Below are 401,377 nucleotides of genomic sequence, written 5' to 3' on the forward strand. Positions count from 1 at the left end.
AACTATAAATATTAAAGAGTTATTTATAGTTATTTACACATTTATCTTAACAGCTAGAACCCTCCTTGATCCAATAAATAGATATACCCTTTTTAGGTTTGCTCAAACACTTTTGTTCACAGGTGGAGATACATCCGTTATACTGAATACATACAACATAATTGCTAGAGGAGTGGTGTTCATGCCATCTGTAGAAAGCTTTGAGCTTGACCATACGATTGTGAAGGCCCCTTACGTTCGTCACTGCGGTACGCACAAAATTGGCTCGGACGGAGAAGTGAACAAATTCGACATTCGCTTCTGCCAGCCGAACAAAGACGCGCTCCAGCCCGCGGTTATTCATACAATGGAACACTTGCTTGCGATTAACATCCGACGTTTTGCCGAAGCCTACAGCCATTTTGACGTGATTGATATCTCTCCAATGGGCTGTCAAACTGGCTACTACCTCATTATGAGTGGCACGCCGCAAGTTTCAGAAATAATTGATGTTCTAGAGAAGACTATGGACTATTCGCTGAATACAGAAGAAGTTCCTGCGGCGACGGAAAAAGAATGTGGGCAAGCCGTCCTTCATGACCTTGAAGGTACGAAGGAGCGCATGCGAGCCTGGCTACGTGCAGACAAAGAATCGTTAAAAAAAGTTTTCGAATAACACAACGAAAAGTCGGCCACCTGTAGCCGGCTTTTTCTATTGAACCCTCGCTATGCCAGTGATAACGTGACGCATACACGCAATCATGTCTCGGGGGCTCGCGTTTTCGTTATTTTTTTAAGAACATTCACTCGCCTGATATGGTACGATTATTATATTGTAAATAGGGGCATCTACACTGATTTTTTAATACTCTCCACTAGTGGTATCATTGACGACACGAACAGTTCTATACGAAAGACAAGAGACAGGGGGAAGGCAAGATGCTAGATGACAAAGCGATTGAGATCCTTCAGATCATAGAGGCACAGGGACGAATGGAAGCAGAAAAGTTGGCAAAGCTCGTTAACATAGCGGTGGTTGATGCGCAGAAGTATGTAAAGGAATTGGAAGACAAGAACGTCATTCTCAGCTATTCAGCTGTTGTCGACTGGTCGAAATTACCTGTAGAGGAAACAGTGACTGCTTCGATCGATGTAAAGGTCACTCCCCAGCGCGGCGTTGGCTTTGATGAAGTAGCCGAGCGGATCTACCGCTTCCCGGAAGTCAAGGCGCTTTACCTCATGTCAGGTGCGTATGATCTATCCGTCGTCGTTGAAGGGAAAACGATGCAGGAAACGGCACGCTTTGTCTCTGAAAAACTTTCAACCATTGATTCTGTCCTCTCAACGACGACACATTTCCAGTTAAAAACCTATAAACATGATGGTGTGATCTTCAAAGAGTCAGATGACGATAAACGAATGGTGGTGACACCGTAATGGCGGATACAACGTCTGTACAACAAGAAAGGTTGTCAAAGCGAGTCAACGAGATTCAGCCTTCGGGCATCCGCCGCTTTTTTGATCTGGCTTCAAAGATGGAGAACATTATATCCCTAGGCGTGGGGGAACCTGACTTTGTGACGCCTTGGAATGTACGCGAGGCGAGCATTTCTTCACTGGAACGAGGCTTCACCGCTTATTCTGCCAATGCTGGACTTCCGGAACTGCGTCAAGCGATTGCCGACTACATGAGCGAGCGTTTCTCGGTCTCATATCATCCTGAAAGTGAAGTGCTCGTTACGGTTGGAGCAAGCGAAGCGATTGACATTGGAATGCGAGCGATCTTGGATGAAGGCGATGAGGTCATTATCGTCGAGCCGACGTTTGTGTCCTATGCCCCGCTCGTGACGATGGCTGGAGGGGTGCCGGTTCCGGTTGGCACAAGCGCGAAGACCAATTTCGCGGTTCGTCCTGAGGATATTCAAGCGGCCATTACTCCTAGAACAAAGGCGCTAATGATTTGTTTTCCAAACAACCCGACCGGAGCAACGATGCCACGAGAAGGATTAGAAGAAATTTCAAGATTGGTGCGTGAACATGAGCTGATTGTTTTTTCTGATGAAATCTACGCAGAGCTTTCGTATGATGAGGAGCATGTTTGCTTTACGTCGCTTCCAGGGATGAAGGAGCAAACGGTGCTGATCAACGGTTTTTCGAAAGCCTTCGCGATGACCGGATGGCGGCTCGGCTTTGTGCTTGCCCCGTCGGATCTGCTTGGTGCGATGCTGAAAATTCACCAGTACAGCTTAATGTGCGCCCCAACAATGGCTCAGTACGGTGCTCTTGAAGCGTTGCAGCATGGAATGGAAGATGTCGATAAGATGAAGCGATCTTACCAGCAGCGACGCAATTACTTTGTGAAAACATGTGCTGAGATTGGGTTGCCGTGTCACTCCCCTGGGGGAGCTTTCTATGCGTTTCCTTCCATCAAAGAGACAGGCTTCACGTCCGAAGAGTTTGCAGAGAAATTGCTGCTGGAAGAACGAGTGGCCGTGGTGCCGGGCTCGGTATTTGGTGAGGGAGGAGAGGGGTATATTCGTTGTTCGTACGCCACCTCGCTCACGAATCTGGAAGAGGCGCTCGAGAGAATGGGACGTTTTCTCAACAGGCATGGATAGAGCCAACAAAAAAAGCAGAAGCTCAAAATAGCTTCTGCTCATGGGGGATAAGACTATACCTCCATTGTGGCCAGGGCTAAAATCATTTATACATGAAAATGTCGATTTTCTGAAATCTGGATGTACTCAACCAACAAGGCATCCAGGCAAAAAAGGAGGAAGGATAAGATGGGAGAGATGATCAGAAAGGCCAATCCACTAATTCATTGCATGACGAATGTCGTGGTTACAAATTTTACAGCGAATGGCATGCTTGCCGTAGGCGCTTCCCCAGTGATGGCCTACGATCAGGAAGAATCAGCGGATATGGCCGGCGCAGCAAAGGCGCTACTGCTCAATATCGGCACGCCTTCTGTGGAACTTGGGAAAGCGATGGTCAGCGCCGGACAAGCAGCAAATAAGGCGGGCATTCCCGTTGTGTTAGACCCTGTGGGGATCGGAGCCACATCTTTTCGCTCAGAGCTCTGTAAACTTCTTCTGGAGGAGGTAGATATATCGATCATCCGGGGAAATGCAGGGGAAGTCGCAGCTTTACTAGGGAAGTCTGGAACCGTCAAAGGCGTAGATGGTCAAATCCAGGGCGATAGCAAGGAGCTTGCACGAAAGGCGGCCGAGACGTTTCATTGTGTGACGATTGTGACCGGGGAGATCGATTGCATTAGCGATGGCCACCAAGTAAAGACGGTGGCTAACGGCCATCCGTGGCTCTCAGACGTTGTCGGGACGGGCTGCTTGCTTGGTGGCGTGGTTGCCGCCTATGCATCGCAGAACAAAGATGACCTTGTAACAGCCTCCACAGAAGCAGTCGTGTTTTACGGGGTAGCAGCAGAGCGGGCCTATGAAAAGACAGCAGGTGATGGCCTTGGCTCTTTCCGAACGGAATTTATCAATCAGCTCGGCAAGCTAACCGATGCCGAAGCGAAAGAATCAAGACGTACTGAATGATGGACGCAGACAAAAGGAGAAGCGCATAATATGATTGAACAATTTACAGCGGGGATGTGGCCCGAGCGAGTGGCTACTGTGCTCGCGCAGCAAGGCATTACTGAACCCACTCCCATTCAAACAAAGATGATTCCGGAAGCGCTCGACGGGCAAAACATCCTCGCCCGTTCGCAGACGGGTACGGGGAAAACGCTTGCATATTTGATGCCGATTCTAGCGAAGATAAATCCAAATAAAAGTGGCATTCAGTCGGTGATCCTAGCCCCCTCCCAGGAGCTCGCGATGCAAATCGCCGATTTAACAAAAGCGCTAACCGAGGGGACAGGCATTCTTTCCGCTCCTTTTATTGGCGGAGCAAATGTTAATCGTCAAGTGGAAAAACTAAAGAAGCAAAAGCCTCACATTGCCATCGGCACACCGGGACGAGTGCTGGAACTTGTCATGATGAAGAAGCTTAAGCTCAGCGAGGTCGAGGTGTTAGCCGTGGATGAAGTCGACCGTTTGGTTTCAGAGGAGAAGGCATGGGAGGCCATGCTTGAGCTTGGCAAGCGCACCGGTCGAAAGGCGCAGTTTTTCTTTGTCTCAGCGACGGTGCCGAACGGGTTGGAGGAGCAACTCGGGATGTTTGCACCGTTTCTGACGCGAATTGAAGCTGAGGGCGGGATGCTTCCGGAAGCGGTTCGTCATCTTGTTCTCTGGGTAGAAGGCCGAGAACGGATGGACGTGACACGGAAACTGATTCACGCCGAAGAGATCGAAAAAGGGATCGTCTTTGTTAATCAGCTGGAGAAGGTGACAGAAACGGTCGAGAAGTTGAATTACCGCAAAATCGAGACCGCTAGCCTTTCCTCCGAAAACAATAAGCACGAACGAGAAAAGGCACTGCAAGCCTTTCGAACGGGAGCCGTGCGCATTCTCGTGGCTACGGATGTGGCTTCAAGGGGACTAGATATTGAAGGGGTGACGCATATCATTCAGCTCGATGCCCCGAACGTCTCCGATAGTTACTTGCACCGTGCGGGACGAACCGGACGAATGAACAAAGAGGGGAAAGTAATCACGCTGCTGGAGGAGCGCGAATCCTATAAGAAGAAAAAGTACGAAACGATGCTAGGTATTGAACTGGAAAATGCCTATATCCAAGGCGGGGGGCTTCACTTAGGATTGGCTAAGGGGAGAGGCAAGCGCTAGTGGTGCTTGGCTTTCGAGCGGTGATGTTTCGTTCTCATTCCTACTTTTTACCGGAAAAACTCCTTTGCGTAAATCGGCAACCTATGGTAAAATTAAAAGGTTAAAACATGTTTAGGAGTTGTGATTATGTCCAATTACGAAGTAGGAAGCATCATTGAGGGAAAGGTTACCGGCATTAAGCCGTTCGGCGCGTTCGTTGCCATTGATGAAAAAAAGCAAGGGCTCGTGCATATCTCAGAAGTGGCACATGGTTATGTGAAAGACATTCAAGACGTCCTTACGGTAGGAGACGAAGTGAAAGTTAAAATCATGTCCATTGATGAAGAATCTGGTAAAATTTCTCTCTCTATCCGTGCAACGCAGGAAGCTCCTGCCCGTCCAGCGACCAAGCCACGTTCTGGTGGCTACGCGGGTGGCCGTAAGCCTCAGGCAGCGCAAAAACAGCAACAAGGCTTTAACACGCTTGAAGATAAGCTGAAAGACTGGTTGAAGCAGTCCAATGAAATTCAAGCTGATCTTAACAAGCGCGCGAAAAAATAAGTGAAAAAACGACCGAGGGACGAATCCCCCTGGTCGTTTTTGCATTCGTCCTCAGTTAGCTCTGTGGTTCGGTTGGGTGCTCTCTTTCAACCTCCGCGGCTGGCTTAAACAGAATTGAAATTGCGTATAAGCCGGCCAAACCGACGAGCGCATAAACCCAGCGAGACAATACGGCTGCTTGGCCACCAAAAAGCGCAGCGACAAGGTCAAAACGGAAGAACCCAATTAGTCCCCAGTTAATCGCACCAATGATCGTTAACACGAGTGCAGTCTTTTGAATACCGCTCATACGAATCACCTCCGTTGCTTAAATACACACATTCAGTCTGTGTGCTAGTTCTAGGTTGGTGCTTTCAGCGCTTAATTATGCAAGAGCACTGCTGGCAATAAAAGTGAACCACGAGGTGCATATGAGTTGCATTCAGGAATTGGAACGACTACGATAAGGTCTTGTCGGGTATATATAAAATGAAGATAGAGGAGGACTTTAAGAATGGATGCATTTTCATTTTACAACCCAACCAAATTAATTTTTGGACAAGGAAAAACAGATACACTTTCAGATGAATTGGTGATTTATGATCGCAATGTCCTTGTCGTTTATGGGGGCGGCAGCATTAAGAAAAACGGACTTTATGATAGCGTCATGCTTCAGCTGGAGGCCGCTGGATGCAATGTCTACGAGCTCAGTGGCGTCGAGCCGAACCCTCGCCTCGATACGGTGAGAAAAGGGATTGACATCTGTAAGGAAAGTGGAATCGGGTTTATTCTTGCCGTCGGCGGGGGAAGCGTGATTGATGCCACCAAAGCGATAGCCGTTGGTGCCCGCTATAATGGCGATATTTGGGACATCATTACAAAACAAGAGATTGCAACAGACGCTGTACCATTTGGGACCATTCTAACACTTGCGGCCACTGGTTCTGAAATGAATTCTGGATCTGTCATCACGAACTGGGAGACGCACCAGAAACTCGGCTGGGGGAGCGTTTTAAGCTTTCCTCATTTTTCTATATTGGACCCGGTGAATACGGTAAGTGTCCCGAAAGATCAGACGGTTTACGGCATTGTTGATATGATGACGCATGTGCTGGAGGCGTATTTCCACCCTGCGGAGAACACGCCGCTACAAGACCGTATGTGTGAATCAATTTTACAAACTGTAATGGAAACCGGGCCGGAGCTTCTTGATGACCTAAAAAATTTAGATCACCGTGAAACCATCATGTACTGCGGAACCATGGCTTTAAACGGTATCACGCAAATGGGAGCACGGGGGGACTGGGGCACACATAACTTGGAGCACGCTGTGTCGGCCGTATCCGATATTCCTCATGCGGGCGGACTGGCGATTCTCTTCCCTCACTGGATGCAGTACAGCATTGATGTCAACGTGAAACGTGGCGCTCAGCTTGCCGAAAGGGTGTTCGGTGTTGAAAGAGAAGGGCGTGAAGATAAAGACGTCGCGCTGGAAGGCATCGATCGACTAGCCGAATTCTGGCGAGGGATCGGCGCACCGACACGCTTAGCCGATTATGAAATCGGCGAAGATCAGATCGAGGAAATCGCCGATATTGCCTGCGAGCGTGGAATCTTTGGCAACTATCAGAAGCTTGATAAAGACGATGTGATGTATATTCTGCAAGAATCGCTTTAAAGAGACGGGTGTTTCCCCGTCTTTTTTTATTCTGTAACAAGCCAATTCCGTGTATAATGGAACAGGAAGGGGCGTGATCCTAGTGTCAAAAAAACGAGTTGGCGTGATTTTCGGTGGAAAATCTGCTGAACATGAAGTGTCATTGCAATCAGCCAAGAATATTGTTGATGCCATTGACAAAAAGAAATTTGATGTCACCTTAATCGGCATTGATAAAGAAGGACAATGGCATATTAATGAAGCTTCAAACTTCTTACTTAACGCAGAAAATCCAGCATTAATTGAACTAAATAAATCAGGGCGGGGGGTTGCTTTAATCCCTGGCAAGGAAGAACATCAGTTAGTAGAAGCTTCAGGAACTGGTGTTTTAGACACGCTTGATGTTATTTTTCCAATTGTTCATGGAACGCTTGGAGAGGACGGAAGCCTTCAGGGGATGTTGCGGCTCGCCAATATTCCGTATGTTGGGTCCAATGTACTTAGCTCAGCGATAAGCATGGACAAGGATATAGCCAAGCGGCTGTTAAAGGACGCTAATCTTAATGTCGCCGCAGGTGTAGCTTTCACTCGTGCAAAGAAATCAACGATCGACTTTGAGGAGGTAACGGAGCAACTTGGGCTTCCGCTCTTTATCAAACCAGCGAATCAGGGCTCTTCCGTAGGCGTCAGCAAAGTCTCAAACGAAGCTGAGTTTTGGGGAGCGGTTGATAATGCCTTCTCCTTCGATCATAAGATTCTTATTGAGGCTGCGGTTGTCGGTCGTGAAATTGAATGCGCTGTTCTTGGCAATGACGACCCCAAGGCAAGTGTGTGTGGGGAAATCCTGCCCCAGGACGGCTTCTACTCCTACGATGCAAAATACATTGATGAGGATGGAGCGAAGCTGGCGATTCCAGCTGATGTTCCTGAAGCCGTCCATGCGAAGATTCAAGCGGTTGCCGTGCGAGCCTATGAAGCGCTGAATTGTGAAGGCCTTGCCCGCGTCGATGTTTTTCTGACCAAGCAAGAAGAAGTCATCGTTAATGAAATCAACACGCTCCCAGGCTTCACGAAAATCAGTATGTACCCGAAGCTTTGGGAGGAGAGCGGGCTTTCGTATGAAGACTTGATTACGGAGCTTCTTGAGCTTGCCATGAAACGACATGAGCAAGACAGAGAGTTAAAAAGCTCAGTCTTCCAGCGTGATTAGATTAACTTGTGTTTTTAGCCTCCTTTCGGTACATTGGATATGTACCGTAAATAAGGAGGCTTTTTTCATGGGAAAAATTCAGTTTAACTACAGCAAAGCGCTCTCCTTTTTTGGAGAACATGAGCTTGAAAACTTACAAGATGCCGTAACCGCTGCGCATCAAGCGCTTCACGAAGGCACAGGCGCGGGTAGCGAATTTCTAGGCTGGATTGATTTGCCTGTTAATTATGACAAAGACGAATTTGCCCGCATTCAGCAAGCCGCGGACAAAATTCGCAAAGACACCGATGTCTTGCTTGTCGCTGGCATTGGTGGCTCCTACTTAGGCGCGCGTGCTGCGATAGAAGCGTTGAACCATTCTTTCTTCAACAACCTCTCAAAAGAAGAGCGTAATGCTCCGCAAGTGCTGTTCGTTGGTCAAAATATTAGCTCCACGTACCTCAAAGATTTAATGGACTTGCTTGAAGGCAAGGACGTTTCCATTAACGTCATCTCCAAATCAGGAACAACGACCGAGCCAGCCATTGCTTTCCGCATTTTTCGCGAATTCCTTGAGAAAAAATACGGGAAAGAAGAAGCGCGATCGCGTATTTATGCCACGACCGATAAAGCACGCGGCGCTTTGAAGACGTTGGCGAATGAAGAAGGCTATGAAACGTTTGTCATCCCCGATGACGTTGGGGGGCGTTTCTCCGTCTTGACAGCGGTTGGACTTTTGCCAATTGCCGTCAGCGGCCTTGACATTGAGGCGATGATGCAAGGCGCAGCCGATGCGCGCGAAGCCTTTAGCACACCAGATCTTGCGAAAAACGACGCCTATCAATACGCAGCCGTTCGCAACGTGCTCTACGCGAAAGGCAAAACGATCGAGCTCATGGTCAACTACGAGCCGCAGTTGCACTACGTCTCTGAATGGTGGAAGCAGCTCTTTGGCGAAAGCGAAGGCAAGGACCAAAAAGGCGTCTATCCGGCTTCCGTAGATTTCTCCACAGACCTCCATTCCATGGGACAATACGTACAGGATGGTCGCCGCGACTTATATGAGACGGTTCTCCATGTGGAAAACGTTCGTGAAGAAATGAACATTGAAAAAGCGGACAGCGATCTCGACGGCTTGAACTACCTTGCTGGCGAAACCATGGACGTTGTCAACAAGAAAGCCTTCCAGGGAACAATGCTCGCTCATACCGATGGAGGCGTACCCAACTTGATCGTGAACATCCCTAAGCTGGACGAGTATCATTTCGGCTATCTTGTCTACTTCTTTGAAAAAGCGGTCGGCATTAGTGGCTACCTGCTTGGCGTCAACCCATTTGACCAGCCTGGAGTGGAAGCGTACAAGAGAAATATGTTTGCATTGCTTGGCAAACCTGGGTTTGAAGATGAAAAGGAGAAGCTCGAGAAACGTTTATAGAGTGATGATGCACCGTGCGGAGTTCGCACGGTGTATTTTTGATTTAACTCCTGACCAATCCGCCTGTGCATTCGGTTTTGATGCCTATGGAAGTGTTCAAACAAAAGACACACCTAAAAGAAAATATACAGCGAAATGAATCTTCTTTTTTCTTCACCTCGTATATCATGGTAAGCTTATAACAGTAAAAGGGTTAATGGAGGTGGAACGATGGGAAAGCGGTTGTTGCTATTTTTGGGAACCAATATTCTTGTTATGACCACGATTATTATCGTCTGGTCGCTGATTGTTTCGTTTACAAGCTTTGACGGTTCGTTTCAGACAGGGGGGCCAGGGCTAGGGATTGATTTCTTTGCTCTAGCGATCTTTAGTTTACTCGTCGGGTTCACAGGATCTTTCATTTCACTGGCGATGTCTCGCTGGATGGCCAAGAAGATGATGAAAGTGAAGGTGCTAGACCCTGAAGAATCACTAAGCCCACAGGAGCGTGCGATCGTAGAGAAGGTGCATCGCTCTTCTCGTGCAGCTGGACTGATGTATATGCCCGAGGTGGGGATCTACCAATCGGCGGAGGTTAATGCTTTTGCGACAGGGCCTTCGAAAAAACGTTCACTCGTAGCGGTTTCTTCAGGACTTGTGGACACGATGGACGAGGATGCTGTAGAAGGGGTCATTGCCCATGAGGTGGCTCACGTTGCGAACGGTGATATGGTGACCATGACGCTGTTGCAAGGAGTGGTCAATACCTTTGTCGTCTTTTTCTCACGCGTGATTGCGATAGTCGTTTCGCGTTTCGTGCGGCAGGAATTACAGTTTGTCGTCCAATTTGCAGCGATTATTGTCTTGCAAATTCTTTTCTCCATCCTTGGAAGCCTTGTGGTAAGTGCTTATTCGCGCCACCGGGAGTATCATGCCGACCGAGGCGGGGCAGATATTGCAGGAAAAGACAAAATGAAGCATGCGCTTCAATCGTTACAACAGTATGTCAACCGGGCGAAAGTCGATGATCGTACGGATGATTCTGCGGTTCAAACAATGAAAATCAGTGGTCGTGGGGGAGTCTTAAAACTTTTTTCGACCCATCCTGATTTAGAAGATCGTATCGCCCGGTTAGAGGAGCGGTAACGAGGGAATCCTCGTAGTTGAGCTAAAAACCATGATCACCGGCCTTTCTCGATTGGAGGAGGGAATGGAAAGAAAAGAAGCTGTTCTAGGCAGCTTCTTTTTTGGGTGTGTCTCCTGTATGGTAACCGACAGGGAATGCTCGGCCCGAGAGGAAGCCGGACGGAAGAGGAACATTTTAAACTGCTTGAACCATCCCCTTTCAGCAAAGGGGATAGGCGTATAACTTTCTCCCTGCGTTACACACTAGAAATATTGAAAAAACGGGAGGGTGATCTTTTTGATTGAGCTATCATCAGCGGTGGAAGGAAAGACGTTTAAATGCCAGGAAGTCGAGAAAACGTTGCGTCAGCTTGGGTATACCATGGGCGGAAACTGGGATTACGATCACGGGTGCTTTGACTACAAAATTTCAGAAGAAGATGGCTACACCTTTCTACGCCTGCCATTCTCAGCGATCGATGGAGAAATTGGGACAAGGGGGGCAACGGTGCAGCTCGGCGCCCCCTACCTCTTGCATCATGTATACCAAAAAGGCACAGGACAGGACCCTGATATTGGCCTGATTCCCGAAGTCGCTGACGGACTCATTAATCAATTTCAAAGTCCGGTCGAAAAAGACGGTGAGGTTGATGAAAAGTATATGACCGTGGCTCGGAATTTGGTGCAGGAACTAGAGGAGACGTTGTTGCATTGAAAACCTTGAAAACCGTGCTTCATAAACTCCTGGGATGGAGATCCCAGGAGTCTTTTTTTGTCTAGCTCCGGCGGGTAGAAGCGTCGAGATTTTTCGCCCTGATAACGAAATCCAAGTTCGGGATTTCTTTTATAGGGTCTCCAAAATCCGCACTTCTGGGCGAACCGCCTGCGCATTTCGGTTGAGGTTTGCTTAAAACCTCGCCCAATTCATTCTATAAATGATAAAATGGTGATAACGTACGTTCTCAGTTTTACGATTGTTCACACACCCGTCCAAGAATTCGGCCCCAAAACTCTCAATCAACTAAATGTATGTCCTTAGATAGAAGGAGGCACAAGATGTTTAAGATTAATACAAATGACATTCATCCCAATGCCATTCGCGAAATGGTATCCAGTCCAATGGTATATGCGCGTGGGGAGGATTATTTTTTCGCGGATAACGTTGGCGATATGTATTACGATCTTCATAACCGGATGATTCGGGCAGAAGTACAAGGTTCAAAGGTCTATCAATGCAAGGTTTTTTTTAAACCTAATGGAAATTTGTACCATACAAGTTGTGGATGTGAAGCGTATGCTTCCTATCCAGGAGTATGCAAGCATCTTGTCGCCCTGCTCTTCGAAATTGATGAATACATGTCCAACCGGGATTATAACCAGAAAAAAAACAGTGTCAGCCAGGGCCACTATATGATTAATGCCTTTAAAAAGACGTTCAAGCCGGGCACGGTCGCTGTTACGGAAAAAGACACAATCCAGCTCCAGTATGAGCTGCAGTTCAGGATGAGTACGTATTCAAAGGTCGTAGAAAACATCTATTTACGTCTCCGTGCCGGCGTGAAACGCCCATATCTCGTAAAAAATATAGAAGAATTTATATCAGCTGTGCAACAGAAAGAGAGCTATACATTTACGGACAATTTCAGATATAACCCAGAGCAACATCGTATAGAAGAGGAAGACTTGGCTCTACTTCAGCTTATTCGCAAAATCGATGAAGGTCGGAATTTTGGCCGTCCCTATCATTTAGGTAAACGTGATAAAGCCCTCCTGGTTCCAGATTTAATGGTGCCTGACCTTTTTGAGTTGCTAGAAGGCAGGCAGGTTGTTCAAAAATCGGGAAACACAAAGCCGGCGACTTTAAACGTGGAGCCCTTTCATACTGAGGGAAAGCTTGAACTTCTGTTGCAAAAATACGATTCCATCGAGTTGGTAGTAAACGAGAACGAGTACGTGTTTTTTCATGTAAATCATCGGGTCTTGAAAAAAGCCGGTACTCTTTTCCGTTTAAATGAGCAACAGGCAACAGTGATTGATACACTTCTTGGCAGTATAAGAGGGGAGAGCACCCGCTTTGACGACAAAGATATGGAAGCATTTTCTTCCTATGTTCTTCCAAAGCTAAAAGAAGTTGCGACGATTCATATGGACGAAACATTAACAAACGTCATTCAGCATTATCCCTTGAAGGCGAAACTGAAGCTTGACTCTCGTGAGAATGCCCTTCACGCTCTCGTTACGTTTCAATACGGGGAAACAGAAGTGAATCCCTACGCCGAAAAAAAGAGTGAAAAGGACGCCCCAGTTCTGGTACGTGATGTTGAGAAGGAGGCAGTCATCCACTCGTTATTAAAGAGAACTCCGTTTAGTCAAGCGGGGGAGGAGCTTGTCTTAGGAAATGAAAACGAGATGGCTTTGTTTCTCTTTGAGGAACTGCCGTCACTGCAGGAATATGTAGATATTTATACGACATCGTCCGTTAGGCAGATGATCTCACCGCTTGAAAAACAGCCAAGCGTGTCACTTTCTGCCAATGAAGAAACGAACTGGCTAGATGTTTCGTTTTCTATGGGCGGAATTCCAGATGGTGAGGTGGACGAGGTGCTAGCTGCGCTTCGCAGGAATCACACGTATTACCGTTTGCCAAATGGGGCCTTTCTCCATCTTCAAGGGGAGTCCTTTGAAGACGTGAAAAAAGCCATCGATCATTTTGCTCCTGCAAAAGGCAAGGTCGGCAAAGAGATGTCTGTCCCTCTTTATCACGCGCTTTCCTTGGAGGAGGACAAAGCGCAACCGTTTAAGTTCTCCTCTTCTTTAAGACAATTAATGAATGATATTAAACGACCTGACTTTATGGAAGCTGAGGCGCCAGATGCGATTAACGCTTCGCTCCGGGAGTACCAATTAACCGGATTTCGCTGGCTCAAAACGCTGGCACACTTTGGTCTCGGTGGAATTTTGGCAGATGATATGGGGCTCGGGAAGACGCTGCAGACAATTACTTTTCTGCAAGCATTGGCTGATGAAAAAACAGGTCTGCGTACACTCATTGTTACGCCAGCAAGCTTAAGCTACAACTGGGAAAAAGAGTTTCAGCGTTTTGCGCCTGAATTAACGGTTGCAGTGATTGCTGGAAACAAAGAGGAAAGACATCGCAAGCTTGAAGCCAACTCGGACACTCAAGTGCTGATTACCTCCTATCCACTCATTCAACGGGAGGCGGATTTATATCAAAATGAGCCGTTTGATGTGCTCATTCTCGATGAGGCACAAGCGATTAAAAATGACTTTTCGAAAACGGCAAAAGCGGTTCGTTCGCTGCAAGCCTCCAGCACGTTTGCCTTAACAGGAACACCGATTGAAAACCGATTGGAGGAACTCTACTCGATTTTTCATACGCTAGTCCCAGGAATTCTAGGAACAAAAAAAGCGTTCAATGAAATGGAAAGCGAGACGGTTTCCAAGCGCGTTCGCCCTTTTATTCTGCGTCGTCTAAAAAAGGATGTACTCACTGAGCTGCCGGATAAGGTTGAGCAAGTTCAGTATATCAATCTGACCGAGGATCAAAAGAAGCTCTACGTGGCCCAGGTTAAGCGCTTGGCCAAGGACGTTGATTCGGCGATTGGAAACGATCAATTCCAGGAGCAGCGGATGCAGATTCTTGCCGGCTTGACGAAGCTGCGGCAAATTTGCTGTCATCCCGAGCTTGTGCTTCCAGGGGAAACCTACAAATCAGGCAAGTTCGAGCGACTCCTTGAATACGTGGAGGAGGGGTTGGCTTCAAGCCAGCGAATGGTGATTTTTTCACAGTTCACCTCAATGCTTTCGTTGATCCGCTCCGCCTTTGAGGAGAGAGGCTGGCTTTACCATTATCTCGACGGGCAGACCCCCGCACAGGAGCGGCTGGCCTTGACAGAACGATTCAATGAGGGTGAACACTCGCTCTTTTTAATTTCGATGAAGGCGGGAGGAACGGGTTTGAACTTAACGGGAGGGGACACGGTCATTCTCTTTGATACGTGGTGGAATCCAGCGGTTGAACAACAGGCAGCGGACCGGGTCTACCGTTTTGGGCAAAAGAAAAATGTGCAAGTCGTCAAACTGATTACATCAGGAACGATTGAAGAAAAGATGATGGAGATGCAGGAGAGAAAAAAAGCGTTGGTCGAGGAAGTGATTACCCCAGGGGAGCAACTGTTGACGGGCTTAAGAGCGGAGGATATTAAGGATCTGCTCTCCGTTCAGTGATAGACCCTGTGAGTTGGAAAAAAACTGATTTCGCGTAGCGGAAATCAGCTTTTTTTCGTTTTTCTTTATGAAGTCCGCTTCTTAAACAATAGAGGTGGTGAAGGCGGGTGATCTGATTTTGATCTCCCGTATCCTCTTTTGTCGTACTGTCGATCAAGTTCTGTAAGCATCGTGTGATACTGTTTTTCATCAAGGCGGCCATCGGCGTATAAATAACAAGCAAAAGCATAGGAAAGAGCGGTAGTGTCAATCGTGACGGTCACATCCACATCCGAGTTTCCGCTCTCACTGACCAATGCTTTTGTCTCTTTGTAATCTGGTAACAATTCATTCCCCTCCTTTAAGCTTAGTTTTAGACTATGCATGGGTAGAGAAGATGGTTGGACCTCAACCCCAGTCAAGCAAATTTGTGCTTATTTCCTAGTGAGGAGGCCTAGCCGATGACTCGATTTGTGATATATTTACTGTGAACCTACGCGAGAGGGTGTGAAAGATATTGAAGAGCTTAACAGGAAAACATATAGCCCTAACGGCTTCACGCAAGACAGAAGAAATGAAAATGCTGTTACATAAACAAGGGGCCACAAGCGATGTACGCTCAATGCAAGGAACGGTCGCTCAAGACCCAGAGACGGTGACCCGGTTAATGCGGGAAGGGTTGGCTGAACCAGTGGACTGGTTTGTATTTACCACGGGGATCGGCGTCACAACACTGATGGGATTTGCAAGTGAAGCGGGAGTAGAAGAAGAATTCCTAAAACAAATCAAATCTGCACGCGTGGCTGTACGAGGGTACAAGGCGGTCGCTGCTTTAAAGTCGTTAGGGATTACGAGTGATATCGCCTCTCAAGACGGAACGACAGAGGGGTTAATTGAGCAGTTAAAGGAGACAACTTTTGCTGGCAAGCGTTTGATTGTTCAGCAATACGGTCTCTCATCGCCTCGTCTTGAAGGGTTTTTAAACGAGCAGGGGGCTTGTGTTACCACTTGGTTGCCTTACGTCCATCGTGCTCCTGAAAAGGAAGAGGTCGATCGTTTTATGCAGGAACTCTTGGAGGAAGGAAAGTACCATGCGGTTTGTTTTACAACAGCTCTACAAGTGAAGTCGCTATTTGCACGGGCGAACGCGGTAGAGAAGCATCGGCGGCTTATCCGGCTTTTTGAAACCCATACAATTGCAACAGCCGTAGGACGGGTCACCGCAGAGGCGTTAAAAGAAGAAGGAGTGACTCGAATCATCACCCCAGAGAAAGAGCGGATGGGGGCAATGATTGTCGAGCTTGGGCGCCATATGAGCAACAACTAGCAAAAAGTTGAACCTTTATCAGCTCTATTCAGAGTGGTAAAGGTTTTTTGTTGGCGCTCCATGTTGGAATGACCAGTGCATATTTTGTCGAAAAAAACCCATGTCACATTATGTTACATGCTACAACACAACGCCGCCGTGATTCGTTATAATGTGAATAGTTAAATAAAAAACTTATCAAAAGGGGTCGGACGATGGTCAAGCAAGGAACGGTTTATTTAGTTGGGGCAGGACCAGGAGACAAAGAGCTATTAACCGTCAAGGGCCAGCGCCTCTTGAGGGAAGCGGATGTGGTCATCTTTGATAGGCTGGTCAACCCGTATTTATTAACTGAACTCAAAGGTGACGCGAAAATCATTTATTGTGGCAAACAGCCTTGTAAACATCTATTTCGCCAAGAAGATATCCAGACAGAAATGTTGATACATGCAAAAAAAGGAAAAGTGGTGGTGCGCTTAAAAGGCGGCGATCCTGCTGTCTTTGGGCGGGTAGGCGAAGAAGCTGCTGTCTTAAAAGCAAATGGTGTTGACTATGAGATCGTGCCCGGTGTCACCTCTGGGACCGCAGCTTCGATGTATGCAGGGGTGCCGGTCACTCATCGCGACTATTCAGGTTCGTTTGCGGTTGTTACCGCACATCGGAAAACGCAGGATGGGAAACCAGATGTTCAATGGAAATCCCTGGCTGAGTCTGTAGATTCCATCTTGTTCTACATGGGCGTGAAGCAAATCGACACCATTGCCTCTGAGCTAATAAAGTACGGGAAGAAAAAAGAAACGCCTGTGCTTGTGATTCAGTGGGGCACGTACAGCAGACAGCGATCGGTCAAAGGGACGCTCTCAACGATTACGGAGAAAGTAGCTACCCACAAGATAACGAACCCCGCAATGATTCTTGTGGGAGAGGTGATTCGTGTTCGAGAGAAGGTGGCGTGGTTTGAGAGCAAACCGTTGTCTGGAATGGGAATGTTGATCCCTTCTGTGTCTGAAAACACCGAAAAAGAGACAACCTTGCTTAAGCGTCATGGCGCAGATGTGTATACCCACAATCTGCGGGAGGAGAAAAAAGGTCAGGCGAGTGATTCAGAGATTGAGTTAGCGTTAGCAGCCGGCAAAGATCAGGCGCTCGTTTTTACAAATCCTAAGTCGATCAATTCTTTCTTGCAAACAATGGGCGAGAGAGGGCTTGATATTCGTGGGCTACATGGGGTGCTTACTGCAAGCAATGAATGTGTACAAGAAGCCTTTGAGCGGCTTGGTTTCCAGGTTCCTCTTTTTCAAGAAAGAACATGGCTCGCGCCGCTTTATATTGGAAATGCAAAGGCAGGGCCGCAGCCATTTGCGGCCAAGACACTTGTGGCGATGACTCGTTTAATCGAAGAAGGCCATATAAATGCCGTGTTATGTCGAAGCAGACAGGACGTGACCGATGTGGAGGATTTTTTGAAAGAAACACATCTGTATACGTTGTGCTCGGACTTGCATGTTTTTACGACGAGTTTGGATGTACAGTCGCATGCACGATTGCTTCCAGTTAAGAAAATCACGACCGTTTGTTTTGAGGGGGACGAAGCGAAGTTACTAGCTGGATTCGCTGGAAGACAACTAGAGGTAACTCAAGAGCGATAAAAGTAGAAAAGGAGCTGTCCGTAGTGAAAGAGAAAGTCGTTTTAATTGGGAATGGAATGGCTGGCATTCGTACGCTTGAAGAGATGATTAAGAAAGAACCAAACCGCTTTCAGTTTACGGTATTCGGGGAAGAGGCGCATCCAAACTATAACCGGATTCTTCTTTCCTCTGTGTTGCAAGGGGACGCAAGTGTCGATGACATTGTTCTCAATGATTATGGTTGGTACGAAAACAATAAAATTGAACTCTTTGTGGGAGATGCCATAGAACGCGTAAATACCGAAAAACAAGTCGTTTACAGCACAAACGGTGTAGAGCGTTCGTACGATCGCTTGATTTTCGCTACAGGGTCGAAACCGTTCATGTTGCCACTGCCGGGAGCAGACAAAGAAGGAGTCATTGCCTTTCGCAATATCCACGACTGCGAAACGATGATCGAAACCGCAAAATCGCACAAAAAAGCAGTGGTGATTGGCGGTGGGTTGTTAGGGCTTGAAGCCGCTCGTGGCTTGCTGAACTTGAACATGGACGTAGACGTTATCCACATTGCAGACTATTTGATGGAGCGACAGCTCGATGCGGAAGCCGGAAAGATGTTAAAGGAAGAACTGGAAGCGCAGGGAATGCGGTTTCACTTAAACAAACATACGGAAAGAATCACGGGGCGAAAGCGTGTCACGGGAATGACGTTTAAGGATGGAACGACGCTTGATACCGATCTTGTTGTTATGGCTGTTGGAATTAGGCCGAATGTCAAGCTAGCTGAGGAAACGGGACTTGAGATTGGGCGAGCGATACTTGTGAATGACCACATGGAAACCAGCCATAAAAATGTTTACGCTGTTGGCGAGTGCGCCGAGCACCGCGGAATTGTTTATGGGCTCGTCGCTCCGCTTTATGAACAAGGAAAAGTGCTCGCCTCCCACGTTTGTGCTCAGGATCAAGAGAGTCTTCCCGGCTATCAAGGTTCCATTGTCTACACGCAGTTAAAAGTGTCTGGCGTCGACGTTTTTTCAGCCGGTGAATTTATGGATAGCGATGAGACCAAGTCGATTCGTGTGCATGATGAGTTTGAAGGCATCTTCAAGAAAGTTGTTGTCAGAGACAATCACGTCGTGGGCGCTGTTCTGTTTGGGGATACGGGGGATTCTCCTCGACTGCTATCCATGATGCGATCGGGGCAGGATATTTCCGCGATGAGCAAAGTCGCCATTCTCCCTTCCGAGTCAGGAGAAGAAAATAAGGAATCGGCGATCGCGAGCATGCATGCCGATGAAACGGTTTGTGGCTGTAATGGGGTAACCAAGGGTGACATCGTTGCGGCTATTCAGGATCAAGGACTAACAACGGTCAACGAAGTCAAACAGTGTACCAATGCCTCTCGCTCCTGTGGCGGGTGCAAACCGCAAGTGGCGGAACTGTTGGCACTTACAACGGGTGAAGACGCCTCAAAGTCGAAAGAACCCATGTGCGAATGCACCGAGTATGCACATGAAGAAGTGGTCGCCTCTATTCGAGAAATGGGCCTCACGTACGTGCGCGAAGTCATGAATGTACTCGATTGGAAGAGCGAGGAAGGCTGCTCCAAATGCCGGCCGGCGCTGAACTATTATCTAGGACTTGTAAATCCTTTACAGTATGAAGATGATGCCAATTCAAGATTTATCAATGAACGTGTACATGCCAATATTCAAAACGACGGCACGTTTTCTGTGGTCCCAAGAATGTATGGGGGCGTCACAAATTCGGAGCAGCTTCGCAAAATTGCCGATGTCGCCGATGAATATAAGGTGCCGTTGTTAAAAGTCACAGGTGGGCAGCGGATTGATCTACTCGGGATCGAAAAAGAGGATTTACCGAATGTGTGGAAAAAACTTGGGATGCGCTCTGGCTACGCCTACGGCAAAACGCTACGAACAGTGAAAACGTGCGTCGGCAAAGACTTTTGCCGTTTTGGAACCCAAGATTCCATTGGGCTCGGAATTCAAATGGAGAAGAAGTATGAAGGCCTAAACACCCCTCATAAAGTCAAAATGGCCGTCTCTGCCTGTCCTAGAAACTGCGCCGAATCCGGAATTAAAGATGTGGGTATCGTCGGTGTCGAAGGGGCATGGGAAATTTATGTCGGTGGGAATGGGGGCGTGGACCTGAAGAGTGCCGAACTGCTCTGTAAAGTGAAAACGTCTGAAGAAGTCCTTGAGAACATTAGTGCATTCTTGCAGCACTACCGCGAGCAAGCGAGATACTTAGAGCGTACTTCTCACTGGATCAATCGCGTCGGGCTTGAGTCGATCAAGAAAGTGGTGCTCGGAGACGAGGAAGAACGAATGGCACTTATCGAACGTATGGAAATTGCCTTACAAGACCATGAGGACCCGTGGACAGACATTGCCCAGAGCAACGAGAAGCAAAAAGAGCTATTTGAAAAGAAAAACGTCACTGTGATGAGCTAAGGAGGCAAACAACATGGCACAAGTGCAAACAGGCAAGAAGGTGTTCGTGGCCGATCGAAGGGAACTATCTGCTGGCCTTGGTAAAAAAGTCGTCGTTGATGGGAAGGAACTGGCTCTCTTTTTACAAGAAGACGGCGGCGTTCACGCGATCGAAAACAGCTGCCCTCATAAAGGAGGGCCCCTATCAGAAGGGATTGTCAGCGGTGACCACGTCTATTGCCCGCTACACGACTGGAAGATTAGCACAAAAACAGGGGAAGCAGGAGGGGCAGATGAAGGATGTGTCGAGTGCTTTGAGGTAGAGATTAAGGATGAGCAGGTGTTTGTGTTTTTAAAAGGGTAGAAGAGTAAAAACCAGGTCCTTTTGGGCCTGGTTTTTTGTTGTGTGGTTAGGGGAGAAATTTTGAAAAAGGCGAGTGGTGAAGGCAGGTAAGATAAGAAAAAAGACAACGGAGCTCAGGGGCCGTTGTCTAAATCTTTTCTTTAAAAGTTTCTGCAAACCTCACTGAGCTTTCTTTAAGTTTGCCATCTTTCCTTTTTTGTTCGATTCCTTGTTTCTATGCGTCAAGTAAAGGGCCATTCCTGTTAGTAGGAAGCCAGCAATGAGGTTTCCAATCAGCACAGGAATTTGGTTCCACAACCACCAGTCCATCATTGTAACATCAGCACCAAGCATCATGCCGGCTGGGACGACGAACATGTTCACGACAGCATGTTCAAATCCTTGCGCAAAAAAGATTAAAATGGGAAGCCACATAGCAAAGATCTTGCCAATCGTGGAATTAGAGGTCATGGCCATTACAGCTCCAAAAGCAACCATCCAGTTACATAAGATCGCTTTAACGAATACGGTTCCCAGTCCAGCCCATCCAAGTGCGGCATACCCAATGGTCTTGGCTTCCGCGATCGAAACCATTTGGTCTGTCACAGCGCTTGAGTCTACGCCTCCAAATTGTGTGGTCGCTAGGACAAATAAAAAGGCATAAAGGATACTGCCGATCAGATGACCAGCAATGACCCACACCCAATTAGCGATCATTTGCGATAAGGAAACGTCTCCACTCATCCAAGCGGTGGGGATCAAGGCAAAGTTTCCGGTAACCAGTTCTAACCCTAGCAGAACGATCATCACAAAGCCAACGGGAAAAAGTAACGCTCCTACAATCTCAGTGCCCGTTTGAAGGTTTGCGGTGAAGGCCAATGTAGCAGAGTAGCCTAGAAATACTCCTGCTAGTCCTCCTCTTATCAATAAATCTTTAATTGAAAGGTTGGCTTTCGTCTTCCCTGCTTGCACCATGGTTTCAACGACTTTACTAGGATTTACATTATCCACATCACTCATCTCCTAACAACGTTTTAAACAGGTGATGCCTTCCCCATTTAGTTTGTAGTATGAAGTCTTTATGTGTTGTTGTCTTAATTTTCGTCATGTTATCTGACGCCCTTTGTAAGGTTCCGAAAAGAAGAAGTATAAATCAGTATCTTCCACAAACACTAAGCGCGAAGGGAGTGAGCAGAAATGCCACAGAATCTAAGCGACTTAATGTCAACGAATGTGTTCTCCGTAACTCCAGATCAGTCCATCCAAGAGGCGGCTACACTTATGAAAGAGCATGATGTTGGTTCCATCCCCGTCGTTGAAAATGGACAACTTACAGGAATCATTACGGACCGTGATATCACCTTGCGCTCAACAGCAGCAGGCTCTTCTTCTGATGTTCCTGTGAGCGAGTGTATGTCAAGCCATATTACGTCGGCTACTTCCTCAATGGATGTGCACGAAGCGGCTGCTTTAATGGCAGAGCATCAAATCCACCGTTTGCCTGTCGTGGATAACGGACAATTAGTTGGTATGCTGGCCATTGGAGATTTAGCGACCCAAGACATTTACGAAAATGAAGCTGGGCAAGCTCTTCATGATATCTCAAAAAAAGAGGGGCTTTCCTAGCATAGAAGGAGGATGTCGACATGGCGTCCTCCTTTTGGCATTGTGGTGCAGACCATCAATCAAAATAAGGCATGGGAAAACTCTCCCATGCCTCTTTTAAAAAGTTTTTTGTTTAAAGGATGGTTATTGGTCACGGTCACTCACTTCATCTTTGATTTCTTCACGCATGGCTTCAATGCTTTCTTCACGACGCTTGTTTTTTGCTGCAATTTGTTGCTTTTCCTCTTCGCTCATTTCGTCTGCATGGGCTTTGACGTAGTCTCTGTCCTCATTCATGTTTTGCAAGGTGTGGCCGATGTTATTCTCAATTCTTTCTGGGTTGTTGGAACGGTCATCAGGTTTTGCCATTTTTTCATTCCTCCTTTGCCATGTAGGGGTAGTATGCCACCGGAATAGCATAAACTATGTGCAGGTTTGTCTCTGTAAACAAAAGCAAGCACTTAGGCATACGATGGGTAGGAAATTAACTCTCTGGGAGAGGAGGAGGCTACTTGTACTACCCCCATTATCATTGCCCTGCATTTTATAACCGATTTCTGCCCTTGCGTCAATACCCACCAGTGGATACAACGAAACTTTCTCAATCTGTTAAAGAATTTCGGGAGTTGATGCAGCAAAGTGAACGATTATTAGATCGTTTGGGAGACACAGAATTTGCTTACACCCTTATGGAAGAGGCGCAGCAAGGGAATCAGTCCGAAGTGAACCGCTTAATTCGTTCTATTGCGGGTCTAACCGTGCCAACGGAAGTTCGCTATACCCCATCTGGGATTATTTTTGATCTTCAGTCTTCTGCTTTTAGCGAAGGCTCTGATTGCTGTACGTTGCGAATGACCCTCAAATGGGGACAGTGAAAACCGTTTCTTCCGAAAGGATAAGTCTTTCGCTCGAGTGCGATGGAGTGGAAGGCTTTTTGTGTTGCTGGCCTCTTTTAGCGTGAATGCTTCACCCGTAACATTGTGAAGCATAGAATAGGAGGAGAAAGGAGGAACAAAACTCATGGAAGAAAAAGAGGCTTTAACACACGAACTTACCATAAATGGTTTATTTTTAATCGGATCTTCCTTATTTTTCATTGGTGCCATTTATGCTTTTGTCATTTCCTATCAAATGTATACTACGTTACGGTAGTTGTTGTTACTAATATATAGCTATGTGTATAGTACATAGGGGATGGGGACCGCCTTTAAAGGCGCCATCTTCTTATGGGTGAATAAGTATGCCGCAAGTACAGGGGAAACTTAAGACGTAGAGACAACCAGGTCAAAGGTTGCCTCTTTTGGTCAGCTCCGGCGGGGAGCAGCTGTCTACATGTTTCGGTATTTTGCAAAAGTAGCTGTTCACAATAGAATCTTTTCAACTTCGCCTATAAATGCCCAATGATTAAGGTTTATCGCAATACGGGTGTTCTCTTTATGGCTCTTTGGGCGTGGATGATTATAGCACATCCCTTTGGCCTCCCCTGTATACTCTATAACGCTTGCCTCATAATAAATGTAATTGGCAATTTGGGGATTAGCGATTGCCATTAACGTAACCAGATCATGAATAGGTGCCCCGGGGAGCCCTGGTGTCCTCCTTTGGTAAGCCTTAAAATAATAGTCATAAATTGGTTTTATCAGAAACGCCAGTGGGTTATGTGCATTTTGAGCGAGGGCATCAACGAGTTCGGGCGTGAAGTAGGCGTGGTTGCTCGCATCCAATGGGATAATGGTCAGGTTATGGGCGGTTGTAAGAACAAAATTGGAAGACGATGGGTCTCCAAAGAAGTTCGCTTCCGCCACAGGAGTGACGTTGCCGGGAATAAAAAGCGCTCCCCCCATGATATAAAAGGAGCCGACCCGTTTCATCTGTTCTTCATACAAGATGAAGGCGATGGCGAGGGCTGTTGACCGGCCTATGTCTACGATGATCAGGTTTTCTTTGTGGCATTCAGTTAGGACGCGGATGGTATCAAAAGGATAGATCGGAAACGTCATTGTGCTTGGAGGGCGAATGGGTCCAATACCACCATACCCGTGAATGTCTGGAGAATAGGTCGGCTCTTTGCATTGGACGGGCTTTGCAGCTCCTGGAATCACAGGAATATGAGACTTTCCTGATAGCTGTAACAAATAGGCGGCATTGGCGGTTGCCTGTGCTCTTGAGACATTGCCGTAGCTTGTGACAATGCCTACAAGCTCAAGTTCAGGGTGCAAGAGTACATACATAATGGCAAACGTGTCATCAATCCCCGGGTCACAAAACAAAAGAACTTTTTTCGTCATAGGCAGCTCCTTTTCCGTAATTCCTCCCTATTTTATATGATCCATACCAAAGAATGATGAAAGGCTTCCCTCACTTTCCTGTTCAAATTCCTATGAAAAACTGGCGCTCATTGGCTTGCTTCACATAATTTTGTCCAAAAAGGGCATGATTTAAGGGGTAATACCACCTTTTTTGCTGGGGCAGGATAAAAAAGTAACAGTAAAAAAAGGGGGGTGAGGGGATGCGGTACATTAGCGCATTGATTATAAAAGTTATTTTGATGACCGCAATTTTATGGATTGTTTTGGGAGGAGTTTTTAATGTCTCCATGGCGGGGGTTTTGACGATAACGGTCGTGCTAACCGCTCTGTCGTTTATACTGGGAGATTTATATGTTTTGCCGAAATACGGAAATATGGCAGCGATCACCGTAGATTTTGGTCTAGCATTGGCAGGGATCTGGGTATTGGGAGCCTTACTGTTTGGGTCAACAGAGCTGTTTGGAGAAGCTGCGTTGACGGCAGCAGCGATGATCTCGGTTGGAGAATGGTTTCTTCACCGGTATATGAAAACCCATGTTTTCAAAAATGAACCTTCAAGCACTGAGAAGGAAAGGTTTCCAAGATACCAGTTGCAAACGGAATTTGGCTCCGAAATGGGAATGAATGGTTCTTATTTTGAGGAACACGGCGCGCATAAAACAACAGGGGAGAGCAAATGTTATAAAGGTGGCGGTCATCATAGAAGATGCGGCGAACCACATCGAATGCACAAAATCGAGGAGGATGTATCCATGAGCGAAATCATTAAATCGAAAGTCACCAAAGAGGTAGCGGACACGGAGGTTGCCCAAGAGTTGACGGCATTAAAACAGCAATTAAAACAAGTACAGCAACAGCAAGCAGGCAGCCAACAGTCAACAGCACAACAGTCATCAGGCCAGCAATCATCCAGCCAACAACAGCCATCCAACCAACAGTTGAATTCGTTGCTTCAACAACTTCAGCAATTCAGTGGACAAACCACTCAACAAAGTCAACAAGCGGATCAGCAACTTCAACAGTCGATTCAACAAGCGGTTGACACGCTCAACCAAGGGTTGCAAACGGTCCAGTCTAATCAAGCCTTGAACCAAGTAAATTCAGCGTTAAAACAAGCGGAAAACCAATTAAATCAGATCGGTCAGCAATCGCAACAAAAACAGGCTCAACAACAACAAGGACAACAAGGCCAGCAAGCACAGATGGGTCAGCAAGGTCAACAAGGCCAAATGGGTCAGCAAGGAACTCAGGCTACGCAAAGCTTCCAGTAAGGTTCGCGCATTTTTACGAAACAAGAACCATCCCCAGTCGGTCAGCTGGGGATGGTTTAATTTTTTTCTTTAAGATTTCGTTGAACTTGTAACCTGCGGCGGCGCCGTAGATGAATGTATTGAAAAAAGTCACGCCTGTAAGCAAACGAAAAAAGGCAATGGTCAACGGTGGCAAGTTAGTAATCGCTTTTCCTGTAAGGTATTTCCCGCAAATCACAACAAACATCAATAAAAGAGAAGCGTACACGAACCCCTTTTACGAACCGATCGTTCAACTTGGACGATGGGGGTATCAACCCTTGAACGCTCGGTTAACTAATCCACGATTCCAGAGCTAATCACTTCCAAATGAGCCTCAACTTCAATATTCAGACCTGGGTATTGCTCATACCATGTGTCCATATCTAGATGGCTAATTTTACTTCTTGCCCGATCGCCAATGCCTAAAGGGTCAATTTCTTGCTCTTGGAAGGTGTGAATTAAGGCGTTCATCCTCTCTTCAAACTCCTCCGTACCGGCCTTCTTAATTTTTTCGATGTTGATTTCCTTTGATACATCAATTTCTTCTTTTTCATTGATAAGACCCGTCACATTTACGTCTAATGTCACGTGAATGCCATTCTGGTCCTCAGAGATCGTGTAGCTTGGCGCTGCGTTGACACTTTCCAAACTGACAAAGATGTTGTCCTCCATTTCAACTTGGTAATAGCCTCCTGCAAACGACTCATACATCAATTTAAAAAAGGAAGCATCTCTGGCGTCGAGCTGCTGGACGAACACATCGTCTTTGAATAAAGCAAGTCCAACCACGCCCACTCGATCTCCTTGTTTTTCCATTACAGGTAAGAAAATATCCATTCCCTCGCCATAATATTGGTAGAGGGCTTTATGCAGATCGCCATCAGGAAAGATCTCTTTGGTACTTTGTTCAATCAAGTCATTCAAGTATTGATACACGGAGATATCAAGACTGTAATCGCCTGAGAGGAGGTCGACTGTTGTTCCCTCTACAATGGCCATACGCATATTTCGTCCGATCATGGGATCTCTTTGAAGATTATCAAGAAAATTAAAAATGCCTTGCGCTGCAAGTTCCTTATTGATCATGGTTAGCCCTATTCTGCCTTGAACCATTTGTTTGGACGACTGCGTTTGCATCTGTTTGCGTATGAGGCGACTCGTTTCTCCAGTTGCCGTAAAAATAACACTTTTCGGCAAGACCTCCTCCCCAGGTAGAATGACCGAGGACCCAGCCACCCCGCGGAACTTATACTCATCTACATAATCAAAGCCATATGCTTGGACCAGTTGAAGCTCCTCCACTACGTTTGTACGAGGAACGCACCCGGTCAGAAGCAGGAGGCAAGCGCCAAATACCATCCATCTTTTCATTCTTTATCTCCTCCTCACCCTATAAACAATCGCCTGTGTTAGAAACAGAAACGGAATGTAGCCATACACCGTGTAAAACCCGATGCTTGATGCGACGTCATTCAAACGGTCAATGGTTTCTCGACTCATAAATAGAAAGGAGCTTGCGAAAATAAGCAGACAGACCCCCCGCAACGCATTTCTTTGAGAGATGGGCAACGTTTGTTTGACTGCACGACTGGCTGCCCATAATCCTAAACAGAGGTTGGGCAGAACCACAAAGAGCCAGATCGAAATGCCGATGTATTCTGCACGCTCTGCAATGGCAAGATTCACGATTTTCCATGTAGTCAAAGTCGCCCAGATCGTATTTGCCAGCTGAATTTGATTAAAGTAGAGAAGGCTGACGATAATGGAAATAAGGTATATGAAGGTCGTGAAAGCGACGCCAAGCTGTGCCCACTTCTGTGATTTTGGTGCTTGTTTAAAAAAAGGATAGATCATGAAAATCACCTCAAATCCCAAATAGTTCAAGGTCATGGCTCTGGTCGCACTCATCAGATCCGTAAAGGAATGTTCCAACACTGGCAGCAAATTCGACGGAGTTGCGTCCATAATGGCTGCATATTTCATAAGAAAGATCGGAAGTCCGAGAAAAAAACCAATGACGGCTATTCCTGTGACCACGCGCAGTCCTGCCGTAACATAGGTGTAGGCAAGGAGCAGGAGCAACAGGGAGGGAACCCATGCCATCAATTCTGGAAACATCCAGACTTGAATGATTTCTACATACGTGCGAAGGACCGTAAGCACAAAGAAGGCGTAATACAAAACAAAGTAGAAACTGAGGAAACTACCAAACCATTTCCCAAATACGTTTTTTTGGATCGTAACCAAATCGTCTCTCCCTTTATTCAAAATCAGGTAGCTGACCGACAAGATGATATGGATCGTGAAGCCAGAGAGGAGAACGGCGATCCAGGAATCTTGGCCGGCGTACTCGGCTATGATTCGTTCAAACCCAAGAACGCCCACGCCGATCTGCATGCCAACCACAAGATAGAAGGCGAAAAAGGGGGAGAGCTGCTTATCTTCTTTCGGTTGCTGTTGCTGCATCATGGGTACGCTCCTTAATCCTCAATATCCCCGCGTTTTTGATGAGGCCTGTTTGGTTTAAAGCGCTGCTTCTTTTGGGTGCGCAAAGAAAGGGGGCGATTCTTAAGCGCATTAACAGGCAGCAGAATAAACGCATCTTTAAAATCACGGAATCGCAACGGGTAAATGGGACTCAAATAAGGCCTGCCCAAAGAAGTGAGCGTAAGCAAATGAGCCAAAAAGAAGGCAGAACACATGGCAACACCAAACAGACCTAGCCATTGAGCAAAGAGAATAAAAGGAAAACGAATCAAACGGATGGTATTGCTCATCTGATACACCGGGGTCGTAAAAGAAGCTAGTGCTGTGAGCGCGACGATAATCAGCAAGATGCTGCTCGTCAACCCTGCGTCCACAGCTGCGGTCCCTATTACAATTCCGCCGACGATCCCAATTGTCTGTCCGATTTTGGTTGGAAGCCTAGCACCGGCCTCTCGAAGCAACTCAATCACAAGTTCTAATAGGATCGCTTCAACGATGGGAGGAAACGGAATTCCGCTTCTTGACGTCACCAGCGTATCTAAAAGCCTGGTCGGAATCATTTCATAATGGTAGGTAACCACAGCGACATAAACCGCAGTTGAAAGCACGGAAAAAATGACAGCCCCCAAGCGAATGAGCCGAAAGATAGAGGCAAGCGGCCAGCCGATGAAATAATCCTCAAACGCCGAGAAAAATTCGACAAATGTTGTTGGAGCTGTCAAGACGTGAGGAGACCCGTCGACGACAATCGCAACCTTTCCCTCAGCAAGCAAACTGCTCACGCGATCGGGTCTTTCGGTATCAATCATTTGTGGAAACGGCGAGTTGGAGTTGTCCGCAATCATTTGCATCAAAAAAGAACTGTCGACCATTTGATCATAATGAATGTCTTTAATTCTCTGCGTCACCGTATGAACATTTTCTTTGCTCGTAATCCCTTCGACATGGAGAATAGCGACACGCGTTTTGCTTAAGTCTCCAAGGACGACCTCATCGACAATTAGGTTCGGAGTCGCCATCCGACCTCGAATCAGGTTCAAATTAACATCAATTGTTTCGACGAAGGCCTCTTTAGGACCGACGACGCTGAATTCTATTTCAGGAGCCGCAATCGATCTCGCTTCAACGGTAGCAGCAGGTATCAGAAGGACTTCTAAATGATTTCCTTCCACTTGAACAAGGACATGTCCTGTCATCAAAGCCTCTTCGATCTTGGCCACGTCACTCGTAACTTCCGTTTCCTCCACCGGCATGACTTGCTTAAGGTCAAATAGGGTCCTTATTTCAGGCTTCTTAGTATGCGGTAGAATTTCATCATGAAGAATCTCTTGCTTAATCATGGTTCCTAAGTAATGAATGATAAATCTATGGTTCTCAGTAAGTGTAAAGGATTTAAAGTCAGAAGATTTTTTACATGTCTGGAGTAAGTCTTCAAAGCTTTTTACTTTCTTTCGGTTTTGGTTCATCTTAGTTATTCGCTGTTGTTTCTTCTGCTTAAACATCGTAGCTCTCCCACTTTAGAATGCTTGGATAAAGCTTTGCTAAAAATATGTCTGGTACCTTACTGTGTGTAAAAAGGGCCTTCTTTATTCGGGAGGAAGCCCATTGACTGAAGAAATTGTGGATTACCGAAAAGCCCAATCACGAATTAGCCTCCTGGCATAGTGTAATACGGACAGAGGACGGAAGGAGGGGGCACAGAATGTCTGGAGGAACAGTTGCAGGAGCAGGAGCAGGCGGAGGCTTTGCTTTCATTGTTGTTTTGTTTATCTTGCTTATCATCGTAGGCGCTTCTTTTGTTGGAGGCGGTGGCTACGGCGGTTATGGCGGAAAATATTAAGGTTTGTGCTTTGATAAAGTGAAGGAGAGCTTGTAGACCATCAAGTCTGCAAGCTCTATTTTTGTCCTGCGAGTAAAAGCGTCGAGTTTTTTCAGTCCTGGCAAGCGTTGTCTGAAGTCGGATTTATTTTTCCAGTAATTCCAAAATTCGCTTCTAGGGCGACCCGCCTGCGCATTTCATATAGGCAATTGACAAAAGTTAGCCGTGCTAACAGAAGGGATAAGGGAAACCCTAATGGTGAGCGACCCTTATAAAAAGCGGTGCTCGAATGGAAAGGAGCAGGTTAATGGATACGTATGCCGACCTGAAAGCGGAACTAGAAAAGCGACAAAACACGTTGCATCACCGCTTAAAGGAATTTGATGATCTTGGTCTTGCTCACGGTTTTGCATCGAGTGTAGCGTCTGGTGAGTTATCCCAATACGACAACCATCCGGCAGACAGTGGAAGTGCTCTTTATGAACGGGAGAAGGACGTTGCCCTTCATGAACAAATCGTTCTGGAACTAGAGGATGTGAAGCATTCCTTAGATAAGTTCGAGAAAGGCACGTATGGGATCTGTGAAGCAACCGGGGGGGAAATCCCAAGGGAACGATTAGAAGCGAATCCGACAGCACGGACAAACGTTCAATATGCGAAGATGAATAACCATTACTCGAGACCGGCAGAAGAGGATGTTCTTCGTAACTTTGACCAATTTAACTTCGACAGCAGGGATGATGAAACCGAGTTTGACGCAGAAGACGCCTATCAATCCGTGGCAAGATTTAACGAACTTCCAATGGTGTATGAAGACTCCTCTCTAGATGATAATGAGGAGTTAGTTGGCTATGTAGAAGAAATTGAAGGGTTTTTGTCGACAGGGATTGAAGGCTATTCAGGGGATGAGAATGTTCAGTATCAAAAGAATGTCCATTATGATCAGTATTTGAATGAGAAATAGGGGGATTTTCCCCCTATTATTTTGGTGTTTAGATACTCTTGAGCATAGGAAGTGTATCTCGGTTGACTTGAACAACAATGCGGTTCAAAGCGATTCTTTCTGGAGAACGTTGGGATTCATACCAACCACTTATTCAGGAATACTAAAAAGAGGCTTGCTCCAATTGAACAAGCCTCACATGTTGACGGTTTTGCCGCAGATACAGATATTAATTTACCTTCTTCGACCCTTTCCAATGCACTCCTCTTAAGCGATATTTTTGCAGTTTGCCCGTCGCTGTTTTTGGTAGAGATTCTACAAATTCAACGGCTTTAGGTGCTTTGAAATGAGCCATCTTTGACCGGCAGTAAGTCATGACCTCTTCTTCTGTTACTTTTGCATCAGGCCGCAGTACAAGGATTGCTTTAGGCACTTCCCCCCATTTTTCGTCAGGGATCGAAATTACCGCTGCCTCCAGTACATCTGGATGCTTATATAGCACTCCTTCTACCTCTGTAGAAGAAATATTTTCTCCCCCAGAAATGATTAAATCCTTGGCACGGTCTCGTATCTCAATGAACCCATCAGGATAGGTGACGGCCAAATCACCGGTATAGAACCATCCGTCCTTGATGGCGGCTGCTGTTCTTTCCGAATCCTTGTAATATCCCTCCATCACCACGTTGCCACGAGTAACGATTTCTCCCAATTCCTCTCCGTTCCAGGAGACTTCTTTTCCGTCTGGATGAACGACCTTTGTTTCCCCGTTAAAAGCCAGTTCAATTCCTTGTCTTGCTTTAATTGTTGCCACCTCGTCCTCCGATTTAGAGTCGAATTCTTTTTTCCACTCGCAATAGAGAATAAACGGAGAGGTTTCCGTCAGCCCGTAGACGTGGATGATATCCAGTCCTAGGATTTTCTGTGCTTTATGAATGAGAACCGCGGCTGGAGGAGCGCCGGCCGTCGCCATACGTGGGCGTGTCTTGATAGCCGTCTCCGTTGCTTTTGGATGATTGACTAGCATATTAATGACGGTCGGAGCCCCGCATAAAAGGCTAATGTGTTTGCTTTCAAACAAGTCGAGGATATGAGCGGGGTCCACCTTTCTCAAACACACATGGGTGCCACCCGCCGCCGTAATGGCCCATACGCCACCCCAGCCATTTGCATGAAACATTGGCAACGTATGGAGGTAAACATCATCGTGCTTGACGCCAAGATGGTACATAAAATTGGCTGCGTTTAAATAATTGCTGCGATGGGTTAACATCACGCCTTTCGGTTTCGATGTCGTTCCGCTTGTATAATTCAAAGTGAGGAGCTGATTTTCATCGATGTCTACCTCTGGCAATGCAGCATTCTCAGGAGCCTGTAGAAGAAATGCTTCATAATCCACTCCATGTAAAGAAGTCTCCTGTCCCGCTACAGAGACGGTAACGACCGCATCCAAGGAAAGGTTATTCCGGATAGCCTCAATCGGCCCGCTAAACTCCTCATCAACAATGAGCAGTTTTGCATCACTATGTTGGATGATGTATTCCAAGTCTTCCGCTGATAACCGGTAATTCAGTGGGACCATTGCAGCCCCAAGTTGACAAATCCCATAAAAGCACTCCAACATATAATGGGTGTTGGGCAACATGACGGCAACATGATCGCCCTTTTGAATGCCTGCTTGATGTAGGGCGACAGAAAGCCGGTCTGTCCGTTCGCCAAATTCCTTATACGTGAACTGCTTCTCTCCATCAATGACAGCTGTTTTTTGCGGGTAGTATTTTACTGCTCGTCGTTTCCAATCCAGTGGGGTTAATGCAGAAAACATGGATCACAGCTCCTTTAAGAATTTTTGACCATAAGGTATTACATGGGATAGCGCTTACAATTAATACTAATCTATACACTTATGCATGACAAGGGGGGATGAGGTGCTGGCCTTGAGGGATGCGTTGTTTCTTTTCGTTCTACAAACAGAGGTCTGCTCAATGTGAGCAGACCCTGAAGACCCTTTTAATTCTCTTCTTGGGGATTATGGTGATGAAGCGGCGGTGGAATCAGCCAGCCTTTCTCTTTGTTTAGCTTTAAAAGTTTTCCGGCTAACGTTGCTTTGTTTGTGTGGAATTGCCCGAACATCATTGCAATATCTTCACGAATCGACTGACCCATAATTTGACTACAGGTGACAAGACCAGCCGCAACTTCTGCTGAGGTAGCTGCTGCTACTGCAGGATCTTGGAAGCGGGCGCCTGCCGGAATGTCGTTTAGGTCTGCTGTTGGAGGTTCAGGCGAAGAAGGGGGAAGAGTGACACCGTTCTCTTTCAGCAAGGTTTCAACTTGCTTCACTTCTTCTTCTCCTTTTTCGATCGTCTCTTTTAGAAGCTTTTTTAAATCTTCATCGCCTACATGATTCAACATCATCTGATGCTCAGCGATCGCGCTGTTGCTTGCCATTACATAGCTCCATGTACTGAATACTTCCCCGTAGTGCATTGGTTCATCTTGCGAATTTCCGCTTAAAATGCCCATCGTCATCCTCCTAAATACATTCAAAATTGTGCCACCTTCCTTTCGCACCTTTATAACATGCTCTTAATGGGAAGGGAATATTCGCGGGATGATACCTTAAGAATGGTAATGGATTGAAGTAGTGGATTTGCCTTTTACCGGGTTTTCAACCGATATATAAAGGGTAAATGGAAACAGTACCATTTGTTGAGGAGGCGTCCATGTTTGACTTGTTTGACTTATTTCGCTTGTTCGTCTCGGCACTGTTTATCTTGCCAGTAGTGACGATTATTCGCGAGTCCGGGTATTATCTGGTAGTTACCCTTCTAGGAGCGAAGGAGAAAAAACTAACCATTGGCAGCGGGCCTATTTTGTTCACCATGCCAACTGTAGAGGTCCGGCGGTATTTTTTTATGTACAGTTGGCTTGAATATGAAGACATCCGCACGGAAAGTCGTTTTTGGCATGGGTTGATTTACGCCTCACCGATGCTCAGCAATTTAATTGCTGGGGTGATTGTGAATTCGCTCCTCGCTGGGGACATGCTCCCAGGGCAGATTTTTTGGGAGACGTTCGTGTTTTACGTCTTTTATTTTGTCCTCTTTGACGCGTTGCCCGTCTATTTACCCGATGGACAGCCTACAAATGGACGAGCCATTTTTGATTTACTCTGGCATGGTAAACGCTCGGACTTTATGAAGAAGGAAGCGGAGGAAGATGGAGATGAAAAGGCAAATACAGATGCGCAGGAAGAGACGATGGAAAATCGAAATCGAGACCAAGGGAGAAGAGAAGCCGAAGACAAAAACGGAGAAAATGAAGACGGCGATCAGGGAAGGACAGAGGCTCAAGAAGAGACGATCGAAAACCGAGACCGAGACCAACGGGAGCGTGACGATCACACGGACCCTGCTTAAGCTTCTTGCGCGCTGGCACCCTGAAGCTAATGATGAGCGTTTGTTCGGACGGATAACGTTAAAAACGCTACAGAGCCCGGAAAAGGCGGGTTCGTTAGCTCTCAGCACAGGTAGAAGGAATTTTCTTTTTTCAACAGCCCTGCGAATCTCTAAGTTTAAGGCCTAAACCCCTTTACGGAGCTTCTGAGTAGGGTTATTCTTTCCTTGCTCCTACGTAGGAGAAGAAAGGGGGAGGAGAGAAATTGAAGTATGATTTACAGCGGTACGTTGAATTGGTAGAGGAGTTTGAAGAGAAACTTAACCGACCGTTGACCACCAAAGAAAAAGAGCTGGTTCAGTGGTTGGTGAAGCGGGAATAAGAAAAATTCTGGTACTACAGGAAATAGAAGGGTGACTGCTGTTGGTGTGCTATCATTACTTCTATATGTGGAAGAGCCTTGACATTCACTGTCGAGGCTCTTATAAAATGCTGTCATAAAAGACCAGGCTTTATCGGCAGCAATACGTCTACGGTCGTCCCGACATTTTCTTCACTTGAAACATGTAAGTCTCCATCATGGGTATCAATGATTTTTTTACAAACCATCAAGCCTAGACCTGTTCCTTTTTCTTTTGTGCTATAAAACGGTTCTCCTAATTTTGACATTCTGTTTTTTGGGATGCCGCTCCCTTCATCCACAAATCGAATAAGAATATGGACCTGTCCCTGCATTTCTGCCTTTATATAAACGGTTTTACCTCCCGGAGTCGCTTCGATGGCATTTTTCAACAGATTCATAAACACCTGCTTCATTTTGTTTGTTGCGCATTCAATTGGCTTTAGCCCTGGCTCAATATCCAAAACGATTTCGATATTATGAAGCAAGGCCTCAGAATGGAGCAACGTCGTCGCTTGCTCGAGGAGGAAGGCCAAATCCGCCTCCTCAAATGGAGTCGCTTCAGATTGCGAAAGTAGCAACAAATCGCTAATAATGGCTTCTACGTAACCCAGTTCATTAAGCATAATGTCCAAGTATTTTCGTTCATTTTCGCCTTCCATTTTAGGGAGGAGCAATTGAACAAAACCCTTAATGGACGTTAAAGGATTGCGGATTTCATGGGCCACACTCGCCGCTAATTGACCGGCTAGCGCTAGTTTTTCCGTTTGTTGTAGCATTTCCTCGGTTTCTTTTTGTTTTGTGAGATCTCGTATCACCACTTGCTGCGCAGGGGTTTCCTTATACATTATAGGAGTCCATCTCATTTGGACAGAACGCTCTTCCCCATCCTCACGCAATAATTTAAGTTCAAACGGATCAGGAGGTGGGTCTGTTTCTTGAAACTTCATCTGTTGAAAGAAAAATGTTTGGTCATTGGGATGGACAATTTCATGGACAGACTGACCAATCATTTCTTCTATTTGCACAGCTCCCAAAAGCTCTAGGCCGGCATCATTAAGGTAAACCCATTTCCCCTCCTGACAAATACCGATGGTTTCCTGAGATTGTTCTACTAACAACCGGAAGCGCTCTTCCCTTTCTTTCAAGATTTCATATTCACGTTTGCGATCAGTAACGTCTCTTGATGAGCCGACGATCCCCACAAATTCGCGGGAATCGCTTATGTTCTGAAAGTTTGTTTCTATCCATATGTAGCGACCTTCTTTTCGGCGGACACGGTACGTAACGTTTTGCCCGGAGTGATCAACCGTTTTTTTAAAAATCGCCTGTACGTTTGAGCGGTCTTTAGGGTGGCAAAGGTCAACGAATGGATAGCCGTCTAGTTCTTCTGGTGTGTACCCAAGCAAAGAAGAAACAGCAGGTGAAATCAATTGTATGGTACCGTCTTGTGTATGGTAGGTTATCATATCCGCTAACGAATCAGTCAACATTGGATAAATTTTTAACTCCTCGTAAAATGCTTTCATTTCATTAAAAATAGACTCAAATTTATGTTCCATGATTATTCATTCCTCACTTCCTTTTGCTACAATACACCATACCGGTCAAATTTAAAATACCACCATTGAATCCCTTGGTTACGACAAACGTTAGGGCTCTTTCACAGACTCTAAAAGAGGAAGTCCATGAGTGGACAACTCCCACGCCTAAAGGCGCAAGCATGTGATCCTTCACAAGGATTCTTGAATGATAAAAAGAGACGTCCATTTCTGGCATCTGAGTGCCTCTTTGAGTTCAGGGCCGTGTCACTGCTCAAAAAGAGGCGGCTACTTAGTATAACAAACATACGTTCATAAGAACAAATGTTTTACTCACCATGAAACAGTGGAACTTACAAGAGGAGCTAGGATGCGTTTTCAACCTCTCTTCATCGAACCGAAGTACTGTTATAGTAACGGCTGCAATTGGAGTATAATCATAAAAAAAGATTCTTCGTTAAAGGATGTAGGACATGCTATTATTTGAAGAAAGAGTGAAGCAGTTTGAGTATAAGTTGAATGAGACGGATGAGGCCGTGGTGGAGTACGTGAGAGAGCACAAGGTTGCTGTAGTAAAAAAGTCGATTCAAGCACTTGCCACAGAGCTTTTCACGGTCCCTAATACGATTACAAGAGTTAGCAAGAAACTCGGCTATGACGGCTATTCCCAATTGAAGAATAGTTTAAAGGTAGAGCTGGATGAAGCGGAATCTGAAAGAAAAACGGGGCTTGCGCTGCATATTGCAAAAACGTTTGACTTGCTTGACGATGCCAAGGTAGAGCTTGTCACAAAAAAACTGTGTGAAGCGCGACGGGTTTTGTGTTATGGGGTGGGGGATACCGCCCCTTTTTGTGAAATGTTTGCCAGTAATCTAAAGAAGGTCGGGCTGGACGCCCGTTTTCATATGCATCGTCATGAAATGATTGCAGAAATCGAGGCGATGAAAAAAACGGATATCCTGTTTATCCTAAGCTTTTCCGGAGAAACAAGCCAAATTCTTGAGATCGCTTCTCTAGCGAAACAAAAGGGGCTCCCTTTGATTTCACTAACACACTTCTCACAAAATGCCCTTCAAAGAGTGGCGGATGTGAATCTGTATTGTTACGCCCCAGAAATGAGGCTCAATGGGTACAACGTAACGGATCGGACCACGGCGATGGTGGTTTTGCGAACTGTATCGGAATCATGCTGGACTTATACAGGATATGTGTATAAATACACATGAAAGCGGTATAGTGTGATCGCTTCTGTGTAAAAGTAAGAAGATCCCATCTTCTTGCTTTTTTTGCGTTAGGATAAACCCATAAGCCAAAAGGGGTGAGCCTTATGTTGTTAACTGAAGCAACGTCGCCAGACTTAATTTCTATTAAAGAACCCCTGCGTACAAAGCAGGAAGTGATTGACTTTATGGTTGCGAAGCTTGCCAAGGAGGGGAAGATTCATTCGGAGAACGACTTCAAGCAAGCAATCCTTGAGCGAGAAGCCCTATCTGCAACTGGGTTCGAGGGCGGTCTTGCGATTCCGCACGGAAAGTCAACGGCTGTAAAAGAAGCCGCATTTGCGGTCGTGACACTTGCTGAGCCACTTTCCGATTGGGAAAGCATCGATCCAAACAATAAAGTGGAACTTGTGTTCATGCTTGCGATTCCTGAAACTGAAGGCGGTTCTACCCATCTTAAATTGTTATCTGAACTGACCACGCGTCTCACAGACGAATCGTATAAAAACAGCTTGCTCGACGCTTCTTCAGCCAATGCTCTATATACAGCTCTGGATCCTGAAAAAGAAAGCGCTACAGCTGAAGACTTCCCAGATGACACTCCGTTACGAAACGAAACGATCCTAGCTGTAACTGGGTGTGCCGCAGGGATTGCTCATACGTACATGGCTGCCGAAGCGCTAACGAAAGCAGGAAAAAAAGCCGGTGTTCAGGTGCTGGTTGAAAAGCAAGGGGCAAACGGCATTGAAGGACGCCATACGAAAAGTCAACTGAGGAATGCCTCAGCGGTCATCTTCGCAAGCGATGTGGCTGTGAAAGAAGAGGAGCGGTATGCTCATCTTCCAAAAGTGAAAACGAGTGTGGCTGCGCCATTACGAGACGCAGATACGTTTATAGCCCAAGCGTTAAAGAAAGCCGAATCATACGAACGCAACGAACCGGTGGAAGAAACAATGGGTGAGGAGGACGAAAATCGATACTCCTTTAAAACAGAAGTCAAGGATTCTCTGTTAACCGGAATATCCTACATCATCCCCATTATCGTTGCAGGGGGAATGACGCTTGCAGCGGCCGTTTTCATTGCTCAGACCTTTGATTTACAAGCACTCTACGACACGGAAGGATCATGGTTATGGATGCTCCGTCAACTAGGCGGCAGCCTCATCAATACACTGATGATTCCACTTCTTGCAGGCTACATGGCGTATTCAATTGCCGATAAGCCAGCCCTTGGACCAGGTCTTGCAGCGGGTGTAGCCGCGAACTTGATTGAAAGTGGGTTTCTCGGCGGGATGCTTGGTGGTTTATTAGCGGGTTACTTGCTGAAACTCATGAAGCACTACATTAAGCCTAAAGGAACATTTGCGGGTTTTATTAGCTTCTGGGTGTATCCCGTTATTGGGACCCTTGTCACCGGTTCAATTATGCTGTTTGTGGTCGGGTCCCCTCTCGCATCACTGAATAACGGTCTTGTTAACTGGCTTGGAACGTTATCTGGTACGAATGCACTCATTTTAGGTGCAGTGATTGGCGCCATGGTTTCCTTTGATTTGGGCGGGCCAGTTAACAAAGCGGCGTACACATTTTGTATTGGCGCGATGGCGAGTGGGAATTTTATTCCCTACGCAGCCTTTGCTTCCGTGAAAATGGTCTCGGCCTTCGCCGTTACCGGAGCTACGGTCGTAGGGAAGGCGCTGTACTCGAAGCAAGAACGTGAGGTTGGGAAACAAACGTGGCTGCTGGGCCTTGCTGGAATTACGGAAGGAGCGATTCCATTCATGATTAAGGATCCAATTCGCGTGATCCCTTCATTAGTGGCTGGTTCAGCTGTCACAGGAGCAATCGTTGCTTATTTTGGAATTGGACTCTCTGTACCTGGCGCGGGCATCTTCTCTCTCGCTCTGCTAGACGGCGGAAATGCCTTTACAGCTGCGGCTATCTGGTTGGGTGCAGCGGTCGTTGGTGCCGTGATTTCCATGTTCTTGTTGCTAGCTGCGAAAAAAAGAAAAGTGCGCCAAGAAGCGCACGCACGATAAAGGAGTGGACCATCGTAGATGAAAAACGTTCATGTTGTACCCCATATGCACTGGGACCGGGAATGGTATTTTTCGACGGAGGAATCCCGTATCCTGCTCGTTAATAACATGGAAGAAATCATGGAAATGCTGGAGACTAATCCAAATTATCCGTACTATGTCTTAGATGGACAAACGTCCATCCTCGAAGATTATTTTGCTGTGAAACCGGAAAACAAAGAGCGTGTGAAGAAGCTTGTACAGGAAGGACGCTTGATCATTGGACCCTGGTACACGCAAACCGATGAAATGGTTGTCGCTGGAGAGTCTATTGCGCGCAACTTGCTCTATGGAATCAAAGATACAAAGGCATTCGGAGACTATATGCCAATTGGGTACTTGCCTGATTCGTTTGGTCAGTCCGCGCAGATGCCGCAAATTCTCCAGGGCTTTGAGATTGATTACGCGATGTTCTGGCGGGGGACGTCCGAGCGCATGGGCACAGACAAAACGGAGTTTCACTGGGAAAGCGATGATGGCTCACGTGTGTTAACGCAGCTATTGCCGCTCGGCTATGCGATTGGAAAATACTTGCCGGAAGAAGTAGAGGCGCTAAAAAAGCGGATGAGCAAGTACATGCCTGTGCTTGATCGCGGCGCGACAAGTGAGCATATCTTGCTCCCGAACGGGCATGATCAAATGCCGATTCAAAAGAACATCTTTACGATTTTAGAGCAGCTAAAGAAAATCTATCCGAATCGTCATTTCTTTTTAAGTCGCTATGAGCATTTATTTGCTGAAATTGAGAAAAACAAAGAGCTGCCGACGCTAAAAGGAGAGTTTCTCGACGGAAAGTACATGCGCGTTCACCGCAGCATTTATTCCACCCGTATGGACATTAAGGCGGCAAATGCGCGGATTGAAAACAAGTTAACGAATATACTCGAGCCGCTTGCCTCGATGGCGTACAAGCTTGGCTTTGAATACCATCATGGCTTAATTGAGCTCATCTGGAAAGAGATGATGAAAAACCATGCCCACGACTCGATCGGCTGCTGCTGCTCCGACAAGGTTCATCGAGAGATATGTGGCCGCTTCTTCCTGGCCGAAGAAAAAACCGATCAGTTGATCGAGTTCTACAAACGGAAGATTGTGGATGCTATTGAAACAGAGAAGACGGAAGACCGTTTCACACTGTTCAACCTGCTTCCATACGAGAGGGAAGAGGTCGTGACCACAACGATTATCTCGAAGCTCCCGAGCTTTACACTTGTCGATGAAACCGAGAATGAACTGGATTTTGAGCTAATGAAAGCCGAAGAAATCGACCCGGGTCTGATTGACCGTCAAATTGTTCACTACGGGAACTATGATCCGTTCATCAAGTACACGATTCAACTTAAAGACCGTCTACCGGCTCTTGGGTATAAAACGTACTTCGTGACAGAAAGCGATGAGGAGCTGAATAATGAGACAACTTCGGTTGATCAGGTCGATACCGACTTCTTCACGCTTAATGTGGCAGAAAACGGAACCTTAACCATCCATGATAAAAAGAACAACCGAACGTACAACGATGTACTTGTACTTGAAGACGGTGGAGACGATGGGGATGAATACGATTTTTCGCCACTTGCCGATGAGACATTGATCTTTAGCGATACAGTACAGACGAACACAACCATAACAGAGAACCGCCACGCCGCTCACGTTCACATTCAGTACAAGCTAGCACTGCCAGAAGATTTAAAAGAGCGGCAGGCAGAGGGGACGAATGGTTTCGTAGATGTAACGATTGAATTGACGGTGCCGAAGCATAAACCGGTGATTGACGTTCGGTTCACGTTGAATAACCAGGCGAAAGACCATCGTCTTCGCGCCTACATCCCAACGGATATCGCTTCCTCCTTTTCCATAAGCGATAATCAGTTCGGAACGATTAAGCGCGGTGTTTACGACGAAGCGATGGATATCTGGGAGGAAGAAGGCTGGAGCGAGCGTCCTGATTCGATCTATCCGATGATGAGTTTCGTTGGCCTCTCTAATAACGAGCACGGGGTCGCTGTCCTTTCAAACAGCACAAGGGAGTACGAAATTGTTGGAGACGAGTACGATACGATTGCTGTTACCTTGTTTAGAAGTGTAGGTGTGCTTGGAAAAGAGGAGATGCTCCGACGTCCTGGGCGCCCATCTGGTATTAAACTGCCAACGCCTGATTCGCAGCTGCTTGGAGAAATCCACATCGACCTTGCAATTGCTACGCATAGCGGCGACACACGAAGTGCCAACGTCGCAAGAGTGGCTAAGGAATACCTCACGCCGGTGGTGTCTTACAATAAAATTCCGCACAATGCGATGAAGCTAAATCCTGAAGCCGTCCACACGCCAGCCACCTTCAGTCTTCTGCATGAGAGAAGCCCTGAAGCGGTGTTAAGTACGCTAAAAAAAGCAGAGAACGAAGAGAAACTTGTCCTCCGCTTTTATAACGCCATGGAAGCTGACAAAGACATGAAGTTTCAGCTAGGAGAGGTAGAAGGGGCGCAAATAGCCAACTTAAATGAAAAGCCTCTAGAAACAGCGGCAGTAGAAAATGGAAGTGTGAAGCTTCATGTAAAGATGAATCAAGTGAAAAGCCTAATGTTTTAAAAGAAATGAACGGCCCCCGTTCTCTTAGATACAGGAGGATGGGGGCTCTTCTAATGCACTCGACGGCACAATTTGAAATGTTGGATAAAACGAAAAGCTGTTCCTTAAAAAAGGAGCCAGCTTCCTTATTGTTGCTCAATGGGAGGTGAACTCCTCAACCTTGGGTGGATTCCTTCGCCCCATTTTTCCGAAACAACAGAGCTACAATCACAATCACGATAACAAACCCGAGACTTGCATAAAACCCCGGCCGGATCGCTTTCTCAAGGAGGGTCCCACTGACAGCAGCGACAATTAAAAACAAGCCGATTATGCTCATCACTTTGTCAAAGGCTTTGAACTTAAGAAGGCGCATGGCGGAAATGATGATAAAAAACCAGTTATACAAGATCAAAATACCGGCAGCCGTGGTGATGTATTCGTAAATTTTCCCAGGCAAAAGCAAAGCGGTGACGATCGAAATGATTAGGCCGAGAGTCGCCAGTCCAAGGGAAGGAAGAGGCAACTCCTTGAATTTCAACTTCTTTTTGAAAAACTTAGGCGCGTCCCCATCTTTCGCGAGTGTTACGAGTAGCGTGGTCACACCGAAGAGGGCCGCGGTTAAAGCTGAAAAACCGGCAATGATAATGGCCCCGTTAAAGACATGCGGGAAAAAAGGAAGGTCGTACTCACTCAAAGCTGTTACAAAGGGGCTTTCCTTATCCGTAAAGGCATCTACGGAGATCATGGAAACAGCGAGAACTAAGGAAGCAACATAAATCAACGTCAGTAGTCCGAGCAGTACCTTCCCGGCTTTTGGTGCATCTTCTTTCTTTTTAAGCTGCATGGCCATGAGCCCAATCACTTCAATGCCGCCAAAAGCGTAGAAGCCATAGATCAGGGAGGACCAGAAACCTACGAAGCCTTCTGGAAAAATGTCATTCGCGGACCTGGGAAGCGCTGGACTTGCGCCGCTGCCGTCAATCCAGCCAAAAACGGCAGAGAGTCCAAGAATAATGAACATAACGATGGCACTTGTTTTTACCACGGCAAGGATGTTTTCGACTTTATCAAAGCCTTTAGAACCGAGTAGGACAACTACGATGGATAGAGCGGCATAGATGGTGGCGAATATCCATAAAGGCACGTCCTCAAACCAAAAACGAGAAAGAATGGACAGAGCGGTGAGCTGACTTCCCATGATTAAGATGTTCGAGGCCCAGAAGTTCCAGCCGCAGCCAAATCCTACACGTTTGCCGAAAGCCTTTCTGGCATAATAGCAAAAAGAGCCTTCTTGCGGGTCATCTGCGGTCATTTTTGCTAAAACGTTGAAGACGATGTATGTTCCAAGCGCTGCGAGCAGAAAGGAAAAAACAATCGAAGGACCAGTAATTTTGATACCGATGGCTGACCCGAGAAAGTAGCCGGTCCCAATCGTACAGCCTACACCAAGCAAGGACAGCTGCCACCATTTCAAGTTTCCTTCTTTTTCGTTTTTCGCTTTATTTGCACTTGGACTGTTGCCGCTCATGTGAATTCTCCTCTTCTTTGTTCTCTTGCATAGAGTTTGTGTCCCGAACTCTTTTATTCAACGTAAAAAAAACCAGCTCGCTGGCGGCTGGTTTCAAGCGACGCTCACCTTCCTTTTAGAAGAATTTCCACTCCGTGAAAGCCAAAGTACACGCCAAAGCCAACAAGCGATAAGCCGGACAGAACGGCAATGGCCTTTAATAATCGAGCGCTTAAAAATCGACGTGATCCACTGCTGATCCCCGCAATAAAAAGGTCCCATATGGTGAGTCCGACAAAGATCATGCAGCTGTAAATAAGCAGGTCTCCAGTTTCGGTTGTCGTAGCGGTTTTGGCAAGGACAGAACCGTATATGCCGAGCCAGAACAACATGGATAAGGGATTGGAAATGGACATGATGAAGCCTGTGAATAAACAGCTAAAGAGAGAATCCTTTTTACGTGAGTGGTTGAGGGTGACCTGGTTCGCCTTCATCATCGCCTCTACGCCTGAGTAACAGAGGATGAATGCGCCAAACAACCAGAGAAAGGTTTGGACGATGGGGGCATCGAGAAATTGACCGACTCCAAAATAGACGAGAAGCATGAAAATAGCATCAGCAAGCATGCTCCCAACACCGACCACCCAGGAGTGCGTGAAGCCGTTTTTGATCCCTTTATCAATACGAGCAGCGTTGACAGGTCCAATCGGAGCTGCCAACGTTAAACCGAGCAAAATGTAGCTAAAGAGGACGCTTACGCTCAGAAGACCACCTCCCAAAAAAGAATGTACCTATTCCTATGTACAACCCCTCTCCTTTAAAACAGCTTGACCAAAAAAGTAGGCGTACAAGTCCCTTTGTATGAATAAGGTGGAAGAGAGACTCGTGTAAAGAGGGGATTTGGATGGTCTTTTTAAGCTACATCTTGCTTGGTTTGTCACTGGCAGCACCGATTGGACCGGTGAACGCCGCTCAGCTTGATCGAGGCATTAAAAATGGGTTTCTTCACGCCTGGCTTGTCGGGATTGGGGCAACGACAGCCGATGTGATGTACATGCTTGCGGTCTATTTAGGGGTCGTGTCGTTTCTCGAGTTTCCCATTGTAAAGACATTTTTGTGGCTGTTTGGTTTTTTTGTGCTTGTCTATACAGGGATTGAAAGTATCGTAAAAGCTGGTGCGGTAGAGAGGAAGGAGCGAGGGGACGAGGAGACGCTCACGAAGTCCTTTTTCTCAGGCTTCTTGATGTCGATTTCCAATCCACTGACCATTCTTTTTTGGCTGGGCATTTATGGCTCAATCTTGGCAAAGACGATTTCCACGTATAACGACGCGCAAGTTTGGATTTACAGCGGCGCGATTTTAGTCGGGGTAATCGTTTGGGATGTGACCATGGCCGCGATTGCCAGCGGTGTACGCGTAATGTTTGATGGAAAAGTGCTTCGATGGATCTCCATTTTCTCCGGGCTCTCCCTCATTGGGTTCGGTTGTTATTTTGGCTATGAAGCGGTGGTGTTGCTGCTGGACTCGTAGTGGATGCCAAAGTCTTTCCCTGCCTTGGTGAAAAGTGCGCGGAACTTGGTTAATGACGTTTAAATAGCAAGGATCTGAACCGCTCTGTCTAGTTGATAGAGTGGCTCTTATTTTTCACTCCTAATAAATACGTCGGCGTACCAAAGCTAGTCCTTCCAATCAGTCGCACGGCTTGGTGTATAAACTAGATGTGTATATGCGGGATGGTGTTAAGGAATGTTGCATTGTCAACCCTCTCCTAAGACGATTCAATTATATGCGTTAAACGAGCAACGTCATTATGACCAAGTCGCTACAGCTCTTGAAAAAGGGCATGGTTTCCTGGAGGGTGATTGAAGGATTTGAAATTCAGTTAGCAGATACATCTTAGGGTGAGCAGATTTGGCATGTCCCAAAGGGGCGAGGTCCATCAGCCCACCTAAATAGCGCCGCATCACGTTCGTTGTGATACGGCATCTATTCAATCGCCCGTTTGTTTCTCTACAAGTTTGGCGTTCTTTATGGCTAAAGACACATCTCTACGAATGGGTCGACTCCCCTGCATCCACATGCAGCACTTGCGCTGTCACTAGCCGCGCATCATCCGAAGCAAGATAGACATAGGTCGGCGCAAGTTCAAACGGATGACCGATTCGATCAAATAGGTTAGCGCCATGTAGCGCTGATTGATCCGAGGAAAAGCTTGCAGGAATTAAAGGTGTCCAGATCCGCCCAGGGGCCACGGCATTAACGCGAATGCGTTTGTCAGCAAGATTCTTAGCAAGGGCTCGGGTCCAGCCAACAATTGCTCCTTTTGTCGCCGTGTAATCCACCAGTTGCGGCTCCCCTGCATAGGTAACCACAGACGTCGTTCCGATAATCGAGCTTCCCGGTCCTAAATGAGGCAGGGCGGCTCGAGTGGTGTAAAAATGAGAGTAAATATTGACTTTGAATGTGTCGTCAAACTGTTCATCAGTGATCTCCGTCAGGTCGTGTTGTTGAAACTGTATTCCGACATTATTACAGAGGATATCAAGGCAACCGAATGTTTGCACTGTTTGTTCAACGATCTCTACGCATTGCTGTTTCTTTTTAAGGTCACCAGGCAGCAGAAGACAGTGCTGTCCAAATGCCTCTACTCTTGCTTTCGTGCGGTGGGCATCCTCGTGCTCATCGAGGTAAGCGATTGCTACATCCGCTCCCTCTTTAGCAAAGGCAATCGCGACGGCTGCTCCAATTCCACTATCTCCACCGGTAATAAGCGCTACTTTGCCTTTCAATTTGCCGCTACCCTTGTAGTTTGGATTCTCTAGTATGGGTGTCGGTACCATAAGCCGGTCAACCCCCGGCTGGCGGAGCTGACGCTGCTCCGGGAAGCTAAGTGGAATGTCTTCATATTGTGTGATGGTTCCATAATTTGGGTATATCGGATAAGGATGATCGAGTTTATTCGCTTGAAACCATTCCTGTAACTGCTTCATCTCCTCGGTAGGCTCGGGATGTTTTTTACCTGGCTGATTCATCTGATTGGGCTGATGCCACTTGCCTTCATTCCTGGAATCGTTTTGACTCATGTGTACCTCCTTGAAATAGCACTCTTTTGTAAAAGTATGTGTCATAGAATCCACCTATGCCTAGTGGACGTGCATGATTGGAAATGTTTGAGAATAGGATAGCTGGAGGAAAACGAAGGAGGAGATTTGGTTGCATTACGAATTCAGTGCCGAGGTAAATCGATTGCTTGAAAATGATTCGAATGAAACAGTCTCGATGCGCTATCTCTCGCATTCTTGGCAGATGCCGGCAATAGGACCTAGACCCCCGTACTATGCGCATCCACGGTATGAACCGTATTATCCGGTTGTTTAACATTCGCAGGCCCTTTCGCCGAACCGAGCGAGAGGGTTTTTCTAGGTTGAGTGCCAATGTATCAATTCCAATCCCTGAATGGTTTTTGAAAGAGCCATTGGGACAAAACCCCAAACCGCCTTTTAAAACGAAGGTTCTACATTTCTGCACCATTTCCTCCTCTATCTTTGTAACGGAATTACTCGTGCAAGATTTCCAAAACCTGCGCTTCTGGAAACCCACCTGCGCTTTTCGGTATTATCTAGCTCTGGCGAGAGAAGCTAAAAATTTAAATGTTCGCGATTCCGAATCAAAAATTTTCCGGAATTACATACATAAACCGAAGTAGAATGGGTCACTCTATAAATAATGACTGAGAAGGAGTGATCAAATTGAAACAAGCAAAGTGGTTCACATTGGTGTGTGTGACGGTTTTAACATTAGTTGGGTGTGGAACGAACAACCAGGATACACCGGATGACAATATGGACGCACAGAACAATAGGCAGATGGAGCAGCAGCAAGGCAATGTATACGGCGGACAGGGTGGTGGCACTCAGAATGACGGTCAGATGCAAAGGGATGGCAGTGAGAACGATGGACAGATGCAAGACCGAAATCAAAATGGGGATCAACAAGGCAATCAGAACGGGGATGGCCGGATGGACGTCGCTGATGAGGCTTCGAATCAGATCTCCGAGATGGATGAAGTACAGCGAGCAAATGTCATTGTCACAAACCAAAATGCCTATGTTGCTGTAATGCTGAGCGGCGATGAAGAAGGAGAAGAAGTCACCGACGAGTTAGAAGAACAAATTTCCAATAAAGTCCAGGAGTCGGATGACAATATTGACAATGTTTTTGTATCATCCAACCCTGATTTTGTCGAACGTATGAATGGGTTTGCTGATCGCATTCAGAATGGGGAACCGGTACAGGGGCTCTTTGATGAAGTGAATGAATCCATTCAACGCGTTTTTCCTAACGCTAATTAAGAACGTGGTCATAAGGAGTCTTTCTCCAGTCGCAGCTTTACCGACTGTTGAGGGAAGACTCTTTTTTGCGTGAAAAGCCCTAACACATGCGCGTTATTTGACCTTTAGTTAGTCTCTATCGGCTGTTGATCCAAGATTTCTTTGAGCACTTGAGCATGGTTATACGTCTTTTCTTTTGCGGCAAACACAAGTGTTACATTTTTCTGGTGCTCTTTTACTAGCGCTTTTAAACGCTGCATCGCTTCCTGTTGCTCTTCATTTTGCTCAAGTTCTTCTTTGTATCTTTTTTTAAAGTCATTAAACTTGTTCGGATCGTGGTGAAACCATTGCCGAAGCTCCTTAGAAGGTCCTACTTGCTTTAACCACTCGTCAATATTCGCTTGCTCTTTTGAAACCCCTCGTGGCCACACCCTATCGATAAGGATACGTTCTCCATCTTCTTTTTTGGCAGCCTCATAGATTCGTTTCACTGCAATCGGCATGAAAAAACCTCCTCTCTGTTCTCTTTCTTTTATACCCCACTTTCGTCTGGACTAAAAGGGGTTAGGACCACGCATGCGCTCGAGTACTTTGCATAAAGCTACCAGTCTTTAGAAAAACTAACACGAGAATTGGAACCCAACAATGGAGAGAGACCACCAGCTGCTTCGTTTTTGGTGGACCAGAGGGGTTGTTTTAAGTAAAAGGGAGTGATACGGATGGATATAGGCTGGGAATGGGTGTGGAAATCAGCGTTGATCGTGGTTGCTGGCACGGTCTTATTAAGAGCGGCGGGGAGGAAATCGATTTCACAAATGTCGCTTGCCCAGGTTGTTATTATGGTTGGGATTGGGTCGCTGCTCATTCAACCGCTTAGTGGTAAAAATATATGGTCGACGCTTTTTGTAGGAGCTTTATTAGTGCTCACCTTGATCATTATTGAATACAGTCAACTGAAGTTTGATTTTATAGAGAAACTGGTGAGCGGTTCATCAAAGGTTCTGATTGAAGACGGGGAGCTTCGTTTAAAAAATTTGCGAATGGTCCGTTTAACGATTGACCAATTGGAAACGCAATTGAGACAAAGAAACGTTGCGAAAATAAGCGATGTGAAATGGGCGACCATCGAACCAAATGGGCAGATTGGATTTGTTTTAAAAGAAGAAGCGAAGAATTCGACCAAACAAGATATTCAAACTATACAAGAAGAGCTTCACCAGCTTAAACAGACAGTCGAAAATGCTACACAAGCAGGAGCACCTCCCCAACAAGTAGCAAACGTGCAAACCACGCCCCAGAACCAATTGGAAGAAATTATTCAACAGATAACGGAGCTCGCAACGGAATTAAAATCTTCGGCAAATCAAGAGGACGAAGATTTATTTTCCGAAGTTAAACGAAAATCCCATGTTGTGTCCCCGCCCAACGATTTAAAGTAAGTAGGGGTAGGTTCTTAGCTTCGGTTCGGGCCCCTTCTTGTGAGCTCTTAACTTTACCTAAATTCCGGGAGCCACACTTTTTGAAGATCGCCTATTCCTGCTGTGGGCCCCAATTCTTTTTTTGTTTGGTACTGCTCTCAAAATTTCAATTTTTCCCACAGCTGCTCCGTGCAATCGAGGCGGCTACAAAAGGAAAACCCCTTCTTTCGTGCTATGATCGTTGTAGAAATCAAACGTTCTTGAGGGGGGCTCAAATCACACAGTGAAACAACCGCTATCACTCAGAGAAGCGTCGCCATCAGATGAAAGGAGGCTATCCGACCTTAGGATGGCCGTGATGGCAGAGGACTTTAAACGTCATGGACTTGAGGACTCGCGTGCACGGGAATACTTTCATAAAAACTTTATTTCTTCTCTGACCTACGTTATTGAATGGGAGCATACTTTCGTGGGCTGTGTTGCTGTAAAGCCAGCCGAGGGAGGCGACCTTCTTGAAACCTTCTATATAAAACCAGAGTTTCAGGGCAAGGGAATAGGTTCAGAAGTGCTTAGGTTTCTCATCCAAAAAAGCTATGTGAAGGGAAAGAAATTGTCATTGGCTGTTTTTCAAGGCAGCCCAGCACGACAGTTTTACGAAAAATTTGGCTTTCAAATAGAGCAGGAAGACTCGTTTATTGCTCATTTGAGTCTAGAATATGATGAAAGCTGTGATCGCTATTAACAATGGTTCCGTCTAGCCATAGAGCAAAAGAAGAACGCAACGCTTAAAAAGGCTACTATTACATGGATGAAGCGGTGATGGGGATGTGCAGAAGATTGACGTTGTTTACTCGAAAGGAGGAAATTGAAGAACAGTTAGGCGTTGAGATTCCTGATTTCAAAGCGAGTTATAACATTGCTCCTTCTCAGCAGGTACTTACGATTGCGGCCAATAAGGCTGAGACGAAGGCTGGTTTCTTGCAGTGGGGCTTAATCCCTTCGTGGGCCGAGAACCAGAACATTGGCTTTGAACTAATTCATGCGCGTGCTGAAACGATTGACACCAAACCAACGTTTCAACGTTTGCTTTCTCGTAGACGTTGCCTAATTGTTGTCGATGGGTATTATGAGTGGAATGGGGAGGGAACTCCGTACCGAGTGATCCTAAACGAAGAGGAAGTCCTCACCTTGGCGGGCTTGTGGGATACGTGGATCGGAGCTAGTGGCGAAGAGATTGCTTCCTGTACAATGATTATGACCAATACGAACCAGTTACTTAAGGGATTGAACGAGCGGATGCCTGTGATTTTAGATGAAGGCAATCGAGAAGCATGGCTCGATTGGACCATCAGTGATGGGGAGTTGCTTAAACGTATGCTAACGCCATACGAGAGTGGAAAGATGCGGGTGTATCAAGTGAGTGAGCGCGTGAATAACCCATGCAATGATTCAAAGGAGCTGGTGGATAGAGTGTAGTGTTCGCAGCCATAGAATGGTTGTAGAAAATCGACGCTCCTCAGTTAGTGATTACGAAGAGAGAATAGAGGTGACCTGGAAATGATGAAGTTGATCGTCACAAACTACGACCGATCGGACAAACCAAAGACGGTTTTGTTGGATTACGCGGGGGAGGCGAATGTAAATCTTGCTCTTTTCAACAATTTAAAGGAAACGTTCAAAGAGGAAATCATTACGGAGCTTCCAGAGGAGCATGACGTCATCAGTATAAACATTATAGAGAGTTCAGCCGACTCCTCGCTTCCACGTCTGCAGACATTCATGCTCAGAGGCGACAAAAAGGAACAGCTGCTTGATTTGGTGGATGAACAGCTGGAGAGTCTTTAAAAACAATACCGAAAAGCGCAGGCGGGTCGCCTAGAAACGAGAATTTTGGAAGGCGTGCGCGAGAAATCCCGTTCTTGGATTTCCGGGCAGGCCTGAAAAATCTCGGCGCTTCTACCCGCCGGAGCTAGACAATCCGAAAAGCGCAGGCGGGTCGCCTAGAAGAACGGATGTTGGAGACCTGACATAAGAAATCCCGGGTTTGGGTTTCGTTGTCAGGGCGAAAAATCCCGAGCTTCTACCCACCGGCGCTAGACAAAAAGCACCTGGGATTAAGACCTCAGGTGCTTTACTCTGTTATCGATGGAGCCAGGGGGATTCGAACCCCCGACCTCTACACTGCCAGTGTAGCGTTCTCCCACTGAACTATGGCCCCACTTTACTCTGAATTTTCGCGTGCGAACTAAGGTTCAGCTCGTTCAGTACTCTGTGAGTATAGTATATAGATGCGCAGTCCGTCAATAGCCATGAACATTTTTCTGTGAATGAAAGAGAAAGTTGTCCCATACAAGGAGACAGCTTTCCCTTTTCGAGCCACTCTATTGATGCATTAAAACCTCAGTCAATGGCGGAACAATTTGTTTCTTGCGAGAAACGACACCTTCAAGCATGGCCGTGTTGGTCGATAGCGACGTGTTAAACGCTTTTTCAACAGCTGCTACTTCTTTTCCGAGAGCGAGAATCACAGAGTTGCTCTCAAGAATATCGGTTACAACAAAAACAAAAAGGTCGAGGTCTTTTGCCGCGATCGTTTCTTTGATCGTCGTTTCAAGCTCGCTTTGTCGCGTGAGCACGTCATTCGTGTCGACCGTGTTGACTTGAGCGACCTCCGCTTTATAGGAGCCCATCGAGAATTCCTTTGCGTCCAATGTTAGCAATTCGTTTGTGGTCTTCGATTGTACATCGGCTCCTGCTTTGAGCATATCCAGCCCGTACGTTTCGATATCGACTTCTGCAATTGCACTAAGTTCCTTGGCTGCTTGAATATCCTGGTCGGTGCATGTCGGTGATTTAAATAGAAGCGAATCCGAGACAATCGACGAAAGCATGAGCCCGGCGATGTTCTTTGGAATCTCCACATGATTTTCTTTATAAAGTTTGTTCAAAATGGTGGCTGTGCAACCCACTGGCTCCGCTCGGTAGTAAACAGGGTCGGTCGTTTCAAAGTTGGCAATCCGATGATGGTCGATTACCTCGGTCACTTGAACGTCCTCAATGTCAGAGACGCTTTGTTGGCGCTCGTTGTGGTCAATGAGAATGACCTGACTGACTTCGTTTGCTGCGGTTTCGATAATGCGAGGGGCTTTTGTGTCAAAGGCTTCTAGCGCGAACGATGTTTCAGCACCGATTTCTCCAAGACGAACAGCCTCTACGTTTTCGCCGAGCTCACTTTTTAAGTGAGCGTAAGCGAGGGCGGAGCAAATTGTATCGGTGTCAGGATTTTTGTGACCGAAAATGAGTGTTTTGGACATGATTCTAACTCCTTTTTTCTAAAGCTTGATAGATTCGTTTCTATAGTATCATGTTTCCTGACAATTTTCGAAGAATCGAAGAAGTCACGAAAGCGAACTCCCCCTTTCTTTTACCTTCTGTTACGCGTATAATAGACAAGGTGCTTGCCATAATTCGTTCAAAACTTCTTGACAGGATCCCGAATTCTCCGTGTAAGAGGACGCACCTTCTTTTGCGGATATGGTAAAATGCGTCTAGAATTGATGAGAATCGAAAGAAGGAAAAGAGGGGAACAATGAGAAGTAGCGTAAAGGTAGATAAAAATGTTCAAAAAGCCTCTCTCGCTATACCTAAACAGGCTTACTCACATGTCTTAGCTGAAACCATTAAGACAGGTATTATTAAATCAAATTTAATTGCTATGTTTGCAGGTCTTACGCTTGCTTTGTATACCATGGGCATGAGTCCACTTGAAAAGCTTACTGAAATCATTTTTGCGCTTCTAGGCTCCACGCTTGTGATTGGTGCGGCTGGCGCGTTTAATAATTTGTATGATCGCGACATTGATGCGATTATGGAACGGACCAAAAATCGCCCAACTGTGACAGGAACGATGCAGACAAAACCAACACTCATTCTCGCCGTTTCTATGGCACTCATTGGACTTGTCGCTTTAGCCTTAGCGACACCGCTAGCTGCACTCTTTGGCTTGATCGGCTTGTTTTTATATGTGGTGCCCTACACGATGTGGTCGAAACGAAGAACAATTTACAATACAGAGATTGGAAGCATCGGAGGAGCAATTCCGCCGCTGATTGGCTGGGCAGCGATTACTTCGGACATGCTTCATCCCGGCGTACTTGGGTTATTTGTGGTTATGGTTCTTTGGCAAATGCCACATTTTTATGCGATCGCGATTCGTCGACACGATGAATATAAGGCAGCGAACGTGCCCATGCTTCCTGTCGTAAAAGGCTTTAAGCGCACCTACATTCAAACAAACGTCTATCTGGTTGCTCTGATTGCCGCTAGTTTTTTGTTTGCACCACTTTCCACAGGCATCGTAACGGTCGCCTTGCTGCTAAGTGTCGCTTGGCTCGTGCTAAGCATTGTGGGATATAGAAAAATGGCTCCTGTAAAGTGGGCAAAAACGATGTTTATCTTCTCGCTTAACCATATGACGATTTTATTCGCTACCATTATTCTATACTCGTTCATTGGTTCATTCTTCTAGTCGGACACGGCGTCTTGCTTCGCGAGGCGCCGTTTTGTTTAGCTCCAGCGGGTAGAAGCGCCGTGATTTTTCAGTCCTGGACCGAAATCCAAGACCGGGATTTCGAGTGCAGGCCTTCCAAAATTCGCGCTTTTGTGCGACCCACATGCGCTTTTCGGATTGTTTTCATATAAATCAGGGTTATACTAGAGATACAGGCTACAAAGGGGCCGATTTAGGGGGTGCCGTCTTTTGGAAACAAACGGGTTGCTGCTTGCAGCGACGACAGTTTTGGCTGTTCTTATGGGAGGACTGGCCTTATTTATAAGAATGAAAGCAGCCAAAAAACCAACGTCTGCGAAGAAAATTATCCTGCCGCCGCTGTTTATGTCGACAGGGTTCCTAATGTTTCTTTACGAACCTGTGAGACCATCGCTTTTTCATGTATTGGAGGCCCTAGTGGTCGGAGCGCTGTTTTCTCTCGTTCTCATTTATACATCTAGGTTTGAAATTCGGAACGGCTTTATTTATTTAAAGCGTTCAAAAGCGTTTGCTTTTATTCTTATTGCATTGCTTTTCATCCGCATCATTCTGCGGATGGTTCTAGGACAAAGTGTAAATCCAGAAGAGCTCTCCGGGATGTTCTTTCTCCTCGCGTACGGCATGCTTGTTCCTTGGCGGGGGGCGATGTTGATGCAATATTTGAAGTTAAAGCGCAGGCAAGAACTAGATGGGACACTTTCCCGATCCTCCGCAGAGCCAGCTCCCTTAAAATAGTGAAGGGTTTTAGACAATGTTGTGTAAAGAATGAAAGCTGGCTTAGAAATCGTTATACTGATGGAGGGAGATTATTTTAGGAAGGAGGGAAATCGATGTCGCCTAGAGTGCTCGAAATTTTTCAGGCGTCGCATGAAGGTTCGTGGGCGTTTCTCGCTATCTTATTTGTCGTCTCTTATTTTCTATACCGTGCAAATAAGAATCGGGCTGGGACGATCATTCAAATGATTCTGCGATTGTTTTATTTGATTATGATCGTTACCGGAGCTGGGATGTTGTATGGATATGGCTTCCCGACCATGTTTGTTGTGAAAGGAATCCTGGCGCTTGTATTGATTGGTTTTATGGAAATGACGCTTGCAAAGACCAAGCGTGGCGAGAGCGCGTTGGTTGGTTGGATTCTGGTTGTAGTGACGCTTCTGCTCGTGGTTCTTATGGGGTATCAAGTCATTTCTTTCTAAAAGCTTGACCAACGAAAGCAGTTTCTAAGTTAAAGCTTCAAGCTAGAGATCCAAATTGAGTGGCATAGTGGAACGATCAAAACCGGCAACAGAAAATTAAAAAGACCATGAGATCTAAAATCGTCTCATGGCTTTTCTCTTTGCTCCTTCTCACTGCAAGCGGTTGTGATAAAGCTGAACCGTGCGGTAGTGCATGCCTTCATGGAAAGCGACGAAGCTCAGTAGTTCACCAACCGTTTCAAATCGCTGGTCGAACAAAGTAAAGACCTCGGTAGCATCCGATTCCTTATTTCTCTCGAGCAAGGATTGAATTGCTTTCTTTTGGCTTGAGGAGACTTCCTTCAATTGTTCCAGTGTTGGTACATCTCCGCTCCAGTCCGTTGGGCTCGTCCCTTTATGGAAGTATTGTTGATAGGAAGCGGGGACGACGGGATCATAGTTCTTGGCATGGGAGAGTAAATGATCGGCAATCACTAGGATATGCCCGTAGTTCCAGTGGATGGAGTTACTGAAGCCTTCTGGGATGACGTCTACATTCTCCTGAGTGGTTCGCGTAATGACTTCTTCATTAGCTTTACGCGCAAACTGAAACGCGTGTAGTGACATGAGAATCCCTCCTTACTCTTCAGTATAACGCACATCAAATGGAAGCGCATTCTATTTGCCTGGGGGGATTTTTGTGTCAGGTGCTCATGGGATACAGTACACTGAGATACTGAGAGAGGCGGGGAAGGGATGGAACCGGAGTTAATGACTGCTTAGATTGGTGTTTTTAGCTAGCGCGATTCCCTTTATTAAGTATGTCCCCTCCTTCCTTAAATTCCATATTTACCTTTTAAACCAGAAAAAGGGACCCGTTGTTGCACTGGAAGTTCCTTTAGGATATAACTAGATGGGGGCAACTATGATAATAAAGGAAGAGGAATGTATGAAAAAACCATCCTATCTTTTGCTATGTAGTATGATCTGTTTGCTGGCTTTTATCGCAATGGCATTAACCTATGGCTCCCCTTTTCTTACAACGCTTGATTATACAGTGCTAGAAACGCTCGCTGAGAATAGACTGCCATGGGTAACCACGGTGATGCACGGTTTTGCCTTTATTGGTGGAACACGAATGGTTGTCGTGCTCTCGGTAATGCTCATCATTTTCTTTTACTGGCGCCTTCGCTACAAGCGTGAACTCTTTTTGTTTGCCTTTGTTATGCTTTCGACGGCTGCTGCTAATACGCTATTGAAACAGCTCTTTCAACGATCTCGCCCGGAAATCTTCTTTCTTGTCGAAGAGCCAAGCTATAGTTTTCCAAGTGGTCACTCCATGGCGGCGATGTCACTGTATGGCATTCTCATCTATTTGCTATGGCGACATATGAAGGCGAGGGGCTCAAAAGCGGCTCTTCTTTTTGCCGGGGTAGGAATGATCCTCACCATGGGTTTTTCGCGAATGTATTTAGGCGTCCATTATTTTAGCGATGTGACTGCTGGCTTTTTATGCAGTCTTTCGATTTTGACGTTCTCGATTTGGGCGTTTTGGAAAACGGCGCCAAGAAAGAGGAAGGATGAACTAATCGGTAATTGAGAAAGGAGAGGTCCTTGCTATGGATCGTCTTCTTTTTTTTCTATCTTAAAGTTTCTGATTCTCATTATCAATCTTGGATAAATCCTTATATTTTCAAAGGAAAATATGGAAACACGGTTGACCTTTCTCATTAAGGTCGGTAGAATGTAAATACAATTGATAATCAGTATCATCATGTAACTCGTTCTAATTGTTCACGGGAATAAGCTAGAATCAGAGGGCGTTTTGAGACGAGAGCGATTCAAACGGTCAGCCAAAGTAATAAAAAAAGACTTCATCAACCTATATGATGATAATAATCTTATTACGTTCGTATGCGCGAATTTGACCTGAAAAAGGAGGAGCGAACAAAGTGCAGCTGTCATTTTGATCTGTTATGAAAATTAAATACTTACTGCCGTTACTCATCCTTTTATCGATTATATCGGTATTTGTGGGAGTACAAGAAATATCACCCTTGGATCTTTTTAAATTAAATGATGACCAGGTGCAAACGATTCTTATCAGTCGGATTCCGAGATTGGTGAGCATTATCATTGTAGGCGTGAGCTTGAGTGTGTGTGGCTTGATTATGCAGCAGCTTACACAGAATAAGTTTGTCTCTCCGACAACCGCGGGTACGATGGACTGGGCAAGACTCGGGATTCTCGTTGCGATTGTGGTATTTTCGCAGGCGAGTACGCTGGAGCGTATGTTTGTTGCTTTCTTGTTTGCGCTTGGCGGGACGTTTTTATTTATGAAGATTCTTGAGCGTATTCGCTTTAAGAACGTCATCTTTGTCCCGCTTGTTGGGATGATGCTCGGTAGCGTTGTGAACTCAGTCACAACATTTCTTGCGTACCGCTATGATCTGATTCAAAGCTTGTCCGCTTGGATGCAAGGGAGTTTCTCCCTTGTTCTTCGGGGCCGCTATGAGATTTTGTATGTTGGAATACCGCTTGTGATTGTCGCTTTCTTATTTGCGAATCGCTTTACAGTCGCCGGGATGGGGAGAGACTTTTCAACGAATCTCGGCCTTAATTATAAGCAGATCATGAATACGGGGCTGTTCATTGTCGCGCTTATCACTGCGACGATCGTGGTAACGATTGGATCGATCCCGTTTCTAGGACTGATCATCCCAAATATCGTCTCAATTATGAGAGGCGATAATTTGAAAAATAGCCTTCCACACACCGCTTTGTTTGGAGCTATCTTCCTACTTGCGTGTGACATACTGGGGCGTATTTTGATCTATCCTTACGAGATACCGATCGGACTGATGGTAGGAGTCATTGGAAGTGCGATCTTTCTTTACCTTCTCTTAAGGAGAAATTCTCATGCAGCCTAGATGGATTTACACCATACTTATAGTAGCCTCAGTAGGTCTTATCGCAACGTTTATGTTCATTGGGCTTAGCCCAGAAGGGTATGATTATGCTCTGCCGAGAAGGGCAAGAAGTATAAGTGCCATTATTGTTGTCGGTGCTGCGATTGCGTTTTCGACAATGATTTTTCAAACAATCACAAATAACCGCATTCTAACTCCGAGCATTATTGGGCTTGACTCGCTTTACATGCTGATTCAAACGACGTTGATTTTCGTTTTCGGCACGGCTGGTCTTGTCGCCTTCAGCCAAGAAGCGAATTTCTTATTATCGATTGTGTTCATGATGTTATTCGCCCTGCTGCTATATGCTCTCCTTTTCAAGCGGGAGCAGCAAAATCTATATTTCCTCTTGCTTGTCGGGATTGTCTTTGGAACGTTGTTTTCCAGCCTATCTACGTTTATGCAAGTGCTGATTGATCCGAATGAGTTTCAATCGATTCAAAACCGGATGTTTGCAAGTTTTAGCAACATTAATGAGGATTTATTATGGCTGTCGATCGCCATGATTATAGCAACGATGATCTATGTATGGCCGTATCTCAAATATCTTGATACGTTGTCGCTTGGTAGGGACCAAGCAATTAACCTTGGGGTTCCTTATGATAAGGCAATCCGAAAATTTTTGATTGTGATTGCCATACTCGTCTCCGTTTCAACGGCACTGGTAGGACCGATTTTATTCCTTGGTTTGCTCGTCGTGAACGTTGCACGTGAAATGATTCAATCGTTCAAACACACACAGTTGATTGCGGCTTCTATTCTAGTCAGCATTGTTGCACTTGTCGGTGGAACACTGATCGTGGAACGGGTATTTACGTATTCAACACCACTCAGCGTCATCATTAACTTTGTTGGAGGCACTTACTTTATCTATCTACTGCTTAGGGGGACAAAAAGCGAATGACAATTGCACTTAGAAAAGAGTTGGAACTAGAAGCGCCCGTCGCGCAAACAGACACTGGCTTAGAAGTGAAAAATGTCACGAAACGATACGATGGAAAAAAGGTTGTTGACAATGTTTCGGTTTCCGTTCAAAAGGGGACGATTACCTCTTTTATTGGACCAAATGGAGCTGGAAAAAGTACGCTCATTTCCATGATTAGTCGCCTGACAAAGAAAGACGAAGGAGAAGTGTATTTTGAAGGCAAGGAAATTGATGACTGCAAAAGCAACGAACTTGCCAAGAAGATTTCTATTTTAAAGCAAGCGAACAACATCAATATTCGCCTCACGATTCGCGAGTTGGTGAGCTTCGGTCGTTTTCCTTACTCACAGAACCGCTTGACAAAAGAGGACTGGGGCTTTGTTGAAAACGCGATTGATTACATGTCTTTGCGCGATATTCAGGATAAATACTTGGATCAACTCAGCGGTGGTCAACGGCAGAGAGCGTACATTGCGATGGTGCTCGCGCAAGATACCGATTATATTGTCCTTGATGAACCGCTCAACAACTTAGATATGAAACACTCCGTCTCGATTATGAAAACGCTAAGGAACCTTGTTGATGAGTTGGGCAAAACGATCCTTATCGTCGTTCATGACATTAACTTTGCCTCTTGCTATTCTGACAACATTGTGGCGATGAGGGATGGGCGCGTTGTGGAAGATGGGCGCTGCCACGATATCATCAACCCGGTGTCACTGCGAAATATATACGACATGGATATTAACATTGAAGAAGTAAACTGCAACAAAATTTGTGTCTACTTCACGTAAAGGAGGTGGTTCGCCCGGTAGTGGTGACTGTTAAATAGAAATACGAAAGTGTTCATTCATAGAGGGGTCTAAATGGGAAAATTACACATACAAGGAGATAGGGAAATGAAGAAACATATGCTTTGGATGATGACTGCGCTCTCCGTTACGGGACTTGCGGCTTGTGGCGGTGATACAAATACAGGGGCGGCGGAAGAGGACACTTCTTCAAACGAGGATGCCTCCCAAGAGACCATGACGGTAGAGCATGAGTTAGGGGAAACGGAAGTCCCAGTTAATCCAGACTCGGTTGTTTCCTTTGACAATGGGCTTACAGACTCTGTACGTGCACTTGATGGGAACATCACAGGGATTCCAAAAGCAAACAATGTGCCGGAATACTTGTCTGATTTTGAAAGCGATGAGTATGAGGATGTCGGTAGCCTTTTCGAACCAAACTTCGAACTCATCAATGAAATGCAGCCGGATGTGATTTTCATCTCTGGAAGAGCGTCTGATAGTTATGAGGAATTAAGTGAAATTGCACCGACCGTTTACATGGCCGTTGACAATGAAAATTACATGGAATCCTTTGAAGAAAACATGCACACACTTGGTGAAATTTTTGGAGCCGAAGATGAAGTGGAGGCGCAGCTTAGCGAGATTCACGCAGTAATCGATGATGTCAGAGAGCGTGCGGAAAACTCGGATGAGAACGGATTAATTATTTCTGCGGATGAAGGGGCTGTAAGTGCCTATGGGGCAGGCTCGCGCTTTGGATTGATTCATGATGTCCTCGGAATCACACCAGCAGATGATATTGATAGTCAGACCCATGGAGAAACAGTCTCATTTGAGTACATAGCCGAAACAAACCCTGGTTATTTGTTCGTGCTCGATCGAGGGGCTACGATAGGGGATGAAGCTTCCTCCGATCAGATTCTAGATAATGAACTCGTAGATCGGACAGATGCTGCGCAAAATGAAAACATTGTCCATATGAATGGGGATTACTGGTATCTGAGTGGTGGCGGACTTGAATCAGTGCGCTACATGGTGGAAGAAATCGATGAAGGCTTTGAAGGATAAGGGTTACGAACAAAAAAGCAGCTGCTCGGGCGAGTGAGTAGCTGCTTTTTTTGTCTAGCTTCTAGGCAACCTGCCTGCGCCTCACGGATTGTCGAGCTCGATTGTCCACTCGCTCGGGGTTTCTTCTCGCCGCCAGATCTAGCCAAAACGGGGCTTGATACGCCGCCGCTCCAGAACTTGTCGCTCGTGAGCAGGGCACCTCAACTTTTCTTGTCCCGACACCGAGACGACGTTCTGGTATCCCCAAATTTCGCCTCTGTTCTCTGCTTTCGAATCACTTAGCGTTTCGGGATGACGTCAAAAATCTTATCGCTTTCAAGAAATTCAATGAAATGCTCAAGCCAGACATAGTAATTCTCGGCATGGTCAAGCTTTGCCAAATCTACCTCAATCTCCTCTATGAACGCAGACTCATGTTCGCGCGTGCGAGAGAGCTGAAGGAGGTCACCACGCATTTCCTCTAGCGCTCGAGTGTTGCTCTCAAGGGAGGCTCTCCACTGGCGGGTGAAAATGGCAATAAACGATTGATACCAATCGTCCTCCCCTTCGTACAAATCTTTGCGCACCCCCTTTTGCCAAACTTTCTTTGCCATCCGAGCCTCAACAAGCGTCCGTATCCCGGTTGACATGCTTGTTTTGCTCATGCTTAATCGCTCGCTCATTTCATCAAGTGTTAAAGGCTCTTCCTCGAATAAAAGCGTCCCGTATAATCGTCCCACCGATTCGGTAATGCCATATAAATGTAAATTGGTAGAGAGCTCGTGAATAAACGTTTCGCGTATTTCCTGAAGCTGTTTACAATTATATTGCACGTGCTTGGCATCCTGCGACATCTTATTTTCCTCCAGTTATGAAGCGTGAAACCTACTAATGAAAGTGTACCAAAGGAATTTAGAGCGTAAAACTAGACAACGAGACATCATGTAGCAGGATAAGCGAGCAAATAAGAGAACTTTGACTGTTTGGTCTGTACAGTTTGAACTGTACAAATAATATCAGCTATAAATCTCTTAAATGAAAATTGCTAAGACCTATGAAGGCAAGGTATAGTAAGAAGGTCGTAGGAAGCAGGATTTTAATAAAGAGGTGGAAGATTTGTCAAAAATTAAAGTAGAGGACTTAACGAAAGTATTTGGGAAAAAACCAAAACGGGCGTTAGACATGCTTGAGCAAGGCAAAACAAAGCCCGAGATACTGCGGGAAACAGGCTTAACGGTCGGCGTTAATAAAGCGAGTTTTGATGTTGAAAATGGGGAAGTCTTTGTGATCATGGGACTTTCCGGTAGTGGGAAATCAACCATTGTTCGTCTCCTAAATCGACTAATTGAACCGACGTCAGGGAGCATTTTGCTTGATGGGGATGACCTTGCGAAAATGGATGAAAAGAATTTACGTACGGCCAGACGGAAAAAAATGAGCATGGTTTTTCAGAACTTTGGTCTTTTCCCAAATCGGACGATTGTTCAAAACGTTGAATACGGACTTGAAGTCCAGGGGGTTGCGTCGCGAACTCGTAAAGAAAAAGCCATGACGTCTTTGGAATTAGTTGGTCTAAAAGGGTATGAGAACAGCTATCCAAACGAATTATCAGGCGGTATGCAGCAGCGTGTCGGACTTGCCCGTGCGCTTGCCAACGATCCTGATATTCTTTTAATGGATGAAGCTTTTTCCGCGCTTGACCCTCTCATTCGCAAAGATATGCAGGATGAACTCTTAGATTTGCAGGAAACGATGCAAAAAACCATTATCTTTATTACGCATGACTTGGACGAAGCGCTTAGAATTGGCGATCGCATTATGATTATGAAAGACGGGGCGGTTGTGCAAATCGGCACGCCGGAAGAAATCTTAACGCAGCCGGAAAATGAGTATGTCGAGCGTTTTGTCGAAGACGTGGACCGCTCAAAAGTTTTTACAGCCGAACATGTGATGATTCGGCCGGAAACGATTAATTTTGAAAAAGACGGCCCACGCGTAGCACTTCAACGCATGCGGGACGCAGGTCTTTCAAGCATTTACGTAACAAAACGAAACAGAGAGCTAGTCGGTATTATCCATGCAAATGATACATCCGAGCTCATTAAAGAAAACAAAAATAGCGTGCAGGGCATTATTCAAACCGATGTTCCACGTACGGGTCCGGAAACCGCGATCAATGAACTGCTGGATCAGCTTTCTGTAAGCTCCTATCCACTAGCGGTCGTAAAGGACAACAAACTGCAAGGTATTATAGTAAGAAGCGCTGTGCTCGGTGCTCTATCTGGAAGTGAGGTTGATTTTGATGGATATTCTACCCCGTCTGGAACTCGGTGAGTGGGTTGAGACGTTTGTCGATTGGCTACAGAATGCTGGATTTATTTTTGAAGCGGCTCGTAACGGCATTGATGCTTTACTGACGTTTTTAGGGGGAGTGCTGTCTTTCCCACCTGCATGGCTCTTTATCCTTATTGTCGCGGGGCTGGCGTTCTTTTTAAATCGAAAGAAATGGGGCCTTTTGGCTTTTATTGTCCTTGGTCTGTTGCTTATTGATAACCTCGGGTTTTGGGAGGACATGATCGATACGCTTGCTCTTGTTCTCGCAGCAGGACTCATATCGGTTATTATTGGCGTGCCTGTGGGCATTTGGATGGCGAAAAGCAGCGTTGTTGAAGGAATCATTAAGCCCATCTTAGATTTCATGCAAACCATGCCTGCCTTTGTTTATTTGATTCCCGCCGTTGCTTTCTTCGGCATTGGGATGATTCCTGGAGTGTTTGCCTCCGTTATCTTTGCGATGCCGCCGACGGTGCGGATGACGAATCTTGGCATTCGCCAGGTGTCCACTGAGCTCATAGAGGCCGCGGATGCTTTTGGGTCAACGGGGACACAGAAGTTGTTCAAAGTCCAACTGCCAATGGCAAAGGGAACGATCATGGCCGGTATAAACCAGAGCATTATGCTTGCATTGTCGATGGTTGTTATTGCTTCAATGATTGGGGCTACAGGTCTTGGACAACTAGTCTACCGTGCGGTTGGACGAAATGATATAGGTGGCGGATTTGAAGCCGGCATTGCAATTGTTGTGGTCGCGATTATTCTTGACCGTCTAACGCAAAGCTTCAATCAAAAGAACGATTAAGGCGTATTGATGGAAACCCTGAAATTGTACAACCTTGATGAAGTGGCTGTACTTTCGAGTAAGAAAATCTTACCTTTATAGATTTTTACGCGTTTAAGGGGATCACTTTTACAAACTTGGTGACCAGAAGGAAGGTTCTAAACCGTCCTTCTTCACATATCTACAAAAACATTAGGGGGAATTACGAATGAAGTGGAAACATGTTGGAATGACCGCGAGTCTTACGTTAGCTGTTACGCTTGCGGCGTGCGGAGATGACAATGGCGACACAGGCGAAAATGGGGACACAGGCAACGGCGGAGACGATAACGGATCTTCCGCTTCCGCTGAAGATCTTGAAGTGATCACTGGTATCGACGCGGGTGCCGGCGTTGTAGAAGCTGCCGAAGATGCCGTGGAAGAGTATAATTTGGCCATTGATGTGCAAACAAGCTCGGGGGCTGTCATGACTCAACAACTTGGTGACGCCATTGAAAATGAAGAGCCTATCGTTGTTACAGGTTGGACGCCTCACTGGAAATTTACCACGTACGACTTGAAGTACTTGGAGGATCCTGAAGGAGTTTTTGGAGGGGAAGAGTCCATCCATACGATGACCCGTCTTGGCCTTGAAGAAGATATGCCTGAAGCTCATCAAGTACTAGACAACTTCTTCTGGCACGAAGACGACATGGGTGAAATCATGGTTGAAATTGCTGAAGGTGAAGAGGAAGAGGTCGCTGCCCAAAACTGGGTCGATGCAAATGAGGACACTGTAGCGGAGTGGACGGACGGCGTTGATGAAGTAGATGGCGAGTCCATTGAACTTGTATATGTCCAGTGGGATTCTGAAGTGGCCTCTACAAACGTTGTGGCGATTGTACTTGAGAGCATTGGCTATGATGTAACAATGACGAGTGTGGAGAATGGTCCAATGTGGGAAGCATTGTCCAGTGGTGAAGCTGACGCATCAACGGCTGCTTGGTTGCCACTCACACATGGATCGTTTTATGAAGATCATCAAGATGATGTCGTTGATCTAGGAGAAAATCTTGAAGGGTCAGTGGCGATCGGTCTTGTTGTCCCTGAATATATGGACATTGATTCGATTGAAGAGCTGCCAACAAACTAAGGGAAGAAGGAAATCAAGGAAGGCTCTGGCCTTCCTTTTTTCTTTCGCGAGTGGCAGCACATACGCTATAGGGTGCAAGTCCCGAATGCGCCCGAACAGCCGGGAAGCATTAGCTAACAGATAGTGCGTTGGCCGTGAGGGAACGTGCGGAGGATCTGAAGGCAAACCCCTGAACAGAGCTGAATATCCCATGTTGGCACGAGAGCTGGATGACTGTGCAAGAAAACAGGAAGTCCGAATAACTGATAGCTCGAAGTGTGAGGAGGGCTGGCTTAGGGAGAAAGTGTATGATGTGACCCATTGAGGTCTCCCTGCTTCCCAGAGGGGTATTGATATCGCAAGGCTAGGCCAAGGGTATCGAGATGAGAGGGAGAAGTCAGAGATCGCCATAGTAGTGAAGAAGCTCATGCCGAAGACCTTCTGGCAACAGAAGTGAGGACAGCACATGAGTGAAACGGTACGAGGATACCGTTAGGATTTCTGACCCAAAAGGCAGAAAAAATTCGTGTGAAGGGCGTGACCCATAAAGATCAACGTGAGTAGACTTTCGGATGTCTGTGGAAATGGGCAGAAACTGGACAAGAGTCAAAGAGGACTGATGCCGGGGTCGAACAGAAGGGTACACCGTCCATCGCCGATGACAGGAGAGCAAGGACTGCGGATGAGCTAACCGACTTGTGGAATCTGTCGTCCCAAAGGAGAAACAGAAACAGAGAAGAAACGAAAGCACTGACGTAAGAGGAGAGAAGACCGATGAAAGGACGCGTGTGGTACAGTCTGTACGACAAAGTGTTTGCCAAAGCAAACTTGAGAGATGCTTTTAGTCAAGTCAAGACCAACAAAGGGGCGCCCGGGGTGGACAAGGTCACGATCAAAGGGTATGAAGCGAAGTTGGAGGACCATCTAGAAGTGCTCCAACAAAAGCTGAAAGAAAAGAGCTACCGCCCAAAACCTGTACGCCGGAAGATGATTGAGAAAGAGAATGGGAAAATGCGTCCGTTAGGCATTCCAACGGTTGAAGACCGAGTCGTGCAAGCGGCGATTCGAAACATTCTTGAGCCAATCTTTGAAGAAGACTTCCTACCGTGCAGTTATGGATTCCGCCCAAATATCAGCGCACATATGGCGCTCGACCAGGTGAGTAAACACCTTCGAGAAGGATATGAGTACGTCATTGACGCGGACTTGCAAAGTTATTTTGACACGATCCCGCATGATCTACTGGAAACTCAAATCCGACGACGAGTCACGGATGGCTCCGTCATTCAACTCATCAAGCAATTTCTGAAAGCCGGTGTGATGGAAGGGGACTTGTATGAGGAAACGCCTTTAGGCGCGCCCCAAGGCGGGGTCCTTAGTCCATTAATTTCAAATATCTACCTGCATCAGCTGGATCAACGAATGACAGAGCGAGGACATCGCATCGTTCGGTTTGCGGATGACTTTGTGATTTTGTGTCGAAGTCAGAAAGGCGCGGAACGAGTAATGAAAAACGTGACCCGCTACCTTGAAAATGACTTGGGACTAACCTTGCATCCGACGAAAACAAAAGTCGTTGATGTAAAAGAAGAATCCTTTACGTTCCTAGGATTTGAATTCTACAAGCACATCCGAAGAATCGACCCGAAGAAGGAAGCGAAATTCAAGAAAAGAGTGAAGGAACTCCCCAGGCGGAATCAAACGGTTGATCTTAAAACCCTCATCAAAGACCGATTGAATCCCTATATTCGAGGATGGGCGAACTACTTTCGACATGGTCATGTCAAAAGTAAATTTAAGGGCTGGGATGCATGGATACGTCGAAGATTGCGCATGGTGCAGTTGCGAAGCTGGCGCCACGTCAAAAGCCTCCATCGTGCATTAAGAAGCAAAGGATGGAAAGAAGACGAACTGCGAGGGATTCGCATGTTCGCCTGGCGAAGCTCCAAGAGTCCGATGGTACATGTCTCCCTTGATAATGACTATTTTAAAGAATTACATCTTGTCAGTTTAACATCAGTCTATCAAGATCTTATCTCTAAAAGGGATACATGGGAGGAGCCACATGCGTAGACCCGCACGTGTGGATCTGTGAGAGGCGTAGTCAGTAATGGCTACGCCTACTCGGTTGCTCATTTTTCGTGCCTCGTGCGTTGAAAGAGTGGTATGCTAAGGACAAGAATGAGAAAGAAGGCGTGGTATTGAGACGATTGGAAAAATAGGGGGTGTTTCTCTTTTTGGTGGTTGTCCATACAAAATAATGCGGCGGAGGTGAACGAGTCTACTACCTTCTCTGAAAATAGACCGGAATCTTGTGCGGCTTTCAAAGGGGGATGAACGAGGATGAATGTGTTAGCCACACTGAAGGAAATTTCCAAGACACTGAATGAGGGGACGGACACGGAGTCGATGCTGTCAACGGTGCTTGCCCGCCTGCTGGAAATCACCGGTTTCACATGCGGCTGGATTTTTCTGGTCAGCCCTACAGGGGAGCATCAGCTTGCCGCTGAATACGGGGTGCCCCCCGCTCTTTCTCGTGACTCCTGCAAGCCGCTAAAGGAAGGTGGTTGCTGGTGCAAAAGTCAATTCTTGCATGGGAGGCTGGATAGGGCTGTGAATATGATCGAGTGCCAGCGTCTGGAACGGGCGGTTGAGAGGGTCTGGGGAGATACGCAAGGGGTTACTCACCATGCGACAGTCCCGATTCTTGCCGGGGATGAACCCCTCGGCATCCTCAATGTGGCCCTGCCTGGAAAACTATACTTCGGCGACAGTGAGCTCGAGCTTCTTGAGGCGAGTGCCTATCAAATTGGCACAGCGCTTAAGAGGCTTCACCTTTTCGAAAAAGAAGCGAAACGAGCATTCGCTTTTGAGAGATTGGGGGAGTTTTTACATACGCTGCATACAAGAGCTGAGGGGTGGGAGCTAGGAAAGCTGGCGACTTCTATAAAAGCCTATTTTCACTATTCTCGCCTTCAGCTGCAGGTGAATGAAACGAGCGTTGGCGACGTCTTTGAACGTAAAGTCGGCAGAGTTGTAGAAAAAAAGGCGGCGGTTGGCAAGACTCAGATTGTCCTGGCCATTGAGGAAGAAGGCACAAAACTAACCGAAGAAGTCGCTCGTTATTTGGTCGAACACATAGCCCTTCACGTAGAGCGAAAACGAATTGCTGAAGCAAGCGAAGAGCTTGCCAAGCGCGAAGAGCGCCACCGTCTGGCGAGAGAACTGCATGACTCGGTCAATCAATTACTTTTTTCCGTTCAACTTACAGTCAGGGGTCTGGTGATACGTACAGAGGAAAGAGAGACGAAGCAGAGGCTTCAGGAAGTAACGGATACGGTACAAGAAGCACTAAAGGAATTGAGAGCCGTCGTACAAGAGTTACGGGGCGAAGGGCTTGAAGCGGGGTTTGCTGAGTCCGTCGTCCGCTACGGGCAACTGATCGGTGTTGAGGTTTCTCTAGAGAGAACCAACAAGCCACCGCTCTCAAAGGCGCAAGAAGAAAACCTCTACCGTATTGTTCAAGAAGCGCTCAACAATAGCAAAAAGCATGCCGGTGTTGCCGGGGCAATTCTCTCGATCTCGGAAAACGCTGGTCGTATTCAAGTGAAGATCAAAGATCAGGGGAAAGGATTTGAGGAGCGAACCGCACTTCATCCTCAGGCATTCGGGCTGCAGACGATTCGTGAGAGGGCGAAGGGTCTGGGCGGTTCTGCCTTGCTTTATAGTAGGAAAGGAAGAGGAACAACATGGATCGTAGAATTTCCGATGGAAAGAGGTGAGTAACATGAAGCTTCTGCTGGCGGATGATCATCACGTTGTCCGGAAAGGTCTTGTCTATTTTTTGGAGTCCTCCCCTGAGATTAAGGTGGTTGCTGAAGCGGGCAATGGGGAGGAAGCGATTCGACTGTATGTTGAGCATCAGCCTGATGTCCTCCTTATGGATATCGACATGCCCGTCTTAAGCGGGATTGACGCAACAAAAGAAATTCTCCGCCTCGACCCAAAGGCACGAATTTTAATCTTAACGAGTTTCTCTGATCAGGAGACGGTAATTCCAGCCTTGCAGGCTGGGGCCCAGGGCTACCAGTTGAAGGACGTTGCACCTGATATGTTATTGCAGACCATCCATGCAGTTCATGACGGGGAAAACGCTGTTCATCCAAGCATCATGAAACATGTGCTCACACACGTAGCAAAGCCAGGGAACAAGATACAGCAAAAGCTGAGACGGTTAACGGAAAGAGAGCGAGAGGTGCTTAGTGAAATCAGTACAGGGCGAAGCAACAAAGAAATTGCCGACGTACTCGTCATCTCCGAAAAAACGGTCAAGACCCATGTGTCGAATGTGCTTGGTAAGCTCGAGCTTCATGACCGCACACAGGCGGCACTCTTTGCGATTCAAGCTGGGGTGGCACGGCCGAGTGTATTTTGAATTCAAGGGAAAGTTAGAAAATCGTTGAGGTGGTACGGGGAGGCCGCGGCAAAAAGTTACGTGCCCCCACCGATTTTTTAACGTATCCCCTATCTCCGTTCATATGGTGGTGGAGCCTCGACGCACTCCTTGTTCCCGTCAACATAGAAGTAGGTCCACTCGCCGTTTATAAAGGAAATGGATCGATTATGGCGCAAGTCCCACCGCTGGTAGCGGTCGATCGTCATAAATGTAGCGTCCTTAGCAAAGGAGTCAGCGACGATTTCATCAAAATCAGAAAGGCTATAGAACTCATCGGTTTGAAACGTCCATTGTGGTGTCTGCTTCTTCCCACTTCGAAAGCGCGTATAGAGAAAGGAGGGTGGGCCTGTTGGCGTGATTTCGAGACGGTCACTCCCAAAACTCGTAAATACAGATTCAGAGTTATTGAGGAAGAGCCCGTCAAACAGTGGTGCGGTTGAGCCGCAGTCGATATAGAGAGGCTCATCATCTAAACCTTCAACGAGAATCGCTAGGTGAATATGAGAGAGCATGAGCGGGCGTGCGCGAAAGCCGAGCGCTTGAAGTAACTGCAGAAAGCTGGCATTCAGCACATAGCATGTTCCGCCATAGCCGAATTGTTCGTAGTCATTTAAAAAATTTTCAACAGAAGGAATCTCCGTTTTGCCGTTACGTGCAGCCAGTTTTTTGCTCGTATTTTCAAAAGGAAACACCTGCAGATGTGCTCTACATAATTTCCGTATGAAACCAAAGGTAGGCGGCTCTTTTTCAATGCCTAGTATTGATAAATATTGGTCTTTGGTACTCGGATGCATTCAAACTCCTCCTAAACTTTTGTTGTATCCCCTGTCACGGATTATCATTTCAAACCCACATCCATTCGCCTGTTCGAAGTAGAACGAGATAAGGCCGTTCGAGAGATCAAATGGTTCGCTGTTCTGAACAAAACCGCAGCTAGTTAACATCTGTCGAACGATTTCTATCTCGCTTTCTTTCTTGTTTAGCTCTATTGCTACGTGTGGCATACTCTCCTCCTTGCCCCAAAGAGCTTCCACCAGCTCAATTCGTACCGCTCCCTTTTGCACAAACGCAAACCGTTCCCCCGCCGCTTCATAAACGCCTTCCAGTTGAAAGCCCCATGTTCGCTGGAAAGTCAACACTTCATGATGCAGGTCTGTGACGGGAAATCCTATATGGTGAAACTTCATGGACTTCCGGGCAGCAACAGGTTCATGTCGCCAAATTCATGCCAGAGATACTGCCTCTGCATCGCTTCCTGATACAGGAGCGGCAAATCGGACTCTCGAATAAACGCCTGCAGCAAATCGATATGGCTTGCTTCGGCTTCGTGAAAACCGGTAAGCAGGCCATCGGCAACTGAGAGAGGGTAGTCTTTATGAATATAGAGAGAGGTGAGACCGGTATGGCCCTCGATTCTCCCATTTGTACGGACAGCGCTCTCGAGTGCTCGCACGACGGTTGTGCCAACAGCCACAACTCGTCTGCCTGCTTTTTTTGCCCTCTGAATCAGCTGTGCCGTTTCAGGGGGTACATGGAAAGCCTCAGGGTGTAATGCTGGCGTTGGCCATTGATCATCTTCATAATAACTCAGTCCGGCATGCAATGTAATGAACGCCAGCTGAATGCCTTTTTCCTCGAGCTTACGAAGCAAACGCCATGTGAACGCCCGGCCCGCAGAGGGCATCTCAACGGAACCTGGGGCGCTGGCAAAGACGGTTTGATAGCTTTCAAGAGGCCAGGGCTTTGCGACGTGCTCATAGCGGATGGTATCTGCATAGGAATAGAGGTAATGCAGGAAGCGCGTGCCACTCCGACTGAAACGAACACGGGAAAGCGGTGGTTCGCTTCCGGCGCCTAGGCGCCGGGCCGAGAGTCCGCCAGCGAATTGGAGAATGGCATCACTCGGTGGGCCTGCTGGGAACAATACATCCCAGCAGTCTTCGGCCACTTGACGCGAGAGTCTGATTTCAACTCCATCCAACGATTTGAGTACAGCGGGGATCGTGCGGCTATTGTTTAACACGAGCACGTCCCCACACTCTAGCTGCTCCCCAATTTGGGGGAAGCGTCCATGACTTATCGTGTAACTTTCGGTGTCGTAGGTGAGCAGACGCACATCTTCCCTTGTGTGTCCCCGTTCTTCAGGCGGGGCGCTCGCATCAAGAGGGGCCGCTGTAAAAAGGGGCTCAGTCATCCATAACACCTTCTTCTTTTGTAGCAAAAAGCATCGCTTCTTCCCTACTTCCGTTTTTGGCGGGAGATGCGTTTTGTAGCAAATAATCAAAAACGGCTAAGCGCTCCTCCGGCCTTGCAAGCTCATAGTCGCAGTCAGGGACTGCGACGGCGTGCATCTCGGTGTCCATTTCTCCAGGATCCACCATGTGCATGCGCACGCCTGTGCCATCCAGTTCATCTGCCCATGTTTCCGTTAGTCCTTCGACAGCGAACTTGGAGATTCCGTAAGCTCCCCACTCGCCAAATCCGGTATGCCCTGCCTCAGACGTTAGCGAAATGATAACGCCGGTGTTTGCCTGAAACATTATTGGGAGCACTTGTCTAGTTACGAGAAAAGGAATCAGCGTATTGGTCAGCAGCACCTCCTTGAAGGGCTCGAGCGGATAATCGAGCAGCAGGGTCGGTCCGGGACCAAATATTGAAGCGTTGTTGATGAGTACGTCGATTCTGCCATAGCGCTCGACGGTAAGGGAGACGAAACGCTCGACGTCTGCCTGCTGGGACATATCTCCGGCCACGGCCAGGACGGAGATGCCCTTTGCACGCAAAGCCTCCTCGCACGATTGTAATTCGGCAGCACCGCGGGCACTAAGTGCGAGCGCGTAGCCCCTTTTTCCGTAATAGGTGGCGAGGGCGAGGCCCAGCCCCTTTGAAGCGCCAGTAATCATTAGAACCGGTTGATTTTTCTGATCCATTGCGTATTCCTCCTTAGGTGCGGGATTACAACTAGTGTAAGCAATAGAAGGAGCCGGTGCGTCCAACTAGGGGTGCGAAGTAGTGTAGACATTTAGCGTGAAAGTGCCTACATCTTTTAGTGTACGAAAGTACGTTCGATCTGGTACACTTAAGCAAAAGGAAGAAAGTGGTGAGGCTATGGAGGGTTGGACAATAGAGGGATGGATAGTTGCCTTCATCCTCCTCGTCTTTGCGCTCGTTGCCGTCCTCTTTATACGCCACCTCAACCGGCGTAAGCGCTACGACGTATCGAAAATTTCCCTGCGCGATATCGATCGGATGGACGGGCATGAGTTTGAGGACTATTTGGTCGTGCTGCTTACGGCGATTGGATTTGATACATACCCAACAAAGAAAAGCCGTGATTTTGGTGCGGACCTATTGTTTCTGAACGACAACGGCGAGCGAGTCGTTGTGCAGGCAAAGCGCTACCAGGCCAAGCTCGGCCTCGGACCCGTGCAGGAAGTGTATAGCGCTAAGTCGTTCTATGAAGCGGACCAGGGGCTGGTGATCACTTCCGCTGAGGCGGTCACAGAGTCATGCTGGAAGCTGGCCTCAAAAACGGGTGTAGGATTTCTGTTACGGGAGGACATGGAGGAACTAATTTCGCACATCAGAAGAGGAAGGTTGGATGAGGCCGCTGCGCTCATTGAAACACCAGTATATCCAGAGAAAGCGGCCGCGGTACCGAAGCTTGAAGCGGTTGAAAGTGAACGAGGCCGGGTGCGCGTGGGCGAGTATTTTTTTAAAGGAGGATGAAAATTGGAAAAGTTATTTTTATATAATTGGCACGTCCGTAATCACTGGCTGAAGTGGTGTGAATCACTCACAGAAAAACAACTAAGGCAGGAGAGAACAGGGGGCGTGGGCAGCATTTTTCAAACCCTTTTCCATGTTATTGACGCCGAGTACAGCTGGCTTCGGTGTGTGCGGGAGCTCGCGGATGATGCTGTATCATTTGAGCAGATACGCACGGTCGGTGACCTACGCGAGCTCTCTGAAAAATACATGGAGGAGAATCATGCTTTTTTGCGAGCGTGGACGGGGGAGGCTGAATTGGAGCAAGTCTATGTGCCTTGGTCAGGCGAAACTTTCTACAAAGGAGAAATCATCCGCCATGTCATCGCCCACGAGATTCACCATGTTGGGCAGCTATCGATCTGGTCCCGAGACCTTGGGATGGCGCCGCCTGTTAGTGCAAACTTGATTGGAAAGGGTCTATATCAGTAAGCAAAAAGCACTTGAGGCGCCTCAAGTGCTTTTCCCTCCCCTTAACGCTGAATCTTCTCTCCAAGAAAGCCAACAATCTCGCTAATGCAGTTCTGATCACTTAGGAGATCATAATCGCTAATATTGAGTCTTAGCACGGGACATGCGTCAAATTCGGAAATCCATTTTTGATAGCGTCCGTACATTTCCTCCCAGTAGGAAGTCGGTGTCTGTTTCTCCATTTCTCTCCCGCGCGAATGAATACGGGAGAGAATCGCATCAAGATCCCCGTCTAAAAAGACGAGCACGTCAGGACGAGGAAAGAATGGCGTCATGACCATCGCGTCAAACAAATTGGTGTAGGTGTCAAAGTCGGTTTGTGTCATCGTCCCTTTGTCGGCGTGCATTTTTGCAAAAATGCCTGTGTCTTCGTAAATCGAACGGTCCTGCACGTAGCCGCCCCCTTCTTCCACCATGCGCTTTTGTTCTTTAAAGCGCTCGGCGAGAAAATAAATTTGCAAATGAAAACTCCAGCGCTCAAAGTCAGCGTAGAACTTATCTAAGTAAGGGTTGTTATCAACTTTCTCGAAAGACGTCTTAAACTGCAGTTCGTGGGCAAGCGCTTGAGTCATTGTGGTCTTGCCGACGCCAACCGTGCCAGCGACTGTGATAATGGCATTAGATGGAATGATGGTGGACATTGCAATACTCCTTATGTACGTAATAAATACGGGTTCATTTGATCGAACACTTTCTGCAAATCTTCGCTATTCTCCGCGAGGTTCAGATGATCCGTTTCAACAATAATCACCTTTGTGGTGCCTTCGTTTTGAAGAAAGTTCATCGCCTCATCGTAGTCATGAGAGAGCTGTTCTAAATACTCAGGATCGATCTCCTGTTCGAAGGCTCGTCCACGACGTTTGATACGATCCAAAAGCGTAGGAAGACTTGCGCGCAAATAGATCAGGATGGATGGTTTTGGCAAATCCTCTGTTAAAATTGAATAAATGCGCTCGTATTTTTGAAACTTCTTCCGAGGAAGTGTGCGGTGAGCGAAGATGAGATTCTTAATGATATGGTAGTCGGCGATAACCGGCTGTGCCTTGCGTAAATACACGGTCTCCATATCTTCCAATTGCTTAAATCGATTGCAAAGAAAAAACATTTCTGTCTGAAAGCTCCACTCGTTCATATTGTCGTAGAATTTTTCGAGAAACGGGTTCTCTTCGACGATTTCATGTAGGCATGTAGCATTGTAATGATGGGCCAGCGCAGTGGCAAGTGTGGTTTTTCCGACGCCAATTGCACCTTCAACGGAAACAAAAGGGGTGTGCATAATGAGGACTCCTTTCACAGCTAGCATATATCGTTTATTAGTGTACCACGGAGGCTGTGTTTTTGTTTAGATCGGTTTAAGCGGAAAGTGTTTCAATCCTGTGTTATGATTTAAGTATAGAAAAACCATAAGCAATGAGAAGAATGAGCGTAAGGGAGGTAGGCTGCAAGACTCTTGACGGACGCTGTACAAGAAGCCTGATGCAGTATGAGAAAATGAAACGTTTTGATGAAGTAATTGAGCGAAGAGGAACAAACTCAATGAAATGGGACGCGACAAAGGAGCGTTTTGGTGAGGAGGATCTGCTTCCACTGTGGGTGGCGGATATGGATTTCCGCGCTCCAGAACCAGTCATTGAGGCATTAAAAGAAAAAGTGGAGCACGGCATTTATGGGTATCCAAGCCACGCCACTGGGGTAGACGAAGCGATTGTAGACTGGGCGTGGGACCGCTACAGCTGGGAAGTTTCCGAAAAGGCGATTGTTCATACTACCGGGGTTGTGCCTGCACTTAGCAATATCATCAAAGCGTTTACGGAACCGGGAGATGAAGTGATCATCCAGACGCCAGTGTACTACCCGTTTTATGACGTGATTCAAAAAAGCAATCGCACTGTGATCAAGAACCCGCTTCATTTTACGGGCGAGCAGTATGAAATGGATCTAGAACAGCTAGAAGAAGCGATTACGGAAGATACAAAGATGCTGATTCTCTGCCACCCCCACAATCCTGGTGGTCGGGTCTGGAGCAAAGAGGAGCTTGCTGCACTCGCTGCTGTTTGCGAAAAGCATCAGTTGTATGTAATTTCCGACGAGATCCATGCCGACTTGTTGTATGACGGCTATTCGCATACGTCTTTTGCTTCTGTTAATGAGCAGATGGCTAAACGGACGTTCACGACGCTTGCTCCGACCAAAACATTTAATCTTGCGGGCATTCAAGCAGCCTATATTATCGTTGAAAACCCGGAACTGCGGCTAAAGCTCCGGCGTGATTTAGCGGGAACGTTCATGAACGGCCCCAATATGTTTTCTGAAGTCGCGACCGAGGCTGCTTATCGCCATGGGGGGGAGTGGTTGAAGCAGCTGATGAGCTACATCCAGACCAACTATGAAGTTACTCGTGACTTTTTAGAAGATCATATGCCGAAAATCAAAGTTGTAAAGCCCCAGGGCACGTACTTGCTATGGCTTAATTGTGAGGAGCTTGGGTTAAGCGCGAACGAGCGAAAAGAGTGGCTAATTAAAGAAGCGAAAGTGGCGCTAAACCATGGCCCAATTTTCGGCGAGGAAGCCGAGCATTTTGAACGATTGAATCTGGCTTCTCCTCGCAAGACCTTGATGGAAGGGCTCAACCGCATTAAGGCTGCTTACGAGAAGCGAGGGTTTTAACGAGGAACAACCATCTGTTTGACTTGTCATATGTCTAGTGCATCGTCGCGAACACGTAAAAAAGGAGTCGTTCATCATATGCCAATGCCTTCAGATGGCCTTTGCCTTGAACTTGCCGCAGAGATCAGTGTCAAACTTGGAAGACAGCTAACTGCCAGGGAAAAGGCACTCTTAGCCTGGGTCGGACAACGCCAGCACGAACTTCCGTTGAAAATAGGAAAAGTGCACGAGGGGAGAGGGTCAACATGAAGACATTTAAGCTGTATACACTTCACGTACTTGACGGAAAAGAGGGATCGGTGCAGCAACACCATATTCCGTTAAATGACGGGTTGATTATTAATATGGAAAATGAAGAAGCGACATGGTTTATTGATGCCGTTGTCCCGAAGGAACATGCTCCTTTTTTTGAAAAGGAACTAGAAGAACAGCGACATCTTTTGGTTAGTGTCGTTATTACAAGTAAGAACAACCACCCTGCGGTAATGATTACAACGATTGAAACGACGACAGATTTAGAGAAAGACATGAGCATTGTTTTAAAAGGGAAAATCGTCCTTGGCAGAGATGATATCCTAGAAGATATCTTTGAAGATTTGCTTGAAGAGGAATACGAGCAAAAAGAAGAGATGCTTATTGAGTTCAGGAAACGTGTGGAACAGCTTGAAGCGTACTCTGACCGAACGATTGAAGAGGTATACAATGCATTCAAACAAAATAATAAATACCAGCTACTCTAAAGACTGCTAGCAGACCTGAGAATGAGTTCTCGGGTCTTTTTTCTCTAGCAGTCCCGTCCGCCGCGCTTTTCGTTTTACGTTTCAAACGAGGAGAGCCGGGTACTGCTCAAGTAAGAAGTGGTCCTCCCTTCTGCTGTCCACCTCCAACAAATTTGAATAGGACCCCCTTTTTTTCTAGATACTAAAGAAAAAACGAACCGAAAAAAGGAGCGCACGCGCTGTGGAAGAGAAAAATACATGGGGACTGATTTCGCTTGCCTCTGTACCGCTTGTCATGACGCTCGGCAATTCCATGCTGATCCCCGTTTTACCAACAATCGGCAAGGAACTGGAGCTTAGTTCTTTCATGGTGAGTTTATTGATTACGGTTTATTCAGTGGTGGCGATTTTCTGTATTCCTATTGCCGGGTATCTCTCGGACCATATTGGGCGTAAGCAGGTGATTATCCCCAGTCTCATCGTTGCTGGGATTGGCGGACTTATTGCGGGACTTGCGGCCTGGAAGATGGAAGAGCCGTACTGGGTCCTCATCATCGGTCGCTTAATGCAGGGAATCGGGGCCGCGGGGGCAGCCCCGATTGTTATGCCGTTTGTTGGAGATTTGTTCAAAAATAAGCAGCAAGTGAGTGAGGGGCTTGGTTTAATTGAAACGGCGAATACGTTTGGGAAAGTGCTTAGCCCCATTTTTGGAGCTGCGCTTGCTGCCATGCTTTGGTATATGCCGTTTTTTGCTTTCCCGATTTTTTGTTTGATCTCCATTGTACTTCTGCTCTTTTTAGTCCAAACACCTCCACTGAAAACAAAGCCAGAACCGTTGCCGCAGTTTCTTTCCTCTATAAAAAAGCTGTTCAAACGGGAAGGGCGCTGGCTCTACGCCGTCTTTTTTATTGGCGGTGTGTGCATGTACATTTTATTTGGGGTGCTGTTTTATTTATCAACGTATTTGGAGGAGACGTACAATATTCACGGCGTCCAAAAAGGCGTGATTCTTGCTTTCCCTCTGATGGCTCTCTGTCTTGCCTCTTTTGCTACGGGAAGAATCATTGGTCAGGATCAGCTAAAAATGAAGTGGATGACTGTTGCTGGGCTAAGTTTGCTCACGGTATCGATTTTTGTAGTCTCTTTCAACAAAGATCTTTACATTATGCTGACAGCGCTGTTTGCCAGTGGAATTGGCATCGGTGCTGCGTTGCCCTGTCTTGACGCGTTTGTAACAGAGGGAATTCCGTCAGAACAACGGGGGTCGGTTTCCTCTTATTACAACAGCATGCGGTTCGTCGGGGTAGCCGGGGGGCCGCCGCTGTTTGCGATTTTCATGAAAGGCAGTCACTTCTGGACGTTCGCGGGCCACGCGTTGCTTGTGGTTTTAACGATCGGCATTGTTTTCTGGGGCATTCGTCCACAGCAGGCATTCAAGCAAACGTGGCAATAATGGACGAATCAGAACGAATCACGCTATACTTGAGGGACAAGTTTGGATAAGGCGGGATACGATGAGAACCTTTCAAGACGTCCATGGTAGTGACATATGGCTAGTCCTTGGGGGGGAGGAGCGGTTCACAGACGAACCGGGACATGTGCTCGTGATTTGCAGGTATAAACAGAGCTGGCTGCTCACGAAGCATAATAACCGAGGTCTTGAGTTTCCCGGGGGAAAAGTAGAGCCGGGGGAGAGTCCAGAGGAAGCGGCAAGACGCGAGGTGATGGAAGAGACGGGAGCGCGGATAGAGAAGATTCATGATGTCGGTCAGTACCAGGTCTCTCCTCCTAAAGGGGATCCTTTTTGTAAGACGATTTATGCGGCGGTTATTGCGGATATTGATCCGTCAGCTCCACGACTTGAAACAGCTGGTCCCAGACTTGTGGAGGAGTTTCCGATCAATCTAAAAACAAATCCAAACTACAGCTTTATTATGAAAGATGAGGTTGTACCACTTGCCATTCAAGCGGCGATTAAGAGCGGAATTTTTACATGAGAATCGTCCACAAGCACTCCCCAGATCCAAGTTTGTCTCTGAGGAGTGAGTGGGGAGCCCACTCATGTATGGTGCTTCGTCAGCCGACGTTCAATGATTTCAACAACTTTGTACATAATCGTTGCGAGAATAGCAATCACAAGCAGGCTCATGAAGACAAGGTTGAAGTTAAAGACCTGGAAGCCGTAAATTATCAAGTAGCCAAGCCCTTGTTCAGAGACGAGGAATTCACCAACAATGACGCCGACCCAGGCGAGACCGACATTCATTTTCAGGGCGGAGACGATGACTGGAATGGAAGATGGGTAAACCACATGACGAAACATTTGCTTTTTACCGGCACCGAACGTTTTCATCACGGTTAAGTAATTTGAATCCACTTCTCGAAAAGAAGTGTAGACGACCATTGTCGTGATAATGACAGAAACGAGCATCCCCATAGCGATAATGGAGGTCATATTAGGACCAAGACCAACGATTAAGATTGGACCAATGGCTACTTTTGGCATCGAGTTCAGGATCACGAGATAGGGATCAAGGACCTTTGATAGAAAATTCGACCACCATAGGGCCGCGGCGAGCAGCGTACCGATCGTTGTCCCAAGCAGGAAACCAAGCACGGTTTCAAACATTGTTACTGACGCGTGAATCCAGAGCGTTCCAGCACTTATATGCTCCCATAAAAGCTGAATGATGCGGGAGGGCATACTAAAGAGCAGAGGGTCAATCCACATTTGCCTTGAGGCGACCTCCCAAATAGCGATAAAGGCAATCAATATGCTGAGCTGGACGGTCCCGACGCGGCGTTTTTCTTTTGCTAATTGACGTAGGTAGACAGCATGCAGTTCTTTAGGATTCGTGCTCAAGGCGTTCCAGCTCCTTCCATATTAATTGAAATTGCTCAGAAAACATCGGGTGCTGCCTCGCTTCAAAGGGAGAGAGCTTCTTTAGTTCGTTTGGGATGCTAAATATTTGTGCGACACGACCCGGCCGAGGCGAAAGCAGCACGATTCGGTCCGACATCGCGATCGCCTCACTGATGTCGTGGGTAACAAGGATCGCTGTTTTTTTCTCCGCCTTTAGCGTTTCGGCGACCAGGTCCTCCAGCTTAAGTTTGGTTTGCTGATCAAGGGCGGAAAACGGTTCATCAAGCAGCATGAGCGCCGGGTTGGTTGCAAGCATCCGAACGAGGGCGACGCGTTGGCGCATTCCACCCGACAAAGCAGCGGGCACTTCATGAAGCTTATCCCCGAGCCCCATTTTTTCCAACCAGGCGAACGCCATTTTCTCGGATTTCTTGCTATACGTACCGAGAATCTTTTGCCCGAGAATAATGTTTTTCTCTATGGAGAGCCACGGAAAAAGGTAATCGTGTTGTAGCATATACCCGATGTTGCTTAGACAGTGGTCCGCACCAGCGTTCACAGAGACACTTCCCTCCGTTGGCTGTATAATACCAGCAATCAAGGACAGCAGCGTCGTCTTGCCGCAGCCGCTCGGTCCAATCAGGGCAAGGAATTCACCTTCCCTGACGTCAATCGTTATATCGGTGAGTGCAGGAAAGGCCCCTTCCTTTGTGACATAGGTGTGCGATACATGATCAAGTCGTAAGGTTGCCACTAGACATGCCCCCTAATTTAGGCTTTCCGTTGCAATTCTTTCATCGACGAGTTCTTCAAAAGGAATTTCATTCGGAAGTTCTCCTGCGGCATCCATAATGTCTTGTAAGTGATTCCACGCTTCCTCATTTAACTCGGGTGTCTCGGCATAAGAACCTTGATCCCGGTAGCGTTCAACGGCTTCAGCGATAACCTCTTCAGGCGTATCTTCAAAATAATCGACAATGGCCGCTGCGGTCACGCTTGGGTCTTGCTCATTCACAAGCTCCTGGCCTTTGTGCAAGGCTTTTGCAAAGCGAATGTAGAGATCTCTGTCTTCGTCAAGCATGCTTTGTTTAGCCATAAACGTCGTATAGGGAACTTGACCGGACGCTTCCCCAAAAGAAGCGACAACCGTTCCGAGTCCTTCCTGTTCAAACATCGTCGCCTGAGGCTCAAACAGCTGCACATAATCGCCAGTTCCGGAAGCAAAAGCGCTAGCGATGTTGCCGAAATCAATCGATTGAATCAGTTCCAGGTCACTGTGAGGATCAATGTCATGTTGGTTGAGGACATATTCGCCGACCATTTGCGGCATCCCTCCTGCGCGCTGGCCGAGAAAGACGCTATCCTTTAAATCCTCCCAGACAAAGTCCTCCGTGGTTTCCCGAGAGACGAGGAATGTTCCGTCGGTTTGTGTGAGGGCTGCAAAATTGATCGCTGGGTCACTTGCCTCCTGGGCATGGACGTAGATTGATGTTTCTGCCCCGACGAGTGCCGCATCTGCCCCGTCAGAGAGCAGGGCCGTCATCGTTTTATCGCCACCCCATGTCGTCGTTAAGTCAATATCGATCCCCTCTTCTTCAAAATAACCTTCGGCGATTGCTGCATAAAAAGGTGCATAGAAGACCGAGCGTGTGACTTCAGCCACGCGAACCGTGTCCTGGTTGCCACCGTTTGTGCATGCAGCAAGAAAAAAGAGGACGGTCAAAAAGAGTACCGTTAATGTATGTCTCCTCATTGAGATAGTTCCCCCTTTTATTCGAGACATTAGCCTAGAAAAAGCTGTCGCAAGAAGTAGGCTAAGCGTAGTTACACCACTGTATGCTGCTACGCCTGTCTGGGTGAGGGCCTGTAGACTGATTTTGCTTGAAAGGGGGATCTTGATGATTTAGGGAGTGTGGCATGAAAATGAAGTCGAGACTAGGAAAAGCCCTTAAGACCGTGAATGAATGGTCTCAAGGGCTTTTTGTCTAACTGCGACGGGTAGAAGCGCTGGATTGTTCAGTCCTGCCCCGAAATCCAAGGTCGGAATTGCGAGCAGCACGCTCTCCAAAATCCGTGCTTCTGCTCGCCTGCGCTTTTCGGGTTGTCTAGCTCCGGCGGGTAGAAGCGCGGGATTTTTCAGTCCTGACAACGAAATCTAAAGTCGGATTTCTTTTGTCAGGCCTTCCAAAATCCTCGCTTCTGAGCCACCCGCCTGCGCTTTTCAGGTTGTCTAGCTCCGGCGGGTAGAAGCGCGGGATTTTTCAGTCCTGACAACGAAATCTAAAGTCGGATTTCTTTTGTCAGGCCTTCCAAAATCCTCGCTTCTGAGCCACCCGCCTGCGCTTTTCAGGTTGTCTAGCTCCGGCGGGTAGAAGCGCCGAGATTTTTTCAGTCCTGACAACGAAATCTAAGTTCGGATTCCTTTTGTCAGGTCTTCCAAAATTCTCGGTTCTGTTCGACCCGCCTGCGCTTTTCGGTATTCAACTTCAAACCCCCGGTTCACTTTTACCGTGGTCCAGCATCTCGAATCACGGGTTCTACATAATCAAATCGTGTAAAGTTGGCTCGGAACTTCTCAGCGAGTTCCTTCGCTTTCCTGTCATAGGCAGCCGCATCGTTCCATGTGTGGCGCGGATTCAAGACTTCATCCGGTACTCCTGGACATTGTGTTGGAAAATGTAGTCCAAAGGTAGCGTCAGTTTCCGTTGGAATGCGGCTTAGCTCGCCTTGCAAGGCAGCACGTACCATGGCGCGTGTATGAGTCAATTTCATGCGTTCCCCAACTCCATACGGGCCGCCAGACCAGCCGGTATTCACAAGAAAAACATCCACGTCTTGCTGGTCAATCTTCTCACCGAGCATGACCGCGTAGCGATTTGCTTCAAGCGGAAGGAACGGGGCGCCAAAGCATGTGGAGAAGGTCGCTTCTGGATCCGTGACGCCGCGCTCCGTCCCTGCAAGTTTACTGGTATATCCAGAAAGAAAGTGATACATCGCCTGTTCTTTTGTGAGTTTGCTAATTGGAGGCAGCACTCCAAACGCGTCCGCGGTAAGGAAGATGATCGCGTTAGGGTGTCCGGCAATGCTTGGTTCAAGCGCATTTGGTATCGCTTCAAGCGGATAGGCTGCCCGCGTGTTTTCCGTGAGAGAGGTGTCGTCGTAATTTGGCGTACTCGTTTCGTTGTCGAGGGGAACATTCTCAAGTACCGCCCCAAAACGAATCGCGTTCCATATCTGCGGCTCCTTCTCACGAGAGAGGTTGATGCATTTCGCATAGCACCCGCCCTCGATGTTAAAAATCCCTTTTTCGGACCAGCCGTGCTCGTCATCGCCGATCAAATAGCGATCAGGAGCCGCAGATAGCGTTGTTTTTCCTGTGCCTGAAAGGCCGAAGAATAACGCAACATCGCCGTCAGGGCTCGTATTGGCGGAGCAATGCATTGGCAGGACGTTTCGGTCAGGCAAAAGCGCATTCATGACAGAAAAAATCGATTTCTTCATTTCCCCTGCGTACTCGGTGCCTCCAATGAGCACAACCCGTTCCTCAAAGGAGATTAGCACAAACGCTTCTGAGGCGGTACCGTCAATCACCGGATCTGCCTTGAAGGTTGGGGCGCTAACAATGGTGAATGGCTGCAAGGCAGGAGTGGTATTCTCTTCCGTTGTACGTATAAAAAGCTGACGGGCAAATAAGTGGTGCCAGGCAAACTCATTAATAATGGTAAGGGGGAGCTGGTGCTCATGATCGGCCCCTGCATAACCAGCTGAAGAGAAACGCTCCTCTTTTTCTGCTAAATGATGTAACACTTTTTCGTAGAGGCGCTTGAACGTTTGCCTCTCAATCGGTTTGTTCACGGGACCCCAGTCGATGACATCATGGATGTTGGGGTCATCGACAATGAATTTATCGCGCGGAGAGCGCCCGGTGTAAGCACCTGTATGAACGGCGAGCGCACCAGATGGGGTGAGTCGGCCTTCCTGATTATGAAGCGCCCGTTCAACAAGTGTAGAAACAGGGGCATTGTGGTGGGTCTTTGGACTCGCTACCAATTGTTCAAGCTGAGCAGGCAGGATCATTGTTTTCATAGGGCACCTTCCTTTCAATTAAGGCAAACATGAGTGAAGTTTTGTTGTGATTTAGTATAACACATTATATTTAATAGTCCATACTAAAGTGAGGATAAATTGGATTTCATGTTAAATTGGGCTGTACATTTCATTAGCTACACCTTTTTTGAAGCAGAGTTTTTTATTGAGAAACGAACTCCGAACCTATGAGCCTCTAGAAAAATGTAGGATTTAGGCGAATTCCTGCTTTTTTTCCTGCAATGGTTGTGTTACAATTAATCGGTACGCTAGAAAATCATGCTATACGTTATCTGTGTAAAGCATGCACTTTTATCCAGAGACGGCGGAGGGACAGGCCCGAAGAAGCCCAGCAACCAACACTCGGGAACGTTGAGTGAAAAGGTGCTAACCTGCAAGGCAGATAGCCTTGAACGATAAGAGGCGAAAGGTAAAATGATTCAGCCCTTTTCCTCGTGTGGAAAAGGGCTTTTTGTCTAGCTCAGGCGGGAAGAAGCGTCGAGATTTTTCAGTCCTGACAAGCGTTGTCCAAGGGTGGGGTTTCTTTTGTGAGCAACCCGCCTGCGCATTCGATAGATGTTTCTTTTTCTCGGCGGCAGCCGGTGAATGGAAGCCATCCCTCGTCAATCGTTGTATTTAATCAAGGTTGCAAAGTGCGCAACCGATGTTTTAAGGAGGATACTTAGGCATGGCAAAGAAGAGAAGCCGACATTTGTTTACATCGGAATCAGTAACGGAAGGGCACCCGGATAAAATTTGTGATCAGATTTCGGACGCCATTTTAGATCAAATTTTAACGAAGGATCCGAATGCAAGGGTCGCTTGTGAGACGTCTGTAACGACCGGGCTAGTTCTTGTTGCTGGAGAAATTACGACGAGCACCTATGTTGACATCCCTCAGGTCGTCCGTGACACGATCAAGGGGATTGGCTATACGCGAGCAAAATATGGTTTCGACGCTGAAACCTGCGCGGTCCTTACATCGATTGATGAACAGTCCGCTGACATCGCCGCAGGGGTAGACCAGGCGCTTGAGGCGCGGGAAGGGCAGATGACGGATGCGGAAATTGAAGCCATTGGTGCTGGGGACCAAGGGTTAATGTTCGGCTTTGCGACGAATGAAACCGAAGAGCTCATGCCCCTTCCAATTTCACTTAGTCATAAAATTGCTCGTCGTCTAGCAGAAGTGCGTAAGAACGATACCCTTGATTATTTGCGCCCGGATGGGAAGACGCAAGTGACGGTTGATTATGATGAGGACGGGCTACCGATCCGCGTCGATACGATTGTCATCTCCACTCAGCACCATCCAGATATTACGCTTGAGCGGATTCAAGATGATCTGAGAACTCATGTCATTGAAGCTGTTGTTCCAAACGAGCTGATCGATGAAAACACGAAGTACTTCATCAACCCGACTGGCCGTTTTGTCATTGGAGGGCCTCAAGGCGATGCGGGTCTTACTGGCCGCAAAATCATCGTTGATACGTACGGTGGCTATGCACGCCACGGGGGTGGGGCCTTCTCTGGAAAAGACGCAACAAAAGTTGACCGCTCGGGCGCCTACGCTGCGCGCTACGTGGCGAAGAATCTCGTTGCTGCAGGGCTTGCGGATAAATGCGAAGTCCAGCTGGCTTATGCGATTGGCGTGGCTCAGCCAGTCTCGATTGCTATTGATACATTCGGTACGGGGACTGCCTCAGAAGAGATGCTTGTCGCCCTCGTGCGCAAGCATTTTGACCTTCGTCCGGCAGGTATCATCAAAATGCTTGACCTGCGCCGTCCAATCTATAAGCAAACGGCCGCCTACGGCCATTTCGGTCGGACCGACATTGAGCTTCCATGGGAAGCAACGGATAAAGCTGAAATGTTAAAAGCAGAGGCCGGAGTTTAATAAGAGGAGAAGAAAGAAGGGAGCGGATGCGCTCTCTTTTTTTGTTTAGCTCCGGAGGCTGGGCGACCCGCCGGAGCTTTCCGATTTAGCTGGATGACCCCGTTCACTGTGGGAGGCGCCTTTAGAGAAAATAGATCTCCACACTAATTACAAGGAAAATAACCGCTTTGCCGAGGTGAATGGCTCGCTGTGTTCCTAGGCGGTTTAGCCACTTTTGGCCAGCGTAACCGCCAACAAGCGCTAGCCCTGAAAAGAGCACAAGCGCCTGAGCCATAAAAATAAAGCCAAGCGTTGCCATTTGAACGGCCGTAGCCCACCCCTCCATCGTTACAAACTGTGGAAGGAGGGCGACGAATAGAACAGTGACCTTTGGGTTGACGATGTTCATGAAAATGCCGCGCTTGTAAAGCGCCGTAAGTGGGAGGGGATCAGCCTTCTCTGTCTTGGAATGGTTGGTTGAAAAGGCATCTTTCTTTTATTGAATCGAAAGCCAGATAGAGAAGATAGACAATGCCAACGATCTTGATGATCCAGAAAAGCTCTTCCGATTGACGAACGAGCACTGCGAGACCAAACACGGCCATGGCAATGTGAAACAAGATACCAGAGCAGAGCCCAAACGCCGTGGCAAGTCCTTGCTTCGGGCCGTATGTAGCGCTTTGGGCAAGCACGTAAAGGTTGTCAGGGCCCGGGGCGATTGTAAGAGCAAGAGCCGCGGCTAGGAATGAAGCGATGAGCCAACCGTCCATCTAAGAATGGGCGTCCTTTTTTTGTTGGAGCGATTTGTAGTATTGGCCTTTCTCTACATATTCCCGGCGAATGCGCTCCATGTCTTCCACATCTTCCTGTGTTAAGTCACGCACAACTCTGGCTGGTCGACCGAACGCCATCGTGTTTGGAGGGATAACTTTTCCAGGGGGTACAAGACTGCCTGCACCAATAAAGGCGCCCTCGCCCACTTCGGCACCATCAAGCACGATAGAGCCCATTCCAATGAGTGCTTTTTTCCGAACGACGGCGCTGTGGAGGATGCACTGATGCCCTACGGTGACATCATCCTCAATAATTAGCGGTTTTTTTGGGCTTTGATGAAGCATCGATTGATCCTGAATGTTCACCCGGGAACCAATGCGCGTTGGAGCCACATCGCCGCGAATCACCGTGTGAAACCAAACACTCGAATTTTCTTCGATGGTCACATCGCCGGTTATGATCGCCCCGTCTGCAACAAAGACGGTAGTATGGAGAGCTGGAGACTGCTGATGGTAAGGGTACATGGTCATCATTATCACATCCTTTTCTTTTTAAGCCGAAAAACGCTATACTTATTTTAGCGTAAGTGCAAAGATGCAAACAAGAAGATTGCTGTGTAAAGGAGGAGAGGCCTGTGCGCTATTTGGATGTGGAGGAGCCCCGGGGAATCGTGGTCATCGTGCATGGGGCAGGGGAACATAGCGGGCGGTATGACTGGCTCGCAGGAAAGTGGAACGATCATGGATTTGATTGTTTGCTTGATGACCTACCCGGACAAGGAAAGTCTCGAGGCCGAAGGGGACATATCGATGCCTTTGGGCAGTACATTGATGCTGTGGATGGATGGTTAAAGTTCGCTAGAGAAAAGCAGCTGCCGATCATTCTTTTTGGCCACAGTATGGGAGGGCTTATTTCGATTCGAACACTGATGGAACGTGATAACTCTTTCGTTCAGGCACTTGTTCTCTCTTCTCCTTGTCTTGATTTAACCCACGATGTTTCCGTCGCAAAAAAGGCAGCAGCAAAAGTGTTGCAGCATGTGATGCCAACGTTTAGTGTCAACTCTGGAATTAAGTCAGAGCTGGCTACTCGTGATGAGCTTGTACGAGAAGCGTATGTGAAAGATCATCTACGCGTTACGAAAGTTTCCGCGCGCTGGTATCAAGAGCTGGAGAAAGCGATGCGCCTTACAAGACGCTACCCTGAAAAATTTCCGAACATCCCTGTGCTCACCCTCCAAGCAGGAGAAGATTACCTTGTTGACAAGGAAGCGACACGTGCATGGTTTAATCATCTGTTGATCACGCACAAAATGTACAAGGAATGGGGCGGCATGTATCATGAACTATTTAATGAGCCAGAAAAAGAAGACGTCTTTCGCCATACAATTGGCTTTATTAACCAGCTGTTTCCTTGATAAGAATGTTCAGGAAGCTAAGAGGCAGCGCTCCTTTTAATTGAGAGCCGAGATCGTTATTTTCTGTGGATGTTTGGCTCCGTCTTGAATGTGGAACTTATTAGAACGATAGAGGAGGAAGTTTTTTTGCCAGCACCAACAAAACCTGTACCGCTTATGTATACGATCTACCGTGACGTCATTCCCACGGTCAATGTCCATTACAATCAATGGATCGAGCGGGCAAAAACCATTCCGAACGAAGAGTTACGCTCACAGGCTCTTGACGCCCTTGCTCGTAAAAAATTTCACTGTGAAGGCGGTGGGGTTTACGGAATCATTGCCGGGGATCGCTTTGAGGAGCTGATTCAGTTCATCATTGCCTACCAGCTGATTTGTGATTATCTTGACAATCTCTGTGACCAAAGCGACTCACTCAATCCAAACGACTTCAGAGCTTTGCATCGTGCGCTTCTTATCGCGCTTCAACCGGATGCCCCTCATGAAGATTATTATGCTTACCGCGATGAAAAGGAAGACGGCGGCTATTTGCGTGCTCTCGTGGAGACATGCCAGGGTCGATTGAGGACGTTTCCTTCCTTTGCTGTACTACAGCCCCATATGCTGAAAATGAGCGGGCTTTACGCGGATCTTCAAGTATACAAACATGTGAAAAAGGAAGATCGGCAGCCAATGCTGGAAGCGTTCTTTGCTGAGCACAAACACGAGATGCCAGAGGGAATGACGTGGTTTGAATTTTCGGCCTGTGTGGCTTCTACTCTCGCCATTTACACGATGGCGACGTACGCGACAAAAGAAGGCGTGACGGAAGGGTTAGCGAAGACGATCTGCGATGGCTACTTCCCCTACGTTCAAGGGATGCATATCCTCCTAGATTACTTTATCGATCAAAAAGAAGACCTTGAAGACGATGAGATGAACTTTCTTTTTTATTACGACAGCAAAGAACAGATGGAAGAACGCTTTCGCTATTTTGTCGCCCAGTCAGAGGGAACGATCTCCAAGTTGCCAGACCCTAAGTTTCACCGGATGCTCATTCGTGGCGTGATCGCGATTTACCTTGCGGACGAAAAAGTACAAAAGGACCCTGAAATGAAAGCACAGTCAAAGGAGATTTTTAAAACAGGCGGCCTGCATACGCTATTTTTCTTTGTGTTGAACAGCCGCGTGTTTAGAAAGAAATCAAAGGGAGAGTCATGACTTGAGGAAGGCTCTTTTGCGGTCAAAATAAAGGACTCCTCGCGCCTACAATGGAAGGAGCGAGGAGTCTTTTTACTGCTTATCGCTTGCTAGTTACTTAGACCGAAACTGATCGCGCGCAAGCAAATCCAGTTTGCCGGTTTCGGGACTAATCACAAGCCCGTGCACGGGAACATCCGCTGGAAGCAGGGGGTGAGTTGTGATGACGTCAACGCTGCTACGAACGCTATCTTCAACGCGATCAAAACCGGAGAGAAACGTTTCCACGTCGACGCCTGACATTTGCTCTATGTCAACGCCTCGTTCTTTCGCCTTGTCCAACACAGGGTGGTGCGTGAGTCCAGTCATGCCACAGTCGTAATGACCGATCACGTAAACCTCCTCGGCGCCAAGCTCATAGATCGCGACCAGAATGCTACGCATGACACTGTCGTAAGGGTGAGAGACGATAGCGCCTGCGTTGCGGATAATTTTTGCATCGCCGTTTTTCAAATCCATGGAGGAATGAAGTAGCTCGACAAGGCGAGTATCCATGCATGTTACGATCGCCATTTTCTTATGCGGAAGCTTGTCCGTCGCGTAACGCTCGTAATCTTTGTTTTCTACAAACCGTTCATTAAACGTAAGAATCTCATCCAATTTTGCCATTTTTATCAACCTTTCTGATCTAGCTACGGCGAGTAGAAGCGTCTCCAAAATCCTCGCTTCTGGGCGACCCGTCTTCGCTTTTCTTTATCGTGTTTCAATTGCCAAGATAATAGGTGGATCGTTTTTTTGATTCATAAAACTGTATTGTAGCACATGATAGTCTTGCTGTGGCAAAGATGTAGCAAAGCGGAGAAGCTCGTCTTTTTCCATTGTGCCTTCTGGATGCCCATGGTAGATGACAAGAACAACGATCCCACCTGGCTGCATGTACGCAAGCAGGCCATTGATCGCTTCAATCGTCGTATGTGGTTGTGTGACAATGGATTTATCTCCCCTGGGTAAATAACCAAGGTTAAAAATCACTCCGCTCAGTCGGTGGCTCGTTCTAATCGCCTCCACTTCGCGGACACGCTCATGTCCGAAGGGATGAAGCTGCACCTGTTTATCGACACCTGCTTCAACCACGCGTTGTTTGGTTCGCTTGATCGCCTCCTGTTGAATGTCAAAGCTACAGACAAGCCCCTCTTCGCCCACAAGCTCTGCCAAAAAAACAGTGTCATGCCCATTGCCTGCGGTTCCGTCTATAACGGTATCGCCTTTTTGGACGGCTTGCTCTAATAAAGAACGTGCAAACGGGAGAATGCCTAGCAACTTCATAATTTAGCAGTGCCCCACATTGGATTTTCTGGGTCGGACACTGCAATGTTCCTCATTTTGGAACGCTTCTCTTTAACTGGCTCGTTCACATGTATCACCTACACTTTGTAATAAAAACAGTTTATCATAAAGTGTTGAAATTAAATAATAGAGACTTTGCCTTTGGTTGCCTTTTGGGAGGAAATCTCCTACACTTGTTGAGGTATGTTAAAGTAGCGACCTTAATTAGAGTGGCTCCGGTGCTGCGCGTGATGTCGGGGTGATGAGTGAAGGAGGGTGCTTATGCCTCGGGTGTTATGGCTTTTAATTATTGCGACGACAATCAATATTACGGGGGCATCATTCCTATGGCCCTTGAATGCGATTATCATGAATCAGGAACTTGGAGAATCTCTGACGGCAGCTGGATTTGTGCTTATGCTAAATGCAGGGGCCGGTGTGATTGGTAGCTTGGTAGGCGGTAGGCTCTTTGACGGCTTTGGTGCCTACCGAACCATTGTCTTCGGAGCGAGCTTATCCGCGCTCTCCTCTATTCTTCTCGCAATGTTTTTTCAAACGTATCAGCTTTATGCGCTGTTTCTGATGGGCATGGGCTTCGGGTCCGGGATGATGGCCCCGTCGGTGTACGCCCTTGCTGGAAGTGTTTGGCCGGATGGGGGAAGGAAACCGTTCAATGCCATTTATGTTGCGCAAAACATCGGCGTCTCCCTCGGAACTGCGCTCATTGGCGTCGTGACAGCCGTACGGCTTACCGATGTGTTTATTGCCAATGCGGGTGTACATATCGGCTTGCTTCTTTTTATTGTGGTTTCCTTTCGCGGGATGCGCGGATCGAATGGACGAACGGCGGAAGTTGGGATCGGCGGGGTGCGGATCCCGCTCCGCCAGCATTACCGAATGCAAGCGCTTCTCCTCGTCAGCATTGTCTTTTTAATTTCCTGGATTGGCTACACGCAGTGGCAAGCGAATGTCTCGGTGTATAGTCAATCGCTCGGGATCTCTCTTCAGCAGTACAGCCTTTTATGGACCATGAACGGATTAATGATTGTTTTTGCCCAGCCAGCCATCTATTGGGTAATCAAGAAATGGTCACTGACGTTAAAAGGGCAGATGACGGTGGGGGTTATTATTTTTGCACTTTCTTTCGGGGTGCTCATGCAGGCAGAAGTCTTTGCCATGTTCTTCGCTGCCATGTTGATCTTGACCGTCGGTGAAATGTTTGTTTGGCCAGCTGTACCGACCATCGCAAGCTCGCTTGCCCCCTCTGGAAAGGAAGGTGCTTATCAGGGGATTGTCAACAGTGTGGCTACTGGAGGCAGAATGGTCGGCCCGCTGCTTGGGGGATTTCTCGTTGATACATTTTCTATGCAGATACTTCTCACGGTCGTCATTGGAATGCTCGTGCTCTCCTTGCCAATTGTGCGGCTGTACGATCGGCCGCTTGCCAAAATACAGGAGGAGAACAAAGCCAAACAAGCATGATATAACCTAAAAGTGCAGGCGGGGTGCTCAGAAGCGAGAATTTTGGAGACCTGACAAAAAGAAATCCTGACCTTGGATTCCGTTGTCAGGGCGAAAAATCTCGAAGCTTCTCCCCGCCGGAGCTAGACAATACCGAAAAGTGCAGGCGGGGTGCTCAGAAGTGAGAATTTTGGAGACCTGACAAAAAGAAATCCTGACCTTGGATTCCGTTGTCAGGGCGAAAAATCTCGAAGCTTCTCCCCGCCGGAACTAGACAATAAAGGCTGTTGGAGCTTTCGCCAACAGCCTTTGCTTTATCGGTGGTCGGTGATATGTTGTTTGATGGCTTCAGTTACTTCTTTTGTTGAGGCTTTTCCACCAAGGTCACCGGTGACAATGCTTTCTTTAATTACAAACTCGATTGCGCTTAGGATGCGAGCGGCTGCCGTGGTTTCGCCCAGATGATCAAGCATCAACTTGGCTGTCCAAATCTGTCCGATCGGATTGGCGATACCCTTTCCGGCGATATCGGGTGCTGATCCGTGAACCGGCTCAAACATGGAAGGGTAGCGACCATCGATATTGATATTAGCTGCGGGTGCAATTCCGATGCTGCCCATCAGTGCGGCACCGACATCGGTTAAAATGTCGCCGAAGAGGTTGCTTGCGACAAGGACATCAAAGGATTCGGGTCTAGTGATAAAGGAAGCAGCAAGAGCGTCTATGTGCTGGCTATCGGTGGAAATGCTTGGATACTGGTCGCTCATCTCCTGAAAGACTTCATCCCAGAACGGCATCGAATAGACCATTCCATTTGACTTGGTGGCGCTCATCAGGTGAGAGCGCCTCTCGCTCGCGAGGGAAAAAGCGTAGCGCATAGCTGCCTTTGTTGCCCGCTTGGAGAAGAGATTGTTTTGAATCGCAATTTCATCCTCGCCATCGTACATGCGTCCGCCGACTTCGCTGTATTCGCCCTCGCTGTTTTCGCGCACGACGACAAAATCAAAATCCTTTGGTGCAATGAGGGGCGAGTGGAGCCCTTCAAAATAGCGGGCCGGGCGCATATTAATTTGCTGATGAAAGCCGCGACGAATCTTAATGAGCAGCCCCCAAAGTGAGATATGATCGGGGACGCGGGCCGGATCACCGACAGCTCCTAAGAAAATCGCATCGTAATGTTTGAGCTGGCGAAGCCCGTCTTCAGGCATCATGCTGTTGTGTTCGAGATAGTAATCACATCCCCACGGAAATGTATCGATTTCAATCTTGAAATCATCCCCAAGTGTTGCGATAACGTCTAAGGCGGCAGGGACGACTTCTTTGCCAATTCCGTCCCCAGGAATGGATGCGATTGTGTACGTTTTCATTTTGAATCCTCCAGTTTTTTCTTTTAACAGTATCATAAGAACTTGTCTTAGAATAGACTTTTGTAAGAAAGCGGGGTATACGCTGGCTTGACTTTGGGTGATACTTTTCATACAATGCTAGCATACAACGGTGATATGCGATGACGAAAACGAGGAATAGTAGCGACAGTTTGGAAAGAAGAGAACTGACGGTTGGTGCAAGTCAGTCTGATAGCTGCAGTGAACTCACCTCCGAGTCTTAAGAGTGAACCATTCTAGTAGCTCTTGACGGTACACACCGTTATGTGGAAGCGAACAGGCAATTCGTCTGTTAATGTGGGTGGTACCGCGGGAATATGGCAAACTCTCGTCCCTTTTGTGGGGGAGGGTTTTTTTGCGTGGATTTAGACCGCTTATACAATTTAAAACATGGAGGGGCAGCGATGTCATTTTCACACCAAACGATTGAACAAAAGTGGCAGGCGTTTTGGGAAGAAAACAAAACGTTTAAAACCAAAGACGAACAGAAAAAAGCAAAGTATTATGTACTGGATATGTTTCCGTATCCGTCCGGTGCGGGGCTCCACGTCGGCCATCCGGAAGGCTATACAGCGACCGATATCATCGCCCGCATGAAGCGGATGCAAGGCTACAATGTGCTTCACCCAATGGGGTGGGATGCTTTTGGCTTACCGGCCGAACAGTACGCACTTGATACCGGAAACACACCAGCAGCGTTTACAAAGAAGAACATCGATACCTTTAAACGACAAATTAAAGAACTTGGCTTTTCCTATGATTGGGACCGTGAAATTAGTACAACTGATCCACACTACTACAAATGGACGCAGTGGATTTTCATTAAGCTTTACGAAAAAGGACTCGCCTACATTGACGAGGTCGCGGTAAACTGGTGTCCGGCGCTTGGAACCGTGCTTGCCAATGAGGAAGTGGTTGACGGTGTCAGCGAACGCGGGGGCCATCCCGTCGAGCGCCGTCCGATGAAACAGTGGGTCTTAAAAATTACCGAATACGCTGATCGCTTGCTCGAAGATTTAGACGACCTTGATTGGAACGAAAGCTTAAAGGACATGCAGCGCAACTGGATTGGCAAATCTGAAGGCGCTGAAGTGACGTTTACTATCGGCCAGAGCTCTATTGATGTGTTTACCACGCGGCCGGATACGTTGTTCGGGGCGACCTATATGGTGCTTGCGCCTGAGCATGCGCTCGTCCATGAAATCACAACTGATGAGCAAAGGAATGAGGTGGAAGCATATAAAAAGCAAGTCGCAACGAAAAGTGACCTGGACCGCACGGATTTGGCAAAAGAAAAGAGCGGTGTATTTACAGGAGCCTATGCGGTGAATCCGGTGAATGGCGAAAAAATTCCGGTCTGGATCGCTGACTATGTGCTAGCAAGCTATGGAACCGGCGCGGTGATGGCTGTTCCCGCGCACGATGAGCGAGACTATGAGTTTGCGAAAAAGTTTGATTTGCCAATTCGTGAAGTTGTCACCGGAGGCAACATCGCAAAAGAAGCGTATATCGGGGACGGTGAACACGTCAACTCTACCTTTTTAAACGGTCTAAACAAAGAAGAAGCGATCACCAAGGTCATCGACTGGCTGGTCGAACACGGCTATGGGCGTAAGAAGATTACGTATCGCCTGCGTGACTGGCTTTTTAGTCGCCAACGTTATTGGGGCGAGCCCATTCCAATGATCCACTGGGAGGACGGGACGATGTCGCCCGTGGACGAAAGTGAACTTCCGGTCATGCTTCCGGAGCTTGATGAATTTAAACCGTCTGGGACCGGAGAGTCTCCGCTGGCCAATGCGAGCGAATGGCTAGAAGTCACTGACCCGAAAACGGGCATGAAAGGACGTCGAGAAACGAACACAATGCCGCAGTGGGCCGGAAGTTGCTGGTACTACTTGCGATTTATCGACCCAGACAATGACGAAGTGCTTGCTGATCCAGAAAAGCTGCGCCGCTGGCTGCCGGTGGATACGTACATTGGAGGAGCCGAGCACGCGGTACTTCACTTACTCTACGCCCGTTTCTGGCATAAAGTGCTTTATGATCTCGATGTTGTTCCCACGAAAGAACCATTCCAGAAGCTTTTCAACCAGGGAATGATTCTCGGCGCCAACAACGAGAAAATGAGCAAATCCAAAGGCAACGTTGTCAACCCGGACGACATCATCGCAAGCCACGGAGCCGACACGCTTCGCCTCTACGAAATGTTCATGGGACCGCTTGATGCCTCTGTTGCTTGGTCCACCAACGGCCTTGATGGTGCGCGCCGCTTTTTAGAGCGTGTCTGGCGCTTGATTGTGGATGAAGAAACCGGCAAGCTTCAAGAAAAAATTGGCTCCGTCGCCGGTGACGAAGGGTTCACTCGTACCTACCATCAAACGGTGAAAAAGGTTACCGAGGATTTTGCCGAGCTTCGTTTCAATACAGGCATCTCCCAGCTGATGGTTTTGGTCAACGAAGGCAACAAGCAAGAGACCTTGCCTGTTGAGTTGATAGAAGGATTCGTCAAATTGCTTTCACCAGTTGCTCCGCATATTGCTGAAGAGCTATGGGAAAAGCTCGGTTACAGTGAAACCATTACGTACGCCGAGTGGCCAACGTTCGACGAGAACCTACTTGTTGAAAATGAAGTCGAAGTGGTTGTCCAGATCAACGGCAAAGTCAAAGCCAAGCTTGTCGTTGCTAAAGATGCTACGCGAGAAGAAATGGAAGAAGCTGCAAGAGCTGATGCGAAGGTACAGGCGGCTCTTGCAGAAAAAACGGTGCGCAAAGTGGTTGCTGTACCAGGGAAGTTAGTGAATATTGTTGTTGGGTAAGGAGGAACTGTCCGCACGTGGGTGCGGGCAGTTTTTTAATACAAAAAAAGGAAAGAAAGGTTTTCAAGCAAAAAGCAGAGGCCACAAGAGGGAGTCAAAAACTCATGAGAAGGACGGAAAGAATCTACACCCCCTCCAAGAGCCACCGTCTATTAGGCTCTACCTATTCTCCACTCCTTCCCTCGCCCTCAACGCCGCGGAACTTCCCGCCGTGTATCCCGTCGAAAAGGCGCATGTGATATTATACCCGCCCGTATAGCCGTGGATATCAAGCACTTCCCCACAGAAATAAAGGCCGTTCATCTTGCGGGAATGCATCGATTTCGGCTCGATTTCCTTAACGGAGACACCGCCTCCAGTAACGAACGCCTTCTCGATCGAGAGGGTGCCGTTCGCATGGAAGCTAAAACGGGTGAAGGCATCTGCAAGCCGGCGGAGGGTGTCATGAGAAACGTTGGCGCAGACCTCTTCAGCGTTTATCCGCAAATGCTCATACAAATAGCTAAGCAGTCTCTCTGGGACAACGCCTTTCAACACCGTTTTCAGCGCTTTTTTTGGCTCGGCTTTAACCCGGGCATGGAGCTGTTGAAAAAGGTCTTCGCCCGATTGTCCGGGAAATAAGTTGATCTGCATTTCGACTGCTTCTGTTTTAGACGTTTTCAGCGCTTTTACCACGTACTGGCTACAGCGCAGGGCGGCTGGCCCGGAGACGCCGAAGTGGGTGAAGATCATGTCGCCTTCGTGTGTTTTCATCGCTTTCCCTTTTGGGTTGATGACGCTAAGTGCAATTGAACGAAGCGACAGGCCTTGCAAGGATTGATCGCGAATAAATGAATCACCGGATGTTATGGGAACTTCCGTAGGGTAGAGCTCTGTGATTGTGTGCCCAGCTTTCTTCGCCCACGGGTAGCCGTCTCCAGTGCTTCCAGTATGGGGGACGGACTTTCCTCCAGTTGCGACAATCAATGTTCTTGTTGAAAGAATCTCTCCGTTCTCGAGCTCCACTGCAGAAACGGTTTCATCCCTAAAATGAACCGTCTTAACGCCCGTATTGGTCCGAATCGTTACATGTAAAGAGCGAATGCGCTTGAGCAGTGTTTCCACAACCGTTTGTGCCTTGTCTGTGACTGGAAACATTCTGCCATGGTCTTCTTCCTTTAGCTGAATGCCTAAGTCTTCAAAGAAAGTAATGATGTTCTCATTATCAAATACAGAGAACGGGCTATGCATAAAACGCCCGTTACCGGGGATATGCTCAATCAATTGCTTTCGCTCCATGCGGTTGGTTACATTGCAGCGGCCGCCTCCAGATATAGCAAGCTTCCGGCCAAGTTTGTTCCCCTTATCTAGCAAAAGCACGTTGGCTCCATGTTCAGCGGCGGCTGCGGATGCCATTAAACCTGAAGGGCCTCCACCTATCACTATGCAATCATACATCTTTGAAAAATCTCCTTCGTGTTCAAATGCTGTTTCCTTCATTTTAGCATCAGGAAGAAGGGAAAACCATGGTGCTCAATTGACAGACTTCTCTTCTATACCTTACTCTTAAAACATCCATTCAGTTTTGATACGAGAGGGGATTATATCATATCATGAGCGTTACGCATGAAACGAAATTAGAATCGATGTTTTGGAAGATCGTTGAATGGAGACGTCATTTACACACGTACCCGGAACTTTCCTTTCATGAGGTGGAGACTCCAGCCTTTATTGCACAGAAACTAGAAGAGTTGGGTCTTGAAGTGAAGAAAGGCGTTGGGGGACGTGGAGTCGTCGCTTACCTGCGGGGAGAGAACGCTGGCCCGACGATCGCCTTGCGGGCAGACTTCGACGCTTTGCCCATTGAAGAAGAAAATAACATAGACTTTAAATCCAAAAATCCTGGCGTCATGCACGCCTGCGGCCATGACGGTCATGCGGCCGCACTCCTTGGGGTAGCTACGGTTCTTGCTGAGACTAAAGAAACGTTAAATGGCACGATTGTCTTTCTCTTTCAGCACGCCGAGGAAAAACCTCCAGGTGGGGCGAGAGAGATGATTGCAGATGGCTGTCTTGAGGGTGTGGATTATGTGTTTGGTGCTCACGTCGCCTCCGACATTCCCCTTGGTCAAGTAAGTGTGACAAGCGGATCAATCATGGCAGCGGTTGATGCGTTCACCATTCAGATTCAAGGGAAGGGAGGTCATGGGGCCAGGCCGCATAACACGATTGATTCGATCGTTGCCGGCAGCCAACTGGTTTCAAATTTACAGCAAATTGTTTCCAGGCGAGTGAACCCAGTGGATACGGCAGTGGTGACGGTGGGTGTGTTTCAAGCTGGCACGGCCTTTAATGTGATTGCCGATACCGCAACCATTGAAGGAACCGTGCGCACATTTAACAAACAAACGCGGACAGATATTGAGGAAGAAATTCGCTCCATTGTTCGAGGTGTTGAACAGTCAACCCACGCGACTTGTAGCGTAGATTATTTGAACGGCTACCCGCCACTTGTTAATTATGAGCATGAAACGGACGTGCTACGAGAGGTTGCAGAGAAGACGCTTGGCCATGATGCGGTCATTTCAATGCCTGCTTCCCTTGGGGGAGAGGATTTCGCCTTCTACTTGGAAGAACGCCCAGGAAACTTCTTTCATGTCGGCGGGCGCACGGACGATGAAAACACGCAGTACCCGCACCATCATCCTCGCTTTAATTTTGATGAGCAAGCTCTCCTAAATATCGGCAAGCTGTTTTTAGCGATTGTAGATAAATACCTATAACAACCAAATACTCCGGTGGCGCATCTTCCGCTGGAGTTTCCATAAGCGGTAGCCTCGGACGGTGCCAAGGCGGAAAGAGAAAATCAGAAAAAAAGGAAGGGAGCCATCCAAAATGCTTCAAAAACAAACAATTCAAACGAGTCAGCGAGACGAGATGCTCGATGTGACAAGTGACATACAAGCTTTCGTTAAGGAAACGCTAATTCAAAATGGCTTGGTGCTCATTTACTCACCGCATACAACCGCTGGTATTACGATTAACGAAAATGCAGACCCGGATGTGAAGCATGACATGCTCATGCGACTAGATGAAGTCTACCCATGGGAACATAGCAACTATCGACATATGGAAGGGAATTCGGCCTCTCACCTAAAAACATCGACCGTCGGCCCCTCACAGCACGTGATCATTGAAGACGGGCACCTCGTGCTAGGTACATGGCAAGGCATTTACTTCTGTGAATTCGATGGACCGAGACAGAGGACATATTACCTAAAAGTGGTGGAAGGATGAAGATTTTGATAGCAGAGGGGAAAAGGAGGATGGGACGAGCGTACATATGGAAATTAATCGACTATGGTCCTGAGAACAGGTATCATAGAATCAATGGAGATCTTAGAATCATTGATACGAACTGCTGGAGAAAAGTCACGCAAGACGGATAGGATGAAAAAAATCATCAGCCAAAGGAAACATTGAAGGCGTACACAGAGAGATGGCTGTTACATGCATAGGAGGGAAACCAATGGCTGTTATCAAAAAACAACCGTTTATTCCTGTTATTTTGGGAGGCAACTTAGGCGCTTATAGCCTGGCTCGCGCGTTTCATGAGGCCTACGGGGTCAAGTCATTAACAATTAGCACTGCCCTGACAGGACCAATCCGAGACTCGGTCATTATTGAGTCTGTAGTAGAAGGGAAGATGGGCCAAGCTCATCAGTTACTCGCAGTCCTCGATAGAGTAAACGAGCGTTTTTCAGAAGTACCGAAGCTGTTAATAGGCAGTGATGACTGGCATGTGAAGATGATTGTGGACATTAAGGGCCAGCTCAATCCAGGCTGGACGGTCCCTTATATTTCAAGTGATCTCTTTCACAAAGTGACGAACAAAACACGGTTCTACCAATGGTGTGAAGAACTTGGAATTTCTTATCCAAAAACTTGGATTTTAAAAAACTCAATAACAACTAACGTCTTGGACTCGCTAAAATTTCCAGTTGTTTTAAAACCAGCGAATAGCGTTTCCTATCAGGCCGTATCATTTCCAGGCAAGAATAAAGTTTTTATAGCGGAAACGACGGAGGAGTTGGAGAGGGTTTTTGACCGAATTCGCGGCGCTGGTTATAGCGATGATCTCATTTTACAAGAGTTCATTCCGGGGGATGATTCGGCGATGCACGTTCTAACCCTTTATACGAGTAGGGGCGGGGAGACGAAGCTTGCTTCCTTTGGGCAAACCTTGCTTGAAGATCACACCCCAGGGGCAATTGGCAACCCGTTAGCAATTCGAACCACCTACAAAGAGGAAGTGGTGGAACAGGCGAAGCGTTTCATTGATCATGTCGGTTATGTCGGTTTTTCTAACTTTGACATCAAGTATGACCACCGGGATGAGTCCTATAACTTTTTTGAGCTTAATGCCCGTCTCGGTCGCAGCAATTATTATGTCACTGCACAAGGCGAGAACATCGCTCCCTATTATGTGAAAGACTTTCTTGAAGGCCAGCCGCTAGAAGAGACGTTTCCAAAAAATGAAACGTTGTTCACGGTTTTACCAAGGCGCTTGCTTTTGAACCACATTCGCGATAATGACTTACAACAAAAGGTAAAGGGTCTTTATGCGAAAGGCGCAGTGTATCATCCTTTAAAGTATTTTCCGACAGAGACGAAGGTGAGGCGACGTTTCTATGAAAAGGCTGCCACCGTCAATTACTACCGGAAGTTTAAGAGATATCCTCCGTTCACGCGCAGCTAAACAGGAGGCGACCTGATAAATGAATGAAACCGCGGTTTTAGCGGCGGAAAGGTGAGGAGGTATCGTAACAGATGGATGATTTCGTGGGAGTTATTGGTGGACTAGGAGCTAAAGCGACAGCCATCTATTTTTCTCAAATCGTGGAGAGGACAGCAGCAGCAACCGATCAAGAACATATCAATCTGATGCTCTTAAATCATGCCACGATCCCGGATCGGACGGCTTTTATTATGGATGAAACAAAGCCAAGCCCACTCCCTGAGTTAATTCAGAACGTTCATTTGTTGACGAAGGCGGGCTGCTCCTTTATTTCTATTCCCTGTAACACCGCGCATCACTTTTACAGGGAACTTCAAGAACACACAACCGTTCCGATTATCAATATGGTGGAGGAAACGGTGCGTTCTATTTCCAGGCGCTACCCTGGGATGAAACGAGTGGGTGTGCTCGCAACGGAGGGGACCATTCACTGCGGGATCTATCAATATGAGTTAGAAAAAGCAGGGTTTGAAGTGGTGCCGGTGACAGAGATTGTTCAGGCTGGTGTCACGCAGCTAATTTATGAACAAGTGAAGCAAGGAAAGATAGCGGAGGTTGGCCACTATTATGAGCTCCTTAAGCAAATGACTGAGCTAGGATGTGAGACGGTGATTCTTGGCTGCACAGAATTATCGGTGATTCATGAACAGGTAGAAACGGACGAGCTGCAAGTGGTTGACGCTCAGCTTGTCCTTGTTGACAGGACGATTGAAATGGCAGGGAAGTCAGTGAAGCCTGCCTACGTTGATAGGCTGACAAACACGATCGTCTAAAGAGTAAGAGAGAAGCGAGAGAGCCCCTGTGGTTATCGCTTCTTTTTTAATTGTATAATCCGTCTGTAGGTCCTGTAGGTATTCTCTGTTCAATTATGCTAAAATGCTTGAGAGACTTTTTTTAGTTAGCTAGCAAGAGTGCTGGGAGGAAGACAGGGTGGATTCAAAGCTCATGCAAGGGGCGAAAGCCTTAACGATTGCAACATTGCTATCAAAAATACTTGGTTTTATATATGTTGTCCCGTTTACCGCATTGGTGGGCCAGGCAGGGAACGGGCTATATCAGGTTGGTTATGTGCCCTATACGATATTCATTAGCTTAGCCACGCTCGGTGTGCCTATTGCGATGTCAAAATTCGTCTCAAAGTACCACGCGGTCGGCGACTATAAAACCGCTCACCGACTTTTTCAGTCTAGTTTCTTTTTTATGATGATCACCGGGATTATTGCTTTTTTACTGCTTTTTTCGATTGCTCCGCTGATTGCGCCTCTCATTTTTGAAGAGAACGAGCACGCGATGTTTACAGTGGACGATGCGACCTTTGTGATTCGTATGGTAAGCATTGCCCTTATTGTTGTACCGGTTATGGGTATCATTCGCGGCTATTTTCAAGGCTTTCATTCCATGGTCCCAACGGCCGTCTCTCAAGTCATTGAGCAAATTGTACGGATCGCCTTTATTTTACTGGCCGTTTATTTGATTCTCAATGTAGCAGGAGGAAATCTTACGCTCGCGATCGGTTTCGCGACGATTGGTGCCTTTGTTGGGGGAATTGGCGGCTTAGCCGTGCTTGGCTGGTATTACTTCAAACAGCGGCCCTCCATCTTGGCAAAGGTCGAGTCGAGTGAAGTGCATCATAAGCCCTCCTTGCCGAAAATGTATAAGGAACTGATTTCTTATGCCTTGCCACTTTCGTTTGTCGGGCTTTCCATTCCACTTTTTCAAATGATCGATGTATCAACGATCGATCGGGCGCTTACCCAAATTGGAATGGGCGACCAGTCAGAAGATTATTTAGGGATATTGACCTCGACCGTTCACAAGATTGTCTTGATTCCAATGGCGCTGGCGACGGCGCTATCGATTACACTCGTTCCGACGATTACAAAAGCGTATACGGCAGGAAACATGAAGCTTCTCCAAGGCTATATTACGCAAACGTATCAAGTCATTCTTTTTATTGGCATCCCGTCGTCTGTCGGGCTTTCAGTGCTTTCGGAGCCGATTTTTGCTGCGCTCTACGGCTTTGAAAACTTACCGCTTGGCGCACAGACGCTCGCTTACTACGGCCCGGTGACGTTGTTTTTCTCACTCTATGCGGTAACAGGTTCGATTCTTCAGGGAATGAGTCGGCAGAAGTATGCGATCGCCTCACTTCTCGTTGGGCTTGCAATTAAATTAGCGCTCAATCATGTATTTATGGTCACATTCGGGCCACCAGGGGCGATCTGGGCCACCTACCTCGGTTTTGGTGTTGGGATTGCCATGAATGTATGGGCAATTGGGAAGTTCGCTCAGTTTAACTACAGTCTTGTATTTAGGCGAATGCTGCTGATTGTGATGATTACTACGGTTATGGGACTGGCTGTGTGGGTCACGGGCGAAGGCTTGGAGGTAGTGGTTGGATCGCTTACCAGACCGACGAGCTTCTTTATCACACTTGTAGGTGTTCTAGTCGGAGGGGTTGTTTTCTTTTATTTAACGATCCGTTCACATCTCGCTGGGAAAGTGTTAGGTGAAAAGTTTAAGCTTTAGTGGTCGTACCTTGTTGCTTTCAACAGGAAGGTGGGAAACTAGATAATTTTCGACAATTGTTCTGGCTAAAACCCTCTTTTGCTTGCTATGAAGCTTTGATATAATGAATCAAGTTATACGCTCACATATTATTCGGGGGCTCATGCGGTGTACCCGCTGGAGGGCAAAAATGAGGTATTCCTTACGAAGGGACAACGATTGGATTCTCATAGGAACAACGTTTGCGCTTGCGTTATTTGGCCTCTTAATGGTTTTTAGCGCAAGCTATGTGGAAGGGTACACGACTCAGGATGGGAATCTGTACTACTTCATCATCAGACAAGTCGTCTGGTTCTTGCTTGCAACTGGTGTATTTATTGTTGTGATGCATTTTCCATTTCGTTTTTATAGAAAGCTAACCCCATTCATTATTTTAGGATCGGTTGTTTTACTAGCTCTTGTCTTACTGGTTGGTACGGATGTGGCCGGGGCAACACGCTGGCTTCAGATTGGCCCGTTCAGAATGCAACCATCTGAATTTGTGAAGCTCGGGGTTGTCATTTATTTAGCGCAAGTCTACTCGAAAAAGCAAGCGTATATTGATAATTTCGTGAACGGCGTTATGCCTCCGCTTATTGTCGTCGGTGTTATCTTTGCTATGATTATGTTTCAACCCGACCTTGGAACAGGAACGGCGATTTTACTTTCAGCGATCTTGCTCGTCTTTTTTTCGGGAGCGCGTTGGCGTCATTTAATTGGACTCGGTGCGGTTGGGGGCGTGGTGTTTGGTTTGCTTGCCATACTGGAACCTTATCGGCTAAGCCGAATTGTCTCATTCTCTGATCCGTTTGCAGATATGAGCGGATCAGGCTGGCAGCTGATTAGCGGGTATATGGCCATGGCAAATGGCGGCTTAACTGGGACAGGCCTTGGGCAGAGCTTGCAGAAGCTCCGCCATCTTCCTGAAGGACATACGGACTTCATTCTTGTCATTATAGCCGAGGAGTTAGGTCTACTCGGCGTGCTTTTTGTTTTCGTCTCCTATGCGGTCATTCTTTTTCGAGGCGTGCGTATTGGAACGAAATGCAGAAGTCCATTCGGGAGCTTGCTTGCCTTCGGAATTGTGTTTCAGCTAGCAATTCAAGTGATTTTTAATATTGGGGCCGTCTCGGGAATGTTGCCGATCACGGGGATCACACTGCCACTTGTTTCAAACGGAGGTTCGTCTTTACTTATTACGCTAACGTCGATCGCGATACTGGCAAACATTGCGAGATACAACAAACGCTTTGAGCTTACACAAACAAAGGATGATTCACGATCCGCCTAGTTTTAGATGAAAAAAGCTCTTAGAGGAAGCGGTGGCTACACCCATGCTTCCTCTATTTTCTTGGTAGGACCTTCACAAGAGACGTTTATACCAAAACGTTTAGTAGAAGCATCTGTCCAAGAACGCTCGTGGAAAGGTAAGGTAGAACAGCAGTGCTTGCTGGTACTCGATCCAGGCATAAACAGAAGATAAATTTAACGTGAGCTCAGTGGCGAGAGCCCTTAGACAATGTCATGAAGGGAGTAAAAATGCCCATCGTGGAAGAGCTAGTTTTGTCGTATAATAAGGGGATAAGAGAGTGGGTGCTACACAATTGAAACCAAAAATAGATTACAATATATTGTTTTTGCTCTTCTTGTTCATGTGCATAAGCGTTTTTTATATTTACGAGGCGCAGCAGCTCGAGCAGTACGGAACGAATTTCGCGATACGTCAATTTATCTTTTATATTGGTGTTTTTCTACTCGTCATTGGTATTACATATATCGACTTAGATTATGTGAAGAAGTTACATTGGTTTACGTACGCGTTTGGCGTTCTGCTTCTTGTGGTCTTAGCACTGTTACCTGCGAGTGCGGAAGGCCCGGCGATTACTCGTAACGGAGCGACCCGGTGGTTGGCCATCCCTGTTATAGGAGCTTTCCAACCTGCGGAGATTACCCGTCTGCTTTTGCTAATTTCGCTCGCTGTCGTAGTATCGAAGCACCGAGAAGGTCCTTCAAAAATGCGAAGTGATCTTTGGCTTATCGGCAAGATGGCTCTTTTGGCCTTGCCAGTTGTGGTGCTCTTATCCGACCAACCGGATATGGGCTCAATCATGATGCTGGCTGCCATGATTGTGGCGGTGATGCTCGTTTCAAAAATCAGCTTGAAAGTGATCATTCCCATGATCGCATTGCCTGCTGCAGGCATTTTATCGTTTGTGTATATGTACCATAACCATTTGGAATTCGTGGAGCGCTATGTTTTCCGTTTTATGCAACCCTATCAGGAGAATCGCTTTCATGGTTGGCTCAATCCAACGGAATTTGCGCAGGAAGGGTACGGATTCCAAGCAGAGCTTGCCATTCGTGCAGTAGGATCAGGGAGATTGTCCGGAATCGAGGGCACCAACGATTTCTACATCCCGGAAGCCCATTCTGATTTTATTTTCACGATCATTGGGCATACGCACGGTTTTATCGGCGCCTGTGTTGTCATCAGTCTCTATTTCATTTTGCTCTATGCGATTGTGATGGTTGGTTTTAAGTCAACAAGCCAGTTTGATTTAACGGTCTGTGCTGGGATCGGCGGGTTATTCGCCTTTCAAGTCTTTCAAAATATTGGAATGAACGTTGGGCTATTACCAATCACTGGTTTCTCGTTGCCATTTATCAGCTATGGAGGAACCTCTTTAATAACATCTGCGCTTGCTGTTGGACTTGTTCTAAGCATCAAAGCCCATACAAAGACGTATATGTTTGCTAAAAATTATGAGGAGGGGTAATAGACGAATGAGGGTGGATAAGTTGCTGGCATCGACCAGTGAAGCCTCACGCAAAGACGTCAAGCAATGGCTAAAACAGGGATTCGTCACAGTGGATGGAGTAGTTGTTAAGGAAGGAAAAAGACATGTGGACCCAAGCGCTCAAGTGGTTGAACTAAGAGGGCAGCACATCAACTACCAGAAATTTGTTTACCTTATGCTGAACAAACCTAAAGGGGTTGTCTCTGCCACAGAGGACAATCTTCATCAAACTGTGATCGATCTTGTTAAAGATAATTGGGGACATAAACAGCTTTTCCCTGTCGGCCGGCTTGATAAAGACACAGAAGGGTTGCTACTTCTCACCAACGATGGGAGCTATTCACACCGGCTCATGGCACCGAAAAAACACGTACCCAAACGTTATGCTGCAGTAATTGAGGGGAGAGTGACAGACGAGGATGTCGCTCGTTTTAAAGAAGGAGTTGTTCTAGAAGATGGGTATGTCACAAAGCCCGGTCACCTTGAGATCGTCTCGCAAGGGGAGACATCCTTTGTCTATGTCATCATCTCAGAAGGGAAGTTTCACCAAGTAAAGCGGATGTTTGCCACTGTGGATAAACGAGTGGTGCAACTCAAGCGTGAATCAATTGGAGATCTTCAGCTAGACGCAGCGCTTGGCTCAGGAGAGTATCGCGAGCTTAGCGAAGAGGAGCGTGCGGCCTCGCTTAACGAGCAAACGTCTCCATGAGTCAAGGACTCATGGAGACGTTTGGTCTAGCTCCAGCGTGTAGAAGCTCAGAAATTCTAATGCAGGCCTTCCAACATTTTCGAACGCCTGCGCTTTTCGGATTTTTTGCTATTTAAGAGACACTCGTTTTTTTGGCTGTTGCCCTCCATTTGCCTCGGGCAGAGCTTGTGACAAGGTTGTTGTATTCCAGTACATGTAAATCCCTTTGTACCGTACGTTGCGTGATGCCGAACTCTTCAACTAATTCATTCGTCGTGACGGTTCCCTCCTGTTTAATATACAAGTAGATGGACTTAATTCGAGTCAGCATACGATCAGTTGAAGCTTTCAAAAAACCACTCCTTCTTCATCTTCGTCACTATACCTATACCCTATTCTACGCGTTTAGAACCTCCATAATGTACCGGTTCAAAAGCCATATCGTCTTAGGTGAGGTGGTGGCTGTATGGGAAGTTCGTGCATCCTCATGATCTACACATTAGCAATTGCAACCTTAGACACTTATAGTGTACACGAATCTGCTAAAAGAAGCAAAAAAGAAATTATGTGAAACAGTGAATAACTCTTAAAATAGAAGCAAAATCCGAACGATACTGATTACAGGGTGAAAAATGTTGTGATTGATGGCATAAACCATGGTGCGTTTTCTGTTTAAAATCTAGAGAGAACTATTTGTTTACAGAGCACTTGAGACGTAAAGAATCTCAAGTGCTTTCTTTGCTTACTCGAATTGAAACAGGTCGGTGGAGAGGTAACGCTCTCCAGTATCACAGGCAATCGCGACAACCACTTGATCCGGAGAAAGGCGTTTGGCTACTTCCAGTGCGGCGTAACAGGCGGCTCCGGATGACGGACCAACAAGAATTCCTTCCATTCTAGCAAGTGCTCTGGCGATGCGGTAAGCATCTTCATCTTCAATACGAAAAATTTCGTCATAGACGCTCTCGTTCAAGATAGGAGGAATAAACCCTGGGCTTGTCCCTACAAGTTTATGGGGGCCTGGCTCGCCTCCGGATAGAACTGGCGATCCTGCTGGCTCAACCACGTGTACGGTCGCCTCTGGGTACATTTTTTTCAACTCTTCGCCCGTACCGGTAATCGTTCCCCCTGTTCCAGAGGCTGCGACAAAGGCGGTGAGCGACTGGTCGATAGAATCAAGGTCGCTTTTAATTTCACGAGCCGTTGCCTTTCGATGCGCATCCGGGTTCGCGCTGTTTTCAAACTGCATCGGCATAAAGCTATCTAGGACCTGCGTGGCAAGCTCCTTTGCTTTTTCAATAGCTCCAGGCATTTTCTTGTCGCCCTTTGTAAGGACAACCTCAGCTCCGTAAGCTTTTAAAAGGTTAATTCGCTCCTGACTCATGGTATCAGGCATGACGATGATGGCTTTGTAGCCTCGAGCTGTGGCGCTCATTGCAAGACCAATGCCTGTATTGCCACTGGTGGGTTCAATAATTGTCGATCCTGCTTTTAGGAGTCCTTGAGCTTCCGCTTGAAGAATCATTTCATAGGCAGCTCGGTCTTTCACGCTGCCACTTGGGTTTTTCATTTCCATTTTAAAGTAAACGTCTGCACCATTGGCAGGCGAGATTTTATTCAGACGGACGAGTGGAGTATCCCCAATCAATTCCCCCATATTGTTAACCACTTTCAACATAAGTCACCTCTTTCAAGAAACATGGTTTTAGTTTATCATAAACACATTAAAGAATCTTAATCCCGATACTAGGAACATTTAAGAAAGAAGGCTATGCTATGAATCAGCCAAGTTATTTTTTAGCGATTGCCCTTTCCAAGGAAGCAAAGCAAGCAATCGCTGAGGAGCTGAAACGTCTTGATCAATCGCTCTTTAAAAAATGGGTCCATCCCGCTGATTTTCATATGACGCTTCATTTTTTAGGAAGTGCCACAGAAGAGAAACTGGAAACCTATATAAAGATGTGTCGTGGTTTGACTGAGACATTTGAACCGTTCACGCTTACTCTTGGAGACGAAGGCATTTTCGGGCCAGCTGAGAAGCCACGCATCCTGTGGATCGGTACCAAACCATCCGATACACTAGAGACACAGCAAAGACAGCTCACGGCTAGCCTGAAAAACGCGGGCTTTTCTGTTGATAAGAGGACGTTTTCACCCCATATAACGGTCGCTCGAAGCTGGCAAAGAGAGTACAGGTACCAGCCAACGAAGCTCCAGCCATCCGTGAACTTCCGTGTAGGGAACTATACGCTCTATCGCTCGCACATGAATGCGACTCCTAAATACGAGTCTGTGCTTTCTTTTCCTTTGAGGGGAAGAGCGTGATGAAAGCCGTTCAGGTTCTCGGTCAGCTTGCTGGCCTTTATTTGCTTTACCTGTTAGGGGAGTGGCTGGCGGCATTTCTACACCTCCCTGTCTCCGGGAGCATAATTGGAATGCTGCTTTTATTTGTACTGCTTGTTTCTAACATTATGCCTGCCAGGCTGCTTGAGAGAGGCGCCAATTTTTTGCTTGCGTTCCTGCCGCTCTTGTTTCTACCGGTCACGGTTGGTGTCATGAATTATCCGGAGCTACTCTCATTTGAAGGGGCCTGGCTCATTGTGAGTGCGGTGGTTAGCACAGGCATTGTCATGACTGTAAGCGGGCGAATGGCAGAGAAGATGGCTCTCCAGCAGGAGAGGGGGGAACAGCGAGCGAATGAAAACACTCACCATAGTGCTAGCTAGTATCGGAACGATTGCGGTTTACTTGGTTGCTCGTTCCCTCCAGAAACGTATTCCGCATCCTCTCCTTCTGCCGCTGCTTGTTGCTACGGCTTTTATCTCAGTGATGCTTGTTATTTTTCAAATTCCATATGAAACCTACCGCTTTGGATCGGACTGGATGACACAGTTGCTTGGCCCGGCGGTTGTGGCGCTAGCCTATCCGCTGTACCGGCAGCTCCCGTTACTAAAAACCTACCTTCGTCCACTCTTACTAAGCATCACCGTTGGAGCGGTGGTGGGGATGGGCAGTGGATGGATTCTTGCTCGAATCGCAGGCTTGGGTCGTGAATGGCTGGATTCCATCCTTCCAAAATCTGTGACCATGCCTGTGGCGATGGACATTTCTGTCAGTTTGCAGGGAGAAGCGGCTCTTACGGCGATCTTAGTAACAGCGGCAGGTTTAACAGGGGCAACGTTTGGGCCGTACCTTTTTAAGTGGGTGAAAATCACTCATTTTCTCGGGAAGGGAATCGGCTACGGCGCTGGCTCTCACGCAATTGGCACGGCCAAAGCACTCGAGGATAACGAGAAAGAAGGGGCCGTTTCTTCGGTTTCCATGACGATTTGCGCAATTATCGTTTCTCTTCTGGCCCCCGTCTTTACTTACCTCGTTTATTAGTATTGAAACGGGCTGCTCGATCCCTTATAATAAAAATGTGCAGACTTGAAACGAATGAAAAGTTACGACATCCTTCAACGGAGAAGCGTTGGAGGGTTATTTTTGTCTAGCTTTGACACCCACTCGCTCGAGGTTTCTTTAGACCGTCAGATCAAGCCAAAAGGCGGGCTTGATCCTACCGTTCTTCCAGAACTGGTCGCTCGTGAGTAGGGCGCCTACGCTTTTCGGCATTGTCTAGCTCCGGCGGGTACGTCCTGCACCGAGCTGCGAGCAACTAAATGGAAAGGAGTTGTCCAATGAAAACAGGACTGCAGCTTACAGATGCCAAAGCGGCTGATTACGACTGGCTTGTCAGAAGAGTGCCTAACTGGCTTGGCGGCTTTGAATATATGATAGAACTGCTTCAAGTAGATGGATGCGTCGGCTTTGGAGACACACTTAGCGAAGCGAAGCTTAATCTTGATGAGGCCCTGTTCCTTTGGGCGAAACATCATGGGGTGAGTCATTTACCCGAGGTGAATATGGCAGCTCAACTCATTGTTCTTGAGGCACCCATGGAGGAAGTGGAAGCTGCACAAGTCGATGGTCGTTTACGGGCCATCGCAGAAATATAACAGACAAATATGCGCTACGCTTCCGAATGGGAAGTGTAGCGTTTTTTTGCTTAGAGGTGGGCTAATTGGGTATAGCATTGAATAGGAAGATGGAGGTGCTTGAATTGGATTTTCGTGAACAGGTTGTGGTGGTCACAGGTGGAGCGAACGGCATCGGCAAAGGCATTGCCCGTACATATGCACAAGCTGGGGCAAAGGTCGTTATTGCTGACATTGATCGTGAACAAGCAGAAGTGTTGGCAGGCTCGGAAAACATAGAGTTTATTGAAACAGATGTCAAACAAGAGGAGGCGACTACTCGGTTATTTGCGGAGGTGAAAAAGCGGCACGGAACCTTGGATATCCTTATTAATAATGCGGGCATGTCTGACTTCACTCCGTTGTTTCAACTCACAGTCAAAGCGTGGGAAGAGACAATGCAAACCAATTTGCGTAGTGTTTTTCTCTGCTCAAGAGAGGCCGCTAAGCTGATGAAGACAAATACGCATGGCGGGCGCATCGTCAACATCGCCTCAACTCGAGCCACCATGTCTGAGCCGGATTCAGAAGCTTATGCGGCGACAAAGGGAGGCGTTGTTGCCTTGACCCATGCTTTAGCCGCCACGCTCTCAGAGGAGAACATTACGGTGAATGCCATTTCACCCGGATGGATTCACACCGGCGATGAAGAACTTCGCGATGTTGATCATCGCCAGCACCTTTCCGGAAGGGTGGGTAAGCCAAGCGATGTAGCAAGAGCCTGCCTGTATTTAACAGAAAGGGAGAACAATTTCGTTACAGGTGTTGAACACATCATCGATGGAGGCATGACACGAAAAATGATCTATGAACATTAGGCAAGAGTCATAAAGTGCTTTTTAATAAAACCTATTAAAAGGCATTTTTTGTTGCGTCATGAGAAAAGCTATGATAAAGTGTCCCACTTGTGCTTTTATTTGAGGGGGGAAATCTTGAAGAATCTAAAACTTGACTGGCCCGTTTTTATTCTAAGCGGTGGCGCACTGCTTGTGTTTGTCATAGCTTCACTCATTAATGCGGGAGCTGTTGGGGACTTCGTTGATCAAACGTTCACGTGGTCTTCCAGCTATTTTGGTGCATTTTGGCAAGTGTTAATGTTGCTTACGTTTTTCGTTGCCATTGCGATGATCTTTACTGATTCTGGTTCTGTGCGTCTCGGAGAACTCAAAAAACCGGAAACATCCACCTTTAAGTGGTTAGCGATGGTCATGACGACGTTGCTTGCTGGAGGGGGCGTATTTTGGGCAGCGGCAGAGCCGTTGTATCATTATTTGGAAACACCGCCGCTTTTCGAGGAAGGCGGAGCAGTGGGGACACAACTACATGCAGGGCTCTCACAAGGCTTTCTGCACTGGGGCTTTCTTGCTTGGAGTATCATCGGAACGCTTGGTGTAGTCGTGTTAATGTACGCGAAAAAGAAGGGACAACCTCTTAAACCGAGAACGCTGCTCTACCCAATTTTTGGGAATCGTATTATGAAAAGGAGTGTGCTTGGAACACTGGTGGATGTGTTTTCAATTTTGGCGGCTTGTGCAGGTACCATTGGGCCAATTGGTTTTCTTGGCCTTCAGGCAGGCTATGGACTTGAGTCAGTCTTTGGGTTGCCGAACACTTTTCCGACACAGCTAGCCATGATTTTTATCTTAGTCGGAATTTCAGCCTTGTCAGCGGCCACAGGTATTCACAAAGGCATACAGTGGCTGAGTCGTTTTAACATTATTTTTACGCTCGTCTTAGCTGTAGCGATCCTCTTGCTTGGCCCAGCGCGTTTTATTCTTGATCAGTTCGTTAGTGGCTTTGGCTCGTACCTGCAAAATTTCTTCCCGATGAGCTTGTATCGGGGTGATGAGGGCTGGCTTTCAGGCTGGACGATCTTCTTCTGGGGCTGGTTTATTGGCTACGCTCCAATTATGGCAATCTTTCTAAGCCGTATATCTGAGGGCCGAACGATTCGAGAGCTATTTCTATCAGTCGCGATTCTCGCGCCGGTTGTAACGAACTTTTGGTTCACGGTTGTCGGCGGTACTGGCCTGTTCTTCGAAATCGATAGTCCAGGCGCTGTCAGTGGCCTCCTTAATGAGGGTGGACTTCCTGCCTCGATCTTTGCCATTGTGATGAACCTTCCTGCTGGAACGTGGTTTGCGGTCTCCTTTATTATTGTTACCTGCGTTTTTGTGGCGACAACCTCGGATTCGATTGCCTATACCATTTCAATGACAATTACTGGTGAACATACCCCAGCTGGAAGCATACGTATGTTTTGGACGTTGATTTTTGGGGCAGTGGCAGCGGTTCTTCTGTACTTAGGGGAAGGGAGCATTGATGCGCTACAATCCTTTATTGTTGTGACTGCCGTGCCAGTGTCACTGCTTATGCTGCCAACCCTGTGGCTTGCCCCAAAAACGGCAAAGCTTCTGCTAAAAGAGCAGCAAGAAGAGAACCGTTCATAAAGCAAAACTCGCCATCTTTTTTGAGATGGCGAGTTTTTGGATCACATTAGAAAACAATCGTTTTATTATTATGGACAATGATTTGATCGTGTAAGTGCCAGTGAACGGCACGGGCAAGGGCGATCCGCTCTACGTTTCGACCGGCTACACGCAAATCTCGGGCCGTGAAACGATGATTCACACGCAACACATCCTGTTCAATAATCGGACCTTCGTCTAAATCATCCGTAACATAATGAGCCGTAGCGCCGATCAGTTTAACCCCTCGATCGAAAGCTCTTGCATAAGGGTTCGCCCCAACAAAGGCTGGCAGAAAGGAATGATGGATGTTAATAATGCGCTGCGGAAAAGTTTGAACAAAGGTAGGGGAAAGAACTTGCATATAGCGTGCGAGCACAATGACGTCAATCTCGTGGTCGTGAAGGAGTCGGATTGCTTTTTCTTCCGCCTCCGTTTTGTTCCCTTTTTCAACTCCAATTTTGTGAAACGGGATGCCATACGATTCCACCTCTGCTCGGGTTTCGTTATGGTTGCTAATAACAAGTGGGATTTCGCAATGAAATTCGCCAGCACGCCACTTCCAGAGTAGTTCAGAAAGACAGTGACTCTCCTTGGAGACAAAAATCGCCATCCGTTTTTTTCGCGACGCTTTCTCGATACGCCACTCAAAGTTTCTCTTTTCAGCTAAAGGTGCTAAGTCTCGCCTGATTTCCTGAAAGGACGTCCGTGAGTCGTTCCAGTAAAACTCAATTCTCATAAAAAACATGCCAGCCTCTGGGTCGGTAGAGTACTGATCAGATTGGATAATATTGGCATAATGGCTATAAAGAAAAGTTGAAATTTCAGAGACGATGCCAGGCTGATCATGACAAGCAACTAGAAGACGCGCTCGGTTTTTCGTGTGTGAATCAATCAAGGGTTTTCCTCCGTTCAAAAAACGTTGTACAAGGTGTGGCTTACCATATTGAATCAAAAGAATGAAGCGTTTGTCAAATTTTTTAAATTGGATGGAAGTATGATAAAAGATTTGACGAGTGTTAAGTTTTGATATAGTCGTTGACGACCTCTTCGCTTCTTTGGTACCATTGTATTCATGAATTGGGAAAGAGTCTATACAAAGAAGGATAAGGCAGAGCCACAGGCATTGTTGTGCTCTGCCTCTTTTGTTTTAGTTTTTCGTACGGTTTTAAAGGGAAGTGCGCTATACTAGGTCTAACTGTAAAGAAGCGCAAGAAAAGCGAAAGAAATTGAGGGTGAATCGGGTGGAATTGTTTTTGGGAGAGGGATGGCACGTCTTGCCCGCAGGGGGCGCGACGGGAGAAGCGTATCTTGCAAGGCATGGCGACTATCAATTATTCATAAAACGAAATTCATCACCTTTTCTTGCGGTTCTTTCTGCAGAGGGGATTGTTCCAAAGCTTCTTTGGACAAAGCGACTAGGGAACGGTGATGTGATTACAGCACAGCACTGGGTCCAAGGAAGAGAATTAAAAGCGATCGAAATGAACGCGGAAAGCACCGCGTTGATGCTTTCAAAAATTCATAACTCAAGTGAATTGCTCGACATGTTTATGCGCATCGGCAACGAACCGCTCGTCCCTAGCATGATGCTTGGAAATATGCACTTGCAGCTACAGCTGTATGAAATTAAAGATGAATTAATTGAAAAAGGAATGGATTACTTAATCAAGCAAGTGGAGCAGCTTGGAACGTACCCCTATGTTGTGTGTCACTGTGACATTAACCACAACAATTGGTTGGTGGATGAAAGGGACGACCTTTACTTGATTGACTGGGATGGAGCAACAGTCGCTGACCCGGCCTTGGATTTGGGGCTATTGCTTTATACCTATGTCCCAGAAAAAGAGTGGGAAGACTGGCTCCATCAGTACGGAGTAGAACTTAATGGCTCACTTAGAAAACGAATGCACTGGTATGTGGTCGCGCAAACGATCTCAGAGATCCTTTGGCATGCCAGCCGTGGACACGAGGAGCAAGTCGACGATTTTCGGACATATTTATCAACTCTTATTTCATAATACAGCCCATCTTCCTTGAAGATGAGCTGTGATCGGAACAATTTCCCGGGAAATTTGTCAGTTTGCCCCGTTTTAATACTCGTAAGGGATTTTTATAAAAGGTTGATGTCAGAGATCCATTTCTCCACATTTGTAGTCGAAAGTGGTTTTTCTATGCTTTGTGAGGTCGGTTGATCAAACGATTGGTAAATCGCTCCAACAGTTTCGCATAGGGCGGGGTCAAGCGATGGATCGGCGGAAAGCACATTTGCTAGTTGTTTAATTTGCTCCATCTCCCTTAAGCTTAAATGTTGTTCGTTTACGTGATTTTGCAAGAGGTCCCGTAAAAGGCCTAATTTATGATCGATTGAGATGGGCACGTTAGATTCCTCCTAAATAAGTCTTCTTGAATAATCTTAGCGTCTGTAGAAAAACAATGAATTATACAATGGAAAGAGGAGTCATTATGCGTTTGAGACATAAGCCGTGGGCAAGGGAAGAAATTCAGAAGCGACCTCATATCGTTGTTCAAGAGCCCGGAGAAAACCGCGGCAAGTGGAAGGGGATATTTGGTGACGGGCGACCGTTACATGTCGAAGTTGGCACTGGGAAGGGACAGTTTTTAACAGAAATGGCAAAGTTGCATCCTGCGACCTCTTTTATAGGCGTTGAGCGGTATGAAAGCGTACTCTTGACCGCGATGGAGCGAGTCGAGCAGGAAGATCTAGAAAACGTAAAGCTTTTGAGCGAAGATGTAGCCAATCTGAGAGACTTTTTTGCTCCTAGAGAGGTTGACCGTTTCTACATTAATTTCACAGACCCGTGGCCAAAGAAACGACATGAAAAACGTCGTCTGACCCATGAAGGATTTTTGAAGCTCTATGAAGAAGTCCTCACTCCGGGCGGGGACATTCATGTTAAAACCGACAATCAGACGCTTTTTGAGTATTCGCTGCATAGTTTTTCGAAGTACGGACTTATCCTAAACAATGTAAGTTTAGATCTTCACAACAGCGAGATGGAAGGCAATGTGTTGACCGAGTATGAGGAGCGCTTTGTCGCTAAGGGCCTGCCAATTTACCGACTGGAAGCTGTTCTTCGTTCCTCTTCCAACGCGTAGGGAGAAGTGGCAAAACTTTAGCGGACGGTTTCTAAAAAGGGAATAACACAAAGGGATGCTCATCGCATGAGCATCCCTTTGTGTCTAGCTTCTAGGCAATCCGCCTACGCTTTTCGGTTCAATGTCGCTTGGTGATCTCGAGGTATTCCAACAACGAGGCATGCACCGCTGGTTTTCGATGTTACATCTGCTCCAAACTGAGGAGTACTCCCGTTTTCGTATCAGCAAGAAATTCATATTGAACAACTCCATCATTTGTCGGGCTTGTCAGGCCTCCGCGGTAAGCGCTGTATTTGAGGCCGAAGCGTTCAATGGTTTCTGGCTTCATGTGGATCCAAGACCCACTGACGTTGTGTTCTTCTTTGACGGCAATTTTTACTTTCTTCAACGCATTTTCAGGAGAAAGGGCATCGCTTTTGATTTTTTTGCTAACTAGAAAACCAACGACGACCCCAATCCCAAGTCCAAGAGAGACACGTTTCATTAATCAACATCCTTTCAATTTCCGTTCTTTTTTAGATGACTCATGTTATGATTGTTTTCCATTATGGAGAGGCTGTGCAATTGAAAGTCATTTGCTATTAGTAGTATAGCGAAAGGTTTGAGAAATTTCCATGCTTAAGGACGAGTTTGGCTGGCTACGATCTTTTTTTTTCGGTAAGATAGGAGAGGAGTTAGAAACATCGAAGAATCAGAATTAGTGAAGGATTTTTTTGAGGAGGCCATTATGAACGGGAAAACAAAGCAGCTATTTAAAACGTTAACCGAACTACCGGGTCCGCCGGGTTTTGAGCATGATGTTCGCACTTTTTTACGCAAAGAACTGTCCAAACATACCGAAGAGATTATCCAAGACAAGCTGGGAAGTACGTTTGGGGTGCTTCGGGGGGAAGGAGGTGGTCCTAAAGTAATGGTCGCTGGACATATGGATGAGGTTGGCTTCATGGTCACAACGATTAATGAAAAAGGACTCATTAGTTTTCAAACACTTGGTGGCTGGTGGTCTCAAGTACTCCTTGCTCAGAGAGTGGAGATTGTTACAGACAATGGACCAGTGATTGGCGTCATTGGTTCGACTCCTCCGCACTTGCTTGAAAAGTCGCAGAAGTCAAAGCCAATGCCACTTTCGAAAATGTACATTGACATTGGTGCCGATGATAAGGAGGACGCCGTCGCTCTCGGTATTAAGCCTGGTCAGTCAATTGTGCCCGTGTGCTCCTTCACACCAATGGCGAATAATAAAAAAATTCTTGCCAAAGCGTGGGATAACCGCTATGGCGTTGGGCTTGCGATTGAGCTTTTAGAAGAGTTAAAAGAGGAAAATCTCTTAAATACGGTTTACTCGGGAGCAACTGTGCAGGAAGAGGTTGGCTTGCGCGGAGCTACAACCGCCGCACAGATGATTGAGCCTGATTTGAGTTATGTTCTTGATGCCAGTCCCGCTAATGATGCCACAGGCGGAAAAGAGGCCTTTGGCCACCTGGGTAAAGGGGCGCTTGTTCGCATTTTTGATCGAACCATGATTACGCACACAGGCATGCGTGACTTTGTGCTCGATACAGCCGAGTCGCACAACATTCCTTATCAATATTTCATGTCTCCAGGTGGAGGTACAGATGCTGGAAAAATTCATATAGCTGGAGACGGAGTCCCTTCCGCAGTCATTGGCGTCTGTGCTCGTTACATCCATACATCTTCTTCCATTCTTCACGTGGATGATTACGATGCAGCGAAGGAACTACTAACGAAGCTTGTGAAAGCCTCTGACCAAACCATGTATGATTCGCTCGTCTCGTTTAAATGAGCTGTATGCAAAGGGATCGGATTCTTGCTGTCGGTACAAAAAACCGCGCTAAAGTTCATGCCGTTGCTGAGACATTGATTCGAGAGCCATTGATTGTAGTTTCGAGGGAAGCGCCATCCTCTGTTAGTGCTCAGCCTTTCTCCGACGAAGAAACAAAACAAGGGGCCGTTAACCGAGCTAAAGCGGTACTTGGGCTAGTTGAAGCGGAGGTCGGTTTAGGTCTCGAGGGCGGCGTATTTGAAGCGGAAGGCGACGGGTTGATGATTTGCAACTGGGGAGCACTGGCGACTGAAGAAGGACTGCTATTCACGGCTGCTGGACTGCGAATGCACTTGCCTGATGCCGCCGCGGTGGGTGTGAAACAAGGCAAGGAACTCGGAGAAGTCATGAAAGAGCTTGCGAAAGAAAGAGGGGACAACCATGCAACTGGGGCTGTCGGTTTTTTTACAAGCGAATGGCTGGACCGTAAGCAGGTCTTCGCACATATTGTACAATCGCTGTATGGACAGTATATGTTTGCGACCAAGCGATATCATCACTAAAAGCAGAAAACCCGCCTCACGCTGTGATGTGCGGGTTTTCCGTGTCCAACTCCGGCAGGTAAAAGCTCGAGATTTTTCAGTCCTGCACCAAAATCCAACCCCGGGATTTCTAGCGCAGGCCTTCCAAAATTCTCGCTTTTGGGCAACCCGCCTACGCTTTTCGGTTTGTCCAGCTCCGGCGGGTAAAAGCTCGAGATTTTTCAGTCCTGCACCGAAATCCAACCCCGGGATTTCTAGTGCAGGCCTTCCAAAATTCTTGCTTTTGGGCAACCCGCCTACGCTTTTCTTTTCAGTCCTCTTCAAAGATATAAGATAGTGCCTGGATGGCTTGCTCAGGCGTTTCGACAACAATCTGCGCTTTGTTAGAAAGCTCCTTCAGCGCATGATGAAGCTTTTCTGGGCGAATGAGAATTAGCGGTTTTCCAATGGTGACGGCATTTGCCGCATCTGTTGCGGTATTCCACTGCTTGTACTCTTCACCGAATAAAGCAATGACCACATCGGATTTCTTGAGCCAAATCTGTGTTCTAAAATTGTTGAAACTAGAAGCGGCTTCATCTTTTAAAACAGCGCTTTGTTGTTTCCCAAGAATTTCTTCGCCGATGTTATCTGAGCGCTCGTGATTCTCCATTGGTCCCTGAAATCGGACCGGTAAGTCCCGTTTATGGGCCTCATTTTTGATTGTTGTTCGCCAGTCGGAGTGGATCTCTCCAGCTAAATAGACAAGCAATTCCATCGTGATCCTTCCTTTCATTGTAACGAATTATGGCAATTATATAAACATCCCTACTAAATGTAAAGGTGTCTTGTCAGAAGAGTATACAATGAAGTATGATAAGGAAAAAGTATTGGAGAGGGAAAACGTGAAATCATTCATGGCACGAAAAGGCGTCAAACCTTCCTTTCATACGTACATTATTCAGGCGATGAGTCAAATGACGCTCGGTCTATTTTCAACCCTTATTATTGGCATTATTATACGTACTGTGGGGGAGCAAATAGAGGTTCAGGCAATCATTGACACTGGACAATTTGCAATGGATATGATGGGGGCGGCCATCGGCGCGGCTGTAGCCCTTGCACTTTCCGCCCCAAGACTTGTGGTATTATCGACCATTGCCTGTGGAGCTTTTGGGGCGGTTCTTGGTGGTCCTGCCGGCAGCTTCATTGCCTCAATTGTAGCGGCGGAAGTGGGCAAGCTTATAGCAGGAGAAACGAAAATCGACATTATCGTCACTCCGCTTCTGACCATATTTTCTGGTTTTGCTGTGGCTGCAAGTGTCGGCCCACTGATTGGCTATGGCATGCAGCAGTTAGGGGCAACGATCATGTGGGCGTCTGCGCAGCAGCCGCTGTTGATGAGTGTCGTTGTAGCGATTCTTATGGGACTGGCACTTACAGCCCCGATATCCAGCGCTGCGCTTGGGATTATGTTAGGGTTGGACGGAGCTGTCGCTGGGGCGGCAGCGATTGGCTGTGCCGGGCAAATGGTTGGCTTCGCTGTTTCTAGCTTTCGTGAAAATCGCTGGTCGGGGGTTGTTGCGCTTGGCATTGGTACATCGATGTTACAAGTGGCTAATATCGCCAGAAAGCCCACGATTCTTATTCCACCGACGCTTGCGGGAGCGGTGGCGGCCCCAGTGGGAACAATGGCGTTTAATTTGGTCTCCAACGCTGCTGGCTCTGGCATGGGGACAAGCGGCATGGTTGGCCCGATTATGACGTTTTCGGAGATGGGGTTTTCAACAGAGGTGGTTCTTGCTGCCCTCGTTGCCTATATTCTCCTCCCTGCGGTCGTAAGTCTAGCTGCTTCAGAGTGGATGCGAAAGGCAGGATATATTAAACTAAATGATATGAAAATAGAAGCTGCATAAAGGAGATTGAATATGGAACACGTACAAAGTGTCGAGCAATTTGAGGAAATAAAACAGACAGAGACGGCGGTCTTCTTGTTTTCCGCTGATTGGTGCCCGGATTGCCGGGTAATTGAGCCGTTTCTTCCGCGACTAGAAGTGGATTTTCCAACGTTTACGTTTTATTACGTTGACCGTGACAAGCTGATGGATGTTTGTGTAGAGAACGATATTTTCGGCATCCCGAGCTTTCTTGTTTATTCAGGAGGGAAAGAAATCGATCGCTTTGTCTCCAAGGAGCGAAAGTCAGAAGAAGAGATCGAGTCTTTTCTAACGAGGGCTGAAGCAAAAATAGACTAAAAGTCAGGAGCTGGTTGATGATCACGCATGTGAAATCAAGCAGCTCTTTTTAGTCTAGCTGCGGAGGGTAGGAGCTTCGAGATTTTTCGCCCTGACAACAAAATCCGAGATCGGGATTTTTTGTGTCAGGTCTCCAAAATTCTCGCCCCTGACCAACCCGCCTCCGCTTTTCGATGTCTAGCTGCGGCGCCCACTCGCTCGAGGTTTCTTCAGACCGGCGCTTTCGGTAGTAATTCTTTGGTTCAGATAAGAATCATGGTAGAATGTAAGGGATGATAAAGGAGGCAATTTTTGTGGAGCTTCAAGCATTTCGAAAAAAAATAGAGAAAAAGCTAGAACGAGATGGTTGGACCATTCGTTATGACTATAAAGAAGGCACGTTACGCATTGAAGATGAAGCTATAAATAAAGGGGTCACGCTGGCGCTTAAGCCTCTATTAGCCAAATGGGAGCGCAAAGAATATGCGGCTGTGGAGGAGGCTATTCGTCATGTGGAAATTGGCCTAGCATCAATGGCGAAATCCGTTACACTTTCTGGCAACGAGAAGCGGATCTTTCCGGTTATTCGTGCGGCGTCTTTCCCAGCGGAAACGAAGGATGGAAAACAGCTTGTGTTTGATGAGCACACGGCCGAGACGCGCATTTATTACGCGGTGGATTTAGGGGAGACGTACACCTTGATTGATCAGAACCTAGTAGAAGAGAGTGGGATGACCGTCTCACGCTTGAAAGAGATGGCTCAGTTCAATGTACGTTCCCTTCCTCAGCCAATCAAGCAGGACAAAGTAGCCGGGAATGACTTTTACTTCCTGTCCGCAAAGGATGGATACGATGCAAGCCGAATTCTTGATCAATCGTTGCTTGAAAAAATGGCGGCAAAGGTGAACGGAGAGCTTGCGGTTGCCATTCCTCACCAGGACGCCCTCATCTTTGCAGATTTAAAAAACGACACGGGATACGATGTGCTCGCTCAAATGGCTTTGCAGTTCTTTGGTCAGGGACGGGTTCCGGTGACGGCGCTCCCTTTCATGGTCGAGGAGGGCGCGCTTGAGCCCGTCTTTATTCTGGCACAAAAGAAACCAAAAGGCCCATCTCAGTAGCGGAGGGCATATGCTATACTAGGAAAAGTCTACTCAAACGAAGGAGACGTATGGAATGAATGCTTTCTATAATCTAAAAGGCGTTGGGGATACGCTTTTGCTGACATTTGAACAAATTGAACGTGAAGAGCAAGTCGTCGAACAATCAGGCGATGTGGCGATCATTCGTGATAAAAAAGACGGAGAAACGGTAGGTGTTAACATTTTTAATGCCTCGACGTACGGTGAAATTAATAGAGACGGTCCCTGCGATGTAAACGCAGCGCTAAAGACGCTCATTGTAAAGGCATTCTCAGAGAATCAAGTGGAGCTTGACGTTGAGTTAAGCGGGAACCAACATTTTGTGATCGGTGAAGTTCTCTCCAAGGAGAAGCATCCGAATGCGGACAAGCTCTCCCTTTGTCGTGTTGATGTAGGCGATGAGACGTTGCAAATTGTATGCGGTGCGCCGAATGTTGAAGCGAAGCAAAAGGTGGTTATTGCCCGCATTGGAGCTGTGATGCCCAGTGGACTCGTCATCAAAGAGTCCGTTCTGCGCGGTGTCGAATCCAATGGGATGATCTGTTCAGCAAAAGAATTAGGTCTTAAGGATGCATCAGAGGAAAAAAGTATTCTCGTATTAGAAGACGACGCAGAGGTCGGTCAGTCGTTTAAGGAGTAGAGAATTAGCAGCTTTTGAAATTTCCTTTGTGGTTGGCTCATGGACGGCATGAAGCCAGCCTTTTTCTCTCTTTAAACTAAAACTATGCAAGAAAAGTGGGTGATAAAAGGTGAACGTATGGAACAGATGCAGAGACTGGCTTCAGAGATCGTTATTTAAACAGGGGGAAGAGGAAGAGGTGGAACAGAAAGTTGCGCCCTCCCGAAATCTACCAATAAAAAACAGGCAAGGTCAGGAGCTTGAAGAAGCACGAATGACCTACGAGTATCCGAAAGCCGGTTCTTTTCGTTTTCCTCTCGATATGGAGAGAAGCCAGCGTCCTTCAAGGCATGAAAGCCGCAGAAAAGAGAGTGAACGACATGAAAAAGTAGAAACGGAAGGCGTTAAAAGCGGCGAACAGCAGCTTTTTCAGGGAACGTTCGAGCCAACACAAATCCCTTCCCCTGTACATGGGTTTCAAAAAGGCTACTCAGGGAAGGACAAGAATAGCGAACATGACTGGCTCATTTTTCAGACAAGGGATACCCAGGCTGACTTTGCACGTCGCCTACATAACGACAACGCACAACCACTTAAAAAGAAAGACAACCAGCCTGCCTTTATGCGGAAACATCAGGACTTGCTCGAATTTGAGGAGGATGTTTTACGAAAACTGAGAATGAAAGAACCACTGCCCGAATCAAGCTCCCTAACCGAGCAAGGTTCATCAAGCGCTGTCAAGGAAGAAGGTGAAGAGAACAAGGTTGTCCCTTTCACTCAACCGGAAGTGCAGCCAGAAGCAGTTTCTGCTATTCATGAAAAAGCCGTGCAAGAAGATGTTGAAAAAGAGGAAGAAGAAAAAAACGAGATAGGGATGCCACTAGCGATCGAGAAACAAGGAGATGACATTCAAAAAGAGCAAGAGCAGGTAGAGGCGCGACCGGAGCCCGAGTTGAACGAACCGGGGCGAGCAAAGACAAATCAGCACGTTAATCATCAGCTTGAAGCAGATAGTGTAGGGGTCCTTGAGGAGCCTCAGAAGCAAAAAGAAGGGAATCAACAACCTCCCGTTTCAGACAGAGGTACTACAAAAACAGAATCAAGGAATACGAATACGAGCAAAAGTAGCATTCCCTACAATGTACTCATGCTGCCGAAGGACAAGAAGCCTCTGTCTGACAAGTCCCAAGCCTCTTCCATGCCTAGACGAAAAAAAACGGTTGCAGATGGGTACGTGCATCCAGCGATCGGACTGCTTCGCATGCCCGACAGACGAATAGACGACGATTCCTCTTGGCTTGATGATCAAGCTCATACGCTGGAGGAAACTCTCACTAGCTTTCATGTAGATGCTCGAGTGGTTGCTCGTACAAGGGGGCCAGCTGTTACGCGCTTCGAGGTCCAGCCTGCCCGCGGTGTGAAGGTTAACAAGATAACCAATCTCAGCGATGACATTAAGCTCTCTTTAGCCGCGAAAGACATTCGCATGGAAGCGCCGATCCCTGGAAAAAATGCGATTGGCATCGAGGTACCGAATCGGAAGTCCGCACCTGTACTGCTGCGTGAAATATTGCGGCGCGATGTTTTTATTGAACCGAAATCGCCCATGACCGTCGCGTTGGGCCTTGATATTTCCGGCCAACCAATCGTGACAGACTTACGAAAAATGCCGCACGGACTTGTCGCAGGAGCAACTGGCTCCGGGAAGAGTGTTTGCATTAACTCGATTTTGGTTAGTCTGCTTTATAAAGCGACGCCTGATGAAGTCAAGCTTTTGTTAGTGGACCCCAAAATGGTAGAGCTTGCTCCTTATCATGAGGCCCCTCACCTAATAGCCCCGGTAATTACGGACGCAAAGCAAGCCACTGCTGCTTTGAAATGGGTGGTGGCAGAAATGGAGCGACGCTATGAGCTATTTAGTCAACACGGGGTGCGGGATGTGGATCGTTATAATGAAAAATTCTCACAGGCGAAAAATAATCCAGCGCTTCCCTACATGCTCGTGGTGATTGACGAGCTAGCTGACCTAATGATGGTTTCCCCTCAGGATGTGGAGGATGCGATTTGCCGAATTGCCCAAAAAGCACGAGCATGCGGGATTCATTTGCTCGTGGCTACACAGCGCCCATCAGTGGACGTGATTACAGGGCTCATCAAAGCGAATATTCCGACAAGAATTTCCTTTGCTGTAAGTTCACAAACCGATTCGCGCACAATACTTGATATGGGAGGCGCTGAGCGTTTACTTGGGCGTGGAGACATGCTGTTTCACGAAAACGGCACGCCAAAGCCTATTCGGGTCCAAGGGACGTTTGTCTCAGATGAGGAAATCGAGGACGTAGTGGCTCACGTTAAAACACAAGCAAAGCCCGTCTATGCTTTTGATACAGAACAGATTCAGGGAGCTTTTGAACAAGGCGACAATGAAGATGAGCTGCTTGAAGAAGTGTGCTATTTTGTCGTAGAGCATGGCTCTGCTTCAGCCTCCAGTATTCAGCGAAAGTTTCGGGTTGGCTACAATCGAGCAGCGCGACTGGTGGAGATGATGGAGGAACGAGGAGTCGTTTCAGGGGCAATGGGAAGCAAGCCAAGACAGGTGCTTGTTGGAGCAAGCGCAATAGAAGAGCTTTTTTAAGCATATAGACCTCTTGTGGATTAGGCAAAGATTCTATATGATAGGGAAGGACTTAGGCAGTTGACGCAGGAGGAGTGTAAGGGCTACTTACGGAAAAAGAGCTTTTAACTTTCTCATGCAACAAGCGCCCATCCACACGATGCTTATTTGCTTCGGACGTGTTCAAGCTCCCTCACATATACTGATGAGAGACTGGTGATCCCAATATCCGACATACAGAAGTGGATGTAGGCAATACAAAAGAAAGCAGGGAGATGGTTCAGGGTGAATGTGTCCCCGAATCGTGAAGACTGGAGGTTTCACCGATGACAACCTATCATTTTACGGGTATAAAAGGGTCGGGCATGAGTGCTCTTGCACAAATTCTCGATGATATGCAAGAAGACGTGCAGGGCTCTGACATTAGCGATGAGATTTTTACACAAAAGCCTTTAGAAAGAAAAGGGATTACGGTTTTGCCATTTAGTAAGAATAATATTAAAGAAGGACAGCATATCATTGTGTCGGCTGCGTACGAAAGCGGCCATGAAGAGCTCGTCCGTGCAAAGGAACTTGGGCTTCAAGTGGATGTTTATCCAACATTTCTTGGTTCATTTATTGAGAATTTTACAAGCATCGCCGTTACCGGGTCCCACGGAAAAACCTCAACAACCGGTTTGTTGTCACATGTTCTTGGCTCGGCTCGGCCTACCTCGTATTTAATTGGAGATGGCACAGGGAAAGGGGTGAAGAACGCCGATTATTTCGTGTTTGAGGCGTGTGAATATCGTCGTCACTTCTTAAATTACTCTCCAGATTATTGTGTGATGACCAATATCGATTTTGATCACCCCGATTATTTTGCGAATGTGGATGATGTGTTTGATGCTTTTCAAGAAATGGCAAAGCAAGTCAAAAAAGGCATTATTGCGTGCGGAGATGATGAATATCTTCAAAAACTTCATGCCAATGTGCCAATCTTATACTACGGGCTCGGGGAAGACAATGATTTCCAAGCAAAAAATATTGAAAGCACTAAGGAAGGCACAATGTTTGATGTCTACGTTCGAGGAGACTTGTACGGCTCCTTCCAAGTGCCTGGGTATGGGGACCACAGTGTGTTAAATGCGCTCTCTGTTGTGGCGCTCTGCCATTATGAAGCGATCCCTAAAGAAGCGTTAACGAGCTACTTAAATACCTTTACCGGCGTAAAAAGAAGGTTTACAGAGAAGCCTTTAGGCAGGCAAATTCTTATTGATGACTACGCTCATCACCCTACGGAAATTGCCGCAACCATTGAGGCCACTCAGAAGAAATATAGAGACCGCCCGCTTGTAGCGATTTTTCAGCCTCACACGTATTCGCGCACAAAAACGTTCTTAAATGATTTTGCCACTGCCTTAGGCGGGGCGGATCACGTATATTTATGTGACATTTTTGGGTCTGCAAGAGAGAATGCTGGTTCACTCTCAATCGGGCATCTACAGGATCTTGTCAAGGGCTCTCTGCTTCTTCCTGAAGAGGAGATTGAGCAATTGCAGAAACATGAAGACGCTGTTCTATTATTCATGGGCGCAGGTGACATTCAAAAATACCAGGAAGCTTATGAAAACCTATAAGAAGAAAGAGAGACCATCTCATTTATTCCCCCATGAGATGGTTTCGGGGCCTTACTCAATTTTATTGAAAACGGAGCAGGAATTCTTGTGATTGTGTCGAATTAAAGATAATCCCCTTTAAATCAATCACAAATGGAAGGTTTGATTTCTTTCATCTGGGGTAAAGTAGATGATGAGGGGGTGAAGACATGGAACTATTTCTTTACATAAGCGGATCCATTGCGTTACTGGCGTTTGCTATTCTTTGCATTTATTTGATACAGACACTTAAATCAGCAAAAAAAACGCTGGAGCATACGGCGACGACTGTCGAGGCACTAGAAAAGCAGCTCCAGGGGATCAGCTCTGAGTCTGAGCAGCTGCTTCAAAAAACCAATCGTTTAGCAGAGGACATTCAAAGAAAATCTGACACGATTCACGTCGTATTTGATTCTGTAAAGGACCTTGGAGATTCGGTGAAAAATGTCAATCAATCGATTCGTCGCGTTTCTACCAAAGTAAACGATACTACAGGACGAAATGCTGAAACAGTGGCCCAAGCTGTTCAATGGGGCCAAGCTGTTTTGGATTTCTATACAAAGTTTAAACAAAGGAAGCAACAAATTGAGAGCAAATCAACGAAGGAGGCAGGTCATAATGAGTGACATGAATACGAAAGATTTTTTGATTGGGACCTTAATTGGAGGAATCGTAGGGGCAACAACGGCGTTATTCCTTGCCCCTAAGTCAGGAAAAGAGCTAAGAGGGGATCTTAGTGAACAAGCCCATATGGCGAAGGAAAAAACCTCACAGCTTACATCCGATGCCTACGAAAAAGGAAATCAGTGGGTCGATGTGGCCAAAGACAAGTCCACCAACATCGCCAAAACTGTTTCCGATCAATCTCAGCAGGTGGTTGATAAAGTAAAAGACTTGACGGCATCTGCTAAGTCTGAGGCTGAAACTGTGGCTAATGATGCAGGTAGCCTTGCACAAGATTTAAAAGAAACAGTCAAAGAATCAGGCGAGACCATCGCAGAAGATGTAAAAAAAGAAGTGGACGATGCAGAGGCAAGGGTAAAGCAGGAAATGCAAGAAACCAAAAAGTAAGCATAAAAGAGGAGCTCTAAAGTGAAGCTCCTCTTTTTTATCGCTTATCACTTTAGTGCTTAAAAGCGTTCAACTAATAAAGAAAAAAGTCGTGACATTTCGCTCGATATTAGATATACTTAATACAACTTTCAAGTAGACACAAAAAAACAGGGAGTGGGAGTATGAGTAACGAACAGTTAGATCAACTTCGAAATCAGCTGGATGAGGTGAACCTATCTCTTCTAGAGACGATCAATGAACGAGCTCGTCTTGTTAAGAAAATTGGCGACTTAAAAAGAGAACAAGGTGTAACCCGATTCGATCCCGTCCGCGAGAGAAAAATGCTTGATCATATTGCTGAGAACAATGAAGGACCGTTCGAGACAGCTACACTTCAGCATCTTTTCAAACAAATTTTTAAAGCAGGTTTAGAGCTACAAGAAGAAGACAACAGCAAAGCGTTGCTTGTTTCTAGGAAGAAACAACCTGAAAATACGACCGTGAATGTAAAGGGCGAACTTATCGGAGACGGGAAGCAGCGCTTAGTGTTAGGCCCTTGTTCTGTTGAAAGCTACGAGCAAGTGGTAACGGTCGCAAAAGCGATGAAAGCACGGGGGGAGAATCTCCTCCGTGGCGGCGCTTTTAAGCCAAGAACCTCGCCGTATGACTTCCAGGGGCTTGGGGTCGAAGGGCTGAAAATCTTAAAGCGCGTTGCAGATGAACTTGATATGGCCGTAATTAGTGAGATTGTTACTCCGGCTGACATTGAGACAGCTCTCGATTACGTTGATGTCATCCAAATTGGGGCTCGCAACATGCAAAACTTTGAACTGTTAAAAGCGGCTGGTTCCGTCCATAAACCTGTCCTTTTGAAACGAGGCCTCTCAGCCACGATTGAAGAATTTATTCATGCAGCTGAATATGTGGTCTCTAAAGGCAATACGCAGCTAATGCTGTGTGAGCGTGGCATTCGCACGTATGAAAAGGCAACACGCAATACGCTTGATATCTCAGCGGTCCCAATTCTAAAGCAAGAGACTCACTTGCCTGTCCTTGTCGATGTGACTCATTCAACAGGGCGGAGGGACCTCCTTCTTCCGACAGCGAAAGCAGCTCTCGCGATTGGTGCTGACGCAGTGATGGCAGAAGTCCATCCAGATCCTGCAGTTGCTCTTTCAGATTCTGCTCAGCAGATGAATATTGAACAGTTTAACTCATTTCTTGATGAGCTTGAAGCCTCTGGTTTGTACAAACAGTCGGCCAAAGCATGAGGAAGAATTGAAAGGCAGCTCCCTACGACTCGGGAAGCTGTCTTTTTTACATGAATAGGCATAAATTTTGCTGAAAAGGGAATGCTTGAAGTACACGCGTTTTCATTGAACTCTTTTAACTGTTATAGTAAAATATAGCTGTCTGTTTTTCATGATTGCAGAAGACAGTTCATGCAAGTGTTTGTTTTATGACGATCAAGGAAAATTTAAGTACAAGTCATTGCACCAGCGGGGTTGCTGTCGTAAGATGGAAATGAAAGGATTGTATTGTTGAAAAACAGCAACGTTTTGCAATAGAAATGATTGGGATATACTGAACAACACACATCCTAGTGTAAAAAGGAGGAGAAGGCTGCTATTTGTAAGTAGGGTCCTCATTTCTAATGAGGCTGAAGATAGCAGAATGGAATGAACACAACCATTTATGATGTAGCAAGAGAAGCAGGCGTGTCGATGGCAACTGTCTCCCGGGTAGTGAACGGCAATCCAAATGTAAAGCCGACGACACGAAAAAAAGTTTTGGAGGCCATCGAGCGCCTTGGTTACCGGCCGAACGCCGTGGCCAGGGGGCTTGCGAGCAAACGGACAACAACGGTAGGGGTGATCATCCCTGACATTTCGAGCATTTTCTTTTCAGAGCTGGCCCGCGGAATCGAAGACATTGCTACGATGTACAAGTACAATATTATTCTTTGTAACTCGGATCAAAACAAGGACAAAGAAATTCACCTGATCAACACTTTGCTTGAAAAACAAGTAGACGGCATTGTTTTCATGGGCGGGGAGATTACAGAGGAACATCAAGAACAGTTTAAGCGTTCGCCTGTGCCGATCGTGCTTGCGGCAACCTTAGGCGATGACCGTGAAGTGCCTTCTGTAAATATAGATTATACGCAAGCTGCAGAAGACGCTATTATGGCATTGATTGAAAAGGGACATAAGCGAATTGGAATGCTTAGCGGCTCACTTGAAGATCCCGTGAACGGCTATCAAAAATTCGCCGGCTACCGTCAAGCATTGGAGAAAGCCAACATTGAATTCGACGAAAACCTCATTGTTATCGGTGATTACACGTACGACTCCGGGATGGAGGCTATGGACACATTTACAGCGCTTGAAGATAAACCGACTGCGCTGTTTGCTTCTAATGATGAAATGGCCCTAGGCATTATTCACGGGGCGCAGGACCGTGGATTTGAAGTCCCGAACGATTATGAAGTGATTGGCTTTGACAATACGAGGCTGGCTACGATGGTCCGCCCTACGCTTTCGACGGTTGTTCAGCCACTCTATGACATTGGGGCAGTCTCTATGCGCTTGTTAACCAAGCTCATGAATAAAGAAGAAGTCGAAGAGCAAACCATTCAATTGCCTCACCGTATCGAGCACCGTGGTTCAACGAAATAACTTCGAAAAACGCAGGCGGGTTGTTAAGAAGCGAGAATCTTGGAGACTTGACAAAAAGAAATCCCGACCTTGGATTTCGTTGTCAGGGAGAAAAATCTCGAGCTTCTACCCGCCGAAGCGAGAATCTTGTTCGCAAGCACCACGTCCTGTGGCTTGGTGAGCTAGGCGCAAAAAACCAGCTCCTTTTCATGAAAAGGAGCTGGTTTTTTTATCGTTGTTTTTCAGTTCGAATATGATAGAGTGCCTTCTCAAGCGTTTGCGCGTTTTTAGCTGTAATCTCTGTGCGGCGTGGAATGGGCGTGACGTCCGGGTCTGGCCAGTTCATGGGAAGAGGCTCCTCTGCCTGCTCCTCCCACATGTTTCTCCACTCTTTTGGGAGTGCTCCAAATGCAAGCTCGGTTTGATTCGTCATTTCCAGCCAAATCAAGGCCCAGGCGCGGGGAACGACGCGCCATTTGTCATAGCCACCCCCACCAATCGCTACCCAGCGACCATCACAGTGTTGGTGTGCAAGCTCATGAGCAAGCGTAGGAATCGCTTGATAACTTTTCAAGGAAAAGTGTAAATGCGAAAGTGGATCAAGATGATGAGCGTCCACGCCGTTTTGTGTAACAATAATGTCTGGCTTAAAAAAATCAGCCACCTCGCGAAATGCTTTCTCATAGACGCTAATGAACGAGTCATCTTCCGTAAACGCATCAAGGGGGATATTGATCGACGTTCCATACCCTTTTCCAGTTCCTTTTTCTGTCACATGCCCAGTTCCCGGGAACAAGTATCGTCCGGTCTCATGAAGACTGAGTGTGCAAACGTCGGGATCATCGTAAAATGCCCACTGGACGCCGTCTCCATGATGCGCGTCTGTGTCGATATAGAGGACACGCGCATTGTAGCGCTGTTTTAAATATTCTATAGCGATCGAGGAGTCATTATAGACACAAAAGCCGGAAGCACGTCCACGGAATCCATGATGAAGCCCTCCACCTAAATGAAAGGCATGCTGATAGTTTCCACTCATCACGGCATCGACGGCGTTCAGTGTACCGCCAACGAGATACGCAGCTGCTTCATGCATTTGATGAAACATCGGCGTATCTTCGGTGTTCAGACCGTGCGCAGCGGCCATTGAATCGGAAAGTTCTCCTTTGCTCGCTAGCTTAACAGCTTCAATGAAATCTGGGTCATGGATGAATGACAGCTCTTCATCGGTTGCCAATCTGGGGCTAATGAGTGGAGTCTCGTCATTTAGGGCACCAATCTCTACAAGCAAGCTATACGTTAGCTCGAGCCGCAGTGGATGGAAGGGATGAGAGTCATGAAATTTATAGGGGTGCGCGCTAGTCCCGTAAATAAGTGCCGCCTCTTTTTTCATTCCTCTACTCCTGGAAGGCGGGGACCGTGGACTTCATACCCCTCTTTTTTTATTTCTTCAATCGCTCTTCTAGGATCAATCGTCTCGACCCTAAAAGAAAGAACAACGTGACCGTTGAGCTGGCTTGTATACATTAGCGCACTGGTAATATTCATGTTGAGCCGCTTAAAAATGCCCGCTATCTCTGCTAACTTCCCCGGTTGATCGACAACCCGAACTTCTATAAGGGAGCTAGGCTGGGTGCAGCCTATGATTTCAGTCAGCCGTTGCAATAGGTCAGACTCCGTACAAATGCCCACAAGCTTCTCCCTATTGACCACAGGAAGGCAGCCGATTTTATTTTGATAAAACATTTTTGCTACTTCCTGAATATCATCTTCTGGATGAGCAGTTAAAACTGGCGTCTTCATTAAGTTTGAAATCGGTTCCAGTAATGCTTTTCTGTCCTTCTCCTTCATGAGGGTGGAAGGACGGATATCACGAATATCACGGTCGGATAGCATTCCTATGACGCTTTCGAATTCATCGACAATTGGAATGTGACGTATGGCTTTCGTTTCCATTAAAGAAATCGCTTCTGCAAGAGTGCTACTCTGATACAATGTATAAACGTTGGTGTGCATGAGCGTGCTTAGTTTCATAAAATTGCTGGTATACAAAGGCGCTCTGCGCTCCTCTTTTTGTACCCAGCTTGCCTCCTTGTCATTATGAGAATGAGGTGTAGTAGCAATTAATAGTTCTTTCAATCGCTTCTGAGCGATCCTCCTCCGCTTTTCTTAATACATAAAGCGGTTGATGAAGCGAAGTTGGTCGAATTGCTCTTGTGAAGCCTGGTTGACGCGGCTCCCGATTCGTACCATTAGACAATTAGCTGGATGTGAGCTAATTTCGGGGTCATCCGTGGCGAACCATGTCAATCCACCTGCGTTCATCATCTTCTCCATCATTTTGCGGTACTCCCATACGCTTAGACCGCTCCCTTTTAAGTCCCAGTGCCAATAATATTCAGTTGTGATAATAATATAGTCTTCCATCGCATCGTCCTTCATTGACATGCGCAAAAGTTGCTTCCCGACACCATGACTTCGGTAATCAGGAGCAATCTCAATGGCGCCAAGTTCAATTAGGTTGTCCATGTTTCCTTCAGACCAGCGTTCTAAAGGGTCTGGATGGACAAAAGTCACATAGCCAACGACTTGTTTCCCTAGGCGGACGACATTGATTCTGCCCTCGGGCAAGTCCGCAATTCCAACAAGCGCTTTTTTTTGTTCTTCAGATGGGCGAAAGGAGGTTAAGTCTTCATGGAAATCATATCGTTCTAGCTCAGCTCCTGTTAAGGGTCCTTCTAAAAGAAGAACATCTTTTGCGGTGGGGTGTTCTTCTTTGATAACCGTCTTTTTATGCTGCACCATGTACAACCACCTTTTATATAGTAAGCTTCTAATCTTATTATACACACTAGTAGCGTGCTAAAAAACTTTTAGGGGGAATGTTGGAGTAATTATCAGAATAGGCTCAAGGGTATGTCTAAATTTGAATAGCCAGTGTTTAACATTTGAAACTCTTAAAATCATATACTATAATGAAGTAAATTAGAGAGTGAGAGGTGTGAATGCCATATGAAAGCGCTACCTAAAAGCAACGCAACGCATAACTTAAACAACTATGAAGAAGCAGTTAAAAAATTTGATTGGAAAGAGGTAGAGAAAGCCTTTTGCTGGCATGAGACAGGGAAAGTGAACCTCGCTTATGAGGCGATCGATCGTTTTGCAGAAGGAGATAAAGCTGACCAAGTGGCTCTTTATTATAGCGACGCAAACAGAGATGAGTCGTATACATTTAAAGAAATGAAAGCGCACTCCAATAAAGCAGCAAATGTCTTAAAAGAACAAGGTGTGAAGAAAGGCGATCGCGTCTTTATCTTTATGCCACGTTCCCCTGAGCTATATTTTGGGCTGCTTGGTGCCATTAAGTTAGGCGCGATCGTTGGCCCATTATTTGAGGCTTTCATGGAAGGGGCTGTTCGCGATCGTTTGGAAAATAGCGAAGCGAAAGCACTTATAACAACACCAAATTTACTTGAACGAGTCCCTTTTGATGATTTGCCTGCGCTTGAAACCGTCCTTGTTTCAAGTGAAAATTATGAGGATAACGGGGCATTTTTGAATTTTAATACCCGCCTAGAAAATGCGAGCACAGAATTGGAGCTTGAATGGGTGGACCGAGAAGATGGGCTCATTCTTCACTACACGTCAGGATCTACTGGCAAGCCAAAAGGCGTTCTCCATGTACACGATGCAATGGTTCAGCACTACCAAACTGCTAAGACGGTTCTAGATCTTCAGGATGGAGATGTTTACTGGTGCACGGCCGATCCAGGCTGGGTCACAGGAACGTCATACGGAATCTTTGGTCCGTGGCTTGCGGGTGTCACAAATGTTGTACGCGGTGGTCGTTTTTCACCTGATGATTGGTACCAAACACTCGAGCGTTACGGCGTAACCGTCTGGTACAGTGCACCCACCGCTTTCCGCATGCTTATGAGCGCGGGGGATGAAATTGTAAAGAAATATGACCTTTCGAAGCTGCGCCATGTTTTAAGTGTCGGTGAACCGTTGAATCCCGAAGTGGTGCGCTGGGGAGCGGAAGTCTTTGATCTGCGTATCCATGACACTTGGTGGATGACCGAAACCGGTGCGCAGATGATCTGCAACTATCCGGCGATGGACATTCGGCCGGGATCGATGGGGAAGCCAATTCCAGGTGTTCATGCCGCAATCATCGATGATAAAGGAAACGAGCTTCCGCCGAATCGTATGGGGAACTTGGCGATTCAAAAAGGCTGGCCAGCGATGATGCGCGCGATCTGGAACAACGAAGAGAAATACAAAAGCTATTTTGAGATTGATGGCTGGTATGTGTCTGGTGATTCGGCCTATATGGATGAGGACGGCTACTTCTGGTTCCAAGGTCGAATTGACGATGTGATTATGACAGCTGGGGAACGAGTCGGACCGTTTGAGGTGGAGAGCAAGCTTGTCGAGCACCCAGCGGTGGCAGAAGCAGGTGTCATTGGAAAGCCAGACCCCATCCGAGGGGAAATCATTAAAGCCTTTATTGCCTTGAGAGATGGCTACGAGGTTACCGAAGACTTACAAGAAGAGATTCGTCAATTTGTTAAAAAAGGCTTGTCCGCCCATGCTGCTCCGAGAGAGATGGAATTCCGGGAAAAGCTGCCAAAAACACGCAGTGGAAAAATTATGCGCCGAGTGCTTAAGGCATGGGAGCTTGACTTGCCAACAGGCGATTTGTCGACAATGGAAGATTAATAAAAGAAAAAGCAGCTGTGCCCTAGAGTTCAGCTGCTTTTCTATGTCTAGCTCCGGCGCCCACTCGCTCGAGGTTTCTTCAGACCGCCAGATCAAGCCAACAAGCGGCTTGATACTGCCGTTCTTCCAGAACTTGTCGCTCGTGAGCAGGGCGCCTACGCTTTTCTATGTCTAGCTCCGGCAGGTAGAAGCGTCGAGATTTTTCGCCCCAATAACGAAACCCAAGACCGGGATTCTTTTATTGAGTCTCCAAAATTCTCGCTTCTGGCAACCACCTACGCTTTTCGGTAATCTGAGGATTAGTCACTTTCTTCCTCCTCTTCCTCTTCCTCTTGTTCTTCCTCTATTTCCTCGGAAAAACGGGAGGCTATTTCTTCCAACGAGTCCAGTGCACTTGTTGCAAACAAATCTGTATTGACCATGTCTGCCTCTTCACACGCCTCATCTGGGGAATCGCCTGTTAAGCTGCAAATCGTTTCCTCTACGATGCCGTCGGGTTGAGAAAAGCGGTCCCCGTCTGCCGTCAACAAGTTGGGGTTTACTGTGTAAGCAGCGTTGGCGATGTTGGCCCAAATTCGTTGCGTGCGCTGGCCATGGCTTAATCCATTCACACCGTTCTCTATGCCAATCTGAGACTCTCCCGAATAGCCAATCCACGTGCTCAAGGTGACGTCCGGGTTTGTAGCCATAAACCACGAATCAACGACTTCGTTGGTCGTTCCCGTTTTGCTTGCCCAGTCTGCGGAAAAGTCCAGTTGACTAGGCACTCCTCGTGCCGTTCCGTAGTCACTATACATAACATCGCGAAGCATGTCGACGAGTAAGTAGTTGGTTTGTGGAGAAAAAACCGTATGCTCTGTTTGTTCGTGCTCGTAGATGATGTCGCCGTTCGGTGCTTCAATACGGTCAATTAAATAGGGATCAACACGGGTGCCGTTGTTGCCCATGGCGCTGTAGGCGCTGGTGTTTTGTTCAATTGTAATGGCATGTGGGCCAAGCGGAGTCGATTCAACGACATATTCAAAATTAGTAAAGCCTAACGACTGGCGCGTTTCTTCTTTTACCTCCTGTGGGACTTCGCGGGCGGCTCGGATTGCTGGGATGTTTCTGGAACGTGCTAAAGATTCACGTACAGTCAGGTTCCCTAAGTGGCTAAAGTCAACGTTAGTAATTTCATCGTCATTTTCGTACCATTCAGGTGTGTCCGGGATTACTAATCCAGGCTGAGTCACGCCTGCCTCAATCGCAGGTCCGTAAGCGAGAAGGGGCTTCATTGTCGAGCCACTTTGCCTATTGGCCTGAGTCGCGTGGTTAAATAAATGGTCCAAGTCTCCTTCGCTTCTCCCACCAACAAAGCCTAAAATCGCGCCACTACTGTTTTCAATGAGCATTGAACCGACTTCCTCACGTTGCTCGCTTTTATTAGGGCCGAACAGCTCATCCGTATTCACAGCATCGTTCATCGCCTCATACATGTCTTTGTCAATTGTCGTGTAGACGCGGTATCCGTTGGTGGCCAGATCGTTTTGGGCATCCTCGTAATTATAGTCATCATCATCTTCTTGCGTTTCCTGCACGAGAAGCTGGGTCGCACGACGCATAATTTCCTCTGTAAGAATCGGATACTCTTCCATTGGGTAAGGAGAGCTCTCAATAAAATCTTCCGTTAAATCGTAGTCGAGAGCTTCCTCGTATTCTGTTTCGGATATGAAGCCGCCGGTGAACATGCGAGAAAGAACAGTGGCTTGGCGATTAAATCCCTGACTTAAGTCTTCTTTCACGTCACCCCCTGTTGTATAAGGCGTATAACCGTACGGACTTTGGGGCATGCCTGCTATGTAGGCGGATTGTGCCAGATTAAGCTCGCTCGCAGGGATTCCGAAGATGCCCTGGGCTGCGGCTTCTCCTCCAGCAATGTTACGTCCAGAAGCATTTCGCCCAAACGAGGCAACGTTCAAGTAGGCTTCAAGAATTTGGTCCTTGCTCATAAACGTTTCAAGACGCATAGCCAGTGTCATTTCGGTTGCTTTTCGTTCAAAAGAAACTTCGCTCGACAAAATTTGCTGTTTTACAAGCTGTTGCGTGAGGGTGCTTCCGCCCGTTTGAACGGTAGAGTTGGCAAACTCTTGCATCGTTGCCCGTAAGATGGCTTTAGGGACGATGCCTTCGTGTTCGTAGAAGTGCTCATCCTCTGTGGCGATAAGCGCCGTTTTTAAATGATCGCTGATCTCATCCAACGAAACCTCCTCGCGCTCAAGGTCGGTCCTTATTTTTCCGAGATAGACCTCATCATTAAAATAAAGCTCACTCGTTTGTTGGAGACTGCCAATCTGATTTTTCATATCTTCCTCACTATGCTCAAGTTCATCGTTCACAAGTGAGGCGAAATATCCAGCGGCCGTACCACCAATAAAAAACAGTGACAAGAAGCCGATAATCACTATTAATAAGAATAAGTTCCATGCAACTTGATAGACAATGCCTATCTTATGAAAGAGTCGAATGTCTTCTAGCTTTGCCGTGAAGGCCTTCCAAACGCTTTTTACACGGTTAAGAACTTGCTTCATCTTCTCCCCCCTCGTATAGTATGTTTAGTATAGCATAATTGGAGATCGTAACCTATGAACCGAAACATGAATTGAAGGACGTTGACACACTTTAGAATTATATGGTACAACTAAAACATTATTATAGGCAAAAGCGACGAAGGGTCGAAGTATGAGGAGTGACAGTAGCTTACAGAGAGCTGGTGGTCGGTGGAAACCAGCGCACGCACACCTCAGAATTACAGCCTGGAGCTTTTTTTGTTGGGTGTGTATCATTTAACAAAACGGGAGACCGTTATCAACCGAGTGGGAGACAGTAGACCTGTTTCAATGAGGATGGTACCGCGACAAGTTCGTTCCTTAGTGGGAGCGGGCTTTTTTTGTATTTGAAAAGGGAGGAAGTAGGAAATGGATGAAGGATTTACATTGTCGGAAAAACAGGAACAGCAAGTGAATGCTCAAGTGGAGGCGCTAATGCGTGGCGTGGTAGAGGTAGTGCCCAAGGAAGCGTTTCGTAAAAAAATTGAAAAGGCGGTTGTGACGGGGAAGCCGCTTAACATCAAGCTAGGCATGGACCCGTCGGCCCCGGATGTTCATGTAGGGCACACGGTGCCGTTGCAGAAGCTGCGACAGTTTCAAGATTTTGGGCATCAGGTTCAGCTGCTTATTGGCGACTTTACCGGACGTATTGGCGATCCATCCGGAAAATCGGAAACGAGGAAAGTGCTAACAAGCGATCAAGTGGAAGAAAATGCTAGAACCTACGTAAAGCAATACGGTAAAATCTTAGATATGAGCAAAACAACACTTTACTACAACTCTGAGTGGCTGAGTGAGCTCATGTTTGAAGACGTTCTTAACCTGGCCGGGAACATGACAGTGGCGAGGATGCTAGAACGTGAAGATTTCAACAAACGGTATAAATCCGGTCAGCCCATTTCTGTTCATGAATTTTTTTATCCGCTTATGCAGGGCTATGACTCTGTTGCGATGGGGACGGATATTGAAATTGGCGGCACGGATCAAACGTTTAATGTTTTAATGGGACGGCAGCTACAGGAGGCATACGGAAAAGAAAAGCAAGTGGCTATGACACTTCCGCTCATTGAAGGACTTGACGGTATACGTAAAATGTCGAAGTCGCTTAATAACTACATTGGCATTGATGAATCACCAAATGAGATCTTTGGGAAGTCGATGTCGATCCCTGACGAGCTAATGGTAAAATACTACAAGCTGGCGACTGATGTGCCGATGAGCGAGGTCGAGGCGCTTGAAAAAGGTCTTGCGGACGGTTCCGTGCACCCGCGTGATGCAAAGCAGGCGCTTGGGCGCACGTTTGTCTCTATGTACCATGGGGAAGAGGCAGCGAAAGAGGCGCAGTCTTACTTTGAGACGGTCTTTCAAAAACGTACATTGCCGGATGACATCCCTGTGGTTGAGTGGACTGGCGCCGACCAAGTATCTATTATCGACCTTCTCGTTCAACTTAAGATGCAGTCTTCCAAGGGTGAAGCACGTCGCATGATTCAAGGCGGCGGTGTAAAAGTGAACGAGGAAAAAGTGACGGATATTCAACTAGTGCTCACGATTGAGGACGGGATGATTGTACAGGTTGGGAAGCGTAAGTTTGTAAAACTGACGAAGTAAAAAGATAGCGGTGACTCTTAAGGGGCACCGCTTTTTCTACAGGATGAAAAAATCCCCACCTGCTCCTGAGAGCAGGTGGGGGTTTTTGATCGATCGATTAACGAGAGTACCACTCAACGATAAGCGCTTCTGTAATTTCCGCAGGAAGTTCAGAACGCTCTGGGAAACGAGAGTATGTGCCTTCAAGTTTCTCTTCGTCCAAAGTAACGAATGCTGGTGTAAAGTCGTTCACTTCAAGTGATTCTTTTACAGCACTCAAGTTTTTTGAACGCTCGCGCAAAGAGATGCTTTGTCCTGGCTTCACGCGGTAAGACGGGATGTCTACGCGCCCACCATCGACAAGAATGTGGCCGTGATTCACAAGCTGACGAGCGGCACGACGTGTACGTGCAAGCCCCATACGGTACACGAGATTATCCAAGCGAGACTCAAGAAGAATCATGAAGTTTTCACCGTGGATGCCGTCCATTTTGCCAGCTGTTTCAAACATACGAACGAATTGGCGTTCGTTAACTCCGTACATGTGACGAAGCTTTTGCTTCTCTTGAAGCTGAAGTGCGTATTCGGAAAGCTTCTTACGCTGGTTCGGGCCGTGTTGACCTGGGGCATAAGGACGCTTTGCTAATTCTTTTCCAGTGCCGCTTAGTGATACACCAAGACGACGAGACAGTTTCCAAGATGGACCTGTGTAACGAGACATCGTTGTCTCCTCCTTGTTATTTTGAAGTTGCAAAATAACAACCTACCTGACAATCTCCGAACATAGCCATTTTGTTTTCATGTATCTTCGCTTCGACAGCTAGAAGTTACAGGATACACCTCAGGTTACTCAGCCGCTTGAGGAACAAAATGAACTTACCTTCAGTTTGCCGTGGCTGTCACTCACACGAAGGCTATTATACGTTTTGTTGGCACGCTTGTCAATGGGGCGCGTACACGGCGTTTTCCAGAACCCGCACAAAAGCTTCTAGCTCCGTTTGCTCCTCTTCCGAAAAGCGGTTTTTGAGCGGGCTGTCGATATCAAGTACGGCAACGACCTCTCCGTTTGCACGCACAGGAACGACAATTTCTGAGTTTGAGGCAGCGTCGCAGGCAATATGACCTGGGAACGTATGGACATCGGCTACGCGCATTGTTGCATTGTTTTTAACGGTGGTACCACAGACGCCTTTTCCAATAGGAATACGAGTACAAGCGGGCAAGCCTTGGAACGGGCCGAGAACGAGCTCCTCTTCCTTTAAAAAATAGAACCCGACCCAGTTTACGTCCCGTAGAAACTGCGCTAAGAGTGCACTCGCATTCGCAAAGTTGGCTAGAACGTCCGGTTCATCCTCAAGAAGAGCTGTAAGCTGCTTCTTGAGGAGATCGTAATCAGCTGAACGTTCATTGTTGTACGCTTTTTTTTCAAACATTTGTAACCCCCACATTCTCAAGTTGTGTATTAGTTTACATGAGTCTTTTCGATTCGGCAAAATAAGCGAATTTCTGCACTTTTTGTCTAAAAGTATTGCAGGAAAAACGGCTTTATACTAAAGGGAATGTGGAGGAGGGAGGCGAATAAAGTCTAATAAGGAACTTTCATTGAGCCGCGGTTTTTTGAAAGTGACAAGCTAGGAGGGATTGCTCTTGAGTGAAACGACGCGTTTGATGATCCGTGACGCAGCGACCTATCTCTTTTACGCAAAAGGGTACCACGGAACCTCAGTAAGGGACATCGCGAAAGAAGCTTCAGTCAATGCAGCACTTGTTTCCTATTATTTTGGGGGAAAGCAGGGACTGTTTGAATCGTTAATGACGGATTTTTTTGAAGGGTATGTTAAGACGATAGAGACCTTTCGTCATTTGGATCTACCGATTGACAAGCTATTCGAGGAACTTCTCTTTCAATTGCTTAAGTATCAGCAATCCCACCACTGGCTCGCACGAATGGCGCACCGGGAAATGACTCTTGATTCCACGCTTGTGCGTGAACTTATGACAACATACTTACGCAAAGAAAAATATGTATTCGAGCACCTTCTAAAGCGAGGAATGAACGAGGGAATATTCACGCGGCAACCAGTCGATTTGCTTGTAATACAACTGCGAAATACGATCACGCTTCCCTTTAGCTCTCCACAGTACATGCGTGAGCTTTATCAATTGACGCCAGCGGAACCAAGCTTCACCACGCGCTATATGAAGCATGTCCGCCGCTTGCTTCAGGCGATCCTCTTTGAGCAAGAGAAACCAGGGAAACGTGTATATGTGAAACTTGCTAAATCGAAATAAGGAAATCTCTTCCTGAAAGCAGTCCTTTCGCTGTATGAGCGTCCGACCCATAGACGAGTGGGATGTTCATACGAGCAGCCTGGACGGCTATCTCCCTCGGAGGGTAGGTTTCCTTGCAAAACGCCTTCTGTATCCCAGCCCCGTTATAATCGAGTTCAAGGCCTTGGTTTCTCACAAGTTGCAAAATGAGGTCTGTTTCGTTATGAAAACTAGCAGTTGTAGGGAATTTCTGAATAAATTTTCGGACAAGCGTCATATGACCGATCCGCTTTGGCTTGTGCGGCCCGAGATTGGCAGAAATGGACGCTTGAACGGTTTGATAATAACGCTTATGTACTGCCTCCACACTTCCGAGTCTCTTTACGAGTAGCTCAAACATCTCCGGGCTGTAGTCCAAACAAAGAAATCCTTCCTCTGTCTCTAGAAAATGAACGGAAAGCAAGCTGTCATCAAGCAGCGGTCCGACTTCATTCAAGAATGCCCTCGTTTCGTTTTCAATCCCTATAAGATAATCAACTTCTAGTCCAAGCTTGACGGTTAAATGCTCTGCGTATTCTTTTTTGACCTTTGCCACATCTTCAAGATAACAAACAAGATCATTGGGCTTCATCGCACTGTCGGCGTCTGGAACAGGGTCAGAAAAAGAAGGGGGGAGGGGTGCATGCTCTGTAAACGAGAGCGTATGAATCCCTTGTTTAATGGCTTGCTCACAATAATCAGCAAGTCGATCCGGGGAGCCGTGAGGGCAGTAAGGTGTATGGACATGGGAATCTATTGTTATGAGCATTGGTATACCTCCTGCAGAAAAATGAGAGGAGTGCCTCTCTGCGTTGAAATTTGTCGAACGGGAGTGTAGCGAAAGTGAACACAAACCCTCGCTTTCATGGTATCATATGACGTATGAAAAGACTTATGATATGGTTGTTGAAAGTTTGTGCATTATTATACATACATATCAGGAAAAAGAAAGGATTGCTTTTTCCTATGATGAACCTCTCAAAGAGGAACGAGCTCTAGCATCTTTGTTTGAGGCAAAGCAACCGTAGAGGGGAGTTTTACGTGGATTATTTCATAACTATTGTTATTTCCATTATCGTTATCGTTTGCGCGTTCACGCTTGGCAGTATGTACGTGAGAAGAAACATTCATAAAGAAGTCGACCAGCTGGATGGAAGAAAAATTAGCATACTTAACCGTAATATTTCTGAGGAAATTGCAAGAGTGAAGAAGCTCCGAATGTCTGGGGAAACCGAAGAGAAGTTTGAGGCCTGGCGTCGAGATTGGAATGAAATTGTCGACACGATTCTCCCCGACATCGAAAAGCAGTTGATTGAGATTGAAGATCTAGCGGGGAAGTACCGTGTTAATAAAGCGAAACAGTTAATTACATGGACGGCGAACCGGGTGGAGACCGTTGAGAACCAACTCGATGTGATAGTGGAGGACATTGAGCATCTTGTCTCCTCAGAGCAGAAGAACCGAGCCGAAATTGGCGAGGTCAAACAACAGTACCAGTCCTTAGCGAGCGATCTTCTAAAAAAACGCGGATCGTTTGGCGAGAGTTTGCCGGCCATTGATCAGCAAATGAGTGAACTGAAAGCGGAGCTTGTCTCTTTCGATCAGGCGATGGATGGTGGAAGCTACTTACAGGCGCGCAAGCAGCTACTAGGGATGAAGAACCAATTGCATGAACTTCGCGAGAAAACCAAGGCGATTCCAAAGCTCCTAGTACAGGCGAGAACGACGATCCCGGCTGATCTGCGTAACTTGCAGCAAGGAATAGCGCAAATGAAAGAGAGTGGGTACCAACTTGAACCATTTTCCTTTGAGCCTCGTCTGCAGGAATTTCAATCTGATCTGGATCTTGCGCTCGAAGATTTAGAAAAGTTAAGGGCTGACGAGGCTTCAGAACGATTGACTCTTGTTCAGGAGCAAATGGAGAGCATCTACTCCACCTTAGAAGAAGAAGTGTTATTCAAGCAAAAGCTAACGGAGCAAATTCCTGGATTAAAAGAGCAAATCCAACACGCGGACGCGCAGCTTCAGCAACTGCTTCGGGAAACTGCGCATGTACAGAAAAGCTACTTGCTCGCTGAAGAGGAAACGTATATTCAAGAGGCGGTTCAAAAGCAGATCGCGGACTTGAAAAAGCAGCTGTATGTTATTGTGGATGTCACGGAAAATCAAAAGCAAACGTTCGCTTCCATTTCCGACATGGTTGAAGAGTGGCACACGGAGATCAAGAAGGTTCAGGCGGAGATTGAGGCGGGCATTGATAAGCTCCATGACCTGAGAAAAGAGGAGCTTAAAGCAAAAGAGACCATCGAACGTTTACGTGCCATTATGCTTGAATCGAAACGGACGCTCCAGAAAAGCAATATTCCTGGTGTACCCGTCTCTTCCATTGAAGCTCTTAATGAAGGGGAGGAGCATATTCGCCAGGCCACGACACAACTGGATCAAGTGCCGCTGGAAATGGAAAAGGTGCGAGAACTTGTGGAAAAAGCGATCAAGTCGGTTGAAGAAAATACGATTCTGGTCAGCGAAATCGTAGAGAGTGCGCATGTCGCCGAGCTTCTCCTTCAGTATAGCAATCGCCACCGAAACAAAAGCGAAAAAACGCGGCGTTCCTTGCACGATGCAGAGAAACATTTCCGCCGCTTTGAATACGAAGAGGCGATTCATTGTGCAGCAGATGCTGTCGAAGCCTATGAGCCAGATATTGTAGAAAAAGCGACCAAACACGCACGTGAGAGTGCTTAAGAAAGAGCTCCCTAGTGGTTACTAGGAAGCTCTTTTCACTTGGAATGAAAACAATTGTGCTACCATGACGTTAGCAAATAAAAAGGGGAGAAGCCGTGATTTATCTAGATAATAGCGCGACAACGCGACCGTACAAGGAGGTTCTTGAGACGTATAATAAGGTTTCGACTTCTTACTTCGGAAACCCATCTTCGTTGCACACACTAGGGGTGGAAGCTGAACGAGTCCTTACAAAGTCAAGAGAAACCATAGCAAAAGAGCTCGAATGCCCTCCGCAAGGGATTATTTTTACTTCGGGCGGAACAGAGTCCAATTCTCTTGTCATTCAAGGGATGGTGAGAGGAAGGAAGGCAAAGCGCAGACATATTGTCACAACAACAGTGGAGCATGCGTCGACATACGAAAACGTCAGGGCTCTAGAAAAGGAAGGGGTGGAGGTCACTTATGTCGAGGTGGATGGTGAAGGGAGCGTAAGCGTAGAGGCAATCGAGAAGGCCATCAAGCCGCATACGGTTCTTGTCACGATCGCTCATGTCCAAAGTGAGCTTGGGACGATTCAGCCGATTGAGGAGATTGGTCACTTGCTAAAGGGACATCCTACAATCAAGTTTCACGTGGACGCTGTGCAGAGCATTGGCAAAGTTTTCTTCTCGATCAGCGAAGCGCATATTGACTTTTTAACGCTTTCAAGCCATAAGATTCACGGTTTAAAAGGAACCGGGCTGCTTTATGTACGCGATAAACGGTTGCTCACCTCTTTGCTACGAGGGGGGGAGCAGGAGCAACAACTCAGGCCGGGAACACAAAACGTTGCTGGAGCTGCGGCAATGGCAAAGGCCTTACAGCTTACAATGAAGCAGTCTAGAGAAGGAATAAAACAGCTCGAAGCGAACCGTTCTCTTCTTATAAATGAGCTTAAGCGAGTGCCATCGTGTGAAATCAATTCACCGAGTACTCAGGGCGCCCCACATATCGTTAATTTCTCCGTGCGAGGAATGAAGGCGGAGGTGCTTGTCCAAGCGCTTGCAGCCAAAAGCATTTACGTCTCCTCGCAGTCTGCATGCTCTTCCAAGACAATGAAACCCAGTCGAATTCTCATTGGAGCGGGACATACGGAAGATGGTGCAAGCAGCGCAATTCGCATTAGTTTCTCTTTTGAAACAACGAACGAGGAGGTCATCGAATGTGCCCGTGCCTTGAATACGACAATACCAGAACTAATGGAGGTGATGACATGAAGATGGACCATATTCTTATACGTTATGGCGAGATTGGGGTAAAAGGAAAAAATCGTGTAGAGTTCGAAAAGCTCCTCGTTCGGAATATACGACAAGCACTGTCGATTTTTGAAGATGTAAAGGTGAAACGCACATTCGGACGAATTGTCGTAGAACTTCATGGGCAGCAGCATGAATCGGTGACAAAGGCACTAGCCAACGTTTTTGGCATTCATTCGTATAGCCTTGCGCTTCGTGTTGAAAACAAGGTCGAGGCAATGCAAAAAGGCGCAGCGTTCATGCTCAGAGAGGGAAACAAGGCGCAAACTTTCAAAGTCACAACACGCAGAGCTTATAAGCCGTTTCCGATCGATTCACAGACGTTGAACCGCGAAATCGGCGGCTATGTTCTGCGAAGGAGCAGCAACGCCGTTCGTGTCGATGTGCACACTCCAGATGTTGAGATCAACGTAGAAGTGCGGGAGTCGGGGACGTATATAACGGCCGGGGCTTATGAGGGAGCGAGGGGGCTGCCTGTAGGAGCAAGTGGCAAAGTGTTGCTTATGCTGTCCGGCGGAATTGATTCTCCTGTTGCTGGACATATGATCATGAAACGGGGAGCGGAAATCGAAGCGATTCACTTTCACAGTCCCCCTTATACAAACGAGCGGGCAAAGCAGAAAGTCATGGACTTAGCACGAGCACTTACAAGCTATGGCACAAATATCAATCTTCATCTCGTTCCATTTACAGAAATTCAAACGCATATTCATAAGGAGATTCCTAGTAATTATGAAATGACGATTATGCGCCGCATGATGATGCGCATCGCCCAGCGGATTGCAAGTGACCGTGGAATCCTTGCTATCGCGACAGGGGAGAGTCTCGGTCAAGTGGCTTCACAGACGCTTGCGAGCATGAACACGATTAACGAAGTGACGACACTGCCCGTTCTTCGCCCACTTGTAACGATGGACAAACTAGACGTGATTAACTATGCCAAGCGCATCGGCACCTATGAAATCTCCATTTTGCCATATGAGGATTGTTGCACCATCTTCTTGCCGCCCGACTCCAAGACAAAGCCAAAGCGAGAAGGTGCGGCGAAGTTTGAGCAATTCATTCAAATTGAAGAAACCTGCGCTGCCGCTGTCACCAACACAGAAACGGTTACAATTAAGAGTGTGCAAGAGGCAGAAGCGGCCATCGATGACCTTTTTAATTAAAAATATTTACCAATGAAGAAGCATGTATGTTTTCACCCCTCTCGAGTCATTCTATAAGTACCGAAGGAGGTGAGACACATGGCTAACAACAACAACTCAAACCAACTTGTTGTGCCTGGTGTACAACAAGCTCTTGACCAAATGAAATATGAAATCGCATCTGAATTCGGAGTAAACCTTGGTGCTGACTCTACATCTCGCGCAAACGGGTCTGTAGGTGGCGAAATCACCAAGCGTCTAGTTCAAACTGCTCAGCAGCAAATGAACGGCTCTCAACGATAATTTTATAACATGACTAAAGAGGCGGGGTGTTCCCCGCCCCTTTTTGGTTTGCAAAAAGGATGCTTTTGGAAAAGTTTGGTATCAAGTTTCACACCAACGATAGTGAATGAAAATTGTAAATGACGACCTTCAACGGCTAAATTGTTTCTGAGGACAAGTTGTTTATGATAAGCTAACTAAGGTAACTGGCAAGCAGAATTATAAGCAGGGAGTGAGCTGATGAAAGCAAGGCGGTGGATAGCTCTTGGCGTTTCGGCGCTAGTGCTACTAGTTTCAGGAGTCATTTCGCTTATTGTGGCAATTGTAAGTTTCAATCCCCAAGAGACGTTTAACCTTTCAGAAAGTGGAGGGGAGGTTGTTGTTCAAGAGGGAAGTGGCAATGGTCAAATTGCCTTACTTGATGTGAATGGGCTGATCATTAACAGTGGCGAAGAAAACTCTTTATTTACATCAGGGGGCTATAACCATCAAGTGTTTTTAAATCAACTAACGCAGGCGATGGAATCGAATCCTGTGGAAGGGATTGTCCTTAACGTAGATAGTCCCGGAGGTGGTGTTCTTGAAAGTGCACAAATTCATGACCTTGTGGTCGAGGCTCAGGAGGAGTATGACAAACCAGTCTACATATCGATGGGCGGCACAGCTGCCTCCGGGGGCTATTATCTAGCAGCGCCTGCGGAGCGAATCTTTGCCAACGCACAGACCTTGACAGGATCGATTGGCGTCATTATGAGCTCTTACAACATTTCTGAACTACTTGATAATATTGGTGTTGAGGAGATTGTCTATAAGAGCGGCCCATTTAAAGACATCCTGTCACCGACCAGAGACGCAACGGAAGAAGAGGAAAACATCCTTCAAGGCATCGTGGATGAGTATTATGACGATTTCGTCAACGTCATTGCAGACGGGCGTGGCATGTCCGATGAACGTGTACGAGAGCTTGGGGACGGACGGGTGTATACGGGAGAGCAGGCCTTGGAAGAAGGTCTTGTTGACGAAATCGGAACATTGGATGACACCATTAAGGCTTTGCGTACGGAACTAGGAGGCGATTATGAGGTGATTTCCTATACACGGCCTTCGGGCATGCCAAGCTGGATGAATTTCCTCAGTGATCGATTGCCAAACGTTCATTCAGAGTCCGATGTACTTCATCAGCTGGTGGAATACAATCAGCCACGGGCGTTGTACTTACAAACGTTTGAATAAGGAGGAATGAATGATGGATCAAAGTGTGAAACCACGTTCATTCCCAAAAGAACCGTGGCGAAATGGACGTTTGCGCAGCCGAAATCGTCTGAAGGGGCAGGAGACAAAAGAAGAGCAGCAGGAGCGAAAGGGACTTCAGTCTTCTGTTCGGTACGCTGGGTTTTGGATGAGGGTTTGGGCGTTTTTGCTTGATTTGCTCCTGCTCACATCCTTAACGGGAGCTCTGCTTTGGACATGGGTGGATGCGTTTGAATCAGTGTCCTCTGTGGTTGCTTTTTTTGTAAGTTCGTTTTTGCTTCCTAGCATGTTGTACGCCCTGTTTTTCTTTTTATACTTTGGACTGATGACCAAGTGTTTCGGGCAGACGTTGGGCAAGATGCTTTTCGGAATTAAAGTTGTTCGGGTGGACGGAGGGAAGCTTACATGGATGGATGTGGTGATAAGAGAGGGAGCAGGGCGCGCCCTGCATCAAGCTCCTATCTTTGGTCAATACATCCTCATGCTTGTTTATCTTGTCGTTACCTTCCATCCGAAGAAACAGGGAGTTCACGATCTTTTTGCCGAAACCTATGTTGTGCATATTGATGAATGACGAGTTTAAACCTGTCAGCGCTGCTGACAGGTTTATTTTGGTAGAGATAAGGGGAGCCTAGAAGTAACTTACTCGTAAAGGAAGCCGAGGGATGAATGAAGGAAACGGACTACTCATTATACTGTTTATCATTGGGGCTGGGCTAATCCTATTCTTTATCCTATTGATGTTGGCCAAAATCACTGTACAAATCACATACTCGCATCAGTATAAAGAAGATCTTTTAACGGCACGCATTACGGCATGGAGAATTCCTATTTATACACTGGAAACATCGGTGATGGAGTGGAACGAAGAGGATGGCTCGCTCATGATGAAAGAAGAGACGGATACAATGGGCGCCAAAGAGGAAAAGACGAAAAAGTGGACGTTGAAAAAGGTGCTCAACATTTGGCATGATGCTCAAGCGTTATTGAGGCATGTCGTTCATCTTAAAAAGAAAGCGGATCGTTTCTTGGCTCAAGTGCACGTACACCATTTTTGCTGGAAAACAGAACTGGGCGTGGGCGACGCTGCAGCCACCGCTCAGCTTGCTGGGGCATTGTGGGCCATAAAGGGGCTAGTGTCCAGCTGGCTAACGCGAAAGATGTTGTGGAGAACCGACCCGAAGCTTCAGGTCACCCCGCATTTTCAAACCTCTGGATTTGCGCTCTATTTTTCATGCATGCTTTCCTTCCGACTCGGGCACGCTATACGCGCAGGTCTCGCTTTAGCATTAGGCTGGAAGAGACGTCCGAAAACAAAGGCCGCCCCTAACAAGGAAACAGGCGTTTCAAGTTAGAGGAGGCTAACCAAGGAGGTAGCTATGTCAGAGCATCCAATTCAAGGATTAATGAAAACGGCCATGGAAAATTTGAAAGAGATGGTCGATGTGAATACGATTGTAGGAGATCCCGTTGAAACCCCTGATGGTAGCGTGATTATGCCCGTATCGAAAGTGGGATTCGGATTTGCCGCTGGAGGCAGTGAGTTTCACACAGAAGCGTCCTTACATCATGCAAGGGAGCTGGAAGAACAGGCGCATCCGTTTGGAGGAGGAAGTGGTGGCGGCGTATCAATCACACCCATTGCTTTTCTTGTTGTTAATAGTCGCGGCATCAAAATGGTGCATCTCGATAGCACCACTCACTTGTACGAAAAGCTGTTAGACCTTGCTCCTCAAGCCGTAGAAAAAATTCAGCAAATGTTAGGTGGGGAAAACGGGAGCAATACGCAGCCTCGTGAATTCCAGCAGAAAGAGGATCCGCTCGCTTAACGAAAGAGACCTTTCAACTGTCAAATCCTTGGGATTGAGTAAATCCCAAGGGTTTCTTTTTAAACTGTAAGCAGGTGTAATCAAGCAGGGAAGCACAGAAGACGAAGCCGTGAGCAGTTTTGTTGATCAGAGGCAGCTCCTTTTTGTAAAATGAACATTATCTGATTTTTACATAACTAAGGAGGAAAAACGTTGTCTCAAATCACGTTTAAACAAAACCCTGTAACCCTTATTGGAACACCCGTTCAAGTTGGTGACACCGCTCCTGACTTTACCGTTCTTGCCAATGATCTCAGTGAAGTCTCGCTTGCTGATTCGAAAGGACGTGTCCGCCTGATCAGCGTCGTTCCGTCAATTGACACAGGCGTGTGTGATCAGCAAACGCGTAAATTTAATGAGGAAGCCGCAACCCTTGGTGATGCCAAGGTGCTCACGATTAGCGTTGACTTGCCTTTTGCTCAAAAACGCTGGTGCGGAGCTGTGGGCATTGAAAATGTTCAAACCCTTTCGGATCACCGTGACCTTTCATTTGGCGAAGCGTACGGTGTAGCGATCAAGGAATTGCGTCTTTTGGCCCGTTCTGTATTCGTGGTGGATGCCAAGAATAAGATTGTCCACGCCGAGTACGTGAGTGAAGTCACTAATCATCCAGACTACGAGGCAGCATTAGAAGCCGCTAGGAAGGCATAAGAGCCCTTTACAAGAGTCCACCATTCTCAAGTGATGGTGGACTTGTCTAGCTCCGGCGGGTAGAAGCTCGGGATTTTTCAGTCCTGCCAACGAAATCCGAAAACGGGATTTCTAGTGTCAGGCCTTCCAAAATCCTTGCTTCTGGTCAACCCGCCTGCGCTTTTCGGTACAATACGTGAGCAATTATCGTTAGGAAAGCTGGTGAGAACCAATGACAGATAAACAAGTAAGCGTGCTCTATGAATGTTTAGATACAGGAGCACTGCAGCTGGAGAAAGCATTAAACATGACTTATTTAGAAGCTGTGGCGAAAATGGGGGAGAATCTTTTTGAAGGTCGTGTTCTTCAAGAGGCGGGTCGGGAGGAGCAACACAGTCTTGAGGAGATCTTGGGACAAGTGAAAACCAAAGATTGTGAAGCCGAGGATGTGCGAAAGGCTTTTCAACTCGCTGTCTTAAAAGGAATGAAGGGTGCGGTCCAACCGAACCATTCCATGACTCCGGATGCCGTCTGCCTCTACATGAGCTATTTAGCGAATAAACTTACAAGCGACGAAAAAGAAGGCTATCGCTTGGTTGATTTAGCCGTTGGTTCCGGAAATTTACTCACCGCGCTCCATAACCATTCTACACATCCCGTACAAGCAAGTGGTTTTGAAGTGGATGAGACGCTCCTTGCCACTACCTTTGCCAGCGCGAACCTACAGAAGCTAGAGCTCGCTCTCTTTCACCAGGACAGCCTTACGGTCAAAGTGCCGGAGGCCGACCTTGTGGCGACCGATTTGCCTGTAGGTTATTACCCAAAGGATGAAGTAGCAGCAAGCTACGAATTGAACGTAGACGATGGACATGCCTATATCCACCATCTGATGATTGAGCAAAGTCTACGGACGCTTAAGGCGGGTGGATTTGCGCTCTTGCTGATCCCAAACTTTCTGTTTGAAAGCACTCAGACTCTTGCGTTAAATAACTACCTTAAAAAGGAAGCGACTATCCTCGGGTTGCTTCAGCTGCCGAACTCGATGTTCACGGCGAAGCAGCACCAGAAGTGCATTCTTCTTTTGCAAAAGAAAGCACCAGGAATTCGTGTTCCGAGTCAGGCATTGCTTGCTGAGCTGCCTTCATTTACGAGTAAAGAAGCGACGGCGGACATGATGAAGCGAATCAACAACTGGTTTGCGGAACAACTCGGACGCTAGGTCGAATGAGTTTAGCGTTTTCATTCCTTTTTTGACTTTTATTTCTTTTTTAGACGTTCGTGATTAACTTGAAATCCACCTCTTGCAGTGCTTAAATGGAAAAGGAGAGTTACCTTGTACATTGGTTCCTATAGACAGAAGGAGTGCGAAGAAAACCATGGCTAAAATTATAGCAATAAATGCCGGCAGCTCGTCCCTCAAGTTCCAGCTGCTTGCGATGCCGGAGGAGACGGTCATTACTAAGGGCCTTGTTGAGCGAATCGGGTTGGAGGAAGGTGTTTTCTCCATAGAGGTAAACGGAGAAGAGCTCAAGGTTACAGAGGACATTCCTGACCATGCCGCAGCAGTAAAAACATTGCTTGAGAAGTTAACAGGACTATCCATCATTTCTTCCTACGAGGAAATCGAAGGGGTGGGGCATCGTGTGGTTCACGGTGGAGAGAAATTTAATGACTCGGTTCTCATTACCGATGAAGTTCTTGCAGGGATTGAACAGGTGTCCGAGCTTGCGCCGCTTCATAATCCGGCGAATATTACGGGCATCCGCGCATTCAAAGAAATATTGCCAAATGTTCCGTCTGTAGCAGTATTTGATACAGCTTTTCATCAAACAATGCCGGAAAGTGCTTACCTTTACAGTCTTCCCTACGACTACTATAAGGAGTATGGAATTCGTAAATACGGCTTCCACGGTACTTCACACAAGTACGTTTCGCAGCGGGCGGCAGAAATGCTTGATCGACCGCTTGAAGATCTGCGCATCCTCTCCTGTCACCTTGGGAATGGAGCGAGCATCGCGGCCATCAAAGGGGGGGAGTCGATTGACACATCAATGGGCTTTACCCCTCTTGCCGGAGTAACGATGGGCACGCGTTCGGGGAATATTGATCCCGCGCTGATTCCATTTATTATGGAGAAGACGGGGCAGGATGTGGATGAAGTCGTGAGCATGCTGAATAAGCGAAGCGGTCTCCTTGGTATCACTGGATTCTCGAGTGATTTGCGCGACATCGAAGCTACTGCCAATGAGGGCAACGAGCGCTCACAAGTCGCGCTTGATGTCTTCACTTCTCGTATCCATAAATACATTGGGTCCTATGCTGCACGAATGGGCGGTATTGACGCGATTGTGTTTACAGCCGGGATTGGTGAGAATAGCATTAGCATTCGTGAACGAGTCTTAAAGGGACTTGAGTTTATGGGCGTCTACACCGATTCATCGTTAAACCAGACACGTGGCAAGGAAGCATTCATTAACTCCAGCCATTCCCCTGTTAAAGTCATGGTTGTCCCAACAAATGAAGAAGTGATGATTGCCAGAGACACGGTACGTATTGCCAATTAACGAATGAGGAGCACGCCGCACTTGATGCGGGCGTGCTTTTTAGTCTTTCTTTTTGTTAAGATAAAGGCGGGGGTGGGAGTGTGACGACCATAAGGGATTTTTTTATGATTCGAGAACGCGAAATTAAGCAAGCAGCGAATGGCTCTCTGTATGCGAACTTTACGTTACAAAAACAGCTAAAGCAGATGCCGGCGAGACTATGGGACATTACGGAGGAGCAGCAGGAAACGCTTGTAAAAAAAGCAATGGTTAAAGTGGAAGCCATCCCGCGTACTTATCGGCAAAAGCAAGAACTAACGATTCAGCGCATTCGCCTCGCCACCGAGGAAGACGGCATCAGTCGCACGGAACTGATCTCAAAAAAAGGCTTGTCGCGGGAGGATTTGTGGCATGAGTTGCGAATGCTAATGGATGAGATTCATTCTAACCCTCTACAGACGGTGATTCGCCATCTCTATAGCGAACGCCTAAACCGAGAGCGATTAACGACCTACCCTGCGGCTAAAAGTTTACACCATTCTTACTATGCCGGATTGCTAGAGCAGATGGTAGAGCTGGCGCTTTCTTCGTGGCACCTCCTTCCGATGTATCCTGACGTGGATAAGGACAAGGTGCTGGCCGCCTGCTTGCTTGGAGACATAGGCAAAATAAAAGCACTCACAGAAGCGATCGCCCCCGAATATACGGATGCGGGAGAACTCATTGGCCAGCTTGTTCTTAGCGTTGAGATGATCAATGATGCTGCCATGCAAACAGGGATATCGATGGATCACCCTGAACTAGTCACTATTAAACATATCATCCTCTCCCAGTATGGCGAAGAAGGGAACGGTATCAGAAGCACTGTTCAAGCAAAGTCTGCGGAAGCGCTGTTTTATTACCATATGAAGCGAATGAATACAGATTTGAGGGCTTTTCAAATGGCTAGAGAACAAGGAAGTGGGGGGTGGGCCTACGTTGACTTGTTTAAGCGGCGCATGAATATTCGGGGCACTACCAATTGGGAGGAGGGGAAGCGAGATGAGTGAGTTTGCAAAACTAGTGGAGGGTGTTGAACATTTTGAAGCTACGCTCATGCAGGACAGTCCTTCAGATGTTGAGGGAGCGTTCTTTCAAAGGGTGGAATCCATCTATAAACGGCTAGCCAATGAAAAGAGCGAGGCGTGGTTAAGCCACGCGGACGCCCTTATGGTACAGCTGCAAAATGCCATGCTTGAGTTTGATGCGTTCTCCGATCACTTTTCTCACCGATGCCTCGGTCCTAAGGCGACAGATCAAGAGATTGCAAAGCACGAAGCCTATATTGATAAGCAGCTGGCAAAGCAGCGACTGGCCTCACTCGTTCAAGGGGGTCTAAGTGGACATGGTGGAGCCGCTCTTGCCGTGGACATGCCGGCCCAGTTGTGGCTTCACGCTCGAACGGTCGCTTCGCTTGCCCAGGCGTACGGCTTTACGTTGGAAAACCCATTGGAAACTGTTTATGCGGTGAGAATTCTCTACCTTGCGAACTTGCCTGCTGTCCTCAAGGGAAATGAATGGCGACGTTTATTCGCTGAAATTGAAGCACATGAGGAAGGGCAGCCCCTCTATAGCACGCGGGAGGAAATTCTAACCACTGATATTCTCATCCCTTTGCTCTTGGAACTTTTAAAAGTGAGGATGATGTCTTCCATTAGTAAGCGTCCGAAAGCGGGAGGAGTGTTTGTTGCAGCAAGTGTAGGCGGCGTTTGTAATTACAGAAGAGCGAAGCAAGTCACACAATGCGCGAGATGTTTTTACCAGAAACGCTGGATCAGGAATGCTTGGACTCAAAAAGGGTAATACATAAGGGAGACTAATACTAGGAGGACGAAATCTATGGGAAGACTAATTCGACAGCTACTTCGATGGGGCCCGTTGCTCTACCCGGTCATCATGAAAATTGTTCGCAGGAGAAAAAAAAGAACAGAAGAGGTCAAACGGCATAGGTAGGGGATTTTTTAAAGCGGCTTGCGCAAGTGTTTGAATATGCAAGTCGCTTTTTTGTCTCGTTCCGTTCGAGTGCCCGTGCTATTCCGGTTGTCTAGCTCCGGTGGGAAGAAGTTCGAGATTTTTTGCCCTGACAACTAATTACAAAATATAGATTTTTCACAAATTAAAAATTATAACTTCTGAGCGACCCGCCTACGCTTTTGGGGGAAGGACAAGGTTAAAAGAATTCCTTCAAACCTCTTGCCAAACCCTCTAATCGCTGTTAAAGTTATGTATATTAATAAGGTTATATTAGTTTTTATGCAAAAATGAGGCGATAAATGTTGCCCGTTCCCTTTTTGCACACTAATGCATAATGATAATAATGAAGGCATTAATATTCACATCGGAGGGAAATAAACATGGCTAAAGAAAAAGTAGTTCTCGCATATTCCGGAGGTCTTGACACTTCCGTTGCAGTAAAGTGGCTAACCGATAAAGGCTATGATGTTGTAGCTGTGGGGCTTGATGTAGGGGAAGGCAAGGATTTAGAATTTGTGAAGCAAAAGGCGCTTCAAGTAGGCGCGACTCAGTCCTATTCCATTGACGCAAAGAAAGAGTTTGCTGAGGATTTTGTTCTACCCGCGCTTCAGTCTCACGCACTGTATGAGCAAAAGTATCCGCTTGTCTCGGCTCTTTCTCGTCCGCTGATTTCCAAGAAGCTTGTGGAAATCGCTGAACAAACGGGGGCGACAGCTGTAGCTCACGGCTGTACGGGGAAAGGGAATGACCAGGTTCGTTTTGAAGTGTCAATTCAATCGCTAAACCCTGATTTAAAAGTTCTCGCGCCTGTTCGTGAATGGGCCTGGTCCAGAGACGAAGAAATTGAGTACGCCAAGACGCATAACATTCCGATTCCAATTGACCTCGATAACCCGTATTCCGTCGATCAGAATTTGTGGGGAAGAAGCAACGAGTGTGGCATCTTAGAAGACCCGTGGGCCACGCCCCCAGAAGGAGCGTACGAATTAACGGCACCACTTGAGAAAACGCCGGATGAGGCCGATATTCTAGAGATTACGTTCGAACAAGGTGTGCCAGTTACACTCAATGGGCAAAGTTATCCGCTTGATGAATTGATTCTAACTTTGAATGAGATTGCCGGAAAGCACGGCGTCGGGCGCATTGACCATGTCGAGAACCGTCTTGTAGGCATTAAGTCACGTGAAGTGTATGAATGTCCGGGCGCAATGACGCTGATTAAAGCACACAAGGAGCTCGAAGATTTAACACTCCCAAAAGAAGTGGCCCATTTTAAACCCGTGATTGAGAAAAAACTAACCGAAGTGATTTACGAAGGTCTATGGTTCTCTTCCTTGCAGCCTGCACTGCTTGCTTTTCTGAAAGAGACGCAGAAGCATGTGACAGGTGCTGTACGTGTGAAACTATTTAAAGGGCATTCCATCGTTGAAGGACGTAAATCACCGTACTCCCTTTATAATGAGAAGCTGGCGACGTATACACCAGATGATGAATTTGATCATAACGCAGCGGTTGGCTTTATCTCCCTATGGGGGCTGCCAACGAAAGTTCACAGCATGGTGACAAAGGAGAAAAAGGAGGTCACATCGTGAGTAAGCTGTGGGGAGGGCGTTTTACAAAATCAGCCGAGGAGTGGGTCGATGAATTCGGCGCCTCCATCGGCTTTGATCAAGAGCTCGTCCAGGAGGACATTGAGGGGAGCCTTGCTCATGTGGCGATGCTCGCTAAATGTGGCATCATTTCAGACGAAGAAGCAACGAAAATTAAAGAAGGGTTACAGGTGCTAAAGCAAAAAGCAGAGAACGGGGAGCTTGAATTCTCTGTTGCCCAAGAGGACATTCACTTGAATCTCGAGAAACAGCTGATCGATGAAATTGGCCCCGTCGGAGGGAAACTGCATACTGGCAGAAGTCGGAATGATCAGGTTGCTACGGATATGCACTTGTATTTGCGCAACGAGGCGAGGGAAATTATGGTCGCAGTTCGCGCCCTACAAGAGGCGCTTACGAAGCAGGCAGCCGATCATGTAGAGACGCTTATCCCAGGGTACACCCACATGCAACGGGCGCAACCGGTGTCGTTTGCGCATCACTTGCTTGCGTATTTCTGGATGCTTGAACGTGACTACGGTCGCCTTCATGATGCAGGGAAGCGTAGTAACCTCTCTCCCCTTGGAGCCGGCGCGCTTGCGGGGACGACGTTTCCCATTGACCGTACGTACTCCGCGGAGCTGCTTGGGTTTGACGGCATTTATGAAAATAGCCTTGACGCGGTGAGTGATCGAGATTTTATTGTCGAGTTTCTAAGCAATGCCTCCATGTTGATGATGCACCTTTCCCGTCTCTGTGAAGAGCTGATTCTCTGGTCGTCGCAAGAGTTTCAGTTTATTGAAATGGATGATTCGTTTGCTACAGGTTCAAGCATTATGCCGCAAAAAAAGAATCCAGACATGGCCGAACTTATTCGTGGCAAAACCGGACGTGTGTACGGAAATTTGTTCTCGCTACTTACGACGTTGAAAGGTTTACCCCTTGCCTATAATAAGGACATGCAGGAAGACAAAGAGGGTATGTTCGACACCGTGAAGACGGTGAAAGGCTCGTTGCGCATCTTTGCAGGAATGATTGAGACGATGACGGTCAACGAAGGTACGATGGCCAAAGCGGTTCACGAGGATTTCTCCAATGCGACCGAACTAGCGGATTATTTAGCGACAAAAGGAATGCCTTTCCGTGAAGCCCATGAGGTGGTTGGCAAGCTCGTTTTAACGGCGATTGAAAGAGGAGTCTATTTGCTCGATTTAAAAATGGAGGATTATCAGGGGGCTAGTGAGCTTTTTGCCGAGGACATCTATGAAGTCCTTCAGCCACACACCGTTGTTGCTCGTCGAAACAGTGCCGGTGGAACGGGGTTCGATCAGGTCCAATCCGCTCTTGAAAAAGCCAATCATATCCTTTCTACAAACAAATAGCTAGCTGAGAAACGTCCTTTGGGGCGTTTTTTTGTATAGCACATAGCCTCTCGGAGATACTAACAGCAAATGAGACAAGGAGGGAGACCAATGAAACGAAAGGAAGAACATTCGGAAGACATGGAGAAAGGGGAACAGCAAACACACGAACAACTCATCCATTCTTACGAGCAAGGAACGGTTGACGAGAGACAAGAACAAAAGAAAATGTAGAACGATTCGTTAGCTGCAGCGGGAAGGAACTCGGGATTTTTCAGTCCTGAATTGAAATCCAAAACCGGAATTTCTATGTGTTCCAAATCCTCGTTTCTGCTCGACCCGCCTGCGCTTTTCGATTAGGTTTTGCGCAAACGCCTTTCATAGTGTATCTTTGAAAAAGAACACTAAGCGGGGGGATACGATGAGACATGCGCTACTGACAGCTGGAACAAAAGGGTTGGGTTTGCAAGTGGCCCACGCACTTCTTCAAAATGGCTACAGCGTAACCGTTACTTATTTTAGCGACGAGGCAGCTGCAAAGGCATTGGAACGCGCCTGGAGAGATCAGAGTGAACGATTACAAGTGGTCCAGGCTGATGTGACGAAGAAAGAGGACGTTCAGCGAGTCGTGGAGGAAGCATATTCCTTTGCCCATCGCATTGATCTGTTAATACATAATGCTGGACCTTATGTGGTAGAAAAGAAAAAACTTGTGGATTATGAGGAAGAGGAATGGACAAATATGCTAGATGGAAATTTAAGTTCTGCCTTCCATCTGCTTAAAAACGTCGTTCCAATTATGCGAAACCAGCGTTATGGACGCATTGTTACCTATGGATTTCAAGGGGCGGATAGTGCACCTGGCTGGGTATATCGATCGGCTTACGCAGCGGCGAAGGTGGGGCTTGTTTCCCTGATGAAGACGGTTTCGATCGAGGAAGCCTCTTATGGGATCACAGCGAACATGGTCGCACCAGGAAATATTACGGGAGGCATGAAGGAAGCGACGATTGAGGAGGCGCGCTCTAAAAAGGACAACGAAACCCCTATTGGTCGCTCTGGCACCGGGGAAGACATCGCACGTACGGTTTTATTTTTATGTGAGGAAGATGCCGATATGGTGACTGGAACAGTCGTAGAAGTTACTGGCGGAGTAGACGTGATTCATCGCTATCGTTAGAGGCGTATAAGTGGTAAATTTTTGTACACCTTAATAGTAAATTGAGGTGATAAAATGAAGCCATTGTTTGCCTTGCTGTTCATTTTCATGGGCCTAAGCGTACCGACGACGTTCGCACAAGCGGGTGGTTTTGAATTAATGGAAGCCCAGTCGGTCCGTGTGACGGTTGTCTCAGAGGGTGAAGAGTTTGAATGGGAGTACGATAGCCCGCGCCACTATGAATTCCAATACGGTGACCGGGTGATGAAGGGGAAGAGGGCGCAGCGAGAAGTTGAGAGCATGACCGACACGCTTCAAATCGGTGAACATGTCACAAAGGACGTGTATAAGGAGCGACTCGAGACGCTGTATCCGAACTTAGAGCGCTTCGAAATTCGTTGGAAAAACGATGAAGGCAAACTACATGTATGGAGCTGGGAGCAGGAGTAGTCGGGACGTTCAATCGAATTCAGAGGCACAAGCAAGGTTCTAGGAAGCGCAGACTGCGCTCTTCCTAGGACCTTTTTGCTGATTTAAGGAGACGCGGGGACGATGGTTAGTTCTTTCGGATAGTGGGTTAAGCATTCGTGACTCTCTTCTGTAACCAGCACATCATCCTCAATACGAACGCCGCCAAGGGCCGGGACATAGATCCCCGGTTCAATCGTGTACGTCATTCCTGCTTGTAGCCTATCTGTATTGGTTTCATTTAGCGACGGAAACTCATGGACATCAACACCAAGGCCATGGCCAACCCGGTGAGGGAAATAGTCTCCGTATCCTGCCTCTTTAATCACGCTTCGCGCAGCAGCATCGATCTGTCCGAGCACAGTTCCCGGCTTTGAGATGGCGAGCGCTGCACGTTGGGCACCTAGGACAGTTTCGTAGATTGTTCTCATCTTTGTACTCGGTTCTCCATAAAAGACGGTTCTTGTAATATCGGAGCAATAGCCAGCAAAGACAACACCAAGGTCGAACAAAACCGCCTCTCCTGGGGCAAGTGTTCGTTCTCCGGGAACACCGTGTGGGCTTGCGGCATTCTCACCGAATAGAACAAGGGTGTTAAAAGACATTTCGCGCACGCCTTGCTTTCTCAAATCATACTCGATTTTGGCAATCACCTCTAATTCGGTAACGCCGTTTTTGAGAGCGTTGACGCCAGCCCGAACGCCTTCATCTGCTAGTGTGGCTGCACGACGCATACTCGAACGCTCATCCGCTGATTTAAGAAGACGCTGGTTCATCAGCATAGATTCACAGTCATTAATGTGGGCAGACGGCTGAAGCTTTTGCAGCTCGAGAACTCGTGCATACGGGACCGTTCTTTCTTCGAGAAATACGGTGTCGCCGACCAAGGTCTTCTTGTTAACAACATGGGCAATCTTTTGCCAGGGATTCTCCGCATCACTGTATGTGACCACTTTTTCATTAAAACCAACGGCTCTCACCAGTTCTTCCTCCATCTTAGGGGCGATGAGGAAAACATCCTCTGGAAAAACGAATAATCCAATAAGCCTCTCGTGGGGATCGGTGCGAAAGCCTGTTAAATAGAATAGATTCTCTTTGCTTTGTACAAAGGCAAATGTACCGTTTTCATTTGCGATTTTTTGTTGAAAGACATGCAATCTCTCTGCATTCATAAAAAGGCCTCCTTCATCTATTGGATCTAGCTGCGGCGGAGTAGAAGCTCGAGATCTTTCGCCCTGATACCGAAATCCAAAATCGGGATTTCTTTTATCGGGTCTCCAAAATTCTCTCTCCTAATTAACCCGCCTCCGCCTTTCTAATAGTATAGAGGAAATGGGACACAGATTCATCGAATTGGAATTTGGAAGTTTAATCGCTTGAAAATCGGTTATAAAATAAGGAGAGTAATTCTAACCAAAGGAGAGGAACGGAATGAAAGTCAGCTACCACGGACATTCAATTGTGCAGGTTGAAGCAAACGGGAAGAAGATGATCATTGACCCATTCATTACAGGCAATGAGTTGACAGACTTGAATGCAGACGAAGTAGACGTAGATGTGATTCTTCTCACGCATGGGCATAACGATCATGTTGGGGATACGATAGACATCGCGAAGCGCACTGGAGCACAGGTTGTGGCCATTGCTGAGCTGGCTACTTATCTAGAATTCCGAGGTGTTGAGAACGTACACCCGATGTCGATTGGAGGGGCGCACGAGTTTGATTTTGGCACAGTCAAGTTAACTCAGGCTTTTCATGGCTCTTCGTATACAGAGGAGGACAATCAACGTATCGTGTATACAGGCATGCCAGCTGGAATTTTATTCACGGCAGAAGGAAAGACGTTTTATCATGCTGGGGATACGGCGCTATTCAGTGATTTGAAGTTAATTGGGGAGCGCAATGATATCGAGCTTGCCTTTCTTCCGATCGGGGATAATTTTACGATGGGGCCAGAAGATGCTCAAGCGGCCGCTGAATGGGTTCAGGCTAAGAAGGTGGTGCCTATCCATTACAATACGTTCCCAGTGATCAAACAGGACCCTAAGGCGTTTGCGAATTCGCTACCAGGTGGGAGAGGCATTGCACTCGCGCCTGGGGAAGTTATCAATTTATAAATTCGGACAGCTCTTGCTTTCATCAAGAGCTGTTCTTTTTTTCGTCCCACTGCGTATGCTAGTAAAAAACGGACAAGGGTGGGATTGGATGAAACAACGAGCGATTATATGTATGTTGCTTACCGGAATCATGATTGCCTACGCCTATGAGCAGTTACCGCTACAGGAAGAAGGCATTAGTCAAGTTTTTGCGATTAGCTGGCTCGTGTTCGCCGGGGTCGTCTTAAGTGGAAATGTAATCGGCTGGATCCAGGCGACGAAAAAGCAAAATCGTGTTCGCATGCAAGAAGCAGCGCAGCAAGAAAAGAAGGAAAGAAGCAGTCAATACGGAGCATAAGTTGCTGACCACACCTTTCGGTCGTATAATAGCTATAGCGATTACGTGAAAGTGTGGTGCGATGCGTGACAACAAAGCACGAGCAAATACTCGATTATATTTCTCAGCTGCAAATAGGTGAAAAGATCTCTGTACGGCAAATTGCAAAGGCACTGAATGTAAGTGAAGGAACGGCGTACCGTGCTATTAAAGAAGCCGAGACGCAAGGCCTTGTGTCGACCATTGAGCGGGTGGGCACAATTCGAATCGAAAAAAAGAAAAAAGATAATATTGAAAAGCTCACGTATGCAGAAGTGGTGAACATCGTCGACGGACAAGTTCTGGGAGGACGACAAGGTCTTTACAAGACGTTGAATCGGTTTGTGATCGGGGCCATGAAAATGGAAGCGATGATGCGCTACGTGACTGCAGGCAATCTTCTTATTGTTGGGAACCGCTATCAAGGTCATAAGCTTGCCTTAGAAGCAGGGGCCGCTGTTTTAATCACAGGTGGATTTGATACGAGCCCGGAGGTCGTTCGCTTAGCTGATGATCTGGATTTGCCAATTATTTCAACGACCTACGATACGTTCACCGTGGCAGCGATGATCAATCGTGCGATTTATGATCAGTTAATCAAAAAAGAAATTGTGCTTGTCGATGATATTTTAATTCCCCTCCAAGATACATATTACATGATGACAAGCAACACGGTGGAGAAATGGCATGAACTAAACGCAAGAACGGGCCATAGCCGCTACCCCGTGGTGGACGGACAGATGAAAATACAAGGGATGGTCGCCGCCAAGGATGTGCTTGACAAAGCCAAGCATGATTCCATCGAAAAAGTAATGACGCCGAATCCAATTACGGTGAATGAACGAACGTCAGTTGCCTCTAGTGCGCATGTTATGGTCTGGCAGGGGATTGAGCTTTTGCCGGTAACTGACAATCAGCGTCGCTTAATCGGGGTGGTAAGCAGGCAGGATGTTTTGAAGGCGATGCAAACCACACAGCGACAGCCCCATGTCGGGGAAACGATTGACGATATTGTTACAAGCCGGATTGAAGAAGTGAGTGTCTCCGTGGGTGAAGAGGCAATCTACACTTGCGAAATTACGCCACAGATGACGAATCAAGTGGGGACCGTTTCCTACGGGGTGGTCACGACAATGATGGTTGAAGCAGCAAAGCGCGTCATGCGTAAACACAAGCGTGGCGACCTTGTCGTGGAGAATACGACGATGTATTATCTCAAACCTGTTCAAATCGACAGTATCCTAACCATTGTTCCTTGCGTCCTAGAAATCGGGCGAAAACACGGGAAATTTGACGTCGAACTCTTCCACGAAGGAGCCATCGTCGGCAAAGGGCTATTAACCGCCCAACTAATAGAGTAGAGGAAAGGGAGACGGATAGCTTAGCAGCGATGGGTTTTTAGGATCCGTTCTCCTGTGGCATGATTGGTTCATATCTAGACAGAAAAAACCCGTCCAATTGGACGGGCGTTTATTCCGGTAACTGAGCCACATAGTGCTTATGTGACTTAAATCCGAAGTGGGCATTGGCTATGCCGAAAATGAGAAAAACAACCCCAACAATGATTTGTACAGCCGTTTCCTGCATGACAAAAAGCAAGTTGACGCTAAAGGCAAGGAGAAAAATACCGATCGCGAACCGTGCGCGTGAATCGTTAATCTTTTTCTCCAGTGAATCCGGCAAGCGCCAGGCTCGGACGCGATGATATACGTAAAAAACAACAGCGATCACTGCGATAATAATAAGCAGTCGTCCCATTTCCAAACCTCCTTGATCTTGCTGCAAACGTTTCTCTTATTGTAGCGTGAACAAGTCGGTTTGACTAGTAATCAAAGAAGGAGGGGGGAAATGTTTACATCTATTCTTAAACAAATAGAAACATTTGATACGATCATTATTCACCGACATGTGCGACCAGACCCCGATGCTCTTGGTTCTCAGCTCGGGTTGAAGACATTGATTAAAACACGGTACCCAGAGAAACGCGTGTTTGCCGTTGGGGAAGAAGAACCCTCTCTATCGTTTCTTGGGAGCATGGACCTCATTGACGATGCCGTTTATGAAGAGGCGCTGGTCATTGTGTGCGATACAGCGAATACAGGACGGATTAGTGACCAGCGTTTCCACCTAGGAAAAATGCTCATCAAATTTGACCATCACCCAAATGAGGAGCCTTACGGGGACATCGTCTGTGTCGATACAACGGTGAGCTCAACTAGCGAGCTCGTGGTCGCTCTTGTCGAGGAAGTGGGTGACTTTGTCATGACTCCGGAAGCAGCTCTTCTTTTGTACGGAGGAATTGTCGGGGATACGGGGCGCTTCCGTTTTCGCAATACAACAGGAGTAACGATGCGACGTACTGGGCTTTTGCTGGATACCAATTTTGACAACCATGTTTTCTACTCCAACCTTTACAAACGCTCCGTAAAAATGGTGAGGCTTGAAGGGTACGTTCTCTCAAACTTTGAGGTGGTGAACGGAACCATCGGTGTAATGCGCTTGCCCCAGGAATTGCTTAAAAAATTTGAGGTCACGGCCAATGAGTCCTCTCTGCTTGTCAATAGCTTTTCAGATGTAGAAGGCTTAAAGGCGTGGGTCTTTTTTGTGGAAGAAGAAGCGAGTGATAAGATTCGCGTGCGGTTGCGCTCAAAAGGCGTGGTTGTGAATGAGATAGCGAAAGAGCATGATGGCGGTGGCCACCCAGTTGCAGCGGGAGCCACGGCCTATTCATGGGAGGAAACGAAAACGGTTGTTCAAAAACTTGTACAAGCTGCTAGTGAATAAAAGCCGAGGCTCATGAGTGGAAGTTTCTCATGAGCTTTTCTGGCTCCGGCGGGTAAAAGCTCGAGATTTTTCAATCCTGACATCGAAATCCAAGTTCAGAATTTTTTTATGTCAGACCTTCCGAAATTCTCGCTTTTGAGCGACCCGCCTGCGCTTTTCGAATTAAGAAGGGGGTTCCTCCGTAATCTCCAGCTCTAATTTCAGCGTGGTTGTCATATAGACCTTTTCCACTTTTAAGCGAAAGGATTTATCGTCGAGCTCATATCGTTTGTTTTCAATAGCCCGGTCTAGAAGGGTTTCTACATTAGCGGCCGTGTCAATATCAACTCCCTCTAAATCTGCAACCTCTTTTAGCGCAAGTTGTCGAAGTTCATAGACGTTAAGCTGACTAAGGTTCAGTTCTTCTGCGTTCGTGAACATCACTTCGATTTTTTGGATCGTTAGTTTTTTCTCGTTCTCGGCATCTTCAGCGTTCTGTTCGTTAACGAGTCTGTCAATCCTGTCTTGCTGATCTTCAATCGTTAGGCGCTGTTTGGTAATTTCAGTTAGCAATCGATCGTGCGCTTGCCCGTACTCCCCCAAAAAAAAGGTCCAGCCGACAAAAGCTCCAACAGCAAGTCCGGCGAAAAAACGCAGCCACCCATAGTGTTTTTTATACTGTGGAATTTTCATTAAAACGAGGATTCCCCGGTGATCCATTGCAAGAGTACGGTACCGGCATGGGCGCCGCAAAAGGCGACGAGAAGCATCATAAGTGTTTTGTAAATGTCTTCATGCACGCCGCTAAACAACCCTCTTTCAATGCTCGTAATCGCGTCAAAAGAGCCACCAATGGCAGCCACAATCGCCCATATCTTCAAGCTTGCTGACAGACTTTGAATCTCTGCTAAAATCGGTTTGCCGACTAAAAACGCCCCAATGCCCCCAATCAGTGCTCCGCCGATCATCACACCAAAAGCAACAAAGAAATTCATGACAAGGATAGCAAGCATCTCTCTTGTTAACATAGCGCTCACCTCTTTTATACTCTCTTACTATGTATAGGGACGACCCTTTAGAAATATGATAAAAAGCTTTATGAAAGGATGGAGTCTCGAAAGATTGTTTCCTCGCAGGTTTCATACTAAACTAGACGATAACTGAAAGTGGTCAAAAGAGGGAAGTGGTCGGATGAATGTGCTCGTGACGAACATTTACAGCGAGTATAGTTTGCTTCAGTCAACAAATCGAATGGATGCACTCGTGGCTAGGGCTGCTGAGCTTGGATATGAGGCGATTGCGCTAACGGATCCGTTTGTTATGTACGGAACCGTTCCTTTTTATAAAGCTTGTCTCTCGCATGGAATGAAGCCGTTAATCGGCTTAGAAGTTCGGATCGTGAGGGAGGAAGAGAGTTTTCCCGCTCGTGTTATTGCCAAGAATCAAGCAGGCTACCGTCGTTTAATTCAGCTTGCAACCAAAATGGGTTTCTCTAAGGAGCCGCAGCTTTCGATTGGGGATCTGCAGAAGGCGACAGCGGATTGCGCCATCACCCTTCCTGAAGAGGCTTTAGGAGCTGGCAGCGAGCACGAGAAAAAAAAGCGTTTTTTTGAGCTAGCAGGTGATGGAGACGCTTATCTTGAGCTCCCTGGGAGAAAGGAAGACGCGCGACTTGCTGCTTTTGCTCAAAGAACGGAGATTCCTCTGATTGCAGCCTCACCGGTTCGGTTTCTCGTTGAAGAAGAGGCCGAGGCTTATAAGATGATTCGGGCCATTGCAGCAGGGGAGTCGACTGCGAACATAAGGCTTCCAGAAGAATGGCGAACATGGTTCCTTCCATCCACCCAGACCTTTGAAGAAAGGTTCGCTGAATACCCAGAGGCTTTAGCGAACGCTACAGCGCTTGCTTCTTGTTCAAAGGTAAGCCTAGAGCTTGGGAATGCGCGTATTCCTGCATTTGATGGGTTGGATGGAGAACAAGCAACGAAGGAACTCCGCGAGCGCTGTGAGAAAGGCATCCAGCAGCGTTTTGGGTCGACGACCGAGCAGATAGTGGAGCGAATTCGCCATGAGTTAACTGTCATCGCGAAGATGGGCTACGCCTCCTATTTTCTAATTGTCGCCGATTTTATGGATTTTGCCCGCAGAAATAATATTTTAACAGGGCCGGGGAGGGGGTCATCGGCTGGTTCTCTCGTTGCCTATGTGCTCTACATTACAGACGTCGATCCACTGAGCTACAATCTGTTGTTTGAGCGTTTTCTAAATCCGGAGCGAGCCTCGCTGCCTGACATAGACATTGATTTTCCCGACTACCGCCGTGACGAAGTGATTAACTATGTTCGCAGACGCTACGGGGAGGATCGAGTGGCCCAAATCGTCACGTTTGGTACGTTCGCGGCGCGGGCGGCCGTGAGGGATGCAGGAAAAGCACTAGGCTATCCTCAAACGTTTGTCGATAAGGTCGCCAAGGCTGTTCCCCAAACCGCTGGGGTTAAGCTTCGGGAGGCGAGAGAGAAAGGCCGTTTTGCGTCCATACGCGAAGAGCGGGAGCTAGCGGATCTTCTTGCAAGAGCGGAGCAGATTGAAGGACTTCCTCGCCATGCTTCCACTCATGCGGCAGGGGTAATCATTAGTGATCAGCCCTTAACCAATGTTGTGGCCTTAGAACGTGGTCAGGAAAGTCAGACGATGGTTCAGGCGGAAATGGGTAGCTTGGAAGAGCTCGGTCTTTTAAAATTTGACCTTCTCGGCTTGCGGAATCTAACACTGCTTGAGCGGATCTTTGCCCATATCCAAGCGTCTACAGGAGAAGTGTTGCAAGCCACTGCTATTCCCATGGAGGACATGAAAACCTTTGAAATGCTCCGTTTGGGGAAGACGAGCGGAGTGTTTCAGTTAGAATCTGCGGGAATGAGAGATGTGCTAAGCCGTCTTGAGCCAAGCCGATTTGAAGACATCGTTGCTGCAAGCGCCCTATATCGGCCAGGTCCGATGGATTTTATCCCTGATTATGTTGCGAAAAAGCACGGAAAAGAGCAAGTTCATTACGTTCACCCAGACATCGAACCGATTCTGGGGCCGACGTACGGGGTCATTGTTTATCAGGAACAAATCATGCAGCTGGCACAGGTGATGGCAGGGTATACGCTTGCGGAGGCCGATATTCTTAGGCGAGCCATTAGCAAAAAAAAGCAGGAACTGATGAGCGAACAACGGCAGCAATTTGTCGCTCGGAGCTTGGAGAAGGGCTACGCGTCTGAAGTCGCAACCGAGGTTTTCGACTTAATCGCTCGCTTTGCTAGCTATGGCTTTCCACGAAGTCATGCCGTTGCTTACAGCATGATTAGCTACTGGCTCGCGTATTTAAAGGTACACTACCCCAAGGCCTTCTATGCTGCTCTCTTTTCTTCGGTTTGGCAACATCAGGAGAAGCTCTCTACCTATATAGCGGAAGCCAAAAAAGAGGGCATTGTCATGCTTAAGCCCTCAATGGAAAGGAGCAGTGCGCTCTTTACACTCGAGACAAAAGGCATCCGTACAGGACTGTTGCCTATTGTAAATGTAGGCCTGCAGACGGTCCGTGAGCTCATGAATGAACGGCAGCGCAGTTCCTATAAAGATTTGTTTGATGTATGCTCAAGGCTGCCAACAAGAGTCATTCCGAAGCGCACGCTTGAAGGGCTCATCAAGGCAGGGGCCATGGATGAGTTCCACGTTTCAAGGTCGGTTCTGCTTCACAGTTTGGATAAGGCTATCGACTTCGCTACAAAGGTGCGTCGCTTTCAGGAATCGGCGGGGGAGCTTTTTACGATTGAGCGAACAACGCCAAATTACGTGGAGGCCGATCCTTCGACACGCATAGAAGAGCTTGAGTATGAACGAGAGGCTTTAGGGTTTTATCTAACCGGACACCCAGTAGAAGAGCAGGCCAAGACGCTAAAAAAATACGGACGGGCGCCGATTGCCGAGGCGATGCAGACAAACGGTGAGGTACGGGTGGCCGGTCTTGTTCAGAGCGTACGAAAGATCACGACGAAAAAAGGAGACCCAATGGGGTTTCTTATGATTAGCGACGAAAGTGGACAGTGTGAGGTGGTTGTTTTTCCGCGGCTCTGGAAGCAGACCGAAGCGTTGTACAAAGAACAACATCTGCTTTTTCTTGAAGGGTCGTTTGAGGAGCGCAATGAGCAAAAACAGTTGCTCGTTAACAAAGTCGTTTCGATGGAGCAGATCCTTACGAGAGAAAAACCACTGGAGACCCTGTACCTTCGCGTTACTGAACAAGAAGACACACCTACGAGGTTAAGCGATATTAAATATGTGCTCAATCGCTCCCCTGGACATACGCCGGTCGTGCTTTTTAGAGAGAAAGAAGAATCCTCCAGGTTACTCCAAAATGAATTTTCGGTCACAACCGATAGGAAAACCGTAAGCATTCTCAAACACTTACTCGGGGAAGAAAATGTCGTGATTAGACCCCGAGGCAAAACTCGCGACGAAGAGGCTTGATTTGGGTTCGAGAAATCGTTTTTTTGGATCTTTTTGTTTAAGACCTTGGCGGGCGTTGTGGATTTGTTTATAATAGAATCAGACATTTTAAGTGGTCAGACCAGTGACTAGAAACATAAAGGAGAGAAAATCGTGCCAACGACAAGAGAGGAAGCTCTTCACATTCACCGTTTAAATCAAGGAAAGCTGGAATCAAAAGCAAAAGTCCCCGTCAAAGATGCACGCGATTTAAGCTTAGCGTATTCTCCTGGAGTTGCAGAACCTTGTAAGGAAATTTTTGAAAACGTAGAATCGGTCTATGAGTACACCATGAAAGGGAACATGGTTGCTGTTGTCAGTAACGGGACAGCGGTACTTGGTCTTGGGAATATTGGACCTGAGGCTTCTCTCCCAGTAATGGAAGGAAAGGCTGTGTTGTTTAAGTCCTTTGCGGGCGTGGATGCGTTTCCAATTTGCCTACGCTCGAATGATGTGGATGAAATTGTAAACACCGTAAAGCTACTTGAACCAACGTTTGGTGGAGTCAACCTTGAGGACATTGCTGCTCCAGATTGTTTCGAAATCGAAGAGCGCCTCAAAAAGGAAACGAATATCCCTGTTTTTCATGATGACCAGCACGGAACGGCGATTGTGACGCTTGCTGGATTAATGAATGCTTTGAAGCTGAGCGGGAAAAAACTTTCAGAGATTAAAGTAGTAGCCAACGGTGCAGGAGCGGCTGGGATTGCCATCATTAAGCTTATGCTTCGAATGGGTGTGCGTGACGTAATTATGTGCGATACAAAAGGAGCGATTTTCGAAGGACGTAATTACGGCATGAACGCGGTAAAAGAAAAAGTCGCGAAGAACACGAACCGTGATCGCATGGAAGGAAAGCTTGTAGATGTCATTAAAGGGGCCGACGTCTTCATAGGTGTGTCTGTCGCAGGCGCGGTTTCAAAAGAAATGGTAGAGAGCATGAATGAGGACCCAATTATTTTTGCAATGGCAAACCCAGTGCCAGAAATAATGCCAGAAGATGCCAAGACAGCTGGAGCATCTGTGATTGGGACTGGGCGTTCGGACTTTCCGAATCAGGTAAACAATGTCCTTGCTTTCCCGGGTATCTTCAGAGGGGCATTAGACGTGCGTGCAACGCATATCAATGAAGAAATGAAGGTCGCAGCAGTATACGCGATTGCTGATCTTGTGGCGGGTCAGGAGTTGAATGCAGACTACGTCATTCCAGCACCTTTTGACCCTCGAGTTGCCCCAGCAGTTGCCGCGGCGGTGGCGAAAACGGCGATGGAAACGGGAGTGGCTCGAGTAAACGTGGACCCAGAGCAAGTCTCCGAGAAAACAAGCAAACTAACCATGATTGATTGATCAGCTAGGTGGAGGAAACTATGTCAGCTGAACAGCCAAAGCGATATGTAGAAATTATTCGCAAGTTGAGCGAGCTCATCCAAAAGGGTGGCCTCACTAGTGGAGACAGGCTTCCTTCAGAGCGTCATATAAGCGACCGACTGGATGTCGGTCGCTCCTTTAATCTAGCTCTGGCGGGTAGAAGCTCGAGATTTTTCAGCCCTGCCCGGAAATCCAAAACCGGGATTTCTCGTGCAGGGCTTCCAAAATCCTCACTTCTTGGCGACCCGCCTACGCTTTTTGGATTTAGTCTAGCTCCGGCGGGTAGAAGCTCGAGATTTTTCAGTCCTGCCCGGAAATCCAAAACCGGGATTCCCGAGCAGGGCTCCAAAATTTTCACTTCTTGATGAGCAAGCTAGGGAGGATCTGACGGAAACAAGGCGAATAGTAGAACTGGAAGCATTGAAATTAGCATGTGAGCGCATCGACGATAAGAATGGTTTAAGCTTGAATGAGCTTATGGTGATTTTCCTGTTGAAGAAGACTATTTGTGGCACGAGACATTGTGAAAGCTTGTCAAAACACATTGCTCCAAAACTTATGGAGATCTCTCGTTTCTGTTTAATAAAAAAAAGCAATGAGAGAGTCTCTGGAGTGGGGAGCCCGTCCACGATCTCCACCTGGGAGCATGAGCAAATTCCGCGAGCGCTCCACAAGCGAGATAAGAAGAGGCACAGAAGGCGATACGTCTGCACTTAGAAAACAGTCGCTTTTAAAAGGACAAACTTAAAGGCATGTGCGTTATGAATGGAGTGTACAATCGTGTTAAAGGATATTTTTTCGAAAAAAAGACGCTATGCGACGATCCCCTCGGAGCGAGCAAAAAGAGAAGTTCCTGAGGGGTTAATGACAAAGTGTCCATCGTGTCGGACCATTATGTACACGAAGGAATTCAAAAATAATTTAAACGTCTGTCGTACATGCGGCTATCATCACCGTATGTCGGCTCGGGAACGGATTGCGTCCCTGATGGATGATGGGACTTTCTATGAGTATGACAAGGAGTTAGAAGGCAGAAATCCACTAGCATTTCCAGGCTATGAGGAAAAGGTGGCGAAGGATCAAAGGAAGACAGGCATGAATGAGGCCGTCATAACGGGTGAAGGCCGAATCAATGATTACCCGGTGGTGATTGCGGTGATGGACGCGAATTTCCGCATGGGAAGCATGGGGTCAGTCGTAGGTGAGAAGATTACACGTGCGATTGAAAGGGCTGTGGATACCGGCTTTCCACTTATTATTTTCTCGGCTTCTGGTGGTGCGCGTATGCAAGAAGGGGTGCTTAGTCTCATGCAAATGGCGAAGACAAGTGCTGCGCTTGAACGTCTTGACCGTGCGAAAGGTTTGTTTATCTCCGTCATGACACACCCAACGACGGGTGGCGTTTCTGCAAGCTTTGCTTCCTTGGGAGATTATAATTTTGCAGAACCAAAAGCACTCATCGGGTTTGCCGGGCGCAGAATCATTGAACAGACGATCAGGCAAGAACTTCCTGAAGATTTTCAAACGGCAGAGTTTCTTTTGGAACATGGGCAGCTCGATCAGGTGATCTCCCGTCATGATTTGAAGGATACGCTGACAAAAGTCTTGGCCATGCATCAAATGGGCTAAAGAAGGTGGACACATGACTTCAGAATTAGAGTTTGAGAAACCAGTCATTGAACTAAAACAAAAAATTGCTGACCTTAAAGCATTTGCAGAAGAGAGAGATCTTGATTTGAGTACGGAAATTGAAAAAATGGAAGCGCGGCTCGAAAAACTTTCAAAAGACGTGTATGCCCATTTGCAGCCATGGGAGCGGGTGCAAATTGCCAGGGAACATTGCAGGCCGACGACGCTTGATTACATCGATCAGTTATTTGAGGACTTTCTGGAGATGCACGGAGATCGCCTGTATGGGGACGATGCGGCGATTGTTGGTGGAATCGCCCTCTTCAACGGCAAGCCTGTGACCGTTATTGGTCATCAAAGGGGCAAGGATACGAAGGAAAACATTCGGCGCTATTTCGGGTCTCCACATCCTGAAGGGTACCGCAAAGCGTTGCGCCTGATGAAACAAGCAGAAAAGTTCGGTCGCCCCATCGTCTGTTTTATTGATACCAAAGGGGCGTATCCTGGAAAGAGTGCAGAAGAGCGGGGGATTAGCGAGGCTATCGCTCGCAACTTACGGGAGATGGCAGGCCTAAGGGTGCCGATTATCAGCATTGTCATTGGCGAAGGTGGCAGCGGTGGAGCACTTGCTCTTGGTGTAGCCGATCGAATTTATATGCTTGAGAACTCTACGTATTCAGTGATCTCGCCAGAAGGGGCGGCCACTATTCTTTGGAAAGATTCGACTCAAGCAAAACGCGCAGCGGAAACGATGAGAATTACGGCCCCGGATTTGTCTGAGCTAGGGATCATAGATGACATTATTCCTGAACCAAACGGCGGCGCACAAAGAGAAGTTGAACAACAGGCGATGGAAATTGGACGGGTGGTAACAGAGGCTTTGGCAAGTTTGCAAGGAAAATCGGTCGAGACGCTTCTCAATGACCGTTATGAAAAATTCAAGACAATCGGTCAATTTTCAAATGCTAGTACTCAGAGTACAACCGAATAACTGCAAGTGCTTTCACATGGCTGGAAGCACTTTTCGTCGTTGGCCCGAACTTGTCTTCATAAAAACAAAGTGGTATGTTAACTAGCAGAGACATTTCGCACTAAGACATTGTGACTTAATTAAGCCTGCTTGCGATGCGCGGAGGCTTACGTAGTGTGATAGGAGGATGGAAACAGTGAAACGTATAGGAGTGCTGACAAGTGGTGGCGATTCACCGGGAATGAATGCAGCCATACGCGCAGTGGTAAGAAAAGCAATCTATCATGAGGTTGAAGTATATGGAATCTTCTATGGGTACCAGGGGTTGATCACTGGTGATTTTCACAAAATGGAGCTCGGTTCCGTCGGCGACATCATTCATAGAGGGGGGACGAAGCTTTATACGGCCCGCTGTGAGGAATTCAAGACGCCCGAAGGACAAAAAAAGGGCATCAAACAGCTTGAGAAATTTGGCATTGAAGGTCTTGTTGTTATAGGGGGAGATGGTTCTTATCGCGGGGCGCAAAAGCTCACAGAACACGGATTTCCGACAATCGGAGTGCCGGGCACGATTGATAATGACATCCCTGGAACGGATTTCACCATCGGCTTTGATACAGCCCTAAACACGGTTATTGAAGCCATTGATAAGATTCGCGACACGGCTACGTCTCATGAGCGTACATATGTCATTGAGGTTATGGGGCGAGAGGCAGGAGATTTAGCTCTCTGGTCGGGCCTTGCTGATGGAGCGGAGACGATTGTCATTCCGGAAGCAGGGGATGACATGAACCAAATCGTTTCCAGGTTAAAACGCGGCCAGGAACGTGGCAAGAAACACAGCATTATTATCGTTGCTGAAGGCGCCGGTAGCGGTTTTGAGTTCGGAAGGCGACTTCAAGAAGAGACAAATATGGAGACGCGGGTAACGGTTCTAGGGCATATTCAGCGCGGAGGCTCTCCGACGGGTTCTGACCGAGTGCTTGCCAGTCGTCTTGGCGCCTATGCTGTGGACCTTTTGTTGCAGGGGGAGGCAGGCGTGACGGTCGGAATTCAGAGAAATGAGCTTGTATTCCATGACATTAACGAAATTTTAACGGAGCCCCACAGCGTTGATTTAAACATGTACAAGCTTTCCCAAGAGCTGTCCATTTAATCTGCTCGTAAATTGAAGATGTGAGGGTTGAACTAGGAGGATAAACATGCGCAAAACAAAAATCGTTTGTACGATTGGTCCCGCAAGTGAGAGTGTAGAGAATTTGGTGTCTCTCATTGAGGCAGGAATGAATGTAGCAAGATTAAACTTTTCCCACGGTGATTTTGAGGAGCACGGCGCTAGAATAAAAAACATCCGCGAAGCCTCAAAGCAAACAGGGGAAACGGTGGCCATTTTACTTGATACAAAAGGGCCTGAAATTCGCACGCAGGAATGCGAGGGAGGAGCCATTGAACTAACCAAGGGGCAGGAGCTCATTGTTTCGATGAAAGAGGTGCTCGGCACACCGGAGAAAATCTCCATTACGTATTCAGGTCTTGTGGATGACATTTCTGTTGGTGGGACGATTTTGCTTGATGATGGCTTGATTGGCCTTGAAGTCTTGGAAGTGAAGACGGATGAAATTGTAACACGTGTCATGAATTCTGGTGTTCTAAAGAATAAAAAAGGCGTCAATGTCCCCAATGTGAGCGTGAATCTTCCCGGCATGACGGAGAAAGATGCGGATGATATTCACTTTGGTGTCGAGCAAGGTGTTGATTTTATCGCCGCTTCCTTTGTGCGCCGTGCTTCCGATGTGCTTGAGATTCGTGAGCTTCTTGAACAAAAAGAGGCCACTGATACGGGAATTATCCCCAAGATCGAGAACCAAGAAGGCGTCGATAACATTGAGGAGATTCTTGAAGTCTCCGATGGCCTGATGGTGGCCAGAGGGGATCTAGGGGTAGAGATTCCGGCAGAAGAAGTACCTCTTGTCCAAAAGGAACTTATCAAAAAATGCAACGAACAAGCAAAACCAGTAATCACAGCGACGCAAATGCTTGATTCGATGCAGCGGAACCCCCGCCCCACCCGCGCTGAAGCGAGTGATGTAGCCAACGCAATTTTTGACGGCACGGATGCGATCATGCTCTCCGGTGAAACGGCTGCCGGGGAATATCCGGTAGAAGCCGTACAAACGATGGCGAATATCGCAAGCCGTACAGAGCAGGCGCTTAACTATGATTCGCTGCTCCGAAAAAAAACGAAGGAAGCGAAAATTACGATTACGAGTGCGATTGGGCAATCCGTGGCTCACACAGCTAGCAACCTCAACGCTGCGGCGATTCTCTCAGCGACTGAAAGTGGCTACACAGCACGCATTACTTCAAAATTCCGTCCGAAATCGCCAATTGTGGCGGTGACAAGCAATGAGCGCGCGTACCGCAAATTAACCCTTGTCTGGGGGGTTCTTCCTCTTCTTGGTCAAACGGCGGAAACCACAGATGAAATGCTTGAAAAGACGGTGGAGGCAGCCGTTGATTCTGGCGCAGTCAAGCAAGGAGATCTCGTGGTTATCACAGCAGGCGTCCCTGTAGGCGAAACAGGGACAACCAACTTAATTAAGGTCCACGTCCTTGGTGAAGTGGTCGCGAAAGGACAAGGGATCGGTCGTCGTTCGGCCGCAGGAAAAGTCGTTGTGGCTAAAGATGCTAAGGAAGCTAGAGAAAAAGTGAAAGAGGGTTCCATTCTCGTTACGTATGCTACCGACAAGGATATGGTGGAAGCCTTTGAAAAAGCGGGCGCTGTAATCACAGAAGAGGGCGGGCTTACCTCTCACGCGGCCGTTGTCGGATTAAACTTGAGCACGCCGGTGGTCGTTGGTGTTGAACATGCACTCGAGCGCTTCAAAGACGGCGAAGAAGTGACGGTGGACGCGATCAGCGGCAATATTTACAGCGGTCACGCGAGTGTATTATAATAAGCGTATTGGAGAGGACTTTCCTCTCCAATTTATTTTTTACTCAGGGGCTCTGCCCAGTCCCTAAGAATACACGGAGTCATCAATGCATTTGGTGATCACTCATTAAAGAAAAGAGGAGCCGTTATGAGAAAAATAATGTTGGCTGCAGCTATTTTGATCCCTCTTCTCGAGCTTTTTATTTTTGCGGTCGTTGTAAATGGGATCGGTGTTTGGTGGACGATCCTTTTCATGATTGCGACAAGCGTTCTTGGCTTTGCTTTAGCAAAGCGCCAAGGCTTACAGATCTTAAGACTCGCGCAATTACAAGTGCAAAAAGGGCAAGTACCCAGCGGAGTGATGCTTGACGGACTTTGTATTTTTATCGGAGGCGCCTTTCTAATCCTCCCTGGGTTTTTGACGGATATCGTTGGTCTTGTCTTTCTGGTACCGTGGACGCGTACAATTTTTAAGGCACTGTTATTAAAGCTCATTCATAACGCGATTTCAAAGGGACAATTTATGGTGATTAAACGGCGCTAGTGCATTTTTTATAGTCGAAATCGGTGATTTATAGCCGGAATTTTAGAATTGTGGTATCATGAAAGAGCAACTGCTGATAGGAGGGGTAAGACTACAATGGTATCCCAGGCTACATTATTTATGCTTATTTTACTCGCGGTGGCCATTGTAGCCAAAAATCAATCGCTACTCTTAGCAATAGCAGTATTACTACTGATCAAATGGGTCGGGCTTGGAGATCGGCTGTTTCCATTACTACAAACCAAAGGAATTAATATTGGTGTAACGGTGATTACGATCGCCGTGCTTACACCGATTGTCACTGGCGAAATTGGGTTTAAGCATTTGGGGGAAGCAATGAAATCAGCCTATGCCTGGGTCGCACTTGGCAGTGGAATAGCGGTAGCGCTTATCGCCGCAAGTGGCATTGATCTATTGAAGAATGACCCTCATATTACGGCGGCCCTTGTTTTTGGTACCATTATTGCGGTAGCTTTATTTAACGGCGTTGCCGTCGGTCCTCTAATTGGCGCGGGAATTGCCTATTTAACGATGAGAGTGGTGCAATTCATCTCGCAAATAGGGGGTTAATTATACAGGCTTACCGGCGCTCCCATGCGTTTTACGTAACCGCTTCAAATGCCGGGGACTATACGCGGACGGATGAAAAAAATGTGGAGAAAAAGGAGAGATAAAGGTGACTACAACGCGGGGTTTAGAAGGTATTGTAGCTACACAGTCAAGTGTTAGTTCCATTATTGATGATGAACTAACTTATCAAGGGTACGGCATTGATGACTTGGCTGATAATGCTAGCTTTGAAGAAGTCATTTATCTGTTGTGGAATGGCCAATTGCCAACCCAAGAGGAACTGAAAACATTCTCAGAAAAATTGGCGAGTGAGTTCAGTGTGCCCGATGAAATTTTTGCGCAAATGAAAGCCTATCCAATCGACGATGTACATCCGATGGCCGCTTTACGGACAGCGATTTCTGCTCTGGGCTTGTTTGATGAGGAAGCCGAGGAGGCATCTGAAGAAGCGAACTATCGTAAGGCGATTAAGCTTCAAGCAAAGATCTCTACCATTGTCACAGGCTTTGAACGCATTCGCTCTGGCAAAGAACCAGTGAGTCCTAAAAGCGAACTCTCCTTTGCCGCCAATTTTCTATACATGCTAAACGGGACGGAACCAGATGATCTGTCAGTAAAGGCGTTTAATAAGGCGCTTGTGCTTCACGCCGACCATGAGTTGAATGCGTCGACGTTTACCGCTCGTGTTTGCGTGGCGACACTTTCCGATATTTATTCCGGTCTTACAGCCGCGATTGGTGCTCTTAAAGGACCTTTGCATGGTGGTGCAAACGAAGCGGTTATGAATATGCTTCTTGAAATTGGCGACACCGATCAAGTGGAGCCTTACATCCGCAAAGCGCTTGATAACAAAACAAAAATCATGGGTTTCGGACATCGTGTTTATAAGAACGGCGACCCACGTGCAAAGCATCTTCGAGAAATGTCAAAGCAGCTGACCGATGTCATCAACGAGACCAAGTGGTACGACATGTCGATGAAAGTGGAAGAGATGGTCACAAAAGAAAAAGGGTTACTACCAAATGTTGATTTTTATTCAGCAACTGTATACCATAGTTTAGGGATCAAGCATGACCTCTTTACACCGATTTTTGCAATAAGTCGTACATCCGGCTGGCTCGCACATATTCTTGAACAATATGAAAACAACCGCCTTATTCGCCCACGCGCTGAGTACGTAGGACCGGATAAGCGCGAATATGTAGCAGTCAAAAAACGCTAAAGTCTTGTGTAGGAGGGCTTTCCTTGCTCTCCGCTTTACATAGTGGGGAGGGCCCAACTCTTCCCATGTGCGCGAACGTAGAGCAAATTTCATAGAATAGTTCAGGAGGTTTTACAAATGGCAGACGGACAAAAGATTCAAACAAACAATGGCGTACTAGACGTACCTAATGAGCCAATTGTTCCTTACATTGAGGGTGACGGGACAGGTGCTGATATTTGGGCAGCAGCCTCGCGCGTATTAGATGCAGCCGTTGAAAAAGCGTACAACGGAGAGAAGAAAATTCACTGGACAGAAATTCTTGCTGGAGAGAAAGCGTACAAGCAAACCGGGGAATGGCTTCCAGCAGAGACGCTTGATACGATTCGTGAGTACTTGATAGCGATTAAAGGACCATTAACAACGCCAATCGGTGGAGGCATTCGTTCCCTTAATGTGGCTCTTCGTCAAGAACTTGATCTGTACACTTGCCTTCGTCCTGTGCGTTACTTCACAGGCGTGCCATCTCCTGTAAAGCGTCCTGAAGACACGAATATGGCCATCTTTCGGGAGAACACAGAGGACATTTATGCCGGCATTGAGTTTCAAGAAGGAACGGACGAAGCGAAAAAATTGATCGATTTCTTGCAAAACGAAATGGGATCTAAAAACATTCGCTTCCCAGAAACGTCTGGAATTGGTGTGAAACCAGTATCCAAAGAAGGAACGGAGCGCCTCGTTCGTTCGGCCATTCAGTATGCACTAGATGAAGACCGCAAGAGTGTAACGCTTGTTCACAAAGGAAACATTATGAAGTTTACAGAAGGCGCGTTTAAAAACTGGGGCTATGACCTTGCTGAGCGTGAATTCGGTGATAAAGTCTTCACTTGGAAAGAGTACGACCAAATTGTGGAAGAAAGAGGACGCGAAGAGGCGGACAAAGTCCAAGGTGAAGCTGAAGCAGCAGGCAAAATCATTGTTAAAGATGCAATCGCTGACATTTTCTTACAGCAGATTTTAACACGGCCAAAAGAATTTGATGTTGTGGCCACCATGAACTTAAACGGTGACTATATTTCCGATGCTCTTGCTGCGCAAGTGGGTGGAATTGGTATTGCCCCTGGTGCGAACATTAACTACGACACGGGTCATGCCATTTTTGAAGCGACTCACGGAACAGCTCCGAAATATGCGGGTCTCGATAAAGTAAACCCTTCATCTGTGCTTCTTTCTGGCGATCTATTGCTTCGTCACCTAGGCTGGCATGAAGCGGCTGATCTCATCATGGCTTCCATGGACAAGACCATTGAAAGCAAGGTAGTCACGTATGATTTTGCCCGTCTTATGGACGGAGCGACGGAAGTATCGTGCTCTGGTTTTGCGGACGAGCTCATTAAAAACCTATAAGCGATAACAAATAGGCCCAGTGGTGTTGCCGAGTAAGGCACACCACGGCCTTTTTAGAGAATACGAGGAGGAGTGTAGAGACATGGCCATCAAACGCAGAAAAGTGTCTGTGGTTGGCGCTGGGTTTACCGGCGCAACGACAGCATTAATGGTAGCGCAAAAGGAACTTGCGGATGTTGTCTTAGTTGATGTTCCGCAAATGGAAGGACCGACAAAAGGAAAGGCGCTTGATATGCTTGAATCCACACCGGTTCAAGGCTTGGACGCAAATATCATCGGTACCTCAAGCTATGAGGATACGAAGGATTCTGACGTCGTCGTGATTACAGCCGGAATTGCACGCAAACCTGGAATGAGTCGCGATGACCTCGTAAGCACAAATGCCAATATCATGAAAGCAGTTACAAAGGAAGTCGTCAAGCATTCGCCGGATTGCTACATCATCGTGCTAACCAATCCAGCCGATGCGATGACATATACCGTCTACAAGGAGTCGGGACTTCCAAAGAACCGTGTCATTGGTCAGTCTGGTGTTCTCGACACAGCGAGATTTCGTACATTTGTCGCTCAGGAGCTCAACTTGTCCGTTGAGGACATCACAGGCTTTGTACTTGGTGGGCACGGCGACGATATGGTTCCTCTTATTCGCTACTCAGCAGCTGGCGGCGTTCCGCTATCCACGCTTATTTCCGAAGAGCGTCTTGAGGAAATTGTCGAACGCACACGCAAAGGCGGAGGGGAAATTGTCGGATTGCTTGGAAATGGCAGTGCTTACTACGCACCGGCGGCCTCACTCACGCAAATGGTTGAAGCCATTGTGAAAGACAAAAAGCGCGTCATCCCAACCATCGCTTATCTGGAAGGCGAGTACGGCTACAACGACTTGTACCTCGGCGTTCCAACCATTCTTGGAGGCGACGGGATTGAAAAAATCATCGAGCTTGAGCTTACAGAAGACGAAGCAAGTCAGCTAAGCAAGTCTGTGGATTCAGTGAAAAATGTGATGAGTGCGTTGCCAAAAGAATAGTGATGACTGCCCCTCCAGATGGAATGGAGGGGTTTGTTTGGCTTGGACAGGTAAAAAGTTAGAGATTTTTCGTTTTGGCCAGTGTTAGCCAAGGTCTGGATTTCTTATGTCAGCTCTCCAAAACCCTCGCTCCTGTTTGATCCAGCTTTGTTCTTTGGGTTGAACAAACAGTGATATCATTTCAGGCTATCGGTGTGAAGACGTTCTTCTCAAGAAATGCCCCGTCAATCTAAAAAGCTTAATAGGGAATAATTATAAAAAAATACTACTCACTCTTTCCGTAGATTTATCAAAACAGAGGCGAACTCAATAACATTTTCTAAATCTAAATCAATCTTACCTTGCTCCCAAACTCTGCTATACTACATGTATAGATAGAGAGACCGTTCAAATCCCAAGATAAGGAGTGTGGCAGCACACAATTATGGCAAAGCGCATATTGGTTGTAGACGATGAGCCATCGATCTCAACGCTACTTACGTATAACCTGCAGCAGGCGGGATTTGATGTTGTAACCGAAATGGACGGACAGGCAGGTTTTGAGAGAGCAAAAAATGAACCGTTCGATTTAATCGTTCTTGATTTAATGCTTCCGCTTTTAGATGGAATGGATGTTTGTAGGCACTTACGGCAGGAGCAAATTTTTGTTCCCATATTAATGCTCACCGCAAAAGACGATGAGTTTGACAAAGTTCTCGGTCTGGAGCTTGGCGCGGACGATTATATGACAAAGCCATTTTCTCCTCGTGAAGTGGTGGCGCGCGTTCGGGCAATTTTGCGACGCGTTGAACAGCTGTCTTCCAAGAAAAGCGAGACGACAGAGAACGCTGATGGCAAGTCTCTGCTTATTGCAGATTTAGAAATTTACCCAGAAAAATATGAAGTGTATATAAAAAAAGAGCTGCTCACACTCACACCAAAAGAGTTTGAACTCCTCGTCTACTTAGCGGATCATAAGGGGCGTGTTCTGACACGGGATCAGCTGTTAAACGCCGTGTGGAACTATGAGTTTATTGGCGATACCCGTATTGTTGATGTACATATCAGTCATCTTCGGGATAAAATTGAGCCAAACAGCAAGAAACCGGTTTATATTAAAACGATCCGAGGGCTTGGCTATAAGTTCGAGGAACCAAGCACGCATGAGTAAGCTTCGCAATCGCTTCATCGTTAGCGTCATCTCTGTGATCGCCCTTGTACTTATAGGGCTTGGCATCGTTCTTGGCTACTGGTATAACGAACGCTATATGGATGTGATTGGGGACCGTCTTGAGCAAGAAGCCGGTCTTGCTTCTTGGACTGTTCTAGAGAACGGCTTTCCTGATGAAGCGGAGGCACGAGAGCTGGCGGTTGAAATTGGGGACCGCATCAATGCTCGGGTGACGATTTTAGAAGCAGGCGGAGAAGTGATTGGCGATACATGGGGCAATGAAGCGACCATGGATAATCACGGAACGCGCCCAGAAATACGGCGAGCAGAAACTGGAGAAGGGTTCGAGGTCCGCTATAGTGAGACGATTGGTGCCGATTTGATGTACTATGCCAATCCACTTTATATTGAAAATGAGCTCGTCGGGTATTTGCGTGTAGGATTAACGCTCGGTTCGCTATATGAAATGAGCCAAACCGTTTGGGCTGTCATTGGCGTAAGTTTCTTGCTTGCGTTTGTGATCATATTAGCGCTTATTGCTCGTATCTCTAGACAGATCTTGCGGCCGATTGATGAAGCGACAAAAGCAGCCATTAAGCTGGCGGAAGGCGATTATAAGACAAGAACGTATGAGGATCAGCACAAAGAGCTCGGACAGCTTGGTCGTTCCATAAATGTGCTCGCTTATAATTTAGAACAGATTACCCGGCGCCACCAATCGCAGCAGGATCAAATGTCAACGCTGATTGACCATATGGGGAGCGGCCTGCTTTTTATGAATGTTCGGGGAGACATTGTTTTAATGAACAAAACATGTGAGCACATCTTTCAAGTGAAAGAGGAGGACTGGCTGACTCAGCCCTATTATCATGTTCTAAAAGATTCGGCCCTGATCGCGTTTATTCAGGCGGTGTATATGAGTGAGGCCAAACAGCGAGATCAAATTGAGGTCCGAGAAGGCTACACAAGTAAAATCTATGACGTCTTCGGGGCGCCTGTTCTCGGAAAAAAAGCCCGGCTCAGAGGCGTAACCATTGTCATGCATGACATTACAGAACAGAAAAAGCTGGAGCAGGTACGCAAAGACTTTGTCGCCAACGTTTCTCATGAGTTAAAGACGCCTGTCACTTCGATTAAAGGCTTTACGGAAACGCTTCTGGATGGCGCGCTTAAAGAACCAGAGCTGGCTGAGCAATTCACCGGCATCATTTGGAAGGAAAGCGATCGTCTGCAATCGTTGATTTCCGATTTGCTTGATCTATCAAAAATTGAGGATGCTCACTTCATGCTCGACTTTGAGGAGGTACAGTTAGCTGAAGTTGCGAGGGAAGCCGTTGCATTGCTTGAGTCTAAAGCAGCGGAAAAAGAGATGGAGTTAGCCTTATCAACAGAAGGCTCTTCGTTTATGGAAGGCGACTCACAGCGTTTAAAGCAAATCGTTCTTAACTTAGTAACCAATGCCATTGCCTACTCGCCTAAAGGGGGAAAGGTTGATGTAAGGATCACTGAGGAAAATGAGACAGTAAGGCTTCATGTTGCCGACACGGGTATTGGCATCGGCGAAGAAGAGGTGCAGCGAATTTTCGAACGCTTTTACCGCGTGGACCGAGCGAGAAGCCGTAATTCTGGTGGTACGGGGCTAGGCCTTGCGATTGTGAAACATTTGGCGGAAGCTCATCATGCCACGATTCAGGTGGAAAGCGAGGTCGGGGAGGGAACCGAATTTATCCTGACGTTTTCAAAAAGGCAATCAAATAAAGAACATAATTAACGCATTCTTTACAAAGCGTCCATGTTTCCTTTACGTCCTTGTCTTACAATGAAATAGAACGGTCAGGAACAAGAGGATCGGCGACCCCCTCTGTCGATCTACCCTACTTGAAGGCGGGAGCATACATGCTCTCGTCTCTTTTTGTTGTTAAAAACTTCGTTTCTAAGGCGGAAACGCACGTTCTTGTCTGACTTTTTTCTTTTCCCCTTTCTATGGTACAATAAAGGCACATGAATCGACTTGAGAGGGGCTTGCTTTTTGAATAAATTAGTGTTGATCGACGGAAACAGCATTGCGTATCGCGCCTTTTTTGCGCTTCCGCTTTTAAATAACGAGCGAGGCGTATACACGAACGCCGTTTACGGGTTCACGACGATGCTTTTGAAAGTGTTAGAAGAGGAACAGCCAACGCACCTCCTTGTGGCCTTTGACGCTGGCAAGTCAACGTTTCGACACAAAACATATGCCGAATACAAGGGAACGCGTCAAAAGACGCCTTCAGAACTTTCGGGACAAATCCCATTGATTCACGAGGTGCTCGATGCGTTTTCCATCAAGCGCTATGAAGCCACGGATTACGAGGCGGACGATATCATTGGTACGGCGGCGAATCAGGCTGCGACTGATGGGTGGGACGTGGTGGTGATTACCGGGGATAAGGACTTACTTCAACTTGTCACTTCCAAGATCAACGTGGTATTAACAAAAAAAGGAATTACGGATGTTGATCGCTATGATGAAGCGGCGATTGATGAGCGGTACGGCTTAAAGCCAGAGCAGATTATTGATTTAAAAGGACTGATGGGCGATTCTTCAGATAACATCCCTGGTGTCCCTGGTGTTGGAGAAAAGACGGCTCTCAAGCTTTTAAAGGAGTTCGGCGATGTTGAGACCGTCCTTGATTCGATTGATGAAATATCCGGAAAGAAACTGAAGGAGCGTCTTGAAGAACACCGCGAGCAGGCGCTTATGAGCAAAAAGCTAGCGACCATCTACACGGAAGTGCCGCTAAAAGAATCGCTGGATGCGCTCAAATATGAGCATTTTGACAGAAAGAACGTGAGAGAGGTGTTCAAAGAGCTTTCTTTCCAGTCTTTGCTTGACCGCTTGCCTGGGGAAGACGGGCTGCCGGTGACTGAGGAACTAAAGGAACTTTCATTTGAGGTTGTTCAAGAGGTTAAAGATGAACATCTGGTAAGCCCAAGTGCGCTCGTTGTAGAAGCGCTAGGAGAAAATTATCATCAAGCTGAGATTAGCGGGATTGGGCTAGCAAATGAGAACGGTCGGTTTTTTGTGCCTACAGAAGTCGCACTGTCTTCGGATCGATTTGCCAATTGGGCCAAAGAGGAGTCCATGAAAAAGTGGCTTTTTGATGCAAAACGTGCGGTCGTCGCTCTCGCCTGGCAGGAGATCGAGCTGGAAGGCGTCGATTTTGATTTGCAGATGGCCTCCTATTTGCTTGATCCGTCTTTGTCTTCTCATGAAATCAGTGACATTGCAAACCGCAAAGGAAAAGGCAGTGTACAAGAAGACGAAGCCGTATACGGGAAAGGGGCAAAGCGGAAGATCCCGGGTCAAGAGTTGCTCGGGGAACACCTCGCACGGAAGGCCGATGCGATGTATCAGCTGAAGGACGTTCTTGAAGAAGAGCTTAAGAACAATGAGCAGTATGAGCTCTTCAATGGCTTGGAGATGCCTCTCTCAGTTGTTCTCGGGCGAATGGAGAGAGACGGCGTAAAGGTGGACACTTCTCAGCTGGAAGCGATGGGGGAGGATTTAGCCGGCCGCTTGAGTGAACTGGAGGGGCAGATTCATGAGGAAGCAGGTGTGGCCTTTAACATTAATTCACCAAAGCAGTTGGGCAAGGTACTCTTTGAGGATCTAGGGCTGCCCCCTGTAAAGAAAACAAAGACGGGCTACTCCACGAGTGCAGATGTACTTGAAAAGCTCTCTGGTTCCCACCCAGTTATTGAGCACATCCTTCTGTATCGTCAGCTTGGCAAACTCCATTCGACGTATATCGAAGGCCTGCTTAAAGTAGCGGATTCCGAGACTCACAAAGTGCATACCCGCTTTAACCAGGCACTGACACAAACAGGACGGCTATCCTCAACGGAGCCAAATTTACAGAACATCCCGATTCGGCTGGAAGAAGGACGGAAAATACGAAAGGCCTTTGTGGCCTCTAAAAAGGACTGGAAAATACTCGCCGCGGACTATTCACAAATTGAGCTCCGTGTGCTTGCCCATATTTCAGGGGACGATCGTCTTAAAGAGGCGTTTATCCATGACTTAGACATTCATACGAAAACGGCGATGGATGTTTTCCATGTGGCGCAGAAGGAGGTCACAGCGAATATGCGTAGAAGTGCCAAAGCGGTTAACTTTGGCATAGTCTACGGGATTAGTGACTACGGTTTGTCCCAAAGCTTGGGAATCACTCGGAAAGAGGCGAAAGAATTCATCGACCGTTACTTAGAAAGCTATCCAAAAGTGAAGGCCTATATGGAAAATGTCGTAATGGAGGCAAAAGAAAAAGGGTATGTGCAGACACTGCTTGCTCGTCGTCGCTACTTGCCTGAGCTGAACAGTCGCAACTTTAACCAGCGTAGCTTTGCGGAGCGGACGGCAATGAATACGCCGATACAGGGAACGGCGGCAGACATTATCAAACAGGCGATGGTGCGGATGGATGAGCGCTTGGAAGAGGCGGGGATTGAAGCAACTATGCTTCTGCAAGTGCATGACGAATTGATCTTTGAAGTCGCAGAAAAAGACAAAGACCAGCTAGAGACTATCGTCCAGGATGTGATGGAGGACGCCGTTCAATTAGAGGTCCCGCTTAAAGTGGACGTGTCTTCTGGGGACTCCTGGTACGACGCGAAATAGAGAAAGGGAGAGAAAATGCCGGAATTACCTGAAGTGGAAACGGTGCGCCGAACGCTTTCAGCGCTCGTCATTGGAAAACAAATTGCGGCGGTCGACGTCGGTTGGTCGAATATGATTAAGGAACCCGATGATGTAGAGATTTTTAAAACCATGCTCGTCGGCCAAACGATACGCAGGATTGAGAGAAGAGGGAAGTTCCTCCTGTTTAAGTTGGATGGTCTCGTCCTTGTTTCACATTTAAGAATGGAAGGACGCTACGGGCTTTTTTCGAAAGGGGAAGAGCGCACGAAGCACACGCATGTGGTGTTTACCTTTGAGGACCATACAGAATTACGCTATGCGGATGTCCGTAAATTTGGCACGATGCATCTCTTTCACGAAGGAAGGGAAGAGTCAGTGATGCCGCTGGCACAGCTTGGCGTGGAACCTTTCTCCGAAGCGTTCACAGCCGTGCTTATGCAAGAAGCATTTCAAAAAACCTCCCGCGCGATCAAAACGGCTCTTCTTGATCAGAAGACGGTGGTTGGACTCGGGAACATTTACGTGGATGAAGCATTGTATCGCGCGCGCATTCATCCAGAACGCCAGGCGTCTTTACTTGATCAAGACGAGTTTGAGCGGTTGCATCATTCGATTGTCTCCACTCTAGGGGAGGCGGTTGAACTTGGTGGAAGTTCCATCAAATCCTATGTTAACGGGCAGGGAGAGATGGGAATGTTCCAGCAGAGGCTGGATGTCTACGGTCGCAAAGGCGAGCCCTGCAAAAGCTGCGGAAAACCGATCACGCGCACCGTTGTCGGAGGAAGAGGAACGCACTTCTGTGCAAATTGCCAGCATTAATGTACCTTGGATGGGCTAATGCCATATACTGTCGTAACGAACGTGTAGGAGGGCGTAAAAATGGTTGCGACGGTATCTCTGGCAATGCTTGCATTTGCTCTTAGCCTCGACAGCTTTGGTGTCGGGCTCACATATGGACTCAGAAAAATTCGCATTCCTCTTGTATCGCTAGTATTTATCGGATGTTGTTCAGGAATCTCGATTCTTATAGCGATGGGATTTGGAACGATTCTACAAACGTACTTATCCGTGAATGTAGCAGAGACACTTGGAGCGCTTATACTTATTGGAATTGGCGCCTGGGCGTTATTTGAAACGTATCGTCCCAAAAAGTCAGCCGATCCTCGCGTAGAAGTGGAGCGTTCAAAGGTAGATTTGGAATTTAAGCTGTTTGGTTTTGTTATCCACATCTTACGTGAGCCGGAAACCGCCGATCTGGACCGGTCAGGAACAGTGACGGGTAAAGAAGCCTTTCTTCTCGGTTTGGCGCTTTCCCTTGACGCCTTTGGGGCGGGGATTGGTGCTGCACTAATGGGATTCTCACCGATCTGGCTTGCTCTTTGTGTCGGCGGGTTGAGTGCTTTTTTGGTCTTGCTTGGGATGAAATTTGGGTACATTTTTTCAAACTCGAGAGTGATACGTAGGTTATCATTTATCCCAGGACTTTTGCTGATCATTCTCGGGGTTATGAGGCTCTAGACGGGAGAGAAAGGATGTTGGTGGCATGAAAATTGGGTTGACGGGAGGCATTGCAAGTGGAAAAACGACCGTTGCTAAGCTGTTCATCGAACGGGGGATTCCTGTCATCGATGCTGATCAAATTTCTCGTCGTGTTGTTGAACCAGGGAAAGCCGCTTATGTAGCGATTGTCGATTATTTTGGGAAGGACGTTTTGCTTCAGGATGGCACCATTGACCGAAAAAAGCTTGGTTCCATTATTTTTGCCGATGAACACAAGCGGAAGGCCCTTAATGGAATGGTTCATCCAGCGGTACGGACGGAAATGGTCGGAGAGGCTGAGGCCTCTTTAAAGGAAGGTCACACGTTTGTCGTATTAGACATTCCTCTCTTGTATGAGAATGCTCTCTTTCATCTTGTTGACCAAGTGTTGCTTGTCTATGTGAGCAAGGAAATCCAGCTATCGCGTTTAATGACGCGTGATGAGTCGGAGGAGGAAGAAGCGCAGCAGCGAATAAACGCACAGCTTCCTCTTGAAAGCAAAAGAGATCGTGCCGATGCGATCGTTGTCAATGAAGGGTCTGTTCAGGAAACAGCAAAGCAATTGGACGAATATCTGGCAAACTGGCGTAAGGAAATCGCGAGATCACGAAGGTCAAGGGCAGAACCAGGGGAATGATTCCTCTGGTTTTTTGCTGTATTCACATGCAGCCAGCGCCCAAATGCTCGAAAACGAAAAATAATCATCCTAAATCGTCTATTTATGTTATACTAATTCATATAATGAGTTATCAGGGATAACATTAAGCTGCAAAGGGGTCGTGAAATGAGAGCTAAGGTTGCAATCAATGGGTTTGGGAGAATTGGAAGAATGGTCTTTAGAAAAGCGTTCTTGGATAATAAAGCAGACGTGGTCGCCATTAATGCCTCTTATCCAGCCGAAACGCTAGCACACCTTATTAAATATGATACGGTTCATGGACCGTTTTTAGCAGACGTGTATGCGAAAGATGGAAACCTCATGGTCAACGGCGAAAAAGTCGTGCTTCTCAAAGAGCGAGATCCAAAGATGTTGCCGTGGCAAGAACTTGGTGTAGACATTGTTATTGAAGCAACAGGGAAGTTTAAGACAAGAGAAACGGCCGGGTGCCACCTTGAAGCTGGAGCGAAAAAGGTCATTATTACGGCGCCGGCCAAAGACGAAGATGTCACCGTTGTCATGGGCGTAAACGAAACCGATTACAACCCGGACACCGATCACATTATCTCGAATGCTTCCTGCACGACCAACTGCCTTGCTCCAGTTGTTAAAGTGCTCGATGAAAGGTTTGGGATTGAAAGTGGGATGATGACAACCGTTCATTCTTATACGAATGACCAGAAGAACATTGATAACCCGCATAAAGACTTGCGTCGAGCACGTGCTTGCGGGCAGTCCATCATTCCAACGTCGACGGGCGCGGCCAAGGCGATTTCAAAAGTGTTGCCGGGGTTAGACGGAAGGCTCACAGGGATGGCCCTGCGTGTCCCGACGCCGAATGTGTCTCTTGTCGATCTCGTCGTGACACTAGCGACGGATGTGACGGTAAAAGAGGTCAATGAGGTCTTTATCCGTGCGTCCAACCAATCAATGAAAGGAATTTTAGGCTATACGGATGAGCCTCTCGTTTCCGTGGATTTCAATGGGGAAGAGCAGTCGGCGGTGATTGACGGAGAATCAACCGCTGTGCTGAATCAAAGGCAAGTCAAGGTGCTCGCTTGGTATGACAATGAGTGGGGCTACTCATGCAGAGTGGTTGATTTGATGCACTATGTCGGAGAACGACTTCTCACGGAGGAACGCGTTCATTCCGCTTCATAAATGCGTAGACCACGTTTTGGCTAAGGGGGAGCCTGACGTGGTTTTTTGGTGCCTAAGCCCCCTTTTCACTGTCTTGACAGAAGCACGTTTGCTGGCTAAACCTGTTATTGCAATCCCCTCACAAACCAAGTATACTGGATGCTGTGAGCTCGCCTAAAAACGGGATGTATCATTTTGCAGTATGGGTTAGGACCTCTTTGGACTAACTTTCCCCCCTGTGGGAAGATTCATCCTAATGCTAGGTATGCAAGGCGAACTACGCAAAAAAGGGGGAAGAATGATGGATACAATGGGTCGTCACGTCATTTCAGAGCTGTGGGGTTGTGACACGGACAAACTCAACAACATGAATTTTATTGAACAGGTATTTGTCAATGCGGCTTTGAAAGCTGGAGCGGAAGTACGTGAGGTGGCCTTTCATAAGTTTGCCCCTCATGGTGTGAGTGGAGTGGTCATTATTTCAGAGTCCCACTTAACGATTCATAGCTTTCCGGAGCATGGGTATGCAAGCATTGATGTCTACACATGTGGAGATATTATTGATCCTCATGTGGCCGCAACGTTTATTGCCGAGGAACTAAAAGCGGAGTCAAGTGAAGTGCTGGAAGTACCACGAGGAATGGGTCCTGTTCAAGTAAAGGAAAAAGTAGAAGCCAACTAACGACCAAATAGATGAATAGGTGCAAAGAGACGACTCGAGAGGCGGGTCGTTTTTTTGTCTAGCTCCTCGTCTTTAAGCAACCCACCTCCGCATTTCGGTATTGGTTTCAACGCCTGGACTTCTTTGTGTGATATGATAGAAAAAAGATCACTGCAGGGAGAGATGAAGTAAATGGGGATTCGTGAGAAGTGGCAGGCGATGGTGAGCACTCGAACAGAAACTGGCGAAGCGCATGTTAATAAGGATTTACAAACACGATACTACAAGACGTCAAAGGATAAAGCGATGGCCGCTGTTGAAGACGTCCTAATAAGGAAGAACTTTCAAATAAAACGAAGTGAATCGGACAGGGGAGAAATTGTCGCTGTGGCGCAAAAAGGAAAAAAGGTCTTGATTGTTGCCTCGGTGATCATGGTTCGACCGTTCCGAACGGCCGTGGATTTCTCCTGTGCAACGGAAACATCGCTGCCAAGTGACTTTGGGCACAGTAAAAAGCTAACGCTCGAGCTTTACGCTGCTCTTGATCAATCCTTAACGTATATTGGCTCGGCGCTCGGCAACGAACTTTTGTAAGAGTTCTTGTCACATGCACGCATTTTTTATATGATTAGAGAATAAAAGGCGTTCGTTTTGGAGGTTAACGATATAGCTCCAGTGCCAAGGCGGTTGCGCTTTTCTTACAAATGGAGATGATGAAATGCGCTGTCCGACATGTCAGCATAATGGTACGAGAGTGCTTGATTCAAGGCCGAGCGATGAGGGGCGTTCCATTCGCCGTAGGCGTGAGTGTGAGAAGTGCAACGAGCGCTTCACGACGTTTGAGATCGTCGAAGAGGCGCCGCTTGTTGTGGTAAAAAAAGATGGGATGCGCGAAGAGTTCAGTCGCGAGAAGCTGCTAAGAGGGCTTGTACGTGCATGCGAGAAGCGTCCCGTACCGCTTGAGACGCTTGAAAACTTGGTCGCTTATGTGGAACGGGCGCTCAGGAGTGAAGGGAAGAATGAAGTGAGAAGCCATGATGTCGGTGAGCTTGTTATGGAACGCTTGGCGAAAGTCGACGATGTCGCTTATGTGCGCTTTGCCTCGGTGTATCGTCAATTTAAAGACATCAATGTATTTATAAAGGAATTAACCGAGCTGGTCAATACCCACGACAGGAACAAAAGCTAGAGAGAGCTTAAGCGCGTGACGTGCTTGGAGCTCTTTTTTGACGAAAGGAGGAAAAGGCGTGAGCTGGCATTGGAGAGAGTTATTGCCTGTCGATCGTTTTGCGGTGCGCGCCGCCGATTATTTAACGGATAGAGATCAAACCGTGCTGATGTTTTTGTATCAACCGCTAATCGGTGCCAAAGCGACGAATTTGTTCACGACGCTGCGCGCTCAGCTTGACCCTGGCGTTTGGTGGAGCAGTGAACATACGCATCATCAGCTAATGCTTTTAATGAACGCTTCACTTGCGGACATTTTCGAGGAACGCAAAAAGCTAGAAGCGATCGATCTCCTGAAGACATATCGCAAGAAAGAGGAGGAGGGGACAAGCTACATATACGAGCTTCAACCGCCTATGAACCCTAGAGCGTTTTTTGAGGATGATGTCTTAAGCGTTTTTTTATACAACCGACTTGGAAAAACGCGTTATCGAGCGATCCGAGAGCGGTTCGCTGTGCCAAGAGTGGACACCGAAGAGTACGAGGAATTAACGTATGCTTTCTCGGAAGTATTTACTTCTCTAAAACATTCAGAAATGGTTCCGTATCTCCAGTCCCAAACCGATGAGGGGGAGGAAGAAGGGCAGACAACAGAGCTCTTGGGAAGAGAGAAAGGGCAGCTTCAGTTTGATTCCTTTGATATTGATTTAATGAAACAATCTCTCTCCAGTTTTATTCTGCCTCAAGAAGCGATGAATAAAGAAAGTGAGCAACTGATCGCCCGGCTTGCATTTGTGTATCGCATCGAGCCTGTAGAGATGGGGCATCTCGTCGGACGAGCCGTGCGAGCGAATAAGGTCGATCCTCAAGAGTTGCGCAAAACGGTGCAAGAATGGTACAAAGTGGAGCATGGGGCGCAGCCGCCAGCACTTGGGTTGAAGGCGGAGAACGCACATCCTGCGAATAGGCGTACGATTCATACTGCCGAACCTCAGACAGAGGAAGAGAAAGCGATTGTTTTTTATGAACAGACCCCGCCGTTAACGCTACTGGAGTTAAGGCAGGACGGGGCCCATGTTGCGCCCGCTGACAGTAAGCTGATAGAGGAACTCATCGTCGACTATAAGCTCTATCCAGGAGTGGTCAATGTCTTGCTTGATTATCTCCTCTTCCAACATGACATGAAGCTGATTGAGGCCGTTACATTGAAAATCGCTGCGCATTGGTCGAGAAAGAAACTTCAAACCGTCCCTGAAGCCATGCAGCTTTTAAAAGAAGAAACGCAGAAACGACGGAACGCCAAAGAGAAACAGGCGAGCAGACAGGCAAGAGGCTACGGGCAGAACACGAGAAAAGATGCGTTGCCGAAGTGGCTGATAGAAGAAAGGGAAAAAGAGAAGGAGCAAAACGGTTCTGCTTCTAAAGAAAACCATACGAAGGAAACGACGAGTGACGCGGACGATGCGTTATATGCAGAACTGGAAAAAGAATTGAAGCGCCAGACTCAGGCGAGAGGGGGGAGCTAGTTGGATTCGATACAATCCGCATTAGAGGGTTGGGACAAGTCAGGAAAGCTAGAAGAACGGTTAGAGAAGCAGCGTCAAAAACTGCTCGCAGACCCTTACATTAAGGATTTTTTAGAGGGTCGGGCCGATGTGACGCGCTCCATGATTGATCTAGGCATGATGAAGCTATATGAATTTAAAAAGGAACGAACTCATTGTGACCACTGCCCAGGCCTTGAGAACTGTCCGAATATGATGCAGGGATTTCGTCCAGTCCTTCATGTCGAACGCCAGCAGTTGGAGATTGCTTACTCGAAATGCCCATTAAAGCTTAAACAAGAAGAAGACGACAGGCAGAAGATGCTGATTCAATCTCTTCACATGCCGAAAGATATCTTAAATGCTTCCTTTGATGATATTGACCGTGAGAAACAACGTCAGCCCGCCATTATGGCGGCGATGCAATTTGCTGCCCAAGCAAACCCGGGTGAAAGCGGTCAGGGCCTGTATCTTTGCGGAAAGTTTGGCGTCGGCAAGACGTATTTAATCGGAGCGATTGCCAATCACTTGAAAGGCAAGGGCATTCAAACGTACCTCGTGTACACGCCTGATTTCTTTAGAGAAATGAAGCAGTCGATTGCTGACAATTCGTATCAGGAAAAAATTGAGGTGCTCCGAGTCGCAGAGGTTTTAATTTTAGACGATATAGGCGCTGAAACGACGACCGCCTGGACAAGGGATGAGATCCTAGGCCCAATCCTTCAGTACCGAATGCAGGAAAAGCTTCCTACGCTTTTTACATCGAACTACGATTACGAAACGCTCGAAAAGCATTTAATGTACTCTACCAAAGGTGGGGAAGAAGAGCTCAAAGCGATGCGCATTATGGAGCGGATTAAGCATTTTACAACCTTTGTTGAAGTAAATGGACGAAACCGGCGTGTTTGATGCTGGTTTCGTTTTGTCTAGCTCCGGCGCCCACTCGCTCGAGGTTTCTTCACGCCCCAGTTCAAGTCAAATTCGGACTTGATCTGTCGTCGTTCCAGAACTGGTCGCTCGTGAGCAGGGCGCCTGCGCTTTTCGGATTGTCTAGTTCTGGTTTTCGCTCTGCATTTTTCTTGCTGGCCCAGTATTGGAAGAGGGCGAACAACTATGATACCATGAAGCTAGAAGTCTTCTTTCTTAGGAACGAGTGCTTCACTTGTTTCTAATCATAGTACGACATCATTTTGTAAACATATCTGGGGGTACGAATAATGAGCATAGACGCGATTCTTGAACGAGCGGTGAACGGGGAACGCATTTCGATGGCTGATGCCGTGAAGCTGTATGAAAGCGAAGACCTTGAGGCGCTTGGAAAAGCTGCGGATAAAATTATGAAGAAGTGGCACCCAGAACCAATCACCTCGTTTGTGATTGGGCGAAACGTAAATTACACGAACTTTTGTGATACGTACTGTTCTTTTTGTGCGTTCTATCGTCCTCCAAATCACGAGGATGGTTATGTTCTGGACAATGAAGTCATTTATCAAAAGATCCAAGAAACCGCGGATGTAGGCGGAACAGAAATTCTCATGCAAGGCGGAACCAACCCAAATTTAAAACTTGATTACTATACCAACTTGTTGCGTGGCATTAAAGAGCGCTTTCCAGACATTTGGATGCATTCGTTCTCGCCGGCAGAAATCGTAAAAATCGCCGAGGTTATGGATATGTCTGTGGAGGACGTTCTCCGTGAGCTTCATAAGGCAGGCCTCGACAGCATGCCTGGCGGTGGCGCGGAAATTCTGACTGAAGAGACGCGCCTACGCGTGAGTCGTTTGAAAGTGACTTGGGATCAATGGATAGACGCAATGAAGGCCACGAAAAAAGTGGGGATGTTCGGCTCGGCCACGATGGTGATTGGGTTCGGGGAATCCTTCGAAGAGCGAGCGCTTCACTTGCAGCGTGTCCGCGACGCCCAGGATGAGACTGAATGCTTTACAGCTTTTATTTCCTGGCTGCTACAACCGGAAAATACAGGGTTAAAGAGATTGAAAAAGCTCTCTCCAGAAGACTACTTGAAGAACGTCGCCATTTCGCGCATCTTCCTCGATAACATCCCAAACTTCCAGTCTTCTTGGGTGACGATGGGACCAGAGGTTGGGAAAAAATCTCTACATTTTGGTTGCAATGATTTTGGCAGCACGATGATGGAGGAAAATGTGGTATCGGCGGCAAACACCACTCACAAGGTCAATTCCAACTTAACTTTGCGTCTAATTCGCGAGGCAGGCAAAATTCCGGCGCAGCGCAATACGGCTTATGAAATTCTTCGCACCTTCGAAGGAGATTCAAAAGTAGAAAAAGATTTTGTGATGCAAAATTAAAAAGACCCCTTGAGTTTGTATGCTCAAGGGGTCTTTTTTATTAAACGACACCGAGAGAGAAGACCCCTTGGGCTGGAATTGAGCACGAATGCAAGAAAAGAGAGAGCAGAGTTGGCCTTTTTACAGGATAAGAAAGCGAGACCTCCCCCTTCCTTTGAAAAAACCACACATGATTCTCAGAACCGAACATAGGATAAAAGTAAGCCTGTCTAGATCATGAGGATGCTTTGCTAGATGAAGGTTTTGATATGTAAGGGGGAGTCACGCTTGATTGCCATCCATTTTGAAGAGCGCAAAGACTGTGTGAACTTATTTGAGCAGCTTGCCATGTATATGAATGAATTTGCCGTCTACGGGTTTGGTGGCAAAGTGCAAAAAAACGGGGAGGAAATGATCCTTCTCAACTATGAAAATGAAGATGTAGATTTTTACGAATCGTTTCATCCATTTGTTGCATCCGTCCTCGCCGATTACGTGATGCACACAAAAGAAGATGAATGGCTTCAAGACATTGTAGGGTCTCTTTTTCATGTAACGGATGAAGAGGAGAAAAAGCAGATCGTCGAGATCGCCCATTCCATTTTAGCAGGAGAACGGAACGACATTCCTTCCATGAAGCCCCATCTTGACCGGAAGTCCTTCCTTTATGAAGCATTTGCCAATCATCTGGACCCAGAAACCTCCTTTTACTATGAACCGTTTCTAGCCTTTCGTTTGCAGGATTACGGGGAGATTCTCATTGACTGTGTGGAGCTTGCATTGGATGAATACTTAATGGAGCAGGACTTTCAAAATATGATTGAATCTTACCGGCAGTATATTCGCAAGACGCCTGCTGGAATGCCTCTTCTTCATATCGTTCATGAGGAAATGTTTACCTTCTACGATCAGCATCACAGAAAATTAACCCCTGAAGAAATTCTGTTTTATTTAAAGCAGGAGCTCGTTTTTGAAGAGGACGCGGCTCTCGATGAAATGGTGATTAGTCCGCTCGTAAGCATGGCGCCAGGACATGTGTACGTTTACTCAGATGACCCTGATCACGGTGTTGTCCTTTCCATCCAAGCGATTTTTCAAGAGAGGCTGACCATTTCCCCTCTAAGGGACGGAAAGCGGCCCACTTGAAGTAAGGCTTGATTTTTGGAAGAACGTTTTCGTATAATAAAGAAACGAATCAATCTCCAACAGTGTTGATAAGGACAGCCCACGCGCAGGCAGTTGTAAAGAGAATGGAGCAGAGGCTGAGAGCTTCAGAACATGCGGCGCGCTGTGACCCCCTTTGAACTGCGGCAGGGAAACGTGAGAAATCGCGGACTAACTGTGGCCGGTACGCAGCCGTTATCTGTAAGTAGAGGCGCATGGATGTTTGCGCAAATTTAGGGTGGAACCACGACCACACTCGTCCCTTGTACAAGGGACGAGTGTTTTTTGTCTAGCTCCGGCGGGTAGAAGCTTCCAAAATTTTAGCTCCTGACCAACCCGCCTGCGCTTTTCGGTTTATTTTTAAAGGAGAAAGGAAGATTGCAGTGGAAGAAAAACGTACGCTCACGTTTCCGGATGGTTCCAAGAAGGAATTTTCATTTGGGGCGACAACGGAGGAGGTAGCCGCCTCCATTAGCCCGGGGTTAAAGAAAAAAGCGCTTGCCGGTAAATTGAACGGTACGCTGGTTGACTTGCGCACACCGCTGGCAGAAGACGGGGAAATAGCCATTGTTACACCGGAGGCGGATGAGGCGCTGGAAATTATGCGTCACAGTGCGGCTCATTTAATGGCACAAGCTGTAAAGCGACTGTTTTCAAACGTTAAGCTTGGGGTCGGTCCTGTGATCGAGGGAGGCTTTTATTACGATATTGACTCGGACGACTCGATTACGGCAGAGGATCTCCCTCGTATCGAAAAAGAAATGAAAAAGATCATTGGGGAGAATCTTGAGATCGTGCGGGAGAAAGTCAGTCGCGAGAAAGCGATTGAAACATTTGAGGAAATTAATGACCCATACAAGCTAGAATTGATCGAAGCGATCCCAGAAGGTGAGCAGGTAACGATTTATAGGCAGGGCGATTTTTTTGACCTTTGTCGCGGCATCCATGTGCCTTCGACGAGCAAAATCAAGGAGTTCAAGCTACTTTCCACAGCCGGTGCCTACTGGCGTGGAGATGCGAAAAATAAAATGCTGCAACGCATTTACGGTACAGCGTTCTTTAAAAAAGAAGATTTGAATGAACATCTTCGCCTTCTTGAGGAAGCGAAAGAACGGGACCACCGCAAATTAGGAAAAGAGCTCGGCATCTTTGCTCTTTCTCAAAAGGTCGGACAAGGCTTGCCGCTATGGCTGCCAAAGGGAGCGACCATTCGCCGCATCATCGAGCGCTACATCGTTGACAAAGAGGAGCGTCTCGGCTATCAGCATGTTTATACGCCAATTCTCGGTTCTTCAGAGCTATACAAAACTTCGGGCCACTGGGATCACTACAAGGATGACATGTTCCCACCAATGGAGATGGACAATGAGACGCTCGTCTTGCGTCCGATGAACTGTCCGCATCATATGATGGTGTACAAGCAGGACATGCGCAGCTACCGCCAGCTGCCGCTTCGTATTGCGGAGCTTGGTACGATGCATCGGTACGAAATGTCAGGTGCTGTCTCTGGCTTGCAGCGTGTGCGTGGAATGACGTTAAATGATGCGCATATTTTCTGTCGTCCCGAGCAGATCAAGGACGAATTTATCCGCGTGGTCCGACTCGTTCAAGAAGTGTACAAAGACTTCGGCCTTGAAAACTACTCCTTCCGCTTGTCGTACCGAGATCCTAGTGACAAGGAAAAATATTTTGATGATGATGCCATGTGGGACAAAGCTCAGGTGATGTTGAAGGAAGCGATGGATACGCTTGATGCGCCATACGTTGAAGCTGTTGGCGAAGCGGCATTCTATGGGCCGAAGCTCGACGTTCAAGTGAAAACGGCTCTTGGGAAGGAAGAGACGCTCTCGACGGTTCAACTGGACTTTCTCTTGCCAGAGCGATTTGATCTTACGTATGTTGGTGAAGACGGCAAACCGCATCGCCCGGTTGTTGTGCATCGTGGTGTCGTTTCGACAATGGAGCGCTTTGTCGCCTTCCTTCTCGAAGAATACAAGGGAGCGCTTCCTACATGGCTGGCGCCGGTGCAAGTGCAGCTGATTCCGGTTTCTGTAGACGTGCACTTAGAATACCTAAAGAGTGTACAGGATTGTTTGCAAGAGGCTGGCGTGCGGGTAGAAATCGATGAGCGCGATGAGAAACTTGGCTATAAAATTCGAGAAGCGCAAATGCAGAAGATCCCTTATATGCTCGTACTTGGGGATAAAGAGGTCGAGGCCAATACCGTTAATATTCGCAAATACGGGGAGCAGAACTCGGAGTCCAAAGCTCTGGCTGAATTTGCGGAAGAAGTAGCGAAGGAAGCAAGGAAGTAAAGAGGAGTAATTGCCTAGGGAGATGATATCTATTGTTCAGCTTCGGCGTATAAAAGCTCGAGATTTTTCAGTCCTGCACCGAGACCCAAGATCGGGGTTTCTAGCGCAGGTTTTCACGCTTTTAGGCAATCCGCTGCGCTTTTCAAACCAACCTCACCTCCCTTTTTGGACGAACTACGTATAGAAGGAGTGATCAATGTGATTCGTTATAAAATGAAGGATACAGGCTATTATACAGAGCTGGCGTACGGGAGGCTCGATGTAAGTGGAGATGAAACCGCGGGCTTTCGTCCCTTCCAACTGCTCGTCTCCTCTGTTGCCGTATGCTCAGCAGGGGTTTTCCGCAAAATTTTGGAGAAGAAGCGTATTTCCTACGGTGAGGTAGATGTTGCAGCGGAAGTGACGCGCAATGAAGCGAACGTCAACGAAGTTACAGCTATTGCGCTGCATTTTACAATCTCAGGTGCATCTGCCTCTCAAGAGACTGTCGAGAAAGCATTGGCGCTTTCGACAAAAAATTGTCCGATCGTCCAGTCCGTCAATGGCAGTATTGATATAACGGAGACCATAGAATTCATTTGACAACCATGCACTGGCTCTTTCATAGGCCAGTGCATGGTTTTTTCTGGGGTAGAAAATCAAGGAGCAACGACTCATGAAAGGGAAATCAAGTAAGCGAGTGCAGGAGAGCACAAGTTGGCTCTTATTATAGATTCATAATGTAGGAGGGCGTCAGTTAATCTAGCAAATTTGCTGAAATCTATGATTTTGTTGGGAAAAGCAGTATAATGAAGGGAGAGGAATTATATATGAACAAAGGGTGGGAAAGACATGGAACAACAAATGGCCGGAAAAGAAGTGGACCTTGCGAAGGAAGCAAACCCGTTCTTGTTTTTGCTAACTCCAGTGACTCAGCTTGAACGTATTCGGTTGCATCCGAAAATCCTGTTGCCTGCACTGCTGGTAAGTATTGTTCTCCTACTTGGGCTTTTATTTCCAACGTTTACAGGGGCTGGGGGAGTCGTGGAACCGGTAGCGCTGGATGGGACGGGACCAGTGTTAACGGTGGAGGAAAGGTATTACTTAGAAGAACGGCCAGTGGAGCAATGGAGGATGGATCATCCACTCATTGTCGGTGCCTTGATCTTTGGCGCAACCGCTTTTTTTACGGCTATGCTTCCTTTGATTTATTTTCTTATAGCCAAGGTGAAAGTTGTGGAAGTTAGCTATCGACAGCTGTACAGCATGACGATGTTCGCCTCAATTATCCCGGCTCTCGGGTTTTTATATAACATGATTTTGAATGCGATAAGAGATACATATGGATATACCTATACAAGTGCTTCTGTATTTGTAGAAATCGCCCACGGGCTATACCCGTTGCTTGCATCATTGGATGTATTTGTCATTTATTTTATTGTAGTGATGGTGCTTGGCGGTATAAAAGTCGCTGGTTTTGGCCCTAGGTTTGCAGGGGGCTTAGGCGCTGTTCTCTTCGTTTGCGTCTTTTTATTTCACCAGCTTGGAGGGATGCTTTCATGAACGGGAAAAAAGTGCTGGTTGTTCTAATGCTGGGGAGTGCTCTTGCGACGTTTACAACGTTTGGTATCCAGCAGACCTCTGAGATGTCTGTCCAGGCAGAGGTTGTCTCTGTAGAGGTTGCTAATCCGCAGCTGGGGCCTGTATCCGAAACGGTTTCCTTTTCAGGGTCACTTAATCTTAGTGACCGGCAAATGGTTTACGAGGTGGAGGAGAGTGGGAGCTACGAGTGGCTTGTAGACGTGGGGCAAGCGGTCGGTGAAGGAGAGCCATTGCTTTCATACGATACAGATGAATTGGATATGGAGCTTGCGTCAATAGAGGCTCAATTGGCAGGCTTAAACGAAGCGCTTGAGTTAGTGGACAGGCAGGAAGCTCAAGTAGAAGTAGAACAACAGACCCAACAGGCGTCGGGTTTGCGTTCCAACGCCGGCCAAGCGGCAGACGATCATAGCGGGGAGAGAGAAGGAACAGAAAGCGAAGTACTCTCAGAGGTCATACAGGCGTCGGAACGAAACGCAGAACTCAGGGAATTAAGCAGGGAGCGACGTGAGCTAAGCCACGAGATCGTCCGACTAACAGCGGAACAAGAGGTGCTCGTGCAAAAGCGGGAGAAGCTGACGGTAACAAGTGAAATGGACGGCATTGTCCTTTCAGTAGCAAAGGATAAAGGGGAGAGGAGCGATGGTCCGCTAGTTGAGGTGGCAGACCCGGAAACGTTCACGTTAACAGGCGATGTTTCCGAACTTGATTCCTATAGAATTGAGGAGGGACAGCAGGTGCGTTTGACTTCTGCGGCAGCTGTAGATCAAAGGTGGGCAGGGGAAATCATTGAGATTGGCGATGTTCCATCTGGCTATGTGGATGAAGCATCTACGCAGCCTCAATACGCGGTATCCGTAGCTTTGCTGGAAGGGGATACGGAGAGGCTAAAGGCAGGGTATCGAATGCAAGGGGAAATTATTCTTAAGGAAGTGGAAGGACTGTCCGTACCTGCTGAGCTTGTGGAGGAGTCGGACGACTCTTCTTATGTGTTTGTTCATGAAAATGGCCGGGCGTGGGCACGGGAAGTGGAACTTGGGTTTCAAGCAGATGGAAAGGTGGAAGTCACCGACGGACTTTCGGAGGAAGATCAAATAATTATAGAGCACGGCAGCGTCCCCCTTGAGGAGGGAATGAAAGTCAGTTATTGAATCAGCGATTAATGTTTTTTGAGATACTCTAAGGAACGTGAAAGCATTGCGAGAGGAAAGAACGAGGGTTGACACTCTCCTTCCCCCATGATAAACTAGTGCTTGTGTGTAAGACGTATAAAGCAAGAAGAAGCGCCCGCTTCTCACCTGTTCGACAGTGGTTGCCAGGTTAGATACTCGTCATTTTAAAATGAATGAGGAAAGTGTGGGTGCATTGTGCCCGCACTTTTTTGTTTAGCTCCGGCGGGGAGAAGCTCGGGGTCTCCAAAACTCGCACTTCTGACCAATCCCGCTGTGCTTTTCGATTTTCAGGCGTATAATCATTTGCTTTACTCGCACCACAAATTCCACTGGAGGTGGCTCATTATTAGCAAGGATAACATGTTAGTCAATGAAGGGATTCGAGCTCGTGAGGTACGTCTTGTTGGCGCCAATGGCGATCAGATTGGCGTAAAGCCTAAGCGTGAAGCACTGGAAATGGCACAGAATGTAAACCTTGACCTTGTTTGCGTCGCACCGAAGGCAAAGCCGCCGGTCTGCCGGATCATGGACTATGGGAAATATCGCTATGAGCAGCAAAAGAAGGAGAAGGAAGCGCGTAAGAATCAAAAAGTCATCACAATCAAAGAAGTTCGACTAAGTCCGACGATTGAAGATCATGACTTTAATACGAAGCTTCGTAATGCTCGTAAATTCCTTGAAAAGGGAGATAAGGTCAAAGCCTCTATTCGTTTCCGGGGACGTGCGATTACTCACTCTGAAATTGGACGTGACGTTCTGCAGCGTCTTGCTAAGGAATGTGAAGATATCGCAGTCATTGAATCTCGTCCGAAAATGGAAGGACGAAGCATGTTTCTCGTTATGGCCCCTAAGGCTGAGAAATAAGTGATTTTGAACTAGTTAAAGGAGGACTTCGATATGCCGAAAATGAAAACTCACCGAGGCGCCGCAAAGCGTTTTAAAAAGACAGGAACTGGCAAACTCAAGCGTTCACACGCATTCACAAGCCACATGTTCCGCCACAAGTCTCAAAAACAAAAGCGCAAGCTTCGCAAAGCTGCCATTGTACATTCTGGAGACCACAAACGCATTCAGCAATTGCTTACGTATAAGAAAAAATAAACTGCTCGTACAGATAGAAGGAGGGATTTGCGATGCCAAGAGTAAAAGGCGGATATGTCGCTCGTCGTCGTCGTAAAAAGGTTCTAAAACTAGCGAAAGGGTATTTCGGTTCCAAGCATACGCTCTTCAAGTCAGCACAAGGGCAAGTCATGAAGTCCTTGCAATATGCATACCGTGACCGTCGCCAAAAGAAACGTGATTTCCGTAAACTTTGGATCACACGTATTAACGCTGCAGCCCGTATGAATGGTCTTTCATACAGCCGCTTAATGCATGGACTCAAGCTTGCAGGAATTAACGTCAACCGTAAAATGCTTGCGGATCTTGCTGTTAACGATGAGCAAGCATTTGCTCAGCTTGCCGATCAAGCGAAATCTAACTTAACCAATTAATGGATGAGAGGTGTAGTCGATTGCGACTGCGCCTTTTTCACTGGGGTTTTAAAGGGTACAAATTTGAAAAGGTCATGGAGGGTGCATGGCAATTGCTAGAAGCAGCTAGCATGTGCCCACATGAAGGCTACGAAGAAAGGCGGCGATGGTCGTTGCTCTTGTATTTGCTTTTGTTGAATCTCCTCGGCTTTCTAGTGATGGGTCTAGACAAAAAGCGGGCGCGGGCAGGAGCCTACCGCTTCCCGGAAACACTTTTATTGGCAATAGCGTTCACAGGAGGTACGGTTGGAGTATATATGGGGATGTACACGTTTCGTCATAAGACGAGAAAACGGCTGTTTAGCGTTGGGATCCCGTGCTTAGTGCTTGCCCAAATTGGTGGAGGCCTGTTCATCTTCTTCTAAACAAAGCATACATATAATGAGGAAGGAGGATAGTTATGGAAAATGTAGATCAGGTCCTTAACGTCATCGAAACTGCGGGTTGGTTTGCCCCAGTCTTATTTGTTCTTTTTCATTTAATACGACCCTTTGTATTCGTTCCTGTTCTTGCTGTCTGCCTCCTCGGCGGTTACATTTTTGGGCCGGTATACGGCGCCGCCTACTCATACGTCGGTTTAATGAGCGTGAGCATCAGTTTTTATATACTTATCGGCGCTTTTCCGAAAATTCGTGCGAATCTCTCTCGTTTGAAAAACAAAGTGTTAAAAGGAAGAGAGGATGTGAATGTGATGCAGCTTCTTATTTTACGCGTGATGCCGTTCATGCATTTTCACGTTCTTTCTTTTTATGTGATGGAGTCCTCCGTGTCGTTTAAAGAGTATGTGGAGAAATCTGCGATCATAAACCTTTCACCAGCCATTATTTATACAGCTTTTGGCGGACTGATTCATGAGCTTCATTTTGTTGGAGTGCTGGTGTTAGCTTCCTTTCTTCTTTTACTCTTCTTCTTCGCTCGATCAAAAAATGGAAGCATACCCCTTCAAGACTTTATGGACGGGCGGCATGGTCCATAGTGAGCTGAGGGTTCTTCTTTTACAGCGCAATGCTTTCCAATGCGCTCTAGGTCATTAACGGCTCTCATACTCGTTATTATGAGCCCTAAGTCTTCTCTCCTAGTGGAAGCCCGTTTTTATTGGGGAGCTCCTCATTACTCTCACCAACCCGGCCATTATTTCTGTGCCGGCAGGGTTTCTCGGTGGGATTTTAGGAATGTATCTGTCCTCAAGCCGAGATGATAAAAAATGCCGAGGTAAAGCATGGGCGAAGACTGGAATGAAAGACGTGAATTAACGAAAAAACCCAGAGCCTAAGCGTGTGCTAGGCTCTGGGTTCTTTGATTGTTACTCTTTTAAAGGGGCAGGAGCAGTTTCCTCTTGCCGGGTTTGGCGCATAAAGGCTCTGATGGGCGCTTTCCATTCAATGTTGGCATCTGGGTAACGAAGACGTACTTCCTCTTCCAGGAAACGGAAATCTTCGTGTTTAAAGCCTTGCAAATCTTCGGGGTTGACGCCGATATAAATTCGTACAATTTCAAAGGCTTCTGAAGTCGCTTCCAAATATTTCTCGCCTTCAAAGAGTACGCCTTTATACGTAAGCTGAAAGTTTTTTCGAACATTCTTTGCGTCATCTAAAAAATAAAACTGCTTTTTTTCCTGTGCTTTCGCTAATTTCCGCTTGGGATGGACCATGTATTTAAATAAACTGTAAACAAGCACGATCATTGCCCCAAGGAGTAGGACGCGAAAAATGAAGACCAATGGACGTCACGCTCCCTTCCTTATAAAAGACCAAAGAACTTCTTTCTTATTGCTTTATGGTTTTATTGTATACGAATTTTGCTACTATCGGGTTTCGTTTTCGTAAAAACTTTCTTAAATAGAAGTTCCCTACTCTGGACTATCGTAAACGTTTGTGGACAGGCAGCCATTTCGATATACTAAATGAGGAAACGTCAAAAAGGAGTGAAAACAATGGCAGATGAAAAGTTGCAAATGCTAAAAGATTTAACAAACGCGAACGCGATTTCTGGGTTTGAGAAAGAGGCAAGGGAGGTTATGACGAAGTATATTAGCCCGTACGCAGATCATGTATCCACGGATCATTTAGGAAGTCTGATTGCAACGAAAACAGGAGACGCCAATGGACCGAAGATTATGGTTGCTGGTCATCTTGATGAAATTGGCTTCCTGGTAACGAGCGTTGATGAAAAAGGCTTTCTTCGCTTTCAAACTATTGGTGGCTGGTGGGGCCAGGTCATGCTTGCACAGCGTGTGACCGTAATGACTCGCTCCGGCACTATTGACGGAGTGATTGGTTCAAAGCCCCCTCATGTCCTTACGCCAGAAGCAAGGAAAAAGCCAGTAGAGATTAAGGAAATGTTCATCGACATTGGGGCGTCAAGCAGAGAAGAAGCGGAGTCGTTCGGTGTGCGTCCTGGGGACGCCATTGTTCCAGTCTGTGAATTTACCGTCATGAAGAATGAAAAGCTGCTTATGGCTAAAGCGTGGGACAACCGAATTGGCTGTGCGATTGCGATTGATGTTTTACGAGGCTTAGAGAACGTTGACCATCCGAACACCGTCTACGGGGTTGGAACCGTTCAAGAAGAGGTGGGCCTACGTGGAGCAAAAACGAGTGGGCATGCAATTAAGCCAGACATAGGATTTGGAATTGACGTGGGCATTGGTGCTGATACGCCTGGGGTGTCAGATAAAGAGGCTCAAGGAACACTTGGGAATGGGCCACAAATTATTCTGTATGACGCTTCAATGATTGCCCATAAAGAGCTCCGTGATTTTGTTGTTCAGACCGCAGATGACCATGAGATTCCTTACCAGTACGCTGCTATTCCTGGGGGAGGAACCGATTCTGGGGCGATTCATTTAACGGCAGATGGCGTCCCGGCTTTATCGATTACCGTTGCCACTCGTTATATTCATACGCATGCCGGAATCCTGCACCGCGATGATTATGAAAACACAGTGAAGCTTCTTGTTGAAGTGATTAAGAGGCTTGATGCGGATACGGTCAAACGGTTGACGTTTCAATAAGGGGGACATTTGACCTTCTGGTAAAAAGAATGCGAAGGAATAACTGAAAAGAGCCGGACCAGCGTGCAAGGAGAAAATGTAGGAGAAGAAGGTGCCCAGCTGCGGCATCTTTTTTTGTCTAGCTCCGGCGAGTAGAAGCTCGAGATTTTTCGCAAACGGGTATCCGAATTTAGGGAGAAAACAAATTTCTGTGGAATGGTGGCAGGAGGTCACGCTGGTTCGACAAGATATGATAGAATGCAGGGGATGGCAAGGAGGGGTGCTGGTAATGAGAACACGCAAACGCAATGTAGTGATCGGAGTATCTGCGCTCGCCCTTCTTGTAGGTGGATTCTTTCTTTTACAATTCCAGCTAAACTCTTCCCAAGATGAAGAGGATCCGGAACCAGTCTCTATTTTGCCTGGAGAGAGCTATGTCGATTATTTGCAGCGTTTGATTCAGGTCAAGCCACGTGTGGAAGTGGCCGTCATTGGTTCCAGTGTCACGGCAGGAATGGGTGCCTCAGACCAATCTCACAGTTGGGCAGGAAGAACGATCACCAATTTACAGTTAATGGACCCGAATTTCTATAAGCTTCAGCTAACCAATTATGGAGTGAACGGAGCTACCATCCAGGACTTAATTAATAACGGCAAGATGGAGGCGATGGTTGCTTCCGATCCGGATTTCATTATTATGGAAACTTCGCTACTTAATAGCCATCGCAAAGATGAACCGCTGGAAAGAACTAATGCAGCGCTGGATACGGCTGTCTCGATGATTCAAGGCGCCCACCCGGCAACCATCATTGTACTCACGTCACCAAACCCGGCAACAACGAAAACGCCTGAAGACCTAAATGGTCTCGGCTTAAATTACCAGGCCTACATACAAAGCACCAATACCTTTATTGCACAGCAAGGCTGGAGTTATGTAGACACGTATTCTGCTATGCGCCTCCAGTTTGAAGATGAAGGAATTCAGCTTGAGGCCACCCTGGATGATGGTCTTCATCCCAACGATGTTGGCTATAAGGTCTGGGCAGATGTACTGTGGGCTTATTTAACGGGAGAGGCACCGGTAGAAAAAGAACAAAAAGAAGAGTGACCCATGCGCTAAAGAAATGAACCCTAGAGTTGCTCAGTCCAGACTCTTTATAAACTGGGTAGAGAATGTAAAGCGCGGGGCCTTCCTAGCTAGGAAGGCCCCGTTTACTTTATTGCAACCCTTGGCTTATTTGCTGACAAAGCTCTTCTCGTTGCGATTCGTTCGCTTCCTTCCAGTAGACTTCGAACAAGATGCCTAGCCCCGGCAACATTTTTTCTTCACCTTTTTCTAAAGCGTCGACAATCGTCGCTTCCACTTCTTGCTCGCTGCTGCCTTGAATGTTTGCCATAATGGCCCCACGTAGATTAATGCTCATAACCTGCCTCCTCCTTTAAAATGATGAATCTAAAGCTAGTATGGCAAGAACGAGGCTGGATTATGAGCGGAAAAACAGCTATCATGAGAAGAATAAGGTGCGCTCAAGGGAGTTATGAGTAATGAAGCGGATTGATTCAGCGAAAAATGAACAAGTGAAAAACTGGAAGAAACTACATACCAAAAAAGGACGCCAGAAGCTGGAGCGTTTTTTAATTGAAGGCGATCATTTGGTTAAAGAGGCTCTTGCTTCAAATGTGCGGGTGGAGACATTGCTGTTCACCGAAAAGCATAAGAGCGTTGCCCGCAATGACGTACAGGGGGTGCTTGTTAGTGACTCTGTGATGAAGGAACTCACAGTAACGGAAAACCCGCAAGGCGTTGTAGCCATTTGCGAGCCCCCTCCCAGCCCTCCGGTTGAAACACTTGCCGGGGGTTATGTCCTGCTCGATCGACTGCAAGATCCGGGCAATGTTGGCACGATTATTCGAACAGCGCTCGCGGCAGGCATGAGTGGCGTCGTTCTCGGTTCGGGTTCGGTGGATCTTTTCAATGGCAAAGTGGTACGTGCCACACAGGGAGCCCTTTTTCATTTGCCCGTTTTTCAAGGCAATTTAAAAGAATGGATTCTGCGTTTCCAGGAGCAAGACATCCCGTTATACGGAACAGCGCTACATGATGCGGAGCCCTATACAATTGTGAGCAGACAGAATTCTTTTGCCCTAGTGCTCGGCAACGAAGGAGAAGGCGTAGATCCTGTCTTGCTTAGACAGACGAATCAAAACATCTGCATTCCACAAAACTATAAGACGGAATCCTTAAACGTGGCTGTTGCTGCAGGAATTCTAATGTATGCCTTGAAGAAGTGAGCAGAAAAGGACTTGCAGGCGGTTGTGCTTTTCACTATAATAGAAATGCATATACTTGGATAAATGCAAGGATAGAGAGTAGTAAGCTTCATACCACCATGAAGAGGGGATCTGTAAGGGAGGGGGTGCCGTGACTGAAAGCATCCCTATGGGAGGCGTTGCTGAATTCACTCTGGAGCAGGCACTGGACCGTTTGATTTTTTAGACGAAGGTGTACACCGGCGAGAGTCGTTAGGATCTATTGAAGGAAGCAGCTACAAGTGGGCTGTGGAAAACTAAGGGTGGTACCACGAGCTTTCGTCCCTTTCCGGGGGGCGGGAGCTCTTTTTTTGTTAGAAAAGCGAAGGTGGGTTGCAAAGCGGAGGCGCCCTGCTCACGAGCGACCAGTTCTGGAACGACGACAGATCAAGTCCGAACTTGACTTGAACTGGCGGCGTGAAGAAACCTCGAGCGAGTGGGTGCCGGAGCTAGACAATTGGAAAAGCGGAGGCGGGTCGGTCAGAAGTTAAATCAAAAGGAGATGACGTGGGGAATATTCAGGCGTCTACATCGAAAAGGAGGTAGTTAGCGATGCGCGAACAGTTAGAGGCGCTGCAGGTGGAAGCGCTGGAGAAAGCGAGTGCAGCGACAAGCGAGAAGGAAATTCAAGAGGTGCGAGTGGCGTACCTTGGAAAAAAGGGGCCAATCACAGAAGTCCTGCGCGGGATGGGCAAGCTCTCAGCAGAGGAGCGCCCAGTTATAGGAGCACTTGCCAATGAGGTCCGCGACGTCATCAAGCAAGCGCTCGAAGCAAAAGAACAAGCACTTGCAAAGGAAGCGGTTGCCGCAAAGCTTACCAGTGAGACCATTGATGTCACATTACCAGGACGGCCGGTGCAAAACGGGACGGTTCATCCATTAAGCGCGGTCGTTGAAGAAGTGGAGGATATTTTCCTTGGCCTTGGGTTCTCTATTGAGGAAGGGCCTGAGATTGAGACCGACTATTACAATTTTGAAGCGATGAACTTGCCGAAGGATCACCCGGCGCGTGACATGCAGGATTCCTTTTACTTCTCAGAGGAGTTGCTCCTGCGTACACAAACTTCACCAGTGCAGGCACGATCGATGGAAAAGCATGAAGGGAGAGGGCCGGTCAAAGTTATTTGCCCGGGAAAAGTCTTTCGCCGTGATGATGACGATGCGACTCACTCGCACCAGTTCATGCAGATTGAAGGGCTGTTTGTTGATCAAAACGTGCGTATGAGTGATTTAAAGGGCGTACTCGAATCGTTTGCCAAGCAGTTCTTTGGCGAGGAACGAAAGATTCGCCTTCGCCCTAGCTTCTTTCCTTTCACAGAGCCTTCGGTTGAGGTCGATGTGTCTTGCGGGCTTTGCGGGGGCAAAGGGTGTCGTGTTTGTAAGCACACGGGATGGATTGAAATTCTTGGCTCAGGAATGGTGCATCCACGCGTGCTTGAAATGAGTGGATTTGACCCGCACACGTATAGTGGGTTTGCCTTTGGAATGGGCGTTGAACGCTTAGCAATGCTTAAGTATGACATTGATGATATTCGTCATTTTTATACAAACGATACGCGCTTTTTAGCACAGTTTAAACAAGTGTAGGGAGGGGAAGCGAAATGTTCGTTTCTTATCATTGGTTACAAGAATATGTGGACATTGCCGACAAGAGGCCTGAGGAGATTGCAGAGAAAATGACCCGGGGCGGTATTGAAATTGATTTTGTGCATGAAATGAATAAAGGCGTCTCTAAGGTCGTTGTTGGTTATGTACAAGATGTAAGCCCACACCCAGATGCGGATAAGCTAGGCGTATGTCAGGTCGATATTGGCGGGGACGAGCCTGTGCAAATCGTCTGTGGAGCGGCAAATGTCGCTAAAGGGCAAAAGGTAGCAGTTGCCAAAGTAGGAGCACGCTTGCCGGGTGGAATGAAAATTAAAAAAGCGAAGCTGCGTGGACAAGTGTCTCAGGGGATGATTTGCTCGTTGCAGGAGCTTGGCATCGAAGGAAAGCTTGTGCCGAGAGCTTATGCAGAAGGCATTTATGTATTCCCAGAGTCAGAGGCCGTGAACGTTGGTGATGACGCTCTAGCCTTGCTTAACTTGAATGATCAAGTGCTTGAACTTGATTTAACACCGAACCGCTCGGACTGTATGCACATGCTTGGTGTCGCCTACGAAATTGCCGCACTGTACGATCGGCTTGTAGCACTGCCGAACATCCGCTTGGATGAATTGAAACAGGAACCTCCTAGCGATGTGCAGATCAACATCGAGGATGTGAGCGATACACCTTATTACAGTGCAACCTTAATTAAAAATGTCAAGGTCGGGCCATCCCCACTATGGTTACAAACTCGCTTGATCGCTGCCGGAATCCGCCCGATCAGCAATGTTGTGGACATTACCAACTATGTTCTCCTTGAGTACGGTCAGCCTTTACACGCATTCGATTATGACCAGCTTGATTCAAAAAAAATACTTGTTAGGCGAGCAAAGCAAGGGGAGTTATTCACAACGCTTGATGGAGTGGAGCGCACACTGGGTAAAGAGCAGCTTGTCGTAACAAATGGAAAGGATCCGGTCGCCCTTGCAGGTGTGATGGGTGGTGCCAACTCGGAAGTGAGCGAGCAGACCACGACGATCCTGCTTGAAGCGGCTGTCTTTCAATCAAGCGTTGTGCGCAAATCTGCGCGTCACGCTGGGCTGCGCAGTGACTCCAGCGCCCGTTTTGAGAGAGGCGTGAATGAAGCGCTTGTAGCAGAAGCCGCACGCCGTGCAGCAATGCTGATTCAAGAGCTTTGCGGTGGGGAGGTGCTCGCAGCTGTTAATGGAGAGGACGTGCGTAGGACAGATCATACCGTCGTTACACTTGACTTAGAGGCGATGAACACACGTCTAGGGACGAAGCTACAGCTCTCGGATGTCGCAAGTGTCATGGCAAGGCTCCACTTTCCATATGAGAAAGCAGAGAGCGGCGTGCTCGTGACGATTCCTCATCGCCGCCCAGACATTACGATCCCAGAAGACTTGTATGAAGAAGTCGCACGGCTATATGGCTACGACAATATCCCTTCCACATTGCCGGAAGGGGCGACCGCCCAAGGCCGTTTGACTACGTATCAGTCCAAGCGCCGTAAAGCAAAACGCTACTTGCAGGCCGCTGGACTTTCAGAAGTGATGTCCTATTCTCTCACGAGCGCGAAGAAGGCGGACTGGTTTAAAGCGGAGGCTATCAAGCCAATACGCGTGGCGATGCCAATGAGCGAAGAACGCAGCACCATGCGCACAAGCCTGATTCCGCATCTATACGATATTTGCGCTCACAACCTCAACCGAAAAAATCGGGACGTTTTTGTTTATGAATTAGGTTCCGTTTTCCTTAGCGAACAAGAGACACTCGCAGAGTTGCCGAAAGAGCATGAACGTCTTGCCGGTCTTGTAAGCGGCCAGTGGATCGAGCACTTATGGCAAGGGGAAAAAAAGCCTGTGGATTTCTTCGTGCTAAAAGGCATTCTCGAAGGATTGTTTGAGGTACTGGGACTCTCGAAAGAAGTTGCTTTCCAGAGTGCTGAACGAGCCGGCTTTCATCCTGGGCGAACGGCAGAAGTGATGCTAAGTAGAGAATCCATCGGTTTTGTCGCCCAAGTGCATCCGACTGTAGAGAAGGACTACAATCTAAGCGAAACGTACGTGTTCGAGCTTGACTTTGAGGCGCTGCTCTCCAAGCAGCTGCCACCCTTACAATTTAGTGGAATTCCTCGTTATCCTTCCGTCGCGCGGGATATTGCCCTCGTGGTGGGCAGAGAAATCCCTGCTGGAACGCTTAAATCCATTATCTGGGAAACAGGTAGTTCTCTTCTTACTGAAGTAGCTCTCTTTGATGTCTACGAAGGGGAGCATATAGAGAAGGGAAAGAAATCAGCTGCATTTTCATTGACCTATCGCGACCCGGAGCGTACGCTTACGGATGACGAAGTAGCAAATGTTCATGAGACCGTGCTTACAGCTCTTACGAAGAAAGCAGGGGCGGAGCTAAGGTCCTAACGGCAAAATGGTTACCAGAGTCAAAAGCATTTTAGCTTTTTGGCTCTGGTTTTTTGTTACAAGAAGGGGTGGAAAAGTCACAAAATAGAAACGGTAAGTTACATGATGGAGCCGGAAGGAACAAGCGGAGGCTGAGAAGTCACAAGATGGGCCAATCTTTTGGGTTTCCAATTCCGAACCATCGTGATATGATGAAGCTTAGAATTTTGTTGGTTCAGCACGCATCACGATTTAATACGTGCTAGGGGGTTCTCTCGTGGAGAAGAACGAAGATAAACAACGAACAACAGTGACTATTAATGGTCAACATTATACGATTGTCAGTGCCGAAAATCGCGACCATGTAAAAGAAGTGGCTCGTGTTGTTGATGATCAAATGCAAGAAGTAAGAAAACGAAATCCCTATTTAGATACCACAAAACTTGCCGTACTTGCCGCCTTAAACACAGCAGATGAGTACGTCAAGCTTAAGCGCAAGTACGAAGGAGACACCAATGGTTAGTTTAATAATTATGCTGCTCTTGTTGTTGGGTTTCTTTGTTGGAAGACGACGGGGCTTTATTTTACAGCTTATCCATTTAATTGGTTTTATCGTGTCGATTTATGTAGCGGTTCGGTATTATCAGCCATTCGCAGAGACTATCCGGCTCTATATCCCATACCCTACTTTTTCTTCGGATAGCCCAGTAGGAATGATGATTAATTCATTCAATACGGAATCAGTTTACTATTCAGCGATTGCCTTTGCGATTTTATTTTTCGGTACAAAAATTGTCCTTCATATTGTAGGATCAATGCTTGATTTTGTCGCCAACTTTCCCGTCTTAAGAAGCGTCAATCGTCTATTGGGAGGGGTTCTCGGTTTTGTTGAAACGTACCTGCTGATTTTTATTCTTGTGTTTGTCCTCTCGGTTTTGCAAGTAGAGGTTGTGCAGGAAAGAATTCAATCCTCGATCGTCGCTCAGTTCATGATCAATGATACCCCGTTTTTATCAGAATGGATTCGTGATCTATGGTTGCGGACCACATTCTAATTTCGTGAGAGTTCGCTTAGATTAGGCGAGCTTTTTTGTTTGGGGGCAGTGGTTAATGGTGGAGAAAGATACCCTTAAGGTGTTCTTGCTTCAGCACTTAAGCTTTCGCTATTTCTAGTGCAGGCCTTCCAAAGTTATCGCTTTTGTTCTGCGCATATTGTCTAAGCGCAAGAGATTGATTTTCGGGTGCAAAACTCGGTATCATATGAGGAAGTAGATTCAAGAGGAGCAGGTGCAGAGTGAATAAAAAAGATGTGGTTGCAACGCTTGAGAAAATTGCGACTTATTTAGAGATAAAAGCTGTTAACCCCTTTAAAATAGCCGCGTATCGTAAGGCCGCTCAAGCCCTTGAAGGAGACGAGCGGACGATAGCTGAAATCGAGAAGCCGCAGGATCTTAACGGGATTGGCAAGGCGACGGCGGAAGTGATTGTGGAATTAAAGGAAACAGGACGTTCAAACGTATTAGATGAATTACAGGCGTCGATTCCTGGCGAATTGCTGTCGTTGTTAACGATCCCCGGTCTTGGAGGAAAGAAAATTGGAAAACTTTACAATGAACTGGGCGTCAAGGATGCGTCTTCTTTGTTGGAAGCGTGTCGACAGAAGAAGGTCCGGCAGCTCGCTGGTTTTGGGGAGAAATCCGAGAACAAACTATTAGAAGCCTTCGAGACTTGGAACACGCGACCGGAACGGCTTCCACTCGCGACAGTCCTTCCCATTGCAGAGCAAATCGAAGCTCAGCTAGAAGAGTTGCAAGAGGTCAGTCGCTTTTCGCGAGCGGGCAGTCTCAGACGAATGAAGGAAACAGTGAAAGATCTAGATTTTATCATTGCCACCGACCAAATGGCAGAAGTCAGAGAAAAACTGCTGGCTTTAAAAGGTGTGTCTTCGGTCATCGCGAAGGGGGACACGAAAATTTCTGTGGACCTCACCGCAGATAACGTGAGCATATCCGCAGATTTTAGGCTCGTTGCAAATGATGAGTTTGCAACAGCTTTGCACCATTTTACTGGTTCAAAAGACCACAATGTGCTGATGCGACAGCTTGCTAAAGCTCAAGGAGAAAAAATAAGCGAATACGGCGTGGAGGCAAGTGAAACAGGGGACGTTCAAACATTTAAAACAGAAAAGGACTTCTTTTTCCATTTTGGACTTGCCTACATCCCACCAGAAGCAAGGTCAGCCAACGGTGAAATCGAACGGTATGAAACGCAGCCTGAAGATGTCTACCTAGATCACGCGAAAGCCGACTTGCATATGCACACAACGTGGAGTGACGGGGCCCACTCGATTGAAGAAATGGTGGAAGCCGCAAGGGGGAAAGGTTACACACATACGGCGATCACCGACCACTCTCGCTATTTAAAGGTCGCAAACGGACTCTCCATCGAAAAACTGCAAAAACAGCATGCCCATATTCGTAAGCTAAATGAACAGTATGAGGACTTTACGATTCTAACAGGCGTTGAAATGGACATATTGCCAGATGGGCAACTAGATTACCCTGACGATGTTTTAAAAGAGGTCGATTTTGTGATCGCCTCGATTCATTCAGCATTTTCGCAAAGCCGTGAGAGGATCATGGAACGACTGCGCGCTGCTGTTTTCAACCCGTATGTCCATTTAATCGCTCACCCCATGGGTCGATTAATTGGTCGACGCGATGGCTATGATGTGGATGTGGCTACGCTTATTAAGTGGGCGAAAGAGACGGGAACGGCCTTAGAGTTAAATGCGAGTCCGAAGAGGCTTGATCTGGCCGCTTACTGGTTAAAACAAGCCCGGGAAGCAGGGGTAGCGATCTCAATTAATTCAGACGCCCATCGTCTTGAAATGCTTGATTATGTTCAGTACGGCTACGCCCATGCACGGGGGGCAATGCTTGAGCCAAGCGATGTGATCAATACATGGTCACTGGAAGATTTGCGCGCTTTTACAAAAAAGAAACGCCGCATTTTGGAATGAGAAGGAGGGTTGCACATTGGATAGAGTGCAGCGAGTACTGGAATATAAAAAAATGAAAGCACAGCTACTTGAACATGTAGCGTCCTCTTTAGGCCGGCAAAAAGTGAATGAACTCGTCCCATCGACTGTGCTTGCGGACGTTAAGCTCCAGCAGGATGAGACGGCAGAAGCGGCCAACATTCTCCGTTTGAAGGGTCATATGCCTCTTGGGGGAATATCGGATATTAGCGCCCATATCAGGCGTGCTGTGATTGGAGGAGCGCTTTCGGCGACAGAGCTGATGGAAATCGCCTCAACCATTTACGGCGGCAAGAATCTCAAGAACTTCCTGTCGGATGTGATCGAAGACGGGGCGGTCAGTATTCCGTTGCTCGGTGTCTACGCAGAGAAGATTGAGCCACTCTCGCCGCTTGAGAAAGCCATTAAGCAGTGTATTGATGACCACGGCAACGTGCTGGATAGCGCCAGTTCGACGTTGCGTACCTTCCGTCACCAAATTCGCAGCTATGAATCAGGCATTCGCTCAAAGCTTGAAAGCATTACAAAATCAACAAGCTCAAGAAAAATGCTGTCTGATTCAATCGTAACGATTCGTGGCGACCGTTACGTCATCCCTGTGAAACAAGAATATCGTGGCTCGTTTGGAGGCATTGTCCACGACCAATCCTCTTCCGGAGCGACGCTCTTTATCGAACCTCAGGCCATTGTGACGTTGAACAATCAATTGACCGAAGCGAAAGCAAAGGAAAGGCGCGAGATTGAACGTATTCTCGGTGAGCTTTCTGCACTTGTCACAGAGTCAAGTGATGAGCTGCTTGTTAATTTGGGCGTGTTGGCACAGCTCGACTTTATCGTCGCCAAAGCGCATTACGCCAAGCGACTGAAGGCTGTAAAACCCGTCCTAAATGAACGAGGCTACATCCATTTCAAAAAAGCACGGCACCCTCTGCTCCCAGCGGATGATGTTGTCCCCATTGATGTAGCTCTTGGTGACGATGTTCGATCTTTGGTTATTACTGGACCAAACACCGGTGGGAAAACCGTCACGTTAAAAACGGTAGGCCTGCTGACGCTGATGGCTCAGTCCGGTCTCCATGTTCCAGCCGATGAAGAAACAGAGCTTGCTGTCTACGAGCATATTTTTGCTGATATTGGCGATGAGCAATCGATTGAACAGAGTTTAAGTACATTTTCCTCTCACATGAGAAACATTGTCTCAATTCTTGAACAGCTGAACGCAAACAGCCTCGTCCTCTTTGATGAGCTCGGTGCTGGTACGGATCCGACAGAGGGGGCGGCGCTTGCGATTTCCATTCTTGACTACGCCTACCAACGGGGGGCTGTGGCTGTGGCAACCACGCACTATAGTGAGCTCAAGGGCTATGCCTACAATCGCGAAGGGGCGCTCAATGCAAGCGTTGAGTTTGATGTGGAGACCCTTGAGCCAACCTATCGCTTACTCGTGGGAGTTCCCGGAAGAAGCAACGCCTTTGCGATTTCCAGACGGCTAGGCCTTGGCGAAGCCATTATTGATCAGGCGAAACAGCATATTGATAGCGACTCTACGCAGGTAGAAAAAATGATCGCTGCGCTTGAAGACAATCAGAAAGCGGCACGCCTTGAATGGGAGCAGTCTGAGACGGTTCGTCGTGAAGCCGAATCGCTTAAGCGCGACCTTGAAGAGAAGATGGGTCAGCTTGAGCAAGAAAAGGCAGGCATTTTGCAGGAGGCTGAGGAGCGGGCCGCTCAAGCCGTCGCTAGCGCAAAAGAAGAGGCTGAAGTGATTATTTCAGAGCTGCGTGACTTACAGAAGCAAGGGTTCTCTGTGAAGGAGCACGAGCTCATTGAGGCAAGGAAGAACCTAGAAAATGCCGCGCCTACTTTTAACAAAAAGCAAAAACAAGTCAAGAAAAAAGCGGAAAAAGCGAGACGTCTTCCTGAACCAGGAGATGAAGTGAAGGTTCTCAGCTTCGGGCAAAAAGGCTCCGTTGTGAAAAAAGTGAGTGAGTCTGAGTATCAAGTGCAGATGGGGATTATGAAAATGAACGTGGAAACAGAAGACATTCAACTTATTGAGCCCACCAAGCAGCAGGTACCAAGACCGATGACTACCGTTCGCACAGGGGAGTCCCATGTGAAACCTGAACTGGACTTGCGCGGTGTACGCTATGAGGATGCGATGCAGCGTGTGGAAAAATACATTGATGATGCGCTTCTAGCAGGCTATCACCAGGTTTCGATTATTCACGGGAAAGGCACGGGGGCGCTTCGTAAAGGCGTGAAAACACTTGTCTCTAAGCATTCACGGGTGAAGTCAGCGAGAGACGGTGGGATGAATGAAGGCGGGCTTGGCAATACCGTCGTTGAATTACGGTAGGGGGCGTTTTTCTATGGGGTTGTTGCTTGAGAATGAGTGGATCCTAACCATTGCCAATTACAGCGTAACCATCCTTGCGCTTGTTGTCTTTCTTGCGATCTTTGAGTTGGCCACCAAGTACAATAACTGGGAAGAAGTCAAACGCGGCAATGTCGCGGTCGCGATGGCGACAGGCGGGAAGGTTTTTGGCGTGGCCAATATCTTTAGTGCATCGATTGCCCACGCAAGTTCACTGCTTACGATGTTGGCATGGGGAACTTTTGGTTTTGTTCTGCTCTTATTCAGCTACTATGTCTTTGAGTTTTTAACACCAAGTTTTACGGTGGATGAGGAAATCAAGAACGACAACCGGGCAGTGGGACTCTTATCCCTTCTTCTTTCCATTGGCCTCTCGTTTGTCATTAGCGCTGGAATCTCAAGTACGTAGGGAATGAGGATGAACAGACGTGGAACTCTTAATTAAAATCTTATATATATGCTGTGGGTTATTTGTAGTGGCGGGGGTTGTATTCCTTCTTTTTTTTGGGTGAAAGGGAAGAGTATCTGTGAGAGGTGCTCTTCTTTTTTCTAGCTGCGGCGGGTAGAAGCATCGAGATTTTTCAGCCTTGCATCGACATCCTAAGGTCGCAATTTCGAGTGCAGGCCTTCCAAAGACCTCCCTCCTCGGCAACTCGCCTGCGCTTTTCGAAACTTTTTCAACTTTTTTCGAAAAAGGGGAAAAAAACTATTCAAATGTGTAAGCGATTACAATACAATAGACGTAGAGGAGATCGTTTGCGAGAGGAGCATGATATTCGAGGAGGAGCATCATGGAGCATGTAGAAAAAAAGTGGTTAACCCATTATCCGGAACAGGTACCCCCGTCACTTGAATACGAAGAGAAGCCATTGCATTATTTCTTGAAAGCTGCCGCAGAGAATTACCCCGAGCAAGAAGCCATACACTTCTTGGGCAAAAGAATGACGTACAGCGAACTTTACCGGGAGGCATTAAAGTTCGCAAACCAGTTAGAGACGCTCAATGTAAAAAAAGGGGATCGTGTGGCCATCATGCTTGCCAACTGTCCACAGGCAATCATCAGTTACTACGGGGCGTTAATGACAGGGGCAGTGGTTGTGCAAACGAATCCCCTATACGTAGAAAGGGAGCTAGAGCATCAGCTCAATGATTCAGGTGCAAAGGTTCTTATTTGCCTTGATCTCGTGATGCCGCGTGTGCTGAACGTTCGGGGGAGGACGTCGCTTGAGACGGTGATTGTAACGAGCATTAAAGATTACCTGCCGTTTCCGAAGAATGTTCTGTATCCCCTCGTTCAGAAGAAACAGGGAACGCCGAAAGTGGAAGTCCTTTACGACGAGCGTACGATCGCCTTTTTGCCATTCCTTAAGGAAGGAAATGAGTCAGAGGTTGAACAAACCATGGATGTCAGAGGTGATCTAGCCCTCCTTCAGTATACCGGGGGGACAACAGGGCCAGCGAAAGGGGTTATGCTGACGCATAGAAACTTAGTCGTCAACACGTACCAATGCATGAGATGGGCTTATCAAACAAAACCCGCTGAGGAAAGGATATTAGCTGCGTTGCCATTCTTTCATGTGTATGGAATGACAACGGTGATGAATCAAGCAGTCATGAATGCCTCTACCATGGTGCTTGTGCCGAAGTTTGACCCTGAGGAGGTACTGAAGACGATCCAGAAACAGCGAATTACGCTCTTCCCGGGAGCACCGACCATGTATATCGCTCTTATCAATCACCCGAACATTGAGAAATACGATCTCACAACTATTAAGGCGTGCCTTAGTGGCTCCGCGGCTCTCCCGCTCGAGGTCCAGCAAACGTTTGAACGCTTAACAAAGGGACGAATTGTGGAAGGGTACGGCTTAACGGAGACGTCCCCGGTGGCGATCTCGAACCCAATTTGGGATCGTCGGAAAAATGGAAGCATTGGCTTGCCATGGCCGGATACCGAAGCGATGATTTATTCAATAGAACGGGATGGAGAAGCAGAGGTTGGTGAAGTGGGCGAAGTCGCTGTCCGTGGACCACAAGTAATGAAAGGCTACTGGAATCGTCCAGAAGCGACGGCCCAAGTCTTCAAAGGAGATTGGTTCATGACAGGAGATATGGGCCGAATGGATGAAGAAGGCTATTTTTACATCGTAGACAGGAAGAAAGACATGATCATCGCCGGCGGATTTAATATCTATCCTCGTGAAGTGGAAGAAGTGCTTTATGAGCATGAGGCTGTGATGGAGGCGGCAGTCATTGGTGTACCTGATGAATACCGCGGGGAGACGGTGAAAGCATTCGTGGTTTTGAAGAGCGGAGCACAGACGACCGAGGCGGACCTAGAAGCCTACTGTCGCAAAAGCCTAGCGGCCTATAAAATCCCCCGCATTTATGAATTTCGGGAAGAACTACCAAAAACGCTTGTCGGCAAAGTCTTAAAACGGGCCCTTATTGAAGAACTGGACAATAGAAAGGAATCCGAAAAAAAGGAAGCATGACCTAGACCTCCTTTGCATGTACCCCGATACCTGCAAAGGAGGTTTTGTTGGGTGAAAGAAAAAATGCGGCACGTGTTGTGAATGGACGTGATTGACAAACGAGAGGAAAAGGGGTACACTTTAACTATATGAATGATCATTCATTCATAGTTCGAGAAGGAGAGATACTAGTGAGCAAGAAAAAAGGGCAGAAGTACGAGCAAATTATTGATGCGGCTGTGATTGTTATCGCAAAACACGGGTTTCATCAAGCTCAAGTTTCGAAGATCGCCAAGGAAGCAGGAGTGGCGGATGGAACCATCTACTTATATTTTAAAAACAAAGAAGACATATTGACCTCTCTTTTTGAGAAAAAGATGGGGGTTTTTGTGGAGAAGATACGTTCACATCTTGCCGAAGAGGGAGCGATAAATAAAAAGATCAAGCTGCTGGTTGCCGCCCATTTTAATCAGCTTGAAGAAGATTATCATATGGCCGTTGTCACGCAGCTTGAGTTGCGCCAGTCCAAAACAGAGCTACGTATAAAAATAAATCAAATCTTAAAAGGGTATTTGTCGTTGCTAGACGAATTGATAACAGAAGGGAAAGAAAGCGGATACTTTTCCGCGGAGATTGACGTTCGGCTAGCAAGGCAAATGATTTTTGGCACGCTGGATGAAGTGGTCACAAACTGGGTGATGGCTGAAGGGAAATTTCCGCTAAAGGAGCAAGCCGAACCGGTACAGAAAATGCTGTTAAACGGTTTGGTGGGCTCCGTTAAAGATTAAAATTAGGAGGGAAAACATGAGTTACACGCTTTGGTCCTTAGAAAAAGGAGTGGCACGAATTACGTTGAATCGACCTCCTGCAAACGCACTGGCACGCGATGTGCTTCAGGAGCTTGACGAACATTTTGACAGGGTTTATGAAGATGAGACGATCCGCTCTGTGCTTATTCGCGGAGAAGGCAGGTTTTTTGCCGCCGGGGCCGATATTAAGGAATTTACTCAGGTGGAAAACACAGAGGAATTCAAATCGCTTGCTACCGGTGGACAGAAAACGTTTAGCAATATTGAGAACTGCCCAAAACCTGTGATAGCCGCTATCCATGGAGCAGCGCTTGGTGGAGGGCTTGAACTTGCAATGGCTTGCCATATTCGTCTTGCAACGGAAGACACAAAGCTCGGTCTTCCGGAACTGAATCTAGGGTTAATCCCGGGATTTGGCGGCACGCAGCGCTTACCGAAGCTTGTTGGTAAAGCGAAAGCACTAGAGCTAATGTTAACAAGTGAACCGATGACGGGAGCAGAAGGTCACGCATTAGGGCTCATCAACAGTCTTCATCCTGAACAGTCTCTCCAAGATGAGGCTGAAAAACTTGCACGCAAGATTGCCCAAAAGAGTCCGCTTACAACCAAATGCGTTCTTGATTTGCTTCGTTACAGTGACGGGCCACTTGAAGAGGGGTTGAAGCAGGAAGCGAATAAGTTTGGTGAGGTCTTTGACACGGAAGATCGTAAAGAGGGAGTACAGGCATTCATCGATAAACGAAAGCCTACATTTCAGGGAAAGTAAATGAATTCAATTAGGAGGGGCATGCATGAACATTTTTGTCATTTTAAAACGAACGTTTGACACAGAGGAGAAAATCACGATTTCAAACGGACGTATTCAGGAAGATGGAGCCGAATTCATTATCAATCCTTATGATGAGTACGCAGTAGAAGAAGCGCTTGTATTGCGCGACGAACATGGCGGCGAAGTTACCGTTGTCACCGTTGGCGAAGAAGATGCGGAAAAGCAGCTGCGCACAGCACTTGCAATGGGGGCCGATAAAGCTGTTCTCATAGATCGTGAAGAAGTGGAAGAAAGCGATCCCTTTACAACGGCTTCGCTACTCCATGCTTATTTCAAGGACCAAGAAGTCGACATCATTCTCGCAGGAAACGTGGCTGTTGACGGGGGAAGTGGTCAAGTCGGACCTCGACTGGCCGAGCTTCTTGATATCGCTCAAGTGACAACGATTACAAACATCGACGTTGCTGGAACAACAGCAACCATTGTACGCGATGTCGAAGGGGATGAAGAAACGGTTGAAGTCTCGCTTCCGCTTCTCGTTACTGCTCAGCAGGGCTTAAATGACCCGCGTTACCCATCCCTGCCCGGCATCATGAAGGCGAAAAAGAAGCCTCTTGAAACGCTGGACTTGGATGATCTCGAAGTGGAAGAAGAGGATGTGGAAGCAAAAACAACAACTGTTGAAGTCTTCCTGCCACCAGAAAAACAAGCAGGCAAAAAGCTTGAAGGCGAGACGGCGGATCAAGTGAGAGAGCTTGTGTCATTGCTAAAATCTGAAGCAAAAGTGATATAAGGAGGAGAGACACTTATGGCGAAAAAAACAGTTGTTCTTGCGGAAGCACGAAACGGGGAATTACGAAATGTATCCTTTGAAGCCATTGCAGCTGCTGGGCAGCTCACAAATGGCGGAGAAATCGTAGGAGTGGTTGCAGGAGACGGAGCAGAGGGGTTGGCAAGCGACCTGATTAGCTATGGTGCCGACCGTGTGATTGCTATTGAACACGCAGATTTAACGCAGTATACGACGGATGCCTACAAGCAAGCGTATTTGCAAGTGTTTGATAAAGAAAACCCGGACATTGTCGTCCTAGGTCATACATCGATCGGGAAAGATGTCTCTCCGCGCCTAGCGGTAAAAATGGACGCGGCCCTTATCTCAGACGTGGTTGGAATAGAGGGCGGCGAGCAGCCAGCCTTTACACGACCGATATATTCTGGAAAGGCTTTCGAAAAGAAAAAGCCTGTTGGTGATGGCCCGCTCATTGTCACCATTCGCCCGAATAACATCCCGGCCAATGAGCCTGATTCAGCTAGGGCGGGGGATACAGAAGCACTATCCGTAGATATCCAGGACTTGCGTTCTGTTGTAAAAGATGTTGTGAAAAAAGCGACAGGTGGCGTCGATTTATCCGAAGCCAATATCATCATTGCTGGTGGACGTGGCGTGAAAAGCGAAGAAGGGTTTAAGCCACTTGAAGAACTTGCAGAACTTTTAGGAGGAGCTGTTGGCGCTTCACGGGGAGCGTGTGACGCTGAATACTGTGATTATTCCTTGCAAATTGGTCAAACGGGCAAAGTCGTCACCCCCGATCTTTATTTCGCAATTGGATTATCAGGAGCGATTCAACATTTAGCGGGGATGTCCAACTCGAAAGTGATCGTAGCGATTAACAAAGATCCGGAAGCGCCTATTTTTGAGGTAGCAGACTACGGTATCGTTGGGGATTTATTTGAGATTGTTCCTCTGCTTACGGAAGAACTTAAAGGAGTTGTCGCTTCTAAATAAGGGAGGAGCCGCTTGCTGGGAAGCAGGTGGCTTCTTTTTTTCAAGCATCGGCGGGTAGAAGCGTCGAGATTTTTCGATCTGACAACAAAATCATGGGAGGTATTTTTTGTAAGATCTCCAGAATTCGCACTTCTAAGCGACCTGCCTGCGCAATTCGGTTTCCTGAGCCTACATTAGCGCGTAAAGCGTGTTAGGCAATCTGCTGTTTATCACGGAACAATAAGGGGAAACCTATAAACAGAAAAAGGAGCGGTGTGAGCAAAATTCATAAGCAAGATGTTTCCATTGCTTCTGCAGATAGTGGTATACTGGCAAAGAATTTAGAATGAAAGGGGATCATAAAAATGGCAATTGTAAATGCAACAGATCAGTCGTTTACAGAAGAAACAAAAGAGGGCGTTGTCCTCGTTGACTTTTGGGCACCTTGGTGTGGCCCTTGTAAAATGATTGCACCAGTCCTTGAAGAACTTGACGGTGAGCTTGGGGACAAAGCAAAAATTGTAAAGCTCGATGTTGATGAGAACCAGGAAACTGCTGGAAAATATAGCGTGATGAGCATTCCGACACTGCTTGTGCTCAAAGATGGAGAAGTCGTCGACAAAGCGGTTGGATTTCAACCAAAAGAAGCGATTGAAGAGCTTCTGAACAAACAAATGTAGTTGTTTCTTGAAAATCCGTCTTCTCTTAGAGAGACGGATTTTTTTGTCCAGCTCCGGCGGGTAGCTTTATGGTATTAGTTGTAAAAGGGGGACGAGATGAACACCCACTTGAAAGAAAAACTTGCGGTTCTGCCAGATAAACCAGGCTGTTATCTCATGAGGGATCGCCAAGGAACGGTCATTTATGTAGGAAAAGCGAAAGTGCTTAAGAATCGCGTGCGTTCGTATTTCACAGGGAGTCACGATGGCAAGACCCAGCGTCTTGTGGGAGAAATTGTCGATTTTGAATACATTGTCACCTCCTCGAACATCGAGGCGCTCATTCTGGAGCTGAACTTAATTAAAAAGCACGACCCCAAATACAATGTGCTTCTTAAAGACGATAAGTCCTATCCGTATTTAAAGATAACAAAGGAAGAGCATCCTAGGCTGATCATTACAAGGCAAGTCAGAAAAGACGGAGGAAAATATTTCGGACCTTATCCGAACGCTGGGGCTGCGAGTGAAACAAAGAAGCTGCTCGACCGTCTTTATCCTCTCAGGAAATGCCGAAAGATGCCCGACCATGTCTGCTTGTACTACCACATCGGTCAGTGCTTGGCGCCGTGTGTGTATGAAGTGACACAGGAACAGAATGAGCAAATGGTCTCGGAGATCAGCCGATTTCTAAAGAATGGACATACCGATGTGAAAAACAAGTTAAAAGAAAAGATGGAGAAAGCGGCAGACGACCTAGATTTTGAACGTGCCAAGGAATTAAGAGACACGATTGCGCAACTTGAACAGGTCATGGAAAAGCAGAAGATGTCGATCAACGACAACACGGATCGGGATGTCTTCGGCTATACGTATGACAAAGGGTGGATGTGTGTTCAAGTCTTTTTTATACGCCAGGGACAATTGATTGAGCGGGATGTGTCCATTTTTCCTTTCTACCAAGAAGCGCCTGAAGAGCTCTTGACATTCATTGCCCAGTTTTATCTGGAAAAAGAGCATATCAAACCTAAAGAGATCCTTGTTTCCGAATCGGTCGATGCCCATTTGCTAAGCGAGCTTCTCGACCTTCGCGTGCTCCAACCAAAACGTGGCCAGAAAAAGTCACTGCTTGCGCTTTCTGAAGAGAATGCTTCCATTGCATTAAAGGAGAAATTCTCCATTATTGAACGGGATGAGGAACGAACGGTAAAGGCGGTCGAACGTCTGGGTGAAGCGATGAGCATTGCACCGCCTTACCGAATTGAAGCCTTTGACAATTCGAACATTCAAGGTGTGGATCCTGTATCAGCAATGGTGACATTTGTGAATGGAAAGCCACATCGGAAAGGCTACCGCAAATACAAAATTAAGTCTGTACAGGGACCTGACGACTACGCCTCAATGCGTGAAGTTGTCAGGAGGCGCTACGTGCGCTTGCTCAAGGAAGGAGCGGCGCTGCCGGATTTGATTGTCATAGATGGTGGGGCGGGGCAAATTGCCGCGGCTAAAGAAATCTTAGAGGACGAGCTAGGACTAGAAATTCCCGTGTGCGGGCTTGCCAAAGATGATAAACACCGGACCTCGCAGTTGCTTATGGGGGCCCCCCCTGTTGGTGTTCCGCTTAAGCGCGACAGCCACGAGTTTTATTTACTTCAACGAGTTCAAGATGAGGTCCATCGGTTTGCCATTACGTTTCACAGGCAAACACGCTCGAAAAGCTTTTTTCAATCCAAACTGGATCACATTCCGGGAGTAGGAGAAAAGCGAAAGCGCATCCTTTTAAAAGCCTACGGTTCCGTGAAAAAGATGCGGGAAGCAACGGTTGAAGACATGCAAACGCATGGCATTCCTGCATCCATTGCCAAAAAAGTTATTGATGCTCTGAATGAAAACTAGCCACCGAGTTCTTAGAGCCGGTGGCTTTCACTGTTTGGTGGTGTAGTGAAAAAGGAGGACCAGAGAAATGGAGCAGTTCCCAATATGGAAGCGACTGGCGCAATCCGCAGTATTCGAGTGAGGATCCGTTGAACCACCCTGGTTCCTGGTGCATTCCCAAGTTCTTCAAACGTTATCCACTTAAGACTCTATGAAATCTCGACGGTCCGAATGCACCGTGATTTGAACGAAATTTCGTTTCACTGTATAGAAGGCGACGGAGACAGTGTTGCTCCATTGCTCGTTAATCTCAGCGAGAAAGCCAGCTTCAAGTTGATAACAGCGATCGTCCCCTCGGCCCATCCACTCGCCCTCAAGCTGATAGGATTTCTCTTGCTTGCGTTCTTTCGTAAGCTCAAGCTTCCCCCAGTCCGCTTTGGCGAAAAACTCAACGGCCTCCTCAAGCGTTTCTACTGGATATTTTCTTGCAAGCGTCTTGCCGATCCAGTAGAGGAGAGAATCGTGCTCAGTTCCTAACAGGTCTTTTAGTACGTCATTTCGAATAAGGTCATAGGCGAAATGGCACTCTTTGCTTTCATTCATGAAGAACACCTCGAGTAAAAGACTTGATCTCTGTTATCTATCTTACCTTTATCCAAAACGTTTGTCAGTAGAACTTTTTAACGAATAGCGAGCGAAAGGTTGATTTTTGAAAGGGAGGGGAGCCAACTAAAGAGACGTGGAAATGGCTTTCATGCCCTCCGTTCTTACAAAATAAGAATGGTAGTAAACCCCCATAAATCAATAGAAACTGAATCCGTTTTCTTGACGATTTATTGGCATAAGGGTAAAATAAATGTGTCAAATCACTTTAAAAGAATCAGAGAGAGACTTTTTGACTCAGCAGTGCGGTTGGAGAAAATGATCAGGGGGTCCAGTTATAAGAGAGAATAAAAACAAGCAAACAAACGGGTAGGAGAAGGCAGCAAAACTATCGTGGAGGGAACGCGTATGGCTGGAAATTCGGAGTATATTAACCGTAGGATTCATTCACTACTTGGGGTCATTCCCATAGGAGTATTTTTAACACAGCATTTAGTGGTCAACCATTTTGCCACGCGGGGGCCAGAGGCATTTAACCAGGCGGTTCACTTTATGGAGAGTCTGCCATTTCGTCATGTCTTAGAGGCTTTTATTATTTTCTTGCCAATTCTTTTTCATGCGATTTACGGCGTCTATATAGCCTTCACATCCAAAAGTAACACCTCCCGCTACGGGTTTTTTCGTAACTGGATGTTCTTTCTTCAACGTGTTACCGGTGTGATTCTATTAGTCTTTATTACTTGGCACGTCTATGACACTTGGTTTCAGTCCGTATTTTTAGGGGAAGAGATAAGTTTTAATTTCATGGCGGATATTTTATCTAACCCATTTATGCTTGCATTCTATATTTTAGGGGTTGTCTCTGCGACATTCCACTTTGCGAACGGACTATGGTCTTTCGCTGTTTCTTGGGGGATTACGGTAAGCCCGCGTTCACAGCGTATTATGACGTACGTTTCAGCTATAATTTTCTTGGCGCTAACGTATGTAGGCGTAGCCGCCGCATTGGCTTTTGTTTAAACCGGATATAGCGAACACATAGGGAGTGGAACTTCATGAGTAAAGGAAGAATTTCCGTCATAGGTGGCGGTCTCGCTGGCCTAATGGCGACCATACAAGCAGCAGAAAAAGGGGTGCCGGTAGATTTATTCTCCATTGTACCTGTGAAACGTTCTCACTCTGTTTGTGCACAAGGTGGCATAAACGGAGCTGTTAATACAAAAGGGGAGGGGGACTCTCCTTATGAGCATTTTGATGATTCCGTGTACGGCGGGGATTTCTTAGCCAATCAACCACCAGTAAAGGCGATGACGGAAGCAGCGCCCGGAATTATTCATCTGATGGACCGCATGGGCGTTATGTTTAACCGCACGCCTGAAGGCCTGCTAGATTTTCGCCGTTTCGGTGGTACTCAGCACCATCGAACAGCGTTTGCTGGGGCTACAACCGGTCAGCAGCTTTTATATGCGCTTGATGAGCAAGTGCGCCGTTACGAAGTTCAAGGCCTTGTGACGAAATACGAGGGCTGGGAATTTCTATCGGCTGTTATTGATGATGAAGGCGTGTGCCGAGGGATCACAGCGCAAGAGCTAAATTCTGCAGAAATTAAAAGCTTTGCCGCTGACGCGGTCATTGTGGCGACTGGCGGACCAGGAATTATTTTTGGCAAGTCCACAAATTCAATGATTAATACTGGTTATGCTGCTGCGAAGCTGTATGAGCAGGGCGTTGCATATGCGAATGGAGAGTTTATCCAAATTCACCCGACAGCAATCCCGGGAGACGATAAGCTTCGTCTTATGAGTGAGTCGGCTCGGGGCGAGGGAGGACGAGTCTGGACGTATAAGGATGGGAAGCCATGGTATTTTCTTGAAGAAAAGTATCCGGCGTATGGGAACCTTGTTCCGCGTGATATTGCCACGCGTGAGATTTTCCAAGTCTGTGTCAACGAAGGACTGGGGATTAACGGAGAGAACATGGTGTATCTTGACCTTTCTCATAAGGACTCGAAAGAACTTGACATTAAACTTGGCGGCATCATTGAAATTTATGAGAAGTTCATGGGCGATGACCCTCGTAAAGTTCCGATGAAGATCTTTCCGGCGGTTCACTATTCCATGGGTGGAATGTGGATTGATTATGATCAAATGACCAATATTCCAGGTCTGTTCGCGGCGGGTGAGTGTGATTATTCTCAACACGGAGCCAACCGTCTTGGAGCCAATTCCCTCCTATCGGCGATTTACGGAGGAATGGTGGCAGGACCGAAAGCCGTGGACTATATGAACGGCCTTGAGAGGACCGCTGATTCTACTTCTTCCTCCGTATTCGAGAACGAAGTGAAGAAAGAACAGGAAAAATTTAATTCGATTCTAAGCATGGACGGGGATGAGAACGCCTACGTGCTGCATAAAGAACTCGGTGAATGGATGACAGACAATGTAACGGTTGTTCGCCACAATGATAAGCTTTTGCAAACCGATGAGAAAATACAAGAATTGATGGAACGGTACAAGAAAATTAACATCAATGATACAGCCAAATGGAGCAACCAGGGAGCGAACTTCACACGGCAGTTTGAAGGAATGATGAATCTTGCTCGAGTAATTACTCTTGGTGCCTATAATCGTAATGAAAGCCGCGGCGCACACTTTAAGCCGGACTTTCCAGATCGTAACGACGAAGACTTCTTAAAGACGACCAAAGCCTGGTACAATCCAAAAACAGGAGCGCCTGATTTTGAATTTGAGGAAGTCGACACATCATTGATTAAACCGCGGAAACGAGACTATTCTCAGAAAAAACAAGGAGCTGGTCAAAAATGAGTGACAAAGCGATCATGTTCATTGTAAAGCGTCAGGATGGTCCAGATGCTCCTGCTTACGATGAAGAGTTTACGCTTGACTATCGCCCGAACCTTAACGTCATTTCGTGCTTAATGGAAATTCGCCGCAATCCTGTAAATGCCAAGGGCGAAAAAACAACACCAGTGGCTTGGGATATGAACTGTTTAGAGGAAGTTTGCGGCGCCTGCTCTATGGTTATTAACGGCAAGCCTCAGCAATCATGTACGGCTTTAGTTGACAAGCTAGAACAACCAATACGTCTTGAGCCAATGAAAACCTTTCCGATTGTTCGTGACTTGATTGTCGATCGGAATCGTATGTTCGACTCCTTGAAAAAAGTAAAGGCGTGGATTCCGATTGATGGGACATACGATCTTGGTCCAGGTCCAAGAATGCCAGAGAAGCGTCGTCAATGGGCCTATGAGCTTTCGAAATGTATGACCTGTGGCGTTTGTCTAGAAGCCTGCCCGAATGTTAACTCAAATTCGGACTTTATTGGACCAGCTGCCCTCTCGCAAGTGCGGTTGTTTAATGCGCATCCAACGGGTGACATGAACAAAGAGGAGCGCCTCGAAGCGCTTATGACCGACGGTGGTTTAGCAAACTGTGGGAACTCGCAAAACTGCGTAGAGTCTTGTCCGAAAGGAATCCCGCTTACCACGTCTATTGCTGCACTGAATCGATCAACAACGCTTCAATCGTTTAAAAATTTCTTTGGAAGCATTTAATAGAGCGAGGGACTGCGGAACGATCTGGCAGTCCCTCTTGTCTAGCTCCGGCGGGAAGAAGCTCGGGATTTTTCAGTCCTGCACCGAAATCCAAAACCGTGATTGCGAGTAGCAGGCCTTCCAAAATCCGAGCTTCTAGGCGACCCGCCTGCGCTTTTCAGTATTTTCAAAAGGAGCGATTCGTTATTGAGACTCCCTAACTATATCGACAATTTTGCAAGTTGGAAGGCCGATTTTTCGTTTTTTACAACCATTGACGTTCGTTTTGCAGAAACAGACGCTTTCGGACACGTTAATAATTCGGTTGCCTTTCTTTATTTTGAGCAAGTAAGGTTGCAGTTTTTTGAAGCTTGTGGTTTGATGGAAGACTGGACACGGGATCGGGCGGTGCACATGATTGTAACCGGGGATCTTCAGTGCGACTACTTCCGGCAAATGAAATACGGCGATACGCTCGAAGTGGGCGTCAAAGTCGCTCGGATCGGTTCTTCTTCCATAGAACTACACTATGTCTGTGTCCATGAGGAAGAGCTCTGCTTCACAGGGCGAGGTAGAGTGGTGCAGGTTGAGAGAGAAAACGGCAAGCCAAGCCCGCTCGACGAAGAGAGTTTGAACCGTCTAACTTCTAGGTAAACACCGTTCATCACGTTGATTACGTAAAGAAGGCCTGCTAAACATTCTAGCAGGCCTTCTTTCTAACACTGACGGGTAGGAGCTTCGAGATCTTTGTCAGGCCTCCAAAATTGTCGCTCCTGATCAACCCGTCTGCGTTTTTCTTGTCTAGTTGCGGCGCCCACTCGCTCGAGGTTTCTTCACGCCGCCAATTCAAGTCAAGTGCGGACTCGATCTGCCGTCGCTCCAGAACTTGTCGCTCGTGAGTGGGGCGCCTTCGCTTTTCGAGTTATATCGTTAATTCCCCTAGTCGGATGAGTTCAATAACCGCTTGAGAGCGCCCCTTGACTCCAAGCTTCTGCATTGTGTTGGAAATATGATTGCGAACGGTTTTTTCACTAATAAATAGTTTGTCAGCAATTTCTTTTGTTGTCTGATCTTGGACGAGTAGTTCGAATACTTCGCGTTCCCTTTTGGTAAGCAAAGGTTTAGGTCCGAAGTCTGCTCCTTTCAATATGTTCACTCCTTCATGCCAGGCTAAGAGCAGGTCTTGAGAACGACCCAAGAAGGTTTTAGTCATGACAGTATATGTGTGCGGCTCGAGGGGTGTGAGAACTATTGCGTTCCTGATTCAGTTTGGACGGTTGTGCCTTTCTCTGTCGATTTGTTGAAAAGTGGTGAAGGTCCAAGAGAAAAGGCTTATTTTGTTGAAAGCGGAGGGGCTGCATGCTATAATAACGGTGTTTCTTAGAGCCTATGGAGCGTGAATGGAGATGGAGCATCGTGACCATGTAGCACGCCTAGTAGTGGGGAACAGATGCATCGGTGTCATAGCGAGGGTAAAGGTCTCCATGGCAGGGTATACTACTTGCCATGAAAGATCTGCGTCTGTGTGTACGTCGATTTCTGACTTCAGGTTGGTTGACGCTTACATGCGCAAAGGAGCGAGTAGGTGGTACAGCGTACAGAAAGTTCCGCTTGGGCTAAATGTAAACTTTATAGAAGGATAAAAAATAGAAATGAGGGATTCAAATGGCTGAAAAAACTTTTACAATTACCGCAGAGACTGGAATTCATGCGCGTCCGGCAACACAGCTTGTGAACAAAGCGGGTCAATTCTCTTCGGATATTACGTTAGAGTACAAAGGGAAATCCGTAAACTTAAAGTCCATTATGGGTGTGATGTCACTTGGTGTTGGGCAAGGGGCAGAAGTGTTAATTAAAGCGGAAGGTTCTGATGCGGATGAAGCACTTGTTGCTGTTGAAGAGGTTATTAAAGAAGGGTTAGGGGAATAATTCATGCGTCACTCTTTGTCTGGCATTGCGGCTTCTTCCGGAGTAGCCGTTGCTAAGGCTTTTGTTCATGAAGAGCCTGATTTTACAATTAGAAACAAAACTGCTGAAGACGCAGAAAAGGAAGGTACTCGTTTAGAAGAAGCGCTTGCGACTTCTCGAGACGAGCTTTCAGCAATTAAACAGAAGGCTCTTGAAGAGCTTGGAGAAGACAAAGCAGAGATTTTCTCTGCTCATTTACTTGTCCTTAGTGATCCAGAGCTCGTTGAGGCAGTCAAAGGGAAAATTAAAGATGACCGTGCCACAGCAGAGCATGCGCTAAATGAAGTAGCAGACATGTTCATTTCGATGTTTGAGAACATGGACAACGAATACATGAAAGAGCGGGCGGCAGATATTCGCGATGTCTCTCGACGCGTGCTTGGTCATCTTCTAGGAATTGAAGTGGTTTCTTTAGCGGCGATCACAGAGGACACCATTATTATCGCAAACGATTTGACGCCATCTGATACGGCTCAGTTAAACCCCCAAGTCATCAAAGGGTTTGCGACAAACATCGGCGGGCGCACTTCCCACTCAGCCATCATGTCACGCTCTCTCGAGATCCCAGCAGTTGTTGGGACAAAAGAAGCAACAACAACGATAAAAAATGGAATGACGGTTATCGTTGACGGCATTGATGGGCATGTGATTGTTGAACCTTCCAACGAAGAACTAGATCAATATAAGCAAAAGCAGGCGGATTTTCAAAAGCAAAAAGAAGAATGGGCCAAGCTTGTCAACAAGAGAACCACAACGCTGGATGGGCAGCACGTGGAGCTTGCTGCCAACATCGGTACCCCTAACGATTTAGAAGGGGTCATTAATAACGGCGCAGAAGGAATCGGTCTGTACCGTACAGAGTTTTTATACATGGGTCGCAGTGAACTTCCAAGCGAAGAAGAACAATACCAAGCTTACAAGGAAGTTGTTGAGCGCATGGAAGGGAAGCCAGTGGTCATTCGGACGCTTGACATCGGGGGCGATAAAGAGCTTCCGTATCTTGATTTGCCCGAAGAACTTAATCCATTTCTAGGATTCCGGGCGATTCGTCTTTGCCTTGAACGCCAGGACATTTTCCGCGATCAACTTCGTGCTCTGCTCAGAGCCAGTGCGCACGGGAATTTGAAGGTCATGTTCCCAATGATTGCTTCTCTTGAAGAGCTCCGTCAAGCCAAGCACCTTCTTGATGAAGAAAGAGACAAGCTAGAGTCTGAAGGCATGAATGTATCAAAAGACATGGAAGTCGGCATTATGGTTGAAATTCCATCTACCGCCGTTGCCGCTGAGCAATTTGCTAAAGAAGTGGATTTCTTCAGTATTGGAACAAACGACTTGATTCAGTACACAATGGCAGCGGACCGTATGAACGAGCGTGTCTCCTATTTGTACCAGCCGTACCATCCAGCGATCTTGCGGCTGGTTGATATGGTTATTAAAGCGGCTCATGCAGAAGGGAAATGGGTTGGAATGTGCGGAGAAATGGCGGGGGATGAAGTTGCCATCCCGCTCCTCCTAGGGCTCGGTCTCGATGAGTTCAGCATGAGTGCCACATCTATTTTACCTGCGCGCAGCCAGCTTTCTGGGCTCTCAAAAGCAGAACTGGCTAGGTTTGCAAAAGATGCACTGAACGAAGACACCGCGGATGCCGTGGAACAGCTCGTGGTTGATGCGTACGGGTCAAAATAAGCGAACAAGGGCAGTCGTTTAAACGGTCTGCCCTTTCGTTCTGAACGGAATTCTTTGCAAGTTCACCTAATTGTTGATTGACCAAACCATGTCACAAACGTTTAACGCATGTGGGTGTCGTTACGTCTTTTTTTCTGTACAATAAAGACAGTAAAGTAGAGGCTAAAAAGGAAGAGCTCTGTTGGAGTCTGTTAAAAATGGGGGGATGATAGTGGAAGATCTTCACAATGAGGACCACCGCCAGATTGAAGATATTGAAAGGTCACTACGGAGAATTGCGGATTTGGTGAAGCAAAAAGGGCGAGAGATTTTGGCACACTTTCCGATTACAGCTCCGCAGTTTGTGGCGCTTCAATGGTTAAATGAATATGGTGATATGACGATAGGTGAGCTTTCTGAAAAAATGCATTTGGCTTGCAGCACAACGACCGATTTGGTTGACCGGATGGAAAAAAATGAGCTTGTGGAGCGCGTGAAAGATAAACAGGACCGTCGAGTTGTTCGAATCCACCTGCTTGAAAAAGGGCAAGTGATCATACGTGAAGTCATTCTCAAACGTCAGGATTATTTGGCGGAGATGCTGGATCAGTTTTCGGGCGAACAAGTCGATGACCTAGAAAAAAATCTTTCGCTCCTGTTACGAACGATGATAGAACAGCGAGAAGTACGCTCCTGATGAGATCATAGATGGAGAGGATAAGCGTTTGAGTAGACCTATAGGAGTGATCGATTCAGGTCTGGGCGGGCTTACGGTGGTCGCAGAAATTATGCGACAGCTGCCCAAAGAGGAAATTGTCTACATTGGCGATTCGGCGAGATGTCCGTATGGTCCACGTACCATGGAAGAAGTTCGAACGTTTACATGGGAAATGATTGCCAGACTACAGCGAGAGAATGTAAAAATGGTCGTAATCGCGTGCAATACGGCAACCGCGGTTGTGTTAGAAGAAGCAAGAGAAAGACTGGAGGTTCCAGTTGTTGGTGTTATTCAGCCAGGAGCAACGAGTGCCATACAGGCAAGTGCCAGACAGCATATTGCCGTGATAGGGACCACCGGTACGATTTTAAGCAACGCCTATGCCATCGCTCTTCAGGAAATTAATAGCGACGTCCAAGTGGAAAGCTTAGCATGCCCCTTATTTGTTCCGCTCGTTGAACAGGGCATTTTCTCTGGAGACGAAGCAGAACGTGTTGTTCGTGAATCGCTTGAGCCACTGGGAGCATTCGACTTCGATGCGTTGATCTTAGGCTGCACACATTACCCTTTACTAAAAGAGGTTATTGCTTCTCATCTACCGCGGGCAGTTGCTGTTATCTCTTCCGGGGAAGAAACCGCGCGGGAAGTGAGCAGTTTGCTTTTTCATCATAACATCCAGCGGAAGTCAGGAGACAAGCCAGTACATCGCTTTTTTACGACTGGAGGCGCCGTTCATTTTCGCGAGCTAGCAAGTCAATGGATGGATATCACGATGCCAACGGTGGAATCGATTCAGTTACCGATGCTGGCAGAGCGCCCCCGTGTGGATAAATAGGAAAAGCGGATTTTTTGCATTGAACCCCTTTAAGTTTTTAATTGGGACGTGTATGCTAAGAACAAGTAGTCTAACTACAATTCTTTGCTGAAGGCTTCAACGTAAGTGGAGCGTATGTAAGGGTTGCTAAATAATTCAAGTACTATAAGGAGTGCATAGAGATGTCATTTGTGATCTTGAGCCCATGTATTGGGGAAAAGGCTGGAGAGTGCGTCGACGTCTGTCCGGTGGATTGTATCGAAGAAGGCGAAGATCAGTTCTACATTAATCCTGATATTTGTATCGACTGCGGCGCTTGTCAGGGCGTTTGTCCGGTTGATGCGATTGTAGAAGAATACGAAATGGCTCCAGAGGACCAGAAATACCTCAAGAAAGCCGAAGAATTCTTTGGGATCGAGTAGATAGAGTAACAGCTGTATCCCCCTTGAGTGTCAATCGTAACGATGCTCAAGGGGGGTTCTTGTGTCTCAACAGAAACTGTCACTTGGATAGGCGTTCGTTTTTTTGTATAACGTTACGTGGCGATGCGCAAGGCATTACGAAGACACATGTGAACGATTAGGCCAGACACCTACACATTGTATCTTGCAAATATAAGGAATAGGTGGGAACTGAAATGGAAAGAGAATACCAGGTACTGTTGTATTATCATTATACAACGATTGAAGAGCCGGAAGAATTTGCGGCCGATCACTTAACATTTTGCAAAGGATTGAACCTTAAAGGAAGAATCCTTGTGGCTAAGGAAGGCATCAATGGAACCGTATCTGGACTTCGCGCGGATACAGAAGCTTACATGGAAGCAATGAAAAAACATCCGTTGTTCGAAGGCCTCATATTTAAAATAGATGAAGAAGACCAGCATGCGTTTAAAAAAATGCATGTGCGTCCGCGTGAGGAGCTTGTAACATTTCGTTTGAACGAGGAAGATGTAGACCCACGTGAACGTACAGGTACGTATCTTACACCGAAAGAATGGAAAGAAGCAATGCAACGCGAAGACACGGTCGTCATTGATGCACGGAACGATTATGAGTATGATGTAGGTCATTTTCGGGGAGCGGTGCGGCCGGATATTGAGACATTCCGTGATCTCCCGGACTGGATTCGCAGTAACAAGGAGCAGTTTCAAAATAAAAAGATCCTCACGTACTGCACAGGCGGCATTCGCTGTGAAAAGTTCTCTGGTTGGTTGAAGCAGGAAGGGTTCGAAGACGTAAGCCAACTTCATGGTGGGATCGTTACGTACGGCAAAGATCCGGAAGTGCAGGGAGAGTTGTGGGACGGGCAGTGCTATGTCTTTGATGAACGCTTGACCGTGCCTATCAATCACGTGAATTCTACGGTCGTGGGCAAGGATTATTTTGACGACGAACCGTGCGAACGTTACATGAATTGCGCCAATCCAGATTGCAACAAGCAAATCCTCGCTTCTGAGGAAAATGAACACAAGCATATGCGAGGCTGCACTTCTGAATGCCGCGTTCACCCACGTAATTTATATGTAAAAGAGCACAATTTGTCACCAGAACAAATAGAAGCACGCCTTGCTGTACTAGGAGAAACGATGCCGGTACGTTCATAGATCATGGAAAAAGCATTTGCCCTCCGTTGCGGCAGATGCTTTTTTGCAAGAAAAGCGGAGGCGCCCCGCTCACGAGCGACAAGTTCTGGAGCGACGGCAGTATCAAGCCTGGTCTTGGCTTGATCTGGCGGCGTGAAGAAACCTCGAGCGAGTGGGTGCCGCAGCTGGATCAGGAAAAGCGGAGGCGCCCTGCTCACGAGCGACAAGTTCTGGAGCGACGGCAGAATCAAGCCTGGTCTTGGCTTGATCTGGCGGCGTGAAGAAACCTCGAGCGAGTGGGTGCCGCAGCTGGATCAGGAAAAGCGGAGGTGCCCTGCTCACGAGCGACAAGTTCTGGAGCGACGGCAGTATCAAGCCTGGTCTTGGCTTGATCTGGCGGCGTGAAGAAACCTCGAGCGAGTGGGTGCCGCAGCTGGATCAGGAAAAGCGGAGGCGGGTTGATTAGAAGCGAGAATTTTGGTATTCGTAAGAAGTGCTCAAACGCTTCATCTTGCATGTGCATGCTTTGCTGAGCGCAGCTTTTAAAAAAATGTGTATCACTCTGGTCTATTCTCTCTTGAGGCTCGTATATATGATAGTACAACCATCTTAGGAGGGAAGAGCATGCGGAAATTAGTAGGGATTAGTGTACCTTTTATTGTGATACTTACACTCGCCACAGGCTGTTCGTTTGGAGCAAAAGACGCAGTAACGGATCTGGATGACCCGCCTGTCAATTATATTGAGGAAGGGGAGGACCTTGGACTCGAAGGGGAAGAAGGCACGGAGTCTGAGAGAGAGGTCGACGAAGGAAATGAAGAAGGAGCCGAGGAAGGCGAAGAGGAGAGCGAAGAAGCGGACGAAGACCAGGAGCCAGCAGAAGAAGGAGCAGAGGCGAACGAACGAGAGTTGTACTTGTTTGATGCAAACGGTATGGTCGTTCCACAAACGCTTCCTCTTCCAAAGTCAGATGGAGTTATGCAGCAATCGCTTGAGTATCTTGTACAGGATGGTCCAGTTCAGGAACTTTTACCAAGTGGGTTCCAGGCGGTTTTACCTGCTGGAACAGAAGTAAGCGTGAATTTGATGGAGGATGAAGAAACAGCGGTTGCTGATTTTTCTCCTGAATTTAACGAATATAACCCAGAGCATGAACAAGAGATGCTCCAAGCCATTACATGGACGTTAACGCAGTTTGACGGGGTCGAACAAATCAAACTTTTAGTCAATGGCCATGAACTAAAAGAAATGCCACATTCCAAGACCCCGATCGGTGACTCCCTAAGCCGGGCGAATGGAATTAACCTTGAATCTAACCAAGTGACAGACATGACGAATAGCTCTGATGTAACGGTGTATTTCCTTGGCTCAGAGGGAGAAGGGAACTACTACGTTCCTGTAACAAGACGTGTAGAAAACAGTGAAGATCATCTTGCGACCGCCATTGAGCAGCTCATTAATGGCCCAGCCCTTGGCACTTCACTTGTCACGGAGATGAACCAGAATATCGAGCTCCTTGAAGAGCCGACGGTAAACGATGGCACTGTGACGCTAAATTTCAACGAGTCGATCTTAACGGAGCATGAGGCTACCGCTGTATCCTCCAGTGTGCTTGACATGCTGGCGCTCACGTTAACCGAACAAGAAGGCGTCTCTGATATAGCGATTGAAGTCGACGGGGAAGCAAACGTTATGGCAGAGAACGGAAAGGAAGTTGAATCGGTCGTGCGTCCAGATCAAATCAATCCGCATCCGTTGTAAGAATATAAGGAAGCGCAGCGATCAGAGCCTTCATACGGGCTCTGATTTTTTGTCTAGAAGCGTCAAGATTTTTCAGTCTTGGCCAGATCAAGTCAAAAGGCGGACTTGATACTGCCGTTCTTCCAGAACAATCGCTCGTAAGCAGGGCGCCCGCGTTTTTCGGTTCAGATGTTTTTTGATTTGTATAGCTGGAAAATGCTATACTACAAAGAATGAAAAAGTGGAGTTAGATAGAGAAGGTCCATTGCGGCCTCTATTTGCACGGGTTTAGGGGGATGCAACATGCGGCATGATCATCGAGAGGCACATCAATTAAGAAACATTGAAATCGTACCGAACTTTACGAGGCATGCGGAGGGCTCAGTCCTGATAGCCTTTGGCGGTACGAAAGTGATTTGTAACGCGAGTTTGGAAAACCGTGTCCCGCCATTCTTACGCGGACAGGGAAAGGGCTGGCTTACGGCTGAGTATTCGATGCTTCCGAGAGCGACTGAACAGCGGATGATGCGGGAAGCGACAAAAGGAAAGATGTCAGGCCGGACAATGGAAATTCAGCGTCTGATTGGCAGAGCTCTCAGGTCCATTATTGACTTGGACAAGCTGGGGGAACGAACCATTTGGATTGATTGTGATGTCATTCAGGCAGATGGCGGGACGCGTACTGCCTCTATCACAGGTGCGTACATCGCTCTTGTTTTAGCTATAAAGAAGGCGTATGATGAGAACCTTATCCGAACGTGGCCGGTGCGCGACTTTTTGGCAGCTGTTTCCGTTGGGATCGTCCCCAATCTTGGTGTGGTCTGCGATCTGTGCTATAAAGAAGACGATATGGCAGAAGTGGATATGAATGTTGTTGTGACAGGAGCCGGCGACTATGTGGAACTTCAGGGAAGTGGGGAGGAAGCGGTTTTCTCTCGGGCGCAGTTGAGTGAGATGCTTGAATTTGCTGAAGCCGGGATTGCTGAGCTTATCGCAAAGCAGCGGCCGTTGGTGGAAGAGGCAGCCTTGCTGATAGATGAGGCTAGTAGCGGAGGAAAAAATCATGAATGAAGTGTTAATCGCTACCAAAAACAAAGGAAAATTGGCCGAATTTGAAGCGGTTTTTAAGAAACAGGAGCTCCGCGTTCGTTCTCTTTTTGACTTTCCGGAGCTACCTGAGATTCTCGAGGATGGCACGACGTTTCATGCAAATGCTGCCAAAAAAGCCGAGTCGCTTGCTCGTTACTTGCACAAACCAGTCATTGCCGATGACTCTGGGCTCGTAATTGACGCCTTGGATGGGGCGCCTGGGGTGTATTCTGCCCGGTACGCAGGTGAGGAAAAAAGCGATGAAGCCAACATCGAGAAAGTGCTTTCTGAACTAGAGGGAGTGCCGATGCAAGAGCGAAGTGCCCGCTTTTTCTGCGTGATCGCCTTCTCCCGGCCAGGGAAAGAAACCCTATTTGCAGAAGGAAGCTGTCAAGGGTTGATTGCCACATCAAAGACTGGAAGGAACGGGTTTGGGTATGACCCTATTTTCTACGTTCCGGATCTAAACAAAACAATGGCAGAGCTTTCTCAGGAAGAGAAGAATACGATTAGTCACCGTGGCCAAGCGCTGGCATCCTTTAAACGAAAGCTGCCAAAAGGGGAGTGGGAGTAGTGAGGTTTCTTGTCTTGAGCGATAGTCATGGATGGTTCGATGAAGTTGAAGAAATTATCGCCAGGCATCGGGAAGAAGTAGAGCAAGTGATTCATGTCGGAGATTCGGAGCTAAAGGCCGATGCTCCCCCACTAGCTGATGCGCTCGTAGTGCAGGGAAACTGCGACCTCGGAGAGGATTTTGAAGCAGAGCTGACTCCGATATGGTATGGGAAAAAACTTTTGATTACGCATGGGCATCACTATGACGTGAAAATGACCTTACAATCGCTTCTTTATAGAGCCGAGGAGCTTGGTGCAAAGATTGCTATTTTCGGACATACGCATGTCGCTACGGCAGTAAAGGAGCATGGAGTTGTTTTGCTCAATCCAGGGAGCGTTCGTTTGCCTAACGGGCGAAGAGAAGGGACGTACTGTGTCTGTGAGTTAAATAAGGAAGAGCTAAACGTTGCCTTTTATACAACGGCGGGAGAGTTCGTCAGCGATTTATCGGGAGTGGTTTCACTGTCTTGATTGGGGCGTTTCATAAAAAGCGTCCCAGTCTTTTTTTGATAAAAAGAAGTTGACACTTGCTTTTTTTTTAGGTATAGTAATAATCGTCGCCACCGAGTCATCAGCCTTATGCGGGTGTAGTTTAGTGGTAAAACCTCAGCCTTCCAAGCTGATGATGTGGGTTCGATTCCCATCACCCGCTCCAATCAATTTAAGTCCCAGTAGCTCAGCTGGATAGAGCAACGGCCTTCTAAGCCGTGGGTCGGGAGTTCGAATCTCTCCTGGGATGTCTCGATCGTACATAAGAAAACGCCTCTTTGCTTTGAATCTACAGCAAAGAGGCGTTTTTTGTTGGCTCAGTTATCGATTCAATGTGTGACAGTAGCTTCTCTTGATGGCTCTCTACCTCAGTTGCATTGTAAAAGAGGACGTTCCATCCTTTACGAGAAAGGTACTTTGTCAGTTTGCGCTCGTCAACATTTGTACGGTTCACGAGTGCCAGTCTGTACGGCACGAGGGCGACGTTTACAGAAACCGCCCCTACGAAGAAGTCGGGCGTTGTATAATAGTTTCGTTCTCTGAGCTTCCTGCAAATGGTCCGGTCGATTTCGTTCTGACAATTTTCCCACTGGTCGGTTACGAGCACAAGAAATGGTCGACGATTACGAGAAAAAAAGGAAAACCATCGTCGGTTGGTTTTAAGAAGCGTTAGCCAATTGCTGAGTCGTTTCTTCATATGCATCACCTGTAGTTACTATGCCCGCCCTGCCAAAAAAGTATGAATGATTTTCAAAGAAAATACACGATCTTTGAGAAAAGGATTGCGACAGATGTGGAAGCGCATACAGAGTAGTATTTTTTTGATAAATGGCTTAATTGGTTTAAAAAATGGTTGACCGCTTTAAAAATCAGGCGTATAGTAAGTTGATACAATAGTTTTACAAAAACAACTGTCCGTTGAGGGGAGAACTTTTTTCTGCTTTTGCCGGGAACAGAATAGAGAAAAGAGAGACATTGGGGAGCGGATAGCGTTGCGTAGTGACATGATTAAAAAAGGCATTGACCGAGCCCCACATCGTAGTTTACTTCGAGCGGCTGGAGTGGCTGAAGAAGATATGGATAAACCGTTCATCGGTGTCTGTAACTCTTATATTGACATCATTCCAGGTCATATGCATTTGAACAAATTTGCAGAAGTAGCCAAAGAGGCTATTATTGAAGCGGGCGGAATTCCATTTGAGTTCAACACCATTGGGGTTGACGATGGAATTGCGATGGGGCATATTGGCATGCGTTACTCTTTGCCCAGTCGCGAAATTATTTGTGACGCGGCAGAAACCGTTATAAACGCTCACTGGTTTGACGGTGTATTCTACATTCCAAACTGCGATAAAATCACACCGGGCATGCTGATGGCATCGGTGCGAACGAACGTCCCAGCGGTCTTTGTATCAGGAGGGCCGATGGAGGCCGGGCGGAGCAAAGATGGGGAAAGCCTATCGCTTGTTTCAGTCTTTGAAGGCGTGGGGGCAGTTTCGTCAGGAAAAATGACAAGGGAAGAGCTTCTTGAGATTGAGCAGCAGGCTTGTCCGACTTGTGGTTCTTGTTCAGGGATGTTTACAGCGAATTCAATGAATTCACTTATGGAAATGCTTGGTTTAGCGCTTCCTGGAAACGGGACGCTCGTCGCTACGTCAAAAGAACGACATCGACTGATCAAAGACGCGGCGAAGCATTTAATGAACTTAATAGAGAAGGACATCCGACCTCGTGACATTGTCACGGAAGAAACGATTGATGACGCCTTTGCTCTTGATATGGCCATGGGCGGTTCGACGAACACGGTTCTGCACACGCTCGCGATTGCCAATGAGGCCGAAATTGATTATGACTTGCGCCGCATTAACGAGGTGGCAGAGCGCGTGCCGTATCTTTGCAAAATCAGCCCGGCCTCTGATTACTCCATGGATGATGTTCATAAGGCAGGTGGGGTTAGCGCCATCATGAAGCAGCTTTGTGAAATGGGCGCGGTGAGCAAGGATCGCATCACCATTACAGGCAAGTCGCTCTACGAAAACGTGGAAGACGCTGAGGTGACCAACAAAGAGGTCATTCGTGATAAAGAAACGGCCTATAGTCCTGTTGGTGGTCTTTCCATTCTTTACGGAAATCTAGCACCGGACGGAGCTGTGATTAAAGTTGGTGCTGTGGACCCTTCCATTCAAACGTTTGAAGGAGATGCCGTTGTCTTTGGCTCTCAGGAAGAGGCACAAGAACAGATTAACAAAGGCGCCGTCAAGGAAAACCAAGTCGTCGTCATACGCTATGAGGGGCCTAAGGGAGGCCCGGGGATGCCGGAGATGCTCGCCCCAACGTCAGCGATTCAAGGGCGGGGACTTGGGACAAAAGTGGCGTTGATCACGGATGGTAGGTTCTCAGGTGCATCACGGGGAATTTCTATTGGTCACATTTCCCCAGAAGCCGCAGAGGGCGGTCCGATCGCTTTCGTTGAAAATGGCGACCGCATCAAAATTGATTTGCCAAACCGTACGATTGAGTGGCTCGTAAGCGAGGAAGAACAGGCAAAGCGTCGTGAAAGCTGGGTGGAGCCGGAACCGAAAGTGAAAAAAGGGTACTTGGCACGTTATTCAAAGCTAGTGACCTCTGCCAATACAGGTGGAGTAATGAAAATTTAAAAGCAAACACGTTGAAGAGGAAAGTAGTCGCTACTGCTGACCAACAGAGAGCCGCGTTGCTGAGAAGCGGTGAGAGGCAAGCGATGAAACTCACCTCCGAGTGCGTACCTGAAAGAGATCCTTCTGTAGGGGCGCCGGATGCAAACCATGCATTCGTTACGAAAACGGATAGCTTCATCTATCCATGAGGCTAGCGTCTGCTAGCAAACAAGGGTGGTACCGCGTGAATAACCTTCTCGCCCCTTGCCGCGACCGTGGCATGTGGGTGGGAAGGTTTTTTATTTAAAAAACATATCAACTAGAAGAGGCTACTAAACTTAGGGGGGATCGAGATGAGCAGTCCGGAGCTAGAACAGGAAGTAGGTCCAGCATTTGAAGAGGAGCTTGAAACCGTTAATACAGGGTCGCAGGTGCTCTTAAAAGCGCTGGCTAAGGAAGAGGTAGACGTGATTTTTGGTTATCCCGGTGGTGCCATCCTTCCGACATATGACGCCATTTATCAAATGGGCATTCGCCACATTCTGGCAAGGCATGAGCAAGGAGCCATTCACGCAGCAGAAGGCTATGCGCGGGTGACTCAGAAACCAGGCGTTTGTGTCGTTACCTCAGGGCCAGGAGCAACAAATGTAGTGACAGGCATTGCCGATGCCATGATTGATTCTTTGCCCCTTGTTGTCATCAGCGGGCAGGTTGGAACGAATGTGATTGGCTCTGATGCTTTCCAGGAGGCAGATATGCTCGGAATCACAATGCCAATCACAAAGCATAATTTCCAGGTACGTTCCGTTAGTGAACTGGCTCGCACCGTTAAAGAAGCGTTTCATATTGCAACAACAGGGCGTCCTGGCCCAGTCTTGATTGATTTGCCGAAGGATGTCTCGCTTGATTCTTGTGAATTTAGCTATGACAAACCAGTGAATTTGCCCGGCTATCAACCCACGTATACGCCAAACCGCTTGCAGATTCGCAAAGTAATAGATGCGATTCGCTCGGCGAAAAAACCGGTCCTGCTTGCAGGGGCTGGCGTGCTCCATGCGGGCGGTGGTGAGGAGCTGACAGCATTCGTCAACAAGCAGCAGCTCCCTCTTATCAACACATTGCTAGGGCTTGGCGCTTATCCGGGAGAAGAAACGCTTCACCTCGGAATGGCGGGGATGCACGGAACGTATGTAGCAAACATGGCCCTCCACGAAGCTGATCTACTCATTAACATCGGCTCTCGCTTTGATGACCGTCTGACTGGAGCGCTTGAGCACTTTGCTCCATATGCGAAAATTGCTCATATCGATGTCGATCCAGCAGAAATCGGCAAGAACATTCATGCTGACATTCCAGTTGTCGGCGATGCCAAGCGTGCGCTTGAGATGCTGATGGAGGAAGGCAAGGTGGAAGGCGACCACGAGGCGTGGCACGTCCAGCTTCAGCGCTGGAAGAAAGACTTTCCACTTTGGTACAAACGCGAGGGAGAAGTGATCAAGCCGCAAGAATTAATCGAGAAAATCTATGAGCACACGAAAGGGGAAGCGATTGTAACGACCGATGTCGGCCAGCACCAGATGTGGGCCGCTCAGTTTTACAAGTTCAATAGGCCCAACCGCTGGGTAACCTCCGGAGGGCTGGGAACGATGGGCTTTGGTTTCCCGGCAGCGATTGGCGCACAAATTGCAGAGCCGAAAACACCGGTTGTTGCTGTGATTGGGGACGCAGGCTTTCAAATGACGCTTCAGGAGATGTCCATTTTGCAGGAGCTTGATTTGCCGGTGAAGATTGTGATCGTCAACAATGCCTCCCTCGGCATGGTCCGCCAGTGGCAGCAGCTGTTTCATGAAGAGCGCTATTCCCATTCGCTCTTTCCCATTCAGCCGGATTTTATGAAACTAGCAGAAGCCTACAGCATTAAAGGAATGAAAACTGCCTCCCTTTCAGAGCTCGATGGAGCGATTAGCGAAATGCTTCGTCATGACGGCCCGGTTCTCCTTGAAGTAGGCGTAGCCAAAGAAGAGAACGTCTATCCGATGATTTGCCCAGGCGAGGGTCATCACTGTATGGAAGGAGTGACGCCATGAAACGCATTATCACCGCACATGTAAACAACAGCTCGGGCGTCTTGAATCGAATTACAGGGTTGTTTGCTAGGCGCCAATACAACATCGACAGCATCACCGTTGGGATTACGGAGAATCCGCGAGTGTCAAGAATGACGTTTGTGGTCGTCGCCGATTCGATGGATAATGTCGAGCAAGTCATCAAACAACTGCACAAACAGGTGGATGTATTAAAGGTTAAAGACGTTACCGATGAATCGATTATTGCCAGGGAATTGGCGCTAATTAAAATCATCGTTAGTCCTCAGCAGCGGGGCGAGGTTGCAGCTCTTGTGAATACGTTTCGTGCGACAACGATTGACATCGGGCGTGATTCGATGACGCTGCAAGTAACAGGAGACACACAAAAAGTGGAAGCATTGATTGATTTGCTTCGTCCGTACGGCATTAAGGAACTTGCGAGGACGGGGGTTACAGCGTTTAATCGAAGCACAAAACAGGCGCAAGAACCAAATTCAAGACTTACGCTTATTAACTAAGCGAGTCCATACAACAGAATTCATACAAAAAAGGAGAGATTGACAATGGCAAAAGTATATTATAATGGCGATGTAAATGAAGGTGTTCTTCAAGGAAAAACGGTAGCGGTGATCGGGTATGGATCACAGGGGCACGCACACGCTCAAAATCTTCGTGAATCCGGCGTACAAGTGGTGGTCGGACTTCGGCAAGGAAAGTCATTTGAGAAAGCACAGCAAGACGGTTTTAACGTTTACAGTGTGAAAGAGGCGTCCGCACAGGCGGATGTAATCATGCTGTTACTCCCAGATGAGCATCAGCCGGACGTTTATAAAAATGAAATCGAGCCAGAACTTGCTGCAGGAAATGCGCTCGTGTTTGCTCACGGGTTTAACATCCACTTTAACCAAATCGTCCCTCCAGATAACGTTGACGTTTTTCTTGCTGCACCAAAAGGTCCTGGACATCTTGTGCGCCGTACGTTTACAGAAGGAGCCGGTGTGCCAGCACTGATCGCTGTTTATCAAGATGCCACGGGTCAGGCAAAGGATATAGCTCTTGCCTACGCGAAGCAAATAGGCGCCGCCCGTGCAGGGGTACTTGAAACAACCTTTAAAGAAGAAACGGAAACGGACCTGTTCGGAGAGCAAGCTGTTCTTTGCGGAGGCACATCGGCTCTTGTAAAAGCAGGATTTGAAACGCTTGTGGAAGCAGGTTATCAGCCAGAGATTGCCTACTTTGAATGTCTGCATGAGCTCAAATTGATTGTGGATTTGATGTACGAAGGTGGACTTGAGTACATGCGCTATTCGATTTCTGATACGGCGCAGTGGGGAGACTTTCAGGCGGGTCCACGTATTGTGACAGAGGAAACGAAGAAGGAAATGCAAAACATTCTTTCGGATATCCAGACCGGGAAATTTGCTAAAGGATGGATTTTGGAAAACAAACTCAATCGTCCGGAGTACAACGCGATCAATGAGTCTGAGAAGCATCAACAGCTCGAGGTTGTCGGCCGTGAGCTTCGCGAAATGATGCCATTTGTAAAAGCAAAAGCCAAGGGAGTGGTCGGCAGTGCGAAAAATTAATGTCTTTGATACGACGTTGCGCGACGGAGAACAAACCCCTGGTGTCAACTTGAACTTCGAAGAAAAGCTTGAAATCGCCAAACAGCTTGAGCGTCTTGGGGTGGATATTATTGAGGCTGGGTTTCCAGCCTCCTCCCCTGGTGATTTCGAGTCCGTCAAAGCCATTGCTGACGCGGTCCAAGAAAGTTCGGTGACAGGGCTTGCTCGCTGCACGGCAAAGGATATCGAGACGGCCTGGAAGGCATTAAAAGGAAGTGTTGAACCGAGAATCCATGTGTTTCTAGCCACCTCTCCTGTTCATATGGACTACAAGTTAAAGCTGAGTCCTGATCAAGTCGTAGAGAGTGCGGTGGAGGCCGTCAAACTGGCGGCAAAGAAATTCACCCATGTGCAGTTTTCCGCTGAGGATGCGAACCGCTCCGACTGGGCCTTCCTTGCCCGCATCATTGAAGCGACGATTGATGCAGGAGCTTCCGTCATTAATTTGCCGGACACGGTTGGCTTTACGACTCCAGAAGAAATTACTCGATTATTCAAATATGTTCGAAACAATGTTCCGAACATTGATCAAGCGATCTTGTCTACGCACAATCACGATGACCTTGGGATGGGAGTCGCCAACTCACTTGCAGCGATCGAGGCAGGTGCAGGCCAAGTGGAATGTACGGTTAATGGCATCGGAGAGCGCGCCGGGAACGCTTCGCTTGAAGAGATTGCTGTTGCTCTAGAGATTCGCTCGGATTATTACAAGGCAAAGACGGGCCTTAAACTAAACGAGTTAAAACGCACCAGCTCTCTCGTCAGTCGGTTGACGAATATGAGTGTTCCAGGAAATAAAGCCGTTGTAGGAGCGAATGCATTTGCTCATGAATCTGGCATTCATCAAGACGGGATGCTCAAGAACAAGGAAACGTACGAAATTATTACACCGGAGCTTGTAGGGGCCACGTCCTCCTCCCCACTCGGCAAACACTCGGGGAGGCATGCGTTTAAAACAAAGCTTGCGGAGCTAGGGTTTACCGGAAGCCAGGAACAGCTTCAATCCGTTTTCACCGCCTTCAAAGACTTGGCGGATAAGAAAAAAGAAGTAACCGAAGATGATTTATTTGCGCTTATGGCCGATGCTACGTTTGAGGCTGACGAAGTGGCGAGCTACGAACTTACAGGACTACAGGTTAATTACGGAACGATGAACATCCCGACAGCAACGATTACGATCAACCTTCCGACTGGAGAGCAGTTGCAAGAGGCTGCTACCGGATCTGGGAGTGTTGAGGCGATTTATAACACGGTGGAGCGCATCGTTGAGGGGAGCTGTGCCTTGAAGGATTACCGGATTCAGTCCGTTAGCGGTGGGCGCGATGCACTGGCCGAAGTGTTTGTAAAAGTAGAGATTGAAGGAAGTGAACAGGCTGGCAGGGGAACAGCTCCGGATGTCCTAGAGGCCTCCGCGAAGGCCTACCTCAATGCGGTGAATCGCTATTACAGCCGATCCCGCTATCTTCAGGCGCAGCAGCCGATAAAAAAAGAAGTCAACATCTAGGAGGGACCCATGAAAAAGCAGATTGCCTTACTTGCTGGAGATGGAATTGGACCGGATATTATGAAGGAAGCTGTACGTGTACTTGAAGCCATCGGGGAACGCTTCGGCCACAGCTTCAGCTTCACACCGGCTGCAGTAGGGGGGGCGGGGTATGATGTGTATGGCACCCCGCTTCCTGAGGAGACGCTAAAAGCGTGTAAAGACAGCGACGCGATTCTTTTTGGCGCAGTCGGCGGACCAAAATGGGATTCGGTGCCAAAGGAACTTCGTCCTGAACAAGGAATTCTGGGGCTTCGTAAAGAGCTAAACCTGTTTGCCAATCTAAGACCTGTTAACGTCTATGATGCGTTAGTTTCCGCCTCAACGTTAAAAGAAGAGGTGATTAGAAATGTCGACGTTTTAATTGTCCGTGAGTTGACCGGGGGGATTTATTTTGGCACGCCAAGCGAACGACGAGAGATAAATGGCGAAGAGGGTGTTGTGGATACGCTCGTCTATAAGAGATCAGAAATGGAACGAATTATCCGTATTGGCTTTGAATCAGCCCTTTTGCGCAGCAAGAAAGTGACATCTGTCGATAAAGCCAATGTCCTAGAATCCAGTCGAATGTGGCGTGAAGTGGCAGAGGAAGTAAGCAAAGACTTCCCGGAAGTGGAGCTTGAACACATGCTTGTCGACAATGCTGCGATGCAACTCGTCCGCAGTCCAAGGAGCTTTGATGTCATTGTGACTGAGAATTTATTTGGGGACATTTTAAGTGATGAAGCCTCTATGATTTCAGGGTCGCTAGGACTTCTTCCTTCCGCAAGTCTTAGCGGCAAGGGACCAGGTTTATTTGAACCGATTCACGGCTCCGCTCCTGACATTGCTGGACTCGGTCAGGCAAATCCGCTCGCAGCGATCGCTTCGGTGGCCATGCTTTTAAAGTACGGCTTTGAATGGGAAGAAGAAGCGCAAGTCGTTGACCAAGCAATAGCTGAAGCACTAGCTACAGGCGCTCGCACGTCAGATATTGCTGAGGGTGGTGAGCAGGTGTTTTCAACTTCGGCGATGACAAATGCGGTCCTAAAAGCGCTGAAAGCAAGCACAGCCGTCTAGAATAGCGAGGAGGGGAAAGGCAATGGCAGCGAGGACGATTATCGAAAAGATTTGGAACGCTCACGAAGTGATTGAAGAAAAAGGGAAGCCAAGCTTGCTCTATGTTGATCTTCACATGGTGCATGAAGTAACGTCACCACAGGCATTCGAAGGACTGCGACTTGCAGAGAGACAAGTGCGTCGCCCTGAGCTTACGTTTGCGACAATGGATCACAACGTTCCTACGGTGAATCGCTATAACATCCGTGATGTGATTGCGAAGACACAAATGGAGACGCTTGCGACCAACTGTAAAGAATTCGGCATTGATATTGTTGACCTAGAAAATCCAGAAAATGGGATTGTTCATATTATTGGTCCAGAGCTTGGCCTGACGCAGCCCGGCAAAACGATTGTCTGCGGAGACAGTCACACGTCCACACATGGTGCTTTTGGAGCAATTGCTTTTGGCATCGGTACGAGCGAAGTCGAACATGTGCTGGCAACGCAGACAATCTGGCAGTCGAAGCCAAAGACACTTGAGGTACGGGTAACAGGAGAGCTTGGACCTGGCATCACAGCAAAGGACGTCATTTTAGCAATCATTGCCAAATTTGGCGTAGATGTTGGTACTGGCTCGATCATCGAATATACAGGGCAAGCCATCCGTGGGATGACGATGGAAGAGCGGATGACGATTTGCAATATGTCGATTGAGGCTGGGGCGAAAGCTGGGTTAATCAGCCCAGACCAGGTAACCTTTGACTATCTTCAGGGCCGAGAGAATGTTCCTCAAGGGGAGGCCTACGAAGAAGCCACGAAAAAATGGGCTGCCTTCGCGACGGATGAGGGCGCCGTGTACGACCGCACCATTACCATTGACGCTTCGGAAATACAGCCTATGGTGACATGGGGGACGAATCCTTCTCAGGGCGTTGGCGTTTCTCAATCGGTGCCCAACCCAGAAAGAGCGAGGAATGAAACAGACAAACGAGCGATCGAACAGGCGCTTGAGTATATGGACTTGAAGCCAGGGACACCGATGCATGACGTTCCCATCCAGCATGTGTTTATTGGCTCGTGTACCAACTCAAGAATCAGTGACCTTCGTGCTGCCGCAAAAATTGTCAATGGGCAGAGCGTAGCTACTGGCGTACGTGCACTTATCGTCCCTGGGTCCCAGCGAGTGAAAAAGCTTGCAGAGAAAGAGGGTCTTGATCAAATTTTTCGAGAGGCCGGGTTTGAATGGCGTGAGTCTGGGTGTAGCATGTGTCTGAGCATGAATCCTGATGTTGTCCCAGAAGGCGAGCGCTGTGCCTCTACTTCAAACCGAAATTTTGAAGGCAGGCAAGGTAAGGGTGCCAGGACGCATCTAGTCAGCCCACCAATGGCGGCAGCAGCAGCCATTGCTGGACATTTTGTGGATGTGCGAACGTTTGAAAATCGAGAGATAAAGGCAGGTGGACAGTAATGGAGGCCCTTCGCAAGCATGGAGGAAACGTTGCCGTGATGGACCGAGTCAACGTAGACACGGATCAAATTATTCCAAAGCAGTTTTTAAAACGAGTCGAACGCACGGGTTTTGGGCAATTTTTGTTTTACGATTGGCGGTTTCTCGAGGATGGCGTTGAGAACCCTGCTTTTGAACTGAACCAGCCCGAAGCAAAAGGAGCCTCGATTCTTGTCGCCGCCCACAATTTCGGCTGCGGCTCCTCTCGTGAACACGCACCTTGGGCTTTGCAAGATTATGGGTTTCGGGTGATTATTGCCCCGAGCTTTGCGGATATCTTCTATAGCAATTGTTTTAAGAATGGCATACTGCCGATTCGTTTGCCAGAGGTGGATGTACAGGCGTTAATGAATCAGGCGGCTGGAAAGCGTTTCATTCTTAACGTTGATTTGGAGGATCAGACCATGGAGGGAGGGGCTTTTAGCTCTTCGTTTGAGGTTGACACTTACTGGAAAGAAATGCTTCTTAATGGTTGGGATGAAATCAGTCTTACGCTGAACTATGAATCACGCATCTCAAGCTTTGAAAAAGAGCATACGGTTTGACTGACAACCATCTTCCCGAGCTATGGCTTGGGAAGATGGTTGTCTAGGTTTCATTTTGTAGAAATAGGGTACGCTTGTAAGCATATACATTAGGACTGGGGGTCATTTGTATAGAAGCCATGTCCCGTGATACATTAAACGGAAGTGAGTATGGAAAGTGAGCGATGATGATGAGGGATGAGAACGAAAAGAAACAGGATAATGTGGTCCTTTACCCAGGAGTCATCAAGCGGTTGGTTGAGAAAGGGATGGAGGAGCTAAAAAAGAAAGAAGCCGAAAAGGCGTTAGAACTGTTTGCGCAAGCAGAGGCGTACGATGCCAGTCATGCACAGGCAAGGTTTGGCGTGGTATTAAGTTTAATCGAACTAGGCCAGCAGGAAGAAGCGGTAGAACGTACGAGTCTGCTTTTAAAGGAAGGAATCGGCGACTATTATGAGACGTTGCAAGTGCATGTTTCCCTTCTTGTTCAGCTTTCCCGCTATTCGGAGGTGGTCACAATGCTCGAAGCGGTGCTGAGTGAGGATCGCTTGCCGTCAGACCATGCGGAATCACTCTATGAATTGCTTCATTTTAGTAGGCAGATGAGTGATACGGCCGGATACAACCCTATGTATTTAGATGAGGAAAATAAAGAAGAAACGGCTCATGAGCTTAAAGCGGGTCTACATTCGGTTAATGAAGCAGCGAAGTGGCAGGCGCTGCAAACCATTCGTGAGTTAGGACTAACGGAGCTGACGAAGGATGTACGAGAACTGGCCAGTGATGAAACGGCTCATGTGCTTATGAGGACGTTTGCGCTCCAGCTTCTAGGTACGTGGGATGATTTAGAGGAGTTAGAAATAGCGAAGAATAGCAGAGTCATGAAGGTTCAGCCTGCACGTCTAGAGAGTCCAGGCGAACGGCAGATCGACAGCGATGTTCGCGAAACGCTGGAGGACAGTCTTGAGCATAAGAACCCTGTGCTCCTTGAAATGGCAAAGCAGCTTCACCATACATACATATTGGCTATATACCCTTTCTTGCCCGAACCCCCTATCGCAGCGGCCTGGGCCGGGGCTTTTCACCTCGTTGCGAGTGAACAATTAGGACTTGAAACGGATGAAGAAGGAATGGCGAGGCATTACGGCTGTCAGCGATATGAGGTGTTGGCTGCCTCAAGTGAGATCGAGGCGCTAGAAGAGGATATCTTATTGGAAACGCAGGAAGGCAATCAGTGGTTTCATACATAAAAATCTAGCGATTCCCGCAGGAGGATGATTGAAAGATCACCGCATTATGTTATAATAGGGTGGTTGTCAAGAGCGTGTAGAGTAATACTACCTAGTATTTCTTTTGAGATAAAACGAGTTGGAGGGAACTATTCATGAGTGCAAATTGGGAAAAAACAGAAGAGAACACGGGCGTCTTAACGGTTGAAGTTGAGGCCGATAAAGTCAATGATGCCCTTGATCAAGCGTTTAAGAAAGTGGTAAAAAAGGTGAACGTCCCTGGCTTTCGTAAAGGGAAGGTCCCGCGGGGTCTTTTTGAAAAGCAGTTTGGTGTGGAGTCCTTATTTCAAGACGCCCTTGACTTCCTGCTGCCTGATGCTTACGCTCAAGCGGTAGATGAAGCAGGCATTGAACCGGTGGACCGCCCAGAAATCGACGTCGAACAAATGGAAAAGAACAGCAACTTAATTTTTAAAGCGACGGTTACTGTGAAGCCTGAAGTCAAGCTTGGCGACTACAAAGGTCTTGAAGTGGAAGCGCAGGATACGGAGATCTCTGATGAAGACGTAGAAGCAGAGCTTTCACAGCTGCAGGAGCGTCACGCAGAGCTAGTTGTTGTTGAAGATGGGCAGCTGCAAGATGGAGATACAGCCGTACTAGACTTCGAAGGATATGCAAACGGAGAAGCGTTCGAAGGCGGTACAGCTGAGAACTATTCACTTGAAATAGGCTCGAACTCTTTCATTCCTGGGTTTGAAGAGCAGCTTGTCGGTTTAAAACCAGGAGATGATAAAGACGTAGAAGTGACATTCCCTGAAGAGTACCATGCGGAGGAGCTTGCCGGTCAACCAGCAACGTTCAAAGTGAAGATTCACGACATTAAGCGTAAAGAGCTCCCGGAACTTGACGATGAGTTTGCAAAAGATGCCAACGAAAACGTTGAAACATTGGACGAGCTTAAAGCAGACGTTCGCAAAAACCTTGAAGAACAAAAAGCACAACAGGCAGAAAGCGCTGTACGCGATACACTGCTTGAAAAAGCAGCAAACAATGCGGAAATTAACATTCCTGAAGCGATGGTTACAAGCGAAACCGATCGCATGTTGCAAGAATTCGGTCAACGTCTGGAAATGCAAGGCATGAACCTTGATATGTACTTCCAATTCTCCGGCCAAACGGAAGAGCAAATGCGTGAGCAGTTCAAGGAAGACGCTGGAAAACGCGTACGCGTGAACTTAACGCTTGAAGCGATCTCTGAAGCGGAGGATGTAGAAGTTTCAGAGGAGGAAGTGGACGCTGAACTAGAGAAAATGGCTGACATGTATCAACGATCTGCTGAGGAAATCAAAGCTCTACTTGCTGCTCAAGGCGGCGTAGACAACTTAAAAGGGGATCTGAAAGTTCGTAAAGCAATGGAACTTCTTGTTGAACACAGTAAAGAAGTAGAGCCAGCGGCAGAATAAAAGAACGTCCAGAAGGGTGCGGATTTCCGCACCTTTCTGTTATTTTGCGGTCTTCCTCTCCATGTATGGGGAACCGCCATATTGAACAAGATGGTAAAGGGGTTTCCAAGGAAAGAAGATCTTTACGCAAAAAGAGGGTTTTCGCTCGTTGTTCTTGAATGGGTATAGAAGAGCGGTACACGTACATAAGCTATAGGAAAAGAAATACATAATGGAGGCATTTTTCTAGAGAGTTTCACGTAGGTATGCTAAAATGATTTGACATTGCGTTAGGATTGCTTGTTTAAGCTTCTGCTTAAAACGATGATAAGCAACAAGCGGTAGAATATCCTGTAAGGGGTGAGCTCATGTTTAAATTTAATGAAGAAAAAGGACAGCTCAAGTGTTCATTTTGTGGGAAGACGCAAGATCAGGTGCGTAAGCTTGTAGCTGGTCCTGGTGTGTATATATGCGACGAGTGCATCGAACTTTGTACGGAAATTGTTGAAGAAGAGCTTGGCACGGATGAAGAAGTTGAGCTCGAGGAAATTCCAAAGCCAAATGAAATCTGCAACATTCTTGACGACTACGTCATTGGTCAACAAAGCGCGAAGAAGTCACTGGCGGTCGCCGTTTACAATCATTACAAACGCGTAAACTCTGGCTCTCGGTCTGAGGATGTGGAGCTTGCCAAAAGTAACATTGCGATGATCGGGCCTACGGGCAGCGGAAAAACGCTTCTTGCTCAAACGCTTGCTCGCATCCTGAATGTTCCTTTTGCAATTGCTGATGCGACGTCTCTCACAGAAGCGGGCTATGTCGGCGAAGACGTTGAAAACATCCTGCTGAAGCTGATTCAAGCTGCCGATTATGATGTAGAAAAGGCGGAAAAAGGCATCATCTACATCGATGAAATTGATAAAGTTGCCCGCAAATCCGAGAATCCATCCATTACACGCGATGTATCAGGGGAAGGCGTTCAGCAAGCGCTCCTGAAAATTCTTGAAGGCACTACGGCTAGCGTGCCACCGCAAGGGGGGCGTAAGCATCCTCATCAAGAATTTATTCAAATTGACACCACCAATGTACTCTTTATTTGTGGAGGGGCGTTTGACGGGATCGAGCAAATCATCAAGCGTCGTCTCGGTAAGAAAGTCATTGGATTTGGATCTGAAACGAAGCAAGAAGATCTCAAGCCCGGTGAATACTTGGAAAAAGTTCTTCCAGAAGATCTGCTACGGTTTGGTTTAATTCCGGAGTTTATTGGTCGACTTCCAGTTATTTCGAGCTTAACACCGCTTGATACGGGCGCCTTGGTTGAGATTCTCACTCAGCCAAAAAATGCTCTTGTCAAGCAATATCAAAAGCTACTCGAGCTTGATGATGTGGAGTTAGAATTCACCGATGACGCACTAAAAGAAATTGCCAACAAAGCGATTGAACGCAAAACAGGCGCACGCGGCCTCCGTTCCATTATTGAAGGCATTATGCTTGATGTGATGTTTGATCTGCCGTCCCGTGAAGATGCCGTCAAATGTGTGATTCATGGCGCATGTATAATCGATAACGCCGCGCCGATCCTCAAGTCAGAAGATGGCTCGGAGCTATCGTTAAACAAACCGAAAGAAAGTGCATAAGAAAAAAGCGGTAGGAGAGCGCACATCTCCTACCGCTTTTTTTGTTAGAAAAGCGGAGGCGGTTTGGTCAGAAGTGAGCCTTCAATAACGCGAAGGGCCACCAGTTTTTCCTCATAAAGAAATTGGAAATAATGCATGCATGCTCATCTGACTATCTCAAGACTTCCCGGAAATACTAAAGGAAAGATTCTTAGGACAAACAGGGGGTACATCATGAATTGGACAGGTATCGCATTACTCGTACAGTTATTTTTCGGGGTGGTCATCGGCCTCTACTTTTGGAACTTGCTAAAAAACCAGCGCAGTCAGCGAACGTATATTGACAAGGAATCGAAAAAAGAATTCGAGCAAATGCGCAAGCTTCGATCGATTGCTTTAACAGAACCGCTATCAGAAAAAGTTCGGCCGAAAGATTTAAGCGATGTTGTAGGGCAGGAGGATGGTTTGAAAACATTACGTGTGGCTCTTTGTGGAGCAAACCCACAACACGTTATTATCTATGGGCCTCCAGGAGTGGGAAAAACAGCGGCCGCACGTCTCGTACTCGATGAAGCCAAGCGAGGAGGGGATTCCCCGTTTAAGTCAGATGCGGCTTTCGTTGAACTTGACGGAGCGACTTCACGCTTTGACGAGCGTGGCATTGCTGATCCTTTGATTGGTTCGGTGCATGATCCGATTTATCAGGGGGCTGGAGCAATGGGACAGGCAGGCATCCCCCAACCGAAGCCGGGAGCAGTGACAAAAGCACATGGAGGCATTCTTTTTATTGATGAAATTGGCGAGCTTCATACCATTCAACAAAACAAATTATTGAAAGTACTTGAAGACCGTAAAGTTTTTCTTGAGAGTGCGTACTATAGTGAAGAGAACACACAGATCCCTACGCATATTCATGATGTTTTCAAACGCGGGCTGCCGGCGGATTTCCGCTTGATCGCAGCGACAACGAGAAGACCGGAAGAAATGCCGCCAGCGATACGCTCGAGATGTTTGGAAGTGTTCTTTAGAGGATTAGACAAAGAGGAAATTGTTCAAATCGCAAAGAAGGCTTCAAATAAAGTAGCCATGAACCTTGAGGAACAAGCAGCCGAAAAGGTGGCTCTTTACGCTACAAATGGGCGAGAAACGGTGAACATCATTCAAATTGCCGTCGGGGTGGCGCGTGCGGAGGATCGTCAGACGATTACGGTCAAAGATGTAGAATGGGTGCTACACTCCAGTCAAATGAGTCCAAGGCCAGAGCGTTTGATTCACGAGGAGTCGGCCGTTGGTCTTGTCAACGGACTGGCAGTAACTGGTCCGAACAGTGGAGCACTCCTTGAAATTGAAGTGCTCGTTCAAGAGAACTCTGGCGACGGGACGATGACCATTACAGGGATTGCTGAAGAGGAAAGCACCGGATCACAGGCACATTCGATTCGACGCAAGAGTATGGCTCGCTCGTCAGTGGAAAATGTTGTATCGGTTCTTAAACGCATGGGAGTGCCAACGAAAGACTATGACATTCATGTAAACTTCCCTGGCGGCACGCCTGTGGATGGTCCGTCTGCTGGGATTGCGATTGCCACAGGCATTTATTCAGGCATTCACGACATCCCGATCCTTCATGATGTGGCGATGACAGGAGAACTAAGCATTCGTGGCAGAGTGAAGCCGATTGGCGGAGTCGTTGCGAAAGTAAAAGCCGCCAAGCTTGCCGGCGCTAAAACGGTGATCATCCCAAAAGAAAACGAGCAAGCTCTTCTCGAGAACATTGAAGGAGTAAAGGTCATTTCGGTAGAGACATTCAACGACGTTCTTGCCATTGCCTTAGAAGAGGCTAAAAGGGAGGAAATCATTCCAGCATCTTCAATGATTAAACAGGCGCCTGCCTCAGTTTAACTATTAGACAAGAATTGGTCTTATGGGATAAAATGAACAGATGGAATTCATTCATTTAGCAAAGTGATAAGAACAAGCGCGTACATGGGCGTCGGTCGTCTAGACGGGCGCTTTTTATTCCAATTATATAGTAATGAAAAAGTTGCTTTTAAAGTCATGTGGAGGTGTTTAGCGGGTGATTGAAACAAGTATAAAAAGACGTGTTCCGCTCCTTCCTTTGCGTGGTGTGCTTATTTTTCCCGGGATGGTCATGCATTTGGACGTGGGTCGAGAAAAATCAGTCAAGGCGCTGAAGGAAGCTGAAAGTCACGATCAATATATCTTTTTGACATCGCAAAAAGAAACAACAATGGATGAACCGGCAAAGGAAGATGTACATAGCATCGGTACCCTTGCCAAAATTAAAGAATCGAACAAACTCGCGAATGGAACGATACGTATTCATGTCGAAGGGATTCAGAGAGGGTCTGTTGATGAATTTCATGACTTGGGAGATGTGCTCGTTGTGGATGTCTCCCTTTTTGTAGAGGCCAATGAAGCGGATGCAAGCACCGAGGCGCTGATGAGGACGCTGCTTGCAATGTATGAACAATTCTCCAAGCAGTCTAAAAAAGCGTCTCCCGAGACGCTTGCTACGCTAAAGGAGATTTCTGATCCAGAGCGCTTTGCGGATACGATTGCCGCCAATCTACCCCTAAAACTCGCCCAAAAGCAGGATTTGCTGGAGTTTGTCGAAGTGACTGAGCGCTTGGAACGCTTGATTGAAGTCCTTGGTAACGAGCAAGAAGTGCTAGGCCTTGAAAGGAAAATTGGCCAGCGCGTCAAGAAGTCGATGGAGAAAACGCAAAAAGAATATTATCTGCGTGAACAAATGAAAGCCATTCAAAAAGAACTCGGGGATCGTGAAGGACGTACAGGCGAAGTCGCTGAACTCAAGGAAAAAATTGAGGCTGCTGGGATGCCTGAACATGTCCATGAGAAGGCGCTAAAGGAGCTTGACCGCTATGAGAAAATGCCAGCAAATGCCGGAGAAAGCTCCATTCTTCGCACCTATTTAGACTGGCTCGTGCAATTGCCTTGGAGCGAAAAGACGGAGGATGAGCTTGACGTTGTACACGCGGAAGGCATTTTGGATGAGGATCACTACGGGCTCGAAAAGGTAAAAGAGCGTGTGCTTGAGTATTTGGCAGTGCGTCAACTTACTCAAAGCATGAAAGGGCCGATTCTCTGCTTAGCGGGGCCTCCAGGGGTAGGGAAGACCTCACTCGCACGGTCGATTGCCCGGGCAATTAACCGCAAATTTGTGCGAATGTCCTTGGGGGGTGTTCGTGATGAAGCTGAAATTCGTGGCCACAGGCGGACATACGTTGGAGCGATGCCAGGAAGACTGATTCAGGGAATGAAAAAGGCGGAAACGATCAATCCAGTCTTTCTTCTTGATGAAATCGATAAAATGGCTCAAGATTTTCGTGGAGACCCTGCTTCTGCACTGCTTGAAGTACTGGATCCGGAACAAAATAACACGTTCAGTGATCACTATTTAGAGGAAGCCTATGACCTTTCCAATGTGATGTTTGTGACAACAGCGAATAATATTGGAACGATTCCAGCCCCTCTCCTGGACCGCATGGAAATCATCTCCATCCCCGGTTACACGGAGATCGAGAAGCTGGAGATTGCTAAAAACTATCTGTTGCCGAAGCAAGTGAAAGACCACGGCCTTAAAAAAAGCACACTACAAATGAAAGAAGACGCATTAACGAAAGTGATTCGCTATTACACGAGAGAAGCAGGTGTGAGGAGCTTAGAACGCCAGTTAGCAACGCTTTGTCGTAAAGCGGCGAGAAAGATCGTCGCAGGTGAGAAAAAACGCGTCGTCATTACGGAAAATATGGTGGAAACCATGCTCGGCAAGCCACGCTTCCGATACGGGATGGCAGAGGAAGAAGATCAGGTCGGTGCTGCAACGGGGCTTGCCTATACAGCGGCGGGGGGGACGACGCTTGCGATTGAAGTCTCCACAGCACCTGGGAAGGGCAAACTGACGCTAACAGGCAAGCTTGGCGATGTGATGAAAGAGTCCGCACAGGCGGCGTTCAGCTATATTCGTGCTCGGTCCGACGAACTTCAAATAGAACCTAGCTTCCATGAGAAAAATGACATCCATATTCACGTCCCTGAAGGAGCGACACCGAAGGACGGACCTTCTGCTGGGATCACGATGGCGACCGCGCTGATCTCTGCGTTAACAGGACGAAAGGTCAAGCGTGAAGTGGGTATGACAGGGGAAATTACGCTTAGGGGACGCGTGTTAGCCATCGGAGGTCTGAAGGAAAAAGCCATGAGCGCCCACCGAGCTGGTTTAACCAAAATTTTAATACCGAAGGACAATGAAAAAGACATTGAGGATATACCCGAAAGCGTGCGGGAGGACCTGTCGATTGTGCTGGTTGGACATTTGGATGATGTCTTGAAACACGCGCTGGGAGAGGAATAGAAATGAAAGTAACGCAGGCAGATCTTGCCCATGTGGCCGTGAAACGAGATCAATACCCGAACACATTGCTTCCTGAACTAGCACTTGCCGGACGTTCAAATGTCGGCAAGTCTTCGTTCATAAACAAAATGCTAAATCGAAAAGGACTTGCAAGGACTTCCGGAAATCCTGGGAAAACGCAAACGCTTAATTTCTATGAAATTAATGGACGGCTTTATTTCGTAGATGTTCCCGGGTATGGTTACGCAAAGGTGTCAAAGACCGAACGAGCTGCCTGGGGGCGGATGATTGAGGCGTACCTGGCCGAACGAGAACCGCTAAAAGCCGTTTTGCAACTAATCGACATTCGTCACAAGCCTTCGGAGGATGACAAGCTGATGTATAACTGGCTCAAGCACTTCCATATCCATGTGATTCTTGTGGCAACCAAAGCGGACAAAATTCCCAAAGGGAAATGGCAAAAACATCTAGCCGTTATTCGGAAAGAGCTTGAGAAAAATCCTGAGGATGAACTTCTTTTATTTTCCTCTGAAACAGGACAGGGGCGCGAAGAAGCATGGCGCACGATTTTGCATCACTTAAAGGTGAAGGACTAGCAAAACGTTTCCTATAAAAGATCTAAAATAAAGAACAGCTGGAAGTCGGGGGCTGTTTTTTGTTCGTTCAAGAGCAATCTTGGGAATGCTCCTTCTCGCTTCAAGGCAACCCGCCTTCGCCTTTCTCGATCCAGCTGCGGCGCCCACTCGCTCGAGGTTTCTTCACGCCGGGAGATCAAGTCAAGTTCGGACTTGATGCTCCCGTCGCTCCAGAACTTGTCGCTCGTGTGCGGGGCACCTCCGCTTTTTCCTGATCCAGCTGCGGCGGGTAGACGCTCGAGATTTTTCGCCCTGACAACGAAATCCAAGATCGGGATTTCTTTTGTCAGGTCTCCAAAATTCTCGCTTCTGGGCAACCCGCCTCCGTTTTTCCTGATCCAGCTGCGGCGGGTAGACGCTCGGGATTTTTCAGTCCTGACACGAAATCCAAAACCGTGATTTCTTTGTCAGGCCTTCCAAAATCCTCGCTTCAGTTCGACTCGCCTTCGCTTTTCCTGAAACGTTCACAATTCTTTTTTTGGTATCCTTATTTAGACATGTTATAATTAAATTTGGGTACAATACTAGAGACAGTAGTGGACGGATAGAGATATTTGGGGGGTCTTATAAAACCATGCACACGATTGTTGTCGGACTAAACTATAAATCAGCCCCAGTTGAAATTCGAGAGAAGCTCGCTTTCCAAGAGAGCCAGCTTCCGGCTGCGCTGAAGCAACTTAGAGGGATGAAGAGCATCATGGAAGGTGTGATTCTATCCACATGTAATCGTACGGAAGTCTTTGTGGTGGCTGACCAACTCCATACGGGTCGGCATTTCACGAAGGCGTTTCTATCGGAATGGTTTGGTGTAGATAAACAATTGATCACGCCATACTTGACGATTCGTGAAAACGATCACGCCGTCGAGCATTTGCTACGGGTGGCCTCAGGGCTTGACTCGATGGTCATTGGGGAGACACAAATTCTGGGTCAAGTACGTTCTGCATTTTTGCTTGCACAGGAGCAGGCCGTGACAGGGACAATATTCAATCAGCTGTTTAAGCAAGCGATAACGCTTGGGAAGCGGGCGCACTCAGCGACGGAAATTTCGTCTCAGGCGGTTTCCGTTAGCTATGCAGGCGTGGAGCTTGGCAAGAAAATCTTTGGTAGCTTTCAAGGGAAGAATGTGTTGATCTTAGGTGCAGGGAAAATGAGTGAGCTAACCGCCACGCACTTGCATGCCAGTGGTGCGGCGAACATCACAGTTATGAACCGCACGGAAGAAAAAGCCACGCAGTTGGCAGAGAAATTCAAAGGAAGTTCACGCCCTTATGCCGAAATGGGCGAGGCCCTTAGTGTGGCGGACGTGCTAATTAGTTCAACGGGAGCTTCTCAATTTGTCCTGGATAAGGAGACTGTTGCTGGAGTTGTCAAAAAACGAAAAGGTAACCCGCTATTCATGATCGACATTGCGGTTCCACGTGATATCGACCCCGCCATTGCGGAGATTAACGATGTTTATTTGTACGACATTGATGATCTGCAGAACATCGTCGAAGCCAACATGCAAGAACGAAAGAAGGAAGCGGAAAAGATTGAATTAATGATTGAAGAGGAACTTGTTGAATTTAAAAGCTGGATCAATACATTAGGTGTGGTCCCACTCATTACGGCCCTACGTGAAAAAGCACTCACCATTCAAGGGGAAACGATGGAGAGCATCGAACGTAAGCTGCCTCATCTCTCTGAGAGAGATCGGAAGGTTTTGCGTAAGCATACAAAAAGCATTGTGAATCAGCTGCTTCGCGATCCGCTCACCCGTGTGAAGGAACTAGCGACAGAGCCGGATGCTGAAGAATCGCTGGAGCTTTTTACAAAGCTTTTTGCGCTTGAGGAGCAGCTTGAAAAGCAAGAAGCTCGTGCGCGAGTGGAAAAGGCCGAACGAGAATGGCAAGAAGCGAAAGATGATTTTGCGACAGTCCCGGGCTACAAGCACGGGGTTGCTATTCGCACATAGACTGTGAGTGATCCTACGTGGACTGGATTTACCCAATAACGATTTGTTTATACAGTCTTAGTTTACTCGGTTATTTTATTGATTTTACAGTGAATAGCCAGAAGGCTAATCGAACGGCCTTCTGGTTTCTCTCCCTCGTATGGAGCCTGCAAACGGTTTACTTCATGTTGCGGATGATCGAACTTGACCGCCTGCCAATGGTGACGCCGTTTGAGGGGCTCTTTTTTTATGCATGGTCCATTGTCACACTCTCTCTTTTCATTAATTGGAAGGTGAAAATGGCCTTTCTCGTCTTTGTGATGAATGTGACTGGCTTTATCGTTATGACGTTTAGCCTGTTTGTGCCGTCTGGAGATGTGCCAAATGCCTTGGCTGAGTTGCTGGTTTCCGAGCTTCTTATCCTTCACGTTATTTTCATCCTGCTGTCTTATACAGGGTTTACTCTTTCGTTTTCCACGTCGGTGCTCTATTTGCTTGAGCACCAGATGCTAAAGCAAAAGAAGTGGGGCCGTAGGCTGATTCGTTTTGGCTCGTTGCCAGCGCTTGAACGATTTTCGTTTAGCGCTGCGGCTGTAGCCTTTCCATTTTTTTTAACAGGTCTAATTCTAGGCATTGTCTGGGCAGTTATTGAATTTGAGAGATTTCCGTGGGCGGATCCAAAGATCTTGATATCCCTGGTCGCCCTTGGTGCCTACGGTTTTTATTTATATGGAAGACTCGTCAAGTATGGTCGCGGGTACAAGGCCGTCTGGCTCAATATTATTGCCTTCTTAGTAGTGTTACTTAATTTTCTGCTGTCTGGGCAGTACCCTAGCTTTCACATATGGTATTAGAATTGAAACGGGAGGTTTCTATGCGTACAATTGTTATTGGGACAAGACGAAGCAAGCTGGCACTAACTCAGACGGACTGGGTCATCCAAAAATTAAAAGACATGGACGTACCCTATGAATTTAAGGTGAAGGAAATCGTCACAAAAGGGGATCGGATTCTTGATGTAACACTTTCAAAAGTTGGCGGCAAAGGACTGTTTGTGAAAGAAATTGAGCAAGCTCTTAGGGATGAGGAAATTGATGTTGCCGTTCATTCTATGAAAGATGTACCGTCCACAATTTTGGATGAGTTTACACTTGCGGCCATTACCGAGCGTGAGGACCCGAGAGACGCCCTTGTAAGTGAGCATGGAGAGACACTTGAAGAGCTGCCAGCAGGTTCGATTGTGGGTACAAGCAGTCTTAGGCGTTCAGCACAAATCTTGTACCATCGCCCGGATCTGCGTGTAAAGTGGATTCGTGGAAATGTGGAAACGCGGCTGAGGAAAATGCGGGAAGAAGAATTTTCCGCGATTGTCTTAGCGGCCGCAGGACTAAAGCGACTGGGCTATAGCGATGGACTTGTGAGCGAATACTTAGATGAGAACATTTGCACACCGGCCATCGGGCAGGGAGCCCTTGGCCTCGAATGCCGAGCAGCCGATCAAGAAGTCATCCGTCTACTTGGGAAATTAAACGATGACTATACAGCGCGAACGGTTACGGCGGAGCGAGAGTTTCTCCGCTTGATGGAAGGCGGGTGTCAGGTACCCATCGGTGGCTTCGCGACAGTGGGTCGCGACGATCAAATTGAGCTCACCGGCCTCGTTGGCTCGCCCGATGGGAAGACCGTCTTGAAAGAAGTTCAAAAAGGAAAGGACCCTATCGCTCTCGGCAAGTCCGTATCGAAAACGTTGCTTGCTCAAGGGGCAAAGGAACTTCTTGATGAGGTTATGCGAGAGCAGGAAGGCCACTCGTGAACAAGCTTGCTAGTGCGCATGTACTGGTTACAAGAGCAAAGGGGCAGGGGGGTGCCTTTGCTAAAAAGCTAGATTCGCTAGGAGCTACCGCGCATCATTTGCCGTTGATTGCGTTCACGCAGACACCAGCAACCGATGAGTTGAAAGAGACACTGCACCATCTTGACCAATTTGACTGGCTCGTGTTCACGAGTGTTAACGGGGTGCATCACTTTTTCAGCCATTTGCAGCACTGTGATCGCAAGTCCTCGACTTTGCCGAAACTAGCGGCGGTCGGAAAACGAACGGCTGCGAGTCTGAAAACCTATGGCTTTGAGGTGAGCGTAACGCCGAATGAATTTGTCGCGGAGTCGCTCGCCGAAGCCCTCGATGTAAAAGAGGGCACACGCATCCTGCTTGCTAGAGGAAAGCTTGGACGAAAAGCACTGCCACAGCTTCTCAAAGAGAGAGGGGCGGCGGTGAAGGAGCTATTATTGTATGATACTGTTCTGCCTGCCACCGTAGAGGAAGACTTTGCTGCGCTCGATCGAAAGACCTTTGACTATGTGACGCTGACAAGCTCTTCGACCGCGAGGAACTTTGCAAACGTGCAGCAAAAGCTAGACATCAGCTGGCGTTACATTGCCTGTATCGGGCCTGTGACAGCAAAGACAGCGGAGAACTACGGGCTAAAGGTTGATATTGTTCCGATCCGCTACACAACGAACGATTTAATTCAAGCGATGCAAACATACCCCTAAAGGAGGACGTCAAGATGAGCAGTCATCCGTTTTCACGCCACCGTCGGCTTCGACAGACAGCATCGATTCGACGAATGGTGCGAGAGACCCAGGTTCGTGCTGACGATTTTATTTATCCGATTTTCGTGACAGAGGGCGAAGGAGTCAAGAACGAAGTCGCCTCTATGCCCGGCGTTTACCAGCGCTCGCTCGACTTGCTATATGAAGAAGTGGAAGAAGTCGTCTCTCTCGGCATTCCCTCGATTATGCTATTTGGCGTGCCGGACCATAAGGATGAAGTTGGTTCTGCGGCGTATGACCACAACGGCATTGTGCAAAAGGCAACGCGTCAGGTGAAAGCAGCGTTTCCTGAGCTAACGGTGATTGCCGATACGTGCCTATGTCAATACACGGACCATGGCCACTGTGGCGTCATTGAAGATGGTCAAGTACTGAATGACCCGTCGCTATCGCTTCTAGCACAGACAGCGGTCTCTCAAGCGGAGGCGGGGGCAGACATTATTGCCCCTTCGAATATGATGGATGGCTTTGTTGCAGCGATTCGCGAGGGGCTTGACGAGGCAGGATATGAACATGTACCCGTCATGTCCTATGCCGTGAAATATGCTTCGGCCTTTTATGGTCCGTTCCGTGACGCAGCGCACAGTACGCCTAGCTTTGGCGATCGCAAAACGTACCAAATGGACCCAGCCAACCGCGAGGAAGCGCTTCGCGAAGCTGCTTCGGACCTAGAAGAAGGCGCTGATTTCTTGATCGTCAAACCGGCTCTCTCCTATCTTGACATTATTCGCGAAGTCAAGGACATCTCCGGAGTGCCGCTGGTTGCGTACAATGTGAGCGGGGAGTACGCAATGATTAAAGCAGCCGCGCAAAATGGCTGGGTTAATGAAAAAGAGATTGTGCTTGAGAAGTTGCTCAGCATGAAGCGAGCTGGGGCGGACATTATTATGAGCTATCATGCCAAAGATGCCGTCAAATGGCTTCGTGAAAATCAATAAAGGAGGCGATTCGATGGGACACTATAATAAATCAAAAGCGGCGTTTACAGAGGCGAAGAGCGTCATGCCAGGGGGCGTGAACAGTCCGGTGCGTGCCTTTAATTCCGTGGGGATGAACCCTGTCTATATGGACCGTGGCGTTGGTTCTCATATTTTCGATATTGATGGCAATGAGTACATTGACTACGTGCTCTCTTGGGGGCCTTTAATTCTAGGACATGCTGATGAGAACGTCGTGGAAAAGCTAAAACAAGTCACGGAGCGAGGCACAAGCTTCGGTGCACCACACGAACTTGAGACGAAGCTTGCAGAGCTTGTTGTTGAACGCGTGCCGTCGATTGAGGTCGTGCGGATGGTAAACTCAGGAACAGAGGCGACAATGAGTGCGCTGCGCCTTGCTCGTGGCTATACAGGACGGAACAAAATTTTGAAATTCGTTGGCTGCTATCACGGCCATGGCGATTCACTTCTCATTAAAGCTGGCTCTGGCGTCGCGACCCTTGGGTTGCCCGACAGTCCCGGTGTTCCAAAGTCGATTGCACAAAACACGCTCACAGTCAATTACAATGATCTTGAGAGCGTGCGCTATGTCTTTGAGCAGTACGGGGATGATTTGGCGGCGGTGATCGTTGAACCAGTAGCTGGCAATATGGGCGTTGTTCCTCCAGAACCAGGTTTTTTAGAAACGCTTCGGGAGCTAACGAGTAGCCATGGCACGCTCTTAATTTTCGATGAAGTCATGACTGGATTTCGTGTGGGGTATCATTGTGCACAAGGCGAATTCGGAGTCACTCCTGACTTAACCTGTCTTGGAAAAGTCATCGGGGGAGGCCTCCCAGTCGGCGCCTTTGGTGGAAAGCGAGAAATCATGGAGCAGATTGCCCCGAGTGGTCCGATCTATCAGGCCGGCACGCTTTCAGGCAACCCACTTGCGATGACCGCTGGGTATGAGACCCTTTCACAGCTGACAAAAGAAGACTATGTGGAATTCAATAAGAAAGCCGAGCGTCTGGAAGAAGGAATAGGCGACGCCGCTAAAAAACACGGCATTCCCCACCATATCAATCGCGCCGGTTCAATGGTCGGCTTCTTTTTTACAGACGAGAATGTTCGCGACTTTGAGAGTGCGAAGACGTCGGATCTTGACCTGTTTGCCGCTTATTTCCGCGGCATGATTGAAGAAGGGGTTTCCGTCGCTCCTTCGCAGTTTGAAGGGCTGTTTCTGTCCACAAAACACACCGATGAAGACATTGAAAAAACGATTGCGGCTGTGAAGCGAGTGTTTGCCCGTCTTCAGGTGTAAGTAAAGCGATAACAACCTTCCTTTGCCAACTAAAGGGGGTTGTTTTTTTAAGAGACATGTGAATCTATCTAGCGTCTCGCTCAGGAGAGTCAAAACCAATGATGACCGAAGGGAGCGATCCCCTTTATCGTTAGGCACCTATTTTTTTGAGGAACTTTGTCTCTGATCTTGATCTTTGACCAAAAACCATTTATACTTTTTAGTGAAAATGATTATCAATGTTATTAGTGAATGGATAAATACGGAGGGGTTCCAAACATGTCGAAGTTGTCCACACGTGAGATAGCAGTCTCTTATCATAACCATACAATTATTAACGATATGAACATTGAAGTACCTGAAGGGCTAATTACATCCATTATTGGTCCGAATGGTTGCGGGAAATCAACGCTTTTAAAAGCAATGGCCCGTATTCTAAAACCGGATGGGGGAGCGGTGTATCTTAACGGCAGAAGCATCCAGGAATTGAAAACGAGAGAAGTAGCCAAAGAAATGGCTATTCTTTCACAGTCTCCGGATACACCACAAACACTGACAGTGGCGCAGCTTGTTGCTTTCGGGCGCTATCCACACCGTCGTGGTGCTGGACGGTTGTCAGTGGCAGATAAGGAAGCCGTCGACAAGGCGATTACGGATACCGGCATGTTAGAGTACAAGGATCGCCCCCTTGAAGCGTTATCGGGAGGTCAAAAACAAAGAGCATGGATTTCGATGGCACTTGCCCAAGAAACGGATCTGTTGCTGCTTGACGAGCCTACCACTTACTTGGATATGGCCCATCAACTAGAAATACTAGAACTTCTGCAAGAACTAAATGAGAAAGAAGAACGTACCATTGTCATGGTCATCCATGATTTAAACCATGCGGCTCGTTTTTCCGATCATTTAATTGCGATGAAGTCTGGAGAAATCCAGCATATTGGAACCCCTTCTGACGTTATTAGTAAATCGGTTCTCAGGCGAGTGTTTGGAATCGACGCCTATGTTGTACCGGATCCTCGAACAGGAAAACCTCTTTGTATGACGTATGACCTGGTGGATCGACATTTAGAAGCCGTTCCAGAAACAGAAGGACCAACTCAAGTTGCGAGGGGATAGGCATGACTGTTGTTGATACAAAAGAACATCCATCCAAGGTGTATGAAATGTTTGCGGTTAGACCAGACTCTCCCAGTAGCTATGAAATGGCGTACACCCCCTGTGAATGGCTGGAGGGGGCGAAGCTATCTCGGTTTCTGGAGGACTACGGTGGATGTATTAACGCTCCAAGTGCTGATATGACGGCGGTATTTTGGGCAAATCGGTACAGCCGCTATCTTGCGTTTTTCCATTTGGCGGTAGCGAAAGGATATAAGGTAAGTGCTACGCTTGATCAACTAACCGTTTATTTTTGTTCTCGTGTTGAGGGAAATGAACCGGCGTTTGAATTCCATACAAAGTTTACCAGAGAAGGGTCGATCGATAGAGCAAGCAGACAGAACAAACTGACCAGCTTTTATACGAATCACGTCGCTCCTCTGTTTCAAGCCTTTGCTTCCCGGGCTGGACTTTCCACTCGCGAGCTGTGGGGGCAAGTGTATCACGCCGTCCCTTATTTCATTGACTTAGCAAAAGTGACAGAGCCAGCCGAACTACAGCAGCGATTACAAGAGGATTGGGCGTTTATCACTCAAGAGGCGGGAGCGGAAATATTTCAAGAAAAAAGATCTCCCTTTCAGTTCAAGCTCATCCCGATTCCTAACCCGGTTGACCATAAACCGTTGTACACAAAGCCAACGTGTTGTCTGGCATACAAGGGGGCAAATCCATATTGTTATAGGTGTCCGAGGATGAAATTAGCTGAACGAAAAGAGCGTTATCAAAAATATCAAGAAAAATAACCATAAGGATGGGCGCCCACCCTTATGGTTACTTTTTTGGCGTTTTGCTCATGAGCCATAGGAAAAACGGGGCACCAATAATAGCTGCAACGAGTCCGGAGGGAATTTCTTTTGGAGCGAGCAGCATGCGTCCTGCCGTATCAGCAATCATGAGTAGAGAGGCGCCAAGCAATAAGGCGACTGGCATCATTTTTCGATGATCTGTACCTGCTAGTAGTCGCGCCAGATGAGGAGCAACCAGGCCGATAAAACCAATGGTACCGACAGCAGCTACAGCCATGGAGGCGGAAAAGGTTGCCAGTAGGATGGCAAGCCAACGGGTGTTGGCTGTCCGTACTCCCAGGCCAATCGCTGTCTGATCGCCGAGAGCCAAGATGTTGAGTTTTGTTACTAACATCGCCGTTACTGGGAGTAAAAGCAGCAGCGGCCAGACTAAGAACTGTTGCAGTTCTGAAAACCCAGATGCATACGTACTTCCTGACAGCCAGGTGAGAGCCGAGGCAGCGTTCAGATTGGAACGGGTAATTAAAATCTGCGTAATGGCACCACCTGCAGCAGAGACTGCGATCCCAATGAGAGCAAGTACGGCTGGATGGAATTGAGTTTTCCACGTGAAAAAAAGCACCATGGCGACTGTTAGAAACGATCCAGCAATGGCTCCTAATGGAAGCCAAGTTGCAGACAGGCCAGAAAAAATAAACATAATCGATAACGCTCCAACACCCGCTCCAGAGGTTACACCAATAATCGACGGGTCGGCAAGAGGATTACGCAAGACGCCCTGGAAAAGAAGTCCACTCAACGCTAGCAGCACCCCCGCAAACATAGCGACAAGTAATCTGCCGAGCCTTAAATCAAAGATAATAAAGCGTTGGCCAGAAGCTTCGTCAGAAAACAGCGCACTCCAGGTGGCTCTGAACTCAAAACCGTCTCCTCCTCCAGCTAATCCAGCAAAAAAAGAAACGAATAGGAGTAAGAGCGATCCCGCTACAACAACGGAATACGGAAGCGAGAATGAGAGGCTACCAGGAGATACGCTTTCTTTTGCCCCGGCGCCAAAAAAACTATTGCGGTATCGAAGGATCAGCCATATCAGCCACGGAGCTCCGATAAGAGCCGTAACTGAACCGACTGGCAGCTCGCTCAAACTAGGGTCGAGATAGCGCCCGAGCACATCTGCCCCAATGAGCAGGTTCGCCCCCCAAAGCATAGAGGCAGGAATTAACATACGATGAAGCTGATACCCCATTAACCGGACTAAATGAGGAGTTATAAGCCCAACAAAAGCAATAGGCCCTACAACACTAACAACAAGCGCTGTTAACCCAACCGCTGAAAAAAACATAAGCACTTGGGCAAGTCTGATGTTTTCCCCCAGCGTTTTTGCTTGATCTTCTCCAAGCAGCAAGAGGTCCATTTTTCTTCCGAGCCAGATCACAATGACAGTGATCAAAGCTACCCATGGGAGTGAAAACGTAACCCCGTTCCAATCTTGTTGAACGAGGGTGCCGTTGCCCCATAGAAACAGCCCCGCCGTTTCATATTCAAAAAAGATTTGCAAAACCGATGTAAAGGAGGTAAACATTAACGATAACACCATGCCAGCGAGCGCCATCCGAACGGGTGTGGCCGTGTGTCCCCCAGCTAAGCTAAAGACGAGTACCGCGGCAATACACCCTCCAGCAAAGGCTAGTAGAAAACCGTTATCTGTTAACCAAGCAGGACCAAGTACTGTTCCTGCCACGACAAAAAAATAAGCTCCGGCATGCACCCCTAGTGTACTGGGAGAGGCGAGCGGGTTTCTCGTTAAGGTTTGGAAAACCACCCCCGAAACAGCAAGAGCAGCCCCCGCCAAAAGGCCAATGACGATTCTTGGAAGGTAGATGGAGCGAACAATATGATGTTGGAGAGAATCTCCTTTATTCCATATCGCTTCCCACACAGTAGACAGGGGCATTTCCTGGGAGCTTTGAAGCAAATGGAGAAAGATAAGAAAAAGCAAGAGGGCTGTCCCTCCCCCGAAAGTAAAGACAGCCTTGCTTGTACGTGATAATGAGTTCATAATTTACTCTCCTATAAGAGCGTCAGCAGCTTGCTCTGCGAAAACTTCAGCAGCTAAAGGTCCTCCAAACGTCCATGTGTCTCCAGGTAAGGCATGCATGCGCTCTTCCTCAACAAAATTCAAGTTTTCCCACACTGGATTGCCACTTAACTGATTTTCAAAAACATTATCCTCTTCCTGTACGATGTACATAAATTCAGCCTCCTGGTACGACTCAAGGGCTTCTACATTTGTTTCTGTGTATCCGTAAAGTTCAAAACCGCCGTCGTACGCATTTTCAAGGCCAATACGATGGAGAATTTGCATGACCATCGAGTTGTCTGTAAAAAGACGAAGAGCAGCATTCTCATTAGCGCTGAAAGCTTGGGATAGGAGAATTTCTGTACCGTCAACGCCTTCTTCGCTTAATTGCGACGCAATTTCTTCATAGGAAGCCTCAAGATCGTCGAGAACTTCTGTTGCTTGTTCTTCTTGATCGACGGCTTTCGCTATTTCTTTGAACGTAGTTTCCATTTCTTCGTATTGGTCGCCTTCTCCTTCTTCGGGATAGGGCTCAAACATAAGCGTAGGTGCAATTCTATTGAGTTCGTCACGAATGGCTTCATGTCTTGATTGTGCCGTGATAATAAGGTCTGGCTCCAATTGGGCGATTGCTTCAAGACTTGGTTCCTGTCTAGTGCCTACATCTGTAACGTCTTCGGGGAGGTCAGGTTCAATATTTACCCAATCTTCATACCCTGCAACATCCGCTACTCCCGTAGGTTCAACCCCAAGTGCAAGCAAATCTTCTGCATACACCCATTCTAACACTACAATGTTTTCAGGCACATCTTCCAATTCTTGTCCACCGAGTGCATCCTCAACCATAACGGTTTCTCTTTCATCAGTCGCCTCGGAATTTTCCTCACCGGAATCCGATTCTTCTGTTTCATCCCCCTGAGCGCACCCTGCCATAGAAACTAGCAAGAGCAAAGCAAAAGGAAGTATGTAACGTATTTTCATACCCAACGCTCCTCATTTATTTAGTGAAAAAGATTCTCATTATCATAAAGATCATACTATGGAAAGGCAGGAGGGTCAATAGAAACATACAAGCTAGCGGCGTATTTCATTCGTATGATTCAAAGTGCTAATCGACAGCGCAAAGCTCTACGTGAAAATGTAAGGGGGTTTGTACGTAAAGCAACGATCAGCCAACCCGTGGATCATGGACGAATATAGTGCAGGTCAACAGCCGTAAAAGGGGAGGGGACAAATAGGCTAGGTATCAGGCTTTGTAGTGAAATTAACGGTAAAAAACCAGCGTATTTTTCGAAGAGACGCATATACTTCTCTATCTGAGTATGGGAGGGTTTCGTTTGGAAAAGGAAGTGAATGTTCAGTTGAAAGATGGGCTGCATGCCAAAAAAGCAGCGGATTTTGTGGCAAAGTCTAGTCAATACGCGTCGGATGTTTTCATAATCAAAGGATCTTTGAGGGTAAATGCGAAGAGCCTTTTAGGGTTAACGAGTGCTGCGATCCGCAAGGGCCAAACGGTGACACTGCAATCTGAAGGAAAAGATGAAGAGGAAGCGCTGCGTGATTTGGGACAGTTTTTAAGCGGGGTTGATGAATAAATGAACTAAGGGCATACTCCCTAAATCCTCTTAATATGGCAGTGAGAAATGGCCTTTGATGTGTTTCACTAAAGGCCAATTCCCTTGAAGTTTTAGTTAATTTATTAGCCTTTTCTTTCATTCACAAGCACGGCAAATTCATAGGGGTGGATTTCGGCATACTCACAATCAGTCTCTCGCTCAGCTAGTTTGGACTCACTCATCCAGTTGGAAAGCTCACAGCTCCAGTGCCCTGTGGAAGGCAGATGAATGCGGTGGGCCTTCTTGGTTGGGTTAGCAACGATGCAAAGGTCAGACGTGGTATCAAAAAGTAAATAGCCAAACAGGTTCTCAGGCATTTGCAAAACATGAAACGAGCGCTCGATGTCGTGGATGGATTCGAGGCGAAGGGCCTTGTATGTTTTGCGTAAGTGAATGGCCGCACGCACAAATGCAACCGCTTCTTCTTCATGCTCTCGCTGTGTCCAGTCGAGGGCATTGATGCGATCCCCTGATAGGTAGCTATTGGCGTCTCCTTTCTTTGTGCGAAACCATTCCTGACCAGCATGAAGAAAAGGAATGCCCTGGCTAAGCAAAGTGAACCCCGTAGCCATTTGATGCATCCGTTTGCGTTCTGTCTCGCTTTGTTCAGAGTTCGCTTCAAGTAGGCGGTCCCAGAGTGTATGGTTATCGTGGCATTCAACGTAGTTGACAATTTGCGTAATATCGCTGGCAAAGGGAATACCGAATTTTGCAGAAACAGAACCGTTCACAAGGTGAGGCATTTGTTCAAGGTGTCGACCTTGCCCGTTTACGAAGCCAGTGCTTCGCGGTGAAAATAAGTCACCTTTTATCATATCCCGGAAAAAGTCATTAAAAAAGCGAATGCCTGGAAGTTGTTCGGACTGATGGACGTTGGCTTTCTTAGTCTCACAAAGCACGGTGGGCAAAACCCATCCTTCCCCTAGTAAAAGAATCGGCCTTGGTTCTCTAGTGCAGCGTCTCCGTATTTGCTGTACTGTTTCAACATCAAGGGCGCCCATTAAATCAAAGCGAAAGCCATCAACTTGAAAATAAGTCAGCCAATAATTAATGCTGTCTAAAATAAAGGAACGAACCATGGAACGTTCAGAGGCGAGATCGTTGCCGACCCCAGTGCCGTTGCTCGGCCTTCCGTCCTCCTCGTAGCGAAAATAGTAGCCTGGTACCAAGGATTCAAAGGGGGATGTCTCCATCTCAAATACATGGTTGTAAACAACGTCGAGGATAACGTGTAGATCTTTGGCATGAATGGCATCGATCATGTTTCTCACTTCAACGAGGCGAACACCTGCATCCTCCACATCCGTCGCATAGCTTCCTTCTGGCGTTTGAAAAAAGAGCGGATCATAGCCCCAGTTGTAGTCTTGTTCCGGGAAGCGCTCATCGACGCGGGCAAAGTCATTGATGGGCAAAAGTTGGACGTGCGTCACGCCAAGCTCGTGGATGTAAGAAAGGCCTGTAGAATATCCTTTTTCTGTTGCGGTATGCGCCTCGGTTAACCCCAAGTATTTTCCTTTGTTTTTGATGCCACTTGCAGCATGCGCGGAAGCATCGCGAACGTGAATCTCATAGATGATCGCGTCTTGCTCATGGGCAAGGGGAGTCGGAAGTTTTGCCTCCGGGCGGTTGGCGAAAAGACGTTCCATATTAACAATGACGCTTTCCTTGCTATTGGCTGTTAATGCCTTGGCGTAAGGGTCATTGGCCCTCTTTTGCTTTCCGTTAATGCCGACTTCAAATTGATACGAAATTCCGTCCCAATCGCCTTCAAGTGTGTATTGCCATACACCGTGGTCATTGCGGCTCATCGCATACAATCGAGAATCCGCTACGACGGACATTGCTGTTGCTGTAGGGGCCCAAACCGAAACCGTTGTTGATTTATCGCTACAGATTGCCCCAAGTGAGGCGTGTTCTGCTGAGTAATGCTCCTCAAAATAAGAGGTACGTACAATGTCGCGGGGATAAACGGGACAGCGATCCTCATCGACAAGTAGTGAAAGCGCTAAGCCTAGAGGTGGACATTCAGACAGCCGCAGTGCCAGACGCCCCTTAGCGATAGACTCGACATCCTCTACTGTATAGGAGTACGAGCCGGCTTCAAGCGTAAATGCACTCGTGCCTAAGCTGTTCCACTTCGGCTGTGAATGTTCAACATTTATAGTTACTGGGCTATCTAGCCAGGCGATTGAATGAGTCAATGATGATCGCTCCTTTTTAGGTAGTTACATACATTCTATTGTTGAGGGCGTTGACTTGCTCCTTTATTCGTCAGTAAACACCATCACGTCATGTAGAAAAACATTTAGCCTTCGACAGATACCAACAAAAGTTGGTGTGAAGAAAAGTAGATACCCATACCCGGTTCTAACAAAAACGAAAAGCGATTTGTGAAAAAATGTATTCTTTCCAAGCGGGTACTAGGAAGGGACAATGCCACCTCACTGCTCAGCGTTAGTTGGCTAGCGTTTTCCAAGGCAGCGTTCTGTTCTTCAAAGGAGAAACGCACTTAGAATACGTCGAAAAATGAAGAAAAGTTTTCTGACGAATTTCTTTTGGTTTTTTGTGTGTTCCCGTATACTTAAACAAAGGGTCTGTTTACTTGTTCGGGCTTGAATGGTCAGTGTCTCCCGTTTTAAGGAGACTTAACCGGCAAGTGGAAAAGGAGGGAAGGTTGATTGTCTGTGTCTGTCCGAAAAGACGATGTGTATTTGTTTCATCAGGGAACCAATTACTATAGCTATAAGCTGCTTGGCTGCCACGAGGAAGTTCAAAACGGGGCGAGGGGGTACCGATTTGCCGTATGGGCTCCAAATGCGGAAGCTGTCTCAGTGGTTGGCGATTTTAATGAGTGGCAAGGAAGGGACTACCGACTGACTCGCTTGAATCGCGCAGGGGTGTGGGTTGGCTTTTTTGTAAATGTTACGGAGGGACAGGCATATAAATATGAATTGGTTACGCCTGAAGGGGATGTGCGCTTAAAAGCGGATCCTTACGCGACTCAAGCAGAGCTGAAGCCAGCAACTGCTTCAATCATAAAGGCGAAAAGCCGCTACAACTGGAATGACCGGGGATGGTATGAACAAAAAAAGAAGCAAAATAGTGATCAATCTCCCATCTCTATCTATGAGGTTCATGCTGGGACGTGGCGTAGGAGGGAGGACGGCGGGTATTACTCGTATCTCGATTTAGTAGAGACGCTGATTCCTTATGTCAAGGAGTTAGGGTTTACGCATATTGAATTTCTACCGCTGAGCGAACACCCTTTTGATGGCTCCTGGGGCTATCAAATTACTGGCTACTATGCAGTCACAAGTCGATACGGACCTAATGAAGATTTTAAATATTTTGTCGATAAATGTCATCAAGCAAACATAGGTGTCATTATGGACTGGGTCCCCGGCCACTTTTGCCGCGATGATCACGGATTAAGGCAGTTTGATGGACGAGCGTTGTATGAATATGCTGGGGCAGACAAAGCGGATAAGGCTCTATGGGGAACGCTTGCCTTTGATTTCGGTCGACCGGAAGTGCAAAGCTTTCTCATTTCCAATGCGATGTTCTGGCTCGAGGAATACCATATGGATGGGTTGCGTGTGGATGCGGTTGCCAGCATGCTTTACTTGAACTTTGACCGATCCGATCAAGACCCGCGCCTCGTTAACTCCTTCGGTGGGGAGGAGAATTTGGAAGCACGTGCGCTGCTTATGAAGCTCAATGAAGTGGTGTTCAAAGGCCATCCCGATACGCTGATGATTGCTGAGGATAGTTCCAATTTGCCGATGGTGACGTCTCCTACATACGAAGGGGGCCTGGGATTTAATCTCAAGTGGAATATGGGCTGGATGAATGACACGCTCACCTACATGGAGACCGATCCGATCTACCGGAAATGGCATCATGAGAAGCTCACCTTTTCCATGATGTATATGCATACGGAAAATTTCATGCTTCCGCTTTCGCATGATGAAGTGGTTCATGGGAAGAAATCTCTTCTTGATAAAATGCCTGGCGATCAGTGGCAGCAGTTCGCTCACTTAAGGCTTTTGTACGGCTACATGATGACGCATCCAGGAAAAAAGCTGTTGTTCATGGGCGGGGAATTCGGTCAGTACATTGAATGGCGAGACTCAGCAGAGCTCGATTGGTTGCTGCTTGCATATCCTCTTCACTTCAGCATGAAGACGTATATGCAAGCTCTTAATGCGTTGTACCGGACGTATCCTGCACTCTATGAAGGAGATCACAAGCCAGGAGGATTTGAATGGATTGACCCTCATCATGCGAACCAAAGCGTGATTGCGTTCCGCAGAAAAGCGATTCACTCCAACGAAGAGCTAATCGTGATTTGCAATTTCACTCCGGCCACACATTTTGATTACAACATTGGTGTTCCGGTTCCAGGGACCTACCAGGAAATCTTCAACTCCGATGCAGAGAGGTTTGGAGGCTCCGGTAAGCGCAGTGTCGCTAATCACTTCAGCATCCCGACCAGTTGGCACGGTCTTTCTCAACATATTAGGGTCATGATTCCGCCGCTCTCAACAATGATTTATCAGCAGAAAGTTGAACCATAATTGTCACAAGTTGTGATGCTAAATCCTTTGGGGCGCGCATATTTTTAAGGAGTACATTCGTTTATAGAGAAAAAGGAGGAGTGCATACGTGAGGAAAGAATGTGTGGCCATGTTACTAGCAGGAGGGGAAGGGAAGAGACTGGGTTTAATGACAAGAAAGCTAGCAAAGCCAGCGGTTCCTTTCGGAGGGAAATATCGAATCATTGATTTTACGTTAAGCAACTGTGGGAATTCCAACATCCATACGGTCGGTGTGCTCACACAGTACTCGCCCCTCGAATTAAATCAGCACATTGGCATCGGAGAGCCCTGGGGCTTGAACCGGCAGAAAGACGGTGTCTCTATTCTTTCTCCACATACCCGCGCACACGGCGGGCACTGGTATGCCGGAACCGCTGATGCAATTTACCAGAACATACACTTCATTGATCAGTACAACCCAGAGCATCTCCTTGTGATTTCCGGTGACCACATCTATCAAATGAACTACAAAGAGCTACTAGACGAGCATACGCGCAACGAGGCAGACGCGACGATCTCAGTAATGGAAGTCCCTTGGTTGGAGGCGTCAAGGTTCGGGATATTAAATACAGATGAGAACTTGCGCATTTATGAATTTGAGGAAAAACCAGCTGAGCCGAAAAACAACCTTGCCTCGATGGGCATTTACATGTTTAAGTGGAGCGTTTTACGTCGTCACTTGCTAGAGGATCACGCATGTGCTCATTCAAGTCATGACTTCGGAAAAGACATCATTCCGAAGATGCTTGCTGAGGGCAATGAAATGCTGGCGTATCCTTTTAAAGGCTACTGGAAGGACGTGGGCACCATTCAAAGCTACTGGGAAGCCAACATGGACATGCTTGATGAAGATCTGAGCCTATCGCTGAACAACAAACAATGGCGGACGTATTCCAACAGTGCGAACTACCCACCCCATTATCTTGATAAGGAGGCACGGGTGAATTACTCGCTCCTTAGTGCCGGTTGCTTAATTTCAGGTACGATTGAGCATTCGGTGCTGTTTGAACATGTCCATGTTGAAGGGAGGAGCCTCATCATGGAGTCGATTCTTCAGTCTGGAGTGCAAATAGGGGCAGGGGTTGTTCTTGAGCGTGTGATTGTGATGGAGAATGTGAAGGTTCCGGACGGCATGATGATTCAAACACCGGAAGGGGCGGAGCCGTTGATTATTGATCAGAATTTCATAGAACAGGCACGCGAGTCAACTACAAAGGTGGAGGGGGATTTGCTATGGAATCAATGATCGGGCTTATCAATCTTGATCAGGAACGAGACTTTTTGAATGAGCTGACGTACTTCCGCTGCGGAGCTGCTGTTCCTTTTGGCGGAAGGTATCGGCTGATCGATTTTACGCTTTCGTCGATGGTGGATGCGGGCATCTCAGAAGTCGCGATTTTCGCACCAAGCAAATATCGTTCTCTTATGGATCATCTGGGTTCAGGAGAGAATTGGGGCCTTGCGCGAAGAAATGGACGTCTTTTTATTTTGCCTCCTGATTGGCATGATCCTACAGATCTTTCGGCAGGAGATTTGCGGTACTTTCATAACAATCGTGATTTCTTTGCCAGAAGCGCTTCAGCGCATGTGCTTATTAGCGGAAGTCAGTTTCTTTCCAACGATTCCTATCAAGCCGCATTTGCACAGCATTTGGAACTTGACGCAGATGTCACGCTTCTGTCCACTGAAATGGATCCAACAGACGACCATCGGGGATGCAGTCGACTGGAGGTCGATGAGAATCATAATGTAACAGCGCTGACGTATGAGCCAGAGAACCGCTTGCTCTTTACGGGGGCCTATATTATAAAAAAGAGAAAGCTGTTAGCGCTTGTTGATGAATGCATTGCAAGGCATAAGCAGAATTTGTTCCACGAAGGAGTTAAGGGGAACCTGCACTCACTGCGGGTTAAACATCATGTGCAGAATGGTTATGCGGTCTTCATTACATCGATTAAGTCCTACTACCGGCAGCATATGAATCTCTTAAACTGCAAGAATTTTAAGGAATTGTTTTATCAGGCACCTCGGATTCGTACAAAAATTAGCAACGAACCTCCGACCCAGTATTTGGGCCAGGCGAGTGCGCAAACAGCGCTGGTGGCAAACGGCTGTGTAATTGAAGGGAGTGTGGAGAAAAGCGTATTATTTCGTGGTGTTCATGTACATAAAGGGAGTCGCGTGAAGAACTCGATTGTTATGCAGCGTTGTATAATTGAAGAAGGCGTCTATTTAGAAAATGTCATTCTTGATAAAGATGTCACGATCGCTTCCGGCCAAACCCTGATCGGGTCCAGTGACAAACCGTATGTGATCGCGAAACGTCAGACGGTGTCATAAGTGACTGGACTCAGGCATCATGACAGAAAAGAGGAGGGGACCACTGCCCATGAAAAAAATTTTATTTGTTGCTTCTGAATGTAGCCCTTTCGTTAAAACTGGTGGGCTTGCGGACGTGATTGGCTCGCTTCCTCTTGCTCTTAAGCAATCGAACGGGGCCGATGTGAGAGTCATTCTGCCGCTATATGATGAAGTAGCAGAGTCGTACAGCGAGGAATTCCAGTATGTCGCTCGCTTTCACGTAACGCTTGGCTGGCGCGAGCAAGAGGTCAGTCTGTACTCGTATGAGTATAAGGGCGTTATTTACTACTTCATCGAGAATAACTACTATTTCACGCGTAAAGGCATTTATGGGTACTACGATGACGGGGAGCGCTTTGTGTTCTTTAGTCATGCGGTCATGGCGGCGCTTGCTAAGCTCGATTTCGTTCCGGATGTCCTACACGCGCACGACTGGCAGGCAGGGCTGGTTGTTGCCCTTGCAAACATTGAGCAGCCGATTGAAGGTTTGAAGACAGTCTTCACGATTCACAATATAAAGTACCAGGGAGTCATGCCTCACAGCACATTTTCTGATTTCTTTAACCTGTCTGGGGAGCACTTCAGCGGCTTCGAGTGGAATGGGATGATCAACTGCATGAAAAGCGCCTTGTTTCACGCTGATAAAATTACGACCGTCAGTCCGAGCTATGCCGAAGAAATCCTCGACCCTTATTACAGCGAAGGCCTTCATCCCCTCCTACACGAGCGATTGGAGGATTTAAGCGGCATTCTCAACGGCATTGACACAAAGGAATACAACCCGTTAACAGATCCGAACTTGCATATCACGTATCGAGACTCTCGTGTTAAAAAAAGCATCAATAAGGCGTTTTTGCAAGAAAAGCTTGGGCTGTCAGTGGATGAGAGCATTCCCCTCTACATCATGGTCACCCGGCTAACGGAGCAGAAAGGACTGCATCTCATTAAACGAATTTTACCTGAATTCTTGCAGCATAACGTTCAGTTCATCCTTCTCGGCACAGGGGAAGCAGAATTTGAAGCATTTTTTGCTGAGTTGCCCCATATCTTTCCGGATCAAGTGCGATCGCTGCTCTCATTTAATGAGGAACTAGCTAGACAAATGTACGCGAGTGCTGATTTCTTTTTGATGCCTTCGCAATTTGAGCCATGCGGACTCGCTCAGCTGATCGCTCTCCAGTACAAAACGGTGCCGATCGTGCGGGAGACGGGAGGGCTTAGAGATACGGTTGTTCCGTTCAATAGCGTAAGCGGAGAAGGGAACGGGTTTAGCTTTGCCAACTATAATGCCCACGATTTGCTACATGTGCTCTACGACTCACTTGACGTTTATCAAGATGCGATCCAGTGGCGGCGGCTGATTAAAAATGTGAACAAGCAAAAGTTTGACTGGCAACACTCGGCGGAAGAATACAGCCAATTGTATGCCACGGTAACGAAATGAGGGGAAGTCTTTGACGAGATTGCGCAAACAGGAATTTTTAGAACGGTTAAAAATGAGCATCCCTTCATTGGGGGAGCGTTCTCTTGGAGAAGCTACGGAGCAAGAGCTCTATTACGGTATCGCCCAGATTGTGAATGAGGAGATCAAGCAGGACTGGCAACAAACTGAAGCGAGCTATGCGAAGAAGAAGCCTAAACAAGTGTACTACCTATCAATGGAATTCCTGATCGGCCGTATGCTCGAGGCGAACTTGCTCAACTGCGGGTTACTAGAGGTGACGAAGGAAGCATTGGAAGAGATGGATCATTGTCTTGACCAAATTCTGGTGATAGAAAACGATGCAGCACTGGGCAATGGTGGTCTTGGTCGCTTAGCGGCCTGTTTCCTTGATTCGCTGGCGTCGCTTGGCTATGCAGGTCATGGTCTCGGCATACGCTATTGTTACGGGCTCTTTAAGCAGCGCGTCATTCAAGGACACCAAGTCGAGCTCCCAGACGACTGGCTCAGTATGCCGTACGCTTGGGAGGTTCAAAAGCCAGAGGAACAAGTGCTTGTACGTTTCGGTGGGGAGGTGTCGATGCATGCTAGAACCGACGGGTCGCTAGAGATTGAGCTTAGGAATACGGAGGATGTGCTTGCCGTCCCGTACGATGTGCCGATCGTCGGGTACGAAAACAACGTTGTCAATTCACTGCGCCTTTGGAGTGCTGAATCAGCAGGTGGCGAGGAGGAGTGCAGCAGAACCTTTTACCGCGACCTGGAGAACGAGCAATCGATTAAACAAATCTCGGGTTATCTCTACCCGGATGATTCCGAGGAAGAAGGAAAGCAGCTAAGACTTAAACAGCAGTATTTTCTTGTCTCTGCTAGTGTTCAGGAAATCATTCGCACCTTCAGACGTCTCCACCAGAAGCCGCTGAGTAAGATGCCGGAGAAGGTCGCGATTCAAATCAACGATACACATCCGACACTGACGATTCCAGAGCTGATGCGCATTCTTATGGATGAAGAGGGCTACGGTTGGGAGGAGGCGTGGAGCGTTACAACCAAACTCGTTGCCTACACGAATCACACGACGCTTGCCGAAGCATTGGAAACGTGGCCGGTGGCGCTTGTGAAGAAATTGCTGCCACGCATCTATCAGATTATTCATGAGGTGAACGAACGTTTTTGCCAGTGGCTCTGGTTCAATCATCCGAGTAAACGAGATCAGATTCCGCAAATGGCGGTCATTGCCGATGGGCAGGTGCACATGGCAAGGCTTGCCATCGTCGGCAGCTTAAGCGTGAACGGTGTGGCCCGCATTCACACTGATATTTTAAAAAAAGAGGAAATGAACGACTTTTACAGACTTTTTCCTGAGCGTTTTAACAACAAAACCAATGGGATTACCCACCGTCGTTGGCTTTTGCAAATCAATCCAGCGCTCGCTTCATTAATCTCCGATGTTATCGGAGCAGCGTGGGTGAAGCGACCGAGTCAGTTGATCAGTCTCCTTCGTTATTCCAAAGATCAGCCTTTTCTTGAAGAGGTTTCGAGCGTAAAACAGGCGAACAAGCAAAAACTCGCAAACGACGTGTACAATCAGACAGGTGTGATGATCGATAGCCAATCGATTTTCGATGTGCAAATCAAACGTCTTCATGAGTATAAGCGGCAGCTTCTGAACATTTTCCATGTTATGCATCTTTTCAACGAGCTTAAAGATAATCCACGCCTTGAACTGACGCCGCGTACCTTTCTGTTTGCAGCAAAAGCCGCGCCGAGCTATTACATCGCCAAGGAAATCATCCACTTGATCAACAAGGTGGCCTCTGTTGTTAATCATGACCCGGATACAAAAGAGAAGCTAAAAGTCGTTTTCTTGGAAAATTACAACATCAGCCTGGCCGAAAAGCTGATCCCGGCAGCTGATATTAGTGAACAAATTTCGACGGCGAGCAAAGAAGCATCCGGGACAGGAAATATGAAAATGATGATGAACGGGGCGATAACACTTGGGACGCTGGACGGGGCGAATATTGAGATTTTGGACCTGGTAGGGCACGCCAATATGTTTACGTTTGGGTTAACGTCAGAGGAAGTGCTCGATTACTATCGTAATGGCGGGTACTCTGCGAAAGATCTGTATCAAACCGATGATCGGCTCAGGCGAATTCTGGATCAGTTGAATGACGGTGTCTTTGGTTTGGAGCGGCTGTCATTTAAAGATCTATATTACCAGGTTTTGTACCAAAATGACCCCTACTTCGTTTTAAAAGATTTTGATGCCTATATTGAGACCCATGAACTCATCGAGCAAAGGTACAAAGACAAGTGGAACTGGCTGACAATGAGTGTTAACAACACGGCCTATTCGGGAAGGTTTTCCAGCGATCGAACGATCAAAGAGTACGCCGCAGAGATTTGGGGAATCAAGCCTTTATAAAGGAGCTTCGCAGTGTTTTCTGCGGGCTTTTTTGTTTATCTCTGGCAGTAGGAGCTTCGGGATTTTTCAGTCCTGCCCGGAAATCCAAAAGCGGGATTTCTCGTGCAGGCCCTCCAAAATCCTCGCTTTTGTTCAATCCGCCTACGCTTTTCGGTATTCCCTGCTTTTCATCGTGAAAGAGGCATAACCTGTGGGCATTCTTCATAATGTGTACTGTACGACATATCTATGAATAAAGGCTAGATATGAAGATGAGGGGGAATGAACGGTGACACAGGAACATCCTTCCACATTAACCTTTTCGATCGAGGATTCGGTTTGGTTAAATAAAGGACAGGAAATCGAAGAAATTATTGGCATGTCGCTTACACCGGAAATAGCCGTTGATCAGGATGGCGAGCATGTCACAATCAAAGGAGGCTTGCGCTTTATCGGAGAGTACCGTGTCGGACAAGACGATGAGCCGCAAGGAGAAGACTCGTTTGAAGCACTCGGTTCATTTCGCTCGGTTGGAGATATGGAACAGGTGGAGGAAGACGGAACCGGGGAAATTGAGCATGTGTTCCCGATTGATATTACGATTCCGATGGCGCGCATTCAGAGTGTCGACGACATCTTTGTTGAAGTGGAATCGTTTGACTACGATTTGCCCGAGAAAAGCTGTATTCAGCTGACGGCTGATGTGTGCATTAGTGGAATGAGCGCTGGAGAAGAGGAGCCGTACCACCCTGCTAACCCGGGGCAAGCTAGGGAAGAGGAGCCCGAAGAGCCGCTGGAGACAGCCTTTTCTTTCGAGGCGGTGCAAGAGCCAGTGATTCAAGAGACAGGGCACAGCGAGGAACGACAGCGCGATGATAACGAAGAGATAAACTCACCTGTGGAATACGAAGTGGCGCCGCTCGAGCCAGAAGCAACTTCTCCGCAAATAGAACCTCTCCGTGCCGCGTATGAAGAGGCGGGGGGAGACGATGAGCCAGTTGAAAAAGAGGTGGAGAAGCCTGAACGTCGCCCGTCTTTTTACTCCTCTTTAAGTGCAATGGCAAGCCGTTCGGCGAAGCAAGAAGAAGAGCCAAGTGCCCATCTTGAGGAAACGTCACAAAGGGCTCCGACCACTGATCATCGGGGCGAGGCAGACATCGTGGAAGAAGTGGAAGAAGAACAAAGGGAAGAGCCACACGGGATTCGTCAGGAAAACGCCCTCTATCTAACAAAGATGCTGCGCAATGAAGATGAGCAGTTTTCGAAGTGGCGGATGTGCATTATCCAGGGAACAGAAACGCTTGAGCATGTAGCCGAAAGGTATGAAATATCAACAGCTCAGCTCACTCGAATGAATAACTTAGAATCCGAGCATCTAGAGGAAGGACAAATCCTCTACATTCCGGTTTCAACGAAGTCATAGGTGGGCCCCATGCTAACGAAATTACAAGAGCAGTATGCATGGGATGAGGCCCGATTTGTTACGGAGACGTTGGTTGAGACGACGCAAGGACGAAAACGAATTCATCTATGGCAAGATGAAACGCTTTTAAATTGGCATATTTTGTGGCGTGACCGTTGTAGTGTCACGCCTTATGTGCTAGTCGATCGGATGATTCGCACAACCGAAGGAAAGCCCTATCTAAAGTGGAAACACCGCTATGTAACCGTTCACGATGACCTTCAGGAACATTTTCCTCAAAAGGGTCGGGAAGGGACGTGGGGAATGCTGCTCGCTTCTATGATCGAAAACGGCCTTGGCACAAATCATGTCGCTACCGAAGAGGCGCCCGCGCCGCGCTATGCAGAGCTCTCTCACTCTCTTTCAAGTATGGAAGAGGCTGAACGGCAAATGGTACGTCGGTTGATGACGGAAGCATCGGTGCGAGAGAAAAAAGCGGGCAAGCTTTTGAGGAGCACGAACGCTTCACTTCCGATAATGGATCGAGTGGAGGAAACGAAACAGGCCAAGACAACTTTTGACGTGCTGGTTTGGTACGGAACGACCGCGCGTCCAGAACGCGGTTACTATTCGCTCGTTCGTTTTCTAAAAGAGTGGCGTCAGCGCAATGGAGAGGAGTCGTTATTACGCCTACTGGAGGGAATCCCTGAGAAAGTAATTCTAGGCGAAGACCAAGGGGCGCTTATGCTGGCTGAAGCGCTGAAGCCGTATGAGCTTAATCACGTCGCCGAATGTGTAGGCAAATGCTCAGCAGAAGATCTAAAGCATGAAGTCAAACGAGCCCTCAAAGAATGGGAACAGACGAGAGGATTTGTATCGCTTATGGCTAATTGGCTGGATCAAAAGAAGGTGACAACATGAATCAACCGTATGAAGCGATTTTGTTCTATTACGATATTCAACCGCAAGAAATCGAGGATCTCGGAAAGGTAAAGAAGGTGAAGGCAGCGCAGGGAACGTTTGCATTAAAGGAAACCGAACTGAACCGCTTGCGGGCAGACGAGCTTGTTCATGCTTTTCGCAAGCTCGCCAGGCTTAATTACAGATCGCTCATCCCGATTCTTCCGACTAAATTTGGCGAATATACGATCTCCAGTGGGCAAAAGAGCTATTATCTAATGCCCTGGGTGAAGGAGCTTGACTACACGGATCGGGTGTCAATGGAAGAGAAAATTGCCGATCAAATGGGTGTGATTCATCGTTTAACGGTCAAAACGCAGCAGGCTTCTAAAGAAATTCTTGATCAGTCGTGTGAACGATTGCTTTCAAGATGGGACATGCGTATATTGGAACTGAAGCGCTTTGCTGATCAGGCAGAGCAGAAGACGTATATGTCTCCCTTCGAATTGACCTTTCTTACGCATATGTATATGTTCGAGCAAATGTCAGGAGGGGCGAAGCAGCATTTAGAAAAGTGGTATGAGTCGACCTTGGAGAAAGGGACGTATCGCAGCGTGCTTACCCATGGAAGGCTTTCTCGAAAGCATGCACTGTTCTCGGCGGAAAATCAACCACTTCTCTTTAACTTCGAGCAGGCCAGTCTTGATACCCCTGCCCGTGATTTAGCGAGCTTTTGCCGCCATAGCTTTCCGTATGCGCTTTGGTCTGAGGAAGAAGTCTTTCGCTGGTTTGGACGCTACGAATATCACTTGCCTCTACTTGATGCGGAGAAACAGCTCGTTTGTGCGTATATGCTTTTCCCGGAGCCGATTTATTATGCGATGCTTGACTATCAAACAAAAGGAAACGAAAAAAGTGAGCTTGAACATGTGCAACGTTTAGAAAAACGAGTGATTGCCTTGCGCAAAGTCCAGCGGCTTGTATCAAAGCTCGCCCCGGCTGAAGAAGAAGAGGAAGGGTAAACGGAAGCATCAGGGATGGGTCTCTGGTGCTTTTTTATGCTTGCAAAAAAGGCATGGGCACAGGCAGCGTCTAGATGGTGAAGACGCTGCCATACCGTTAGAAAATTCCGAGGAGTAGACAGATCCAAAGAACGGCAATGAAAGCAAAGAGAAAGAGGTCAAGAGCTGTAGGTAGAAGCAAGAGACGGATCAGCTGAAAGGTGGCAATGGGCGGCAAAATTTGAAGCATCATCAGGCGAAATGATCCCCGTCTTCTAGGAGGACCAGGCATTGGACAAGGGGGCGGAAAGCCCCGGAATCGTTTGGGCATAAACAACATCCTTTCTGTTCGACACGAACAATGGACGAGAGCCTAGCTCCATTTTCGCAGGCTCTTCTTCAATGTATGACAGCTGAATGAAAGCCACTTTTTTCTATCGTATGTATCTGTCAAGACAGAGGTCCCGGATTTAGCTTCCAAATGGGCGTATATCTTTCATGAAAATAGGCGACGCTTGGAGGAACGAAACGGTTGTTGACGAAATAAGATGGAAAACGGTAAAATAAGCGCAAGACGATTAAGTATATAGGTAAGCGTTGATCAGGAAGAGTAGAATGAGCTGGCATGCAGAGAGGGAAATCCAAGGTTGGAAGGTTTCCTATGTACGGCTATTTGAATGTCGCCTGGGAGCTGCCTTGCTGAAATGAAACGTAGGCAAGGCCGGGCACGGACCGTTATCCGGTTAAGTTGTGCAAGTGAAATTTGCTTGTGAACAAAGGTGGTACCGCGAACAAGCCCTCTTCGTCCTTTGAGATGAAGAGGGTTTTTTTGTTAGAAAAGCGGAGGCGGGTCGCTCAGAAGCGAGGATTTTGGAAGGCCTGACAAAAGAAATCCGATTTTTGATTTCGTTGTCAGGACTGAAAAATCCCGAGCGTCTACCCGCCGCAGCTGGATCAAGAAAAGCGGAGGCGGCCCTGCACACGAGCGACAAGTTCTGGAGCGACGGCAGAATCAAGCCCGGTTTTGGCTTGATCTGGCGGCGTGAAGAAACCTCGAGCGAGTGGGCGCCGCAACTGGAATTCAACATAATAAGGAGGTTCTACAATGGAACAGGAAGTTTCAATGCCGACCAAATACGATCCCAAGCAAACCGAGGCCAAATGGTATGACTATTGGGTGAAAGGCGACTTTTTTAAAGCGACAGGAGAGTCGGAGAAAGAGCCTTATTCGATCGTCATTCCACCACCGAACGTGACAGGAAAGCTTCATCTTGGTCATGCCTGGGATGCAACGTTGCAAGACATTCTTGCCCGCACGAAACGAATGCAGGGGTATGACACGCTTTGGCTGCCAGGGATGGATCACGCTGGAATTGCAACACAAGCCAAGGTGGAAGGAAAGCTACGCGAGGAAGGCAAAAGCCGCTATGACCTGGGACGGGAGAAATTCCTTGACACCTCCTGGGCCTGGAAGGAAGAATATGCAGGGTTCATTCGCGACCAGTGGGCAAAAGTAGGAATATCTGTGGACTACTCACGCGAGCGTTTCACGCTGGACCAAGGCTTGTCTAAGGCCGTGCGCGAAGTGTTTGTCCAGCTCTATGAAAAAGGATTGGTTTATCGCGGCGAGTACATCATTAATTGGGACCCACAAACCAAGACGGCGCTTTCTGATATTGAAGTGATCTATCAGGATGTTCAAGGGGCGTTTTACCACATGAACTATCCGCTCACGGACGGCAGTGCATCCATCGACGTAGCCACGACCCGCCCGGAAACCATGCTTGGGGATACAGCGGTCGCCGTTCATCCAGAGGACGATCGTTACAAGCATCTGATCGGAAAAACCGTCACTCTCCCGATCGTTGGCAGAGAAATTCCGATTGTTGCTGATGAGTATGTTGATCAGGAATTTGGCTCAGGAGCGGTGAAAATCACGCCCGCTCATGACCCGAATGACTTTGAAATCGGCAACCGTCATGATCTTTCTCGTGTGCTCGTCATGAACGAGGATGGAACGATGAACGAGAACGCTAACGTCTACCAGGGGTTTGATCGCTTCGAATGCCGCAAAAGAATTGTCAAGGATTTAGAAAACGCGGGCATTCTCTTCAAAATTGAAGACCATACACATTCGGTCGGTCACTCAGAAAGAAGTGGCGCTGTCGTTGAGCCGTACTTGTCGACACAGTGGTTTGTGAAGATGCAGCCACTTGCCGATGCAGCGGTGGAGCTTCAACAAACGGAGGGGAAAGTCCACTTTGTTCCTGATCGTTTTGAGAAAACATATATGCGCTGGATGGAGAACATTCGTGACTGGTGTATTTCTCGTCAGCTTTGGTGGGGGCACCGCATCCCCGCCTGGTACCATAAAGAAACAGGAGAGCTCTATGTTGGACAGGAAGCGCCTCGTGATCTAGAGAACTGGAACCAGGATGAAGACGTGCTGGATACATGGTTTTCCTCTGCGCTCTGGCCGTTTTCTACAATGGGTTGGCCAGAGGAGAACGCAACCGATTTTCAGCGCTACTATCCAACCAATGTTCTTGTAACGGGCTATGATATCATTTTCTTCTGGGTATCGCGCATGATTTTTCAGGGCAAGGAGTTTACAGGAAAACGTCCATTTAAAGACGTTCTGATCCACGGTCTCATTCGTGATGCGGATGGGCGGAAAATGAGCAAATCGCTCGGCAACGGCGTCGACCCACAGGACGTGATTGAAAAGTACGGGGCGGACTCCTTGAGATACTTCTTAGCAACGGGGAGTTCCCCGGGAAATGATTTGCGCTTTTACTGGGAAAAAGTCGAAGCGACTTGGAATTTCGGCAATAAGATCTGGAACGCCTCGCGCTTTGCCCTGATGAATATGGAAGGGCTCACGTATGAGGAGATTGACCTCAGTGGCGAGAAGTCGATTGCTGATAAATGGATTTTGACCCGCCTTCAGGAAACGGTTCAATCCGTGACAAGACTGATCGATACCTATGAATTCGGGGAAGTGGGGCGGCTTCTTTACAACTTTATCTGGGATGACGTCTGTGACTGGTATATTGAAATGGCGAAGCTTCCACTCTATGGTGAAGACGAAGCCGCAAAGGAAACCACACGCTCTGTGCTCGCTCATGTGCTTGATCAGACGATGCGTATGCTCCATCCGTTTATGCCGTTTATTACCGAAGAAATTTGGCAGCACTTGCCGCATCGAGGCGATTCTATCACCGTTGCCAGTTGGCCAAAATACGACGAGGCACTCGTCGATGCCGATGCGGTTGAAGACATGGAGCTATTGAAAGAATTGATTCGCTCTGTTCGCAATACGCGCGCCGAGCTAAATGTGCCGATGAGCAAGCAGGTCGAACTCCAGATTCGTCCGGCGAACGATGCCGCTGGAGAGCGGCTTGAGCGTGGAAAAGCGTACATCGAGAAATTTGGAAATCCAAGCAAGCTAGAAATCTCCACAACACTTGCGACGCCAGAAAAATCAATGTCTCATGCATTAAGTGGACTTGAACTATTTATGCCTCTAGCAGGATTGCTTGATTTAGAGGCGGAAGTGGCCCGTTTGAACAAAGAGCTCGAGAAGCTGAATAAGGAAGTGGAGCGCATTGATAAGAAGTTAAATAACGAAAGCTTTGTCGCAAAAGCTCCGGCTCATGTTGTGGAAGAAGAGAGAGCGAAGCAACAGGATTACATCGCAAAGCGCGATACCGTGAAAGTACGAATTGCTGAGTTGGAAGCCTAGAGAAATGTGGAGACCTGGAAACGGGTCTCTATGTTTTTTCGATCTCCGGCAGGTAAAAGCTCGAGGTTTTTCAGTCCTGCCCTGAAATTTAACACTGGAATTACGAGTACCATGCTTTCCAAAATTCTCGCTTTTGGGCAACCCGCCTACGCTTTTCGGAATTGCCGTCCCAGATGTGGCAAGTTTATAATGAAGGACAAGAGTTTTTTATGTTGGGAGATACAAGGGAATGAGAACGAGACAAGAAGCAATCGAGTGGATTCATAGTTTGCTGCCGTTCGGCATTAAACCAGGTCTTGCACGGATGGAGTGGATGCTTGAACGCCTAGATCATCCTGAGCGAGAGATGAAGGCGATCCACATAGCGGGAACGAACGGCAAGGGTTCGACTGTAAGTTACTTGCGCCATCTATTAGAAGCGGGAGGCTATCGTGTCGGAACGTTCACCTCCCCGTACATTGAATGTTTTGAAGAGCGAATCTCTGTGAACGGCGTGCCCATTTCCGAGGAAGACTTACTTCATGCGGCTCTTAAAGTGCGACCACTTGTAGAAGAGTTAACGGAAGCAGACCTTGGTTCGCCGACAGAATTTGAAGTGATAACAACCATGATGTTTTGGCATTTTGCGCGCGTTGCTCGCCCTGATTTCTGCGTGGTGGAAGTTGGTCTTGGCGGACGTTATGATTCAACGAATGTGCTTACCCCTCTCGTCTCAGCGATTACGATGATTGGGCATGACCATATGCATATCCTCGGAGCCTCGGTCGTGGAAATTGCGGCAGAGAAGGCTGGAATTATTAAAAAAGGGGTTCCGCTTGTGACGGGAAGTGAGGACGTGGAAGCCCTTGAGGTGATTGAGCGAACGGCGAAAGAGCAAGAGGTTTCTGTTAAACGGCTCCATCGTGATTTTCACGTTCAGAAAGCAGAGCTTAAATGGGAGGGACAGAGCTTCAGCTACCGTGCTAGGAGCATAACACTCGATCATCTGATCACACAAATGCTTGGGGAGCACCAGTTAAAAAATGCCGGTGTGGCCCTGGAGATGATTCGCCTTCTGGAGGAACAAGGAAACTGCAAGTTGAGTGAGTCGGCCATTCGCAGAGGGCTCGCAGCCACATCATGGCCGGGTCGCTTTGAAACCCTCGCAACGGATCCACTTCTTGTTGCGGACGGCGCACATAACGTAGAGGGAGTAACCGCCCTTGCCGCTACGCTTGTGCAAGCATTTAAAGACAGGCGCTATCATTTTATTGTCGCCGCAACGAAAGAGAAGGATATGGGAGAGCTGCTTGCCCCGGTGGAGAATCTGGATGCCGACTTTACATTCACGACGTTTGATTTTCATCGTGCGGCAAGTGAACGAGAACTTTATACCCAGGCAACGGTTGAAATCAAGCGCATGGAAAAAGATTGGCGTCAGGCGCTGCAAACGGCGCAGGCAAAGGCAGAGGCAAATACGATGATTGTCGTCACTGGCTCGCTCTATTTTATTTCAGAGGTTCGCCGTTTTATTAAGGGGAACCTATAGTTTTTTCTCTATTTTTGAGGAAAGGCTTTTTTTCTAGCAGGAATTTTGCGGATCATGTCGAATTCAGTTGCTACCTTACGATCTAAGGAGGTCAGAAATGATGTACTTAACCCTGAAAGAGAGCTTTGACGCATGGTGATGATGATCTGGACGCTTTACCTCACACTTGCCGGTAGTATTCTTGGTTCGTTTTACAATGTGGTTGGGGTGCGAGTCCCGTTAAGGCAGCCCTTGCTTTTCACTCGTTCGGCTTGTCCCGCATGTAGACGTAGCTTGAAACCATTAGAGCTCATTCCCGTCCTCTCCTACTTTCTGCAAAAAGGGCGCTGTACTTCCTGTAAGGCCACTATTCCTCTTTTCTACCCAGTGATGGAAATACTCACCGCCTGTCTGTTCGCTTTTAGTCTTCTTACCTTTGGCTTCTCCTATGAGTTCCTCATTGCATTGCTTCTCATTTCTCTCCTTGTAATTGTGGTTGTCTCCGACATTTGCTTTATGCTTATTCCCAACGTGGTGCTCCTTTGCTTTACCTTACCGTTAGTCGCTCTTAGGCTGACGCTTGCTCCTCTCGATCCCTGGTTTGACCCTTTTCTTGGTGCGGTTCTCGTTTTCTCTCTGCTCCTTTTTGTTTCTTCATGGAAAAAAGACAGCCTTGGGGGTGGGGATATTAAGCTGCTCACACTGCTAGGTTTTACTCTAGGTACTCAGCAGGTGCTGCTTGCCATTGCCGCGGCTTCCTTTCTAGGCGCTTTGGTTGGGGGAGTTTTTCTTCTGGCAAGGAAACGCTCGCCTGAAGAACCGTTTCCATTTGCTCCGTTTATCGCTATAGGCACTCTCTTCGTCTATTTCTTTGGGGAGGCCCTCCTTTCGTTTCAGTTGAGCCCTTTTCTGTTCTAGTAAAGAGACAAGCTTCATAGAATAGAGCAAAGCATGTGAAGGGAGTGTCGGCCAGATGCACGAACGTAAGCACACGATGTCGTTTCGATTTGATCCAGAACCAAAGCCATCATCGACGAACCAGGCCGCTGAGGGAACAACGCCGACCAACGAGGAGAAAAGCAAGCCAGCAGAGCAAGAAGTAAAGAAAGAAGAGCTGGAGCTTATCACATGGGACAAGGAGCTATTGGTTACAGATTATAATGAGAGTGAACCCGAGGATAAAGAAACAGAAGAGAAAACCGAACAAAAACCGAACACTGCCTTGCCACCGGAAGCGGATGAGGAAGAAATGGAGGAACATGATTTTTTACCACGCCCTGACCAGTCACGGGATCAAGAAAAGTCGCCTAAAGAACCTTTTCTTAGTCGTGTCCCCGACGTTAAAGCCAAGCAGAAAACACGTAAATTCCAAGCATTATATGAACAGGTTCCCTGGAATGTAGTGACGGCCGTTCTGTCTGCATTGGTCGTCGGAGTAGGCTTAGCTTTTGCGTTTTATACGCTGTTTGTGGGGGCAAATGAAGCAGCAGAGGAACAGGTCACTGAAAACGAGGCGCTGACGGCAAGCAGTGTGGAAGCTGCCTTTCCTACATTGAATGTTGATATTGTACAGGGAGGGGCCTTTGAAACGGTGGAAAGTGGACAGGAGATTGCCGATTCGGTCCAAGAAGCAGGCTTGCCGGCAGTATTAACGAGTGGGGAGGAGCCGTTCTATTTATTTGTCGGCATTGGGAATGACCATTCTCAGGCCCAGGCAATTAGCGAGCGAATTGAGGCAGAAGGACAAGACACGTACGTAAAGACGTATCAAGTGGAAGGAGGGACACCTGAGGAGGGAGGAGAAGCGACAGCAGCCTGGTTTGTACAAGCAGTGGATTATTTTCGTGGCTTAACAGCGGTTGCAGCAAATCAAGCTTCAGGAAACGATGCGGTCATCTCCGAGGCGCAAAAAGAAGAGGTGAGAGCGAATGGAGAGTCACTGCGAGAGCAAAGAGAAGGTGCCTTTGCAGAGCTAAGCGAAGAGGCAAAAGATGCAGCCTTAACGATGAGCGACGCACTTGCCCAAGCGGCCTCTTTGATTGAGCAGGAGGACAACGAGCTTGTTTGGGAGGTGCAGCAACATTTGTTGGATGCAGTGATGGCCTATGAGCAAGCGATGGTTACATCTTCTTAAAGAAATGGTTTTAAAAGTCCAGGAAAAATTTAACTGTCGGATCTTTGTTGACAGATCCGCCTCTTACGTACTTAGAGGGAAGCCGTCTTACCAAGAGGCAGGCCGGTTTGCCGCTTCTGTGCAACCCGCCTGCGCTTTTCGGATTGTCTAGCTCCGGCGGGTAGAAGCTTCGAGATTTTTCGTCCTGACAACGAAATCCAAATTCGGGATTTCTTTTGTCAGGCCTCCAAAATTCTCGCTCCTGACCAACCCGCCTGCGCTTTTCCGGATAAGGAATTGAACAAGTCGTCCCCCAAGGCATTCTCTTTAAAATTCTGTATAATAGGCAGAAGAGGAGGAATGAATACATGGCAAAACGAGCTGTGAAAGCAGAAGATTTGTACAAACTGAAGACGGTTACTGCTCCTGACCTTGCTCCACATGGAGAGCGAGCGCTAGTGGTGGTGACGGAACTTTCGCGTGAGCAGAACGACTACGAAGCTCATATTTATGAAGTCGATGTACATAAGAAACAAAAAGCAACGCCGCTTACGTTTGGCAAAAGCAAAAATATAGCACCGCGCTGGTCGCCGAGTGGAGAGGCATTTGCGTTTCTATCAAACCGGACGGAAAGCATGCAAGTGTTTATGAAAGAAGGCCTGGCGGATGCAAGGCAGGTAACGGACGAAAAAAGAGGCGTCACGGATTTTGATTGGTCGCCAGGCGGAGACAAACTGGCTCTCACTATCCGTACAGGCGAAGGCAAAAAAGAGGAGCAGGAGCTCCCGGTCCCTCTCGTGGTGGACGAGATGAAATACAAGTCCGACGGGCGAGGCTTTCATGACAACAGCACTCAGCAAGTAGTCGTCATCGATGTGGCTTCTGGCAAACGGACACCGCTCACAGACGAACCATACGATGTGACTCCTCTTTGCTGGTCGCCTGATGGAAACAACCTTCTTGTATCTGCGGATGACGCGGAAAACCGGGATTTGTCTTTTACGTCAGATTTGTGGGTTTATTCTCTGGGTGCAAACAAAAAAGAGAAGCTCACGGATGGATCGTTTGTTATTGGACAGGCGGCTTACTGCCCTGATGGAAGCACGATCGCTTTCTTGGGTCATCAGCGTCAGTTTGAGAACGCGACACAGGCGGACCTTTGGCTCTATGATCTGCAAAAGGCAGAGCTCCGCTGCCTGACGGAGAATGTGGATGTTGCTATAGGGGACCTTGGGATTGGTGACTTTCTGCAAAACGTTGGTGGTGCAGGTTTGCGTTGGTCCGAGGACGGCCAGTCGATCTATGCACTCGTTTCTCGTGAGGGTCATGTCAATGTATGGCGTTTCTATCTGAGTGGCGAGGTAGAAGAGATCACGGCGGGTAGCCATCATGTTCACGGATTTTCTTTAAAAAGCGAGGGGACCGGGGTCGTCACGCTAAGTAAGCCCAGTGAGCCAAGTGAGGCCTACGCGCTTTCTCTTCATTCAGGAGAGCTGGCGAAGATAACAGCGGTCAACGAGGAAGTGGTTCAGGAACTTGAACTCAGTTTGCCGGAGGAATTCCGCTTGGAACGAGAGGATGGGAGCGCTGTTTCCGGTTGGATGATGAAACCGGCAGGCTTTGAAGCAGACAAAAAGTACCCGTTTATATTAGAAGTACACGGCGGCCCACACGCAATGTATGCCACAACGTATTTTCACGAGTTCCAATTGCTTTGCGCCAGAGGCTACGGGGTGCTATTCACGAATCCTCGCGGTGGCTTTGGCTACGGACAGAAATTCGTGGACGCTGTGCGCGGGGACTACGGAGGAGGAGATTATCAGGACTTGATGGATGCCCTTGATCAAGCACTTGATCAGTATGAATGGATCGACCGTGATCGACTGGGCCTCACTGGTGGAAGCTACGGTGGATTTATGACGAACTGGGCCGTGGGGCACACGAATCGCTTTAAAGCGGCGGTGACGCAGCGTTCCATTTGCAACTGGGTTAGTTTTTATGGGGTGAGTGACATTGGCTACTATTTTTCAGAGTGGCAAATTCAAGCGAACCTGGATGATATAAAGACGCTCTGGCACCACTCACCGCTTAAGTATGTGGATCAAATCGAGACGCCCCTTCTCATTTTACACGGCGAGAAAGACTTTCGCTGTCCGATTGAACAGGCCGAACAGCTCTACATCGCACTTAAACATAAAGGAAAACAGACACGCTTTATGCGTTTTCCGGAAGCGAACCATGAGCTTTCTAGAAGCGGAAAGCCGAACCTGAGAATGGAGCGTCTTCAAGCGATAGCTGGTTGGTTTGATGAGCATTTGTGATGAATTTCTGATGAAGGCCCGAGAGAGTAGCTCTCTCGGGCTTTGACGTATCGAGAGAAGAGGGCAATCCATTACTTAATATGAGCGCGAAAACTCCGAAAAAAATACAGCATGTTACATTGTACTGTTGATAACCATTCATTCCCCTTCTTTTCTCATTGCTTCCCTCCCACTACCTTGGTATAATGAAAGAGAACCTGTACAATAAAGGGCATAACTACTTTATTGATGAGGTGACCACAGCATGACTTCTTTTCTTTTAGCTTCCACTTCCCCGAGGCGCCAAGATTTTCTTACCCAATGTTATTTTCAATTTGAAATTGTACCAGCCGATGTCGACGAATCGTATGATGATACACTTCCTGTGAGTGACATTGTCTGTGCCCTTGCCAGAAAAAAAGCGACGGCTGTCTCTAGTCTCCACCCTGAAGCCGTAGTGCTTGGAGCGGATACCGTTGTTGCATTTGATGGGAGTATTCTTGGCAAACCGTCAACGAATCAGGAGGCGGAGACCATGCTGATGCGCCTTTCTGGAAAAACACACAGCGTCTATACAGGTGTATCAATTCAAAGAGGCGCTAAAGAGACATTGTTCTTTGACAAAACCAATGTAAAAATGCGCTTGCTCACGCAAGCGGAAATTGCCATGTATCTCGCTTCAGGAGAGGCGCTTGATAAAGCTGGTGGATACGGAATTCAAAGCTTCGGCGCGATGTTGGTGGAAGCGATAGAGGGGGATTTCTACACGGTCGCCGGCTTGCCTCTGGCGCGAACCATTCAGGCTCTTTCCGCTTACGGTGTGTACCCAACTGTTTTGAAAAAATGAGAATGGGGGCGGCTTAAATGGCTATGCTAATTCGTGATGTTCCAAATTCAGAACGACCACGTGAACGCCTGCAACGAGAGGGGGCACGCGCACTTTCCAACCAGGAGATTGTGGCCATTCTTTTGCGCACAGGCACAAGGGAGCAATCTGCACTGGGCCTGGCGGGAACGGTGTTAAGTCAGTTTCAAACGTTAACTAAACTTAAGGAAGCATCGCTTCATGAACTGCGCGCGGTGAGCGGAATTGGGCTTGCCAAGGCGGTGGAGCTGTCTGCGGCGATGGAACTTGGCAGGCGCGTTCATGCGGAGCAAAACGGAGAGAGAATGGTGATCCACTCTCCAGAGGATGCGGCGAATGTGGTTATGGACGAATTGCGTACACTTACGCAAGAACATTTTGTCGCGCTTTACTTGAACACGAAGAATCATGTTATGAAACAGCACACACTTTTTATTGGCAGTTTAAATGCGAGCATTGTCCATCCTCGTGAGGTTTTCAAAGAAGCGCTTCGTTATTCCTCGGCTTCCGTTATCTGCCTTCACAACCATCCAAGCGGCGACCCGACCCCAAGCAAAGAAGATATCCAGGTCACAAAAAGACTTGGGGAGGCTGGAAAAGTGTTAGGCATACCGCTACTTGACCACGTGATTATTGGGGATCGAAGGTTTATTAGCCTCAAAGAGAGAGGCTTTTTGAACGAATAACGCCACATTCCCTCAATCGAAAGTCCGAATTTATGTCTCGGGGAACTTTAAGGCTATTTTTTTTGGGTATTATTCGATATAATCAAGGGTATGGGTTTTGATTTTCAATTGATGGATTTGCTACTTACCGTAGTAGGTAGAAAACAACACACGAACCTACGTGTATTAAGGGAGGCATTCTGCTATTTTATTGTAGGATCAGCGGGTCCTCTTCGGATCCCCTGTATTGGGTAGCAGTGTACATAGATGTTTGGAAGTAAAGATATTGGGATTGATTTAGGTACGGCAAATACACTGGTTTATACAAAAGGGAAAGGCATTGTTTTGCGAGAACCCTCGGTTGTTGCGCTTCGTACAGACACGAATTCGATTGAAGCAGTCGGGAATGACGCTAAGAATATGATTGGACGTACGCCGGGAAATATTGTCGCGGTCCGGCCGATGAAAGACGGCGTGATTGCTGATTTTGATACAACGGCAACCATGATTAAGTATTTCATTCAACAAGCAATGAAAAACGGCTCGATGTTTTCTCGAAAACCAGCGGTAATGGTCTGCGTTCCATCAGGCATTACGGCTGTCGAGAAGCGCGCGGTAGAAGACGCGACCAAACAAGCTGGGGCAAAGGAAGCCTACACACTGGAAGAACCATTTGCAGCAGCGATTGGGGCGAACTTGCCGGTATGGGAACCGACAGGAAGCATGGTGGTTGATATTGGAGGAGGAACGACAGAAGTAGCGATTATCTCTCTTGGGGGGATCGTAACCAGTCAGTCGATCCGCGTAGCGGGTGACGAGATGGACGATGCTATCATTCAGTATGTCAAGAAGAAATACAATTTAATGATAGGCGAACGAACGGCAGAAGCGTTGAAGCTAGAAATTGGTTCAGCCGACGCCCTTGAAGAGAGCTCAGAAGAGATGGATATCCGCGGTCGTGATTTGGTGAGTGGCCTGCCGAAAACCATTAGCGTTACAGCATCGGAAGTGAAGGGGGCGCTTGCTGACACGGTTGAAACGATTATTGAAGCGGTCAAGAATACGCTTGAGCAATCCCCTCCTGAGCTTGCGGCTGATATTATGGATCGTGGCATTGTCTTAACAGGCGGTGGGGCGCTGCTTAGAAACCTGGATAAAGTGCTAAGTGATGAGACGAACATGCCTGTCATCGTTGCGGAAGAACCCCTGGACTGCGTAGCCATTGGGACAGGACGTGCACTTGAAAATATTCATTTGTTTCGTTCCAAAGCTGGTATTACATCTCGGTCAGACCGAAAATCGTAAGAAGGTGGGTTAAATGCCGTCGTTTTTCTCGAATAAAAAACTAATTATTTTACTTGTAAGCTTCATTATATTAGTGGCACTTATCGGCTACTCGATGAGTGAACGAAACGTAACAGGCCCTGAGCGTGTGACGCGGGATGCGGTAGGTTGGGTACAGAACGTGGTGTCCAGACCTGCTCATTTCGTGGGTGGCATCTATGAAAATGTCCAAGAGATTCTCAATGTCTATGAGGAGAATGAATTGCTTCGCTCGCGCCTTGAGGAGTATGCACAAGTCTCTGTCGAGCGCAACCAGCTTGCAGCGGATAATGCCAACCTTCTGGAGATGCTTGATTTAGAGGAATCGTTAAACGACTATTCCGTCCTGTCATCTGTCGTGATTCATCGTTCTCCAGATGCGTGGGAACAGTATGTTGGCTTAAATCGGGGGGGACAGGATGACGTTACAGAAGACATGGCGGTCGTTGACTCTCAGGGAGGCCTTGTTGGAAAGGTTACCGGGGTGAGCGAATTCACCTCGTACGCTCAGCTCTTAAGCGACAACGACCCTACGAATCGCGTCTCTGCCGAGGTGACGTATGAGGATGATGCTGATCAGTCAGTCGTTGGTTTTATCGAAGGGTACGACAACGATGAAGGTCATTTGATTATGCGTAAAGTGGACATTGATGCTGAAATTGAAGAAGGACAAATGGTTACAACTTCAGGGCTTGGGGATGTCTATCCTGCAGGGCTTCTCATTGGAGAAGTGGCCGAAGTAGAGATGGATGAATACGGCTTATCGCAAAACGTCTACCTGGAGCCAGTGGCTGATTTCGCCGCTCTAGATTATGTATATATCGTAGAGCGAGATGTGGCGGCGATGGATCCAGCCCTTCTTGAAGAGGAGGACGAGTCGTGAGCCGGATCTATTTCGCGAGCGTTCTTTTTGTTCTCCTCGTCTTAGAGGGGTCCCTAGTTCAATACCTTTTGCAAAACAACCTATCCGACGATTTGCTCGTCATTCCTCGCTTTCTCATCGTGATAATTGTCATGATCGGGATTTTTGTTAATCGTCATCAAGGACTAGCGTTCGGTTTTGCATTTGGATTACTGTATGATGTGGTGTATACGAATTTTCTCGGCGTATACACGTTTGGCTTTGCTTTCTTAGGTTACGCTCTGGGGTTTTCGGTAAAGTCTATTCAGGATTCGGCGCTCTGGCCCGTGCTTCTTTCTTTCCTTGGTGTGTTGCTCTTTGAGTACTACCAGTACGGGATGTTTCTTGCGATTGGTGTGACGGAACTTTCGGGGGGCGAGTTTTTTTCAACGCGATTGCTGCCAACGCTTCTCTTAAATAGCGCTTTTGCGATTTTGTTCGTGCTTCCTTTTCGAAAGCTAGCTCAGCACGTTAATCACCAGGCAAGTATTCGTCAACGCTAGTGTAAAGAAGGGATTTTATCTAGCGTGTGGAATTATAACAAGTAAAGACCTAGCAAGGGTCAGTCTGTCAGAGGTGAACGATTCATGACGCAAACAAAAACGTGCGTGACCATAAAAGGAACAAAAGACGGATTGACGTTTCTTCTCGATGATCGTTGTTCGTTTGATAGTCTGATAGTGGAATTAAAAGAAAAGCTCTCGTCCAGCTACTACAAAGGTTCAGACAATGACCCGTCTGTACGAGTAAAAGTAGACGTTGGGGCAAGATATCTTGATAGTCGCGATAAGGAAGAGCTAGAGAACATCATTACGAATGAGCGAAATCTAGCGATTGAGCAATTTGATACAAGCGTGGTTTCAAAGGAAGAAGCCCAGCACTACTCTCAAGAAGCGGAAACGACCACACTTACTAGAATGGTTCGCTCCGGACAAGTAGTGAAGGTTCGTGGCGATGCGTTGCTCGTTGGGGATATTAATCCTGGGGGTCTGCTTATGGCAACGGGGAATATTTTTGTGATGGGGGCGTTAAAGGGACGAGCCCATGCTGGTTGTGAGGGGAATGAAAAGGTGTTTATCAGTGCCTCGCTCATGGCCCCCTCACAGCTACAGATTGCGGATGTTTTCCTAGTGTTTGCTGACATTGAACATGAGGAGGCTTTTATGGAAGCGGCGTTTTTAGACACGGAACAGCGGGAGTTACGTCTTGAGCGTATTCAGCGACTAATGGATGCGCGTCCGGAGCTAAAAGAAGCGGAAGAACCAGTTACGGTTGAAAGGTAATCGTGGATAAGAAGGGGGAAATGAGCGTGGGAGAGGCGATTGTCATTACAAGTGGTAAGGGCGGGGTTGGGAAGACAACCACCTCGGCAAATATCGGCACAGCCCTTGCTCTTTCGGGTAAGAAAGTCTGTTTGATTGATGCAGACATTGGCCTGCGTAACCTCGATGTTGTCATGGGGCTTGAAAACCGCATCATTTATGATCTAGTCGATGTTATTGAGGGGCGCTGTAAATTAAGACAGGCGCTCATTAAAGACAAGCGCTTTGAATGTTTATTCTTGCTGCCAGCGGCTCAAACGAAGGATAAAACGTCGATTGAACCGGAACAAATGAAGGACATTGTTGGTGAACTGAAGCAGGAGTATGACTATGTGTTGATTGATTGTCCAGCTGGAATTGAGCATGGTTTTCGCAATGCTGTTGCCGGAGCAGACAAGGCGATTGTTGTGACAACACCAGAAGTATCGGCCGTGCGCGATGCTGATCGAATTATCGGCCTTCTTGAGCAAGAAAATGTAGAGCGCCCTCGGTTGGTCGTGAACCGTATTCGCACCCGAATGGTCCAAAACGGTGAAATGTTGGACGTGGAAGAAATTACTTCCATCCTAGCGATTGACCTCCTTGGCATTGTTATTGATGACGAGGAAGTGATTAAGCATTCCAATAAAGGGGAGCCGATTGCCCTCCATACGTCAAGCAAAGCATCGATTGCCTATCGCAATATCGGGCGCCGCATTCTTGGCGAGACGGTTCCGCTCATGGCGATCGAAGAGAAACAAGGGATGTTTGCGAAAATCAAACGACTATTTGGCGTTAGATAACAAAAAGAAAGAAGCCGCTGCGGTGGTTTCTTTTTTTTGAATGAAATCTTTAGGGAATCTTCTTTATTCCGTGAGGTCAGTGTTTAATAAAAAAATCTTGAGGGTATACCGTAAATAGACGCGATGATGGAAAGGATGATAGAGTCATGGGCAAAAAGATTGCAGTCGTTATTACAGACATGTTTGAAGATGTGGAGTATACAGATCCAGCAAAGCATTTGAAGGATGGTGGGCACGAGCTTGTGACGATTGAAAAAGAAAGCGGTCAAACGGTCACAGGCAAACAAGGAGAAGCAAGTGTGACGATTGATAAGGGCATTGACGATGTCAAGCCGGGTCAATTTGACGCACTCTTTATCCCGGGCGGGTTCTCCCCAGACATCCTTCGGGGGGACGATCGTTTTGTTGACTTCGTGAAAGACTTCGCCGACAATGGGAAGCCGATTTTGGCGATTTGCCATGGACCTCAGCTTCTCATTAATGCGGACGTGCTTAAAGGGCGAACTGTCACTGGTGTGAAACCAATTGTTCCGGATCTTCAGAACGCCGGTGCAACAGTGAAAGATGTAGAGGTTGTCGTTTGCCAAAACAATCTTGTTACCAGTCGCACGCCTGATGACCTTCCAGCGTTCAACCGCGAATCTCTAAAAGTTCTTGAAGGCTAGTAGAAAAGCGGAGGCGGGTCGACCAGAAGCGAGAATGTTGGAAGGCCTGACTAAGAATCTGGATCTTGGATTTCGTGTCAGGAGTGAAAAATCTCGAGCTTCTACCCGCCGGATTAGGAAAAAGCGAGCCAACGTTGGCTCGCTTTTTGTATTATCCACGTTTTCTAGAAAGGTAGGTAGGGCCGATGACCATGCTAGGATGTTCTTCTTTGCATATGTCAAAGACAGTTAGAGCCGTCGCAGAGACGCAGGCGAGTGCTTCGCTTTCTACGCTTTCCGCATGTTTTGCTTTTACATCAGCTTCTATTAATAACTCCCATATTCCAGAGCCTACTTTCCAGCTGAATTCGATATTGATCGTGGTTAGTTGTTTGGTATGCAAGTAAGGCAAAAGGGTGGAAGCATTCTTAGCAGCAAGTGTTCCAGCAGCTTTAGCCGAATGAAGAACCTGAGCATTGCTTAGAGGGCCGCGCTGTAAGCTTTCATAGAGCTCAGGACTTATTTCAAGGCTCGATTTCGCAATTGCCTGTTGATTTACAGAATTCCTTCCAGAAACATCTTTCAGCTTTGAGAAGTGCCCGTACTCTTTCTTCTGCACCATTATCCATGCCCTCGTTTCTCCACCCAAATTCCACCTGCTTCTTTCCATAATAATAAAGGATTCGCTTTCATCAAGTCAACTGTCACTCCTTTATAGCTTTTAATGTTAACTTATTTTAATTTTAGGTTGACAGTGGAGGAGAGAGTCCTTATAGTATAAGAAATAGTTCATAGAATTGGAGCGAGCAGACAATGAAGCTAAGAGACATGTTAATGATTTCAATGATGGCTGCGATTACGGGTGTATTAGGTTTTTTCCCCCCGATTCCAGTGCCTGTCATTCCTATTCCAATTGTCGTACAATCGATTGCACCTTTTCTTGCTGGGTCGATCCTAGGCGCCCGTAAAGGCGCGGCGTCGATGGCCTTATTTGTTGCTTTAATAGCGGTCGGAGCTCCCTTGCTTTCAGGGATGCGCGGAGGGGCTGGGCATCTTGTTGGTCCATCGGGCGGGTATATACTTGGCTACATACTTAGTGCTTTCTTGATTGGATTATTAATTGCGAAAGCAGGAAAGCCAACCATATGGAAGCTGGGTCTCGCTAATGCTGTTGGCGGAGCCGTTATTCTTTTAAGCGGGGCGACGTACCTGTCTTTCGTTTCTGACATCGGTTGGACGCAAGCAGTGGCTGCAAATGCCGTCTTTGTTCCAGGAGATCTTGCCAAAGTGGTCGTTGCCTCAGCGGTTGCCCTGCGTGTTCGCAAAGCCCTTGCTCCAGAGGAGGAACCCCTCAGGCAAGCGGCTTAGTAAGTCATTCTGATAAAACGAGTCTCCTCATAATAGAGGAAGACTCGTTTTTATGTGCGATGCTGTTCATAGACATCGGCTTTTGTGACCCGCTTCAGCCAGTCAATCTCTTGTAAGTCAAGAGGATCTGCTTCGACAGAGGCGATGTTTTGCTTCATTTGCTCGGGCTTGCTCGCTCCAGCGACAACGGCAGCGACTGGGGCGTGATGGAGGTCATACTGGAAGGCTATTTCTGTGAGCGAATGATCCTTCCCGTATTTGCCTACGAGCAAATCCCGAAATTGATTGAGCTCATTGCTCGTGTAGTTTAGATAGCCGTCTTTAGCTGAAGGGACTGTTTGAAGGGGGCGGTCGCTAATCAATCCCTTTGCGACAGAGCCGCGTGCGACCACGCTAACACTGTGTTGTTGTAAGTAATCGAACCATTCTTCCGGCCTACGGTCAAGAAGGCTATATTGCATCATGACGGAAACAATTGAGGATTTCTCTACGTACTGGCGAATAACATTTGGGCGAATGGAAGAAATTCCGTATTCACGTATAACGCCTTCCTGCTTGAGTTCTTCAAAAGCTTCAATCGTCTCATCAATCGAATCGTCAATCGTCCCCCCGTGAAGCTGATAAAGGTCGATGTAGTCCGTTTTTAATCGACGCAGACTGTCTTTAACAGCCCCTTGAATATGCGCTTTGGAAGGATCCCACTCCCAGCCTTCTTTGCCTTTTTTAAATCGATTTCCAGCCTTGGTGGCAAGAATGATTTGATCTCGCTTTCCTTTCAATGCTTCTCCAATCAATGATTCATTTTCACCAAAGTCGTACAAGTCCGCTGTGTCAATATAGTTAACGCCGGAGTCAAGGGCCTGGTCTATAATGATTTTGGCATACTGTCGATCTGTGCCTAGGGACATCCCCCCAAGTCCAAGTACGCTCACGTTTAAATCCGAATTTCCCAACTGTCTTTTTTCCACTGTACACACTCCTAACTCTAGCGTAATTTCTTATCTTTTCCCGATTTCCTTTCATTTTAACCTGAATACTGAATAAGCACCACGGACAAGTCATATGATGGTACAAAACGTACGGGGGGTAGACAGGTGTGCCAAATCATAAAGAGAATCTACGTAAGCAGCTAGCGGATAGAAGACGAAAGCATCGAATGAGTTCATCAAAGCCTCAGTTGAAGCCTGGGAGAGCCGCTTCCATGAACGAAAAGGAAATAGAACCGAGGGAAGCAAAAAAGCCTGTAAAAATAAACACGTTTGTGCTGCAAGTCTTGACGGCAGGGTGCCTATTTTTTTCAATTGGGCTTGTGTATAAGAGTGATCTCGCAAGCTTGCGGCCTGTCCAAGCGTTCGTCGACCGCTCATTTGAAGAGCATTTTCAATTTGCAGCCGTTTCAGAGTGGTACGAGCGTCAATTCGGCAATCCACTCGCACTGCTACCGACAAACACGGAGGAGACCGAGGAAAGCAGTGAGGAACTCGATTCGACGAACTACGCGGCGCCAGCAGCAGGGACGATTCGTACAGGGTTTGAAGAGGATGGTAGGGGAGTCCTACTTGAGACAGGAGCAGAAGAGGAAGTAAAGGCGGTTAAGGGAGGGTATGTGATTCGAGTAACGAGTGATGAGGAGTCTGAAGTTGGAAACCTGATTGAGCTCCAGCATCCAGATGGCACGACCTCCATTTACGGCATGCTTGATGATGTCGCCGTCAATTTATACGATACAATTTCTTCAGGAGAGACGGTCGGAACCGTAACAGCGGATGGGGATGATTCTGGAAGTTTTTATTTCGCGCTCAAGCAGGGCGATTCTTACATCGATCCAAGTGAAGTGATGTCATTTGAATAAATGGCTTTCATGCGTAAGTGTTCTTCGTATCCATCCACTTTTCTGGGTGGTTCTCGGTGGAGGTGTACTGACGGGTCGTTTTCGTGAGGTTTTGCTCGTTTTTTTGATTGTGCTCATCCATGAGCTGGGGCACGCCTTTGCAGCGGTAGCGCTTGGCTGGAACGTTAAAAAAATAGAGCTTCTGCCCTTCGGAGGCGTGGCTGAAACCGAGGAGGGCGCAGCAACGAAGCCAATCAAAGAAGAGCTTTTGATTACGCTTGCCGGGCCCGCGCAGCATGTATGGCTAATGGGGCTTTCCTATTTTCTTGCTGGGCAAGCTTTTTGGAGTCAGGACGATCATCGACTGTTCCTTATGCACAACCTAACCATTCTTTGCTTTAACCTTATTCCCATTTTCCCGCTTGACGGTGGCAGGCTTGTGCAACTGGCCTGTCATTCACGGTGGCCGTACAAGAGGGCGATGCAAGTAGCTAGTCAAATTTCGTTTAGCGTGCTAACAGCTGCTATTCTTTCGTTGCCGCTCCTTCCGTTTCATTTGAATTTGTACGCAGTTTTAACCTTCTTAGTGATCAGCAATTACTTAGAACAGAGGCAGAGTAAGTACCGATTCATTCGCTTTTTAACCGCAAGACACACACTGGAATCCGAGGCTCCTCTTCAAACCATCCCACTTCATGGGTCGATAACGGTGCGTGAAGCTGTTCACTATTTAAAACGAAGCTACTCCCATCATTTTACGATTGGCCATGGGGATAAAAGGGTTGTTCTTAAAGAATCGACGCTTTTGGCCGCTTACTTTGAGGGAGGTGCTATGCAGGAACCACTGTCCACGTTGATCGATAAGCGAAAGCACTGATGGTTTGTTTCTTTGGGCAGCTTAACGTACAATAGTCCCAGAAAGATGGATAGGGAGCGTACGTCATGAAAAGAAGCATTTATATTAACAGAAGTCTCAGCACACGTCGAGCAGTGATCGTAGAAGAACGGCACGTCGTCGAGGCGCTCCATGAAGATGTTTCAAACGAACAGATTGTTGGCAACGTCTACAAAGGGCGTGTGGAACGTGTCCTACCTGGTATGCAAGCAGCGTTTGTCGATATTGGTGGCGAAAAGAATGGCTTTCTTTACCGGGATGAGCTGCTTTCTTTTCAAATAGATCCGGATCCTGAGAAAGAGAAAAGCGAAAAAAGCATTTCGATCTACGTGCAGCAGGGCGAAGAAGTGCTTGTTCAGGTGACAAAAGAAGCACGCGGAGAAAAAGGCCCCCGACTTACTGGAGTCATTGCCCTTCCAGGACGCTATGCCGTCTACATGCCCACCGCAGGGTATGTAGCCATTTCTAAGCGAATGTCAAATGAACAGATACGGGAGTTCTGGCGAGCGGAAGCCAAAAAAATTGTAGAGAAGGAAGAAGGGCTGATTATCCGCACCTCCGCGGAAAGTGCTCAGGTTGAGCAAATCAAGCAGGACATCCATATTTCACGAACGCTCTGGCAGAGGAAAAGGAAGGAGGCGAAGGAACAAAAAGTGCCTTCTCTCGTTTATTCTGCCCAAAGTTTACTTGAGGAGTTGGTGGGGAGTTTTGCCGACGGTGACATTGATGAATGGATCGTTGATCATCTTGAGGATTACATGCTCCTTAAAGACTTGCTAAGAGAAACGCCAGCGTTCCGAGCACTTTCGCTTTATAGGGCCAGTGAGAACTTGTTTGTGCATAAGCAAGTGGAGCACGAACTGGAGAAAGCCTTGCGTCGTCGGATTTGGATGAAGAATGGTGCCTTTCTTGTTTTTGATGAAACCGAGGCATTGTCCGTTATCGACGTCAACACAGGAAAATTTACGGGCTCACAGAATTTGCGGGATACCGTGCTGAGGACAAATCATTTGGCTGCAAAGGAAATCGCACGCCAGATTCGACTGCGCAACATGAGCGGAATGATCCTCATTGATTTTATTGATATGAAACAGGAAGAGGATCAGCGAAAGGTTCAACAGGCCTTGGAAGCAGGACTCAAAAGAGACCGCGTCCATACGAATGTTCGCGGCTTTACGAAGCTAGGTCTCTTGGAAATGACACGAAAAAAAGTACGCTTGCCGCTGAACATGGCTTTATCGAAGCCCTGTCCAATGTGTGCGATGAAAGGAACGGTTAAATCAAATAAAGAGCAGGCCTATTCTCTTGAACGTTCGCTGTGGGAGCATATGGACAGTGAAGTTGAGGCCGTGGTACTTGAGGTTCACCCCGATGTTTGGCAAACCTTGCTCGTGGAAGCAGATCAATCAATTGACGGTGCGCTAGGGTTCCAGATATTTACGAAATTAAATGCAAGCATGCCGTGGACCATTCCTTATGCGTTTCGCTATATTGGAAGTCGTCAAGAAGCGGAAGGGGTATATTCACGCATATCCGGCGAACACCCGTAAAATGCGTATTGACAAGGCATTTGCGCCTATGCTATTATGTAGGTTGTTAGTGAATTGGAGCACCCAATGAACTTACAACCGCGCGGCTTAGGTTGAAATGAGCTGTTGCTCTACCTATAATGGCGAGTCTTATGTTATGAGGAGGTGCAGAAGTGTACGCAATTATTGAAACAGGTGGCAAACAAATTAAAGTTGAAGAAGGCCAAGAAATCTATATCGAGAAATTGGATGCAGAAGCAGGGGACGAGGTTAGCTTTGATAAGGTTCTTTTCGTTGGGGGCGATTCAGCGAAAGTTGGTTCTCCTTTTGTAGAAGGTGCAACGGTTACAGGGACTGTTGACAAACATGGCCGTAACAAGAAAATCATCGTTTACAAAATGAAACCGAAGAAAAACTACCGTCGTAAGCAAGGCCACCGCCAACCTTACACAAAAGTAACCATCGGCAAAATCAACGGGTAATCCGGTGATACATGTGTTAGTTACACGTGATTCACGCGGGATCACTGGTTTTACGATGGATGGGCATGCAGAGGCTGGCCCGTACGGACATGATATTGTCTGCGCAGGGGCATCCGCTGTCTCTATTGGAGCAGTGAATGCCATTCATGCGTTGTGTGATGTGAATGTTGTGGCTGAATCAGCAACAGATGGTGGTCATCTTGAATGCCAGGTGCCCGCTGGTCTCGATTCTGTCAGCTATGAGAAGGTTCAGCTGTTGCTTGAAGGCATGAGGGTTTCCTTAGAGTCAATTGCTGAATCCTATAATGAGTTTATTACTGTTGAAATAGATAGGAGGTGACTTCCATGTTGAAAATGGACCTTCAATTTTTCGCATCGAAAAAAGGGGTAGGTAGTACAAAGAACGGACGTGACTCACGTTCTAAACGTCTTGGGGCTAAGCGTTCAGATGGACAATCGGTAACAGGCGGTTCCATCCTAGTTCGTCAACGCGGCACACGCGTCTACGCTGGAACCAATGTAGGTAAAGGCGGCGACGATACGTTGTTTGCTAAAGTCGACGGCGTTGTGAAGTACGAGCGCGTAGGACGCGACCGTAAGCAAGTAAGCGTGTACCCTGCTTAATAGAAAAGCGGAGGCGGGTCGTACAGAAGCGAGGATTTTGGAAGGCCTGTACTAGAAATCCCGATTTTGGATTTCAGGGCAGGACTGAAAAATCCCGAGCTTCTACCCGCCGCAGCTGGACAAAGAAAAGCGGAGGCGGGTCGCTCAGAAGCGAAAAACCTCAAGCTTTCCCCTGTAGCATGATATAAAGGGAGAAGCACGTACCCAGAGCCATAAATCTGAGTGCGTGCTTTTTCTGTACATAGAAATAGCATTAAAATGTAATCATAAAGAACTATAATAGATTACAAATTATGGAGCCCTTGTCATACTTAACACTAGTTTTAGCAATAAGACTATTAAAAAATAGCCAAATGAAGTAAAATGCAGGTAGCATTAGCAAAGAGAATAATGAAAAAACGATTAAGGAGATGTGATTTATTATGAAATCAACTGGAATTGTACGTAAGCTGGATCAGTTAGGGCGTATTGTCATCCCTAAAGAGCTTCGTAATATGCTAAATATTGAAATTAAGGCGCCGCTTGCGATCCTTGTGGACGGGGATCAGATTATTCTTGAAAAATACCAACCCTATAAAGCATGCGTGGTTACAGGGGAGAGCTCTGATGACAATATTTCACTTGCGGATGGAAACATTGTCCTTAGTCGTGAGGGCGCCGAGCAAATCATGAACGAGCTTCAACATTATGTGGAATCCAAATAGTATAGGGATGATCACCATTGGGTCTTTGCCAATGGTTTTTTTGTGTCTAGAATCTAGTATCTTTTCGTCTGTAAGGACAAATTAACAAGAGCAAAGCAGGGGCTTAGCGAAAAGAATCGCTTACAATTCCTGCGGATGAACATTGAAAGCAGTGAACCCATTGCTGTTTTCCTGTCTACGATTGCAAGCCAGACGTTTATAAATGATAAATCCGCGTATACTATTTAAGTAGAACCACGAAACGAACACGGACGACCCTAGACGTGTGAACGGGAAAAGAGGATGTAGATGCAATCTTTTTTAACACAGGAGGAGAACGCTTCTATTCAGTCACTGCAAAAGAAGTTTGCTTGTGCAACAACGGAAAAAGAAATGAAGCAGTGCGTAACAGAAATGGCGCTTTTAGAAGAAAAGGCGCGCTTACGCAGTGAGAGTGACCATTTTTAATTTATACTTTGTAGGTGAAGACGATGATTTCAAGTAAGCTAATGGTGGAAGTGAAAAAACGGATGGAGCCCTACCCATGCGAGGGCTTCTTGCTTGGAGGAGGCGACGAGAAGGCCTCTGTCCTTTTTGTGGGGGAGGCGCCAGGTCGTGATGAAGTGATGACTGGCAAGCCTTTCACAGGAAAAGCAGGACAAATACTAGATACATATTTTCATAGACTTAACCTCCAAAGGGACGACGTCTATATCTCGAGCACTGTCCGCAGCAGACCATACAAAACCGACAAAAAAAGCGCGCAGAAGCCGATCGAAAAAAGAGGCAACAGGAAACCGACGCAGGCGGAAATCATTGCACACGCTCCGCTATTGGATGCTCAAATCGAGGCGATTGCTCCAAAGGTGATTGTGACGCTTGGCGGCGTGGCGCTTCATCGTCTCGTCGGTCCTGACGCCAAAATCAGTATCATCCACGGGCGACCGTTTTGTACTCAAATTCGAATGCTGAAGCACTGGGATGATAAGCGATTGTCGAGAGGGGAGCAGTGGCACATAGTCTTCCCGACCTTTCATCCAGCCTCAGTTTTTTACAATCCGTCTTTGAAACAGGAGATCGCAGGAGACATGCAGCAGTTACGAAAACTTCTGCAAGTTGAGGGCATCTACGAGTCGTAGCCCATTGCCGTCCACTCTTGCTGACCTACTCATATAGACCGCTGATGTCGACATGGTTCAAAAGAATTCATTAACTTTCTAAGAAGATCATAAGGCTGGCATCTGCACAGGACGAACACGCGAGGAATAGTGTGTAGGGAATGAGCAAAAGGGGGCAAACACCTTATGAGCATTGCAAGAATTGGCATCAGTTCGTCGGTTCAAGGGGAAGAACGGCTCTCCACCTCGCTCGATAATATATCTGCCGTCACTCAGGCGGAGGGGCTTCCGTTTGTTTTGCCAAACGTCGGGGTCAGTCAGGCGTGTGCCTACGCGGAGCAGCTTGACGGCTTGTACGTAACCGGAGGAGGCGACATTGATCCAAACTTATTCGACGAGGACCCTCATCCAAAGTTAGGAGAGATTACTCCGGAGAGGGACCGATTTGAAATCGCCATCATCCGGGCATTTTTGCAAAGAAACAAGCCCATTCTAGCCGTTTGTCGCGGCGTGCAAATTCTTAATATTGCTGCCGGTGGTGACATGTATCAAGATATTTATGCCCAGTCAGAAGAGGAGAAACAAATGCTTCAGCATATGCAGCGAGCTCCGAGAAATCATCGAAGCCATGCGATACTTCTTACACCTAGTTCGAAACTAGCGGAACTTACCGGCGTGACGGACGGGTATGTTAACAGCTTTCATCACCAAGCCGTGCGTGAGCTAGCTCCGGGATTTGAGGCAACTGCATGGGCGAGCGATGGGACGATTGAAGCGATTGAATCCATGGATCATGCCTTTGTTGTCGGTGTCCAGTGGCATCCAGAAAATCTGCTGCAAGCCAAGGACGGAATGGCGAAGCGGCTTTTCTTATCATTCGTGCAAGCGTGTAGGAAGCCAAATGTAGGATAACCGCGTATAGTACAAATAAGAAGTAAGAAATCACAAGCCTTAGTGAAGTGCACTAGGGCAAGAAATCTCAGGACAAGCTACATACAGAAAGGAGCTGCCAATGGATACAAGATCCTACCAATCCTATGACGCTACAGGTCTTGCGGATCTTTTGAATAAAAGAGAAGTCCATGCGACAGAGCTGGTGGATGCCGCCAACAAGCGAATCGAGGAAACGGCTTCACTTCATGCAGTCGTCGCCAGAAGAGAAAAGGAAGCTTGGCAAGAAGCGAAGGCCTTTGATGACCAAAGGACTCCTTTTGCGGGTGTTCCATTCTTGTTAAAAGACGCGTCTCATGCGTTAAAAGGAGCGCCGCTTACTTCTGGATCGGCTCTCTTTCGTCATCAGCTCGCAGAGGCGACTAACCACTACACCGCCCGGTTGCAGAAGGCAGGTTTTACGATGCTAGGACACACGAATGCGCCAGAGTTTGGGCTGAAGAATATTACGGAGCCAAAGCTGCACGGGCCGTGTCGCAATCCATGGAATCCCGCTTATTCTCCAGGTGGCTCAAGTGGGGGAGCGGCGGCTGCCGTTGCTAGCGGTGTCGTGCCAGTAGCGGGGGCGAGTGATGGTGGAGGCTCGATCCGTATTCCGGCTTCTTTTACAGGTCTTTTTGGGTTAAAACCGACGCGGGGACGCACGCCAGTGGGCCCTGGAGTCGGACGGCAGTGGCAAGGAGCGGCGATTGACTTTGCGCTCTCAAAGTCGGTGCGTGATAGCGCAGCACTCCTTGACGTGTTGCAAGTTATTCAGCCTGCTGCAGCCTTTCAAACACCGCTGTTTGAGGGGAGTTATGTAGATGCGTCCCGGGAGCCGCTTGCAAAAGGGCTGCGAATTGCCTTTTCGGTAGAGTCCCCTGTAGGTACTCCAGTGAGCGATGAAGCGAAGGAAGCGGTGAGAAAGCTTGCTCGCTGGCTAGAGGAGCAGGGACATAATGTTGAGGAAAAAAGGCCAAATATTGATGGCGTTGCTTTAATGAGACAATACTACCTCATGAATTCTGGGGAAATGGCCAGCTTACTTGAGAAGCTTGAAGAAGGCCTCGGTCACAAACTATCCGCTGATGATTTTGAAACCGAGTCGTGGGTGCTTGCCCAGGCAGGGAAAAAAGTGAGTGCTGCTACCTATGCGCGGAGTTTGTCCGCTTGGGATGCCGCTGCTGCCAAGATGAGCGCCTTCCACGAGCGGTATGATTTCTACATTACCCCCGCCACCGCATCAGGAGCACCGGAAGTTGGCGAATTAACGCCAAACGCCGAGGTGGAGGCGTCATTAAAGGAAGTCGTGGAAACGGTCTCTGCTACTGAGCAGCAGGAACTTATTTATGAAATGTTTTTGCCGAGCTTATCATACACGCCATTTACGCAGCTGGCGAACCTTACTGGTCAGCCGGCGATGTCGATGCCTTTGCATTTAACGCAAGCAGGAATGCCACTCGGTGTACATGTAATGGCGCAAAAGGGCGAGGAGCACCGGCTCTTACAGCTGGCGCATGCGTGTGAGGAGAGCGATTTCTGGCAACCACTTCCATTCTTTTAACAAATGCGTTAGGTCAGATGTAGAGTCTAATAGGCAGCCGAGGTAGGACAAGCGGCCCTTAAGGTCCTGCCGTTTACAGTCCAAGCAAAGTGCAGCAATGATAAAGATTAAAAAAGACCAGAGTACAGCATGACTCCGGTCTTTTTTGGTTTAAAGGAACCTGTCAGTTCCTACATTCAAAAGGCGCCTAAACGACAAGGGGAGCCTCCGAACGCCAAAATCGAGTGCTGAAAACGCCGAGATTCAGTGTTCGTGCACAAACGTCTAAGTTCGAAGACTACGATTTAATCCCTGAACCCCACCCCTGGTATCTACCTTGCAGAAGATAATTCCTTTAGGTAAAGGTGAAGGAAGAATAGACTTTTGCGTGAATTGCAGTTTTTGCTAAGCAATGCTCCTGCAACTGGATTATCTTTCCGAATGAAGTCCCGCCAGTTCAATGACTCCGTATGTTCTATTATCAAGCATCCGACAGGTCAGCATACCCCTTTCCCTAGGCTAAGCAAGAATCTATGATATACTCGTCTTAGGTTTTTTGCAGGAGGGATCGCACATGCCAGCTCAAACGTTTCGAATTATGGCCGCCTTTCATGGTGCGATTTGGCCGCTTTTATTTGTGGCTTTTCTATGCTTACTTCTTATGGTGTGGGGGAGGGTACAAAGGGGGCGGAAACTGGTTCGTTTCTTCGTGTGGCAGTGTCAGTTCCTTCTATTTGTTACTGGTCTTGCCATGACTTATACGTACGGCTTTCCGTTTGAGTTTATCTTCAAAGGGATTCTCGCTCTGTTTCTTGTCTATACGATGGAAGCCAGCATCGGAAAATTGAAAAAACAAGACTATCGATCTTTTTTTATAATGATAGGTGGTGCCATTAGCATCGCCCTAATTGTTGTCTACATAGGGATTCGAAATTTGCTTTAACGAGGAGGAAAGAGTGTGGGTGCCATCCTAAAGGAAATTGGCTTGGACGCGACTTTACAAAACGAGAGGCTCGAGGCGATTGCCGCCCAACAGCAGAAGCCAGAGCTGCCGGTGTTCTTTGTTGTTCCCACCGCGTATTGGCGCAAGCAGGCACGCGTAAAAAACCAACATATCTCTACGCACACATTTGAAGGGTTCGCTCGTACGCTGCTTGCGCTTGCACAAAAGCGCTATGAAGAGATCTCGCAAGCTGATGGGCTCTTGCTAACAATGAACGCACTTATGAGGGCTGAAGTAGCAGAAGATGCAAGAGCGGCAAGGACCATTTCGGAAACGTATCGCCAACTAAAGCGCTTAGGGATTCCGCGAGAACAGCTACCTGCCTCGCTGCAGTCCTTTAGCGCTTCTTTCACGCTTATGGAGGAGATGGAGGCGAAGCGGGTGGTTCCACTTTTGACAAATGATGACTTGCTTCCAGCGGCTACAAGCGCTTTGAAGGAAGGAATGATGCCTCAAGTAGGACATGTCTACCTAGAAGGGTTTGTCGATCTCACAACGCCAGAGCTCGCACTGCTGGACGCCTTAAAAGAAAGCGGGGTCTATTGCTTGCCAGAGTCAGAAGGGAGCAGTTATCTTCTTGAGAGCGGCTTTGAAAAGCGAGCTTTACGCGAACACGCCGAGCATAGGGCGACGGAGCAAAGGCTGACGCAAGCAACGACGGAAGATGAAGAGTGGCGTGGCGTCATAGACGGGATTCTCACTAAAATAAATGAGGGAAACAATGCTGAGCGGATCGGCGTGCTCGTGGCAACAAAGCAGCGTGTGGCTTCGTTTATAGAAAGGCTTGAAAGAGAAGGAATTCGGGTAGCGGACGTCTCCTCCACACGTATGCAGGAAAGCGGTATTTTCGTATGGCTGACAAGCCGCTTGAGCACGCCTTTTCTCGATCAGGAGGCGCGCCTCCTACTTACGGATCAGCTTTTTCAGATCGCGGGTGTGAGCGGCAAAACCTATGTAAAAGCGAAGCAAAGGCTAATCCAAACCGGGAAGAGTGGAATCGAGGCGTTGGATTCTCTTGTGGAGGCTGCGGGTGAGCAGGAGGCGGCTCGTGAAGAGAGTCTAGGAAAGCGAATCGCTCGTCTTCGTTGTTTGCTAGATTCGCTGTTGGATTCAGAGATTTGGCCGCATGACGACGAATTTAGTCCGAGAGCGCAGGAGAAAATTGCAGGCCAACTGCTCCGAGAGAAGCTGACGAGTGAAGAGGCGCGCGTAAAAAAGCTTTCGCTTGGAGAGCAGACCGTCTCTTTGGATGTCTTTTTGCAATGGCTACAAGCGATGTTCGGCTCCCTTTCTCTCTCAGATGCATCGGAAGAAGGTGTTCAGCTTCTTACCTGGAGCGATGTTGGCGCCTTTTCGGGAGAGGCGCTGTTTGTCGTTGGCTTAAATGCTGCTGTATTCCCACAAAGCTATTCCTTTCAAGGGTATGTCACTGAGCATGACCTCAAGAACATGCCTTTGCCCGGCTTGCCGACAAAAGAAAGCGTGCGTCGGGCACAGAAGCTACAGTATCAGCTGCTTCCCTTTGTATGTGATTTCTTGCATATCAGTTATATATGTGGCGTGGATCAGGAAACTCCTTTGCAGGCCTCTCCGTTTCTAGATGGGGTGGCTCTCTCAGAAATATGGTCGTTCGCCGGGCGCATGGAGCGAGAGGGCATTTCACGAAGCAATGAAAGGGATAAGGAGGCTTACGTTGCGAGACACCAAGACTCTAGCGGAGACAAGTGGCTCGATTTGTACAAAAGGCGACTTAAGCGGCTTGATAGCGGAGAGGAACCGCTATCCAAAGCGCAGTCCGATGCGTTGAAGGAGCGTCAACATGCCTCTGTGACGGAGCTAGAAGCTTACGCACGCTGTCCGTTTCGCTACGGGCTTGAGCGTGTTTTAGAGGTCCGTGAACCTGCGAAAGAGGAGGAAGACCTCTCCCCTCTTTTGATTGGCACGCTTGTTCATGATCTCATTGAATGGCTTTATAAAGAAATTGGCGCAGTTGGTCTGCCATTTGCTGAGCTCTCTAACGAGACGAAGGACAAGGTTCCGGATATGCTGCTGGAGGAATGGGAGCGACGTTTTCAAGAAGAGATCGAGCCACTGACTCCTTCGCTGAACAGAGTCGAGCTCGAACGAACAAAAGAGCGCTGGAGCAAGCGTCTCTTGGAGTGGTGGGATGCAGAGCGCCTCCGTTTTTGGGACAATCCGAACCTACGCGAAGCCATGATCCAAGGGCTGGAGGTGCCTGTCTCCACCACCATCTCTCTCCACGAGGGACGATCCCTTTTTCTCGTTGGAAAATTGGACCGTGTTGATACATATGCGGGCGAACTGACGCTTTACGATTACAAGACAGGTCGCGCTGGCATTCGCATGCAGGAGGTGGAGCAAGGATTAAAGCTGCAGTTGCCGCTCTATTCGTATATGGTGCGCGAGGCCGAAGGAAAGGCGATTGCCGGGACAAGCTATATTTCCTTGCTGGAGGCGAAGAAAAGAGCGGGCAACGGCATATGGCGCGACGAACATGTCGGCAAAGGCTCGGCGTACGGTGTCAGCTCGCATTGTCAAAATCGTGAGGATGAGCTTGGGGAAGAAGCGTTTATGGAGAAATGGCAGCTGCACGAACGAATTAAAACGTTGTGGAATGGGATGACCACAAAATTTCCGGTTGCTCCGCTTGACTGCCGGGACAGCTGTCCGCACGCGTCCATTTGTCGAGTGACCGAGAAAATGAAGGGAGTAGGAGCGGATGAAATTTAATGACGCTCAGCTCGAGGCGATTACGGCGAGTGAGCCGCTTGTTGTTGTGTCAGCGGGAGCTGGCTCCGGAAAGACGCGCGTGTTAACAGAACGGATTGTTTCTCTTTGTGAGACGCGTCTCATGGAGCCTGACTCCCCCCAAGGGGCGACGATATCGGAAATCGCGGCGATTACCTTCACGGAGAAAGCGGCACGGGAAATGAAGAGTCGTCTGCGCGAGAGGCTCGCCGCTAAAGTCGAAGCATCGAAAACAGATGCAGAGCGTAGCTACTGGTTGACTCAAAAAGAGGAGGCCGAGGAGGCAATGATTGCTACCTTTCACCGTTTTTCTCTGTATCTGCTTAGGAGGTTTGCCCGCTTTGGCTACGAGGAGCCGGGTGGGCGCCTGCTTGATGAAACCCAGGCACGGTTAATCAAGCTTGAGCTGTTAGAAAAAACATTGAAAAATGTGGCTTGCCGGGAAGAGGTACGCTTGCTCTTGCAGCACTTTTCTAAATCAAGCTTAGTAGCAGAGCTCGAATCGATGCATAATGCGATTGTTGAAATCGTTCCAGGCGAGGAAGTACTCGGACATCTCACGGTAGCGGAGATGTGGAAGGCGCAAGTCGAGGCGTTAGACGAAGAAAAAAAGCAGATCGTCGCCGCTTTTACGAAAGACTTAGGTCGAGCTGTCTTAGAGTTGCCAGCCGAGGACGAGCTTACCCCGGCCCAGGCAAAGCATGTAGGAAATATTGGCACACTCGCGAAGGAGCTTCAAACGGTCAAAGGAGAAGAGGAGCGGGTCAAGCAAATCAAATTCCGTATGCCTAAGCGAGGACAAAAAGCCTGGCAGGAGAAGATTCCAGCTCTTTATACGCTCTATGAAGAATCTTGGAAGCCATTGAAGAAACACTGGGAGGCTTTTCCGCAACGAGACGATTTCGAAGAGGCTAGGCCCCTGCTAGAAGCATTCCTCACGCTGTTGCAAAGCTTTGCGAACGATTACCGTGTTGCCAAGGAGAAGAAGAACGCCCTTGATTTTAGCGATTTGCAGCAAAAGACGTATACGCTCCTTGCCTGCAATGAAGTGCAGGAGGCGTGTCGCAAGCAGTACCGTCACATTATGGTCGATGAGTTTCAAGACACGAACCCTGTGCAGCTTGCGATTGTTGAGGCGATTTCGCCTCCTCATTTGTTCTTTGTTGGCGATGAGAAGCAGTCGATTTATCGCTTCCGGGGCGCGGACGTTGCCCTCATGGCCAAAGTGGCTGCGCGAGCTGAACAGTCCACAGAGGGTCGGCTGATTTCGCTTCATGAAAATTACCGAACGGCGCCGCAAATCGTCACAGCCGTCAATGAGTTGTTTGCTCATATGATGAGCGGGGGAGAGGAAGCCTCCTTTGCCACTCGTTATTCGCCGCTTTCGGCCGGACGAGCTTCTCATGCAAGTGAGCCTGCGTTAACAAGGATCCTAGCTGTCGAAGAGGAGGAAGAGGAGTTCAGCTCGTTCGCGAAGGAACTAAAGACCATTTGCACAAAAGGAAACGTCCTCGTTGCCAGTAGTACCGGAAATAAGCTTCCGCGCTGGGGGGATGTGGCAATCCTCATGCCTGCGAGAACGAAGCTGCTTGCTTTGGAGGAAGCGCTGAGTAAGGAGGAAATTCCGTACGTTGTCTATGGGGGTGTAGGATTCTTCGAACGTCAGGAAATCAGGGACATGCGAACGATCTTAAACTGGATCAACCGCCCGTTCGAGGATTCGTATGTGCTGGCACTCTTGAGAAGTCCCCTCTTTGGCCTTTCGATGAGTGATTTTCTTTCTATCCACGCACAGCTCAAGCCAGAAGAATCGTTTGCTGACTATGTGAGTGAGCCAGCGCGTTTCCAAGGGGAGATTACGGAGCCCCAGATGCTTGAGGCACTGCAACTGTACAACGAATGGATGAAGAAGTATTTGCCGTTTCGGGTGCAGAAATCGGTAGAAGGAACATTGAACGAGCTCTTTCTGGAAACGGGACTCAGACAAGTGCTTTTGCTACAAGAAAATGGCCTGCAGCGCATTCGCAACGTTGAAAAATTAATTGCAATGCTGGTGGCGATGGACACTCGTTCGCTTGAATTAATGATGGCACAGCTGGAGAGCACGATTACAGCAAGTCGCTACACGGGGGAAGCAGAAACGGAAAAAGTGGACGGCAATGCGGTTCACATCATGACGATCCATGCTTCGAAAGGGTTGGAATTCCCCGTGATCTGCCTGCCACAGCTCGAACGGAGGATGAAGAGCGAAACCGGGGCCGTGCGCTTTGACGAACAGCTTGGGCTTGTGATGAAAGCCTCGGACGGGGAATCCGAGTGGCAAACGCCGGGTTTTACGGTTGCTAAAGCTCGCGCGGACGAGCGAGCGCAAGAAGAATTGAAGCGTTTATATTATGTCGCTATGACGCGAGCAGAGGATTATTGTCTACTGGCAGCAGGAGGAAAAGCAGTCGCCGGATCCTGGCTTGCGCTGACAGAACGAGCACTGGAAGACAGCAATCCGCAAGCGATTGTGCAGTCAGGGGCGAGAGAATCTCAGATATGATTGTCAAAAAAAGAGGCTGGGACATAACGAAAACTTGTTACTCAAAAAAGCGAACAAATAGGGAATTAGCGTAGGAAATATACGTAGACTCCTGCGGGAAAAAAGGCATAGGTGAGACTCCGCAGAGCGTAAGCACGAGGAGGCTCAACAGCCACCCGCGGAAAGCGAAGTATATTTCCGGAGCGCTTATACGCACCAATTTCAAGTTCGTTCGAATTTTCATTTTGATAATACACTTTTGTCCCAGCTTCTTTTCTTTTTTAAGGGTCAACACCCCCTCCCTTTTAGCCGATACAAGGAAAGGAGGATGAGGAAAAGTTTGTCCTCGTATTCTTTGCTAATGAGGTGAACGCTTGTGTCCCAGTTAGAATATATGGCTGTTTTTTTAGATGAAAGCAGTGAGCATTTGCAGGTCATGAATGATGGTTTATTGGCGTTAGAACAAGCGCCTGGGGATTTGTCAATCATCGCAGAAATTTTTCGTTCGGCTCATACATTAAAAGGGATGGCGGCCACCATGGGTTTCGAAGAAATGGCGAGTCTAACTCATATTCTTGAAAACGTACTAGATGACATCCGTAATGGCAAGGAGAAGGTAACAACTGAGTTGATCGATGTACTGTTCGAGGCAGTGGAGAAGCTCGAGGAAATTACGACACATATTCGTGAGGATGGGGCTGGCGTGATTCAGGCCACAAACGTCATTCAAAAGCTAGAAAGCCTTGGCGAAAGAGAGCAAAAAGAGGTGTCTAAGGGGCAAGACTTTTTGAAAGCGCCATTCGATAGTTATGAACAATCGATGATTGAACAAGCACTGAGGCAAGGCTTATCTGTGTATACCATAGAGGTGAGGCTTGATTCAACAACGGTGCTGAAAGGCGCGCGTGTGTTCATGGTCTTTCAAGCACTTGGAGAAGTGGGGGAGGTCTTCAAAGCGACGCCAAGCGTGGAGCTTCTTGAGGAAGAGAAATTCGATGACACGTTTGTCGTGACCGTTGTGACTCAGGTTTCGAAGGAAGGCATTGAAAAAGAGTTACGCTCGATTTCCGAGGTTGATCACGTGGCTCTTGAGCCTGTGGAGATCGCTTCGCTTGCTTTAGCGAGGCAACCCGAAATTCCCGTTGCTGAGCCAAAGGTCAACCAAGGGCGGAGCAAAAAAGAGCAAGCAAAGACGATTCGTGTCAGTGTGAAGAAGTTGGATCAACTGTTAAATGTCTTTGAGGAGCTAGTGATTGATCGGGGGCGCCTTGAGTTGCTAGCGAACGAACGGGAGGACGAGGATCTGAGCGGAGCCGCCCAGCGCATTGCTCGTGTCACGGGACATTTACAGGAATTGATGCTGTCGATGCGCATGTTGCCTCTGGAGAAAGTATTCAGTCGTTTTCCAAGAATGGTCCGGCAAGTCTCAAAGGAATTGAATAAACAGATCCGTCTGGAAATCCAAGGAGAGCGAACCGAGCTGGACCGTTCGATTATGGATGAAATTGGCGATCCACTGCTCCATTTATTGCGCAATTCCATCGACCATGGAATTGAACGGCCCGCTGCTCGAACCGCTGCTGGAAAGCCGGCTGAGGGTACCATCTCATTACATGCTTTTTACAGCGGCAACGCCGTCGTGATTGAAATTGCTGATGATGGGGCCGGGATAAACCGAGACAAAGTCGTCCAAAAAGCAATGCAAAGCGAGTTGATTACCGCTGAAGAAGCAGGCCTTCTTTCGGACAACGATGTCTATCAGCTCCTCTTTGAACCTGGGTTTAGTACGGCCGATGAAGTGACAGATCTTTCTGGGAGAGGGGTGGGCTTAGATGTCGTCAAGAGTACGTTTACAGCGCTTGGTGGGAGCATCGAGGTCTTTTCTTCCAAGGGGGAAGGGTCACGTTTTTCGATTGAACTTCCACTGATGCTTTCAATCATAGAGGCGATGCTCGTCCAAGTATCTATGGAGGTCTATGCAATTCCGATTGCTTCGATCGTCGAGACCGCTCTCATAGAAGAAGAAAAGGTGTATGTAGTAAATAACACCAGAGTGATTGAGTATCGTAATCGAATGGTTCCCTTGCTTTCCTTACGTGAGTTGTTCGATGTCCCAGGAGAGGTAGCGGAGAGTTCCGTCCATTCAGTGGTGGTGGTCTATCGCGGGGAACGGCTTGTTGCTCTTACCGTTGATGAGTTTATCGGTCAGAAAGAAATTGTTTTAAAATCATTGGGCAGGTTGCTCGAGGACGTGTTTGCCCTATCTGGAGCGACCATTTTAGGCAATGGTGATGCTGCGCTTGTTATAGATCCAAATGCGTTTTTTAAATCGTAAGGGTGGTGTGAGTTGATGGTGGAAAAGTTGGTGACCTTTGAAGTAGATGGGGAGGAGTACGGAATCGACATTACGGCGGTCGAATCGATAGAGCGTATGCAATATGTAACGAGGGTGCCTGGAGCGCATCTGACAGGCGTTACCAACATACGAGGGAGGCTCTGGTCGGTGGTCGATTTTCGAACACTCATGAATCTTGCCAAAAAAGAACATAACGAGGCAACACGCATGCTGCTAATAAACGAGGATCGGTATCAGGTAGCGTTTATTGTCGATCAAGCAAATAGTGTGTTGGATGTCGCCTCAGTAGAAATGAGTGAAAACCCAGCCGCTTACAACAGTAAAAGATTGACTTATATAGAAGGCGTCTATCATACGGACGATCGCCTGATTACCGTCCTACAAGTCAAAGAGCTACTAGAAAAGGTAGGAGGAGTAGTAAAGTAGAGCAGAACTAGAACGCGAAAACAAAGGAAACGCGACAAACAGAAAAGCGGAGGCGGGTTGCCCAGAAGTGAGAATTTTAGAAGGCTGACAAAAGAAATCCCGAACTTGGATTTTGTTGTCAGGACTGAAAAATCTCGAGCTTCTACCCGCCGGAGCTAGACAAAAAACGCTCATGAGACCATTCTCATGAGCGTCGTTCTTAAACCACCACACGAGCCTCGCGCGTTTCTTCACTAAGACGCTCGGCGTTGATGAGTTGATTTGGACTCCTTAAGCTCTTCTCCACATGAACCTGATGCCAGAGGATGAAACAGAGAACCGTCCACAGCTTGCGGCTATTGTCGGCTCTTCCAGCCGCATGGTCCTCAAGCAGTTTCAGTAAAAATTCTTGTCGGAAGAATTGGCTTGATGCAGGGCTCGTTGTAATCAGCGTCTTTGCCCAGTCATACATTTCATTCTTCAACCAAAGACGAATCGGGACAGGGAAACCTAGCTTTTTCCGTGGCACGATAGTTGATGGAATATATTCCTTCATCGCTTGACGCAGGACGTATTTCGTTGTTTTGTTCTGAAGCTTGGCGTCACGTTCAATAGTGCGGGCAAGGGCAAAGACCTCCTTGTCCAAAAACGGGACCCGCAGCTCAAGAGAGTGCGCCATCGTCATTCGGTCGGCTTTAACGAGAATGTCGCCGGACAACCACGTGTGCATATCAATGTACTGCATTTTAGTTGAGTCGTCATAATTGGTAATTTGTCGGTAAAACGGTTCGGTGACTTTCGTATACGGCTTGCTAGAATCATAACTCTTGAACAGTTGCGTTTTTTCTGCTTCAGAAAAAATAAAGGCGTTGCCGATGTAACGCTGTTCAATAGGTGTGGTCCCGCGAATCAAATAGTTTCGTCCTTTCACAGCTCCAGGCAGCTGTTTAAACAAGCCGTTCAACGGTTTACGAAGTCCATTCGGAATTCGTTTGAACCATGCCAAGTCCAAGGGCTCACGGTAAATGTTGTAACCACCGAATAATTCATCTGCCCCTTCACCTGAAAGAACAACCTTTACATGCTTGCTCGCTTCTTTGGCAACAAAATAAAGAGGAACGGCCGCAGGATCGGCGACAGGCTCGTCCATATGCCAAATGATGTTGGGCAACTCCTGCATGAACTCTTCAGGGCTGATCACCTTGCTGATGTTTTCAACGCCAAGTTGATTGGCTGTGTCTTTAGCAATATCAATTTCACTAAATCCTTCATTTCCAAACCCGACCGTGAATGTTTTTAAATTTGGATGGAGCTCTTTCGCCAGCGCTACGATGGATGTAGAGTCAATGCCACTTGAGAGAAAAGCACCGACTGGAACGTCGGAGCGCATATGTTTGGCGACCGAGTCACGTAACAGCTGTTGCGTCTTTGCTGCAAGTTCGCTTGGGCTCGCCCCTGCTTGCGGTTCAAAGGAACGCGCTGAGAAGCGCTCAATCTTTTCATTTAATTGTTTGGAGATGGTTAACGTGTGGCCTGGCAAGAGCTTATGAACGTTCTTCGTCAGTGCACGTGGTTCAGGAACGAATTGAAAAGTCGTGTAGTGCTGCAACGACTCTTGCACGATGGATTGCTTGGCGAGCACCGGATTGATTGATTTTAACTCTGAGGCAAAGAAAAAGCGTTCCCGGTCTTTAACATAATAGAAAGGCTTAATGCCAAACGGATCACGGGCACAAAAGAGTTCTCCTTTTTCGCTGTCCCATATCGCAAACGCAAACATTCCCCGGAGCTTCTTCACCGATTTCTTTCCTTCAAAAGCATAGAGGGCGAGCAACACTTCCGTATCCGAGTCGGTTTGAAACGTGTACCCTCTTTCAATGAGCTCAGCTTTGAGTTCAACGTAGTTGTATAGTTCACCGTTAAAAATAATGTGGTATCTGCCGTTTTCATAAGAAAGCGGTTGATGTCCATGCTCCAGGTCAATGATGCTTAACCGTTTAAAGCCAAGACGAACAAAGCTGTCCTGGTAGTTGCCTGTGCTATCTGGTCCGCGGTGGTGAATGGCTTCGAGCGCCTCGCTCCATTGCTCTTCAGATACGTGGTTGTTTGCATCATGCAACAACTCACCAATAAACCCACACATGGGATAACCTCCAATATAATATTGAAATCTGTCATAAAACAGCTGAGACCATTGTACATCAAAGTCCAGCCCTGGGCAATATGAATTGAAGAAGATAATGGCAATGCAAGAGAAAGGTCACAACCATGGGTTTTGACTTTTTTCTTTCGGGGTAAAAATAATTAATTACAATGAAAACAAGATAGGAGGGACCAAACCATGAATGAGCCATTTGCAATGGATCGCAATGTGTGGAAGCAATTACAAGTAATCAACAGTCTGGAAATCCGGACGGACACCATCGTCCAATCCTTATACGCCAAGGCAGTGCTAGAGTATTCCCGTTACTATTTTAAAAAACAGTGTTTGGAGGGAAGCATCGACCAAGCGTTGGAACACAGGAATAAGACACAGTTTCACGAGGCCGCGAACGCTCTTGCCGCTCATCTTAACGAGTATAAGAACGGTCGAACCATACAGGAGGACGGCTACACCCTTTGGTTAACCTTTGAACAAAGTGATTAGCAGACCTTGAATTCTGAAGGGTCTGCTTATTTGTGCTTGGCTGGGTGAGCAGAGGCAGTATTGAATAGAAAGGACGCTAGTGCGGGATAGTAGAATGAAGGTGTACAGATGCTACATAAATGAACCCCCATTTAAGCCCTAACATTTCGTCTTTAGACATACATGTTAGGAAAGTTACGAGGAGGTATGAAGATGGAGAAAACCCAAAGCATTAGGTGTAGAACGGAATTCGCCCCACTCAAAGAGGTGATTGTCTGTCCAGCAAACCACCTGCACATCGGTAAGCCGATCAACAGGGCCGAGAAACAGTATGCGGATGAAAATATCGACAAGGTTGTTGCGACAGAAGAGCATGAAAAATTGGTGGAGGCGTTAAAAGAGGCCGGCGTTCGCGTATACGAAATCCCTGCAGAAGAGCAGTTTCCTGAGCAAGTCTTTATGAGGGACACCGGTTTTGTGATTGATGACACGTTTTATATCGCTCGCTTGAAAAGCAATGTGCGACAGGGAGAAGAGCAGGTTCTAGCCATATTTGCAGCGGAGCACGATAAGCCATTTGAACATCTTTCGATTGGCACGATTGAAGGGGGAGACGTGGTCCTCGCTGAAGATCGTGTGTATGTTGGCGCGAGTGGACGTACGTCAAAGGATAGCTTGAAGCCACTTGAAGCCAACCACCCAGAGATTGAATTCGAGTGGATTGAAATTGATGATGAGTATTTACACCTAGATTGTGTCTTTAACCCCATTTCAGAGAATGAGGCTTTGGTTTACAGGGAGGCCATTGCCCCTTCAGATATCACAAGACTTGAAGAACGCTATACCTTGATTGACGTTTCGAAAGAGGAGCAGTTTCATTTAGGTGTGAATGTTTTTTCAATTGGTGAAAAAACGGTCATTGCTCTACCCATCAACAAGGAAACCAATGCCAAACTAAGGGCTGTTGGCTATAACGTGATCGAAGTGCCCTTCTCCGAAATTATCAAATCTGGTGGTGGCTTTCGCTGTGTGACCCTCCCGCTTCTACGTTCGGAGTGATGCATACAGGAAGTGTTTCCTGGTTATGGTAAGTGGGAAAATGTTGAACCAGGAGGAAGCGCTAGTGAAACAAAGGGATGCGATCAAGTGTTTAAAGAAAAAGGAAGCCGCTTTGCTACTTGGCGGTGGGGAAGATAAGCAGGAGAGGCAAAGGAGTGCCGGCAAATGGACAGCAAGAGATAGGATTGTGCATCTGCTCGATGCCGACAGTTTTACAGAACTTCATCGCTTTGTGAAATCAGAGGAGAACATTCCTGGCGATGGGGTCATTACAGGGTACGGCACGATTGAGCGGAGAGTGGTCTGCCTCTATGCTCAAGACTTTACCGTTCATGGGGGAACACTTGGAGGCAAGCACGCCCAAAAGATCGCGGAAGTGATGGATCTTGCTTGCAAAATCAATGCTCCGATCATTGGATTGATTGACTCAGGGGGGGCGCGCATTCAGGAAGGGGTAGAGGCGTTAACTGGATACGGGCAAATCTTTCGCAGGAACGTACAGGCCTCTGGGGTCGTTCCTCAGATTTCTGTGATGCTCGGCCCTTGTGCTGGAGGAGCCGTCTATTCCCCTGCGCTCACAGATGTTGTCTTTATGGTCGAGAAAACCAGCCAGCTCTTTATCACAGGCCCGAAAGTCCTAAAGAGTGTGACCGGAGCAAAAGTTAGCGCAGAGGAATTAGGAGGAACGCAGATCCACGCCACAAAAAGCGGTGTCGCCCATGTTGTTGCCGCTACCGAAGCTAAAGTATTTGCTGAAGTCAAGCGCTTTCTTGCTTATTTACCCTCCGCTGAAAAAGGGACCCCCTCGTTCCATGAGCCGCATCCGGCAGGCGAGACATCACTCGCTGATTTAATTCCAACAAATGGAAAAGATGTCTACGAAGTAAAGGAGATCATTCGTGCACTCTCCGACCAGGGGGAGTGGCTGGAATTGCAGCCACGCTTCGCTCGTAATTTAGTCACAGGGTTGACCCAGATAGGCGGTCAGAGCGTCGGAGTTATTGCGAACAATCCGAAACATCTCGCCGGATGTCTCGATCTGGATGCGGCTGATAAGTGCGCTCGCTTCGTACGTTTTTGTGATTGCTTTTGCATTCCGCTTTTGATGCTTGAAGATGTGAGTGGGTTCATACCAGGTGTGGAACAGGAAAGTCGGGGGCTTATCCGTCACGGAGCAAAAATTCTTTATGCTTTTGCCGAAGCGACTGTGCCAAAAATTACTGTGATCTTAAGAAAGGCCTATGGCGGAGCCTATGTTGCTCTTAATAGCAAAGCGCTTGGGGCCGACTTTGTGTATGCCTGGCCGGGGGCAGAAATTGCGGTCATGGGGCCTGGTGGCGCTGCGGCGATTTTGTATCGAAAGGAAATCGAGGAGAGCAGTGAGCCAGAAAAAACACGAAAGGAAAAGCAGCGAGAGTATGAGGAAGTGCACGCCACCCCCTATGTGGCAGCGGCGAAAGGCTTCATTGACGATGTGATTGATCCAAGAGAAACAAGGACGGTGCTCCTTCGTTCTTTCGCCCTGCTGACCCAGAAAGTAGAAGGAAACGATAGAAAAAGAAAGCACGGAAATATGCCCCTGTAACCGAAAAGCGGAAGCGGGAAGCTGCCGGAACGTACTCGGCAGCTTTTTCACCTCAGAGTGGGCACCTTATGCTTCCTCTGACATGTTTCGTGCAGTGAATCCTTGTTGTTTGAGCATTCGGGCAATGTTCGAGTAATATGGTTTATCGTAAAAAGTGGAGACTCGCTTGGTCCACAGAGTTGGGGCGAACGAACTCATGGTTTCGTTATAGGCTTTCAAGGTGTCTTCATCCTGAGATTTGTAGGTTTCTAGATGATAGGCCGCTTCTTTTGGGAGTCGCGGCTTTTGAGCGACGTCTCCTTCTGGGTAACCGAGGCAGAGGCCAGCAATCGGCACCACGTATTTGGGCAGCTCAAGAAAACGAATGACTTCTAAGGACTCGCGGCGAACCCCGCCGATCGGAACGATTCCAAGGCCGAGGGATTCGGCGGCGGCAATGGCGTTTCCTAAGGCGAGACCTACATCCGTTGCACCCACAAGCAGTACGTCAACATCTTCCACGGAAGAAAAATCACCTTTTTCCATCTCGCTCGCGATTTGGGCGCGACTGAAGTCCATGCAAAAAACAAGAAATACGGGTGCGCTGGCAATATGGGTCTGTCCACCGCATAGCTCTGAAAGCTTTTGCTTTCGCTTATGGTCTTTCACGGAAACAATGGAGACTTGTTGGCCGTGGATCCAGGAAGGCGCAGCCTGAGCACTTTCCACAATCTCTTCTATATAAGAGGAGGGAATATCTTGGGTGGTGTATGTACGATGCGACCGGTGGTTTTTCAGTGATTCAATCACTTGATTCATAGGGCATTCTCCTTCTCATTAGGCTATGGCTTCTTTCTTTTACACGGATATGGTACCATATCTCTGTGCTACATGCTTGTTTCCAAGAGGTCAAAAAGAAAGTGAGTCGTTGTGCATGCTTGTCTTATCAGAAGGATTGTTTCAATTTCTTTTAATCGCCAGTATGGTCTTTCTACTGGCTGTGGGCATATATTTGGTAACGAAATACCTTCGTAAAAAAAGGAAAGAAGATTCAAAGAGTGTCGAGAGCATAGGCTCTTTCCTCGTGCTTCTCGCTGTAGTCACAGCCTATTTCGCCATTTCTCTTCAGGTCCCCACCGCTTACCAAGGGGATGTTCTGATTAACGCAAATGAGGCAGAGGAAATCGAGGGTGAGCAAGCGCGCTACATAAGTGCAGGAACGGTTTACAAGGTCATGAACATTGAAGCCCATCCTCTTCAACTGGAAGCGCAGGGAGGAATGGTGGATGTCGCGACAGAGGATTTTTCCATGCTTTATGAGTACGTGAATGATGATGCAAGGCTCGTTCGTTCTGACGCTACGATTGATATGCGTGCCTACATGGATCATGTTGTTGTGCCAGAGCTAGAAGCGCTTGATCAACAAAAACAGTCGCTCGAGGCAGTTAAAGAAAACCTTCCGCATCATACATTCGAGTTTTATTAGGTACACGGCAGGGAATGGGTTCGTAGCGTCGAATCATCTTACAGAGGACTCACTCGAAGAAGGGAACATGACGATGTTGGAAAATAAGCTATTTCGATCTGCGTGTTGGGTTGTCGTACTTCTCCTTATTGTTTATCTAGGCTCGCTTGTTAGCTTTATTTTTGAGCCAATTGCCATTTTGGTGCAAACACTGTTTGCGCCGTTAGTCATTGCTCTTATTATTTATTATGTTCTTCGCCCCTTTGTGAACGTATTAGCGAAACAAATGCCAAGAGGGCTGTCGATCCTGATCGTCTTTCTTGCCTTAATTGGACTTGTGACAGTTGCTGTTTTATACATTGGACCAATCTTGCAGACGCAGGTGATGGAATTTGTAAACAATGCCCCGCGATATGGGCGTCAAATTCAGGCCTTCGTGATGGACATTCAAAGTCATTCGGCTGTGCAGCAGCTCATGACCAATGCAGACTTTTCACTTGATGACATTACCGGACAATTCACCTCAAATCTCGGGGATTATACCAATCAGATCTTCTCGAGTATAGTGTCCGCGCTATCAGCGGTTGCAAACATTGTTGTCATCGCAGTGATTATTCCCTTTGTCCTCTTTTACATGTTGAAGGAAGGAAACAAAGCGCCGCAAATGTTCTTACGCCAATTTCCGATTCGACAGCAGGAAGAAGGAGAGCGTGTGCTGGCGGATATGGACACAGCGTTAAGTTCGTATATTCAAGGACAGATTCTCGTTAGCGCCTGTGTTGGGAGTCTTTGTTTGATTTTGTATCTGGCGATTGGCCTAGAATACGCGCTTATTTTGGCGATTGTGGCTCTTTTTACAAACGTGATTCCATTTCTCGGTCCGTGGATCGGAACGGCTCCAGCGGTGGTCGTTGCTTTGTTTGACTCCCCTTTTATGGCACTTGCCGTTATTGCTGGGGTCGTCGTCATTCAACAGTTTGAAAGCAGCGTAATTTCTCCGCAAATCATGGGGAGACAGCTCTCCGTTCATCCGCTGACGATTATTCTTCTGTTGCTTGTAGCAAGTCAGCTTGCAGGGTTTGTTGGGCTTCTTCTTGCTGTTCCAACGTATGCCGTGGGGAAAGTGATTGTCAGCCATACGTATCGTTTAATTCGGATCCGAATGAGAGAAGGCTGAGGAGCAACAGCCTTGAGGTAGAGCAAACAAACCCTTTAAACTAAAGGAGGAGGTGGCAAAGATGAGCAAAACGAAAGATGGCATTGTGCAAATAGGTACAGAGGAATTGAAAGCGATCCTTGCTTCTAAAGGAGAAGAACCAATTGTGGTCGACGTGCGAGGTGTTGATGAGTATGAAAATGGGCATATTCCAGGGATTCCGCTCTTGCCGATGGATACCATTCCATCTCAAGTGGACGATATGGACAAAACAAAAAGCTATGTGTTCATATGCCGTAGCGGAAAGCGAAGTCAAAACGTTGCTAAGTATTTGCAGGAGCAAGGATTTACGAGCGTACGCAACTATGACGGTGGCATGCTTGCATGGGATGGAGAACAGAAATTCGACCAGGAATGGGTTGTGAAGCATTCGAGCGAACTATACAAGTAAGTGTCATTTCCTGTCTTCCAGTTGAGTCTTAGACTGGGAGGCTTTTTGTCTAGGCAACCCGCCTGCGCTTTTCGGTATTGTCTAGCTCTGGCGCCCACTCGCTCGAGGTTTCTTCAGACCGCCAGATCAAGCCAAAAACGGCCTTGATACTGCCGTTCTTCCAGAACTTGTCGCTCGTGAGTAGGGCGCCTGCGCTTTTCGTGTCTAGCTCCGGCGGGTAGAAGCTCGAGATTTTTCGTCTCGATAACGAAATCCAAGACCGGGATTTCTTTTATCGTCTCCAAAATTCTCGCTTCTGTTCAACCCGCCTGCGCTTTTCCGATTATGGTTTAGTGTTGTGCTAGAAGGGAATAGATAGAAGGAGCGACCTTATTTTAAACGGAGGAGTGACGTAAAATGAATATGAAAACAACAGCAGTAGCCGTAGCCGTTGCAGGTGCAGTTGGGGCCGTTACCGTGTGTTTAAAGGATGAGACGCGTAGAGAGCAAATGAAGCAAAAGGCAGTGAGCCTCTATCAGTCCGCTCGCGGCCTCAAGGAAGAGGAGTCAAAGAACTTTACCCTTGGCAACCCTAAGCCGTATAGTGAAGATAGTAAAATGGTCGGAGAAGGGTCTCTTTACAGCGTTCAACGCTATAACGAAGAATACCAGCAATCGTAAAGCCGCCCAAGCAGGTGGCTTTGCTTTGGCATGAACAGAATGCTACCATACGTTTAACAAAGAGAGCTTAGAGATAAGGAGTGGACGCTTTTGATTACTGTTGAAAGTGTGGAGCAGGGCGACCTGCGAATGCTGCACGTTTCCCAAGTGGAGGGACCTAAAAAAAGACCGTCTCTTTTCTTTTTTCACGGAGTGTCGAGCGCGAAAGAGCATAACTTACATATTGCGTACACACTAGCGAAAAAGGGGCTCCGTGTGATTTTGCCTGATGCCCTGCTACATGGTGTCAGGGAAGGGGATGTCTCCAATGAAACACGTTTTCTGTCCTTTTGGAAAGTCGTGCTTACGTCGATCAGGGAACTGCCGCAGATGGTTGATTTTTTTGTTTCGAAAGGATTAACGGACGGAGAAGCTATTAGTGTCGGCGGTACGTCAATGGGGGGCATAACGACGTATGGAGCGCTCTCTGCTTATGACTGGATCGATAGTGCAGTCAGCTTCATGGGGGCCGCGCAATATGAACAGTTTGCCACCAATCTCTTTCAAAGAGTGGAGCAAGCAGGGGTGAGCATCAGCGAGCAATCCAAGGCGGAGACGCTTAACCAACTCGCTTCCTTTGATTTATCAAAGCAGCCTGAGAAGCTTGCCAGCCGTCCTCTTTATGTTTGGCATGGGAAGGATGATGAAACCGTTCCTTACGGGTTCTCAGAATCTTTTGTTCAAGAGATTGCCCCAATGTATGCGGAGCATGATGGGAAGCTTACCTTTTTTGCTGAAGAAGGAGCTGGTCATAAAATTTCGCGGGCCGCTATGTTGGATGTGGCTGATTGGCTTCCCGCGAAACTTGATGTTCAAAGCGCGTATTCAGGGATGGGCACTCAAAACGATGTTCATTAAGGGGATCACGGGTGCGGGGGCGGAGAGATCCGATCCCTGGCCTCCAGCTTTATTTTTCGTGGAACGCGAGGTGTACGGATGACCAGGGAGTTTGGCAAAATTTTTATTGTCGTTTTAGGATCGCTTTTGTTAGCCTCTTCGCTGAATCTTTTTCTCATTCCAGCAGATGTCTTTGCGAGTGGATTCACGGGGGTTGCACAATTAATTTCTTTAGTCTTGCCATTTTCTGTGGGACCCGGTGTGCTTCTCTTTCTTTTAAACATTCCTGTTGCCATCTTAGGATGGGTGAAGGTAGGAAAGAGTTTTACTATCTATAGCTTTTTGAGTGTTGTGCTCGTTTCTTTATTTCTAGAGTTTCTCCCGGTGAGGGAGCTCTCAAGCGATATTATGCTGAACTCTGTGTTTGGCGGAGTGCTCGGCGCTGCTGGAGCTGGACTTTTGCTAAAATGGGGGGCTTCCTCTGGCGGGCTAGACATTATTGCTCTCGTACTAGCCCGCTCTAGCGATCGACCGGTAGGTATCTATTTTTTCATATTGAACTCGATTATCGTCATCGCTGCGGGTCTCTTGCTTGATCCGGAGAAAGCGTTGTTCACACTAATTTCCATATACGTGACGTCGCGTGTGATCGATGCGATTCATACACGTTATGTGAAGCTAACGGCGATGGTTGTTACCAAGCAGCCAGATGTTCTAACAGCGGCGATTCATAAACGCCTCACTCGTGGGATAACGAGGTTGCCTGCAAAGGGAGGCTATACGTTTGAGGAGAAAGAAATGCTTGTAATCGTGATTACTCGTTACGAATTGTACGAGCTAAAGAACATTATCGATGAAGTCGATCCAGAAGCCTTTACAAACATCGTAGAGACCGCGAGCATCTTTGGGTTGTTTCGAAAAGATTAACGGAGGGAACAGATATGCGACCATTCGGATATGCGCTAGCGGCGTGTGCTATGCTTTTAGCTTCGGGATGCGGAGGGCAAGAGGAGTTGGAGGATGAACATATTCCTGTATCAGGAGGGGGTCAAGCTGTGGAAGGATGGATGTTTGAGGTGGAACAAAGCCAGGATGGCTCTGATTTAAACGTCGATATGACACTGACGAATGAGACTTCAGAAGCTGGTTCAATTACCTTTCCAAGTGCTCAGCACTACGAATTGACGCTGACTTCGGAAGAGCACGGGGAGGTGTACCGCTACTCGGAGCAACACATGTTTGCGATGCAGATCGTTCAGCTCGACCTTGAAGCCGGCGAGACGCGTTCGTTTAGCGAAACGATCCCAACGGACAATATAGAGTCTGGCACTTATGAACTTGTCGTGGAACTGACGGCTTCGCAGGTGAATGGGCAAGAGATCGGAGAACCTGAGGAGTTTAGACAAACGTTGGAAGTGGAGATTTAGAATTGAAAAGCGTAGGCGCCCTGCTCGAAGGCGGGGCGCCTGCGCTTTGACAATAGATAGTTTATCCCTTAGACGTTCATTCAGAGTGGTTATTTCTTTGCACGCTCATCTGAATGTTGACATTCAAATCCTCGCTGTCCAAATCCTCTAGTAGCTGAAGAAGTGTGCTCAGCCTTTTATTGACTTTTCCCTTCGCGTAGTTTCCTATCAAAGTAAGGTTGACAGTTTCGTCGTTTAAATCGAGCTCATATCTTTCAGGCTTTTCCTTTTTAGTATCTTCAATAGTCTCGTATTCACTAGTGTTATCGGATGGGAGAGTGTCTTGTTCATTGTTAGGTTTTCCGAAAAACTTTTGATAGCGTTTTATAGCCAAGTTTCTTTCTCTATATACATAACTTAGGTCAGCATTCATTTCTTCGGTCAACTGTTCAAAGCTTCTACCCTTAGAGTACATAAGGATTAGAAGCATTCTAACATTTGGTTTTAAGCGACGATAACGCTCATAAGGAATAACTTCATCTGAATCGATAATATCTTTTACATCTTGCGTATATTCTTTCTTATCTTGTAAGAGACGAATGGTGTCATCTTTATTATAGACAAAAGAAGAGATCACTTGATTGGGTTTGCGTCCTCTCTTTTTCCTTTTTTTAATACCAAGCTCATCAAACAATTTGTAGAGGTAGGATTGGGAAATTCCTAGACCATCAGCTATTTCTTTGTTCGAATAGTTCTTCTGCCAGTACTCCAGATAATAATTCTGTTGAGTCCTCTCCATTAATTTAAGTTTATCATAAGAAATAATTTCGCCCATAGAGTAACTCTCCACCTTTTCATTAGGTTTATTCGGATACTTATATACGTATAGAAATAAGGAGTTTTAGCTATCAACATTCTTTAACGGTTAAGGTCACACTCCTTCTTAGAAGACAATAGTATACATATCATAATAACAGTTTTTTTAGATACTAACTACATAAAAATAGAAAGATTCTATGCTATTTGTTGAAAATAGTATAGAATCTGAAATAATGTATACTCATATAAAATTTGTTCAAAGAGAGAAAAAACCTTGCAAATGTTTGCAAGGCTGGTGAAAAAAATAAAGCAAAGGTCAACGAACCTACATACTCAAAGAACTATTCATCGAATTTAGCGCAGGAGACCCCTACCTCAAGGAAGGTGAAGGGCGTAGCCCAGCGAGTAGGTGGGGGAGGAATGCGCTTTTGCGTCAGCAAAAAACGTTCTACGCCTTTCTAACTACGAAATGACTCACTGAGTGGTACAATGGAAATACCTTAGTGAAGGGGGGCAAAGGCGGTGTGGAACTGACTATTACAGCTAAAATAAAGATTCACCCGACGCTAGCTCAAGTTGAGCTATTAAAAGAAACCGTCTCTGCTTACCGCGAAAGTTGCAATTTTGTTTCTAAGATGGTCTTTGAGAGCCACCAACTATCTCAAGCAACATTGCATAAGGCAACCTATCACGATATTCGTTCCACCTATCACCTTCGCTCTCAAATGGCTCAGTCTGTCTTGAAAACCGTGATTGCTAAGTATAAAACAAACAAAAGTAATGGTCATGACTGGTCGCTTGTGGTGTTTAAAAAACCACAATATGACTTGGTTTTTAATCGTGATTATTCGTTAACCAAAGGGTTGTTTTCGGTGAATACATTGAGCGGTCGTATCAAAGTTCCTTTTGAAACCAAAGGGATGGAACCCTACTTTGACGGCACTTGGAATTTTGGTACAGCCAACCTTATCGATAAACACGGAAAATGGTTTCTGCATATTCCTATGACGAAAGACATCCCTCAAGTGGAGGACGACGTGATCAATCAGGTCGTAGGTGTTGATCTTGGGATCAACTTTGTGGCCACTACCTATGACTCGCAAGGGAAAACCACCTTTTTCAAAGGCCGCCACATCAAACACAAACGAGCGAAATACAAACAAACCCGGAAGGAATTACAACAGAAACAAACGCCTTCTGCCAGGAGACGACTTCTGCAGATAGGACAACGAGAAAACCGTTGGATGCAAGACATAAACCATTGCATCAGTAAGGCACTCGTTGATCAATACGGAGAGAATACATTGTTTACGATTGAAAATCTAACAGGCATTCGTCAAGCGACGGAAAAAGTGCGTGTCAACGATCGTTATCAAACGGTATCTTGGTCTTTCTATGACTTGCGACAAAAGCTAGAATACAAGTCCCTAATGCATCAATCGAAAGTGATCGCCGTAGACCCTAAATACACATCACAAACGTGCCCAAAATGTGGTCACACGGAAAAAGCGAATCGCAACAAAAAGAAGCATATTTTTTGTTGCAGAACGTGTGGCTATACATCCAATGATGACCGCATTGGCGCAATGAACCTTCAGCGAAAAGGAATCGAGTACATCGCTGGAGGAACGCCACAAGCATGACTTATGGCGTTGGGTAGCTGTCAACCTGCCCTAATGTGACACCACTCTAAGATAGGAGGTCTCCCGACCGTTTGCACTATTGGGTAGTCACAAGCCCCCACTTCAATCAGAGCGTTAGGTTGATAAGTGGTGGGTGGTTGACGACCCATTGAATCATTGTCCATTTCTTGTCTCATCGTTAGCGGTCTTTAACAGACAGTCGGAGTTTGGTCGCTGCCTGCTGCAATTGTGTGCGAAGCAAAAGCCATTCCTCATTGGCGTTCTCCTCGGGGCCTCCCTGAACGTCCTTTGTCAGCGGAGGCTCTTTTGCTTTTGCTGTCCAAAAGGCCTTGAATGGCTCGGTTCGGTTTTCATCCATGCAATCAAATCCTTTAGTCGTGAGTTAGACGAATCAGCGCGAGAAGTTCCTCGTCCTCAAGCTCTGTTACTTGCGGAGCCTGGCTCTGGCTAAGCACGCCTTCTGCGAGCGCCTGCTTCGTTTCAATCATGCGATCAATCCGCTCTTCCACCGTTCCTTGTGTCATGAATTTATAGACACGAACCTGTTCCGTTTGACCAATTCGGTAGGCACGGTCCGTCGCCTGGTTCTCAACCGCGGGGTTCCACCAGCGGTCATAGTGAATCACATGGGTCGCTTTTGTTAAATTCAAGCCAACGCCTCCCGCCTTCAAGGAAAGCACAAACGCGTAGGTGTCTGGGTCGTTTTGGAAGGTTTCAATCGCATGCTGCCGCTGCGTACGGGACAGTCCTCCGTGAAGAAATGGGACCTCCGACTTCCACTCCTCCGCCAAGTGTGCACTAATCAGCTTGCCCATTTCCTTGTACTGGGTGAAGACGAGCATTTTCTCGCCACGAGTGCGAATCGCTGTGGCCAGTTCAAGAAATGCTTCCCACTTTCCGGATTCATGCTCGGAAACGAGGCCTGACTTCAAAAACTGCGCCGGGTGGTTGCAAATTTGCTTTAGCTTCGTAATCGCTCGTAAGATCAGCGCCCGTCTTTCAAAAGGGGAGACGGCATTCAACTTGCTTGACACCTCATCGACCACGGCCTGGTAAAGAGCGGCCTGTTCAAGCGAAAGAGAAACAAGGCGCGTCTCTTCGTGCTTGGCTGGGAGACCGAGGTCCGTCTTTGGATCGGTCTTTGTTCGTCTCAACAAGAATGGGCGAATCAAACGTTGCAGCTGTTTCTGCGTCTCCTCGTCATGATCCCGTTCAATCGGGCGAATGTACGCACGTTGAAAGGAAGAGAAGCGGCCGAGCAGTGACGGGTTAAGCAAGTCCATGAGCGACCAGAGCTCCTGCAGGCGGTTCTCAATCGGTGTTCCTGTTAGGGCTAAACGATGGCGCGCATAAAGCTGGCGAATCGCCTTCCGCTGTTTCGTGTCCTTATTTTTAATATGTTGAGCTTCATCTAGAATGAGGCCGTTCCAGTGAGCCGCACCAAAAAAAGATTGATCACGCAGGGCAAGCGCATACGACGTTAACACGAGGTCGACGCCGTCTAACCGCTCGTCATCAACAGAAAGCCGCTCTTGCCCGTGGTGGATGAAAAGGGCAAGCGATGGAGCGAAATGTCTACATTCTGCGGCCCAGTTATAAAGAAGAGAGGTAGGACAGATAAGCAAAAAAGGGCTGTGTCGAACGCCTTCTTCCCGCTGTTTTTGCAGAACATGAAGCACGTAGACGATGGTTTGGATCGACTTCCCAAGCCCCATGTCATCGGCTAGGCAGCCGCCAAATCCAATCTGCCTAAGTTGCGAGAGCCACGAAGCCCCCTCTTGTTGATAACCTCTAAGCTCACCTTTAAACTCAGGCGGAACAGCGATGGACTCTGGCTGCTTGCGGTAAAGAGCCGTTAGCCTGTTTTCCAGCTCTTCTGACCAGCTAATCGCCCAATCGATCTCTTCAAGTTCGTCCATACTCTCCTCGGTACGCGCGAGCTTCCAAGCATCTAAATACGTATAATTGGTGTTTATGGAATCAAGATACGATTTTAGCTTATCCGCAAGGGCAGGGTCCCAGGCGATCCACTGACCGCCCGCATAAATAAACGGACGGTTGCTTTCCACATAGGCTTCAAAATCCTTCTCACTCAGCGACACGTCGCCAATGGCCACCTCATACGTAAAGCTTGCGACTTCTTGCCAGTTTAGGAGTGGATCGGCTCCGCTGCCTTGTTGACCAGAAGTGGTCTGTAACTGAACCGTCATTTTGCGCTTTTGGTTCAACCATTTAGGGACGATCAGCTGAAAGCCAATGTCTTTCAGGGTTTCTTCGTCCTTTGTAAAAAGGTCATAGGCGTCGTTTGCTGACAGTTTCACTTCAGGAGAGGCGAGTGTCAATGATTCTAAAATAGAGACGCGTTCTCTTGCCGCAAGCAAATCTGCTTTCAAGCGTGGGATCGGGTTGGAGCGCCACGGGTGTTCGCCCAGCAAAAGGTCCCCCATTGCTATGAGTGTATCGCGCTGCTTTCGATCGATGACGGATGCAGACAGACTCCAGCTCCCTTCCGCCTGTTCGGGTTCTTTTAGGACAAGCGCTGATTGAAAAGGGTCCGGACTGTGGATGCCAAGTTCCTCGGAAAATCGACGTCCTGATGTTTGCGCTGGCGACGTTTGCTTTTGTTGGAGGTTTTTGACAAAAGGCTGCCACGGTTCGGCGACAACCTTTTGCCACTGGGCGAACGCTTCACTGATGGTTGGTGTTCGAAGCATGTAGCGTACAAACGCGTCAACGAGCAAGGCCATCTGCCTCTCCAACCGTTCACTGCCCTCAGGTGAGTCCACTTCTTTTTGCAGCGATTGGCTCTCTTTAAGCGCTAGGCTTGAATAAGGAAAAGACTCACACCGCTCCTTATACCAGGACGGAGGAACGGTGAGCTGCCAGGTTCCGCTGGAAGCTGGTTCGACCTTGCCTGCTTCTATCATCGCTAGGATGGCATCACAAAACGTGAGCCAGGCTTGCAAGTCCTCCGCTAGTACAAGCTGTTCGTCGTGCTCCCAGGCTTTCATCAGCGTGTACTGGGAAACGAAATCGTCGAGTTCAAGACGAATGCCCTCGATTGGAAAAGTATAGTGTTGCCAGCTCTCATCGGCCTGGTAGATGATCGTTTCTCCGGCCGGTGATTGAAACACCCGCTTGTGCAGAGGAGCCCTTAGCAGTGCACGGGTCGTATCGATAAAGGTTCCGTAGAACGAGGCAGTGTGATGGCGATACAAGGACAGCTTTAACTCAAACGGAGAGAACAGAAACGGATACATGAACCCGTTTTGTGTTTCCCCGTTCTTCACTGGCTTTTCGCCCCAGAGGAAGAGGTCATCGTTTAACCAACCAGCGTGCACGATAATATTACCGTTCACTTTTGTTCAACTCCTCGACAAACGCGCGGTACGTTTTATAGGTTTGTTTTAAACGTTTAAAAAAAGCCTGGTACACGTCTTCTTCATTGGTCTTTGTATAGAGCGACTCAAGCTCTTTCGTATAACGAGCAGCCTCTACATAGTATTTTCGTGAGCGCTTCTCTGCAAGTCTAACGATAAACTGGTGATAGACAGGTTTAGCGAATTCAGGTTTATTTTCCGCAAGCTCATAGAGTGATTGCTTTTTTTCTGCGTGAAGGGAAATGGGATTCAATTCAAATGTCAAGAAATAATCGCGCGCCTCTTCATAGCGCTCATTTTTTGATAAAAGTCGAATGTAGGCCAAGCTAGCGGCTTCATTATGAAGTCGATTCTTCAGACGTGGAAGAATGTAGTGGTGGACCGCTTCCATTTGCTCTTTGCCCAGATGCCTGACAAACGATTCGTAGCGTCGCATGTTCGGCGCATGAAGCCAACGATCCCAAAGGTCATACTGGACGTCCGTTGACTGTGTCTGCAAGGCCGCTTCCATTTGGTCGGCATAGCTTTGAAGGGAGCCAAAATGCCCGTTCTGATTTGGGAACAATGTTTTGAGCCATTTCTTCATCGTAGCGAAACACTCTTTTTTCGCCAGCCATTGCACATGTTCCGTCAGGTCATGTGCGACAAGTGGCGCAGATAGGCCCTTCAACTGTCCCAAGGCTTCACGCTCTTTGCCATTCATAAGAAAAGAGAGGCTAGCCACAAGTGCTGTTTCTTTTTCTGTGTGCATGGCATGTAAGTACTTTGATAAATAGTGATCGACTTTCTCGGAAATCTCCGCAGGCATCTCCGTGAGCAAGGCATGGAGCAGACGAGGCCAGGGAGTCCCAGCTTGATCCGCTTCGGAAACGAAGTGGCGCAAGCAGGTGGAAAGAAGGTTCTGATAGACGTTTGAACTGCTCACTGGATCAGGCTTTATCAAAAGCAGCGCTGCGATTAAAGCGTGAAAAAAATGCTGCAGACGACGCTGCGAAGCCTGAAGCTGCCCTGTTTCACGCGCGAGTTGATACACCCGTTCTATATAAACCACGTACCCGATCCACTGCTTGTGTTCGGGAAAACGCCCCACCACTTCTTTGGCTTCTCCAGCAAGCTGTTCTAAATGAGCGGGGGAGAAATAGCGGGAGGAGACGAGCTTTTTGTATACTGTTAGAACCTCTGCCTCAAGCTGAAAACGAATTTCATCAAAGACGGCCTGTGGGATTGTACTCACTCTTTCACCTCATTGTAAAAAACACCGTATCCCCTTATTGTACTCCTTTTGAAGAACAAAAAAAAGCGCTCCCGCCTAGAACCAAGCAGTTGCGCCAGTTAGAAAGAGAACGCTAAGTGTGACCACGACTAAAAGCGGGGCCCCGGCCAAAGCAATGATGCATGTAAAGACCGCCGCAGCTAAGCTTACAAAAGGAGACTCATGCACGGTGAAGATCCCTGGAATAATTAAAGCACCAAGCACGGCATAGGGAACATTTCGCAAAATTCGAGCCAGCGGTCCCGGGATTTTTTCAGCGTCAAAGAAAACAAGAGGCAGCATTCGAGGGAGATACGTCAGAATCGCCATGGCGAAAATAATGAGTAGAAACGTATTCAAGAGTTCATCTCGCCTCCTTGTTCTTGAAATGGCGGCAAATAAGCCACGATCGTCGCACTAATCATCGTTGCGACGATAATCGCCCACCCCTCTGCAAGAAACGCTTGAAGAGCGACATTGCAGAGGGCGGCAAGTGTGGCAAGTAGAACCACTTTCAAAGAGGTTCTTGCTGCTGGGAGGAGCAGCGCGATAAAAAGCGCATACAAAGCAATCGACATGCCCTGCCTGAGCGTCTCGGGAAAAAAGCCGCCAACAACGAAACCAAGAGCAGTGAAAAGGACCCAGCTTCCGTACGCCATTGCACCGACCCCAAATACAAAGAGAGTTCGAAGTGGGTATTTTCTCTCTGCACTGACGACGGCAAAGACTTCGTCGGTGATCCCAAATGAATAAATTGCCTTGATCCATTTCGGCGCCTCTTCTACTCGTTCGCTTAAGGATGCGCTCAGAAGCAGGTGACGAATATTAAGCACGAATACGGATAAGATCATTTCAAATGCCCCTGCACCAACCGTCACCATGTTTAGTACCATATACTGAGCAGCACCAGCGTAAACGAATATACTAAGGGACATCGTTTCCACTACGCTAAGGCCCATCCCTTTTGCTAAAAAGCCAAACGCTAAAGCCACAGGCATGTAACCGAGCGCGATTCCAAGGCCAGCTGTAAGCCCTCTTCTAAATGAATCCTCTTGCCAAGCACTCGTTGCCTCAACAGACATTTTTGACTTCCTTTCATTGCTATTTTATATTATATAATTTAATATTATATGTTATAACATACATGAAAACAAGGGGGAAGTTACATGGACAAACGCCAGCTGTCTAAACAAATTGGCCGGCGCTTGCGAGAACTGCGACAAAAGCAGGGGCTGACCCTGGATCAACTGGCCGCACGGTCGAATGTCAGCAAACCAATGCTGAGCCAGATGGAGCGAGGCGATTCCAATCCATCGGTTTCGACTCTTTGGAAGGTGGCAAACGGCCTGTCTGTATCGTTTAGTACTTTCTTGGATGAAGGGCAGTCAAAGCCCACCCTCATTAGACGTGAGCAAATCCAACCTGTGGAAGAGCTGGACGAGGGATACTGCGTATTTCCATATTTTGCAAAAGAGCGCTTTAAATCTTTTGAAATCTATCAAGTGGAGCTCGAATGGGGTTGCTCGTACGTGGCTAGTCCCCATCTGGAGGGAGTAGAAGAATACATCATGGTCACAGAGGGATGCTTGGAAGTAACGGAGGAACAGGAAACATATAGGTTGGAAAAGGGAGACGCTCTTCTTTTTCGTGGCGATGTGCGTCACGTCTACACGCAAGTAGGCGAGGGGCAATGTGAGGCGATTATGGTGATTCATTATGGGAAGAGCTAGCGGTCATCTCACGGAAAGCAGTCTAGAATAATGAGCACTGCGAAGAGAGAGCTTTGACTGACGAGACGGAAAGTCGCAAGAAGCGGCGGAGAAGTCACAAAAAAGGGGGGGTGTCGACCAGAGAAGCGCTTCTCCCGAAAGATTGTTCTTTGGAAAGAAGGGGTGATCATTCAGCCACACTAGCGGCCCGAAAAAAGGCAAGCACTTTTTCTTACGTGCTTGCAGAGTGAAGCCTTGGGTTACGGTGTTAACAGCTGTTTTACCTGTTCGCGTCGCGTGACAAGTTTTTTGAGTCGCTGTTTATGGAGGGAGGTTTTTGTCTTGTCTTCTGCACGGAGCGATTCATGGAGCTCCATGAGGACGTAGTCGATTTCAAGATTCATCATGTTGTAAATCGTTTGCGGGCCAAGCGTTTTTCCGTCATCTTTGGACTGAATCATTGAGCCGTTTTTGTTCATCACTACTTTTTCACTCCCATCAATTTCAATCATGGATTCAATGTCACCAGCTTGATACGACGTAATGTAAAGGGGACCCTCACTTGTCCGTTTCACAATGCCCGTTCCCTTCTCATGTTGCAGAAGCTTTTCGAGCGCAGAAGCAAGCGTCTCATCGTAAATGTAGAGGAGCTTTGCGTGCATCGTCAGGAAATCAGCGTTTCGTTTAAAAGGAAGTTCGTGTACATAATCACCGAGTTCAATGATTAAATAAATTGTTTTTGAGTCATAGCGCCAATAGAGGGAATAATGCTGACTCATCATACGTTTAATGAACTGATGAAGCGCTGGTTTCGTCATTTTAATTGAAATTTCTTGAAATTCGACCGTGGAATAAGCATCGCGCATAAACCATACACTCCTTTTTCGACATCCAGCTCTGAACGTTTGAATTTGAAGTTTGCTCTATCCTATGTAGAAGGCGCAAAAAAAAGAATGAAAACGCCTAGTTTTGTTAAAAATGGGCATAGTGAAGTCGTCAGGTGCATAGGGGAATCTTTATATTTTTCAAGCCCTTCCCTCTAGGTGTGGAGCGTCATCCATATACACCCTCATCAAGCGTAGTCCTAAAAAATAGGGGGAGGAACCATGGATGGTCTCATGCACTGCTTAAGTTTTCAAAGAAAAAGGCGCCACTTCCCATTGGATTGTGGCGCTTTCCTTCTACCTAGAATCGAAAACTGTAGCGTTTGGACACGACATCATAGAAACCGAGTGAATTGTAGAGAGCTTTGGTTGCTTCATTATTCATGCCGGTCTCCAGTTCGATGCCTTTAATTTTTTGTTGCTCCGCCCAGTAGATGATTCGAAGAAGAAGCTTCTTGGCAATGCCTTGGTTCCGGTAAGACTCATCAACATAGAGCTCGTTTAGCCAAATGTAGTTGCCGCCTTTTTCAAAGCTGAGGGCAACGTTGAAGAAAGCGAAGGCCACCGCTTCTCCGTCCATCTGAACGACGAAAAAATGGGCGCGTGAGTGGGGCTCCAATGCCTGTTCAATCGTCTGCTCGACTTGCAGATAAGCTTTGCGTGTGGCAATGGAGTGCAGTTGTCGCTCAAAGAGAGCGGCGAGCTGCCGTTTTAATACATCCGATGCGTCTTGCTGTACTTTAAAAATCTCAATCATCTTATACACCAGTTTGGCTCGCGTCGCGTGGCCTCTGGTTCCCTCCCTTATCAGCTAAAATCATACAGGTGTTTGCTTCGTGCGTGGGTTGGCGATACTTTAGAGACGAAGAGCTTTCTCCAGATAAAGAGCAATCCCGTCCTCTTCGTTGCTAGCAGTGATTGAGTGAGCGGCCTGTAGGACGGGGTCAATCGCGTTCGCCATTGCCACTCCTTGGCCAGCATACGTAATCATTTCAATGTCATTGTCCTCATCTCCAAAGGCAATGATATGCTCTCGCGCGATCCCGTACTCGCTCGCGAGCTTTTGGAGTCCGAGCGCTTTCGTTACCCGTCTTGGCGCAATCTCAACAATATTAAACTCGCCAGTCCACCAGCGCTGTAAAGTGGTTTCCGCGTTTTGCAGGTCTAGGGCCTTTTTAAGTCGTTCGGCGCCGTCTTTACGAGGAAGAACAAGTATCGCAGTGGGCGGCGCATCAATAAGATCTAGCAAGCGACCGGTTCCGCGTGGGGTGTAGCCGCTTGTAAGCATTTCGGCAAAGAAGCCTTCTTGCCGCTCGAGATAGAAGTCATCGCGAACCTCAACCATCACGTTCCAGGCATCGATCTCCTCGCACATCGTAAGCAAAGATCTAGCAGTCTTCAAGTCGATGCTTTCGTGAGTCGCTTGATAGGATGGATCAAGAGGGTGATGAACCTGCGCCCCGTTAAAATTAATGATGGGCGTTGTGAGATGAAGTTCTTGATAATAACGTTTGCTTGCACGGTATGGTCGTCCTGTGGCAATGGCCACGACATGACCTTGCTCCTTTGCTTTCTGAATCGCTTTTTTTGTACGCAGGGAAATCTCTTGATTTTTCGGAAGCAAAGTTCCGTCTAAATCAAGCGCAATCAAGTGTCTTGGTAGCATGGGCTCCATCCTCTCTAACAAATGGTAACAAAAATGACGTAAAACAAGGTCCAAAAAAGGGGTTTGAATATGCTATAGTAAAATGACTATGCACCATTCATTCCCCCTAGTCCCCAACCTTAAGGAGGTTACGGATATGGAAACGCTTTTTGATAGTCTTGGATTCCGAGCGTTGTGGACACCAGAGCTTCTTGTTCTACTTATAGTGGTTTATATGGCTTACATAGGGATGATTCACAAAGTTGGAAGGCGATTAGGTGTACAAGTCCCGTTGACCATTGGAAGACTGACTTTATTTGGTCTCGGTCTATTCGCCCTTTATTTAGGGTGGGGAAGTCCTCTATATGTAACAGGGCATGTCATGATGACGATTCACATGCTGCAAATGATATGTGCCTATTTTGTCGCGATCCCGCTCCTTTTACTCGGCATCCCGAAATGGGCGCTTGAAGCAATGGTGAGCAACTATAAAGGCACAAGGCTTGCGCGCGCTGTACATGTCCTTTGGAATCCGATTCTAGCATTGCTTCTTTTTAATGGACTGTTCTCATTCTATCATGTTCCGTTTATCTTTGACACGCTTATGCAAAGTCCTTTCTTGCATAGTGGCTACCAGTGGATCTTGCTCGGGAGCGCGACGCTGATGTGGTGGCATATGCTTGCCCCTTTGCCAAGCGGGTATCAATTGCCGGATCTCAGACGAATTTTCTACATTTTTGCAAACGGATTATTAATTACCCCTGCGTGTGCACTGATTATCTTTGCGCCAAACGCGATGTACCAAACGTACACGGACCCAGCGTTTTGGTCCCAGGTGATGGCCTACTGTTTGCCGGCAGGCGTTGGTCCGGAAATGATCGCTGCGGCCTTTGGCAGTCCGCAGTCTCTTTCCTTATTAGATGCTCGGATGGACCAGCAGTTGGCAGGCGTGATGATGAAAATCTTTCAGGAGATTGTCTACGGAATTACGGTCGGCTATGTCTTTAAGCAGTGGTTGAAGAAAGAGAAGTTTCAGGAAGGGGAGTTATCGATTAGCGATATTCCCGATTCTCTAAATATAGAAGATATGAAGAGGTGATAAAAAGATGCGAATGATGAAAGGGGTTCCTGCTTTGCTCCTGCTTGCCTTGCTAGCGGGGTGCGGCTGGTTATATGAAGTCGGGGCTGGCAGCTCAGAGTTTGATATGAGTGAGGCAGAACTCGAAGTTCCAGAGTTTACGTACACGAACCAATACGAATCTTCGTACGGGAGTGATGATCTAGAGGGTGATTACTGGATTGCGAATTTTGCCTTCACCAACTGCCCAACGGTTTGTTTAACGATGCAGCCCAACATGCAGCGACTTCAAGCAACGATGGCGGAGGAGGGGGGAGACCTGAAGTTTGTGACCTTTACCGTAGACCCTGAACGCGATGACCCAGAACAACTGAGGAAATACGGAGAAAATCTTGGAGCCGATTTGAACGGTTGGAACTTCATGACTGGGTATGACTTTGAGACCATCACGAACTTTGCATCTGAAGCGTTTAGCGTTCCGGTTCAGCATGTGGAGGGGAGCGAGGATATCACCCATTCCACACGGTTATTTCTTGTCAACCCGGACCACGAAATCATCCGCAGCTACGATGGACTTGAGCTGGATCAAGAAGAAATGGTAGAGGATATTTTAGAGGCAGTTGAATAACAAAGAAAAGGCGGCAAGCGAGAATTTCGCGAGCCGTCTTTTCTTTTTACTAAATGTAAGCCAAGCGCAATCACGTCCTCAGCGAAAGCAGAGCTCCTGCGCTTATCGGTCGGTCCCCTCCTTATGCCCGTTATTCACGTGCGTCCCTTCAGAAAAAGGAGGCAGCCTCACGCTGCACCGAAAGGTTTAGGAGCAGCAAATAAATCCACACAACAATTGCCGAAAAACACAGGCACCAAAACAACCACTCGAAAATAAAATAAAAATACAGTTGAATTTATTTTTATTCACTCTTATAATGAGAGATAAATCAAACGGTCGAGAACGAGAAACGGAGTGGAAGAGTCATGAACATTGGTATTATCGGTGCTACTGGGTATGGCGGGGCAGAGCTTTTACGACTATTGAACGGCCATCCTGAAATCGACGAGGTTATGCTTTATTCATCATCCAAGGAAGGTCTGCCTATTCATGAAGCCTATCCACAGTTCGCAGAGTTGTTTGAACAAGAATTACAGCCGCTGGACCTCAAAAAAATAGCCAGCGAAGTGGAGGCTGTGTTTTTGTCGACGCCTCCGGGAGTCTCAGCTGACATTTCAGCAAGTCTTGTGGACGCAGGAGTGAGCGTGATTGATTTATCTGGAGACTTGCGGCTCGAGGATCTAGCAATCTATGAAGCTTGGTACAAACGCCCAGCTGCGAGCCAGGAGCTTATCCGACAAGCGGTGTACGGACTCAGTGAGTGGAACCGGGAAACGATCAAAAGCGCGAGCGTGGTGGCCAATCCCGGCTGCTATCCGACAGCGGTTCTCTTAGGGCTTGCGCCGCTCGTGCAGGCAGACGACATTGAGGTCTCCTCGCTTGTCATCGATGCAAAATCAGGAACGTCAGGGGCGGGCAGGAGTCCCTCTGCGATCACTCACTTCAGTGAGATGAACGAGAACTTTAAAATTTATCAAGTACAAACGCATAAACATACACCTGAAATTGAGCAGCAGCTGCACATATGGAGTGGTGAGCAAGAGGCAGTTTCCTTCCAACCCCATCTTGTTCCAATGGTACGAGGGATTATGGCAACGATGTATGCAAAGGTCAAACCAGGAGTGACGGAGGAACGAATTCGCGAGCGCTATGCTCAGGCGTATGGAAACGAGTCGTTTGTCCGCATTCGCAAAGCCGGTAGTACCCCAGCAACAAAGGACGTCTATGGCAGTAACTTCTGTGACATCGGTATTGCGCTGGATGAGCGCACAGGGCGGGTGACGGTTGCTTCGGTGATTGATAATCTCGTTAAAGGCGCCGCCGGGCAAGCCATTCAAAATTTGAACATTATGAAGGGCTACGAGGAACAGGCGGGTTTGACGCTTGCTCCGGTGTATCCGTAGGTGGAGGGTGAAACAGTGAAAGTCCAACAGAAAAAGCAGTCCAAGGCTTTAACAAAAATAGAGGGTGGCTCGATCACAAGCGTGAAAGGGTTCAAAGCGGCCGGGGTACATAGCGGCTTAAAACGAAAGCGCCTTGATTTAGGGGCAATTACTTGCGCTGTACCTGCGAGTGCGGCAGGTGTGTTCACCTTAAATCAGATTCAGGCGGCTCCACTTCAAGTCACGAAAGAGTCCCTAGCCTCAGGCGGTAAAATTCAGGCGGTGCTTGTGAATAGCGCGAATGCCAATGCGTGCACAGGCAAGCAAGGGAGAGCGGATGCCTACGAAATGCGCACACTTGCGGCGAAGCAGTTTGATATTCCAGAGCATCAAGTGGCGGTTACGTCCACAGGGGTCATTGGCGAGATGCTCAAGATGGCTCACATTCGTGAGGGCGTGACGCATCTTGTTCCAAATGAGGAGGGAGATCAGTCATTCGCCGAGGCAATTCTAACCACGGATACAACGACAAAGCATGTCTGCCTGCAAACAGAAGTGGATCAACAAACGATCACGATTGGGGGCGTGGCGAAAGGCTCAGGCATGATTCATCCGAATATGGCAACGATGCTTGGCTTTGTGACAACAGACGCTGCGATTGAGCCAGACGTTTTGCAACAGGCGCTTTCCTCGATTACGAATGAGACGTTCAATCGTATTACCGTTGATGGGGACACATCGACGAATGACATGGTACTCGTTCTTGCCTCCGGCCTTGCAGGAAATGAAACGCTCACGCCAGAGCACCCAGACTGGGAGAATTTCTATGAAGGTCTGCGCGCCTGTTGCGAGGAGTTGTCGAAAAAGATTGCCAGAGACGGAGAAGGAGCGACCAAGCTCATTGAAGTGCGTGTTCAAGGGGCCTATGACAACGAAGAGGCGGGAAAAATCGCCAAGCAAATCGTCGGATCGGATTTGGTGAAAACAGCGGTCTACGGCACGGATGCCAACTGGGGGCGAATCATCTGCGCGATTGGCTACAGCGGGTGTCATATCAACCCTGAGACGATTGACATTGCCATCGGTCCGTACGCCACACTGACTCAGAGCGAGCCAACAGGAGCCAGTGATGAAGCACTTTCTAGATTCATGCAACAGGAAGAGACCATCGTCATCGACGTTGATCTGCATCTCGGCAGCGGGGAAGGAAAAGCGTGGGGCTGCGATTTAACATATGACTATGTTCGAATTAACGCGGGATACCGTACGTAGACGAGGAGGAAGGGGTTTTGAGTCAAACGATTGTTGTAAAGGTTGGAGGCAGTACGCTTGCCTCGCTAAGTCGATCGTTCTTTGCTAGTCTCGCTCGCTGTAAGCAAGACGGAGACCGCATCGTCCTCGTTCACGGAGGCGGCCCGGACATTGATGCAGTCCTTGCGAGCTTGCAGATTAAATCGGAGTTTGTGAACGGGCTGCGGAAAACAACGAAACCCGTGCTGGAAACGGTTGAAATGGTTTTATGCGGGCGAGTGAATAAGGAGCTTGTGACCCAACTTTATGAAGCAGGAGCAGAGGCGATTGGTCTTTCCGGCTGTGACGGGCATCTGCTAACAGCAGAGCCGCAAAGCCTGGAAGAGCTAGGTTTTGTCGGTGATGTCAAAAGAGTGAACACTTCTCTGTTACAGTCGCTTCTCGCACAGGGCGTGATTCCAGTCATCGCCCCGGTGGGGATGGACGAGGCGTTTGTCCATTACAACATCAATGCGGATACCGCCGCCGCAGCCATCGCAAGTCAGCTTGGTGCCGATGAGCTTGTCTTTGTGACCGATGTGAACGGGATACAAAGAGACGGAGAGTACCTACCGCTCGCGACAACCGCCAGCATCGAAGCGATGATTGCCGATGGCACGATTTACGGCGGCATGATCCCGAAAGTGCAAGGAGCCATGCGCTGTCTCACTGAACAGCTAAAGCAAGTGCGAATTGTGAGCGGAGCGGAGAGTTTCGAGGCAGAAGCAGGAACGAAAATTGTTGCTACAGAGCAAGTCATTAACCAGTGATTGAAGGAAAGAAGGGGTAAAAGTGAGTCACCTATTTCCAACCTATATTAAAAAGCCAATAACGTTGAAGGAAGGAAAAGGCGCCTGGTTGTATACAGAGGATGGGAAGAGCTATTTGGATTTTATCGCAGGAATTGCGGTCTGCAATCTTGGTCATCAGCATCCAGCTGTTGTCGATGCGTTACAGTCACAGGCCGGCAAGCTCTGGCATGCCTCCAACTTGTTTCATTACAACGTACAGGAAGAAGCCGCCAAAAAACTGGCCGACGCAAGTGTCTGCGACCACGTTTTCTTTTGTAACAGCGGGACGGAAGCGAATGAAGCCGCGATCAAACTTGCGCGAAAAGCGACGGGGAAGCACCACATCGTTGCGATGAAGCAATCGTTTCACGGGCGAACCCTGGGGGCTATGGCCGCGACTGGCCAGGAAAAAGTCCATGAAGGCTTTGGCCCGATGCTTTCCTCGTTTTCGTTTGCGTCCTTTAATGATATCGAGTCCGTAAAGGCAGCGGTCACTGATGAAACAGCAGCGATTATGATTGAAGTCGTTCAGGGAGAAGGCGGCGTGCACCTCATGTCAGAGACGTTTGCCAAGGAACTGCAGTCCTTCTGCCAGGAAACGGGTGTTCTTCTCATCATCGATGAAATTCAAACAGGGGTCGGTCGCACAGGGAAAATGTTTGCCTATGAGCATTTCCAACTTAACCCTGACATCGTTACGGTAGCCAAAGGGCTTGGCAATGGCTTTCCTATGGGTGCGATGCTCGGAAAAGCCAATCTTGCAGAAAGCTTTGGTGTGGGCTCTCATGGGTCGACGTTTGGTGGCAATCCGCTTGCAGCAGCCGTCGTTTCTGCCGTTATCGATGAACTTACAAAGGAGAGCTTCTTAGCAGAAATCGCGCAGAAGGCCGAGGTCTTTATCACCGATCTTAGGGAACAGCTGAAAGCGGCGAAGATCGTTCGAGAAGTACGTGGCCAAGGATTTCTAATTGGGATTGAGCTTACAGAGGCCTGTGCTCCTTACATCGAAGCATGCGAGAAAAAGGGGTTGCTGCTATTGCCAGCTGGACCGAATGTGATTCGGGTCTTGCCGCCACTTACGGTGACAGAGGCGGACTGTCAAGAAGCCCTCTCGATTTTAACAGAGGTTCTCCATGAGCAGGCCGTGACGCTCTAACCTCTAATCCGTCTCTTCTGAGAAGGGGCCCTTTTTTTACACAGAATTGAATTTTTATACGTATTGTAGAATAAACATAAATGAAGTGTAGGTGGTGGAGAGATGAAAGGCTATGTGGTGCTGGAGTCAGGCGAAGTATTTGCAGGAGAGTGGCATGGCGAGGAGGATGTTCACGGGGAGATTGTCTTTTTCACAGGAATGACAGGATATCAGGAAGTCATGACGGACCCTTCCTTTAAAGGCCAAATCGTCGTCTTCACATATCCTCTGATTGGCAACTATGGCGTCAATGCCGATGACTATGAGAGTGTTGTCCCGCAAGTCGAGGGGGTCATTGCAAGCGAGATTTCCGAGACGCCCTCCCACTATAAAAAGGAAGTCGATGCCAAGCGTTTCCTGAAGGAGAAGGGGGTTCCTTTCTTGACAGGGGTAGACACGAGGGCGATTGTGAAGCGGATTCGCGCGAACGGGGATATGCGAGCGATCCTGACGACGACGCCCGAAAATGTCGATGTGCAGGCCACTCCCGCCCTTGAATCAAAAGAAGTGATCGAAGGTGTGAGCGTCAAGGAGCCTGTCCATTACGGGTTGCGTAATGCCGCCACTCATATCGTGCTCTATGACTTCGGCTACAAGCATTCGATTGCTCACGCCCTAGCCGCGAAGGGCACACGCGTAACGGTTGTGCCTTACACAACCACGCTTGAAGAATTACAGACGCTAGCCCCGGATGCGGTGCTTCTTTCCAATGGACCTGGGAATCCTAAACAGCTTCTCCGGCAGCTTCCGACGTTTCGTCAAATCGCCGAAACCTATCCGACGCTTGGGATCTGCCTCGGTCATCAGCTGCTTGCCCTCGCCTTTGGAGGGAATACGAAAAAACTGGTTTTTGGTCATCGCGGGGCGAACCAGCCGGTGCTCGATGCCAGAACCAAGCGCGTCTACATGACCTCGCAAAATCACAGCTATGTGGTGGAAGAAGAATCGCTCGCTGGCACAGGTCTTCTTCCTCGCTTTCATAACGTAAACGATGGATCGCTTGAGGGCCTAGAGCACGAGTCGCTCCCTATCCGAAGCGTACAGTTCCACCCTGAAGCCCACCCAGGGCCAAGCGATTCAGACGAAATTTTTGATACATTTTTAACAGAGCTGCACAGCAAAGGGAGAGAGCATCACTATGCGTAACAACGACATACAGTCCGTACTTGTCATCGGCTCAGGACCGATTGTGATCGGGCAGGCAGCTGAATTTGACTATGCAGGCACACAAGGATGCCTCGCGTTAAAAGAAGAGGGCATTCGCGTAATTTTGCTTAACAACAACCCGGCCACCGTGATGACAGACGAAGCCTGTGCGGACAGCGTTTATTTTGAACCACTGACACTTGAGAGCGTAGAAGTCATCATGGAAAAAGAGAAACCGGACGGCTTGCTTGCGACGCTTGGCGGACAAACCGGCTTGAATTTAGCGCTGAGGCTAGAGGAAGAAGGCATTCTCGAAAAATACGGCGTCAAAATGCTCGGAACTCAGGTTGCATCGATTCGCAAAGGCGAAGACCGGGAGCGTTTTCGCGCGTTGATGCATGAACTGGGGGAGCCGGTCCCGGACAGTGACATTGTGACGACGCAAACATCCGCTTTGCAATTTGCAGAGGACGCGGGTTATCCAATCATTGTAAGACCGGCCTACACGCTCGGTGGAGCAGGCGGAGGGATTGCTCACTCAGAAGAAGAGCTACGCACGATTGTCGCAAACGGCCTCGCGCTTAGCCCAATCAACCAGTGCTTAGTGGAAAAGAGCATCGCAGGGTTTAAGGAAGTGGAGTACGAGGTCATGCGTGATGCCAACGATACATGCATCACGGTCTGCAACATGGAAAACATTGATCCTGTCGGCATTCATACGGGGGACTCGATCGTTGTTGCTCCCTCGCAGACGTTGACGGATCGGGATTATCAATTGCTGCGGAGCGCTTCCTTGAAAATCATCCGCGCCCTAGAGATCGTCGGTGGCTGTAACATTCAGTTTGCCCTTGATCCTTACAGCGACCAGTACTACTTGATTGAGGTGAACCCGCGCGTCAGTCGCTCATCGGCTCTCGCCTCCAAAGCGACCGGTTACCCGATTGCTAGAATGGCCGCGAAGCTCGCGATCGGCTACCAGCTCCATGAGCTCAAGAACCCAGTGACCGGTCACACGTACGCAAGCTTTGAACCGGCGTTGGACTACTGTATCGTCAAGTTTCCGCGCTGGCCGTTTGATAAATTCAGCGACGCCGATCGCTCCCTTGGAACGCAAATGAAGGCTACTGGAGAGGTAATGGCGATTGAGCGCAACTTAGAGGCGGCGCTACAAAAAGCAATTCGCTCGCTTGAAATTAAAACCAAAGGGTTAAGCTGTCCAGCTTTTGAGAGGACTGAATCAGAAGCCTTATGGACACATGTAAAGCAGGCTGACGACGTGCGACTGTTCGCGATCTTTGAACTCTTACGCCGCGGCGTGAGTGTCGATGAGCTCCATCAGGAAACAGGAATCAATCTCTTTTTCTTAAACAGTTTTCAAAAGCTGATCACACTTGAGGCGGTAGCTAAGGAGAGGATCTTGGCAGACGTATCAAAAGAAGAGCTGCTCAAGTTAAAAGCTGCCGGATTTACCGATGAGGTGCTTGCCGATTTTTGGGAAGTGGATGAGAAGGAGGTCCGCGGTAGGCGCAAGACTTGGGGCCTTGCGCCTGTCTATAAAATGGTCGATACCTGTGCGGCTGAATTTGAAGCGGCAACGCCCTACTTTTATTCCAGTTGGCATGGGGAGCAGGACGCGCACCCAAGTGCTGGTAAGAAAATTCTTATCGCTGGGTCGGGGCCAATCCGAATCGGGCAAGGGATTGAATTCGATTACTGTTCGGTCCACGGGGCCAACAGCGTGCGAGCACTTGGCTATGAGGCGATTATTATAAACAACAACCCAGAGACCGTTAGCACCGATTATGCGACGGCCGATCGCCTTTATTTTGAACCATTGACGGTTGAGGATGTGCTCCATGTCGCTGAGCTTGAACAAGTGGAAGGCGTGATTGTCAGCTTAGGTGGGCAAACCGCGATTTCTCTTGTAGAAGGCTTGGAAGAAGCGGGGATAAAAGTGTACGGTGCGACGAGCGACACCATTGATGAGCTGGAAGACAGAGGACGTTTTTATGCGTTCATGAATCGGGCAAACGTGCCCCACATCCCAGGGGAGACGGCCTTAGACGCGAAAGCTGCGCTAGCGAAAGCTGCGGCTGTTGGTTACCCGGTACTTCTCCGCCCTTCCTACGTCATTGGCGGGCAGGGGATTCAATTGATCGGCAGCGAGTCGGAATTTCATGCCTATGTGAAAAAGCATGAACATGACGGCCTATTCCCGCTTTTGATTGATGCCTACTGGCCGGGAAAAGAGCTGGATGTGGATGTGCTGACAGACGGAGAAGATGTCTACATCGCCGGCATGTTTGAACATGTGGAAAAGGCGGGCGTACATTCAGGAGACAGTCTTGCCGTCACCCCGCCTCACACGCTTAGTGCAGCCACTCAGGCCATGTTGGTCCAGTACACGAAGCAGATCGCCACAAGCATGAACTATGTTGGTGTTTTCAACATCCAGTTTGTGGTTCATGAAGGAAAAATCGCCGTGATAGAAGTCAATCCACGAGCCTCGCGGACGGTACCGCTCCTATCAAAAGTGTATGGCACTCCGTTGATTACCTACACGGTGCAGCTTCTGTTAGGAGCCGCGATAGCAGAGCTTGGACTCAAAGAAACGCCTTCCGCCTCGTCGGTTATGGCTGTGAAAGCCCCCGTGTTTTCGTACGGTAAGCTTGCAGGTCTTGATCCCCTGTTAGGCGCGGAGATGAAGTCGACCGGAGAACTGCTCGCGATCAGTGATTCGCTGGATGAAGCCTTTGCCAAAGCGTTTGCTCCGGCTGAGACGCTACCGAGCATCTATAAGCAAGGCGGTAAGCGAACGGTATTTGTGGATATTTGTGAGGAAGAGAAAGAGAATTTTGGGCCCGTGCTATTGGAGCTGGAGAATCTGGGCTTTGCCTTTGTTTACAAGCATTTTGAAGACTGGATAGAGACGTCTCATGCGTGTGCGCTGATTAGCGTTCCTTCTCAAGGGGAGCGAACAGGCCAAGAGATGCGCATCGCCGCTCTCACTAAACGTCTAACCGTCATTACAGAGAGAGAAACGCTCGAGGCGATGCTTTCTTATTTTCAACCATACATGAAATCTTGTCGAAGCATTGCCGAATGGCAAAATCAAACGCTCCATGCGACGACGTAAAAAGGGAGAGTCAAGACATGAAAGGGACAAAAATAAATGTAACCGGAAAAGATTTACTGACATTGCTGGACTACTCTCCAAACGAAGTAGCACAGCTTCTTGAGGAAGCCTTTGCCTTAAAATCGGCACAAAAGAACGGCGAACCCCACCAACACTTAGCGGGCAAGTCGCTCGGCATGATTTTTGAAAATGCTTCAACGAGAACGAGGGTCTCCTTTGAAGTCGGCATGACACAGCTTGGAGGACACGCGCTCTTTTTAAGCCCTCGTGATTTGCAAATCGGACGTGGCGAGCCAGTGGTGGATACAGCCAATGTGCTTTCTCGCTACCTCGATGGCATTATGATCCGCACAAATTCACATGAGATGGTGGCTGAGTTGGCAAAGCACGCCAGCGTTCCCGTCATCAATGCATTGACCGACGCGTTCCATCCTTGTCAGGCCCTTGCTGACTTGATGACGATTTATGAGCAGAAGCAGACACTCAAAGGGCTAAAGCTCGTCTATATGGGGGATGGCAACAATGTCGCTCACTCCCTGCTTGCTGCAGGGGCGAAAGTCGGCATGAATGTCACGGTGGCTTCTCCAAAAGGCTATGAGGTGGATAAAGAGATTCTGGCAAGAGCGAAGGAAGCTGCCAAAGAAACGGGCGCACATATTGAGGCTGTTCACGATCCAAAGGCGGCTGTTTCAGGAGCGGATGTGATCTACACTGATGTCTGGGCGTCCATGGGCTATGAAGGCGAACAGAGCGAGCGTGAAAAAGTGTTCGCCCCCTTCCAGGTCAATGAGGAGCTCATCAGCTACGCCAACCCTGAGTTCATCTTTCTTCATTGTCTGCCAGCGCACCGCGGGGAAGAAGTCACAGCCTCAGTGATTGATGGCACTCACTCCTTTGTCTACGATCAGGCGGAGAATCGACTTCACGCGCAAAAAGCGGTTCTAGCTGCAGTGATGGGCTGATAGAACGGCGTTCCTCTGGTTATGCTAATAGCCTGAAGGAGGGATGGCCGATGGGGCATAACAAGCAGTTTAATCCAGGAGATCGAGCGCCAAATAACGGAATTTATGTAGAGATTGGAGAAACGGGAGACATGGTGGCTGACCCAAAATCGGTTGACCTTGTTGCTGGCGAAAAGTTTCCGGAAACGACAAACGATGATCGAAAATGGATGCCGAAGCGCAAGCCTTAGTCTGTTTTCAAAAGACCCGCGAGAGACGCTCCTCTTGTGGGTCTTTTTCGTTTTCTCGCGCCAGCTAAGCGCGTGGTTAAAAAGGGCGAAAAGTCCTCTGTCGTTTACGTGAGAACGTGCATACAGTAAAAATGAAGCATATTTTCAGGAAGCAGGAGCGATGGTCTAATGTCTATTCACGTTCGCTATGTTGATTTTGGTGGCTGCACCAACACATGCTTCTTACCAGAGCGTCCGAATGGCTTCGTCCTCTTGCTTTTGCATGATCATGATCAAGCGGAGGATGACTTTGCAACATACTGGGTGAGGAGTCCGCAGCGCAAGGCGTTTGTTGATAAACTGTTGGAAGAAGGGTACACGGTGTTGACGTCTTCCTTGTACGAAAAGCACTGGGGGGGCGAGCGGGCGGTCAATCATGCAAGCCAGCTTGTCCATTTGCTTTTAAAAAAGGAGACGCTGAACGATCGTATTCATATTTTAGCTGAGGGAACGGGAGCGCTCGTAGCAAGGCAGTTGTTTGCGAGTCCACAGCTTCATGTGCGCTCAGCTGTATTCGTGAATCCGCAGCTTTCCTTTGTCCATGCATATGAGCAGAAACAAAAAAATGAGCTTTCAAAAAAGCGGTTCAAGGAAGAAGTTGCCAACGCTTTCGGTGTTGAGCCCACGAACGTTGATGAAAAGTGGCTTCACCAACTGGAAGCCAAGCAAAAATTGGCGCAGGGAGACTATCCACCCGTTCGGATTTTGCAATCATTGGTCGAACGAGAACGGCAGGTGGCTACCCAGTCGCTTTCAACTTCTTTTTTGCCAAAAACACAGTACGTCGAACTGCATTTCGTAAGTAAGAACCAACCGCTTGCCAATGTCACAAGACATGTGCTGCCTTTTCTTGCTCGCTTTCAATAGCTGTCGGATTGCCGGCGGCTTTCTTTCATAGGGAAGAAGAGCATCAGACAAGACGTTGGTGTAATAGGTATGAAGAAGGGGAAGAGGGGGAATTAGTCATGAGGAAGGCAATTGTGATCGGAGGGCTCGGCTTTATCGGTTTTCATGTTTGTCAGGGATTGCTTGAAGAGGGGTATGAGGTCGTTGCTGTAGACCCATTTGTTGAAGAGCGTAGGGAAGAACAGGAAGAATTGGAGATGAGACTAGGACGCAATGCGTTCTTTACGCATCTGCAAAAGTCTGTGGTGGAGAGCGAGCTTGACGGCGCAGACGCGCATATCTATCTCGCTCCGCCACTTGAGGAAAGAGAAGAAAAAGCCGTTCTCGACTCCTTTTTTAAGCTTAGCGAAAAAGGTACAACCATTGTCTTCGCTTCCACTACGGCGGTATACAAACGAGGAGTGCAAGAGATCACAGAAGAATCTCCCATTGCTCCAGAAGGGGTATACGGGAGAGGAAAACTCGCGCTTGAAAAGTCCATTCAAGCGCATGCGGCAACCAATGAGGCGACGGCGGTTATTTTACGGCTTCCTACGGTTTACGGGCCCTGGCAACGACCCGATATGCAACTGCGCCGAGTGATGGAGGGCGAGCGGGACGCCGTGTGTGATGAAGAATCCAAGCATGACTTGCTGTATGTCACCGATGCAGCCGCTGCTTTTGTTAGGGCCTGCGAGTTAACGAAAAGCGACGTGATTCACCTTGGATCAAACGAGGCGGGTGCATGGCAAGCGATTGAGGAATTCTATTCCCTTCCCATCGCTAACAAGGAAGAAACAAACCGATTAATTATGAAGAAAGCGGAACGAGTGCTTGGTCTTAAGCCCCGAGTGGATGTGAAGTCTGGACTGAAAATGATGGAAGATGCGCTTACAGAGTGGTGGCGTATCAAGAAGATGTTTGAGACGGACTCTATGTAAGAGAGGAGCGGATGTGAGCGAGAAGGAGCTGGATGTGAGCGAGCAGCAGGAGCTAAAAGAAATCGCCGAAACCCGCCTCAAAGCCCCTTGACACTCGTCAAGGGGCTTTCCTTCCATCAAATTATGCTCTTCTTATAGAACGAGTTCTCGTAAAACGTCAGTTCCGGGTACTTGTCTTGAGCGGTGCGCATTTGAAATTCATTTTCAAACAAAGCGACAAGCCGGCCTTCCCGATCAGTCACGAGGTTCCGCTGCTTCTCTTTCAAAGTGGCTAGTGCCTTTGAAGGCCCATCGATCCAACGCGCAAACGAAAAGGGCTGGCGCTCTAGCTGGATGTCTACGTTGTACTCTCCTTTTAAGCGGTGTTCAAGTACTTCGAATTGCAAAACACCGACAACGCCAACAATTTGCTGCTCGACATACTTGTTGTAGGTGCGAAAAAGCTGGATCGCTCCCTCTTCCGTAAGCTGCTGGAGCCCCTTTTCGTAGGACTTATGTTTCAGCGCCTCTTTAACGGTGATGGCCGCGAAATGTTCAGGGGAGAAGTGAGGCATTTCATCAAACTCAAAAGCTTCTCCCTCCACAAGCGTGTCTCCAATCCGAAACGTGCCCGGGTCAAAAAGACCGATAATGTCCCCTGCACAAGCCTCTTCCACAATGCTACGATTTTGAGCGAGAAATTGCGTAGGCTGTGAAAGCTTTAGCGGCTTATTCGTCCGGACATGCTTCACGCTCATCCCCCGCTTAAAACGGCCGGATGTTATCCTAAGAAAGGCAACGCGGTCACGATGCTTGGCATTCATATTTGCTTGGACCTTAAAAATAAAGCCAGAGAAAGCTTCTCTTGTTTTCGGATCAATCGGGCCAATCGTGCTTTCGCGAACAGTCGGAGCAGGAGAGAGGGATAAGAAATGCTGAAGAAAAGTCTGGACACCGAAGCTTGAAATCGCACTTCCAAAAAAGATCGGCGTTAGTTCTCCCCTCGCGATAAGATCGACATCAAAGTCATCGCCGGCAACGTCAAGGAGCTCAAGTTCTTCGCGAAACTGGGCGACCAACCCTTCATCATTTATGACTTCATCAAGTTTCGGGTCGTCTGGACCGCTAAGTGAAATAATATCAATGTCCTTCGGATTATCAGGGTTGTATAGTTCAAGTTTTTTGTGGTGACGGTCATAGACGGCTTTAAAGGATTGGCCCATGCCAATCGGCCATCCCACTGGGTAAGAACGAATGCCAAGAAGGTTCTCAAGCTCTTCCATGAGCTCAAACGGGTCGCGTCCCTGACGATCGAGCTTGTTCATAAACGTAAAAATGGGAATGCCTCGCATCTTACAAACCTTAAAGAGCTTCTTGGTTTGTGCTTCGACTCCTTTAGCGGCATCGATCAGCATCGTTGCCGAATCGGCGGCGGTAAGTGTACGGTACGTATCCTCACTAAAATCCTCATGCCCCGGTGTATCTAAAATGTTAACGTGGTAGCCATCGTATTGAAATTCAAGCACGGAGCTTGTGACGGAAATCCCCCGCTGCTTTTCGATTTCCATCCAGTCACTCATCGCATGCTTCGAATTTTTTCTTCCTTTAACGGTTCCGGCTTCACGAATGGCGCCACCGAACAGAAGAAGCTTCTCGGTTAATGTTGTTTTCCCAGCATCCGGGTGGGAAATAATCGCAAAGGTGCGTCGTGTTTCAATCTCATCTTTCATCAATTTCATTAGAGTGTCCTCATTTCTAGCATAGATCTATCCATTATAGCAGGCAATTGGTGCAGTTTCATCATCGCCTGAAAAAAGCCGTGCAGGTTGCGTTTGCTCATGGATTGGGCTAAGGTGGAAGGACGAGCTTACGAGCGAGGTCTTAAAACGCAAAGTGAGATGTTAAGGGAAGTGACAGAAATGACACAAAACGAAACTCAAATTCAGGCGCTTCGAACATTTGCTGAGGACATGAAGCAGGGATTTGCTTGTGTGAAAAAGAAGCAGGACCATGAAGCCATTTCAAAGCTAAAGCCCTTTGTGGAGCTTATGGAAAAAAGCGACACAAAGCATGTGCGCCTGTTTGTGTACTACGCAATGGCCCAGTTTCGTACAGGGGACGTGGACGGCTTCCTGCAAACGTACGGCAAGATTCAGGATGTCCAAATGGAATCAGCGGAAGAAGAGTCGCTTAAAAAGCAGCTGGATCAATGGTTTGTTACGCTTATGAAAGAGATGGACCAACAGGAAAAGAAGCAATAAAAACAGGAGGAGTTAGCTTCCTCCTGTTTTTTTGCTGTTTTTTTCGCTGCTTTTATCAGACAGCTTTTCTTTAAAGTAGCTGCCGGCTGCGGAGACGACGGGCTTAAATTGTTCGACAACCGGGACAAGAGACTGCATGAGTGCGAAAAGAGCAACAAGCTGATCATTCCCAGCCGCTTCCTCGGTTTCTGGCTCATTCTCTGTTTCCTTTGTTTCTCCTTCTTTTTTGTGTTCATCTGCGCCTGTTGCTTCCTCCACCTTGCTTTCTTCTTCCGGCAAAGGGGTTGGTTCTTGCGTGTTCGATCCAAACATAAGCGACGAGAAAAAGTCATGATTTTGCTCTCGTGGTGGCTCGGCCATAGGGGTGTCTGCCTCCTTGTCTTCTTTACTATTAAGATATGTGTGCAAAAATGAATGGTGAGATGGCAGGCGCCTGTTTTCGTAAGGCAGTTCGTGTCGAATGGCTAGAGGTTTTGCCCAATTGCTAGACAAGTTTAAAGAGGGTTTGCTAATATTAAGATCAGGTACTAAAATAGAAGTAGGAAAATCGCGATACGCGTTATTTATTACATCACCGGTGGGAGCGTTTAGCTTTTTGTAAGATTGCGTTTGACGATATTGATTGTGAAAAGATAGAAATTCCCTCATCCTCTTAGGCTCTATCCTGCGGTCAAGGGGAGGTAATTGCTGATAGAACTTATTTGTAGAAGGAGCGAGTACTTTGGAAAAAAGACGTGTAGTTGTAACAGGAGTTGGAGCTGTTACGCCGCTTGGGAACGACGCCGAGACGTCCTGGAAGCACGCAGTAGACGGAGTGTCTGGAGTTGGACCAATGACACGCCTCGATGCAGATGCGTTTCCGATGAAAGTTGCAGCGGAAATCAATGATTTTGATGCCTCTTTGTTTATGGATAAAAAGGAAGCGCGTCGGATGGATCGCTTTACCCAGTTTGCCGTCGCGTCTGCCAAAATGGCTTTAGCTGATGCGGAGCTAGAGATCACTTCAGAGCTTGCCCCACGAGTAGGGGTCTGGATTGGATCCGGAATCGGCGGAATGGAAACGTATGAAAGCCAGTTTCGCACATTCCTGGAGAAAGGGCAGCGTCGTGTAAGTCCATTCTTTGTGCCGATGATGATTCCCGATATGGCGGCCGGGCAAGTGTCGATCTACACAGGGGCGAAAGGACCGAACTCTTGCTCAGTGACCGCCTGTGCGTCGGGCACGAACTCGATCGGCGACGCCTTTAAAGTGATTCAGCGCGGAGATGCGGACGCGATGATTACTGGAGGAAGTGAGGCGCCAATTACGAACATGGCTGTTGCTGGGTTTTGTTCAGCGAAAGCTGTCACGACAACCGACGACCCGAAAACCGCCTCTCGTCCCTTTGATGCCAACCGCAGTGGGTTTGTCATGGGTGAGGGTGCGGGCCTATTGATTCTCGAAAGCCTTGAGTCGGCACAAGCACGTGGAGCGACAATCTATGCAGAAATCGTTGGCTACGGCTCTACCGGGGACGCCCATCATATTACCGCTCCTGCACCAGAAGGAGAGGGCGGGGCTCGCTGTATGGCAGAGGCGCTGCGTGATGCAGGGCTTGCTCCGGAAGACGTAAGTTATATCAACGCTCATGGCACAAGCACGGAATACAATGATGCGTTCGAAACTACGGCGGTTAAGACCGTGTTTGGCGAACACGCCTATAAGTTGGCCGTTAGCTCGACAAAGTCTATGACGGGGCACTTGCTTGGTGCAGCAGGTGCAATCGAAGCGGTCTTTTCTGTGAAGGCGTTGGAGGCGGGCATCCTACCGCCGACGATCAACTATGAAACACCAGATCCACAGTGTGATCTTGATTATGTTCCAAACGAGGCGCGAGAGGCGGACCTCCAAGTAGTGATGAGCAACTCCCTTGGCTTTGGCGGGCATAATGCCACGCTTGTCTTTAAAAAGTGGCAAAGCGCCTAAACAAAAACGAGCGACCTCCATATGGGGATCGCTCGTTTTTTTCAGAATGCCGCTGCTTTTGCCTCGTCACGACAGCTGCTCGTCCAGCCAGCGGGAAACGTCCTCTTCGCTTTTTAGGACCCCTTCCAACTGTGCACATTCGGCAGCGAACAATACCTCAGCGAACGTGGGTCCTGGCTTTAGACCTCTTACCTTTAACGAAGCTCCTGTGATCAGTCGCCGTGATAAGCGGGCCGTTCGTTGTTCGAGATAGCTCAGGAGGCGGTCGCTTCGTCCTGCCTCTAATTTTAAGGCGACAAAGCGGATGCTTGTAGCAGAAACGTTTGATAGCAACTGGTGGCATTCAGTTGCGCTCGTGTCCGGTGTGACGTTGTGCCACCCTGTATCCGTGTACTCGCTTAGTAGCTGTCTCGATTCCTTTGTCTCTGCATAGCGCTCCAGTGTTTCAAGGTTTTGCTCCTTCTCGGCCAAGGCAAGCAAAAAGAGAAACGGATCGATAAGCTGGTGTTGATGAAGGTGTTCCATATGGCAAAAGGCTTGAGGGGAGGGAGGAGAAGGAAAGAAGCTCTTCCATATGTCGAGCCGTTCTAGCTCAATGAACCCCTCGTAGAGCATGTCTTCCTTTGCCAGAAGATCAAGTTCTCGCATTAGGCGTTTGGGACTGATTCTTTTGAGTGGAGCCCCAATAGACTTGGCAAGTTCAGCGGTTTGCTCCTCAAGTGTGTAGTCCAAGCGAAGCGCAAAGCGCACCGCCCGAAAAATACGTGTCGGGTCTTCAATAAAGCTGAGCGGGTGAAGGACGCGAATCTGCTGGTTCTTGAGATCTTGCTGCCCACAAAAAATGTCTATCATCTCCCCGAGTCGTGAAGCGTTGATATACATTGCCATGGCATTGATCGTGAAGTCTCTGCGCTCCAAGTCCTTCTGAATCGAACTAGGCACAACGGATGGCAGTGCCCCTGGATGCTCGTAGTGTTCACTGCGGGCGGTGACAAAATCGATCGTGCCGTGCGGACTTCTCCACGTAGCGGTGCCAAAGTGTTCGTAAACGGAGACGGCCCCACCCTTGCTCCTGGCGAGCTGCTTGGCGAAGTGAATTGCATCTCCCTCAACAACTATATCGATATCGTCATTCTCTCGCTGCAAAAAGAGATCCCGCACGACCCCACCTACGAGAAAAGCAGAAGCATTCTGGCGATCAGCTTCTTCGCCTATCTCTTTGAGCAAGCGAATTGTTTGATCCGAGTAATCTTCTTTTAAACGCTCCGTCAAATTTTTCGCGGGCTTGTCGCTACGTTGTGACCGTTCAATTACATTGGTGCGTGTTACAATCCCGAGAAGCTCTCCCTGTTTATTGAGCACGGGCAGCCGACCGATGGAGCGATCAATCATCGTCTGGGTCGCTTCCTCAAGGGAAGCATCGGGGGCAATCGTAATCACGTCATGCGTCATATAGCCTTTGATGGGCGCGTGGCCATAGCCTAAGTGAAGGGCTTTGTCCATATCCCGTCTTGAGACGACACCTGAAAGCGCCCCTTCTTCATTCATGACGGGGAACCCGCTGTGTCCATGCTTCACGCTTTCTTTGTAAGCCTCTTCAATGGAGGTGGTCTCTATCAGGCTCATCACAGGCCAGTTCATAAAGTACTGAACTTCTAAAGGGGGGAGAACGATCTGCGAAAGGTTGTTTTTTACGTTGTGCACGACTTCTGCAAGTGCAGTATTTTTTGCCGTTGCTGCACCGGCACCCGCATGCCCGCCACCGCCAAGTGGTTTCATAAGCAAGCGCAAATCGATACGCTCAGAGCTGGCGCGTCCAATAATGTAGACATCCTTGGCCATTTGTACGCATACAACGCAGGCATCGGCACGATGGGTGTCCAGAAAGGTCTCCACCATTGTCGAAACCCCGTCCTCAAAATCGTCCTGCTTCCCGGAAGCAAAGGCAATGCGCAGATCACCTATTTGGCTCATCTCCAAGTCGGCTAGCAGCGAATGAAAGAGGGGCCGTTCAGCAACTGGGTCTGAGGCCGTCGCAAAGGAACGTAGAGTGGATGAATCAAGACTCAGGCTATGTAAATAAGCAGCGGCCTCGAGGTCCCGTGACGTGGTTTGTTCAAAGGTAAACAGGGCGGTGTCCGTGTAGAGGCCAATCGCAAACAGAGTGGCCTCCACTTCGCTAATCGCTAGCTCAGCAGTGCGCATTCGTTCTATTAGGAGAGTCGTGCAAGCGCCTACCGCTTCAATTTGAGAGGAAGCGGTGATAGGCGAATCCCCGTTGAGATGGTGATCAATAATCGTCCGCTGAACATCGGCTGGAAGCTCGGTAGTCGAGAGCCCGCACCTTTCATCGCTGGATGCGTCCACGAGCACAACGTCAGACACCTTTTGCCACGGCACTTCGTTGAAAGGAGTGAATGGAAAGCTGTCTTTGTACAAAGCAAGGTACGCCCTGACTTGACGTTTGATGGCGTGAGGGAGGACGCAAAGAGCGTCGGGAAATAGCCGTTTCGCTGCTACGAGCGAAGCAAGCGCATCAAAATCCAGGTTGGTGTGGCTAACAATGACGTTCATTTTTTCTACCCCCTTCATCAGCTTCTATTGTAACAAAAGTGGCCTCCATTGCCCTATCATTCTGGGCATAAGGAGGCCAAATCATTCCTTACGCATAGACATCCAACAACATTCCCTTAACGGTGCAGGATTGATTCGTAGCATTCAACTGTCCCAGTGCTTCTTTGCAAGCTTCGACGAGTTGCTTGAGCTCACCGCTACCCCTCGCCTTCGTTTCATTGAATTGAAAAAGACCGTCTTTAGTTTGTTCGATGCCGACCTTCTTTAGAGCGGGGAGAAACGGTTGGAACAGCTCACGCCATTCAGCTAGCTGTCTGGATGAAAAATAGTGAGAGGAGAGCGAATAAATCTCTTCGTTAAGACGCCTGAAAAAGCGAAACGACTCATCCGTTTCTTGCTGATGGACCAAATTCTCGGACTGGGGGGATGCGCTAGGCTTCTTTTTTAGGAATGCATATCCGTAGCTATAGACATCATTGTCTGATTGCTGATCGTGAGCAGACAACGTTGGCACGCTTCTTCTCGTTCGTTCTACGGGATCCACACGTTCAGGGTGGACCCCTTGATGAACGCTAGCCTCCACCACACGCTCCCATCGTAACGATCTTCCCATCGGTTTTCCCTCCTTTAGATGAACCAACTCTTCTATTCATTCTATTCCCGAAATTCAAGTTCTGAATCAAAAAAAGCGGAGGGTGTTGATTGGATAAGAACGATCCTACAAGCGTCTAAGCCGACCTTTAACAAAAAAAGCTAGCCACAAATTGTAGCTAGCATAAAAAGCATTCTCATTTCGCGAAGATGTGGTTGTCGATCACAATCGTTTGTTCTCTTGTTGCGACCCAATCGCTTGTAGCTGTCGCAGCATTATAGAAGAAAAGAGAATGATTGCCTTGTCCACGAAAAGCAAGGGCTTCAGTGACGGCTTTTCTTGATTCGGTACCTGCTTCTTGATTAATCGCTCCATCAAGTACTGGTGAGAACGCATAGTGTCCAGAAGGGGTGACCTCATAGATGACGTCACTGACGGTGTTCGGGAACTCGTCGCTGTCCACGCGATTAAGGACAACGGTGGCTGCCGCGACTTTGCCAGCATAACTCTCTCCTTTGGCTTCCGCATGTACGAGTTTGGCAAGAAGTTCGCGTTCTTCCGCTGAAACCGCAGCTGGGATGGCAAGAGATGTCCCTGCGTGAATCTCGTTTGAAGATAGCCCGTTCATGCGTTTAATGGCTGCAATGGGGATGCCGTAGCGATCGCTAATGGTTGTAAGAGACTCACCGTTCTGAACAGGGTGTGTGAGCGCCCCGGCTTCTACTGTTGCACTTGCTAAAAAAGTCAGCCCAAGAAATGCAGCAAAGGAAATGAGAAATTTTTTCAATGGTAACCACTCCTATTTTCATTCAGTTTTCGTGCCCGCCTACGTGGATGACACGTACGCTACGACTCTATCAGAAGAGGGCGGGGTTTGGGGCTGGTAAACCTCACCAGCCTTAAGGATAAAACATTTCATGCTGATCATATCAAGGACAAGATCTATTTTTTACAGTTTAGTAACAAAAAAGAAGGTACTTTACAGTTGTGTAACAATCATTTTTAAATTTCCTTTTTTAGGTGGAGGGGGAGCTAAGATAAAAAAGGTCATGGCCGCACTCATTTATATTACAGACATTTTCTCTACTCCCTTTTCATGAAGTTTTTACCATAGATAAGAGGATTTTTGCTGTGCTACGATGCATTTGTGCCTGAAATACAGGCCAAAAAATACATACATCAGGAGGATTTTACGTTGAAAAAATTAGTTCTCACTACAATTGCAGCTGTAGCGCTTACTACGGCTGGTTTTACTGGAGGAGCAGATGCTGCTCAAAATAATAATGGCCACGTAAAGGTTAGCGGCCCCTATGTCTATCAATCTAGCGCACAAGGGGTGAACTGGCTTCCTTTACAAGACTGGCTCCAAGATGTGAAAGATCAACATGGGGATTTTGACTGGTCTAACATTGACTGGAATCAAGCACCTGGTGATGTAGAAGAAGCGCCGGCGCCAGAAGAAGTACCGGCTCCAGAGGAAGCGCAGCCTGAAGAAGAAGCGCCAGCACCAGAAGAGGAAGCGCAGCCTGAAGAAGAAGCGCCAGCACCAGAAGAGGAAGCGCAGCCTGAAGAAGAAGCGCCAGCACCAGAAGAGGAAGCGCAGCCTGAAGAAGAAGCGCCAGCACCAGAAGAGGAAGCGCAGCCTGAAGAAGAAGCGCCAGCACCAGAAGAGGAAGCGCAGCCTGAAGAAGAAGCGCCAGCACCAGAAGAGGAAGCGCAGCCTGAAGAAGAAGCGCCAGCACCAGAAGAGGAAGTACAGCCTGAAGAAGAAGTCACTGAGGACGAAGAGCAAGCCGACGCGTCAGGCGATATCACAGCAGAAGAGCAGCAAATGGTTGATTCTGTCAACCAAGAGCGTCAGCAAGCAGGCCTTGCTCCGCTTCATGTCGATACACAGCTCACAGAAGTGGCGCGTGTCAAAGCCCAAGACATGATCGACAACAACTACTTCTCTCACAATTCGCCAACATATGGATCTCCGTTTGACATGATGGATCAGTTCGGCGTCCAGTACAACACAGCGGGTGAGAACCTTGCAGGAAACCAAACCGTGGACGCTGCGCACCAAGCGCTTATGAACTCTCAGGGACATCGTGAAAACATCCTAAGCTCAAACTACACAGAAGTTGGCATTGGCATTGTTGACGGTGGACCATACGGCAAAATGTTTGTGCAGCTTTTCAAAGGGTAATAGGTAGCGAGCGATAAAAAACGAAGCAAACCCATGAGGGATTGCTTCGTTTTTCTAGACGGGGAAAGGACCTGCTCATTTCCATCAACAAGAGACTAGCCAGGAATAGCGATCTGGCTAGTCTCTTGTTCTGTCTATTTCCTTAACTGGATTTGCTCGACTCGGTGATGGTCTCCTTTGGTGAGAATCATATCAGCGCGCAACCGGGTCGGGCGAATATTTTTCTCCAAGTTCACACCATTAATGGAGCGCCAAATGGACGTAGCCATCTCGACAGCTTCTCGGTCATTTAAATGCCGATAGCGATAAAAATAAGATTCGGGTTTTTGAAACGCTGTGCTTCTTAAAAGTTTGAAGCGTTCGATATACCAAGAAAGAATCGTCTCTTCATCGGCATCCACGTAAATAGAGTAATCAAAGAAGTCGGAGACGAAAACATGGGGGATTCGTTTCCCTTTGCGGTTGACTTGAAGAACGTTGATTCCTTCCACGATCACAACATCGGCCTCCTCTATGATCTGCCTCTCTCCGTTTTCCACGTTATACGTAAGATGAGAGTAGACAGGAGCTTCGACTCGTGGGGCACCCGCTTTTAAATCTGTTAAAAACGAAAGCAGCCGCTGGATATCGTAGCTCTCTGGAAAGCCTTTTCGCTTCATCAAGCCTCTCTGTTCGAGCTCCTCGTTTGGGTAAAGGAAGCCATCTGTGGTAACCAAAGAAACCTTGGGGCCGTTTGGCCATCTGCTTGCGAGTGCTTGAATGAGCCTTGCCGTCGTGCTTTTACCGACCGACACGCTGCCGGCGATGCCGATAATAAAGGGCGCTTGTTTGCGCTCTTTTTTTAAGAAGTAATTCATGTCGTCGTGCAATCTGGCATTGTGAGTCATTAAGCGATACAACAATTCAGAAAGAGGAACGTAAATTTCGCGTACCTCCGAATCAGAAATGGTTTCATAAATGCCCTCAAGCTGCTTCCGCTCTTCCTTAGAGAGCAGGGAAGTCGCGTCGTCACTTAGCTGCGACCAATCTCCGCGAGTAAAAGTTGTAAACGCATTCAGGCTGCGAGTGAGTTCATCTGTAATCATAAGGCTCTCCTTTACGCGTGCGGGAATTATCTATTAGCAGAGTAGCACGCAATCAAAAGAGAAGCAAGAATAGAAGCTCATCGCCATGCGTATGTATCCCTAACGGAGATAGTCAAAAGAAGTGCCACTATCTCCCGTTAAGAAGGGCGGAAAGGAATTCCCCAACAGGAACATCGCGGACTTGATCCAAAAGAGCATTCATTTCTGGACGGCTGTTTAAGGAGCCCTGAAGGATGACTTGAACGACTTGATCCCTGTCAACTAAGATCGATTGCACGTATAGCGCATTTGTTAAAAGAGCGGTAACAATGGCAATTTCTTTCGGTGTCACTCTCGTTTGCCTGTTCTCATCCTTTGACGTTGATTTAGAGTCCTTTCGTGGGTCATTATGCGCAGCGTCCGTCATCAGGATTCTGCTCCCCTTGCAGCATTATAAAGAATCACTGGGGCTGCCTGTTCATCGACTTCCTCAACAGGAAACAGGTCAAACATAAAACCAATCACAATGAAAACCGTAACCACCGCCAAAATCAAGGATGCTATCTCACTTGGTACGCCCATAGTCTCACCTGCTTCGCCTTGAGTTACTAACATCGTATTCAACCTTCTTTGCGGTTGTGTATAGAAACTTACTGCAAATCGGTCGTCGGTTTGCTTGCTGGTCTTTTTTCATAAGTGACAAATGCAAAGGGAGTGAACGTTGTGGGAGTTATTAAAACGTATCGCTGGATCGAGCGCTATGTCAAGGGATTGGAAGAAGGAACTCAAGGGTTTGAGCAGCAAAAAAAGATTTTCATAAAGCCTCTGAAACATCTATTTGCGACCGAAAACGAAACAGAACTTCAACATCGTCTCATCGGGCTGGGCCTATTTAAGCCGTCTGCTTCAGTCAAGGAATTAACATCTCTTTTGGACTCGACGTGTTGGACAATGGCTCAAGCCCACTTCAACGTGCTTAAGGAGAAGTGGGAGGGGCCGGACATCCCCATTTACCTTTTACCAGCGGTGAGCAATCATCGCTGGTTAGACGAAGAACTTGGAGGAAAAATGGGCGTAAGTTTTGGCTCTGGGATCGTCTTATTTGTGCAGCCGACCGTAAGTGAGAAAGATTTACAAGCTCTGCTGACTCATGAATATCATCATGTCTGTCGTCTCGATTTTACAGGAGAGACTGAAAGGAGTATTCCTCTACTTGAATCGATGGTGATGGAAGGGTTGGCGGAACTCGCTGTGCTTGAAGAGGTTGGGAGCGAATCCATTGCTTCGTGGACCTCCCGTTATGACCACATGTGGCGCGAAGAATGGTACACAAATTGGCTTTATCCGAGGTTGCATATACAGGGAAGAACGTACTACTCACACTACTTGTTTGGAAATGAGCAGGCTGGCATTCCGCGTTGGCTTGGCTACTATTTTGGATTTCAACTATGCAAAGCAGCCATGGCGAGTGAGGAAAAAACGGTGAAGGAGTGGCTAAGACAGCCAGCCAAGGAAATCTTGAAAAAAGCAGGGAGAACGTGAAAATACCGTTTAAGAAAAAATAAGCCTGCCCATACTGTGGATACAAAGAACTTGTCAGGAGGGAGCTTTCTTATGACCATGATGCGGGACGTATGGGTTAACTGGTTTGAAGGGGAAGAGAACGGTTATAATGTTTGTGATTTTCATGAATGGAGAAGCGAGGACCGAGTGGAAGTTCTTGATCAAGTGGTACTGGTTGAGACGAGTGAAGCACTCTTTGAGGCGATTGAAAACCAGCTCAGTGAACTTCCAGCATCGCTGCTTGGAACAGTGCATCAAAAAAGCTATTTACGAAAAAATATGTCGCGTATTCAACTGGACTACTGCTTTATCGCGACAGATGGGGTTCGAATCATTGCGGTTGATACGATGGGGTATAAAACCCCGATTCGTAAAAGTCGCTTAACCCCGAGGCAGGAACAGCTCGTATTTGACGCCCTAAAGGAACAAGACGTTGAAAGAATTACACAGGAGCAACCCATGGCGGAAAAAGAGTATCATTTGCTCTCCCCTGATCCCAAACAGTTGAAAGGGCTCACGCGGCGAGAACGGCAGTTAAAGCAGCTTCTGTACATGTCCCTTGATCATCTTCGTACTACAGGAACAGACGCAGAATTACGCTACTGGTGCACCGAATGGGACCCGTTTTCTTATCATGAGCTTCAACACATGGGACGGGAGCAACTATGGAATCATCTTTACATGGGCGTAAGTGAAGGATGGACAAAAACCCATTATGAACTTTGTGAAGCGATGATTAAAGGACAAGCGTTTTTTGAGAAGCTATGGGAGCTTGAACACCCTCAGCGTGTGAAATGATAAGGAAGGGCCGGAAGATGGGAATGCAGAGTCTTTGTTTACAACGTATCCGCTTTCTTCTATAATGAAAGTGTACATAATAAAGGAGGCGCAAGTATGGATACAATGGACAATTTTGCTTACCTCGTCATGCAAATCTTCACTGTGGTGTTGCTCGTGGGAACACTCGGTCTTTCATTCTGGATTGGGAAAGTCTGGAAAAAAACAAACGGGTATTAAGGAAGGAAGGCGGAAGCGGGTTGGTAAGAAGCGAGAATTTTGGAAGGCCTGACAAAGAAATTCCGGTCTTGGATTTCGTGTCAGGACTGAAAAATCTCGAGCTTTTACCCGCTGCAGCTAGATCAAGAAAGGCGGAGGGGCCCTGGGCACGAGCGACAAGTTCTGGAGCGACGGCAGATCAAGTCCGAGTTTGACTTGAACTGGCGGCGTGAAGAAACCTCGAGCGAGTGGGCCCCGAAGCTAGATCAAGAAAGGCGGGGGGCCCTGGGTGTTTTCACACCAAAAAAGGGTCGCCTGCCTCTTTTTTTTGTACCATCTTTCAAGGTGAAACTCGTTTACCTGCCGATTCAAAAAAGTAACCTGCCGATATCGAAAATTTACATGCCTATTTTAAAAAATTAGCTCTTCTTTGTAGCGATAAGTTGAGTACTCTTTCGTGCAATGAAGAAGTGTGGTACTGGCACAGGTATTGGTTCTTTTTCTGCTTGACGCCCCAAGCGTTTGTTTCTACACTGGATTTACATAAGATAGGATGTGAGAGGTGTGGATCAAACAGAAAAGCTAACTGAGGCGATTGAACTCTTTAAAGATGTGCTTTTTTATGGTCAGCAGCATGTGCAAACGAGGCTTGGGCATGAACTTTACCAGTTGGTTTCAGCGGAGCAGCTTGAAGTGTTAAATTTGCTGGATTTTTCAGGAAAGCTAACATCAAAGCAAATCGCCGAGTATCAGGGGACACATAAAAGCGCGGTCTCCAATCGCTTAAAAAAATTGCAGCAGCGGGGGCTTGTCTCATTTCGGCAGGCAGCCGATGATCATCGGATCAAGTACGTCGAATTAACCCCTAAAGGCAAGCTGGGCATTAGTGAACTGCAGGAGGAGATGTTTTTTTATTTTGAGAAACTCTTTGCCGATTTCGAGGAAGAGGAGTTTGTCCAGTTTACGCGGACGTTCAGGAAGGTACGAGATCGCTTAAAGTATGAAATGCTTTCGGGAACATTCGATGCTGGTCATGAGGAATAAAAAAATAGCAAACAAAAACGGGGGCTGCCTGCAGCCTCCGTTTTTTCATTTGTCTAGCTCTGCTTTTCGGTATTGTCTAGCTCCGGCGGGTAGAAGCGTCGAGATTTTTCAGTCCTGGCCCGAAATCCAAACCCGGGATTTCTGGTCCAAGCCTTCCAAAATTCGTGCTTCTGGGCAACCCGCCTGCGCATTTCGGTCTTGTCTAGCTCCGGCGGGTAGAAGCGTCGAGATTTTTCAGTCCTGGCCCGAAATCCAAACCCGGGATTTCTAGTCCAAGCCTTCCAAAATTCGTGCTTCTGGGCAACCCGCCTGCGCATTTCGGACTGCTATTTCCGTTTCCGTCCAAGCCCCATTGCACGTTCTGCTTTTGCCAACGTCTTTGCGGCGGCACGACTTGCTTTATTCGCTCCTTCGTCGAGAATCGCATCTAGCTCGCTTGACTGAATCAATTCCTCGTACCTTTCTCGAATAGGTGCAAGGGTGGCAACGACCACTTCGGCAAGGTCCGCTTTAAAGTGTCCGTAACCGATACCTTCGTAGGCTTGTTCGAGTTCTTCAATGGAACGATGGGAGCACAAGGAGAAAATCGACAACAAGTTTGACACGGCAGGTTTTTCTTCGCGATCAAAGCGAATCGTCCCCTCTGTGTCTGTTACGGCGCTTTTGATTTTCTTTTCAATCGTTTTCGCGTCGTCAAGCATGGAGATATAGCTTTTCGCATTTGCGTCGGATTTGCTCATCTTCTTATGAGGGTCATCGAGTGACATAATGCGAGCCCCGACCTTTGGAATTTGTACTTCAGGTACAGTGAAGATGTCGTTGTATTTGTTGTTAAATCGCTCGGCGAGATTGCGCGTGAGCTCCAAATGCTGCTTTTGATCCTCTCCAACGGGGACGACATTTGTTTGGTAAAGCAAGATATCGGCCGCCATAAGAGGCGGGTATGTTAAAAGTGAGGCGGAAACGGCCTCTTTTCCAGTTGATTTATCTTTAAATTGGGTCATCCTCTCTAGTTCTCCAATGTAGGCGACGCATTGCATCATCCAGCCAAGCTGAGCGTGCGCCGGGACTTCCGACTGAATGAAAAGGGTGGACTTCTTTGGATCAATCCCGACCGCAATGTACAGAGCAGTGAGACTGCGAATATTTTCTCGTAAGGCCAAACGGTCTTGGGGCACGGTGATAGCATGTTGGTCAACGATGCAAAAATAGCAGTCGGATGATTCTTGCATAGGAGGGAAATGCTTCAATGCTCCCAAATAATTGCCAAGGGTAAGCATGCCACTTGGCTGAATTCCTGAAAAAACGGTTTGCATTCTTTTCATCTCCAGTTTTGTCTATGTATAGATCTAATCCTATCAGTTTTCTCTTAAAAATCAACTTGCTCAGTGAAACATAACCTGTCCCAAGCACGAATACGAATAACTATAGAGCACCGTTATGATCGTCCTTATTAGCGTTTCGACGTTCGCGAAAGCGCATCACAAGTAAGGCTACGTTCACCGTGAGAAGAACGCCGAACCAGAAAGGAGATGCATCGGGTTGGGTGCGGTCATAGAAAACATAGGCAAGGAGAGCAAGGGCTGCAATTCCTTGCAACATTTGTAGTTTGGTCATGCGACAACTCCGTTCATTTTGGTGTAGTATCTGCCCGTCCGTATCGTAGCACAGACAAAACAACGGATAAAGAATGACTGCGAATTTCCATACGAGGGGGAAAGGCGATGAAGAAGAAGTATCTGCTTCGCCTGTGTCTGCTAACTGCCATTGTGTTGGTTGGCTGGTTTCATTTGAAAACAGAGTCCATTTTTCGCCACGTGGAAGTGATCGCGGATGCGAATCTAGAAACCGCTAGCGCGCAAGTTGGGGAATTAGCGCCAGGCTTTACACTGTCAACGCTTGGAGGAAGCACGGCCTCACTTGAAGCGAAGGAGGGGCGCTATACTGTGCTTCATTTCTTCGCCACGTGGTGCCATCCATGTCAGGAAGAGATGCCGATCATTGTCGAGATGGCTAAACGCTTAGAAACACAGGGCGATCAGTTTATCGCCGTGAATTTAACGAGTGAGGACACGGGGAAAGCGGAACTACGCACGTTCCTAAAACATTACGATGCGACCTTTGATCCAGCCCTTGACAAAGAGGGAGAGGTGCTGGATGAATATCAAATTATCGGGATTCCGACGACCATTGTGCTTGATTCGCAGGGGGAAATCATTCAGCGGATCAACGGGGCGATGTCTCCTTCCATGGTGGAGGACTTGCGGCCGATGAGAGAAAACGCCTCTTAGCTTGTTTTCTGGTCGCTTAAATAGGCATCAATTTTACGGTCCAGCGACTGCAGCCAATCGCGGGCCGTTTTGTCGTCAATTTTCCGGTAGTGGTGCCTTCCCTTTGGCTCCTCGTCCGCTTCATCTGCCAAAGCGACGACGTGTTGAAGCGGTTTGAGCTCCAGGTGCCCGTGAGGCAAATACGAATCGGTGTGCAAAAGGACGGCCAGTGCAATTTCTTTCGCATTTCTAGGATGTTCTCCTAAGCGAATGAGTAGTTTGTGAGCGCGCTCGGCCCCCTTGATGGCGTGAATATCATACGCTTTGTATAAGGAGTAGTCCCATTTGCCATCTTTGTACCATGTAAAATGACCAATGTCATGTAGAAAAGCAGCCTTCGCTGCAAGGTCTGGGTGGACATGGTGGATGAGTGCGAGGTCAAAGGCATGGTAGGCACAGCAAATTGCGTGAGCCATTCCGGAGCGATTGACAAATTTCTGGGTAATATGATGATCGTATAAATCCACGAGTGTAACATCTCTCATTTTCATTCTCCTTTCTGTCCGAACCAGGAATAGTTTGTACTCGAGTAACGGATATTAACACAGTATGGTATAATGATTACACGACTTTGTAAAGGGAGGCGTTTTTTTGGCTGAGACGCATACATTCACAAAAACAGAAGAATTGGCTAACGCCATTACACATGGGATTGGGGCGTTGCTCAGCATAGCAGCATTGACCCTTCTTATCGTTTATTCCAGTCTATATGGATCCGCTTGGCATGTGGTCAGCTTCACCATTTACGGCGTGACGATGCTTTTCCTCTATTTTTCCTCCACGATGGTACATAGCTTGCCTCCCGGAAAAGCGAAGGACTTCTTTGAAATCCTTGATCATTCGGCAATCTACTTATTTATAGCGGGAACGTACACACCGATCTTGTTCATTCTTGTCGGTGGAAGCCTTGGTTGGACGCTCTTTGGAATTGTCTGGGGGGTTGCGACGGTCGGCGTGATTTTCAAGATTTTCTTTGTGAAAAAATTTCTTGTCCTCTCAACGGTTTTTTATCTCTTGATGGGGTGGCTTGCTCTCTTTGCGATGGGACCCATCGTTGAAGCGTTGCCTCGAGCAGGACTTACTTTCTTAGTCGTGGGCGGGTTGTTTTACACGGTAGGAACAGTTTTCTACGTGTGGAGAGGGTTTCGTTTTCACCACGCGATCTGGCATTTGTTTGTGATCGCTGGTTCGGTCTTTCACTTTTTGCTTGTGTTGTACTTTATTTTGCCCGTTGCCGTCTAATAAAAGAAACAGGCCGCATGAAAGCCAAGCTTTTCTGCGGCCTGTTGTCTAGTGCTGGCCCTTAATACCCACGTGGGAAATAGTCTTTCCATCGTGCATCGACTTTTTGCGCTACTTCTTCATCGACCACGACTTCTTCTGGGTAAAAAGGTTTCATTCTCGAATCAATGACGATTGGGCCACGGTAGCGAACATTGTTGCGGACAATGTCTGCTTTGGCATACAAGTCATGAGCTGGGTCAAAACGCGTGAACGTCGTCCAGAGAAAGCGATTTTGTGATTCGGCAATCGACGCATCATCGACAAGGAAGACAAGCTGCCAGTCCCCGAGGGCTTCCTGGGCATGGTCGACGAGCCATTGCGCGAAGTCTTCGTGTTCCGAGAACGCAGGTCCGGAGACAACGAGACACCCGCCGCAGAACGGAATTGCATCGCGAATGTTGTCGATATGTCCACCGGTATACGTGCGAGCAAGTGTACGAATTGGGTCGCCGAGCCCGGTCATAATCGCCTTGCTGCCAACATTCAAGGAACGTCCCGTATAGTCGAGCGTGTCCATCGAAGTATCGGTCATAATCAGCAAGTCCCTCTCCGGCAAAAATCTCTCCAGAACGGCTTCAAGCAACTCGTGAAACTGCTGCAAGTCCACATCTTTGCTTGTGACCATCAAAAATTTGGTCAACGACAACTGACCTTCGCCGAGGATGCGAATCGCATGCGTTAAGCCTTCTTTATAGTAGGACTCTCTGACAATCGCCCCTGTCAACGCGTGAACCCCCGTCTCTCCGTATGCTTGCAAGTCCTTCACGCCACTCATCACAAGCGGATAAAACGGTCGTAAGAGCCGTTGTAAGTATTCAGCGATATAGAAATCCTCTTGATACGGTTTGCCGACAACCGTAGCCGGATAAATGGCGTCTTTTCTTTTCCACATTTGCTTGATGTCCAACACAGGAAAATCATGCTCAAGCGAATAATAGCCGTAGTGATCGCCAAAGGGGCCTTCAGGTTTCCTTACGTGGGGAGGAACCGAGCCGGCAAAGGCAAACTCGGCTTCCGCTACCAGCTTGTGAGGATGGTTCTCGACTTCAAACATCGTCAATTTCTTTCCCATAAGAAACGAAGAAAACATGAGCTCAGGGACGAACGGAGGAATCGGCGCAATTGCTGAAATCATCAGCGCCGGAGGGCCGCCAATAAATAGGCTTACCGGCAGGGCTTCGTTTCGTTGTTCTGCTTCGTAGTGATGAAACCCGCCCCCTTTATGAATTTGCCAGTGAATCCCCGTCTGCGCTGGCGTCTGTTCTCGGATTTCGATGCGGTACATCCCAAGATTATGGGCGTTATTCTCCGGGTGCTCGGTGTATACTAACGGAAGAGTGACAAACGGCCCGCTATCGTGTTGCCATCCTGTTAAGGCAGGAAGGGTGCGCATGTCGACATCTGGCGAATAGATGCCGGCAACGGGTGCGTGTGCTTTTGAAACCGTTTTGGTCCCTAGCTTCATCACGTCTGTAAAAAGCGACTTTTCATTCCAGAGAGAAGAGATCGTTGGCGGCATAAGCTTGTCCAAAGCACCAATCGCTTGCTTGACAAAAGCTTCTGGCTTTGGGCCAAAGGCCATGTCTAGACGCCGGACGGTTCCAAATAAATTGGTCACGACCGGAGTGTCATTGTTTTTGACATTGGTAAAGAGAAGCGCTGGTCCTTGCTCATCAATGACGCGCCGGTGAATTTCAGGGATTTCCAAGTAAGGATCAGCTTCAGCCGTAATTTCAATGAGTTCCTTTTCGTTTTTCAACTGATTAATAAAAGACCGTAAATTTGTATGCATAGTACCCCTCGCTTCGTCGGTGTCACTTTCATCATAGCGGGATATGGGCAAAAACTCAAAAGGTATCCACAAAATCAGTGATTTTTTTAAGTTCATGATGACAATTTGCGACAAAAGACGTTATAATTTAGAGGAGGAGCGAGAATATGTACATTTCCGTGAACGAGCTAGCTGAATACCTTGGACTGCAGCCCGCATACATACAAAAGCAGATTCATTTAGGACATGTACATGCCGTTTGGGATGGGGAGAAGCTTCTTTTAAATAAGGAGCAGTTTCAACGGCATAAAGAACAACTTGACGCGAAACGCAAACAAACGCTCATAGAGCAGGACGAGCCCATTCCAGAGGACTGGGATGCGCAAGATGAAGATTAGTCACTAAAAAATAATGAAGGATGTGAAGAGAGTGTTCAAACATAGACACAGTATCTCTGCAGCACTGCTGGGCGGTACACTTCTGCTCACGCCGAGCGGAGCAGAGGCGGATTCAGCGATGACAGTTGCACAGCATGTTCATAAAGCCAGTGGCCAGGAACAGTTGGAAGCTCCGAATCGTGCCGCCCGTTTTGTTTACCAGACTGATTTGTCGTTTGACTACCCGGAAGAGGGCGTAAGAGGCATCTTTGTAACCGCTCACTCTGCTGGGGGGGACAGATTTGATTCACTTATTGATCTTGTCAACGACACCGGATTGAATGCGATGGTCATCGATATAAAAGATGACGATGGAAATATCACGTACGAGCCAGATGAAGATTCTCCGTTTTATGATATTGCTTATGGCTACATTGATGATCCCGAGGCCATGCTGAAAGTGCTTGAAGAAAACGACATTTATCCAATCGCTCGTGTTGTTGTGTTTAAAGACAATGTGTTAGCAGACCTTAGACCAGAGCTTTCATTTCAGGAAAATGGCTCGACTTGGTCAAACAGCAGCGGACATAAATTTGTAAACCCATTCCTTGAAGAAGTTTGGGATTATAACATAGCGATTGCCGAGGAAGCGGCAAAAATGGGCTTTCAGGAAATCCAGTTTGACTATGTACGCTTCCCAGAAGGCTTTGAGACACGTGATGAATCGCTTGAATATAGCGTCGGTGAGTACGAAGGCGGGGACGGCGACAATGTTGAGCGTCGTGTTCAAGCCGTGACGGATTTCGTGGCGAAAGCACGTGAAGACCTGTCTGCGTATGATGTGGACGTTTCTGTTGACATTTTCGGCTACGCTGCTGATGTGGGCGCAGCGCCCGGAATTGGTCAAGACTTTGCGAAAATCTCGGAAAACGTTGATATCATTTCCTCTATGATCTATCCGAGTCACTGGGGCCCAGGGTATTTTGGTTTAGACAAGCCTGATCTGTATCCATACGAATTGACGGACGAGTACGCGCAAGTAGAAAATGAAGTTCTAGATGAGCTTGGCGAAAATCGCCCCGTTTCTCGTCCTTGGATCCAAGACTTTACGGCAAGTTATTTGGGAGCGGGGAATTACATTCCGTATAATGCAGCAGAAGTGGAAGATCAAATCCGTGCTTTGTATGATAACGACATTCATGAGTTCCTTCTTTGGAACGCGGGCAATACGTACTCAGAAGGCGTCAATTACGACAATCCATAAATGAAAAAATAGCCTCTGCTCTTTTCGGGAGTAGGGGTTTTCTACTAATTATTACTGTGTTTTGCGCACACACTACAAAAAAGGAGTTGGCATACGTTTTGAATAAGGAACGAAACGTAAGCGAACAACATGCAGGGACGGAGGGGTTTCGAATGTCATGGTATGAGAAGTTAAAAGATTACTTTCCCGTGGAGGAAATGAAATCCGAAGAGCATATGACGCTGCTTTTAAAGGAGAAAGGGGATATTTACCACAAGGATGAAAGCGAAAAGCACGTGATGATGTACGTGGAAACGGAAGATTTCGTGTTTGTGGACTACTTATTCGTCTCCAAAAATGCGCGTGGGGAAGGCCTTGGAAAAAAGCTGCTGCAAAAACTAAAAGATAAAGGCAAACCGATTATTCTCGAAGTAGAACCTGTCGATTACGAAGACACAGATTCCAAAAAACGCCAACGCTTTTATCATCGCGAAGGCTTCAAGCACGCCCAGTCAATAGGGTATACACGTCGCTCCCTAGTGACAAATGAACGGAATGAACTTGAAATATTGTACTGGTCACCGAATAATGAAAGTGAGCATAGCATATATGAAAAGATGAAGCACACCTATGAGACGATTCATACGTACAAAGACACGCGTTTGTATGGAGAAGCTTATGAGCCTGTAGACGATGTTCTCACATACGAAAAAGAATAAGAGGGATTTTTAGAAACACAAGCCCCTAAAGGCAAAGGTGGTGGGTGAGATGAAAGAAAAAAACAAGCAAAAAAAGCGGAAGCGCGAGCTTTTAAAAGATGCTCTCAGAAAACAAGTAGGCAATTGGAAAAAGAAGCGTTCTGTTAATCCGTATCCACAGACCCATAAAATCAGCGCCTAAACTCCGACAGTTCGTCGGAGTTTTTTCATTTGAACTGCCTCTGGTTTTCTTGTACTACCTACTTTTGAAACATAGATGTTTAGTAAGTTTTTTGGTATAATTGGTTTTAGAAATGAGCTCAGGGGGTATTGAGGAAAGAAGACATTTTTACATGATCTTTGTTCAATATTTGTATAAGTCTTCTGTACAAGAGTTAAACAAAGCTGTATAATGGGTGTTGTGAACTACTGAACGAGTGATTTAGCGAATAGATATTGGTTGTAAAGGAGAGGTTCATAAGATGGTTACACTGCTGACGTCCCCAAGTTGTACATCTTGTCGAAAAGCGAAAGCGTGGTTGGAAGAGCACGATATTCCATTTGAAGAACGGAATATTTTTGCTTCTCCACTCTCTGTAGAAGAAGTTAAGCAAGTGGTTCGTATGACCGAAGACGGCACTGATGAGATCATCTCGACTCGTTCAAAGGTCTTTCAGGAGTTGGAAGTAGAACTAGAAGCCCTCCCGCTTCAGAAGTTGTTCAACATTATTAGTGACAATCCTGGGCTTCTGCGCCGTCCGATCATCTTTGATGAAAAACGCTTGCAAGTAGGCTACAATGATGCTGAAATTCGCCGTTTCTTGCCGCGAAAAGTACGCACGTTTCAGTTGCAGGAAGCGCAGCGCCTCGTTAATTAATCTCTAAACACCTTCTACAGAGCACGAGCCTGTGGTAGGTGTTTTTTTCTTGACAGGGGTATAAGATTAAGGGAATATAAACGACTACGCCCTTGTTTCGCGGATCTTTTGGAAACATAAGCGTTTATCATTTCTTTTTACCTGCGTTTGTCATAGAATAGACTATAAGAAACCAGATGAATGGCAAAATATACAACGATGATGGCAACGAAAGTTGGGCCACAGGAATTATGTTTGGACGTTCAGTGTAGGAACTCTGATGCTAACAGGAGGGAGAGCGAGTATGGAGATTGAACGCGTAAACGACACAACCATTAAATTTTTTATTACGTATAAAGACATTGAGGCACGAGGGTTCGAGCGTGATGAGATTTGGTATAACCGAGAACGTGGAGAAGAGCTATTCTACGAAATGATGCACGAAGCAAGCAATCGTGACGATTTTGAATTGGATGGCCCGCTCTGGATTCAAGTGCATGCGCTTGATAAAGGTCTTGAAATTATCGTAACACGTGGTCAAGTCTCAGACGGAAATGTGAAGCTTGAAATCCCTGTCGGTGAGGGAACAGAGGAGCACAAAGATAAGCTTTCCGAACTAGTAGACGATGAGGGCTACGCGAACACTGAGGTGGAGGTATTAGAAATCGTTATTGGTTTCCAAGACCTGGAGGATGCCATTATGCTTAGCCACACAGTTTCCGCAGAGGAAGTTAAGAACACCCTTTACCATTTTCAAGGGCGGTACTACCTCTATGTATACTTCGATAATGAAACGCACTCAGAAGATGAGCAAGACAATATTTTGAGTCGGATGTTGGAGTTTGGCTATGAGTCAGAGCTTTCCGTACATCGTCTGCAGGAGTACGGGAAAACGGTGATGGCAGATCACGCACTTTCAGAGCTTAAAGATACGTTTTCACTTTAAAAGCTGGCCATGGCCAGCTTTTGTTTTTTTTTGAAACGAGTCTAAAATTCGCAACTCGGCATTCAAATTGTTTTAAACCTTTCTAAAGGACTTTTGGCGATGCTTGTCGAAGGGGAAAGAACATCTATTTGGAAAGGAGGAAGGCATTTGCTGCAAGCTCAGCTAATGAATGGTCGCTCTGTTTCTCTACTCGACGAGCACGACACAGGCAAACTCCAGCAAATGAGAAGAGACCAGCAATTCTATTGCCCAGCCTGTATGAAGAAGGTCACGCTTAAACTCGGGACAAAGCGAAGATGGCATTTTGCTCATGAGAAAAAGAAAGCGTGCACCTATGCGACAGAGGGCGAGAGTGACACGCATGTGCTTGGGAAACGCTATTTACTGGATTGGCTGACCCGTCAGCAACTGCCAAGCACGTTAGAGTGTTTTCTCCCCGAAATTCGGCAAAGACCCGACATTTATGTCCACGATGCCCAATACAAGGTTGCGATTGAATTTCAATGTGCTTCGATGGACATCGCAGCAATTCACGCTAGGTCCTACGGCTACAAAAAAGAAAGCATTCTTCCTGTATGGATCCTCGGAGGCCATCGTCTAAAACGCAAGAATTCATCCATCTACAGACTGCGTTCGTTTGAATGGTTCGCGCTTAGACGTAGAGAGAATGAACGCTACTTAACGTATTATGACCCCACCGCTAAGATGTTTGGTTTTCTAAGACACATCCTGCCGGTTCGCTCCTCAGCTGTTCTCGCGCAAATCCAACTCATCCCCTCAGACAATCTTTCCTTTGCGAGCTTGCTCCAGCCGCCACAAATTCCTTTTACTTTGCTTAATGAACTCCTGCGTGTGCGACAAAGAATGAGAACATACCCCGAGTACCGTACACCCAGAGATCGTTTTTTTCAACAGTTTTTAACGGCCAACAAGCGTCCTCCAGGACAGTTTCCACTTGAGGCGGGCTGGCCTCTCTCTTCACAACCCTTTACCACGATCCCTGCCATGATCTGGCAAACGCTCTTTTTATTTCGGTTTCTCCTTCCACTTCCTCTTGATCATCCTTTCTCCCTGCATCAGGCCACTGCCTCCCTTCGCGCTATTCTTGGCTCCTTTTCTATTCCTTATTTGCCTTATACCTCTCCAACATTTATCACAGCAAAGCTAACAGAAGAGTATTTGCAGCTGTTAATGTCCTTTGCGACCATTAAAAAAGTTGGGGAGGAGCACTACGTGTGCACGAGTGAACCGGTTTTATTTGAGACTACAGAGGAGCTAAGCAAACGTGACTCGGAATACGGTGAAATTTGGCAAAAGACGTTAACATTGCTATGATGGAGATGGTTTTGAACATTCGAGAAAGGAAGGGGCGATTTTGGTGAATAGCAATGTAAAAACGAGAGACGAAATCCCTGAAGAATTTAAATGGCACGTGGCTTCCATTTTTGAAACGGATGATGCGTGGAGCAAGGAAGCAAACGCGTTTGCACAAGAGATCTTTTCCATAAAAAGCTACCAAGGGAGGCTAAACGACACAGCAAAAGTTGTCTATGAAGCATTGTATACGCAGGATCAGTTAGCAGAAAAGCTGGGGAAGATTTTCACCTATGCACAGTTGCGTAACGATGAGGACAAGACGAACGCCGGCTATCAGGGAATGTATGATCGTGCCGTGAAACTCTTCACGCAGTTTCAGGAGGCGACAGCCTTTATCCAGCCCGAACTCCTTAGCTTGGATAATGAGCGGATCGCCCGTTTCCTTCAGGAAGAAAGCCGCCTTAAACGGTATGAGCAGCGCTTCCGTGAGCTTGAAACGCTGCGCCCGCATGTCCTTAATGAGGCGGAGGAGACGCTTCTTGCCAGTGCACAGGAGGCGCTTGGTGCTTCTTCCCAGGCGTTTTCAATGCTCAGCGATGCCGATTTAACGTTTCCAGACATCACGTCGGAAAAAGGAGAACAAGTGGCGGTGACCCAGGGCCGCTTCATTTCCCTTTTGCAAGACTCCAATCGTAATGTTCGACGCCAGGCATTTGAGTCGGTCTACGGCACCTATCAGACATTTGCCAACACGTTTGCGGCGATGCTCAGCGGGGAAGTCAAGCAAAACAGTTTTCAAGCCTCAGTTAGAAACTATGATACTACAAGACAAGCAGCGCTTGCGGCAAACTTTATCCCTGAAAACGTATATGATCAGCTTGTCGAGACCGTAAATGAGCATTTGCCTTTATTGCACCGCTATTTGCGCTTGCGCAAGCGACTGTTAGGCCTTGATGAACTTCATATGTATGACATTTATACGCCGATGATTCAGGGTGTTGGGATGCCGTTTACATATGAAGAGTCTCAAACCGTGCTGCTCGATGCCCTTAGGCCACTTGGCGAGGAGTATGTGGAGATTGTCCAGGAGGGCTTTGCAGAGAATTGGGTCGATGTCTATGAAAACGTAGGCAAAGCGAGTGGCGCATATTCATCGGGGGAATACGGGACGAAACCGTTTATCCTTATGAATTGGCAGGACTCACTCGACGGACTTTCCACACTCGCCCATGAATTTGGCCATAGCGTGCATAGTTATTATACGCGGGCCAACCAACCGAACACGTATGGCGACTATACGCTATTTGTGGCGGAGGTGGCTTCGACGATGAATGAGGCACTCTTGCATGACCACCTCATGAAGAGAGAAACGGACGTGCGTAGCAAACTTTATTTGCTGAATGATTTTCTGGAAGGCTTCCGTACCACTGTATTCAGACAGACGATGTTCGCCGAATTTGAGGCAGAGCTCTATGCTAAACAGGAAGCAGGAGAGGCATTAACAGCCGATTCGATCTCTGCGGCGTACCTGGCGCTGAATAAGAAGTACTACGGGGAAGGCGTGGTCTCTGATGAACTAATCCAATACGAATGGGCACGTATCCCTCATTTCTATATGAATTATTATGTGTATCAGTACGCCACGGGGTACAGCGCAGCGGCTGCGCTCGCCAAACAAGTGTTGGAGGAAGGAGAGCCCGCTGCAAACCGGTTTATCGAGTTCTTGAAATCTGGGAGCTCAGACTTTTCAATTACCCTGTTAAAAAAAGCAGGCGTGGACATGGAGACGCCGGAACCTGTTCGCGAGGCAATGGGCTTGTTTGAAGCAACGCTTGATCAGATGGAGGAGCTGCTTGCAGAGCAAGGTGATTGAAAAGAAGCGTTAAATGGAGAGCCAAGTCATAAGAGCCGTGACTTGGCTTTTTTACATGGTTTGAAGTAACGATAGAAGCTGTGAACGAACGCTAGCGGAAGCCTCGAAATCGTTTCTTCCTGCTCATAGGCGAAAAAAGGTAAAGAACGGCCATAAAAAGAAGCGGTACGGAAACGATACGTGGAAAAACATGTAGCAATGAAACCATATAGAGGATGAATGCTCCAGCAAGAATGGCAAGACGCCATAAAAGCGACCAGGAGAACATGAGAAGGCACTTCCTTTCTAACAGGAGAGATGCGTCCCTTGGGAGGCAAGCTTGGTTCTTTTCCCACTGTATGCGCGAGGAACTAAAAATAGACGAGCGGCGAAACCTTGTCAAACTCGTGAACGTTTGGCTTTACGGTTGCAGTCGCGTCTTTTTTTTTGTACACTGTTAGGTGAAACAGCTCACATTCTCTTCGATAAAAGTAGCGGCTCGCGCACTAAGCGGAGCCGCTACTTTAGCGTTCACGGTTCATAACAAAGCCCGAAAGAAAGCAGAGCACGACTTTCTTTCGGGCTTTCGCTTATTTTGTTTCGCTAGTTTTAACATAGCGCCAAAACGTGCCGTACTTAAACGGAACGGCTTCCACTTTCTGCTGGAGCATAAGTGCTTTCAACTGCTTTTCCGCTTCTTCTTCGCACATATCAAACACGGTCGCTACTTCTACGGTCGCCACAAACCCGTACCGTTGTAAGAAATCCTCTAAGGAAATGGTTTTGGCCTTTTCTGGTTTATACCCAAGCATATCTTCAAGAAGTCGAATGTAAACGGAGAACGAATAGGTTCCAGAAACTTTGATGCCAGCGTCTTCGGAGTTGTCGTTAAAAAAGACAAAGGTTGGCACCGCGTCAACGTCCATCTCGTTGGTGGTTCGCACGTCACATTGAAGGGCTTTTGCTGCACTCGTCGAGTACAAATCAAACAAAAAGGCGTCTTCATCAAGCTTGGCCTCTCGTGCGCAACCGAGAAGGACGTTTTCATCGGTGATATTCAGCTTTTTCAAGAACAGACCCTCGCGTAACTTTCGCAAGAAGCGATGACCGGCTTTCGGTCCTTGTAATTCTGCGGCTTTGATGGCAAGAGAGGCTTTGTACGGCTCCAATTCTTGATCGGCAAACTGTACGCTGCCACTGCAGCACATGCTCGGGTCTAGACTGTGTTTGTTTTGGTGCGACTGTTGTTTCTTTGCCTGCTTCGTCAACGATTCGCAAACATCGTTCCACATCTGCAGTTTTCCGGCAAGCAACACACGAATTTTAAAGTAGTGGCCGTATTCAACCTGCAGTTTCTTTAAAACCGGCTCTATCGCCCAGCACTGGGCACATAGTGGATCAATGAATGTATAAACTTCGAGCGGTTTTTTGGAAGGAAGGCTATTCACTTGATCAGGATGAAGACCACAAATGCCAAGTTCTTGATGACAAGCGTACAGTGTCTGTTTTAGATTCATGGGTCTACTCCTTTCTGTTACCCTTGTGACGGATGATTCACCATGTGATGCGCTGTCAGCTTCAGTCGCTCGAACATATAGTCACGAATCTCTCCTTGCAAACCAACTTCATCCATCGCTCGTTCCATACAGGAAAGCCAGGCTTCTGCCTGCGTTGGCGTAATCACAAAAGGAAGGTGTCTTGCTTTAAGTCTAGGGTGACCGTGTTCCTCCGTATAAAGAGCAGGTCCCCCAAGAAATTGCGTTAAGAATTGTATTTGTTTACGAGCCGTTTCTGTCAAATCATCGGGAAAGAGATCATGTAAATCTTGATGCACGGCTACATGAGAATAAAACGTATGAACCAGTTTGCTGAGAACGGCCTCTCCACCTAGAGCTTCATAAGGGGTGACAGTTCGATCGCTACGGCTTTTGTCATTCATTAAAAAGCCTCTCCTTTTTCAATCAGCGTAGTCCTATTGTAGCAACCCTTCGTATTTACAGCAAATAATGTGTTTAAACCGCTCCTTTTTAGGGAATCTCATTGTCGCTTCTATGAAAATTTGCTATAGTTAAAGAAACGATTTTCCAAGAGGTGGAAGGATGGATATTCGCTACTGGCCGATGCCACAACCGTCACTTTTGAATTCAGCAACGTCTCCGCCTGTCGGTAATCCAGGCGAGCAGAGCGCAACTCAATCCTTTGCTGAGCGATTTCATACAGAACTTCAAGCACCTATGCCAACGTCTATGTTTCATGCAGGGGAGGCTAGTACATCAAATTCATTCCTCTCTACGTTACCAGAGTTGCCTCCTCTGCCTTTTCTTCTAGCTATGCAAGGAGGCTTAAGCGAGGCGCCTCCTGTTCCGAAAGCTAAGGTAGACGCTACGGAAATGAAGCAAGCGCCTCAACCACTGCCTAAGCCAATGAGTGGAGATGTGCCGTATATGGACTTGATCAACCGCACGGCGAAAGAGCACGGGGTTGATCCTAAGCTGGTATATGCTGTCATCAAGCACGAATCCAATTTCAATGAATCGGCCGTAAGTTCAGCTGGTGCTAGTGGCTTAATGCAACTGATGCCTGGCACAGCGAGAGGGCTCGGCGTCAAAAATATTTTTAACCCAGAGCAAAATGTTCAGGGCGGGGTCCGCTACCTAAAGGACATGCTGAATCGCTATGATGGCGATATAAGGCTAGCGCTTGCCGCTTACAACGCGGGGCCAGGTAACGTCGATAAGTACAACGGCATCCCGCCTTTTAAAGAAACACAGGCTTACGTGCCAAGGGTGTATGAGACATATCAGAATGCATAGGATGAGAAGAGAGACCGAGAGTCTCTTTTTTTAGCACCACGCGGTCTCCCAACCGACCGATGAGCAGATGTAGAAAAGAGCGAAATAGAGAGGAATCTGGAAACACGTGCGTAAAAAGACGCAGGCGATCGCCTGCGTCTTTTTACGGCTTATTCCAACGTTTCAGCGCGAGCGCGGTGATAAAGTCGGGCGATCTTGCTTTTTGTTTCAACGGGACGAGTGCCAATCGTAGTTAATATGGACCGAAGCATTGCCGTCGCTTCGTGCACAGTGGAGCTCTCGACCTCAAGCTCAAAATCGACGGTGTCGAGGTAGGTGCTTTGGTCGAGGCAAATGAAGCCGTTGCGAGTGGCTTTTTGGTAGCGGATCGTTGTCAAGGTGCCGAATCGGTGTAGGTCTGACAAGGAAGGGAGGAGCAGTAGCACGGCTTCCTTTACCTCTCCCTCCGGCAGCACGCCTCCCTCCAGTGCTTTTTCTTCGGTTTTTGTGAGCGCTTGATGGGTTTCCAGCAAGCCATCGCCGGACGGTTGCTTAAGTGTTAAGACACATTTTCCTGCTTTAACGCGCGTTCTGAGCGCTGCCCTTGATTCCTTCAAGAGGAAGTCATTGGTGTCGTAATAGTTATTGCGCTGCTTGCTGCCATTTTCACTTGAAAACTGAAAATGAGTGAGCAGTTTTTTGAATTGTGCTTCCGTTACTAACGATTTGGCTTCGTATTCCATTTCGGTTGCCATTGGTTTGCCTCATTTCTATGCCGTGTTTCATCCATTATAAGACAATCATTGTGGAAAACAACCGTGTTTTTGCGCTCCCCTCCTTTTAAACGTGGCGGGTGCCATTTTTTCACTCAGCTCCGATCACTCCAAGCGCGCCTTCCGGCAGTGCCTCCCCGTGTGAATGCAGAGGGAAATGTGATAAACTAAACGAGGAAAAATGTCTGTGTGGAGGTTGTCATGGAGAAATTAATCGTGTCGCAAATTGAAATAGAAGAAGAAACCAGTACGGTTCATATAGAGGGTGAAATCGACCCTAATCTCGTTAGTCGGCTGCGAGCAGGGGAGCGGATCTTGGTCGATTCCGATGATTATGCGTTTATTTATATGCTTGAAGATGAGGAGCGCTATTTTTATTTGCGTTTTGAACAGGTTGTTTGGCCTGCACTAAGTGAAGCCTATAAGAAACGCTCCGCTCTGTATGCAAAATTGGATGAAAACACAAGGCTCGCTCTTGTAGAGGTACATAATGAACTTGATTTTCTGCTTGAAAATATCGATGGAAATGGAAATTACGGAGAAGCGTTTGAACAAGCGGTGAAAGAAGCGTTTTAGCGTGCATCGGTAAAGGTAGGTGGTTTAGGTGAACTGGCATATGTTTTTAACGCCTTACAAGCAAGCGGTTGATGAGCTGAAGGTAAAGCTGAAGGGCATTAGAGAGCAATACCAGAAGACGTCGAAGCATACACCGATAGAATTTGTTACTGGCCGCGTCAAACCGGTTTCAAGCATCTTGAATAAGGCAGAGCGCAAAGGCATTCCTCTCGATCATCTTGATGAAAACATGCAAGATGTAGCTGGTGTTCGCATTGTCACTCAATTTGTCGAAGACATTGAGACGGTAGTCTCGCTCATTCGTAGGCGGAAGGATTTCGAAATTGTGACGGAGCGAGATTACATTGAGGAGAAAAAGCCGAGTGGCTACCGCTCCTATCACATCGTGCTCCGTTACCCGGTCCAAACCATTGAAGGGGAAAAGAAAGTGCTTGTGGAGCTGCAAGTGCGGACGCTTTCCATGAACTTTTGGGCAACGATTGAACATTCGTTGCGTTATAAATACAGCGGTGAAATTCCTGATGATATTAATATGCGCCTTCAGCGCGCCTCTGAAGCGGCGTTTTGGCTTGACGAAGAAATGTCGATCATTCGTGATGAGGTTCGAGAAGCGCAGCGCATTATTTCAGCCAAGCAGGAGCAGAACCGACGCTAAAGGAGGAATGTTGCTTGAAGTATACCGTCGCATCACGAGGGGATCAGCTTTCAAATGACCTACAGGAAACCATTCAAACCCGATTGAATGCCGCCGATCTTATCGAAGACACGGAAGAGCCGGATATTGTGATTACTGTTGGGGGAGATGGTACGCTCCTCGAAGCGTTTCATGCCTATACCCACCGTCTGGAGGAAACCTCCTTTGTCGGCATCCATACAGGGCACCTCGGTTTTTATGCGGATTGGATCCCGGATGAAGTGGAAAGCTTGGTGACGCATATTGTGAAGACGCCCTTTCAAATCGTCGAGTACCCGACCCTCGAGGTGGTCATTCGCTACCGAGATAACAATAGTTCTGAGCGATTCCTTGCGGTGAATGAAAGCACAATCAAAAGTACCGAGGGCTCGCTGGTTTGTAATGTTGATATCAAAGGAGAGAAATTTGAGACATTTCGTGGAGACGGACTGTGCATGTCCACGCCTTCAGGAAGCACGGCTTACAACAAGGCGCTCGGGGGAGCAATTTTGCATCCGTCCCTCGCTTCGATTCAGCTTTCTGAAATGGCCTCCATTAACAACCGAGTCTACCGCACGGTTGGTTCGCCACTCGTGCTCCCGCAGCACCATACTTGCTTGTTAAAACTGTTGAATGATGTTTCGGTTCAGGTGACCATTGACCACTTTAATGTGTCGCTTGACGGCAAAAACGTGGACTCTATTCAGTGCAGAGTGGCTGAGGAAAAGGTGCGTTTTGCGCGGTTTCGACCGTTCCCGTTTTGGAAGCGCGTGAAGGAGTCGTTCATCGGTGAGTAAGAGAATCGTGTTGACATGGCACGTAGAAGAGGGCACGGGCCCAATGCTTCTGCGTGTATTTTTGCGCCACTATAAGCATCTGTCCAAGCGTGCGCTGGCGGCGGTTAAATTTAGCGGGGGACAGCTTCTGGTCAACGGCACAGTCGTCACAGTTCGGGCTGTCGTCCAGGCTGGGGATCTTGTTGAAGTTCACTTGCCACCCGAGGAAAGAAGCGAGAGTCTTGTACCAGAACATGTGGCGCTAGATGTGGTTTATGAGGACGAGCACCTAATGGTTGTGAACAAGTCTTCTGAAATGCTAACCATTCCTTCAAGGAAACATCCTACCGGCTCATTGGCTCAAGCGGTGATTGGTCACTACGAAAAAAGTGGGATTCATGCGACGTTTCACCCCGTGAACCGACTGGATCGAGGGACGAGCGGCCTGCTTACGATTGCCAAACATCGCTATGCCCACGAACGCATGCAGACGTCCCAAAAAAGCGGAAACCTGAAGCGTCAGTATGTTGCCGTCATCCAAGGAACATTGCAGAGGGCGACTGGACGCATTGAGGCCCCGATTGGTCGAAACCCCTCAAGCATCATTGAGCGGCAAGTGCGCGACGACGGCAAACAAGCCATCACCCATTATCAAACGTTGGCCAAAAGTGCTTCGCATGCTCTTGTCGAACTAACGCTTGAAACCGGGCGCACTCATCAAATTCGCGTTCATTTATCCTGGCTGGGCCACCCTCTGCTAGGGGATGACTTATACGGAGGTGACGTGTCTCTCCTTTCCAGACAAGCGCTCCACTGCCACCGGCTCTCCCTCGTACATCCGATTACGAAGGAGGAGATGCGGTTCCAAACGCCGCTGCCGGGCGATATGCAGCACTGTCTTGGTGAACTTGGGTTGCATGATTCACTTAAGGAAAGGGGATTCTAAGAGAAGCCAAGAGGAAAGGATGGTCGATATGGAACCGATCGTACGCTGCCCGAGCTGTAACGATGAGCAAGAGCTTCCGGGATTGCTCACGGCTCTCTCCAACCAAAACGTTGTCTACACTTGTCGGAAATGTGGGTTTGAGGAGCGGAACATTGAGACGGATAAAGGGTAACGCTTTTGGAGCTAAAAATAGGGTAAGCTTGGGGAACTTGAATTTGGACCAATTGCACTATCGAAAAGCGGGTTAAGTTCAAATCACCATTGACCATTAGTGTCGAGTGGTGGAAGTAACGAGTCAATGGCTAAATAGTCCTTTGAGACGAGCAAGTACTCTTTTTAAATGGTATTTTCTCGCTGCTTGAGCGATACTGTGCCCCACATGAGCGGTATCTGTTGCCGCTTGATTGATACCGCTACTTACATGAGCGGTATCGTTCCTCCCTTGATTGATATTGCCTCCCACATGAGCGGTATCGTTCCTCCCTTGATTGATATTGTCTCCCACATGAGTGTTATCGCCTTCACTTGAGTGGTAATCATCCCTCACATCAACGTTGTCCGTCGCTAGGTGAAGCAAAACCAACTATATGCACTCCAGCCCTAGTCTCCCGCGAGGAGCCGAACCTAGAGAACACATCCTGGAATGTTTCTCGCGTTCCCTTTGTAATAACGGTGATTTCTCTCCCTCATCTAGTCAGTCGCTTCCTCTTGCTTCGGAGCTTTCGGGTCCAGACGCACGCGAAGATATTCTTTTCATTTAAAACCTCCTTATGATAAACTGTTAGTACCTGATCTTAATTTAGGAGGAGACCGATTTGTTTTCATTGAACTTAACCGATCGTACATACGTGGTTATGGGTGTGGCCAATAAGCGGAGCATTGCCTGGGGCATTGCCCAATCGCTTGCAGGAGCAGGTGCTAAGTTGATTTTTACTTATGCGGGGGAGCGGCTTGAAAAGAACGTCCGCACGCTAGCCGAATCGCTAGAAGGGGAGCATCTTGTCCTGCCGTGCGACATCACCGATGATGAGGAAATTGAAAACACATTCGCGCAAATCAAAGAGGAAGTCGGCACGATCCACGGGCTGGCTCACTGTATCGCTTTTGCCAACAAAGAAGAGCTGGAGGGCGAGTATCTGAATGTGACACGAGAAGGATTCTTGCTCGCACAAAACGTAAGCGCGTATTCCCTCTCCGCGGTCGCAAAAGCGGCACGCCCGCTTATGACAGAAGGCGGGAGCATCATTACAATGACGTATCTTGGCGGCGAAAAAGTCGTGAAGAATTACAATGTTATGGGTGTGGCCAAAGCCTCTCTTGATGCGAGCGTAAAATACTTGGCGAACGATCTTGGCAAGGATGGCATTCGCGTCAACGCGATTTCCGCTGGACCGATTCGCACGCTTGCGGCGAAAGGTATTGGCGGCTTCAATGATGTGATTAAAGAGATTGAGGAGAGAGCTCCGCTTCGCAAAGCGACAACGCAAGGGGAAGTCGGAGACACCGCTCTCTTCTTAGCAAGCGACTTGAGCCGCGGCATCACCGGAGAAGTGATTCACGTGGACAGTGGCTACAATATTCTTTCCTTATCTTAAAAAAACCTCAAGCTCTGGGACAGGGCTTGAGGTTTTTTCTGGCTTCGGCGGGTAGAAGTTCGAGATCTTTCAATCCTGCGCCGAAATTCAAGCACAGGCGTGGAGTTTTGGAGACCCGGCTGCGCTGTTTTGATTAATTTTGGCCCGTGGAACCGTAGGAAGAAATTTGCCCGTAAAGCCAAGGCCAAAAGCCTCCTCCTGGGTAACCAGGATACCAAGGTGGACGAGGCGGTGTATGCCCCCCTCCGCCTTGTGGTGGAACGGATCCAAAGTACGGGCTGATACCGATGAGATCACTATGGTGAACCTGCACGAATTGCTGCTGGTAGTACGGGGCTTGATAGACAAGAAGGGAGACCATGCCTGTACGTCGGTTGTAGTCAGCAATATAGGCGATCACTCTTCCATAACCCGGAATGGTAGTCGTGACCCATTGGTGGTAGTAGTCCTCGATGGTGGAAGGCGGCAGATACTGGACCGACGGCTGCTGACGAGAAGAAGGATACATTTTGAAACCCCCTATTCGATTTGTTTCCCTACACGTTATGCAGGGAGGCAAAAATGGTGCTTTGCCTATGCACATAGGACAATGTAGTCGTTCATATCTTCTAAAAGATAGAGGAAGGATGAGGAGTCGATGATGCTTTCCCCGTTTGAGTGGGTGATTCTTGCGTTTGCCACTTGTCGTTTGACGCGGTTGCTTGTGATGGATGACATTATGGCGTGGCTACGAAACCCCTTTGTGGAAGAAAGCACAGAGGTGGACGAAGAGGGTGAGACCGCCATCTACATTGAGGGAAAAGGGAAGGGGGTGCAAAAGTGGATCGGCAGCTTGCTTTCCTGCTATTGGTGCGCAGGCGTTTGGGTAGCGACGGCGCTCTATTTTGGCTACATTTTCTACCCGTTGGTCTTTACTCCCATCAGTTTCGTTCTTGCGATTGCCTGCGTTGCCGCTCTCTTGGAGTCTATAAGTAGGCGGTTATAGGGAAGCAAGAGGGCCCATTCTCGCGAAAAGTGAATGGGCACAGAGGATAAGTTCTTCATGCAAGCGTAAACGTGATAGCATTCAAGGAAGGCACCCCATCAGGATATTCCTGCCCGTACACAAATCCATTTACTTGCAAAGAAACAGACGTGCTCGGCTGAACAGGAAGCATAATTTCAAAATTTGAAAAGGCCATGGAAGAAGAAGCGGGCAGTTCGTTTGTTTGTGGCTTTAACCAAAATTGCCCGCTTTCTTTCGCTCGTTTGTCGGCCTCCTTTTCGAGGTAGCTCCAGCCATCCTGAGAGTCGGGATGTGCGATTAGGTGGTCATCTACTTTCTTTTTTGCTGAATCAGGGCGATGAATTCGTCCTGATAAATTGGCAAGTTGTGGTTTGTTAAACGTTAAACAAACCACAGGGTCGTGGAGTGACTCCTCCCCCTTGTTCTCAAGCACAAAATGGCCTTTGATTAACACTGGCTCATCTGCGCCTAAATCGATGGGTGAAATAATCGAGTAGGAGAAATAAGGAACGATTATCGATGTTTGTGGCGGCGTTTCCCTTTGTTCATCTTTGGCCTCCAGTCTATACTCGACTTCAGCAGGACGTTTGGCTAACTCTTCTAGTCGGTCCGTTAAGCCGTGGATCACAAGCTCCTGTTCGTCAAGTTTCTTTGTCTGCTGCTTGAGTATTCGCTCTTGCTTCACGACCTCAGAACGATAATGCAATAGCTTTTGTTGAAGCTGAATATGTTTCCTATCTTGCGTGTTGGTTGGTTGGCGTTGCGACATAGAGACAGCCTCCTATTTCCACATTTTATCTTCATTCTATGTACCATTCCTGCCATTCAGAAGACAAAAATACCGAGCCGCGCAGAGACGGCTCGGTGGCACAAAGAGGATCCTGATTAGCTTGAGACAGTTGCGGTTGATTTTTTATCCGAATATTTACCCGGGAAAATCACTGGGCATTGTGGCGGGAACTTGTTTTCATGGCAAATGACGTCACTAATCGGAAACTCATGGCGCGGTTTGCAGTAAGCAGCGTCGATTTCTAGCAAGACGTCTGCGAGTACATGAACGTCAAGACAGAATGAGAAGGACACGTCTAACTGCGTATAGTCGCCGTCACAAATGATTTCTGCATCGCATTGCCCTGAAGTGATATAGGCACAAACGTCCGTCCCTTCTGGAGCGCATAAGTAGAAGGTTTCGATTTTTGTGAATTCAAGTGGTTCGCACGATGTGCAGAGATGTTCCCCAAACTCATCATAGATGTCTACTTCAATGAATACCTTGATTAGAACTTTTACTTTCTCAAGCACGACCTCTTTGCCGTTTGGCATGCTAACCTCTACTTGTGTACGATCGTCCGGATCCGTGATTTCTTTTGTGTAAAATTTCGAATCAAGAACACGACAAACGGCCTTACTCTTAGGGTATTTTTTCATGAAATCAGAGAAGGAGTCACAGTCATCAATATTTTTGCACTTAAAAAGTTCCGCTAATTCGTCCTCCTTCTTCCCATCTTTGTAGCACATGGTTGGCAAATCTACTTGACGTGTGACCCAGTCATATACTTTTGAAACACTGATGCACACATTGTGTTTTTCATGTTCGTAGCTCATGGAGAAACCTCCTCATTATTTTACCTAGCTTGAAGCCTTCTCTCTCTCGCCCATAACTAGGTGTTCGGACTACTGTATAGTATGACTGTTGATTAAATATGTGCGGCCTTCTTAGGTATATTTAAAAAATCCTCTTCATGGACGGATTGGGTGAAAACTGCATAGAGTATATAGATGTTGTTTTCATAACTGGAGGAGGAAGGGGAGTCGTTATGAATCACAAGAAGCCGGATTCAGGAGCTTTCATTGTAAAAAGGGTGACAAAGAAGGAACCAAAACCTGCGCTAAAGCCTTCAAAAAACTGTTGTGGAAAGAAGAAAAAGTAAGGGGGCTATTGTTTAGTCCTCTTTTTACGTGAGTTGTGAACAAATGTCCCTTTGGCCACTGTCCGGGACATATTCATGAAGGGGAGGGAAACGGTTTGAGTCAAGATGATGTGGCGATGATTGCGCCAGATGTACAGATTGGCCAATATGCAGTCATTGAAGCGGGCGTTGTGATTGGAGAAGGCACGATCATTGGGCATCATGCAGTCATTAAGTCTGGAACTATTATAGGAAAGAACACGGTGATCGGTGATTTTTCTCTGCTTGGCAAGCGGCCGAAGGAAAATCATCACACGTCTTTAATCCTTCTCGATGGAGTAATGATAGGAAGCTACGTCTGCCTTTACCGGGGAACAGTTGCCTATGAAAATGTGAAAGTGGGTGATTATTCATGTATCCATGAGGGCGTGGAGCTGAAAAGGGGTTCGATGGTTGAACAAAGCGTCATTATTGAGTCGAATACGGTGGTTGGAAAAAGTACCCGCATTCAATCGGATTGCTTTATTCCAGAGGGTTCCATTATAGAAGGGGATGTATGGATAGAGCCACATTGTTGCTTTCTTAACAAAACGAGAGAGGAAAAAGGGGTGCACATAGCGAGAGGCGTGAAAGTCGGTGCAGGCGCCACAGTATTGAAAGCTCAGGCAATCGGAGAAGGGGCCGTAATTAAGGAGGGGGCAACAATACACGGAGATGTACCAGCAGACCCCTCATTCTCAAATGACAGTGATTCGTTCTGAAAAACCCTTCAATGTCTACGAATGAAGGGTTTTTCGTGGACCTCTCTGGCCGTTATTCTTTGGCGCGCTGGTCCTTTAAGTTTCGTTCAAACCAATTGTCATTGGAATCGGTAGCCTTCCGTTGTGCCTTTCGCGGATCGTTTGACCGGTTCGGTGCGGAAGACGGCTTTTCTCTACTATCCCCTAAAAAAGGAGCCCCTTTTGACCCATCAGCAGTGCGCTTTTCTTTTTCTTCATTTGGCGGCAGGCGAGAAGAGTCTGCTCGTGACTTATTTTGGAGCCGCTCAACCTCCTTCTCTTGTTGTTCATAGTTCTTAGAAAGGGTTTCATGTGCAAGCTGGAGCTTTTCTAGCTCAGCCTGATGCTGCTTGTTTTCTTCCTTCAATTCATCAATCATCTGGTAGTAATAGTCGTTTTGGTATTTGCTAAGTTCTTTTTGACATTTATCAAGTTCGGCCTGGGCATGAATTAGTCGCTGCTGAAGCTGAACAGATGTAAGCCTTTTTAGAGATTTTTTTGCTGTCTGTGACATAATGCGAGTTTCACTCCTTTGTTGAGGATTGAGGATGGTCGTTTCTCTATATTTATGAAGGCACAGGGGTGAACATGAGTCATAGAACGAAACTTCATCAAAGACGGGTGAAACATTTCATTAAAGGCTAGGTATGTTCATCCGGAACTAAGCACAGTTTTGCTTGACCGAGATGGATGTCCAAGCAAGTCGTAATTCTATACATCCTGCATTCCCGAATTTACTGTAACGAGGTTGGTGGAGAAATGC

The 401,377-nt window shown here is 47.5% G+C and carries 383 protein-coding genes, 3 tRNA genes, 1 pseudogene, 1 riboswitch and 6 other annotated features; of the genes and pseudogenes, 292 read left to right on the forward strand and 95 right to left on the reverse strand.

What is annotated here, in order from left to right; translation table 11 throughout:
• Positions 1 to 181 precede the first annotated feature (181 nt).
• The 6 genes from AVZ68_RS06220 to yugI all read left to right on the forward strand — a co-directional run bounded on the left by AVZ68_RS06220 (position 182) and on the right by yugI (position 5,273).
• Positions 182 to 655 (forward strand): S-ribosylhomocysteine lyase, encoded by a 474-nt coding sequence (locus AVZ68_RS06220; RefSeq protein WP_059103672.1) that lies wholly within the window; start codon positions 182 to 184, stop codon positions 653 to 655.
• A gap of 263 nt (positions 656 to 918) precedes the next feature.
• Positions 919 to 1,416 carry an Lrp/AsnC family transcriptional regulator gene (locus tag AVZ68_RS06225; protein WP_059103673.1) on the forward strand — a complete coding sequence of 166 codons (498 nt, stop codon included), beginning with the start codon at positions 919 to 921 and terminating at the stop codon, positions 1,414 to 1,416.
• Positions 1,416 to 2,597 carry an aminotransferase gene (locus AVZ68_RS06230; RefSeq protein WP_059103674.1) on the forward strand — a complete coding sequence of 394 codons (1,182 nt, stop codon included), beginning with the start codon at positions 1,416 to 1,418 and terminating at the stop codon, positions 2,595 to 2,597. The genes AVZ68_RS06225 and AVZ68_RS06230 overlap by 1 nt, the downstream gene beginning before the upstream one ends.
• Before the next feature lie 168 nt (positions 2,598 to 2,765).
• A complete protein-coding gene (gene thiM, locus AVZ68_RS06235) occupies positions 2,766 to 3,542 on the forward strand; it encodes a hydroxyethylthiazole kinase (protein WP_059103675.1) in 777 nt (258 codons plus the stop codon).
• 30 nt (positions 3,543 to 3,572) lie between these two features.
• On the forward strand, positions 3,573 to 4,733 hold the full coding sequence (locus tag AVZ68_RS06240) for a DEAD/DEAH box helicase (protein WP_059103676.1): 1,161 nt from the start codon (positions 3,573 to 3,575) through the stop codon (positions 4,731 to 4,733).
• A 126-nt stretch (positions 4,734 to 4,859) separates the two neighbouring features.
• Positions 4,860 to 5,273 (forward strand): S1 domain-containing post-transcriptional regulator GSP13, encoded by a 414-nt coding sequence (gene yugI / locus AVZ68_RS06245; RefSeq protein ID WP_059103677.1) that lies wholly within the window; start codon positions 4,860 to 4,862, stop codon positions 5,271 to 5,273.
• A 55-nt stretch (positions 5,274 to 5,328) separates the two neighbouring features.
• Here yugI and AVZ68_RS06250 read toward each other — a convergent pair whose 3' ends face one another.
• Entirely contained in the window at positions 5,329 to 5,562 is a 234-nt protein-coding gene (locus tag AVZ68_RS06250) for a DUF378 domain-containing protein (protein WP_059103678.1), read from the reverse strand.
• A 204-nt stretch (positions 5,563 to 5,766) separates the two neighbouring features.
• Here AVZ68_RS06250 and AVZ68_RS06255 point away from each other — a divergent pair, with 204 nt between their 5' ends.
• From AVZ68_RS06255 to AVZ68_RS06280, 6 genes are all read left to right on the forward strand, one after another.
• Entirely contained in the window at positions 5,767 to 6,930 is a 1,164-nt protein-coding gene (locus AVZ68_RS06255; RefSeq protein ID WP_059103679.1) for an iron-containing alcohol dehydrogenase, read from the forward strand.
• An 82-nt stretch (positions 6,931 to 7,012) separates the two neighbouring features.
• Positions 7,013 to 8,119 (forward strand): D-alanine--D-alanine ligase, encoded by a 1,107-nt coding sequence (gene ddlA, locus AVZ68_RS06260; protein ID WP_059103680.1) that lies wholly within the window; start codon positions 7,013 to 7,015, stop codon positions 8,117 to 8,119.
• Positions 8,120 to 8,186: 67 nt separating this feature from the next.
• On the forward strand, positions 8,187 to 9,533 hold the full coding sequence (locus AVZ68_RS06265; protein WP_059103681.1) for a glucose-6-phosphate isomerase: 1,347 nt from the start codon (positions 8,187 to 8,189) through the stop codon (positions 9,531 to 9,533).
• Between the two features lie 210 nt (positions 9,534 to 9,743).
• Complete coding sequence (gene htpX / locus AVZ68_RS06270) at positions 9,744 to 10,658, forward strand: protease HtpX (protein WP_059103682.1); 915 nt, start codon at positions 9,744 to 9,746, stop codon at positions 10,656 to 10,658.
• A 277-nt stretch (positions 10,659 to 10,935) separates the two neighbouring features.
• Entirely contained in the window at positions 10,936 to 11,352 is a 417-nt protein-coding gene (locus AVZ68_RS06275; RefSeq protein WP_059103683.1) for a YugN-like family protein, read from the forward strand.
• A 341-nt stretch (positions 11,353 to 11,693) separates the two neighbouring features.
• A complete protein-coding gene (locus AVZ68_RS06280; protein ID WP_059103684.1) occupies positions 11,694 to 14,885 on the forward strand; it encodes a DEAD/DEAH box helicase in 3,192 nt (1,063 codons plus the stop codon).
• Positions 14,886 to 14,950: 65 nt separating this feature from the next.
• Here the strand turns inward: AVZ68_RS06280 and AVZ68_RS06285 are convergent, their stop codons facing one another.
• Positions 14,951 to 15,211, reverse strand: a complete 261-nt coding sequence (locus tag AVZ68_RS06285; RefSeq protein WP_059103685.1) for a hypothetical protein — start codon at positions 15,209 to 15,211, stop codon at positions 14,951 to 14,953.
• Between the two features lie 170 nt (positions 15,212 to 15,381).
• Between AVZ68_RS06285 and AVZ68_RS06290 the strand changes: the two genes are divergently transcribed.
• The 4 genes from AVZ68_RS06290 (at position 15,382) to nirD (ending at position 20,615) form a co-directional block, all read left to right on the forward strand.
• The gene (locus AVZ68_RS06290) at positions 15,382 to 16,191 is read left to right on the forward strand and encodes a uroporphyrinogen-III synthase (RefSeq protein ID WP_059103686.1); all 810 of its coding nucleotides are present in this window, start codon (positions 15,382 to 15,384) and stop codon (positions 16,189 to 16,191) included.
• Positions 16,192 to 16,385: 194 nt separating this feature from the next.
• Positions 16,386 to 17,819, forward strand: a complete 1,434-nt coding sequence (cobA, locus tag AVZ68_RS06295) for a uroporphyrinogen-III C-methyltransferase (RefSeq protein WP_082676345.1) — start codon at positions 16,386 to 16,388, stop codon at positions 17,817 to 17,819.
• A gap of 23 nt (positions 17,820 to 17,842) precedes the next feature.
• Complete coding sequence (gene nirB / locus AVZ68_RS06300; RefSeq protein WP_180316679.1) at positions 17,843 to 20,272, forward strand: nitrite reductase large subunit NirB; 2,430 nt, start codon at positions 17,843 to 17,845, stop codon at positions 20,270 to 20,272.
• 22 nt (positions 20,273 to 20,294) lie between these two features.
• Complete coding sequence (nirD, locus tag AVZ68_RS06305) at positions 20,295 to 20,615, forward strand: nitrite reductase small subunit NirD (protein WP_059104014.1); 321 nt, start codon at positions 20,295 to 20,297, stop codon at positions 20,613 to 20,615.
• A 159-nt stretch (positions 20,616 to 20,774) separates the two neighbouring features.
• On the opposite strand, the gene AVZ68_RS06310 is transcribed toward nirD, so the two are convergent.
• Positions 20,775 to 21,605 (reverse strand): formate/nitrite transporter family protein, encoded by an 831-nt coding sequence (locus AVZ68_RS06310; RefSeq protein WP_157404595.1) that lies wholly within the window; start codon positions 21,603 to 21,605, stop codon positions 20,775 to 20,777.
• A gap of 186 nt (positions 21,606 to 21,791) precedes the next feature.
• On the opposite strand from AVZ68_RS06310, the gene AVZ68_RS06315 reads away from it, so the two are divergent.
• Positions 21,792 to 22,220 carry a CBS domain-containing protein gene (locus AVZ68_RS06315; protein ID WP_059103688.1) on the forward strand — a complete coding sequence of 143 codons (429 nt, stop codon included), beginning with the start codon at positions 21,792 to 21,794 and terminating at the stop codon, positions 22,218 to 22,220.
• Between the two features lie 123 nt (positions 22,221 to 22,343).
• Here AVZ68_RS06315 and tlp read toward each other — a convergent pair whose 3' ends face one another.
• The gene (tlp, locus tag AVZ68_RS06320) at positions 22,344 to 22,568 is read right to left on the reverse strand and encodes a small acid-soluble spore protein Tlp (RefSeq protein ID WP_059103689.1); all 225 of its coding nucleotides are present in this window, start codon (positions 22,566 to 22,568) and stop codon (positions 22,344 to 22,346) included.
• Positions 22,569 to 22,711: 143 nt separating this feature from the next.
• Between tlp and AVZ68_RS06325 the strand changes: the two genes are divergently transcribed.
• Complete coding sequence (locus tag AVZ68_RS06325; RefSeq protein ID WP_059103690.1) at positions 22,712 to 23,074, forward strand: YuzC family spore coat inner layer protein; 363 nt, start codon at positions 22,712 to 22,714, stop codon at positions 23,072 to 23,074.
• A 145-nt stretch (positions 23,075 to 23,219) separates the two neighbouring features.
• Positions 23,220 to 23,351 (forward strand): hypothetical protein, encoded by a 132-nt coding sequence (locus AVZ68_RS20845; protein ID WP_281176589.1) that lies wholly within the window; start codon positions 23,220 to 23,222, stop codon positions 23,349 to 23,351.
• Between the two features lie 209 nt (positions 23,352 to 23,560).
• Here AVZ68_RS20845 and AVZ68_RS06330 read toward each other — a convergent pair whose 3' ends face one another.
• Positions 23,561 to 24,487, reverse strand: a complete 927-nt coding sequence (locus AVZ68_RS06330; RefSeq protein WP_059103691.1) for a nucleoside hydrolase — start codon at positions 24,485 to 24,487, stop codon at positions 23,561 to 23,563.
• Between the two features lie 221 nt (positions 24,488 to 24,708).
• Between AVZ68_RS06330 and AVZ68_RS21030 the strand changes: the two genes are divergently transcribed.
• Entirely contained in the window at positions 24,709 to 25,779 is a 1,071-nt protein-coding gene (locus AVZ68_RS21030) for a YndM family protein (RefSeq protein WP_082676347.1), read from the forward strand.
• Between the two features lie 110 nt (positions 25,780 to 25,889).
• Positions 25,890 to 26,117: a hypothetical protein gene (locus AVZ68_RS20485; RefSeq protein WP_180316680.1), complete on the forward strand. Its 228-nt coding sequence runs from the start codon at positions 25,890 to 25,892 to the stop codon at positions 26,115 to 26,117.
• Here the strand turns inward: AVZ68_RS20485 and AVZ68_RS06345 are convergent.
• Genes AVZ68_RS06345 through AVZ68_RS06355 form a run of 3 tightly spaced genes read right to left on the reverse strand, consistent with a single transcriptional unit; the run spans position 26,095 to position 29,789 of the window.
• Positions 26,095 to 27,171 (reverse strand): Ger(x)C family spore germination protein, encoded by a 1,077-nt coding sequence (locus AVZ68_RS06345; protein ID WP_059103693.1) that lies wholly within the window; start codon positions 27,169 to 27,171, stop codon positions 26,095 to 26,097. The genes AVZ68_RS20485 and AVZ68_RS06345 overlap by 23 nt on opposite strands.
• Before the next feature lie 3 nt (positions 27,172 to 27,174).
• On the reverse strand, positions 27,175 to 28,269 hold the full coding sequence (locus AVZ68_RS06350; RefSeq protein ID WP_245628072.1) for a GerAB/ArcD/ProY family transporter: 1,095 nt from the start codon (positions 28,267 to 28,269) through the stop codon (positions 27,175 to 27,177).
• 11 nt (positions 28,270 to 28,280) lie between these two features.
• Positions 28,281 to 29,789, reverse strand: coding sequence for a spore germination protein (locus AVZ68_RS06355; protein ID WP_059103694.1), 1,509 nt, complete (start codon positions 29,787 to 29,789; stop codon positions 28,281 to 28,283).
• A gap of 200 nt (positions 29,790 to 29,989) precedes the next feature.
• Between AVZ68_RS06355 and AVZ68_RS19755 the strand changes: the two are divergent.
• Positions 29,990 to 30,094, forward strand: a pseudogene (locus AVZ68_RS19755) (YjcZ family sporulation protein); the annotation flags it as partial.
• Between the two features lie 319 nt (positions 30,095 to 30,413).
• A complete protein-coding gene (locus tag AVZ68_RS06360) occupies positions 30,414 to 31,070 on the forward strand; it encodes a TraR/DksA C4-type zinc finger protein (RefSeq protein ID WP_059103695.1) in 657 nt (218 codons plus the stop codon).
• 208 nt (positions 31,071 to 31,278) lie between these two features.
• Here AVZ68_RS06360 and AVZ68_RS06365 read toward each other — a convergent pair whose 3' ends face one another.
• Together AVZ68_RS06365 and AVZ68_RS06370 are read right to left on the reverse strand one after the other, a co-directional pair.
• Complete coding sequence (locus tag AVZ68_RS06365; RefSeq protein WP_059103696.1) at positions 31,279 to 32,871, reverse strand: long-chain-fatty-acid--CoA ligase; 1,593 nt, start codon at positions 32,869 to 32,871, stop codon at positions 31,279 to 31,281.
• Positions 32,872 to 33,056: 185 nt separating this feature from the next.
• A complete protein-coding gene (locus tag AVZ68_RS06370; RefSeq protein WP_059103697.1) occupies positions 33,057 to 33,572 on the reverse strand; it encodes a DUF3231 family protein in 516 nt (171 codons plus the stop codon).
• A gap of 200 nt (positions 33,573 to 33,772) precedes the next feature.
• On the opposite strand from AVZ68_RS06370, the gene AVZ68_RS06375 reads away from it, so the two are divergent.
• Positions 33,773 to 34,468 (forward strand): hypothetical protein, encoded by a 696-nt coding sequence (locus tag AVZ68_RS06375; RefSeq protein ID WP_180316681.1) that lies wholly within the window; start codon positions 33,773 to 33,775, stop codon positions 34,466 to 34,468.
• 472 nt (positions 34,469 to 34,940) lie between these two features.
• On the opposite strand, the gene AVZ68_RS06380 is transcribed toward AVZ68_RS06375, so the two are convergent.
• Entirely contained in the window at positions 34,941 to 36,407 is a 1,467-nt protein-coding gene (locus AVZ68_RS06380) for a PAS domain-containing sensor histidine kinase (RefSeq protein ID WP_059103698.1), read from the reverse strand.
• Positions 36,408 to 36,859: 452 nt separating this feature from the next.
• On the opposite strand from AVZ68_RS06380, the gene AVZ68_RS06390 reads away from it, so the two are divergent.
• The 3 genes from AVZ68_RS06390 (at position 36,860) to mngB (ending at position 42,267) form a co-directional block, all read left to right on the forward strand.
• Positions 36,860 to 37,612 (forward strand): MurR/RpiR family transcriptional regulator, encoded by a 753-nt coding sequence (locus AVZ68_RS06390; protein ID WP_059103700.1) that lies wholly within the window; start codon positions 36,860 to 36,862, stop codon positions 37,610 to 37,612.
• A gap of 101 nt (positions 37,613 to 37,713) precedes the next feature.
• Entirely contained in the window at positions 37,714 to 39,642 is a 1,929-nt protein-coding gene (gene mngA, locus AVZ68_RS06395; RefSeq protein ID WP_059103701.1) for a PTS 2-O-a-mannosyl-D-glycerate transporter subunit IIABC, read from the forward strand.
• 18 nt (positions 39,643 to 39,660) lie between these two features.
• A complete protein-coding gene (gene mngB / locus AVZ68_RS06400) occupies positions 39,661 to 42,267 on the forward strand; it encodes a mannosylglycerate hydrolase (RefSeq protein WP_059103702.1) in 2,607 nt (868 codons plus the stop codon).
• A gap of 154 nt (positions 42,268 to 42,421) precedes the next feature.
• Here the strand turns inward: mngB and AVZ68_RS06405 are convergent, their stop codons facing one another.
• Both AVZ68_RS06405 and AVZ68_RS06410 read right to left on the reverse strand, forming a co-directional pair.
• Entirely contained in the window at positions 42,422 to 43,777 is a 1,356-nt protein-coding gene (locus AVZ68_RS06405; RefSeq protein ID WP_059103703.1) for an amino acid permease, read from the reverse strand.
• Between the two features lie 104 nt (positions 43,778 to 43,881).
• On the reverse strand, positions 43,882 to 44,520 hold the full coding sequence (locus AVZ68_RS06410) for a LysE family transporter (RefSeq protein WP_059104017.1): 639 nt from the start codon (positions 44,518 to 44,520) through the stop codon (positions 43,882 to 43,884).
• 140 nt (positions 44,521 to 44,660) lie between these two features.
• On the opposite strand from AVZ68_RS06410, the gene AVZ68_RS06415 reads away from it, so the two are divergent.
• Entirely contained in the window at positions 44,661 to 45,287 is a 627-nt protein-coding gene (locus AVZ68_RS06415; RefSeq protein WP_059103704.1) for a LysE family transporter, read from the forward strand.
• Between the two features lie 518 nt (positions 45,288 to 45,805).
• Here the strand turns inward: AVZ68_RS06415 and AVZ68_RS06420 are convergent.
• Positions 45,806 to 46,747, reverse strand: coding sequence for an SDR family oxidoreductase (locus AVZ68_RS06420; RefSeq protein ID WP_245628085.1), 942 nt, complete (start codon positions 46,745 to 46,747; stop codon positions 45,806 to 45,808).
• 223 nt (positions 46,748 to 46,970) lie between these two features.
• Here AVZ68_RS06420 and AVZ68_RS20490 point away from each other — a divergent pair, with 223 nt between their 5' ends.
• The gene (locus tag AVZ68_RS20490; protein ID WP_180316682.1) at positions 46,971 to 47,135 is read left to right on the forward strand and encodes a hypothetical protein; all 165 of its coding nucleotides are present in this window, start codon (positions 46,971 to 46,973) and stop codon (positions 47,133 to 47,135) included.
• A gap of 371 nt (positions 47,136 to 47,506) precedes the next feature.
• The gene (locus tag AVZ68_RS06425) at positions 47,507 to 48,109 is read left to right on the forward strand and encodes a YhcN/YlaJ family sporulation lipoprotein (protein WP_059103705.1); all 603 of its coding nucleotides are present in this window, start codon (positions 47,507 to 47,509) and stop codon (positions 48,107 to 48,109) included.
• A gap of 104 nt (positions 48,110 to 48,213) precedes the next feature.
• Here AVZ68_RS06425 and AVZ68_RS06430 read toward each other — a convergent pair whose 3' ends face one another.
• Complete coding sequence (locus AVZ68_RS06430) at positions 48,214 to 48,591, reverse strand: DUF488 domain-containing protein (protein ID WP_059103706.1); 378 nt, start codon at positions 48,589 to 48,591, stop codon at positions 48,214 to 48,216.
• Between the two features lie 216 nt (positions 48,592 to 48,807).
• On the opposite strand from AVZ68_RS06430, the gene AVZ68_RS06435 reads away from it, so the two are divergent.
• The 4 genes from AVZ68_RS06435 (at position 48,808) to AVZ68_RS06450 (ending at position 51,351) form a co-directional block, all read left to right on the forward strand.
• Positions 48,808 to 49,527 carry a DUF421 domain-containing protein gene (locus AVZ68_RS06435; RefSeq protein WP_367576328.1) on the forward strand — a complete coding sequence of 240 codons (720 nt, stop codon included), beginning with the start codon at positions 48,808 to 48,810 and terminating at the stop codon, positions 49,525 to 49,527.
• 262 nt (positions 49,528 to 49,789) lie between these two features.
• A complete protein-coding gene (locus AVZ68_RS06440) occupies positions 49,790 to 50,248 on the forward strand; it encodes a GNAT family N-acetyltransferase (RefSeq protein WP_157404596.1) in 459 nt (152 codons plus the stop codon).
• A 62-nt stretch (positions 50,249 to 50,310) separates the two neighbouring features.
• The gene (locus AVZ68_RS06445; RefSeq protein WP_082676351.1) at positions 50,311 to 50,982 is read left to right on the forward strand and encodes an SOS response-associated peptidase; all 672 of its coding nucleotides are present in this window, start codon (positions 50,311 to 50,313) and stop codon (positions 50,980 to 50,982) included.
• Positions 50,983 to 51,063: 81 nt separating this feature from the next.
• Positions 51,064 to 51,351 (forward strand): hypothetical protein, encoded by a 288-nt coding sequence (locus tag AVZ68_RS06450; RefSeq protein ID WP_059103708.1) that lies wholly within the window; start codon positions 51,064 to 51,066, stop codon positions 51,349 to 51,351.
• Between the two features lie 301 nt (positions 51,352 to 51,652).
• On the opposite strand, the gene AVZ68_RS06455 is transcribed toward AVZ68_RS06450, so the two are convergent.
• Together AVZ68_RS06455 and AVZ68_RS06460 are read right to left on the reverse strand one after the other, a co-directional pair.
• Positions 51,653 to 51,724: transfer RNA gene (locus tag AVZ68_RS06455), tRNA-Ala, on the reverse strand.
• Positions 51,725 to 51,887: 163 nt separating this feature from the next.
• On the reverse strand, positions 51,888 to 52,820 hold the full coding sequence (locus AVZ68_RS06460) for a manganese-dependent inorganic pyrophosphatase (RefSeq protein ID WP_059103709.1): 933 nt from the start codon (positions 52,818 to 52,820) through the stop codon (positions 51,888 to 51,890).
• A 275-nt stretch (positions 52,821 to 53,095) separates the two neighbouring features.
• On the opposite strand from AVZ68_RS06460, the gene cyoE reads away from it, so the two are divergent.
• The 3 genes from cyoE to AVZ68_RS06475 all read left to right on the forward strand — a co-directional run bounded on the left by cyoE (position 53,096) and on the right by AVZ68_RS06475 (position 55,251).
• Positions 53,096 to 54,034, forward strand: a complete 939-nt coding sequence (cyoE, locus tag AVZ68_RS06465; RefSeq protein ID WP_059103710.1) for a heme o synthase — start codon at positions 53,096 to 53,098, stop codon at positions 54,032 to 54,034.
• A gap of 231 nt (positions 54,035 to 54,265) precedes the next feature.
• The gene (locus AVZ68_RS06470; RefSeq protein WP_082676352.1) at positions 54,266 to 54,790 is read left to right on the forward strand and encodes a CcdC family protein; all 525 of its coding nucleotides are present in this window, start codon (positions 54,266 to 54,268) and stop codon (positions 54,788 to 54,790) included.
• A gap of 95 nt (positions 54,791 to 54,885) precedes the next feature.
• Positions 54,886 to 55,251, forward strand: a complete 366-nt coding sequence (locus tag AVZ68_RS06475) for a YisL family protein (protein ID WP_059103711.1) — start codon at positions 54,886 to 54,888, stop codon at positions 55,249 to 55,251.
• Between the two features lie 150 nt (positions 55,252 to 55,401).
• Here the strand turns inward: AVZ68_RS06475 and AVZ68_RS06480 are convergent, their stop codons facing one another.
• Positions 55,402 to 55,857: a DinB family protein gene (locus AVZ68_RS06480; protein WP_059103712.1), complete on the reverse strand. Its 456-nt coding sequence runs from the start codon at positions 55,855 to 55,857 to the stop codon at positions 55,402 to 55,404.
• A 322-nt stretch (positions 55,858 to 56,179) separates the two neighbouring features.
• Here AVZ68_RS06480 and AVZ68_RS06485 point away from each other — a divergent pair, with 322 nt between their 5' ends.
• The 5 genes from AVZ68_RS06485 (at position 56,180) to AVZ68_RS06505 (ending at position 60,986) form a co-directional block, all read left to right on the forward strand.
• A complete protein-coding gene (locus tag AVZ68_RS06485; RefSeq protein ID WP_059103713.1) occupies positions 56,180 to 56,830 on the forward strand; it encodes a phosphatase PAP2 family protein in 651 nt (216 codons plus the stop codon).
• Between the two features lie 376 nt (positions 56,831 to 57,206).
• Positions 57,207 to 58,160, forward strand: a complete 954-nt coding sequence (locus AVZ68_RS06490; protein ID WP_059103714.1) for an ABC transporter permease — start codon at positions 57,207 to 57,209, stop codon at positions 58,158 to 58,160.
• Positions 58,150 to 59,103, forward strand: a complete 954-nt coding sequence (locus AVZ68_RS06495) for an iron chelate uptake ABC transporter family permease subunit (RefSeq protein ID WP_059103715.1) — start codon at positions 58,150 to 58,152, stop codon at positions 59,101 to 59,103. The genes AVZ68_RS06490 and AVZ68_RS06495 overlap by 11 nt, the downstream gene beginning before the upstream one ends.
• On the forward strand, positions 59,100 to 59,918 hold the full coding sequence (locus tag AVZ68_RS06500) for an iron ABC transporter ATP-binding protein (RefSeq protein ID WP_082676354.1): 819 nt from the start codon (positions 59,100 to 59,102) through the stop codon (positions 59,916 to 59,918). Before AVZ68_RS06495 ends, AVZ68_RS06500 begins: the two co-directional genes overlap by 4 nt.
• A gap of 105 nt (positions 59,919 to 60,023) precedes the next feature.
• Positions 60,024 to 60,986 carry a siderophore ABC transporter substrate-binding protein gene (locus tag AVZ68_RS06505; protein ID WP_059103716.1) on the forward strand — a complete coding sequence of 321 codons (963 nt, stop codon included), beginning with the start codon at positions 60,024 to 60,026 and terminating at the stop codon, positions 60,984 to 60,986.
• A 278-nt stretch (positions 60,987 to 61,264) separates the two neighbouring features.
• Here the strand turns inward: AVZ68_RS06505 and AVZ68_RS06510 are convergent, their stop codons facing one another.
• Positions 61,265 to 61,819, reverse strand: coding sequence for a GbsR/MarR family transcriptional regulator (locus AVZ68_RS06510; RefSeq protein ID WP_059103717.1), 555 nt, complete (start codon positions 61,817 to 61,819; stop codon positions 61,265 to 61,267).
• Between the two features lie 262 nt (positions 61,820 to 62,081).
• Here AVZ68_RS06510 and AVZ68_RS06515 point away from each other — a divergent pair, with 262 nt between their 5' ends.
• The 6 genes from AVZ68_RS06515 to AVZ68_RS06540 all read left to right on the forward strand — a co-directional run bounded on the left by AVZ68_RS06515 (position 62,082) and on the right by AVZ68_RS06540 (position 69,629).
• Positions 62,082 to 63,299 carry a quaternary amine ABC transporter ATP-binding protein gene (locus AVZ68_RS06515; RefSeq protein WP_059103718.1) on the forward strand — a complete coding sequence of 406 codons (1,218 nt, stop codon included), beginning with the start codon at positions 62,082 to 62,084 and terminating at the stop codon, positions 63,297 to 63,299.
• Positions 63,268 to 64,104: an ABC transporter permease gene (locus tag AVZ68_RS06520; protein ID WP_059103719.1), complete on the forward strand. Its 837-nt coding sequence runs from the start codon at positions 63,268 to 63,270 to the stop codon at positions 64,102 to 64,104. Before AVZ68_RS06515 ends, AVZ68_RS06520 begins: the two co-directional genes overlap by 32 nt.
• A 187-nt stretch (positions 64,105 to 64,291) precedes the next feature.
• Positions 64,292 to 65,215, forward strand: a complete 924-nt coding sequence (locus AVZ68_RS06525; protein WP_059103720.1) for a glycine betaine ABC transporter substrate-binding protein — start codon at positions 64,292 to 64,294, stop codon at positions 65,213 to 65,215.
• A gap of 753 nt (positions 65,216 to 65,968) precedes the next feature.
• Complete coding sequence (ltrA, locus tag AVZ68_RS06530) at positions 65,969 to 67,267, forward strand: group II intron reverse transcriptase/maturase (protein ID WP_059103721.1); 1,299 nt, start codon at positions 65,969 to 65,971, stop codon at positions 67,265 to 67,267.
• 270 nt (positions 67,268 to 67,537) lie between these two features.
• On the forward strand, positions 67,538 to 68,980 hold the full coding sequence (locus tag AVZ68_RS06535; RefSeq protein ID WP_059103722.1) for a GAF domain-containing sensor histidine kinase: 1,443 nt from the start codon (positions 67,538 to 67,540) through the stop codon (positions 68,978 to 68,980).
• Position 68,981: 1 nt separating this feature from the next.
• Positions 68,982 to 69,629, forward strand: coding sequence for a response regulator (locus tag AVZ68_RS06540; RefSeq protein WP_059103723.1), 648 nt, complete (start codon positions 68,982 to 68,984; stop codon positions 69,627 to 69,629).
• 89 nt (positions 69,630 to 69,718) lie between these two features.
• Here the strand turns inward: AVZ68_RS06540 and AVZ68_RS06545 are convergent, their stop codons facing one another.
• The 4 genes from AVZ68_RS06545 to AVZ68_RS06560 are packed head-to-tail and all read right to left on the reverse strand — an operon-like array spanning position 69,719 to position 72,580.
• The gene (locus AVZ68_RS06545; RefSeq protein ID WP_059103724.1) at positions 69,719 to 70,444 is read right to left on the reverse strand and encodes an arylamine N-acetyltransferase; all 726 of its coding nucleotides are present in this window, start codon (positions 70,442 to 70,444) and stop codon (positions 69,719 to 69,721) included.
• A complete protein-coding gene (locus AVZ68_RS06550; RefSeq protein WP_059103725.1) occupies positions 70,445 to 70,837 on the reverse strand; it encodes a VOC family protein in 393 nt (130 codons plus the stop codon).
• Entirely contained in the window at positions 70,834 to 71,844 is a 1,011-nt protein-coding gene (locus AVZ68_RS06555; RefSeq protein ID WP_059103726.1) for an S-adenosylmethionine:tRNA ribosyltransferase-isomerase, read from the reverse strand. The genes AVZ68_RS06550 and AVZ68_RS06555 overlap by 4 nt, the downstream gene beginning before the upstream one ends.
• Positions 71,837 to 72,580, reverse strand: coding sequence for an SDR family NAD(P)-dependent oxidoreductase (locus AVZ68_RS06560; RefSeq protein WP_059103727.1), 744 nt, complete (start codon positions 72,578 to 72,580; stop codon positions 71,837 to 71,839). The genes AVZ68_RS06555 and AVZ68_RS06560 overlap by 8 nt, the downstream gene beginning before the upstream one ends.
• A 178-nt stretch (positions 72,581 to 72,758) precedes the next feature.
• Between AVZ68_RS06560 and AVZ68_RS06565 the strand changes: the two genes are divergently transcribed.
• A complete protein-coding gene (locus tag AVZ68_RS06565) occupies positions 72,759 to 73,379 on the forward strand; it encodes a restriction endonuclease (RefSeq protein ID WP_059103728.1) in 621 nt (206 codons plus the stop codon).
• Positions 73,380 to 73,382: 3 nt separating this feature from the next.
• Positions 73,383 to 73,850, forward strand: coding sequence for a DinB family protein (locus tag AVZ68_RS06570; RefSeq protein ID WP_059103729.1), 468 nt, complete (start codon positions 73,383 to 73,385; stop codon positions 73,848 to 73,850).
• Between the two features lie 41 nt (positions 73,851 to 73,891).
• Here the strand turns inward: AVZ68_RS06570 and AVZ68_RS06575 are convergent, their stop codons facing one another.
• Together AVZ68_RS06575 and AVZ68_RS06580 are read right to left on the reverse strand one after the other, a co-directional pair.
• A complete protein-coding gene (locus tag AVZ68_RS06575; protein ID WP_059103730.1) occupies positions 73,892 to 74,530 on the reverse strand; it encodes a deoxynucleoside kinase in 639 nt (212 codons plus the stop codon).
• Positions 74,531 to 74,541: 11 nt separating this feature from the next.
• Positions 74,542 to 75,165 carry a deoxynucleoside kinase gene (locus tag AVZ68_RS06580; RefSeq protein ID WP_059103731.1) on the reverse strand — a complete coding sequence of 208 codons (624 nt, stop codon included), beginning with the start codon at positions 75,163 to 75,165 and terminating at the stop codon, positions 74,542 to 74,544.
• Positions 75,166 to 75,380: 215 nt separating this feature from the next.
• Here AVZ68_RS06580 and AVZ68_RS06585 point away from each other — a divergent pair, with 215 nt between their 5' ends.
• The 4 genes from AVZ68_RS06585 (at position 75,381) to ytkD (ending at position 79,272) form a co-directional block, all read left to right on the forward strand.
• On the forward strand, positions 75,381 to 76,556 hold the full coding sequence (locus tag AVZ68_RS06585) for a MalY/PatB family protein (protein WP_281176593.1): 1,176 nt from the start codon (positions 75,381 to 75,383) through the stop codon (positions 76,554 to 76,556).
• A 245-nt stretch (positions 76,557 to 76,801) separates the two neighbouring features.
• A complete protein-coding gene (locus AVZ68_RS06590) occupies positions 76,802 to 77,296 on the forward strand; it encodes a YwpF family protein (protein ID WP_059103733.1) in 495 nt (164 codons plus the stop codon).
• 220 nt (positions 77,297 to 77,516) lie between these two features.
• Positions 77,517 to 78,728, forward strand: a complete 1,212-nt coding sequence (locus tag AVZ68_RS06595) for an MFS transporter (RefSeq protein WP_059103734.1) — start codon at positions 77,517 to 77,519, stop codon at positions 78,726 to 78,728.
• A gap of 61 nt (positions 78,729 to 78,789) precedes the next feature.
• Positions 78,790 to 79,272, forward strand: coding sequence for an RNA deprotection pyrophosphohydrolase (gene ytkD / locus AVZ68_RS06600; protein WP_059103735.1), 483 nt, complete (start codon positions 78,790 to 78,792; stop codon positions 79,270 to 79,272).
• 62 nt (positions 79,273 to 79,334) lie between these two features.
• Here the strand turns inward: ytkD and AVZ68_RS06605 are convergent, their stop codons facing one another.
• The 4 genes from AVZ68_RS06605 to pckA form a co-directional block, all read right to left on the reverse strand.
• Positions 79,335 to 80,138 carry an ABC transporter permease gene (locus tag AVZ68_RS06605; RefSeq protein WP_059103736.1) on the reverse strand — a complete coding sequence of 268 codons (804 nt, stop codon included), beginning with the start codon at positions 80,136 to 80,138 and terminating at the stop codon, positions 79,335 to 79,337.
• Positions 80,122 to 80,892: an ABC transporter ATP-binding protein gene (locus AVZ68_RS06610; protein WP_059103737.1), complete on the reverse strand. Its 771-nt coding sequence runs from the start codon at positions 80,890 to 80,892 to the stop codon at positions 80,122 to 80,124. Before AVZ68_RS06610 ends, AVZ68_RS06605 begins: the two co-directional genes overlap by 17 nt.
• A 12-nt stretch (positions 80,893 to 80,904) precedes the next feature.
• On the reverse strand, positions 80,905 to 81,891 hold the full coding sequence (locus AVZ68_RS06615) for an ABC transporter substrate-binding protein (protein WP_059103738.1): 987 nt from the start codon (positions 81,889 to 81,891) through the stop codon (positions 80,905 to 80,907).
• A 752-nt stretch (positions 81,892 to 82,643) separates the two neighbouring features.
• The gene (gene pckA / locus AVZ68_RS06620) at positions 82,644 to 84,224 is read right to left on the reverse strand and encodes a phosphoenolpyruvate carboxykinase (ATP) (RefSeq protein WP_059103739.1); all 1,581 of its coding nucleotides are present in this window, start codon (positions 84,222 to 84,224) and stop codon (positions 82,644 to 82,646) included.
• A gap of 309 nt (positions 84,225 to 84,533) precedes the next feature.
• Positions 84,534 to 84,647: riboswitch (SAM riboswitch) on the forward strand.
• Between the two features lie 265 nt (positions 84,648 to 84,912).
• Between pckA and metK the strand changes: the two genes are divergently transcribed.
• Positions 84,913 to 86,118 (forward strand): methionine adenosyltransferase, encoded by a 1,206-nt coding sequence (gene metK / locus AVZ68_RS06625; RefSeq protein WP_059103740.1) that lies wholly within the window; start codon positions 84,913 to 84,915, stop codon positions 86,116 to 86,118.
• Positions 86,119 to 86,239: 121 nt separating this feature from the next.
• Here metK and AVZ68_RS20850 read toward each other — a convergent pair whose 3' ends face one another.
• From AVZ68_RS20850 to AVZ68_RS06640, 3 genes are read right to left on the reverse strand one after another with little or no spacing between them, the layout of a single operon-like run.
• The gene (locus AVZ68_RS20850) at positions 86,240 to 86,512 is read right to left on the reverse strand and encodes a hypothetical protein (RefSeq protein WP_281176602.1); all 273 of its coding nucleotides are present in this window, start codon (positions 86,510 to 86,512) and stop codon (positions 86,240 to 86,242) included.
• A 34-nt stretch (positions 86,513 to 86,546) separates the two neighbouring features.
• Entirely contained in the window at positions 86,547 to 86,867 is a 321-nt protein-coding gene (locus AVZ68_RS20855; RefSeq protein ID WP_059103742.1) for a LysE family translocator, read from the reverse strand.
• Entirely contained in the window at positions 86,868 to 87,401 is a 534-nt protein-coding gene (locus tag AVZ68_RS06640) for a gamma carbonic anhydrase (protein WP_059103743.1), read from the reverse strand.
• Between the two features lie 104 nt (positions 87,402 to 87,505).
• Here AVZ68_RS06640 and AVZ68_RS06645 point away from each other — a divergent pair, with 104 nt between their 5' ends.
• Positions 87,506 to 88,288: an alpha/beta hydrolase gene (locus AVZ68_RS06645; RefSeq protein ID WP_059103744.1), complete on the forward strand. Its 783-nt coding sequence runs from the start codon at positions 87,506 to 87,508 to the stop codon at positions 88,286 to 88,288.
• Positions 88,289 to 88,414: 126 nt separating this feature from the next.
• Entirely contained in the window at positions 88,415 to 89,488 is a 1,074-nt protein-coding gene (locus AVZ68_RS06650; protein WP_157404597.1) for a tetraprenyl-beta-curcumene synthase family protein, read from the forward strand.
• Between the two features lie 93 nt (positions 89,489 to 89,581).
• Here the strand turns inward: AVZ68_RS06650 and AVZ68_RS06655 are convergent, their stop codons facing one another.
• Both AVZ68_RS06655 and mnmM read right to left on the reverse strand, forming a co-directional pair.
• Positions 89,582 to 90,136 carry a beta-class carbonic anhydrase gene (locus AVZ68_RS06655; protein ID WP_059103745.1) on the reverse strand — a complete coding sequence of 185 codons (555 nt, stop codon included), beginning with the start codon at positions 90,134 to 90,136 and terminating at the stop codon, positions 89,582 to 89,584.
• A gap of 84 nt (positions 90,137 to 90,220) precedes the next feature.
• A complete protein-coding gene (gene mnmM, locus AVZ68_RS06660) occupies positions 90,221 to 90,793 on the reverse strand; it encodes a tRNA 5-(aminomethyl)-2-thiouridylate-methyltransferase MnmM (RefSeq protein WP_059103746.1) in 573 nt (190 codons plus the stop codon).
• Between the two features lie 282 nt (positions 90,794 to 91,075).
• Between mnmM and AVZ68_RS06665 the strand changes: the two genes are divergently transcribed.
• Complete coding sequence (locus AVZ68_RS06665) at positions 91,076 to 92,275, forward strand: MDR family MFS transporter (RefSeq protein ID WP_059103747.1); 1,200 nt, start codon at positions 91,076 to 91,078, stop codon at positions 92,273 to 92,275.
• A gap of 293 nt (positions 92,276 to 92,568) precedes the next feature.
• Here AVZ68_RS06665 and AVZ68_RS06670 read toward each other — a convergent pair whose 3' ends face one another.
• Positions 92,569 to 93,621, reverse strand: a complete 1,053-nt coding sequence (locus AVZ68_RS06670) for a tartrate dehydrogenase (protein ID WP_059103748.1) — start codon at positions 93,619 to 93,621, stop codon at positions 92,569 to 92,571.
• Between the two features lie 137 nt (positions 93,622 to 93,758).
• Positions 93,759 to 93,978, forward strand: a binding site (T-box leader).
• Positions 93,979 to 94,043: 65 nt separating this feature from the next.
• Between AVZ68_RS06670 and leuS the strand changes: the two genes are divergently transcribed.
• Entirely contained in the window at positions 94,044 to 96,458 is a 2,415-nt protein-coding gene (leuS, locus tag AVZ68_RS06675) for a leucine--tRNA ligase (RefSeq protein WP_059104024.1), read from the forward strand.
• Positions 96,459 to 96,617: 159 nt separating this feature from the next.
• Here the strand turns inward: leuS and AVZ68_RS06680 are convergent, their stop codons facing one another.
• Entirely contained in the window at positions 96,618 to 97,895 is a 1,278-nt protein-coding gene (locus AVZ68_RS06680; protein ID WP_059103749.1) for a BaiN/RdsA family NAD(P)/FAD-dependent oxidoreductase, read from the reverse strand.
• A gap of 155 nt (positions 97,896 to 98,050) precedes the next feature.
• On the opposite strand from AVZ68_RS06680, the gene AVZ68_RS06685 reads away from it, so the two are divergent.
• The 8 genes from AVZ68_RS06685 to AVZ68_RS06720 all read left to right on the forward strand — a co-directional run bounded on the left by AVZ68_RS06685 (position 98,051) and on the right by AVZ68_RS06720 (position 107,289).
• Positions 98,051 to 99,220, forward strand: coding sequence for a M20 metallopeptidase family protein (locus AVZ68_RS06685; RefSeq protein WP_059103750.1), 1,170 nt, complete (start codon positions 98,051 to 98,053; stop codon positions 99,218 to 99,220).
• A gap of 112 nt (positions 99,221 to 99,332) precedes the next feature.
• Positions 99,333 to 99,734, forward strand: coding sequence for a secondary thiamine-phosphate synthase enzyme YjbQ (locus tag AVZ68_RS06690; RefSeq protein WP_059103751.1), 402 nt, complete (start codon positions 99,333 to 99,335; stop codon positions 99,732 to 99,734).
• Between the two features lie 232 nt (positions 99,735 to 99,966).
• The gene (locus tag AVZ68_RS06695) at positions 99,967 to 101,196 is read left to right on the forward strand and encodes a carboxylate--amine ligase (RefSeq protein ID WP_059103752.1); all 1,230 of its coding nucleotides are present in this window, start codon (positions 99,967 to 99,969) and stop codon (positions 101,194 to 101,196) included.
• Positions 101,197 to 101,267: 71 nt separating this feature from the next.
• A complete protein-coding gene (gene cuyB, locus AVZ68_RS06700; protein ID WP_059103753.1) occupies positions 101,268 to 102,008 on the forward strand; it encodes a cysteate racemase in 741 nt (246 codons plus the stop codon).
• A 157-nt stretch (positions 102,009 to 102,165) separates the two neighbouring features.
• Positions 102,166 to 103,764 carry a putative polysaccharide biosynthesis protein gene (locus AVZ68_RS06705; RefSeq protein ID WP_367576329.1) on the forward strand — a complete coding sequence of 533 codons (1,599 nt, stop codon included), beginning with the start codon at positions 102,166 to 102,168 and terminating at the stop codon, positions 103,762 to 103,764.
• Between the two features lie 169 nt (positions 103,765 to 103,933).
• Complete coding sequence (gene ftsW, locus AVZ68_RS06710) at positions 103,934 to 105,073, forward strand: putative lipid II flippase FtsW (RefSeq protein WP_059103754.1); 1,140 nt, start codon at positions 103,934 to 103,936, stop codon at positions 105,071 to 105,073.
• A gap of 298 nt (positions 105,074 to 105,371) precedes the next feature.
• Positions 105,372 to 106,559, forward strand: coding sequence for an FtsW/RodA/SpoVE family cell cycle protein (locus tag AVZ68_RS06715; RefSeq protein WP_059103755.1), 1,188 nt, complete (start codon positions 105,372 to 105,374; stop codon positions 106,557 to 106,559).
• A 7-nt stretch (positions 106,560 to 106,566) separates the two neighbouring features.
• Positions 106,567 to 107,289: a pseudouridine synthase gene (locus tag AVZ68_RS06720; RefSeq protein WP_059103756.1), complete on the forward strand. Its 723-nt coding sequence runs from the start codon at positions 106,567 to 106,569 to the stop codon at positions 107,287 to 107,289.
• A gap of 112 nt (positions 107,290 to 107,401) precedes the next feature.
• On the opposite strand, the gene AVZ68_RS06725 is transcribed toward AVZ68_RS06720, so the two are convergent.
• Both AVZ68_RS06725 and cysK read right to left on the reverse strand, forming a co-directional pair.
• Entirely contained in the window at positions 107,402 to 107,620 is a 219-nt protein-coding gene (locus AVZ68_RS06725; RefSeq protein WP_059103757.1) for a DeoR family transcriptional regulator, read from the reverse strand.
• 390 nt (positions 107,621 to 108,010) lie between these two features.
• Entirely contained in the window at positions 108,011 to 108,946 is a 936-nt protein-coding gene (cysK, locus tag AVZ68_RS06730) for a cysteine synthase A (RefSeq protein WP_059103758.1), read from the reverse strand.
• A 98-nt stretch (positions 108,947 to 109,044) separates the two neighbouring features.
• Here cysK and thpR point away from each other — a divergent pair, with 98 nt between their 5' ends.
• The 6 genes from thpR (at position 109,045) to AVZ68_RS06760 (ending at position 113,734) form a co-directional block, all read left to right on the forward strand.
• Positions 109,045 to 109,593, forward strand: coding sequence for an RNA 2',3'-cyclic phosphodiesterase (thpR, locus tag AVZ68_RS06735; RefSeq protein WP_059103759.1), 549 nt, complete (start codon positions 109,045 to 109,047; stop codon positions 109,591 to 109,593).
• Complete coding sequence (locus tag AVZ68_RS06740; RefSeq protein ID WP_059103760.1) at positions 109,593 to 109,994, forward strand: CidA/LrgA family protein; 402 nt, start codon at positions 109,593 to 109,595, stop codon at positions 109,992 to 109,994. Before thpR ends, AVZ68_RS06740 begins: the two co-directional genes overlap by 1 nt.
• Positions 109,966 to 110,652 carry an LrgB family protein gene (locus AVZ68_RS06745; protein WP_059103761.1) on the forward strand — a complete coding sequence of 229 codons (687 nt, stop codon included), beginning with the start codon at positions 109,966 to 109,968 and terminating at the stop codon, positions 110,650 to 110,652. The genes AVZ68_RS06740 and AVZ68_RS06745 overlap by 29 nt, the downstream gene beginning before the upstream one ends.
• A 296-nt stretch (positions 110,653 to 110,948) precedes the next feature.
• Positions 110,949 to 111,266, forward strand: a complete 318-nt coding sequence (locus tag AVZ68_RS06750) for a type II toxin-antitoxin system HicB family antitoxin (protein WP_059103762.1) — start codon at positions 110,949 to 110,951, stop codon at positions 111,264 to 111,266.
• Positions 111,267 to 111,370: 104 nt separating this feature from the next.
• Positions 111,371 to 112,102 (forward strand): SDR family NAD(P)-dependent oxidoreductase, encoded by a 732-nt coding sequence (locus tag AVZ68_RS06755; RefSeq protein WP_180316683.1) that lies wholly within the window; start codon positions 111,371 to 111,373, stop codon positions 112,100 to 112,102.
• A gap of 114 nt (positions 112,103 to 112,216) precedes the next feature.
• Positions 112,217 to 113,734 carry a BCCT family transporter gene (locus tag AVZ68_RS06760; protein WP_157404598.1) on the forward strand — a complete coding sequence of 506 codons (1,518 nt, stop codon included), beginning with the start codon at positions 112,217 to 112,219 and terminating at the stop codon, positions 113,732 to 113,734.
• A 46-nt stretch (positions 113,735 to 113,780) separates the two neighbouring features.
• Here the strand turns inward: AVZ68_RS06760 and purU are convergent, their stop codons facing one another.
• On the reverse strand, positions 113,781 to 114,650 hold the full coding sequence (gene purU, locus AVZ68_RS06765) for a formyltetrahydrofolate deformylase (RefSeq protein ID WP_437182682.1): 870 nt from the start codon (positions 114,648 to 114,650) through the stop codon (positions 113,781 to 113,783).
• Positions 114,651 to 114,996: 346 nt separating this feature from the next.
• On the opposite strand from purU, the gene AVZ68_RS06770 reads away from it, so the two are divergent.
• On the forward strand, positions 114,997 to 115,773 hold the full coding sequence (locus tag AVZ68_RS06770) for a phosphotransferase (protein ID WP_059103764.1): 777 nt from the start codon (positions 114,997 to 114,999) through the stop codon (positions 115,771 to 115,773).
• Between the two features lie 92 nt (positions 115,774 to 115,865).
• Here the strand turns inward: AVZ68_RS06770 and AVZ68_RS06775 are convergent, their stop codons facing one another.
• Positions 115,866 to 116,132: a YtzH-like family protein gene (locus AVZ68_RS06775; protein ID WP_059103765.1), complete on the reverse strand. Its 267-nt coding sequence runs from the start codon at positions 116,130 to 116,132 to the stop codon at positions 115,866 to 115,868.
• Between the two features lie 86 nt (positions 116,133 to 116,218).
• Between AVZ68_RS06775 and trmB the strand changes: the two genes are divergently transcribed.
• Positions 116,219 to 116,872 (forward strand): tRNA (guanosine(46)-N7)-methyltransferase TrmB, encoded by a 654-nt coding sequence (gene trmB, locus AVZ68_RS06780; protein ID WP_059103766.1) that lies wholly within the window; start codon positions 116,219 to 116,221, stop codon positions 116,870 to 116,872.
• Between the two features lie 181 nt (positions 116,873 to 117,053).
• Here the strand turns inward: trmB and AVZ68_RS06785 are convergent, their stop codons facing one another.
• On the reverse strand, positions 117,054 to 117,356 hold the full coding sequence (locus AVZ68_RS06785) for a PepSY domain-containing protein (RefSeq protein WP_059103767.1): 303 nt from the start codon (positions 117,354 to 117,356) through the stop codon (positions 117,054 to 117,056).
• Between the two features lie 243 nt (positions 117,357 to 117,599).
• Here AVZ68_RS06785 and AVZ68_RS06790 point away from each other — a divergent pair, with 243 nt between their 5' ends.
• On the forward strand, positions 117,600 to 118,676 hold the full coding sequence (locus AVZ68_RS06790) for a M42 family metallopeptidase (protein ID WP_059104028.1): 1,077 nt from the start codon (positions 117,600 to 117,602) through the stop codon (positions 118,674 to 118,676).
• 5 nt (positions 118,677 to 118,681) lie between these two features.
• On the forward strand, positions 118,682 to 119,218 hold the full coding sequence (locus AVZ68_RS06795; protein WP_059103768.1) for a DUF84 family protein: 537 nt from the start codon (positions 118,682 to 118,684) through the stop codon (positions 119,216 to 119,218).
• A gap of 289 nt (positions 119,219 to 119,507) precedes the next feature.
• On the opposite strand, the gene AVZ68_RS06800 is transcribed toward AVZ68_RS06795, so the two are convergent.
• Positions 119,508 to 119,954 carry a YtoQ family protein gene (locus AVZ68_RS06800; protein ID WP_059103769.1) on the reverse strand — a complete coding sequence of 149 codons (447 nt, stop codon included), beginning with the start codon at positions 119,952 to 119,954 and terminating at the stop codon, positions 119,508 to 119,510.
• 127 nt (positions 119,955 to 120,081) lie between these two features.
• Between AVZ68_RS06800 and AVZ68_RS06805 the strand changes: the two genes are divergently transcribed.
• The 10 genes from AVZ68_RS06805 to ccpA all read left to right on the forward strand — a co-directional run bounded on the left by AVZ68_RS06805 (position 120,082) and on the right by ccpA (position 131,153).
• Positions 120,082 to 121,092, forward strand: a complete 1,011-nt coding sequence (locus AVZ68_RS06805) for a PTS sugar transporter subunit IIC (RefSeq protein WP_059104029.1) — start codon at positions 120,082 to 120,084, stop codon at positions 121,090 to 121,092.
• 12 nt (positions 121,093 to 121,104) lie between these two features.
• Positions 121,105 to 121,431: a thioredoxin family protein gene (locus AVZ68_RS06810; protein WP_059103770.1), complete on the forward strand. Its 327-nt coding sequence runs from the start codon at positions 121,105 to 121,107 to the stop codon at positions 121,429 to 121,431.
• Between the two features lie 293 nt (positions 121,432 to 121,724).
• Entirely contained in the window at positions 121,725 to 122,531 is an 807-nt protein-coding gene (locus AVZ68_RS06815) for a DUF1444 domain-containing protein (protein ID WP_180316684.1), read from the forward strand.
• A 55-nt stretch (positions 122,532 to 122,586) separates the two neighbouring features.
• On the forward strand, positions 122,587 to 123,192 hold the full coding sequence (gene ytpR, locus AVZ68_RS06820; protein ID WP_059103772.1) for a YtpR family tRNA-binding protein: 606 nt from the start codon (positions 122,587 to 122,589) through the stop codon (positions 123,190 to 123,192).
• Positions 123,193 to 123,370: 178 nt separating this feature from the next.
• Positions 123,371 to 125,806 (forward strand): DNA translocase FtsK, encoded by a 2,436-nt coding sequence (locus AVZ68_RS06825; RefSeq protein WP_245628074.1) that lies wholly within the window; start codon positions 123,371 to 123,373, stop codon positions 125,804 to 125,806.
• 305 nt (positions 125,807 to 126,111) lie between these two features.
• The gene (gene murC / locus AVZ68_RS06830; RefSeq protein WP_059103774.1) at positions 126,112 to 127,404 is read left to right on the forward strand and encodes a UDP-N-acetylmuramate--L-alanine ligase; all 1,293 of its coding nucleotides are present in this window, start codon (positions 126,112 to 126,114) and stop codon (positions 127,402 to 127,404) included.
• A 188-nt stretch (positions 127,405 to 127,592) separates the two neighbouring features.
• A complete protein-coding gene (locus AVZ68_RS06835; RefSeq protein WP_059103775.1) occupies positions 127,593 to 128,048 on the forward strand; it encodes a DUF948 domain-containing protein in 456 nt (151 codons plus the stop codon).
• Positions 128,041 to 128,493, forward strand: a complete 453-nt coding sequence (locus tag AVZ68_RS06840) for a YtxH domain-containing protein (protein WP_059103776.1) — start codon at positions 128,041 to 128,043, stop codon at positions 128,491 to 128,493. Before AVZ68_RS06835 ends, AVZ68_RS06840 begins: the two co-directional genes overlap by 8 nt.
• A 164-nt stretch (positions 128,494 to 128,657) precedes the next feature.
• Positions 128,658 to 129,746: a bifunctional 3-deoxy-7-phosphoheptulonate synthase/chorismate mutase gene (locus AVZ68_RS06845; RefSeq protein WP_059103777.1), complete on the forward strand. Its 1,089-nt coding sequence runs from the start codon at positions 128,658 to 128,660 to the stop codon at positions 129,744 to 129,746.
• A 408-nt stretch (positions 129,747 to 130,154) separates the two neighbouring features.
• Positions 130,155 to 131,153 (forward strand): catabolite control protein A, encoded by a 999-nt coding sequence (gene ccpA / locus AVZ68_RS06850; protein ID WP_059103778.1) that lies wholly within the window; start codon positions 130,155 to 130,157, stop codon positions 131,151 to 131,153.
• A gap of 208 nt (positions 131,154 to 131,361) precedes the next feature.
• Here ccpA and AVZ68_RS06855 read toward each other — a convergent pair whose 3' ends face one another.
• Genes AVZ68_RS06855 through AVZ68_RS06865 form a run of 3 tightly spaced genes read right to left on the reverse strand, consistent with a single transcriptional unit; the run spans position 131,362 to position 133,934 of the window.
• Positions 131,362 to 132,525, reverse strand: a complete 1,164-nt coding sequence (locus AVZ68_RS06855) for an acetoin utilization protein AcuC (RefSeq protein ID WP_059103779.1) — start codon at positions 132,523 to 132,525, stop codon at positions 131,362 to 131,364.
• Positions 132,522 to 133,271 carry an acetoin utilization AcuB family protein gene (locus AVZ68_RS06860; RefSeq protein ID WP_059103780.1) on the reverse strand — a complete coding sequence of 250 codons (750 nt, stop codon included), beginning with the start codon at positions 133,269 to 133,271 and terminating at the stop codon, positions 132,522 to 132,524. Before AVZ68_RS06860 ends, AVZ68_RS06855 begins: the two co-directional genes overlap by 4 nt.
• Before the next feature lie 30 nt (positions 133,272 to 133,301).
• On the reverse strand, positions 133,302 to 133,934 hold the full coding sequence (locus AVZ68_RS06865; protein ID WP_059104030.1) for a GNAT family N-acetyltransferase: 633 nt from the start codon (positions 133,932 to 133,934) through the stop codon (positions 133,302 to 133,304).
• A 210-nt stretch (positions 133,935 to 134,144) separates the two neighbouring features.
• Between AVZ68_RS06865 and acsA the strand changes: the two genes are divergently transcribed.
• Entirely contained in the window at positions 134,145 to 135,854 is a 1,710-nt protein-coding gene (gene acsA, locus AVZ68_RS06870; RefSeq protein WP_059103781.1) for an acetate--CoA ligase, read from the forward strand.
• Positions 135,855 to 136,153: 299 nt separating this feature from the next.
• Here the strand turns inward: acsA and AVZ68_RS06875 are convergent, their stop codons facing one another.
• The gene (locus tag AVZ68_RS06875) at positions 136,154 to 138,421 is read right to left on the reverse strand and encodes a transglycosylase domain-containing protein (protein ID WP_059103782.1); all 2,268 of its coding nucleotides are present in this window, start codon (positions 138,419 to 138,421) and stop codon (positions 136,154 to 136,156) included.
• A gap of 127 nt (positions 138,422 to 138,548) precedes the next feature.
• Positions 138,549 to 138,764, forward strand: a binding site (T-box leader).
• Positions 138,765 to 138,808: 44 nt separating this feature from the next.
• Between AVZ68_RS06875 and tyrS the strand changes: the two genes are divergently transcribed.
• Positions 138,809 to 140,050 (forward strand): tyrosine--tRNA ligase, encoded by a 1,242-nt coding sequence (tyrS, locus tag AVZ68_RS06880; protein WP_059103783.1) that lies wholly within the window; start codon positions 138,809 to 138,811, stop codon positions 140,048 to 140,050.
• 97 nt (positions 140,051 to 140,147) lie between these two features.
• Here tyrS and rpsD read toward each other — a convergent pair whose 3' ends face one another.
• Both rpsD and AVZ68_RS06890 read right to left on the reverse strand, forming a co-directional pair.
• The gene (rpsD, locus tag AVZ68_RS06885) at positions 140,148 to 140,750 is read right to left on the reverse strand and encodes a 30S ribosomal protein S4 (protein WP_059103784.1); all 603 of its coding nucleotides are present in this window, start codon (positions 140,748 to 140,750) and stop codon (positions 140,148 to 140,150) included.
• Between the two features lie 220 nt (positions 140,751 to 140,970).
• On the reverse strand, positions 140,971 to 141,462 hold the full coding sequence (locus AVZ68_RS06890; RefSeq protein WP_059103785.1) for a GAF domain-containing protein: 492 nt from the start codon (positions 141,460 to 141,462) through the stop codon (positions 140,971 to 140,973).
• Positions 141,463 to 141,676: 214 nt separating this feature from the next.
• Here AVZ68_RS06890 and refZ point away from each other — a divergent pair, with 214 nt between their 5' ends.
• A complete protein-coding gene (gene refZ, locus AVZ68_RS06895; protein ID WP_059103786.1) occupies positions 141,677 to 142,321 on the forward strand; it encodes a forespore capture DNA-binding protein RefZ in 645 nt (214 codons plus the stop codon).
• Here refZ and hisJ read toward each other — a convergent pair.
• A complete protein-coding gene (gene hisJ / locus AVZ68_RS06900) occupies positions 142,308 to 143,108 on the reverse strand; it encodes a histidinol-phosphatase HisJ (RefSeq protein ID WP_059103787.1) in 801 nt (266 codons plus the stop codon). The two genes, refZ and hisJ, sit on opposite strands and share 14 nt — an antisense overlap.
• A gap of 272 nt (positions 143,109 to 143,380) precedes the next feature.
• Here hisJ and ezrA point away from each other — a divergent pair, with 272 nt between their 5' ends.
• From ezrA to AVZ68_RS06990, 18 genes are all read left to right on the forward strand, one after another.
• On the forward strand, positions 143,381 to 145,084 hold the full coding sequence (ezrA, locus tag AVZ68_RS06910; RefSeq protein ID WP_059103789.1) for a septation ring formation regulator EzrA: 1,704 nt from the start codon (positions 143,381 to 143,383) through the stop codon (positions 145,082 to 145,084).
• 95 nt (positions 145,085 to 145,179) lie between these two features.
• A complete protein-coding gene (locus AVZ68_RS06915) occupies positions 145,180 to 146,322 on the forward strand; it encodes a cysteine desulfurase family protein (protein ID WP_059103790.1) in 1,143 nt (380 codons plus the stop codon).
• Positions 146,319 to 147,527, forward strand: a complete 1,209-nt coding sequence (thiI, locus tag AVZ68_RS06920) for a tRNA uracil 4-sulfurtransferase ThiI (RefSeq protein ID WP_059103791.1) — start codon at positions 146,319 to 146,321, stop codon at positions 147,525 to 147,527. The genes AVZ68_RS06915 and thiI overlap by 4 nt, the downstream gene beginning before the upstream one ends.
• 78 nt (positions 147,528 to 147,605) lie before the next feature.
• Positions 147,606 to 147,809 (forward strand): alpha/beta-type small acid-soluble spore protein, encoded by a 204-nt coding sequence (locus tag AVZ68_RS06925; protein ID WP_059103792.1) that lies wholly within the window; start codon positions 147,606 to 147,608, stop codon positions 147,807 to 147,809.
• Between the two features lie 219 nt (positions 147,810 to 148,028).
• Positions 148,029 to 149,021, forward strand: a complete 993-nt coding sequence (gene sppA, locus AVZ68_RS06930; RefSeq protein ID WP_059103793.1) for a signal peptide peptidase SppA — start codon at positions 148,029 to 148,031, stop codon at positions 149,019 to 149,021.
• 13 nt (positions 149,022 to 149,034) lie between these two features.
• Complete coding sequence (locus tag AVZ68_RS06935; RefSeq protein WP_082676359.1) at positions 149,035 to 149,613, forward strand: RDD family protein; 579 nt, start codon at positions 149,035 to 149,037, stop codon at positions 149,611 to 149,613.
• A gap of 91 nt (positions 149,614 to 149,704) precedes the next feature.
• The gene (locus AVZ68_RS06940; protein ID WP_059103794.1) at positions 149,705 to 150,394 is read left to right on the forward strand and encodes a DUF2953 domain-containing protein; all 690 of its coding nucleotides are present in this window, start codon (positions 149,705 to 149,707) and stop codon (positions 150,392 to 150,394) included.
• 24 nt (positions 150,395 to 150,418) lie between these two features.
• Positions 150,419 to 150,868, forward strand: a complete 450-nt coding sequence (gene ytfJ, locus AVZ68_RS06945) for a GerW family sporulation protein (RefSeq protein WP_059103795.1) — start codon at positions 150,419 to 150,421, stop codon at positions 150,866 to 150,868.
• Between the two features lie 192 nt (positions 150,869 to 151,060).
• A complete protein-coding gene (gene tpx / locus AVZ68_RS06950) occupies positions 151,061 to 151,558 on the forward strand; it encodes a thiol peroxidase (protein ID WP_059103796.1) in 498 nt (165 codons plus the stop codon).
• Between the two features lie 211 nt (positions 151,559 to 151,769).
• The gene (locus tag AVZ68_RS06955) at positions 151,770 to 152,756 is read left to right on the forward strand and encodes a class I SAM-dependent methyltransferase (protein WP_059103797.1); all 987 of its coding nucleotides are present in this window, start codon (positions 151,770 to 151,772) and stop codon (positions 152,754 to 152,756) included.
• Positions 152,757 to 152,913: 157 nt separating this feature from the next.
• Complete coding sequence (locus AVZ68_RS06960) at positions 152,914 to 154,101, forward strand: acetate kinase (RefSeq protein WP_059103798.1); 1,188 nt, start codon at positions 152,914 to 152,916, stop codon at positions 154,099 to 154,101.
• A 104-nt stretch (positions 154,102 to 154,205) separates the two neighbouring features.
• Positions 154,206 to 155,129 (forward strand): hypothetical protein, encoded by a 924-nt coding sequence (locus AVZ68_RS06965; RefSeq protein ID WP_059103799.1) that lies wholly within the window; start codon positions 154,206 to 154,208, stop codon positions 155,127 to 155,129.
• A complete protein-coding gene (locus AVZ68_RS06970; RefSeq protein ID WP_059103800.1) occupies positions 155,122 to 155,922 on the forward strand; it encodes an EcsC family protein in 801 nt (266 codons plus the stop codon). Before AVZ68_RS06965 ends, AVZ68_RS06970 begins: the two co-directional genes overlap by 8 nt.
• Before the next feature lie 551 nt (positions 155,923 to 156,473).
• Positions 156,474 to 157,685: an argininosuccinate synthase gene (locus AVZ68_RS06975; protein WP_059103801.1), complete on the forward strand. Its 1,212-nt coding sequence runs from the start codon at positions 156,474 to 156,476 to the stop codon at positions 157,683 to 157,685.
• Positions 157,682 to 159,064 (forward strand): argininosuccinate lyase, encoded by a 1,383-nt coding sequence (gene argH, locus AVZ68_RS06980; RefSeq protein WP_059103802.1) that lies wholly within the window; start codon positions 157,682 to 157,684, stop codon positions 159,062 to 159,064. The genes AVZ68_RS06975 and argH overlap by 4 nt, the downstream gene beginning before the upstream one ends.
• A gap of 90 nt (positions 159,065 to 159,154) precedes the next feature.
• Complete coding sequence (locus AVZ68_RS20860; RefSeq protein ID WP_281176594.1) at positions 159,155 to 159,277, forward strand: hypothetical protein; 123 nt, start codon at positions 159,155 to 159,157, stop codon at positions 159,275 to 159,277.
• A 187-nt stretch (positions 159,278 to 159,464) separates the two neighbouring features.
• The gene (locus AVZ68_RS06985) at positions 159,465 to 160,223 is read left to right on the forward strand and encodes an SDR family oxidoreductase (RefSeq protein ID WP_059103803.1); all 759 of its coding nucleotides are present in this window, start codon (positions 159,465 to 159,467) and stop codon (positions 160,221 to 160,223) included.
• Positions 160,224 to 160,277: 54 nt separating this feature from the next.
• The gene (locus AVZ68_RS06990) at positions 160,278 to 160,652 is read left to right on the forward strand and encodes a hypothetical protein (protein WP_059103804.1); all 375 of its coding nucleotides are present in this window, start codon (positions 160,278 to 160,280) and stop codon (positions 160,650 to 160,652) included.
• Between the two features lie 83 nt (positions 160,653 to 160,735).
• On the opposite strand, the gene AVZ68_RS06995 is transcribed toward AVZ68_RS06990, so the two are convergent.
• Positions 160,736 to 161,842, reverse strand: a complete 1,107-nt coding sequence (locus AVZ68_RS06995; RefSeq protein ID WP_059103805.1) for a M24 family metallopeptidase — start codon at positions 161,840 to 161,842, stop codon at positions 160,736 to 160,738.
• 259 nt (positions 161,843 to 162,101) lie between these two features.
• On the opposite strand from AVZ68_RS06995, the gene AVZ68_RS07000 reads away from it, so the two are divergent.
• From AVZ68_RS07000 to AVZ68_RS07010, 3 genes are all read left to right on the forward strand, one after another.
• Complete coding sequence (locus tag AVZ68_RS07000; protein ID WP_059103806.1) at positions 162,102 to 162,788, forward strand: metal-dependent hydrolase; 687 nt, start codon at positions 162,102 to 162,104, stop codon at positions 162,786 to 162,788.
• Positions 162,789 to 162,876: 88 nt separating this feature from the next.
• On the forward strand, positions 162,877 to 163,125 hold the full coding sequence (locus AVZ68_RS07005; protein WP_059103807.1) for a hypothetical protein: 249 nt from the start codon (positions 162,877 to 162,879) through the stop codon (positions 163,123 to 163,125).
• Positions 163,126 to 163,190: 65 nt separating this feature from the next.
• Complete coding sequence (locus tag AVZ68_RS07010) at positions 163,191 to 164,504, forward strand: DRTGG domain-containing protein (protein ID WP_059103808.1); 1,314 nt, start codon at positions 163,191 to 163,193, stop codon at positions 164,502 to 164,504.
• A 109-nt stretch (positions 164,505 to 164,613) separates the two neighbouring features.
• Here the strand turns inward: AVZ68_RS07010 and AVZ68_RS07015 are convergent, their stop codons facing one another.
• Complete coding sequence (locus tag AVZ68_RS07015) at positions 164,614 to 164,901, reverse strand: YtpI family protein (protein ID WP_059103809.1); 288 nt, start codon at positions 164,899 to 164,901, stop codon at positions 164,614 to 164,616.
• 90 nt (positions 164,902 to 164,991) lie between these two features.
• Between AVZ68_RS07015 and AVZ68_RS07020 the strand changes: the two genes are divergently transcribed.
• Positions 164,992 to 165,927 (forward strand): DHH family phosphoesterase, encoded by a 936-nt coding sequence (locus AVZ68_RS07020; RefSeq protein ID WP_059103810.1) that lies wholly within the window; start codon positions 164,992 to 164,994, stop codon positions 165,925 to 165,927.
• Positions 165,928 to 166,089: 162 nt separating this feature from the next.
• Here AVZ68_RS07020 and ytrI read toward each other — a convergent pair whose 3' ends face one another.
• Entirely contained in the window at positions 166,090 to 166,599 is a 510-nt protein-coding gene (gene ytrI, locus AVZ68_RS07025; protein ID WP_059103811.1) for a sporulation membrane protein YtrI, read from the reverse strand.
• A complete protein-coding gene (locus AVZ68_RS07030; RefSeq protein ID WP_059103812.1) occupies positions 166,599 to 166,934 on the reverse strand; it encodes a YtrH family sporulation protein in 336 nt (111 codons plus the stop codon). Before AVZ68_RS07030 ends, ytrI begins: the two co-directional genes overlap by 1 nt.
• A gap of 163 nt (positions 166,935 to 167,097) precedes the next feature.
• Here AVZ68_RS07030 and dnaE point away from each other — a divergent pair, with 163 nt between their 5' ends.
• From dnaE to AVZ68_RS07205, 35 genes are all read left to right on the forward strand, one after another.
• Positions 167,098 to 170,418, forward strand: a complete 3,321-nt coding sequence (gene dnaE / locus AVZ68_RS07035; RefSeq protein WP_059103813.1) for a DNA polymerase III subunit alpha — start codon at positions 167,098 to 167,100, stop codon at positions 170,416 to 170,418.
• Between the two features lie 132 nt (positions 170,419 to 170,550).
• Positions 170,551 to 171,783, forward strand: a complete 1,233-nt coding sequence (ystJ, locus tag AVZ68_RS07040; protein ID WP_059103814.1) for an NADP-dependent malic enzyme — start codon at positions 170,551 to 170,553, stop codon at positions 171,781 to 171,783.
• 20 nt (positions 171,784 to 171,803) lie between these two features.
• Positions 171,804 to 172,169 (forward strand): GntR family transcriptional regulator, encoded by a 366-nt coding sequence (locus AVZ68_RS07045; RefSeq protein ID WP_059103815.1) that lies wholly within the window; start codon positions 171,804 to 171,806, stop codon positions 172,167 to 172,169.
• A gap of 415 nt (positions 172,170 to 172,584) precedes the next feature.
• Positions 172,585 to 173,433 carry an acetyl-CoA carboxylase, carboxyltransferase subunit beta gene (accD, locus tag AVZ68_RS07050; RefSeq protein ID WP_059103816.1) on the forward strand — a complete coding sequence of 283 codons (849 nt, stop codon included), beginning with the start codon at positions 172,585 to 172,587 and terminating at the stop codon, positions 173,431 to 173,433.
• 13 nt (positions 173,434 to 173,446) lie between these two features.
• A complete protein-coding gene (locus tag AVZ68_RS07055; protein WP_059103817.1) occupies positions 173,447 to 174,424 on the forward strand; it encodes an acetyl-CoA carboxylase carboxyltransferase subunit alpha in 978 nt (325 codons plus the stop codon).
• Between the two features lie 175 nt (positions 174,425 to 174,599).
• On the forward strand, positions 174,600 to 175,559 hold the full coding sequence (gene pfkA, locus AVZ68_RS07060; RefSeq protein WP_059104032.1) for a 6-phosphofructokinase: 960 nt from the start codon (positions 174,600 to 174,602) through the stop codon (positions 175,557 to 175,559).
• A gap of 46 nt (positions 175,560 to 175,605) precedes the next feature.
• The gene (pyk, locus tag AVZ68_RS07065) at positions 175,606 to 177,360 is read left to right on the forward strand and encodes a pyruvate kinase (protein WP_059103818.1); all 1,755 of its coding nucleotides are present in this window, start codon (positions 175,606 to 175,608) and stop codon (positions 177,358 to 177,360) included.
• A gap of 126 nt (positions 177,361 to 177,486) precedes the next feature.
• Positions 177,487 to 177,882, forward strand: a complete 396-nt coding sequence (locus tag AVZ68_RS07070; RefSeq protein WP_059103819.1) for an FxsA family protein — start codon at positions 177,487 to 177,489, stop codon at positions 177,880 to 177,882.
• Positions 177,883 to 177,978: 96 nt separating this feature from the next.
• Positions 177,979 to 178,452: a DUF441 domain-containing protein gene (locus AVZ68_RS07075; protein ID WP_059103820.1), complete on the forward strand. Its 474-nt coding sequence runs from the start codon at positions 177,979 to 177,981 to the stop codon at positions 178,450 to 178,452.
• Positions 178,453 to 178,558: 106 nt separating this feature from the next.
• On the forward strand, positions 178,559 to 179,674 hold the full coding sequence (gene citZ, locus AVZ68_RS07080) for a citrate synthase (RefSeq protein ID WP_059103821.1): 1,116 nt from the start codon (positions 178,559 to 178,561) through the stop codon (positions 179,672 to 179,674).
• A gap of 96 nt (positions 179,675 to 179,770) precedes the next feature.
• Positions 179,771 to 181,060: an NADP-dependent isocitrate dehydrogenase gene (gene icd, locus AVZ68_RS07085; RefSeq protein WP_281176603.1), complete on the forward strand. Its 1,290-nt coding sequence runs from the start codon at positions 179,771 to 179,773 to the stop codon at positions 181,058 to 181,060.
• Positions 181,061 to 181,142: 82 nt separating this feature from the next.
• On the forward strand, positions 181,143 to 182,087 hold the full coding sequence (gene mdh, locus AVZ68_RS07090) for a malate dehydrogenase (RefSeq protein WP_059103823.1): 945 nt from the start codon (positions 181,143 to 181,145) through the stop codon (positions 182,085 to 182,087).
• A 424-nt stretch (positions 182,088 to 182,511) separates the two neighbouring features.
• On the forward strand, positions 182,512 to 183,237 hold the full coding sequence (locus AVZ68_RS07095; protein WP_059103824.1) for a response regulator transcription factor: 726 nt from the start codon (positions 182,512 to 182,514) through the stop codon (positions 183,235 to 183,237).
• Positions 183,230 to 185,008 (forward strand): two-component system histidine kinase PnpS, encoded by a 1,779-nt coding sequence (pnpS, locus tag AVZ68_RS07100; RefSeq protein WP_059103825.1) that lies wholly within the window; start codon positions 183,230 to 183,232, stop codon positions 185,006 to 185,008. Before AVZ68_RS07095 ends, pnpS begins: the two co-directional genes overlap by 8 nt.
• A gap of 258 nt (positions 185,009 to 185,266) precedes the next feature.
• Positions 185,267 to 187,897 carry a DNA polymerase I gene (gene polA / locus AVZ68_RS07105; RefSeq protein ID WP_059103826.1) on the forward strand — a complete coding sequence of 877 codons (2,631 nt, stop codon included), beginning with the start codon at positions 185,267 to 185,269 and terminating at the stop codon, positions 187,895 to 187,897.
• 15 nt (positions 187,898 to 187,912) lie between these two features.
• On the forward strand, positions 187,913 to 188,737 hold the full coding sequence (gene mutM / locus AVZ68_RS07110) for a DNA-formamidopyrimidine glycosylase (protein ID WP_059103827.1): 825 nt from the start codon (positions 187,913 to 187,915) through the stop codon (positions 188,735 to 188,737).
• 60 nt (positions 188,738 to 188,797) lie between these two features.
• On the forward strand, positions 188,798 to 189,436 hold the full coding sequence (gene ytaF / locus AVZ68_RS07115; RefSeq protein WP_059103828.1) for a sporulation membrane protein YtaF: 639 nt from the start codon (positions 188,798 to 188,800) through the stop codon (positions 189,434 to 189,436).
• Positions 189,437 to 189,461: 25 nt separating this feature from the next.
• Entirely contained in the window at positions 189,462 to 190,094 is a 633-nt protein-coding gene (gene coaE, locus AVZ68_RS07120; protein ID WP_059103829.1) for a dephospho-CoA kinase, read from the forward strand.
• A 147-nt stretch (positions 190,095 to 190,241) separates the two neighbouring features.
• A complete protein-coding gene (locus tag AVZ68_RS07125) occupies positions 190,242 to 191,276 on the forward strand; it encodes a glyceraldehyde-3-phosphate dehydrogenase (protein ID WP_059103830.1) in 1,035 nt (344 codons plus the stop codon).
• A 280-nt stretch (positions 191,277 to 191,556) separates the two neighbouring features.
• Entirely contained in the window at positions 191,557 to 191,937 is a 381-nt protein-coding gene (gene speD, locus AVZ68_RS07130) for an adenosylmethionine decarboxylase (RefSeq protein WP_059103831.1), read from the forward strand.
• Between the two features lie 171 nt (positions 191,938 to 192,108).
• A complete protein-coding gene (locus AVZ68_RS07135) occupies positions 192,109 to 192,510 on the forward strand; it encodes a hypothetical protein (RefSeq protein ID WP_059103832.1) in 402 nt (133 codons plus the stop codon).
• Between the two features lie 124 nt (positions 192,511 to 192,634).
• Positions 192,635 to 193,105 carry a transcriptional regulator NrdR gene (gene nrdR, locus AVZ68_RS07140; protein WP_059103833.1) on the forward strand — a complete coding sequence of 157 codons (471 nt, stop codon included), beginning with the start codon at positions 192,635 to 192,637 and terminating at the stop codon, positions 193,103 to 193,105.
• 58 nt (positions 193,106 to 193,163) lie between these two features.
• The gene (locus AVZ68_RS07145) at positions 193,164 to 194,609 is read left to right on the forward strand and encodes a replication initiation and membrane attachment family protein (RefSeq protein WP_059103834.1); all 1,446 of its coding nucleotides are present in this window, start codon (positions 193,164 to 193,166) and stop codon (positions 194,607 to 194,609) included.
• Positions 194,610 to 195,536, forward strand: a complete 927-nt coding sequence (gene dnaI / locus AVZ68_RS07150; RefSeq protein WP_059103835.1) for a primosomal protein DnaI — start codon at positions 194,610 to 194,612, stop codon at positions 195,534 to 195,536.
• A 308-nt stretch (positions 195,537 to 195,844) separates the two neighbouring features.
• Entirely contained in the window at positions 195,845 to 196,957 is a 1,113-nt protein-coding gene (mqnC, locus tag AVZ68_RS07155) for a cyclic dehypoxanthinyl futalosine synthase (RefSeq protein WP_059103836.1), read from the forward strand.
• Positions 196,958 to 197,191: 234 nt separating this feature from the next.
• Positions 197,192 to 198,082 carry a putative sporulation protein YtxC gene (gene ytxC, locus AVZ68_RS07160; protein ID WP_245628075.1) on the forward strand — a complete coding sequence of 297 codons (891 nt, stop codon included), beginning with the start codon at positions 197,192 to 197,194 and terminating at the stop codon, positions 198,080 to 198,082.
• Positions 198,083 to 198,483: 401 nt separating this feature from the next.
• Entirely contained in the window at positions 198,484 to 200,415 is a 1,932-nt protein-coding gene (thrS, locus tag AVZ68_RS07165) for a threonine--tRNA ligase (protein WP_059103838.1), read from the forward strand.
• 198 nt (positions 200,416 to 200,613) lie between these two features.
• Positions 200,614 to 200,997 carry an OsmC family protein gene (locus AVZ68_RS07170; protein WP_437182683.1) on the forward strand — a complete coding sequence of 128 codons (384 nt, stop codon included), beginning with the start codon at positions 200,614 to 200,616 and terminating at the stop codon, positions 200,995 to 200,997.
• 249 nt (positions 200,998 to 201,246) lie between these two features.
• Positions 201,247 to 201,957 (forward strand): YIP1 family protein, encoded by a 711-nt coding sequence (locus AVZ68_RS07175; RefSeq protein WP_059103839.1) that lies wholly within the window; start codon positions 201,247 to 201,249, stop codon positions 201,955 to 201,957.
• Positions 201,954 to 203,147: an efflux RND transporter periplasmic adaptor subunit gene (locus AVZ68_RS07180; RefSeq protein WP_059103840.1), complete on the forward strand. Its 1,194-nt coding sequence runs from the start codon at positions 201,954 to 201,956 to the stop codon at positions 203,145 to 203,147. Before AVZ68_RS07175 ends, AVZ68_RS07180 begins: the two co-directional genes overlap by 4 nt.
• A 118-nt stretch (positions 203,148 to 203,265) precedes the next feature.
• Positions 203,266 to 203,385 (forward strand) — a sequence feature (ribosomal protein L20 leader region).
• A gap of 143 nt (positions 203,386 to 203,528) precedes the next feature.
• Positions 203,529 to 204,032, forward strand: coding sequence for a translation initiation factor IF-3 (gene infC / locus AVZ68_RS07185; protein WP_059103841.1), 504 nt, complete (start codon positions 203,529 to 203,531; stop codon positions 204,030 to 204,032).
• Between the two features lie 33 nt (positions 204,033 to 204,065).
• The gene (rpmI, locus tag AVZ68_RS07190) at positions 204,066 to 204,269 is read left to right on the forward strand and encodes a 50S ribosomal protein L35 (RefSeq protein WP_059103842.1); all 204 of its coding nucleotides are present in this window, start codon (positions 204,066 to 204,068) and stop codon (positions 204,267 to 204,269) included.
• Positions 204,270 to 204,301: 32 nt separating this feature from the next.
• Positions 204,302 to 204,661: a 50S ribosomal protein L20 gene (gene rplT / locus AVZ68_RS07195; RefSeq protein ID WP_059103843.1), complete on the forward strand. Its 360-nt coding sequence runs from the start codon at positions 204,302 to 204,304 to the stop codon at positions 204,659 to 204,661.
• Between the two features lie 92 nt (positions 204,662 to 204,753).
• A complete protein-coding gene (locus AVZ68_RS07200) occupies positions 204,754 to 205,065 on the forward strand; it encodes a DUF1294 domain-containing protein (RefSeq protein ID WP_245628076.1) in 312 nt (103 codons plus the stop codon).
• A gap of 35 nt (positions 205,066 to 205,100) precedes the next feature.
• Positions 205,101 to 205,676: a TVP38/TMEM64 family protein gene (locus tag AVZ68_RS07205; RefSeq protein ID WP_059103844.1), complete on the forward strand. Its 576-nt coding sequence runs from the start codon at positions 205,101 to 205,103 to the stop codon at positions 205,674 to 205,676.
• A gap of 327 nt (positions 205,677 to 206,003) precedes the next feature.
• Here the strand turns inward: AVZ68_RS07205 and AVZ68_RS07210 are convergent, their stop codons facing one another.
• A complete protein-coding gene (locus AVZ68_RS07210) occupies positions 206,004 to 206,420 on the reverse strand; it encodes a hypothetical protein (RefSeq protein WP_059103845.1) in 417 nt (138 codons plus the stop codon).
• A gap of 213 nt (positions 206,421 to 206,633) precedes the next feature.
• On the opposite strand from AVZ68_RS07210, the gene AVZ68_RS07215 reads away from it, so the two are divergent.
• On the forward strand, positions 206,634 to 207,713 hold the full coding sequence (locus AVZ68_RS07215; protein WP_059103846.1) for a M42 family metallopeptidase: 1,080 nt from the start codon (positions 206,634 to 206,636) through the stop codon (positions 207,711 to 207,713).
• A gap of 268 nt (positions 207,714 to 207,981) precedes the next feature.
• A complete protein-coding gene (locus tag AVZ68_RS07220; protein ID WP_059103847.1) occupies positions 207,982 to 208,800 on the forward strand; it encodes an SGNH/GDSL hydrolase family protein in 819 nt (272 codons plus the stop codon).
• Positions 208,801 to 208,909: 109 nt separating this feature from the next.
• Here AVZ68_RS07220 and sspI read toward each other — a convergent pair whose 3' ends face one another.
• On the reverse strand, positions 208,910 to 209,116 hold the full coding sequence (gene sspI, locus AVZ68_RS07225; RefSeq protein WP_059103848.1) for a small acid-soluble spore protein SspI: 207 nt from the start codon (positions 209,114 to 209,116) through the stop codon (positions 208,910 to 208,912).
• Positions 209,117 to 209,237: 121 nt separating this feature from the next.
• On the opposite strand from sspI, the gene AVZ68_RS07230 reads away from it, so the two are divergent.
• From AVZ68_RS07230 to uvrC, 15 genes are all read left to right on the forward strand, one after another.
• Positions 209,238 to 209,984, forward strand: coding sequence for a TrmH family RNA methyltransferase (locus AVZ68_RS07230; RefSeq protein ID WP_059103849.1), 747 nt, complete (start codon positions 209,238 to 209,240; stop codon positions 209,982 to 209,984).
• 570 nt (positions 209,985 to 210,554) lie between these two features.
• On the forward strand, positions 210,555 to 211,589 hold the full coding sequence (pheS, locus tag AVZ68_RS07240) for a phenylalanine--tRNA ligase subunit alpha (protein ID WP_059103851.1): 1,035 nt from the start codon (positions 210,555 to 210,557) through the stop codon (positions 211,587 to 211,589).
• A gap of 14 nt (positions 211,590 to 211,603) precedes the next feature.
• On the forward strand, positions 211,604 to 214,030 hold the full coding sequence (gene pheT, locus AVZ68_RS07245; protein ID WP_059103852.1) for a phenylalanine--tRNA ligase subunit beta: 2,427 nt from the start codon (positions 211,604 to 211,606) through the stop codon (positions 214,028 to 214,030).
• Positions 214,031 to 214,286: 256 nt separating this feature from the next.
• Entirely contained in the window at positions 214,287 to 214,532 is a 246-nt protein-coding gene (gene zapA, locus AVZ68_RS07250; protein WP_059103853.1) for a cell division protein ZapA, read from the forward strand.
• The gene (locus AVZ68_RS07255) at positions 214,525 to 215,064 is read left to right on the forward strand and encodes a CvpA family protein (RefSeq protein ID WP_059103854.1); all 540 of its coding nucleotides are present in this window, start codon (positions 214,525 to 214,527) and stop codon (positions 215,062 to 215,064) included. Before zapA ends, AVZ68_RS07255 begins: the two co-directional genes overlap by 8 nt.
• Before the next feature lie 239 nt (positions 215,065 to 215,303).
• A complete protein-coding gene (polX, locus tag AVZ68_RS07260; RefSeq protein ID WP_059103855.1) occupies positions 215,304 to 217,031 on the forward strand; it encodes a DNA polymerase/3'-5' exonuclease PolX in 1,728 nt (575 codons plus the stop codon).
• Positions 217,032 to 217,047: 16 nt separating this feature from the next.
• Positions 217,048 to 219,408: an endonuclease MutS2 gene (locus AVZ68_RS07265; protein ID WP_082676363.1), complete on the forward strand. Its 2,361-nt coding sequence runs from the start codon at positions 217,048 to 217,050 to the stop codon at positions 219,406 to 219,408.
• Between the two features lie 13 nt (positions 219,409 to 219,421).
• Positions 219,422 to 219,835, forward strand: a complete 414-nt coding sequence (locus AVZ68_RS07270; protein ID WP_059103856.1) for a DUF350 domain-containing protein — start codon at positions 219,422 to 219,424, stop codon at positions 219,833 to 219,835.
• 382 nt (positions 219,836 to 220,217) lie between these two features.
• Entirely contained in the window at positions 220,218 to 221,918 is a 1,701-nt protein-coding gene (locus AVZ68_RS07275) for a long-chain-fatty-acid--CoA ligase (RefSeq protein WP_059103857.1), read from the forward strand.
• A 170-nt stretch (positions 221,919 to 222,088) separates the two neighbouring features.
• A complete protein-coding gene (fadR, locus tag AVZ68_RS07280; RefSeq protein ID WP_437182684.1) occupies positions 222,089 to 222,685 on the forward strand; it encodes a fatty acid metabolism transcriptional regulator FadR in 597 nt (198 codons plus the stop codon).
• 16 nt (positions 222,686 to 222,701) lie between these two features.
• The gene (locus AVZ68_RS07285; RefSeq protein WP_059103859.1) at positions 222,702 to 223,472 is read left to right on the forward strand and encodes an enoyl-CoA hydratase; all 771 of its coding nucleotides are present in this window, start codon (positions 222,702 to 222,704) and stop codon (positions 223,470 to 223,472) included.
• Positions 223,473 to 223,497: 25 nt separating this feature from the next.
• Positions 223,498 to 224,268 carry an electron transfer flavoprotein subunit beta/FixA family protein gene (locus tag AVZ68_RS07290; protein ID WP_059103860.1) on the forward strand — a complete coding sequence of 257 codons (771 nt, stop codon included), beginning with the start codon at positions 223,498 to 223,500 and terminating at the stop codon, positions 224,266 to 224,268.
• Positions 224,269 to 224,283: 15 nt separating this feature from the next.
• Positions 224,284 to 225,261 (forward strand): electron transfer flavoprotein subunit alpha/FixB family protein, encoded by a 978-nt coding sequence (locus AVZ68_RS07295; protein ID WP_059103861.1) that lies wholly within the window; start codon positions 224,284 to 224,286, stop codon positions 225,259 to 225,261.
• A 344-nt stretch (positions 225,262 to 225,605) separates the two neighbouring features.
• Positions 225,606 to 225,920 (forward strand): thioredoxin, encoded by a 315-nt coding sequence (gene trxA / locus AVZ68_RS07300; RefSeq protein ID WP_059103862.1) that lies wholly within the window; start codon positions 225,606 to 225,608, stop codon positions 225,918 to 225,920.
• A gap of 96 nt (positions 225,921 to 226,016) precedes the next feature.
• Positions 226,017 to 227,792 (forward strand): excinuclease ABC subunit UvrC, encoded by a 1,776-nt coding sequence (gene uvrC, locus AVZ68_RS07305; protein WP_059103863.1) that lies wholly within the window; start codon positions 226,017 to 226,019, stop codon positions 227,790 to 227,792.
• A 180-nt stretch (positions 227,793 to 227,972) separates the two neighbouring features.
• Here the strand turns inward: uvrC and AVZ68_RS07310 are convergent, their stop codons facing one another.
• Positions 227,973 to 228,374: a YslB family protein gene (locus tag AVZ68_RS07310; RefSeq protein WP_059103864.1), complete on the reverse strand. Its 402-nt coding sequence runs from the start codon at positions 228,372 to 228,374 to the stop codon at positions 227,973 to 227,975.
• Between the two features lie 408 nt (positions 228,375 to 228,782).
• Between AVZ68_RS07310 and AVZ68_RS07315 the strand changes: the two genes are divergently transcribed.
• The 4 genes from AVZ68_RS07315 (at position 228,783) to AVZ68_RS07330 (ending at position 232,581) form a co-directional block, all read left to right on the forward strand.
• Positions 228,783 to 229,394 carry a succinate dehydrogenase cytochrome b558 subunit gene (locus AVZ68_RS07315; RefSeq protein WP_059103865.1) on the forward strand — a complete coding sequence of 204 codons (612 nt, stop codon included), beginning with the start codon at positions 228,783 to 228,785 and terminating at the stop codon, positions 229,392 to 229,394.
• Positions 229,395 to 229,429: 35 nt separating this feature from the next.
• The gene (sdhA, locus tag AVZ68_RS07320) at positions 229,430 to 231,199 is read left to right on the forward strand and encodes a succinate dehydrogenase flavoprotein subunit (protein WP_059103866.1); all 1,770 of its coding nucleotides are present in this window, start codon (positions 229,430 to 229,432) and stop codon (positions 231,197 to 231,199) included.
• Positions 231,196 to 231,948, forward strand: coding sequence for a succinate dehydrogenase iron-sulfur subunit (sdhB, locus tag AVZ68_RS07325; protein ID WP_059103867.1), 753 nt, complete (start codon positions 231,196 to 231,198; stop codon positions 231,946 to 231,948). Before sdhA ends, sdhB begins: the two co-directional genes overlap by 4 nt.
• 186 nt (positions 231,949 to 232,134) lie before the next feature.
• Complete coding sequence (locus tag AVZ68_RS07330; RefSeq protein ID WP_059103868.1) at positions 232,135 to 232,581, forward strand: acyl-CoA thioesterase; 447 nt, start codon at positions 232,135 to 232,137, stop codon at positions 232,579 to 232,581.
• 268 nt (positions 232,582 to 232,849) lie between these two features.
• Here AVZ68_RS07330 and AVZ68_RS07335 read toward each other — a convergent pair whose 3' ends face one another.
• The gene (locus tag AVZ68_RS07335; RefSeq protein ID WP_059103869.1) at positions 232,850 to 233,074 is read right to left on the reverse strand and encodes a helix-turn-helix domain-containing protein; all 225 of its coding nucleotides are present in this window, start codon (positions 233,072 to 233,074) and stop codon (positions 232,850 to 232,852) included.
• Between the two features lie 518 nt (positions 233,075 to 233,592).
• On the opposite strand from AVZ68_RS07335, the gene AVZ68_RS07340 reads away from it, so the two are divergent.
• From AVZ68_RS07340 to AVZ68_RS07400, 13 genes are all read left to right on the forward strand, one after another.
• Positions 233,593 to 233,856, forward strand: coding sequence for a phosphocarrier protein HPr (locus tag AVZ68_RS07340; RefSeq protein WP_059103870.1), 264 nt, complete (start codon positions 233,593 to 233,595; stop codon positions 233,854 to 233,856).
• 3 nt (positions 233,857 to 233,859) lie between these two features.
• On the forward strand, positions 233,860 to 235,581 hold the full coding sequence (gene ptsP / locus AVZ68_RS07345; RefSeq protein ID WP_059103871.1) for a phosphoenolpyruvate--protein phosphotransferase: 1,722 nt from the start codon (positions 233,860 to 233,862) through the stop codon (positions 235,579 to 235,581).
• Positions 235,582 to 235,786: 205 nt separating this feature from the next.
• Positions 235,787 to 236,257: a MarR family winged helix-turn-helix transcriptional regulator gene (locus AVZ68_RS07350; protein ID WP_059104036.1), complete on the forward strand. Its 471-nt coding sequence runs from the start codon at positions 235,787 to 235,789 to the stop codon at positions 236,255 to 236,257.
• A gap of 28 nt (positions 236,258 to 236,285) precedes the next feature.
• Positions 236,286 to 237,113, forward strand: a complete 828-nt coding sequence (gene racE, locus AVZ68_RS07355) for a glutamate racemase (protein WP_059103872.1) — start codon at positions 236,286 to 236,288, stop codon at positions 237,111 to 237,113.
• A 161-nt stretch (positions 237,114 to 237,274) separates the two neighbouring features.
• Positions 237,275 to 237,514, forward strand: a complete 240-nt coding sequence (locus AVZ68_RS07360) for a ferredoxin family protein (RefSeq protein WP_059103873.1) — start codon at positions 237,275 to 237,277, stop codon at positions 237,512 to 237,514.
• Positions 237,515 to 237,729: 215 nt separating this feature from the next.
• Complete coding sequence (trhO, locus tag AVZ68_RS07365) at positions 237,730 to 238,698, forward strand: oxygen-dependent tRNA uridine(34) hydroxylase TrhO (RefSeq protein WP_059103874.1); 969 nt, start codon at positions 237,730 to 237,732, stop codon at positions 238,696 to 238,698.
• A 132-nt stretch (positions 238,699 to 238,830) separates the two neighbouring features.
• On the forward strand, positions 238,831 to 239,082 hold the full coding sequence (locus AVZ68_RS20155) for a hypothetical protein (RefSeq protein ID WP_157404600.1): 252 nt from the start codon (positions 238,831 to 238,833) through the stop codon (positions 239,080 to 239,082).
• A 219-nt stretch (positions 239,083 to 239,301) separates the two neighbouring features.
• Positions 239,302 to 240,438: a GerMN domain-containing protein gene (locus AVZ68_RS07375; protein ID WP_059103876.1), complete on the forward strand. Its 1,137-nt coding sequence runs from the start codon at positions 239,302 to 239,304 to the stop codon at positions 240,436 to 240,438.
• Positions 240,439 to 240,720: 282 nt separating this feature from the next.
• On the forward strand, positions 240,721 to 241,488 hold the full coding sequence (gene rph, locus AVZ68_RS07380) for a ribonuclease PH (RefSeq protein ID WP_059103877.1): 768 nt from the start codon (positions 240,721 to 240,723) through the stop codon (positions 241,486 to 241,488).
• A complete protein-coding gene (locus AVZ68_RS07385) occupies positions 241,481 to 242,080 on the forward strand; it encodes an XTP/dITP diphosphatase (protein ID WP_059103878.1) in 600 nt (199 codons plus the stop codon). Before rph ends, AVZ68_RS07385 begins: the two co-directional genes overlap by 8 nt.
• Positions 242,080 to 242,592 carry a metallophosphoesterase family protein gene (locus AVZ68_RS07390; protein ID WP_059103879.1) on the forward strand — a complete coding sequence of 171 codons (513 nt, stop codon included), beginning with the start codon at positions 242,080 to 242,082 and terminating at the stop codon, positions 242,590 to 242,592. The genes AVZ68_RS07385 and AVZ68_RS07390 overlap by 1 nt, the downstream gene beginning before the upstream one ends.
• Before the next feature lie 110 nt (positions 242,593 to 242,702).
• A tRNA-Gly gene (locus AVZ68_RS07395) sits at positions 242,703 to 242,776 on the forward strand.
• A gap of 10 nt (positions 242,777 to 242,786) precedes the next feature.
• Positions 242,787 to 242,860: transfer RNA gene (locus AVZ68_RS07400), tRNA-Arg, on the forward strand.
• 39 nt (positions 242,861 to 242,899) lie between these two features.
• Here the strand turns inward: AVZ68_RS07400 and AVZ68_RS07405 are convergent.
• Positions 242,900 to 243,307 carry a hypothetical protein gene (locus AVZ68_RS07405; RefSeq protein WP_059103880.1) on the reverse strand — a complete coding sequence of 136 codons (408 nt, stop codon included), beginning with the start codon at positions 243,305 to 243,307 and terminating at the stop codon, positions 242,900 to 242,902.
• Positions 243,308 to 243,602: 295 nt separating this feature from the next.
• Here AVZ68_RS07405 and ilvD point away from each other — a divergent pair, with 295 nt between their 5' ends.
• From ilvD to AVZ68_RS07520, 22 genes are all read left to right on the forward strand, one after another.
• Positions 243,603 to 245,267 (forward strand): dihydroxy-acid dehydratase, encoded by a 1,665-nt coding sequence (gene ilvD, locus AVZ68_RS07410; protein ID WP_059103881.1) that lies wholly within the window; start codon positions 243,603 to 243,605, stop codon positions 245,265 to 245,267.
• 2 nt (positions 245,268 to 245,269) lie between these two features.
• Positions 245,270 to 245,514, forward strand: a binding site (T-box leader).
• An 85-nt stretch (positions 245,515 to 245,599) separates the two neighbouring features.
• Positions 245,600 to 247,333 carry a biosynthetic-type acetolactate synthase large subunit gene (gene ilvB, locus AVZ68_RS07415; protein ID WP_059103882.1) on the forward strand — a complete coding sequence of 578 codons (1,734 nt, stop codon included), beginning with the start codon at positions 245,600 to 245,602 and terminating at the stop codon, positions 247,331 to 247,333.
• Entirely contained in the window at positions 247,330 to 247,851 is a 522-nt protein-coding gene (gene ilvN / locus AVZ68_RS07420; protein WP_059103883.1) for an acetolactate synthase small subunit, read from the forward strand. Before ilvB ends, ilvN begins: the two co-directional genes overlap by 4 nt.
• A gap of 45 nt (positions 247,852 to 247,896) precedes the next feature.
• Positions 247,897 to 248,919, forward strand: a complete 1,023-nt coding sequence (gene ilvC / locus AVZ68_RS07425; protein WP_059103884.1) for a ketol-acid reductoisomerase — start codon at positions 247,897 to 247,899, stop codon at positions 248,917 to 248,919.
• On the forward strand, positions 248,906 to 250,462 hold the full coding sequence (locus tag AVZ68_RS07430; RefSeq protein ID WP_059103885.1) for a 2-isopropylmalate synthase: 1,557 nt from the start codon (positions 248,906 to 248,908) through the stop codon (positions 250,460 to 250,462). Before ilvC ends, AVZ68_RS07430 begins: the two co-directional genes overlap by 14 nt.
• 9 nt (positions 250,463 to 250,471) lie before the next feature.
• Entirely contained in the window at positions 250,472 to 251,560 is a 1,089-nt protein-coding gene (gene leuB, locus AVZ68_RS07435) for a 3-isopropylmalate dehydrogenase (protein ID WP_059103886.1), read from the forward strand.
• A 22-nt stretch (positions 251,561 to 251,582) separates the two neighbouring features.
• The gene (gene leuC / locus AVZ68_RS07440) at positions 251,583 to 253,010 is read left to right on the forward strand and encodes a 3-isopropylmalate dehydratase large subunit (protein ID WP_059103887.1); all 1,428 of its coding nucleotides are present in this window, start codon (positions 251,583 to 251,585) and stop codon (positions 253,008 to 253,010) included.
• Positions 253,010 to 253,594 carry a 3-isopropylmalate dehydratase small subunit gene (gene leuD / locus AVZ68_RS07445; protein ID WP_059103888.1) on the forward strand — a complete coding sequence of 195 codons (585 nt, stop codon included), beginning with the start codon at positions 253,010 to 253,012 and terminating at the stop codon, positions 253,592 to 253,594. Before leuC ends, leuD begins: the two co-directional genes overlap by 1 nt.
• Before the next feature lie 164 nt (positions 253,595 to 253,758).
• Positions 253,759 to 254,823 (forward strand): hypothetical protein, encoded by a 1,065-nt coding sequence (locus AVZ68_RS07450; protein WP_059103889.1) that lies wholly within the window; start codon positions 253,759 to 253,761, stop codon positions 254,821 to 254,823.
• 134 nt (positions 254,824 to 254,957) lie between these two features.
• Complete coding sequence (gene tig / locus AVZ68_RS07455) at positions 254,958 to 256,265, forward strand: trigger factor (protein ID WP_059103890.1); 1,308 nt, start codon at positions 254,958 to 254,960, stop codon at positions 256,263 to 256,265.
• A 347-nt stretch (positions 256,266 to 256,612) separates the two neighbouring features.
• The gene (gene clpX, locus AVZ68_RS07460) at positions 256,613 to 257,881 is read left to right on the forward strand and encodes an ATP-dependent protease ATP-binding subunit ClpX (protein ID WP_059103891.1); all 1,269 of its coding nucleotides are present in this window, start codon (positions 256,613 to 256,615) and stop codon (positions 257,879 to 257,881) included.
• Between the two features lie 213 nt (positions 257,882 to 258,094).
• Entirely contained in the window at positions 258,095 to 259,762 is a 1,668-nt protein-coding gene (lonB, locus tag AVZ68_RS07465; protein WP_059103892.1) for an ATP-dependent protease LonB, read from the forward strand.
• A 175-nt stretch (positions 259,763 to 259,937) separates the two neighbouring features.
• The gene (gene lon / locus AVZ68_RS07470; RefSeq protein WP_437182685.1) at positions 259,938 to 262,259 is read left to right on the forward strand and encodes an endopeptidase La; all 2,322 of its coding nucleotides are present in this window, start codon (positions 259,938 to 259,940) and stop codon (positions 262,257 to 262,259) included.
• A gap of 2 nt (positions 262,260 to 262,261) precedes the next feature.
• Entirely contained in the window at positions 262,262 to 262,855 is a 594-nt protein-coding gene (gene yihA, locus AVZ68_RS07475) for a ribosome biogenesis GTP-binding protein YihA/YsxC (RefSeq protein ID WP_059103893.1), read from the forward strand.
• Positions 262,856 to 263,468: 613 nt separating this feature from the next.
• Positions 263,469 to 264,851, forward strand: coding sequence for a glutamyl-tRNA reductase (gene hemA / locus AVZ68_RS07485; RefSeq protein ID WP_059103895.1), 1,383 nt, complete (start codon positions 263,469 to 263,471; stop codon positions 264,849 to 264,851).
• A gap of 17 nt (positions 264,852 to 264,868) precedes the next feature.
• Positions 264,869 to 265,684 (forward strand): cytochrome C assembly family protein, encoded by an 816-nt coding sequence (locus AVZ68_RS07490; RefSeq protein WP_059103896.1) that lies wholly within the window; start codon positions 264,869 to 264,871, stop codon positions 265,682 to 265,684.
• A gap of 20 nt (positions 265,685 to 265,704) precedes the next feature.
• Positions 265,705 to 266,643 carry a hydroxymethylbilane synthase gene (gene hemC / locus AVZ68_RS07495; RefSeq protein WP_059103897.1) on the forward strand — a complete coding sequence of 313 codons (939 nt, stop codon included), beginning with the start codon at positions 265,705 to 265,707 and terminating at the stop codon, positions 266,641 to 266,643.
• On the forward strand, positions 266,640 to 267,383 hold the full coding sequence (locus AVZ68_RS07500) for a uroporphyrinogen-III synthase (RefSeq protein ID WP_059103898.1): 744 nt from the start codon (positions 266,640 to 266,642) through the stop codon (positions 267,381 to 267,383). The genes hemC and AVZ68_RS07500 overlap by 4 nt, the downstream gene beginning before the upstream one ends.
• A 14-nt stretch (positions 267,384 to 267,397) precedes the next feature.
• Positions 267,398 to 268,381, forward strand: a complete 984-nt coding sequence (gene hemB, locus AVZ68_RS07505; protein WP_059103899.1) for a porphobilinogen synthase — start codon at positions 267,398 to 267,400, stop codon at positions 268,379 to 268,381.
• A 13-nt stretch (positions 268,382 to 268,394) separates the two neighbouring features.
• Complete coding sequence (gene hemL, locus AVZ68_RS07510; protein WP_059103900.1) at positions 268,395 to 269,684, forward strand: glutamate-1-semialdehyde 2,1-aminomutase; 1,290 nt, start codon at positions 268,395 to 268,397, stop codon at positions 269,682 to 269,684.
• A gap of 258 nt (positions 269,685 to 269,942) precedes the next feature.
• On the forward strand, positions 269,943 to 270,782 hold the full coding sequence (locus tag AVZ68_RS07515) for an ABC transporter ATP-binding protein (protein WP_059103901.1): 840 nt from the start codon (positions 269,943 to 269,945) through the stop codon (positions 270,780 to 270,782).
• Between the two features lie 2 nt (positions 270,783 to 270,784).
• Complete coding sequence (locus tag AVZ68_RS07520; RefSeq protein ID WP_059103902.1) at positions 270,785 to 271,564, forward strand: hypothetical protein; 780 nt, start codon at positions 270,785 to 270,787, stop codon at positions 271,562 to 271,564.
• Between the two features lie 28 nt (positions 271,565 to 271,592).
• Here AVZ68_RS07520 and AVZ68_RS07525 read toward each other — a convergent pair whose 3' ends face one another.
• Entirely contained in the window at positions 271,593 to 273,626 is a 2,034-nt protein-coding gene (locus AVZ68_RS07525) for an iron ABC transporter permease (RefSeq protein ID WP_059103903.1), read from the reverse strand.
• Positions 273,627 to 273,629: 3 nt separating this feature from the next.
• Positions 273,630 to 274,628: an ABC transporter substrate-binding protein gene (locus tag AVZ68_RS07530; RefSeq protein ID WP_059103904.1), complete on the reverse strand. Its 999-nt coding sequence runs from the start codon at positions 274,626 to 274,628 to the stop codon at positions 273,630 to 273,632.
• Between the two features lie 356 nt (positions 274,629 to 274,984).
• Between AVZ68_RS07530 and AVZ68_RS07535 the strand changes: the two genes are divergently transcribed.
• Positions 274,985 to 275,242, forward strand: a complete 258-nt coding sequence (locus tag AVZ68_RS07535) for an HPr family phosphocarrier protein (RefSeq protein ID WP_245628077.1) — start codon at positions 274,985 to 274,987, stop codon at positions 275,240 to 275,242.
• A 104-nt stretch (positions 275,243 to 275,346) separates the two neighbouring features.
• Here AVZ68_RS07535 and pulA read toward each other — a convergent pair whose 3' ends face one another.
• The gene (gene pulA, locus AVZ68_RS07540; RefSeq protein WP_059103906.1) at positions 275,347 to 277,464 is read right to left on the reverse strand and encodes a type I pullulanase; all 2,118 of its coding nucleotides are present in this window, start codon (positions 277,462 to 277,464) and stop codon (positions 275,347 to 275,349) included.
• A gap of 483 nt (positions 277,465 to 277,947) precedes the next feature.
• Here pulA and glgB point away from each other — a divergent pair, with 483 nt between their 5' ends.
• From glgB to ysxE, 8 genes are all read left to right on the forward strand, one after another.
• On the forward strand, positions 277,948 to 279,840 hold the full coding sequence (glgB, locus tag AVZ68_RS07545; protein WP_367576332.1) for a 1,4-alpha-glucan branching protein GlgB: 1,893 nt from the start codon (positions 277,948 to 277,950) through the stop codon (positions 279,838 to 279,840).
• 88 nt (positions 279,841 to 279,928) lie between these two features.
• Entirely contained in the window at positions 279,929 to 281,107 is a 1,179-nt protein-coding gene (locus tag AVZ68_RS07550; RefSeq protein WP_059103908.1) for a glucose-1-phosphate adenylyltransferase, read from the forward strand.
• On the forward strand, positions 281,095 to 282,201 hold the full coding sequence (glgD, locus tag AVZ68_RS07555; RefSeq protein WP_059103909.1) for a glucose-1-phosphate adenylyltransferase subunit GlgD: 1,107 nt from the start codon (positions 281,095 to 281,097) through the stop codon (positions 282,199 to 282,201). Before AVZ68_RS07550 ends, glgD begins: the two co-directional genes overlap by 13 nt.
• 49 nt (positions 282,202 to 282,250) lie before the next feature.
• A complete protein-coding gene (locus AVZ68_RS07560; protein ID WP_059103910.1) occupies positions 282,251 to 283,666 on the forward strand; it encodes a glycogen synthase in 1,416 nt (471 codons plus the stop codon).
• A 10-nt stretch (positions 283,667 to 283,676) separates the two neighbouring features.
• Positions 283,677 to 286,094 carry a glycogen/starch/alpha-glucan phosphorylase gene (locus AVZ68_RS07565; protein ID WP_082676365.1) on the forward strand — a complete coding sequence of 806 codons (2,418 nt, stop codon included), beginning with the start codon at positions 283,677 to 283,679 and terminating at the stop codon, positions 286,092 to 286,094.
• 268 nt (positions 286,095 to 286,362) lie between these two features.
• A complete protein-coding gene (spoVID, locus tag AVZ68_RS07570; RefSeq protein WP_059103911.1) occupies positions 286,363 to 287,496 on the forward strand; it encodes a stage VI sporulation protein D in 1,134 nt (377 codons plus the stop codon).
• Positions 287,497 to 287,505: 9 nt separating this feature from the next.
• Positions 287,506 to 288,396 (forward strand): hypothetical protein, encoded by an 891-nt coding sequence (locus AVZ68_RS07575; RefSeq protein WP_059103912.1) that lies wholly within the window; start codon positions 287,506 to 287,508, stop codon positions 288,394 to 288,396.
• The gene (gene ysxE, locus AVZ68_RS07580; protein WP_059103913.1) at positions 288,393 to 289,397 is read left to right on the forward strand and encodes a spore coat protein YsxE; all 1,005 of its coding nucleotides are present in this window, start codon (positions 288,393 to 288,395) and stop codon (positions 289,395 to 289,397) included. The genes AVZ68_RS07575 and ysxE overlap by 4 nt, the downstream gene beginning before the upstream one ends.
• 97 nt (positions 289,398 to 289,494) lie before the next feature.
• On the opposite strand, the gene AVZ68_RS21180 is transcribed toward ysxE, so the two are convergent.
• Complete coding sequence (locus AVZ68_RS21180) at positions 289,495 to 289,716, reverse strand: YszA family small membrane protein (protein ID WP_496196938.1); 222 nt, start codon at positions 289,714 to 289,716, stop codon at positions 289,495 to 289,497.
• 248 nt (positions 289,717 to 289,964) lie between these two features.
• Positions 289,965 to 290,189: a binding site (T-box leader), on the forward strand.
• Positions 290,190 to 290,481: 292 nt separating this feature from the next.
• Here AVZ68_RS21180 and AVZ68_RS07585 point away from each other — a divergent pair.
• The 13 genes from AVZ68_RS07585 (at position 290,482) to AVZ68_RS07645 (ending at position 305,564) form a co-directional block, all read left to right on the forward strand.
• A complete protein-coding gene (locus tag AVZ68_RS07585; RefSeq protein ID WP_059103914.1) occupies positions 290,482 to 293,121 on the forward strand; it encodes a valine--tRNA ligase in 2,640 nt (879 codons plus the stop codon).
• 229 nt (positions 293,122 to 293,350) lie between these two features.
• Positions 293,351 to 294,649, forward strand: coding sequence for a bifunctional folylpolyglutamate synthase/dihydrofolate synthase (locus AVZ68_RS07590; RefSeq protein ID WP_059103915.1), 1,299 nt, complete (start codon positions 293,351 to 293,353; stop codon positions 294,647 to 294,649).
• 132 nt (positions 294,650 to 294,781) lie between these two features.
• Positions 294,782 to 295,546, forward strand: coding sequence for a prepilin peptidase (locus AVZ68_RS07595; protein ID WP_059103916.1), 765 nt, complete (start codon positions 294,782 to 294,784; stop codon positions 295,544 to 295,546).
• Positions 295,547 to 295,601: 55 nt separating this feature from the next.
• On the forward strand, positions 295,602 to 296,762 hold the full coding sequence (locus tag AVZ68_RS07600) for a hypothetical protein (RefSeq protein ID WP_059103917.1): 1,161 nt from the start codon (positions 295,602 to 295,604) through the stop codon (positions 296,760 to 296,762).
• A gap of 347 nt (positions 296,763 to 297,109) precedes the next feature.
• Entirely contained in the window at positions 297,110 to 299,062 is a 1,953-nt protein-coding gene (locus tag AVZ68_RS07605; RefSeq protein ID WP_059103918.1) for a S9 family peptidase, read from the forward strand.
• Between the two features lie 244 nt (positions 299,063 to 299,306).
• On the forward strand, positions 299,307 to 299,888 hold the full coding sequence (locus AVZ68_RS07610; protein WP_059103919.1) for a Maf family protein: 582 nt from the start codon (positions 299,307 to 299,309) through the stop codon (positions 299,886 to 299,888).
• Positions 299,889 to 299,905: 17 nt separating this feature from the next.
• Entirely contained in the window at positions 299,906 to 300,592 is a 687-nt protein-coding gene (gene radC, locus AVZ68_RS07615; RefSeq protein WP_059103920.1) for a RadC family protein, read from the forward strand.
• 246 nt (positions 300,593 to 300,838) lie between these two features.
• On the forward strand, positions 300,839 to 301,876 hold the full coding sequence (locus AVZ68_RS07620; RefSeq protein ID WP_059103921.1) for a rod shape-determining protein: 1,038 nt from the start codon (positions 300,839 to 300,841) through the stop codon (positions 301,874 to 301,876).
• 13 nt (positions 301,877 to 301,889) lie between these two features.
• Positions 301,890 to 302,777, forward strand: a complete 888-nt coding sequence (gene mreC / locus AVZ68_RS07625; protein ID WP_059103922.1) for a rod shape-determining protein MreC — start codon at positions 301,890 to 301,892, stop codon at positions 302,775 to 302,777.
• Positions 302,774 to 303,298: a rod shape-determining protein MreD gene (gene mreD, locus AVZ68_RS07630; protein WP_059103923.1), complete on the forward strand. Its 525-nt coding sequence runs from the start codon at positions 302,774 to 302,776 to the stop codon at positions 303,296 to 303,298. Before mreC ends, mreD begins: the two co-directional genes overlap by 4 nt.
• An 84-nt stretch (positions 303,299 to 303,382) precedes the next feature.
• Positions 303,383 to 304,078 carry a septum site-determining protein MinC gene (minC, locus tag AVZ68_RS07635; protein ID WP_059103924.1) on the forward strand — a complete coding sequence of 232 codons (696 nt, stop codon included), beginning with the start codon at positions 303,383 to 303,385 and terminating at the stop codon, positions 304,076 to 304,078.
• Between the two features lie 26 nt (positions 304,079 to 304,104).
• A complete protein-coding gene (gene minD / locus AVZ68_RS07640) occupies positions 304,105 to 304,899 on the forward strand; it encodes a septum site-determining protein MinD (protein WP_059103925.1) in 795 nt (264 codons plus the stop codon).
• A gap of 146 nt (positions 304,900 to 305,045) precedes the next feature.
• Positions 305,046 to 305,564 carry a type 1 glutamine amidotransferase domain-containing protein gene (locus tag AVZ68_RS07645; RefSeq protein ID WP_059103926.1) on the forward strand — a complete coding sequence of 173 codons (519 nt, stop codon included), beginning with the start codon at positions 305,046 to 305,048 and terminating at the stop codon, positions 305,562 to 305,564.
• A gap of 151 nt (positions 305,565 to 305,715) precedes the next feature.
• Here AVZ68_RS07645 and AVZ68_RS07650 read toward each other — a convergent pair whose 3' ends face one another.
• The gene (locus AVZ68_RS07650; protein ID WP_059103927.1) at positions 305,716 to 306,165 is read right to left on the reverse strand and encodes a cyclic pyranopterin monophosphate synthase MoaC; all 450 of its coding nucleotides are present in this window, start codon (positions 306,163 to 306,165) and stop codon (positions 305,716 to 305,718) included.
• 191 nt (positions 306,166 to 306,356) lie between these two features.
• On the opposite strand from AVZ68_RS07650, the gene AVZ68_RS07655 reads away from it, so the two are divergent.
• The gene (locus AVZ68_RS07655; protein ID WP_082676369.1) at positions 306,357 to 306,911 is read left to right on the forward strand and encodes a biotin transporter BioY; all 555 of its coding nucleotides are present in this window, start codon (positions 306,357 to 306,359) and stop codon (positions 306,909 to 306,911) included.
• Positions 306,912 to 306,961: 50 nt separating this feature from the next.
• Here AVZ68_RS07655 and AVZ68_RS07660 read toward each other — a convergent pair whose 3' ends face one another.
• On the reverse strand, positions 306,962 to 307,879 hold the full coding sequence (locus AVZ68_RS07660; RefSeq protein ID WP_059103929.1) for an aldo/keto reductase: 918 nt from the start codon (positions 307,877 to 307,879) through the stop codon (positions 306,962 to 306,964).
• 128 nt (positions 307,880 to 308,007) lie between these two features.
• Here AVZ68_RS07660 and AVZ68_RS07665 point away from each other — a divergent pair, with 128 nt between their 5' ends.
• The 16 genes from AVZ68_RS07665 (at position 308,008) to AVZ68_RS07740 (ending at position 325,624) form a co-directional block, all read left to right on the forward strand.
• Positions 308,008 to 308,763 carry a M23 family metallopeptidase gene (locus AVZ68_RS07665; protein WP_082676371.1) on the forward strand — a complete coding sequence of 252 codons (756 nt, stop codon included), beginning with the start codon at positions 308,008 to 308,010 and terminating at the stop codon, positions 308,761 to 308,763.
• A complete protein-coding gene (locus tag AVZ68_RS07670) occupies positions 308,756 to 309,619 on the forward strand; it encodes a M50 family metallopeptidase (RefSeq protein ID WP_059103931.1) in 864 nt (287 codons plus the stop codon). The genes AVZ68_RS07665 and AVZ68_RS07670 overlap by 8 nt, the downstream gene beginning before the upstream one ends.
• A 65-nt stretch (positions 309,620 to 309,684) precedes the next feature.
• A complete protein-coding gene (locus tag AVZ68_RS07675; protein ID WP_059103932.1) occupies positions 309,685 to 311,187 on the forward strand; it encodes an Rne/Rng family ribonuclease in 1,503 nt (500 codons plus the stop codon).
• Between the two features lie 66 nt (positions 311,188 to 311,253).
• Positions 311,254 to 311,327 (forward strand) — a sequence feature (ribosomal protein L21 leader region).
• Between the two features lie 12 nt (positions 311,328 to 311,339).
• The gene (rplU, locus tag AVZ68_RS07680) at positions 311,340 to 311,648 is read left to right on the forward strand and encodes a 50S ribosomal protein L21 (RefSeq protein WP_059103933.1); all 309 of its coding nucleotides are present in this window, start codon (positions 311,340 to 311,342) and stop codon (positions 311,646 to 311,648) included.
• Positions 311,649 to 311,652: 4 nt separating this feature from the next.
• Positions 311,653 to 311,988 (forward strand): ribosomal-processing cysteine protease Prp, encoded by a 336-nt coding sequence (locus tag AVZ68_RS07685; protein WP_059103934.1) that lies wholly within the window; start codon positions 311,653 to 311,655, stop codon positions 311,986 to 311,988.
• A 5-nt stretch (positions 311,989 to 311,993) separates the two neighbouring features.
• Positions 311,994 to 312,272, forward strand: coding sequence for a 50S ribosomal protein L27 (rpmA, locus tag AVZ68_RS07690; RefSeq protein WP_059103935.1), 279 nt, complete (start codon positions 311,994 to 311,996; stop codon positions 312,270 to 312,272).
• Positions 312,273 to 312,694: 422 nt separating this feature from the next.
• Positions 312,695 to 312,976: an AbrB/MazE/SpoVT family DNA-binding domain-containing protein gene (locus AVZ68_RS07695; protein ID WP_059103936.1), complete on the forward strand. Its 282-nt coding sequence runs from the start codon at positions 312,695 to 312,697 to the stop codon at positions 312,974 to 312,976.
• 288 nt (positions 312,977 to 313,264) lie between these two features.
• The gene (locus tag AVZ68_RS20160) at positions 313,265 to 313,423 is read left to right on the forward strand and encodes a hypothetical protein (RefSeq protein WP_157404601.1); all 159 of its coding nucleotides are present in this window, start codon (positions 313,265 to 313,267) and stop codon (positions 313,421 to 313,423) included.
• 23 nt (positions 313,424 to 313,446) lie between these two features.
• Complete coding sequence (locus tag AVZ68_RS07700; protein ID WP_059103937.1) at positions 313,447 to 314,094, forward strand: uracil-DNA glycosylase; 648 nt, start codon at positions 313,447 to 313,449, stop codon at positions 314,092 to 314,094.
• A gap of 165 nt (positions 314,095 to 314,259) precedes the next feature.
• On the forward strand, positions 314,260 to 314,985 hold the full coding sequence (locus AVZ68_RS07705) for a gamma-glutamyl-gamma-aminobutyrate hydrolase family protein (RefSeq protein ID WP_059103938.1): 726 nt from the start codon (positions 314,260 to 314,262) through the stop codon (positions 314,983 to 314,985).
• Positions 314,986 to 315,085: 100 nt separating this feature from the next.
• Positions 315,086 to 316,567 (forward strand): amidase, encoded by a 1,482-nt coding sequence (locus AVZ68_RS07710; protein WP_059103939.1) that lies wholly within the window; start codon positions 315,086 to 315,088, stop codon positions 316,565 to 316,567.
• Between the two features lie 553 nt (positions 316,568 to 317,120).
• Complete coding sequence (locus tag AVZ68_RS07715) at positions 317,121 to 317,489, forward strand: DUF1516 family protein (protein ID WP_059103940.1); 369 nt, start codon at positions 317,121 to 317,123, stop codon at positions 317,487 to 317,489.
• Between the two features lie 15 nt (positions 317,490 to 317,504).
• A complete protein-coding gene (locus AVZ68_RS07720; protein ID WP_059103941.1) occupies positions 317,505 to 320,300 on the forward strand; it encodes a PD-(D/E)XK nuclease family protein in 2,796 nt (931 codons plus the stop codon).
• Positions 320,290 to 322,863, forward strand: a complete 2,574-nt coding sequence (locus AVZ68_RS07725) for a UvrD-helicase domain-containing protein (RefSeq protein ID WP_059103942.1) — start codon at positions 320,290 to 320,292, stop codon at positions 322,861 to 322,863. Before AVZ68_RS07720 ends, AVZ68_RS07725 begins: the two co-directional genes overlap by 11 nt.
• A gap of 355 nt (positions 322,864 to 323,218) precedes the next feature.
• Positions 323,219 to 325,177 (forward strand): chemotaxis protein CheA, encoded by a 1,959-nt coding sequence (locus tag AVZ68_RS07735; RefSeq protein ID WP_157404602.1) that lies wholly within the window; start codon positions 323,219 to 323,221, stop codon positions 325,175 to 325,177.
• A 15-nt stretch (positions 325,178 to 325,192) separates the two neighbouring features.
• On the forward strand, positions 325,193 to 325,624 hold the full coding sequence (locus AVZ68_RS07740) for a chemotaxis protein CheW (RefSeq protein WP_059103944.1): 432 nt from the start codon (positions 325,193 to 325,195) through the stop codon (positions 325,622 to 325,624).
• A 199-nt stretch (positions 325,625 to 325,823) separates the two neighbouring features.
• Here AVZ68_RS07740 and asnB read toward each other — a convergent pair whose 3' ends face one another.
• Positions 325,824 to 327,746, reverse strand: a complete 1,923-nt coding sequence (gene asnB, locus AVZ68_RS07745) for an asparagine synthase (glutamine-hydrolyzing) (protein ID WP_059103945.1) — start codon at positions 327,744 to 327,746, stop codon at positions 325,824 to 325,826.
• A 198-nt stretch (positions 327,747 to 327,944) separates the two neighbouring features.
• Here asnB and AVZ68_RS07750 point away from each other — a divergent pair, with 198 nt between their 5' ends.
• The 3 genes from AVZ68_RS07750 (at position 327,945) to AVZ68_RS07760 (ending at position 330,873) form a co-directional block, all read left to right on the forward strand.
• Positions 327,945 to 328,250, forward strand: coding sequence for an IDEAL domain-containing protein (locus tag AVZ68_RS07750; RefSeq protein ID WP_059103946.1), 306 nt, complete (start codon positions 327,945 to 327,947; stop codon positions 328,248 to 328,250).
• A gap of 192 nt (positions 328,251 to 328,442) precedes the next feature.
• Positions 328,443 to 329,288 carry a dimethylarginine dimethylaminohydrolase family protein gene (locus tag AVZ68_RS07755; RefSeq protein ID WP_059103947.1) on the forward strand — a complete coding sequence of 282 codons (846 nt, stop codon included), beginning with the start codon at positions 328,443 to 328,445 and terminating at the stop codon, positions 329,286 to 329,288.
• 40 nt (positions 329,289 to 329,328) lie between these two features.
• On the forward strand, positions 329,329 to 330,873 hold the full coding sequence (locus AVZ68_RS07760) for an acyl-CoA carboxylase subunit beta (RefSeq protein WP_059104040.1): 1,545 nt from the start codon (positions 329,329 to 329,331) through the stop codon (positions 330,871 to 330,873).
• Positions 330,874 to 330,939: 66 nt separating this feature from the next.
• On the opposite strand, the gene AVZ68_RS07765 is transcribed toward AVZ68_RS07760, so the two are convergent.
• Positions 330,940 to 331,671: an NADPH-dependent oxidoreductase gene (locus AVZ68_RS07765; protein WP_059103948.1), complete on the reverse strand. Its 732-nt coding sequence runs from the start codon at positions 331,669 to 331,671 to the stop codon at positions 330,940 to 330,942.
• Between the two features lie 115 nt (positions 331,672 to 331,786).
• Between AVZ68_RS07765 and AVZ68_RS07770 the strand changes: the two genes are divergently transcribed.
• From AVZ68_RS07770 to AVZ68_RS07800, 7 genes are all read left to right on the forward strand, one after another.
• On the forward strand, positions 331,787 to 332,338 hold the full coding sequence (locus AVZ68_RS07770; protein ID WP_059103949.1) for a hypothetical protein: 552 nt from the start codon (positions 331,787 to 331,789) through the stop codon (positions 332,336 to 332,338).
• Between the two features lie 67 nt (positions 332,339 to 332,405).
• Positions 332,406 to 333,494, forward strand: a complete 1,089-nt coding sequence (locus tag AVZ68_RS07775) for an AI-2E family transporter (protein WP_367576331.1) — start codon at positions 332,406 to 332,408, stop codon at positions 333,492 to 333,494.
• Between the two features lie 61 nt (positions 333,495 to 333,555).
• A complete protein-coding gene (locus tag AVZ68_RS07780) occupies positions 333,556 to 333,924 on the forward strand; it encodes a rhodanese-like domain-containing protein (protein WP_059103950.1) in 369 nt (122 codons plus the stop codon).
• A gap of 396 nt (positions 333,925 to 334,320) precedes the next feature.
• Positions 334,321 to 334,584, forward strand: coding sequence for a YbyB family protein (locus tag AVZ68_RS07785; RefSeq protein ID WP_059103951.1), 264 nt, complete (start codon positions 334,321 to 334,323; stop codon positions 334,582 to 334,584).
• Positions 334,585 to 334,674: 90 nt separating this feature from the next.
• Positions 334,675 to 335,481, forward strand: coding sequence for a prolyl oligopeptidase family serine peptidase (locus tag AVZ68_RS07790; RefSeq protein WP_157404603.1), 807 nt, complete (start codon positions 334,675 to 334,677; stop codon positions 335,479 to 335,481).
• Between the two features lie 78 nt (positions 335,482 to 335,559).
• Entirely contained in the window at positions 335,560 to 336,387 is an 828-nt protein-coding gene (locus AVZ68_RS07795; RefSeq protein WP_059103952.1) for a YitT family protein, read from the forward strand.
• Positions 336,388 to 336,401: 14 nt separating this feature from the next.
• The gene (locus AVZ68_RS07800; RefSeq protein ID WP_059103953.1) at positions 336,402 to 336,887 is read left to right on the forward strand and encodes a BsuPI-related putative proteinase inhibitor; all 486 of its coding nucleotides are present in this window, start codon (positions 336,402 to 336,404) and stop codon (positions 336,885 to 336,887) included.
• A gap of 76 nt (positions 336,888 to 336,963) precedes the next feature.
• On the opposite strand, the gene AVZ68_RS07805 is transcribed toward AVZ68_RS07800, so the two are convergent.
• Positions 336,964 to 337,701, reverse strand: coding sequence for a hypothetical protein (locus AVZ68_RS07805; protein WP_059103954.1), 738 nt, complete (start codon positions 337,699 to 337,701; stop codon positions 336,964 to 336,966).
• A gap of 508 nt (positions 337,702 to 338,209) precedes the next feature.
• Between AVZ68_RS07805 and AVZ68_RS07810 the strand changes: the two genes are divergently transcribed.
• Positions 338,210 to 339,328, forward strand: a complete 1,119-nt coding sequence (locus AVZ68_RS07810; RefSeq protein ID WP_059103955.1) for an RNA-guided endonuclease TnpB family protein — start codon at positions 338,210 to 338,212, stop codon at positions 339,326 to 339,328.
• A 178-nt stretch (positions 339,329 to 339,506) separates the two neighbouring features.
• On the opposite strand, the gene AVZ68_RS07815 is transcribed toward AVZ68_RS07810, so the two are convergent.
• From AVZ68_RS07815 to AVZ68_RS07835, 5 genes are all read right to left on the reverse strand, one after another.
• Positions 339,507 to 339,686 carry a hypothetical protein gene (locus tag AVZ68_RS07815; RefSeq protein ID WP_059103956.1) on the reverse strand — a complete coding sequence of 60 codons (180 nt, stop codon included), beginning with the start codon at positions 339,684 to 339,686 and terminating at the stop codon, positions 339,507 to 339,509.
• A 13-nt stretch (positions 339,687 to 339,699) separates the two neighbouring features.
• Complete coding sequence (locus AVZ68_RS07820; protein WP_059103957.1) at positions 339,700 to 342,687, reverse strand: DEAD/DEAH box helicase; 2,988 nt, start codon at positions 342,685 to 342,687, stop codon at positions 339,700 to 339,702.
• A complete protein-coding gene (locus AVZ68_RS07825) occupies positions 342,677 to 343,942 on the reverse strand; it encodes a hypothetical protein (RefSeq protein ID WP_059103958.1) in 1,266 nt (421 codons plus the stop codon). Before AVZ68_RS07825 ends, AVZ68_RS07820 begins: the two co-directional genes overlap by 11 nt.
• 75 nt (positions 343,943 to 344,017) lie before the next feature.
• Complete coding sequence (locus AVZ68_RS07830; RefSeq protein ID WP_245628079.1) at positions 344,018 to 344,320, reverse strand: AzlD domain-containing protein; 303 nt, start codon at positions 344,318 to 344,320, stop codon at positions 344,018 to 344,020.
• Positions 344,317 to 345,042, reverse strand: coding sequence for an AzlC family ABC transporter permease (locus AVZ68_RS07835; protein WP_059103959.1), 726 nt, complete (start codon positions 345,040 to 345,042; stop codon positions 344,317 to 344,319). Before AVZ68_RS07835 ends, AVZ68_RS07830 begins: the two co-directional genes overlap by 4 nt.
• Positions 345,043 to 345,126: 84 nt before the next feature.
• Here AVZ68_RS07835 and AVZ68_RS07840 point away from each other — a divergent pair, with 84 nt between their 5' ends.
• A complete protein-coding gene (locus AVZ68_RS07840; protein ID WP_059103960.1) occupies positions 345,127 to 345,690 on the forward strand; it encodes a helix-turn-helix domain-containing protein in 564 nt (187 codons plus the stop codon).
• A gap of 239 nt (positions 345,691 to 345,929) precedes the next feature.
• On the opposite strand, the gene AVZ68_RS07845 is transcribed toward AVZ68_RS07840, so the two are convergent.
• The 3 genes from AVZ68_RS07845 to AVZ68_RS07855 form a co-directional block, all read right to left on the reverse strand.
• Positions 345,930 to 346,535: a YkzI domain-containing protein gene (locus tag AVZ68_RS07845; RefSeq protein ID WP_059103961.1), complete on the reverse strand. Its 606-nt coding sequence runs from the start codon at positions 346,533 to 346,535 to the stop codon at positions 345,930 to 345,932.
• 319 nt (positions 346,536 to 346,854) lie between these two features.
• On the reverse strand, positions 346,855 to 347,310 hold the full coding sequence (locus AVZ68_RS07850) for a GNAT family N-acetyltransferase (protein ID WP_059104043.1): 456 nt from the start codon (positions 347,308 to 347,310) through the stop codon (positions 346,855 to 346,857).
• 99 nt (positions 347,311 to 347,409) lie between these two features.
• Complete coding sequence (locus AVZ68_RS07855) at positions 347,410 to 348,219, reverse strand: Cof-type HAD-IIB family hydrolase (RefSeq protein WP_059103962.1); 810 nt, start codon at positions 348,217 to 348,219, stop codon at positions 347,410 to 347,412.
• Positions 348,220 to 348,355: 136 nt separating this feature from the next.
• Here AVZ68_RS07855 and ctaG point away from each other — a divergent pair, with 136 nt between their 5' ends.
• The 12 genes from ctaG (at position 348,356) to AVZ68_RS07915 (ending at position 361,883) form a co-directional block, all read left to right on the forward strand.
• On the forward strand, positions 348,356 to 349,297 hold the full coding sequence (gene ctaG / locus AVZ68_RS07860; protein ID WP_059103963.1) for a cytochrome c oxidase assembly factor CtaG: 942 nt from the start codon (positions 348,356 to 348,358) through the stop codon (positions 349,295 to 349,297).
• A 7-nt stretch (positions 349,298 to 349,304) separates the two neighbouring features.
• The gene (locus tag AVZ68_RS07865) at positions 349,305 to 349,904 is read left to right on the forward strand and encodes an SCO family protein (RefSeq protein ID WP_245628080.1); all 600 of its coding nucleotides are present in this window, start codon (positions 349,305 to 349,307) and stop codon (positions 349,902 to 349,904) included.
• A 347-nt stretch (positions 349,905 to 350,251) separates the two neighbouring features.
• Positions 350,252 to 351,289, forward strand: coding sequence for an N-acetyl-gamma-glutamyl-phosphate reductase (gene argC / locus AVZ68_RS07870; RefSeq protein WP_059103964.1), 1,038 nt, complete (start codon positions 350,252 to 350,254; stop codon positions 351,287 to 351,289).
• Positions 351,290 to 351,304: 15 nt separating this feature from the next.
• Positions 351,305 to 352,540: a bifunctional glutamate N-acetyltransferase/amino-acid acetyltransferase ArgJ gene (gene argJ, locus AVZ68_RS07875; RefSeq protein ID WP_059103965.1), complete on the forward strand. Its 1,236-nt coding sequence runs from the start codon at positions 351,305 to 351,307 to the stop codon at positions 352,538 to 352,540.
• A 17-nt stretch (positions 352,541 to 352,557) separates the two neighbouring features.
• Positions 352,558 to 353,328 carry an acetylglutamate kinase gene (gene argB, locus AVZ68_RS07880; RefSeq protein WP_059103966.1) on the forward strand — a complete coding sequence of 257 codons (771 nt, stop codon included), beginning with the start codon at positions 352,558 to 352,560 and terminating at the stop codon, positions 353,326 to 353,328.
• A 22-nt stretch (positions 353,329 to 353,350) separates the two neighbouring features.
• Positions 353,351 to 354,505: an acetylornithine transaminase gene (gene argD / locus AVZ68_RS07885; RefSeq protein ID WP_059103967.1), complete on the forward strand. Its 1,155-nt coding sequence runs from the start codon at positions 353,351 to 353,353 to the stop codon at positions 354,503 to 354,505.
• Between the two features lie 102 nt (positions 354,506 to 354,607).
• Entirely contained in the window at positions 354,608 to 355,690 is a 1,083-nt protein-coding gene (locus AVZ68_RS07890; protein ID WP_059103968.1) for a carbamoyl phosphate synthase small subunit, read from the forward strand.
• On the forward strand, positions 355,683 to 358,826 hold the full coding sequence (gene carB, locus AVZ68_RS07895) for a carbamoyl-phosphate synthase (glutamine-hydrolyzing) large subunit (RefSeq protein WP_059103969.1): 3,144 nt from the start codon (positions 355,683 to 355,685) through the stop codon (positions 358,824 to 358,826). The genes AVZ68_RS07890 and carB overlap by 8 nt, the downstream gene beginning before the upstream one ends.
• A gap of 17 nt (positions 358,827 to 358,843) precedes the next feature.
• Complete coding sequence (gene argF, locus AVZ68_RS07900) at positions 358,844 to 359,788, forward strand: ornithine carbamoyltransferase (protein ID WP_059103970.1); 945 nt, start codon at positions 358,844 to 358,846, stop codon at positions 359,786 to 359,788.
• Between the two features lie 50 nt (positions 359,789 to 359,838).
• Entirely contained in the window at positions 359,839 to 360,018 is a 180-nt protein-coding gene (locus AVZ68_RS07905) for a YjzC family protein (protein WP_059103971.1), read from the forward strand.
• A 168-nt stretch (positions 360,019 to 360,186) separates the two neighbouring features.
• Positions 360,187 to 360,924: a hypothetical protein gene (locus tag AVZ68_RS07910; RefSeq protein ID WP_059103972.1), complete on the forward strand. Its 738-nt coding sequence runs from the start codon at positions 360,187 to 360,189 to the stop codon at positions 360,922 to 360,924.
• A 98-nt stretch (positions 360,925 to 361,022) separates the two neighbouring features.
• Positions 361,023 to 361,883, forward strand: coding sequence for an NAD-dependent epimerase/dehydratase family protein (locus AVZ68_RS07915; RefSeq protein WP_059103973.1), 861 nt, complete (start codon positions 361,023 to 361,025; stop codon positions 361,881 to 361,883).
• A gap of 116 nt (positions 361,884 to 361,999) precedes the next feature.
• Here AVZ68_RS07915 and AVZ68_RS07920 read toward each other — a convergent pair whose 3' ends face one another.
• Entirely contained in the window at positions 362,000 to 363,601 is a 1,602-nt protein-coding gene (locus AVZ68_RS07920) for a peptide chain release factor 3 (protein ID WP_059103974.1), read from the reverse strand.
• A gap of 99 nt (positions 363,602 to 363,700) precedes the next feature.
• Here AVZ68_RS07920 and AVZ68_RS07925 point away from each other — a divergent pair, with 99 nt between their 5' ends.
• Positions 363,701 to 364,123: a hypothetical protein gene (locus tag AVZ68_RS07925; RefSeq protein ID WP_059103975.1), complete on the forward strand. Its 423-nt coding sequence runs from the start codon at positions 363,701 to 363,703 to the stop codon at positions 364,121 to 364,123.
• 12 nt (positions 364,124 to 364,135) lie between these two features.
• Here AVZ68_RS07925 and AVZ68_RS07930 read toward each other — a convergent pair whose 3' ends face one another.
• Entirely contained in the window at positions 364,136 to 364,483 is a 348-nt protein-coding gene (locus AVZ68_RS07930) for a hypothetical protein (protein WP_059103976.1), read from the reverse strand.
• 361 nt (positions 364,484 to 364,844) lie between these two features.
• Between AVZ68_RS07930 and fabF the strand changes: the two genes are divergently transcribed.
• Positions 364,845 to 366,089, forward strand: coding sequence for a beta-ketoacyl-ACP synthase II (gene fabF / locus AVZ68_RS07935; RefSeq protein ID WP_059103977.1), 1,245 nt, complete (start codon positions 364,845 to 364,847; stop codon positions 366,087 to 366,089).
• Positions 366,090 to 366,155: 66 nt separating this feature from the next.
• Here the strand turns inward: fabF and AVZ68_RS07940 are convergent, their stop codons facing one another.
• The 3 genes from AVZ68_RS07940 to AVZ68_RS07950 form a co-directional block, all read right to left on the reverse strand.
• Positions 366,156 to 368,663 carry a CBS domain-containing protein gene (locus tag AVZ68_RS07940; protein WP_059103978.1) on the reverse strand — a complete coding sequence of 836 codons (2,508 nt, stop codon included), beginning with the start codon at positions 368,661 to 368,663 and terminating at the stop codon, positions 366,156 to 366,158.
• Between the two features lie 88 nt (positions 368,664 to 368,751).
• A complete protein-coding gene (locus AVZ68_RS07945; protein ID WP_059103979.1) occupies positions 368,752 to 369,276 on the reverse strand; it encodes a hypothetical protein in 525 nt (174 codons plus the stop codon).
• Between the two features lie 175 nt (positions 369,277 to 369,451).
• The gene (locus tag AVZ68_RS07950) at positions 369,452 to 370,042 is read right to left on the reverse strand and encodes a cell wall hydrolase (protein ID WP_059103980.1); all 591 of its coding nucleotides are present in this window, start codon (positions 370,040 to 370,042) and stop codon (positions 369,452 to 369,454) included.
• A 408-nt stretch (positions 370,043 to 370,450) separates the two neighbouring features.
• On the opposite strand from AVZ68_RS07950, the gene AVZ68_RS20690 reads away from it, so the two are divergent.
• On the forward strand, positions 370,451 to 371,446 hold the full coding sequence (locus AVZ68_RS20690) for a CAP domain-containing protein (RefSeq protein WP_059103981.1): 996 nt from the start codon (positions 370,451 to 370,453) through the stop codon (positions 371,444 to 371,446).
• A 134-nt stretch (positions 371,447 to 371,580) separates the two neighbouring features.
• On the opposite strand, the gene coaA is transcribed toward AVZ68_RS20690, so the two are convergent.
• The 3 genes from coaA to AVZ68_RS07970 all read right to left on the reverse strand — a co-directional run bounded on the left by coaA (position 371,581) and on the right by AVZ68_RS07970 (position 373,125).
• Positions 371,581 to 372,531 (reverse strand): type I pantothenate kinase, encoded by a 951-nt coding sequence (gene coaA, locus AVZ68_RS07960; protein WP_059103982.1) that lies wholly within the window; start codon positions 372,529 to 372,531, stop codon positions 371,581 to 371,583.
• 127 nt (positions 372,532 to 372,658) lie between these two features.
• Positions 372,659 to 372,937, reverse strand: coding sequence for a hypothetical protein (locus AVZ68_RS07965; protein WP_059103983.1), 279 nt, complete (start codon positions 372,935 to 372,937; stop codon positions 372,659 to 372,661).
• Positions 372,937 to 373,125 carry a hypothetical protein gene (locus AVZ68_RS07970; RefSeq protein ID WP_059103984.1) on the reverse strand — a complete coding sequence of 63 codons (189 nt, stop codon included), beginning with the start codon at positions 373,123 to 373,125 and terminating at the stop codon, positions 372,937 to 372,939. The genes AVZ68_RS07965 and AVZ68_RS07970 overlap by 1 nt, the downstream gene beginning before the upstream one ends.
• A gap of 108 nt (positions 373,126 to 373,233) precedes the next feature.
• Between AVZ68_RS07970 and AVZ68_RS07975 the strand changes: the two genes are divergently transcribed.
• The 4 genes from AVZ68_RS07975 to AVZ68_RS07985 all read left to right on the forward strand — a co-directional run bounded on the left by AVZ68_RS07975 (position 373,234) and on the right by AVZ68_RS07985 (position 376,113).
• On the forward strand, positions 373,234 to 374,052 hold the full coding sequence (locus tag AVZ68_RS07975; protein WP_059103985.1) for a DUF2268 domain-containing putative Zn-dependent protease: 819 nt from the start codon (positions 373,234 to 373,236) through the stop codon (positions 374,050 to 374,052).
• 72 nt (positions 374,053 to 374,124) lie between these two features.
• Entirely contained in the window at positions 374,125 to 374,871 is a 747-nt protein-coding gene (locus AVZ68_RS07980) for a YjbA family protein (protein ID WP_059103986.1), read from the forward strand.
• Between the two features lie 96 nt (positions 374,872 to 374,967).
• A complete protein-coding gene (locus AVZ68_RS20865) occupies positions 374,968 to 375,090 on the forward strand; it encodes a hypothetical protein (RefSeq protein ID WP_281176600.1) in 123 nt (40 codons plus the stop codon).
• A 543-nt stretch (positions 375,091 to 375,633) separates the two neighbouring features.
• A complete protein-coding gene (locus tag AVZ68_RS07985; RefSeq protein ID WP_059103987.1) occupies positions 375,634 to 376,113 on the forward strand; it encodes a MarR family winged helix-turn-helix transcriptional regulator in 480 nt (159 codons plus the stop codon).
• A 326-nt stretch (positions 376,114 to 376,439) separates the two neighbouring features.
• Here AVZ68_RS07985 and trpS read toward each other — a convergent pair whose 3' ends face one another.
• A complete protein-coding gene (gene trpS, locus AVZ68_RS07995) occupies positions 376,440 to 377,429 on the reverse strand; it encodes a tryptophan--tRNA ligase (RefSeq protein WP_059103989.1) in 990 nt (329 codons plus the stop codon).
• Positions 377,430 to 377,538: 109 nt separating this feature from the next.
• Positions 377,539 to 377,730, reverse strand: a complete 192-nt coding sequence (locus AVZ68_RS08000; protein WP_059103990.1) for a hypothetical protein — start codon at positions 377,728 to 377,730, stop codon at positions 377,539 to 377,541.
• A gap of 107 nt (positions 377,731 to 377,837) precedes the next feature.
• On the opposite strand from AVZ68_RS08000, the gene AVZ68_RS08005 reads away from it, so the two are divergent.
• Complete coding sequence (locus AVZ68_RS08005; protein WP_059103991.1) at positions 377,838 to 378,404, forward strand: TlpA disulfide reductase family protein; 567 nt, start codon at positions 377,838 to 377,840, stop codon at positions 378,402 to 378,404.
• On the opposite strand, the gene AVZ68_RS08010 is transcribed toward AVZ68_RS08005, so the two are convergent.
• Positions 378,401 to 378,928: an HD domain-containing protein gene (locus AVZ68_RS08010; protein ID WP_059103992.1), complete on the reverse strand. Its 528-nt coding sequence runs from the start codon at positions 378,926 to 378,928 to the stop codon at positions 378,401 to 378,403. The two genes, AVZ68_RS08005 and AVZ68_RS08010, sit on opposite strands and share 4 nt — an antisense overlap.
• A gap of 106 nt (positions 378,929 to 379,034) precedes the next feature.
• On the opposite strand from AVZ68_RS08010, the gene trhA reads away from it, so the two are divergent.
• Positions 379,035 to 379,685 (forward strand): PAQR family membrane homeostasis protein TrhA, encoded by a 651-nt coding sequence (gene trhA / locus AVZ68_RS08015; protein ID WP_059103993.1) that lies wholly within the window; start codon positions 379,035 to 379,037, stop codon positions 379,683 to 379,685.
• Between the two features lie 61 nt (positions 379,686 to 379,746).
• Here the strand turns inward: trhA and AVZ68_RS08020 are convergent, their stop codons facing one another.
• The gene (locus AVZ68_RS08020; protein ID WP_059103994.1) at positions 379,747 to 381,519 is read right to left on the reverse strand and encodes a UbiD family decarboxylase; all 1,773 of its coding nucleotides are present in this window, start codon (positions 381,517 to 381,519) and stop codon (positions 379,747 to 379,749) included.
• A gap of 146 nt (positions 381,520 to 381,665) precedes the next feature.
• On the opposite strand from AVZ68_RS08020, the gene AVZ68_RS08025 reads away from it, so the two are divergent.
• The 8 genes from AVZ68_RS08025 (at position 381,666) to pepF (ending at position 388,809) form a co-directional block, all read left to right on the forward strand.
• Positions 381,666 to 381,896 (forward strand): excisionase family DNA-binding protein, encoded by a 231-nt coding sequence (locus AVZ68_RS08025; protein WP_059103995.1) that lies wholly within the window; start codon positions 381,666 to 381,668, stop codon positions 381,894 to 381,896.
• 31 nt (positions 381,897 to 381,927) lie between these two features.
• Positions 381,928 to 383,139, forward strand: a complete 1,212-nt coding sequence (locus AVZ68_RS08030) for a putative glycoside hydrolase (RefSeq protein WP_245628081.1) — start codon at positions 381,928 to 381,930, stop codon at positions 383,137 to 383,139.
• A gap of 152 nt (positions 383,140 to 383,291) precedes the next feature.
• Complete coding sequence (locus tag AVZ68_RS08035; RefSeq protein WP_059104045.1) at positions 383,292 to 383,837, forward strand: GNAT family N-acetyltransferase; 546 nt, start codon at positions 383,292 to 383,294, stop codon at positions 383,835 to 383,837.
• Positions 383,838 to 383,886: 49 nt separating this feature from the next.
• A complete protein-coding gene (locus AVZ68_RS20870; RefSeq protein WP_281176601.1) occupies positions 383,887 to 384,018 on the forward strand; it encodes a hypothetical protein in 132 nt (43 codons plus the stop codon).
• A gap of 280 nt (positions 384,019 to 384,298) precedes the next feature.
• Positions 384,299 to 384,694, forward strand: coding sequence for a transcriptional regulator SpxA (spxA, locus tag AVZ68_RS08040; protein WP_059103997.1), 396 nt, complete (start codon positions 384,299 to 384,301; stop codon positions 384,692 to 384,694).
• Positions 384,695 to 384,977: 283 nt separating this feature from the next.
• Entirely contained in the window at positions 384,978 to 385,619 is a 642-nt protein-coding gene (gene mecA, locus AVZ68_RS08045; protein WP_059103998.1) for an adaptor protein MecA, read from the forward strand.
• 147 nt (positions 385,620 to 385,766) lie between these two features.
• Positions 385,767 to 386,954 carry a competence protein CoiA gene (locus tag AVZ68_RS08050; RefSeq protein ID WP_059103999.1) on the forward strand — a complete coding sequence of 396 codons (1,188 nt, stop codon included), beginning with the start codon at positions 385,767 to 385,769 and terminating at the stop codon, positions 386,952 to 386,954.
• Between the two features lie 37 nt (positions 386,955 to 386,991).
• Positions 386,992 to 388,809 (forward strand): oligoendopeptidase F, encoded by a 1,818-nt coding sequence (gene pepF / locus AVZ68_RS08055; RefSeq protein ID WP_059104000.1) that lies wholly within the window; start codon positions 386,992 to 386,994, stop codon positions 388,807 to 388,809.
• A 569-nt stretch (positions 388,810 to 389,378) separates the two neighbouring features.
• On the opposite strand, the gene AVZ68_RS08060 is transcribed toward pepF, so the two are convergent.
• Entirely contained in the window at positions 389,379 to 390,305 is a 927-nt protein-coding gene (locus tag AVZ68_RS08060) for a ClpXP adapter SpxH family protein (protein WP_059104001.1), read from the reverse strand.
• A 17-nt stretch (positions 390,306 to 390,322) separates the two neighbouring features.
• Entirely contained in the window at positions 390,323 to 390,727 is a 405-nt protein-coding gene (locus tag AVZ68_RS08065; RefSeq protein ID WP_059104002.1) for a globin domain-containing protein, read from the reverse strand.
• A 160-nt stretch (positions 390,728 to 390,887) separates the two neighbouring features.
• Between AVZ68_RS08065 and AVZ68_RS19760 the strand changes: the two genes are divergently transcribed.
• The gene (locus tag AVZ68_RS19760; protein WP_245628082.1) at positions 390,888 to 391,601 is read left to right on the forward strand and encodes a lytic transglycosylase domain-containing protein; all 714 of its coding nucleotides are present in this window, start codon (positions 390,888 to 390,890) and stop codon (positions 391,599 to 391,601) included.
• Between the two features lie 149 nt (positions 391,602 to 391,750).
• On the opposite strand, the gene AVZ68_RS08075 is transcribed toward AVZ68_RS19760, so the two are convergent.
• Positions 391,751 to 392,335, reverse strand: coding sequence for a CYTH domain-containing protein (locus tag AVZ68_RS08075; protein WP_059104003.1), 585 nt, complete (start codon positions 392,333 to 392,335; stop codon positions 391,751 to 391,753).
• 219 nt (positions 392,336 to 392,554) lie between these two features.
• Here AVZ68_RS08075 and AVZ68_RS08080 point away from each other — a divergent pair, with 219 nt between their 5' ends.
• Genes AVZ68_RS08080 through AVZ68_RS20495 form a run of 5 tightly spaced genes read left to right on the forward strand, consistent with a single transcriptional unit; the run spans position 392,555 to position 395,496 of the window.
• A complete protein-coding gene (locus AVZ68_RS08080; protein ID WP_059104004.1) occupies positions 392,555 to 392,929 on the forward strand; it encodes a UPF0738 family protein in 375 nt (124 codons plus the stop codon).
• A gap of 40 nt (positions 392,930 to 392,969) precedes the next feature.
• Entirely contained in the window at positions 392,970 to 393,584 is a 615-nt protein-coding gene (gene yjbM / locus AVZ68_RS08085; RefSeq protein WP_059104005.1) for a GTP diphosphokinase, read from the forward strand.
• A gap of 14 nt (positions 393,585 to 393,598) precedes the next feature.
• Positions 393,599 to 394,399: an NAD kinase gene (locus AVZ68_RS08090; protein ID WP_059104006.1), complete on the forward strand. Its 801-nt coding sequence runs from the start codon at positions 393,599 to 393,601 to the stop codon at positions 394,397 to 394,399.
• Positions 394,392 to 395,324: an RluA family pseudouridine synthase gene (locus AVZ68_RS08095; protein WP_245628083.1), complete on the forward strand. Its 933-nt coding sequence runs from the start codon at positions 394,392 to 394,394 to the stop codon at positions 395,322 to 395,324. Before AVZ68_RS08090 ends, AVZ68_RS08095 begins: the two co-directional genes overlap by 8 nt.
• A gap of 28 nt (positions 395,325 to 395,352) precedes the next feature.
• Complete coding sequence (locus AVZ68_RS20495) at positions 395,353 to 395,496, forward strand: hypothetical protein (protein ID WP_180316678.1); 144 nt, start codon at positions 395,353 to 395,355, stop codon at positions 395,494 to 395,496.
• 123 nt (positions 395,497 to 395,619) lie between these two features.
• On the opposite strand, the gene AVZ68_RS08100 is transcribed toward AVZ68_RS20495, so the two are convergent.
• Complete coding sequence (locus AVZ68_RS08100; RefSeq protein ID WP_059104007.1) at positions 395,620 to 395,907, reverse strand: hypothetical protein; 288 nt, start codon at positions 395,905 to 395,907, stop codon at positions 395,620 to 395,622.
• A 232-nt stretch (positions 395,908 to 396,139) separates the two neighbouring features.
• Here AVZ68_RS08100 and fabI point away from each other — a divergent pair, with 232 nt between their 5' ends.
• Positions 396,140 to 396,919: an enoyl-ACP reductase FabI gene (gene fabI, locus AVZ68_RS08105; protein WP_082676379.1), complete on the forward strand. Its 780-nt coding sequence runs from the start codon at positions 396,140 to 396,142 to the stop codon at positions 396,917 to 396,919.
• A 133-nt stretch (positions 396,920 to 397,052) separates the two neighbouring features.
• On the opposite strand, the gene AVZ68_RS08110 is transcribed toward fabI, so the two are convergent.
• Positions 397,053 to 397,427: a hypothetical protein gene (locus AVZ68_RS08110; protein ID WP_059104008.1), complete on the reverse strand. Its 375-nt coding sequence runs from the start codon at positions 397,425 to 397,427 to the stop codon at positions 397,053 to 397,055.
• 129 nt (positions 397,428 to 397,556) lie between these two features.
• On the opposite strand from AVZ68_RS08110, the gene AVZ68_RS08115 reads away from it, so the two are divergent.
• Positions 397,557 to 397,904: a DUF1360 domain-containing protein gene (locus AVZ68_RS08115; protein WP_245628084.1), complete on the forward strand. Its 348-nt coding sequence runs from the start codon at positions 397,557 to 397,559 to the stop codon at positions 397,902 to 397,904.
• Positions 397,905 to 397,959: 55 nt separating this feature from the next.
• Here the strand turns inward: AVZ68_RS08115 and AVZ68_RS08120 are convergent, their stop codons facing one another.
• Both AVZ68_RS08120 and AVZ68_RS08125 read right to left on the reverse strand, forming a co-directional pair.
• The gene (locus AVZ68_RS08120; RefSeq protein WP_059104009.1) at positions 397,960 to 398,694 is read right to left on the reverse strand and encodes a hypothetical protein; all 735 of its coding nucleotides are present in this window, start codon (positions 398,692 to 398,694) and stop codon (positions 397,960 to 397,962) included.
• Positions 398,695 to 398,810: 116 nt separating this feature from the next.
• The gene (locus AVZ68_RS08125; RefSeq protein WP_059104010.1) at positions 398,811 to 399,530 is read right to left on the reverse strand and encodes a BMQ_0737 family morphogenetic spore coat protein; all 720 of its coding nucleotides are present in this window, start codon (positions 399,528 to 399,530) and stop codon (positions 398,811 to 398,813) included.
• A gap of 421 nt (positions 399,531 to 399,951) precedes the next feature.
• Here AVZ68_RS08125 and AVZ68_RS08130 point away from each other — a divergent pair, with 421 nt between their 5' ends.
• Positions 399,952 to 400,596, forward strand: coding sequence for a DapH/DapD/GlmU-related protein (locus AVZ68_RS08130; RefSeq protein WP_059104011.1), 645 nt, complete (start codon positions 399,952 to 399,954; stop codon positions 400,594 to 400,596).
• A gap of 52 nt (positions 400,597 to 400,648) precedes the next feature.
• Here the strand turns inward: AVZ68_RS08130 and AVZ68_RS08135 are convergent, their stop codons facing one another.
• Entirely contained in the window at positions 400,649 to 401,128 is a 480-nt protein-coding gene (locus tag AVZ68_RS08135) for a hypothetical protein (protein WP_059104012.1), read from the reverse strand.
• Between the last annotated feature and the right edge of the window lie 249 nt (positions 401,129 to 401,377).

It is taken from the genome of Shouchella shacheensis, from assembly GCF_001484965.1.
Taxonomy (GTDB): domain Bacteria; phylum Bacillota; class Bacilli; order Bacillales; family Bacillaceae_D; genus Shouchella; species Shouchella shacheensis.

Bases quoted from the DNA above. Each gene is read 5' to 3' on its own strand.
- AVZ68_RS20860 (WP_281176594.1), top strand. From the start codon at position 159,155: ATGAAACGAAAGGAAGAACATTCGGAAGACATGGAGAAAGGGGAACAG.
- AVZ68_RS06875 (WP_059103782.1), bottom strand. From the start codon at position 138,421: ATGAAGCAAGTTCTTAACCGTGTAAAAAGCGTTTGGAAGGCCTTCACG.
- AVZ68_RS07125 (WP_059103830.1), top strand. From the start codon at position 190,242: ATGAGAGCTAAGGTTGCAATCAATGGGTTTGGGAGAATTGGAAGAATG.
- thiI (WP_059103791.1), top strand. From the start codon at position 146,319: ATGAAGATGGACCATATTCTTATACGTTATGGCGAGATTGGGGTAAAA.
- AVZ68_RS07205 (WP_059103844.1), top strand. From the start codon at position 205,101: ATGGAAAATGTAGATCAGGTCCTTAACGTCATCGAAACTGCGGGTTGG.
- tig (WP_059103890.1), top strand. From the start codon at position 254,958: ATGAGTGCAAATTGGGAAAAAACAGAAGAGAACACGGGCGTCTTAACG.
- AVZ68_RS07230 (WP_059103849.1), top strand. From the start codon at position 209,238: ATGAAGCGGATTGATTCAGCGAAAAATGAACAAGTGAAAAACTGGAAG.
- mutM (WP_059103827.1), top strand. From the start codon at position 187,913: ATGCCGGAATTACCTGAAGTGGAAACGGTGCGCCGAACGCTTTCAGCG.
- AVZ68_RS06890 (WP_059103785.1), bottom strand. From the start codon at position 141,462: ATGTTTGAAAAAAAAGCGTACAACAATGAACGTTCAGCTGATTACGAT.
- AVZ68_RS06590 (WP_059103733.1), top strand. From the start codon at position 76,802: ATGAAGACATTTAAGCTGTATACACTTCACGTACTTGACGGAAAAGAG.
- AVZ68_RS07350 (WP_059104036.1), top strand. From the start codon at position 235,787: ATGATAGTGGAAGATCTTCACAATGAGGACCACCGCCAGATTGAAGAT.
- AVZ68_RS07725 (WP_059103942.1), top strand. From the start codon at position 320,290: ATGAAATTTAATGACGCTCAGCTCGAGGCGATTACGGCGAGTGAGCCG.
- AVZ68_RS06350 (WP_245628072.1), bottom strand. From the start codon at position 28,269: ATGATGCAGCAACAGCAACCGAAAGAAGATAAGCAGCTCTCCCCCTTT.
- mngB (WP_059103702.1), top strand. From the start codon at position 39,661: ATGAAAAACGTTCATGTTGTACCCCATATGCACTGGGACCGGGAATGG.
- AVZ68_RS06315 (WP_059103688.1), top strand. From the start codon at position 21,792: ATGCCACAGAATCTAAGCGACTTAATGTCAACGAATGTGTTCTCCGTA.
- AVZ68_RS06840 (WP_059103776.1), top strand. From the start codon at position 128,041: ATGAGTGACATGAATACGAAAGATTTTTTGATTGGGACCTTAATTGGA.
- AVZ68_RS06490 (WP_059103714.1), top strand. From the start codon at position 57,207: ATGAAAATTAAATACTTACTGCCGTTACTCATCCTTTTATCGATTATA.
- AVZ68_RS08110 (WP_059104008.1), bottom strand. From the start codon at position 397,427: ATGTATCCTTCTTCTCGTCAGCAGCCGTCGGTCCAGTATCTGCCGCCT.
- AVZ68_RS07180 (WP_059103840.1), top strand. From the start codon at position 201,954: ATGAACGGGAAAAAAGTGCTGGTTGTTCTAATGCTGGGGAGTGCTCTT.
- AVZ68_RS06750 (WP_059103762.1), top strand. From the start codon at position 110,949: ATGAAAACAGGACTGCAGCTTACAGATGCCAAAGCGGCTGATTACGAC.
- thiM (WP_059103675.1), top strand. From the start codon at position 2,766: ATGGGAGAGATGATCAGAAAGGCCAATCCACTAATTCATTGCATGACG.
- AVZ68_RS07980 (WP_059103986.1), top strand. From the start codon at position 374,125: ATGACCATGATGCGGGACGTATGGGTTAACTGGTTTGAAGGGGAAGAG.
- yugI (WP_059103677.1), top strand. From the start codon at position 4,860: ATGTCCAATTACGAAGTAGGAAGCATCATTGAGGGAAAGGTTACCGGC.
- AVZ68_RS07910 (WP_059103972.1), top strand. From the start codon at position 360,187: ATGTCTATTCACGTTCGCTATGTTGATTTTGGTGGCTGCACCAACACA.
- AVZ68_RS07775 (WP_367576331.1), top strand. From the start codon at position 332,406: ATGACGATGTTGGAAAATAAGCTATTTCGATCTGCGTGTTGGGTTGTC.
- AVZ68_RS07575 (WP_059103912.1), top strand. From the start codon at position 287,506: ATGCTAACGAAATTACAAGAGCAGTATGCATGGGATGAGGCCCGATTT.
- AVZ68_RS06720 (WP_059103756.1), top strand. From the start codon at position 106,567: ATGAGGGTGGATAAGTTGCTGGCATCGACCAGTGAAGCCTCACGCAAA.
- AVZ68_RS07705 (WP_059103938.1), top strand. From the start codon at position 314,260: ATGAGCATTGCAAGAATTGGCATCAGTTCGTCGGTTCAAGGGGAAGAA.
- AVZ68_RS08010 (WP_059103992.1), bottom strand. From the start codon at position 378,928: ATGAGAGATGTTACACTCGTGGATTTATACGATCATCATATTACCCAG.
- infC (WP_059103841.1), top strand. From the start codon at position 203,529: ATGTTAGTCAATGAAGGGATTCGAGCTCGTGAGGTACGTCTTGTTGGC.
- AVZ68_RS07135 (WP_059103832.1), top strand. From the start codon at position 192,109: ATGGGGATTCGTGAGAAGTGGCAGGCGATGGTGAGCACTCGAACAGAA.
- AVZ68_RS06785 (WP_059103767.1), bottom strand. From the start codon at position 117,356: ATGAAACGTGTCTCTCTTGGACTTGGGATTGGGGTCGTCGTTGGTTTT.
- AVZ68_RS06420 (WP_245628085.1), bottom strand. From the start codon at position 46,747: ATGAAGCAGTTACAGGAATGGTTTCAAGCGAATAAACTCGATCATCCT.
- trhO (WP_059103874.1), top strand. From the start codon at position 237,730: ATGGAAAGAGAATACCAGGTACTGTTGTATTATCATTATACAACGATT.
- AVZ68_RS07815 (WP_059103956.1), bottom strand. From the start codon at position 339,686: ATGGATGAAAACCGAACCGAGCCATTCAAGGCCTTTTGGACAGCAAAA.
- ytfJ (WP_059103795.1), top strand. From the start codon at position 150,419: ATGTCAGAGCATCCAATTCAAGGATTAATGAAAACGGCCATGGAAAAT.
- AVZ68_RS07095 (WP_059103824.1), top strand. From the start codon at position 182,512: ATGGCAAAGCGCATATTGGTTGTAGACGATGAGCCATCGATCTCAACG.
- AVZ68_RS07675 (WP_059103932.1), top strand. From the start codon at position 309,685: ATGAAAAGAAGCATTTATATTAACAGAAGTCTCAGCACACGTCGAGCA.
- lonB (WP_059103892.1), top strand. From the start codon at position 258,095: ATGAATTGGACAGGTATCGCATTACTCGTACAGTTATTTTTCGGGGTG.
- AVZ68_RS07945 (WP_059103979.1), bottom strand. From the start codon at position 369,276: ATGGGAAGATCGTTACGATGGGAGCGTGTGGTGGAGGCTAGCGTTCAT.
- yjbM (WP_059104005.1), top strand. From the start codon at position 392,970: ATGTTTTTAACGCCTTACAAGCAAGCGGTTGATGAGCTGAAGGTAAAG.
- pyk (WP_059103818.1), top strand. From the start codon at position 175,606: ATGCGCAAAACAAAAATCGTTTGTACGATTGGTCCCGCAAGTGAGAGT.
- AVZ68_RS07925 (WP_059103975.1), top strand. From the start codon at position 363,701: ATGGATTGGGCTAAGGTGGAAGGACGAGCTTACGAGCGAGGTCTTAAA.
- ytkD (WP_059103735.1), top strand. From the start codon at position 78,790: ATGAGAACCTTTCAAGACGTCCATGGTAGTGACATATGGCTAGTCCTT.
- AVZ68_RS07520 (WP_059103902.1), top strand. From the start codon at position 270,785: ATGACTGTTGTTGATACAAAAGAACATCCATCCAAGGTGTATGAAATG.
- minC (WP_059103924.1), top strand. From the start codon at position 303,383: ATGACGCAAACAAAAACGTGCGTGACCATAAAAGGAACAAAAGACGGA.
- AVZ68_RS06670 (WP_059103748.1), bottom strand. From the start codon at position 93,621: ATGAAAACGTACACAATCGCATCCATTCCTGGGGACGGAATTGGCAAA.
- AVZ68_RS07840 (WP_059103960.1), top strand. From the start codon at position 345,127: ATGGACAAACGCCAGCTGTCTAAACAAATTGGCCGGCGCTTGCGAGAA.
- AVZ68_RS07800 (WP_059103953.1), top strand. From the start codon at position 336,402: ATGCGACCATTCGGATATGCGCTAGCGGCGTGTGCTATGCTTTTAGCT.
- AVZ68_RS20495 (WP_180316678.1), top strand. From the start codon at position 395,353: ATGGAACCGATCGTACGCTGCCCGAGCTGTAACGATGAGCAAGAGCTT.
- ilvB (WP_059103882.1), top strand. From the start codon at position 245,600: ATGAGCAGTCCGGAGCTAGAACAGGAAGTAGGTCCAGCATTTGAAGAG.
- AVZ68_RS07070 (WP_059103819.1), top strand. From the start codon at position 177,487: ATGAGAAAAATAATGTTGGCTGCAGCTATTTTGATCCCTCTTCTCGAG.
- radC (WP_059103920.1), top strand. From the start codon at position 299,906: ATGGCTATGCTAATTCGTGATGTTCCAAATTCAGAACGACCACGTGAA.
- AVZ68_RS07645 (WP_059103926.1), top strand. From the start codon at position 305,046: ATGGGCAAAAAGATTGCAGTCGTTATTACAGACATGTTTGAAGATGTG.
- AVZ68_RS07940 (WP_059103978.1), bottom strand. From the start codon at position 368,663: ATGAACGTCATTGTTAGCCACACCAACCTGGATTTTGATGCGCTTGCT.
- AVZ68_RS07030 (WP_059103812.1), bottom strand. From the start codon at position 166,934: ATGTTAACAAGAGAGATGCTTGCTATCCTTGTCATGAATTTCTTTGTT.
- AVZ68_RS06745 (WP_059103761.1), top strand. From the start codon at position 109,966: ATGAAAACACTCACCATAGTGCTAGCTAGTATCGGAACGATTGCGGTT.
- AVZ68_RS06790 (WP_059104028.1), top strand. From the start codon at position 117,600: ATGAACGGGAAAACAAAGCAGCTATTTAAAACGTTAACCGAACTACCG.
- nrdR (WP_059103833.1), top strand. From the start codon at position 192,635: ATGCGCTGTCCGACATGTCAGCATAATGGTACGAGAGTGCTTGATTCA.
- AVZ68_RS07275 (WP_059103857.1), top strand. From the start codon at position 220,218: ATGGAGCATGTAGAAAAAAAGTGGTTAACCCATTATCCGGAACAGGTA.
- AVZ68_RS06970 (WP_059103800.1), top strand. From the start codon at position 155,122: ATGAGTGAGTTTGCAAAACTAGTGGAGGGTGTTGAACATTTTGAAGCT.
- AVZ68_RS07595 (WP_059103916.1), top strand. From the start codon at position 294,782: ATGGTGATGATGATCTGGACGCTTTACCTCACACTTGCCGGTAGTATT.
- AVZ68_RS07835 (WP_059103959.1), bottom strand. From the start codon at position 345,042: ATGTCTGTTGAGGCAACGAGTGCTTGGCAAGAGGATTCATTTAGAAGA.
- AVZ68_RS08120 (WP_059104009.1), bottom strand. From the start codon at position 398,694: ATGTCGCAACGCCAACCAACCAACACGCAAGATAGGAAACATATTCAG.
- mecA (WP_059103998.1), top strand. From the start codon at position 384,978: ATGGAGATTGAACGCGTAAACGACACAACCATTAAATTTTTTATTACG.
- AVZ68_RS07045 (WP_059103815.1), top strand. From the start codon at position 171,804: ATGTCAGCTGAACAGCCAAAGCGATATGTAGAAATTATTCGCAAGTTG.
- rpsD (WP_059103784.1), bottom strand. From the start codon at position 140,750: ATGTCTCGTTACACAGGTCCATCTTGGAAACTGTCTCGTCGTCTTGGT.
- AVZ68_RS06435 (WP_367576328.1), top strand. From the start codon at position 48,808: ATGGATATAGGCTGGGAATGGGTGTGGAAATCAGCGTTGATCGTGGTT.
- AVZ68_RS08060 (WP_059104001.1), bottom strand. From the start codon at position 390,305: ATGAATCTAAAACAGACACTGTACGCTTGTCATCAAGAACTTGGCATT.
- AVZ68_RS07610 (WP_059103919.1), top strand. From the start codon at position 299,307: ATGACTTCTTTTCTTTTAGCTTCCACTTCCCCGAGGCGCCAAGATTTT.
- ptsP (WP_059103871.1), top strand. From the start codon at position 233,860: ATGCGTCACTCTTTGTCTGGCATTGCGGCTTCTTCCGGAGTAGCCGTT.
- AVZ68_RS07695 (WP_059103936.1), top strand. From the start codon at position 312,695: ATGAAATCAACTGGAATTGTACGTAAGCTGGATCAGTTAGGGCGTATT.
- AVZ68_RS06580 (WP_059103731.1), bottom strand. From the start codon at position 75,165: ATGCACACCCCTTTTGTTTCCGTTGAAGGTGCAATTGGCGTCGGAAAA.
- AVZ68_RS06585 (WP_281176593.1), top strand. From the start codon at position 75,381: ATGAAACGTTTTGATGAAGTAATTGAGCGAAGAGGAACAAACTCAATG.
- AVZ68_RS06995 (WP_059103805.1), bottom strand. From the start codon at position 161,842: ATGAATGCAGAGAGATTGCATGTCTTTCAACAAAAAATCGCAAATGAA.
- AVZ68_RS07780 (WP_059103950.1), top strand. From the start codon at position 333,556: ATGAGCAAAACGAAAGATGGCATTGTGCAAATAGGTACAGAGGAATTG.
- AVZ68_RS06445 (WP_082676351.1), top strand. From the start codon at position 50,311: ATGGATGAAGCGGTGATGGGGATGTGCAGAAGATTGACGTTGTTTACT.
- AVZ68_RS07915 (WP_059103973.1), top strand. From the start codon at position 361,023: ATGAGGAAGGCAATTGTGATCGGAGGGCTCGGCTTTATCGGTTTTCAT.
- AVZ68_RS06575 (WP_059103730.1), bottom strand. From the start codon at position 74,530: ATGTCCACCATCATTCCATCTAATGCCATTATCACAGTCGCTGGCACG.
- AVZ68_RS07220 (WP_059103847.1), top strand. From the start codon at position 207,982: ATGAGAACACGCAAACGCAATGTAGTGATCGGAGTATCTGCGCTCGCC.
- AVZ68_RS08005 (WP_059103991.1), top strand. From the start codon at position 377,838: ATGAAGAAGAAGTATCTGCTTCGCCTGTGTCTGCTAACTGCCATTGTG.
- acsA (WP_059103781.1), top strand. From the start codon at position 134,145: ATGAAAGCGCTACCTAAAAGCAACGCAACGCATAACTTAAACAACTAT.
- AVZ68_RS06480 (WP_059103712.1), bottom strand. From the start codon at position 55,857: ATGTCACTACACGCGTTTCAGTTTGCGCGTAAAGCTAATGAAGAAGTC.
- mqnC (WP_059103836.1), top strand. From the start codon at position 195,845: ATGAGCATAGACGCGATTCTTGAACGAGCGGTGAACGGGGAACGCATT.
- tyrS (WP_059103783.1), top strand. From the start codon at position 138,809: ATGGATGAAGGATTTACATTGTCGGAAAAACAGGAACAGCAAGTGAAT.
- ftsW (WP_059103754.1), top strand. From the start codon at position 103,934: ATGAGGTATTCCTTACGAAGGGACAACGATTGGATTCTCATAGGAACA.
- AVZ68_RS07755 (WP_059103947.1), top strand. From the start codon at position 328,443: ATGGAGAAAACCCAAAGCATTAGGTGTAGAACGGAATTCGCCCCACTC.
- AVZ68_RS06545 (WP_059103724.1), bottom strand. From the start codon at position 70,444: ATGCATCCGAGTACCAAAGACCAATATTTATCAATACTAGGCATTGAA.
- AVZ68_RS20855 (WP_059103742.1), bottom strand. From the start codon at position 86,867: ATGGACGGTTGGCTCATCGCTTCATTCCTAGCCGCGGCTCTTGCTCTT.
- AVZ68_RS07450 (WP_059103889.1), top strand. From the start codon at position 253,759: ATGATGATGAGGGATGAGAACGAAAAGAAACAGGATAATGTGGTCCTT.
- AVZ68_RS06500 (WP_082676354.1), top strand. From the start codon at position 59,100: ATGACAATTGCACTTAGAAAAGAGTTGGAACTAGAAGCGCCCGTCGCG.
- AVZ68_RS06795 (WP_059103768.1), top strand. From the start codon at position 118,682: ATGCAAAGGGATCGGATTCTTGCTGTCGGTACAAAAAACCGCGCTAAA.
- ytaF (WP_059103828.1), top strand. From the start codon at position 188,798: ATGGTTGCGACGGTATCTCTGGCAATGCTTGCATTTGCTCTTAGCCTC.
- cysK (WP_059103758.1), bottom strand. From the start codon at position 108,946: ATGTTGAAAGTGGTTAACAATATGGGGGAATTGATTGGGGATACTCCA.
- AVZ68_RS06430 (WP_059103706.1), bottom strand. From the start codon at position 48,591: ATGCCGATTGCAGTGAAACGAATCTATGAGGCTGCCAAAAAAGAAGAT.
- ytpR (WP_059103772.1), top strand. From the start codon at position 122,587: ATGAATGCTTTCTATAATCTAAAAGGCGTTGGGGATACGCTTTTGCTG.
- coaA (WP_059103982.1), bottom strand. From the start codon at position 372,531: ATGATTACAGATGAACTCACTCGCAGCCTGAATGCGTTTACAACTTTT.
- metK (WP_059103740.1), top strand. From the start codon at position 84,913: ATGGCAAAGAAGAGAAGCCGACATTTGTTTACATCGGAATCAGTAACG.
- AVZ68_RS07055 (WP_059103817.1), top strand. From the start codon at position 173,447: ATGACTTCAGAATTAGAGTTTGAGAAACCAGTCATTGAACTAAAACAA.
- AVZ68_RS06485 (WP_059103713.1), top strand. From the start codon at position 56,180: ATGAAAAAACCATCCTATCTTTTGCTATGTAGTATGATCTGTTTGCTG.
- AVZ68_RS06330 (WP_059103691.1), bottom strand. From the start codon at position 24,487: ATGACGAAAAAAGTTCTTTTGTTTTGTGACCCGGGGATTGATGACACG.
- AVZ68_RS06925 (WP_059103792.1), top strand. From the start codon at position 147,606: ATGGCTAACAACAACAACTCAAACCAACTTGTTGTGCCTGGTGTACAA.
- leuS (WP_059104024.1), top strand. From the start codon at position 94,044: ATGTCATTTTCACACCAAACGATTGAACAAAAGTGGCAGGCGTTTTGG.
- pnpS (WP_059103825.1), top strand. From the start codon at position 183,230: ATGAGTAAGCTTCGCAATCGCTTCATCGTTAGCGTCATCTCTGTGATC.
- AVZ68_RS07930 (WP_059103976.1), bottom strand. From the start codon at position 364,483: ATGGCCGAGCCACCACGAGAGCAAAATCATGACTTTTTCTCGTCGCTT.
- clpX (WP_059103891.1), top strand. From the start codon at position 256,613: ATGTTTAAATTTAATGAAGAAAAAGGACAGCTCAAGTGTTCATTTTGT.
- AVZ68_RS20865 (WP_281176600.1), top strand. From the start codon at position 374,968: ATGGATACAATGGACAATTTTGCTTACCTCGTCATGCAAATCTTCACT.
- AVZ68_RS08135 (WP_059104012.1), bottom strand. From the start codon at position 401,128: ATGTCACAGACAGCAAAAAAATCTCTAAAAAGGCTTACATCTGTTCAG.
- rph (WP_059103877.1), top strand. From the start codon at position 240,721: ATGCGGCATGATCATCGAGAGGCACATCAATTAAGAAACATTGAAATC.
- AVZ68_RS07270 (WP_059103856.1), top strand. From the start codon at position 219,422: ATGGGGTTGTTGCTTGAGAATGAGTGGATCCTAACCATTGCCAATTAC.
- AVZ68_RS07255 (WP_059103854.1), top strand. From the start codon at position 214,525: ATGGTTAGTTTAATAATTATGCTGCTCTTGTTGTTGGGTTTCTTTGTT.
- AVZ68_RS07385 (WP_059103878.1), top strand. From the start codon at position 241,481: ATGAATGAAGTGTTAATCGCTACCAAAAACAAAGGAAAATTGGCCGAA.
- AVZ68_RS08080 (WP_059104004.1), top strand. From the start codon at position 392,555: ATGGAGAAATTAATCGTGTCGCAAATTGAAATAGAAGAAGAAACCAGT.
- AVZ68_RS07655 (WP_082676369.1), top strand. From the start codon at position 306,357: ATGAAGCTAAGAGACATGTTAATGATTTCAATGATGGCTGCGATTACG.
- AVZ68_RS06560 (WP_059103727.1), bottom strand. From the start codon at position 72,580: ATGGATCAGAAAAATCAACCGGTTCTAATGATTACTGGCGCTTCAAAG.
- AVZ68_RS20160 (WP_157404601.1), top strand. From the start codon at position 313,265: ATGCAATCTTTTTTAACACAGGAGGAGAACGCTTCTATTCAGTCACTG.
- AVZ68_RS07605 (WP_059103918.1), top strand. From the start codon at position 297,110: ATGGCAAAACGAGCTGTGAAAGCAGAAGATTTGTACAAACTGAAGACG.
- AVZ68_RS06740 (WP_059103760.1), top strand. From the start codon at position 109,593: ATGAAAGCCGTTCAGGTTCTCGGTCAGCTTGCTGGCCTTTATTTGCTT.
- AVZ68_RS06225 (WP_059103673.1), top strand. From the start codon at position 919: ATGCTAGATGACAAAGCGATTGAGATCCTTCAGATCATAGAGGCACAG.
- AVZ68_RS07855 (WP_059103962.1), bottom strand. From the start codon at position 348,219: ATGCTACCAAGACACTTGATTGCGCTTGATTTAGACGGAACTTTGCTT.
- AVZ68_RS06280 (WP_059103684.1), top strand. From the start codon at position 11,694: ATGTTTAAGATTAATACAAATGACATTCATCCCAATGCCATTCGCGAA.
- trpS (WP_059103989.1), bottom strand. From the start codon at position 377,429: ATGCAAACCGTTTTTTCAGGAATTCAGCCAAGTGGCATGCTTACCCTT.
- AVZ68_RS08020 (WP_059103994.1), bottom strand. From the start codon at position 381,519: ATGCATACAAATTTACGGTCTTTTATTAATCAGTTGAAAAACGAAAAG.
- sdhB (WP_059103867.1), top strand. From the start codon at position 231,196: ATGAGTGACAAAGCGATCATGTTCATTGTAAAGCGTCAGGATGGTCCA.
- AVZ68_RS06495 (WP_059103715.1), top strand. From the start codon at position 58,150: ATGCAGCCTAGATGGATTTACACCATACTTATAGTAGCCTCAGTAGGT.
- AVZ68_RS07620 (WP_059103921.1), top strand. From the start codon at position 300,839: ATGTTTGGAAGTAAAGATATTGGGATTGATTTAGGTACGGCAAATACA.
- AVZ68_RS06965 (WP_059103799.1), top strand. From the start codon at position 154,206: ATGATTCGAGAACGCGAAATTAAGCAAGCAGCGAATGGCTCTCTGTAT.
- AVZ68_RS06255 (WP_059103679.1), top strand. From the start codon at position 5,767: ATGGATGCATTTTCATTTTACAACCCAACCAAATTAATTTTTGGACAA.
- AVZ68_RS07765 (WP_059103948.1), bottom strand. From the start codon at position 331,671: ATGAATCAAGTGATTGAATCACTGAAAAACCACCGGTCGCATCGTACA.
- AVZ68_RS07760 (WP_059104040.1), top strand. From the start codon at position 329,329: ATGTTGAACCAGGAGGAAGCGCTAGTGAAACAAAGGGATGCGATCAAG.
- AVZ68_RS07310 (WP_059103864.1), bottom strand. From the start codon at position 228,374: ATGAATGAAAGCAAAGAGTGCCATTTCGCCTATGACCTTATTCGAAAT.
- AVZ68_RS19760 (WP_245628082.1), top strand. From the start codon at position 390,888: ATGGATATTCGCTACTGGCCGATGCCACAACCGTCACTTTTGAATTCA.
- AVZ68_RS06345 (WP_059103693.1), bottom strand. From the start codon at position 27,171: ATGAAAAGATGGATGGTATTTGGCGCTTGCCTCCTGCTTCTGACCGGG.
- AVZ68_RS06940 (WP_059103794.1), top strand. From the start codon at position 149,705: ATGAATGAAGGAAACGGACTACTCATTATACTGTTTATCATTGGGGCT.
- AVZ68_RS06250 (WP_059103678.1), bottom strand. From the start codon at position 5,562: ATGAGCGGTATTCAAAAGACTGCACTCGTGTTAACGATCATTGGTGCG.
- leuB (WP_059103886.1), top strand. From the start codon at position 250,472: ATGAAAAAGCAGATTGCCTTACTTGCTGGAGATGGAATTGGACCGGAT.
- AVZ68_RS06380 (WP_059103698.1), bottom strand. From the start codon at position 36,407: ATGGAACATAAATTTGAGTCTATTTTTAATGAAATGAAAGCATTTTAC.
- ysxE (WP_059103913.1), top strand. From the start codon at position 288,393: ATGAATCAACCGTATGAAGCGATTTTGTTCTATTACGATATTCAACCG.
- AVZ68_RS06680 (WP_059103749.1), bottom strand. From the start codon at position 97,895: ATGTATGATTGCATAGTGATAGGTGGAGGCCCTTCAGGTTTAATGGCA.
- AVZ68_RS06355 (WP_059103694.1), bottom strand. From the start codon at position 29,789: ATGTTTAAGCAGAAGAAACAACAGCGAATAACTAAGATGAACCAAAAC.
- AVZ68_RS06640 (WP_059103743.1), bottom strand. From the start codon at position 87,401: ATGACCATGTACCCTTACCATCAGCAGTCTCCAGCTCTCCATACTACC.
- AVZ68_RS07215 (WP_059103846.1), top strand. From the start codon at position 206,634: ATGGCAGATGAAAAGTTGCAAATGCTAAAAGATTTAACAAACGCGAAC.
- AVZ68_RS20870 (WP_281176601.1), top strand. From the start codon at position 383,887: ATGAAAGAAAAAAACAAGCAAAAAAAGCGGAAGCGCGAGCTTTTAAAA.
- AVZ68_RS07175 (WP_059103839.1), top strand. From the start codon at position 201,247: ATGGAACAACAAATGGCCGGAAAAGAAGTGGACCTTGCGAAGGAAGCA.
- hemA (WP_059103895.1), top strand. From the start codon at position 263,469: ATGCACACGATTGTTGTCGGACTAAACTATAAATCAGCCCCAGTTGAA.
- AVZ68_RS06555 (WP_059103726.1), bottom strand. From the start codon at position 71,844: ATGACTGAGCCCCTTTTTACAGCGGCCCCTCTTGATGCGAGCGCCCCG.
- pheS (WP_059103851.1), top strand. From the start codon at position 210,555: ATGCGCGAACAGTTAGAGGCGCTGCAGGTGGAAGCGCTGGAGAAAGCG.
- AVZ68_RS07290 (WP_059103860.1), top strand. From the start codon at position 223,498: ATGAACATTTTTGTCATTTTAAAACGAACGTTTGACACAGAGGAGAAA.
- speD (WP_059103831.1), top strand. From the start codon at position 191,557: ATGGATACAATGGGTCGTCACGTCATTTCAGAGCTGTGGGGTTGTGAC.
- AVZ68_RS06665 (WP_059103747.1), top strand. From the start codon at position 91,076: ATGCCTCGGGTGTTATGGCTTTTAATTATTGCGACGACAATCAATATT.
- yihA (WP_059103893.1), top strand. From the start codon at position 262,262: ATGAAAGTAACGCAGGCAGATCTTGCCCATGTGGCCGTGAAACGAGAT.
- AVZ68_RS07315 (WP_059103865.1), top strand. From the start codon at position 228,783: ATGGCTGGAAATTCGGAGTATATTAACCGTAGGATTCATTCACTACTT.
- AVZ68_RS06810 (WP_059103770.1), top strand. From the start codon at position 121,105: ATGGAACACGTACAAAGTGTCGAGCAATTTGAGGAAATAAAACAGACA.
- AVZ68_RS07340 (WP_059103870.1), top strand. From the start codon at position 233,593: ATGGCTGAAAAAACTTTTACAATTACCGCAGAGACTGGAATTCATGCG.
- ctaG (WP_059103963.1), top strand. From the start codon at position 348,356: ATGGAAACGCTTTTTGATAGTCTTGGATTCCGAGCGTTGTGGACACCA.
- trmB (WP_059103766.1), top strand. From the start codon at position 116,219: ATGCGTTTGAGACATAAGCCGTGGGCAAGGGAAGAAATTCAGAAGCGA.
- AVZ68_RS07015 (WP_059103809.1), bottom strand. From the start codon at position 164,901: ATGGGACGACTGCTTATTATTATCGCAGTGATCGCTGTTGTTTTTTAC.
- pheT (WP_059103852.1), top strand. From the start codon at position 211,604: ATGTTCGTTTCTTATCATTGGTTACAAGAATATGTGGACATTGCCGAC.
- AVZ68_RS07965 (WP_059103983.1), bottom strand. From the start codon at position 372,937: ATGACGGACGCTGCGCATAATGACCCACGAAAGGACTCTAAATCAACG.
- AVZ68_RS06960 (WP_059103798.1), top strand. From the start codon at position 152,914: ATGGCTAAAATTATAGCAATAAATGCCGGCAGCTCGTCCCTCAAGTTC.
- AVZ68_RS06655 (WP_059103745.1), bottom strand. From the start codon at position 90,136: ATGGCAAAATTGGATGAGATTCTTACGTTTAATGAACGGTTTGTAGAA.
- AVZ68_RS07375 (WP_059103876.1), top strand. From the start codon at position 239,302: ATGCGGAAATTAGTAGGGATTAGTGTACCTTTTATTGTGATACTTACA.
- AVZ68_RS06535 (WP_059103722.1), top strand. From the start codon at position 67,538: ATGAATGTGTTAGCCACACTGAAGGAAATTTCCAAGACACTGAATGAG.
- AVZ68_RS08025 (WP_059103995.1), top strand. From the start codon at position 381,666: ATGTACATTTCCGTGAACGAGCTAGCTGAATACCTTGGACTGCAGCCC.
- AVZ68_RS07515 (WP_059103901.1), top strand. From the start codon at position 269,943: ATGTCGAAGTTGTCCACACGTGAGATAGCAGTCTCTTATCATAACCAT.
- AVZ68_RS07530 (WP_059103904.1), bottom strand. From the start codon at position 274,628: ATGAAAATACGTTACATACTTCCTTTTGCTTTGCTCTTGCTAGTTTCT.
- AVZ68_RS20485 (WP_180316680.1), top strand. From the start codon at position 25,890: ATGAATGTATTGAAAAAAGTCACGCCTGTAAGCAAACGAAAAAAGGCA.
- thpR (WP_059103759.1), top strand. From the start codon at position 109,045: ATGAATCAGCCAAGTTATTTTTTAGCGATTGCCCTTTCCAAGGAAGCA.
- tlp (WP_059103689.1), bottom strand. From the start codon at position 22,568: ATGGCAAAACCTGATGACCGTTCCAACAACCCAGAAAGAATTGAGAAT.
- leuD (WP_059103888.1), top strand. From the start codon at position 253,010: ATGGAGGCCCTTCGCAAGCATGGAGGAAACGTTGCCGTGATGGACCGA.
- AVZ68_RS07710 (WP_059103939.1), top strand. From the start codon at position 315,086: ATGGATACAAGATCCTACCAATCCTATGACGCTACAGGTCTTGCGGAT.
- asnB (WP_059103945.1), bottom strand. From the start codon at position 327,746: ATGTGTGGGTTTATTGGTGAGTTGTTGCATGATGCAAACAACCACGTA.
- AVZ68_RS06460 (WP_059103709.1), bottom strand. From the start codon at position 52,820: ATGTCCAAAACACTCATTTTCGGTCACAAAAATCCTGACACCGATACA.
- AVZ68_RS06550 (WP_059103725.1), bottom strand. From the start codon at position 70,837: ATGAAGTTTCACCATATAGGATTTCCCGTCACAGACCTGCATCATGAA.
- AVZ68_RS07005 (WP_059103807.1), top strand. From the start codon at position 162,877: ATGAAACAACGAGCGATTATATGTATGTTGCTTACCGGAATCATGATT.
- rplT (WP_059103843.1), top strand. From the start codon at position 204,302: ATGCCAAGAGTAAAAGGCGGATATGTCGCTCGTCGTCGTCGTAAAAAG.
- AVZ68_RS06520 (WP_059103719.1), top strand. From the start codon at position 63,268: ATGGATATTCTACCCCGTCTGGAACTCGGTGAGTGGGTTGAGACGTTT.
- AVZ68_RS07285 (WP_059103859.1), top strand. From the start codon at position 222,702: ATGAGTTACACGCTTTGGTCCTTAGAAAAAGGAGTGGCACGAATTACG.
- argC (WP_059103964.1), top strand. From the start codon at position 350,252: ATGAACATTGGTATTATCGGTGCTACTGGGTATGGCGGGGCAGAGCTT.
- AVZ68_RS07770 (WP_059103949.1), top strand. From the start codon at position 331,787: ATGCTTGTCTTATCAGAAGGATTGTTTCAATTTCTTTTAATCGCCAGT.
- AVZ68_RS07590 (WP_059103915.1), top strand. From the start codon at position 293,351: ATGAGAACGAGACAAGAAGCAATCGAGTGGATTCATAGTTTGCTGCCG.
- sspI (WP_059103848.1), bottom strand. From the start codon at position 209,116: ATGAGCATTAATCTACGTGGGGCCATTATGGCAAACATTCAAGGCAGC.
- AVZ68_RS06685 (WP_059103750.1), top strand. From the start codon at position 98,051: ATGAGCGTTACGCATGAAACGAAATTAGAATCGATGTTTTGGAAGATC.
- AVZ68_RS06265 (WP_059103681.1), top strand. From the start codon at position 8,187: ATGGGAAAAATTCAGTTTAACTACAGCAAAGCGCTCTCCTTTTTTGGA.
- AVZ68_RS06975 (WP_059103801.1), top strand. From the start codon at position 156,474: ATGGCTAAAGAAAAAGTAGTTCTCGCATATTCCGGAGGTCTTGACACT.
- AVZ68_RS06565 (WP_059103728.1), top strand. From the start codon at position 72,759: ATGGAGGGTTGGACAATAGAGGGATGGATAGTTGCCTTCATCCTCCTC.
- AVZ68_RS06845 (WP_059103777.1), top strand. From the start codon at position 128,658: ATGAGTAACGAACAGTTAGATCAACTTCGAAATCAGCTGGATGAGGTG.
- AVZ68_RS06935 (WP_082676359.1), top strand. From the start codon at position 149,035: ATGGATCAAAGTGTGAAACCACGTTCATTCCCAAAAGAACCGTGGCGA.
- cuyB (WP_059103753.1), top strand. From the start codon at position 101,268: ATGGATGATTTCGTGGGAGTTATTGGTGGACTAGGAGCTAAAGCGACA.
- AVZ68_RS06370 (WP_059103697.1), bottom strand. From the start codon at position 33,572: ATGGGCATTTTAAGCGGAAATTCGCAAGATGAACCAATGCACTACGGG.
- AVZ68_RS08065 (WP_059104002.1), bottom strand. From the start codon at position 390,727: ATGAATGACAAAAGCCGTAGCGATCGAACTGTCACCCCTTATGAAGCT.
- htpX (WP_059103682.1), top strand. From the start codon at position 9,744: ATGGGAAAGCGGTTGTTGCTATTTTTGGGAACCAATATTCTTGTTATG.
- AVZ68_RS06220 (WP_059103672.1), top strand. From the start codon at position 182: ATGCCATCTGTAGAAAGCTTTGAGCTTGACCATACGATTGTGAAGGCC.
- AVZ68_RS06390 (WP_059103700.1), top strand. From the start codon at position 36,860: ATGCTATTATTTGAAGAAAGAGTGAAGCAGTTTGAGTATAAGTTGAAT.
- AVZ68_RS06540 (WP_059103723.1), top strand. From the start codon at position 68,982: ATGAAGCTTCTGCTGGCGGATGATCATCACGTTGTCCGGAAAGGTCTT.
- leuC (WP_059103887.1), top strand. From the start codon at position 251,583: ATGGCAGCGAGGACGATTATCGAAAAGATTTGGAACGCTCACGAAGTG.
- AVZ68_RS06990 (WP_059103804.1), top strand. From the start codon at position 160,278: ATGAAGCCATTGTTTGCCTTGCTGTTCATTTTCATGGGCCTAAGCGTA.
- AVZ68_RS07600 (WP_059103917.1), top strand. From the start codon at position 295,602: ATGCACGAACGTAAGCACACGATGTCGTTTCGATTTGATCCAGAACCA.
- AVZ68_RS06415 (WP_059103704.1), top strand. From the start codon at position 44,661: ATGGTCTTTTTAAGCTACATCTTGCTTGGTTTGTCACTGGCAGCACCG.
- AVZ68_RS06695 (WP_059103752.1), top strand. From the start codon at position 99,967: ATGGCTGTTATCAAAAAACAACCGTTTATTCCTGTTATTTTGGGAGGC.
- AVZ68_RS08000 (WP_059103990.1), bottom strand. From the start codon at position 377,730: ATGACCAAACTACAAATGTTGCAAGGAATTGCAGCCCTTGCTCTCCTT.
- AVZ68_RS07750 (WP_059103946.1), top strand. From the start codon at position 327,945: ATGAATGAGCCATTTGCAATGGATCGCAATGTGTGGAAGCAATTACAA.
- AVZ68_RS07020 (WP_059103810.1), top strand. From the start codon at position 164,992: ATGTTTACATCTATTCTTAAACAAATAGAAACATTTGATACGATCATT.
- AVZ68_RS06835 (WP_059103775.1), top strand. From the start codon at position 127,593: ATGGAACTATTTCTTTACATAAGCGGATCCATTGCGTTACTGGCGTTT.
- AVZ68_RS07295 (WP_059103861.1), top strand. From the start codon at position 224,284: ATGGCGAAAAAAACAGTTGTTCTTGCGGAAGCACGAAACGGGGAATTA.
- ilvN (WP_059103883.1), top strand. From the start codon at position 247,330: ATGAAACGCATTATCACCGCACATGTAAACAACAGCTCGGGCGTCTTG.
- mnmM (WP_059103746.1), bottom strand. From the start codon at position 90,793: ATGAAGTTGCTAGGCATTCTCCCGTTTGCACGTTCTTTATTAGAGCAA.
- mreC (WP_059103922.1), top strand. From the start codon at position 301,890: ATGCCGTCGTTTTTCTCGAATAAAAAACTAATTATTTTACTTGTAAGC.
- hemC (WP_059103897.1), top strand. From the start codon at position 265,705: ATGCGTACAATTGTTATTGGGACAAGACGAAGCAAGCTGGCACTAACT.
- AVZ68_RS07795 (WP_059103952.1), top strand. From the start codon at position 335,560: ATGACCAGGGAGTTTGGCAAAATTTTTATTGTCGTTTTAGGATCGCTT.
- AVZ68_RS06475 (WP_059103711.1), top strand. From the start codon at position 54,886: ATGTCGCCTAGAGTGCTCGAAATTTTTCAGGCGTCGCATGAAGGTTCG.
- AVZ68_RS06525 (WP_059103720.1), top strand. From the start codon at position 64,292: ATGAAGTGGAAACATGTTGGAATGACCGCGAGTCTTACGTTAGCTGTT.
- AVZ68_RS06360 (WP_059103695.1), top strand. From the start codon at position 30,414: ATGGATACGTATGCCGACCTGAAAGCGGAACTAGAAAAGCGACAAAAC.
- AVZ68_RS08125 (WP_059104010.1), bottom strand. From the start codon at position 399,530: ATGAGCTACGAACATGAAAAACACAATGTGTGCATCAGTGTTTCAAAA.
- AVZ68_RS07560 (WP_059103910.1), top strand. From the start codon at position 282,251: ATGAAAAAAATTTTATTTGTTGCTTCTGAATGTAGCCCTTTCGTTAAA.
- dnaE (WP_059103813.1), top strand. From the start codon at position 167,098: ATGAATGTGCTCGTGACGAACATTTACAGCGAGTATAGTTTGCTTCAG.
- AVZ68_RS07740 (WP_059103944.1), top strand. From the start codon at position 325,193: ATGGTGGAAAAGTTGGTGACCTTTGAAGTAGATGGGGAGGAGTACGGA.
- sppA (WP_059103793.1), top strand. From the start codon at position 148,029: ATGAAAGCAAGGCGGTGGATAGCTCTTGGCGTTTCGGCGCTAGTGCTA.
- AVZ68_RS08115 (WP_245628084.1), top strand. From the start codon at position 397,557: ATGATGCTTTCCCCGTTTGAGTGGGTGATTCTTGCGTTTGCCACTTGT.
- AVZ68_RS07890 (WP_059103968.1), top strand. From the start codon at position 354,608: ATGAAAGGCTATGTGGTGCTGGAGTCAGGCGAAGTATTTGCAGGAGAG.
- pckA (WP_059103739.1), bottom strand. From the start codon at position 84,224: ATGAAAACAATGATCCTGCCTGCTCAGCTTGAACAATTGGTAGCGAGT.
- ccpA (WP_059103778.1), top strand. From the start codon at position 130,155: ATGAACACAACCATTTATGATGTAGCAAGAGAAGCAGGCGTGTCGATG.
- AVZ68_RS06375 (WP_180316681.1), top strand. From the start codon at position 33,773: ATGTTTGACTTGTTTGACTTATTTCGCTTGTTCGTCTCGGCACTGTTT.
- murC (WP_059103774.1), top strand. From the start codon at position 126,112: ATGACAACCTATCATTTTACGGGTATAAAAGGGTCGGGCATGAGTGCT.
- rpmI (WP_059103842.1), top strand. From the start codon at position 204,066: ATGCCGAAAATGAAAACTCACCGAGGCGCCGCAAAGCGTTTTAAAAAG.
- AVZ68_RS07970 (WP_059103984.1), bottom strand. From the start codon at position 373,125: ATGTTAGTAACTCAAGGCGAAGCAGGTGAGACTATGGGCGTACCAAGT.
- hisJ (WP_059103787.1), bottom strand. From the start codon at position 143,108: ATGCTCATAACAATAGATTCCCATGTCCATACACCTTACTGCCCTCAC.
- rpmA (WP_059103935.1), top strand. From the start codon at position 311,994: ATGTTGAAAATGGACCTTCAATTTTTCGCATCGAAAAAAGGGGTAGGT.
- mngA (WP_059103701.1), top strand. From the start codon at position 37,714: ATGTTGTTAACTGAAGCAACGTCGCCAGACTTAATTTCTATTAAAGAA.
- AVZ68_RS07075 (WP_059103820.1), top strand. From the start codon at position 177,979: ATGGTATCCCAGGCTACATTATTTATGCTTATTTTACTCGCGGTGGCC.
- hemL (WP_059103900.1), top strand. From the start codon at position 268,395: ATGGGACACTATAATAAATCAAAAGCGGCGTTTACAGAGGCGAAGAGC.
- AVZ68_RS07920 (WP_059103974.1), bottom strand. From the start codon at position 363,601: ATGAAATTGATGAAAGATGAGATTGAAACACGACGCACCTTTGCGATT.
- AVZ68_RS07865 (WP_245628080.1), top strand. From the start codon at position 349,305: ATGCGAATGATGAAAGGGGTTCCTGCTTTGCTCCTGCTTGCCTTGCTA.
- AVZ68_RS07650 (WP_059103927.1), bottom strand. From the start codon at position 306,165: ATGGTGCAGAAGAAAGAGTACGGGCACTTCTCAAAGCTGAAAGATGTT.
- carB (WP_059103969.1), top strand. From the start codon at position 355,683: ATGCGTAACAACGACATACAGTCCGTACTTGTCATCGGCTCAGGACCG.
- AVZ68_RS06240 (WP_059103676.1), top strand. From the start codon at position 3,573: ATGATTGAACAATTTACAGCGGGGATGTGGCCCGAGCGAGTGGCTACT.
- coaE (WP_059103829.1), top strand. From the start codon at position 189,462: ATGAAAATTGGGTTGACGGGAGGCATTGCAAGTGGAAAAACGACCGTT.
- AVZ68_RS07805 (WP_059103954.1), bottom strand. From the start codon at position 337,701: ATGGGCGAAATTATTTCTTATGATAAACTTAAATTAATGGAGAGGACT.
- hemB (WP_059103899.1), top strand. From the start codon at position 267,398: ATGAGCAGTCATCCGTTTTCACGCCACCGTCGGCTTCGACAGACAGCA.
- AVZ68_RS06955 (WP_059103797.1), top strand. From the start codon at position 151,770: ATGACAGATAAACAAGTAAGCGTGCTCTATGAATGTTTAGATACAGGA.
- cyoE (WP_059103710.1), top strand. From the start codon at position 53,096: ATGAGAAGTAGCGTAAAGGTAGATAAAAATGTTCAAAAAGCCTCTCTC.
- AVZ68_RS06800 (WP_059103769.1), bottom strand. From the start codon at position 119,954: ATGGAATTGCTTGTCTATTTAGCTGGAGAGATCCACTCCGACTGGCGA.
- AVZ68_RS06505 (WP_059103716.1), top strand. From the start codon at position 60,024: ATGAAGAAACATATGCTTTGGATGATGACTGCGCTCTCCGTTACGGGA.
- AVZ68_RS06365 (WP_059103696.1), bottom strand. From the start codon at position 32,871: ATGTTTTCTGCATTAACCCCACTGGATTGGAAACGACGAGCAGTAAAA.
- AVZ68_RS07525 (WP_059103903.1), bottom strand. From the start codon at position 273,626: ATGAACTCATTATCACGTACAAGCAAGGCTGTCTTTACTTTCGGGGGA.
- AVZ68_RS07905 (WP_059103971.1), top strand. From the start codon at position 359,839: ATGGGGCATAACAAGCAGTTTAATCCAGGAGATCGAGCGCCAAATAAC.
- AVZ68_RS06230 (WP_059103674.1), top strand. From the start codon at position 1,416: ATGGCGGATACAACGTCTGTACAACAAGAAAGGTTGTCAAAGCGAGTC.
- ltrA (WP_059103721.1), top strand. From the start codon at position 65,969: ATGAAAGGACGCGTGTGGTACAGTCTGTACGACAAAGTGTTTGCCAAA.
- AVZ68_RS07850 (WP_059104043.1), bottom strand. From the start codon at position 347,310: ATGATTGAGATTTTTAAAGTACAGCAAGACGCATCGGATGTATTAAAA.
- AVZ68_RS06405 (WP_059103703.1), bottom strand. From the start codon at position 43,777: ATGAGCGGCAACAGTCCAAGTGCAAATAAAGCGAAAAACGAAAAAGAA.
- AVZ68_RS08035 (WP_059104045.1), top strand. From the start codon at position 383,292: ATGTCATGGTATGAGAAGTTAAAAGATTACTTTCCCGTGGAGGAAATG.
- AVZ68_RS07700 (WP_059103937.1), top strand. From the start codon at position 313,447: ATGATTTCAAGTAAGCTAATGGTGGAAGTGAAAAAACGGATGGAGCCC.
- AVZ68_RS06450 (WP_059103708.1), top strand. From the start codon at position 51,064: ATGATGAAGTTGATCGTCACAAACTACGACCGATCGGACAAACCAAAG.
- AVZ68_RS21030 (WP_082676347.1), top strand. From the start codon at position 24,709: ATGCGGTACATTAGCGCATTGATTATAAAAGTTATTTTGATGACCGCA.
- AVZ68_RS07785 (WP_059103951.1), top strand. From the start codon at position 334,321: ATGAATATGAAAACAACAGCAGTAGCCGTAGCCGTTGCAGGTGCAGTT.
- ytrI (WP_059103811.1), bottom strand. From the start codon at position 166,599: ATGAAAATTCCACAGTATAAAAAACACTATGGGTGGCTGCGTTTTTTC.
- AVZ68_RS07405 (WP_059103880.1), bottom strand. From the start codon at position 243,307: ATGAAGAAACGACTCAGCAATTGGCTAACGCTTCTTAAAACCAACCGA.
- ytxC (WP_245628075.1), top strand. From the start codon at position 197,192: ATGAAGGTTTTGATATGTAAGGGGGAGTCACGCTTGATTGCCATCCAT.
- AVZ68_RS06690 (WP_059103751.1), top strand. From the start codon at position 99,333: ATGCTTCAAAAACAAACAATTCAAACGAGTCAGCGAGACGAGATGCTC.
- AVZ68_RS20845 (WP_281176589.1), top strand. From the start codon at position 23,220: ATGGAAGAAAAAGAGGCTTTAACACACGAACTTACCATAAATGGTTTA.
- ilvC (WP_059103884.1), top strand. From the start codon at position 247,897: ATGGCAAAAGTATATTATAATGGCGATGTAAATGAAGGTGTTCTTCAA.
- AVZ68_RS06510 (WP_059103717.1), bottom strand. From the start codon at position 61,819: ATGTCGCAGGATGCCAAGCACGTGCAATATAATTGTAAACAGCTTCAG.
- AVZ68_RS07360 (WP_059103873.1), top strand. From the start codon at position 237,275: ATGTCATTTGTGATCTTGAGCCCATGTATTGGGGAAAAGGCTGGAGAG.
- AVZ68_RS07585 (WP_059103914.1), top strand. From the start codon at position 290,482: ATGGAACAGGAAGTTTCAATGCCGACCAAATACGATCCCAAGCAAACC.
- uvrC (WP_059103863.1), top strand. From the start codon at position 226,017: ATGAACACCCACTTGAAAGAAAAACTTGCGGTTCTGCCAGATAAACCA.
- spxA (WP_059103997.1), top strand. From the start codon at position 384,299: ATGGTTACACTGCTGACGTCCCCAAGTTGTACATCTTGTCGAAAAGCG.
- AVZ68_RS08075 (WP_059104003.1), bottom strand. From the start codon at position 392,335: ATGGCAACCGAAATGGAATACGAAGCCAAATCGTTAGTAACGGAAGCA.
- AVZ68_RS06985 (WP_059103803.1), top strand. From the start codon at position 159,465: ATGAGACATGCGCTACTGACAGCTGGAACAAAAGGGTTGGGTTTGCAA.
- argF (WP_059103970.1), top strand. From the start codon at position 358,844: ATGAAAGGGACAAAAATAAATGTAACCGGAAAAGATTTACTGACATTG.
- AVZ68_RS07000 (WP_059103806.1), top strand. From the start codon at position 162,102: ATGAAAGTCAGCTACCACGGACATTCAATTGTGCAGGTTGAAGCAAAC.
- glgD (WP_059103909.1), top strand. From the start codon at position 281,095: ATGGAATCAATGATCGGGCTTATCAATCTTGATCAGGAACGAGACTTT.
- AVZ68_RS07715 (WP_059103940.1), top strand. From the start codon at position 317,121: ATGCCAGCTCAAACGTTTCGAATTATGGCCGCCTTTCATGGTGCGATT.
- trxA (WP_059103862.1), top strand. From the start codon at position 225,606: ATGGCAATTGTAAATGCAACAGATCAGTCGTTTACAGAAGAAACAAAA.
- AVZ68_RS06855 (WP_059103779.1), bottom strand. From the start codon at position 132,525: ATGAAAAAAGAGGCGGCACTTATTTACGGGACTAGCGCGCACCCCTAT.
- sdhA (WP_059103866.1), top strand. From the start codon at position 229,430: ATGAGTAAAGGAAGAATTTCCGTCATAGGTGGCGGTCTCGCTGGCCTA.
- cobA (WP_082676345.1), top strand. From the start codon at position 16,386: ATGGTCAAGCAAGGAACGGTTTATTTAGTTGGGGCAGGACCAGGAGAC.
- AVZ68_RS06615 (WP_059103738.1), bottom strand. From the start codon at position 81,891: ATGAGGAGACATACATTAACGGTACTCTTTTTGACCGTCCTCTTTTTT.
- AVZ68_RS21180 (WP_496196938.1), bottom strand. From the start codon at position 289,716: ATGTTGTTTATGCCCAAACGATTCCGGGGCTTTCCGCCCCCTTGTCCA.
- mdh (WP_059103823.1), top strand. From the start codon at position 181,143: ATGGCCATCAAACGCAGAAAAGTGTCTGTGGTTGGCGCTGGGTTTACC.
- AVZ68_RS07845 (WP_059103961.1), bottom strand. From the start codon at position 346,535: ATGCGCGATGCTTATTCCACGGTCGAATTTCAAGAAATTTCAATTAAA.